Genomic DNA, 461,373 nt, shown 5'->3' with positions numbered 1-461,373 from the left:
GCTCTACCACTTCGGTACCCGCAAGCTGTCGTTCCTGAAGAACCGCACCATCCTCACGGTGGTGAAGTCGCTGGCCGACCATGCCGACCTCCGGTCCGCCTGCCGCGCGGCCGGGGTGGACGACGCCGCGCAGGCGCCGTACCTGCATGCGCTGGGTGTGCTCGTCGAGTCCAACATGCTGGTGCCCCGGAAGGACGATCAATGACAACAGCGGCCCCCGTACCCCGGCTGATCGAGCAGTTCGAGCACGGGCTCGACGCGCCCATCTGCCTCACCTGGGAACTGACATACGCCTGCAACCTGGCTTGCGTGCACTGCCTGTCGTCGTCGGGCAAGCGGGACCCGCGCGAGCTGTCCACCCGGCAATGCATGGACATCATCGATGAACTAGAACGCATGCAGGTGTTCTACGTCAACATCGGTGGCGGGGAACCCACTGTGCGCCCGGACTTTTGGGAACTGGTCGACTACGCGACCGCCCACCACGTCGGCGTGAAGTTCTCCACCAACGGCGTCCGGATCACGCCTGAGGTCGCCGCGCGGCTGGCGGCCAGCGACTACGTCGACGTCCAGATCTCGCTGGACGGCGCCACCGCCGAGGTCAATGACGCCGTCCGCGGGCCCGGGTCGTTCGACATGGCGGTACGGGCGCTGGAAAACCTCGCCAACGCCGGTTTCGCCGACGCCAAGATTTCGGTGGTCGTCACCCGGCACAACGTCGACCAGCTCGACGAATTCGCCGCGCTGGCAAGCCGTTACGGAGCCACGCTGCGGATCACCCGGCTCCGCCCGTCCGGGCGTGGCGCCGACGTCTGGGAAGAGCTGCACCCCACCGCCGACCAGCAGGTGCAGCTGTACGACTGGCTGGTCGCCAAAGGCGAGCGGGTGCTCACCGGCGACTCGTTCTTCCACCTGGCCCCGCTCGGCCAATCCGGCGCCCTGGCCGGCCTGAACATGTGTGGCGCGGGCCGCGTCGTGTGCCTTATCGACCCGGTCGGCGACGTGTACGCCTGCCCGTTCGCCATCCACGACCGCTTCCTGGCCGGAAACGTGGTGTCGGACGCGGGATTCGACAACGTCTGGAAGAACGCCCCGCTGTTCCGCGAGCTGCGCGAACCCCAGTCGGCGGGCGCCTGCGGCAGCTGCGGACACTACGACAGCTGCCGGGGCGGCTGCATGGCCGCCAAGTTCTTCACCGGCCTCCCCCTGGACGGCCCGGACCCCGAATGCGTCCAGGGTCACAGCGCGACGGCGCTGGCGCACGAGCGCGAGACGCCGCGCCCCCGGGCCGATCACTCCCGCGGGAAGCGCATCCGCCAACCGGTGCCGCTGACCCTGTCGCTGCGACCCCCGGCGGTCACGCCGGCCGTGCCGCCGGCCCGCATGTGTAACGAAAGTCCGGTGTGACAATGGCCGACGCATGGTTTGAAACCGTTGCCATCGCGCAGCAACGCGCCAAGCGCCGGCTGCCGAAATCGGCCTACTCGTCGTTGATCTCGGCCAGCGAAAAGGGAGTCACGGTCTCCGACAACGTGGCAGCCTTCAGCGAACTCGGTTTCGCGCCGCACGTCGTCGGCGCGCAGGAAAAGCGCGACATGACGACCAACGTTATGGGGCAAGAGATTTCGCTGCCGGTGCTGATCTCACCGACCGGCGTGCAGGCGGTCCACCCCGATGGTGAGGTCGCCGTGGCGCGCGCCGCCGCCGCCCGCGGTACCGCCATGGGGCTGTCCTCGTTCGCCAGCAAGCCGATCGAAGAGGTCATCGCGGCCAACCCCAAGGTGTTCTTCCAGGTGTACTGGCTGGGCGACCGCGACGCGATCGCCGCGCGGGTCGAGCGCGCCCGGGCGGCCGGAGCGGTGGGCCTGATCGTCACCACCGACTGGAGCTTCTCGCACGGCCGGGACTGGGGCAGCCCGTCGATCCCGGAGAAGATGGACTTCAAGACCATCGTCAAGATGAGTCCGGAGGTCATCACCAAGCCGCGCTGGTTTTTGCAGTGGGCGAAGACCATGCGGCCGCCGGAGCTGCGGGTACCCAACCAGGGCCGCCGCGGCGAGCCCGGCCCCCCCTTCTTCCAGGCCTACGGGGAGTGGATGGGGACGCCGCCGCCGACCTGGGAGGACATCGCCTGGCTTCGCGAACTGTGGGGCGGGCCGTTCATGCTCAAGGGTGTGATGCGCGTCGATGACGCCAAAAGGGCAGTAGATGCGGGAGTTTCGGCGATATCGGTGTCGAACCACGGCGGCAACAACTTGGACGGCACGCCGGCCTCGATCCGGGCCCTGCCCGCGGTGGCCGCGGCCGTCGGCGATCAGATCGAGGTGTTGCTCGACGGCGGCGTCCGGCGCGGGAGCGACGTCGTCAAGGCCGTGGCGCTGGGAGCGCGCGCGGTGATGATCGGCCGGGCCTACCTGTGGGGGCTGGCCGCGGCCGGCCAGCCGGGCGTGGAGAACGTCCTCGACATCCTGCGCGGCGGCATCGACTCGGCGCTGATGGGTCTGGGGCGTTCCTCGGTTCACGACCTGGGACCCGACGACATCCTGGTGCCGCCCGGTTTCACCCGGGCGCTGGGCGTGCCGTCGGCCGGCGCGTAGCAAAAGCCGGGCTGTTCAGGGCGACTTTATCCGGATTATGTGACGTCTGCGCAAATCGTGATACGGGCGAGGTAACCGTGACGAACGAGTCCACAATCCGAACACCCAGTGAACGACCCAGAAAAAAACTTATTTTCAAGCTTCAACAATCGGTGCACGCCAGGTGAATTCGTCCTACCATCACCGAGTGTCCGTACTCGGCGAATTGGGAACCGCGACGTCGAGCCAGCTATCAGGAGTGGCGCCGTCGGTGATGGTTCCCCTGGGATCGACCGAACAACACGGTCCCCACCTGCCGCTGGACACCGATACCCGGATCGCGACGGCGGTGGCCGGCGACGCTCAGGCCCGCCTCGGGCACCAGTGGCTGGTGGCGCCGGCCATCGCCTACGGCGCCAGCGGTGAGCACCAGAGCTTCGCCGGAACGATCTCGCTCGGCACCGAGGCACTGACGATGCTGCTGGTCGAGTACGGCAGGTCGGCGGCCGGCTGGGCCCGGCGCCTCGTCTTCGTCAACGGCCACGGCGGCAATGTCGCGGCGTGCAACAGCGCGGTGGCGCTGTTGCGCACCGAGGGCCGCGACGTCGGCTGGTGCCCCTGCCTGACCGTCGGCGGTGACGCCCACGCCGGCCATACCGAAACATCGGTGTTGCTGTATATCTCGCCGACCGTGGTCCGGACCGATCAGCGGGTGGCCGGCAACACCGCGCCCCTGCCCGAGTTGCTCGGGTCGATGCGCCGCGGGGGAGTCGCGGCGGTCAGCCCGGTCGGCGTGCTCGGCGACCCGACCACCGCCACCGCCGCCGAGGGCGGGCGGATCTTCGCCGAGATGGTCGACGACTGTGTCCGTCGCGTCACCCGGTGGCGGCCCGGGCCCGACGGGATTCTCACATGAGCGCGCCGGCACCCCGGCTGCCGGACGGGTTCGCCGTTCAGGTCGATCGCCGCGTGCGGGTGCTCGGCGATGGCTCGGCGCTGCTCGGCGGTTCGCCGACCCGGCTGCTTAAGTTGGCTCCCGCCGCGCAGGGCATGCTTTCGGATGGCCGGCTGAAGGTGCGTGACGACCTCAGCGCCCAACTCGCCCGCACCCTGCTGGACGCCACGGTGGCGCATCCCCGGCCGGCCGGCGGCCCGTCGCACCATGACGTCACGGTGGTAATCCCGGTGCGGGACAACCTTTCTGGGGTGCGTCGCCTGGTGAGCTCACTGCGCGGCCTGCGCGTCGTGGTGGTGGACGACGGCTCGTCACCGCCGATCGAGCCGGAAGACTTCGTCGGCACGCACTGCGACATCGAGGTGCTGCGCCACCACCGCAGCAAGGGCCCGGCGGCGGCCCGCAACACCGGGCTGGGGGCCTGCCAAACGGACTTCGTCGCCTTCCTGGACTCCGACGTCGCACCGCGCCGCGGCTGGCTCGAAGCCCTGCTCGGTCACTTCTGCGATCCCACGGTCGGCCTGGTCGCGCCCCGCATCGTCGGCCTGTCGCACAGCGAGAACGCGGTGGCGCGCTACGAGGCGCTGCACTCCTCGCTCGACCTCGGTGAGCGTGAAGCGCCGGTGCTGCCGCACAGCACAGTGTCCTACGTGCCCAGCGCGGCGATCATCTGCCGGTGCTCGGCGATCCGAAATGTCGGCGGGTTCGACGAGACCCTGCAGTCCGGCGAGGACGTCGACCTGTGCTGGAGGCTCATCGAGGCGGGCGCCCGGCTGCGCTACGAGCCGATCGCGCTGGTCGCCCACGACCATCGCACCGAATTGCGGGATTGGCTCGCGCGCAAGGCGTTCTACGGCGGCTCGGCGGCTCCGCTGTCGGTACGCCACCCGGACAAGACGGCGCCGGTGGTGATTTCCGGTTGGGCGCTGATGACGTGGATCCTGATGGCATTCGGGTCCACCCTTACCCGGCTGGCGTCCATCGTGCTGGCGGTACTGACCGGTCGCCGGATCGCGCGGGCGATGCGCAGCGCCGAGACGTCGATGTCCGATGTCGCGATGATCGCCGGCCGCGGGCTGTGGTCGGCGGCGCTGCAGCTGGCGTCGGCGCTGTGCCGGCACTATTGGCCGCTGGCGTTGGTGGCCGCGACCATGTCGCGCCATTTCAGGCGGGTGGTCGTGGTTGCGGCCGTGATGGACGGGGTGGTCGACTGGCTGCACCGCCGCGACGCCCTCAGCGACGACGTCGAACCGATCGGACTGCCCGCCTACCTGCTGCTCAAGCGCGTCGACGACCTGGCCTACGGGCTCGGGTTGTGGTGGGGCGTGCTGCGCGAGCGCAATGTGCGCGCCCTGAAGCCCCAGATCCGGAGTTAACCACCACCTTGACCACAGCCGTCTCGCACAGCGATGTGCTGATCGTCGGCGCCGGCAGTGCAGGATCGGTTGTTGCGGAACGTCTTTCCGCCGATCCGGGTTGCACGGTGACCGTCCTCGAGGCAGGACCGGCGCTCGACGAGCCGGGACTGCTGGCCCAGACCGCCAACGGGTTGCAGTTGCCGATAGGCGTCGGCAGTCCGCTGGTCCAGCGTTATCAGACCCGTCTCACCGACGAACCCGCCCGGGTGCACCCCCTGGTGCGCGGGGCGACGGTGGGCGGATCGGGCGCGATCAACGGCGGCTACTTCTGCCGAGGGCTGCCGCGCGACTTCGATCGCCTGGCGCTGCCGGGCTGGGCCTGGTCCGATGTCCTCGACAGTTTTCGCGCCATCGAGACCGACCTGGACTTCGATGGCCCGGCCCACGGCGGCAGCGGTCCCATCCGGGTGCGCCGCACGCACGAAATGACCGGAACCACCGAACGTTTCATCGCCGCCGCGCAGCGTGCGGGATTCGACTGGATCGGCGACCTCAACGACGTTGGGCCCGAGCCGGTTTCGGGGATGGGTGCCGTCCCGCTCAACATCGTCGACGGCGTGCGTACCGGATCGGGTGCGGGATATCTGCTGCCGGCCCTGAGCCGGCCGAACCTGACGTTGCGGGCGCGGACGTGCGCGGCGCGGTTGCGTTTCGCCGGCACCACCGCCGTGGGTGTCGACGCGATCGGCCCGCACGGCCGCACGGTGATGACCGCCGACCGAATCGTATTGTGCGCCGGCGCCATTCAAACGGCGCAGCTCCTCATGCTCTCCGGCATCGGCGCGCCGGAGGGGTTGCGGGCCGCCGGCGTACCCGTGGTGGCGCCGCTGCCGGTGGGGGCGTCGTTCTCCGATCACCCCGAGTGGGTGTTGCCCACCGACTGGGCGGTGGCCCCCGGCCGGCCGGTGCTCGAGGTGGTGCTCAGCACCGCCGACGATCTCGAGATCAGGCCCTACACGGGCGGATTCGTCGCCATGACCGGGGACGGCACCGCCGGGCACCCGGATTGGCCGCACATCGGGGTGGCGCTCATGCAGCCGCGGGCGCGCGGGCGGATCACGCTGGCATCGGCGGATCCCGACGCGGCGCCCAGGATCGAGCATCGTTACGACAGCGAGCCCGGCGACATCGCGGCGCTGGGCCGCGGAGCCGAATTGGCCCGCGAATTGGCCGGTACCGCAATCTATGTCGGCGCCCCCGTCTGGTCCACCTCGCAACATCTTTGCGGCACCACGCCGATGGGCCCCGACACCGACCCGTGCGCCGTCGTCGACCCGCGGTGTCGGGTGCTCGGCGTCGACAACCTGTGGGTGATCGACGGCTCGATCCTGCCCGCAATCACCAGCCGCGGGCCGCACGCCACGATCGTGATGATCGGGCACCGGGCCGCGGAGTTCGTTCAGTGATGCCGTAGGCGTGTGCGGGTGGGCCCCAGGTGTGCGGCCTGGGGCCCACCCCAACCGAGCGGCGAATGTGCATGCGGTCCACGTAAATGGCCACGACAGGTGGCGGTGCGCGCGCAGATCTTGTGCGTCGCGCGGACAGTGCGTCGCAATATTCGTGGACGGCACGACCGCCGGCTCGCTGTTCACATGCTCTTGCTTACTCCGGCCGGTACCCCCTTTCGCTCGAAAACGCAGGCAGTCACGGGCAGTCACGCTCGTAGCGGAGGTGAACGCTGCCGCGCCCACACCAGGAAGACGGGCAAACGGGCTGTGCGACCGCGGTTGGGTGTGTTGCGCCGGCGGCCCGCCGGTTCGGTGGACACTGCGGTGCCTGTGCGGGGGCGGCACTGTCGCGCTGCGGGAAGCTCGCAGACGGCGTGTCGAGCCGGCCCGCCCAGTCGCCCCAGGCGAATCCATTCGGCCTCCACGATCGCCGCCGCCTCGCTCAGCGCGGGGCATGCCGGCTCGGCCATGCTCGTCTCGCTCATCAACACCACATCGCACCTCGCCTCGAAGAGATGATCTGTATCTGTCGATATATATTTCTGATACCAGAAGCGGCAGAGGTTTTCAAGCGTTCTTCAGACCGATTGCACGGTGAAGCCGCTGTCGGACAACACTATTGGATGCAGCGTGGCTCAGCTGTGACGCCGCGACAGCAGGGCGCGCACCGGGCGCAGCTGACGGCCGTCGCGGCCCGGAGCCCACACCCCGATCACCACGGCGGCGACGGCAACGATCGCGGCCATCGTAATGGTGGAAGCATGCAGGGCCGTCAGGAATGCGGCCTTACTTATGTCGGCGAGCTGCCGCCCCTGGGGTCCGAGCCGCGCGGCGATCTCGACGGCCTTGGCCAGCGAGTCGGTGGCCTGACCGCGGATCGGTCCGGGAAAGCCCGCCAGCTTCGGCGCGAGCTCGTGCGAGTAGCGGCCGGCCAGGATGGAACCGGCCACCGCGATGCCCAGCGCGCCGCCCATTTCGCGCGACGTGTCGTTCACGGCGGAGGCGACCCCCTGCTTCTCGTCGGGAACGGCACCCATGATCGCTGAAGTTGTCGGTGCCGTGCAGATTCCGATTCCGGTGGCGAGAATCATTGTGGGCCAGGCGAATTCGAAATATGTCGAGTGGAGGTCGAGTCCGTACATGCACCCGAATCCGACCGCCGTCAGCAGGATGCCGACGAACAGCACCAGCCTCAGACCCAGCCGGGGCACATACCAGAACGACAAGGCTGAGAAGATGCCCAGCGGCAACATAAAGGGCCCGAACGCGACTGCGGTCGCCAGCGGGGAGTAGCCCATGATCTGCTGCACGTACTGCATGCCGATGTAGAAGAAACCGAAGGTGGCGCCGAACAGGACGACGATCGCGGCGACGCCCGTAGCGAAATTCGGGTCGGCGAACAACCGGACATCCAGCAGTGGTTGCCTGCCCCGCGATGCCCGGCGCAACTGGTGGACACCGAAAACTGCGGCGATGACCGCGCCTACGACCAGCCCGCCCCAGACCAGCGAATCATTCCATCCGCGCCCGGGTGCTTCCAGGATCGCGGCCACGGCGATGGCGCCCGCGGCGCCGATCAGTACTGCGCCTAACGAGTCGATCTGGGGAGCGCCCGTGTCGCGAGACGATCCGACGGTGCACGCCAGCGCGAAAATCACCAGTCCAGCGATACCCAGTGACCAGAAGATCGCATGCCAGTCCCAAAAGCGAAGCAATAGGCCGGAACCGATCATGCCTATGACGCCACCAGAGCCGGCCGTACCGGCCCAGATGCCGACGGCCTTGGTGCGGTCGTCTTTCGGATAGGCCACGGTCAGCAGGGACAGCGTGGCGGGCATGACGAATGCGGCGCCGATCCCGGCCATCGCCCGGCTCGCGATGATCTGGGGAGGGCTGTGCAGCAGCGCCGGTGCCATCGAACCGATCGAGAACACGAGCAACCCGATCAGTAGCGCACCGCGTCTGCCATAGCGGTCACCGATCGCTCCGGCCGGCAACAGCAGACACGCCAGCGCCACGGTGTAGCCGTCGACGATCCAGTTCAGCTGCGACGCGGTCGCCGAGGTAGCTACCGCTAGGTCTCCGAGCGTGGTGTTCAGGGCCGTCATCGACGCGACGACCAGCGCGACACCCATGCAGGCGACGGCCAGCGTCCAATTTCGTACCCGGAAGCTACCGGCGATGGGGGTCTCGCCAGTACGCTGGTCAGGCCGGACGAGGGTTTCGACCATAGCTGTGCCTCCTCGGGAGCGCGCGGATTTTCGAGACCACTGGTCTCATAGATAGACGGATAGTCTTGTTTGGAAACGAGGGGTGCATCACAATTACCGCCGGGACATCCGATCCGCGCCCCGCGAGGTCGCGGGCCAGGTTGCTGGAAGCCGCTGTCTCCCTACTGCGCGCCGGAGGCCCCAGCGCGGTGACCGTCGACGCGGTCACCCGTACCGCCAACGTAGCGAGAGCCACGCTGTATCGCCACTTCCCGAGCGGAAACGATTTGCTGGCAGCGGCTTTCAACAGCCTCATCCCGCCGTCTCCCACGCCGCCGGCCGAGGGTTCGCTGCGGGACCGCCTGGTGGCGGTGGTGCTGGCCCAGGCCGAGTCGGTGGCCCAGGCGCCCGCGGTCATGACGGCCATGTCGTGGCTGGCCCTGGGCCGGAACCTGGAGGAGATGCCGGAGCCCCGCGACAGCCACGCCGCGGACAGCGCGGCGATCACCACGCTGCGCGAGCGCATCGCCCAGCAGTACGCGGCGCCATTCGACGCCATCTTCGACAGCCACGAGGCCGCCGAGCTGGGCGAGGTGGACCGATCCCGGGCGATCGCGCTGCTGATCGGCCCCTTGGTGCTGGGCCGCCTGTCCACCCTTCCCGACTTCGATTACCGCGAGTGCGCGCTGGCGGCGGTCGACGGTTTCCTCTATATCCAGCGCGCACACAACCGGGCCGGCGCGGCGAGCATCGAATCCACGGGCGCCTGAGGCCTAAAAAACCAGGTCGGCGGCCTCCTCGCGGGATTTGGCCAAACCCACGATCTGAGGCATACTGTTCAGGTTGCCTTGAGCCGGGTTTGCGCCTGGTCGGGCATACGACCAGCGTCCAAACGGGCGCGTCCGGTCCCATCCTTGAACGCGACGATTTTGGCCGCGGATGAGGCTGCGTGAGGGTGACACACCCGACCGCGGGGGCCGGTGGACCACGACAGGTAAACAGCGGCGCAATATCCGGCGCAGCGCTCGATCGGCCCAGAGTTGGCCGGCCCGATCGGCGCGCCGGTGGCACCAGGCCCGGTTTCGGGCCTTAACAGGAGTGAGGGTAGGAGAAGCGTGGCGGGACAGAAGATCCGCATCAGGCTTAAGGCCTACGACCATGAGGCTATTGACGCGTCGGCGCGCAAGATCGTCGAGACCGTCGTCCGCACGGGTGCCAGCGTCGTAGGTCCGGTGCCGCTGCCGACCGAGAAGAACGTGTACTGCGTCATCCGCTCCCCGCACAAGTACAAGGACTCGCGGGAGCACTTCGAGATGCGCACGCACAAGCGGCTGATCGACATCCTCGACCCGACGCCAAAGACTGTCGACGCGCTGATGCGCATCGACCTTCCGGCCAGTGTCGACGTCAACATCCAGTAGGAGATCCAGACTCATGGCAAGAAAAGGCATTCTGGGTACCAAGCTGGGCATGACGCAGGTGTTCGACGAGAACAACAGGGTCGTGCCGGTGACGGTCGTCAAGGCCGGCCCCAACGTGGTGACCCGGATCCGTACCCCCGAGCGTGACGGCTACAGCGCCGTGCAGCTGGCCTACGGCGAGATCAGCCCCCGCAAGGTCAACAAGCCGGTGACCGGTCAGTACAGCGCCGCGGGCGTCAACCCGCGCCGGCACCTCGCCGAGCTGCGCCTGGACAACCCGGAGGCGGCGGCCGAGTACGAGGTCGGCCAAGAGCTGACGGCGGAGATCTTCGCCGACGGCGCCTACGTCGACGTCACGGGCACCTCCAAGGGCAAGGGCTTCGCCGGCACCATGAAGCGCCACGGCTTCTCCGGTCAGGGCGCCAGTCACGGTGCCCAGGCGGTGCACCGCCGCCCGGGTTCCATCGGCGGCTGCGCCACTCCGGCCCGGGTCTTCAAGGGCACCCGGATGGCGGGCCGGATGGGTAGCGATCGGGTGACCGTCCAGAACCTGTTGGTGCACAAGGTCGATACCGAGAACGGCGTGCTGCTGATCAAGGGCGCGGTCCCCGGCCGCACCGGTGGACTCGTCGTGGTCCGCAGCGCGGTCAAACGAGGTGAGAAGTGATGGCAGAAGGCTCCAAGACGCTCAAGATCGACGTCAAGACGCCGGGCGGCAAGGTCGACGGCTCGGTCGAGCTGCCGGCCGAATTGTTCGATGCCCCGGCCAATATCGCGCTGATGCACCAGGTGGTCACCGCGCAGCGGGCGGCGGCGCGTCAGGGCACGCACTCGACCAAGACGCGTGGCGACGTCAGCGGTGGTGGCCGTAAGCCCTACCGGCAGAAGGGAACCGGCCGGGCCCGACAGGGTTCGACGCGTGCCCCGCAGTTCACCGGCGGTGGCGTCGTGCACGGCCCCAAGCCCCGCGACTACAGCCAGCGCACGCCCAAGAAGATGATCGCCGCGGCGTTGCGCGGCGCATTGTCCGACCGGGCGCGCAACGGCCGCATCCACGCGATCACCGAGCTGGTGTCGGGTCAGACGCCGTCCACCAAGAGCGCCAAGGCGTTCCTGGGCACGCTGACCGACCGCAAGCAGGTGCTGGTCGTGATCGGCCGCAGTGACGAGGCCGGCGCCAAGAGCGTGCGCAACCTGCCCGGTGTGCACATCCTGGCTCCCGACCAGCTCAACACCTATGACGTGCTGCGCTCCGACGACGTGGTGTTCAGCGTTGAGGCGCTCAACGCCTACATCGCCGGGGCCACCGGTGCGGCCGCCGATAAAGATGTGGAGGTTTCGGCCTGATGGCGACCATCACTGACCCCCGCGACATCATCCTGGGCCCGGTCATCTCGGAGAAGTCCTATTCGCTGCTCGACGACAACGTGTACACGTTTGTGGTGCACCCCGATTCGAACAAGACGCAGATCAAGATCGCCATCGAGAAGATCTTCTCCGTCAAGGTCGCGTCGGTGAACACCGCGAACCGGCAGGGTAAGCGCAAGCGCACCAGGACCGGATTCGGCAAGCGCAAGAGCACCAAGCGGGCCATCGTCACGCTGGCGCCGGGTAGCAAGCCGATCGATCTGTTCGGGGCACCGGCGTAGCCGCCGCGAGAGGAAGACCTGATTAGACATGGCAATTCGTAAGTACAAGCCGACGAGCCCCGGCCGTCGCGGCTCGAGCGTGTCCGATTTCTCCGAGGTCACTCGTTCGGAGCCGGAGAAGTCGCTGGTGCGCCCGCTGCACGGTCACGGTGGGCGAAACGCGCACGGCCGCATCACCACTCGCCACAAGGGTGGTGGCCATAAGCGCGCCTACCGGGTGATCGACTTCCGTCGCAACGACAAAGACGGTGTCAACGCCAAGGTTGCGCACATCGAATACGACCCCAACCGGACCGCCAACATCGCGTTGCTGCACTTTCTGGACGGCGAGAAGCGCTACATCATTGCGCCGCAGGGACTCTCGCAGGGCGACGTGGTGGAGTGCGGCCCGAACGCGGACATCAAGCCGGGCAACAACCTGCCGTTGCGCAACATCCCGGCCGGTACCGTGATCCACGCCGTGGAACTGCGGCCGGGCGGCGGCGCCAAGCTGGCGCGGTCGGCCGGGTCGAGCATCCAGTTGCTCGGTAAAGAGGGCACCTACGCGTCGCTGCGTATGCCAAGCGGCGAGATCCGCCGCGTCGACGTGCGCTGCCGCGCCACGGTCGGCGAGGTCGGCAACGCCGAGCAGGCGAACATCAACTGGGGCAAGGCCGGCCGGATGCGGTGGAAGGGCAAGCGCCCTTCGGTCCGTGGTGTGGTCATGAACCCGGTGGACCACCCGCACGGTGGTGGTGAGGGTAAGACCTCGGGTGGTCGCCACCCGGTGAGCCCGTGGGGCAAGCCCGAGGGCCGCACCCGCCACCCGAACAAAGCCAGTAACAAGCTCATTGTCCGACGCCGGCGCACCGGCAAGAAGCACGGTCGCTAGGAAGTCAGGAGTAGCACATGCCACGCAGCCTGAAGAAGGGCCCGTTCGTCGACGGTCACCTGCTCAAGAAGGTGGACACGCAGAACGAGAAGAACACCAAACAGGTGATCAAGACATGGTCGCGGCGTTCGACGATCATTCCTGACTTCATCGGCCACACCTTCGCCGTCCACGACGGACGCAAGCATGTCCCGGTGTTCGTCACCGAGGCGATGGTCGGCCACAAGCTTGGTGAATTCGCGCCCACCCGCACCTTCAAGGGACACATCAAGGACGACCGGAAGGCCAAACGGCGATGACCACAACGGAATTCCCCTCGGCGGTGGCCAAAGCACGTTTCGTGCGGGTGTCGCCGAGAAAGGCGCGCCGGGTGATCGACCTGGTGCGCGGCCGCTCGGTGGCCGACGCGCTGGACATCTTGCGCTGGGCGCCGCAGGCCGCCAGTGAGCCGGTGGCCAAGGTGATCGCCAGTGCGGCGGCCAACGCGCAGAACAACAACGGGCTGGATCCGGCGACCCTGGTGGTCGCCACCGTCTACGCCGACGAGGGCCCCACCGCCAAGCGCATACGTCCGCGCGCCCAGGGCCGCGCGTTCCGGATCCGCAAGCGCACCAGCCACATCACGGTCGTGGTGGAAAGCCGGCCGGGCAAGGACCAGGGGTCGGCCAAGTCGACCCGGGCCCGTCGCGCGGAGGCCAGCAAGGCCGCCGCGAAGGCACCGGCCAAGAAAGCGCCGGCCAAGGCGCCCGCGAAGAAGGCCGCAACGAAAGCCGAAGCCAAGACGTCTGAGACCTCTGACGCGAAGGGAGGCTCAGACTAGTGGGCCAGAAGATCAATCCGCACGGCTTCCGGCTGGGCATCACCACCGACTGGAAGTCACGCTGGTACGCCGACAAGCAGTACGCGGACTACGTCAAGGAAGACGTCGCGATCCGGCGGCTGCTCTCGACCGGCCTGGAGCGGGCCGGGATCGCCGACGTGGAGATCGAGCGCACCCGTGACCGGGTCCGGGTGGACATCCACACCGCGCGTCCCGGCATCGTCATCGGCCGTCGCGGCACCGAGGCCGACCGGATCCGTGCCGACCTGGAGAAGCTGACCGGCAAGCAGGTGCAGCTCAACATCCTCGAGGTCAGAAACCCGGAGTCGCAGGCACAATTGGTGGCCCAGGGCGTCGCCGAGCAGCTGAGCAACCGCGTGGCGTTCCGCCGCGCGATGCGTAAGGCCATCCAGTCGGCGATGCGTCAGCCCAACGTCAAAGGCATCCGGGTGCAGTGCTCCGGCCGTCTCGGTGGTGCCGAGATGAGCCGCTCGGAGTTCTACCGCGAGGGCCGGGTGCCGCTGCACACGCTGCGCGCCGACATCGACTACGGCCTGTACGAAGCCAAGACGACCTTCGGCCGGATCGGCGTGAAGGTCTGGATCTACAAGGGCGACGTCGTCGGCGGCAAGCGCGAATTGGTCGCTGCCGCTCCGGCGGGCGCCGAGCGTTCGCGCCGCGAGCGTCCGTCGGGCACCCGTCCGCGTCGCAGTGGCGCGTCGGGCACCACGGCCACCAGTACCGAAGCCGGCCGCGCGGCCGCAAGCGCCGAAGAGGGCGCAGCAGCCGCCGCGACCCAGGCCGCACCCGCTGCAGAACCACAAAGCACGGAGAGCTGAATCATGTTGATTCCCCGCAGGGTTAAACACCGCAAGCAGCATCACCCCCGCCAGCGCGGCATCGCCAGTGGCGGCACGGCGGTGAACTTCGGTGACTACGGCATCCAGGCCCTCGAGCACGCCTACGTCACCAACCGGCAGATCGAGTCCGCTCGTATCGCCATCAACCGGCACATCAAGCGTGGCGGCAAGGTGTGGATCAACGTCTTCCCCGACCGTCCGCTGACCAAGAAGCCCGCCGAAACCCGCATGGGTTCGGGTAAGGGGTCGCCCGAGTGGTGGGTGGTCAACGTCAAGCCGGGCCGGGTGCTGTTCGAACTCAGCTACCCCAACGAGCAGACCGCCCGGGCGGCACTGACTCGCGCAATCCACAAGTTGCCGATCAAGGCACGCATCGTGACTCGAGAGGATCAGTTCTGATGGCAGTGGGAATTTCGCCTGGCGAACTGCGTGAGCTCACCGAAGAGGAGCTGGCCGAGCGGCTGCGCGAATCCAAGGAAGAGCTGTTCAATCTGCGTTTCCAGATGGCGACCGGTCAGCTCACCAACAACCGCCGGCTCCGCACGGTGCGTCAGGAGATCGCGCGGGTCTACACCGTGCTCCGCGAACGAGAACTGGGCTTGGCTTCCGGGCCCGACGGTAAGGAATCGTGATGGCAGAAGCCAAGAAGGCTGCCCCCAAGAAGGCCGCCACAACCGAGGCCGCGTCGAAGGACAAGGGCCCCAAGCACACTCCGGCCAACCCGAAGGTGCGCGGACGCCGCAAGGTCCGCATCGGGTACGTCGTCAGTGACAAGATGCAGAAGACCATCGTGGTCGAGCTGGAAGATCGGGTGCGTCACCCGCTGTACGGCAAGATCATCCGGACCACCACCAAGGTCAAGGCGCACGACGAGAACAGCACCGCCGGGATCGGCGACCGCGTCTCGCTGATGGAGACCCGCCCGACGTCGGCGACCAAGCGTTGGCGGCTCGTCGAAATTCTGGAAAAGGCGAAGTAAGCCCTTTTAATACCACCACCACGACGCCCGGTCCCGGGTGTAGTCTTCACGCACGTTCGGCAAGTCCGCTACGAGAGTGAGGCTGACGATGGTGGCTGGGTCGGGGCAATCCGGGCAATCCGGACAATTCAGGGGCAAGATCGAGCTCGACATCCGGGATTCCGAACCGGATTGGGGCCCCTACGCCGCACCGACCGCGCCCCCGAACGCGCCGAACGTCCTGTACCTGGTGTGGGATGACACGGGCATCGCAACCTGGGACTGCTTCGGCGGTTTGGTTGAGATGCCCGCGATGTCGCGCATCGCCGAACGCGGCATCCGGCTCTCGCAGTTTCACACCACCGCGCTGTGCTCGCCGACCAGGGCGTCGTTGCTCACCGGTCGCAACGCCACGACCGTCGGCATGGCCACGATCGAGGAGTTCACCGAGGGGTTCCCCAACGCCAACGGCCGCATCCCGTTTGACACCGGGCTGCTTTCCGAGGCTCTCGCCGAGCGGGGTTACAACACCTACTGCGTGGGCAAGTGGCACTTGACGCCGCTGGAGGAATCGAACCTCGCGTCGACGAAGCGGCACTGGCCGACCTCGCGCGGCTTCGAACGGTTCTACGGGTTTCTGGGCGGCGAAACCGATCAGTGGTATCCCGACCTCGTGTACGACAACCACCCGGTGCGTCCGCCGGGCACCCCCGAGGACGGCTACCACCTCTCGAAGGACCTCGCCGATAAGACGATCGAATTCATCCGCGACGCGAAAGTGATTGCGCCTGAGAAGCCTTGGTTCTCCTACGTGTGCCCCGGCGCCGGGCACGCGCCGCATCACGTCTTCAAAGAATGGGCCGACAAGTATGCCGGCCGCTTCGACATGGGTTACGAGCGCTACCGCGAGGTGGTGCTGGAGCGGCAGAAGTCGCTGGGCATCGTGCCGCCCGAGACCGAATTGTCGCCGGTGAACCCGTATCTCGACGTGAAGGGACCGGGCGGTGAGCCGTGGCCGTTGCAGGACACCGTGCGGCCCTGGGACTCGCTCAACGACGAAGAGAAGAAGCTGTTCTCCCGGATGGCCGAGGTGTTCGCCGGTTTCCTGAGCTACACCGACGCCCAGATCGGCCGAATCCTGGACTATCTCGAGGAATCGGGTCAGCTGGACAACACCATCATCGTGGTGATCTCCGACAACGGTGCCAGCGGTGAGGGCGGCCCGAACGGATCGGTGAACGAGGGCAAGTTCTTCAACGGCTACATCGACACCGTCGAAGAGAGCATGAAGCTGTTCGAACATCTCGGCGGCCCCGAGACCTACAACCATTACCCCATCGGATGGGCGATGGCGTTCAACACGCCCTACAAACTGTACAAGCGGTACGCCTCGCATGAGGGCGGCATCGCCGACACGGCAATCATTTCGTGGCCCAACGGCATTGCCGCACACGGGGAGGTCCGCGACAATTACGTCAACGTCTGCGACATCACTCCGACCGTCTACGATCTGCTGGGGATGACGCCGCCGGAAACTGTCAAGGGCATTGCCCAGAAGCCGCTGGACGGCGTGAGTTTCAAAGCGGCCCTCGCCGATCCGGGCGCCGACACCGGCAAGCGCACCCAGTTCTACACCATGCTGGGTACCCGCGGGATCTGGGATCAGGGCTGGTTCGCCAATACCGTGCATGCGGCGACACCAGCCGGCTGGTCGCATTTCGATGCCGATCGCTGGGAACTGTTCCATATCGAGGCGGACCGCAGCCAGTGCCACGACCTGGCCGCCGAAAACCCGGACAAGCTAGAGGAACTCAAGGCGCTGTGGTTCTCGGAGGCGGCCAAGTACAACGGGCTGCCGCTGTCGGATCTGAACATACTGGAGACCCTGGGGCGATCGCGGCCGTATCTGGTCAGCGATCGGGACAGCTACATCTACTATCCCGGCTGCGCGGATGTGAGCATCGGTGCCGCCGCCGAAATCCGGGGCCGGTCTTTCTCGGTCCTGGCCGACGTGACCATCGACACCACCGGCGCCGAAGGCGTGTTGTTCAAGCAGGGCGGCGCGCACGGTGGGCATGTGCTGTTCATCCAGGACGGCCGGCTGCACTACGTGTACAACTTCCTCGGCGAGCGCCAGCAGGAGGTCTCCTCGTCCGTCGCCGTACCCCTGGGCAGGCATCTGTTCGGCGCCAGCTATTCACGCACCGGAACGGTCGAAAACAGTCACACGCCGCTGGGCGACGTCTCGCTCTTCATCGACGACGAGCTCGTCGGCTCACTGGCCGGAGTGACCACCCACCCCGGCACCTTCGGGCTGGCGGGAGCCGGTATCACGGTCGGGCACAACGGCGGATCCCGAGTGTCCAGCCGCTACAAGGCGCCCTACACGTTCACCGGTGGCACCATCGCTCAGGTCACCGTCGACCTGTCGGGCCGGCCCTACGTGGACGTGGAAACCGAAATCGCGCTTGCCTTTTCGCGGGACTGACCCGGCGGCAGACGCGAGGGCGCCAGCTCAGCAAACCGGCGGCCCCGAAACCGTGTCATCGCTATGCGCTGAAAATTCGGGTCTGCGCTGCTAGCATCTCGCAGCGTGATGCCCCAATGACCGCCGGGCCGCCGGCGCCGCCCGCGCCGACCGGCGCACGAGGACGGCAAATCGCGATCGCGTTCGGGATCGTCGCCACCCTCATCGTCATCTACGCGCTGTCGCTGATTGCCGTGCATCTGTTGGCCAAATCGGCGCCGCCACTGCCCGCGGTGGACCTGAGCAAGGTCGAGGCCGAGGACAGCGTCGTGCAGGTGAGGTTGGAGAAACTGGACACCGTCGCGAACCGCTTGACGGTCAACGTGCTCGTCTATCCCAAAGACACGTTGTACGACAAGAACTTCGGCGTGCTGACGACCGATGCGGCGGTCCGGCTGTATCCCGACAACGACCTGGGTGACCTGCAGTACCCGGTCGGCAAGGCGCCCGCGCAGGTGACTACGACCATCGAGGCGCACGGCGATCCCGCGAACTGGCCGTTCGATTCGTACCGGACCGGGGTCATCTCCGCCGACGTGTTCACCGGATCCGGCGCCAACAAGGAGAAGACGGCCGCCCGCGTCGAAGCCACCGGAGGGCTGGACGGGTGGGACGCCACCGTCACCCGGGTCCACGACGCCGAAGACACCAACCCGGACCTCAAGGACGACGTGGTCATCACGTTGCACCGGGCTAAGGGACAGTTGATCTTCGACGTCGGCATCTGCCTGGTCTTGATCTCGCTGCCCGTCCTGGCGTTGTGGGTCGCCATTCCCGTGGCGCTGGGCAGGACATCCTTCCTGCCGCCGCTCACCACGTGGTACGGCGCAATGCTTTTCGCCATCGTCCCGCTGCGCAACATCTTGCCGGGCAGCCCACCGTACGGCTCGTGGGTCGACCAGGCCATCGTGCTGTGGGTGTTGATCGCGCTGGTCACCGCGCTGACGCTGTTCCTGGTCGGCTGGTGGCGACAACGCGATCGAAAAACGCCTACCAAGACCTGAATTCGCTCATTCGGGCTTGGGCGCATCCGGGGAGCTGATCGCGTCGACCGCGCTGGAGACCCGTGCCTGGAAGTCGGGCGACAACGGGATGTAGCTGCTTTTGGCCAGTTCGATCTGACCGGGGCCGATAGCCGCCAGAAAAGCCTTGACCGCCTTGGCCACGTCGTAGGTCGGGTACTTCGAGCGGACGATCTCGTAGGTGGCCAACACGATCGGGTACACGTCGGGCTGCGCGGGGTTGTAGAACGACGACAGGTCGAGCACCAGATCATTGCCCGCACCGGTGATCTTGGCGCCCTTGATGGTTTTGCCGACCGTGTCGGTCCCGATCCGCACCGGGCGCAACGACCGACGGCTGGCCGGCGTCTTGATCTCGGCGGCGAACAGACCCCGCTGGAGCGCGAACGACAATTCGTTGTAGCTGATCGCTCCCTCGGTGCTCTTCACGGCGGCGGCGGTGCCGGTGTTGCCGACGGCGCCGGTACCGACACCGCCGTTGAAGGTCTTGCCCACACCCTTGGCCCAGGCTCCTCCCGACGCGGACTGCAGGTAGGTCTGGAAGTTGTCGATGGTGCCCGAGTCGTCGCTGCGGTAGATGACATGAATGTCCTCGGCCGGCATGGAGGCGTTGAGCAGTGCCAGGGCCGGGTCTTCCCAGCGCGTGATGGTGCCGTTGAAGATCTTGGTCAGGGTGGGGCCGTCGAGCACCAACGAGGCGTCGGCACCACCGCACCGCCGCTTGGCGGCGGCGTACTGGTCGCCCGAGGGCGGCGTGTCCGAACCGGCGAAATCCGTTTTGCCGGCGAGGAAGTCGGTGATGCCGTTGCCGGACCCGTTGGCGGTGTAATTGAGGGTCTGCCCGGAGCACGCCTGGCGATAGGCCTCGATGAAGCGGGTCATCGCGTTGGCTTGCGCGGTCGAACCGCTGGCCGCCAGGGTCTGCTTGCCGCCGCAGTCGACCTTGGCCCCGGCGGTGTACGGCAGGCTCAAGGGGGGGTCGCTGCAGGCGGAAACCGACATCGTGGCGGCCGCCAGCACGCTGACGATCGATCGATTGCGCTTCACTCCACGACTGTTACCGCTGCGGATTAACAGGCAAACAAATTCCGGATGAACTGGTGCGCCCACCGGCGGGTGGTTGAAAATTTGCTCGGTCCGGTGGGTGGGCTTTTTCGATCCGCCGCAGTGGTTTCGCTGTGCCGGTGCTCACGTCATGACATATTGCGGGAATTACCTAAACATGACGAGATTGTGAAGTCACCCCGCAGCGATCGTGGGTTCGCTAGCATCCGTCCTCGAAAGCTCTGATCCCCCACGGAGGTGTTCACCGATGACCCATCAAGCGCCGCCCTCACTACCGTCTCCAGCACCGACGGAGCAACCACCCGCGACGGCTCCGCCCGCGGCCGCGCCCGACCGGCGGCGCAAACGACGCGGGGTCATCGCCGTGGCCGTCGCCGCGGGCTTTGTCGTGGTCTACGTCCTGTCGCTGTTCGGGGTGCATCTGCTGGCCAAGACCGCGGGACCGCTCAAGCCGCCGGACCTCAACGCGACCAACGACACCGTCGTTTTGGTGCGCCTCGAAAAGCTGGACACCATCTCCAACCGCCTCACGGTCAAGGTGCTGGTGATTCCCGAGGAGTCGATGTTCGACAAACGCCTCGAGGTGCTCACGACCGACACCGCGGTGCGCATGGATCCCCCGAATGACCTGGGCGACCTGCAGTACCCGGCCGGGAAGTCGCCGGCGCAGGTGGCGACGACCATCGAGGCACACGGCAACCCGAACAACTGGCCGTTCGACTCCTACAGCACCGACACCCTGTCCGCCGAGGTGCTCGTCGGCCAGGGCGATGCGCGCCATTACATACCCGCGCGAGTCGAGGTCACCGGCGGCTTGGACGGCTGGGACGTCAGCGTTCAGCGCGTCGGTGAGGCCAGCCAGGAGGCGGATCGCCCCGACAACGTCGTCATCACCTTGCACCGGGCCAAGGGGCCGCTGATCTTCGACCTGGGAATTTGCCTGGTCCTCTTCGCGCTGCCCGCATTGGCTCTTGCCGTTGCCATCCAAATCGCCCTGGGACGAAGGAAATTCGTGCCGCCGTTCGTGACGTGGTTCGCCGCGATGCTGTTTGCCGTCATCCCGATCCGGAATTTCCTTCCGGGCGCGCCGCCGCCGGGTGCGTGGATCGACCAGGTCCTGGTGCTCTGGGTGCTGATCGCGCTCGTCGCGGCGATGGCTCTCTACATGCTGACCTGGTATCGGCAATCCGAATAGGGGCCGGCGTAGCCTGACGGGGTGCTGAGCGAGCTGGTCGACCTGCCTGGCGGGTCATTCCGCATGGGGTCGACCAGCTTCTACCCCGAAGAGGCGCCGATCCACACCGTCACGGTGGGTCCCATTGCGGTGGAACGGCACCCGGTGACCAACGCGCAGTTCGCCGAATTCGTCGCCGCCACCGGGTATGTGACGGTAGCCGAGCAGCCGATCGACCCGGCGGCGTATCCGGGAGCGGATCCCGACGATTTATGCCCTGGTGCATTGGTTTTCCGGCCGACGCCGGGGCCGGTCGACCTGCGCGACTGGCGGCAATGGTGGCATTGGATGCCGGGGGCGAGCTGGCGCCATCCGTTCGGGCCCGACAGCGATGCCGCGGACCGCGGCGATCATCCGGTGGTACAGGTGGCCTATCCGGACGCCGCGGCCTATGCGCGCTGGGCGGGGCGTCGGCTGCCGACCGAGGCCGAGTGGGAGTACGCCGCCCGGGCCGGTTCCACGACGACGTACTCGTGGGGTGATGAGGCCAGGAGCGGTGGCCGGCTGATGGCCAACACCTGGCAGGGCAGCTTCCCGTACCGTAATGACGGGGCGCTCGGCTGGGTGGGGACGTCGCCAGTCGGCACGTTCGCCCCCAACGCATTTGGGCTCGTCGACATGATCGGCAACGTGTGGGAATGGACTGCCACCGAATTCTCGGCACATCACCGGCTCGACCAGCCGCCCAAGTCCTGCTGCACCCCGTCGGGTCCCGCCGACCCGTCCGTCAACCAGACGTTGAAGGGCGGCAGCCACCTGTGCGCGCCGGAGTACTGCCACCGTTACCGTCCGGCGGCCCGGTCACCGCAATCGCAGGACTCCGCGACGACGCACATCGGGTTTCGCTGCGTAACGGATCCGGCATCGGGTTAGCAAACTCGAGGCGCTGGGTCGTCCGGTTGGGTGCCGACGACGTCGGCCGGTGAAGTTAACGCCGCATGGCCGGTGGGCGACGGGCGCCTGCTGCCTTTCTGGGCAGTGAATTTCGCCGCGCGGCGGGCCCTGGCATTCTCTAACATCTGACCACGTGCCACCCCGTTCCGGCCGGATCTCGCCAGCGGCGCCGGTCCGACGTCAGCAAGCCCTCCGGTGTCCCGCTGGACGATTGCTGGCGGTGGTCACGCCCGCAAAGAAAAAGCGCGAGGCGCCGCGGATCGCGATCGGTGTCGTCATCCTCGCGGGCGTCATCGTCGTCTATGTCCTGTCCCTTTTCGGTGTGCATTTTCTGCAGCGCTCGGAAGGCCCACTGCCACCGCTGGATCTGAGTTAGGGCGGGGGCGATGCCACGATCGTCCAGCTGCGCCTCGAAGAGTTGAAGCCGGTCGACGAACCGTCTCTCCGTCGAGGTGCTCGCCTATCCCGGAGTTCCGCAGTACGACAACCGTTTGACGTTATGGCCAATGACGTCGCGGTACGTCTTTATCCCACAAGCGATTTGGGGGATCTGCAATACCCGAAGGGCAAGGCGCCGGCCCAACTCAGCCGACTCGACCGCGCTGCCCACCCGGCGCGACCGACAACGGCAACGTCGTCATCACCCTGAAGCGGGCCAAGGGTCCGCTGATCTTCGACCTCGGTATCTGCCTGGTGCTGATCAGCCCTGCCCACCCTGGCACTGCTGGTCGCAATTCCGATGGCGCTGGGCAGACGGAAATTCCTGCCGCCGTTCGCCACCTGGTATGCCGCGAACCTGTTCGCAATCGTCCCGCTGCGCAACATCCTGCCCGGGGCGCCGCCGCCCGGTTCCTGGATCGATCAGGCGACTGACTGTCGGAGCCGGGTGTCGGACCGGCGTGGGATGATCGAATGTATGTTCGAGTGGTGGTATGCGTCGCGTCCGACGCTGGAGTCGTCGGCGTTGCTGGATCGGGTGCGCGAGCCGGGCGTGCCGAGGCGCGCGCGGCCGCGGGGCGGTTGGTGCCTGCCGGGGAGTTGCTGGTGTTGTGCTGTCGGCAGTCCGGGGAGTGCGCGGACTGGTCGGCCGATGCGTGGGAGGTGGTGGCCGCGCAGCTGGGGGCGGCGTTGGGGTGCAGCGTGGCGATGGGGCATAGCTATTTGCGGTATGCGATGGCGATGCGTGATCGGGTGCCGCGGGTGGGTGAGGTGTTTCAGGCCGGCCGCATCGATTATCGGGCGTTTCAGACGATCGTGTTTCGCACTGATCTGATCGATGACCCCGAGGTGCTGGCGAAGGTGGACGCGCAGTTGGCGGCGCTGTTGTCGCGACGCCCCTCGCTGACCCGCGGTGGGTTGGCCGCCGCGGTGGACCGGGTGGTGGCCGCCGTGGATGGCGATGCGGTGCGCCGGGCCCAGCAAGCGATCAGCGATCGTTTTGTGGACGTGCTGGCCAACGAGTCGGGGATGGCCTGGGTCAGCGGCAGCGTGTTCGGCCCCGACGGTCAGGCCCTGGACCGGCGCTTGACGGAGTTGGCCGCCACCGTGTGTGACGCCGACCCGCGCACCCTCGTCCAGCGGCGCGCCGATGCGGTGGGGGTGCTGGCCGCTGGGGGAGTACGGCTGGTGTGCGGCTGCCGACGGCCCGACTGTCCGGCAGGTGCGGCCACGCCCGCCGGCAATGTGGTGATCCACGTGGTCGCCGAGCAGGCCAGTGTCGAAGGCCGCGGCCCCACCCCGGCGGTGGTGTCCGGGGTGGAGGGTCTCCTGCCGGCCGAGGTGCTCACCGAGCTGGCCGCCTCGGCGCGCCTGGTGCCGCTGCGCCCACCGGCAGCCGCTGAACCCCGGTATGCCCCCTCGGCTGGGTTGGCTGATTTTGTGCGGTGCCGGGATTTGACCTGTCGGGCCCCGGGGTGTGAGCGCCCGGCCAGCGCCTGCGACCTCGACCACACCATCCCCTACGGTCAGGGCGGGCCCACGCACGCGTCGAATCTCAAGGCGCTGTGTCGATGTCACCATCTGATGAAGACATTTTGGGGATGGCGCGATCACCAGCTGCCCGACGGCACGGTCATCTGGACCCTGCCCGACGGGCACACCTATGTCACCACCCCGGGCAGCGCGCTGCTGTTCCCCAGCCTGTGCGCCCCGACCGGCGACCCGCCCCTACCCACCGGACTGAAACCCGACCCGTGCGCCGAGCGCACCGCCATGATGCCGCTGCGCACCCGCACCCGCGCCCAAAACCGGGCCGCGCGAATTGCGGTCGAGCGCAAGCACAATCGCAACGCCCGGCAAACGAAACGCCGAGAGCGCGAGTCCGCCTGCATCGGTCCCGCATCACCGGCCGACGGCGAGGATGATCCGCCGCCTTTCTAGCCGGCGAAGAGGCGCCATTCACCGGGCACGCCCTTGAGCTGGTGGGAGCCACGCTCGATGAACTCGAGGCCTGACCCGATCAACAGGTCGTGCAGCGTGCTGGACACCAGCACCTCGTTCGGCCCGGCCAAAGCGCTGACCCGCGCGCCGATCTGCACGGCGATCCCACCGATATCGTCGCTGCGGACCTCGCACTCGCCCGTGTGCAACACGGCGCGCACCTCGATACCGAGTGCCTGCACCGCGTCGCGAATTGCCATGGCGCAGCGGATCGCTCGTTGGGGACCGTCGAACATAGCCAGGAACCCGTCTCCGGCTGTGCTGACCTCGCGGCCCCGAAAGCGAGCCAGCTGTGACCGCACGATGGCGGCGTGCGCGTCGAGCAGCGCGTGCCAGTCCCGGTCGCCCATCGCCGCGGCCCTACGCGTCGAATCCACGATGTCGGTGAACAACACCGTGGCAAGTACCCGATCATCGGCGACGTCAGTCTGGTGCCCGGTGAGGAACTCGGCGACCTCTCGGAAGGACGCGCGCCAGTCCGGTTCGACGAAGTGGTACACGTTGCGGCCCGGCAGCTCAACGTATTTCGCGCGCGGAATGTGGTCGGCGATGTACTTGCCCGTCGCGGCGGGAATCATTGGGTCGTCGGCGTGGTGAAGAACGACGGTCGGCACACGAATGGTTGAAAGGATTGACCGCGCGTCCGTTCGGCTGCTCAGTGGCAGTATGACCCCAGGGTTTTCGGACTCACGGCCAAGCGTTCGACACGGGCAAGGCTCGCCCGGATCTCCTCGTTCCATGGCATGTCCGGATTGATGACGTGGTGTTACTCGCCTGTTCCCCACATAGCAACCACTGCGGCTTCGCTCTGCTCGAGCGTCCATCCATCGGCAGGGGAGCCGAAAGGGTCCGCGAAGCCCTCGAGTATGACGAGTGCGGTCGTGCGGGACGGGTGTGTCGCGGAGAACAGCGCCGCAGGCGCCACGGCGGATGTGTTGGCGAGAAGCACGGATTCGCAACTGCCGATGTCATCGAGCACCGCTGTGATGCTGTCGGCCCATTGCTCCGGTTTCGGCATCGTGCGGGGGTCAGGAGGGTCGGATACACCGGTGCCCGGCTGATCGAAAAAATCATCCGACCGAGCGACGTCATAAACTCCGGCCAGCCCTGAGCAACGGCAGCTCGGCCTCACCCTGGGCAGACGCCCGGTAAACGACGCGCAAGTTCCCGTTCATCGCATAGCGCGTCTCCGAGAACATTGCCGGAAGTCTAGTTCTCAGCTCGCGGCTCAGCAGACGTTTCCGCTGTTCAAGAGCGTTCCGCTGACGTGATCCTCAGCGATTCGGTGCCACCATTTGATGAAGACCCGGCCGATCTCGATCGCCGGTGAGCAGAATTTGGCTCTGAGCTGGTCGTCCCCTAGACTCTAGGGGTTGCCTTGGGCAGACCTCGGCCGGTGTGAATCGGCCCCGCGTGCCCTTCGGCGACAGAGACCGCGCACGTCAGGTTTTTGGTGGGTCATGCCCGCCGAATGCCCACCCCGGTGGGTTCTCCTGCCGTGCACACGCAACCACGTCAGGAGATCGAGTGATTCAGCAGGAATCGCGACTGAAGGTCGCCGACAACACCGGCGCCAAGGAGATCTTGTGCATCCGTGTGCTCGGCGGTTCGTCGCGACGCTACGCCGGCATCGGTGATGTCATCGTCGCGACCGTCAAGGACGCCATCCCCGGCGGCAACGTCAAGCGTGGGGATGTCGTCAAAGCCGTCGTGGTGCGCACGGTCAAGGAGCGCCGGCGTCCCGACGGCAGCTACATCAAGTTCGACGAGAACGCCGCGGTGATCATCAAGCCCGACAACGACCCGCGCGGGACGCGCATCTTCGGGCCGGTGGGTCGCGAACTGCGCGAGAAGCGGTTCATGAAGATCATCTCGCTTGCCCCGGAGGTTTTGTAAATGAAGGTCCGCAAAGGCGACACCGTCCTGGTCATCGCCGGCAAGGACAAGGGCGCCAAAGGCAAGGTGCTGCAGGCTTATCCGGAACGCGACCGAGTGCTGGTCGAGGGCGTCAACCGGATCAAGAAGCACACCGCGATTTCGACCAACCAACGCGGAGCGCAGTCGGGCGGCATCGTCACCCAGGAAGCCCCCATCCACGTCTCCAACGTGATGGTCGTCGACTCGGACGGTAAGCCGGCCCGCGTCGGTTACCGGCTCGACGAGGAGACCGGCAAGCGGGTTCGTATCTCCAAGCGCAACGGCAAGGACATCTAGCATGACCACAGCAGAGGCTAAAGAAAAGGTTCAGCCGCGCCTGAAAGAGCGCTACCGCAGCGAGATTCGTGATTCGTTGCAGCAGCAGTTCGGCTACGCCAATGTCATGCAGATCCCAACGGTGACCAAGGTCGTCGTCAACATGGGTGTCGGCGACGCGGCGCGGGACGCGAAGTTGATCAACGGCGCGGTCACCGACTTGGCGGCGATCACCGGGCAGCGGCCCGAAATCCGCCGCGCACGCAAGTCCATCGCCCAGTTCAAGCTGCGTGAGGGCATGCCGATCGGTGCGCGGGTCACCCTGCGCGGGGACCGGATGTGGGAGTTCCTGGACCGTCTCACCTCGATCGCGCTGCCCCGTATCCGCGACTTCCGCGGGCTTTCGCCCAAGCAGTTCGACGGTGTCGGCAACTACACCTTCGGCCTGGCTGAGCAGTCGGTGTTCCACGAGATCGACGTGGACAAGATCGACCGGGTCCGCGGCATGGACATCAACGTCGTCACCTCGGCGACGACTGACGACGAAGGACGAGCGCTGTTGCGGGCCCTCGGCTTTCCGTTCAAGGAGAACTGAGTAGATGGCAAAGAAGGCACTGGTCAACAAGGCCGCACGCAAGCCGAAGTTCGCGGTGCGCGGCTACACGCGTTGCAACAGGTGCGGCCGCCCGCGCGCGGTCTTCCGCAAATTCGGCCTGTGCCGGATCTGCCTGCGCGAGATGGCGCACGCGGGCGAACTGCCCGGCGTGCAGAAGAGCAGCTGGTAACAGCCCCAACCCGTAAGACCAACCCAGAAAAGGTGCGCGACAGGCCCGGACCGGGAACCATCGCGAGGAAGGTGACAGACACTGTCATGACTGCGACAACGACGATGCAGAGCGCAGCGATGAAGAGGAGTGGCGCTCGATGACCATGACGGACCCGATCGCAGACTTCTTGACACGTCTGCGCAACGCCAATTCGGCGTATCACGACGAGGTGACGTTGCCGCACTCCAAGATCAAGGCAAACATCGCCCAGATCCTCAAGAGCGAGGGCTACATCACCGACTTCCGGACCGAGGATGCTCGGGTCGGCAAGTCGCTGATCGTTCAGCTCAAGTACGGGCCGAGCAGGGAGCGAAGCATCGCCGGCCTGCGCCGCGTGTCCAAACCCGGTCTGCGGGTGTACGCGAAATCCACCAATCTGCCGCGCGTGCTCGGTGGCCTGGGTGTGGCGATCATCTCCACCTCCTCGGGTCTGCTGACCGACCGCCAGGCAGCCCGACAGGGCGTGGGCGGCGAAGTCCTCGCGTACGTCTGGTAAGGGCGGGGAGGTAACGAAAGACTATGTCTCGCATTGGTAAGCAGCCGGTTCCAGTCCCGTCCGGAGTCGACGTGACGATCGACGGTCAGAAGGTGTCGGTGAAGGGACCCAAGGGCGCCCTGGATCTGACGGTGGCCGAGCCGATCACCGTGTCGCGCAACGACGATGGCGCGATCGTGGTCGCCCGTCCCAACGACGAGCGGCGCAACCGCTCGCTGCACGGACTGTCGCGCACCCTGGTGTCCAACCTGGTCACCGGCGTGACCGAGGGGTACACCACCAAGATGGAGATCTTCGGCGTCGGTTACCGGGTGCAGCTCAAGGGCTCCAACCTCGAGTTCGCATTGGGCTACAGCCACCCCGTGGTGATCGAGGCTCCGGACGGCATCACGTTCGCCGTCCAGTCGCCGACGAAGTTTTCCATCACCGGGATCGACAAGCAGAAGGTCGGCCAGATCTCGGCGAACATCCGCCGTCTGCGCCGCCCCGACCCGTACAAGGGCAAGGGCGTGCGCTACGAGGGTGAGCAGATCCGGCGCAAGGTCGGAAAGACAGGTAAGTAATCATGGCGCAAACACAAGGCGGCATCGCCGCGCGAAAGCCGTTGGGGCAGAGCGTATCCGCGACTCGACGCGTCTCTCGGCTGCGCAGGCACGCACGGCTGCGCAAGAAGATCGCCGGTACTCCGGAGCGTCCGCGGCTGGTGATCAACCGGTCCGCGCGACACATTCACGTGCAACTGGTCAACGACGAGACCGGGACCACGGTGGCCGCGGCGTCGTCGATCGAGGACGACGTGCGCAGCCTGCAGGGAGACAAGAAAGCCCGCAGCGTGCGGGTGGGCCAGCTGATCGCCGAACGCGCCAAGGCCGCCGGCATCGACAGCGTGGTCTTCGACCGAGGCGGATACACCTACGGCGGACGGATCGCGGCGCTGGCCGATGCCGCACGCGAGAACGGATTGCAATTCTGATGACAGAGAGCTTGAACACGACTGGAAGGACCGCATAATGGCGGAGCAGCCGGCCGGCGGACGAGGCGCCGGCGACAGCCGTGACTCGCGCGGTGACCGCGACAGCCGCGGTCGGCGTGGCGACGGCGGTCGTGGTGGCCGCGACCGCGACGGCGACAAGAGCAACTACCTGGAACGGGTTGTCGCGATCAACCGTGTCTCCAAGGTGGTCAAGGGTGGTCGGCGATTCAGCTTCACCGCGCTGGTGATCGTCGGAGACGGCAACGGCATGGTCGGTGTCGGCTACGGCAAGGCCAAGGAAGTTCCCGCGGCCATCGCCAAGGGCGTCGAGGAGGCCCGGAAGAGCTTTTTCCGGGTGCCGCTGATCCGCGGGACCATCACCCACCCGGTGCAGGGTGAGGCGGCCGCCGGTGTGGTGCTGCTGCGTCCCGCCAGCCCGGGTACCGGTGTGATCGCCGGTGGTGCCGCCCGTGCGGTGCTGGAATGCGCTGGTGTGCACGACATCCTGGCCAAGTCACTGGGTAGCGACAACGCGATCAACGTGGTGCACGCGACGGTCGCCGCGCTCAAGCTGCTGCAGCGCCCCGAGGAGGTGGCCGCGCGCCGTGGCCTGCCCATCGAGGACGTTGCGCCGGCCGGAATGCTCAAGGCGCGCCGCGAAAGTGACGCGATGGCCAGTGCTGCGGCCCGCGAGGCCCAGACCTCGGGGGCGCAGCCATGAGTAGTCAACTGAAGATCACCCAGGTGCGCAGCACCATCGGGGCCCGCTGGAAGCAGCGCGAGTCCCTGCGCACCCTGGGCCTGCGAAAGATTCGCCAGTCAGTGGTCCGCGAGGACAACGCGCAGACCCGCGGGCTGATCGCGGTCGTCAGCCACCTCGTCGAGGTGGAGCCGGCGGAGGCGACGGCCGCGGGTTCCGGAGGTAGCAAGAAATGACGATCAAGCTGCACGATCTCAAGCCGGCGCGCGGGTCGAAGACCGCGCGCACCCGGGTCGGTCGCGGTGAGGGCTCCAAGGGCAAGACCGCCGGTCGCGGTACCAAGGGCACCAAGGCACGCAAGAACGTGCCTGCGACCTTCGAGGGTGGCCAGATGCCGATCCACATGCGGCTGCCCAAGCTCAAGGGCTTCCGCAACCGCTTCCGTACCGAGTACGAGATCGTCAACGTCGGCGACCTCAATCGGCTTTTCCCGCAGGGCGGTTCGATCGGCGTGGACGAGTTGGTGGCCAAGGGTGCGGTTCGTCGCAACTCGTTGGTCAAGGTCCTCGGCGACGGCAAGCTGACGGTCAAGGTCGAGGTGTCCGCGCACAAGTTCAGCGGCAGCGCACGCGAGAAGATCACCGCCGCGGGCGGTTCGGCGACCGAGCTGTCCTAGCTAGCTCAGCTGCGGAATCACTTCTGCGGCAAGGCGTTCCATCTGCTCACGGTTCTCGCGGGCATCGGTGCCGACGGGGTTCAGCAGCACCATCTGCGCCCCGGCGTCGATGACCTCACGCAGCCCGCGCACCACGTCGTCGGGTGTGCCGTAGACCGGCACGTCCTGCACGCCGGGCATCCGCCCGTAGATGCGGTCCAGCCCGGCGAGCACACGTTCCCGTGCCTGGGCGGCGTCGTCGTCGACCATCAAATAGACGCGTTTGCCGATGGTGAAGCCGGCGGGGTCCTTGTGTTGCTCGTCGAGCTCGCGGCGCACGACGTTCACGGCGCCGGCGAACGCTTCGGTGGTCGACGAGCCGGCGCCCAGGAATGAGTCGCCGTGCCGCACCGCGCGGGCCAGCGCCTTGGGCGCGAGGCCGCCGAACCAGATCGGCGGGTGCGGTCGCTGCACCGGCTTGGGTTGGATGGGCAGGTCGTCGACGTCGCGGAACCGGCCGTGAAACGTCACCCTCGGCTCGTCGGACCACGCGGCCTTCATCAGCTCCAGCCCCTCGCTGAAATACGAGATGAAGGTGTCCTTGTCGACGCCGAAGGCGGCGAACTTCCGCCTACCGCCACCGGGGGCGACACCGATGTCCAGCCGGCCGTGGCTGAGTCGGTCGACGGCGGTGGCGGCCGAGGCCAACTGCAACGGGTCGTGCAGCGACGTCACCAGGACGCCGACGCCCAGGCGCAGCCGCTCGGTGCAGGCGGCGCAATACGCCAGCAGTTCCAGCGGCGCCAGCAACGGTGCGGGCCCGATGATCTGTTCGAGCAGCCAGCCGCCCTCGAACCCGAGCTCCTCGGCGCGCGCGAGGAAAGCGCGCAGCCCCGCCCCGTCGAAACCGTCGTAGTCGAACTGCGGGATCGCGATGGAGAACCTCACCCGACCACCGTACGGGCATCTCTCTGTAGTCTGCAGACATGTTCGCTTTCCTGCCTTCGATCCCCGGCGTCGACGAGGTTCGGACCCTGGCCGGGCGGGTCGATACCGCCCGCCATCGCGGCGTGCCCAACGGTTGTGTGCTCGAGCTGGACCTGCGTTCGATCCCGCCGGAGACGACGGGCTTCGACCCGCTGGCCCTCATCAGCGGGGGCCGGCCGGTAGCGCTGCGCGACATGGTGGCCGCCATCTACCGGGCGGCCGAGGATCCGCGGGTGGCCGGGCTGATCGCGCGGGTACAACTCACCGCGTCGCCGGCGGCCGCGGTGCAGGAGCTGCGCGAGGCCATCGCCGCCTTCACCGCCGCCAAGCCGTCCCTGGCCTGGGCCGAGACCTACCCGGGCACGTTGTCGTACTGCCTGGCTTCGGCGTTCGGCGAGGTCTGGATGCAGCCTGCCGGAAGCGTCGGGCTGATCGGCTTCGCCAGCAACGAGACCTTCCTGCGCGACGCGTTCGACAAAGCCGGGATCGAAGCGCAATTCGTCGCGCGCGGCGAATACAAGTCGGCCGCGAACCGTTTCACCGAGCACGGCTTCACCGAGGCCCACCGCGAGGCCGTCACCCGGATGTTGGAGAGCGTGCAGGAGCAGGTGTGGGCAGCGGTCGCGGAATCGCGCAAGCTCGATGCCGGCGTGCTCGACGCGCTCGCCGACCGCGCCCCGCTGCTGCGCGAGGAGGCCGTGTCCGCGGGCCTGGTCGACCGGATCGGCTTCCGGGACGAGGCCTACGACCGGATGGCGGAAATGGTTGGGGTGCAAGATGTTTCCGAGGAGAGCGCACCACCGAGGTTGTATCTGTCGCGCTACGCAGGTGCGGCCCGATCTTCCCGGCTGACCCCGCCGGTGCCCTCGGTTCCCGGGCGGCGCCCCAAGCCGACGGTGGCCGTCATCAACGTCGACGGCACGATCGTCGACGGGCGTGGCGGGCCCCAGTTCCTGCCGTTCGGCGCCTCCACCGTCGGAAGCGACACCATCGCCCCGGCGCTGCGGGAGGCCGCCGCCAACGAGTCGGTGTCCGCGATCGTGCTGCGGGTGAACAGCCCCGGGGGCTCGGTGACCGCATCGGAAACCCTGTGGCGCGAGGTGAAAAGGGCTCGCAAACGCGGCAAGCCGGTAGTGGCGTCGATGGGTGCAGTCGCCGCCTCCGGCGGCTACTACATCGCGGCGGCCGCCGACGCGATCGTGGCCAGCCCCGCGACCATCACCGGTTCGATCGGCGTGCTCACCGGCAAGCTGGTGATCCGGGATCTCTTGGAGCGCCTGGGCGTCGGGCTGGACACCGTGCGCACCAACGCCAACGCCGACGCGTGGTCGATCGAGACTCCGTTCACCCCGGAGCAGCGCGCCCGCCGGGAAGCCGAGGCCGACCTGGTGTACGCCGACTTCCTCGAGCGGGTCGCCGACGGCCGCAACCTGACCACCGAAGCCGTCGACCGGGTCGCCCGGGGCCGCATCTGGACCGGTGCCGACGCCCGCGAGCGGGGCTTGGTCGACGAACTGGGCGGCTTCCGAACCGCGCTGCGCCGGGCGAAAATCCTTGCCGGACTTGACGAGGACACCGCCGTGCGCGTCGTCACCTACCCGGGCGGCTCGCTGCTGGACATGCTCCGGCCGCGGGCCTCCTCGCAACCGGCCGCCGCGTCGGTGCCCGACGCGCTGGGCGCGCTGCTGGGCCGCACCATCGGCGCCATCCTGGACAACGCCGAACGGTCGTACAGCGGGGCCAGCGCGTTGTGGCTGGGCTCCTGGCGGCTGTAGCCCCGATGGTCACTAGGCCGATGGTCGCGACTAGCCCGCCAGCTTGGCGCTGATGAAGATGATCTCGCCGAGCGGGTCGTCGTGCTCGGGGGCCGGCGCCTCGATGCCGTTGCGCGCGAAGAGTTCCGTTCGCGTCACGCCATCGGCCTGCCACCCGATGCTGGACAGATAGTCGATGACATGCGTGCGTTCGCCGGTGTAGACCAGCGACGCCATGTCGATGTCGACGCCGTGCTCCCGGAATGAACCGGACATCTCGCGGACCCGTTCGGAATCGAAATCCACTATGCCGGGCACGAATTCGGTGGCGATGGTGCTGCCGGGCGCACTGAGCGCGGTGATGTTGTCGAAGAGCTGATCCTGGGCCTCCGGCGGCAGGTAGATCAGCAGGCCCTCGGCCAGCCAGGCCGTCGGCGCCGCGGTATCGAATCCCGCAGCCCTGAGCGCGGTGGGCCAGTCCGCGCGCAGATCGATGGGAATGGTGCGCCGAGTCGCGGTCGGCTCGGCGCCGACGCCGGCCAGGGTGCTGCTCTTGAACTCGATCACCCGCGGCTGGTCGATCTCGTAGACCACGGTGCCGGCCGGCCAGGGCAACCGGTAGGCGCGCGAGTCCAGCCCGGACGCCAGGATCACCACCTGGCGCACCCCGCCACCGGTCGCGTCGACGAAGTAATCGTCAAAGAATCTGGTGCGCACCGCCATTCCGTCGACCATCGACTGGATACGCACCGGGGTGGCGTTCTCGATGGAGTCCAGATCGAGGTCGCCGTCCATCATCTTGGTGAAGAAATCCACCCCGACCGCGCGCACCAGCGGCTCGGCGAACGGATCGTTGATCAAACCGCGGGGATCCCTGGTCGCCATCGCGCGCCCGGCCGCGACCATGGTCGCGGTCGCGCCGACGCTGGACGCCAGATCCCACTCGTCGTCGTGAGTGCGTGACATGGTCTCAAACCCTAACCCGAGCGTTACTTGCGGATGGCGGCGACGTAACTCAGGTTGCCGAAGGCCGCCATCTCATCCTCCGGAAACTCGAAGCCGTTGCGCGCGTAGAGTTCCCTGACGGGATGAGCCGTCACCTGCCAACCGTGATTGGTTAAATAATCGACGACGACACTGCGCTCGCCCTGATAGAACAGGTCCGCGGCGTCGAGATTGAAACCGGCGCGCCGCCATCGCTCGCTGATGCGCTGCACTCGCTCCTGGGTGAATGCGTTCGGGTCGGGCACGTGCTCGGTGGCGAGCCGGCTTCCCGGCGCGCTCATCGAGGCGATGTTGTCGAACAAACGATCCTGGGCATCGGGGGGCAGGTAGGGTAACAACCCCTCGGCGCTCCACGCGGTCGGCTGGGTGGTGTCGAAACCGCTCTCCCGCAACGCCGCAGGCCAGTCCTCGCGCAGATCGATGGCGACTGTCCGGCGCTCGGCGGTCGGAGCGGCGCCGAGATCGGCCAGGGTGTTCGTCTTGAATTCGATGACCTGCGGCTGGTCGATCTCGTAGACCACCGTGCCCGCCGGCCATTGCAACCGGTAGGCCCGGGTGTCGAGGCCGGAAGCGAGGATAACCGCCTGTCGCACACCGTCTTTCGCGGCACCCACGAAGAAGTCATCGAAGAACCTGGTCCGTACGGCCATCTGTTCGGCCCGGGTCTTGCGGTTCAGCAGTGGGTCATCGTCGAAATCGACTTCCCCGTCGAGTATGCGAACGAAGGGGGCCAGACCCACCGCGCGGACCAGGGGGTCGGCGAATGGATCGTCGAGTAGCGGGTTCGGTCCCTGGGACGCAAGCGCGCGGGACGCGGCGACCATGGTGGCCGTCGCGCCCACGCTGGACGCCAAATCCCAACTGTCGCCCTCGGTTCTGCCCGTGTCAGTGGTCATCGGGGGTCAGCTCCTATTTCTCGCTCAGGGTGCCGCTGGTGTAGAGCATCTCGCCCATGCGCACGTCGTCGTCGGTGAGCGGGTCGATTCCGTTGGCCGCGAACAGCTCCCGGATGCTGACGCTGTTCATCCGCCAACCGCGGGCGGCTAGGTAGGGCGCCGCTTCGTTGCGATCACCCAAGTAGACCAGTCCCGCCATGTCCAGCTCGAAACCGTGCGTCCGCCAGCGCTCGGAGATCGTCTGCATGCGCTCCTTCATCTTCTCCTCGTCGCCGGGCTCGGGGTTGGGCGCACTTTCGGTGGCGAGCCGGCTGCCCGGCGCGCTGAGCTCGGTGATGGTGTCCAGCAGGCGATCCTGCGCGTCGGGCGGCAGGTAGCCGAGCAGGCCCTCGGCGCTCCACGCGGTCGGCTGGGCCGGATCGAACCCGGCGGCGCGCAGCACGGAGGGCCAGTCCTCGCGCAGATCGACGGCCACCACTCGGCGCTCGGCGGTGGGGGCGGCGCCCAGATCGGCCAGCGAGCGGGTCTTGAATTCGATGACCTTCGGCTGGTCCACCTCGTAGACCACCGTCCCGGCCGGCCACGCGAGCCGGTACGGGCGGGCGTCGAGACCGGAAGCCAGGATCACGACCTGCTTGATGCCCGCGTTCGTCGCGTCCAGGAAGAACTCGTCGAAGAACTTGGTGCGGACCGCCATGTTGTCGGCCATCCGCGACATCGCCCCGGCGGACCCCGCGGCGCCGTCGTGCACGTCGTTCAGCTCGGCGGGATCCAGCTCGCCGGTGGCCAGCCGGGACAGCAGGTCCACGCCGACTAGCTTGACCAGCGGCTCGGCGAAGGGGTCGCTGATCAGTGGGTTGTCGGCGCGGGTAGCCATGGCGCGGGCGGCCGCGACCATTGTCGCGGTCACCCCGACGCTCGACGCCAGGTCCCAGGTGTCGCCTTCGTACCTGGTGGAAGTCATGTGTGTGCCCCTATCGGAGGTAGCCAATCTAATATTTAGCCGATATAACAAGCTTCCCCCACTGTACGCTTCCCGCGATTCGCGGCAACCTGTACTGATGGCGTACGCGGCGGCTGGTCAACGGGTGCTCATCGCGGGTGCCTGGTCGGGACGGGGTGCGGCCCGATGAAGGCGCTGGTCTTCGGCGTGCCACCGGAACTCGTCGAGGTCCCCGATGATGCCAACCCGCTGACCCGCAACCTGGCCCGGACCCCGACCGCGCTGCGCGAATTGCCGGATCCGCAACTGCCGCACGAGGACTGGGTGCTCACCCGGCCGCGGCTGACCGGCATCTGCGGGTCGGATTCCAAGCAGATCCTGATGGATTTCGGTGAGGGCGACGGCGACAACGCCATGGCCGCCCTCTGTTCGTTTCCGCAAGTCATGGGCCACGAAGTGGTCGCCGACGTGGTGGCGCTGGGACCCCGGGCGCGGGGGCTGCAGGTGGGGGAGCGGGTGGTGCTCAACCCGTGGCTGTCGTGCGGACCGCGAGGCATCCAACCGCCTTGTCCCGCTTGTGAAGTCGGCGATTACAGCCTGTGCTGGAGCTTCGCCGACGGCGACCTCAAACCCGGCATCCATACCGGTGTGTCGGCCGACGTGACAGGCGGCTACGCCGAGTTGATGCCCGCCCACGACAGCATGCTGTTCGGGGTTCCGGACTCGATTCCCGACGAGATGGCGATGTTCGCCGACCCGTTCTCGGTGTCCCTGCACGCGATCACCCGCCACCCGCCGCCCCGCTCGGGCTCCGCGCTGGTGTACGGGGCCGGCTCGCTCGGGTTGTGCGCGGTCGCGATCCTGCGGGCGCTGTATCCCGACGTGGCCGTCGCGGTGGTGGCGCGCTTCGCGGCGCAGGCGGAGCTGGCCCGGCGGTTCGGCGCGGCCAAAGTGCTCGCCCACGAACCGCGCGCGGCCCTCATCGAAGAACTCGTCGCCTGGGGCGGTGGCCGGCTGCACCGGCCGCTGCGGGGTCTGCCGATGGCTCACCCCGGCGCCATCGACGTCGTCTACGACACCATCGCCAAGCCCGAGACATTCGAACTCGGGGTCCGGGTGCTGCGCTCGCGGGGGACCTTGGTGAAGGCCGGTGTCCATGCCCCCGGCCGGTGGGAGTGGAGTCCGTTGTACTTCAAGGAGATCGCCCTCGTCGGCTCCAACGCCTTCGGGATCGAGGAGGTCGACGGGCAGCGCAAGCACGCCATCGCCCACTACCTCGATCTGGCCGGTGCTCAGCGGATTGACTTGCGCCCCATGCTCACTCATACGTTCGGGCTGGAGCAGTGGCGCGACGCCTTCGGGGTGCTCGCCAATCAGGCCGAAAGTGGCGCGGTCAAGGTGGCTTTCGACCAGCGCTAGCCGTCAGACCGTCAGCGCGCCGTGGGACCCGGTGATGGGCAGGTCGATCGGGGTGATGACGCCCGGTTGGGCCTCACAAACGAACGGTATGGCGTTGACGGCCGCAACCGCGGTGCTGTCCATCAACACGGTCATCACGTCCTCGCCGGGGTTGCCGAACCGGATCGTCGCGTCGACGCGTGGCCGGCCTTCGATCACCACGCTGAAACCCTTGGGATCGGTCCATTGCGGGTCGAGCGCGTCGTCGCTCATGGTCCAGCAGATGGCCAGCTCGACCACCGGGCGACCACCGCGCTGGCCGCGGTAGGTGCGGCGCTGGCCGCCGATGGTGCCGGCCGCGAAGTCCACCCACCCCAGATTCAGATCCCGGGTCAGCACCGCGGGCTCGACGAACGCGTCCTTGGACTCGAGTTCGACGCCGAGCATGGCGGCGATCATGTCCAGCGTCTCGAAGTAGCCGAGGCCGTACCGCTGCGTCGCCGGATCGATGTGCGTCACCGGCTCGCGGGGTGGTTTGCCGAACCCGAGCACTCGCCACACCTCCCATACGGGATAGGTGGTGCAGTCCAAGGTTTCGACGAGCTTGACGTTGTGGACCTCTCGGCAGGCGCCGGTGAGAAAGCCGGCGACGACGTTGATGAAGCCCGGCTCGAAGCCGGTGCCCAGGAAGGTGGCCTGGCCCTGTTGGGCCGCCTCCTCGAGCGCCGGGAGTTCGGTTGGGTGATGGGTGCCGGTCAGGAAGTCTCCCGTCGTGACGACGTTGATGCCCGAGCGCAGCATCCTGAGCACCAGCTCGTAGTCGATGGCGCGGGGCATGTAGTTCACGCAGTCCGGCGCAAGCTCGATCAACGCGTCGGCATCGGAGGTTGCGGCCACACCGATCGGGGGCCGGTCGGCCAGCACCCCGGCGTCGCGGCCCACCTTGTCCGGATCGAATGCGTGAACGCCGACCACGTCGAAGTTGTCGCGGTCGAGCAGGACGCCGAGCGCCCGACGGCCGATGTTGCCGGTCGACCACTGGACCACTCGGTATGGCGGCATGGCGTCAACCGTAACGCTCGGGGATGCTCAGAGTGGCTCGAAATCCAGCCATTCATCGACGTCGAATCGGTCGGCGACGGCGCGGATCGTCGCCCCGCCGCGACCGGGGTAATGCGCCGGGATCACGGCGGCCTTCGCCCGGACGGCCTCGGTGAATATCCGCCGGCGGGTGACCGCGGCGGCTGGCGCGTCGACGTCGAAGGCGCAGGCGTCGGCGGGCCGGCGCAGCTGCAGCGGGCTGTGGGTGAGATCGCCGACGAAGATCGCCGGCTCGCCCGCATCCAGCCACAGCACCGACGAGCCCGGCGTGTGCCCGGGTGCGGGCCGCAGCCGCAGTGACCGGCTCAGCTGATAGTCGTCCGACCATTGCACGAGCTGCCCGGCCGCATCGACGGGCGCAACGCTGTCGGCGAACACCAGCTGGTCACCGCGCTGCTGGGCCGCTTCCTCTTCGCTGCGCGGCGTCCGCCGCGCGGCGGGGCCGTCGGGCGCGAAGTGGCGGTAGTCGGCGGCCGGCACCAGGTATCGGGCGTTGGGAAACGTCGGCACCCAGATGTCGTTGCGCAGCATGGTGTTCCACCCGACGTGGTCGGAGTGGATGTGAGTGTTGACCACCACGTCGACGGCGTCGGGGTCGATGCCCGCGGACCGTAGCGCGGGCAGGAATGCGGTGTTCAGGTGATCCAGAGCCGGCATGTGCGGGCGTTGGCGGTCGTTGCCGACTCCGGTGTCCACGACGACGGTCAGCCCGTCGACCTCGATGACCCAGCTTTGGATCGCGATGTGCCACTGATCGGTCGAGGGGTCGAAGAAGTCCGGCACCAGCAGGTCGGCATTGTGTTGCCAACCTGACGGCGGCGTCTGCGGGAAAAGGCATGTCCCCAGGTCGAATTGAAGTTCCAGCACTCGGGCCACGCCCGCGTGGCCGAAGCGGACCGGGCACATCAGGTGTTGGCGCGCAGGTAGCCGTAGACGGACGCGAAGTTGCGGTTGACGTCCTCCGGGATCGGCACCGGGCCACCGAGAGCGCGTGCACCCCAGACGATTTGGGCGGTCCGCTCGACCAGCGCGGTGATGTGCAGCACCTTGTCGGGTCGCGGTCCCACCGCGACCAGCCCGTGGTTGGCGATCAGCGCGGCGCCCCGGCCGTCGAGCGCATTCACGGCGTTGGCCCCGACGTCGGCGGTGCCGGACGCGGCGTACTCGCTGCACCGGACGTCCCCACCGCAGTACACCGCGAACTCGTCGATACACGCCGGAATCGGTTGGTGCGCAATGGCGAACATGGTCGCCCACACCGGATGGCTGTGGATGACGCTGCCGACGTCATCGAAGGCCCGATAGCAGGCCAGGTGCAGCTGCATCTCCGACGACGGTGCCCGGCCCTCGGCGGCGTGCAGCACCGCGCCGTCCGGGTCGACGAGCACCAGGTCGTCGAGCTGCATGTCGCGATAGTCCACCGACGACGGCGTGATGACGATGCCGCCGTCGGCGCGCCGCGCCGAGATATTGCCGGCCGTCCCCTCCACCAGGCCGCGGCGCAACATGTCCTTGGCGGCGTCCAGCACCGCGGTTTCCGGGTTGTCGACGAACTTCATGACCCCAGCACCTCCGGATTGACGATATGTGCGGGGGCGTTGCCGCCCAGCAGCGCCTCCAGGTCGTCGGCCACCATCTGCGCCTGGCGCGCCTCGGTGTTGAAGGTGGCGCCGCCGATGTGCGGCGTCAGCACCACGTTGGGCATGCCGACCAGCGGGTGATCGGCCGGTAGCCGTTCGCCGACGAAGTGGTCCAGCCCGGCGGCGCCCACCTTGCCCGCGGCCAGGGCGCGGACCAGGGCATCGGTGTCGTGCAGCTGGGCGCGGGCGGTGTTGAGGAAGACCACGCCGTCGCGCATGGCCGCGAACTCCCGCGCGCCGATCATGCCGGCCGTGTCTTCGGTGACCGGGGCGTGCAGCGAGACCACGTCGGCCTCGCTCAGCAGCTCGTCGAGACTGTGCCGGGCATCGGGGTTGTAGGGGTCGTGCGCGATGACCCGCAGGCCCAGCCCGGACAGCCGCCATTGTGTCGCACGGCCGACGGCACCCAGGCCCACCAGCCCGGCGGTGAGTCCGGCGATCTCGGCGGCGCGGAACCGCTGATACGGGATGCTGCCGTCACGAAAGATGTTGCCGCTGCGCATATCCGCGTCCGCGGCTAGCAGGTGCCGGGTGGCGGCCAGCAGCAGGGCGACCGTCATCTCGGCGACGGCATCGGCGTTGCGGGCCGGGGCGTTCAGCACCGGGATGCCGGCGGCCGTGGCGCCGGCGATGTCGACGTTGTTGGGGTCGCCGCGGGTGGACGCGATCACCCGCACGCCCTGCTCGAACACCGGGCCGCGCACCGAATCGCTTTCCACCACCACGATTTCGGCGGCTTCGCCGGTGATCCGCTCGGCCAGCTGCTCGGCGCTGTAGATGCGCGGCGGGGTCTGCTCGATCCAGGGGTCGTACACCACGTCGGCCAGCTCACGCAGTTTGGCGAAGCCCGGCCCCCGCAGCGGGGCGGTCACCAAGGCGCGTGGTTTGGACGTCACGAGTGCCAATGCTGGCGTACGGTGACGCCCGTGTCACGCAAAGACGTCACAATCGGCATCGACGTCGGCAGCACCGCGGTCAAGGCGATAGCCGCCGACGTCGACGGCAACGTGGCTGCCCGCGTGCGCATCCCCCACGAGCTGCGGGTGCCGGCACCCGACCGGCTGGAGCACGACGCCGATGCGGCGTGGCGGCGTGGGCCGTCGGCGGCCTTGCACGAACTGATCGACCAACCCGGCGTCGCGGCGGTGGCCGTCTCGGCGATGGTGCCGTCGATCACCGCCGTCGACGACACCGGCACGCCCATCACGCCGGGTCTGCTCTACGGCGACGGCCGGGGCCGCACGCCCGGGGGTGACACGCAGCCGCTGCCCGCCCTGGGCGAGGCCGCCGAGTTCCTGCGCTGGACGGCCGCGCAGGCCCCGGGCGCCGCCGGCTACTGGCCGGCGCCGGCGGTGGCCAACCACGCGCTGGCGGGCGAGGCGGTGATCGACATCGCGACCGCCGCCACGGCGTTCCCCTTGTTCGACGGGACCGGCTGGAATCCCGACGCATGCGCCGAGCGCGGCGCGACCGTCGGGCAGATGCCGCGGGTGGAGAGCATGGGGGCCCTCGTCGGGCAGGTGCGGGGCACCGATGCCGCGCTGGCCACCGGCGCCATCGATGCGCTGTGCGAACAGATCGTCGCCGGTGCCGACCACGACGGCGACGTGCTGGTGATGTGCGGCACCACGCTGATCGTGTGGACGACCATCGCCGAGGCCCGGCAGATGCCCGGCCTGTGGACCATTCCGCACACCACGCCGGGCAAGAGCCAGATCGGCGGGGCCAGCAACGCCGGTGGGCTGTTCCTGGGCTGGGTGGATCGCGTTGTGGCACAGGCAGATCCGGCCGCCGTCGAACCCGCGCGCGTCCCGGTGTGGTCGCCCTATCTGCGCGGCGAGCGAACCCCGTACCACGACCCGGACCGCAGGGGCATGCTGGAGGCTCTGGACCTGACCCACGACGCCGCCGCGCTGCGGCGGGCCGCCTACGAGGCGTCCGGATTCGTGGTCCGCCAGCTCATCGAGCTCAGCGGGGCGCCGGTGTCGCGCGTCGTGGCCACCGGCGGCGGCACCCGGGTGGGGCCGTGGTTGCAGGCCATCGCCGACGCCACCGGGCGTCCGGTCGAGGTGTCCGGGGTGGCGGAAGGGGCCGCGCTGGGGGCGGCCTTTCTGGCACGGATGGCGGCCGGCCTGGAGACGACGATCGCCGACGCCGCCCGATGGGTGCGCACCGAACGGACCGTCGAGCCCGACCCCGCCTGGGCGAGCGCGGTCTCCGACCGGTACCGGCGCTTCTTGGAGCTGGGAAACCGCAGATGTAGCGCGGTCGGACCCCCGCCGTTCTAGGCTGGTGCAATGACCGACCAGGACCGCAAAGCCGCCCGCCGCGAAATCGCCGACGCACTGTTGAAAGCCCTCGAACGACGGCACGAAGTGCTCGACCTGATCGTGGAGGCCGACAACAACGCGGAGGCCGTCAGGGCCATCGCCGGTTTGCTCGGCACGTCGCGCACGGGTGCCGAAGCGGTGTTCGGCTTGTCCTTCGACCGACTCACCAAGGATTCGCGCAGGACGATCCAGGCCGAGCTGGAGGACCTGAACAAGCAGCTGAGCTTCACCCTGGGCGAGCGTCCGGCGAGCTCCGGGGACACCCTCGAGCTCCGGCCGTTCTCCGCGAGCGAGGACCGCGACATCTTCGGCGTGCGCACCGAGGACATGGGTGGCGTGTCGGGCGACGGATCCGGTGGGCAGGCGGGCAACCTCGACGACGAGATCAAAGCCGCGCTGGGCCGGGTCGACGACGAAGAGGCCGCGTGGTTCGTCGCCATCGACTCCGGCGAGAAGGTCGGCATGGTGTTCGGCGAGCTGGTGCGCGGCGAGGTCGATGTCCGGATCTGGATTCACCCCGACTACCGCAAGCGGGGTTACGGCACCGCCGCGCTGCGCAAGTCGCGCTCGGAGATGGCGTGGTGTTTCCCCGCGGTGCCGATGGTGGTGCGCGCACCGGCGGCCAATCCCTGAGCGCTACTGCCGGACGGCGGTCACCGAGATGCTGTTCTGCAGTGCTTTGAGGCTTTCGCCCGGCGGTACGGACAGCCCGGCGTCAGCGAACTGATCGGCGCGGGTGCGCGCCGAGATCTGCCAGCCGTGGGCGCTGAGGTAATCGGCTGCGGGGGTGCGCTCACCGCGATAGACGAGCGTGGACACGTCGGTGTCGAAGCCGAATCGTCCCCAGCGCTTGGCCATTGCTTTGGCGCGCTTCTCCAGCAACGGGATCCCGTTGTGGTGGTATTCGGTGGCCAGTCGGCTGCCGGGGGCGCTCAGCGCGGTGACGGCGTCGAACAACCGGTCCTGGGCTTCCGGCGGCAGATACATCAGCAGGCCTTCGGCACTCCACGCCGCCGGCTTCGTTTCGTCAAAGCCGGCTTGCCGCAGCGCGCTGCGCCAATCGTCGCGCAGATCAACCGCGACGGTTCGGCGCTCGGCGGTGGGCTGGGCGTCCAGCTCCGACAACGCGGCGGTCTTGAACTCGATGACCGCCGGTTGGTCGACTTCGTACACGACGGTGCCCTCGGGCCAGGCCAGCCGGTAGGGGCGCGAGTCCAGCCCGGAAGCCAGGATGACGACCTGGCGGATACCGGCCGCGGTCGCCGCGGTGAAAAAGTCGTCGAAATACCGGGTGCGTACGGCCATCATGTTGACCATCCGCGCCAGGTTGTGCTCCACGTCGGGGTCCGCGTCGGGATCGAGACCGCCTGTCTCATCGGTGATTTCGCCGTCGAGCACGCGGATGAAGAAATCCGCACCCACCGCGCGAACCAGCGGATCCGCGTAGGGATCGTCGATCAGTGCGTCGGGCCGCTTGCTGGCCAGCGCCCGGCAGGCCGCGACCCAGGTCGCGGTCGCCCCCACGCTGGAGGCCAGGTCCCAGGTGTCTTGGTCGGTGCGTGTCATGCGGCACCCTTCCCGGTCAGCGTCGCGGTCACGGCGACGATGTTGCGGAACTGCGCCATCGCCTCGTCATCGTGGAATTGCAAGCCATACTCGCCGAACAGCTCGCGGCGCGGCCGGGAGGCCACCTGCCAGCCCTTACCGGTGAGGTAGTCCACGACGTTGCTGCGTTCGCCGTCGAAGAACAGGCCCGACAGGTCGATGTCGCAGCCGACTTTGGCCCACCTGTCGTTGAACTCCTGGGCGCGTTGCGACATCGTCGTGCCGGCGGTGTCGGGGTGGTATTCGGTGGCCAACTTGCTGCCGGGGGCGCTGAGCTCGGTGATGTTGTCGAAGAGCCGGTCCTGGGCGTCGGGCGGCAAGTACATCAGCAGGCCCTCGGCGCTCCACGACGTCGGCTGTGTGACGTCAAAGCCGCTGTCGCGCAACGCGGCCGGCCAGTCCTCACGCAGATCGATGCTGACCGTGCGCCGTTCCGCGGCCGGGGCGGCACCCAGGTCGGACATGGTGGTGCTCTTGAACTCGACGACGGCGGGCTGATCGACCTCGTAGACCACGCTCCCGGGCGGCCAGCTCAGCCGGTAGGCGCGGGCGTCGAGGCCGGCCGCGAGGATCACCGCCTGGCGAACCCCGTCGCGGGCGGCGTTGAGGAAGAAGTCATCGAAGAAGCGGGTGCGCACGGCGATGGAGTCGGTCTCCAGCCCCAGGTCCTTCCCGCCGCCCTCATAGGACTCGGATTCGGTCACCTCGCCGTCGACCAGGCGCCGGAAGAAATCCAGCCCGACCGCGCGCACCAGGGGCGCGGCGAAGGGGTCGTTGATGATCGGGTGGGTGCCCTCGCTCGCCAGTGCGCGCGCCGCGGCGACCATCGTGGCCGTCGCACCGACGCTGGAGGCCAAGTCCCAGCTGTCTTGGTCAGTGCGTGTCATGCTGCTCCCAAGTTATTTAGCAAATGCAACGAGTCAGGGGAACTCTACGCCGCGCGGCTTACGGCTTCCTGTGTTTCTTCGGGCGCGTTGCGGGGGGGTGCGAACACCCGGTTAATGGCACCCCGAGGGGCCTTCCCCGGGACCGCCGCAAAGGCCCTGACCAGATGCGGGCAAACCAGCTGTTAGTCTCGTACACGGTTTGACGCGCGACGCCGTACGTCCTGGCCTGCGGGTGTTGGGCGCGTGATGCGAGAAACCCCCGGCTGCGCAGGAGGAAGAGTTGCTTTCCGCTTTCATCTCATCGCTGCGGACAGTCGACCTGAGACGGAAGATCCTCTTCACGCTTGGCATCGTCGTCTTGTACCGGGTCGGCGCCGCGCTACCGTCCCCTGGCGTCAACTATCCGAACGTCCAGCAGTGCATCAAAGAGGCCAGCGGCGGCGCGGCCGGACAGATCTATTCGCTGATCAACCTGTTCTCAGGTGGTGCGCTGCTCAAACTCACCGTGTTCGCGGTGGGGGTGATGCCCTACATCACCGCCAGCATCATCGTGCAGCTGCTCACGGTGGTCATCCCGCGGTTCGAGGAGCTGCGCAAGGAAGGCCAATCCGGCCAGGCCAAGATGACGCAGTACACCCGCTACCTGGCCATCGCGCTGGCGATCCTGCAGGCCACCAGCATTGTGGCCCTGGCGGCCAACGGCGGCCTGCTACAGGGCTGCTCGCTGGACATCATCGCCGATCAGAGCATCTTCACCCTCGTCGTCATCGTCCTGGTGATGACGAGCGGCGCGGCGCTAGTGATGTGGATGGGTGAGCTGATCACCGAGCGCGGCATCGGCAACGGCATGTCGCTGCTGATCTTCGTCGGTATCGCGGCGCGCATCCCGGCCGAGGGCAAGTCGATCCTGGACAGCCGCGGCGGCATGGTCTTCGCCGCCGTCCTGGTCGCCGCGCTGGTCATCATCGTCGGCGTGGTCTTCGTCGAGCAGGGCCAGCGCCGGATCCCGGTCCAGTACGCCAAGCGCATGGTGGGCCGGCGCATGTACGGCGGGACCTCGACGTACCTGCCGCTCAAGGTCAACCAGGCCGGTGTTATCCCGGTCATCTTCGCGTCTTCGCTGATCTACATCCCGCACCTGGTCACCCAGCTGATCCGCAGCGGCAGCGGAGGCGTCGGCAACAGCTGGTGGGACAAGTTCGTCGGCAGCTATCTGTCCGACCCCAGCGACCCCATCTACATCAGCATCTACTTCGGGCTGATCATCTTCTTCACGTACTTCTACGTGTCGATCACGTTCAACCCCGACGAGCGTGCCGACGAGATGAAGAAGTTCGGCGGGTTCATTCCGGGCATCCGGCCGGGCAAGCCGACCGCCGACTACTTGCGTTTCGTGCTGAGCCGGATCACCCTGCCGGGTTCGATCTACCTCGGCGCCATTTCGGTGCTGCCCAACTTGTTCTTGCAGATCGGCAATGGCGGCGCGGTCCAGAATCTGCCGTTCGGCGGCACCGCGGTTTTGATCATGATTGGCGTGGGCTTGGATACGGTCAAGCAGATCGAGAGCCAGCTCATGCAGCGCAACTATGAAGGGTTCCTCAAGTGAGAGTCGTTTTGCTGGGTCCGCCGGGGGCGGGCAAGGGGACGCAGGCCGAGAAGCTCTCCGAAAAACTTGGGATCCCGCACATCTCCACCGGTGAGCTGTTCCGGAGCAATATCGAGAACGGGACCAAACTGGGCTTGGAGGCCAAGCGTTATCTGGACGCGGGCGACCTGGTGCCCTCGGAGCTGACCAACCAGCTCGTCGACGACCGGCTGAGCGACCCGGACGCGGCCAAGGGGTTCATTCTGGACGGCTTTCCGCGGTCGGCGGAGCAGGCCAAGGCACTGCACGACATGCTCGGACGCCGCGGCACCGACATCGACGCGGTGCTGGAGTTCCGGGTGTCCGAAGACGAGTTGCTGCAACGGCTCAAGGGCCGCGGCCGTGCCGACGACACCGACGACGTCATCCTGAACCGGATGAAGGTCTACCGCGACGAGACCGCACCGCTGCTGGATTACTACAGCCACGAACTCAAGACGGTCGACGCCATCGGCACCATGGACGAAGTGTTCGCCCGCGCGCTGCAGGCGCTGGGCAAGTAGGAATGAACCCGCTGGCGCGGCTGCGGAGTCGCAAGGTGGTCCCGCAGCGCACCGTCGGCGAACTCGACGCCATGGCCGCGGCGGGCGCGGTGGTCGCGGCCGCGCTGCAGGCAGTCCGCGCGGCCGCGAGCTCCGGGGTGTCGACGCTCAGCCTGGACGAGATCGCCGAATCGGTCATCCGGGACGCCGGCGCGGTGCCGTCGTTCCTGGGCTATCACGGTTACCCCGCGTCGATCTGCGCGTCCGTCAACGAGCGGGTGGTGCACGGGATTCCCTCGGCCGCCGAGATCCTGGCGTCCGGTGACCTGGTTTCCATCGACTGCGGCGCGGTGCTGGACGGCTGGCACGGCGACGCCGCGATCACCTTCGGGGTCGGGACGCTGTGCGCGGCCGACGAAGCGTTGTCCCAGGCGACCAGGGAATCGCTGGAGGCCGGGATCGCGGCGATGGTGCCCGGTAATCGGCTGACCGACGTGTCGCACGCCATCGAGATGGGCACGCGCGACGCCGCGGCCCGCCATTCGCGGGCGTTCGGGATCGTCGAGGGCTACGGCGGCCACGGCATCGGCAGGCAGATGCACATGGACCCCTTCCTGCCCAACGAGGGATCTCCCGGCCGGGGACCCCTGCTGGCCGCCGGGTCGGTGCTGGCCATCGAACCCATGCTGACGCTGGGAACCGGCAAGACCGCGGTGCTCGACGACCAGTGGACGGTCGTCACCGTCGACGGGTCGCGCGCTGCGCACTGGGAGCACACCGTCGCCGTCACCGACACCGGGCCACGCATCCTGACCTCGGCTTTGTAGTCTGGCTAGCCTTGAACTAGCCGCGACCGCAAGCGCGGCAAAGCCGGGTGTAGTTGGTCGGGGCCATTGGTCGGGGCCCATTGATCGGGGCCATTGATCGGGGCCATTGATCGGGGCCATTGAACCGAACACCCACTCGCCTCGTTTCAGGAGTCGGAGGTGATCGAGTGGCTCGTGTGGCTGGCACCAGGGCGTCCGGCGCTGCCGAGGCCGCTCTGATCAAGGGGCTCTACGACGAACACGCCGCGGTGCTGTGGCGCTACGCGCTGCGGCTGACCGGGGACGCGAGCCAGTCCGAGGACGTGGTGCAGGAGACGTTGCTGCGGGCTTGGCAGCACCCCGAAGTCGTCGGCGACACCGAGCGCTCGGCGCGGGCGTGGTTGTTCACCGTCGCCCGCAACATGATCATCGACGACCGCCGCAGCGCGCGGTTTCGCAACGTCGTCGGCTCCACAGACGTATCGGGGGCGCCCGAACAGTCCACGCCGGATGAGGTCAACGCGGCGCTGGACCGGTTGCTGATAGCGGACGCGATGGCCCAGTTGTCCGCCGAGCACCGAGCAGTGATCGAACGGTCCTACTACCGCGGATGGACCACCACACAGATTGCCGCAGACCTCGGCATCGCCGAGGGAACAGTGAAGTCGCGACTACACTATGCCGTGCGGGCGTTGCGACTCACTCTGCAGGAACTCGGAGTAACCCGATGACGGGCTCCGAAAGCTTGAGGGGTGAGAAGAATGGATGAAATGAGGACGCCGGTGCAGGATCTCGGCCCTCCAGAAGACCGCTACGCGATGTGGGATGCCGCATACGTGTTGGGATCTTTGTCGGCCGCGGAGCGCCGCGAATTCGAGACGCACATGGCGCACTGCCCGGCTTGCCGGGCGGCCGTCGCCGATCTCAGTGGTGTGCCCGCCCTGTTGTCACAGCTGGACCGTGACGAGGTGGCCGCGATCGACCAATCCGGTCCGGCTCCGGAGATGTCTCCCGAATTGCTGCCGTCCCTGCTGGCGACGGTTCGCTGGCGCCGGCGCCGCACCCGGGTGGTGACCTGGGTGGCGTCGGCGGCCGCGGCCGCGGTGTTGGCTATCGGGGTGTTCGTCGGTCTCGAGGGGTGGTCGTCGACTCCGTCCCAGCAGGTGACTGCGTCGTCGGAGCCGATGGCGCAGGTGGGCACCAGCCTGCTGACCTCGACGGTCGCGGTCAGCAGCCAGCACTGGGGTACGTCCATCAACCTGCGCTGCGTGTGCCTGGCTCCGTTGAACGCGCACCATGACACGCTCGCGATGGTGGTGGTGGGCCGTGACGGCAGCCAGACCCGGTTGGCGACGTGGGTGGCCGTGCCCGGCCACACCGCGACGCCCGCGGGTGCCATCTCGACCCCGGTCGACCAGATCGCCGCCGTGCAGGTGGTTTCCGTCGATAGCGGCCAGGTGCTGTTGCAACGCTCTTTGTAGAACGATCGGAGCCAGCGTGTCCGGCTGCGCGCGTCCGCTTCGGGTGCTCGTTGTGGGCGCCGGTGTCGCCGGCATCTCCGTCGCCCGGGGATTGCTGCGCGACGGACACGACGTCACCGTGTTCGAGCGGCGGCCCGATGTGCGGGCGGCCGGCGGCGCGGTGACGATCTGGTCCGACGGCGAGACGGTGCTCAACCAGCTGGGTGTCGACATGGACGGGGCCGGCCGGCCGCTGGCGACCGTGCGGGCCTTGACGTCGACGGGTCGCCGGGTCGCCACCCTGGACGTGACCGCGATGGTGCGCCGCCTGGGCGCGCCCGTCCGGATGGTTCCGCGTCGCGTTCTGCTGGACCGGCTCCTCGATGGGTTTGACGCAGAGCGCATCCGGTGCAACTGTCGGGCGATCGCGTTGGGCGGCACGGCAAACGGGGTCCGCGTCGACTTCGGTGATGGCAGCGCGGCAGTGGGGGACGTGTTGATCGGTGCCGACGGTCTGCATTCGGTGGTGCGCGATCACGTTGGCGCGCAAAGCGCGAAACCCACCGGCTGGTGCAGCTGGCAGGGGCTGGCCGCCGCCCCGGAGATCGCGGACTCCGATGCCGCGCTCATGATCATCGGTGCGCGCGGCAACCTCGGCCTGTGGCCGGCCGGCGGCACCGACGTGCAGTGGTGGTTCGACCTGCCGTGGTCGTATGACTTCATCCGACCGCAGCGTCCGATCGAGATGATCCGGTCGCATTTCTCCGGATGGTCCGACTCGGTCGATCGAGTGCTCGCGACGTTGACCGACGACGATTTGGCCCGCTCGCCGTTCCCGCATTTCCGGCACCCGATACCGCGTGGGGGCCGGGGCCCGGTCACGTTGCTCGGCGATGCCGCGCACACGATGCCGCCCACCCTGGCGCAGGGGACCAACCAGGCGCTGCTCGACACCATGGTGCTGTGCAAGGCGCTGGCCGACTTCCGGACGACGGGCGGGGGCGCCGATGTTCCGCGTGCGCTGCGCTGGTACGAGAAGACCCGGCGACGCAAAGTCATGGCCGTGTCCTGGGTTGCGTCGCTGCCGGTTTCGCACGGTGAACTCGTGCTGAGGCCGGCCGCACTGGTCTCGGACCGGCTGCAGGCCTCGGCGCTGACGACGTTCCTGCGCCTGACGAGCCACCGCCGGATGTCCGCGCAAATCAGCCGAAATCTGGGGGTAGCGGCGACGATCCCGTCACCCCCATGAACGATCCGGCCGATTCCGTCAGAGTGCGAGGCGATTTCGACTCACCCTCGCGCTGGCTCTGGCTGTTGAAGTGGTGCGTGCTGGCCTTGCCGCACTATCCGATTCTGATCGCGCTCTACCTGGTGTATCCGCTCTCGACCGTCGCCGCCGGGGTTGCGATCTTGTGCACCGGGCGATATCCGCGGCCGCTCTTCGATTTCAACGTCGGGGTGTTGCGCTGGTCGTGGCGGGTGATGAACTACCGGTTCCCGATGAACAGCACCGACAAGTACCCGCCCTTCACGCTCGCATCTCGACCCGACTACCCCGGCGACCTGCACGTCGACTATCCGGACCGGCTGAACAACCGGCGGGTGCTGGTGAAGTGGCTGCTGGCGATCCCCCAGGTCGTGCTGTGCTGGTCGATGGAGGCGCCACTGCAGGTGCTGTGTCTCATCTCCGCGCTGACGTTGTTGTGCACCGGGACGATCCCGCGGGGCATCTTCGATCTCCTGATGGGCATGGTGCGTTGGCGATACCGGGTCGCGGTGTACGTGTCTTTGATGCGCGACGAATATCCGCCGTACCGAATGGATTTGGACAGCACATGACCCCCCGAAATCTCCTGTTCCCGTATGTCTATCGATTCGGTCAGCCGGTGTTCGATCGGCTGTTCTACCACCGCTATCGGCGGGAGGCGATGAGCAACGCAACCGGGCGGCTGTTGATGCTCGGCCTGGGCCCGGGCACCGACCTGAGGTTCCTGCCCGCCGCGGTGACATCGGTCGCCGCCGTGGAACCCGACATGGCGTTTCGGCGGATGGCCGCCAAGCTCGCCGGGCGCCGCGACGTCTCGGTCGACATCGTGGCGGGAAATGGCGAGTCAATCCCGTTCCCGGACAACTCTTTCGATTCAGTGCACATCGGTTTGGTGTTGTGTTCGGTGGACGATGTGGCCGCCACCCTCGGTGAGATCCGGCGCGTGCTGCTGCCCGGGGGCAGGCTGGTGGTCCTCGAGCACGTGCGCGGGGACGGCGCGATGGGCCGGTTCCAAGACCTGATCGCCAAGCCGTGGTCGTGGCTGGCCGGCGGTTGTGAGCCCAACCGCCGAACCCTCGACTCGATCGCCGCGGCCGGATTCGATACCACCGCGCTGCGCAGCATTCCGCGAACGCCGGTGCCCTTCCCGTGCAAACCCCATCTGCAGGGATTCGCCACCCTCAATCGACGCTGACCGCCTCGATGATGTTGAGCCGCGCCGCGCGCCGTGCCGGTGGCACCGAGCCGAGCAGGCTGATCGCCAGCGCCCCGAGCGTGAAGGCGAGCGCCAGCGGGCTCAGCCGGAAGCCGACTTCGAAATTCATGATGGCCCCGCTGATGCGGCTGAACAGCCACTGATCCAGCAGTCCGAGCGCAAGGCCGAAAACCCCGCCGACAAGGCCGATTCCGGCCGCCTCGGCGAGGACCATCCGCAAGGCGAACCGCCGGCTGGATCCCATCGCGCGCAGCACCCCGATCTCGCGGCGGCGTTCAATCACCGACAGCGTCAACGTGTTGAGCAGTGCGACCGCGGCCACCGCCACGACGATGATCCACACCGCGTTGGCGATGAACATGCTCTGATGCAGCGGAGCCTGAAGCCCCGCCAGTGCCGCGGGACCGTCGTACACGTGGTTCGGCGCCGGCACCACCGCGCGGACGCCGGCCAGCAGCCGCTGCCGATCCACGCCGGGGGCCGCGGCGATCTGCAGAGTCGTCGCCGCCGGGCGATCGAACCACGCCCGCATGTGTTCGAGGTCGATTCCCACGGTGCCGATGACGGTCGAGAAGAACGGCACCAGCGCAAGCACTTTCGTCTCCCGCGGGCCGTGCGGTGTCAGCAGCCGCAGTTGGTCGCCGGCCCGGACGTGCAGGACCGCGCCCAGATTCTGCGTGAGCACCACACCGCGCCCGTCGAGCACCTCGGTGCGCACCCGCTCGTCGAGCGCGCGCAATAGCGCATCGTGGCTGCCGGCGGAGAACCCGTCGAGCAGGATGCGGGTGCCGCCGACGACGGCGAATCCGTATGCGCCCTCGACGATCTGCGCGACGCCGGGTACCGCGGCGACCTTGTCGCCGAGTCCTTGCGGCAGAACGTCGGTGGGGTAACTGTCGGGAGCGTCCGCGCTCACCCACACGTCGGCATCGGCGACCGGGGAAAAGATGTCCCGCGCCGAGCGGATCATGTCGGCGTTCGTACCGGTGATCACGACGGTGGTGAGCACCCCGATGAGCACGGTCATCATGGTCGCCCAGACCCGGCGCGGCGCGCGCTGGATCGTCGCCGCCGCGAGCTCCCCGACCGATCCGAACATTCGCGCCGTCGCCGCCGTGGCGTTGACGATGGGCACGGTGAGCGCGAACCCCAGCGCGAGCTCGGCGCCTAATACGGCGGCCATCGCGACTACGGCGTAGCTGCCCCGCTGACCGGTGACGACCCACGTCGACACCGCGAACACCGCGACCGCACCAACGCCACAGGCGGTGCGCAGCCACCGCGGCACGGCGTCGGCCGCCGAAGCCCCCACCGGCGCCAGCGCCTCGATCGGCGAAACCTTGTACACCTGCCGGCCCGCCATCGCCGCGGCCGCCACGCTCGTCAGCGTCGTCACCGCCAACGCCAGCGGTAACGCGTAGCCGGGCAGCCAATACTCGACGCGGGCCTCGAGCCCCTGCGTCACCGCCGCAGGCAACCGGCCAATCGCGATGTGGCCCGCCGCAATTCCCATGCCGGACCCGACGGCCCCGCCGATCAGGCCGAGAATCGCGGCCTCCGCGAGCATGTCGCCGACGATGGTGGGGCGCCGGCCGCCGATCGCGCGCAGCATTGAGATGACCGGCCGGCGCGCGGTGATGGCCATCGTCATCGTGGTGTAGATCAAGAACGCGCCGACCACCAAGGCAACCGCGGCGCCCAGCAGGGCCATGTAGTTCATCAGCTTCACGCCGTCACCGGCCCGGGCCGCACGAAAGCTTGGGGCCGCGACGATCGCGCGGCCGTGCACGGCGTCGGTGACCGCGCCGCGAACGGCGCCGAGGTCGGTGCCCGGCTTCGGGGTGATCAGTATCGAGTCGAGTTGGCCGGAGCGGCCGGTGACGTTCTGCGCCAACGCCAGTGGCGCTAGGACGTAGTGTCCGCCGTTGAGGTCCGCATACTGCTTGCCGGCGAGCACCTCGGTGACGGTGACCGAAGCCGAACCCAGTTGAAATGCCTGGCCTTTGGCGAAGCCGACGCGGGGTCCGACCTGAACGCCGGACGGCGTCGCGGACAACGCCTGCACCGGCCGTTGCAACGCGTCCTTCAGGGCACCGCCCAGGGCGGCGGTGCTCGCATCGGCGCCCAGCAGCAGCACCGGCCCCGACGGTGTGGAGGCCGAAGTGCGGATCATCGGTGCCGCGGTGGCGACGCCTGGGACCGCGGCCACCTCGGCCAGTAGCGAGTCGGGGAAGCCGGCATCGGTGATGCCGGACACCTCGAGCGCGGCGACGCCGGCGATCCCGTCGGCCAGCCGGCTGACCGATCCGGTGATCGACCCGAAGATTCCGAAGATGCCCACCAAATACGTTGCCGAGACTGCAATTACGGCCGCCGACGCGAACGTGCGACGGCGGTGCACGGCGAGCTCACGCAGGCTGAAGACCCGCAGCCTGCTGGCCGCTGCCGTGATCGCGGCCCCGGGTTTCACCCGGCGACCGCCAGGACGTCCGAACCGACCCGGCCGTCCTGCAGCGTGATCACCCGGTCGGTGGCCGCGGCCGCATCGGAGTTGTGGGTCACCATCACCACCAGCCGGCCCGGACCGTCCTCGTGGGCCACCTCGGCCAGCAGCGCCAAAATGGACGCGCCCGTCGTGGAGTCCAGGTTTCCGGTCGGCTCATCGGCGAGGATCAACGGCGGGTTCATCATCAATGCGCGAGCCACCGCGACCCGCTGCATCTGGCCGCCGGACAGCTCGGCCGGCCGGTGCCGGGTCCGGTCGCCGAGCCCGACCCGGTCCAGCAGCCGGATCGCCTCCGGTTTGGCCCTGCCCAGCCGGACCCCGTCGAGCAGCCTGGGAATCGCCACGTTCTCCCACGCCGACAGCGTCGGCAGCAGGTTGAAGAACTGAAAGATGAAGCCCACCCGGTGATGGCGGAACCGCGACTGTTCTTCATCGCTGAGCCGCGAGATCTCCTCGCCGTCGAACAGGATCGACCCGGAATCGGGGGAGTCCAGCGCGCCGAGCAGGTGCAGCAGCGTGCTCTTGCCCGCCCCGGACGGCCCGACGACCGACACGAACTGCCCGTCCGCCAGTCGCAGGCTGACCTCGTCGAGCGCCCGCACCGTCTGACCGCCGACCCGGTACCGGCGCACGACGTCGCGCAGTTCGATGGTCATCTAGGCACCACGATGGCGAGCGGCGATCGGTTCAGGGACGGGCGATGAACCGACCGGGTGCCCCCCTCGTTATCCCAGGCATGCCCGGCAGGTATCGGGTGGTCGACCACATCGTCGGGCACCTCGCGGCAATCGGAGTCGATCACATCTTCGGTGTGGACGGCGCCAACATCGAGGACGTGTACGACGCCGCGTATTTCCGCCCCGAGGTCAACGCGGTGCTGGCCAAGCACGAGTTCTCGGCGGCCACCATGGCCGACGGTTACAGCCGAAGCGGGGCGGGCCTGGGTGTGGTGGCCGCGACCTCCGGTGGGGGATCGCTGAACCTGGTCGCGGGACTGGGCGAGTCGCTGGCGAGCCGGGTCCCGGTGCTGGCGCTGGTCGGCCAGCCCGCCAGCGCGATGGACGGCCAGGGCAGCTTCCAGGACACCAGCGGCGCGAACGGGTCGTTGAACGCCGAGGCGCTGTTCTCGGCCGTGTCGGTGTTCTGCGAGCGGCTGCGCACGCCCGCCGACATCGTTTCGCTGCTGCCTCGGGCCGTCGCCGCGACGCGCACCGGCGGACCGGCGGTGTTGTTGCTGCCCAAGGACATTCAGCAGACGCTCATCGACGTCGGGCATGACGGTGCTGAGATGGATGGCGCTGGGGCGCTGATCGGTGACCCGCATCCGATCCTGCGGGCGCTGCGCCGTGCGCGGGGCCCGGTCACCATCATCGCCGGCGAACAGGTGGCCCGCGACGACGCCCGGGCCGAGCTCGAAGAACTGCGCGCGGCGCTGCGCGCACGGGTCGCCACCGTTCCGGACGCCAAGGATGTGGCCGGCGCGCCGGGTTACGGCGCGTCGTCGGCGTTGGGGGTGACCGGCGTCATGGGCCACCCGAGCGTGGCCGAAGAGGTGGCCGCCAGCGCGCTGTGCCTGATCGTCGGCACCCCGCTGACGGTCACCGCACGCGTCGGGCTGGACGACGCGCTGGCGTCGGTGCGGACGGTCTCGATCGGGTCGGCGCCGCCCTATGTCGCCTGCACGCACGTGCACACCGACGACCTGCGTGGCTCGCTGCGCCAGCTGACCCAGGCGGTTCGCGGCCGCGCCCGCCCGACCGGTCTGCGCGTGCCCGACGCGGTGCGACGAACCGAGCTGACGCCCCCGCCCTGCGCCGGACCGGGTGTGCGGTACCGCGAGGCCATGGCGGTGCTCGACGGGGTCGTGCCCGACGGGGCCGACATCGTGGTCGACGCCGGCAACACCGGCGCGTCGGCGATCCACTATCTCCCGGTGCGGCGCGGGGGCAAGTTCGTGGCCGCGCTCGGCATGGGTGGCATGGGCTACAGCTTCGGCGCCGGAATCGGAATGTCGTTCGGGCGGGCCAATTCCGGCCGGCCCGGCGGCCGCACCGTGGTGATCGCCGGAGACGGCGCGTTCTTCATGCACGGCATGGAGGTGCACACGGCCGTGCAATACCGGCTGCCGATGACGTTCGTGCTGTTCAACAACAACGCGCACGCCATGTGCGTGACCCGCGAGCAGCTGTTCTACGACGACCTCTACAGCTACAACCGTTTTCGGCCCAGCCGGCTGGGCGCCGGTCTGGCGGCGATGTTCCCGGGCCTGACGTCGGTGGACGTCAGCGATGTCGACGGTCTTGCCGCCGCCATGGGAGCCGCGCTCGACATCGACGGCCCGGCGGTGATCAGCGTCGAGTGTGCCGCCGACGAGGTCCCGCCCTTCGCCCCGTTCATCACTGCGGCGCCGACGAAAGCCATTGCCGTGGACCATATTTCATTTGATAAGGAGACCCGCACCAATGTCGTTGCCAGCGCTTGAGGATATCCCCGACGTCATCGAGGGGGTCACCCGCATCGAAACCAGCCCCAGGGAGAAGGCCACGCCGATCATCATGGACATGATGCGGTCGGTGTATCCGCACGATCAGGTGTTCGGGCAGTACTGCACCGTAAACGATTACGTCGACTGCCCACCCGACGAGTTGTACGACTACATGGCCGACACGCGCAGCCTGGAGGAGTGGACCTACAGCCTGCGTGGATTCACCCCCACGGACGAACCCGGCTTGTGGCTGGCCTACGACCGGCTCGGCTCGGAAACCGAGATCTACACCCGCACCGTCGCCAACGCGGCGGCGCGGACCGTCGACTACCACTGCGCCTGGGATCAGGGCAAGCATCTTTGGATGATCTACCTGATGCGCGTCGTCGATGCCCAGACCGTCCTGAACAAGCCGGGATCGGTTGTGCTGTGGACGAATTGCCATCACCCGTTCTACGACCACAACCCGTATCCGGAGACCGCGCCCGCCCAGCGGCCGGTGTGGGTCGGTGACTTCTGGGACATGTTCGGCGCCGGCCATCAGCTGGAGATGAACAACCTCAAGGCGATCGCCGAGTACCGCCACCGCAACGGGCTGCCGGTGACGCCGGTATGGATGAGATGAGCGCACCATGGGCAACCCGAGCGTCAGCCTGATCGACGTCGCCACCTACCTCCCGGGCGAGCCGATCCCCGCCGACTACTACGCGCGCTACGCCGAATCGGACGAACTGCGGGACAACGTGATGTTCCGCGCCCCGAAGTTTCGCCACCACGTCGCCGCCGACGAGAGTTCCATCGACATGATCGAACGCGCGGCCCAGGGCCTGATCGAGCGGCACGGCCATGACGTCGTCGAGGGCGCCGACGTGCTGATCACCCACACTCAGGTGCCCGACATGGCGTTCTACGGCCAAGGCGGTGGCATCGCGCATCGGCTGGGCATCCGGCCATCCTGGGTGCTCGACCTGAACAACGGCGGTTGCGCGGCATTTGTGTTGGCGCTCAACGTGGCCCGTAGGCTGCTGGATGCGGGCGAAGGGCGTACCGCGCTCATCGCCGTCGCACAGAATGCGGCCGGCCAATTCTTCGATCAACCAACGATCCGGCGCAAGGCGCAGTCGGCGGTGCCCGGCGACGGGGCCGCGGTGGGGCTGGTCGCGGTCAGCGACCAGTCGCCGATCTTGGATGTCGAGTGCCGCACCTACGGTGAATACGCGGGGGAGATGACGCTCTCCTACGACCCGCCGCGCAAATGGTGGCAGGCCGGTCCCGGCGAGGGCAGCATCGGCTTCACCGAAAGCAAGATCACCAAGGTGCTGGCCCGCGGCAACCGGCAGGTCCCCGAGGTGGCGCTGGCGGTGTGCGACCGAATCGGGTTGGCCGCCAAAGACATCGACCTGCTGGTAACCAATCAGCCGAACCGGGCGTTCCTGCGCAACTGGCGTGACGCTCTGGAGCTACCCGAGTCCAGACATCGCGACACTTTTGACGAGTGCGGCAACCTGTTCGGTGCGGGGATTCCGATCAACCTGGACCGCGCGATATCCGACGGCCAGCTCAAGACCGGGGAGGTGGTCATGATGGCGGCGTTCGCGCATGCCGGTGACTTCGCCGGGGCCGCCGCGGTGCGCTGGGGCGGGCGGGGCTGATGCAACCGGTCCCGAGCCTGCCGGCCGGCGAGATCTGCGACGGGCTGCCCAACGCGGTCGATCCGTTTGCCGTGTCGCTCAACGAGAATCCCTTTCCGCCGCTGCCGGCGGTGCGTTCGGCCTTGATCCGATCCGTTTGCGCGGCGAACCGGTATCCGGAGTTCCTGCCCGAGCGGTTACGTGACCTGATCGCCAGGCGTATCGGTGTGCGCGCCGACCGGGTGGTGCCGGGCGCCGGGGCGACCGGGGTGGTGCTGCAGGCCCTGCAGGCGCTGACCGTGCCGGGCGACACGATGGTGATGGCATCGCCGACGTTCGACGGTTTTCCGATCCTCGCGCGGATGGCGCGGCTGAACACGCTTCTCGTTCCGCTGGACGAGCACGGTCACAACGACCTCGACGGCCTGGCCGATGCCGCCGCGGCGGCGCGCGTGGTGGTGGTGTGCCGCCCGCACAACCCGACCGGCACGCTGGAGCCCACGGCCGCCGTGCTGCGGTTTCTGCGGCGCGTGCCGCGCGACACCGTCGTACTGCTCGACGAGGCCTACATCGAATTCGCCGCACCCGAGCATCGGCTCGACGTGCCGGCATTGGTCGCGCGTTACCCCAACGTGGCGGTGGTGCGGACCTTTTCCAAAGCCTATGGTCTGGCGGGGCTGCGGATCGGTTACGCGGTGGCCTCCCATGAGCTGGCACGAACACTGTGGTCCTACCAGCTGCCGTTCGGCATCGCGATCACCAGCTTGCCCGCGGTCGCGGCGTCCTACCGCGCGGAAGACGAACTGCGGCGACGAATCCGGCTGATCACCGCCGAACGCCGCTATCTGCGGATGCGCCTGAGCGCGATGGGGATATACACGACCGACACGCATGCGAATTTCCTGTATCTGCCCGCCGACGGGGATGGCGGGTATGGGCAGTGCGGGCCCTGGCGCGAGGTTTTCGGCGACGGTGAGCCGCGGGCTCGGTACTACGCGGACGGTGGCGCGCGCATCACCGTCGGCAGCCGCGCGTCGACGCGGGCGGTGCTGTCGGCGCTGGGAAAGGCCACGCCCGGGCTGCAAGTGCGGTAAGAAGGGGCGTGGCGCAATCACCGGACAAGCGTGATCCGATCGCAGCCGCGCGCGCCAATTGGGAGCGCGCCGGGTGGGGTGACGTGGCGCCGGGCATGGTCGCGGTGACCTCGGTGATGCGCGCGCACCAGATCCTGCTGGCCCGCGTCGAGACGGCGCTGCGTCCCTACGACCTGAGCTTCTCCCGATATGAACTGCTGCGCCTGCTGGCGTTCAGCCGGACCGGCGCACTGCCCATCACCAAGGCTTCCGACCGGTTGCAGGTCCACGTGACCAGCGTGACGCACGCGATCCGCCGGCTGGAGGCTGACGGGCTGGTGCAGCGGGTGCCGCATCCCACCGACGGGCGCACCACGCTGGTGCAGATCACCGACCTGGGCCGTTCGACGGTCGAGGACGCCACCGTCACGCTCAACAAACAGGTGTTCGCCGACATCTGGATGACCGAAGAGGAATCGCGGGCGCTGGTGACTTCGATCGAGACGTTGCGCCGTGGCGCAGGGGACTTCTGATTCTCAGCTGCCGCGCAGCATTTCGATGACGGCGCTGAAGTCCTTGTCGGCATGGGAGGCGTCGGACGCGATGAATTCAGCGTAGATGTCGGCGGCGTGCCTGCCCAGCGGGGCCGCCGAGCCGGTTGAGTCCACCGCATCCATCGCGAGCCCCAGGTCCTTGTTCATCAGCGCGGTGGCAAAGCCCGGCTTGAAGTCGTTGTTGGCCGGCGATGTCGGGACCGGGCCCGGCACAGGGCAATTGGTGTGCACTGCCCAGCAGTTGCCGGTCGCCCCGGTGATGACGTCGAACAGGGACTGGGCGGACAAGCCGAGATTCTCGGCCAGGATGAACGCCTCGCCGATCGCGATCTGCTGCACCGCCAGCACCATGTTGTTGCACACCTTGGCGGCTTGCCCGGCCCCGGCCGCACCGCAGTGAATGATCTTGCCCGCCATGGGTTCCAGCACCGGGCGGGCCCGCTGCAGGGCGGCGTCGTCGCCGCCGACCATGAACGCCAACGTCCCGGCGACGGCCCCCTTCACCCCGCCTGAGACGGGCGCGTCCAGCTGCGCGACGCCGTTCGCTTCCGCCAGCGCATGCACCTCGCGGGCATCGTTGACCGAGATCGTGGAGCTGTCGATGAACAGCGCGCCGGGTCGTGCGGCGGGCAGGATCTCCGCGTAGCAGCGTTTGACCAGCTCGCCGTTGGGCAGCATGGTGATGACGACGTCCGCGCCCGTCACCGCGTCGGTGGCGCTGCCGAATCCGCTGACGCCGGCCTCGGTCGCCGCGGACAGCGCCGCGAGCACCGGATCGAATCCGCGCACCGCGTGTTTGGCCGCAACGAGATTCGCCGCCATGGGCCCGCCCATATGCCCCAGGCCCAGGAAGGCCACCGTCAGGTGCTCGGTCATCTCCAAGACCCTTCTATGCGGTCGCGCGGACCCGCGCGGCTTCGGCCCGACCGATGACCACTCGCATGATTTCGTTGGTCCCTTCCAGGATTCGGTGGACGCGCAGGTCGCGGACGATCTTTTCCAGACCATACTCGCGCAGGTAGCCGTAGCCGCCGTGCAGCTGCAGGGCCTTGTCGGCGACCTCGAAGCAGGTATCGGTGACGTACCGCTTGGCCATCGCGCACAATTCGACCTTGTCGGGATCGTCGGCGTCCAACGCATTGGCGGCGCGCCACAGCATCATTCGCGACGTCTCGAGGCCGGTGGCCATGTCCGCCAGGGTAAACCGGATGGTCGGCTCGTCGAGCAGGGACGACCCGAACGCCTGCCGGTCGCGAACGTAGGCTCCGGCCTTGTCCGAGGCGGCCTGGGCGCCGCCGAGCGAGCACGCGGCGATATTGAGCCGACCGCCGTTGAGGCCGTTCATCGCGATGCCGAATCCGGTGCCCTCGCCGTCCGCGCCGCCCAGCATCGCGTCGGCCGGCACCCGGACGCCCTCCAGGATCACCTGCGCGGTGGGTTGGGCGTGCCAGCCCATCTTCTCTTCGAGGGAGCCGAAACTCAGCCCGGGAGTGCCCTTTTCAACGACGAAGGCCGATATGCCGCGCGGGCCCTCACTGCCGGTCCTGGCCATCACCACGTAGACGTCCGAAGCGCCCGCGCCAGAGATGAACTGCTTGACGCCGTCCAGCACGTAGTCGTCACCATGCTTGATCGCGCGGGTGCTCAATGCGCTGGCGTCGGACCCCGCGCCGGGCTCGGTGAGGCAGTAGCTGGCGATGACGTCCATCGTCGCCAACCGCGGAACCCAGGCCTTGCGCTGCTCGGCGGTGCCGAAGGTGTCGATCATCCACGCGCACATGTTGTGAATGGACAGAAACGCGGCGGTGGTCGGGTCGGCGATGGCCAACTGCTCGAAGATGCGGACCCCGTCGAGGCGGCGCAGTCCACTGCCGCCGACGTCCTCGCGGCAGTAGATCGCAGCCATGCCGAGTTCGGCCGATTCGCGCAGCACGTCGACCGGAAAATGCTTGGCCGCGTCCCATTCCAGGGCGTACGGGGCGAGACGCTTGGCGGCGAACGCGGCGGCCGTCTCGGTGATCACCCGTTCGTCGTCATTGAGGGTAAACGAAGCCATGTCCCTAATCCATTGTGGGAATGACGAACTCGGCGCCATCCTTGATGCCCGACGGCCACCGCGACGTCACGGTCTTGGTCTTCGTGTAGAACATGATCGACGAGGGGCCGTGCTGGTTGAGGTCGCCGAAGCCGGAGCGCTTCCAGCCGCCGAAGGTGTGGTAGGCCACCGGCACCGGGATCGGCACGTTGACACCGACCATGCCGACCTGCACGCGGGCGACGAAGTCGCGGGCGGCGTCGCCGTCGCGGGTGAAAACCGCCACGCCGTTGCCGTATTCGTGCTCGGACGGCAGCCGCAGCGCCTCCTCGTAGTCGTGGGCGCGCACGATGCACAGCACCGGCCCGAAGATCTCGTCGGTGTAGATCGACATGTCCGGCGTGACGTGGTCGAACAGGGTGGGGCCGATGAAGAAGCCGCCCTCGAGGTTGGCGTCTCCGAATGTCAGGTCGTCGCTGGCGCGATCGCGGCCGTCGATGACCAGTTCGGCGCCCGCGTCGACACCCTGGGCGATGTAGTCGCGCACCCGGGCCACGGCGGCCTCGGTGACCAGCGGACCGTAGTCGGCCTTCGGGTCCAGGCTGTGGCCCACGCGCAGGTTGTTGATCCGCTCGATGAGGCGGGCGCGCAGCCGGTCGGCGGTCTTGTCACCAACCGGGACCGCGACGCTGATCGCCATGCAGCGCTCGCCGGCGCTGCCGTAGCCGGCGCCGATCAGGGCGTCGACGGCCTGATCCAGGTCGGCATCGGGCATCACGATCATGTGGTTCTTGGCGCCGCCGAAGCACTGCGAGCGCTTGCCGGTGGCCGCGGCCCCGGCGTAGATGTACTGGGCGATGTCGGAGCTGCCGACGAACCCGACCGCCTGGATGTCCGGGTGGTTCAGGATGGCGTCGACGGCCTCCTTGTCGCCGTGCACCACCTGGAAGACCCCCGGCGGCAGGCCCGCCTCCAGGAAGAGCTCGGCCAGGCGCACCGGGACCGACGGGTCACGCTCGCTGGGCTTGAGCACGAACGCGTTGCCGCAGGCCAGTGCCGGACCGGCCTTCCACAGCGGGATCATCGCCGGGAAGTTGAACGGCGTGATGCCGGCGACCACGCCCAGCGGCTGGCGCAGCGAGTAGACGTCGATGCCGGGTCCGGCGCCTTCGCTGTACTCGCCCTTGAGCAGGTGGGGGATCCCGATGCAGAACTCGATGACCTCGATACCGCGCTGGATGTCACCCTTGGCGTCGGCCAGTGTCTTGCCATGCTCGCGCGACAGCAGCTCGGCCAGCTCATCGTTGTGCTGGTTGACGAGCTCGATGAAGCGCATCATCACCCGCGCGCGACGCTGAGGATTCGTTGCTGCCCAACCTTTTTGGGCTTCGACTGCCGACGCCACCGCCGCGTCGATGTCGGCCTGGCCGGCCATCGGCACGGTCGCCTGGACACCCCCGGTGCTGGGGTCGAAGACGTCGGCGCTGCGGCCGGACCGGCCGGCGGTGCGCTGCCCGTCGATGAAGTGCGGAATCTGTGTGGTCATGGGGCCCTCGAGTGTGTTGACGGCGCTTAAGCGGATACTTGGATATCCTAGTAACCCGGTTCGAACCTTGGCAAGGTGGGCGCCGGGCTAGCCTGACAGCTGTATGCACACCATCGAGGCCGATTACCTGGTAGTCGGCGCCGGCGCCATGGGCATGGCGTTCATCGACACGCTGGTCTCCGAGACGGAGGCCCGCGTCGTGGTGGTGGACCGCCAGCACGCCCCCGGCGGCCACTGGACCATGGCCTATCCGTTTGTACGGCTGCATCAGCCCTCGGTGTTCTACGGTGTCAACTCGCTACGGCTCGGCGGCGACAGCATCGACCAAGTCGGTTGGAACCACGGCCTTTACGAACTGGCCACCGCCGGCGAAATCTGCGCGTACTACGACCACGTCATGCGCCGGCAATTCCTGCCGACCGGGCGCGTCAGCTATTTCCCGATGAGCGAATACCGCGGCCATTACCGTGGCCAAGGCCGGTTTCGCACACTGGCCGGCGCCGACTACACCGTCCGCCTGGCGCGCCGCGTCGTCGACGCCACCTACATGCGGGTCACGGTCCCGGCAATGCGCCGCCCGCCGTACCGGGTCGCCGACGGCATCGACTGCGTCGCGCCCAACGACCTGCCCCGACTCGGCGCGCACCGGCGCTACGTCATCGTCGGGGCCGGCAAGACCGGAATCGACACCTGCCTGTGGCTGCTGAGTCAGGGGGTCGGCCCGGATCGGCTCACCTGGATCACGCCCCGCGACTCCTGGCTGCTGGACCGCGAGACGATGCAGCCGGGCACGTTGTTTGCCGACAAGCTCAAGGCGAGCTTCACCGCGCAACTGCGCGCGATCAACGACGCGGCCTCGATGCAGGATCTGTTCGCGTGCCTCGAGGATGCCGGCGTGCTGTTGCGGATCGACCCGGCGATCCGACCAGCCATGTATCGCTGCGCCACCGTCACCCGGCTCGAACTCGAGCAGTTGCGCCGCATCACCAATGTGGTGCGCATGGGCCACCTGCGGGCCATCGAGGCGGACAGGATGGTCCTCGATCGCGGCGCCGTCACGGTCGACGGCGACGAGCTGTTCATCGACTGCACCGCCGATGGTGCAGAGAAGCGGCCCGCCACACCGATTTTCGATTCCGGGCGCATCACGCTGCAAAGCGTGCGCGGATGCCAACAGATCTTCAGCGCCGCGCTGATCGCGCACGTCGAAGCCGCATACCCCGACGACGCCGTCAAGAACGAACTCTGCGTGCCCCTGCCGCATCCGGACACCGACCTCGACTGGTTGCGGCTGGCGCTGGCCGACTACACCAACCAGCTGCGCTGGTTCGACGACCCGGAGTTGATGTCGTGGTTGTCCGCGGCGCGCCTGGACCTGTTCGGTCATCTGATCGGACACCTGCTGCCGACGGCCGCGGCGAAACCCCGGGTCCGCGACCGCATCCTGAGCATCGCCAAGTCCGTGTTCTCCACCACCGCCACCAAGCTCGAGCAGCTGATGGCCGCCGAGGCCGCTCTCGCGGCGCCCTGACCCGTGTAACCCGGGCCGATATCCATCGGGTGAAGGAGGCATGTGGCGGCAAGAAGCGAATCCGTCGGCCCGCGACCGCTGCGCGCGGTGCCCGACAGTGGCCATGATGCCGGTTACCCGAGCTGGGAGGCCGTGTACCGGGACAACGTGACCTGGGTGTACCGCACGCTGTTCGCGCGCGTGGGCAACCAAACCGACGCCGAAGACCTGACCGCCGAGGTTTTCCTCGCCGCGCTGCGGCCGCTGCGGCTGACCGCGAGCGCCGCCGAGGTGCGCGCGTATCTGCGGGCCACGGCCAGGACGGTGCTGGCCGCGCACTGGCGCGAGACGCTGGGGCGGGAGATAACCTCGATCGAGGACGTCGAACAACCAGCCGAGAGCCAGGACGCGATCAGCACCGCCCCGCAGCGCGTTGCCCTGGTCCTGGACAGCCTGCCGGATCATTACCGCCGGATTTTGGAATCGCGTTTCCTGCAGGGTAATTCGATAAAGGAGTCAGCCGCGGAACTCGGGATCAGCGTGGCCAACGCCAAAGTGCTCCAGCACCGCGCCCTGCGACTGGCGGCGCAGGTCAACGATGGGGGCCAGTCATGAACGCGCGCGGCTTGCGACGTTATGTCGACGATCTGTTGCGGGGGCGCCGGCCCAGGCCGTTCGGACCCGACGACTTCGAGGCCGCGCAACTGCGCACCGCGATCGAGCTGCGCGCGGCCCGCAACGGTGGCGACGCGCCGCGCCAGGAATTCGTCACCGACCTGCACCGGCGTATCGCCGAACAGATGTCCGGCGCGCCAACGGAACCGGCGCCGCGGCGGGGTAGCACCCGCCGGCAGGTCATCGTGGGCACGTCGGCCGCTGCCACCGCGGCGGTCGCAGCGGTTTCCGTCGATCGCACCCTGATCGCGGCCCGGTCCGGCGATGGTGGTGCCCCCGAGATTGCCGCCGGGCAACTCACCCCCAACCAGGGCAGTTGGCAGCGCGTCGCGGCCGGCTCGGATGTGCCCGACGGCGCCATGCACGCCTTCGACCTCGGCTCGGTGAGCGGATTCGTCCGCCGCGTGGACGGCAAAGTCCAGGCGATCTCCGGGGTGTGCACCCATCAGGGCTGCCGGCTGTGGTTCGACGCACCCGACGACACGTTGCGCTGCCCGTGCCACACCACGTCGTTCTCACCCAGCGGACAGGTGCTCACCCATCAGTTGCCGATAGCCCCAAAGTCACTGCCCGCGTTGATGGTTCGTGAGGTCGACGGGCTCGTCGAGGTCTTCGCCCCGCCGCGTCCCGAGCGGCCGGCCTGACCGGGGTGTAACCCGCCTTCCTATCTCTGGGCATGGAAATTGCCATGCTTCACCGGCGTTTGGCGGCCGCGCTGGCCGCCGGTGCGCTGCTGGTCTCCGGATGCTCCCAATCGCGGCCGGTGGCGACCTCCGCCGCGCCCACCACCCAGATGTCGGTCACCGCACCGGCGGCTCCGGTTCGCGGCGACCAGGTCACCATCGACGGCTTCGCTTTCGCGCCAACCACATTGACCGTCAGTGCCGGGACCACGGTCACCTGGACCAACCGCGACGAAGAGCCCCACACGGTGGCCGCCAGCGACGGCTCCTTCCACTCACCCGGCATGGGAACGGGAGCCACCTTCACCCACACCTTTTCCACCGCCGGGACTTTCGACTACGTCTGCTCGATTCACCCGATGATGCGTGGCACCGTGGTGGTGACGGGGTGAGCCGCCCCACCGACCCGAAGGCCATGACCCGTCGCCAGCTCATCCGGCACACGGCATGGTTCGGGGCGGCGGTCGGGTTCTCGGTGGCCGGCGGCGAGGTCATCTCACACGTCGCCGGCGAAGCGACCGCCGCGCGCACGCACGCGGCGCCGAGTCTGCGATTCGCCCAGATCAGTGACAGCCACCTCGGTTTCACCGGTGCGCCCAACCCGGATGTCACCGGCACGTTCGGCCGCGCGATCGATCAGGTGAACAACCTGGGCTACACACCGGATTTCGTCATCCACACCGGCGACCTCACGCACCTGTCCAGCCCCGAGCAGTTCGACCAGGCGAAGCAGATGATGAGCGGGCTGAAGACGCCACACGTGTGCACCGTTCCCGGGGAACACGATTCGGTGGACGACGCGGGGCAGAAGTACCGAAACGCCTTCGGCGCGGGGTCGGTGGGTGACGGCTGGTACAGCCTCGACGTCGCCGGTGTGCATCTGATCGCACTGGTCAACACGTTGAACCTGCGCAAGCTCGGTCACCTGGGCGTCGACCAGCTGGAGTTCGTGCGCAAGGACGCCGCGGCTCTGTCCAGCGATACTCCCGTCATCGTGTTCAGCCACATTCCGTTGTTCGCGATGTATCCGCAATGGGGCTGGAGTACCGACGATGCCACCCAGGCGCTGAGCTACCTGCGCCGGTTCTCTTCGGTCACCTGTCTCAACGGCCATGTCCACCAACTGTTTTCCAAGACCGAAGACCGGGTCACCTTCTACAGCGGGACCACCACCGCGTACCCGCTGCCGCAACCCGGCGACGGGCCCGCGCCCAAGCCGGTCACCTTGCCCGCCGGCAAGCTGCGCGACGCGTTGGGCATCCGCGAGGTCAGTTACACCAAGGGAGAGACCGCCTTAGCGCTCAAAGAGCGGACCCTGCAGTGACGAGCGTCCTGGTCCGGCTCGGCCTCGCCGCGTCGTTGATCATCAGCGCGCTCAGCCACGCCTACCTGTATGTACGTGGCTATCAACACATTCCGACCATCGGCAGCGGATTCCTGGTTCAGGCCAGCCTCTCGTTCGCGATCGGGCTGTTGCTCGTGGTGGGCGGTCCAGGGTGGCTGCGCTGGGCAGGTGCCGCGGTGGCGGGCGGTTCGCTGGTCGCCTTTGCGCTGTCGCGAACCGTTGGCCTGGAAGGATTTTCGGAGCGGGGCTGGGAGCCCGCGCCGTACGCGGCCATTACCGTCGGCGCCGAACTGCTCACTGTGGCGCTGTGGGGGTTTGGTATTCGCCCTAGGCTTCGGGGAGTTCGGACCACTTCCGTTTCAGCCGGCGTTTGAGTGACATCGCGGGCTTTTCGATGAGGAACCAGCTCGCCACCGCCAGCGGCAGGACGGCCATCGCGGCGACCAGAAAGAGCACGCCGGGTTGCAGGTGGGCGAGCCCGCACACGGCCAGCAATTGCTGGACCGGAAACGCGTAGATGTAGACGCCGTAGGACAGATCCGTGTGTAGTCTCAGGCGGCTGTTCTTCAGCAGGGCGCCGGACACGATGATGGCGTAGGCGAGCGGCAGGGCGGCGACCACCCGGTAGTCGGGCAGCAGGCTGGACGCCAGGACGATGACCGTGCTGAGCGCCACCAGCGACCACCGGGCGGGGATGACGTCTTTCCATTGATAGATGACGGCTCCCGCCGCAAACATGATGGCCGAGCGAACCGCCAGCTGCGGCAGGGTCCAGTCGCCCGGGTAGGTCAGTGGGGGCATCAACGCCGCAGCGAGCAGCGACGGCGCCAAGATCGCGAGAGAAATCCACCGGCGGTTGGCCAGCCCGGCGACGCCGATACCGGCGACCGCGAAATAACAGATCGCTTCCCAGGCGAGCGACCAGAGTGAGCCGTTCCAGAGTCCGGAATGCGGTATCCCGCGCGGTGTTCCACCGATGTCCAGATGGACGTACGCGACCGCGCTGTTTTTGAGGATGTATTGCAGCGGGGCGCCCGAGGCCAGCAGCTCGCGTACCGAACCACGCTGGATCGCCACGCTGAGCGTGGCGAAGACGAACGCCGTGATGATCAGGCAGACGTAGTAGCCGGGCAGGATGCGAAGCGCGCGGGCGGTCAGGAAATCGCGCAGTCGCGGGTCGTCGAGCCAGCTCCTGGTGATGAGGAATCCCGAGATCGCGAAGAACCCGTCGACACCCACCGAAAACAGAAGTTGAAGAGTCGGTGCCGGCGGCAGGCGGCCCGTCACGGGCCAGCAATGCCACAGCATCACCTCGGCGGCTAGTATCAGCCGCCACACATTCAGCGCGTTACTTCGCGCGTCGAATATCTGCCCGAGCGCCATAAGAGTGCGCCCATGTTAGGGCCCAACGCCGTCGCGGGGGCGAAAGTTAGACGGAATCGGGTAGATCCGGAGCGGCCCGTTCGGTAAGGGCGTCGGCCGCGCTGATGGGCCGGGCCTCGTCGGAGCTGGATGCGACGGGGGCGGACCACTTGACCCGAAGCCGGCGCTTGAGGGCCATCGCGGGCTTTTCGATGAGGAACCAGCTGGCCGCGGCCAGCGGCAGGGTGGCCACGACCGCGGCGAGGAAGAACAGCGCCGGATGCAGAAATGTAAGCCCGGAGATGGCCAGCAACTGCTGTGTCGGGAATGCGTAGATGTAGACGCCGTAGGACAGATCGGTGCGTAGTCTCAGGCGGCCGTTCTTGAGCAGCGAGCCCGACACGATGACGGCGTAGGCCAGTGGCAGTGCGCCGACCACCCGGTAATCGGGCAGCAGCAATCCGGCCGCTAACACGATGACGATGCTGACGGCGACGAGCGACCATCGGGCGGGGATCGCGTCCCGCCACTGATACATGACGGCGCCGGCCGAGAACATGATGGCCGACCGCACCGCCAGCTGCGGGATTGTCCATGTGCCCGGGAAGGTCAGCGGCGGCAGTGACAGGGCCAGGCATGACACCAGCACCAGGATCGCGGGAGAAATCCACCGGCGATTGCCCAGCCCCGCCACACCGAGGCCGGCAACGGCGAGATAGCAGAGCAGTTCCCAGACCAACGACCACATCGAACCGTTCCAGGCCGGTCCACCGGGCGCACCGTGGAGCGTTCCGCTGATGGTGGGCTGCAGGTAGGCGACCGCGCTGTTCCTCAGGACGTACTGCAGCGGAGCCACGGACCCGAGCAGCTTGGCGGGCGATCCGCCCTGGATCGCCACGCTGAGCGGGGCGAAGACGAACGCGGTGATGATCAGGCAGATGTAGAAGCCGGGCAGGATGCGAAGGGCGCGGGCGGTGAGGTAGTCACGGACGCGCGGGTCGGTGAGCCAGCTGCGGGTAATGAGGAAACCGGAGATCGCGAAAAATCCGTCGACGCCGACGGAGAACATGAGCTGCAGGATCGACTTCGGCGGCATGTGGCCGGTGGCGGGCCAGGAGTGGAACAGCATCACCTCGGCGGCCAGCGCCAACCGCAGCGCGTTGAGCGCGTTTCTGCGCGGATCGAATACCTGCCCTAGCTTCATCCAGCCTCCCCCTGCGCACCGCGCATCGTCGGCGCAATCGTACGGGCCGAAGACTGAGGGGCGCGGACGCGGGCGATGGCCTTGATCAGGTCGCGACTCCGTCGCTAGGCCGCACCGGGAACCTCCGGCGGCATCGCCATGGCCGCTTGCCCTTTGGCGCCGGCAGCCCTTCGTCTGAACCGCGCCTTCAGCGACCTCGCCGGCTTTTCGACCAGGAACCAGCTCGCCGCGGCCAGCGGCAGGGTAGCCACCGCCACGGTCAGGCAGAACACGAACGGATTGAGGCTGAGCAACCCGAGCACGGCCAGCAGCTGCTGTGTCGGATACGCGTATATGTACATGCCGTAGGACAGGTCCGTGCGCAACCTCAGTCGCTTGTGGTGCAGGAGGGCCCCGGAGACTACGACGGCGTAGGCCAGCGGAACCGCGGCGACCACGCGGTAATCCGGCAGCTGGCCGGCCACCAGCACGATGACCACACACACTGCGACCAGCGACCAGCGAGCGGGAATGACGTCTCGCCACTGAAAGAGCAGCGCCCCGGCCGCGAACATGATCGCGGCGCGGCACGCGATGAAGACGATGACGGTGCCCAAGTTGCCCGTTGGCCGATTGAACACATCCGGGAAGGTGACGGGCGGCATCATCGACGCCCCGATCGCTGCCACGACCAAGATCGCCGGGGAGACCCACCTGCGGTTGGCCAGTCCGGCCACGCCGATCACGGCGACTACCAGATAGCACATCACCTCCCAGAACAGCGACCAGAGCGACGCGTTCCAGATGCCCGCATTCGGGATGCCGCGGGGAGTGCCACCGACGTCGGGCTTGAGCCACAAGACCGCGGCGTTTTTCAGGACGTACTCGAACGGCGCGAACGAGAACAGCAGCTTCGTTGCCGACCCGCCTTGAATCGCCACGCTGAGCGGGGCGAACACGAATGCGGTCACGATCATGCAGACGTAGAAGCCGGGCAGGATGCGCAGGGCCCGGGCGGCGAGGTAAGCCCGCAGCCGCGGATTGCTCACCCAACTCGCGGTGATGAGGAATCCCGAAATCGCAAAGAACCCGTCCACACCCACGCAGAGCAGGAGCTGAAGGACGGCCCGCAGCGATGGCAGATGACCCCGAACCGGGAAGGTGTGCCAGAAGATGACCTCGGCCGCGAGCGCCAACCGCCATGCGTTGAGCGCGTTACTTCGCGGATCGAAAACCTGCCCCAGTTTCATCGGCGGCCTCCGCCTGCACTGGGCGTCGTCGGCATCATCGGCGCAATCTTAGCCTCACCGGGCAGAGAAAAGCGCCGCATGACGGTATCCGACGGGTCCGGGGACCGCAAACAAAGCTCACTGCATACGTGTCCAATTAAACTGGTCAGCGGCAAATGCCTTTTCGCGCTCGGTGAGCGCCAATGGGTGAGTGGCCCCGGCGCTGGTCGTCCAGCCAATTGCATTGCCCGAGAAAATCTCTGGCTACGCGCGCGATCAGCCGCGCAAACCCTCGACGAACGCCCGAGTCTCGTCCCAGGTCGGCAATAGGCCGGACGCTCGCACCTCGTCGAAGCTGGGCGCCGCGGCATCGCGGTCGGACAAGTTAGGCGCCGACCCATCTACCAGCGGCCATTCGATGGCCAATGCCGGATCGGTCGCGCAAATGGTGTGCTCACGCTGCGGGTTGTATTCCGCCGAACACAAATACATCACCGTCGAATTGTCTTGCAGCGCCAGGAAGCCGTGCCCCAGGCCCTCGGAAATGTAGATCGTCCGGTGCTCGGAGTCGTCGAGCAGAACCGAATCCCACTGACCGAACGTCGGCGAACCCACCCGGATGTCGACGACGACGTCGAACACCGAACCACGAACGCAGGTCACATACTTGGCCTGGCTCGGCGGCACCTGGGCGAAATGCAAGCCGCGCAATACGCCTGCCGATGACACCGAGCAATTGGCCTGCCGGACGTCCAATCGATGGCCGGCGAAGGAGCTGAATCCCTTGTCGGTGAGCCATTCAAAGAAGCGGCCGCGCGAATCGCCATGAACCGTAGGGGTGATCTCCCACGCGCCGGGGATTTTCAGTTCGCGGACTCCCACGCTACTGCCCACGTTCTTCGTAGCGAGCTTCCGAGGCGTCTTTCAACGGACGCCACCACGATTCGTTTGCGCGATACCAGTCGATGGTTGCACGCAGTCCCTCCTCGAAGTCGGTATGCTTTGGCGCCCAACATAATTCGTCGTACAGCGTGGACGGGTCGATGGCGTAACGCAAATCGTGGCCGACCCGGTCGGTGACGTGGTCGAAGTCGTCGGGTTCGCGGCCCATCATCTGCAGCAGCGTGCGCAGCACGGTCAGGTTGTCGCGCTCGCCTTCGGAGCTGATCAGGTAGGTGCGCCCGATCTCGCCCTTGTCCAAAATGCGCCGGACCGCGCTGTTGTGGTCGTCGACGTGGATCCAGTCGCGGACGTTCGCGCCGGTGCCGTACAGCTTGGGCCGCCGGCCGGTGAGCACGTTGGTGATCTGGCGCGGGATGAACTTCTCGACGTGCTGGTAAGGCCCGTAGTTGTTGGAGCAGTTCGAGATCGTCGCGCGCACCCCATACGAGCGCACCCAGGCGCGCACCAGCATGTCGGCGGCGGCTTTGGTCGCCGAATACGGGCTGGACGGGTTGTAGGGCGTCGCCTCGGTGAACCGCTGCGGGTCGTCGAGCTCCAGGTCGCCGTAGACCTCGTCGGTCGAGATGTGGTGCAGCCGCACACCGTAACGTCGCACCGCCTCGAGGATGGTGAAGGTGCCGACGACGTTGGTGTGCAGGAAAGGCTCGGGGCCCTCAAGCGCGTTGTCGACGTGGCTCTCCGCGGCGAAATGCACCACCGCGTCGGATTCGGCGACCAGCCTCGACACCAGCTCGGTGTCGGTGATGTCACCGACCACCAGGTTGATGGAGTCCTCGACGTCGGCCAGTGACTCGCGCCGGCCCGCATACGTCAGGGCGTCGAGCACCGTCACGGAATCCTCGGGGTATTCGCGGACCGTGCTGTGCACGAAATTGGCGCCGATGAATCCAGCGCCGCCGGTGACCAGTAACCGCATGCCCAAACCCTAACCGAGCCGCTCGGTCAGTTTGTGGGAGTTAGCCCCAGAGGCCCGGCCAATTCACTCAGCGCAGGTAGCAGCGTTTCCTCGTCGTGGCCGCCCAGGACCTGGACCGCCACGTGGTCGGCTCCGGCATCCAGGTGTTCACGCAACCGCCCCGCGATGTTCTCGGGCGTGCCGTAGGCGACGATCGCGTCGATCAGCCGGTCGCTGCCGGGCTTGCGCACGTCGGCCTCGGTGAACCCCAGCCGCAGCCAGTTGTTCACGTAGTTGCTCAGGCCCAGATAGAAGTCGACCGTCTGACGCCCGATCTCGCGGGCCTTCGCCGCGTCGGTGGTGAGCACCACCTTGTGCTCGGGCGCCAAATACACTGCGCCGCCCAGTAATTCGCGTGCTTTGGCGGTGTGTTCCGGCGTGGTCAGATAGGGGTGCGCACCGGCGCTGCGCCGCGCCGCGAGGCCCAGCACCCGCGGCCCCAGCGCCGCGACCACCCGCCGGCTGGTCGGCACCAGGGCGGCGTCGAGTTCGTCGAGGTAGGAAACCAGCGCGTCGTAGGGCTTCACGTATTCCTCGGTGTGCTCGGGGTGACCCACCCCGATACCCAGCAAAAACCTTCCCGGATGGACTGATTCGATCCGATGGAAGGATGCGGCGACTTCCGCGGCGGGTGCGGTCCAGATGTTGACGATTCCGGTGGCCAGCTGCAGCGACGTCGTCCGCGCCAGGGCCGGGTCCGCCCAGGTCAGCCCGGCGTCCGGCGATCCACCGATCCAGGCTGCGCCGTAGCCCAGTCCTTCGATCCCGGCGGCCAATTCGGGGGAGATGGATCGGGTGGGCAGCCACACCCCGAACCGGCCGAGCTCGGGCTTGAGCGAAACTCCTTCGGTCATCCAGCTCCCCCTACGAGTTCGGGTCAGGACTGCTTGAGCCCCAGTGGCCCCGCCAGTTCGGCCAGCGCCGAGACCAGGTTTTCATCCTTTGTCAGGACCTGCACGGGGACGTGATCGGCGCCGGCGTCCAAATGCTCCTTGAGCCGCGCCGCGATCTGGTCCACGGTGCCATACGCCACCACCGCGTCGACCAGCCGGTCGCTGCCCGGCCGGGTGACCTCGTCCTCGCTGAAACCCAGCCGCTTCCAGTTGTTTCGGTAATTGGCGAGATTGAAATACACGTCAAGCGCCTTGCGGCCGATCGCCCGGGCCTTCTCGGCCCCTTCCTTGTCCGGGGTGGTCAGGATCGCCTTGTGCTCGGGTGCCAGGAAGGCCGACGGCCCGATGATCTCGCGAGCCCGCGCGGTGTGTTCCGGGGTGGTCAGGTAGGGGTGTGCCCCGGCCGAGCGCTCCGCGGACAGCTTGAGGACGCGCGGGCCCAGCGCCGCCACCACCCGGCGGTTGGCGGGCACCCCGTAGTCGTCGAGCTGCTGCAGGTAGTCGGCCAGCGCGTCGTAGGGCTTGCGGTACTCGGTGTGGGCCTCTGGGTGGCCGACGCCGATGCCCAGCAGAAACCGGCCCGGGTAGGCCTTGTCGATGCGGTGGAACGACTCGGCCACCGGCTTGGCGGGTGCGGTCCAAATGTTGACGATGCCGGTGCCCACCTGCAACGTCGTCGTCGCCTCCAGGAGGGGCTCGACCCAGGCCAGCTCGGCGGGCGGTGAACCGCCGACCCAGACGGCGCCGTAGCCCAACGCCTCGATGTCCTTGGCTTGCTGCGGTGTGACGCCGCGTCCGAATGATCCGAACCGGCCGAGATCGGGCTTGCTTGCTGCATCGGTCATGGTGTTCCCAACCTGCGACCGGCGAGAGCTATTCCGCGGTCGCCACACCTTCGTCGACGTCGTCGAGGTCCGCAACGGCGACGTCGGCGGCGGGTGCCGTCATCGGGAGCAGCACGATGAAGCGGGTGTCGCCGGGCACCGATTCCACCCGCAGGTCGCCGCGATGTTTCTTGACGACGATGTTGAAGGCGAGGTCCAGCCCGAGTCCGGTGCCCTCGCCGAAAGGTTTGGTGGTGAAGAACGGCTCGAAGATGTGCTCGCGGATGTCCGCGGGGATGCCCGGCCCGGTGTCGCAGATCTCGACGCGGGCCATGTTGTCGCCGTAACGGCAGGTGCGCACGGTCAGCGTGCCGCCCGTATCGCGCATGGCGGCGATCGCGTTGTCGATGACGTTGGTCCACACCTGATTGAGATCGCCTGGATAGCAAGGGATTTCGGGAAGTGATTTGTCGAAATCCTTGACCAGGGTGATGGCGGGGGTGTCCTTCGGGCCGTCCTTGCCGGCGTCTTTCGTCAACCGGTCGGCGAACATCGCCAGTGTGCTGTACAGCAGGTCGTGCACGTTGGCCACCTGGAACGGGGCCCGATCCATTTGCGAATACTGCTTGGCGTCGGCGACCAGCGCCGAAATCCGTTTGCTGGCTTCCAGAATCTGATTCATCAGCAGTTCGCTTTCGATGGTGTAGTTGATCCAGCGGATCGCCATCTCCAGCGAGGCTGACGGGAGCTCGTCGCTGACCGCGGAAATCCGCTCCAGCCAATCGGTGTCGACGCCGCCCTCGACGAACGTCGGGGCGATGTCCCACCCGCCCTCGATACCGTGGTCCTCCAGCCAGTCGCCGACGGCGTCCTCACGGTCGGAGGTCTCCAGCGCGCTCAAATGCTGCCCCCCTCCTGGAGCAGCCGACTTGGCGACCTGCTCGGCGACCCGCTCCTGCAGCTGCACCAGGGCGCTGAGCGCCTCGGGCGTGATGGTGCCGTCGGCGAGCATCGCCAGCTTGTGCCGCATGTTGGCCACCCGCTCGCGCAGATCCGACGCGGCCCGAGAGATCGCCGCCGCCGGGTTGTTGAGCTGATGGGTCAGCCCGGCCGACAGCCGGCCCAGCGCCAGCAGCTTCTCCCGGTTGTCGATGATCCGGCGGGTGCGGTCGGTGCCGACGGCGATGCCGTCGAGCAGGTGCACCGCCATCGGGAACTGGTCGCGCATGAACTGAGCGAAGACGGGCGCGTCCATCACGAAGAAGCGCGACGGCCTGGTGACGTGCACCGAGGCGTCGTAGTTCTTCTGCTTCCCGCCGGTGAACGCCCGCCAGGCGCCGCAATACACGCCGCGCTGCGAGGTGCGATTGGTTTCGATGTCCTGCCCGCCGGAGAGCTTGGACATCATCAGCTCGCCCTCGATCAGCACATAGAAACACGTCGCCGGTTCGCCTTCGACGCAGATCGGGCCCGGCTGGTAGTTCTCGATGTGGCCCTGGTTGCACAGCACCGCGAGCTGTTCGTCGGTCAGGGCCTCGAACAGGAACAGGCTGCGCAGCTCGTCGGGCTCGCAGGGCATGTCGATGGTCATGATTCGGCCAGGTAGCGGTGGACCAACATGACCGCCATCGACCCCTCGCCGACGGCGGCGGCGACGCGTTTGGCCGACGTGGAGCGGACGTCGCCGGTGGCGAACACCCCGGGCACGCTGGTTTCCAGGTGATGCGGCGGACGCTCGAGTGTCCAGCCGCACACGTTGCGCAGGTCCGGGCCGGTCAGGATGAAGCCGTGGTCGTCGCGGGCCAGCACGCCGTCGAGCCAGTCGGTGCGCGGGGCGGCGCCGATGAAGATGAACATTCGGCCGCAGGTGACGTCCTCGGTTTGGCCGGTCCGGTTGTTCACCAACCGCAGCTGCTCGAGGTGGCCGTCACCGGTGGCGCGCTGCACCTCGGTACAGGTCAGCACGTTGATCTTGGGGTTCGCCTCGATCTGCTGGATGAGGTAGTAGGACATCGAGGCCTCCAGCGACGGCGCGCGCACCACGATGTTGACCGACTTGGCCGTCCGCGACAGGTACATGGCGGCCTGGCCGGCCGAGTTGGCGCCGCCGATCACGTAAACCTCTTCGTCTTCGCACTCCGAGGCGACCGAGATGGCCGCCCCGTAGTAGATGCCGCAGCCGGTCAGCTCCGTGCAGCCCTCGGCCTGCAGCTGGCGGTAGGAGACTCCGGTGGCCAGGATGACCGCGTGCGCGTCGATCGAGCCGCCGTCGGCGAACCGCACGGTGCGCTTGGATCCGTTCACCTCGAGGGCGGTGGCCTTGCGGGCGGTGATCAGCTCGGCGCCGAACTTCTCCGCCTGCCGCCGGGCGCGGTCGGCCAGCTGACCGCCCGACACCCCGTCCGGGAAGCCCAGATAGTTCTCGATGCGCGAGCTCTGCCCGGCCTGACCGCCGGTGGCGGTGTGCTCGATGAGCACGGTGCGCAGCCCCTCGGAGGCGCCGTACACGGCTGCGGCCAGGCCGGCGGGCCCGCCGCCGACCACGATCAGGTCGTAGAACTCCTGCGACGGCGTGGTGGTCAGGCCCAGCGTCTCGGCCAGCTGCGCGTCGGTGGGCTCCACCAGGGTGTCGCCGCGCTGGGTGACCACCACCGGCAGCCGCTTGCCGTCCTCACCGGCCGCGGTGAGCAGCCGCTCGCCGGCGGGTTCGTCGGCCATGAACCACGTGTAGTAGAGGCCGTTGCGGGCCAAGAAGTCGCGGACCTGCCAGGACCGCGCCGACCAGCGGTGACCGATCACCTTGGTGTGCGGGATGGGGTGCTCGGGTGCGGCCCGCCAGGCGTCCAGCAACCCGTCGATGACCGGGTAGAACTTCTCCTCCGGGGGATCCCACGGTTTGAGCAGGTAGTGGTCCAGGTCGACGACGTTGATGGCGTCGATGGCGGCGTGCGTGTCGGCGTACGCGGTCAGCAGCACACGCCGGGCCGCCGGATACAGGTCCATCGCCTGTTCGAGGAACTCGATGCCGCTCATCTGCGGCATCCGGTAGTCGGCGATGAGCAGCGCGACGGTCTCGCCGCGCAGTTTGAGCTCCTTGAGCGTGCCCAGGGCGTCGGGTCCGGATTCTGCGCGCACGATCCGGTGGTCCTCGCCGTAGTGGCGACGCAGGTCCCGGGCCACGGCCCGGGAAACCGAGGGATCATCGTCGACGGTCAACATCACGGGCTTTCGGGACTGCGCCGCGCCGGGAGCATCGGGATTCGTCATCGGCGTTAAGTATGCGCTCGTCAGCGGCCCTGTGGGGGGTCGAGGAGACCGGCCGCGTTCCGCCCGCAGCGATTTTGGTGGAGCGGAATAACCGGGTATTGTGGAACAACGGTGCGACATCCGCGCCGACTTTTTGTGTGCCAAGTCTTAGGAATTTCCTGTCACCGGCTCACGTTCCAAGTCGGTGCACTGTCGCGTCGACTAGGCGCGAACGAAACTATACGACGAGGATTCTAATTTAGTTATGGCCAAGAAGGACGGCGCCATCGAGGTGGAAGGCCGGGTGGTCGAGCCCCTGCCCAATGCGATGTTCCGCATTGAGCTGGAAAACGGTCACAAGGTGCTTGCCCACATCAGCGGCAAGATGCGGCAGCACTACATCCGCATCCTGCCCGAGGACCGGGTAGTGGTGGAGTTGTCTCCCTACGACCTGTCCCGCGGCCGCATTGTGTACCGGTACAAGTAAAGCGCCTGATCTCCACCAACCTACGAATAGACAGAACAGGATCGAACAGCCGTGAAGGTGAACCCGAGCGTCAAGCCAATCTGTGACAAGTGCAGGGTGATCCGTCGGCATGGGCGGGTCATGGTGATCTGCTCCGATCCGCGCCACAAGCAGCGCCAGGGCTAGTCCTTAACCGCTTCGGCGTCCCGCAGTACCAACACAACTGAATGCAGACCTCCCAGCACCAGTGAGCGGATAGGCCGCTCATCCACGCCCGGTCGGAGGCCGGGCCCCGGTAAAACCCATCAGGGGCCGGGAACGGGCTGGGATCAGACCTCCGCCTAGAAAAAGAGGAAACGCCACCTATGGCTCGATTAGTAGGCGTCGATCTTCCGCGTGACAAGCGGATGGAGATCGCGCTGACCTACATCTTCGGCGTCGGCCGCACCCGGTCGAACGAGATCCTGGCAGCAACCGGCATCGACAAGAACCTGCGCACCCGGGACCTGACCGATGACCAGCTGACCCACCTGCGTGACTACATCGAGGCGAACCTCAAGGTGGAGGGTGACCTCCGCCGCGAAACGCAGGCCGACATCCGCCGCAAGATCGAGATCGGCTGCTACCAGGGCCTGCGGCACCGCCGCGGCCTGCCGGTGCGCGGCCAGCGGACCAAGACCAATGCGCGCACCCGCAAGGGCCCCAAGCGCACCATCGCCGGCAAGAAGAAGGCCAGGTAACCCCCGATGCCACCAGCAAAGAAGGCAGGCGCGGCGGCGCCCAAGAAGGGTCAGAAGACCCGCCGGCGGGAAAAGAAGAACATCCCGCACGGTGCCGCCCACATCAAGAGCACGTTCAACAACACGATCGTGACGATCACCGACCCCCAGGGCAACGTCATCGCCTGGGCGTCGTCGGGGCACGTCGGGTTCAAGGGCTCCCGGAAGTCGACCCCGTTCGCGGCCCAGCTGGCCGCCGAGAACGCCGCGCGCAAGGCGCAGGAACACGGCGTCAAGAAGGTCGACGTCTTCGTGAAGGGCCCGGGTTCGGGCCGGGAGACCGCGATCCGGTCGCTGCAGGCCGCCGGCCTGGAGGTCGGGGCGATCTCCGACGTCACCCCCCAGCCGCACAATGGCTGCCGCCCGCCGAAGCGCAGAAGGGTCTAGGAGACAACCATGGCTCGTTACACCGGACCCATCACCCGCAAATCGCGCCGGCTGCGCACCGACCTCGTCGGTGGCGACCAGGCGTTCGAGAAGCGTCCCTATCCGCCCGGCCAGCACGGCCGCGCGCGGATCAAGGAAAGCGAATACCTGCTGCAGCTGCAGGAGAAGCAGAAGGCTCGCTTCACCTACGGCGTGATGGAAAAGCAGTTCCGTCGCTACTACGCAGAGGCCTCCCGGCAATCCGGCAAGACCGGTGAGGAGCTGCTGCGCATCCTGGAGAGCCGGCTGGACAACGTCGTGTACCGCGCCGGTTTGGCCCGCACCCGACGGATGGCGCGTCAGCTGGTCAGCCACGGACACTTCAGCGTCAACGGCGTGCATGTCAACGTCCCCAGCTACCGGGTGTCGCAGCACGACATCATCGACGTACGGGACTCCTCGCTGAATACCGTGCCGTTCCAGATCGCGCGGGAGACGGCGGGCGACCGCCCGATCCCGAGCTGGCTGCAGGTGGTGGGGGAGCGTCAGCGCATCCTCGTGCACCAGCTGCCCGAACGGGCGCAGATCGACGTGCCGCTCACCGAGCAGCTCATCGTCGAGTTCTACTCAAAGTAACGGACTTTTGGGCCGGCCGGCCCGGAAACCCTAACGGCATCAAATAGCGGGTGCCGAGAAGGAGAGAAGAAACACCATGCTGATCTCTCAGCGACCCACATTGTCCGAGGAAGTTCTCACCGACAGCCGCTCCCAGTTCGTCATCGAGCCGCTCGAGCCGGGATTCGGTTACACCCTGGGCAATTCGTTGCGCCGGACGCTGCTGTCCTCGATCCCGGGCGCGGCCGTCACCAGCATCCGCATCGACGGCGTGCTGCACGAGTTCACCACCGTGCCGGGCGTCAAGGAAGACGTCACCGCGATCATCTTGAACCTCAAGAGCCTGGTGGTGTCCTCTGAGGAGGACGAGCCGGTCACCATGTACCTGCGCAAGCAGGGCCCGGGCGAGGTCACCGCGGGTGACATCGTGCCGCCCGCCGGTGTCACGGTGCACAACCCCGACCTGCACATCGCGACGCTGAACGACAAGGGCAAGCTCGAGGTCGAGCTGGTCGTCGAGCGCGGCCGTGGCTACGTGCCGGCCGTGCAGAACCGCGCCTCCGGTGCCGAAATCGGCCGCATCCCAGTCGATTCCATCTACTCGCCGGTGCTGAAGGTCACCTACAAGGTGGACGCCACCCGTGTCGAGCAGCGCACCGACTTCGACAAGCTGATCCTGGACGTCGAGACCAAGAGCTCGATCAACCCCCGCGACGCGCTGGCGTCGGCGGGTAAGACCCTGGTCGAATTGTTCGGCCTGGCACGCGAACTCAACGTCGAGGCGGAGGGCATCGAGATCGGGCCGTCGCCGGCCGAGGCCGACCACATCGCGTCGTTCGCGCTGCCGATCGACGACCTGGACCTGACCGTGCGGTCCTACAACTGCCTCAAGCGCGAGGGTGTGCACACCGTCGGCGAACTGGTCAGCCGCACGGAGTCCGACCTGCTCGACATCCGCAACTTCGGCCAGAAGTCCATCGACGAGGTGAAGGTCAAGCTGCACCAGCTGGGCCTCTCGCTCAAGGACAGCCCGCCGAGCTTCGACCCCTCGCAGGTCGCGGGTTACGACGTCGCCACCGGCACCTGGTCCAACGAGGCCGCCTACGACGACCAGGACTACGCGGAAACCGAACAGCTGTAAAGCACTGTCCGGCGACGATGCGGCCGTGCCGCGGCCGCTGAGGAACCGGACACATGCAACAACGTCCGTCCCGGCCCTACCTGATACGGGGGTCGGCCCCATTTAGGAGATAGCGCAATGCCCAAGCCCACCAAGGGCCCTCGCCTCGGCGGGTCGTCTTCGCACCAGAAGGCCCTTCTGGCCAACCTGGCCACGTCGCTGTTCGAGCACGGCCGGATCAAGACGACCGAGCCCAAGGCGCGTGCGCTGCGGCCGTATGCGGAGAAGCTGATCACCCACGCGAAAAAGGGTGAGCTGCACAACCGTCGAGAGGTGATGAAGAAGATCCGCGACAAGGACGTGGTGCACGCCCTGTTCGCGGAGATCGGTCCGTTCTTCGCCGACCGCAATGGCGGCTACACCCGCATCATCAAGGTCGAGCCGCGCAAGGGCGACAACGCGCCCATGGCCGTGATCGAGCTGGTGCGGGAGAAGACGGTCACCTCCGAGGCCGACCGGGCCCGTCGGGTGAAGGCCTCCAAGAAGACTGACGCTCCCGTCGCGGCGGCGGCGGCGCCTCAGGCGGCTGTCGAGCCGCAGGAGGCCGTCGGCCCGACGGCCGAGGAAGCCACGGGCGAGGTCGAGGAGACCAAGGCCGAGGCCGGCGAAGCGCAGGCCGATGAGGCCGAAGGGTCCAGCGAGGATTAGCGAGGACATCCGTCTGCGGCTTGATATCGCCTATGACGGAACGGGTTTCGCTGGCTGGGCTACTCAGGCCGGCCAGCAGACCGTCGCCGGAGTTCTCGACGAGGCGCTGACCACCGTCTTCCGCACGCCGTTGCGGTTGCGCGCGGCGGGACGCACCGATGCGGGAGTGCACGCCACCGGTCAGGTGGCGCACGTCGACGTGCCGACCGACGCGCTGCCGAACGCCTATCCGCGGGCACCGCACGCCGGTGAACCCGAATTCCTGCCGCTGCTGCGCCGGCTGGGCCGGTTCCTGCCCACCGACGTCCGGGTCGTCGACATCACCCGCGCCCCCGCGGGTTTCGACGCCCGTTTCTCGGCGCTGCGCCGCCACTATGTGTATCGGCTCTCCACCGCGCCCTGGGGCGTGCAGCCGCTGCAGGCCCGCTACGTCACCGCCTGGCCCCGCCCGCTGGACGTCGACGCGATGGCCGCGGCATCGCGAGACCTGTTGGGACTGCACGACTTTGCCGCGTTCTGCCGTTACCGCGAGAACGCCACCACCATCCGAGACCTGCAGCGCCTGGACTGGACGCGCGACGGTGACCTGATCACCGCGCACGTCAGCGCCGACGCGTTCTGCTGGTCGATGGTGCGTTCACTGGTCGGCGCGCTGCTGGCCGTCGGCGAACACCGCCGCCCGGTGTCCTACTGCCGCGGATTGCTCAGCGCCACAGAGCGGTCCAGCGACTTCGCTGCCGCGCCCGCCCACGGGTTGGCGCTGGTCGGTGTGGATTACCCGCCCGACGACCAGCTGGCGGCGCGCAACCGGATCACCCGGGACGTGCGCTCGCGCTAAACCCTGGCCGCGGCGAATCGTGCTGCCTGGTTGGTCAATCCGGGCACGTAGCTCAGGTGTGAACTCCACTGCATGCCGCCCGAGCAGATCGGGTCGCCCGGGTTGCACAGGTCGATGGTCTTGCCCTCGAAATTCGGGGACAGGGCGCTCATCAGTTGGCCCGCCCGGCCGGACGGGTTGCCGAACAGGGCGACGGCCGCGACGTGGTCGGCGGCCGCGGGCGGCAACGGCTGGCGGTAGCCGAGGCCGGGCAGCGGTGCGGTCGTGACGATGTCGACGACGGCGGCGCCCTGGGAGTACCCGCCGAGCACCAGCTTGGTGCCGGGGCAGTTGGCCGCCATCTGCTGCAGGTGGGTGCTGGCGTCGTTGGCGCCGTTGGTAGCGGCCAGGAAGTCCTTGCTGGCCGGGTAGTTCACCCCGTATGCGCCAACGCTTTTGCGGGTCTGCTCGCGCAACGAGCTGACGAAGGCACCGCCCACCTTGCCGACACCGGGCGGCTCGTCGGTGCCCCGGGCAAAGACCACCTCAACGCCGGGGCACGATGCCGACGCACGCGGAACCAATTGGGGGGCAACCAATAACGCGGCCGTCGCGCCGATCACGATGCCCAGCCCTAACGGGATAAGCCTCACACAGCGATGTTACGGGTCCGTTGATAACCCGACGGTAACGATTCAGACGAGAGGTGCTTGCGGTGAGTCCGTGGCCGGCCCGGGCGCGGTTGGTGCGGGCAGCGACGGCGCGGGCGTCGGAACGGTACCGCCGTGGATCGACGGGCCCGACCCGGGCGGGTTCTGCCCGTACACCGGCGACTGCTGACCGTAACCGGGCTGCTGCGGGACGGGGCCCAGCGGCGGACCGAAGGCGGGGGACTGCTGGCCGACACCGGCGGCCGCAAGTTTCTGCGCGACGAACGCCGCCGCCTGGGTGGTGTACACGGGGACGTAGCCCTCGGTGTGGCCACTCCACTCGTTGCCCGGACCGGCGTGGCAGATCGGGTCGTTGGGGTTGCACAGGTCGATGGCCTTGGAGCCCAGCAGCGCGCTTTGGCTGGGCAGGGTGCCGCCGGCGCGGTCGGCCACGTCACCGAAGGTGGCGACGGCCGCGATGTTGTTGGCGTACTGCGCGGGTAGCTTGCTGCCCCAGCTGATGCCGCCGATCGGGACGCCGGCCACGATGTCCATCACCGACGCACCCTGCGAGTAGCCGCCCAGCACGATCTTGGTGTTCGGGCACTTCTCCACGCTCTTCTTGACGCGGTCGATCGTGTCGTTGGCGCCGTCGCCGCCGTGCAGCTGCAGCTTGCTGGCGGCGTAGTTCACGCCGTAGGGCAGGATGTTCAGGCCGTCGGTCTGTTGGCGCAGCGAGTCCACGAAGGCGTCGCCGACCCGGCCCAGACCGGGTGGCTCGTTGGTGCCGCGGGCGAAGATGACCTCGACGTCCGGGCAGTCATCGGCGGAGGCTTTGGGCGCTGCGGCGGGGGTCGCGAGCAGGCCAGCAGCGGTAGCCAGGGCGGCAGCGCCCAGGCCGATGAAGCGTGTTGCTGACCGCGCGGTGCCCGCCCGACGGGTACGTACACGGTGAGTTTGCACCGGGCAATGTTACCCAATTTGTGATGCGTTGAAACTCCCGCGACCTGTGGATAACCGCTCGTGCGCCGCGAAATGGCGGCCTACCGTGGGCATTGACGGATTCACGGGGTGAGGAGATCGGGTGCCGCGTCAGCCGGCCACGTGGCTGCACGTCAGCGCGTACCGGTATTTGCTGCGGCGCATCGAGGGCGCGTTGCTGGGCGAAGGTGTTGGGGTGGCCGGGTCGGGTCCGCGCCCGTATCCGGCGGCGCTGGTGCTCGGGTGCGTGGTCACCGCCATAACCGTGGCCGGCTGCGCGGTCCTGGCCCTGCTTCGACCCCATGCGGCGCTCGATCGCGAGCAGATCGTGGTGAGCCGGGAATCCGGCGCCCTCTTCGTCCGGGTGGGCGACGTCTGGCATCCGGTGCTCAACCTGGCCTCCGCCCGGCTCATCGCGGCGACCGCCGCCAACCCGCGGCCGGTCACCGAATCCGACCTGACCACCACCAAACGCGGCCCGCTGCTTGGCATTCCGGGCGCGCCACAATTTCTCGGCAGGCCGCTGTCCCCGGAGGATGTGGGTTGGTCGATATGCGCTAGTACCGGCGCTGGCACCACCACGGTCATCATCGGCCGCCGCTCCGAGGCCCCGGCGGTGCACCGGGTGCCCGAGGGCCAGGCGATGCTGGTGGCTCCCACCTCCGGTTCGCCGGCCTACCTGCTCTACAACGGCCACCGCGCGACAGTGGACCTCGACGATGCCGCCGTGGTGCGCGCGCTGCGTCTGGAAGGTCGTGCACCAACGCGCGTCTCACAGACATTGCTGAATGCCGTGCCGGAAGCGCCGCCGATCGCGCCGCCACGGATCCGCGGCCTGGGCGGCGCGACACCGAAAATGCCCGGATTTCCGGTGGGCAGTGTGCTTCGCATCACACGGGCCGACCGCGACGAGTATTACGCGGTGCTGGCCGCCGGAATGCAGCGCATCGGCCAGGTTGCCGCCGACCTCTTACGCTTCGGCAACCCGCAGGCAACGGCCCACGCCGTCACCGTCGCACCCGACGCGATCCGGGCCGCTCCCGTCGTCACCGAGCTACCGGTTGCCCTCTTCCCCGACCGGGCGCCGACGCTCGCGGCGCCCGCCGGCGCGTTGTGCGCGAGTCTTCAGGAGGCACGACCCGGCCAGGCCGATGTCGCATTTCTGGCCGAGAGCCGCCCGCCGGTGCCGGCCGGCCGGGCGCCGGTCATTTTGGCGCAGGCCGACGGTCCCGGCCCCGCGCTGGACGCCGTGTACGTGCCGCCCGGCCGCAGCGCCTACGTGCGGGCCGCCGACACGGCCGGCACCGGCTACCTGATCACCGACACCGGAGTCCGGTTCGCCGTTCACGACGACACGGCCGCGCGGGACCTCGGTCTTACCCAGGCGGGCCCCGCGCCGTGGCCGCTGCTCACGCTCCTGCCGGCCGGGCCGGAACTGAGCCGACAGAACGCCTCAATCGCACGCGATGCGGTCGCGGGCACGCCGTAGGCGACCCCTCACCGACGCTGTGGCCAGCACGACGGCCAGGGCCGTCAGGCAGACTGCCGCTCCCCGGAGCGCGGTGTCCCGGGCGCGCGAATCGCGCGATTGGACCGGCGGCGCCGCCGGGATCGGCACCGACGCCGGCGACGGGTCGGGATTGCTGCCGGGCGGATTCGTGCCGGTGCTGACCGCAGCAAGCGGGTCAATGGTGCCGTTCCCGACCAGGGGGTCCCATCCGGCGGCCGGATGACGCGCCGTGGTCTTGATGCGCTGCATCACCTGGCGGGCCGTCAACGCCGGGAAGCGGGCGCGGATCAGCGCGGCCAATCCGCTGACCACCGGGGCCGCATAGCTCGTGCCGGACACCGGCTCAGGCGCGAGCGAAGCCACCCCCTCACCGGGCGCGGCGACATCCACCCAGGGGCCGGCAAGGGTGAACGCCGACGGCGCCCCACCAGCATTCACCGAACCGACGGTCAGCACGTAGTCGTCGTACCAGGCGGGGCTGGCGACCACCGTGAGGTTCTGCCAGGTGGCGTCCGCCCGCTGCGGTGGACAACCTCCCGCACCGCCGGTGTTGCCGGCCGCGGCCACGATGACGGCATTCTTGACGTCGACGGCGTAGGCCAGTGCGGCGCCCAACGCGCGGTCGTCGGGCGCCGAAGCCGCCGACGCGCACGCAACCGACGAAATGTTGATCACCGACGCACCCAGATCGGCCGCGGTCCGAACGGCTTTCGCCAGAGTGTCGACGTCACCGACCCCGACACGGGACCGGTCGACGGTCGGGGCGAACTTCGCGCTGGACTGCCGAATGCTGATCAACGTGGCCTCCGGTGCCACCCCACTGAAGCTGTCGGACTTGGAGTCGGCTGTGGCCGCGATGATTCCAGCTACCAGCGTGCCGTGCGCATCGCAGTCCTGCGTGCCGTCGCCAGTGGATACGTAGTCGCCGCCGGGCACGACGTCGAGCAGCCGGCGATGTCGGGAAATCCCGGTGTCGATGACCGCGATCCGTTGCCCGGCGCCGCGGCTCAGTTGCCAGACCGCCGACAGGTCGCCCAGGCCCGCCGGCGGGTTGCGGACCGGTCCCGCGTCGACAGTCATCGACGCGCACACCTCGCGTTGCGCGGTCGGCCACGGGGGCGCTGGCAAGGCGGGCTTGGGCAACCAGCTGTCATCGACGTCCGGGGGCGAAACAGCCCGCGCCGTCGGCGTTCCGAACGCAAACGCCAGCGCCGACACCGCCAGCAGGCGGCCGGTGCGCGAGCAGATCATGTGAGGCTCAATCCCCGAACCGTCCCGTACAGTCCGCATATCCAGCAGGTCAACGGAACCATCGCGGCCAGCGCCAGCCACTCCAGCAATCCGACGCCTCGGCGGAAGACGGGAGAGGCGGGGCGTGCCGGGCCGACGAAGCCGAGGTACATCGCCACGGCGACCGAGATGGTCGTCGCCGTCGCGACCCAGGGGACGTGCACCGGTGCCCGCGAGGCGGCAACCCCGAAAGTCGTTGCGGCAATGATAATTCCGCTGACCGCAAACGCCAGCATTCTCTTCTTGTCGGCGGATCGGGAGCGCAACAGCAGCAACGCGCCGGTGAGGGCGCCGAACGCGTTGCACGCCAGGCGCGGTGCGCCGGCAAGGACGGTGACGACCGCCCCCGCCGTGGCCGACGCGGCCAACCCGGCAAGCAGGCCCGACAACCACCTGTCGGCGCGGACGGCCCGGCGGTGCACCTCCGCGCCGCCTGGTTCGATTCCGGCCGCGTCCGGTGTCCCCGGCCGGGGCGATAACCCCGCCAGCGCGATCGATGCGCGCGCCGCCACCCCGAGCAGGCCAACGGATACCAGCGAAGCCGCCGAAGCGATAACGGGCGGTGGCGCCGCACTGATCACCCCCACCAACCCGGCCACCGCGATGAGCGCGGCGCAGCACGACGCGGCGGTCAAAGTGACCACGCCGCAGCCCGATACGCGCATCGCCACCGCGGAGGTGACCCCCGCCGCCACCGCGGCCAGCAAGACATTGGGGGCACCGGGCACACCGGGCACCGCCACGAAGCCGGCAACACCTGCGAACGCGGTGGCGATCACACTCAACGTCAGCGCGGCGGTGCTGTCTCGATAGCCGCGGTGCGCCACGGCCGAAAGCCCGAGGGCGAGGGCTGCCGCCGACACCAGCACGGTGACCGTCGTGGCGACATCTCCGAGAGCGTTGGTGCCTAACGTGTTACGCGCGATGACCAGCCCTCCGACGCCGGTCAACACGATTGCCGCGGCCGCGCCGGTGAGCCGGACCGCGCGCCCGGGCGAGGCGTCTCCGCTCGTCTCGGTCGCCGCGTCGAGTGTGGCCGCCACGCCCTCCGCCACGTCGAAGTAGCGGGGTGCGGGCAGTGGGGTGCTGCACCGGCTCAGCACCAGCATCGCCCCGTCCCCGACACCTTGCTGCGCCAGCGTCATTGACGGATCCAGCCGGGACGCTCCGGGGACCGAAAGGCGGTAGCGCCCATTGTCGGGGTGGTCGACCTCGAGGATGTCGACGAGTGGCGGAATCAGAACGGCGACAGGGAGTCCGGCGGGCAGGGTCACATCGACGACGGTGGTGTCCCAGTACACCGAGACGCGTCGCAGCCCGGTATCGGATGCAGGCAACAGCGAACCCTTCGGTCGGATAGGGGAGAACTTAGCCAGGTCGCCAAGGCCCGGTATCCGGCTGTCCACAGGTGACTTGTCGTCGATGTCGGTGCTACCTACCGTCGTCGCACCGGGGAGGGATGAGATGACAGAGGCTTTGATCTCGGCGCTACCGCAGGCTGCGAATGCCGACATCGTTGTCGACGCGCCACCGGAGCTACCACCTCGCGCCTCGCCGGCCATGCTGGCGCGGCTGGCACCGGTGGTGCTCTCCCTGATGTGCATGGGCGTCATGGCCGCGGCGTTCACCGCCGGGACGGGTGTGACCCGCAACCCCATGTTTCTGGCATTCCCGGTGATGATGCTGGTTTCGACCGTGGTGACGGGCCTGACCGGTCGTGCCCGCCGGCATGGCGGTGGGGTCGATGCAGACCGCGATCATTATCTCGAATACCTGAGCGGGCTGAGTGCCAGCGTATCCGAAGTTGCCGTGGCACAGCGCAGTTCATCGACCAGGCGCCATCCCGATCCCGACACGCTTTGGACGTTGATCGGCGGCCCACGGATGTGGGAGCGGCGACCAACCGACGCGGACTTCGGCGTCGTCCGGGTGGGCATGGGGTCCCAGCCGCTCAACCGCAGACTGGTCGCCCCGGAGCTTCCGCCCGACGGGTTCCGCGACCCGGTCACCGCCGCGGCACTGCGCCGCTTCCTGCACACGCATTCGACGGTCCACGCCCCGGTCGCGATCGGCCTACCCGCCGGCACGGTCGTGGCGATCGACGGCGATCCGGGCAAAGTGCGCGGGCTCCTGCGCGCGGTGATCTGCCAACTCGCCGTGCTGCATGGGCCCGATCAGGTGCTGATCACCGCCGCCGTCGATGATCAGCGCCGCGTTCACTGGGAGTGGCTGAAATGGCTGCCGCACAACCAACATCCGATCGATACCGATGAGGCGGGCCGGGTACGGATGATCTATTCGAGCGCGGCAGCGGCACGGCATGCGCTCGCCGCGGCGCAGGGACGGAACCTGTTGGTGCTCACCGATCTTTCCGATGCCGTCGATCCGATCGTCGGCGCGGCCACCATCGGGGTCGGCACCGGCCGCGATGGCGCACCGCTGACCATCCGGACGGCCGGTCAACCCGCACCGGGATGGCGTCCCGACGTGATGGCGCCCGTCGACGCGCTGATCTGCGCGCGCCGGCTGGCCGGGTACCACGCGCGCACGGACCGCCCGGGAGGCTCTGACCCCGGTTGGCCGGAGCTGGCCGGGCTTTGCAGCCTGGACCGCTTCGACGCGGCCACCCTGTGGCGTCGCCAACGTCGCCGCGACCGACTTCGCGTACCGATCGGAACCACCGTTGCGGGTGCCCCGGTCGAGCTGGACATCAAAGAGCCGGCCGAAGGTGGAATGGGCCCGCACGGGCTCTGCATCGGCGCCACCGGGTCGGGCAAGTCGGAGCTGTTGCGCACCATCGCGTTGGGCATGATGGCCCATAACTCGCCGGCGGCGCTCAACCTGCTGCTTGTCGACTTCAAGGGCGGTGCAACGTTTCTCGACTATGCGCACGCCCCACACGTGGCGGCGGTGATCACCAACCTTGCCGACGACGCGCCGCTGGTGGCCCGGATGCGCGATGCCCTGGCCGGTGAGATGAACCGTCGCCAGCAGCTGCTGCGGGCAGCGGGCCGCGTCAGCGTCGCGGCATACGAACGAGCGCGCGGGGTCGCTGCGTTGCCACCGCTGCCCACGCTGTTCATCATCGTCGATGAGTTCTCCGAATTGCTCAGCCAGCATGCCGATTTCGCCGACATGTTCGTTGCGATCGGCCGGCTCGGCCGCTCGCTGGGCATGCACCTGCTGCTGGCCAGTCAACGTCTCGATGAGGGCCGGCTACGCGGACTGGAAGCCCACCTGTCCTACCGCATCTGTCTGAAAACGCTATCCGCCGGCGAATCCCAGGCCACACTGGGGAATCTCGACGCCTACCGACTGCCGAGCACCCCTGGCGCCGGCTTCTTACGCAGCAGCGGTGACGAACCGATTCGCTTCCAGGCCGCCTCGGTGTCGGCCCCGCTGCCGGTGGACACACCCGGAAGTGCGCCGGCTGTGACAGCGCGTTCGGTGCGCGTGTTCAGCAGCTGGGTAACCGGGGCGATCACTCCGGCCGTCGAGGTGAGCGGGACACCCGAACGGACCATCTCGCACGCCGTACTGGACCGGCTGTGTGGTCAGGGGCCGCCCGCGCATCGGGTTTGGCTGCCCCCGCTCGGGGCGGCGCCGGCGCTGCGCACCGTGCTGGCCGACGCTGACTGCACGCCGGGAGGCCTGGCAGTCCCCATTGGCGTTGTCGACCGGCCATTCGATCAGTGCCGGACGCCGCTGACGATCGATATGTCCGGCGCGGCAGGCAATGTGGCTGTCATCGGCGCACCCCAATCGGGCAAGTCGACGGCGCTGCGCACGCTCATCACCGCCCTGGCCGCCACGCATGACCCCGGCCAGGTGCAGTTCTACTGCCTGGATTTCGGAGGCGGGGCACTGTCGGCGGTGCACACGCTGCCGCATGTGGGTGCCGTTGCGGGGCGCGCGGAACCGCGTCTCGCCGAACGGATGGTCGCCGTATGCGAGTCGGTCGTTCTTCGCCGCGAAGCCGTGTTCCGCGAGCATGGCATCGCGTCGGCCGCTCAGTACCGCCAGTGGCGCAGGGACATCGATGCATCCGATGATCCGTTCGGTGACGTGTTCCTCGTCATCGATGGCTGGGCGGGCGTGCGTCAAGAAGGGGAGGCGCTGGAGGAGTCGATCACAACGCTGGCGGCTCAAGGACTTTCGTTCGGCGTTCACGTGGTTTTGTCGGCAACGCGGTGGGCCGAGGTGCGGCCCGCGCTGAGGGATCAGATCGGCTCTCGCATCGAGTTGCGGCTGGGCGACCCCGCGGACTCCGAAATCGACCGCAGGGCAGCGCAACACGTGCCGCGTGACAGGCCGGGCCGTGGCCTTTCCCGTGAGGGTCTGCACATGGTGATCGCCTCGCCCACCGCCGAGGTGTCCGCCGGTGGACCGGTCGCTCCGCCGATACCGGTGCTGCCGATGCACGTGGATCGCGAGGCCTTGGTGGACAGGGTGAGCGCCGAGTTGGGCACGCGGATGCTGCTCGGCCTACGAGAGCGCGGACTGCGCTCGATGGCAATCGATTTCGAGCACCATTCGCATCTTCTCGTCCTCGGCGACAACGAGTGTGGCAAGACCGCGACGCTGCGGACGCTGTGCCGAGAAATCGTCCGGACGAAGACGGCCGGGCAAGCTCGGCTGTCGATCGTCGACTTTCGGCGCGCACTGCTCGGCGTCGTCGAGTCGCAACACCTCGGCGGTTACGCCATGTCGCCCGCCGAGCTGGCGGCAATGTTGCCCGACCTGCTCGAGTCTTTGCAGGCGCGGATGCCACCGCCCGGCGCCAGCCAGGCCCAGTTGCGCAGCGGCTCCTGGTGGTCTGGACCGGACCTCTATGTCATCGTCGACGACTACGACCTGGTTGCGACCCCGGCGGGCAATGCGTTGACACCGATCGTCGAATTCCTGCCTTATGCAAAAGATTTGGGATTGCACCTGGTCATAGCCCGCCGCACCGGTGGAGTCGAGCGCGCGATGTTCGAGCCACTGCTGGCGAGCCTGCGCGACTTCGGTTGCATGTCGCTGATGATGAGCGGATGTCCGGCCGAGGGCGGATCGTTCGGCTCGACCCGGCCGGTCCGATTGCCGCCGGGCCGCGGCCTCCTGACCACCCGCGGCGGTGACGAAGAACTTGTCCAGGTTGCCTGGAGCCCACCATGATCCAGCACTCGGCGATCGTCGAAGCCGGGCCCGGCACGATCCGGCGGTTGTGTTGCGCCCCAAGCACCGACGCCGATGCGGCGGACCTCAGCCAAACGGCGCTGGACGCCATCGACGACCCGGTGGCGCTGGTCGGGGATCGGCCGATGGCCGTCGACGCGTTGTGGGAGGCCGCGCTGCGAGCGGCAACGCGCGGGCACTGCGACGGCATGGTCGTCATCCATCCGTCGTGGTGGCCGGCGTCGCGCGCGGGTGTGGTGAGCGCCGCCGCCGCCGCGGTAGCGGGTGAGACGCGGACGCGATCCTCGCTGCTGACGCGGGCGTCCCGGACCGAACCGGATGCGACGACAGTGGTCGAGATCGCCGAGCGGCTGGTCGCGATCATCGCGAACACGGTCACCGCCATCCCGCGCAACGCCGAACCGCAGTCCGTCGCCCGCGACGTTGCGGGCGTCGTCGCCGCGATGGCGCCCGCAGCCGTGCTGATCGACACACCGGGCACCGTCGCCGGTGCGTCCGCGCTGGCGGCGCTGATCGCCGACGCGGTGCGCAAAGGCGGGCAGCAGGCCCCGGACATCCTCGAAATCAACGACTTTCGGTTCGCCCGCCTGGCCGGGCCGGCCTACCCGGCAACCGCCGCGCTGTCGGGTCCGGTCGCCACCGCACCGGCCGGTGCCGTCCGATCGCACGGTCGGAGGCTGAGCGGACTCGCGGCGGCTGCCATCGTCGTGGCTGCGGCGGCACCCACCGCAGTGACGACGGGCCGACCCGCTGCGGTCCCACCGAAACCGGTGGAAACCGCGCCCACGACGTTTCTGGTGGAAGGCCGGGTGACGCTGTCGGTACCCGCGACTTGGTCGGCGCAACGGGTGGTCAGCGGCCCGGGCTCGGCCCGGGTGCAGGTCACGTCGCCGGCCGACCCCGAAGTGGCGTTGCACATCACCCAGTCACCGGTCGCCGGTGAGACGCTGAGCGCCGCCGCCGAGCGGTTGAAGCGCGCGATCGACGCCGAGTCCACCGGGGTGTTTGTCGACTTCAACCCGTCCGGAACCAGCGCCGGCCGACCGGCGGTGACCTACCGCGAAGTGCGCCCGGGCCATCACGTGCGCTGGACCGTGCTGCTGGACGGTCCGGTCCGGATCAGCATCGGTTGCCAGAGCCGGGCCGGTGACGAAGACGCCGTTCGCGATGCCTGCGAGCAGGCGGTGCGATCCGCCCACGCGATCGGATGAAAATTCGGTGGAACCGATCGACGGCCGCGGGGGTCGTAGTTGGTATGGCTGCATCGAACACATTGAGCACAGACTTCGACCTGATGCGGTCGGTGGCGGCTACCACCGACGCCCGCAACGAGGAACTCAGGGCCATGCTGCAGGCGTTCGTCGGCCGCATGAACGGCGTACCGCCGTCGGCGTGGGGTGGGCTCGCGGCCGCGCGCTTCAAAGACGTGATCGATCGCTGGAACGCGGAGTCGCTGAGGCTCTACCACGCCCTGAACACCATCGCCGACACCATCCGGCACAACGCAGCCGCTTTGCAGGAGGCCGGGCAGAACCATGCCCACCGCATCGGCGCCGCCAGCGGAAACCTGTGACGAGAGAGGATCCCAGTGGACCCGGTGCTTTCCTATGACTTCGGCGAAATCGAACATTCGGTGCGTCAGGAAATCCACGCCACGTCGACCCGCTTCAACGCCGCGCTGGACGAGCTGAGATCCCAAATCGACCCGCTGCGGCAGCTCTGGACCAGCGAAGCGGCCGCCGCCTACCAGGCCGAGCAGCTGAGATGGCACCAGTCGGCGGCCGCGCTCAACGAGATACTGGCCGAGCTGGGAAATGCCGTACGCGACGGCGCGCAAGAGGTGGCCGACGCCGACCGCCGGGCGGCCGGGGTGTGGGCGCGGTAGCGGCCGATTGGGCACCGCGCGGCCCCGGCCGCGCCGTGAGACCTGTGTGGTCCTGACGGGGGAGAGCCGTCGGGACCACACAGTCATTTTGACCTGCGGGGATGGCGGTCGGTAAGCTGCTCCGTTGGCGTGCGGTGCGCCGGGGCCTCGGGTCAATGTCGGTCGCCGAGACCAAGCCCTGCCGCGAACGCCTGACCGGCCCCCGGGTCACCCGGGATCCACCTCGAGAAGAAGAGAAGGTAAGCGCTGTGCCTACGTACACGCCAAAGGCGGGTGACACCACGAGGTCGTGGCACGTCATCGACGCCACGGACGTGGTGCTTGGCCGCCTTGCCGTCGCGGCAGCCACCCTGCTGCGCGGCAAGCACAAGCCGACGTTCACCCCCAATGTCGACGGTGGTGACTTCGTCATCGTCATCAACGCCGACAAGGTCGCCTTCAGCGGCCAGAAGCTGGACAAGAAGCTGGCTTACCGCCACTCGGGGTATCCCGGCGGTCTGAGCAGCCGAACCATGCGCGAGCTGATGGACAAGCACCCCGACCGGGTCGTGGAGGACGCGATCATCGGCATGCTGCCCAAGAACAAGCTGGCCCGGCAGATCGCGCGCAAGCTGCACGTTTACGCCGGCCCGACGCACCCCCACGCCGCACAACAGCCCGTTCCGTACGAGATCAAGCAGGTGGCCCAGTGACCGAAACGACCGAGGCCCCGGAGAACCCGGACACCCCAGAAGTCGCAGAGACCGTCGAGGAAACCGTGGCCGCGGCCGAGGTGACCGAAGCCTCGGTGGAGCCCGCCGAGGCCGCCGCGCCCGCCGAGTCCTTCGTGTTCGACCGGCCCATCCAGACCGTCGGCCGCCGCAAGGAGGCCGTGGTGCGGGTGCGCCTGGTGCCCGGCACCGGCAAGTTCAACCTGAACGGCCGCACCCTGGAGGGCTACTTCCCCAACAAGGTGCACCAGCAGCTCATCAAGGCCCCGCTGGTCACCGTCGACCGGGTGGACAGCTTCGACATCTACGCCCTGCTGCACGGCGGCGGCCCCTCGGGGCAGGCCGGCGCGCTGCGCCTGGGCATCGCGCGGGCGCTGATCCTGGCCCAGCCCGAGGACCGGCCCCCGCTGAAGAAGGCCGGCTTCCTCACCCGTGACCCGCGTGCCACCGAGCGCAAAAAGTACGGCCTGAAGAAGGCCCGTAAGGCGCCTCAGTACAGCAAGCGCTGATCAGCCGTCGCTGTCCGGCCACAACTTGGCATCGTGGTGCACAAGTTGTGGCCGGTTGCGGCGTGTCTGCGCCCCGACGCGGCCCGTTTCGTCGACAAAGGAACGGGCACGTTAGGTGCTAGCCCGACAACTGTGAGAGGTTTGGTCGCATGGGTCGACTATTCGGCACCGACGGTGTCCGTGGGGTCGCCAATCGCGAGCTGACCGCCGAGCTGGCGCTGGCGCTGGGTTCCGCGGCGGCGCGGCATTTGGCGAGCGCCCCGGCACCGGGCCGGCGCGTCGCGGTGATCGGCCGCGATCCGCGGGCCAGTGGCGAAATGCTGGAGGCCGCGGTGATCGCCGGGCTGACCAGCCAGGGCGTCGACGCGCTGCGCGTCGGGGTGCTGCCCACCCCGGCGGTCGCCTACCTGACCGGTGCCTACGACGCCGACTTCGGCGTGATGATCTCCGCGTCGCACAACCCGATGCCCGACAACGGCATCAAGATCTTCGGCCCCGGCGGCCGCAAGCTCGACGACGGCACCGAGGACCAGATCGAGGCGCTGCTCGCCATCGATCCCGGGTTGCGTCCGGTCGGCGCCGGGATCGGGCGGGTCATCGACGCCGAGGACGCGGCCGACCGCTATCTGCGCCACCTGAGCAAGGCCAGCACCCTGCGCCTCGACGGGTTGACCGTGGTGGTGGACTGCGCCCACGGCGCGGCCTCCGCGGTGGCCCCGCGCGCCTACCGCGCCGCCGGCGCCCGGGTGATCGCGATCAACGCCGAACCCAACGGGCTCAACATCAACGACAACTGCGGGTCGACGCATCTGGACTCGCTGCGCGCGGCGGTCATCGCGCACCGCGCCGACCTGGGCCTGGCCCACGACGGGGACGCCGACCGCTGCCTGGCCATCGACGCCAATGGCAACCTGGTCGACGGCGACCACATCATGGTCGTGCTCGCGCTGGCTATGCACGAGGCCGACGAGCTGGCATCCAAGACCTTGGTCACCACAGTGATGAGCAACCTGGGGCTGCACTTGGCCATGCGTTCGGCCGGAATCGAGGTGCGCACCACCGGGGTTGGCGACCGCTACGTCGTGGAGGAGCTGCGGGCCGGCGACTACAGCCTGGGCGGCGAACAGTCCGGGCACATCGTGATGCCGGCGCTGGGCTCGACCGGCGACGGCATCGTCACGGGCCTGCGGCTGATGAACCGCATGGTGCAGACCGGCTCGACGCTGGCCGAACTGGCCTCGGCGATGCAGACGCTGCCGCAGGTACTGATCAACGTGACCGTCGCCGACAAGGACACCGCCGCGACCGCGCCCGCGGTGCGCAGCGCCGTCGGGCAGGCCGAGGCCGAACTCGGCGACACCGGCCGAATCCTGTTGCGCCCGTCGGGAACCGAGCCGATGATCCGCGTCATGGTGGAAGCGCCCGAAAAGGACATCGCCGCGCGCATCGCCGCCCGCGTCGCCGACGCGGTCAGCGGCGCGCTGTAGATCGCCTAACCCACCGGAACCCCGCCACGCCCGCGGGCGTCGGATAAGGCATGAAATCCGTTGGGGGAACACGCCCGGTAGCCATCGCCCGCACGCAGATCGACGCGCCGGCGGCGCAGCGGGTGGCTAATCAATTCGCCATGGCGGCCGAGTTCATCGACCGCGCGGTGAGCGACCACCTGTCCAGGCTGGCTTTCGGCGGAGCGAGCGCCGGCCGCGCACACACCGCGCGCGGCGACGCGCTGCGCATCGAATTCGAGCGGCTGGTGGCGCAGGTGTCGCAATGGTCGCGCGCGTCGACCGAGATCGCCGCCGCCCTGCGGTCCAGCGCCGAGCGCTACGCCGCCGCCGAACTGTATGCCGCGGTGCGGATCGCCTAGCCGATGGCCGAGCGATTGGACGTGGCCGCGCGCCTTGACGAGGGCCGGACGGCCGTCGAACACACCCAGGCCTACGTGCAGGCCTGTCAGGCGCTCGGCTACCAAAACCCGGATCTGACAACGTATCCCGCGCAGATCCGCGAATGGTATGCCGGTGAGGACGGCCTGGACCTGCGTGCGCTGGATCGCGACTGTGCGGAGTTGCGGGCGGCGGGCGTGGTGGCGGCCGAGGCGCTGCGGATGCAGCGCGCCCAGGTGGCCGAGCTGGCGGCGGCGTGGACGGGTCCGGGCGGGGACGCCGCGGTGCAACTGTTGCAGCGGCATTGCGACAGCGCGGACGCGCTGGCCACCGAACTGCGCGCGGCGGCGCAACGGTGCGAATCCCTGCGTGACAACCTGTGGTACCTGGTCGACTCGAAGGTCGCGACCGCCATCGCCGTCGACGACGGCACCCAGGCGCAACGGCCGGCATGGCTGGCGGCCGCGGCCGCGGTGATGGCCGGGGACCGGGACGACGCCGCGGACGTGGTGCGCCGGCAGGTAATGCCACACGTGGACAACGACATTCACAATGATTGGTTGACCGCGATGCGGTCCGCCTCGGACGGGGTCGAGACGTCCTACGCCATGGTCATCGACAAGATGGCCGCGGTGCCGACGGCGCGCTTCGAGTTTCCCGGTGACCTTGGGGCGGGCGTGGTACCGATGCAGCTCGCCCCGCCGGTGTCCGCCGCGCCCGAACCGCGGGTGGATCCGGCGCCCGCCCCGCCGGCGGATCCGGCGCCGACGCTGACGGCCGCCGCGCCCGCCGCGGTCTCCGCCACACCCGATCCGGTGACTCCGGCCCCGCCGCCGGCCGCCGCCCCGGGGCCTCCCGCGGACTGGGGAGCCGCGCTCGGTGACGGCCTGGGCATGCCGGCGGGCGATCTGGGTGGGTTCGGCGATAGCGGTCTGGGTGGCGGACTCGGTAGCGGCGGTGGGCTTCTCGGGCTGGCCGGCCGGATCGTCGACGCGGTGGGCGGGTTGATCGGATCCGCCGGTGACGGCCTGGGGGGTGCGGACCCCTTCAACGACGACGCCAGCGCCTTCGACGAAAAACCGTTCCACACAGACGATCCCGAAGACGGCGGCGACGTCACCGACGACAAGGCCGTCGACGGGTCCGACGATCCCGCCACCACCGACCAGCCCGACGACCCCGCCACAGCAGACCAGGCCCAGCGGGTCGGCGAACCTGAGCCGAACCAGCCCGACGAGTCGATCCAATCCGTCGGCGGCCCACCACCGACCGACGTGCCACCCGCCGACGCACCGCCGGCCGACGCGCCGCCCGCCGCTCCCGCCGCCGAGCCGGCCCCCGCGGCCGGCCAGGGATCGACGCCGTGCGAGATTGCCGCGGACCAGCTTCCGCAGGCGGGGCAGTGACCGCTCAGGGCTGCAGCTTGAGAGCTTCCTCGACGAAGCGGACGGATTCGGCGGGGTCGGCGGCCAACGGGTTCACCAACAGGGTGGTCACCCCCGCCTCGGCGAACGCGGCCATGCGTTCGGCGACGTACCCGGCAGGGCCGATCAGCGACATGCCCCGCACCAGCTCGTCGGGCACCGCATCGATGGCCTCCTGCTTGCGGCCGGACAGGTACAGCTCCTGGATGCGGTCCGCGACCTCGCCGAACCCATACCGCGTCGCCAAATTATGGTAGAAATTGCGGCCTTTGGCGCCCATGCCGCCGATGTACAGCCCCAGCTGCGGCTTGACCCACGCCAGCCGCTCGTCGACGTCGTCCCCGATGGCCAACGAGGCGTGCACCATCACGTCGAGCGGCCCCAGTGCGGGATCGCGTTTGGCGGCGCCTGCCGCGAGGGCGTCGCCCCAGATCGACGCCGCCTTGTCCGGAATGTAGAAAACGGGCTGCCAGCCCTCGGCGATCTCGGCGGTGAGCTCGACATTCTTGGGTCCCAGCGCGGCGATGCTGACCGGAATGCGTTCGCGCACAGGGTGATTGATAAGCTGCAGCGGCTTACCCAACCCCATCCCGCGATCGGCGGGCAGGGGCAGCCGGTAGTACTTGCCGTCGTACTGCACGCGTTCGCGGCGCCACACCTTACGGCAGATCTCCACGATCTCGCGGGTGCGGCCGATCGGGGCGCCGAACGGCACGCCGTGAAACCCCTCGATCACCTGCGGCCCGGAGGTGCCGATGCCGAGGCGGAATCGCCCGCCGGACACGTAATCCAGCCCCGCGGCCGTCATCGCCAGCAGCGACGGCGTGCGGATGTAGATGGGCAGCACCCCGGACGCCAACTCGACGGTGTTCGTCTTGGCGGCCAGATAGCCCAGCTGGCTGATGGCGTCGAAGGCATACGCCTCGGCCACCACCACGACCTCGATGCCCGACTTCTCCAGTTCGACCACGCGGTCGACGGCTTCGTGGAAGCCACCCGAATAGTTCAGAGCGATCCCGATTCGCATCACAGACACTTACCACGCCGCCGCGCGGGCCCGGGACCGTCAGCCCGCCGACGTGCCCGTCCAGTACTCCGCGAACCGCTGGCCGTCGGCGGCGAGGCGAAGGATGTCATTGCCGGTGAACGAGACCGGGCCGTCCGGACTAAGGCCGGTGCCCACCCAGCGCCCGGCGACCAGGTCGCCGTCGGACAGCGGCCCGTGCACCTCCCGGTCGGGCCAGTGGCCCACGAAGTCGTCGGTGACGATCTCGGCCGCGATGGGCTGGCCGTCCCACAGCTCGATGATCCAGCGGTCGTAGAGCGCTCGCACGGTCGACATACTGGGCAACTACCCCTTCAGCCATGCCACCTCACTTCAGGAGGGCGACGATCTTGTCTTCCAGCGGAATCGCTTCGGCCTCGGGGTCGATCGCATCCGTGCCGGGCAGGTGCGCCTGCGGATCGGCGAAGTCGCGATACGTCTTGTCGCCGCCGAGGGTGTAGAGCAGATAGCCGGTCAGCAGTGCGCGAACCGACCGCTGGGTGCGCCGGTGCGGCCCGGCCAGACCCAGCACCTTGGTCAGCCGCCGGCCCTCGACCAGCCCACCGGATTCGGCCTTGCTGACGATGCGCAGCGTCGCCGCGTCCCACACGTCGGCCAGCGCCAACGCGTTGGAGTTCAGTGTTTTCGGATCGCCCGGCGCGGTGAAGATCACCCCGGGAACCTTCAGCGTCGCGGCCGGCTGCTGCGCCGGCGGGCTGGTGGCGCTGGGGAAAAGCGCCGCGACCGCGGCGGGCTTGGCCGGCATTCCGGCCGCGGCGAACACCGCCGCCGAGCCACCGAAGCCGTGACCGACCACACCCAGCTTGGCGGGATGCACGCTGATCTTGCCGGGGCCCAGCCGCACGCCCGACACGATGTCCAGGGCGGTGCCGAGATCGAAGGCGAAGTTCAGCACCGACGGGGCCAGGCCGCGCTGGGTGTCGGGTGCGCCGGCCACGATGCCCCACGACGCCAGATGTTCGAGCAAGTTCGCATACCGGGCGGTGCCGGCGAGCCAATCGTGGCCGAACGCCACGCCGGGCAGATTGAGCCCCTCCTCGGGGGTGTACACCACTCCGGGTAGCCCGGCAAAGGCCAGGTCACCCCGCAAAACTCGATGCGGACCACGGCGGCTGAGAGCTGCGACGAGCTTGCGGGTGCGGGCCACGCGTCGACGTTAGCGCATCGCAAACGGGCGCCGGGGGAGAAGGAACGCCCGCCCGGGCTTCCGCGCCCTTGCTAGGCCCTGACCTCGATGACACCCACCCGCCACAGCGCCGCATAGAGCTGGTGCAGCGCGCCGGACAGCAGCTGGGTGGTCATGTCCATCAAGGGGTTTCCGGAGCCGGTCGCCGCCCGCGGGCGCGGCTTGCCCGTCTGCCGCGGTGCCGGTGCCAACGGGGCGGGCACCACGTCGATGTAGCGAACTGCGGTCATGATTGCCTCCTCATGGCGCCTGATGGGCGGTCCGAAAAGTTACGCATCTCAATACGACCCGTTGCACAATTCCCGGTTAACAACTACTGACGACTGAATTCATGGCTCGGCTAAAAGCGTGGTCCCAGGTAGCCAGAATACTTGGCTTATGCCTAATTAATGCCTTACCGCAAAGCGATGACCACGGTTTCGCGGCTGATACGCTGTGGAATCGTGACCGCTCGGGCTTCAAGCAGCTCGTCCTTCGGCCGGCTGGGGCTCTTTCTAGTATTTGCTGACATTTCGAATGCTGGGACGATAAATCTCGCCGACATGTAAGCAAACGGAAACGTCACAAATACATCAGGTAAAAACGTTCCGCCGTTTATGACGACTGAGTGAATGAAACCGTCACCGTCCCGGTACGCCGAAACCCGGCGGTGGGCCGACTGGCGGTAAGGGTCGGCACGGGCCTTTCGTGCAGGTGGGCGGCCTGACCACCACGGTGGAGTGCGGGGTCGGTGGTCCGGCTGCACTACCCTGGTCAGAATGTGCGGAATTGTCGGCTACGTCGGGCAGCAGCCCGCCTGTGAGGTCGTCATGGCCGCCCTGCGCCGGATGGAATACCGCGGTTACGACTCGTCGGGCGTCGCCTTGGTCAACGGCAGTGGCCTCTCAGCAGGCACCTTGACGGTCAGCCGACGTGCCGGCCGGCTGGCCAACCTGGAAGAGGCGGTCGCCGAGATGCCGCCGTCCTCGCTGACCGGAACCACCGGTCTGGGCCACACCCGGTGGGCCACCCACGGACGTCCCACCGACCGCAACGCTCACCCACACTGCGACGCCGCCGGCAAGATCGCGGTGGTCCACAACGGCATCATCGAGAACTACGCCGGCCTGCGCCACGAGCTGGAGGCCCAGGGCGTCGAGTTCGCCAGCGACACTGACACCGAGGTCGCGGTGCATCTGGTGTCGCAGGCCTACCGGCACGGCGACACCGCAGGCGATTTCGCCGCCTCGGTGCTCGCGGTGCTGCGCCGCCTGGACGGTCACTTCACGCTGGTGTTCGCCAACGCCGACGACCCGGGCACCATCGTCGCCGCCCGCCGCTCCACCCCGCTGGTGATCGGCATCGGCGACGGCGAGATGTTTGTCGGCTCCGACGTGGCGGCGTTCATCCCGCACACCCGCAACGCCATCGAACTCGGCCAGGACCAAGCCGTGGTGATCACCGCGAACGGCTATCGGATCACCGACTTCGACGGCAACGAAGACTTGGGACCCGGCGCCTACCGCGAGTTCCACATCGACTGGGATCTGGCCGCCGCCGAAAAGGGCGGCTACGAGTACTTCATGCTCAAGGAGATCGCCGAGCAGCCCGCCGCCGTGGCCGACACCCTGCTGGGGCATTTCGTCGACGGCCGGATCGTCCTCGACGAACAGCGCTTGAGCGATCAGGAACTCCGCGAGATCGACAAGGTGTTCGTGGTGGCCTGCGGCACGGCGTATCACTCCGGCCTGTTGGCCAAGTACGCGATCGAGCACTGGACGCGGCTGCCGGTCGAGGTCGAGCTGGCCAGCGAATTCCGGTACCGCGACCCGGTTCTGGACCGCAGCACCCTGGTGGTCGCCATCTCGCAGTCCGGTGAAACCGCGGACACGCTCGAAGCCGTGCGGCACGCCAAGGAGCAGAAGGCCAAGGTCTTGGCGATCTGCAACACCAACGGCTCACAGATTCCGCGCGAGTGCGACGCCGTGCTGTACACCCGCGCCGGCCCGGAGATCGGGGTGGCCTCGACCAAGACGTTCCTGGCGCAGATCACCGCCAACTATCTCGTCGGGCTGGCGCTGGCCCAGGCCCGCGGCACCAAGTACCCCGACGAGGTGCAGCGCGAATACCACGAGCTGGAAGCGATGCCCGACCTTGTCGCGCGGGTGATCGCGACGATCAAGCCGGTGGCCGCCTTGGCCTATCAATTCGCCCAGTCCCCGACGGTGCTGTTCCTGGGTCGCCACGTCGGGTACCCGGTGGCGCTGGAAGGCGCGCTGAAACTCAAGGAATTGGCCTACATGCACGCCGAGGGCTTCGCCGCCGGCGAGCTCAAGCACGGCCCCATCGCGCTGATCGAGGACGATCTGCCGGTCATCGTCATCATGCCGTCCCCCAAGGGCTCGGCCGTGCTGCACGCCAAGCTGCTGTCCAACATCCGCGAGATCCAGGCGCGCGGTGCGATAACGATTGTGATCGCCGAGGAAGGCGACGACACGGTGCGCCCCCACGCCGATCACCTGATCGAAATTCCTTCCGTGTCAACGCTTCTGCAACCCCTGCTCTCGACGATCCCGCTCCAGGTGTTCGCCGCGTCGGTGGCGCAGGCGCGCGGCTACGACGTCGACAAGCCGCGAAACCTGGCCAAGTCCGTCACCGTCGAATAGGCCGGCATGCCTCGCGCGCTTCGGCCGGATACCGGGCGGACGCGCAGCCGATCCATTACATTGCCCTCGGGCAGCTTTTGCGGCAGGTGGGTTGGGCTACGTCCGTACGGGAGGAAGTATGCGATCGGCCGGCACAAAGTACGGCGTCGTAGGCCTTGTCGTTCTCATCCTGGTGGCGTACGTGGTGGCGGTCGGGATGTACGCACAAAGCGGCACGGGCCGGCGTCTGGACGCGGTTGCCGTGACTGCCGACGGCGACAAGCCGTCGGCGACCATCAACGTCGAAGACATTCAGTCCAACAACAGCGTCCTCGCGGTCAACCTGGCATTCAATCCCGGGTCCGCGCTGCTGGATCCGAAAACCCACCATCTGAAGGACGATCTGAGCCTGCGCGTCAGGTCCGCTGCGATGCCCGCCCGGCACACCTGGACCAAGGGCATGCTGCCCGGCTTGATGGCGGTCCCGCTGACCATCGCCGGGCAAATCGAGCGCTGGCCCTTCGATCAATACCGCTCGGGGCCGATCGAAGTCGAGATCTTCTACGGCCCGGAGACCGAGCGGGCACCCGACCGAGTGCCGGTCACCTTCATCGACCATCTTTCGGGTTGGCGGCTTTCCGCCACCAGATCCCAGGCCGACGGTCCCTACCGCCTGAACGTGCGGCGGTCGCTCAGCACCGCGGCGTTCGCCATCGTCATCCTCGGCGTGCTGATCACGATCGCCAGTCTGGCGGTGTTCGTCGCGGTCCAGACGGCGCGCGACCGGCGCCCGTTTCAGCCGCCGATGACGACGTGGTACGCGGCCATGCTGTTCGCGGTGGTGCCGCTGCGCAACGCGCTACCCGGTTCGCCGCCGTTCGGCAGCTGGGTCGACATCACCGTCGTCATCTGGGTCCTGGCCGCGCTGGCGCTCTCGATGGTGATCTACATCAGCACCTGGTGGCGGCACTTGAAACCGATGCCCGCCGCCGAGCCGGCGAATCCGGCCCCCGCACCGGCGGATCCGGCTCCCGCGCCGGCGAAGTAGCCGGGCACCGGCGGCGTGTTTGCCGCCGAAGTTGTCCGGCGCCACGCTCCGCGTGCGAAGGTTGATGGCGTGGCGCATCCATCGGTTCGCAGACGAGTGCGGGGCCTGACGCTGGCGGTCTGGCATTACGTGACCAGCGCGCCGCTGACCTACGGCTGGCTGCTCGTGCTGATGACCACGACGATCATCCAGAGGCATCTCACCGGAAGGGAGCTGCACTCGGTACTCCTGCACCGCTCCACCAACATTCACGAGTTGGGCAGGGACCCGCTCGACGTCCTGTTCGCCAGCCTGCTGTGGATCGACGGCAAGAATTTCGAGCCCTACCTGCTGCTGTTCACCCTGTTTCTCGCGCCGGTCGAACACTGGCTCGGCCAGCTGCGCTGGCTCACTGTGGGATTGAGCTCGCACATCCTCGCCACCTACATCAGCGAAGGCATCCTCTACTTCGCGATCGAGGAACACAACGCCGCGCAACGGCTGGTGCACTCCCGCGACATCGGGGTCAGCTATTTCCTCGTCGGCGTGATGGCCGTGCTGACCTTCCACATCGCCCGGCCGTGGCGCTGGGGCTATCTCGGGGTGTTGTTCATCATCTTCGGTTTCCCGCTGATCACGATGGGCAGCGAATTGAACTTCACCGCGATCGGGCACTTCACCTCAATCCTCATCGGCTTGTGCTTCTACCCGATGACCCGCACTCGCTCGAAAGGCAGTCTGCAGTTGAGTCCGGCGCGGCTGCGGTCCATGGTGCGCCGCCGCGTGCCGCCGGAAACCCCGACCTGATGCCGGCACCGAAAGGCTTTGGGAGCCAAGCCAGTGCGCAACCGTTCCGGCCGCGGTGAACGTCGCCGGGCCGTGCGCCGCTGTACACCGCGATGGCGACACGTAATCTGACTCTGATGCGGCATTACTACCCGGTAGACGCGATCCGCCAGGCCGAAGCCCCGCTGCTGGCCAGCCTGCCCGACGGCGTCCTGATGCGGCGCGCTGCCTACGGCCTGGCCACCGAGATCATCGGTGAGTTAGCCGCCCGCACCGGCGGGGTAACCGGGCGACGTGTGTGCGCGGTCGTCGGCTCGGGGGACAACGGCGGTGACGCGCTGTGGGCGGCCACCTTCCTGCGCCGTCGCGGCGCGGCCGCCGACGCGATCCTGCTCAACCCGGAGCGCACCCACCGCAAAGGCCTGGCGGCGCTCCGTCACGCCGGCGGCCGGATCGTCGAAAGTATCTCTCCGACAACCGATCTCGTCATCGACGGCGTGGTGGGTATCTCCGGCTCGGGAGCGCTGCGGCCCGCCGCGGCTGAGGTGTTCGCCGCGGTCGACGACGCGGGCATCCCAGTGGTCGCCGTCGACATCCCCAGCGGCATCGACGCGGGGACCGGGGCGATCTCCGGACCCGCGGTGCACGCCGTGCTGACCGTCACCTTCGGCGGGCTCAAACCCGTGCACGCGCTCGCCGACTGCGGGCGGGTGCGGCTGATCGACATCGGGCTCGATCTGCCGGATACCGACACGCTGGGTTTCGAGGCGGCCGACGTCGCCGCCCGCTGGCCGGTACCCGGGCCGCACGACGACAAGTACACCCAGGGCGTCACCGGCGTGATGGCCGGTTCGTCGACGTATCCGGGCGCCGCCGTCCTGTGCACCGGCGCCGCCGTCGCGGCGACCTCCGGCATGGTCCGCTACGCCGGCAGCGCGCACCGCGAGGTGCTCGCACACTGGCCCGAGGTGATCGCCTCGCCCAGCCCGGCGTCGGCCGGCCGGGTGCAATCCTGGGTCGTCGGGCCGGGATTGGGCACCGACGACGTCGGGGCCGCGGCGTTGTGGTTCGCGCTGGAAACCGACCTGCCGGTGATCGTGGACGCCGACGGGCTCACCATCCTGGCGGCCCATCCCGACCTGGTGGCCAACCGCACCGCGCCGACGGTGCTGACACCGCACGCGGGTGAATTCGCCCGCCTGGCGGGTAACCCACCCGGTGATGACCGGGCGGGTGCGTGCCGGAAGCTGGCCGACGCGTTCGGCGCCACGGTGCTGCTCAAGGGCAACGTCACGGTCATCGCCGGTCCGGGCGGCGCGGTCTACCTCAATCCGGCCGGACAATCCTGGGCGTCCACCGCCGGCTCCGGTGACGTGTTGTCCGGCATGATCGGCGCGCTGCTGGCGTCGGGCTTGCCGCCCGCCGAGGCGGCCGCCGCGGCGGCCTTCGTGCATGCGCGTGCCGCGGCACTGTCGGCCGCCGACCCGGGCCCCGGCGAAGCGCCCACCTCGGCGTCTCGCATGGTGCCGCACATCCGAGCCGCCCTGGCCGCCCTTTAGCAGCAGTAGAAAGGATTTCGTTGTGCCCCAACACCCTTCCATGCCCGCGCATGCCATCGCCCCGGCCTACACCGGGCGCCTATTCACCGCGCCGGTACCGGCCCTGCGGATGCCCGACGAGTCGATGGATCCCGAGGCCGCCTACCGCTTCATCCACGACGAGCTGATGCTGGACGGAAGTTCCCGGCTGAACCTGGCGACCTTCGTCACCACCTGGATGGACCCCGAGGCCGGGCGGCTGATGGCGGAAACGTTCGACAAGAACATGATCGACAAGGACGAGTACCCGGCGACGGCGGCCATCGAGCAGCGCTGCGTGTGCATGGTGGCCGACCTGTTCCACGCCGACGGCCTGCGTGACGACGACCCCTCCAGTGCGTGCGGGGTGTCGACCATCGGGTCCAGCGAGGCGGTGATGCTGGGCGGGCTGGCGATGAAGTGGCGGTGGCGCGCAAAAATCGGCAAGGATTGGAAGACGCGCACGCCGAACCTGGTGATGGGTTCCAACGTCCAGGTGGTCTGGGAGAAGTTCTGCCGCTACTTCGACGTCGAGCCGCGCTACCTGCCGATGGAGGAGGGTCGCTACGTCATCACGCCCGAGCAGGTCGTCGACGCCGTCGACGAGGACACCATCGGCGTGGTCGCGATCCTGGGCACCACCTACACCGGCGAGCTGGAGCCGATCGCCCAGATCTGCGCGGCGCTGGACAAGCTGGCCGCCGGCGGCGGCATGGACGTCCCGGTGCACGTCGACGCCGCCAGCGGCGGATTCGTGGTGCCGTTCCTGCATCCGGACCTGAAGTGGGACTTCCGGCTGCCGCGGGTGGTGTCGATCAACGTCAGCGGCCACAAGTACGGGCTGACCTATCCCGGTGTGGGGTTCGTGGTGTGGCGCAGCAAGGAGTACCTGCCCGAGGACCTGGTGTTCCACGTCAATTACCTGGGCGGCGACATGCCGACCTTTACGCTGAATTTCTCCCGCCCGGGCAACCAGGTGGTCGGCCAGTACTACAACTTCCTGCGGCTGGGCCGCGAGGGCTACACGCAGGTCATGCAGACGTTGTCGTCGACCGCGCGTTGGCTGGGTGAGCAGCTGCGCGTCGGCGAACATTGCGAGCTGATCTCCGACGGCTCGGCGATCCCGGTGGTCAGTTTCCGGCTGGCCCGCGACCGCGGCTACACCGAGTTCGACGTCTCCCACGAACTGCGCGGCTACGGCTGGCAGGTGCCCGCCTACACCATGCCCGACAACGCGACCAACATCTCGGTGCTGCGCATCGTGGTTCGCGAGGGTCTGTCCGCCGACCTGGCCCGGGCGCTGCACGACGACGCCCGCAGCGCGCTGGCGTCGCTGGACAAGCTCAAGCCGGGCGGGCACTACAGCGCCGAGCACTTCGCGCACTGAGTTTCCGTCACACGGGCCACAGTGGTCCCGGATCCGGAAGTCATGTGTGTGATGCCCGCCTCACAGCGACAACGCGCCCGCGACCGCGTCGATCCTGCGCGTTGTCGCGAGGCGGGCAATTGCGTATCCACCGGCTCGCCGGGGCGCATGTGGCCGCTGTGATCACTACGACAACACGGCCCGGCTGTGTGCGGTCCGTCCGCCGTCGGCGAACGGTGTGTCCGATCGGTTCTGGGAGAATGGCTGCTGCGAACTGACAGACAGACGAGTGGGAGCACGACTTCCTTGGCCGTTACGCCGATATCCCTGACACCGGGCGTCCTCGCCGAGGCCCTGGTCGACCTGGGCGCGATTGAGCACAACGTGCGGCTGCTGTGTGAGCAGGCCGGCGACGCGCAGGTGATGGCCGTGGTCAAGGCCGACGGCTACGGCCACGGAGCCGTCCAGACGGCGCGCGCCGCGCTCGCCGCGGGGGCCGCCGAACTGGGTGTCGCCACCGTCGCCGAGGCCCTGGCGCTGCGCGCCGCGGGGATCACCGCGCCGGTGCTGGCCTGGCTGCACCCGCCAGGCATCGACTTCGGTCCCGCGCTGCTGGCCGACGTTCAGATCGCCGTGTCGTCGGAGCGTCAGCTCGACGAGCTGTTGGACGCGGCGCGCCGCACCGGCCGGACCGCGACGGTCACCGTCAAGGCCGACACCGGGCTAAACCGCAATGGGGTGGCGCCGGCGCAATACCCCTCGATGCTGACTGCGCTGCGCCGGACCGTCGCCGAGGAGGCCATTGTGTTGCGGGGCCTGATGTCGCACATGGTCTACGCCGATCAGCCCGCCAATCCCGTGAATAACCTTCAGGCCCAACGGTTCAGCGAGCTGCTGGCCCAGGCAAGCGATCAAGGTGTGCGGTTCGACGTGGCGCACCTGTCGAATTCGTCGGCCACCATGTCTCGTCCCGACCTGGCCTTCGACATGGTGCGCCCCGGCATCGCGATATACGGGTTGAGTCCGGTCCCCGAACTCGGCGACATGGGCCTGGTGCCGGCGATGACGGTGAAATGTACTGTGGCACTGGTTAAGTCGATTCGTGCGGGGGAGAGCGTGTCCTACGGCCACACCTGGACCGCGCAGCGCGACACCAACCTCGCGCTGCTGCCGGTCGGCTACGCCGACGGCGTCTTCCGGTCGCTGGGCGGCCGGCTCGAGGTGTTGATCAACGGCAGCCGGCGCCCGGGCGTCGGGCGGATCTGCATGGACCAGTTCGTCGTCGACCTCGGACCGGGGCGCACCGACGTGGCCGAAGGTGACGAGGCGATCCTGTTCGGGCCGGGCGGCGGCGGCGAACCCACTGCGCAGGATTGGGCCGACCTGCTCGGCACCATCCACTACGAAGTGGTGACCAGCCCCCGCGGGCGGATCACCAGGGCCTACCGCGAGGCGCATACCGTTGAGCCGTGAGAAACCCCGCAGGCGCCACAAGGGCAGGGCCTGGCTTGCGGGAGGCGCCGGGGTGACCGCCGTCGCCACCATCGTCGGAGCCTCGGCCCGCCGGTCGATGACCCAGCGCACCGCGGTCGAAGACCCGTACGCCCACGAGGATTTCAGCAGGCTCGAGGACGACGGAAGCCTGGTGGTGACCACACCCGACGGGATACCGCTGGCGGTCCGCGAAGCAGGCCCCGGCGACGCACCGCTGACCCTGGTGTTCGTCCACGGATTCTGCCTGCAAATGGGTGCCTTTCATTTCCAGCGCACGCGGCTGCCCGATCACTTGGGCCCTGACGTGCGAATGGTCTTCTACGACCAGCGCGGGCACGGCAGATCCGGCGAGGCGGACCCCGAGACCTACACGCTGACCCAACTCGGCAGGGACCTTCAAACCGTGCTGAACGTGGTGGCCCCCCGCGGAATGATTGTGCTGGTGGGACACTCGATGGGCGGCATGACGGTGTTGTCCCATGCCCGCCAGTTCCCCGAACAGTACGGGCGCCGGATCGTGGGCGCCGCGCTGATTTCCTCGGCGGCCGAGGGTGTTTCGAGATCACCGCTGGGCGAGATCCTGAAAAACCCTGCGCTGGAAGCGGTCCGGGTCGCCGCGCGGTCGGCGCCGAAGCTGATGCACCGCGGCCGCAACGTGTCCCGGTCGTTGATCGGCCCGGTGCTGCGGGCCGCCTCCTACAGCGACCTGCACGTCAGCCGCAGCCTGGATGCTTTCTCCCAGCAGATGATGAACAGCACCCCCATCCCCACCATGGTGGGATTCCTGGACGCGCTGGAACAACATGACGAAACCGCCGGGTTGTGGACGCTGTTGCGGGTCCCCACCCTGGTCGCCTGTGGCGATCACGACCTGCTCACCCCGGACGAGTATTCGCGAAAGATGGCCGCCAGCCTGCCGCAGTCCGAGTTGGTCATCGTCGCCGGCGCCAGCCACCTGGCACTACTCGACAAGCCCGAGGCCATCAACGGCGGACTGGTCCGACTGGTCAGGCGGGCCACCCCGACCAGGGCGGCGCTGCGGTTACGACGGCTACGAGAAAGGTTGCGGCGCCATGGTTGACGGCGTCGACCCGCCTCGCCCGGCTTCGCCGCGCTTGCGATCGCCGCAGGTTGACGGCGTCGACCCGCCTCGCCCGGCTTCGCCGCGCTCGCGATCGCCGCAGGTTGACGGCGTCGACCCGCCTCGCCCGGCTTCGCCGCGGGCTGAGCGTGACGGCGGCACCGCGACGCTCGAGCGCGTCGAGGACACCATGGCGCTGGGCTCGCGGCTGGGGCAGCGGCTGCGGGCGGGTGACGTGGTGGTGCTCTCCGGTCCGCTCGGCGCGGGAAAGACTGTGCTGGCCAAGGGCATTGCCGCGGCGATGGATGTCGACGGACCTGTCACCTCACCGTCCTACGTGTTGGCGCGGGTGCATCCGCCGCGGCGGCCCGGCACCCCGGCCATGATTCACGTGGACATGTACCGGTTGCTCGACCACACCGACAACCAAGGCGCCGACCTGCTCGGCGAACTCGATTCCCTGGACTTGGACAGCGATCTCGACGACGCTGTCGTCGTGGTGGAATGGGGCGAGGGCCTGGTCGAGCGGCTTGCCGAGCGTCACCTGGACATCCGGCTGGAACGCCTGAGCGAGTCCGACGTGCGGATCGCTTCGTGGCAATGGATTCGCGCATGAGCATCGTGCTTGCCCTCGACACCGCCACCCCGGCCGTCACAGCCGGGATCGTGCGGCGTGACGACCTGTGCGTGCTCGCCGAGCGGGTCACCGTCGACGCGCGGGCCCACGCCGAGCGGCTCACCCCGAATGTGGTTGCCGCACTGGCCGATGCGGGGTTGACGATGGCCGACCTGGATGCCGTCGTGGTGGGCTGCGGCCCCGGCCCGTTCACCGGCCTGCGGGCCGGGATGGCCACCGCGGCCGCCTACGGGCACGCGCTCGGCATCCCGGTGTACGGGGTCTGCAGCCTGGACGCCATCGGGGTGCGCACCGCCGGCGAGGTGCTGGTGGTCACCGACGCCCGCCGGCGCGAGGTCTACTGGGCCCGCTACCGCGACGGGTTTCGCATGGACGGGCCGGGAGTCAACGCCCCGGCCGACGTCGATCCGGGCGTCGCGCGGGCGGTGGCCGGTTCGAAGGAGCACGCGGCGATGTTCGACCTGCCGCACTGCGAGCCCGTCTACCCCGCCCCGGCCGGACTCGTCGCCGCGGTGCCCGATTGGTCCGCCGACCCCGAACCGCTGGTGGCGCTGTATCTTCGCCGCCCGGACGCAAAACCGTTGGCGACGCGGCAATGACCGCCCACAGCGAACCCGCGACCGTCGGCGGCCTGACCCGGGCCGACGCGCAGCGCTGCGCCGAGCTGGAGGCGCAGCTCTTCGACGGCGACGACCCCTGGCCGGCGGCGGCGTTCAACCGCGCACTGGCCAGTGCCCACAACCACTACGTGGGTGCCCGGATCGGCGAGACGCTGGTCGGGTACGCGGGTATCTCGCGGCTGGGCCGCACCCCGCCCTACGAGTACGAGGTGCACACCATCGGCGTGGATCCCGCGTATCAGGGCCGGGGCATCGGGCGCCGGCTGCTCGACGAGCTGCTGACCTTCGCCGACGGGGGTGCTGTGTACCTGGAAGTCCGCACCGACAACGAGGTGGCCATCGGGCTGTATACCAGTGTGGGGTTCGAGCGGATCGGTCTGCGCCGCCGCTATTACCGCGTCAGCGGCGCCGACGCGTACACGATGCGACGGGAGGCCCAGTGACCAACATCCTGGCCATCGAAACCTCTTGCGACGAAACGGGAGTCGGCATCGCGCGGCTGGACGCCGACGGCACGGTGATGCTGCTGGCCGACGAGGTGGCGTCCAGCGTCGACGAGCACGTGCGGTTCGGCGGCGTGGTCCCCGAAATCGCCTCGCGCGCACACCTGGAGGCGCTGGGGCCGGCGATGCGCCGCGCGTTGTCGACCGCCGGCCTGGACAAGCCGGACGTGGTCGCGGCGACCATCGGGCCCGGGCTGGCCGGCGCCCTGCTGGTGGGAGTCGCTGCGGCCAAGGCGTATTCGGCCGCCTGGGGAGTGCCCTTCTACGCGGTGAACCATCTGGGCGGACATCTGGCCGCCGACGTCTACGAGCACGGGCCGCTGCCCGAGTGTGTGGCGCTGCTGGTCTCCGGGGGCCACACCCATCTGTTGCATGTGCGTTCGCTCGGCGAGCCGATCCTGGAACTGGGCAGCACCGTCGACGACGCCGCCGGCGAGGCCTACGACAAGGTGGCGCGGCTGCTGGGGCTGGGCTACCCGGGCGGCAGGGTGCTCGACGAGCTGGCCCGCACCTGCGTCCGGAAGGCCGCGGAGATCCCGGCCTTCCCGCGCGGCATGACCGGGCCCCGCGACGACCCCTACGCGTTCAGCTTTTCCGGGCTCAAGACGGCCGTCGCGCGATACCTGGAAAGCCACCCGGACGCGGCGAACGCCGATATCGCCGCCGGGTTCCAGGAGGCCGTCGCCGACGTGCTGACCCGCAAGGCGGTGCGCGCGGCCACCGACCTCGGGGTCTCGACGTTGCTGATCGCGGGGGGAGTGGCCGCGAATTCGCGGCTGCGGGAGCTGGCGGAGCAGCGCTGCGCAGCGGCCGGGCTGGCGCTGCGGGTCCCCAGGCCCCGGCTGTGCACCGACAACGGGGCGATGATCGCATCCTTCGCCGCGCACCTGGTGGCCGCCGGCGCGCCGCCGTCGCCGTTGGACGTGCCGAGTGACCCCGGCCTGCCAGTGCTAAAAGGGCAGGTGAGCTGATGTTCGCTCAGCGCGGACACATCAACTCCGGAGAAGCAGCAGGGCGCCCTTGAGTGCTAGCACTCGCATGTATAGAGTGCTAGGTGGCAATCGGCCAAACCCTGTGTCGGCACCCGCGACGACGGCGCTCGGGCACGGTCGGATGCCGAACACCTGATAACTCGGAAGGTTCGGGGTCAACCCGTACCGCCCGTCAACTCCGGTCCGGGCACGTCCCGGACCCGACCCAAACACTGGAGGGCTCCAATCGTGGCGAAGGTGAAGATCAAGCCACTCGAGGACAAGATTCTCGTGCAGGCCAACGAGGCCGAGACCACGACCGCGTCTGGTCTGGTCATTCCTGACACCGCCAAGGAGAAGCCGCAGGAAGGCACCGTCGTCGCAGTCGGCCCCGGCCGGTGGGACGAAGACGGCGCGAAGCGCATCCCGCTGGACGTCTCAGAAGGCGACACCGTCATCTACAGCAAGTACGGCGGCACCGAGATCAAGTACGGCGGCGAGGAGTACCTGATCCTGTCGGCACGCGACGTGCTGGCTGTCGTATCCAAGTAAGGACCGTGTTCCGCCCCGGCGATCCCCGCGCCCTGCGCGGGTGATTTCCGGGGCGGCATGCGTTCCGCGTAAAGGAGCCTGATGAGCAAGATCATTGAGTATGACGAAACCGCGCGCCGCGCCATGGAGGCCGGTGTGAACAAGCTCGCCGACGCTGTACGGGTGACTCTGGGCCCGCGCGGCCGGCATGTGGTGCTGGCCAAGGCATTCGGCGGGCCGGCGGTGACCAACGACGGCGTCACCGTCGCGCGAGAGATCGATTTGGAGGACCCGTTCGAGAACTTAGGCGCCCAGCTGGTCAAGTCGGTGGCCACCAAGACCAACGACGTCGCCGGTGACGGCACCACCACGGCGACCGTGCTGGCGCAGGCGCTGATCAAGGACGGTCTGCGCATGGTCGCCGCCGGCGCCAACCCCATCGAACTCGGCGTCGGGATCGGCAAGGCCGGCGACGCGGTGTCCGAGGCGCTGCTCGCGGAGGCCACCCCGGTGGCCGGCAAGGAGGGTATCGCGCAGGTGGCGACGGTGTCCTCGCGCGACCAGCTCCTGGGTGAGCTGGTCGGCGAGGCGATGACCAAGGTCGGCACCGACGGCGTGGTCAGCGTCGAGGAATCCTCGACTCTGAGCACCGAGCTCGAGTTCACCGAGGGCGTCGGTTTCGACAAGGGTTTCCTGTCGGCGTATTTCGTCACCGACTTCGACGCCCAGCAGGCCGTGCTGGACGACCCGTTGATCCTGTTGCACCAGGACAAGATCAGCTCGCTGCCCGATCTGCTGCCCATGTTGGAGAAGGTCGCCGAATCGGGCAAGCCGCTGCTGATCATCGCCGAGGACGTCGAGGGCGAGGCGCTGGCGACCCTGGTCGTCAACTCCATTCGCAAGACGCTCAAGGCCGTCGCGGTCAAGGCGCCGTTCTTCGGCGATCGCCGCAAGGCGTTCCTGGAGGATCTGGCGGTCGTGACCGGTGGCCAGGTGATCAACCCCGACGCGGGCCTGCTGCTGCGCGAGGTCGGCACGGATGTGCTGGGCTCGGCCCGCCGCGTGGTCGTCAGCAAGGACGACACCATCGTCGTCGAGGGCGGCGGCTCCAAGGACGCGGTCGAGGCCCGCATCAAGCAACTGCGCGCCGAGATCGAGAACAGCGACTCGGATTGGGACCGCGAGAAGCTGCAGGAGCGGCTGGCCAAGCTGGCCGGCGGCGTGGCCGTCATCAAGGTCGGCGCCGCCACCGAGACCGCGCTCAAGGAGCGCAAGGAAAGCGTCGAGGACGCTGTCGCGGCCGCCAAGGCGGCCGTCGAGGAGGGCATTGTCGCGGGCGGCGGAACGGCGCTCATCCACGCCCGCAAGGCGTTGAAGGAACTGCGCGGGACGCTGAGCGGCGACGTGGCGCTCGGGGTCGACGTGTTCTCCGAGGCGTTGGCGGCCCCGCTGTTTTGGATTGCCACCAACGCCGGGCTGGACGGCTCGGTTGTGGTCAACAAGGTCAGCGAGCTGCCCGTCGGGCAGGGGCTGAACGCCGAGACGCTCGCCTATGGCGACCTGCTCGGCGCCGGCATCATCGACCCGGTCAAGGTGACCCGCTCGGCCGTCGTCAACGCGGCGTCGGTGGCCCGGATGGTGCTCACCACCGAGACCGCCATTGTCGAGAAGCCTGCCGAGGCCGACGAGCACGACCACGGCCACGGCCACGGTCATCACCACCATCACTAAGCACGCAATGCGGAACACCCCTGGGATGATTGCCCGGGGGTGTTTTCGTCAGGGTGCGATGGCCTTCCTTCGCGAAACTGAAGCTATTGCGCGGGTTTTCAGCGTTTCGTCGCAACGGTTTACGTGTCGGGATGGCTGCAACCGAACACCACCGGAACGGCGGTGGTCGACCAGCCCGCCGGCGCGGATGAGGACCTTCGGTTGTAAAGGCCGGGGGCGCATTATCTTTCACGCTTCGCCGTGTCGACGGGTCGTCGTCAGAGCCCGACGATGACAATGCCCACGCCGACCACGATCGATAGCGACAGGGACACCAACAGGAAGCTCACAAACCCTTCCTTTCCCGCCGAGGCCACGTGGTCGGTGGCCGCGATCGGCGCGAGTTTGCGGCCGGCGCCCCATACCGCTGCGAACAGCGCCGCCAACCAGTTCGCGTAGGCGGAGTAGACGATCAGTACGACTGCCGTAACTCCCTAAGCGTCGGGCAGGTGGATGTGTGGCCACAGGAGGCCGAGCAGCACGAGGAACATGCCGTCGAGCACTGCCTCGAGGTGACTCGGCAACGCCATGCGGGTTCTTCACTGCGGGGACGGCGAACCCGGTGAGCGGGCCCAGCAGGAACGCCGCGCGCGCCTTGGACTGATGTCGGCCATCCTGGGTTCCGGCACCCTCACCGGCCCGGCGGTTCGGGAGGCACATCCCGCGAAAGCATCGGTAGACGCCGCTGCCGTGGCTTCTAAGAGCTGAACCGCGACATCGCATCGATCAGCGGCAACTGGGTTTGTCGAGGATGTGGGCGCGGGTGGAGTCTGCTGAAACCGTCCAGAACTGTCCAGGCCTGCGTTAGCCGCGAACGCATCGAGCAAAGGCTGGCTGGACCGAACGGCACAGCAGGGCGGCTGCTCGAGTGTGTCGCAGGGGTGTACCCCTGCAGTCCTCCGAACCGCAGGTGGGACTTACGGCCCTACCTTCGTCGAGGCACAGCCGGGCATCATTGGATCCGCTGCCAAGCGCGAAGAAGGACCAGCGGTGAAGTCACTTATAGCGCCAGATCACCCGAGGGCTCCTCGTCGCAACGGCTCTTGGGGGCATGGCCAAAGGTGGCCGTCCACTGTGCCCTGGAAATCTCACTGGCGCCCACGACAACCGTCGCTCGGCGAGGACATGGGCCGCCGATAACCAGGGATACAGATGCGTCGGCTTTCTCGGATCAGACCGGTGCAGCGGCCCGCCAGTCTGCCGACCAAGGAGCGGAAATGAAAAAGGACGAAGCAGACCAATGTGAACAGGAACTGATGCAGCCGCTCGCACAGGCCCTCCGTAACAGGCTTGGTGATGCAGTGGAGGTCCACGTGCAGAACGATCCGCGCCTGATCACTGGTGAGAGGGTTGTATACGCCACGTGGCTCGAAGTTTCGCTCAAAGATGCACGGACTGATGTCGTCTTTAGGCCCCTCGGCCGCGAAGACTTCTCTGCGGTCTGGCAATGGGGAAAGAGCGGCCGATTCGTCTTCCCGATTCCACAAGGCGGCGACGATGGTCACGACGGCGCCCGAGCGTCCGTTGACGCTGTCGCCGAACGCATCTGCCAAACCGCGAGCATGTGGCATGAGGAGCCGCCCGAGTCGTTTGGCTGGTCAGTCACCTGAAGCCCACTTGTCGCCGCGGCAAGGTTCACCGTCGAAGCCGTGGCCCGCTGAGGCTGGGCTTGGAAGATGACGATCGCGGCCCTGACGACGGTCGCAAGGCATGATTCCGCTGCTAACCATTCGTGGAGGTAGCGGATTAAAGCGACTCCCAGGTGGCCGCCAGCCGCGCGGGATTCACTCGCCGCATCCCAATTCTGGTCAGGTTTTTAGATTCGTCAGATCGGCATGCCGCCCGGTGGTGGCGATGAAGTCGTCAAGGATGTCCACCACCGCTGCCGGGGACTCGACATGCGGGAAGTGCCCGACACCGGCGAGCACCTCAAGTCGACTGCCCGGCACAGCGTCGTGAGCGGCGTAGCCGTGGGCGACAGGAATGATCCGGTCCTGCTCGCCCCAAATCAACAAGGTGGGCAATCCATAACCCAAATGCATCTTGCTGAGCGCACTGACCGCCTGACCGCGGTAATCCACCACCGAGCGCAACGTACGCAGGAACGCCTGCCGTGTCTGGCGATCCGACAACGAGGAATAGGCGTTCCACATCTCGCCTGCCCGTGGCGACTGGATTCCGGCCGACGCAAGCCACGACCCCAGCTTGTTGCCGACGTTCAACACCGGCTGCGGCGCGACCACTGGTAGCACCAGCTCGGTTCCGGGCGCTGACAGGACCCGCAATATCCAGTTCAGGTCGGGGCCGAGGCCACCGCTGCTGATGAGAACCAGTCGCTGGCAGTAGTCGCGATGTTGATAGGTGAACTGCATGGCCACACCGCCACCGAGTGACTGACCAACCACGGTCGCCCGGCTGATGCCCAGTTCGTCGAGCAGATCACGCAGCGATGCCGCGAACGCACCCAACGAATAGTCACCGCGCGGCTTTGCTGATTCCCCATGCCCCAACAGGTCGGGTGCCACCACCCGATACTTCTTCGACAACTGAGGGATGACGGCCCGCCAGGTCGCCGAACTTCCCGCCATGCCATGAATCAAGAGCAGCGCGTCGCCGGCCCCTGCGTCCCGATAGGCAATACGCTCACCATGCAGATCGAGATAGTTCAACTCGGTCACGTGAACTGGTCTCCATCCAACGGTGTTCGGGCGCGCCTGCACAGCGTTATAGCAATCGCCCCCTGGCTCTTAGCCGACCATAGCGTAACCTACGGTCCAGTAGGTTACCGGCCAGTAAATCGCCGCCATCTTCTGGCGCCGACCTGATCGATGCCGCCTGGTCAGTGTGTTCGCCGACGCACGGGTCGCGACGCCATTGGCGGACCCCCGCGATCGCTGTCTTGAGGCCACGGCGACGCCCTGTCGCCAGGTCGGTGCCGGCGAAACCGGGCTCAAGTTCGGTGAACATCCGCTCGCTGCGGGTCTCGGGGGCGTTGTCGGCGGTGTCGTGCAGGTAGCGATCCGGCAGCGACAGTTTGGCGATGGTGCGCCACGTCTTGCCGTACTGCACCAGGAACGAGCCTGTGGTGTAGGGCAGGTCGTACTTGTCGCACAGCGCGCGCACCCGCACCGAGATCTCGTGCAGCCGGTTGCTCGGCAGATCGGGATACAGGTGGTGCTCGATCTGGTGGCACAGGTTGCCGCTCATGAACCGCAGCGCGGGGCCGGCGTCAAAGTTGGCGCTGCCCAACATCTGGCGCAGATACCACTGACCCCCGGTTTCGGCGATCATGTCGGTCTTGGTGAATTTCTCTGCGCCATCGGGGAAATGGCCACAGAAGATCACCGCGTTGGCCCAGATGTTGCGGATCACGTTGGCCACGACGTTGGCCTTCAGTGTCGATTGGTAGGTCGCGCCGGGCGACAGCGAGGTCAGCGCCGGGAATGCCACGTAGTCCTTGACCACCTGCCGTCCGGCCTTGGCCGAAAACTCGCGGATCTGCAGGAGGGTGATGTCACGATCCGGGCCGGCCTTGAAGACCTTGCCGAACTCGATGGGCTGCAAGCCAATTCCCCACTCGAATCCAAGCGCGAGGATGGTATTGAACAGCAGGTTGCCGAGGTTGTAGCCCTTCCACTGCTGGTCACGGGTTACTCGCAGGGTGCTGTAGCCCACGTCGTCGTCCATGCCGAGGATGTTGGTGTACTTGTGGTGCTGAAAGTTGTGGGTGAAGCGCCAGTGTTTTGACGCCGCACTCATGTCCCACTCCCATGTCGAGGAGTGAATCTCGGGATCGTTCATCCAGTTCCACTGGCCGTGCATGACGTTGTGGCCGATCTCCATGTTCTCGATGATCTTGGCCAGACCCAGGGTCACCGTTCCCGCCCACCACGCCAAGCGTTTCGAGCTACCGGTCAGCATGACCCGGCCGGCTATCTCGAGGGCACGTTGCGCGGCGATGGTGCGGCGGATGTAGCGCGCGTCGCGCTCGCCACGGGAATCCTCGATGTCCAGCCGGATCGCGTCGAGCTCAAGGGCGAGATTCTCGATATCGGCGTCGGTCAGGTGAGCGAATGCCGGGACATCGGTAATCGCCATCGTGTCCTCTCTAGCGGGCTTGTATGTCGGGTGCCGAGCGTTCTATCGGATGTTCGGGAGGACGTCAGTGTTCTTGGCGTCGTTTGGCTTTGCCTCGGCCCGGTTTTGCCTTTGCCCGCTTGGTCGGCGTCTTTCGTTGCACAACAAGGTATTCCCGGCATCACCGGCATGGTTGGTTCTTGCCCGGTCGCCGGTCGAGTGAATGCGGAACTGGTGGTACTCCGGATTCCAGCTAACGAGGGAACGGGCGGATTGTGCATGCTGTCTGACCGCGACGGCGTAGAAATCGGAATGTGCGGCGGCGAGCGAATGCTCATCAAGTTCGGCGGCGTACAGCCAAACCTTCTCCGGACTGGCTGAAGGACTCAGCAACTGCAACGCTACACCCATCAGGTACGGGGGGCAGCTCAGTTGCAGTCCTTCCCAGGCGCTTAGCAGCACTGTTGGCGTGGTCTCAGTTGACGATCGCTCGCCGGCTGCGCCCAATCATCCGGATTCACATGAAGACCGATCGGGTCGTGGCCGTTGTCGCCGTTGCGCCATCGGCGATCCGGATTGTTTCGCCGCGAGTGGGTCGGCTGACGCGGCAGCCCAGTCAACCCCGACTGCCGGCACCAAGCCGGCTACCGCGCCGATCCCGGGTAGTACGAAATGGTGTAGCGTCAAGGTGCTGAGAATTTCAGCTAGGTGCGGGATGAGTTCAGCCGTGCACACCGCTCAACTCAAGGAGCATTGGCTCCGAACCCTCACACGCCGGTGATCAATGGGACGTCAGGTCACCATGACCGCTTCACTTGCTTACTCCGCCAACCCCACCGCTTCCTGGGTAGACCTGCCGGGACCGAACCCAGTAATGGTTCGCAGGCAGCTCTCAGCGCCGCCCTTCACCGGCACTGCGGCACCGACGGGTGCGAATACGGTCGGCGCGCCGAGCGTGACAAGCCTCGTGATCATCGCGAACGCGCCGATCGTTGCCGTCAGCGTTCCGATTGATCGGAATGACCATGTCGGCTGTTGAAGCGGCGAAGCGATGCGTGACGTCGCAACCTGACTACTCTGCGGCCCCGATGCCCGCAACAGTCTATCGGCCCATCGCCCAGCAAGCTCTCAGGCTGACGGGCGCAGAAATCACATTGGTCGCTGTCGCAATCAACCACGACATACCGACGTCGGACGTGGCCGATCTGATGGTCGTGGAAATCGCCAGGGCTGCAATTACCTCGACGCCGGCTCATGCCATCCCCATCGCAGGTACCTCGATCGGGCGGACCTTCGTGGAGGGGACCCCCCGACGACTGAACAACTTCGACGTCGCCATCGACGGCGTCCAACGTGCCGGCCCGGCGCTGGTGCTTCCGCTGCGCACCACCGATACCGTGGCGGGGGTGTTGGTCGCGGTGCGGCGTGACGGCGCCCGGACTTTCGGCGACGAGCAGCTCGACATGATGGCCGCATTCACCGACCAGGCGGCGCTCGCCTGGCAGCTGGGGTCCACACAGCGCCGGATGCGCGAACTCGACATTCTCGCTGACCGCGACAGGATCGCCCGCGACCTGGGCCACCAGGTGATCCAGCGGATCTTCGGGATCGGATTGGCTCTGCAGGGAACCATTCCGCTGGCGCGGTCAACTGAGGTGCAGCAGAGACTGTCCGGCAGCATCGATGATCTTCAAGTCGTCATTCAGGAGATTCGCGCCGCAATTTTCGACCTGCACGTTGCACCGCTGGGCATCACTCGGCTGCGAGAACGGCTCGACGAGGCAGTCGCGCGCTTCTGCGGTTCCGAACTGGAGACCACGGTTCAATTCGTAGGCCCCTTGTCGGCTGTCGATGCTGCACTCGCCGATCACGCCGAAGCCGTTGTGCGCGAAGCGGTCAGCAACGTTGTCCGGCATGCCGCCGCGACCAGACTTGCGGTGACCGTCAAGGTCGAGGACGACGTGTGCATCGAAGTGATCGACAACGGTCGAGGCGTTCCCGGCGTCATCACCGGCAGTGGCTTGACCAGCTTGCATCACCGAGCGCTGCAGGCCGGCGGAGCGTTCACGATCGCGGATGCTCCCGGCGGAGGCACCGTGCTGCGCTGGTCAGCGCCGCTACCGTAATCATCACCCTGCTGCGACCATGAGCCGCTCAGGGAGTTATCCAGCGGCGGATGTATCTTCGGCGGTTGGGGGTTGTCCGTCGCCGCCGGTGAGCGTCGCGGTCATGCCGGGGAGCAGCAGATTGAGGAAGCGGTCCAGCTCGGCGGCGCCATCATAGGAGGCCAGGGCGGGTGCCAGGGCACGCAGTTGAGGGAATTCGGTGATCGCGAGCCGGTGAAGACCGAGCCGTAGTACATGGTCGGTTTCCTCGGGTCGCTCGATAACCTCCTGCAATTCATTGAGGATGTGGCCGTACAGGTAGCCGAACAGCACTCTGTAGATGTGCAGGGCATCCTCGGCGGTGAAGCCGGCGGATATGAGCAGTGCGAGGACGTCCTCTAGCGGCCGCAGCATTCCTGGCGGCCGCTGGCCGAGCGGGGTGGCCAAGGGTCGCGTGACCAACAGCGGCACCACGTTGGGGTGCTTCAGGGCCAACTGGCGGAAGTTGTGCGCGACGGTACGCAGTTGGCCCCCCCAGTCCGGATCCGTACTGTCGACGGATAGCTGTGCGAGCACCATCTCCGCGACTCCGTCAAGCACTGCGGCTTTGTTGGGCATGTGCCGGTAGAGCATCACCGGATCTCGGCCCACCGCTTCGCTGAGGCGGCGCATTGACAGGCCGTCCACACCGTCGCGGTCCACGATGCGCAGCGCGGTCTGCAGGATCATCGACCGGTTGAGCTGACCATTGTTTCTGCCGGCGGCGGGCGGGCCCTCGTCGTCAGCGCCGGCGTTGGGCCCGGCCGACTGTCTCGTCATTGCCTGAGCACTTCCCTTCTGGTTCGTCATCGAAGCGGGCACCGATTCCAAATTCAACAACATATTCAACGAAGTTAACCTACACCGTTGGTCAACATTGTTGACATAACCCTACCTGCAGTGTGTAATGGATATCAAGCACTGCAATTGGAGACCCGACATGATTGTCATCGTTGGATTAGCTGTTCTATTCTTCGCCGTGGTCGTCGGGTTCCTGGGCGTGCTGAACAACGCGGGGGCAGCTCACCCGTTGAGCGAGAACTTCTCGGTGTTGGGCTACCACGTCACCGGATCGACCGGCACCCTTTTTCTCTTCGGGATCGTGATCGGCGCGCTGGCGATGCTGGGTATGAGCGTGTTGCTCGCCGGTGCGCGGCGTACTGCCGCGCGCGGGCGCGACGCCCGCCGCGAGCTCGAACGATCGCAGCGCGAAGTCGAGTTTGTGAACCGAGACCGCGAATTCCAAAACCAGCCCGTCGGCACGGATACCGGGTCAATGGCGAACTCCCAATTGTCCACCACCCGCCCGAGGAGGAAGAGGGGATCCCTCCTCGGGCGCCGGTCGTGGGGTCGGCAACCGACAGCACCGCGGGGCGGCGGACGCCGCTAGGCGCCGACACGGTTCATTTGGGGAGTTCTCAGTCGCGAGCGGCGATCCCTGAAAAGAAAAAATTTGCAACGAACATAGGAAAGAAGCAGTGAGCATAAGTAAAAAGGTCGCCCACAAACTCGAAGAGGCCAAGGGCGCCACCAAGAAGATCTACGGCCGCGCCATTGGCAACACGCGTCTGCGCACCGAGGGACGCGTCGATCAGTTCAAGGGCAACACCAAACAAGCGGGGGCGAAGGTCAAAGACGCCTTCAAACACTGACCCCGGCAATCCTCCTCCCCAGGCATCTACACAGAAACTAGGCAAACGTTATGATCATTCTCGGAATCATCCTTATCGTCCTCGGACTCCTGCTCCCTAGCCTCGTCCCTACCTTCGCCTTCGCCCACGTTGTTTTGGTCCTCGGGGTCATCCTCCTCGTCGTCGGTCTGATACTGATGCTGATGGGACGGATGGGACACGCCGTCGGCGGCCGCCGTCACTACTACTAAACCGGCCAGGCGTGTAACCCACCGTGTCGGCCCCGACAACTTCTCGTCGCCGTCCGGCGGGTGACTCGCAAGCAGAGCCGCGTCATGCGGTGCCAATCCCCAAGGTGACGGGCGCGCACGTGCCCCGACCCAGTCCATAACTCCCACAGCTCAATTCGAGCGATTCCAAGTTTCGCCGGCCGCCCGACCCAAATCAAAGAGCCGACATGACTACCAGGCAGTATCGTTGGGATCATCGTCGTCATTGTCGCGGCAGCTCTGTTCGTCGCCGCAACCGCGCGCATGGCGCGCGGGAAACGCACCGAAACACCTCCGCGTCCAAGCCGGCGACATCCGCGACGAAGCCGTCGAACAGTCCCACGAGGTCGCGTAACGCGAAGCGCTTGCCGACGAGACGGCAGCCAAGGCCCGCGCTGCGCAAGCCGAGGCCGAAGCCATGGCACCACACTCGGCCGCCCTACAACACCAGGCGCAAGCACGTCACACTGACGCCACGTCACTGACGCAGCTACTCCCCGCACCTGAGGTGAACCGGAAGTTCGAGGGGCCCTCGAATTAAATTCGGGAGCCGGCGGTGCCCTGAGCACCGCATCGCGGCGCGGGCGCCCCTGATTGTGTCTACCAGGCGCCGCGTGGGGGTGAGGGTTCAGTGGAGACCGCGCACACCGTGCGCCAGGTCTCAGCCGCTGCGTGAACCGGGGATGAGGGCAGCCAGGGGCCGCGCACAGACTTCCCGTCGCTTACGCCCTCGCGCGTGGTTTGCCCCGCCTTCGGAATCCCATGTCGACTGGGCCGCGGCCATTTCTCTGTGTCCGGTGGCGCGGCGTATACCCGCGCGGAGTACTTCGTGGACCGTCAAGTACGGCCTGTCCGGAGCCGGTGGCGTCAATCTGCCTATGGCGGCATGGTTGTCGACAACTTGCGCTTCGATGATGTGCGTCATGACCGTCCCTTTGTCTTGCCCGCGAAAGCGAGCTGCTGGTTGTCGCGCTTCTTACGAAAATAGGGCGATTTACAAAAATAGGGCGATCGAGAACGGCGTGGAGGTGACCCTAGTGGCGGATCGTCGCGCTGTTGCGCCGGCGGCTACTCATGGGGTCGCGCGCTGACTTCTGGTGTTCAAGTTGCCGGATCAGCTCACGCTTTGCTTCGCAGATAGCGCGGGTGATGTCCGGGTTCTCAGCGACTGCCACCAGTGGCGCACGGCCGGGCAGGCTCGTGCGCAAAGTGACGCGCTGCTCGTTGCCGCCACGATCCTGCAACGAGACTTCCACATCGATGTCCCGCGGATTCCATCGTCCCAGCAGGTGCGGACCGAGCGTCGACAACGTCTCCAGTACGTGCTGACGCTCCTTTTCTTTGAAGCCCGCACCGACGTGAAGCACGTGCTCGCCGAACGCATCTCGTTGTTCGTTGTCCGGTTTCATCATGGTCGTTCTCCTTAGACTGCGGGCTACGCGCAGGCGCTGGCGTCTTTCTCGACGCATGTCGTGGTCGTGCGATGTTCGAACCGATTTACCGGGAACAGACGGAAACACGTTGATCCTTCGGCGAACTCCAGATGAGCTCCGGCGATAGCTGGTTTCCGGTATGTCTCAATTAGACGCCCTTCACCGCCATATGTCAACAGCGTTGACACACTGCGTAGGCGTGCAGGTGTCCTTTGAAATATCTTGGGCCTCAGCGGCTCAGAACTCTAAGGAGTTCGGGGGACAGATCCGTCGTCGTCGATGAAACGAACGAAGCGTGCATCCTCCATGCCGCCCTGCTCTGCGCCCATCGAGGGCCACAAGATGCGCTCGGAAAGTGTTGTACGGTGGGCGAACTCGACGGCATACGTCCGTTCGGCGATGCTGCGGAATGCGGAAATCGTCTCCTCGGCGTGTGCGCGGTGGCGACGACCGGCCGCCCGCTGCGATTGCGTCGACCAGAACACCGGAAGTGACCTGATCCGTGGAGTCGTAGGGCAGGAGACCAAGGCCGAGGACCGAACCAGCGCAGTCAGCGACGACACGTTGCGGTAGTGGGCGTCGAAGCACACCGAGTCCGCTACGCCGGTGCGCCGCGCCTGTTCGGCACGGGGCCTCGCGGTATGCTTCACCGTCGACGGCCAAACCTTTGGGTGCGTGCGGCCGGCAACCAGGTAACGCGGTCGGCCATGGAGCTCGCGCAGCGATCCCATCGCCTCGATGACCCGCTCGATGCCCTTCCCCGGCCCCAGCAGGCCCCAGGTCAACAGAGTCGTTCTGCCCGAACGCATTTCCGACGTTGAAGCCGAGGCACAGGCGTTGCCTGGCCGCCTCCGACATAACAACCACCCGAGCCGCTGTCGCCGCGATCGCCTCAAGCACAAAACGCTGATGCGGGGTCGGGTCTTGAGGACCGTGTGGGCGACCACGATCGACGGGATGCGCAGCCCCCCGATGATGTCCACCACCTCGTCTCCGTCGACACCGCCGTAGATGCCGTACTCATGCTGCACGATCGCGATATCGCTCTCGTTCAGCAATTCGGAGGCTGCTGCCACGGATGTCGCGGAACCGTTGACAGCTCTCCGATCACCCGAGCATCAGGGGATGACGACCCGTCGGCAATTCGCACGACGCCGACGTCAGAACCATTCGCGCACAACCCTTCCGACAAGGCTGCACTGAACGTCGCCGACCCGCACGGTGTCGGTGGATACGTACTCAGGATGCCGAAACTCATGGAGCCGCAACGACCTCGCCCAACAAGGGGGGCATTCGATGTTTCACGGGTGTCTAAAGCGCTCAAGGTGATCCCGACGGACGGTTGTCACCGGTGTGTCCGGCGTGAGCGGCTGCTCTGCGAGATCAGCGGCGGACGGCTGACTTCATCACGGACTTGCTGGGTTCCCAACCTCTCAACGGCTACACCCAATGAGCGGTTACCGCGCATTGAGCCCCGCCAGGATGCGCAGGCCGACGGCGTGCCGACTGAGACCGGCGGCGGCACCTTCAGCCGTGAGGTGCCGCTCGGCTTGCTCGGGCGTGTAGCCCTGGCCGATGAGGGCCCCGATCGCCTGGTTGATGACCGAATCCTCGAAAGGGTTTGTTGCAGAACACTGTTCGGCAGGTGCCAGCAGGTGCTGATCGAGGACGAAGTCACTCAGCGGCCGGGCGGTGAGCCACGCGAGGTCCGCGGCCAGATCGACAAAGGTTCCCGGCGACCCCGCGTACAAGACGAGGACCACAGCCGGGAGAAGACCGACGTCACCGACACCTGACAGCGCCAGCCTCAGCGAGGTGCGGACATCACCCGTCCCTGCACCCTCGACGAATGCGGTGAGGGTGAATGGCGGGTCACTGCCGGCGACGGCCACGCTCAGACCCAGAAAGGTGGGTACTGCTGCGGTGGCATCGGCTGCGAGCTGGCGCAGACTGTGGGCGACATCGACGCCGGGCTTATCCAAAGCCGCGGTGAGAATGCCCAGGTCTGCGGCAAGGGCCGCGGTGAGGTTCACGAGAGGACTGCTCCGCTGCACGCTCCCGAGCGTGATCGAGCTTGCCGGCGCCACGCATGGCTAGTCGCTGTGCGCGGTGAGGACCCCCGAGACGCGAGTCAGGACCGGTCTCGTGACTAGTTCCTCGCTTGTTACGGTACGCCGGCTGGGCTGTCCGGCTCAGGTCGGGCGCGGGCGCGGGCGCGGCGCACCGCTTCATCGACCAGGTGTTGCGCCACATCAGCCAACTTGCGGTGCTCAGATTGGCTCATCGCCCGCAGCTGGGTGAACGCGTCCTCGGCGCTGCGCCCGGTACGTCCGCGGATGAGGCCAATCGCTTGATCGATCACCGGGCGGGTGGACAACGCCGTCTGCAACTGGACAGTTAGAGCAAGCGCGTCCGCGAGGATCTGCGCGTTGTATACAGCGACAGCAGCTGGTTTGGCGAACAACTCCCCGAATTCGGCGGCATGCTCATCGAAAACGTCTTTGGCGTAGGCATATACGTTGATCGCCCCGACCACCCGATCAGGCAGCAACAGCGGTAGCGACAGTGCACTGTGCACCCCCAACCTGCCTACGCGTGGACCGAAGCGCGGCCACATCCTCTCCCCACCCAACGACCCTGAGCGCACCGTGCGACGTTCGAGCGCCGCGGTGATGCAGGGCCCCTCGTTGAGGGTGACGTACTGAATTTCGTCAATCTCGGCAACAAAGGGAGCGCTGGCCGCCAACGCCGCGACCATGTCGTCCACCCGGTCGACATTCAGCAACGTAACTCCAGCACCGTCGGCTCCCGGTATCGCGCGGACTGCGAATGTCGCTACCTCCGCCAGCAACTCAGGCAACCGCCGATGACCGGCGACCAAACCCGCGAGATTGCTAATCGCCGCCTGTAAATCGGCGTCATCGCTACTGAGCTGCTCCGATGTCCGCGGCGCCAGCGGCGGCCCATCGGTGTCCTTGGTGTACTCCACCATCGCCGGTACCTGTTTCATAATCCTGCTGGAGCCCGACATCACTGGCGACCAGCCGTATACCCGGTACACAGCCGCCGCGAGATGACTCCATCCTACGGCGAAAGTTGGCCGGCCGGTCCATCGCGACGTTGGCCGGCCACTTCCTGCTTTGGGCATGCGGGCCGGACAGCTGTGCGTAACCCCCAACCGGTGTAGTGTCGTAGCTGCTGAGAATCTCAGCTGGTCCCGGAAGGGTTTTCGCCGCACGCCGCTGAACTCTAGGAGCGTCAGCTCCGAGCCTGACACGCCGGTGATCGTCCGCACGACTGGATCACCATGACCGACACATTATTGCGCGCTTCGGCCCTCCCGGGCGACGCCGTTTTCGGCACGCCGGGCAAGGGTCCATTAGCAAGATTGGATGCCCACTGGATGAAGTCGTCGGTAGCCGTTGTCAGCGTGCACGGCGAGATCGACCAGACGAATGCACGCACCCTCACCGAGTATTCAGTCGCTAACCTGGTGCGTTGCCGCGGGCTGATTCTTGACCTGACTCGTCTGGAATTGTTTGGTGCCGCGGGCTTCTCAGTGCTCCACCAAATCTCGGTGAGCTGCGCGCGCGCTGGACTGGACTGGGCGTCGGTACCCGGTGCTGCGGTATCGGTACTGCTAAGAATCTGCGACCCGGATGCTGCCAGCCGTGGATATCGTCAGTGCGGCACTGACCCGCCTGCAGGGTTCGGTCTCCGATGCGGGCCGGCCCGAAAAGCCGTGTGGTATCGGTGACATGGGGTAGCGACCTGATTGCCGGTCCCGCGAACCGGGTGATCGCGACCGTGCAGAACGGTATCGAGGTGCTGCGGTTCGGGGGCCTTCAGACCGGATCGCGTCCGTCGCCGTTCCACATCGTGGAACTGTGCGACATGTATCGGCTACGACGGTACTTCCCCGACGACGCGAATGATCCGTCACGGCCGCCGGTAATACTTGTGCCACCGATGATGATGTCGGCCAACGTGTTTGACGTCACCAGAGACCAGGGCGCGGTCGGAGTCCTGCATGATCTCGGCGTGGACCCGTGGGTGGTGGACTTCGGCTCACCGGACCGGCAAACCGGTGGGCTCGAACGCACTTTGAGCGACCATGTCGTCGCGCTGAGCCGGGTCATCGACTCGGTACACGCACACACCGGGCGCAAGGTCCATCTGGCGGGCTACTCGCAGGGCGGCATGTTCTGCTATGAAACCGCGGCCTACCGACGATCCGAGGGCCTGGCCAGCGTCATCACATTCGGTGCCGCCGTCGATTCGCTAAGCGGTCTGCCGTTCGGGATTCCCGCGGCCCTGGCGGGCCGCGGCGCCCAGCTGATCGCCGACCACGTCTTCAACCGTCTCTCGGTGTCCGGATGGATGGCCCGTACCGGGTTTCAACTTCTGGACCCGATCAAGACGGTCCAGGCGAGGTGGGACTTTCTACGGCAACTCCATGACCGAGAGGCGTTGCTGCCCAGGGAACAGCAACGCCGCTTCCTCGAGGTGGAGGGCTGGGTGGCATGGTCGGGTCCCGCGGTCGCCGAACTGTTACGGCAGTTCGTGGTCCACAACCGCATGATGGCCGGCGGCGCCGTGATCGATGGCACGTTGATCACGCTCGCGGAAATCACCTGTCCGGTCCTTGCGTTCATTGGCGAGATCGATGACATCGGCCAACCCGCGTCCGTACGAGGAATCCGGCGGGCCGCCCCCCGCGCCGAGGTGTCCGAGGTGTTATTGCGGGCAGGTCACTTCGGGCTCGTTGTCGGATCGACCGCCGCCACGCACACGTGGCCCACCGTCGGTAAATGGGTGTTGTGGCAAGACGGTCGAGGGCCCAGGCCCGACGGCGTACATGCGATGGAGGCCGACCCTGGCGTGGGGATCGATGGCGCTGTCGGGCTGTCGTCGCGCATCGGTCACTCGGCGGGTGTGCTGGCCGACCTGGGCATCGGCGTGAGCCTGGGGTTGGCCGACGCCGCAGTGGGGGCAGTGCGCAGCGGCAGGGAGATCGCCGGGGAGGCCGTGCATAACCTGCCCCGGCTCGCCCGCCTCGGGCGACTGCAGCCCCATACCCGGGTGTCGTTGGGCCGGTTGATAGCCGAACAGGCGAACAGAGCGCCCAACGAGGAATGCTTCCTCTTCGAGGATCGGGTCCACACCAACGCGGCGGTTGATCACAGCATCGATGATGCGGTGCGCCGCCTCATCGCCGTCGGTATCCGTCAGGGAGCCCACATCGGTGTGTTGCTGGACACCAGCCCCAGCGCCGTGACCGCGATCGCGGCACTGTCGCGGCTCGGCGCGGTGGCGGTCCTGCTACCCCCAGACGACGACCTCGTCGCCGCCGCCCAGCTGTGCGAGGTGGCCGACATCGTGACCGACCCACACCATCTGGCGGCGGCCACCGCGACCGGCGCCAGGGTGCTCGTCCTCGGTCACGGCCGCACCGCGGACTTCTGCCCAACAGAGTCGGACCGGATCGTAGAGCTGGACCGCCTCGACCTGTCCGGTGAGCGGTTGCCGCAGTGGTATCGGCCGAACCCGGGCCGCGCAGGTGATCTCGCCTTCGTGTTCTTCAGCACGACGGGCGGACGCCGGGTGATCAAAGAGGTCACCAATCATCGGTGGGCACTGTCGGCCTACGGCACGGCCACCGCCGCCGCGCTCGGCCGCGGTGACACGATCTATTGCCTGACCCCGCTGCACCATCCGTCGGGTCTGATGGTCGGCCTCGGCGGCGCGATCGCCGGCGGGTCGCGCATCGCTTTGACCCGGGGCGTCGACCCAACGCGGTTCGCCGACGAGGTCCACCGGTACGGGGTGACGGTGGTGACCTACACCTGGGCCATGCTGCTCGAACTGGTACAGGCGACGTCGCCCGAGCTTGCCGAACATCATCCGATCCGCCTGTTCATCGGAGCCGGCATGCCAATCGGGCTGTGGCACAAGGTCGCCGACCGCTTCGCCCCGGCTCGAGTGCTGGAATTCTATGCCTCCACCGAGGGGGACGCGGTGCTGGCCAATGTCGCCGGCACGAAGACCGGGGCCAAGGGTCGGCCGCTGCCGGGCAGCACCGAGATTCGGCTCGGTGGCTACGACGCCGCGACGGGCCGCTTCATCGAGGATGACCACGGCTTCGTGTGCCCCTGCGCAGACGACGAGGTGGGCGTGCTGCTAGCGAAGCCGCGCTCCGGACTCGATGCCGCACGCGTGTCGATGCGCGGGGTATTCGCCGAGGGAGACACGTGGATCACCACGGACCACCTGTTTCGCCGCGACGGCGACGGCGACTACTGGTTCGTCGACAACAGGAACACGGTGATCCAGTCGAGCCGCGGACCGGTCTTCTGCCAGCCGATCTGCGACGCCCTCGGCGACATCGCCGTGATCGATCTGGCCGTGGTCTATCCGGTTGCGACCGACACGCACGACGTCGCGGTCGCCGCCGTGATGCTTGGCAAAGACGGCGTCCTCACAGGGGAAGCCCTGACCACCGCGTTGGGCGGCCTCCCCCGCGACCAGCGTCCCGTCATCGTCCACATTGTCGACCGCATCCCGCTCACACCCTCCTACCGCCCGCTGTCGACCGCACTGCGGGAGGCGGGGCTGCCGGCGCCCGGGGAAACGACCTGGTACCACGACCTCACTGACGGCCACTATCGACAATCGGCCACCATCGGTGGCAAGCCACGACGTCTAGCCGCAGGAACCGCGAAGAGCGAGTAGGTGGCCACTCCAGCGGTCAGCCCGAGTGGTCTGCGGGCCATCGCGGCGCTCCGCACCGTGGGTTGGCCGGCCAGGTTTGTGGTCCACGGTCATCACCACCACCATCACTAGACGCTCCTGGTAACGAAGCACCCCCGGTCGATTGGCCGGGGTGCTTTCGCTCGTCAGGGGTTGACGCGCCGCCGCACTCGGGTGCAACGTGATACACGTCATATGACCACTGGTCACACCGGGCAGGAAGGCGGCCGCACATGACCACGAGGGACAAGTACACCGAAGTGCCCGCGCCCTACTCCTGGGAAGTCCCCAGTGCCGGTGACGCGCGCTTCACCTGGGAGTACGACGACGGGCGCGCCCGGCTGCTTTCCCTCTACCAAAAGGGGAAGGACAAGCAGTGGGATGCCCAGTCGCGCATCGACTGGGCGCAAGACGTCGACCCGATGAACCCGGTCGGGCTGCCTGACGAGTTCCATCCGCTGTTCGGCAGTCCGATGTGGGACTCCGCAGACGACGCACGTCGCGCCGAGATGCGCCAGCACTTCCAGGCCTGGCAGTTCTCGCAGTTCCTGCATGGGGAGCAGGGTGCGATGGTGTGCGCGGCCAAGATCGTCGAGGTCGTCCCGGACCTGGACGCGAAGTTCTACGCGGCCACCCAGACCATGGACGAGGCCCGGCACGTCGAGGCGTTCTCGCGATTCCTGCAGGACAAGGTCGACGTGGTCTACCCGATCAACAAGCACCTGACCGCACTCCTCGACGACACACTGCGCGACTCGCGCTGGGACATGCCCTACCTGGGCATGCAGGTCCTCATCGAAGGGCTCGCGCTCGCCGCCTTCGGGGTGCTGCGTGACATGTCGGCGCCGGGCTCACTGGCCAAGTCCGTGCTGGCCTATGTCATGCAGGACGAGGCCAGGCATGTCGCGTTCGGCCGAATCTCGCTGAAGGACTACTACTGCGCACTGACCGAGGCGGAGCGGGACGAGCGTGAAGAGTTCGTCGTGGACGCCTGTTACCTGATGCGCGACCGGTTCCGCGGCGAGGAGGTGTTCGAGACCCTGGGCATGGACGTCAAAGCGTGTGCCGAGTGGGTCGATACGTCGCCGCTGATGATCCAGTTCCGCTCGCACCTGTTCAGCCGGATCGTGCCGATCGTCAAGGACATCGGGTTGTGGGGCGACAAGGTGCAGGGGGCCTTCAGGGACATGGGTGTGCTCGACATGGCCGGCTCCGACATCGAGGCGTTGATGAAGGCCGACGAGGATCAGGCCGCCGCGCTGGACCAGGCACACGCCGAGATGGCCGCCCGGGCCGTCGAGGTGGACGAGGTGATCGCCGCGGGCGCGAGCTGATCCACTAAAACACCCTTGCGGATCGGGGGTGTTTTCGTTTCAGGGCCGTGACGTCGCGACGGCGCGGACGAACGCATCGGCGAAAACGTCTGTGACGGTGTCGATTTCGGGCAGTGGCCACGCGATGACGTTCGGCAAAACCGGTCGGGTCAGCAGGTGGATCATGATGGGTCCCAGGAATAGCTGGGCCAGTAGCGGCATGGGCAACTCGCGGATGCGTCCGGCACGGATCTCGGCTTCGAACCAGCGACCGAGCACGCCGAGCATGCGCGGGGCGCCGTAGGCCGCCAGCGATTGCACGGCAGGACTTGTCGGCCGCGCGAAGGCCTCGGCGAATATCGCTGGGGCGACGCGGGGTTCGCGGCTCAGCGCGTTCGCCACGGTCCGGTAGAACCCCCGCACCGTTTCGGGCAACTCACCGTCGGCGCGGGCGAGGTATTCCTCGATGTCGCGGATCGGGCTGTGCTGCTCGAAAACCACCCGCATCAACTCGTCGCGCCCGCCGAACACCGCGTGCAGGCTGTAGACCGAGCAATGTGCCCGAGCGGCAACGGCTTCCAATGTTGCTGCGGCAAGGCCGGATTCGCCGATCAACGACGCGGCGGCGGCCACGGCACGGGTGCGGACGGGGGGTAGGCCGCCGGGGTCGACTCCGGCGGCGCGGATGGCGTCGTTCAGGGCGGTGCGTGAGCCGCCGAAGCGGCGCAACAGGGTGCTTCGCGAGATCCCGGCCTCGGTGGCGATCCTGGCGACGGAAACGTCAGCCACGTCCTTGCCTAGCTTTTCCGCGGCGCGCAGTGCGGCCTCCACCACCTGTGGCGTCGACACCTGCCGAGCCATACCGCCCCCTCCACCGCGGTGATACATTACTTGATGTATCCTGCAATTGTATTCCATACTCCATGAGGAGTCGCGACCATGACGCAAGTGATGGAGACCCAGGTGTGCGTTGCCGGCGGCGGGCCGGCCGGCATGGTGCACGCCCTCCTGCTCGCCCGGGCCGGAATCCGGGTCGTCGTCCTGGAAAAGCACAACGACTTCCTGCGCGACTTCCGCGGTGACACCGTGCACCCGACCACCCTGCGGATCATGGACGAGCTGGGGTTCATCGACGAGTTCCTGCGGTTGCCGCACACCAAGATCGACCGCGTCGCCTTCGACACCGACGGCTCGATTCGGACCTTCGGCAACTTCACGGTGCTCAAATGGCTCGGCTTCTCCCAGCCGTATATCGCGATGATGCCGCAGTGGGACTTTCTCGACTTCCTCGCTGAAAAGGCCTCCGCCTACCCGGAATTCACCCTGGTGCGCAACGCCGAAGTCACCGGGCTTCTCTTCGATGGCGATCGCGTGGCCGGGGTGCGCACCCCGGATCTGGAGGTGCGCGCCGAGCTGGTGGTAGCCGCCGACGGGCGCAAGTCCGCGGTGCGCGCGGCGGCGGGGCTGCAGATCGCCGCGGCGCACTCGCCGATGGACGTGCTGTGGTTTCGGCTGAAATGGCGCCCCGGCGACCCCCAGGAACTGTTCGGGGTGCTGCGCAAGGGCCTGATGATGGCCATGATCTATCGGGGCGATTACTGGCAGATCGCCTATCTGATGCCGAAGGGATCAAACCCCCGCGACGGATCGCTGGAGGAGTTCAAGGCGCGAATCGTCGCCGCGCAGCCGCGGCTGCGCGAGCACGTCGATGACCTGAGCTCGTGGGACGACACCAGCCAACTCGACGTGCGGGTGGACCGGCTCGAGACGTGGTGGCGTACGGGCCTGCTGTGCATAGGCGATGCCGCGCATGCCATGTCACCGGCGGGCGGGGTCGGCATCAACCTCGCCGTCGCCGATGCGGTGGCCGCGGCCAACATCCTGTGCGCCCCGCTGCGCGACGGCCGCCTGACCAATAAGGATCTCGTGAAGGTGCAGCGGCGGCGCGAGCTGCCCACCCGGATCGTCCAGGCGTTTCAAGTGTTGATGCAGGACAGGGCGATCGCGCCCAATCTGAGCGGTGACCTGTCCCCGATCCGCGTCCCCAAGATCGTGGGATGGGGCCCGCTGCAGGCGATTCCGCCGATCTTCGTCGGCCGCGGTTTCCGTCCGGAGCATGTCCGTACGCCCGACGTGCACACCATCTAGTGGGGTGTCATAGCCCGATGATCACGATGACCACGCCGGCGATTGACGCCACCGCGAGCGACAACAACAGAAAGCTGACGATCCACTCCCTTGGCGCTGAGGCCTCGTGGTCGCCCGCCGCGATCGGCGCGAGTTTGCGGCCGGCGCCCCATGCCGCCGCGAGCAGGGTTGCCAGCCAGTTCGTGTAGGCGGCGTACACGATCAGCACCGCCGCCGTGACTGCCCACGCGTGGGGCAGGTGGATGTGCGGCCAGAGCAGGCCGAGCAGCACGAGGAACATGCCGTTGAGGACGGCTTCGAGGTGACTCGACAGCCCCATGCGCGGGTTCTTGAGCGCGGCGACGGCGAACCCGGTGAGCAGTCCGAGCAAGAACAGGACCAGCCCGAGCGTGAACAGCAGTGTCTGCATGCCAGCACCTTAATGGCCTCTGGCCGCGCGCGCGTTTGATTGCCGGCGACGAAGATGGCACACATGGGTACGCCGATATTCTCTGTTACTCCCGGCTATGGCGACCATCAGCTGCGGAAGTTCCACTATTCACAAGTCGTGAGGTACGGGGACCGGGTAGAGACTGCCGGTCAAGGCGGTTGGGACGAGCACTGGCGCTACAGCAAGTCAGTTCGCGACCAAGTCGTTCAGGCCTTCGACAATGTCGAACGGACATTGGCGACAGCCGGAGCCTCCTGGCGCGACGTAGTGCACGTGCACTCCTACCACCTGCCGGCCGCGGACGGCCAGATCGGGCGCGAGCACCTGGACACCATGGTCGAACAGTTCCGCCGGCGCATGGGCGACCGCGCGCCCTTGTGGACATGCATCGGCGTCGCCGCTTTGGCGAGTCCGGAGATGCGCGTCGAGATTCAAGCCACCGCCATCCTTGCGGACCAAGGCTGAGCGGAGTGGTCGACGCGAAACACCCCCGTTCCCTTGCGGATCGGGGGTGTTCCCTTTCATGGTGGCTTGAGCGTCAGCGCCCGGGCGGATAGTAGGTTGGCGTCGTCACGGTCGTGGTCGGCATCGACGTGGTCAGGCTCGGGGTGCTGGTGACGGTGACGGTGCTGGTGCTGGTGCTGGTGGACGCCGGCGGCACCACGGTGGTGGTGGTACTCGTCGTGACGCTGGTGGTCGACGAGGTCGTCGTCGCCGACGATGCGGCGATCACGCCGCAGGCCAGCCGCTTGCCCGATTCACCCGTGGGGGCGGTGGTGCCCAGGTTGTCCGCGGTCTGGTGGATGATCAGCGCGGTGCCCGAGCTGTTCCTCAGGTCGGCGGAGGTGAATCCATTGCTGGTGGTGACGAGTTTGGCCGAGCCGTCGGAGCGCACCTGCAAAGCCGTCAGGTCGCCGCTGGCCGGGTAGCTGGTGTGATCGGCCGCCTGGTAGACGCTGCCGGCGGAGTCGAAGTCCCCGGTCGAGCCCCCGCTCGGCGCAGCCGAATTGGCCTCGCACTTGCCCACCGCGTGGATTTGCAGCCCGTGGAAGCCGGGGCTGAGCACCTGGTTGGGGCCGGCCTCCACCGTCACCGTCGCATAACCGTTAGCGAATTCGAAGGTCGCATTGGCGACCGGGCTGCCGTCGGCGGTCTTCAGCTGGGTGGTCAGCCGCTCCGCGCCGGGAGTCGAGCTGGTCAGCGGCGAGGTGTTGGGCTGGCTGCTTTGCTGATTCGAGCATGCGGCTAGCGGGGCGACGGCCGCGGTAAGCGCCGCGACCACAAAGCATGCGGCCTTGTTCATTTGCGGTGCCTACCCACATTGGCCCGCGCCGAAACTGTTGTGGGCAGCGGCTAATGTCCTACGGCCGTCGGACCGTAAGTGCTCAGGCCGAGCGGCGGATGGTGCGTCCGCGGCCGATGTCGCCCTTGAGCAAGAGGTCGCGCTCGGACTCCGACAGACCGCCCCAAACCCCGTACGGCTCACCGACTTCGAGGGCGTGCGAGCGGCACTCCTGGATCACCGGGCACTGCCGGCACATCTCTTTCGCGCGCTGCTCGCGTTGCATGCGGGCCCGGCCACGCTCACCGTCGGGGTGGAAGAACATCGATGAGTCAACGCCGCGGCACAAGCCCTGCAATTGCCAATTCCAGATGTCGGCGTTGGGTCCAGGTAGCTGCTCCGGCTGTGGCATTGGTTCGTTCCCTCTCTGCACCGCCCGCTCGAGGTCAGGTTCGTAAAAGCGATTGGGTGCAACTTAAATTAAGTGGAGTGGAGTCACCGATGACTACCCGTCATGCGTAGACGTTAGGGGCGGCGGTGAATTTCCGTCAATAGCCAGTTAGCCCGACAAAGTATGTTCTCGTCTGAGCAAAATTAACTTTGCGTTCATCTCGATTGAAATTGCGAAACCTATGGCGTGCTACCAGGGAGTTGACCGAAACGAGATTTCCCAGCTCAGCGCGTGGGTGAGGGATAAGGGGATTTTATCCATGGGCTATAGTGATTAACGGTTCGGTAACATGAAGACCACAAACTGTTTACTACATCATTGTGATTGAAACTCGTCACACTTCCTTGATTGAGCGGCGCCTGGCCGCCGCGGCCTTCGGTGACCGGCCCGGCAGCTGGCCACTGCCCGCGGCGACGACGCCGGACGAGCTGTGGCTGCGCGCCGTCGCGGCCGGGGGACAGGGGCGCTACGGCGCCGCCTACCGCGACCTCGCGGTGTTGCGACGCAGCGCTCCGGCCGGGCGACTGGTGTCGTTGAGCATGAGCACGCTGGGGTCATTCCTGCGCCAACTCGGTTGGCACACCGTGGCCCGAGGCTGGGATGGGCGCGCCCTGGCGCTGGCCGGCGGCGACCCGGAAGCCAGCGCCGACGCCCTCATCGGGCTGGCGGCCGACGCGTTGGGCGTCGGGCGATTCGCGGCCGCGGCGACGTTGCTGGCCCGCGCCGACGCGCTGCTGGCGTCGCCGAACTCCGAAGCCCCGCTGCCCGACCGGTTGCCGGTGCGCCGGCGCTGGGTGGCCGCCGAGCTCGCGATGGCCCGCGGCGAGGGCGACCTCGCCGTCCGTCATGCCGGCGACGCGGTGGAACTGGCGGCGGCCATGGCCGTCTCGTCGCCGCGGCACCGGGTCAAAAGCGAGGTGGTGCTGGCCGCCGCGCTGTGCAGCGCGGGCAATCTCGACCGCGCCCGCGCGGTCGCGGACGCCGCGTTGCAGACCACCGGCAAACTGGGGCTGCTTCCACTGCGGTGGGCGCTGGCCTGCTTGCTGATTGATATCGAAAGCGTCTCATTCCCAACACATCAGCTGCACGAAATCCGAGATGTCTGCGCAGGCCAGGTGCGGCGCGCCGGTGGAACGTGGCGTTCCGCTTGAAACGGCCCTCCGCCCGTTATTGTCATTTCGTAAGTTAGCCCGGTTGGCCCGCGATGTGTCCGCTTCGTAACGTTGGAGATATCACCGTCGATGACAATTCCAGCAGGGGAACGTCTCGACGCTGTGGTCGCCAAGGCCGTGACCGGAGACCACAACGCATTGAGGGAGGTGCTGGAGACCATCCGTCCGATCGTTGTGCGATATTGCCGAGCGCGTGTCGGCACGGTCGATCGCGGTGGCCTGTCAGCGGATGACGTGGCACAGGAGGTGTGCTTGGCGACTATCACGGCGCTGCCGCGTTATCGCGATCGCGGACGTCCCTTCCTGGCCTTCCTGTACGGCATCGCGGCCCACAAGGTCGCCGATGCGCACCGGGCCGCCGGACGCGATCTCGCCTACCCGACCGAAACGATTCCCGACCGTTGGTCGAACGACGCGGGACCCGAACAGCTTGCAATCGAAGCGGATTCGGTGAGCCGGATGAGCGAATTGCTCGAGATCCTGCCGGCCAAGCAACGCGAGATCCTGATCCTGCGTGTCGTCGTCGGATTGTCCGCCGAGGAGACCGCGGTCGCGGTCGGCAGTACCACCGGGGCGGTCCGAGTTGCCCAGCACCGCGCACTGTCGCGGTTGAAGTCCGAGATGATCGCGGCAGGTGACTGTGCCTGAATCCCTGGATGAATTCGCCCGCACCGACCTGCTGCTCGACGCGCTCGCCCAGCGCCGGCCGGTCGAGGTCGAGGATCCCGACGCCGACGTGCTCACCATCCTGCTGGAGGACTGGCGCGACAACCTGCGGTGGCCGCCGGCCAGCGCGCTGGTGACGCCCGAAGAGGCCGTCAACGCGTTGCGCACCGGATTGGCCGAGCGCCGGCGCGGCCATCGTGGCCTGACCGTCGTCGGATCTGTCGCCGCGGCGCTGTTGGTGACCAGTGGTTTCGGCGCCATGGTGGTCGAGGCCCGGCCCGGAGGCACCCTGTACGGGTTGCACGCGATGTTCTTCGACCAGCCCCAGGTCCATGAGAAGCAGGAAATGCTGGCGGCCAAGGCCGACCTGGCGAAGGTGCAGGAATCGATCGACCGGGGTCAGTGGGACCAGGCCAAGAATCAGCTGACCGAGGTGAGCAGCCTGGTGCAGTCGATTGACGACCCGGCCAGCAAACAAGACCTGATGAAGCAGCTGAAGCTGTTGAACGCCAAGGTCGATGCGCACGACCCGAACGCGACGCTGCCGGTCGCGTCGCCGCCGGCGGCGCCACCCGGGCCGGCCACCGCGATTCCTGCGGAGCCACCCGCCGCCTCGGTCGCACCGACGAAGGCGGCGACGACCGCGCCGCTCAGCCCGGCGGCGAGCGCGTCGCCGAGTCCCTCAGCAGGCAAGCATCACCATCATCACGGTCAGACACCACCCCCGGTGGTGCCGCTGACTCCGAATCAGTAAGCGATCAGTGCCGGCGGTGGAAACCGTCGGCGTCCGACGTCGCTTCGTTGAGCGAGGCGTCGGCGTAGCCCCGGCAGTAATCCCACGTGACGTAGGCATCCGGCTCGGGGTCGTAGGCGGGCTCGTGCGGACGCACCGTGCCGTCGATCAGCAGCTGCAGCAGGTTGGCCCGCAGCATGTCCCAGTCGTGGTAGTGATCCTGCTGACATTCGTCGCAGCACACCACCAATCCGCGAATACCCTTGTGCGCCAAAAGCGCTTCGTACACGGCCAGATCGGCAAGGTCGGCCTCGACGGCCATCCGCTCCTGCTGATCCAGGGGCTGGCCCGGCTCGACGGCTTCCAGTGCCGCCGACGGATCACAGGGGTCGTCGGCGAAAGGGTCGGGCGGCAAACCCGGTGGGAGGTGGTCGCGCACGCCTCTAGCCTACGCAGCCCGCCCGGGATAACGCCAGCAGGGCGATGCGCGTCGGGTTTCTCCTCGCGCCGCCACGGCGCGCATCGTCACCGGGCGAAACCGAGCCGATAGGATGGGACTCTCACCCCACATCGTATGGAGGGCCCCACTGATGACCCGTGGCACGTCCCACCTGGAAGACAGCTCCGACCTCGTCGGCAGTGCATATGTGCGGGTGGGTGGCCTGGTGGATGACCCGGTGCCCACCGGAGGCGACAACCCGCACAAGATCGCCATGCTCGGCCTGACGTTCGACGACGTGCTGCTGCTGCCGGCGGCCTCCGACGTCGTTCCCGCCACCGCGGACACCTCCGGCCAGCTCACCAGGAAGATCAGGCTCAAAGTGCCCCTGGTGAGTTCGGCGATGGACACGGTCACCGAATCGCGGATGGCCATCGCGATGGCCCGGGCCGGCGGCATGGGTGTGCTGCACCGCAACCTGCCGGTCGCCGAGCAGGCCGGTCAGGTCGAGATGGTCAAACGCTCGGAGGCCGGCATGGTCACCGACCCGGTTACCTGCCGCCCGGACAACACCCTGGCCCAGGTCGACGCGATGTGCGCGCGGTTCCGGATCTCCGGGCTGCCGGTGGTCGACGAGTCGGGCGCGCTGGTCGGCATCATCACCAACCGCGACATGCGGTTCGAGGTCGACCAGACCAAGAAGGTCGCCGAGGTGATGACCAAGGCCCCGCTGATCACCGCGCAGGAGGGTGTGTCCGCCGACGCGGCGCTGGGACTGTTGCGGCGCCACAAGATCGAGAAGCTGCCAATCGTCGACGGCCACGGCCGGCTGACCGGGCTGATCACCGTCAAGGACTTCGTCAAGACCGAACAACACCCGCTGGCCACCAAGGACAGCGACGGCAGGCTGCTGGTCGGCGCCGCCGTCGGCGTCGGGGGCGACGCCTGGGTCCGGGCGATGATGCTGGTCGACGCCGGGGTGGACGTGCTGATCGTGGACACCGCGCACGCGCACAACCGGTTGGTGCTCGACATGGTCGGCAAGCTCAAGGCCGAGGTGGGCGAGAAGGTCGAGGTGATCGGCGGCAACGTCGCCACCCGCTCGGCGGCCGCGGCCCTGGTCGCCGCCGGTGCCGACGCGGTGAAAGTGGGCGTGGGGCCGGGCTCGATCTGCACCACCCGGGTGGTGGCCGGCGTCGGCGCACCACAGATCACGGCGATCCTGGAGGCGGTCGCGGCCTGTGGTCCGGCGGGCGTCCCGGTGATCGCCGACGGCGGATTGCAGTATTCCGGCGACATCGCCAAGGCGCTGGCGGCCGGCGCGTCGACGGCCATGCTCGGCTCGCTGCTGGCCGGCACCGCCGAGGCCCCCGGCGAACTGATCTTCGTCAACGGCAAGCAGTTCAAGAGCTACCGCGGCATGGGATCGCTGGGAGCCATGGCCGGCCGGGGTTCCGGCGGCGGCGGCAAGTCGTACTCCAAGGACCGCTACTTCGCCGACGACGCGCTCTCCGAGGACAAGTTGGTGCCGGAGGGCATCGAGGGCCGGGTGCCCTTCCGCGGGCCGCTCTCCTCGGTGATCCACCAGCTGACCGGCGGTCTGCGCGCCGCGATGGGCTACACCGGCTCGCCGACCATCGAGGCGCTGCACCAGGCGCAGTTCGTCCGGATCACCGCGGCCGGGCTTCGGGAAAGCCACCCGCACGACGTCGCCATGACGGTCGAAGCCCCCAACTACTACGCACGCTGAGGCCCAGATGGTCGAGATCGGGATGGGCCGCGTCGCCCGTCGCAGCTATGAACTGAGCGAAGTCAGCATCGTGGCCTCCCGGCGTACCCGCTCGTCGCAGGACGTGTCGACCGCCTGGCAGCTGGACGCCTACCGGTTCGAGATCCCGGTGCTGGCCCATCCCACCGATGCGCTGGTGTCCCCGGAGTTCGCGATCGAGCTCGGCAAGCTCGGCGGCCTGGGGGTGCTCAACGGTGAGGGGCTGATCGGGCGGCACGCCGATGTCGAGGCCAAGATCGCGCAGCTCGTCGAGGCGGCCAGCAAGGAGCCCGAACCCTCGGCGGCGATCCGGCTGCTGCAGGAATTTCACGCGGCGCCGCTGAACCCCGACCTGCTGGGCTCCGCGGTCGCCCGGATCCGGGAGGCCGGGGTCACCACCGCGGTGCGGGTCAGCCCGCAGAACGCCCAGGCGTTGACGCCGGTGCTGGTGCAGGCCGGCATCGACTTGCTGGTCATCCAGGGCACCATCGTCTCGGCCGAGCGGGTGGCCAGCGACGGTGAACCGCTGAACCTCAAGACCTTCATCTCCGAGCTCGACGTGCCGGTGGTCGCCGGCGGCGTGCAAGACCACCGCACCGCGCTGCACCTGATGCGCACCGGCGCCGCCGGCGTCATCGTCGGTTACGGCGCGACCCGCGGGGTGACCACCAGCGACGAGGTCCTGGGTATCAGCGTGCCGATGGCCACCGCGATCGCCGACGCCGCCGCCGCGCGGCGCGAGTACCTCGACGAGACCGGCGGCCGCTACGTGCACGTGCTGGCCGACGGCGACGTCCACACCTCCGGCGAGCTGGCGAAGGCGATCGCCTGCGGCGCCGACGCGGTGGTGCTGGGCACGCCGCTCGCCGAGTCCGCCGAGGCCCTGGGCGAGGGATGGTTTTGGCCGGCCGCCGCGGCGCACCCGTCGCTGCCGCGCGGTGCGCTGCTGCAGATCGCCGTCGGTGAGCGCCCGCCGCTGCAGCAGGTGCTCAACGGGCCGTCCGATGACCCGTTCGGCAGCCTCAACCTGGTCGGTGGGCTGCGCCGGTCGATGGCCAAGGCCGGCTATTGCGACCTCAAGGAGTTCCAGAAGGTCGGCCTCACCGTCGGGAGCTGATTTCTCGCTGCCGAGTTGGGGGCACCGCCCGCTTGCGGGCGTCACGCCAGAGTGGCGGTCGGCAAGGCAGTGGAAGCTAGCCAGCCCGGCGGGAGGGCTGTTGGTTCACTACCCGCCGGTAAGGCCATACTGGTGCGATGAAGCCGGATTACGACGTACTGATCATCGGTTCGGGTTTCGGGGGCAGCGTCAGCGCGTTGCGACTGACCGAAAAGGGCTACCGCGTCGGCGTATTGGAGGCCGGCCAGCGGTTCGCCGACGAGGATTTCGCCGAGACGTCCTGGGATCTGCGTAAGTTTTTGTGGGCGCCGCGGTTGGGGTGCTACGGGATCCAGCGCATCCACCCGCTGAAGAACGTGATGATCCTGGCCGGCGCCGGGGTGGGCGGCGGCTCGCTGAACTACGCCAACACGCTGTATGTGCCGCCGGAGCCGTTCTTCAAAGACCAGCAGTGGGCGCACATCACCGACTGGCGCGACGAACTCATGCCGCACTACGACCAGGCCCAGCGAATGCTGGGGGTGGTGACGAACCCGACCTTCACCGACGCCGACCGCATCCTCAAGGAGGTTGCCGACGAAATGGGTTGCGGCGACACCTTCGTGCCGACCCCGGTCGGGGTGTTCTTCGGGCCGGACGGCACCAAGGCTCCGGGCAAGACCGTGCCGGACCCGTATTTCGGGGGCGTGGGACCGGAGCGCACCGGCTGCCTGGAGTGTGGCTGCTGCATGACCGGCTGCCGCTACGGCGCCAAGAACACGCTGCTGAAGAACTACCTTGGACTCGCGGAATCGGCTGGCGCACAGGTGATTCCGATGACGACGGTGAAGCGTTTCGAGCACCGTCCCGACGGGCTGTGGGAGGTGCGTACCGTGCGCACCGGCAGCTGGCTACGCCGCGACCGGCGCACCTACACCGCCCGGCACGTCATCCTGGCGGCGGGCACCTGGGGCACCCAGCACCTGCTGTTCAAGATGCGTGACCAGGGCCGGCTGCCGCGCCTCTCGCAGCGGCTGGGCGTGCTGACCCGCACCAACTCCGAGTCCATCGTCGGCGCCGGGCGGCTCGAGGTGTCCCCGGATCTGGACCTGACGCACGGGGTGGCGATCACGTCGTCGATCCACCCGACCGCGGACACCCACGTCGAGCCCTGCCGCTACGGCAAGGGCTCCAACGCGATGGGGCTGCTGCAAACCCTGATGACCGACGGGACCGGACCGGAGGGCACCGACGTGCCGCGCTGGAAGCAATTGCTGCAGCAGGCCCAAGACGACCCCCGGCGCACGGTGCGGCTGCTCAATCCGCGCCAATGGAGCGAACGCACCATGATCGCCCTGGTGATGCAGCACCTGGACAATTCGATCACCACCTACACCAAACGCGGCAAGCTGGGCATCCGCTGGTACACCAGCAAGCAGGGGCACGGGGAGCCGAACCCGTCCTGGAACCCGGTGGGCAACAAGGTGACCCGGCGCATCGCCGAGAAGATCGACGGCGTGGCCGGCGGCACCTGGGGCGAGCTGTTCAACATTCCGCTGACCGCCCACTTCCTCGGCGGTGCGGTGATCGGCGACAGCGCCGAGCACGGGGTCATCGACCCCTACCACCGGGTCTACGGCTACCCGACGCTGTTCGTGGTGGACGGCGCGGCCATCTCGGCGAACCTGGGCGTCAACCCCTCGCTGTCCATCACCGCCCAGGCCGAGCGGGCCGCCTCGTTGTGGCCGAACAACGGCGAGATCGACCAGCGCCCGGCGCAGGGCCAGCCGTATCGCAGGCTGGATCCGATAGCGCCGGCGCACCCGAGGGTGCCCGTCTCCGCCCCGGGTGCGCTGCGCTGGGCACCGGTCAATCCGGTCAGCTCGGCCGGCTAGCTTGCGTGACGATCGCGAGCGCGGCGTAGCCGGGCGCTGCGGGTCGTCACCATCAGCTTGCGAGCACCTGCAGCGGTGCGCCGCTGACCACCCGGCTGCGCTCGCCGCGCACGTTGACCGGCACGTCGCCCATCAGGGTGATGCGGTGCATCAGCCGCGGCTGGTCGTCGTAGTCGTCGATCGCGCGGTGCTGGGTCGCGCGGTTGTCCCACATCGCGACGTCGCCCTGTGCCCAGTTCCAGCGAATGGTGTTCTCCGGCATCGTGATTCGGCGCTGCAGCAGTTCCAGCAGCACGCTCGACTCGTGACTGTCCAGACCGACGAAGGCGCGGACGAAATCACCGGCCAGCAGGGTGCGTTCCCCGGTCTCCGGGTGCACCCGCACCACGGGATGCTCGGTGCGGAAGTCCGGCTTTTCGAACGCCTGACGGAACGCCCGCTGGGTGTCGCTCATCGACAACGCCGCTTCGGTGGTCACGTAGTCGTAGCGGTTGGTGTGCAGTGCCCACAGATTTTCCACCAGGGCTTTGAGCGGCTCGGGCAGATGCTCGTAAGCCGCCGCGGTCGAGGCCCACAGCGTCGAGCCGCCATAGCTCGGCAGGGTGACCGCGCGCAGGATCGACGCCGCCGGATAGTTGGCGGCGAACGTCACGTCGGTGTGCCAGCGGTTCGCCTTGCCGTACTCGGAGTCGATCGGGGTGATCACCGGCATGTTCTTGGCCGCCAGGGCCGAGGCGGCCGGGTGGCCGACGGGCGTGCCCAACAGACGGGCGAACGCGAGCTGCTGCTCGTCGTCGAGGTGGTGCTGGTGACGGAAGAAGATCACCTTGTGGGTCAACAGCGCCCCGCGGATCTTCTCGACCGCGTCCTGGTCGAGGTCGCCGCCGAGGCGAACCCCGTCCACCCGGGCACCGATGCGGCTTGCCAGCTTGGTGACGGTTACCTGACCTGTCATTTTCGTCGTCCTTGAGTCAAAACCGGTGTAGTCAACTGACTACATTTGGTACTGTAGTCACGTGACTACAACTTCCGCAAGGGGCCGTGAGAAAATGCCGACCGGCCGCGCGGAAGTGGCCGCGGCGATCCTGGAGGCCGCCACCGACCTGTTCGCCGAGCGCGGGCCGGCCGCGACGTCCATCCGCGACATCGCCGCGCGATCCAACGTCAACCACGGCCTGGTGTTTCGGCACTTCGGCACCAAGGAGCAATTGGTCGGCGCCGTCCTCGATCACCTGGGCGCCAACCTCAGCGCCCTGCTGGGCACCGATACGCCCCCCGCCGTGCTGGAGAAATCCCTGGACCGGCAGATGCGGGTGATGGCCCGCACCGTCCTCGACGGCTATCCGGCGGGCCAGCTACAGAAGCGCTTTCCCAACATCGCGACGCTGCTCGACGGGGTACGGCCGCAGTACGACGACGACGTCAAGGCCCGGCTCGCGGTCGCCAATGCCCTTGCCCTGCAATTCGGTTGGCGGCTGTTCGCGCCAATCCTGCGCTCCGCCACGGGAATCGAAGAGCTGACGGATGCCGAAATACGCCAGGCCGCCGGCGCCGAGGTGCGGCGGATTCTCGGGCCCGCCGATACTCAGTGACCCCGGGACAGCACCCGCCGGTGCATGGGCTCACGGCCGGGCGGCTGGTGCGGCGGCGGCAGTAGTGGCTTGCGGGGACGCACCGCGACCGTCGTGGCGGCCTCGGTGCTCAGCTCGAACTCGTCTCCGGCGTGCCGAATGGTCAGCTCGCCGCCGGGCCCGTCGCGCAGTGTGTAGGTGACGTCGTCGTGGTTGACGTCGACGGTGACCCGGAAGTCTCGCCACCGCAGCCGGAACCGTAGCCGCGAAATGCCATCGGGCAGTTGAGGATCCAGCGACAGGATGCCCTCGTCGTCGCGCAGGCCGCCGAAGCCGGCCACCAGCGCGGTCCAGGCACCGGCGAGCGAGGCCATGTGCAGACCGTCGCGGGTGTTGTGGTGCAGATCGCGCAGATCGATCAGGGCGGCCTCGTACGCGTAGTCATGGGCCAGCTCCAAATGCCCGACCTCGGCGCACATCACCGCCTGGGTGCAGGCCGACAGCGACGAGTCGCGCACCATGCGCGGCTCGTAGTAGTCGACGTTGCGGGCCTTCTCCTCGGGCGTGAACGCGTGGCTCCGCCAGTGCATGGCCAGCACCAGGTCGGCCTGCTTGATCACCTGTGCGGGGTACAGCCGCACGTACGGGTCGTGCAGCAGCAACGGGTAAGCATGGTTCTCCCGGAAATCCCATTCCGCCAGGGTGGTGAACCCTTCGCACTGCTGATGGACGCCCAGGCCGTCGTCGTAGGGGATGTTGGCGGCGTCGGCCGCATCGCGCCAGCCCGCCGCCTCCTCGGTGGTGACCCCCAGCGCCTTGGCCACGTCGGGATGGCGGTTGCAGGCTTCGGCGGCGACGCGCAGATTGTGCGCGGCCATCAGGTTGGTGAAGACGTTGTCGCGTACGACCGCCGTGTACTCGTCGGGGCCGGTGACACCGTCGAGGTGCCAGACCCCGTGCCGGTCGTGATGGCCGAGGGAGACCCACAGCCGGGCGGTCTCGACCAGCACCTGCAGGCCGCACTCGGCTTCCAGGTCGTCGTCCCCGGTGACGATGCGGTAGCGCTCGAAAGCCATCGCGATGTCGGCGTTGATGTGCCAGGCCGCGGTGCCGGCGGGCCAGTACGCCGAGCACTCCTGCCCGCGGATGGTCCGCCACGGGAAGGCGGCGCCCCCCAGGCCCAGTTCGGCCGCCCGCTCCTTGGCCAGATCCAGGGTGGAGGCGCGCCAGCGCAGCGCGTCGGCGACCGTGTGCGGCGCGGTGTAGGTGAGCACCGGCAACACATAACCCTCGGTGTCCCAGAAGGCGTGGCCGTCGTAGCCGGTTCCGGTGAGCCCCTTGGCCGCGATCGCGCGGCGTTCGGCGCGGGCGCTGGCCTGCAGCAGGTGGAAGAGCCCGAATCGCACGGCCTGCTGGGATTCGGAGTCGCCCTCGACCTCGACGTCGGCGCAATCCCAGAAGCTGTCCAGATACTCGCGTTGCGAATCCAGCAGCCCCTGCCAGCCGGTGTAGCGGGCGCTGTGCAGCGCGGCGGCGACCTGATCGCGCAGCGCCGGACGCGAGCGCATGCTCGACCAGCCGTACGCCAGGTACTTGACGATGCGCAGCTTCTGTCCCTCGCGCAACCCGCAGATCACGGTGGTCCGTGCCAGATCGGCCCGCGCATCGGTGCCGACCTGGACGCGCCCGGGAACGTCCACCTCGTGGTCCATCCCGGCGGCCATCATCAGCGCGCTGCTGCGCGTCCGGTGCATGAGGACCGCGCCGGTGTCGGTGTATTCGTGAGCGACCTCTTCGAGCGGATTCTCCAGAATGGCCGACACTCGCGGGTCGCCGGAGGTCTGCGGCTGGTCCTCGTTGGTGACCAGCTCGGACTGCACCGTGACGCGGACGAAGTCACCGACCGCTTCGACGCAGTACTCGATGGCGGCGACGCCGCGCTGCGCCAGGGACACCAGCCGGGTCGACACCACCTTTACCTGTTTTCCCGCCGGTGAGCGCCAGTGCGCGCTGCGGGTCAGCGTTCCGGCGCGCAGGTCCATATCCCGCTCGTGGGAGATCAATTCGCCGTAGCGGACGTCGAACGGCTCGTCCTCGACCAGCAGCCGGATGATCTTGCCGTTGGTGACGTCGACCAGCGTCTGGCCCGCCTCCGGATAGCCGTAACCGGCCTCGGCGTAGGGCAGCGGCCGGATCTCGTAGAAGGAGTTCAGGTAGGTGCCCGGCAGGCCGTACGGCTCACCCTCGTCGAGGTTGCCGCGCAGCCCGATGTGCCCGTTGGACAGGGTGAACAGGGATTCGGACTGGGCCAGCAGATTGAGGTCGAGCTGGGTCTCGCGGACGTGCCATGGGTCAACGGGGAACGATTCGTCGGTGATCATGACTGCAGCAACTCGGCGAGGTCGGTGACCACCACGTCGGCGCCGTTGCGGCGTAAGTCCTCGGCTTGGCCCACCCGGTCGACACCTACCACGAACCCGAAGTTACCTGCCCGGCCGGCCTCCACCCCGGACAAGGCGTCCTCGAACACGGCGGCCGCGTCGGCGGGGACGTCGAGCAGCTGCGCCCCGCGCAGGTAGGAGTCGGGGGCCGGTTTGCCGGCGATGTGCTCGTCGCGCAGGGTGATGCCGTCCACCCGCTCCTGCACGAACCGTTCCAGGCCGGTGATCTTCAGGACGTCGCGGGTGTTGGCGCTCGACGACACCACCGCGATCCCCAGCCCCGCGGCCGACACCGCCTCGAGGTAGCGCAGCGACCCGTCGAACACCTCGACGCCGTCCTCCTTCAAAACCTTTTGGAACATGTCGTTCTTGCGGTTGCCCAGGCCGTAGATCGTCTCGGCGTCGTCGGGATCGTCGGGGCTGCCGTCGGGCAGGTGGATGTCGCGGCTTTCCAGGAACGAGCGGACCCCGTCCTCGCGCTTCTTGCCGTCGACGTATTCGCGATAGTCGGTGGCCGCGTCGAAGGGAACGAACTCGCCGCCGGTGCGCTTGGCCCGGTCGGACAGGTAGGCGTCGAACATGGCCTTCCAGGCTTTGGTGTGCACACTGGCGGTGTCGGTGAGCACTCCGTCGAGGTCGAACAGGCAGGCACGCACTTTCTCTGGCAGACCCAGGGATGAGCTCACCGCGGTCCTCGCTTCCTGGTGTCGGGGGCTGGTTGAACCGATACCCACTCCACCACGCCGCCATGTCTGTCGCCAAGCAACCGGGCATTGCTGACTCTCAAGGACCGTGTCAGCGACGTGGCCCGGTCCCCGAGCAGCAGCGCGAGGCGTCCCGGTCCGCGCAACCATGGTTTGGCGCCGAGTGCCGCGCCCATCGCCAGCGCGCTGTCCCGCGCGGTCACGGGTTGATCGTCAACGACGTTGTAGGTGCCGGCCTGGCAAGTGAGTGCGGCCACCACCGCGTTGGCGGCATCGGCAAGGTGGATCGACGACACATAGCTTTGGGGGCGGCCTGCTTGAAATGCCATGTGGCGCACGCCATCCCCATGATCTGCTCGCTGTGCGCCGCGCCGACTCCGTAAAAGACGCCGAATCGAAGAATCACGGCCATGCCATCAAGGTCGCCGAATCGGCGGGCGTTGGCCTCGGCGGCGTGATTACCAACGGCAACGGGGTAGTGGTCTGTCGGCCAGTTTTCGTCGATCCATCGGTCCGCGCCCTCGCGATAGATCATCGCCACTGATTCCTGCACCAAGCGGGGAACGTTGGCGGCAGCGGCTGCGTCGGCCACGGCCGCCGATCCCTTGCAGCGCACCAGTTCGCCGCCTTTCCACGCCGAACGGAAGATGAACTTGGTCGTGGAGGGCAGCGATCGGCCCGGCGAACCTAGATCCCGCGCGTCGGCCGGGGATCGGGCAGCCCGGACTTGTCGGTGGTGGCTGCAATGATGATGTGATGTCTTTGACCGCATCCGCTGGTGCTGTGGTGGTGAGTCCCAGCGAGCGTGTTGCGGTGTTGTTCGAGGAGCTGGCGGAGTTGACGGGTCAGCGCAACGCGATTGATGGGCGCATCGTTGAGATCGTCGCCGAGATCGATCGCGACCAATTGTGTGGCGTCACCGGCGCGCGGTCGGTGCCGGCGTTGGTGGCCTGGAAGACGGGCTGCTCGCCGGCGAACGCGCACACGATCAGCACCATCGCGAGCCGGCTCGAGGAGTTCCCACGCTGCGCTCAAGGCATGCGAGAGGGCCGGCTGTCGACCGATCAGGTCGGCGTCATCGCGGCGCGGGCCGGGGCGGGTTCTGATGAGCACTACGCGCAGCTGGCGCGCTGCGCCACGGTCAATCAGCTGCGCACCGCGGTCAAGCTGGAACCGCGACCCGAACCCGACCCCCGGCCCGGGCTCGAGCGCTGCTCGATCACGACGACCACCAACGAGCAGGGCAGCTGCTATCGGATCGCACTTGCCCACCAGGACGCCGCGAAGTTCGACGCCGCCTTGGCGTCTCACCGTGATGCGCTGATCGCCGAGTGGAAGCACGATCACGGTGAGGGCCGGGGCGCTTTAGATCAGCGGCCCCCGTTGCCGGGCACCGCCGAGGCGTTTATGCGCCTGGTTGAGGCCGGATGGGACGCCGAGGCGGCCCGCCGCCCGCACGGGCAGCACACCACCGTGGTGGTGCATGTCGACGTCGAGCAGCCCGCTGCGGCACTGCATCTGGGTCCGCTGCTCACCGACGCCGAACGCCGATACCTCACGTGTGATGGCACTGCCGAAGTCTGGTTCGAGCGTCACGGTGAGGTCATCGGTGCCGGGAGGGCGACCCGCCTGATCAACCGGCGGCTTCGCCGCGCGCTGGAGTACCGCGACCGCACGTGCGTGGTTCCGGGTTGCGGTGCCACCCGTGGTCTGCACGCCCATCACATCTGGCACTGGGAGGACGGCGGCCCCACGGAGTTGGCCAACCTGGTGCTGCTATGCCCTCATCATCACCGGTTGCACCATCGGGGCGTCATCACCATCACCGGACCCGCAGGCGCTCTCACCGTCACCGACGACGCCGGCCGGTTACTGAGCCCGGGATCTCTGGCACGCCCACCGACCCAACCCCCTCCCGCGGTGGCGCCCTGCCCGGGACCTACCGGCGAGCGCGCCGACTGGTGGTGGTATGAACCCTTCCAGCCCCAACCACCACCGACAAACAACTAGCCCCGGTTCCGGTCGTGAAGTAACGCAATCCCGAGCCGTCGGACCGCTGCAGGAACATGACCTCTCCGCGGCCGCCGCTCCACGTCATCGTGTAACGCTGTCCTGGAATCTAGTTGGGCCGCACTATATTCAGCCCGCACTCGCTGCGCACACGACCCCCTGGATCGCGCGCAGGCGTCCGTCGGCTAGCGCCTGGGTGAGGTTTTCGGCCTTGCGACGAAAGTCGGTGACAAACGCGTGCAGGCCCAGCGGTTGGGGCGGTTGTGCGAGCAACGCCTGCATGAGCGAGCTCGCGGTGTCGGTGAGATCGTTCCAGCGCTCGACGGTGAACCCCGCGGAAGCGACGAGGGATCGCAGCTCCTCGGGGGTCACCAGATGGCTGTTGGCGGGTGTGTTGGCCCAGGGCAGCGGGAAGTCGAGCGCGCGGCGGTCACCAATGGTCAAGTCCCACATGGCAAGCCGGCCACCGGCGGTGAGTACGCGGCGGGCTTCGCGGTACAGACCCGCCTTATCGGCCACGTTCATCTGAACGTGTTGACTGACGACGACGTCGAACGAGCCGGGCGGGAAGGGCAATGCGGTGACGTCGCCTTGGAAAACGGTGATCGAATCATCCAGCCCGACAAGCCGGTTGAGCCAGCGGTGTGTGTCACAGTATTCCTCGGTGAGGTCCACGGCGGTCACCGCGCAGCCACACCGGTCGGCGACGTAGCGGGCGGTGCCGCCGATCCCGCTGCCCGCGTCGAGCACCCGGCTTGCGCCGGTGATGGCCGCCAGGTCCACCAGTTGGCTGGTGGCGAAGCGACCCATGGTGTGAAAGTCCTCCAGCAGCCCCAGGTCCGCGGGTTCCAGGTGGTCGAGGTCCTTGCCGGCGGCGGCCAGGGCGTTCTCGATGTTGCGCCGCGACAGCCCGGTCGAGTATTGGACGGCGATCGTGTCGTTCATTTGTCCACCTTTGTCCATGCGGTGATCAGCGGAGGCATGGTGATGAGGGCGTTGACCGCGAGCGCCTCCTCGCGGAATCGCGGCACGAAGTCCTCGATGTCGGCGAGCTCGTCGATGGCGAAGCCGCCCTGTTCGGCGATGGGGGAGACCAACCGCCAGACTTCCGCGGCATAGGCCAGGATGTCGGCGTCGGCGGCGGTCCCGATGGGCGTGCCCTGCGTCAGGCTGGGCGCGCCCAGGCCGGCGTCGGCGAACACCCGGTGCAGGGTGGTGCCGAACTCGGCGCGCAGCCCCATGGCCTCGAAGGCACGGACGATCCCGCCCGTGACCCGCCCGAACAGCGGCAGGTCGGGGATGCTGCGCGTCGCGGTGATGTCGTTCTCGGAGAACGCGAGGACGCCGCCGGGGCGCACCTGCGTGCGCAGGTGCCGCAGCGTGGCGGCCGGGTCGGGCAGGTGCATCAGGATCAGCCGGCCGATGACCGCGTCCACCGGTTGGTCCAGCGCGAGCTCGTCGACGACAGCCTGGGTGAATTGTACTGTGCCCAAGCCTTGTTCGGCGGCGCGCATGCGGGCGAGGTCGACCATCGCGGGCGCGGCGTCCACCCCGAGGACACTTCCCGTCGGGCCGACCAGCCGGGCGGCGACGAACGACACGTCACCGGGCCCGCACCCGATATCGAGCACCAGCATGCCCGGGCGCAGCCCGGCGAGCCGCAGCGCGTGCTCGGTGTAGTGGTTGTACAGCCGTCCCTGCAGGAGGAGCCGCCGCACTTCCACGTCGGCGTGGCCGAGGACATAGGTGCTGTTGGTCATGAGACTTCCCTTTCGGTTTGACGCGCCGGCAGTAGCCAGCCGACGACGATTGCGGCCCCCAGCGCGATGCCCGCGCAGACCAGCGAGCTCACCTGCAGGCCGTCCAGGAACGCGCGATCGACGACGCCGCGGACGTAGCCGGCTTGCGGCGCGGGCAATTGCTGAATCACCCGGTGCGCCAATGCCATTGAGTGCCGCATGGGCTCGGCGGGCAATCCGGTCAACGCGGCCGCCCCGAGGTGTCCCGAATACACCGACGCGAAGATGCTGCCGGCGATGGCGACGCCCAGGGTGCCGCCGAGTTCACGCGTGGTGTCGTTGACGGCCGAGCCGACGCCGGCCTTGTCGACGGACAGCGATCCCATGATCGCCTCGGTGGCCGGCGAAACGGTCAGGCCGAGGCCGCCGCCGAGCAGCAGCATCTGGATGGCGATCTGGTCATAGGGTGTGGCGGCATCCGCCGTCGACGCCCACGCAAGACCGGCGGCGAACACGGTCAGACCGGCGGCGACGACGGCCGTGGTGCCGACCCGTTGCACCAGCCGGGGTCCCAGGATGCTGGCCAGCGCGATCGAGGCGGCGACCGGAAGCAGCCGTACGCCACTCTGAAAAGCGCTGTAGTCCTTGATGAATTGGAAATACTGGGTGATGACGAAGATGAACCCGAACAAGGTGAGGAAGCCGGCGGTCACCGCCAGGCTGCCGCCGGAGAACCGGCGGTCGAAGAACACCGACACGTCCAGCATCGGCTGGGCGGTATGCCGTTCCCAGAGCGCGAACCCGGCGAGAAGCCCTGTCGCCAAGGCGAATCCGGCCGCGGTCCGGCCGTCGGTCCATCCCCAGGTGGGCGCCTCGATGACCGTGTAGACCAGCGTTGTGACGCCGGCCGCCGACAGGACGAGGCCGGGGACGTCGATGCGCGGCGCGGCCGGGTCACGTGAGGTCGGGACGAAGAGGAGGCCGCCGATGATGGCCAGTGCGGCAATGGGAATGTTCACCATGAAGATCGAGCCCCACCAGAAGTGTTCGAGCAGCCAGCCGCCGCTGATCGGTCCCACGGCCACCCCGACGCCCACCATCGCCGCCCACAGCCCGATCGCCTTGGCGCGCGCCGCCGCGTCGGTGAAGATGTTGGTGATCAGTCCCAGTGTGGTCGGGAAGATCACCGCCGCGCCTATGCCCATGGCCGCGCGGGCCGCGATCAGCGCGTCGGCCGAATTAACTTGCGCCGCAACGGCGGAGGTGAGCGCGAACAGGGCCAGCCCGGAGTTGAGCCACCCCCTGCGGCCGTAACGGTCGGACAGGCTGCCGGCCGACAGCAGCAGGCCGGACATCACCAGGGTGTAGGCGTCGACGATCCATTGCAGCTGGGCGGTGTCGGCGCCGAGTTCGCGCGACAACGTGGGCAACGCGACGTTGACGATGGTGGCGTCGACGCTGATGACGAAGACGCCGAGGCAGATTACGGCGAGTGCGGGAACAGGATGACTGCGGACTATCGGTGCGAGAAGCATGAACAAGACAATAAATCTAATAGACAAATAATTCAAGTAATAAGTTGAAAAACACGTGTACCATGCGGTAGCCTGGCGGGGTGGCGTCCCGCAGGAACTACAACCAGAACTGTCCGATCGCGCGCGGGCTCGACGTCCTGGGCGAGCGGTGGACGTTGCTGATCCTGCGTGAGCTGGTCGGCGGACCGCGCCGCTACGGTGACCTGCGCGACGAGCTGCCGGGCATCGCAACGAATCTGCTGGCCGAGCGGCTAAGGGAACTACAGGAAGCCGGGCTCGTCGACCGTGCCGACCTGCCGGCGCCGATCGGGCGCACCGTCTACACCCTCAGCGACATGGGGTGGCAGCGGGTACTGCCCATCTTGCAAAGTGTCGCGTGGTTCGGGCTGGACCGGCTCGACCCGATCGGGGACGGCCCGGCGACGCCCCTCAACGGCTTCCTGGCCGGCCTCCTGCTGGGCTTCAACTCGGCGCGCGCGGCCGGGTTGGAGGTGACGTGCCGCGCCGAGATCGACGGCCGCAGATTCGAATTCGCGATAACGCAGGGGCGCCTGGCCGCCGCTCGCGGCGAGCCCTCGGTGACGCTCACCGCCGGCGCGACCGATCTGGTGAACGCGCGGCTGGGGTCAACCGAGGCCAAGCGTAAGGCGGCGCTGCGGCGAGTTCACTTCGAAGGTGACCTTCAGACCGTCAGTGCGGTGTGTCAAGCGTTTTCGCTGTAGGGGGTTCCCCGCGATCAATCCCGGATTCCGAGCAGCGCGTCGATGAGCGCTGGGCGAGGGTACGGCCGCACCCGGGCAGCCTCCGGTAGCCACTAAGCTGGCTGCCGTGGAAACCCCCTCGCAGCGGCCCGTGTTGGTCGTCGATTTCGGCGCACAGTATGCGCAGCTGATCGCCCGTCGCGTCCGCGAGGCCCGGGTGTTCTCCGAGGTCATCCCGCACACCACCACGGTCGAGGAGATCAAGGCCCGCGACCCACTGGCGCTGGTGCTCTCCGGCGGACCGTCCAGCGTGTACGAGCCGGGCGCGCCGCAGCTCGATCCGGCGGTGTTCGATCTCGGGGTGCCGGTGTTCGGCATCTGCTACGGGTTTCAGGCCATGGCGCAGGCCCTCGGCGGCACCGTCGCCCATACCGGAACCAGTGAATACGGTCGTACCGAGCTGAAAGTTCTTGGCGGCGAACTGCATTCGGGGCTACCGAGTTCGCAACCGGTATGGATGAGCCATGGTGACGCGGTCACGGCCGCGCCGGACGGGTTCGAGGTGGTGGCCAGCAGCTCCGGTGCCTCGGTGGCCGGCTTCGAGAACCGCCAGCGGGGCCTGGCCGGCGTGCAGTACCACCCGGAGGTCATGCACACCCCGCACGGACAGCAGGTGCTCAGCCGCTTCCTGCACGACTTCGCCGGGCTGGGCGCGGACTGGACGACGGCCAACATCGCCAGCGCGCTGGTGGAGCAGGTGCGCGAACAGATCGGCGACGGCCACGCCATCTGCGGGCTGTCCGGCGGCGTGGACTCCGCGGTGGCCGCCGCGCTGGTGCAGCGCGCCATCGGTGACCGGTTGACCTGTGTTTTCGTTGACCACGGGCTGTTGCGCGCCGGCGAACGCGCGCAGGTGCAGCGCGATTTCGTCGCCGCCACCGGAGCCAACCTGGTCACCGTCGACGCTGCCGACACCTTCCTGCAGGCGCTGTCGGGAGTGACCAACCCCGAGGGCAAGCGCAAGATCATCGGTCGCCAGTTCATCCGCGCCTTCGAGGGCGCGGTGCGGGAGATCTTGAGCGACACCGGGTCTGAGGTTGATTTCCTGGTGCAGGGCACGCTGTACCCGGACGTGGTGGAATCCGGTGGGGGCAGCGGGACCGCCAACATCAAAAGCCACCACAACGTCGGTGGCCTGCCCGACGACCTGAAGTTCAAGCTCGTCGAGCCGCTGCGGCTGCTGTTCAAGGACGAGGTGCGCGCCGTCGGACGTGAGCTTGGCCTGCCGGAGGAAATCGTTGCGCGCCAACCCTTTCCGGGCCCCGGTCTGGGCATCCGGATCGTCGGCGAGGTCACCGCGCAGCGGTTGGAGACGCTGCGCCGCGCCGACTTGATCGCGCGTGAGGAACTCACCGCCGCCGGCCTGGACAACCTGATCTGGCAGTGCCCGGTGGTGCTGCTGGGCGAGGTCCGCTCGGTCGGTGTGCAGGGCGACAACCGCACCTACGGGCACCCGATCGTGCTGCGGCCGGTGTCCAGCGAGGACGCCATGACCGCCGACTGGACCCGGGTCCCCTACGAGGTGCTCGAGCGCATCTCGACCCGCATCACCAACGAGGTGGCCGAGGTCAACCGGGTGGTGCTGGACATCACCAGCAAACCCCCCGGCACCATCGAGTGGGAGTAGCTGGCCCGGCCTGATTTCCGCGAGAATGCGGCCACATGGCACCCATCAGCCCCACCAGTATCGATCGCATAACGCTGTCCCTCGCGTCGCTTGACGGTTGTCGGAGGGCGGGTGTTTACTGCGAAATGCATCGAACATACATTCGAATACACTCCCCGGAAGCTCCCGGAAAGCGGGTGATAGGAGGCTGTCATGACCGCGGCTTTTGCCTCCAGTCACCGCCAGGAAACCCGTGCTGAACAGCTAGAATCGCTTCGCCGACGGATGGCGAGCATCTCCGGGAAGAGGGGGCCGGCCGCCGCCGTGCCCGCCGAGGACCTGCTGCCGGACGCGGAGTCCCAGCTGGCGCTCCCGGCGTGGCTGGCCGAGCTGCTGCCCGCGCCGGTGCCGCGGGGGACGGTCGCGGTGCTCTCGGGTGCCCGGTCGCTGTTGTTGAGCATGGTGGCCGCGGTCACGGCGGCCGGTGGCAACGCCGCAATCGTCGGTCAGCCGGACATCGGGCTGCTGGCCGCCGCGGAGATGGGGGCGGACCTGAGCCGGCTCGCGGTGATCCCGGATCCCGGAACCGATCCGGTGGAGGTGGCCGCGGTGCTCGTCGACGGCATGGATCTGGTGGTGCTGGGGCTGGGCGGGCGCCGGGTGCCGCCTACCCGGGCGCGGGCGGTGGTGGCCCGCGCCCGGAACAGGGGCTGCACCCTGTTGGTCACCGGCGGCGATTGGCAGGGGGCGCCGACGCGCCTTGCCGCCCGGGTCTGCGGTTATGACATCACTCCGGGTGATCGGGTGCCGCCCGTCCCTGGATTCGGCCGGATCGCTGCGGTGCGGCTGCAGGTCAGCGGGATGTGTGCGGGACGACGGGTGATGACCCGAGCGCGAGCGGGATAAAGCGTGGTATCCCCTTCTGGTTCAAGGGTGTTGGCGATCTGGTGCATGGATTGGCCCGCGGTCGCGGCGGCGGCGGCCGCGGGCCTGTCCGCCTCCACCCCGATCGCTGTCACGTTGGCCAACCGGGTGATCGCCTGCTCGTCGGCCGCACGCGCGGCGGGAGTGCGGCGGGGGCTGCGACGCCGGGAGGCGGCGGCCCGGTGCCCGCAACTGCACGTCACCGCCGCCGACGCGGACCGCGACGCCCGCTTCTTCGAAGCGGTGATCGCGGCGGTGGACGACCTGGTGCCTCGCGCCGAGGTGCTGCGGCCCGGCCTGCTGGTGTTGCCGGTGCGCGGGGCGGCCCGCTATTTCGGGTCCGAGGCCACCGCCGCCGAACGGCTGATCGATGCGGTGGCGGTGGCCGGCGCCGAGTGTCAGGCCGGGATCGCCGACCAGTTGTCCACCGCGGTCTTCGCGGCGCGGGCGGGCCGTGTCGTCGAGCCGGGGGGCGACGCGAGGTTTTTGTCGGTGCTGTCCATCCGCCAACTCGCCACCGAGCCGAGCCTGTCCGGTGCGGGCCGCGAAGAACTGACGGACCTGTTGTGGCGGATGGGGATTCGCACCATCGGGCAGTTCGCCGCGCTGGCGCGCAGCGACGTGGCTTCCAGGTTCGGCGCCGACGGCGTGGCCGCACACCGGTTGGCGCGCGGCGAACCCGAACGACCACCGTCGGGCCGGGAACCACCGGCCGAGCTCGAGGCCGTGCTGGACTGCGATCCGCCGATCGACCGGGTTGATGCCGCGGCGTTCGCCGGGCGCTCACTGGCCGGCAGGTTGCATCAGACGCTGATGGCCGCCGGCGTGGGATGCACCCGGCTGGCCATCCACGCCGTCACCCCCAACGGCGAAGAACTGCACCGGGTGTGGCGGTGCGCCGAGCCGTTGACCGAGGACGCCACCGCCGACCGGGTGCGCTGGCAGCTCGACGGCTGGTTGAGCAGCCGCACCGCGCGCAATCCGCGTCCCACCGCCGCGGTGACGCGGTTGCGGCTGCAGGCGGTCGAGGCGGTATCCGCCGAGGCGCTGCAGTTGCCGCTCTGGGGCGGCCTGGGCGAGGAGGACAGGCTGCGGGCCCGCCGCGCCCTGGTGCGGGTGCAGGGTCTGCTCGGTCCGGAGGCGGTGCGAGTGCCGGTGCTGTCCGGCGGGCGGGGCCCGGCCGGGCGCATCACGCTGATCCCGCTCGGCGATGAGCCGGTACCGCGCGCCGATCCCGAGCTGCCGTGGCCCGGCCGGCTGCCCGAGCCGTCACCGGCGGTGCTGCTCGACGACCCGGTGGAACTGCTTGACGCCCAAGGAAACCCGATACGGGTGACCATCCGGGGGCTGTTCTCCGCCGACCCCGCGCGCATGGTTGCCCACGGCCGAGACGAACGGCTGTGCTGGTGGTCGGGGCCCTGGCCGGTCGACGAGCGTTGGTGGGACCCCGACCTGGGCAAGGGCCGCACCGCCCGCGCCCAGGTGTTGCTGGAGAACGAGCGCGCGCTGCTGCTGTGCTATCGCCAGCGGCGCTGGTATGTGGAGGGCAGCTACGAATAATCTACGAAAATCGTTGTCATTGAGCGTATTCGACGCGCCGCAGCGCGTCGGGGGTCAGGTCCTTGAGCGAGGGATATCCGTCGACGGCCATGATCAAATCGGCCTCGGCCAGCAGCTAGCGCAGCACGTGCACGAGGCCGTCGACGCCACCGATGGCCAGCCCGTAGGCGTAGGGGCGGCCGATCCCCACGGCGGTCGCGCCCAGCGCGAGCGCTTTGATGATGTCGGCGCCGCCGCGGACACCCGAGTCGAACAGCACCGGCATCCCCTCGGCGGCCTCGATCACCCCGGGCAGGCAATCCAAGCAGGGCAGCCCGCCGTTGGCCTGCCGTCCGCCATGGTTGGAGCAGTAAATGCCGTCCACACCAATGTCTTTGGCGCGGCGAACATCGTCGGGATGGCAGATGCCCTTGACCATCAGCGGCAGGCTGGTCTCGGATCGCAGCCACTCCAGGTCGGACCAGCGGAACGGCCCACCGAAGATCGGCAGCTTGCGCACCGCCGCCTCGGTGGCGTCTTCGCCCCGGCTCAGGTTGGCGCGAAAGACCGGATCGCTGGTGTAGTTGGCCAGGCAGCCACTGGGCACCTGCGGGTAGTTCCCGCCGCTCAGGTCGCGGGGGCGCCAGCCGGTGACCCAGGTGTCGAGGGTGACGGCGATGCCCTTGAAGCCGGCCGCCTCGGCCCGGTGCACCAGGCTGGCGGCCATCTTGCGGTCCGGCGGCGTGTACAGCTGGAAAAACGCCGGCGTATCGCCCAGTTCGGCGGCGAGGTCTTCCATCGGGTCGGCCGATAGTGTTCCCGCGAAGAACGGCACGCCCGTGCGGACCGAGGCCCGCGCGCAGAGCATGTCCCCGTGGCCGTCTGGGTCGCACACCCCGATGACGCCGATGGGTGCCATGAATATCGGCGACGGAAACCTCATGCCGAACAACTCGACGGACATATCGCGCTGTTCGGGGGCGATCCCCATGCGCGGGTACAGCCCCCACCGCTTGAAGGCCGCGCAGTTGGCGCGCTGGGTGTGCTCGTCACCGGCGCCGCCCGCCACGTAGCCCAGCACCTTCGGCGTCATCGCCGCCGTCGCCGTCTTCTCCAGCTCCTCGAACCTGATCGGGTACTGCGGCTGATTGCCGTACAGCGACTGGTCGTACAGCTCGTTTTGATACTCGGCGAAAGCCATAGTCGCTGCTTTACCCCGTGGTTCACCCACCAAACGAGCGCGTCAGGATCCGGCCCCCGCTGATGCCGGCGTCAGTACCGCCCGAAGGCGATGGCCACGTTGTGTCCGCCGAATCCGAACGAGTTGTTGATCGCGTACTCGTAGTTGCCCGGCCGTGGCTTGCCTGCCACCACGTCCAGGTCGATCTCGGGGTCGAGGTTTTCCAGGTTGAGCGTGGGTGGGACCACCTGGTCGCGCAGCGCGAGCACGGTCAGGATGGATTCCACGGCGCCGACCGCACCCACCGAGTGGCCCAGGGCGGCTTTGGGGGCGTAGACCGCCGGCTTGTTGGCGCCCAGCGCGTTGTTGATGGCTCTGCCCTCGGCGACGTCACCGACCGAGGTGCCGGTGGCGTGGGCGTTGACGTGGTGGACGTCCGAGGGGCTGAGCCCGGCGAGCTGGATGGCGCGGCTCATCGCGTGCCCGGCGCGTTCGCCGTTGGGGTCCGGGGCGACCATGTGGTAGCCGTCGGAGGTGATGCTGGCGCCCATGATGCGGGCCAGGATGTTGGCGCCGCGGGCCTTGGCGTGTTCCTCGGTCTCGATGACCATCAGCGCGCCGGCCTCGCCGAACACGAACCCGGTGCGGTCGCGGTCGAACGGGCGGCACGCGCCCACCGGGTCGTCGTTCTTGGTCGACATCACGATGCGCATCTGGGCGAACGCCGCGATCGCGACCGCCTCGATCCTGACCTCCACGCCACCGCAGATGGCGATGTCGGCCTCGCCGAACACGATGTTGCGCCAGGCCTGCGCCACCCCCTCGGATCCCGACGCGCACGCCGACACCGGGGTGATCACCCCGGCCCTGGCGTGCCGCTCCAGTGCCACCGAGACGGCCGCCCCGTCGGGCATGTACTTCGACACCGCCAGTGGCGAGACCCCCTTGATGCCACGGGCCCGCAAATCGTCGTAACTGAACACGATCTGCTCGGCGGACCCCAGGCCCGTGCCGATGGACACCATCAGCCGGTCGCCGTCGACCTCGGGCGAACCCGCGTTCTCCCACACCCGCCGGCCCAACACCGTCGACATCTGCTGCAGGTAACCCATCCGGTGGCGTTCGGCGCGCGTCAGTCCGCCGTCGAACTCCTCCAGCAGGTGCCCGCCGATGCGCACCGGCAGATCGAACTCCTCGACGAACGAATCCTCGAGCTTACGGATACCACTTTGCTTGTCCAGCAACAGCTTCCAAGTGGTCTCGGCGTCAGTTGCCAGCGCGGTCGTCATGGCAACGCCAGTGACGACCACATTCGGCAGCGTTTTCCCGGTAACCAGCTCAGTCATGCCCCGCGAAACCTTCCACTTGATGCGAGCTGACCACCCTTGACGTCGAGCCCACTCCCAATCATCAAAACACAATCCACCATTGCCCCCGTTGCGCCCGACGCCTATCTCGGCGCCGATCGCCCTGCGCTATCGGCACGCACCGCCTGCGCTCGCGCCATCAGCCCGCGACCGCCTGGCAGGGCGCCGACGACCGCGCGGGCCAACCGGTCGCGGCCGCGGACACCCTGGGTGCGGGCTTTTCCGGCGCTCAGGTGGCGCCAGCCCAGCCCCGCCCAGGACGCGGCGACGGCCGCGTCGATCAGCCCGCCGCGGGCGCGGCGCCGGTCGACCACGGCCAGGCCGAGTGCGGTCGCCGAGTGCACGGTGTCGACCCAGACCCCGGCCGCCAGCACCTCCGGTCCGGGGTCGACTCCCGACAGCAGCGCCTGGGTCAGATGCCGCGCGCCCAGGATCCGGGTGACGACGAGCGCCTTGCGATCGACTTGCACCCCGTGCAGGTGGCCGAGCACCTCGGCGGGGGCGGCCAGCAGCACCGCGCCCCACCCCGCCCGGATCAGTTCGATCGCACGAATCCTCATCCCACACCCCCCAACCGACGGGCAAAGGGCCCCACCCGTTCGATGAACCGATCGAAGAATCCCGCCGCATCCACGTCAATCCCGATCAGTGCGTTGGGTTCTCGACGATCGGACCAGTCGGTCACCGTCATGGCGCGGGTCAGGGTTCCGGTCAGTTCGATGTCCACCGTGGCCGGACGCGTCGCGACGAGCCCGGGATCCAGCGCGACGGCGGCGGCCAACGGGTCGTGCATGTGTGCCTGATACCCGTGGCCGAGTTCGTGATAGGCCTCCAGGTAGAACCGCATCGCGTCCTCGATCACCCGGATCAGCGGGTTGGAAGCCGCCGACCGGGTTCCGCGCTCGTCGTGCTCGCTCAGCTGGGTCGTCGTCGACTCCGCGGCCGCCGCCAGCCGCGCGAGGTGATCCGGCGTCATCGCAACCTTGCGGGTCAGATCCAGGCCGCACAGGATTGGAAGCCGCTGTTGCCCAACGGTTTCCGGACACCAGGCCGCCAGCACCTCGGCCGCCGCCTCGGGATCCACGCTGATGTTCCACTCCGCCACCGCGGTGGTGTTACCCCGATGGTCGTAGGAGCCGCCCATGATCACCAACCGGCGCAGCAGGGTGGGCAGCTCGGGCTCGGCGCGCAGTGCCAGCGCCAGATTGGTCAACGGACCGGTCGCCACGCCGATGAGCTCACCGGGAAAGGCCCGCGCCGCGCGCACCCAGGCGCTCGCCGAGTCGTAATCGGCGAGCCCGCGCCCGCCGGGCGGCAGGTCGGCATAGCCCAACCCCCTGGGGCCGTGGACTTTCGACGGCAGCCGCATCGGCCCGCTCAGGGTCTGTCCGGAACCCTTGGACACCGGGATGTCGGTGCGTTCGCACAGCGCCAGCAACCCCAGATTGTTCTCGCAAACCTGCTCTACCCCAACGTTTCCCCCGGTCGAGGCGATACCGACCACTTCGGCGTCGTAGCTGGCGAGCAAATACATCAGCGCCAGCGCATCATCCACGCCGGTATCGACGTCGACGAACACGGGAGAATTCATTGTTTCCAACATACTCAGTTCGGCGACTAGGCTGGCACGATGCCAACGACGTCGGAGCCCCCCGAGGGTGCTGAGTTAACGCCGCACTTCGACGATGTGCAGGCCCACTACGACTTGTCGGACGAGTTCTTTCGGCTATTTCTCGACCCGACCCAGACGTACAGCTGCGCCTACTTCGAGCGCGACGACATGACGCTGGAAGAGGCGCAGATCGCCAAGATCGACCTCGCGCTCGGCAAGCTCGGGCTGCAACCCGGCATGACGTTACTCGACGTCGGCTGCGGTTGGGGCGCGACCATGATGCGCGCGATGGAAAAGTACGACGTCAACGTCGTCGGCCTCACCCTGAGCCGCAACCAGGCCGACCACGTCGAGGAGCTGATCGCGAAGTCCGGCAGCCCTCGTTCGGCGCGGATCCTGCTGGAGGGCTGGGAGAAGTTCGACGAGCCGGTCGACCGGATCGTCAGCATCGGCGCGTTCGAGCACTTCGGGCACGAGCGTTACGACGCGTTCTTCACCCTGGCGCACGACCTGCTGCCCGACGACGGGGTCATGCTGCTGCACACCATCACCGGGCTGCACCCGACCGAGATGGCCGAACGCGGCATGCCGATCTCGTTCACCTTCGCCCGGTTCATCAAATTCATTGTCACCGAGATCTTCCCGGGCGGGCGGCTGCCGTCGATACCGATGGTGGAAGAGCGCGCCACCGCCAACGGGTTCACCGTGACCCGCGTGCAGTCGCTGCAACCGCACTACGCGAAGACCCTCGACATCTGGGCCGCCGCGCTGCAGGCCCACAAGGACGAGGCCATCGCGGTGCAGTCCGAGGAAGTCTACGAGCGGTACATGAAATACCTGACCGGTTGTGCCGACGCGTTCCGGATCGGATACATCGACGTCAACCAGTTCACGCTGCAGAAGTGACTACCAGTGCACGCCGGGCACCAGGCGGACCAGCCGCTTGACGCCCCGGGGTGTCCGGATGCCCCGGGTGACGGCGCGCACGGGCCGGCTGGGCTTGCGGCGTGCCGTCCGCGGAGCCACCGCCGGCGGCGGTTCGGTGGTCTCCCCGCGCGCCGCGGCCGAATCGGGATAGCCGAGATAGAGCTGGTGCAGAACCCGCCGCGAAGTGCGCGGGGCGAAATAATTGCCGGCTTCGGCCAGCGTGCCCAGGGGCGTGTCGATGCGGGCCGGCTTCTCCACCAGGCCGCGCACCACCATCGCCGCCGCGCGTTCGGGGCTGATCGCCGGCACCGGGTTGAGCCGGTGCGACGGCACGATCATCGGGGTGCGCACCAGCGGCATATGGATGTTGGTGAAGGTGATGTGATCGGACAGCACCTCCGAACCCACCACGTCCGAGAACGCGTCCAGCGCGGCCTTGGTCGGCAGGTAGGAGCTGTACTTGGGATTGCGTGCCTGCACCCCGGCGCTCGACACGTTGACGACGTGACCGAATCGGCGCTCGCGCCAATGCGGTAGCAGCGCCAGCACCATCCGCACCGCACCGAAGTAGTTGACCGCCATCACCCGTTCGTAATCGTGCAGCCGGTCGGTGGAGTTGACCACCGAGCGGCGGATCGACCGGCCCGCGTTGTTCACCAGATAGTCGACGTGGTCGAAGCGTCCCAAAATGTCTTTGACGGTGTGTTCCACCGACGCGGAATCGGTCACATCGCAGGTAAAGGCATGGGCGGCACCGCCGTTGGCGCGGATCTCGGCCACCAGCGCATCCAGCGCCGCGCCGTTGCGCGCCAGCGCGAACACGGTGGCGCCCCGCTCGGCGATCGCGACGGCCGCCGCCCGCCCGATGCCGCTGGACGCGCCGGTGATGATGACGTGCCGGCCCTGCAGCGGTCCCTGCGGATCGTCGCGGCGCGCGCGATCCGGATCCAGGTGCTCCGCCCAGTACCGCCACAGCTTGGGTGCGTAGCCGGAAAACTCCGGAACGCGTATCCCGGTGCCCTGCAGGGCATCCCGAGTCTTCTCACTGACGAACGTGGGCGCCAGGTCGACGACGTCGAACACCTCGGCGGGGATGCCGAGCTGGGTGGCCGCCATGTTGCGCACCACCTTGGCGCGCCCGCGCACCTTGAGCACCGGGGCGGCCACCGAACGCGGCAGCGACCCGCGCAGCGGCGGCAGCCCGGCCGCCCTGGCCACGCCGCGGTAGATGCCGCGCAAGCCGATGGTTTTCTCGGCGGTCAGGTGGAACGTCTGCCCGTCGCGGCCCTCGGCGTGCATTAGCGCGACCAGCGCGTCGACGACGTAGTCGACCGGGACGATGTTGGTGCGACCGGTGTCCGGCAGCAGGATCGGGGTCAGCGACGGCAGCACCGCCAGCTTGGCCAGCACCCCGAAGAAGTAGTACGGCCCGTCCACCTTGTCCATCTCGCCGGTGCGGGAATCGCCCACCACCACCGCCGGGCGGTAGATGCGATGCCGCAGCCCGGTCGCCGCGCGCACCAGCAGCTCGGCCTCGAACTTGGTCTGGTGATACGGCGTCGGCAGCTGCTGGCCCACGTCGAAGTCGTCCTCGGTGTATTCGCCGGCGAAATCACCCGCCACGGCGATCGACGACACGTGGTGCAGCGTCGCGTCCAGCCGCTGCGCCAGCCCGATCACCGCGCGGGTGCCCTCGACGTTGCTGGCTCGCTGCTCGGCTTCGCCGGCGGTGATGTCGTAGATCGCCGCACAGTGCACCACGTGATCGATCTCGCCCAGCTCGGCGATGTCCGCGTCGCTCAGCTCCAGCTCCGGCAGCGCGGCGACCAGCGGCTTGACCCGCTCACCCCAGTGTTCGGCGAGCCGCTCGAAGCGGCCCAGCGACTGCCGTCGCACCAGCACCCACACCTGCGCATCGGGCCGGGATTCCAGAAGACGAGACACGACGCGGCGACCAATAAACCCGGTACCGCCGGTAACGACATACCGCATGGAGCAATGGTAGCCGCACCCGTCAAGCGCGACTGAGCAGGTCAGTTGCGGAAGTCGCGGATCCCGTCCCAGTCGACCAGCGTCCAGCCGGTCATCGGGTTACCGCTGATCACCACGCGACCCGTGTTGGGTATCGGGTGGGTGTTCATCAGGCTGTCCTTGGCGTTCCGGGCGTTCATCAGCGTCCACACCATGATCGAGTTCAGATGCGAGAACACCACCGGGTTACGGTGGCCGCTGTTGTAGACCTTGTTGACGGCCGCGGTGAACTGCTCGTTGAACTCTTTGCCGCTGATCGAGCCGGGGATACTGTCGGACACGTCGCCGTTGATCCAGTTCACCGGCGCCAACATGTACGTCGACTTCGCCATCGACTCCGGTTTGCCGTTGTACCAGCCGGCGTTGATCTCCTGGACGCCGGGCAACACCTCGACCTGCTTGCCGAGTTCGGCGGCCAGCGGGGCGGCGGTCTGCTGCGCCCGGGTCATGGTGGAGGCGTAGACGGCGTCGTAGTCCTTGCGGCCCAGTTGGTGCGCGATCTGTTCGGCCTGCCCTTTGCCCTCCGGGCTCAGACCCGGGCCCGGCACCTCGGTGTCGATGGTGCCGCTGGCGTTGGCCTCCGACTGGGCGTGCCGGATGAACGTCACCGTGATGGACCGCGCCTGGGGGGAGGAGCCGCCGCAGCCGGCGACCATCATCATGGCGGTGAGCGCGGCCAGCGCGACCGCGGCCTTTTTGATCATGCTGCGCTTGGGCATGGCGATTAGCCTGCCCTGCCGACGGCTCCGGTGGGAAGGGTTTGCGATGGTTACGTGCAGAAAATCCTCGAAAGGAGACTTCCATGGCGATTGATCCGAGTGCCGTCGGCGCGGTCACCGAACCAATGCAGTTCGAATGGAACGACCGGGACACGCTGCTCTACGCGCTCGGTGTCGGCGCCGGGATCGACGACCTGGCTTTCACCACCGAGAACAGCCACGACATCGACCAGCAGGTGCTGCCCACCTACGCGGTGATCTGCTGCCCGGCCTTCGGCGCGGGCGGCCTGGTCGGAAAGTTCAACTGGGCCATGCTGTTACACGGATCGCAGAGCATCCGCCTGCATGCACCGCTGCCGCCCGCGGGAAGGCTTTCGGTGGTTTCCGAGGTCGCCGACATCCAGGACAAGGGCGAGGGCAAGAACGCGATCCTGGTGTTGCGCGGCCGTGGCACCGAGCCGGAGTCCGGGCAGCTGATCGCCGAGACGCTCACCACCCTGGTCATCCGGGGCGAGGGCGGCTTCGGGGGCATGCCGGGTCAGCGGCCGGTCGCACCCGAATTCCCCGACCGCGAGCCCGACGCCCGCATCGCCCTGCCCACCCGCGAAGACCAGGCGCTGATCTACCGGCTCTCCGGTGACCGCAACCCGCTGCACAGCGACCCGTGGTTCGCCCGCGAGATGGCCGGTTTCCCCAAGCCGATCCTGCACGGACTGTGCAGCTACGGGGTTGCGGGTCGCGCGCTGGTGGCCGAGCTCGGCCAGGGCGTCGCGGCCAACGTCACCTCGATCGCCGCGCGGTTCACCTCGCCGGTGTTCCCGGGCGAGACGCTGACCACGCTGATCTGGCGCACCGAGCCGGGTAAGGCGGTGTTCCGCACCGAGGCTTCCGGTGCCGAAGGATCGGAGGCCGGTCGGGTGGTACTCGACGACGGCGCGGTGGAATACGCCTAGCCCTGATGGCGGCGGCCCGCTTGCGACCGCCGCTAGCCCTGATGGCGGCGGCCCGCTTGCGACCGCCGCTAGCGCGCCAGCTGATCGGCCAGCCGGTCGGTGAATTCGGCGGCTAGGGTGGGACTGTCCAGCGCGAACAGCGCCGCGGTGGCGCGGTCGCCGTCGTCGCTGTGCCGCACCAGGATCGGCACGCCATCGGCGCGCACGGCGTCGAACGCGTCCTCGTCGGTGATGTCGTCGCCGAGGTAGACCGGCGTCAGCGGACCCGACTCGGCCTCGTGCAGGTGGTCGATCACCCAGCGCAGCGTTTTCCCCTTGTCCCAGTCCAGGTCTGGGCGCAGCTCGATGACCTCGCGGCCGGTGGTCACCCGAAGCGCGTCGCGGCGGCCCGCGGCGCGCACCGCCGCCAGCACCTCGCCGACACGGTCACGCGCGGCATTGCGGTAGTGCACGGCGACCCCGAATCGCTTGTGCTCCACCACAACACCGGGGATCGCGCCCAGCCGGTCGCGCAGCTGCCCGGCCGCCTGTTCGAGCACCGGGATGGCGGCGGCCGCGTCGTCGTTCTGGTGGTGGCTGCCGTCGGGTGCGGTCAGCTCGAAACCGTGGCTACCCGCATACCAGATACCCGGTACGCCAACGCGTTTCGTCACGTCGGCCAAGTCGCGGCCGGACAGCACCGCGACCGGGCAGCGGGTGGCCAGCTTGCCCAGCGCCTCGGTGGCCCCGGCGACGGGCCGCGCCGCGTCCGGATCGTCGACGATGTCCGAGAGCGTGCCGTCGAAATCGAAGAACACGGCCGGTCGCCGGGTGGCCGGGCCATCGGCGGCGCCTGTCAGGGCCTGCAACGCATCGGGCAGCTGCGACATCCGGTGATCCCCGGTCCGTACGGTGATGTCGCCGAGGTCCCCGACCACCGCGTCGGCCCCGGCCTCACCCAGTGCGTCGCCCTGCCCGCCCGGGTCGACGCCGATCACCAACGCGAACCCCGCGGCGCGCGCGGCCTCGACACCCGCGGCGCCCCCGGCGACCACGACGCAGCGGCCGGGGCGCACCGTCAGCCGGTCGGCGGCCTGCACCGGGCCGTCGGCCGCGATGACGGCAGTGCCCAACCCGTTCTCCCGCAGTTGGGCCGCCAACGTCGAGCCGAGCGCGCCGTCGGCGTCGAAGAGCACCGCGTCATGGCGGCGCGGGTCGATGATAACCGGCCCCGACTTGCCCATGACCAACCTTCTCACGGTGGTTGGTCTTCCGGCGAACGGATCAGTGGCGCGCTTGCCCCGGCGCCGACGGATGCGTCGGCGGCACGGGCCGAACCACCGGGCGCGCGGGACGCTTGCGCCGGTTGAACAGCAGCACGGAGTCGTCGCCGAGCGCCACCAGTCGCGCCATGCCCAGCTCGATGCCGGCGGCCAGCTGCTTGACGTCGAACGCGTCGCCCTGTTCGGCGGTGATCCCGAAGACCAGTTCGTCGCCGTAGCTCAACACCGCGACGCCGGTGTGCAGCGCCGTGGCGGTCGGGGGGATCGGCAGCAGCCGTTCCAGCGTCTGGCCCATCACCTGAAGCCGACGGCGCGGCCCCGGCGCGTTGGTGGCCAACGTCACGATGGCGCGCTGCGGCAGGCGGGAGAGCAACTGTAAGACGTTGCTGCGCAACACGGTTGGCAGGAAGCCGATCGCCGACTCCACGATGCCGGCCGGTCGCGGCTGGGCGCTTTGCTTGGCCTGCCACCTGGTGTGCACCGTCTGCAAGCGCCGCACCGGGTCGTCGTGTTCGACGGGCAGGTGCGAGAGCATGGCCGAGCGGACCGGCATCGGAGCCAGGGTGCGCAGCGAGTCGGCCCGCGGCTCCTCGCCGCGGCCGAGCAGCGCGGTGCGGAACCCCTCGGTGATGGCGGCGAGCGCGACATCGTTGGCGCTGACTTTGAACTTGCGGCAGACGCTGTCGACGTCGGCGATCGGGACCCGCACCGTGCTGTAGCGCTGGGACGTGGTGGCCGCGTCGGTACGCACGGCCGGCCACATCGCACCGACCAGGGTGGCGGTGACGTTGCCGGCGACCGACGACGCCCGCCACAGCGCCTCCGCCCAGCCCGGTTTGTCCACCGGCGGTGGCGAAACCTGCTTGCCCGCAGCGTTGTTGGCAAAGGTATCGGCGTCGGCGTCGTCGCACAGCCGGCTGATCAGGCGCGCGGCCGAGTTGCCGTCGAGCAGGCCGTGATGGGTTTTCATCAGGATCGCCCAGCGGTTGCCCTTGAGGCCTTCGATGACCCAGCACTCCCACGGCGGCCGGTCCAGATCCAGGGGCCGTTCCAGGGCGTAGGCGATGGCCCGGGACAGCTCGGCCTCGTCACCGGGGTGGGGAATCGCCACCCGGCGCACATGGTGGGCCAGGTTGAAGTCCGGGCAGTCGACCCACGCCTGGCTCAGCGGATGCGCGCGGAGCAGCTGCGTGCAGCGCGCGATCGGCTGGATACGTTCCGCCAGAAGGCGTTTCAGCCGCTCGTAGTCGGGCGCGACGCCGCCGACGATGGCGACCGCCCCGATCGCCAGGCTCGCGTGCTGGTCCGGGTCATGGGCTTGAAGGAATGCCGTATCCAGTGTCTGTGCCATGCCCGGTCCCCGTTGTAGTCCGCTTCTTTGAACTTGTACCAGTATCTGTGCAGCGCGTGATCCGCGGTAGTACCCGCAGCGTTAAGACCTTGTTTAGGAGTTGAAGATCGGTTTAACAACGGTTGTACTGAGCCGGGGTTAATCGAACATCAGTTCGATATACTCGGGCGGGTGGGCTGGTTTAACGGGCCGCCGAGTTGGGCGGAAATGGAGCGGGTGCTCGACAGCAAGCCGCGCCATGCCGGCGTGCCGGTGGTGCCCGGGGAGGACGCCCCACTGTCGCCCAAGCGTGGAACCTACCGGCCTCCGGATGACGGGCGGGCGCCCCGCTCGTCCGTCGCTTATGCCGAACTGCACGCGCATTCGGCGTTCAGCTTTCTCGACGGGGCGAGCACGCCCGAGGAGCTGGCCGAGGAGGCGGCCCGGCTGGACCTGCGCGCCCTGGCGCTCACCGATCACGACGGCCTGTACGGGGCGGTGCGGTTCGCCGAAGCGGCGGCCGAACTCGACCTGCACACCGTGTTCGGCGCCGAACTGTCGCTTGGCCCCGGTGCCCGCACCGAGCAGCCCGATCCACCCGGCCCGCACCTGCTGGTGCTGGCCCGCGGGGCGGAGGGCTACCGGCGGTTGTCGCGGCAACTGGCCGCGGCGCATCTGGCCGGCGGTGAGAAGGGCAAGCCCCGTTACGATGTCGACGCGCTGACCGAGGCCGCCGGCGGGCACTGGCACATCCTGACCGGCTGTCGCAAAGGGCATGTGCGACAAGCGCTTTCCGAGGGCGGCCCACCGGCGGCCGAGCGGGCACTGGCCGACCTGGTGGACCGGTTCGGCGCTCACCGGGTCAGTATCGAGCTGACCCATCACGGTCAACCGCTCGACGACGAACGCAACGCCGCGCTGGCCGCGCTGGCCCCACGCTTCGGGGTCGGCGTCGTCGCCACCACCGGCGCGCATTTCGCGGCGCCGTCGCGGCGCCGGCTGGCGATGGCGATGGGCGCCATCCGGGCGCGGCAGTCCCTGGATTCGGCCGCCGGTTGGCTGGCCCCGCTGGGCGGTTCGCACCTGCGCTCCGGCGCGGAGATGGCCCGGCTGTTCGCCCAGCGGCCCGACGTGGTGGCCGCGGCCGCCGACCTGGGTGAGCAGTGCGCGTTCGGGCTGGCGCTCATCGCGCCGCAGCTGCCGCCGTTCGACGTGCCCGCCGGGCGCACCGAGGACAGCTGGCTGCGGCAGTTGACCATGGCCGGCGCGCGCGACCGCTACGGATCGGCCGAAAGTGCGCCACGCGCGTATTCCCAGATCGAACACGAGCTGAAAGTCATTGCCCAGCTGACATTTCCGGGATATTTCCTGGTGGTGCACGACATCGCCCGGTTCTGCCGGGACAACAACATTCTGTGCCAGGGCCGGGGATCGGCCGCCAACTCCGCGGTCTGTTACGCCCTCGGCGTCACGGCCGTCGACCCGGTGGCCAACGAGCTGCTGTTCGAGCGTTTTCTGTCGCCGGCCCGCGACGGGCCGCCCGACATCGACATGGACATCGAGTCCGATCAGCGCGAAAAGGTGATCCAGTACGTCTACGACAAATACGGCCGCGACTACGCCGCCCAGGTCGCCAACGTCATCACCTACCGGGGCAAGATCGCGGTGCGCGACATGGCCCGCGCCCTGGGCTTCTCGCAGGGCCAGCAGGACGCGTGGAGCAAGCAGATCAGCCACTGGAGCGGGCTGGCCGACTCACCCGATGTGGAGGGCATCCCCGAACCGGTGGTCGATTTGGCGAACCAGATCCGGAACCTGCCGCGGCACATGGGGATTCATTCCGGCGGCATGGTGATCTGCGACCGCCCGATCGCCGACGTGTGCCCGGTGGAGTGGGCGCGCATGGAGAATCGCAGCGTCCTGCAGTGGGACAAAGACGACTGTGCGGCAATCGGTTTGGTGAAGTTCGACCTGCTCGGGCTGGGGATGCTCTCGGCGCTGCACTATGCCATCGACCTGGTGGCCGAGCACAAGGGGATCGAGGTGGACCTGGCCCGCCTCGACCTCTCCGAGCCGGCGGTGTACGAGATGCTGGCCCGCGCCGATTCCGTCGGCGTGTTCCAGGTGGAGTCGCGCGCGCAGATGGCCACCCTGCCGCGGCTGAAGCCGCGGGTGTTCTACGACCTGGTGGTGGAGGTCGCGCTGATCCGCCCCGGCCCCATCCAGGGCGGCTCGGTGCACCCCTACATCCGGCGGCGCAACGGTCTCGACCCAGTCGTCTACGACCACCCGTCCATGGAGCCGGCGCTGCGAAAGACGCTGGGAGTGCCGCTCTTTCAGGAGCAGTTGATGCAGCTCGCGGTCGACTGCGCCGGATTCTCGGCCGCCGAGGCCGATCAGCTGCGCCGCGCCATGGGCTCCAAGCGGTCGACCGAACGCATGCGACGGCTGCGCGGCCGGTTCTACGAGGGCATGCGCGCACTGCACGGTGCCGACGACGAGGTGATCGACCGCACCTACGAAAAGCTGGAGGCCTTCGCCAATTTCGGCTTCCCGGAAAGCCATGCGCTGAGCTTCGCGTCGCTGGTGTTCTACTCGTCGTGGTTCAAGCTGCACCACCCGGCGGCGTTCTGTGCGGCGCTGCTGCGCGCCCAGCCGATGGGGTTCTACTCGCCGCAGTCGCTGGTGGCCGACGCGCGCCGGCACGGCGTGACGGTGCACGGCCCGGACGTCAACGCCAGCCTGGCGCACGCCACCCTCGAGAACGACGGGACGGAGGTCCGCCTCGGCCTGGGTGCGGTCCGCCACATCGGCGACGATCTGGCCGAACAACTCGTCGACGAGCGAAAAGTCAACGGCCCGTTCACCTCTCTGCTGGACCTGACGACCCGATTGCAGCTCTCGGTGCCGCAGACCGAGGCGCTGGCGACGGCGGGGGCGCTGGGCTGCTTCGACATGTCCCGGCGCGAGGCGTTGTGGGCGGCCGGGGCGGCGGCCACCCAGCGGCCGGGCCGGCTGCCCGGGGTGGGGTCGTCCTCGCACATCCCGGCGCTGCCCGGGATGAGCGAGCTGGAGCTGGCCGCCGCCGACGTGTGGGCCACCGGCGTCTCCCCGGACAGTTACCCGACGCAGTTCCTCCGGGCCGATCTGGACGCGATGGGGGTGGTGCCCGCCGAGAAACTGGGCTCGGTGCCCGACGGCGACCGGGTGCTGATCGCGGGCGCGGTCACCCACCGGCAGCGACCCGGAACGGCGCAGGGGGTCACGTTCATCAACCTCGAGGACGAGACCGGGATGGTCAACGTGCTCTGCGTGCCGGGGGTGTGGGCGCGGCACCGCAAGCTGGCGAACTCGGCCCCGGCGCTGCTGGTGCGCGGGCAGGTCCAAAACGCCAGCGGCGCGATCACCGTCGTCGCCGAGCGGATGGGCCGCATCACCCTGGCGGTCGGCTCGAAGTCGCGCGACTTCCGCTGAGGTCTTCGCGAGACTGCAGCTAGCGACGGATTCACTCGAGAAACGCGTCGTGGAATACAGTTTCGCGGCCGAATGTAGTCTCCACGGCATGACCCTCAACCTGTCCGTCGACGAAGTCCTCACCACCACCCGCTCGGTCCGCAAGCGCCTGGACTTCGACAGGCCGGTCGGGCGGGAGGTGCTGATGGAATGCCTCGAGCTGGCGCTGCAGGCGCCGACCGGTTCCAACTCGCAGGGCTGGCAATGGGTGTTCGTCGAGGACGCGGACAAGAAGAAGGCGATCGGGGACGTCTACCTGAAAAACGCCCGGGCCTACCTCAGCTCACCCGCTCCCGAGTACGGCGAGGGGGACACCCGGGGGCAGCGGATGGACAAGGTCCGGGACTCCGCGACCTACCTGGCCGAGCACATGCACGAGGCCCCGGTGCTGATGATCCCCTGCATCTTCGGCCGGGAGGAGAAGCAGCCGCTGGGCGGCGTCTCGTTCTGGGCCTCGCTGTTCCCGGCGGTCTGGAGCTTCTGCCTGGCGCTGCGCTCCCGGGGATTGGGGTCCTGCTGGACCACGCTGCACCTGCTCAATGGCGGTGAACAGCAGGTCGCGGACGTGCTCGGCATCCCGCACGACAAGTACAGCCAGGGCGGGCTGTTCCCCATCGCCTACACCAAGGGCACCGACTTCCGCCCGGCCAAGCGGCTGCCCGCCGAGCAGCTCACCCACTGGAACGCCTGGTAATCACAGCGCACCCGGGTAGCCGTGTTGCCGCCAGGCCTCGTAGACGGCGATCGCCGCGGCGTTGGACAGGTTCAGCGAACGCCGGCCCGCGAGCATCGGGATGCGCACCTGCGCGGTGATGTGCGGGTCGGCCAGCGTCGCGGCGTCCAGCCCGGTGGGTTCGGGGCCGAACATCAGCACGTCGCCGGCCCGGTAGCGCACGTCGGCGAACGAGGTGGGCGCGTGCGAGGTGAACGCGAACACCCGCTCCGGTGACAGCGCGGGCCAGGCCGCCGCCAGCGAGGCGTGCACGGTGACCGACGCGAGGTCGTGGTAGTCCAGCCCGGCACGGCGCAGCTTGGGTTCGGACAGGTCGAATCCCATCGGCTCGACCAGATGCAATTCGCAGCCCGTTGCCGCCACCGTGCGGATGGCGTTGCCCGTGTTGGGCGGGATCCGCGGGGACACGAACATCAGCTTGAACACAACGCCGATAATGGTCGCATGGTCGAGCAGAGCATCTGGATGCAGAAGGTCGCTGTCGATCCGGGGCATTCGCATTGGTATATCGAGCGTTTCCGCGCCATGGTCCGCGCCGGCGACGACCTGGCCGGCGAGGCCCGCTTCGTGGACGCCATGGCGCCGCGCGGCGCCCGGATCCTCGACGCCGGCTGCGGGCCCGGCCGGTTGGGCGGCTATCTGGCCACGGTGGGTCACCGGGTGGTCGGTGTGGACGTCGACCCGGCGCTGATCGCGGCGGCCGAGGAGGATTACCCCGGCCCGCGCTGGCTGGTCGGCGACCTCGCCGAGCTGGACCTGCCCGCGCGCGGCATCGCCGAACCCTTCGACGTCATCGTGTCCGCCGGCAACGTCATGACGTTCCTGGCCCCGAGCACCCGGATCCAGGTGCTGAGCCGGCTGCGTGCCCACGTCGCGGACGACGGCCGGGCCGCGATCGGCTTCGGCGCCGGCCGCGATTACGAGTTCGGCGAGTTCATCAACGACGCGGTCGACGCGGGCTTCGTGCCCGATCTGCTGCTGTCCACCTGGGATCTGCGGCCGTTCACCGACGACTCCGATTTCCTGGTCGCGCTCCTTCGTCCCGCCTAGGCGTTGCGCGCCCGCGGTGTTTGCCAGCGGTGTCCGCGCGGGTGCGGCGCCACCTTGGAGGGACCTGTCTACTCAGTAACGATTCTGGTGGCCTGCGCCGCGGGCTGTCATACTCGTCGGATTGCCACACCTACACGCACACGCCTATCTGGCGCGGGGCGGGTGAAATAAAGCAGGAAGTTTCATGAGCCTCTCGTTCTTCTCAGCGCTCAGCGTCAGCGCAGCGGCCCATCGCGCGGCCGCGATGACGTGACCATGTTCACCCGCCCGACCAACCCGGCCGAGGCGGATGTCGTAGAGCCCGCACCGACCGCCGGTGCCGACGCCGCGCCGGTCAAACGCCCGCCGACCTGGTCGCTGAGCAACTGGCCGGTCCGCTGGAAGGTGCTGGCGATTGTGCTGGTTCCGCTGGTATTGGCGACCGTCTTCGGGGCGCTGCGCATCCACGGCGCCATGGCCAACTCGGCCGGCCTGCGGCTGGCCGCCACCCGTGCCGATGTGGTCCCGGTGATCACCAAGTACATGTCGGCGCTGGATGTCGCGCTGCTGGCGGGCTCCACCGGACGCGACGTGGACGGCGCCAGGAAGAACTACGAGGCGCGCAAGGGCGAACTGACGGCCAGGCTGGATGACACCGACGTCAGCGACGACGTCCGTTCCGGGGTGAACAACCTGCTCGACGGCGGTCAGATGCTGGTGAACAAGGCGACCGACCCCGGCCTCGGTTTGCGGGAGCGGGTCACGCTCTACGCGCCGATCCTGCTGACGGCCGAAGACGTCATCAACGCCTCGGTGCGCGTCGACGACGAAAAGATCCGCGCCCAGGCGCAGGGCCTGAGCCGGGCGGTCGGCGCCCGCGGGCAGATGACGATGCAGAAGATTCTGGTCACCCGAGGAGCGGAACTTCCCGAGCCGCAGCTGCGGACCTCGATGGCCACCCTGGCGGGCACCGAACCGTCGACGCTGTTCGGCATGAGCGAAGTGCTCGGCGCCGGATCGTCCGAGGCCAGGACGCTGCAGCAGCAGATGGTGAGCCGGATGGCGATCATGTCCGATCCGGCCAGCGTGCTCGTCGACAACGCCGACCTGCTGCGTTCGATCCAGACCACCGACGACATCGCCGACCAGGTCATCAAGAACGCCACCACGGCGGTGACCAAGTCGGTGCACGCCCAGGCCGCCGAGCGCCGCTCGGCCGCGATCATGGACACCGTCCTGGTGCTGGCCGCCATCGTGATCGCGCTGGCGGTGGTGCTGCTGGTGGCGCGCGCCCTGGTGCGGCCGCTGCGCATCCTGCGCGACGGCGCGCTCAAAGTCGCCCATACCGATCTCGAAGAGGAGATCGCCCTGGTGAAAGCCGGTGGGGCCGAACCGATTCCGAGTCCAGTGCCGGTGTACACCACCGAGGAGATCGGTCAGGTCGCGCACGCCGTCGACGAGCTGCACACCCAGGCCCTGCTGATGGCCGGCGACGAGGCACGGCTGCGGCTGCTGGTCAACGACATGTTCGAGACCATGTCGCGGCGCAGCCGCTCGCTGGTGGACCAGCAGCTGGCGCTCATCGATCGGCTGGAGCGCAACGAGGAGAATCCCGAACGCCTCGACAGCCTGTTCCGGCTCGACCACCTGGCGGCGCGGCTGCGCCGCAACAGCGCCAACCTGCTGGTGCTGGCCGGCGCGCCGCTCGCCCGCGACCAGCGCGACCCGGTGCCGCTGGCCACGGTGATCAACGCCGCGGTGTCCGAGGTCGAGGACTACCGCCGCGTCGAACTCGCCGGGCTGCCCGAGTGCGATCTGATCGGCGCGGCCGCGGGTGGCGCCATCCATCTGTTCGCCGAGCTGATCGACAACGCGCTGCGCTACTCGCCGCCGACGACCTCCGCCCGCGTCTCGGCGTCACGCGGGACCGACGGGGGAGTCGTGGTGCGCATCGCCGACTCCGGTCTGGGGATGAACGACGCCGACCGGCGGATGGCCAACATGCGGCTGCAGGCCGGCGGGGACGTCAGCCCCGACAACGCCCGGCACATGGGTCTTTTCGTGGTCGGCCGGATCGCGGCCCGGCACGGCATCCGGGTGGGGCTGCGTGGGCCGGCGGCCAACGAATCGGGCTCGGGCACCACCGCCGAGATCTACCTGCCGCCGACGGTGCTCGACGGCATGACGGCTCCCATGTCGGCCCCCCGCCACATCCGCGCGGTCTCGTCGCCGAGCGCCAAGCTGGCCAGTGCGATCGCCGCGCCCGCCGCCGACGAGGCCAAGGACGCCGGCTCGCTCGAGCCGGCGGCGCGCACCGCCCCGGACGCGTCCGAGCCGTCGGTCACGCTGCTGCCGCGGCGCAACCCGGGATCGAGCGGCATCACCGAGGTTCCCGCCCCGCCCGCCGAACAGCAACCCCGCCGCCAGCGCCGCGAGCTGGCGACGCCCTGGTGGGAGAAGACGCCCAAGCCGGCGCCGGCTCCCGAGCCCCCAGCGGCTGCCGAACCGCCGACTGCTCCCGAACCGGCGCCGGTCCGGCCGGCCCGTGCGGCGTCGGACACCTCGGCCTTCTTCGCCGCCCGGTCCATCGACAGGCGCGCGGAGACCCCGAAGGCCTTGAAAACCCCGAAAACCCCGAAAACCCCGAAAACCCCGAAAACCCCGAAAGCCCCGGCCGCCCCGGCCGACGATGATGTCATCTACCGGCGGATGCTGTCGGAGATGCTGGGCGATCCGCACGACCTGGTCAACAGCCCGGACCTGGACTGGCAGTCGGTCTGGGACCGCGGCTGGACGCTGGCGGCTGCGGCCGAGGAGAAGCCCGTCGAGGAGCACACCACCGATCACGGCCTACCGGTGCGCACCCCCGGAGCCCGGCTGATCCCCGGCGGCGCCAACGGGACCGAACAGGACGAGCCGGCCGAGCCCGGCGAGGGGCTCAACGGCGGATCCGCGTCGCACCGGGAGCCGCAGCACGCGGCCGTCACCAGGGACCCCGAAGCGGTGCGCGCCTCGTTCAGTAAACATTTCGATGGCGTGCGCACCGGACGCTCGCACGCCCGTGACACCACCCAAGGACCCGACCAACAATGACGTCACCCGACAACTCCCTCGACTGGCTGGTGACCCGGTTCGCCCGCGAGGTCCCCGGCGTCGCGCACGCGCTGCTGGTGTCCGTCGACGGGCTGCCCATCGCCGCCAGCGAGCATCTGCCGCGGGAACGCGCCGACCAGCTGGCCGCCGTGGCCTCCGGGCTGGCCAGCCTGGCCACCGGCGCCGCGCAGCTGTTCGACGGCGGGCAGGTGCTGCAGTCGGTGGTCGAGATGCAGAACGGCTACCTGCTGCTGATGCGGGTCGGGGACGGCTCGCACCTGGCGACGCTCGCCATCACGTCGTGCGACATCGGCCAGATCGGCTACGAGATGGCCGTCCTCGTCGAACGGGTGGGCGGTGCGGTGGAGTCGACGCGCCGGTCGGCCGCGCAACAGCACTCGTGAGCCCCGATGGACACCCCCGAGACCTGGCCGGCGCACCGTAAGGGGAACCTGGTCCGCCCGTACACCCTGACGTCCGGGCGAACCGACACCAATGTCGACCTCCCCCTGGAGGCGCCGATTCAGACGCTGCAGGCCGGCCTGACCCACCAGTGGCCGCCCAACGATGCGCGGGGCAGGATCATCCAACTGTGCGTCGACAGCCCGTCGGTCGCCGAGATCTCGGCCCGGCTGGACGTTCCGCTCGGCGTCGCGCGCGTCCTGGTCGGGGATCTGGTGCTGTCCGGCTACCTTCGAGTGCACAAGACGTTGTCCGAGCGTTCGACCAGGGATGAACGCCACGAACTCATAGGAAGGACACTGCGTGGCTTACGCGCACTCTGAGGTGCAGCCCGACTCCGGCGCCCACGCGTCGACGAAGATCGTGATCGCCGGCGGCTTCGGGGCCGGCAAGACCACCTTCGTCGGGGCGGTGTCGGAGATCATGCCGCTGCGCACCGAGGCGATGCTCACCGACGCCTCGGCCGGTGTTGACGCGCTCGAGGCCACCCCGGACAAGCGGACCACCACCGTCGCAATGGATTTCGGCCGGATCACGCTGGCCGAGGACTTGGTGCTCTACCTGTTCGGCACGCCGGGGCAGCGCCGCTTCTGGTTCATGTGGGACGACCTGGTGCGCGGCGCGATCGGCGCGGTCGTGCTGGTCGACTGCCGGCGCCTGCAGGACAGCTTCGCCGCGGTCGACTTCTTCGAGCATCGGAACCTGCCGTTTCTCGTCGCGGTCAACGAGTTCGACGGCGCGCCGCGCTACCCGGTCGCCGAGGTGCGCGAGGCGCTGACCCTGCCGCCGCACATCCCGGTGATCACCGTCGACGCCCGGGATCGCCGGTCGGCGACCGACGCCCTGATCGCGGTCAGCGAATACGCCCTGGCCAGCCTGTCGGCCAATTGACCACGCAGTGGGCCGACCAGGAATTCGAGGGACACGACTTCACCGACGAAGACCTCAGCCGGCTGCAGACCGAGCGGGTCGTGTTCACCGAATGCGATTTCCGCGGCGCCAACCTGGCCGAATCGCAACACCGCGGGTCGGCGTTCCGCAACTGCACCTTCCGGCGGACGTCGTTGTGGCACAGCACCTTTACCCAGTGCACCATGCTGGGGTCGGTGTTCGAGCAGTGCCGGCTGCGGCCGATCACGTTCGACGAGGTGGATTTCACGCTGGCCGTGCTCGGCGCGATCGACCTTCGCGGCGTCGACCTGAGCGGCTGCCGGCTGCGGGAAACCAGCCTGGTCGAAGCCGACCTGCGCAAGGCCGTGCTGCGGGGCGCGGACCTGCGGGGCGCGCGGACAGCCGGCACCCGGCTGGACGGCGCCGATCTGCGCGGCACCATCGTGGACCCGACGTTGTGGACGACCGCCTCGCTGACCGGCGCCCGCGTCGACGTCGATCAGGCCGTGGCGTTCGCGCTCGCCCACGGGTTGCGGCTGGACGGGGACGGCTGACCGCTCAGCGGGTGAGCCGGATGCGCCACCGCACCAGCGCCGCGTAGACCACGGTGAGCACCGCGAGCATGCCCATGTCGAACAGCCACGCCACCGGCGTGTGCTCGAAGTGGCTGTCCCGCGGGCTCTGCGGGCCGGGTGACACCGTCCACAGATCGACGGTCGACCCCTGCGCCGCGTACCCCCACCGCGAGGGCACCAGCCAGGACAGCTGGTCGAGGAAGATCCGGTTCGTGACCGGCACCATGCCGCCGCAGAGCACCATCTGCATCATCAGCGACACCACCAGCAGCGGCATGATCTGCTCGTTGGAGCGGGCCAGCGCCGAGAGCAGCAGACCCAGCATCGCCGCCGCCACGCACGTCGCCGCGACCCCGACGAACAGCTCGAGCGTGGCGTTGCCGAGCAGCACCGCGGGCCGCGTCGGCGGCCCCTTGCCCACCACCACGATGGCCGTCGCGATGGCCGCCTGCACGACGGCGAACGTGCAGAACACCGCGACCTTGGCCAGCAGGTAGGCCGTGCTGGACAGGCCGACCGCCTGTTCTCGCCGGAAGATGGCGCGCTCGCCGATGAGGTCGCGGATGGTCAGCGCGGTACCCATGAACGCGGCGGCCATGGTGAGCAGCGTCAGGATCATCCCGGCCTCACCGGCCGACTCGCCGGCCGGATCGGCGTAGCCGAAACCGACGCTGCCGGGGACCGTCAGCGACAGCACGCCCATCACGAACGGCAGGATCGCCAGGAACAGAAAGTAGGCGTGGTCGGCGACCACCAGCCGGACCTGGCGGCGGGCGATCGTGGAGAACTGGTGGCGCTTACTGGTTTGCGCCGGGACGCCCAGCTCGGCGGGCGCCTCGGTCAAAGCCGGCGGCGGGGGCTTGTTCTGGGCCAAAAACCGGCGATTGGCCTCGTCGGGGTCCGCGCCGACCTTGGCGAAGATGTGCGCCCAGTTGGTGGTCCCCATCGCCGGGCCGATCTGGCCGGGCGGGCCGAGGAAGGCCGTCTTGCCGCCCGGCGCCATCAGCAGCACCTGGTCGCACACGTCGAGGTAGGTCAGCGAGTGGGTGACCACCAGCACGACGCGGCCGGCGTCGGCGAGCTGACGCAGCATGGTCATGACCTGAAGGTCCAGCGCCGGATCCAGGCCCGACGTCGGTTCGTCGAGGATCAGCAGCGACGGCCCGGTGAGCAATTCCAGGGCCACCGACGCGCGCTTGCGCTGACCCCCGGAGAGGTTGTCGACCCGGGTGTTCGCGTGCTCGGTCAGCCCCAGCTCGTCGAGGACCTGGGCGACGACCTGCTCGCGGTCGGCCTTGCTGGTGTCGGGCGGCAGGCGCAACTCGGCGGCGTAGCCGAGCGCCTGGCTCACCGTGAGCTGGCGGTGCACGACGTCGTCCTGCGGGACCATCCCGATCCTGGTGCGTAGCGACGCGTACTCGGAGTGGATGTCGTGCCCCTCGAACGTCACCGAGCCCGTCGACGGGGTGGCGTACCCGGCGATCAGCCGCGACAGCGTGGTCTTGCCGGCGCCGGACCCGCCGATCAGCGCGGTCAGGGTGCCCGGCCGGGCGACCAGCGAGATCCGTTCCAGCAGGTTCTTGCCGTCGATGGCGAAGTTGACCTCGCGCACCTCCAGGCCGCCGGCCCGGGTCGCCGCCTCCTGGCGGCGAACCAGCGTGCCGTCGTGGAACACCAGGTCGACGTTGCCGATCGTCACCACGTCGCCGTCGGACAGCGCCGCGGACCCGACCCTGACACCGTTGACGAACGTGCCGTTGCTGCTGTTCGCGTCGCGGATCTCGGCGCCCGTCGGGGTCGGGTTCAGGAAGGCGTGATGGCGTGAGGCCAGCACGTCGTGCACGACGATGTCGTTGTTGAGCGCCCGCCCGATCCAGGCGGTGCGCCCGGGCGCCGGCCCGCGGTCGGGTCCCTGTCCCGGGACGTCGACCCACGTGGTCGGGAAGTCCGCGCTGTCGGCGCTCCTGCCGCCCGCCGGTTGCGGCACGGCACGGGTCGCGGTGTCCGGCGGGACGACCGGAACGGCGGCGCTGCTCTGGGCATCCCGGCGGCGGAAGGGCCGCGATGGCGCCGGCGCGGGCCGGTGCGGGGCGGCCGCGGGACCCGGGCCGGTGGGTTGCGCCGGCGCCGACGCGCCGGGCGGCGCCGTGATGATGGGGATCGACTTCGTGGTCGGCGGGAGCAGGCCGACGCTGCCCTGATGCTGGCCCACTTCGAAGGTGATCCGCGGGCCGTCGGGCTTGCCGATGTTGATGCTCTGGCCATCGTGGATGTCGACGACCGGCACCCGCTGGCCGTCCAGGTAAACCCCGTTCAGCGAGTTGTTGTCGACCGCGAGCCAGCGACCCTGATCGAAGCGCAGCAGCACGTGCGCGCGGGCGATCAACGGGTGCGCCACGCGCAGGTCGGCGCGCAGGTCGCTGCCGACGACCACGTCGCGGCCGGCGGCGAAGCTGCCTTCGGATCGGTCGGAGCGAGCCGTCAGCACGGGCTGCGCAGATCGAGTCATCACACCCAGGTTAGAGATCGTTGCCTGTGAGCGGCCTCAGCGTTTCAGCCGGATATGCCAGCGCACGAACCCGGTGTAGCCGATCGACAACGCCGCCAGCATCAACATGTCGAAGACGAAGATGTGTTTCGAGTGCTGCCAGATCGGGTCGTTGGTCGGGATCTGCTTGACCTTGACCAGCGACGGGAAGTCGATCGAGGACGCGCCCGCGGCGTAGCCCCACCGGGCGGGCGTCAGCCACGCCATCTGTTCGAGACCGATGCGCTGATACACCGGGATCATGCCGCTGGAGAACACCAGCTGCGACATGATCGACACCACCAGCAGCGGCATGATCTGTTCGTTGGACTGCGCCAGGGCCGACAGCAGCAGCCCGAGCATGGCCGACGCCACACAGGTGCCCGCGACGGTGACGAACAGCGAGAAGGTCGAGTTGCCGAAGAACTGGGGATGCGCCGTCGGCGCGCCCTTACCCAGCCGCACGATGACGGTGGCGATCGCCGCCTGGCCCGTCGCGAAGACGCAGAACACCGCGATCTTGGCCAGCAGATAGGCGGTGGTGGACAGGCCGACCGCCTGTTCTCGCCGGAAGATGGCGCGCTCGCCGATCAGGTCGCGAATGGTCAGCGCGGTGCCCATGAAGACGGCACCGATGTTGAGCAGCACCATGATGTACTGCGGCTGCGTGGGGGCGGGACCCAGCGGGTCGGCCGGGCCGAGGCCGGGGTGGGGGCCCTTCACCGTCAGCGACAGCGCACCGATGAGGAACGGCAGGATCGCCAGGAAGATCGTGTAACCGCGGTCGGATACCACGAGGCGAACCTGGCGGCGCGCGATCGTGGACAGCTGCCGGAACAAGTCGGTCTGGGGTGGTTCGCCCAGATCCGCCGGGCTCTCCGGGGTCGGTGGCTGCGCCGACCGCTGATTGCGCTCCTTGAAGCGGCGGTTGGCCTCGTCCGGGTCGGCGCCCACCTTGGCGAAGATGTCGGCCCAGTTGCGGGTACCCATGGCGGACTCGACCTGGTCGGGCGGCCCGCAGAACGCGGTCTTGCCGCCGGGTGCGACCAGCAGGATCTGATCGCACACGTCCAGGTAGGACACCGAGTGGGTCACCACCAGCACCACGCGGCCCGCGTCGGCCAGCTGGCGCAGCATCAGCATTACCTGGCGGTCCAGCGCCGGGTCCAGACCCGACGTCGGCTCGTCCAGCAGCAGCAGCGACGGCTGGGTGAGCAGCTCCAGGGCGACTGAGGCGCGCTTGCGCTGGCCGCCCGAGAGCTTGTCCACCCGGGTGTCGGCGTGCTGGGTCATGTCGAGTTCCTCGAGCACCTGCGCGACGATGCGGGCCCGCTCCTCTTTGCTGGTGTCGGGCGGCAAGCGCAGCTCGGCGGCGTAGTTCAGTGCCTGGTTGACCGTCAACTGGCGGTGCACCACGTCGTCCTGCGGGACCATCCCGATCCTGCTTCGCATGGACGCGTACTCGGTGTGGATGTTGTGGCCCTCGAAGGTCACATTGCCCGAAGTCGGGCTGGTGTAGCCGACGATCAGGCGCGACAGCGTGGTCTTGCCGGCACCCGAGCCACCGATGATCGCGGTCAGCGTCCCGGGCCGAGCGGTCAGCGAGATGTGGTCGAGCAGCTGTTTGCCGTGGTCGACGCTGTAGCAGACGGAGTTGACCTCCAGCCCGCCGGTCCGCGACGCCGCCTCGGTCCGCCGCATCAGGCTGTCGCCGGTGAACACCAGGTCGACGTTGCCGATGGTGACCACGTCGCCGTCGGTCAGCACCGCCGAGCCGACCCGGACGCCGTTGACGAAGGTTCCGTTCACGCTGTGCGCGTCGCGGATCTCGGTGCCCAGCGGCGTCTGGAGCAGGAAGGCGTGATGGCGCGAGGCCAGGACGTCCTGGATCACGATGTCGTTGTCGGTCGCCCGGCCGATGGTTTGCGACCCGGCCGGCTTCTGAATCGAACCGGAGCGCGACGGCAACAACGCCTGGAACATCTTGGTCGCCAGGTTCGCCACCTCGGGAGGCTTGGCGGAGGTGGGGGCCATCCGGGTGTGCGGGCTCTCCGAGCCCACGGCCGGCATCTGCGCGGGGGGCGGGGCGCGGTGCGGCGGGGGTGGCGCGCCGGGCGGGAAGGCGGGTGGGCGCCCAGCACCGCCCCCGTACATGGTTTGTCCCGGCGGGCCTTGCCGCGGCACGGGCGCGGGCTGCGGTCGCCGGGGTGGGGCCGCCCAGTTCGGCGTGCGGCCGGGCGGGGGAGGGGGCGGAGCGAGCGGGGCGGGCTGCGCCGACCACGCCGCGGCCTGCGGCGGAGCCGCCACCGGGATGCCCATCGATTCGGTTCGGGGCGGACGCCCGGCCAGACCCTGGTGGCGACCGACGTCGAACGTCAGCAGCGGTCCGTCCGGGTTTCCGATGTTGAGGGCCTGCCCGTCGTGGATCTCGACCACCGGCACGCGCCGGCCGTTGACGAAGGTTCCGTTGAGCGAACCGTTGTCGATCGCCAGCCACTTGCCCTGATCGAAACGCAGCAGCAGGTGGGCGCGCGAGATCAGCGGGTGGGTGATGCGCATGTCCGCTCGCAGATCGCGCCCGACGACGACGTCGTGGCCCGCTGCGAAGGTACGTTCCGATCCTTCGTGATGGACGGTTAGCGCTGGCGGGGCTGGTGCTGACATCGCCACAACTGTAGCTTGCAGCCCTGTGGTTTAGCTCTGAGCGTCGGGCGCGCCCGTGACCACGCAGTGTGTTCGGGTGTAGATCGTGGGCATGCACCGATTGCAGTGCGTGCACGCCGAATGCACCTGGTGCCGGGCGCCATCAGCGGCGATTCGGTTGATCAGGTCCGGCTCGGCCAGCAGCGCCCGGGCCATCGCGACGAAGTCGAATCCCTCCGCCATCGCCAGGTCCATCGTCTCCCGGTTGGTGATGCCGCCGAGCAGAATCAACGGCATCTTCAGCTCGTTGCGGAACAGCTTGGCGTCGCGCAATAGATAGGCCTCGCGGTAGGGGTACTCGCGCAGGAACTTCTTGCCCGTCATGCGCATGCCCCAGCTCAGCGGCGGCTTGAACGCCCCGGCGAACTCCTTGAGCGGGGCGTCGCCGCGGAACAGGTACATCGGGTTGACCAGCGAGCTGCCCGCGGTGAGTTCGATCGCGTCCAGCCCGCCGTCTTCCTCCAGCCACTTGGCGGTGGTCAGCGACTCCTCGGTGTTGATGCCGCCGCGGACGCCGTCGGCCATGTTCAGCTTGGCGGTCACCGCGATGGGCGTGCCTTCCTTTTCCACCGCGCGGCGAACGGCCATCACCACGCCGCGGGCGACCTTGGCCCGGTTCTGCAGCGATCCACCGAACTCGTCGTCGCGGCGGTTGATCAGTGGGGACAGAAACGAGCTCGCCAAATAGTTGTGCCCCAGATGGATTTCGACGGCGTCGAAGCCGGCTTCGATGGCCAGCCGCGCGGCGTTGGCGTGCCCGGCGATCACCTCGTCGATGTCCTCGCGTGTCGCCTTCTTGGCGAACCGCATGCCGATCGGATTGAAGAACCGGACCGGCGCCAGGGCCTTCGCCTTGTTGGACTTGGCGTTTGCCACCGGGCCGGCGTGGCCGATCTGCGCGCTGACCGCCGCGCCCTCGGCATGGATCGCGTCGGTGAGCCGGCGGAACCCGGGCACGGCCTCCGGTCGCATCCAGATTCCGTTGCCCTCGGTGCGGCCGCCGGGGGAGACGGCGCAGTAGGCGACGGTCGTCATGCCGACCCCACCGGCGGCCGGCAGCCGGTGGTATTCGATGAGGTCGTCGGTCACCAGCGCCTCGGGGGTGCGCGCCTCGAAGGTGGCGGACTTGATGGTGCGGTTGCGCAGCGTTATCGGACCGAGCTTCGCGGGGCTGAACACGTCCGGAGGGGTTGACATATCGGGAGCCTAATGGCGATCGCAAGCGCGGCGAAGCCGGGCGTGGCGGGTCGCCATTATTGGGCACCGTGGCGATCGCAAGCGCGGCGAAGCCGGGCGTGGCGGGTCGCCATTATCGATGTCTGCCAGACTGTCAGCGTGGGAGCAATCACGCTGGACGGCAAGGCCACCCGCGACGAGATCTTCGTCGACCTCAAACAGCGGGTTACCGCGTTGACCGCGTCGGGCCGCACTCCCGGCTTGGGTACCATCCTGGTCGGCGATGACCCCGGCTCCCAGGCGTACGTGCGGGGCAAGCACGCCGACTGCGCCAGGGTCGGCATCACCTCGATCCGTCGCGACCTGCCCGCCGACATCAGCACCGCCGCGCTCAACGAGACCATCGACGAACTCAACGCCAACCCGGACTGCACCGGTTACATCGTGCAGTTGCCGCTGCCCAAGCAGCTGGACGAGAACGCGGCGCTGGAGCGGGTCGACCCGAACAAGGACGCCGATGGCCTGCACCCGACCAACCTGGGCCGGCTGGTGCTCAATAACCCGGCCCCGCTGCCCTGCACGCCGCGCGGCATCGTGCACCTGTTGCGCCGCTACGACATCGAGATCGCCGGGGCGCACGTGGTCGTCATCGGCCGCGGCGTCACGGTCGGCCGCCCGCTGGGGCTGCTGCTGACCCGCCGCTCCGAGAACGCCACGGTGACGTTGTGCCACACCGGGACTCGCGACCTGCCGGCGCTGACCAGGCAGGCCGACATCATCGTCGCGGCCGTCGGGGTGCCGCACATGCTCACCGCCGACATGGTGCGGCCCGGCGCCGCGGTGCTCGACGTCGGCGTCAGCCGGGTGGATGGCAAGCTCGCCGGCGACGTGCACCCCGACGTATGGGACGTGGCCGGTCACGTGTCGCCCAACCCTGGCGGCGTCGGACCGCTGACCCGAGCCTTCCTGCTGACCAACGTCGTCGAGCTGGCCGAGCGGAAATGACCGCACGCATCGTGCTGCGGGCCCAATGGCCAATTCTGGTGGTGGGCTTGATCTTTGCGACGGCGCTGGCGTTGGTCGGGGCCAACTTCTGGCGTCGCGGTTCGCTGTTGATCGGTATCGGTGTCGGCGTGGCGGCGCTGCTGCGCTTGCTGTTGTCCGAGGACCGGGCTGGCCTTTTGGTGGTGCGCGGCAAGGGAATCGACTTCGTGACCACCGCGACGGTCGGGGCGGCGATGTTCTACATCGCGTGGACCATCGACCCGCTGGGCACCCGCTAGGCGCTCAGACCCTCGGCAGGGCAGGCACCTGGCCCCCCATCGCGGGGAGTTGCCCGGCCATGCCGGGGACCTGGCCGGTCATCGCGGGCAGTTGGCCCGGCACGCCGGGGATTTGGCCCGGCACGCCCGGGATTTGTCCCGTCATGCCCGGCATCTGCCCGGCCATTCCCGGAACCTGCGGCATGGCGCCGGACAGGTTGCCGCTGGCGATGTTTGCCATCTCCTCGGGGCAGTACGTCTGAATCGCGATCGTGGTGAACATGCGGGCCATCGTGGGTGACATGCCCCGGCCGGAGACCGTGGACGCGACCGCGGCGAAGTTGCCGCCGGGTTGCGACAGCATCGGGCACACCGACTCACCGACGGCCATCGCGTTGCCGGGCTCGCCGAAGTCGATTCCGGCGTGGTTGAGCGCGTCGATGAATTCGTCGCCGTTTCCGTCCGCTCCGGCCGGCGCCGCGAACGCCGAGGCCACGGTCAGCAGGCCGGCGGCCGCGGCCAGCAGGCGAATGGTGAAGGGTTGATGACGAAAGATCCAGATCCATTGATGAGTTCGTGCAACTGCCTTCACGCCAGCCTCCCCGTCCGCCTTGGAGTGCGTCTGAGACACTCGGTTCACGCCTACGAACTCTGAACCATGACTGTCACGTTTGCGACACGGTGGGGTAAAGGTTCGCGCAATAAGCGTTTCGTGAGGCCACGGTGTCCGCGACGTCGGTTATTACGCGACCCGATTGCGCAAGCCCGGTGGGCAGATCGACGCCACACTGTGATGTGAACACGGGCGACGGCGCCGGATTTCCCGGCGCGGAATGAACCAGAATCCGCCCCATGACCAGCCGCCCACTCAACCACGAGATCTCGCGTCAAACGTTTCTTCGCGGCGCCGTCGGAATGTTGGCTACGGGAGCGGTGTTCGGGACCGCACCGGCGGTCGCGGACCCCGGCGCCGGTTGGGGCAGCCTGGCCTCGTCGATCGGCGGAAGTGTGTTGCTGCCGGCCAACGGCGCCCAATTCGCGAGCGCCAAACAGGTTTTCAACTCCTTCTACAACAATTCCAATCCCGCGGCGGTAGTCCGGGTTTCGTCGCAGGCCGACGTGCAGAAGGCGGTCGCGTTCGCAAAAGCCAACAACCTCAAGATCGCCCCGCGCGGCGGTGGGCATTCGTATGTCGGAGCGTCCGGCGCCAACGGCACCATGGTGCTCGACCTGCGCGGGCTTCCCGGCGGGGCGAACTTCGACGGCAACAACGTCACGGTGACCCCGGCGACGAATGTGTATGCGGTACACCAGGCCTTGGCCGGTGCGGGCCGCGCCGTTCCCACCGGCACCTGCCCCACCGTCGGCATGGCGGGGCTTGCGCTGGGCGGCGGGGTGGGGGCCGACACTCGGCGTGCCGGGCTCACCTGCGACGCGCTGCAGTCCGCGACGGTGGTGTTGCCCAGCGGCGACGTGGTCACCGCGTCGGCCAACGACAACCCGGATCTGTTCTGGGCGTTGCGCGGTGGCGGCGGTGGCAATTTCGGGGTGACGACCTCGATGACGTTCGCGACCTTCGCCACCGCCGACAGCGATCTGGTCCGGCTGGACTTTCCGCCGTCGTCGGCGGTGCAGGTGCTCACCGGCTGGCAGTCCTGGCTGGCGGGCGCCGACCGGAACACGTGGGGCATGGTCGACCTGTCGGTCGGTTCGGCGCAGGCGAATTGCCATGTGCTGGCGACATCCCCTGCCGGCACCGGCTCCGGTGTGGTCGACGCCCTCAAATCGGCGGTAGGGCTGGCGCCCAGCGCCGTGACCAACAAGAAGCTCAGCCACCTGGAGCTGGTCACCTATCTGGCCGGCGGCAGCGGGACCAGTCCGGCGCGCGGTTTCGTGGCCGGCTGCGATGTGATCGGACCGATGACTTCCGATGCGGCGCACGCCATTGCGACCGCGGCCGGGCAGTGGCCCGCCTCCGGGGCGGGTCAGGCTTCGGTGCTGATCGATCCGCTGGGTGGCGCGGTGGCCGACGTGGCCCCGGGTGACACCGCGTTTCCGTGGCGCACGCAGTCCGCCGTGGTGCAGTGGTACGTCGAACCGGCCGCCAGCCAGGTGGGTGCGGCGACCACTTGGCTGGGCACCGCGCACCAGGCGGTGCAACAGTTCTCGGTCGGCGGCTACGTCAACTACCTGGAGGCCAACGCGGCGCCGGCGCGCTACTACGGCCCGAACCTGCCGCGGCTGACCACCGTACGGCAGAAGTACGACCCCAACCGGATGATGTTCTCGGGGCTGGATTTCTAACCGCGCACGGCTACTGCGTGGTCCAGAACGACCCGCCGGGAGAGGGCCAACTCCGAATCGCCTGGATATGATGAAATCAATTGCGCGAGTGTGAATCTATGGCGGTTGGCAAGCCGATTTTTGTCGGTGGGTCGGGCTAGTTTGGCGGTGTGAGTCCAACTGGTGCCCAGGAAGTCGACGCGGTGTTCGACGCGCTCGATGCCGACTTGGACCGTGCCTGCGCGTTGACATTCGATGCGTTGACCTCGCGGCAACAATTGGCGGTCTTGGAGCGCTGCGAGAAGGTGCGCCGGCGCATCCCGGCCATCGAACACCCGGTGATCAATTCCCTTGCCCGCCAGGCCCCGTCCGAGGAACTCGGCGGCACGCTGGCTCATGCGCTCACCGAATCGACGCTGATCAGCCGCGGCGAAGCCTCCCGGCGCATCAAGGAAGCGCGGGATCTGGGCCCGCGGCACGGCCTGACCGGTGAACCCGTCGCACCGGTGCTGGCCGCCACCGCGGCCGCCCAACGCGACGGCACACTAGGGGCCGGCCAAGTCGCGGTGATCCGCACGTTCTACCACCAACTGCCCGGCTGGATAGATGCGGCCACCCGCGAGCAGGCCGAGGCCAAGCTCGCCTGGGAAGGAACCCGGTATCGGCCCGAGCAACTCGGCAAGCTGGCCGACATCCTGGCCGATTGTCTCAACCCCGACGGCACCTTCACCGACGAGGACCGGGCCCGGCAGCGCGGCCTGACGCTGGGCAACCAGCAACCCGACGGCATGTCGGCGCTGCGCGGCTGGCTCACCCCCGAGGCGCGCGCCACCCTCGAGGCGGTGCTGGCCAAACTCGCCGCCCCCGGCATGTGCAACCCCCTCGACGAGACCCCGTGCGTGGACGGGGCACCCAGCCAAGAAGCCATCGAGCACGACCCGCGCTCGGCCAGCCAACGCAACCACGACGGCCTGCTGGCCGCCCTGCGCGGCATCTTGGCCTCCGGCAACCTGGGCCAACACAACGGCCTACCCGCATCCATCGTCGTCACCACCACCCTGCAAGAGCTCGAAGCCGCCGCCGGACGCGGCCTGACCGGCGGCGGCACCATCTTGCCGATGAGGGACGTCATCCGCCTGGCCCGCCACGCCCACCACTATCTCGCCGTCTTCGACAAAGGCACGGCGCTGGCGCTGTATCACACCAAACGCCTGGCCTCACCCGGCCAGCGAATCATGTTGTACGCCAAGGACCGCGGCTGCTCGGCACCCGGATGCACCGTGCCCGGCTACTACTGCGAAGTCCACCACGTCACCGACTGGTCAAAATGCCACACCACCGACACCGACCAACTCACCTTCGCCTGCGGCCCCCACCACCGCCTACTCAAACCCCGCGGCTGGGCGACCCGCAAGAACACCAAAGGCGACACCGAATGGATCCCACCACCACACCTCGACCGGGGTCAACCCCGCACCAACACCTTCCACCACCCCGAAAAGCTGCTACGTGAGGACGACGACGATAAGTGGTAGCTCGCGTGCTTGAACTACGGTGATTAGACATCCGAGAAGTCGGGCACGGTGATCGCGCCGTCTTCGGCTAGCGGGAACCCTGGGTTGTGGGCCACCTCCCACGCGTGACCATCGAGATCGCGGAATGCGCCCGCATACCCGCCATAGAACGTCTCGGTGGCAGTGCGGGTAATGGTCGCTCCGGCATCCTCTGCCGTGGCGAGGATCTGGTCTACTTCGGCGCGCGTGCGCATGTTGTGAGCCAACGCGACGCCGCCGAAGCCGTCATCACCTTGGTCGGTGATGCCGAGATCGGCCGAAAGCTTCTCGCGTACCCACAGACTGACCGCGAGACCGCCAGCCTGGAAGAAGACCGTTTCCTGCACCCGTTGACCGCGCCAGCCGAGGCATTCATAGAAATCGTGGGTGCGATCCAGATCGGCAACGCCCAGGGTAATCAAACTTAGTCGTTGCTCCATGCGACGAGACACTACGCGTAGTGAGGATGGGCCCCAGGGATATTCGCCACCGTATCAAGGCGACTGCCGCTAACCGGCCAGCGTCGCCCGGGTGCACATGGTGACATAGGGCAGCGCCAGGCCCGTCGAATTCGCCAGCGCCGGATGGGTGGCCAGCAATTCGCGCACCTGGTCAAGCGTCTGGGTGCGGACCTCGGTCGGCGAGGTGATGCAGTAGCTGCGGGATGCGACAAGGTCGATCAACGCCTGCGGCGTCAGGTAACTCGTCCACTCGACCCGATGATGCGCCAGATCGGCGAACGGCTCGGGCAGCGTCACCTGGGTGCGGCCGCCGTCGCCGTCGCTGCCGATGATCCGGCCCAGTTCGCGCACCCAGCCGAGCCGTTCGTCGCGGGTGTTCCACACCAAACCCAGCCGACCGCCGGGCCGCAGCACCCGGGCCACCTCCGGAATCGCACGCTCCGAATCCACCCAATGCCAGGCCTGCGCCACCAGCACCACGTCAACGCTGTTGTCCTCCAACGGAATCTCTTCCGCGGTGCCCAGCAGCGCCCGGGTCTCCGGCAGCGAGGTACGCAACACCTCCAGCATGTCCGGTATCGGGTCGACGGCAACCACGTCCAGTCCGCGTTCCACCAGCCGGGTCGTCAGCTTCCCGGTGCCGGCGCCGAGGTCGAGCACGTGGCGCGCCCCGACGGGCAGCAGCCAGTCGATCGCTTCCGGGGGATAGGAGGGGCGGCCACGCTCATACGCCGCGGCCGCCGAGCCGAACGAGAGGGAGCGGTCGTGCCGCGAGCGGGTCATGCGTTACGACGCGCCTTCCCTGTTGTCCGAGTCGGCCAACACTAGTGTCTTACGGATCATTTCGCCGACCGCGTCGGATTCCACCAGGAAGCCGTCGTGCCCGCAGACGGAGTCCACGACCTGAAGGTCGGCGCAGCCGGGCAGGTGCTCGGCCAGCTCCTGCTGCAGGCGCAGCGGGTACAGCCGGTCGGAGGTGATGCCGCCGACCACGACCGGAACCGGGCAGTGACGCAACGCTTTATGCACCCCACCGCGACCCCGGCCGACATCGTGACTGTTCAGCGCCTCGGTCAACACCACGTAGCTGCCCGCGTCGAAGCGCTCGAGCAGCTTGTCGCCCTGGTATTCGAGATAGCTTTGCACCGCGTAGCGGCCGCCGTTGTTCGGATCCTCGTCGTTCTGCCCGTCGTTGCCGAACCGGGTGTCGAGCTCGACTTCACCGCGATAGGTCAGATGCGCGAAGCGGCGGGCGATGGTCAGCCCGGTATCCGGCGCGAGCCCGGTGTCGTGGTAGTCGCCGCCCTGCCAGTTCGGGTCGGCCTTGATCGCCGCGATCTGCGTGGACTGGGTGCCGATCTGATCGGCGGTGGCGCGCGCGCCCACCGCCAGCAGCAGCCCGGCACGGACCCGGTTCGGGTGGCCGACGATCCACTCCAAAGCTCTTGCGCCACCCATGGATCCACCGACCACGGCGGCGACCCGCTCGATCCCCAGGGCGGTCAGCGCGGCGATGTCGGCCTCCACCTGATCGCGGATCGAGATCCGGGGGAACCTTGAGCCCCAAGGCTTTCCGTCCCGGGTCCGCGAGCTGGGGCCGGTGGAGCCGCGGCAACCGCCCAGCACATTGGTGGCCAGCGCGCACCAGCGGTTAGTGTCGATCGGCGCATCCGGCCCGACCATTTCGTCCCACCAGCCGGCGGTGGGGTGTCCGGGTCCGGCGGACCCGGTGACGTGCGAGTCGCCGGTAAGCGCGTGCAGCACCACCACCACGTTGTCCCGCGTCGGCGATAACTCGCCCCAGCGCTGGATGGCGATGTGCGCGTCGTCGATGACCGCGCCGCTTTCGGTGGTCAGCGAACCGATGGGGACGAAGCCGATTTCGCCTTCGTCGGGCAGTGTTTGGGTCGGGACGTCGGAGATCGTCATGGCCGGGCTCCTTAGAACGCCGCCACGGCTTGCGGATCGGTGCCGGATGCGCCCGCGGTCGCGCCGAATTTGCTTGCCGCGGCGAATCCGAGCTCCAGGTCGGCCAGGATGTCGTCGATGCCCTCGATGCCGACGGCCAGGCGCACCAGCCCGGGGCTGACCCCGGTGCTCAGTTGCTCCTGCGCGGACAGCTGCGCGTGCGTCGTGGACGCCGGGTGGATCACCAGGGAGCGCACATCGCCGATGTTGGCGACGTGGCTGTGCAGCTTCAACGCGTTCACGAACGCCTTGCCGGCCTCGACGCCGCCGGCCAGCTCGAACGCCAACACCGCGCCGGTTCCCTTGGGCGCCAGCTTCTTTGCGCGCTCATGCCAGGGCGAGCCGGGCAGGCCTGCGTAGTTGACCGACAACACGCCATCATGGTCGGCCAGGTACTCGGCCACGCGTCGCGCGTTGGTGACATGGCGCTCCATGCGCAGGCTCAGCGTCTCGATGCCCTGGGCGACCAAAAACGCGTTGAACGGCGACGCGGCCGACCCGAGATCGCGCAGCAGCTGCACGCGCGCCTTGAGCGCGTAGGCCGGCGGACCGAGTTCGGCGAACACCACGCCGTGGTAGCTCGGGTCGGGTGTGGTGAATCCCGGGAAGCGACCCTGCGTCCAGTCGAAGGTGCCGCCGTCGACGATGACCCCGGCGATCGCCGAGCCGTGCCCGCCGAGGTATTTGGTGGCCGAGTGCACGACGATGTCCGCGCCGTGTTTGAACGGCTGGATCAGATACGGCGTCGCGATGGTGTTGTCGACGATCAGCGGTATGCCGTTGGCATGCGCCACCCCGGCGACTCCCGGGATGTCCAGGATGTCGATCTGCGGGTTGGAGATCGTCTCGCCGAAGAAGGCTTTGGTGTTCGGCCGCACCGCCGCCTGCCACGAATCCAGGTCGTCGGGATCCGCCACGAAGGTGACCTCGATGCCGAGCTTGGCCAGCGAATAGTGGAACAGGTTGTACGTCCCGCCGTAGAGCCGCGGGCTCGAGACGATGTGATCTCCGGCACAAGCCAGGTTCAATATGGCGAAAGTCTCAGCGGCCTGTCCGGAGCTCAGGAACAGCGCCGCCACCCCGCCCTCGAGTGCGGCGACGCGCTGCTCGACGACATCGGTGGTCGGGTTGCCGATCCGGGTGTAGATGTTGCCCGGCACTTCCAGCCCGAACAGGGCGGCGGCGTGCGTGGTGTCGTCGAAGGTGTACGACGTGGTCTGGTAGATCGGCAGGGCGCGGGCGTTGGTGGCCGGGTCCGGCCGCTGACCGGCGTGCACCTGCTTGGTCTCGAATGTCCAGTTTGCTGTCGGATCGGTGTCGTGGGCGGCTTCGTGATCGGCGTTGTCGGAGGTCACGGGGTTGCTTTCTGCTGGTAGGGGTCTGCTAACGGATGGCCGGGACGCCGAAAGGGGGCGTCAACCGGGGGCGCGGATTAGCAGCGACACACGATGAGGCGCGGATGGGCCGAGCGAATGCACATCACGTTTCCCTGTCTACTCAGGGGCCCGTCATGGCGGACCCGCGCTTGCCGGATAGCCGGTTTGTGTGGCTACTCAACCTGGTCATCACCCGGGGCACCCCACCGCGGTTGGAGGGTTGCCGGCCAGCAAGCCGGGGCTTGATGCTGGCGCTCATGACCAATACAAAGACTATCTTACTGTGCCGACCCGGTGCCAACCCTCGCGGTACACGTGCAGGTCGACACCTGTCCAAACACCCTTGATAACGTGGCAGTCAGAACGCTGAGCCCCCAAAATTCGAACCCATCATTGACGCCGGGAGAGGGACCGTGAGCGCCGAACAACCGACCGTCATCTACACACTGACCGATGAAGCGCCGCTGCTGGCGACTTACGCGTTCCTGCCGATCGTGCGCGCCTTCGCCGAGCCGGCAGGCATCGAGATCAAGACCAGCGACATCTCCGTCGCGGCCCGGATCCTGGCCGAGTTCCCCGAACACCTGACCGAAGAACAGCGGGTGCCGGACAACCTGGGTGAACTGGGCCGGCTGACGGAGCTCCCCGATACCAACATCATCAAGCTGCCGAACATCAGCGCCTCGGTTCCCCAGCTGATCGCCGCCATCAAGGAGCTGCAGGGCAAGGGATTCAAGATCCCGGACTTTCCGCACAATCCGAAGACGGACGAGGACAAGGAAATCCGTGCGCGCTACGCCAAATGCCTTGGCAGCGCGGTCAACCCGGTACTGCGCCAAGGCAACTCGGACCGGCGCGCGCCCAAGGCCGTCAAGGAGTACGCCCGCAAGCACCCGCACAGCATGGGCGACTGGTCGCCGGCCTCGCGCACGCACGTCGCGACTATGAAGCAAGGCGACTTCTACCACGGCGAGAAGTCGATGACGCTGGACCGCGCGCGCAACGTGAAGATGGTGCTGGAGACCGAGAGCGGGCAGACCCTCGAGCTCAAGCCCAAGGTCGAGTTGCGCGAGGGCGACGTCATCGACTCCATGTTCATGAGCAAAAAGGCCCTCGTGGAGTTTTACGAGGAGCAGATGCAGGACGCCTATGAGACCGGCGTGATGTTCTCGCTGCACGTCAAGGCGACCATGATGAAGGTCTCGCACCCCATCGTCTTCGGCCACGCCGTCAGGGTCTTCTACAAGGACGCCTTCGCCAAGCACGGGGCGCTCTTCGACGAATTGGGTGTGGACGTCAACAACGGATTGGTCGACCTCTACAACAAGATCGAGTCGCTGCCCGCGTCGCTGCACGAGGAGATCATCCGCGACCTGCACGCCTGCCACGAACACCGCCCCGAACTGGCCATGGTCGATTCGGCCAAGGGCATCACCAACTTTCATTCGCCCAGCGACGTGATCGTGGACGCGTCGATGCCGGCGATGATCCGCGCCGGCGGCAAGATGTGGGGCGCCGACGGACGGCAGAAGGACACCAAGGCCGTCAACCCGGAGTCGACGTTCTCCCGCATCTACCAAGAGATCATCAACTTCTGTAAGACCCACGGGCAGTTCGATCCGCGGACGATGGGCACGGTTCCCAACGTCGGGCTGATGGCGCAGCAGGCCGAAGAGTACGGCTCGCACGACAAGACGTTCGAGATCCCCGAGGACGGCGTCGCCAACATCGTCGACCTGGACTCCGGGGAAGTCCTGCTGACCCAGAACGTGGAATCCGGCGACATCTGGCGGATGCCCATCGTCACTGACGCGGCGATCCGCGACTGGGTCAAGCTGGCCGTCACCCGGGCGCGCAATTCGGGCATGACGGTGGTGTTCTGGTTGGACACCGAACGGCCGCACGAGGTCGAGCTGCGCAAGAAGGTCAAGAAGTACCTGAAGGACTACGACACCGAGGGCCTGGAGATCCAGATCATGCCGCAGGTGTGGGCCATGAGGTACACGCTGGAGCGCGCGATGCGCGGACAGGACACCATCGCCGCGACAGGAAACATCCTGCGCGACTACCTCACCGACCTGTTCCCGATCCTGGAACTGGGCACCAGCGCCAAGATGCTGTCCATCGTGCCGTTGATGGCCGGCGGCGGAATGTATGAGACCGGGGCGGGTGGTTCGGCGCCCAAGCACGTGCACCAGCTGGTCGAGGAGAACCACCTGCGCTGGGATTCCTTGGGTGAATTCCTGGCTCTGGGAGCGTGTTTCGAAGACATCGGCATCAAGACCGACAACGAGCGCGCCAAGGTGCTGGGCAAGACGCTGGACGCCGCGATCGGCAAGCTGCTGGAGAACAACAAGAGCCCATCGCGCAAGACAGGTGAGCTCGACAACCGCGGCAGCCAGTTCTACCTGGCGCTGTACTGGGCGCAGGAACTCGCGCAATCCGACGACGAGGAGCTGCGCAAGCACTTCGCCGCGCTGGCCGAGTCGTTGGGTGAAAACGAGGACAGCGTCGTGTCCGAACTGGCCGAGGCGCAGGGCGAGGCGGTCGACATCGGCGGCTACTACCAGCCGGACACCGAGAAGACGACGGCGATCATGCGGCCGAGCAAGACATTCAACGAGGCGCTGGCGGCTTCGACAGGCTAGGGCCGCAAGCAGGAAGCCGGACTCGACATGGCAGGCGAAGCCAAGATCAAGGTCAAAGGCCGCGTGGTCGAGCTCGATGGTGACGAGATGACCCGCGTCATCTGGAAATTCATCAAAGACCTGCTGATCCTGCCGCACCTCGACATCAACCTGGACTACTACGACCTGGGCATCGAGAACCGCGACCGCACCAACGACCAGGTGACCATCGACGCCGCGTACGCCATCAAGAAGCACGGCGTGGGCGTCAAATGCGCGACCATCACCCCCGACGAGGCCCGGGTTTCCGAGTTCAACCTGAAGAAGATGTGGCTGTCGCCCAACGGCACGATCCGAAACATCTTGGGCGGCACCATCTTCCGCGAGCCGATCGTGATCTCGAACGTGCCGCGCCTGGTGCCGGGCTGGACCAAGCCGATCGTCATCGGCCGTCACGCCTTCGGCGACCAGTACCGGGCGACGAACTTCAAGGTCGACAAACCCGGAACCGTCGCAATCACTTTCACCCCCGCCGACGGCAGCGAGCCGATAGTGCACAAGGTGGTGTCCATTCCCCCCGACGGCGGCGTGGTGATGGGCATGTACAACTTCAAGGACTCCATCCGGGACTTCGCGCGCGCCTCGCTGAAGTACGGGCTGGACGCCAAATGGCCGGTGTACCTGTCCACCAAGAACACCATCCTCAAGGCCTACGACGGCATGTTCAAAGACGAGTTCCAGCGCGTCTACGACGAGGAGTTCAAGGACAAGTTCGAGGCCGAGGGACTGACCTACGAGCACCGGTTGATCGACGACATGGTCGCGGCCTGCCTGAAGTGGGAGGGCGGCTACGTTTGGGCCTGCAAGAACTACGACGGCGACGTCCAGTCGGACCTCGTCGCGCAGGGCTACGGCTCACTGGGGCTGATGACGTCGGTGCTGATGACCGCCGACGGCAAGACGGTCGAGGCCGAGGCCGCGCACGGCACCGTCACCCGCCACTTCCGCCAGTATCAGGCCGGCAAGCCGACCTCGACCAACCCGATCGCGTCCATCTTCGCCTGGACGCGGGGACTGGCGCACCGCGGCAAGCTGGACAACACCCCCGAGGTGATCGAGTTCGCGCAGACCCTGGAGAACGTGGTGGTCTCCACCGTCGAGAGCGGGAAAATGACCAAGGACCTGGCCCTGCTGATCGGCCCCGACCAGAAGTGGCAGCAGAGCGAGCAATTCCTAAACTCGATCGCCGAGAACCTGGAAAAGAAGCTGGCTAACTAGCCGAGGGGTTGGCGCCCCGGTTCGCTTGGCTGCACTCCTCGAGGAAGTCGATGATCAGTTCGGTGACGCGCTCGGGCGCCTCGAACATCGGGATGTGCCCCACGCCATCGAGCTCGGTGACTTGGTGGTCGTCGGGCAAGTGAGTGGTGAAATGCCTGCTGAACCTGGGGGCGGGCACGATTCGGTCTTTTTCGCAGATCACCAGGTGCGCCGGGACGGCGTTCTCGGCCAGCTCCCGCAGCCCGTGCATTAGCAGCGACTTGACCAGCAACTGGAAATAGGCCGGGCAGTGCGCGACGTCGTCGATGCAGCCGAGCAGTTGGGCGTCGCTGACCCCGTCGGGCGTGGCGCTGATCGCGTAGGTGGCCAGCTGGCGGCTGAACGGCAGGCGCATCACCCTCGGGCCGAACAGCGCGGCCAGCACCAGCAGCGGGATGCCCAGAATGAACTTGGCGATCACCTCGAACTTGGCCGGGCTCCAGCGCGTCCATCCGCCGGCCGGGGCGATGCCCATGACGCTGCGCGCCCGTCCGCGCCGCTCGAGTTCGAACGCGACCCAGCCGCCCAGCGAGTTGCCCACGATGTGCGCGGTGTCCCAGCCCAGTTCGTCGAGTTGGCGCTCGACGTCGTCGGCCAGCACCGCCGAGGACAAGAACCAGGTCCCCGCGGGGGCGCCGCCGTTGTGGCCGGCCATCGTCGGGGCGAAAACCTCGTATCGGCCGGTGTCGGCCAACCGCTGGGCGACGTCCTCCCAGACCGCCTGGGACAGCAGGAACGGGTGCAGCAACAAGACCGGCTCCCCGGAACCGAGGTGGATTGGTGGCCGCGTCCCCGTGCTGCTGGTACTCCCCATAGTGCCGACATTAAAGGCGGTACCGCCGGTACCGCAAGCGAGCCGCCTCCGCGCGCACCCGTCTGTGCAGGCCCGGCGGCTTCGCGTGAAAAGATCGGTGCATCATGAGCACCGCTACCGGATCCCGCCGGATCTTCTCCGGCGTGCAGCCCACCTCCGATTCGCTTCACCTGGGGAACGCCTTGGGTGCCATCACTCAGTGGGTCGCGCTGCAGGACGATCACGAGCCCTTCTTTTGCGTGGTCGACCTGCACGCCATCACGATTCCCCAGGATCCCCACGCGCTGCGGCGCCGGACCCTGGCCACGGCCGCCCAATACCTGGCGCTCGGCATCGACCCCGCCCGCAGCACGATCTTCGTGCAGAGCCACGTGCCCGCGCACTCCCAGCTGGCCTGGGTGCTGGGCTGCTTCACCGGCTTCGGGCAGGCCTCGCGGATGACGCAGTTCAAAGACAAGTCGGCCCGCCAGGGCGGCGACTCCACCACCGTGGGCCTGTTCACCTATCCGGTGTTGCAGGCCGCCGACGTCCTGGCCTACGACGCCGAGCTGGTGCCGGTGGGCGAGGACCAGCGCCAGCATCTCGAGCTGGCGCGGGACGTGGCGCAGCGGTTCAACAGCCGGTTCCCCGACACGTTCGTGGTTCCCGACCTGCTGATCCCGAAGGCCACCGCCAAGATCTACGACCTGCAGGACCCGACGTCGAAGATGAGCAAGTCGGCGGCCACCGATGCCGGCTTGATCAACCTGCTCGACGATCCCGCCGCGTCCGCGAAGAAGATTCGCTCGGCGGTCACCGACAGCGAGCGGGAGATCCGCTTCGACACCGACGCCAAGCCGGGCGTGTCCAACCTGCTGACCATCCAGTCCGCGGTCACCGGAGTCGGCGTCGACAAGCTCGTGGACGGTTACGCCGGACGGGGTTACGGCGACCTGAAGAAGGAGACCGCCGAGGCGGTCGTCGAGTTCGTCGGCCCGATCAAGGCCCGCGTCGACGAATTGCTGGCCGACCCAGCCGAATTGGAGGGGATTTTGGCGGCCGGGGCCCAGCGGGCCGAGGATGTGGCCGGCGAAACCGTTCGGCGGGTCTACGATCGGTTAGGTTTCTTTCCGCAACGAGGATGAGTTCACCATGAGCGAGCCGGCCAAGGCGGGTGCCCTCGACCGGCTGCGGGCCCGGTACGGCTGGTTGGACCACGTCCTGCGCGGTTATAAGCGGTTCGACGAGCGCAACGGCGGGTTCTTCGCGGCCGGCCTCACGTACTACACGATCTTCGCGTTGTTCCCTTTGCTCATGGTCGGTTTCGCGGCCTTCGGGTTTGTGCTGGCCCGGCGGCCGCAGCTGCTGAGCACGATCGACGACCACATCCGCTCCCAGGTGACCGGCACACTGGGCAATCAGCTGCAGGAGCTGATGAACTCGGCCATCGACGCCCGGACTTCGGTCGGGGTCATCGGTTTGGCCACCGCGGTGTGGGCGGGCATGGGCTGGATATCGCACCTGCGCCAGGCGTTGACGGAGATGTGGTGGGACCAGCAGATCGAGTCACCGGGCTTCGTGCACAACAAGTTCTCCGATCTGCTGGCGATGGTCGGGACGTTCGCGGTGATCGTCGTCACCGTCGCGCTGACCACCGTCGGCCATGCCGCGCCCCTGGCCGCGCTGTTGAAATGGCTTGGCATACCGCAGTTTGTGGTGTTCGACTGGCTCTTCTGGCTGTTCTCGATTCTGATCGCGACGCTGGTGTCGTGGCTGCTGTTCACCTGGATGATCGCCCGGCTGCCCCGCGAAAAGGTCAGCCTGGTCGATTCGATGCGGGCCGGGCTGATCGCGGCGATCGGCTTCGAGGTGTTCAAGCAGGTGGCGTCCATCTATCTGAGGACGGTGCTGCGCAGCCCGGCGGGCGCGACGTTCGGCCCGGTGCTGGGGTTGATGGTGTTCGCTTACATCACCGCCTATCTCGTGCTGTTCTGCACCGCGTGGGCGGCGACAGCATCCACGGATCCGCGCAGTCAACCCGTTGCCCCTCCGGCGCCGGCGATCATCGCGCCGCGGGTGCACCTGGACGAGGGTCTGGGTTACCGCCAGACGCTGACCGCGATGGCGTTGGGAGCCGTTGGGGCGCTGACACTTTCCCGGATCGCCCGCTTGCTGCGTTAGCGCCAGGCGCCGCGCACCATGACCGCCGACACGCGCAGATCACCGTCCAGCACAACAAGGTCGGCGTCATAGCCGGCTTCGAGCACGCCCACTCGCTGTAGGCCGAGCGCTCGAGCCGGCGTCGCGGCGGTGGTCTGTACCGCGGCGACGAGTCCTGCGTCGGCGTGCACGGTGCCAAAGAGCCGGTCCATGGTGGCAGTGCTGCCCGCGATCGTCGACGTCCCGTGCACCCGTGCCACACCGGAGACGACATCGATGGGCACCCCGCCGAGCCGAAATGCGCCGTCGGCGCGGCCCGCCGCGGCGATCGCGTCGGTGATCGTGGCGACCCGTTCCGCGCCGGCAGCCGCGATGACCGCCCGCACCACGTCGGGGTGCAGGTGCACGCCGTCCGCGATGACCTCGACGGTCACCCGCGGGTCCCGCAGCAAGGCCAGTGCCGGGCCGGGTTCGCGATGGTGCAGCGGTGGCATCGCGTTGAACAAGTGCGTGCCGACCGTGGCGCCCGCGTCAATCGCCGCCTTGGTCTGCTCGTAGGTGGCGCCGGTATGCCCTACCGCCACAACGACTCCCGCGTCCACGAGACGGCGGATTGCCGCGTCGGCCCCGGCCAGCTCGGGCGCCAGCGTCACCATCTTGATCGCGCCGCCGCCCGCGGCCAGCAGCGCGTCGATCTCGTCCGCGTCCGGATCACGCATCCGGGTGCGGTCGTGGGCTCCGCAGTGCGCCCGGCTCAGCCACGGCCCCTCCAGGTGGATGCCCGCGACGGTGCCTGCCCGGGTGGCCTCGGCGAGCGCCCGCACCCCGCTGAGCAATTCGGATGGCGCGGCGGTCACCAGGCTGCCCAGCGTGGTGGTGGTGCCGTGCCGCAGGTGAAACGCGGCCGCGCCGGCGATGCCGTCGGCGTCGGTGTAGGAAGCGCCGCCGCCGCCGTGGACGTGCATGTCGATAAAGCCCGGCACCACAGTGCAATCGGGGAAGTTCCGGTCGGCCGGGCGGGGCGGCGCCCCGGGCGCGCAGGCCGCGATCCGTCCGCCGGTGGTTTCGAGCCAACCCGGGCGGCAGACCCGACCGTCGAGCACCATGGTGCCCGCGGCGATCACGGCCATCGGCCGCCGTTTTCCCAGAAGTGGCGGATGTCCTCGAGCTGGCGGCCCTTGGTCTCCGGCGCATAGCGGTAGACGAAGACGAACGCGACCGCGGCGAGCGACGCGAACAGCGCGAAAGTTCCTGCGCCGCCCAGGGAATGGAGCAGGCTCAGGAAGACGGCGGCGATGATGGCGTTAGCCACCAGGTTGGAGGTCAACATGGTGCTCGACCCGATCGAGCGTAGCCGGGACGGGAAGCTTTCGCTGGCGTACACCCAGCCCAGGGAGCCGAAGCCCATGGTGTAGCCCATGATGAACAGCAGGATGCCGGCCAACCCGGCGATCGGGGCGCCGAAGCCCCGGCCGAACACGGCCATCAGCACGACGTCGGCGACGATCATCATCGCGGTGCCGCACAACAGGATTGGCCGCCGCCCCACCCGATCGACCAGCAGCAGGGCCACGCCGACGGCCGCCAGCCCGGCGACCTGGAGCAACGCCGGCAGCCCCAGCAGCGCGAAGTTACCGGTGAAGCCCATGGCCTGGAAGATTCGGGGACTGTAATAGATGATCGCGTTGATCCCGGTGATCTGGATCAAAAAGCCGAGGACGACCACGAAGACGGTGGCCCGCAGGTACGGGGGCCGCAGCATCTCGGAGCCGGCGCCCTTGGTGCCGGGGGTGGCCTCGCTGAGTGCGCGGCCGATCTCGGCGAGCTCGTCGTCGGCCTGTGCGGTGGGTTCGACCCGCAGCAGCGCCCGGCGGGCGTCGTCCATCCGGCCCTTCAACACGTACCACCGGGCCGTGTCGGGCATCCGAATCACCAACGGCAGCAACAGCAATGCGGGCACGCAGGCCAGTCCCAGCATCCAGCGCCAGCTGTGCGTGCCGGCCAGCAGGTATCCGGTCAGGTAGCCGACGATGAGCCCGCTGACGATGGCCAGTTGATAGGCCGTCAGCAGCGAGCCGCGCACCGCCGTCGGGGCCGATTCCGCCACGTACACCGGGACGACCACCACCGTCACGCCGATGGTCAGACCCAGTAGCAGCCGCGCGGTCAGCAGCATCGGCAGCGACAGCGAGAATGCGGCCAGCAGCGCGAAAACCGTGTAGGCGAACAGGATCAGCACCACCGACCTTTTCCGCCCGATCACGTTGGCCAGCACGCCGGCGCCGAGCGCCCCGACGATCTGGCCGATCACCACCATCGTCGTGAGCAATTCCTGCTGGCGCGTGGACAATCCGAAGTCCTCGGTGATGAACAACTGCGCCCCGGCGATGATGGACAGGTCGTAGCCGTAGATGACGCCGACGCTGGCGGCGGTCAGCCCGACCAGCAGACCGCGCCGCGACACAGTGGGCACCGCTCAGCGGTGTTGCGGTCGGCGGTTCATCGAGCGCGCCATCATGATCAGCACGAACACCACGATCGTCCCGATCACCGCCACGCCGACCCGGATCGGCATGGCGTCCGCCGAACCGATGATGTCGCCCGCCGCAGCGTTGTTCGCGACCGGGTCGGCGGCGGTGTCGCGCTTGGCCGGCGCCAGGGATGGGTCGGGCGCGATCAGCGAGCCGACCTGGGTGCCCTGCGGGGTGGAGAAGCCGTAGTCCAGCAGGTGCGCGGCCTGTTCCCACGGGGCGATCGGCTGCCGCGTCCCGTGCAGCAGCACCGCCACCAACCGGCGCCCGTCGTGGTTGGCGGCGCCGACGAATGTCTGGCCGGCGTCGTCGGTGTAGCCGGTCTTGCCGCCCAGCGCGCCGGGATACTTGTAGAGCAGCTGGTTGTCGTTTTCCAGCTCGTAGCCCGGGTGATCGCCATGGCCGGGGAAGTCGAAGGTCCGCGTCGCGACGATGTCGGCGAACGTCGGGTTCTGCCAGGCATAGCGGTAGAACAGCCCGATGTCGTAGGCCGAGGTGCTCATGCCGGGCGCGTCCAGTCCCGACGGCGATGCCACCCGGGTGTCCTGACCGCCCAGCTTGACGGCCAGCACGTTGATCTTCTCCAGCGCCTGCTGCATGCCGCCCAGCTGCATCGCCAGCGCGTGGGCGGCGTCGTTGCCGGAGTGCATCAGCAGCCCGTGCAGCAGCTGGTTGACGGTGAAGACGCCGCCCTCCTCGACGCCGACCTTGGTGCCCTCGGCGGCGGCGTCGTCGGCGGTTCCCGGGACCGCCTTGTTCAGGTTGAGCGCGTTGATGGAGGCCATCGCGACGAGCACCTTGATGATGCTGGCCGGGCGGTGCCGCCCGTGCGGGTCCTTGGCCGCGATCACCGCGCCGCTGTCCAGGTCCGCCACCAGCCAGGCCTCGGCGGAGACGTCGTTGGGCAGGGCCGGCGTGTTTGGCGCGGCGACGATCCCGCAGCTGCTCAGCGCGTCGCCGCCGACCGGCTTGGCGGGCACCGCCAGCGGGATCGGCGGGTCGCCGGCGGTGGGGGCCTCCGACGAATCCACGGCCTTCGGGGTGTTCACCTTGTACGGGCAGTCCGGAGGCGCGGCATTGGGTCCGGGGGCTGGTTCGGCCGTGGCGAGCGGCATCCCGAGCGGCATCCCGAGCGGCATCCCGAGCGGCAATGTCGCCGGCGCTGCCAGCGTGACCGGGGCGGCCACCAGGAAAAGCGCCGCTGCCAGGCATGATGCGGAACGTAACGGGATCATCGTGGTTGCAGACTAGGCGATCGCGCGCCAGATTCGCGGGAGCCGCGCTGTGACTGATGGGGCACAAGTTACAAGCACGAGTTACCAGGCCGCCGGCGCGCGATGACCGCACCGAACGCCTACACTGACCGCTATTCCAAGGTTTCGGTTGTGGTCGACGGGTCCGCGGTCGCTGGACCAACTGCTCAGGCAGGCCGAGAAGGCGACCCAGGTGCAGCGCGCGGGGACCGAGCAGGTGCTGGCCGAACTCAGGCAGCTTCGCGAGTCCACATCGGATCCCGAGCTGCGGTCATCGCTCGCGTGGCTCTGTAACGCGTTGACGCGGCTGGCCAACGCCTCGTCGCCGGCCCATTCGCGTGAGGTACTGATGGCCGCCGACGCGGTGAAGCGGGCGGCCCGCTAGAGCTTGGTGGCCGCCAAGTCCACCTGCGCGAGGGTCGGGTAGCTGATCGTGCTCATCCAGAGCTTGCCGGCCGCCTCGACCAGACCGGTGACGGCGCCGAAGTCCGGATGCCGGGTGCGCAGGCCGGCGACGGCGCCGCCGCTGTCCGGATCGAACGCGACCGCCCAAATCTCCGGCTTGATCTTCGGTTGCACCCGCTCGGGCAGCCGCCACACCAGCTTGCGGATGATTGGGGCGCGCGGGAACAGCGATTCCAGCGCCGGGTTCGCCTCGGTGACCATCGCGGTCCAGATGCGGCCGTCGGCACCGGTGGATATGTTGTCGGGCATGCCGGGTAGGTGCACCGCCAACGGCGTCACCGATCCGGCCCGCGGCCCGGTCAACCAGTACTTGGACAGCCGGCGCCCCTGGGTCTCGGCGAAGACCAGCGCCGACCCGTCGGCCGTCGCCGTCAGCCCGTTGGCGAAGTACAGCCCGTCGAGCAGCGTGGTGACGGTGCCGTCCGTGCCGAAGCGGAACAAGCCGCCGGTTCCGCGCGCCTCCAGGATCGGGGCGCCGAAGTGCTCGAAATGAAAGTCTCTCGTGGACTCGGTGAAATAGATTGTGCCGTCGGCTGTTTCGGTGACGTTGGAGCAGAACTTGAGCCGCCTGCCGGCCACCGATTCGACCAGCACTTCAAGCGTGCCGCTGGCCGGGTCCAGCGTGAGCAATCCGCGATGGCTGTCACAGATCAGGATTCGGCCATCGCGGGCGACGTGCAGACCGAGCGGGCGCCCGCCGGTATCGGCGATAACGGTGGGGTTGTCGCCGTCGGCGTCAATCCGCACGATGCGCCCGTCGTCGAGGCCTGTCCACAACCGGCCGGCCGTGTCGACGACGACATCCTCGGGACCGTTGCCGGGCAACGGGACGACGGTGACGCCCGGCGCCGGCATGTCGGGCAACGGGTCGACCGGCGGCGGCTGCCACCGGACCGGGTGGATACGGGGTTTGCGCGCCATGCCCAGGACTTTAGAGCCGCGCGGACTCCCGCGTCAGCACCTCGCGCAGGATGGACTCGATGGTGTCGAACTCGGCCTGCCCGCTGATCAGCGGCGGCGCCAGCTGAATGACGGAGTCGCCGCGGTCGTCGGTGCGGCAATACAGCCCGGCCTCGAACAGCGCCGCGCCGACCCGGGCGAGCAGCGGGCGGCGTTCCTCGTCGCTGAATGTCTGCTTGGTCGCCTGGTCCTTGACCAGTTCGACGCCGTAGAAGAAACCCTCGCCGCGCACGTCGCCCACGATCGGGAGGTCGTAGAGCTTGTCCAGGGTGGCGCGCAGGGCGGGGGCGTGGGTTCGGACGTGGTCGTTGAGACCCTCACGCTCGAAGATGTCGAGGTTGGCCAGCCCGACGGCCGCCGAAACCGGATGGCCGCCAAAGGTATACCCGTGCGGGAACATGGTGGCGCCGTCGTTGAACGGTTCGAACAGCCTGTCGTCGGCGATCATGGCGCCGATGGGCGAGTAGCCCGACGTCATCCCCTTGGCGCAGGTGATCATGTCCGGCACGTAGCCGAAGTCTGAGCAGGCGAACATCGATCCGATCCGGCCGAACGCGCAGATCACCTCGTCGGAGACCAGCAGCACGTCGTATTCGTCGCAGATCTGGCGCACCCGCTCGAAATAGCCTGGTGGAGGCGGGATGCTGCCACCCGCGTTCTGCACCGGCTCCAGGAACACCGCGGCCACGGTGTCGGGGCCTTCGAACTCGATGGCCTCGGCGATCCGGTCGGCGGCCCACTGCCCGAAGGCCTTCGGGTCGGTTCCGAACGGCTCGGGCGCCCGGTAGAAATTGGTGTTGGGCACCCGGAAGCCGCCGGGCGTCACCGGCTCGAACGGCGCCTTGTACTTCGGCAGCCCGGTGATCGCCAGCGCGCCCTGAGTGGTGCCGTGGTAGGCGACCGATCGCGAAATCACCTTGTGCTTACCGGGTTTGCCGGTGAGCTTGAAGTACTGCTTGGCCAGCTTCCAGGCGGTCTCGACGGCCTCGGTGCCGCCGGTGGTGAAGAAGACCCGGTTCAGGTCGCCCGGGGCGTAGCCGGCGAGGCGTTGGGCGAGCTCGATCGCGGGTGGAGTCGCGTAGCCCCACAGCGGGAAGAACGCCAGCGTGCTCGCCTGCCGGGCGGCGACCTCGGCGAGTTCGGTGCGGCCGTGGCCGACCTGCACGGTGAACAGTCCGGACAGGCCGTCGAGGTAGGCCTTGCCGCGGTCGTCGAAGATGGTGACGCCCTCGCCGCGGGTGATGATCGGCGGCGTGATGTCCGGACCGTGCCGGGCGAAGTGCAGCCACAGGTTGTCAGTCATGTCGTGTGGAGCCTAACGCTAGGCTCGATGGCCCGGCTCCTCGCTCGCGCCGTTTCGGCGCTCGCCGTCGCCGGGCTAGGCTCGATGGCCCGGCTCCTCGCTCGCGCCGTTTCGGCGCTCGCCGTCGCCGGGCTAGGCTCGATCACATGACCTCAGCACAGCAGGTCAGCGAGTTCGAGTCGTTACGGCCCCACCTCATGTCGGTCGCCTACCGGCTCACCGGCACCGTGGCCGACGCCGAGGACATCGTCCAGGATGCGTGGCTGCGCTGGCACAAGCAGGACCCCGAAAACCGAACGGAGATCACCGACCTGCGGGCCTGGCTGACCACGGTGGTGAGCAGGCTGGGCCTGGACCGGTTGCGGTCGGCCGCGCATCGTCGCGAGACCTACACCGGCAACTGGCTGCCCGAGCCGGTGGTCACCGGCTTCTCGGACTCTCAAGCGGCCGACCCGCTGTCGGCGGTGGTGGCCGGCGAGGACGCGCGGTTCGCGGCCATGGTGGTGCTGGAGCGGTTGTCGCCCGATCAGCGGGTCGCCTTCGTGCTGCACGACGGGTTCGCCGTGCCGTTCGCGGAGGTGGCGCAGGTGCTGGGGACCAACGAGGCCGCCGCCCGGCAACTCGCGTCGCGGGCCCGCAAGGCCGTCTCGGCCGAGGCCGCGCCCGAGCCCGATCCGGCGCACGACGAGGTCGTCGGCAAGTTGCTGGCCGCCATGGCATCCGGCGATCTGGAGGCCGTGGTGGCGCTGCTGCACCCCGATGTGATCCTGACCGGCGACGCGAATGGCAAGGCGCCCACGGCAATCAACGTCATCCGCGGTGCGGACAAGGTCGCCCGATTCTTCTTCGGCCTCGCCCAGCGCTACGGCCCGGCGATGTTCAACTCGTACCAGCTGGGGCTGGTCAACGGCGAGCTGGGCGGTTACACACCCGGCTGCCCCGCCAGCGACGGGTACCGGGAGATGATGCCGCGGATCATGGCCGCGACGGTGCGCGACGGAAAGGTCTGCGCCCTATGGGATGTCGCCAACCCCGACAAATTCACCGGCTCTCCGCTGCGGACCCGTTGAGCTAGGTCGCCTCGGTCGCCCAGGGCACCCGGCAGGCGTCGCCGGAGTTGAAACCCTGCTCGGTGATGCCCAGCGCGGTGTTCATCCGCGCCCGCATGTTCTCCACACCGATCTGGTAGGTCAGCTCGATCACCCCGGCATCACCGAAGCGGGCCCGCAGGTCGGCGACCTGCTCGTCGGTCACGGTGTGCGGGTCGGTGGTCATCGCATCGGCATAGGCGATGGCGGCGCGCTCGTCGTCGGTGAATGCCGTTGAGGTGGCGTAATTGTCGATCTCCTTCAGGCGCGTGATGTCCAGGCCGTCCAGCCGCTGCAGCATGGACCCGAAGTCGACACACCACGAGCAGCCGACCGTGCGTGCGGTCCAGAGCACCGCGAGTTCGCGCACGCTGACCGGCAGGGTTTTCGACGCCCGGTCCAGCATGGTCTCGTGCAAGGCGCCGGCGATCATCAGCCCGCGATGGTGTGCGGCAACGGTGAACGGTTCGGGGACCTGGCCGTACCGCCGCTTGGCGATCCGGTACATGGCCCGGGCCAGCAATCCGGTGCGCTTGGGTGGCAGGGGCTCGATGCGGGTTTTCTGTGTCATATCCGTCAGACGAGGCAGGCCCGCGAAGTGTGACGGGCCTCGGGAACCAGCGCCTGCGCGTCACGCTGGTGTGACGCTCGGTGCTGAACGTCACCCTGGCGTGACGCTCGCGGCCGGAGGGGGCGCGCCTAGCGCGAGAACATGATCGCGCGCTTGACCTCTTGGATCGCCTTGGTGATCTGGATGCCGCGCGGACAGGCCTCGGTGCAGTTGAACGTGGTGCGGCAGCGCCACACGCCGTCGACCTCGTTGAGGATGTCCAGGCGCTCGGCGGCGGCCTCGTCGCGGCTGTCGAAGATGAAGCGATGCGCGTTGACGATCGCCGCCGGGCCGTAGTAACTGCCCTCGTGCCAGAAGATCGGGCAACTGGTGGTACACGCCGCGCACAGGATGCACTTGGTGGTGTCGTCGTAGCGGGCGCGGTCGGTCGGGCTCTGAATGCGTTCGCGGGTCGGCGGGTTGCCGGTGGTGATCAGGTACGGTTTCACCGCCCGGTAGGCGTCGAAGAACGGCTCCATGTCGACCACCAGGTCCTTCTCCACCGGCAGCCCACGGATCGGCTCGACCGTGATGGTCAGTGCCTTCCCCGGTTTCCCCTTCTTGCGCGCCGGCAGCAGGTCGCGCATCAGCACCTTGCACGCCAGCCGGTTGACGCCGTTGATGCGCATGGCGTCCGAGCCGCACACCCCGTGCGCGCAGGAGCGTCGGAAGGTCAGCGTCCCGTCCAGGTAGCTCTTGATGTAGATCAGCAGGTTGAGCATCCGGTCGCTGGGCAGACACGGCACCCGAAAGCTTTGCCAGCCACCGGTTTCCGCGTGGGCGTCGGGCTGGTCGGGATTGAACCGGGCGATCTTCACGGTCACCATGACCGCCTCGTCCGGAACCGGCGGCAGGGGTGGTTCCAGGCTGGTCTCGACGTCTGAATCGACAGCCATCAGTACTTGCGCTCCTTGGGTTCGTAGCGAGTCTGCACGACGGGCTTGAAGTCCAGCGTGATGTCGCTCAGCAGATCGGTGCCCTGCTTGTAGGCCATGGTGTGGCGCATGAAGTTGACGTCGTCGCGGTTGGGATAGTCCTCGCGGGCGTGGCCGCCGCGAGACTCCTTGCGATTCAACGCCCCGACGACGGTGACCTCGGCGAGCTCCAGCAGGAAGCCCAGTTCGATGGCCTCGAGCAGGTCGCTGTTGAACCGTTTCCCTTTGTCGTGCACGGTGATTCGGGCGTAGCGCTCCTTGAGCGCGTGGATGTCGGTGAGCGCCTGCTTGAGCGTCTCCTCGGTGCGGAACACGGCGGCATTGTTGTCCATCGACTGCTGCAACGCGTTGCGGATGTCGGCGACGCGCTCGTTGCCGTGCTCGCTCAAGATGTCGCCGACCCAGCCGACGACCATCGCCTCGGGCTGCGGCGGCATGTCCACGAAGTCGTGTCCCCGCGCGTAATTGGCCGCGGCGATGCCGGCGCGGCGGCCGAACACGTTGATGTCCAGCAGCGAATTGGTGCCCAGCCGGTTGGCCCCGTGCACCGACACGCATGCACACTCGCCGGCCGCATACAGCCCCGGCACTGTAGAAGTGTTGTCCCGCAACACCTGTCCGGTGACGGTGGTGGGGATGCCGCCCATCACGTAGTGGCAGGTCGGGTATACGGGGACCAGCTCGTGCACCGGGTCCACACCCAGATAGGTGCGGGCGAACTCGGTGATGTCGGGCAGCTTGGCCTCCAGCACGTCCTCGCCGAGGTGGCGGACGTCGATGTAGACGTAGTCCTTGTTGGGTCCGGCGCCGCGGCCCTCCAGGACCTCCAAAACCATGGAGCGGGCCACGATGTCGCGCGGTGCCAGGTCGACGATCGTCGGGGCATAACGCTCCATGAAGCGCTCGCCGTCGGCGTTGAGCAGCCGGCCGCCCTCACCGCGCACCGCCTCGGAGATCAGGATGCCCAGGCCAGCCAGGCCGGTGGGGTGGAACTGGTGAAACTCCATGTCCTCCAACGGAAGTCCCTTGCGGAAGACGATGCCGAGGCCGTCGCCGGTCAACGTGTGCGCGTTGGAGGTGGTCTTGTACATCCGGCCCGACCCGCCGGTGGCGAGCACGATCGCCTTGGCGTGGAAGACGTGGATGTCGCCGGTGGCCAGCTCGTAGGCGACCACGCCGGCGGCCACCGGCCCGCTGGGCGTCTGCGTCAAAACCAGGTCCAGCGCGTAGAACTCGTTGAAGAACTGCACGTCGTGCCGCACGCAGTTCTGGTACAGCGTCTGCAGGATCATGTGGCCGGTGCGGTCGGCGGCGTAGCAGGCCCGGCGCACCGGGGCCTTGCCGTGGTCGCGGGTGTGCCCGCCGAAGCGGCGCTGGTCGATGCGGCCCTCGGGGGTGCGGTTGAACGGCATCCCCATCTTCTCCAGGTCCAGCACCGCGTCGATGGCTTCCTTGCACATGATCTCCACGGCGTCCTGGTCGGCGAGGTAGTCGCCGCCCTTGACGGTGTCGAACGTGTGCCACTCCCAGTTGTCGTCCTCGACGTTGGCCAGCGCCGCGCACATGCCGCCCTGGGCGGCGCCGGTGTGGCTGCGGGTGGGGTAGAGCTTGGTCAGCACCGCCGTGCGAACCCGCGGCCCGGCCTCCACCGCGGCGCGCATGCCGGCCCCGCCGGCGCCGACGATCACCACGTCGTATCGGTGTTGGGAGATCACCTGCTCAGCCTCCGACGATGCAGAGCGAAGCGATGGGGAGGAGGTGGCGCAAACATGTCAGCCTCCGACGATGCAGAGCGAAGCGATGGGGAGGAGGTGGCGCAAACATGTCAGCCTCCGATATTCGGGTCGAATGTCAGCAGCACGTAGGTACCCAGCACCAGGGTGAACGCCATGGACAACAGCAGCAGGCTGTTGAGCCAGAACCGGGTGCTGTCCTTGCGGCTGTAGTCGTCGATGATGGTGCGCAGGCCGTTGCCGCCGTGCAGCTGCGCCAGCCACAGCAGCGCCAGGTCCCAGAACTGCCAGAACGGCGACGCCCAGCGCTGCGCCACGTAGTTGAAGTCGATGCGGTACACGCCGTCGTCCCACATCAGCATGATGAACAGGTGGCCGATCGCCAGCACGAACAACGCGATCCCGGAGAACCGCATGAACAGCCAGGCGAACTTCTCGAAGTTGGGGATGCCGGCCCGCCGCCGCGGCGAGCGGGGATTGTCCAGGCTGGCGGGCCGGTCGTGGCTGCGCTGCCGGACCGGCGCCACCTGGCCGCGTCCGAGCTGAAGGTCGGGACTGCTCATCGGAAGTGCCCCAGCATGTGGATGACCGTCACCACGCCGGCCGGGACCATCAGCAGCAGGAACACGACGCCGACGATCCAGAACATCAGCCGCTGGTGGCGCGGGCCCTCGGACCAGAAGTCGATCAGGATCACCCGGATCCCGTTCAGGCCGTGGAAGAGCACCGCGGCGACCAGGCCGTATTCCATCAGGCCGACGATCGGCATCTGGTAGTCGTGGATCACCGCGTTGTAGGTCTGCGGGCTGACCCGCAGCATCGCGGCGTCCAGGACGTGGACGAACAGGAAAAAGAAGATCGTCGCGCCGCTGATCCGGTGCAGCACCCACGACCACATGCCGGGGTCGCCCCGGTACAGCGTCCGTGGTGGCCTGCGTTTGCGCGATGGAGCCGATACCGGTGCCGCCGGATCCGCGGTCGTCGGTTGCGTCGTCACCCCAGTCCTCACCGCCTTCTTCCGACTTCAACGTCAGTCACGCCGGGCACTTGAGCTTATCTCGGTCGCGGCGCGGCCTGCGCCAATGTCCGTCAAGCGAAACGCCGTTTTGCGACTAGGGTGACTGTCGGAATCGGCCATGGGTGAGCGGGGTTTCGTTATGCCTGAGATCGACTGGAAAATGTTGCGGGACAAGGCAATCGAGGTGTCTGCGGGTGCCTATGCACCCTACTCGCGATTCCGGGTCGGGGCGGCCGCGCTGGTCGACGATCACCGCGTGGTCACCGGCTGCAATGTGGAGAACATCTCATATGGCCTTGGTCTCTGTGCCGAATGTGCGGTGGTGTGCGCCCTGCATTCCACCGGCGGCGGCCGCCTGGTGGCGCTGGCGTGCGTCGACGGGCGGGGCTCGGTGCTGATGCCGTGCGGGCGGTGCCGTCAGGTGCTGCTGGAACACGGCGGCCCGGAGCTGCTGATCGACCATCCGGGCGGGCCGCGCCGGCTCGGCGACCTGCTGCCGGACGCCTTCGGCCCCGACGATCTGGCCGCGGGGCGCGGCTGATGGCGCCCGCATTCGACGCGCCCACGGTGATCCGGACCAAGCGTGACGGCGGCCGGTTGTCCGACGCCGCCATCGACTGGATCGTCGGCGCCTACACCGACGGCCGGGTGGCCGAGGAACAGATGGCGGCGCTGCTGATGGCGATCCTGTTGCGCGGCATGGACCGCGGCGAGACCGCCCGGTGGACCGCGGCGATGCTGGCGTCGGGCGAGACGCTCGATTTCAGCGACCTGGGCGTGCCCACGGTGGACAAGCACTCCACCGGCGGGGTGGGCGACAAGATCACCCTGCCCCTGGTGCCGATCGTCGCGGCCTGCGGCGCGGCGGTGCCGCAGGCGTCGGGCCGCGGGCTCGGCCACACCGGCGGCACCCTGGACAAGTTGGAATCCATCGCCGGGTTCACCGCCGAGCTGTCCAGCCGGCGCGTGCGCGACCAGCTGCGCGAGGTCGGGGCGGCCATCTTCGCCGCCGGTGATCTGGCCCCGGCCGACGCCAAGCTGTATGCGCTGCGCGACATCACCGCCACCGTCGAGTCGCTGCCGCTGATCGCCAGCTCGGTGATGAGCAAGAAGCTGGCGGAGGGGGCCGGGGCGCTGGTGCTCGACGTGAAGGTGGGTTCCGGAGCGTTCATGGCCACGGAGGCGCAGAGCCGCGAACTGGCGCACACCATGGTCGAGCTGGGTGCGGCGCACGGGGTGCCCACCCGCGCGCTGTTGACGGACATGAACCGCCCGCTGGGCGCGACCGTCGGCAATGCGCTCGAGGTCGCAGAGTCGCTCGAGGTGCTGGCCGGCGGCGGGCCGCCCGACGTCGTCGAGCTGACGCTGCGGCTGGCCGAAGAGATGCTCGAGCTCGCCGGCGTCGACGACCGCGACCCCGCCGACACCTTGCGCGACGGCACCGCTATGGACCGGTTTCGCCGGCTCGTCGCGGCCCAGGGCGGTGATCTGTCGGTGCCGTTGCCGATCGCTGGGCATGCCGAGACCGTGAACGCGCCCCGGGGCGGCACAATGGGCGATATCGACGCGATGGCAGTGGGGCTGGGGGCATGGCGGCTCGGTGCGGGCAGGTCCCGTCCGGCCGAACGGGTGCAGTCGGGCGCCGGTATCCGGATCCACCGCCGCCCCGGCGAACCGGTCACGGCCGGTGAGCCGTTGTTCACCCTTTACACCGAAACCCCGGAGCGCTTCGGCGCTGCGCTCGCCGAGCTGGACGGCGGGTGGAGCGTCGACGACGAACCACCGGCTTCCCGGCCGCTGATCATCGATCGGATCGCGACATGACCGCACCGCTGGGGCTGGAGCAGATCAGAAAGGCCCCCAAGGCCCTGCTGCACGATCACCTCGACGGCGGCCTGCGCCCGTCGACCGTGCTGGACATCGCCGGGCAGATCGGCTACGACGGGCTGCCCGCCACCGACATCGACGAGCTGGCGACGTGGTTTCGCACCCGTTCGCACAGCGGCTCGCTGGAGCGCTACCTGGAGCCGTTCTCGCACACCGTGGCGGTGATGCAGACACCCGAGGCGCTGCACCGGGTCGCGTACGAGTGCGTGGAGGATCTGGCCGAGGACTCGGTGGTCTACGCCGAGATCCGGTTCGCTCCCGAGCTGCACATCGACCGGGGGCTGTCCTTCGATGCGATCGTCGACGCCGTGCTGGCCGGTTTCGCCGACGGCGAGAAGGCATGTGCGGCAGCGGGACGCCCGATCGTGGTGCGCCTGTTGGTGACCGCCATGCGGCACGCGGCGGTGTCCCGGGAGATCGCCGAGCTGGCAATCCGGTTCCGGGACAAGGGAGTTGTCGGATTCGATATCGCCGGCGCCGAGGCGGGCAACCCGCCGACCCGCCACCTGGATGCCTTCGAGTACATGCGAGACCACAACGCGCGCTTCACCATTCATGCCGGCGAGGCGTTCGGGCTGCCGTCTATCCATGAGGCGATCGCCTTCTGCGGCGCGGATCGGCTGGGCCACGGCGTGCGCATCGTCGACGACATCGACGTGCTGGTCGACGGACGGGTCCGGCTGGGCCAACAGGCATCGATCCTGCGGGACAAGCGGATTCCACTGGAACTGTGTCCCAGTTCCAACGTGCAGACCGGCGCGGTCAAGAGCATCGCCGAGCATCCGTTCGATCTGCTGGCCCGCACCCGCTTCCGGGTGACCGTCAACACCGACAACCGGCTGATGAGCGACACCTTCATGAGTCGCGAAATGCACCGATTGGTCGAGGCTTTCGGCTACGGGTGGAGTGACCTCGAGCGGTTCACCATCAACGCGATGAAGTCCGCGTTCATCCCGTTCGACGAGCGGCTGGCGATCATCGACGAGGTGATCAAGCCGCGCTATGCCGTGCTGATCGGCTAGGCCGGACGGCTCCTCGCTAGATGTGTCCCGGCATCCCGATGGAGGGGTCCGGCGGCGGTGCCATGGGCGGCGGCGGGGCGATCGGCGGTGCCGGTGGCGGCGGGGCGTCGCGGACTCCCGCATAGATCGTCCAGGCCATCGTGCCCCCTCATGTCCGGACCCGGCACGGCTTCCCCCGGGCTATCGATCAGTCTGCGCCATGAGCGCCAAATCCGGTAGCCCAGAACGGGTCCGGCTGCACGGAGAGTCCCATGGCCCGCACCGTGCTGGCCAGGTGGGTCTGCACCGCCCGCAGGACGCGCGGTAAGTCGCCGTCGCGCAACGCTTCCGCGATGCCCCGGTGTTCCGCCAGGATCGTCGCCACCCGATCGGGTTCGCGCAGCGCCGATTCCCCGATCATCCGCATCTGGCGGTCGCGCAACATCGAATAGAAACTCGCCAGGATGGCGTTGCCCGACTCCTCCAGCGTGATCGCGTGGAAGGCGCGGTCAGACTCCAAAAACTCCCGCCAGTCGGCGGCCGCCGCGGCGTCGCGCTGCCGCCGCAGTTCGTCCGATTGCCGTTCGAAGACCGCGGCACAGACGGCCGGGCCGCGGCCGACCACCTTGCCGGCCGCGAACTGCTCGAGGACCAGCCGTGCCTCCATCACCGCCCGCACCTCGTCGGGTGAGACCGGGACCACCAGGGCGCCGCGCTGCGGGTAGAGCCGCAGCAGCCCGTCGGCCTCCAGCCGCAGGAACGCTTCGCGCACCGGGGTGCGCGACATCCCCAGTGCGGCGGCGACGTCGCCCTCGCTGATCAGCTCGCCGCCGGGGAACTCGCCGGTGAGCACCTGGGTCTTGACGTAGTCCAGCGCGCGGTCCTTGGCCGTGCCCGGCCGGGGGTCCCTTGCTGCCATCGCACCTCGCTCTTGTAGCTAAGTCGTATCTCAAGCGTGGTGAAGACCGTACACCCTGGGTCCTACCTGCGGAGATTGACATTCCCGGCACTGAGATACAAGATAAATACTATTCAGATACGAGACACATCCGAGCGGCAGAGGGAGACCCGAGATGCCCACCACCCAGCAGCTGGTGACGCCCAACCTGGATCCGACGATCCCGGCACCGATGATCAATGTGGCCGAGTTCGGGTTCGAGGGCCGTTTCGAGGAGTGGGCGCAGCAGGCTGAGTACTTCGAGTACTCCAAGGCGGCCAACCCGATTGGGTCCGGGCACGTCCCGCCGGTTCCGGTGAAGCGATTCGATCCCGAGATCTACCTCGACGCGCCGACCGGCGTGATCCCGCTGGATCTGTCCGGGGAGCTCGGCATCGGCATCGGCACCGGCGCGGCGACCAGCCCGGCGCTGTTGGCCAACTTCATCAGCATCCGCGCCAAAGAGCAGGTCGACACCAGCCCCAACGCCACCTCGCAGCTGTACTACGTGCTTTACGGGCGCGGTTTCGCGGCGGTCAACGGCCGGCTGATCGAGTGGGAGAAGGGCGATTTCGTGACGCTGCCCGCCGGCAGCCATTCCGTGTTCTACGCCGCCACCGACACGGCCATTTACTGGGTGCACGACGAGCCGCTGATGCGCTACCTGGGCGCCGAGGCGACCCAGCCGCGCTTTGCGGCGACCAAGTTCCGCCGCGCCGACGCGGTGGCCAAGCTGGAGCAGATCGCGTCGCGCCCCGGCGCGAACGACAAGAGCCGGGTCAGCGTGCTGCTGGCCAATGCCAACCAGGAGCAGACGCTGACCATCACCCACGTGCTGTGGGCCATGTTCGGCGTGCTGCCGCCCAACCAGGTGCAGCGCCCGCACCGGCACCAGTCGGTCGCGCTGGATCTCATCCTGGATGCGCCGGAGTCCGGCTGCTACACGCTGCTGGGCACCCGACTCGACGAGCGCGGCGACATCATCGATCCCACCCGGGTGGACTGGCGGGCCGGTTGTGCGTTCACCACGCCGCCGGGCATGTGGCACGCCCACTACAACGAGACCGATCAGCCCGCCCACCTGATCCCCGTCCAGGACGCCGGGCTGCAGACGCACCTGCGCAGCCTGGACATCAAGTTCACCCAGCGTCGCGATCTCGTCGCCGGCTAATCCCCGGGCGGCGGCCCATGCACCGCCCCCGGTCGGCGCATAGTGTGGCTGGACATGAAGGTGCCCCTGCTGGGACCGGTGTCGCTCACGGGTTTCCAGAACGCCTGGTTCTTCCTGGTCCTGCTGATCGTGCTGCTGGTGATCGGCCTCTACGTGGTGCAGCAATTCGCCCGTCGTCGTCGCGTGCTGCGGTTCGCGAACATGGAGGTGCTCGAGCGCGTCGCGCCGCCGCGGCCCAGCAAGTGGCGGCACGTCCCGACCATCCTGCTCGCCACCTCGCTGGTGCTGCTGACCACCGCGATGGCCGGGCCGACGTCGGACGTGCGAATTCCGCTCAACCGCGCGGTCGTGATGTTGGTGATCGACGTGTCGGAGTCGATGGCCTCCAACGATGTGCCACCCAACCGCCTCGCCGCGGCCAAGGAGGCCGGCAAGCAATTCGCCGACCAGCTGACCCCGGCGATCAACCTGGGGCTGGTCGAGTTCGCGGCCAACGCCACGCTGCTGGTTCCACCGACGACCAACCGCGGCGCGGTGAAAGCGGGCATCGACAGCCTGCAGCCGGCCCCGAAAACCGCCACGGGAGAAGGCCTTTTCACCGCGCTGCAGGCGATCGCGACGGTCGGCTCGGTGATGGGTGGCGGCGACGGGCCGCCGCCGGCGCGGATCGTGCTGGAATCCGACGGTGCCGAGAACGTCCCGCTGGACCCCAACGCGCCGCAGGGGGCGTTCACCGCGGCCCGGGCCGCCAAGGCCGAGGGCGTGCAGATCTCGACGATCTCGTTCGGCACCCCGTACGGCACCGTCGACTACGAGGGCGCCACCATCCCGGTTCCGGTGGACGACCAGACGCTGCAGAAGATCTGCGAGATCACCGACGGCCAGGCGTTCCACGCGGACAGCCTGGAATCGCTGAAGGACGTGTACTCGACGCTGCAGCGCCAGATCGGCTACGAAACCGTGAAGGGCGACGCGAGTCTGGCCTGGATGCTGCTCGGCGCCTTCGCCATGGCCGGTGCCATCCTGGCCGGTCTGCTGCTGAACCGCAGGCTGCCCGCCTGAGTCCTCAGCTGGGCAGGCGCCGGTTGATCAGCAGTGCCAGCGCGGTCGCGATCAGGGCGGTCAGCACGCCGAGGCGCAGCCAGCCGGAGCTGCCCGGGCCCGGCACCGTGCGGTAGCCGATCTCGTTCTCGATGGCGTTATAGCTCTTCTCAAGCTCGCCGAGGTTGGTGGCGGTGTAGGACTGCCCGCCGGACAGCTTGGCGACCATCTTCATCTGGTCCGTCGACACCGGGACGGCGATGCGCTGCCCGTCCATCTCGATCTCGCCGCCCTTGGTGCCGAACGAGATCGTCGAGATGGGCACGCCCTCGTCCTTGGCCAGCCGCGCCGCGGTGTAGACGCCGTCGTGCGGATCGCTGGGATTGGAGGGCTTGTTCTCGCCGCCGTCGGACAGCAGCACGATGCGGGCCGGCGGGGGAGTGTCGCCGCCGGCGACCCCGGTGGCGCTGACCGCGTGCAGGGCGGTGAAGATCGCTTCGCCGGTGGCCGTGCTGTCGGCGAAATCCAGCTTCTTCAGCGCGTCGATGGTCGCCTGGTGTTGCGGGGTCGGCGGCACCAGCAGATAGGGCGTGCCGGCGAAGCCGACCAGCCCGAGGTTGATGCCGGGCGTGAGCTGGCCGGCGAACTGGGTGGCGGCCTGTTCGGCGGCCTTGAGCCGGTTGGGCTCGACGTCGGTCGCCCGCATGGACTGCGACATATCGATCACCAGCATGATGACGGCGCGGTTGCGCGGGATGCGCATGTCGTGGGTGGGGGTGGCCAGCGCAATGGTCAACAGCGCCAGGCAGAGCAGCGACACGGCGATCGGGAGGTGCCGCCACGGCGACTGCGCGACGGGAGTGTCGGTGTAGCGGTGCAGCCGTCGGCGGCGGCGCGCCTGGACCAGGACGTAGACGGCCAGCAGGGCCAGCGGCACCAGCCCGAACAACAGCAGGCCGGGACGCTGGAACCCGTACAGCGGTAACGGGCCGATACCGGGAAGCGACACGCCACCCAACCTATCCCGTTACACGCAGCTATTCGCGGCGGAGCCGTCCGTCGACGAAGTGCTCCAGTTTCTCCCACTCGCGAACCGCCGCGGCGTACGGCGGCGACGGCTTGGTCACCGAGTCGGGCTCGAGCACGGCGGCCACTAACTTGCCCAGCGGACGGCCGGTCTCGAGCGCCTTGTCGACGGTGCTCTCCTCGGAGTAGTCGCCGATGTCGCGAAGCACCTCGACGGCCAGCTCCAGCTGCTCGCGATCCACCGCGTCCGGCCCGTCGGCCAGGTCGTCGGCCAGCCCGCTGAGCACGTAGATGTTGTCGTCAGTGATTTCGACCGCCAGCGAGCCGTCGGTTGCCGCTGTGCGGATGTCGTCGTAGGTGCTCAGGTCGGCCAGGTCGTGGTCGTGCTCGTCGGCCAGGTAGCGGGCCAGCGCGCGCTCGGAGGTGAAGACGCTGATGCGGCCGTTGCGGCCCAGGAAGATCGGCTGGTCGTCCAGGTAGCAGCGCAGCGTGTAGAAGGTGCCGGAACTCGTGATGATCCGGATCGGGTCGATGCCCACCTGCAGCCAGAAGTCCTTGTCGCTGCCCAGCACCACGGTGTCCCCGGTCGCCCGGGCTGGGGCGTCGTCGGTGTCCTCGTCTTCGGTGTCCTCGGCGTCGGCATCCTCGTCGGCCTCGGCGTCGGCCTCGGTGGCCTCGGCGTCGGCCTCTGTGTCCTCGGCGGCGTCTGTGTCCTCGGCGGCGTCCTCGTCGGCCTCGTCTTCGGCGCGCTCCTCGGCCAGCTCGTCGGCGGCCTTGTCCGACAGCTTGGCGTCGACCTCGGGGATGGTGACGATGTCGTCGATCGCGCCCAGCACGTCGTCCCAGCTGCGCCCGATCACCTCGGCGATCGCGTTCCAGCGTTTGGCGCCGGCCTTGCCGGTGAAGTGCTCGATCCCGCCGGACACGGTGCCCAGGCTGGGGTTGCCGTTGAAGAACTTCGACACCGCGGCCAGCTCGCACACCGAGCCGATGGACGACACGATGGCCAGCGTGCCGGCCAGCGCGGACACCGACTCCTCGGTGGGCTTCTCCGCCACCAGCTCCTCGACGGCGACCAGGTCGTACTGCTTGTCCTCGGCGGGCTCGAAGGCGTGCGCGTGCGCCGCCCGCAGCTCCTTCCACGCCGGGTGGTCGACCAGGTCGTGGTCGTCGTCGGAACGCACGAACGCGACCAGATCGGCCACCGAGGCGAACGCGAACAGGTCCTCGTCCTTGCCCAGGAACGCCTCCCACTCGTCGCCGGAGTCGCGCCAGCGGGGTGCCCACACCGTGTAGCGGTCACCGTCGGACAGGCTCAGGCGGATGGGCACGAGGTCAGCAACCATGCGGCACACAATAGCGACGGCCGCGGCATGCGCCCGGAGTGGCTAGCCCCAGATATCGGTGATCGGCGGCGCGCTCGCCGCGTATCCGGTCTTGGGCAGCCCATACATCTGCTCCACCGTGGAAAGCAGGTTGTAGTGGTTGATCTGTTCGCTGTAGCTGCCGGGACGGACGTGGGCGCCGTAGAACACCGTGGGGATCTGGTTGCGGCTGCCTCCAACATTGGAATTGTCGTCCTCGTCGAACGTCACGATCAGCAGGCTGTTGTTGGCCACCGCCCAATTGGCGTATCCGGACATCTCGCGGTTCAGCCAGGCGTCGGCCTGCGCGATCGACCCGTCGTGCATGTTGTCGTCGTTGTTGGGGATGACGAACGACACGGTCGGCAGGCTGGCGTAGTTGCCCATCGGGAACGCCGAGAACGGCAGCGAGTTCGCGGCCGGCACGTTGGTGAAGTTGGCCCAGGGCACATGCTTGCGCGCGTATTTGCCCGCGCTGCAGACCGGTGAGCCGACCGCCGGCAGGCCCTCGGCGTAGCCGACGAATGTGTAGCCCGCGGCGAGCAATTCGGAACCGAGGTTCGGCGCGGCGCCGCCGTTGATCGGGCACAGGTCCTTGGTCACCCCGAATGTGTTGCCCGCGAACAGCGCCAGGTAATTCGGTTCGCTCGGATGGGTTTCGGCGAACGACTGGGTCATATTGGCGCCGCCCGCGGCCAGCGAGGTGATGAAGGGCGCCGACTTGTTGCCGATGATCCCGTTTTCCGAGCGGTTCTCCTCGACCACGATCACGATGTGCGCGGGTTGCGGAATGGCCGCTGCCGCAAAGCCTATGCGCGGGGTCAACGGGCTGGCCGCCAGCGCCACCAACGCGCACGCGCCCAGGGCCCGCAGGCTTCGATACGCCCCGCCGATCAGCCTTGGCCGAACTCGAAATTCGCGCAACACGCCCGGAGTATACGAACGGGCGTAGGGGTTTTCCGGGACGGACGCGAGCGTGTCAGAACGGCTTTGCCCGATCGTTATATACCCTCGACGCCATGGAAGTGAGCGTCCTCGACCACCCGTTTGCCGCGGCCCGGCTGACGGTGCTACGTGACGAACACACCGACACCGCCGGCTTTCGCGCCGCGCTGCGCGAGCTCACCCTGATGCTGGTCTACGAAGCCGGCCGCGACGCGCCGCGAAAGTCGGTGCGCATCCGCACCCCGGTCGCGGCGGCTGCCGGGACGCGCTTGGTCAAACCCCCGCTGCTGGTGCCGCTGCTGCGGGCCGGGCTGGGCATGGTCGACGCCGCGCACGCCGCGATACCGGAGGCGGAGGTGGGATTCGTCGGTGTCGCCCGCGACGAGGAAACCCACGCGCCGGTCCCGTATCTGGAGGCGCTGCCCGCCAGGCTGGCGGGCAGGCCGGTGATCATCCTCGACCCCATGCTGGCCACCGGCGGGTCGATGACGTACACCATCGGGCTGTTGCAGCGCCGCGGCGCAACCGATATCACCGTGCTCTGCGTGGTGGCCGCTCCGAAAGGCCTTGCGGCGGTGGAGAAAGCGGCACCGAACGCGCGGGTCTTCACCGCCGCGGTCGACAAGGGCCTGAACAAGTCGGCTTATATCGTGCCGGGCCTCGGCGACGCCGGTGACCGCCAATTCGGGCCCAACCTGTTCACCAGCTCCGCACCGCAGCCACCAGCTCCTCGCGCAGGGCGCGGGCGCGCCGCCGCGCCGCGCCCAGGTCGGCGTCGACCGCGCAGCGAATCTCCAAGTAGCACTTCAGCTTCGGCTCGGTCCCGGAAGGCCGCACCACCAGCCTGATCGACGTGTCGTCGTCGCCGGCGGTGAAGATCAGCGCGTCGGTGATATCGGTGAGTTTCGCGGTGTGGCCGGCCAGCGTTCTCGGTGGGGACGCCCGGAACCGCCGCATCAGTTCGACGGCCTCGCCGGTGTCGGCGACCCGGCGCGACACCGCGGCGACGTCGTGCACCCCGTACCGCCGGGCCAGTTCGTCGAGCAGGTCTGGGACCGAGCGACCTTGCTGTTTGGCCGCGGCCACCAGGTCGCACACCAGCACCGCGGCGCTGATGCCGTCCTTGTCGCGCACGGCCGCGGGGTCGACGCAGTGCCCGATCGCCTCCTCGTAGGCGTAGACCAGGGTGCCGCCGGGCACTTCCGCGTCGGCGCGGGCCAGCCATTTGAAGCCGGTGAGGGTTTCGACGTGGACGGCGCCGTAGCGCGCGGCGATGGCCGCCAGCATCCGCGACGACACCACCGTGCTGGCCACCACCGGGGTTTCGGTCCGGGTCGATGACAGTATGTAATCGCCCAGCAGCCAACCGGTTTCGTCACCCGACAGCATCCGCCATCGCGGCCCGTCCTTGACGCCGACGGCACATCGGTCGGCGTCGGGATCCAGCGCGATCGCCACGTCGGCGTCGGAGTCCGCGGCCAGGGCCAGCAGCGCGTCGGTGGCGCCGGGCTCCTCGGGGTTGGGGAACGCCACCGTGGGAAAGTCCGGGTCCGGTGCGAATTGGATTCCGACGGAATGCACTTCGGTGAACCCCGCCCGGTGCAATGTCTCGACGGCCACCGCGCCGCCCACCCCGTGCATCACGGTCAGCGCCACCCGCACCGAACCGGTACCGCGTCGCAACCCCGCCGCCCGCTCGATGTAGCGCTCGACCAGATCGGCCCCCGCGGGTTCCACCGGGGTTCTGCCGATCTGATCGGCCGGCGGTGCGGCGGCCATCGCGGCCTCGATCTCGCGGTCGGTGGGGGACACGATCTGGATGCCGCCGTCGAGGTACACCTTGTAGCCGTTGTCGGCGGGCGGGTTGTGCGATGCGGTGATCTGGATCCCGGCCGGTGCGCCAGTGTGCCGCACCGCGAACGCCACCACCGGAGTGGGCACCGGGCCCGGCAGGAGAGCCACGGAAAACCCTTGCGCGGCAATCACTTCGGCGGCGACCGTGGCGAACACCGCCGAGCCGTGCCGGGCGTCGCGTCCCACGATCACCGACGAGCCCTGCAGGCCGCGGCGGATCAGCACCTGTGCCAACGCCCAGGTGGCCCGCGACACCACCGCCACGTTCATGGCGTCGGGGCCGCCGCGCACCGGGCCGCGCAGTCCGGCCGTGCCGAACGTCAGGGGCCGGGCGAACCGCGCGGCGAGTTCCTCGGGGGCGCACGCGGCGAGCTCGGCGGCCGTCTTCGGGTCGGGATCGTGGGCGATCCACTCCTCGGGCGTCATGGCCCTAGAACCGGGGCAGCTGGGAAAGGATCAGGGCCAGCAGCGCGCCCATCCGGGTGGCCGCCGCGGCCCCGGCGGCCAGCACCTCGGCATGGCTCAGCGGTGCGCCGCCGATCCCGGCGGCCAGGTTGGTCACCAGCGACACCCCCAGCACCTCGGCGCCGGCCGCCCGGGCCGCGATGGTCTCGTGCACCGTCGACATGCCGACCAGATCGGCGCCCAGCGTGCGCAGCATCCGGATCTCGGCGGGCGTCTCGTAGTGCGGGCCGGGCAGGCCGGCGTAGACGCCCTCGGTCAGCGTGGGGTCGGCCCGGCGGGCGAGCTCGCGCAGCCGCGGGGAGTACGCGTCGGTCAGGTCCACGAATTGCGGGCCTACCAGGGGGGACCGGGCGGTCAGGTTCAGATGGTCGCTGATCAGCACGGGTTCACCGACGGTCAGGTCCGGACGCAGCCCGCCCGCCGCGTTGGTGAGCACGACTGCCCGCACGCCGGCCGCGCAGGCTGCCCGCACCGCGTGCACGACGTGACACAGGTCGTGGCCCTCGTAGGCGTGGATGCGCCCGACCAGCACCAGCACCCGGTGCGCGCCGATGCGCATCGACAGCAGCTCGCCGGTGTGCCCGACCGCGGTCGGCGGGCAGAACCCGGGCAGCTCCGCCTGCGGCAGCACCGCGGTGGGCGTACCGAGCGCGGCGACCGCCGGCGGCCAGCCCGATCCGAGCACGATGGCGACGTCATGCTCGGCGATTCCGGTGCGTTCGGCGATCACCTCCGCCGCCCGGCGTGCGAGGTCGCCTGGGTCGGACGGGGTTTCGGTCACAGTGCGGGAGCCTAGCCGCGCGACGGCGAGCGCCGGTAGCGGCGCGAGTGAGGAGCGGGGCCATCGAACCTAGCGCTGCGGTGCTTGTCCCCGGTATATGTCAGGATCTGCCGTATGAATCTTCGTAGGTGGCCGGGGGTTGGCCCGGTCATGGGAGTAGCCGCCGCCGTTGTGCTGTCGGTGGTTTCGATCACATTCGGCCCGGCTCCGTCGGCGAGAGCGGACTGCCCGGACGTACAACTCATCTTCGCTCGCGGCACCGCCGAGCCGCCCGGCCTGGGGGTCGTCGGCGACGCGCTGTTCGCCGCGCTGCAACCCGCGCTGGGGTCGCGCAGCGTCGACTCCTACGCGGTGAACTATCCGGCCAGCTACAACTTTTTGACCACCGCCGACGGCGCCAACGACGCGCGCGACCACATCGCGCAGATGGTCGACCAGTGCCCGTCGACGCGGCTGGTGCTGGGCGGCTTCTCGCAGGGCGCCGCCGCCGTGTCGATGCTCGCCGGGGTGCCGCCGGTCGGCCAACGCATCGGCAACCTCGGGTCGGCACCCGCGCTGGATCCCGCACTGGCCAACAAGATCAAGGCCGTCGCGGTGTTCGGCAACCCGGGCAACCGCTTCAACACGCCCCTGTCGTCGACGGGCGCGTTCAGCGGTCGCGCCATCGACCTGTGCAGCGAGGGCGACCCGGTCTGCGTCGTCGGCGGCCGCGACCGGGATGCGCACCACGACTACGCCGCGCCGCCCTATCCCGGCCAGGCGGCGGGATTCATCGCCGGGCTGGTGTAGCCAGCGGCGTTGGGTCCTGAAGGCATACTGCGACATACTGCGAGAGTGCCCACGACCCCGTTAGACAGCCCGTCCGACAGCGTTGAGGACGTCGTGCGGCGACGTGGTGCCGACCTTGTCGAGCTGTCCCACGCCATCCATGCCGAGCCCGAGCTGGCCTTCGCCGAGCACCGCAGCTGCGCCAAGGCACAGGCACTGGTCGCCGAGCGCGGCTTCGAGATCACCGCGGCCGCCGGCGGTCTGGACACCGCCTTTCGGGCCGACTTCGGCGGCGGGCCGCTGACCATCGGGATCTGCGCCGAATACGACGCGCTGCCCGAGATCGGCCACGCCTGCGGCCACAACATCATCGCGGCGGCGGCGGTGGGCACCGCGCTGGCCCTGGCCGAGGTGGCCGACGACCTGGGCCTGCGGGTGGCGCTGATCGGCACCCCAGCCGAGGAGATGGGCGGCGGCAAGGCGTTGTTGCTGAAGGCCGGGGTGTTCGACGACATCGCCGCGGCGGTGATGCTGCATCCCGGGCCCGCCGACATCGCCGCGGCCCGCTCGCTGGCACTGTCCGAGGCGACCGTGAGCTACCGCGGCAAGGAATCCCACGCCGCCGTCGCGCCGCACCTCGGCGTCAACGCCCTCGACGCGGTGACCGTGGCGCAGGTGGCCATCGGCTTGCTGCGCCAGCAACTGGCGCCCGGGCAGTTGGTGCACGGGATCGTCACCGACGGCGGACAGGCGGTCAACGTCATCCCCGGGCGCGCCGCGCTGCAGTACGCCATGCGGGCGGTCGAATCGGATTCGCTGCGCGAGCTGGAAGGCAGGATGTACGCCTGCTTCGCCGCGGGCGCGCTGGCCACCGGCTGCGAATACGACATCGCCAACCCCGCGCCCCCGTATGACGAACTGCGGCCCGACGAGTGGCTCGCCGACGTCTTCCGCGACGAGATGTGCCGGCTAGGCCGCGAGCCGGTGGCCCGCGAGGTCGAGGCGGTGCTGCCCATGGGCAGCACCGACATGGGCAACGTGACGCACGTGCTGCCGGGGATCCATCCGATCGTCGGGGTCGACGCCGGCGGCGCCACGGTGCACCAGCGCGCCTTCGCCGCCGCCGCCGCGGGCCCCAGCGCCGACCGCGCGGTCGTCGAGGGCGCGATCATGCTGGCCCGCACGGTGGTTCAGCTGGCCCAGACGCCCGCCCAGCGCGACCGGGTGATGGACGCGCGGGAGCGCAGACGCGGCGGGGCGCCATCATGAGCCTGGCCGACGCCACCGATTCCTGGCTGGCCACCCATCACGAAGACCTGGTGGAATGGCGCCGCCACATTCACCGCTATCCCGAATTGGGCCGCCAGGAGTACGCCACCACCCAGTTCGTCGCCGAGCGGCTGGCCGAGGCCGGGCTCAACCCGAAGGTGCTGCCCGGCGGAACCGGACTGGTCTGCGACGTGGGCCCCGAGCACGAGCCCAGGATCGCCCTGCGGGCCGACATAGACGCCCTGCCGATGGCCGAGCGCACCGGTGCCCCGTATGCCTCGAACATGCCGAACGTGGCGCACGCCTGCGGTCATGACGCGCACACCGCGATCCTGCTGGGCACCGCGCTGGTGCTGGCGTCGGTTCCGGAGCTACCGGTCGGGGTGCGGCTGATCTTCCAGGCCGCCGAGGAGTTGATGCCCGGCGGGGCGATCGACGCCATCGCCGCGGGCGCGATCACCGGGGTATCGCGTATCTTCGCCCTGCACTGCGACCCCCGGCTGGAAGTCGGCAAGATCGCGGTACGGCACGGCCCCATCACCTCGGCCGCCGACCAGATAGAGATCACGCTGTACTCGCCCGGCGGACACACGTCACGCCCGCACCTGACCGCCGACCTGGTGTACGGGCTCGGCACGCTGATCACCGGCCTGCCCGGGGTGTTGTCGCGGCGCATCGACCCGCGCAACGGCACCGTGCTGGTGTGGGGCGCGGTCAACGCCGGCGTGGCCGCCAACGCCATCCCGCAGAGCGGCGTGCTGGCCGGCACGGTGCGCACCGCCAGCCGGCAGACCTGGGTGGGGATGGAGGAGATCATCCGCGAGACGGTGACCGGGCTGCTGGCGCCGCTGGCCATCGAACACACGCTGCAATACCGGCGCGGCGTGCCGCCGGTGGTAAACGAGGACGTCTCGACGCGCATCCTCACCCACGCGATCGAATCCCTCGGCCCCGACGCGCTGGCCGACACCCGCCAGTCCGGGGGCGGCGAGGACTTCTCCTGGTACCTGGAGGAGATTCCCGGCGCGATGGCGCGGCTGGGCGTGTGGCCCGGCGTGGGACCCCAGCTGGACCTGCACCAGCCGACGTTCAACCTCGACGAGCGGGCGCTGCCGATCGGGGTGCGGGTGATGACCGGCATCGTCGAGCAGTCGGCGGTGTTCGGGCCTTCCTAGGCGCCCGGGATCAGGCGCTGGTGGCGCGGACGACGTGTTCGGCGATATGGGCGTACATGCGCCGGGTGACGTCGCCGGCCTGGCTCATGATGTTGTAGCCGTGGTCGACGCCGGCCACCTCGTGGTACTCCGCCAACGCACCGACCGCATCCAGCTTCCGCGCGTAGCTGCGGGCTTCGTCGCGCAGCCGATCGTGCTCGGCCGTAATCACCAGCGCGGCCGCGATGCCGGCGATGTCGTCGGCGTTGCCGTCCCAGGCGGGAGAGGCCAGGCGGTCGCGCCGCTGCGCCCGCTGGGGTATGTAGGCGGTGTCGAAAACCTCGCCCATCCACGGCTTCATAATCGCGCGGCGGCCAAGGGTGGACGGCTTATCGCGGGTGGGAGTGACCAGGTCCAGCGGCGCGTAGTGCAGCACCTGCAGCGCGATTCCGGGGCCGCCGTTCTCCAGCGCGAGCCGGGCCGCCGCGGCGCTGAGGTTGCCGCCGGCGCTTTGGCCGCCGACGCAGAGTCGCGTGCCGTCCCAGTCGCGGCCGGGGCCGGCCGCCCAGCACACGACGTCGTAAATCTGGTGTACCGCGATGGGAAAGCGGTGCCGCGGTGCCAGGGCATAGTCGGGGTTGATCACCAGCACTCCCGCGTGGGCGGCCAGGTAACGGCACCATGGGTCGTCTTGTTCGGGGTGCCCGACCACGAACCCGCCGCCGTGCACGTTGACGTAGACGGGCGGGTTGGCCGCCGTCGGCGGGTGGTAGACGGTCGCGGAAATCGGGCCATGGCGGGTCGGGATCGCGATCTCGGAGGTTCGGCCCGCGATCCCCGGGAAGCGCACGGCGGCCTTGGGGGCAGGCTTGATCGCGGCGGCGAATGTACGCGCCAGCGCGTCGGCGACCGGCGTCATAGACAGGATGGACAGCCGATTTTCCTTCCGTGGGCGGCGGCCCCGAATCGGGGCTCGCGCATCATCGGTCTGTCTGTTTACCGTCCCGATCGCCGGCAGGCGAATGAATTATGGTGAGGCCCGGGGTCAGGCGCTGGTACCCGGCCCGATGTTGCTGGCCGGGCGGGTCCGCAGCCAATGCACGTATTCGATTGGGGCTCCGGCGATTTCGGCGGCGTCGGCCATAACGCCCAGGTACCGCGCGGACGGCATGCCGCCTTCCCAGGCGTCCAGGACGTACAGCCACGCCAGGACCGGGTCGGTGTCGGTGTCCGACGAGATGCGCTCCACCCGGCAGCGGATCTTCTTGTGCACGCCGAACTCCGAGCCCTCCCAGCGGTCCAGGTTGTTCTCGTCCGCCGGTGTCATGTCGTAGAGGACGACGAACACCTTCGAATCCGGGTCCTCGACGACGGTGGCCAGCGCGCCTTCCCAGCCGATGTCCTCGCCGCCGAAGGTCAACCGCCACCCGTGCAACCAGCCGGTTCCGGCCATCGGCGAATGGGGCGCGCGTTTCTGCATCTGCTCGGGATCCATATTCGACCCGTACGCGGCGTAGAGCGGCACGGGGAAAGCTTAGACGTCCGATGCTGGCCGGTCTTCCCCCGAGCGTTCGCAGGGCCCCCGCCGCTTCGTTAAGTTGGGCCTGTGGCGACCCGCATCGTGATCCTCGGTGGCGGCCCGGCCGGTTACGAAGCCGCGCTGGTGGCCGCCACCTCGCACCCCGACACCACCCATGTCACCGTCATTGACTCCGACGGCATCGGCGGGGCCGCCGTGCTCGCTGACTGCGTGCCGTCCAAGACGTTCATCGCCTCGACCTGGCTGCGCACCGAACTGCGCCGGGCGCCGCGGCTGGGCTTCGAGATCGACATCGACGACGCCAAGATCTCGCTGCCGCAGATCCACGCCCGGGTCAAGCAGCTCGCCACCGAGCAGTCCGCCGACATCACCGAACAGCTGCTCGGCGTGGGCGTGCACGTGGTGGCCGGCCGCGGCGAGCTGATCGACCCCACTCCCGGGCTGGCGTGTCACCGCATCAAGGCCACCGCCGCCGACGGCACGACCGGCGAGTACGAGGCCGACGTCGTGCTGATCGCCACCGGCGCCAGCCCCCGGGTGCTGCCGTCGGCCCCGCCCGACGGCGAGCGGATCCTGACCTGGCGACAGCTCTACAACCTCGAGGCGCTGCCCGAGCACCTCATCGTGGTCGGGTCCGGGGTCACCGGTGCCGAATTCGTGCACGCCTACACCGAATTGGGCGTGCCGGTGACCGTGGTCGCCAGCCGGGACCGGGTGCTGCCCTACGAGGACGCCGACGCCGCCCTGGTGCTGGAGGAGGCGTTCTCCGAGCGCGGCGTCCAGCTGGTCAAGAACGCCCGCGCGCAGTCGGTCACCCGCACCGGCGACGGCGTGCTGGTCACCCTGGCCGACGGGCGCACGGTCGAGGGCAGCCACGCCCTGATGACCATCGGGTCGGTCCCCAACACCGGCGGCCTGGGCCTGGACCGGGTCGGCATCGAGCCGGGCCGCGGCGGCTACCTGACCGTGGACCGGGTGTCGCGCACCTCGGTGGCCGGCATCTACGCCGCCGGTGACTGCACCGGCCTGCTGCCGTTGGCCTCGGTCGCCGCGATGCAGGGCCGGATCGCGATGTATCACGCGCTGGGCGAGGGCGTCAGCCCGATCCGGCTGCGCACGGTGGCGGCGACGGTGTTCACCAGGCCCGAGATCGCCGCCGTCGGGGTTCCGCAGACCATGATCGACGACGGTTCGGTGTCGGCCCGCACGATCGTGCTGCCGTTGCGCACCAACGCGCGGGCGAAGATGTCGGGGCTGCGGCAGGGTTTCGTGAAGGTGTTCTGCCGGAAGTCCACCGGCGTGGTGATCGGCGGCGTGGTGGTGGCCCCGATCGCCTCCGAGCTGATCCTGCCGATCGCCGTGGCCGTGCAGAACCGGATCACCGTCAACGAGCTGGCGCAGACCCTCGCCGTTTACCCGTCGCTGTCCGGGTCGATCACCGAGGCCGCTCGTCGGCTGATGGCCCACGACGATCTGGACTAGCCTTGGTTCGACACCGTCCTACTGGCGAGTAACCGACAGGAGTTTCCCGGTGAGGAGTCCTCTGCCGTGAGCAACCCCATCCAGGCGCCCCAAAGCGCACAGACCTGGGCGGCTTCCACATTGGGACCTCAGCAGCGCGGGTTGGCGTGGGAGCGACTCGGTGCCGAGCAGTTCGACGTCGTCGTCATCGGCGGCGGCGTGGTGGGTTCCGGGTGCGCGCTGGACGCCGCCACCCGGGGGCTCAAGGTGGCCCTGGTGGAGGCGCGCGATTTCGCGTCGGGCACGTCGAGCCGCTCGTCGAAGATGTTCCACGGCGGGTTGCGCTATCTCGAGCAGCTGGAATTCGGGCTGGTGCGCGAGGCGCTCTACGAGCGGGAGCTGTCGCTGACCACGCTGGCGCCCCATCTGGTCAAGCCGATGCCGTTCTTGTTTCCGCTGACCAATCGGGTGTGGGAGCGTCCCTACGTCGCCGCGGGCATCTTCCTTTACGACCGGATGGGCGGCGCGAAATCGGTTCCGGCGCAGAAGCATCTGACCCGCGCCGGCGCGTTGCGGCTGAGCCCGGGCCTCAAGCGCAGCGCGTTGATCGGCGGTATCCGTTACTACGACACCGTCGTCGACGACGCCCGGCACACCATGACCGTCGCCCGCACCGCGGCCCACTACGGCGCGGTGGTGCGGACCTCCACCCAGGTGGTGGCGATGCTGCGCGAGGGCGACCGGGTGACCGGCGTGCGGGTCCGCGACTCCGAGAACGGCGCCGTCACCGAAGTGCGCGGCCACGTCGTCGTCAATGCGACCGGGGTGTGGACCGACGAGATCCAGGCGTTGTCGAAGCAGCGCGGGCGATTTCAGGTGCGCGCGTCCAAGGGCGTGCACGTGGTGGTGCCGCGCGACCGCATTGTCAGCGACGTCGCCCTCATCCTGCGCACCGCGAAGTCGGTGATGTTCGTCATCCCGTGGGGCACCCACTGGATCATCGGCACCACCGACACCGACTGGAATCTGGACCTGGCCCACCCGGCGGCCACCAAGGCCGACATCGACTACATCCTGCAGACGGTCAACACGGTGCTGGCCATCCCGCTGACGCATGCCGACATCGACGGGGTGTACGCGGGGCTGCGGCCGCTGCTGGCCGGGGAGAGCGAGGAAACCTCCAAGCTGTCCCGCGAGCATGCCGTGGCGGTGCCCGCGCCGGGCCTGGTGGCCATCGCCGGCGGCAAGTACACCACCTATCGGGTGATGGCCGCCGACGCGATCGACGCTGCGGCCCAATTCATTCCGGCGCGGGTGGCACCGTCGATCACCGAGAAGGTCAGCCTGCTGGGCGCCGACGGCTACTTCGCGCTGGTCAATCAGGCGGAACACGTTGCGGCGCTTCAGGGTTTGCATCCGTACCGGGTGCGGCACCTGCTGGACCGCTACGGCTCGCTGATCGGCGACGTGCTGGGCCTGGCGGCCGGTAACGCCGACCTGCTCAGCCCGATCAAGGAGGCGCCGGGCTACCTCAAGGTGGAGGCCCTCTACGCCGTCACCGCCGAGGGGGCGCTGCACCTGGAAGACATCCTGGCCCGCCGGATGCGCGTCTCCATCGAGTATTCGCACCGCGGCGTCGACTGCGCCCGCGAGGTTGCCGACGTGGTCGCCCCCGTGCTCGGCTGGACGACGCAGGACGTCGAGCGGGAGGTGGCGAACTACTGCGCGCGGGTGGAGGCCGAGATCCTGTCGCAGGCCCAGCCCGACGACGTGTCGGCCGACGAGTTGCGGGCGAGCGCCCCGGAGGCGCGCGCCGAGATCCTCGAGCCGGTGCCGCTCAGTTGAGGCCCGCGCCGCTTCCGGTTCGCGATGGCTTGGGGCCCGCACGGGTGCGGCTGCGGGGCGGGCCGGTGCTGGCCGAACTCACCGCCCGGTTCGGCGCGCAGGCCCGCGCCAAGGTGCTGGCCGGAGAGGTCGTCGGCGCCGACGGCGCGGTAATCGACGCCGGCACAGTGCTTCCCGCCGGCGCGAGCGTCTATCTCTATCGCGAGCTGCCGGACGAGGTGCCGGTCCCGTTCGACATTCCGGTGCTGCATCGCGACGCCGACATCGTGGTCGTCGACAAACCGCACTTTTTGGCCACCATGCCGCGCGGGCGTCACGTCGCGCAGACCGCGCTGGTGCGGCTGCGGCGGGAATTGGGAATCCCGGAGCTGAGCCCGGCGCATCGGCTCGACCGGCTGACCGCCGGGGTGCTGCTGTTCACCGCGCGGCGCGAGGTGCGCGGCGCCTACCAGACCCTGTTCGCCCGCGGATTGGTGCGCAAGACCTATCTGGCCCGGGCCGCCGTCGACCCGGCGCTGGAGTTGCCTCGGGCGGTGCAGAGCCGAATCATCAAGCGCCGCGGTCACTTACAGGCCGTCTGCGAACCGGGTCCGCCCAACGCCGAAACCCTGGTCGAACTCCTGGCGCCGGACGGTCTGTACCAGCTCACGCCGCGCACCGGACGCACCCACCAGTTGCGCCTGCACATGTCCTCGCTGGGCATACCGATCGAGGGTGACCCGTTGTACCCCAACATCATTGATGTCGCGGCCGACGACTTCAGCACGCCGCTGCAACTGTTGGCGCACCGCATCGAGTTCGACGATCCGGTGACCGGTGCCCACCGCGAATTCGTCAGCCGGCGCGCCGGCCTGACCCGAGACGTCGGCTAGGGCCGGATGGACGCAGATTGAGGACTCAGGTCACTAGCTGGCGGCGCTGAATTCCGGTCAGCATGGTGGCGTGAGTGACACCTGCACGCAGAATCTCGGTAGTTGAAGCCGCGCGCGGTCGCCGCGTGGGTCGGCGGGAGCCTGGCCGGGCTGACGGGTTGGGACCTGCTGCAGCGCCGCCACACCATCTTGCGCAACTACCCGATCATCGGGCACCTGCGGTTCCTGCTGGAAGCCGTCGGCCCGGAGCTGCGCCAGTACATCGTCACCGACAACGACGCGGAGCGGCCGTTCAGCCGCGACCAGCGGCGCTGGGTGTACACGTCGTCGAAGCTGGCCAACCGGTACTTCGGCTTCGGCACCGACAACGACCTTGAGCGGGTGCGCAACTATCCGATCATCAAGCACGCGGCGTTCCCCGTGCCGGCGCCGGCCGGCGAACCCGAGCATCCCGACCCGGCCGTGCCGCTGCCGGCCGCGAAGGTGCTCGGCGGCGCGCGGGGCCGTGCGAAGGCCTTCCGACCGTCGTCGATGGTCAACATCTCCGGGATGAGCTTCGGCGCCCTCGGCGGCGCGGCCATCACCGCGCTGAACATGGGCGCCAGGATGGCCGGCGCCCTGCACACCACCGGCGAGGGCGGGGTGTCGCCGTATCACCACAGTGGCGGCGACCTGGTCTGGCAGATCGGCACCGGCTACTTCGGTTGCCGCGAGGACGACGGCCGCTTCAGCCTGCCCCGGCTGGTCGACCGGGTGGCGGCCACGCCGACCATTCGCGCCATCGAGATCAAGCTCAGCCAGGGCGCCAAGCCCGGCCTGGGCGGCGTGCTGCCGGGCGCCAAGGTCACCCCCGAAATCGCCGCCATCCGCGGCGTGCCGCCCGGCGTGGACTGCAAGAGCCCCGCTGGGCACTCCGCGTTCCGCGACGTCGACGGGCTGCTGGAACTGGTGGAGTCCATCGCGGCCGAGACGGGCCTGCCGGTCGGCATCAAGTCGGCGGTCGGGGAGGGGCGGTTCTGGTGTGACCTGGCCGCGCGGATGGCCCGCACCGGCACGGGCGTCGACTTCGTGACCGTCGACGGCGGCGAGGGCGGCACCGGCGCGGCCCCGCTGGTCTTCAGTGACCATGTCGCGCTGCCCTTCAAGTGGGCCCTGCCCCGGGTCTACCGCGCCTTCGCCGAGCACGGGCTGCACCACGACGTGGTGTTCATTGGGTCGGGCAAGCTGGGCATCCCGGAGAACGCCCTGCAGGCGCTGGTCGCCGGCTGCGACATGATCAACGTCGGCCGGACCGCCATGTTCGCCATCGGCTGCATCCAGGCCCAGCGCTGCCACACCGGCCGCTGCCCGTCCGGCGTCGCCACCCAGTCGCCGTGGCTGCAGCACGGCCTCGCCCCCGACCTGAAGGCGGTGCGCTGCGCCAACTATCTGGCCACCCTGCGCTTCGAGCTGCTCCAGCTGGCCCGCACCTGCGGCTACGTCCATCCGGCGCTGGTGCCGCCGGCGGCCATCGAACTTCTCGACGTCGACATGAAGACGGTGCAAGTCGACGAGTTGTTGGGCTACCAGCCCGACTGGGGCTTGCCCGGCCCCGCCGACATCGAGGCGATCACCGCCGTGATGTCCGGCTCATGTGCTCAGTGATGGCCGCCGATGATCGTGTGGCCGGGATTCGATCATGCGATTGTGGACGATGTGTTCGACCAGGATGGGAACGAAGGTCTGGACCGGCGCCTCGACGAATTGCTGCGCGGTTTCCTCACACCAGCGTCTGATTTCAGCAGTCCGCCGCTCGTCGTCGCGCCCCTCGTACTTGGCCAGCTTGTCGGCAACGTCGGAGACGGACCGCGCCACCGTCGCGCGGCGGTTCGGCGCGCCCTGGGTGTCAGCGGGTATTGCCGCCTGCTCCAAGGCCTTTCGTGCGATCTCCTCGCCCGCGTCCGGCCGGATCACGTGCAGCGTGAGGTGATGGCCGTCCGCACCGATCAGGATCACGCTGGCCGGCTCGTCGCTGGTGAACCCCAGCAGTTCGATCGTGCGGCCACCGAGTTCGGCCGAGGCCGGCGTCGCTTCCCAGCCGTTACGGCGGTAGCCCACCATCACGACCGGTCCGAGCCGCTCGGACACCGACGTCAGCAGTTCCGGCAATTCGCCGACCAGGTTTGTCGTCCGCGGCCACCATGCCCCGTCGATGTGCTCCGAAACGGACCGATAAGGCTTGAGCTGTAACCGATTTTCCATCTGCACGCCTCAATCGTGGTCGGCGCTTGCCGAACCCGGCAGGGTCGGCCGCACCGAACGGGCGTGACCTTGTGCCCTTTCGCGATCGGTCGCCGGCCCGTCGCCGAGCCATCGCCGCTGCACGCTTTGCGACGCGCGCAGCAGCAGATCGGGTGCGGCCGCCGACAGGCCGCCGGCCGCCGCCGCGGCCAGCAATCCCTGAGCCCAGGCGAGCGGGTCCACCGGCGTGCAGCCGAACACCTGGCTGAGTCCCGGGGTGCTGACCACCACGACCAGCGCGCCCAGCGAGCCGACCGACGTCAGTACCACCAGGGGGGCGCGGGAGTCGACCAGTGTCTGGGTGAGTTGCGCGCCGACCAAGGCGATCAGCGCGACCGTCGCCGCGCGGCGCGGCGGCCCGGTCATGCGGGCCATCGCCCAGCCCGCCGTGGCGCCGATGGTGGTCGCTGCGCCGCGGATTCCGATCGCCCGCCACATCGCCGCCTCGTCGCGATCAACCTCGTCGGTGCCCATCTGCGGGCTGACGGCCAGCGCGGCGGCGGGCAGCGCGTCGGTCAGCATGTTGACCAACAGCATCTGGCGGGCATTGAGCACCGAACGTCCGGTCAGGATGGTGGTCAACAGGGCGAAGCACACCTCCCCGAGGTTGCCGCCCAACAGCACCGACACCGCCGATTGGACCCGCCGCCACAGCTGCTCGCCCTCGTCGAGCGCGTCCAGCAACGCCTCGATCCGTTCGTCGAGCAGCACCACGTCGGCCGCCGTGCGGGCCGCATCACTGCCGCGCGCCGCCACCCCGATGCCCACGCTGGCCGCCCGGATCGCGGCAGCGTCGTTGACGCCGTCGCCGACCATGGCCGTCACCAGCCCGGCCCGCTCGAGGGTCTGCACCACGTCGATCTTGTGTTCCGGCGTCATCCGCGCGAAGACCACCCGCGACGCCGCCGCCGCGGCACGTCCGTCGGCGGACAGCGCCTCCCAGTCGCTGCCGGTGATCACCCGGTCGGCGGTGACGTCGATCCCCAGCTCCTGGGCGATCACCGCCGCGGTCGCCGGGTGATCGCCGGTGATCAACCGCACGCCGATGCCGCGCGCGGCGAGTTCCGCCAGCAGCGCGGGGGCCGCGGCCCGCGGGGTGTCGGCGAGCCCGAGCAGGCCGATCGGGGTGAGCCCGGAGGCGCACAGGGCCTCCAGGCGGTCGGGATCGGCAGCCGCGGCCGCGGCCTCGCTCGCGGTGAGTTGCCGCTCGGCCACCGCCAGCACCCGTAGCCCGTTGGCCGCCATCGTGTCGATCTGCTGGGTCAACGGGTGGTCGTCGTGCAGCAACGCCGACGACAGCACCTCGGGTGAACCCTTGATGGTCAACCGGGTGCCGACCAGCGCGGCCGCGAACGGACGGCCGGACTGGAACGGCAGGAACGCGTCCCGCGTCAGGCGGTGCGGCTTGGCGCCGTCGCCGCGAATAACGGGATCCGCGGCGGCCCGGTGTATCGCATCGTCGGTGGCGTGGTCGACCCGGTGGCTGTGCCGCGCGTAACTGGTGCTCAGCGCCGCGTCGAGCACCGCGCCGCGGGTGTAGCCCGACATCGGGCGCACCGCCTTGACCTTCAGCCGGTTTTCACTCAGGGTCCCGGTCTTGTCGAAGCACACCACATTCAGCCGGGCCAGCGCCTCCACCGAGTGGGGATTGCGGATCAGCACCGATTCACCGGTGAGCCGGCGCGCGGCGGCCAACTGGGCCAGCGTCGCCACCAGCGGCAAGCCTTCCGGGATGGCGGCGACGATCAGCGTGACCGCACTGGACACCGCCTCGCGCAACCCGGTGCCCCGCGCCACGCTGAGCAATCCCACCAGGCTTCCGCTGGCCACGCTGAACGGCAAGGCCCGACGGGTGATATGCCGCAGCTGCCGCTGCAGCCCGATCTCCTGCAGCTTCCTCGGCGCCATCGCCAGCGCCCGGCGCATCTCCGATCGCGACCCCACGGCGGTCACCACGGCCACCGCCGTGCCCGCGACCACCGTGGTGCCGGCATAGAGCATGCAGGCTCGCTCGCCCAGCGGGGCGCCCGGCGTGGGCTCGGTCTGTTTGGCCACCGGCAACGACTCGCCGGTCAGGGTCGATTCGTCGACCTCCACGTTCGAGGCGTGCAGCAGCCGGGCGTCCGCGGGCACCACCTCGCCGGCGTGGACCTCGATGATGTCGCCCAGCCGCAGCCGCGTGGTCGGCACCTTCTCGCGACGATGCGCGTCCAGCGGACCCACCCGCCGCCTCGCCGGCGGATCCTGCACCGCCAGTAGGCGATTCAGTGTGCTCTCGGCGTGCAACTGCTGCTCGGCCGACAGGGCGGCGTTGACCAACAGCACGCTGCCGACCAGGACCGCGTCCAGCGGGGAGCCGAGCAGCGCGCTGGCCACCGCGCCGGTGGCCAGCAGCGGGGTGATGGGGTCCGCCAGGTCGTCGCGCATCTCGTCGGCGAAATCGCGGACCGTCCCCCCCGACGCCACGGCCGCGTCGTGTAGCGCGCGAAGCGGCGGCACCTGCCGCCATGCCGCGGTCGCCTCCGCGGCGCGCTCCTCTTCGGTCGGGCGGGGCAGCAGCCGCTGCACCTCGGCCACCGGCAACGCGTGCCAGTCGTGACTGGTTTCGGGCTCCGGCAACGGATCCCGCAGCGTCTTGATGGCCGCCCGGTACCCGAACCACAGGCTGGCGACCATGCCGACGTTGACCGACGCCGAACTGCGGCCGGGCACACCGGGAATCAGCATCAACGCGCCGACCGCCGATGCCGACGCCGACAATCGAACGGCGCCGTCGGTGGCGGCGCGCGCGGCGGGCAGCGCATGCAGCACCCGCCACGCGCCGGTCAGGTCTTTCGTGATCACGTCGGCGGTCCAGGGTGGGGAATGTCCGGGCCGCCGCAGGCCGATCGTCACGTCGGACCGGTGCGCGGCGCGCATGTCCGACGTGGTCAGCAGCGCCACGGTGTGGCCGGCGGCCTTCAGTTCGGCGATGGCCGCCGCCACCGCGTGGTCGGTCGACCCGTCCGAGGGGTATAGTTGGTCGAAACCCTGTGCCAGCGAACGTAATCCGTCGTCATCGAGGGAATAGACGCGCGGCTGTGCCCGTCGCGCTTCGGTGAGCACCGCCGCCGCGAACGGATCGCGGACCGGGCTGATGAGCGCCTCCCCAACGCTGCCGGCCCCGGGAATCCCGGTCAGCTGGTGCCATCCCGGCCCCAGGCCGTCGTTGTCCAGCGCGGTCCGCACCGCTTCCCAGGCGTGCGCCCGTGCCGAATTAGCCACTCCCAGAACACGACTGACGGTCAATTCGTCGGTGTACAGCGCTCGCGGGTCGATCATGATCGCGTCGATCCGGTCGAGCGTGCGCAACGCGCGGGGGCGCAGCACCAGCGTGTCGTGGCGGGTGGACAGGACACGATTCATGGTGCAGCCGAACGCTTCCCGGACGGTCCGCAACGGTTTGGGGACGGCGGCCAGCGCGGCGGCGCCCGCCGCGTCCGGATTGCGGGTCAGCAGGCCGACCGCCGCGGCCGCGCCGATGCCGGCGACGCCGATGCGGTTGGCGTAGCGTTCGGCGGGCCCGTCCGGCAGCGCCGGGTTACCGCCGACGGATGCCGGGGCCGAGTCGCCGGGCACCGGCTCGCCGGCCAGCCCCGGTTCGTGCCGGAACCAGGCCAGCCGGCCGTTGAACGCCTCGGTCGCCAGCATGGCGCGGGTGGCGGCCTCGGCGGCCGCCGCCGTCGGCGACAGCGTGAGCGCCGCGGCGGTGGCGTTGACGACGCCGAACAACAGATCGGTGCCGTCGGACCCGAGGCGTCGCTCCACCTCCCGGCGCAACCGCGGCAGGTGGTCGGCCACCGTCGGCGGCACGGCCACCAGGTCGGGCAGTCGGGGCAGCCGCAGCAGGCTGCCGGTCAGTGAGAGTCCAAGGCCCACAGAGGCGGCCGTGGCCGCGATCATCCGGCCCATCAGCAGCGCATCGTCGCCGGGCAGGCTCATCGGACGCCGTCGTGGGGCGCGTGCGGTGTCGCGTCGTTCGGCAGCGGCGACCACGCGACACAGCTCGGTCGCCGACGGTCCGTCATCGGCCACGGTCACCACCACCCGCGCCAGGGCGAAGTTCAGGAAGGCATGTCGCACACCAGAAGTCGCGCGGACGGTGGCCAGTACTTCGGACGCGACCGCCGCGGCGTGCGCACCGTCGAGGCCCCGCACCTCGATCCAGTGCCGCGCACCGTTACTGCTGAACCGCCTTGCCGGTTGCCCACCCATCGCCTCTATCGTCACGCCGACCGCAGCGTGCGTCAGCGCCGACACATCGGGCGCGGCATGGAATAGTGACTTGCCGACGCTCACCGCGGCGTTGCCTCCCAGCAGGGCAGTTCCCGCCGCTATCTGGGTGGTGGCGACCGCGGCCCGCAACGCTCGCGTGATCACGTTCTCGCCCGCTGGGGACGCGCGCCGGAGTGGACGAAGCGAGCGGCCCGGCGCGCGATCCGGTGGCTCAGTCCGCGAGTGCGGTAAGGCTGGCCGAATACCCGCATCGGCTCGCTGTAGAACACCTTCTTGGCAGCCTCGACCATGCACAGGTAGGTGACGATGAACGCGGCCAGTGCGGCGTAGAACGGCCAGGGCAGCGGGACGAAGCCCAGTTTGCGGCCCAGCGGTGTGATGGTGAGCACGAACCCGATCACGTCCACCGACACCAACGTCGCCGTCAGCAAGGTGCCCGGCCTGCTGCGCAGGAACGGCACCCTGCGGGTACGGATAGCGAAGACGATAAACGTTTGGGTGAGCAGGTTTTCCAGGAACCAGCCGGTGTGAAACGCCACCTCACCAGCGTGCAGGACGCCGAGCATGAAGCCGAAGGTCAAGAAGTCGAACAGCGAGTTAATGGGGCCGAACGTGAGCATGAACCGGCGGATGAAGGCGACGTTCCAGTGTGACGGCGCATCGCACTGCTCCTCATCGACGCGGTCGGTGGGGATGGCCAGTTGCGACGCGTCATAAAGCAGGTTGCCGAGCAAGATCTGGCTGGCCAACATCGGCAGAAATGGCAGAAACGCCGAAGCCGCCGCGGCGCTGAAGGTGTTGCCGAAGTTGCTCGAGGTACCCATGAAAACGTACTTGATGGTGTTGGCGAAAATCTTTCTGCCCGTAGCCACTCCGGTGGCCAGCACCCCCAGATCCTTCTCCAGCAGCACCACGTCGGCCGCGTCCTTGGCCACGTCGGTTGCGGTGTCGACCGAGATTCCCACGTCGGCGGCGTGCAACGCCAGCGCGTCGTTGACGCCGTCACCGAGGAACCCCACCGAGCGTCCGGTTCGTCGCGCCGCGATGATGAGTCGCGCCTTCTGTTCGGGCGAGATGCGGGCGAAGATGGTGTAGTCCTGCGCGTCACGCCCGAGCTCGTCGTCGCTCATCCGTTCCATCTGCACGCCGGTGATGGTCCCCTTGGAGGCCAAACCTAAATCGGCACATACCTTCTCGGCGACCTGGGGGTTATCGCCGGTAGCGATCTTGACTTCGATGCCCAACTCGGCGAGCCGGGCGAGCGATTGTCGGGCCGCGGCTTTGGGTTCGTCGGCGAAGACGCAGAACCCGACCAGCATCAGGTCGGATTCGTCGGCGGCCGTGATGGTGGTCAACTCGGCCACCGGCTTGACCGCCACGGCGACAACACGGCGCCCGGCCGCGAACAACGCGGCCAGGGTCTGTTGAGCTTCCGGTGGTGCGCTCAGGCAACGCGCCAGCATCTGCTCGGGTGCGCCCTTGACCACCAGGACACGATTGCCGTGATCGTCGACCAACGCCGAAGTCGCCCGGCGGGTGTGGTCGAAAGGCAGCAGCGCCACCCGCTCGATGTCATCGCCGACAACGTCCCGCGCGCGCGGGTGGGCCCACAGCGCGGCGTCCAGCGCGTTGGTCGCGGCAACACCGTTGGCGAGGTCGACGTCGGAGGCCAACAGCGCCAACCGCAGCACCGAATCATGATGTGCGCCAGCAGGATCTACTGCATCGATGAGGCTGATGCGTCCCTCGGTCAGGGTTCCGGTTTTGTCGGTGATGAGGATGTCGATGTCACCGAAATCCTCGATGCACACCAAACGTTTGACCAGTACCTTGGCCTTGGCCAGTTGCCTCGTGCCCGTGGCCAGGCTGGTGCTGACCACCGCGGGGAGCAGCTGTGGGGTGATGCTGACCGCGATCGCCAGGGCAAACAGTGCCGAATTGATCAGCGGACGGTGCAACATCAAGTTGGTGACCAGAATCAGGGCGGTCAACGCGATCGCGACTCGCAGCAGCAGATAGGAGAAGTGACGAAGGCCCAGCTGAAACGCGGTCTCGGGCTGGCGCTCGCCCAAACCGGCTGCGATGCGCCCGAATTCGGCGTGATCGCCGGTGGCGTAGACGACGGCCAGCCCCTCGCCGGCACTCACGATCGTGCCCATGAAGGCCAGATCGGCCAGATCGGACAACGCGGCGTCGGCCGGAACCGGCGTGGAGGACTTTTCCGAGCCGGAGGATTCCCCGGAGAGGATGCCCTCGTCGCACTCCAGCGCCGCGGTCTCCAGCAGCCGCACATCCGCGGGCACGGCCTGTCCCAGAGAGAGTCGGATCACGTCTCCGGGGACTAGGTCGCGGACGTCGACGTCGACGAATTGCCCGTCGCGCCGAACCGTCGCGGTGTGCCGAATGCGCGAATGCAGAGCGGCGGCCGCCTGCTCGGCGCGGTATTCGTTGAAGAATCCCAGCCCGATGCTGGCCGCCAGGATCACTCCGATGATGAGCGCCTGGCTGTGGTCACCGAGGAAGTACGAGAGCGCCGCGGTGATGGCCAACAGAATCAGCACCGCATTGTTCAGTTGGCGAGCCAGCAGCGCCGCGGCACTGACGTGATGGGTGCCAATCGCGTTGGGCCCGTGCTGCGTCAGGCGGGCGGCGGCCTCGGCGCTGGACAAACCGCCGGCCGAGCTGTCCAGCATCTCCAGCACTTGATCTGCCGGAGCGGCAGCCACCGCAGCTGCGGTCAGTATTTCGCGGGTTGCCTTGAGGGGCACCGCCGCAGCCTAAATCGGAAGAGGCCGGCAGCGGAGGAGCCATTCAGGCCCTTTTCGGGTGGCTTTCGTCCCTTGTGAAAAGCGCTCGCATTGGCCACGGTTGCGCTATGCGAACCGCTTATCACCATCAGCTGGCCGATCTGACGGTCCAGCTCGGCGAGATGTGCGGCCTGGCCGACGAAGCCATGAAGCGCGCGACGGCAGCCCTGCTGGAGGCCGACCTTGACGCCGCCGAGCGTGTCATCCGTGAGCACGAGCGAATGATGGTGATGCGGGCGCGGGCGGAACGAGAAGCGTTCGCTTTGCTTGCGCTGCAACAACCGGTGGCCGGCGAGTTGCGGGCGGTTTTCAGCGCCATCAATATCATCGCCGACATCGAACGGATGGGCGCGCTGGCCGTGCACGTCGCCAAGATCGCCCGGCGGGAGTACCCGAATCGGATCCTGCCCGACGAGGTCCGCGCGTGTTTCGCGGACATGGCCGAGGTGGCAATCGCGTTGGGCGACAGTGCCAGACAGGTGCTGATCTCGCGCGACCCGCAGCAGGCCGCCCGGCTTCGTGAACAAGACGATGCGATGGACGAGCTCTACCGGAATCTGTTCAGCGTCCTGTTGGGTCAGGACTGGACGGACAACATTCCGGTCGCCGTCGACGCGGCGTTGCTGGGCCGCTTTTACGAGCGCTTTGCCGACCATGCCGTGGAAATCGGCCGCCGCGTCATCTTCGTGGTCAGTGGTGACCTGCCCGCGCAAGACGAGATATCCACCTACTGAGGGTCCCTGGTTGCGCCCGGTTATGACCACTCAAACGCGGCCGGACGCTATGGTCATAACCACGAAGAGGGTCGCGGCCGCCCCGGTCGACGAGGTGTTGCGCTGGCTGGACAGTTCGCCCGCCGGACTGTCCAGCGCGGAGGCCGCCGCCCGGTTGACGCGTTACGGCCCCAACGCGGTGCGAACCCATCGCGTCAATCCCCTTGCGGTGCTGGGTCGTCAACTGCGCAACGCGGTCCTCATGCTGCTGGCCGGCACCGCGGTCGTCTCGTTCTTTCTGGGCGACAGCATGCAGGCGGTGATCATCGGCGTGATCCTGGCGGCCAGCATCGGTCTGGGCTTCGTCAACGAGTACCGCGCCGAGCGGGCCGCCGCTGCGCTGCACGCGGGGATGCAGCACAAGGCGGTGGTGCGCCGCGACGGGGAGTTCGTCGCCCTCGCGGTCACCGCGCTGGTACCCGGCGACGTGGTTCGGCTGTCGCTGGGGGAGGCCGTCCCGGCCGACGTCCGGCTCATCGAGGTCAGCGGTCTGGAATGCGACGAAGGCATCTTGACCGGGGAATCGATCGGATCGGAGAAATCACCCCAGCCGGTGCCTCCCGGAACCGACCTGCCCGACGCGACCGACCTGGCCTTCATGGGCACCATCGTCAGCGCCGGCGAGGGCACCGGGGTGGTATACGCCACCGGGAAAAACGCCGAATTCGGGCGGATCGCATCGGGTTTGGACGAGCGCCCGCCGGAAACCGGATTCCAGGTCGGGCTGCGCCGGTTCTCCTACCTGCTGCTGCAGGTCGCCATCGCGCTGATGGTGGTCATCTTGGCCAGCAACTTGCTCCTTCGCAAGCCGATCATCGACTCGGTGTTGTTCTCGCTGGCGATCGCCGTCGGCATCACGCCGCAGCTGTTGCCCGCCGTGGTCAGCACCGGGCTGGCGACCGGGTCACGCCAGCTGGCGAAGGTGAAGGTGCTCGTAAAACGGCTGGTGTGCATCGAGGACCTCGGCGACATCGACGTCTTGATCACCGACAAGACCGGAACCCTGACCGAAGGCCGGCTCCGGCTCGTCGACACGATCGACGCGTCGGGTGCACACAGCGAGTCGGTAAGGCGCCTCGGCTTGCTCGCCACCGATGTTGACCCGGAAACCGGTGGTGCCAGCGCCAACCCGCTCGACGCCGCGCTGTGGGAAGCCTCCCAGGCGCATGAGGTGTCGGGCGGCGCCGTGCACCGGGTCGCGATGCTGCCCTTCGACCACGAACGCCGGGCGACCTCGGCGCTGGTCGACGACGACGGCGGCCGGGTACTGGTGGTCAAGGGCGCGCCCGAACAGGTGCTGGCCCAATGCCGGACCGTCGCGCCGGTGACGAACGAAACCCTCGGGGTGTTGTTCGCCGCCGGGCGCCGGGTGGTGGCGGTGGCCGTCAAACCCGCGCCGACGCTGACGACGCTCACCCGGGCGGACGAATGCGACTTGTCGCTCGTGGGATTTCTCGTCTTCGCCGACGAACCCAAATCCGCTGCGCGGCAATCGCTGTCCGAGCTGGCCGACCTGGGCATCGAGCTCAAGATCGCCACCGGGGACAATCCGCGTGTCGCCGAAAAGGTGTGCAGCGAATTGGGTTTGGCGTCCAAGGGCACCATCACCGGCGCACAGCTCGACCCGTTGGGCGACGACGAGTTCGTCGACGCCGCGCAAAACCACACCATCTTCGCGCGGATCTCCCCCGAGCAGAAGGCGCGGCTGATCACCGCGCTGCGGCGCAACGGGCGATCGATCGGCTTCCTGGGCGACGGCGTCAACGATGCGCTGGCCCTGCATTCGGCGGACGTCGGCATCTCGGTCGACAGCGCCACCGACGTCGCCAAGGACGCGGCCGACGTGGTGCTCTTGGAGAAGGACCTGAGCGTGCTGGCGACCGGCGTGGCTGAGGGACGGCGGATTTTCGCCAACACCATCAAGTACGTGCTGATGGGTACGTCGAGCAACTTCGGCAACATGTTCAGCGCCGCCGCCGCCTCGGCGTTGCTGCCCTTTCTGCCGATGCTGCCCAGCCAGATTCTGCTGAACAACTTGCTGTACGACTCTTCACAATTGGCGATCCCGACCGACCGGGTCGACGAGGAGCAACTGCACGCGCCGTCGCACTGGAACGTCGCCTTCATCCGCCGGTTCATGCTCATCTTCGGGCCGATCAGTTCGCTGTTCGACTTCCTGACCTTCGGTTTGATGCTGGGCGTGCTGAACGCCGGCGCCATCGAGTTCCGCACCGGCTGGTTTGTGGAATCGCTTGCGACCCAGACGCTGATCATCTTCGCGATCCGCACCCGCAAGGTCCCCTTCTTCCGCAGCCGGCCCAGCGGTTGGCTGGCGGCGACCTGCCTCACCGTCGTCGCCATCGGTGCCGTGCTCACCATCTCGCCGCTGGCACACACCCTCGGATTCACCTTGTTGCCCTGGCAATTCTTTGCCGTGCTGGGCGCCTTCGTCATCAGCTACCTGGTCCTCGTGGAGCTGGCCAAGCTGATGTTCTACGCCGAGCCGATACACCTGGTCCCGCAGCCGTACCGCGTGCGCGGACACACGCATCGCATCCGCCGACGCGCCGCACGCTTCCAGTGACGGGCGCGGCTGCCGTTTAGGCGGCCGCACGTCGCGCTGAAAGTTGTCGTAGGCATCTGGCATTATCGAATGTATGTTCGAAGAGGCGATTGCTCGGCTGGACGAGTTGTTCGAGCGACAGCATCCGTCGGTGACGCCGGTCTCGGCGGCCCTGTTGGAGCGGATCGGCGTGTTTTCGCGGGTCGAGAACCGCGCGGCGGCTGAGCAGTTGACGGCGATCGGCGACTTGTTTGCGCATCGGCTGTCGCGCTGTTCGGAGTGCGAGGAGTGGGCGGTCGACACCGAGGCGGCGGTGAGCGCGGAAGTGGCCGCCGAGCTGCGCATCGGTCAGGGGCTGGCGGGCAGCAAGGTCCGCTATGCCCGGGCGATGCGGGAGCGGTTGCCGGAGGTCGGCGCGGTGTTCGCGGCCGGGGATATCGACTACTCGATGTTCCAGACGATCGTGTTCCGCACCGGTCTGATCGATGACCCCGAGGTGCTGGCGAGGGTGGACGCCGAGCTGGCGGTGAACGCGGCGCGCTGGCCGTCGATGACCCGGGGGCGGCTGGCCGCGCAGGTGGACAAGATCGTGGCGCGGGCCGACGCGGATGCGGTGCGCCGCCGCAAGGAGTTGGTGGCCGACCGGCGGGTGTGGGTCGTCGACGTCGAGGGTGGCTGGTCGCACATCGAGGGCAGCCTGCTCGCCCCGGACGCGCACGCGCTGGACAAACGGCTGGATGCACTGGCGGCCACGGTGTGTGCCCACGATCCGCGCAGCCGTGAGCAGCGCCGCGCCGACGCGTTGGGGGCGTTGGCGGGCGGGGCGGACCGATTGGGATGTCGCTGCGGGCGCCGCGATTGCGCGGCAGGCACGCGGCCCGCCGCGGGACCGGTGGTGATCCATGTGATCGCCGAGGCGGGATCCCTTGACGGCCGCGGCGGCGGCGCACCGGCCTGCGAGGTGGGCGCCGAGGGTTTGATCCCACCGGACCTGGTCGCCGAGCTGGCCGCGTCGGCGAGGCTGGCACCGCTGGTCCACCCGGGGGCTGCGCCGCCCGAGCCGGGCTATGTGCCGTCGAAGGCGCTGGCCGATTTCGTGCGCTGCCGCGACCTGACGTGCCGCTGGCCCGGCTGCGACCAGCCCGCCGTCAACTGCGACGTGGACCATACGATCCCGTACGCCGACGGCGGGCCCACGCACGCGTCGAACCTCAAATGTTATTGCCGCACACATCATTTGGTGAAAACGTTCTGGGGCTGGCGGGAACAACAGCTGCCCGACGTGACGCTGATCCTGACCTCACCGGCCGGGCTTACCTATGTCACCACGCCGGGCAGCGCCCTGCTGTTCCCGAGTCTGTGCCGCGGCCTCGGCGGGGCGCCGGCCACCGAGGCCGACGTGGTGCCCGATTACTGCGCCGACCGCACGGCCATGATGCCCAAACGACGAAGGACCCGCGCCCAGAACCGCGCCGCGCGAGTGACCACCGAACGCCGGCTGAATCGCCAAGGCCGGCAAGCGAAACATCGGGAACGCGAGGCCGCCCACTTTGGTCCCGCTCCACCGGCCGACGGCGACGATGACCCGCCGCCCTTCTAGTCGGCATGGACGCCGCGGGACCGGGTAGCCCGGGCCTATGGACATCACCGTCACGTTCGTCGGCAACGCCACCACGCTCATTTTCGCGGGCGGGCTGACGCTGCTGACCGACCCCAATTTTTTGCACCGGGGGCACGCCGAACTCGTCGCGATGCTGGCCCTTCCGAAGGTCATCCCCGTGCATTTCGACGACTATGCGGTGTTCGCGTCGCCGCTGTCCGACTTCACCCGGGAAATGCAGCACCGAGGCCTGGGGGACCGGATCGTCGTGTTGAACCGCGGCGCCACGGTGACCGTTTAGGAAACGGCCGGTAGCGCGCAAGTGGCCCTGGCCAGCAAATGTCAAATCGCTCTCAGCTTAAGGTATAGGGTGTCCTAACGCGCTGCAGTCGAGCTGGGAGGTACCGACCGCAGGCGACAGGCTTCGAGGTGCAGAGTTTCGAGGTTCTTCGCGGCCTGGTTAACACAAATTTGCTGAGGCTTTCTCAGCGTGGGCATTGTGAGACGTGATGGATCTTTTTGCACCCCCAGAGGTGACCTCGACGCTCATCCACACCGGGCCGGGGGCGGGCTCGCTGATCGAGGCCGCCGGCGCCTGGCAGCGGCTGGCTGTCGAGCTGGAGAATTCGGTCTCCACGTATGCCTCGACGTTGTCGTCGCTCATCGAGTCTTGGGACGGGCCATCGGCGATGGCGATGCTGCAGTCCGTCCAGCCCTACCTGCTCTGGCTGCGTGAGACGGCGCAGCAGGCCGCGCAGATGGCTACCTCGGCCGACACCGCCGCATCGGCCTTCACCGCCGCGCGCGCATCGATAGTCCCGCCTGCGGTCGTCACCGCCAATCGGACGCGCCTGGCGCAACTGCTCGCCACCAACCGGTTCGGCACCAACACGGCGGCCATCGCCGAGACCGAAAATGAATACCAGACCATGTGGGCGAACAACTCGGCCGCGATGAGCCGCTATCAGGCGACGTCGTCGCAGGCGACCACGCAGCTGTCGCAGTTCAACTCGCCGCTCGCCATCACCGATCCGACCGGAACGGTCAACCAACAGGCCGCGGTGAACACTGCATTGGTCAACTCGTCGGGCAACTCGTCGGTGGGGTCGGTTCTCAACGCGCTCAACACACCAGGCGGTTTCGACCCCAACACCGGCTGGTTCAACTATTGGAGCACCTGGGGCAACCAGTTCATCTCGTCCGGCTTCCCCATCAACATGCTCAGCTATCTGGCGCAGAACTCGTCGGCCAGCGCGCTGCAGAGCGTGGGCGGCGACATCGGCTCGGGCCTGTCGGAAGGCCTCGGAGCGGCCACGGCCAGCCTGTCCAACGCGGTCAAAGGTATCGGCGCGGGCATGGCGCCGACGGGGGCGATGGGCGTTGGGGTATCGCTGGGCAAGCTGACCGCGCCCCCCGCCGTGGTGGGGCTGTTGCCCGGCACCCAAACCGGGGTGCAACTCGCGTCCGCGGCCTCGCCGCTGCCCGCGTCGGAAGCAGGGTTGCCGGTGATGCCGATGATGGTGCCGCCAGGAACCGGTTCGTCGGCGGGCACCGGCTGGCGAAAACGTAAACAGCAGAAGTACGAGGACATCGACTACGGCCAGCAGGTCAAAGGGAAAGTGATGCCTCGAAATCCATCGGCGGGATAAAGCCGACGTGGTGCCTTACGCATGCGGACGCCCAATCCCGCCTCCGGGTAGGTCAACAGCGACCAGCAGCGGGACACCGAAAAGTCCTATCGTCATCGACTCTCGAATTGCCGGACGGGCCGACGCGCAGCGTTGGCCCCACCCCCTTCTTCCCCAAGGTAAAGGTTCATGGATTTTGGGATACTGCCGCCGGAGGTCACCTCGGCGCTGATCCACTCCGGACCCGGCGCTTGGTCATGGATCGAAGCCGCCGGCATGTGGCAAGAGCTCAGCATGGAGCTCGAGCAGGCTGCCGCCAGCTACACCGCGGAGTTGTTGTGGCTGTCGACGACCTGGCAAGGGCCGTCCGCCTTAGCCATGGCCCAGGCCTTCGAGCCCTACATCGAGTGGTTGCGCCTCACCGCGCAGCAGTGCCAGCAGGTCGCCACCTCGGTGCAACTCATGATCGCGGCGTTCGAAACCACGCACTGGACGGTGGTGCATCCCTCGGTGGTCGCCGCCAACAGGGCGCGGCTGGCCATGCTGTTGGCCACCAACTTCTTCGGGATCAACTACCCGGCGATCGCCGAAACCGAAGCCGAATATCAGACCATGTGGCTGAACAACTCGGCGGCGATGATGCGCTACGCCGCGACCTCGGCGAGCACCGTCAGGCCGCCCACGTTCGAGTCGCCGCCGCAGGTGGCCAACCCGTCGGGCGTGGCCACCCAGGCCGCCCTGCTGCCCACCACGAACACCGGCAATACCGGGACGCAGATCGCAGCCGCGCTGTCCGGGACTAGTCAAGACCTCGCCGCCTCCAGCGCCTTCGGGTTGGATCCCGACTCGGGCTGGTTCAGATATTTCAGCGTGTGGGGATGGCAGTTCATTGCGAGCGGATTCCCGGTCAACATGCTCAGCTATCTCGCCCAGCTCAACGCCGCCCAGGCGCTGCAGGGGGGCGTGGGCGCCGACATCTTCGGCGGCCTCGCCGAGGGAACGGCCGCGTTGTCGTCGGCGGACGCGCAACTCCTCGGCGCGGTCGGATCGTCGTTGGCGCCCCGCGCGACGCTGGGCATCGGAATTTCGCTCGGCAACCTGACCATGCCACCCGCGACGGTGGGGATGCTGGGTTCATCGGCTCCGGTGCAACTGACGTCGGCGGTCTCCGCGCTGCCGCCGGGTGCCGGTCAGACGCCCCTGCTCCCGATGGCTCCGATGCGCCCGACGCGGGGCTCGGCGAAAGATCGGCGGCGCAAGGGACGCGACTACGACGATATTGAATACGGCGCGGAGCTGCCGGGCACCGTGATGCACAAGCCGCCGTCGGGGGGATAGTGCTGCTTGGGCGACTCCATCATACGGTTGCGGACGATGTGTTCGACGAGGATGGGTACGAAGGTCTGCACCGGTGCATCGATGAATCGTTGCGCCGTTTCTTCGCACCAGCGCCGGATCTGGGCGGTACGCCGCTCGTCATCCAGCCCCTCGTGACGGGCCAGCTTGTCGGCCACGTCTACCACCGATCGTCCGACCGTGGCCCGGACGGCGGGGGAGACCTGGGTGGCGGCGGGTGTACGCACCGCGTCGAGTGCCCGGCGGGCGGCGTTCTCGTCGGTGTCCGGCCGGATGACGTGCAGGGTGATGTGGCGGCCGCTTTCGGCCATCACGATGACGCTGGCCGGCTCGTTACTGGTGAAGCCCAGCAATTCGATTGTGTGCCCGTCGATTTCGGCCAGCGCCGGCGTCTGTTGCCAGCCGTTGCGGCGGTAGCCCACCATGACGACCTGTCCGAGGCGGTCGGACAACGACGCCACCAGGCACGGCAGCTCGTCGACCAAGTTCGTCGATCGCGGCCACCAGGCACCGTCGATATGCTCGGAGACAGCTCGATAAGGCTTGAGCTGCAACCGGTTTGATTGCTCCATTTCACCCACCTGCTCGCCGACACCGCCGAAAGGGCTGACACGACCCGACGTCAAGATCATCACGGGCAGTCGGCGACCGCGGCGCCAACGAGTGGCTGGTGGGTTTACCGATCGTGAACAACGGTTGAGAGGATGCTGTGGTGCAGATCGCTTCGAATATTCAGGGCCACGTGTGGCGCGGCGGCAAGCCGCTGGACGACTTCGAGTTCGGCAAGATCTCCGACTACCTGTCCGAACCGGACACCCTGGTGTGGGTTGACCTGTGCGAACCGGACCACGACGCCCTGTGCGGACTGGCCGACGAACTCGGTCTGAACCGCTGGGCGGTCGAGGATGCCGTGGCCGCAGCCGAGCGGGTCAAGGCCACCGCGTACGAAACGCACACCTTCTTCACGGTCTACGCCGTCGACGTCGCCAACGATGCGGCCGACGCGGGCCAGCGCATGCTGTCGATGCAGCGCATCTCAGGATTCGTGCTGCCGCAAGGGCTGATCACCGTGCGCCTGACGTCCGACTTCGACATGGCGCAGGTGACGCGGCGATGGCAGGAGATCGGCGGCCAGCGCTACGGTGTCGGTGCGCTGGTGCACGGCCTGCTCGACGTGGTGGTCGACAGTCATTTCACCGCGGTGGAAGCCCTCGACGACTGCATCGAGGCCATCGAGGACGAACTGTTCGACGGCACGCCGCGCAAGGGGATTTTTCAGCGCCGCACCTTCCGGTTGCGCAGGGACCTGGTGAACCTGCGGCGGGTGGCCCTGCCCATGCGCGAGGTCGTCAATGCCATTGCCCACCATCGTGTTTCGGATGGCTCCGACCGGCACCTGGACCCGCTGTACGCCGACCTGTACGACCACGTGCTGCGGGTCTCCGAATGGACAGAATCGTTGCGCGACATGATCACAACCATTTTCGAAACCAATTTGTCGCTGCAGGACGCCCGGTTGAACACCGTCATGAAGAAGCTGACCGGGTGGGCGGCCATCATCGCCGTGCCCACAGCGATCACGGGTTTTTACGGGCAAAACGTGCCCTACCCGGGCTTCGGTTCGGCGGCCGGATTCGCGGCCAGCACCAGCGTGATAGTGGTCTTGATGGCGGTGCTCTACGTGATGTTCAGGCGTCGCGATTGGCTGTAGGCCGTGATCCGGCTACTGCACCACGGGTGCGGCGGAAAGTCCTTGCTGGATGCCCTGATTGATCGTGTCCAACGGGGCGGGGCTGCCCGGCGGATCCGAATCCGCGCAGGCGCAGCTGAGAATACTGAAGGGACTAGGGTCGATGCTGGCCGATGCCGTTGCCCCGCTGGAAGCGCCGAGAGCGATTGCAACACCCGCAACACCGACCAAAAGTTTCGGGATCATTTTGGCCTTGAGGTTCTTCTGGTTTCGGATGTTTCAATTTTATCCGCGAGTCTGTCACGGGGCTGTCAACCGCCTGTAAATTTCAGGAGCCAGATGCCGCCGCCGCGTACTTCGGGCAGTACGCCTTGATGCTGACCCCGACGAAGTAGCCGGCGTGATAGCTGTCCAGAGCGCTGCTGGACAGCACGTTGTTGGCGACCTGTTCCGGTGTCTGGCCCATATCGAGCTCGTGGCACACGGTATGCCCCGAGTTGACCGCGGCATCGGGCGACTCGTAGTTGATGCCCTTGGCTTTGAGCGCGGCCAGGAACGTGTCATCGGCGGATGTGGCGTGAGCGGTCGCGGATGCAGCCAGCACGCCCAGCAGCCCGGCCAGCGGGGTAACGCCGGTCGCCAACAGCGACAGCCGCCGGAAGGGCTTGCGAATCTGGGTGGTCGTCATTTCTGATACTCCCGTGGAACAGAAGTGCCGTTGCTTGCTGGAGGCGGGGCTAGTTCGAATGTTTGCATGTCGCGGTGCCACCCGGTGCCTTATCGCCGATAATGCGGTATGTGCCACACCGGGGTTTGCTCCGCCGTCGGACGCAGGTGACCGGCGCGGCTTCGTCGACGCGCCGTCGGTGATCTGACGATATGGCATACGCGCGGTGGTGGTGGTTCGCTGTGGTGGCGATATGCGTGGTCGGCTGCGGTGTGCGGCACGTATCGGCGGCGAGCTCTCGAGACATTTCCGGCACCTTTCGATCCGGCGGCATGGACCGAACCTACATGTTGCACGTGCCGGCGGGCGACCCCGTCGGGCTGGTGCTCAGTCTGCACGGCGGCGGCGGCACCGGGATCTCGCAGCGCGGCCTGACGGGTTTCGACAGCGTTGCTGATGCCCACAACCTGTTGGTGGTCTACCCCGACGGTTACGACAAGAGCTGGGCGGACGGCCGTGGCGCCTCGCCCGCGGATCGCCGCCATGTCGACGATGTGGCCTTTCTGGTCGGGCTGGTGAACAAGCTGCAGGACGACTACGGCATCGCGCCCGGGCACGTTTTCGTCACCGGGATGTCCAACGGGGGCTTCATGTCCAACCGGTTGGCGTGTGAGCGCGCCGACGTCTTCGCCGCGGTGGCGCCGGTGGCCGGCACCCTGGGGGTGGGCGTGTCCTGCAATCCGTCGAAGCCGGTGTCGGTCTGGGAAGCGCACGGGACCGCGGATCCCCTGGTGCCCTTCAAGGGTGGGGCGGTGCGCGGGCGCGGCGGGGTCAGCCACTCCGTCTCGGTGGACACCATGGTGGGCAAGTGGCGCTCGGCCGACGGGTGCCAGGGCGACCCGGCGATGGAGGCGCTGCCCGACGTTCGCGACGGCACCGTCGTGCACCGCTACGAATCCACCCAGTGCGCGGCGAACACGGAGGTGGTGTTCTACAAGATCGACCGCGGCGGGCACACCTGGCCGGGCGGCAAACAGTACCTGCCAGCGGCCGTCATCGGCCCCACCACGCGTGCGCTCGACGGGTCCGAGGCCATCGCCCAGTTCTTCCTGGCGCACACCCGCGACTAGCTGTGATGGCAAGCGCAGCGAAGCCGGGCACAGCGGGTCGCCACCATCAGGACTAGCGGGGTGCTCAGCGCTGGCAGGACGGGCACCAGTACGTCACCCGGTCTCCGGAGTCGTCGAAGTTGATAGGGGTGCCGCAGCGACGGCAGGGCTGCCCGGATCGCCCGTAGACCCATAGCTGCCGCCCGGGCCGGGTGTCGCCGGTGGTGCACCGGTTCCAGCGGAAGCGGTTGAGCCACAACATATCCCGCGCGCGCGAAACCAGCCGATGCGGATCGGTGATGTCGCTCACCGGCGCGGTGGGCAGATGCCCGGAAAGAAAGCACAGTTCGTTGCTGTAGACGTTGCCGACCCCGGCCAGCACCCGCTGGTCCAAAAGCGCCTCGGCGATCGGCCTGTTCGGGGCCGCCGTCAGGTTGGCCGCGGCGAGCGCGGGATCCCAATCCTCGCCCAGCAGATCGGGTCCCAGGTGCGCGACGGCCTCGCCGTCACGGTCGCGCTCAAGGATCTCCAGCACGCCCAAGTCGACGCCGACGGCCCGGACGCTGTCGGCCTCCAGGATGATGCGCGCCCGATGGTCGACCCGCACCGGACGGCTGCCGACCCGCCAGCTGCCATCCATTTTCAGATGCGAGTGAATGCTGGCCCGGCCTACCCGGATGAACAAATGCTTTCCGCGGCTGAGCACCTCGTCGACAACCTGGCCGGTGAGATCGACGGTGGCGAACCGCGGCACCCGGATGTCGCAGCGGGTCAGGGTGGCGCCGAGCAGGTGCTCGCGTAGCACGGCGGCGGTGTGCCAGACGGTGTCACCTTCGGGCATGTCAGCGCAGCCGCATTCCGCGTGGGGTGCGGGCGAATCCGGCGTCGGAGAGCGCGTCGACCGGGCCGGGTCCGTCCGCGCGGGGCTGCAGGGCCGACACTCCGTCGATGCGTTCGACCAGGATGGACGCGACGCGCCGCGCGGAGACCAGGTCCGCCAGCGCCGTCGCGGCGGCGTGATGGGCGGCGGAATCGTCGGTGAAGGTCAGCAACGACCGGCCGCCGCGCTCGAGGAACCAGGCCAGCTCGCCGTCCACCAGCACCACCAGCGCACCGGCCTTGCGGCCCGGACGTGCCCCCGGCCCCCCAGACCCCGAGCCGTCGCCGCGGGAGGCGGGCCAGGGCAGCGCGGCGCCGTACGGGTTCGCCGGATCCGCCGCGGCGAGCGCGACCGCCCGGTACTCCGGCCGTTCCGGATCGACGCCGTCGGAAAAGGCGCGCAGCCGGTCGACGGTCGACGCGACGGCGAACTGCGCCCCGCCCAGCGACTCGATGAAGTAGCCGCGCTGGCAGCGGCCGGCGTCCTCGAACGTGCTCAGCACCTTGTACAGCGTGGCGAACCCGCCGGGCACGCCCTCGGCGGTCACCGCCCCCCGGGTCAGCACGCCGTGGCGGCCCAGCAAGAGTTCCGCTTGATAGTGGGCGCGCAGCGTGGAATCCGGCTCGGGGGCCGGCAGGATCGACCATCGGCCGGCCACGGTCGGGTCGGCGGGCCGGGACTGCGGGTGCGCGACGCTGTATCGGCTCAGCCGCGGCGGGCGATGCGACCGGTGCGCGGGCGCGGAGCGCTTGCGGGTTCCGGTGCCGCCGAGCAGGGCCCGCACCGGGGCGAACGTGTCGCCGGTGATCCAGCCGGCCCAGATGAGTTCCCACAGCGCGGCTTTGAGTTCCGACTCACCGAACCCGCTTTGCGTGAGTTGGCGGAAGAAGTAGGCACCCCCCGGGGCCAGCGTGTCCAGCACAGCGCGGTGGGCGTCGCCCAATTCGATGTCGGCCGGCCCGGACAGCGTCAGCGGCGCGGATTCGCTGGGATGCAACGCGATCCAGCCGTCGCCGCTCGAGATCGATCCGGCGCCCGACCAGGTGACCTCGCCGGTGGCGAGCAGTTCGTCGAGCATCGCCGGGGAGTAGTCGCGCACCCGGGGGGCCAGCACCAGCGGCTCGATGGCCGATGCGGGCATCCGCACCCCGGCCAGTTGATCGATCACCGACATCAGCCCGTCGAGTCCGGAATGACCTGGAGAGCGCGATGATTCGGCCGTCCCCACCCGATGCCAGGCCGGCAGGAACCGGCCGTAAGCGGCCGTGCTGACCGGCTCGACCTGGGCCCGCAACGCCGCCAGCGAGCGCCGCCGCAGGATGCGCAGCACGTCGGCGTCGCACCACTGCTCGCCGCCGGCCACGGGCGCCCCGGGCAGTTCGGGTGCGGCGACGAAGTCGCCGCGCACCAGCCGGCCGTCACCGGCCAGCCGGCCCAGGATGTCGGCGGTCACCCGCAACCCCAACCCGAACCGGGCGGCGGCCTCGGCCGTGGTGAACGGGGTGTGGGTGCGCGCGTAGCGGCCCAGCAGCTCGCCCAGCGGGTCGGCCACCTCCTCGGTGAAGGCGGCCGGCACGCCCAGGGGCACCGCGATGCCGATGCCGTCGCGCAGCCGGCCGATGTCCTCGATGGCCACCCACCAGCTGCGGCCGGCGAACGACACCGTCAGCGCGCGGCGGGCCGCGCGTAAACCTTCCAGCCAGCCGCCCACGTCGGCGCCACCGGCGCGGGCGGCCACCTCGTCCTCGGTCAGCGGGCCCAGCAGCCGCAGCAGGTCCGCGACGCCCTCGGCGTCGCGGGCGGCGCGGTCGGCCGCGAGATGCTGAAGCTGGCGGGCGGTGGCGGCGATGATCTCGGGATCGAGCAGGTCGCGCAGCTCCACCCGGCCCAGCAGCTCGGCCAGCAGCGTGCTGTCCAGCGAGAGCGCGGCGGCCCGGCGCTCGGCCAGCGGGCTGTCGCCCTCGTACATGAACGCGCCGACGTAGCCGAACAGCAGCGACGCCGCGAACGGCGACGGCCGTTGCGTCTCGACTTCGAGCACCCGCACCCGCCGCTGGGCGATGCCGGTCATCAGCAGGGTCAGGGCCGGGACGTCGTAGACGTCCTGCAGGCATTCGCGGATGGTCTCCAGCACCACCGGGAAGTCGGGGTATTTGCGGGCCACCTCCAGTAACTGCGCGGCCCGCTGACGCTGCTGCCACAGCGGCGAGCGCCGGCCGGGATGCCGGCGCGGCAACAGTAGGGCGCGCGCCGCGCACTCGCGGAAGCGCGACGCGAACAGCGCCGAGCCGCCCACCTCGGCGGTGACGATGGGGTCGATCTCTTCGGCGTCGAAGACGAAAAGGGCTGCGCCGGGCGGGGTATCAGTTCCCGTGTCGGACGCGAAATCGGAAATAGTGTCGGGCAGGCGCACTACGACGCCGTCGTCGGAGGCGGTGGGTTTCTCGTCGATGCCGTAGCGCTCGCGCAGCCTGCGGGCCACCGCCAGCGCCAGCGGTCCGTTCACCGCAAGCCCGTACGGCGAGTGCAGGATCACCCGCCAGTCGCCCAGTTCGTCGCGGAACCGCTCGACCAGCAGGGTGGTGTCGGTGGGCACCACCCCGGCGGCGGTGCGCTGCTCGTCGAGCAGACCCCACAAATTGTCGGTGGCGTATGCGTCGAAACCCAAACCGGCGCAACGCTTGTCGAACGCCTCGCGTTTGAGGCCGGCCAGCTCGCCGGTGAAGGCGCCGAGCGCGGCGCCCAGCTCGGCCGGGCGGCCCAGGCCGTCGCCGCGCCAGAACGGCAGCCGGGCCGGCTGGCCGGGGGCGGGGATCACCAGCACCCGGTCGTGGGTGATCTCGGTGATCCGCCAGCTGGTGGCGCCCAGCGAGATCACATCGCCGGGGCGCGACTCGTAGACCATCTCCTCTTCGAGTTCGCCGACCCGCGAAGGCTTTTCGGATTCAGACGCGAGATAGACGGTGAACAGCCCGCGGTCGGGGATCGCGCCGCCGGAGGTCACCGCCAGCCGCTGCGCGCCGGGGCGCGCGGTCAACGTGCCGGTGTCGCGGTCGTAGACCAGCCGCGGTCGCAGCTCGGCGAACTCGGTGGACGGGTACTTGCCGCTCAGCAGGTCCAGGGTGGCCTCGTACACGCTGCGCGGCAGCGTCGCAAACGGCGCGGCCCGCCGAACCGTCTCGAACCACCGATCGGCGTCCAACGGCTCCAGCGCGGCCGCCGCGACGGTCTGCTGCGCCAGGATGTCGAGCGGATTGGCGGGCACCCGCATCGTCTCGATCTGACCGGTCAGCATGCGCTGCACGCTGACCGCGCAGCCGATCAGGTCGGTGCGGTGTTTGGGGAACAGCACTCCCTGCGAGACCTCGCCGACCTGATGCCCGGCCCGGCCGATGCGCTGCAGGCCGCTGGCCACCGACGGCGGCGCCTCCACCTGGATCACCAGATCGACCGCGCCCATGTCGATACCCAGCTCCAGGCTCGAGGTGGCCACCACCGCCTTGAGCAGCCCGCGCTTGAGGTCCTCTTCGACCAGGGCGCGTTGTTCCTTGCTGATCGAACCGTGGTGCGCGCGGGCCAGTATCGGGTCGGCGCCGTAGGTCTGGCCGCTGCCCATGATGTGGGCCGGGGCACCGCCGGGCACCTTCGGATTGGCCGCCACTGAATCCGGGGACAGTTCGACGCCGCTGCGTTCGGCGTGAATCTCGTTGAGGCGGGCGGTAAGTCGCTCGGCCAGCCGGCGCGAATTGGTGAACACGATGGTCGACTTGTGGGATTCGATCAGGTCGACCAGACGGTTCTCGACGTCGGGCCAGATGGAGGGGGTACCGCCCGCTTGCGGGGGAGTGTTCGCCAGGTTGGCCATGTCGGGCACCGGCACCTGCACGGTGAGCTCGACCGTCTTGGCCGACGGCGGGGCCACGATGGTGGTCGGCGCCTGCCCGGACAGGAACCGGGCGAGCTCCTCGGGTGGGCGCACCGTCGCCGACAGCCCGATGCGCTGGGCGGGCTTGTCCTCCCGCAGCGCGTCGAGACGCTCCAGTGACACCGCGAGGTGGGCGCCGCGCTTGCCGGCGGCGATGGCGTGGATCTCGTCGACGATCACCGTCTGCACGCCGGCCAGCGTCTCGCGCGCGGCCGAGGTGAGCATCAGGAACAGCGACTCGGGTGTGGTGATCAGCACGTCGGGCGGGCGGTTGATCAGCTGGCGGCGGGTCGCGGGCGGGGTGTCGCCGGAGCGGACCCCGACGCTGATGTCGGGGGCCGGCAGGCCCTGGCGTTCGGCGATGCGGGTGAGGCCGGCCAGGGGAGTGCGCAGGTTGCGCTCGACGTCGACGGCCAGCGCCTTGAGCGGGGAGACGTAGAGCACGCGGGTGCCGGGCGGGCGCTCCGTCGACCCGGCCAGGCTGTCCAGCGCCCACAGGAACGCCGCCAGCGTCTTACCCGAGCCGGTCGGCGCGATCACCAGGGTGTTGTGGCCGTCGGCGATCGCGTTCCAGGCCTCGGCCTGGGCGGTGGTGGGGGCGTCGAACGTGCTGGTGAACCACTCGCGGGTGATCGCGCTGAACCGGCCCAACGGGTCGGAACGGCCGGGCGGCCCGGCATCGGCGCGAGTGCTCACCTGTCCATGGTGCCAACGGGCACCGACAAGGCTTCGGCTAGCGCGGCTCGATACGAGCGGTCGACATCGCGTGGGACAGTTCCTCGGGGATCTCGGGGACCCGGGCGATGGCGTCGAACAGTGAGTGCGCGCACGCGTCGGCGAGGCGATCGGCATTGGTTGTGGGGTCGATGATGCGCTGCCGGCACAGCTCGAAGGTGAACGCCAGCCAGCCGTGACAGATCACCCGGAGGTCGCGCTCGACGTCGGGTTCCAGCTTCCTCGCGGGTGTCTTGGCCACGAGGTCGGTGATCCGGCTCATGATGTGTTCGAGCTGACGGTTCTTGGCTTCGTCGTCGACGCCCAGCAGAACGGGGTCGGAACGGCCCAGGCCGACATAGGCGGCCCACGCGGCCTCGGGGTTCTGCTCGTGGTAGGCCATGTAGGCCATCACACCGGTGCGGACCTCTTCGTACATGGTGAGGCCGCTGGCGTCGTCCATGTTGGTGTTCTCGTACAAGCGGTCGGCCTCGTCCTTGACCACCGCGGCGAAAAATGCCCGCTTGTCCGGGAAGTAGTGGTACATCAGGGCCCGCGACACCCCGGCGCGTTCCGCAATCTCGTCGATGCGGACCTCGTCGTAGGGTCGCTTCCCGAAGACCTCTGCCCCTAAAGCGAGCAGCTCAGCGCGTCGATCCTCGGGGGACAAGCGCCTGCGGGCTGTCGGCATGTGTCAGATAGTACTCATACGACATGAGACGCCCGCCACATTGGAATCATCCGAACTCCACTCCCTGGGCCAGCGGCAACTCGCCGGAATAATTGACGGTATTGGTACTTTGGCGCATGTAGGCCTTCCACGAGTCCGTGCCGGATTCGCGTCCGCCTCCGGTTTCCTTCTCCCCGCCGAACGCACCGCCGATCTCCGCACCGGACGTGCCGATGTTGACATTGGCGATTCCACAGTCGGATTCGGCCAGGAACCGCTCGGACTCCCGCAGGTCGGTGGTGAAGATGGAAGACGAAAGGCCTTGTGGCACAGCATTGTTCAGCGCGATCGCGTCATCCAGCTCATCGTAGGTCAGCACATAGAGGATGGGCGCGAACGTCTCGGTCGTCACGATGGCGGTCTGTGCGGGCATGCGCACCAGGGTCGGCGCGACGTAATAGGAACTCGGATGTTCGACGACCCCGGGGTGGGCGCGGTCGCCGCCGATGATCTCGCCGCCGTCGGCGCGCGCCTGTTCCAGCGCCCCCACCATGTCGCGGTAGGCGGTCTCGTGGATCAGCGGTCCGACGAGTGTGCCCGGCGCGGACGGGTCGCCGATCGGCAGTTGCCGGAAGGCGGACGCGACGCGGGCGACGACCTCGTCGGCCACCGAGCGGTGCACGATCAGCCGGCGCAGGCTGGTGCAGCGTTGACCGGCGGTGCCGGCGGCGGCGAACACCACGGCCCGCACCGCGAGGTCCAGGTCGGCCGACGGCGTCACAATGGCGGCGTTGTTGCCGCCCAATTCCAGCAGGACCCGGCCGAACCGGGCGGCGACGCGCGGCCCGACGGCCCGGCCCATCGAGACCGAACCGGTCGCCGAGACCAGCGCGATGCGGGGGTCGTCCACCAGCAGCCCGCCGAGGTCGCGGTCGCCCAGCACCACGGAGCTCACCGCGGCGGGTGCGCCGACATCGGCCGCGGCCCGGGCGATCAGGGACTGGGTGGCCAAGGCCGTCAACGGCGTCAGCTCCGAGGGCTTCCACACCACCGGGTCGCCGCACACCAGGGCCAGTGCGGCGTTCCAGGCCCACACGGCGACCGGGAAATTGAACGCGGTGATCACCCCCACCACCCCGAGCGGATGCCAGCTCTCCAGCAATCGATGGCCGGGGCGTTCCGAGGCGATGGTGCGGCCGTAGAGCTGGCGCGACAGGCCGACCGCGAACCGGCAGATGTCGATCATCTCCTGCACCTCGCCGGCGGCCTCGGAGGTGATCTTGCCGACCTCGAGGGTCACCAGGGTGGCCAGCTCGCCACGGTGCGCCTTCAGCAGCTCGCCGAGGCGCGCCACCAGCGCGCCGCGGACCGGGGGCGGTGTGCCCCGCCACACCGAAAATGCTTGGGCGGCTTCGGTGATCACCCGCTCGGTCTGTTCGGGTGTGGTGGGCGCGACGGTGAACAGCACCTCGCCGGTGATCGGTGTGCTGGCCGCCATCCCGTGGCCGTCGGGCTCCCCGAGTGCGATGTCGGATCCCATCGCCCGCAGGGCGTCGCGCGCCCGGGCGCGCAAGTCGTCGGCGGTGGGCATGCTCATCGGGGTGCCTCCTGGGACATCGCTTCGTACAGTTGGTACGGGTCGTGAATCTCGCGGCCGATGGCGCCGGCCAGCCACTGCGTGTCGTAGCCGGAATCGTCGGCGGCAGAACAGTTTTCGAAGACAGCGTCGGCATCCAGGTTCGACCGGAAGATGCCCGCCGCCGACGCGGGCAGAAAGTCCTCGTAGACGATCGGTGCGCTCGGGTCACCGCCACGGTAGTAGGCGAGCCCCGCCGCGGCCATCTCGACGTCGGTGCGCGGGAAGTAATCCGCCCACACCGCGGCCGGGTCGGCGGCGGCCATCGCGGCGTCGTAGCGTTCCCGGCCCTTCGGTGTCAGCGCCACACCTCGCGCCTCAACTTCGCCGAAGCGCACCCGCAGCGTCCCCTCGGTGATGCGGCCGTCGTCGTCGCGGAAGCGGCGAGGTTCGGCCAGCGCGCGAAAAGACGTCTGGCGCAACAGCACCGGGGGTCCGTCGGTGCGGGGCGGGCCCTGGATGGCATCGATCATGGTGATGCCGCGCCGGGCCATCCGCCGGTACAGATCGTCGATGTCGAGCACCCGGGGCGTCAGGTGGTTGATGTGGGTGGAGCCGACGCCGGCGATGTCGGCGGCCACCGCGGAGACCCGCGCCAGTTCGTCGTACCAGGATCGCTCGATCGGCTCGCGGGACAACGCGAATGCCGCCACCGCCGCCGCGACGAACGCAGGCGCGGCGTCGGCTTGGCATCCGCCGTCGGCGGCGATGATCCGCGCCCGGGCCGGCAGTGCGGGGTCGAACAGCTGGCGCCGGGCCAGGAAGGTGTCGACGCGGCGGCGCAGGTCCCGGTCGAAATAGCGCGCGTCGCGGGTGGCCAGCATCGAGGTGAACACCCGAAAGGGGTTCTGCGACAACTCGTTTGCGTCGATGGGCCGAAAGGCGGTGGACACCACCGGAACGGGTGAGGCCGCACGGCGCAGGTCGTAGTAGCCCACCGGCAGCATGCCGAACGCGGCGAAAAGGTCGGCGACGGCGGCCAATTCGGCCGGGCTGCCCACCCGGATGGCGCCATGGCGTTCGGCGGTGACCCGCTGCAGCGAGCCGAACCGCTCGGGGTTGCCGTGACGCGCCGCGTAATCGGCGTTGACCTGCCCGCTGACCTCGACCAGGGTCCCGTAGGCGGGCACCTCGGCGGCGTACATCGCCGACAGGCCCGCGGCGAAGCGCTCCCGGAGCTGACAGGTGCACAGCCATTTCGTGCGGGTCACGGCCGGCCGTTCCTGCGATAGTCTCCGGCCATGAGTGAGACGCTCGACGATGTCGACCGGATTCTGGTGCGCGAACTGGTCGCCGACGGCCGTGCGACGTTGGCGGAGCTGGCCGCCAGCGCCCGGCTGTCGGTCTCGGCGGTGCAGTCGCGGGTGCGCAGGCTCGAGGCGCGCGGCGTGATCTCGGGATACTCGGCGCGCATCGACCCGGAGGCGGTCGGGCATCGGCTGTCGGCGTTCGTGGCCATCACTCCTCTGGATCCCTCTCAACCCGATGATGCGCCCGCCCGTCTCGAGCACATCGAGGAGATCGAATCGTGTCACTCGGTGGCCGGCGAGGAAAGCTACGTCCTCCTGGTGCGGGTCGAATCCGCCCGGGCGCTGGAGGACCTGCTGCAGCGGATCCGAACGGCCGCGAACGTCAAGACGCGAAGCACCATCATTCTGAATACTTTTTACGTTGATCGGCAACGAATACCATAAAATATACGGCGCAAGCCTCATGATTCCGTAAAAAACAGCTACCATGGGCGCCATGACCGCCGCCGTGGAACGCCGCACCCGCGCCGGTCGGCGCACCGAGCCCGACCGGGTCCACGAGGTGCTGGCGCGCAGCATTCTGGTCGACGGTTTCGACTTCGTGCTCGATCTGGACCGGTCCACCGGTTCCTACCTGTATGACGCCCGCGATGGCCGGCGCTACCTGGACATGTTCACCTTCTTCGCCTCCTCGGCGCTGGGCATGAACCACCCCGCGCTGGCCGGCGACCAGGACTTCCGCGCCGAGCTGGCGCAGGCCGCGCTGAACAAGCCCAGCAACTCCGATGTGTACTCGGTGGCGATGGCCGGTTTCGTCGAAACCTTCGCCCGGGTGCTGGGCGACCCGGCCCTGCCGCACCTGTTCTTCGTGGACGGTGGCGCGCTCGCCGTGGAGAACGCGCTCAAGGTGGCGTTCGACTGGAAGAGCCGGCGTAACGAGGCCCGCGGGATCGACCCGGCGCTGGGCACCCGGGTGCTGCACCTGAGCGGCGCGTTCCACGGGCGGAGCGGATACACGCTGTCGCTGACCAACACCAAGCCGGTCACGGTGGCCCGCTTCCCGAAGTTCGACTGGCCACGCATCGACGCCCCGTTCATCCGGCCCGGCCTGGACGGGGCGGGGATGGCGGCGGCCGAAGCCGAGTCGCTGCGCCAGGCCCGCGCGGCCTTCGAATCCCACCCGCACGACATCGCCTGCTTCGTCGCCGAACCCATTCAGGGTGAGGGCGGCGACCGTCACTTCCGGCCCGGGTTCTTCGCGGCCATGCGCGCGCTGTGCGACGAATACGACGCTTTGCTGATCTTCGACGAGGTGCAGACCGGCTGCGGGCTGACCGGAACACCGTGGGCCTACCAGCAATTGGGCGTGCAGCCGGACGCCGTGGCGTTCGGCAAGAAGACTCAGGTGTGCGGTGTCATGGCGGGCCGCCGGGTCGACGAGGTCACCGACAACGTGTTCGCGGTCTCCTCGCGGGTGAACTCGACGTGGGGCGGCAACCTGGCCGACATGGTGCGGGCCCGTCGCATCCTGGAGGTGATCGAAGCCGAGGGACTGTTCGACCGCGCCGCCGAACAGGGTGCCTACCTGCGCGGACGCCTCGAGGAGCTCGCAGGCGAATTTCCCGGCGTGGTGCTCGATCCCCGTGGCCGCGGCCTGATGTGTGCGTTCAGCCTGCCGACCGCCGCCGACCGCGACGAGCTGATCCGCCGGCTGTGGCGCCGCGCGGTCATCGTGCTGCCGTCGGGTCGCGACGGTGTCCGGTTCCGCCCGGCGCTGAGCGTCTCGCGCGCGGAGATCGACGCCGCGCTGCGGGCGATCCGCGCGGCGCTGCGGGATCTGAGGTAGCACTTGACCTCACGTCGATCTCGTTTACTTTGGTTTGCCGCCGGGTATTTATTTTCGAGCGTATTCCGCTGCTACCAGCGCGGTATTGGCGCCCGGGAGGGTCGCGGCGCCGACGGTGTCGTCGGGGGCCCACCGGACGACATGCCATAGCGCGGTAACCATTGCGACGTGGCGAGCGATGAACTTAGGGTGGGGCCGAACCGGTGCCCATTAGGGGTTGTGGGGACGATGCAGAAAGCGGACGAGCGACCGGGCGGTGACCGCCTGGGCCAGCAGGACGGCGAGGTGCTCGCCGCCGTCCGGTTTGCTGTCCTGTCCACGCTGGCCGCCGTCGGCTTCCTGTTGATCGCCGCCGTGTGGGTGAGTACCTGCCCGGGGGTGGGCGTGGACACGGTGGCGTGCGGTCCGCCGCAGCGCACCCTGTTGGCGTTCGGGGGTCCGCTCATCGCACTCGGCGCCGGCATCTGGGCGTTCGTGCGCACCTATCTGGTGTGGAAGGCCCGGGGGACCTGGTGGGGATGGCACGGCGCGGGCTGGTTTCTCCTGACCGCGATGGCGCTGATGGTCGCCATGGGTGTCGCCCCGATCGCCGGTCCGGTACTGGCTCTTTAGGTTTGTGCTCCCGCGATCTAACGTTGATGATGCGGTGAGGAGCAGCTATGGGAGACACCTATCACGACCCCGTCGACCATCTGAGGACAACGCGACCGCTCGCCGGCGAGTCGCTGATCGACGTCCTGCTCTGGCCCGGGTACCTCTTAGTCGTCGTCGGCGTGATCGGCGCCTGTGGCAGTCTGTCGGCCTTCGCCAGCGGACATCACCACGTGGGCGTGACCGCGGGCGTCATCGCGGTCATCGCCACGGTGCTGGGGCTGGCCTGGCTCGCGGTGGAGCACCGCAGGATTCGCAGGATCGCTGATCGCTGGTACACCGAACACCCCGAGGTGCACCGGCAACGGCCGGCCAGCTAGGCCTGGTCGCCAATCGGCCGATCTCTGGCGTGGCTTTTTGGCGGGTGACCTGCCCCGACGCCGGGCGTGTGAAATTGCGCATGAAAGCCAATTGCTAGGTTACCGGTGTGAAGTTGTGGGTATCAGGTTTGCACCATGATGAGTGCCGGAACGGTTGCGTTAGCGTGGTCACCCCATCATGGGGCACAGCACCACGAACACACCGACATAAAGATGCCTACTACTGCGACGACTACGAATATGACCAGCGTGACCCCGGCGATGGCGGGCGGAATACCCGGCGGCGATCATGACTGACCGGCTCGAGCGCGAGGTCCACGGCGGACTGCGAGGCAGTAGTGGTGTCAGTCAATCATTGCCGGGAGACCATATGAACGATGCTGGAAAGCGCGCTGACAAGCGTCCGCGCGGCCACCGCGCCGTCGAACTTCACGTTGCCGCGCGCCTGGAGAACCTCGCGATGCTGCGCACCCTGGTTGGTGCCATCGGCACCTTCGAGGATCTGGATTTCGATGCGGTGGCGGACCTGCGGCTCGCGGTCGATGAAGTGTGCACCCGGTTGATTCGTTCGGCCACCCCCCACGCGACGTTGATCGTCGTGGTCGACCCGCAAGACGACCAATTGGTGGTGGAAGCCTCCGCGGCGTGCGACACCCACGACGTCGTGGCGCCCGGCAGCTTCAGCTGGCATGTGCTGACGTCACTGGCCGACGACGTCCAGACCTTCCATGACGGTCGCGAACCCAATGAAGCCGGCAGTGTTTTCGGCATCACGCTGACGGCGCGACGGGCGGCCTCCAGCAGGTGACAGCGCGAGCTGCCGGCGGTTCGGTTTCACGGCCGAACGAATACGCCGATGTCCCGGACATGTTCCGTGAGTTGGCCCGTGCCACACCCGACTCCATGGAATTCCAGCGTCAACAGGACAAAATCGTCGAGCGTTGTCTGCCGCTCGCCGACCACATCGCGCGCCGCTTCGAGGGACGCGGCGAACCGCGCGACGACCTGGTTCAGGTGGCGCGGGTCGGCTTGGTCAACGCGGTGGTCCGTTTCGACGTCAACGCCGGCTCGGACTTCGTCTCGTTCGCGGTGCCCACGATCATGGGCGAGGTCCGGCGCCACTTCCGCGACAACAGCTGGTCGGTCAAGGTTCCGCGGCGGCTCAAGGAGCTGCACCTGCGGCTGGGCACCGCCACCGCCGAACTGTCGCAACGGCTGGGCCGGGCGCCCACCGCGACCGAACTCGCCGCGGAGCTCGACATGGATCGGGAAGAGGTGGTCGAGGGCCTGGTGGCCGGCAGTTCCTACAACACCTTGTCCATCGACAGCGGTGGCGGTGGCGAGGAAGAGGAAGCCCGCGCCATCGCGGACACCCTCGGCGACGTCGACACCGGACTGGACCGCATCGAGGATCAGGAATCGCTGCGTCCACTGCTCGAGGCGCTGCCCGAGCGGGAGCGGACGGTGTTGGTGCTGCGATTCTTCGAGTCGATGACGCAGACCCAGATCGCCGAGCGGGTCGGCATCTCCCAGATGCACGTGTCGCGGCTGCTGGCGAAGTCGCTAACTCGGCTCCGGGACCAGTTGCAGTAGCAGGCGCGGCTCTTCTTCGACCCACAGCGGTTCCAGCAGCGGTTCGTCCTTCGGCGTCGTCACCGGCAGGGTTGCGTCCGGATCGCAGACGCGCAGCAACCTGGCCACGGCCGGGCTCGGCGCCATCGCCCAGGACACCTGGGCGCCCGAGCATGCCACATTGATCCGGTGCAGCGCCGAAAAGCCCGCGGTACCAATGAATTTCAGGCCGCGCAGGTCAAGGATCAACCGCCGGGAGCGGCTGGTGCCCTGCCGCACATATGCGGCGAGTTGATCGGCGTTGGCAGCGTCGAGCTCACCGTCGACCGTGATCAGGGTGCCCGTCGGGCCCCAACGGGCGGTGAATTGTGCTGTGCGGCTTCGCTGCCAGGATTGGGCCACAGACATCGCTGACTCCATCCCATTCAGGAAATAATGCTGCGGATACGTCAGCTACGTGAAAGAGGTCTGAGAAGGAGGGAATTCCGCCTACCCCCCACGTCATTGACGTATCCCCGGCGGCTGTGAACTCAACCTTGACCGCAACCCTACTCGCGGTAGCCGGGCCCTACAACTTGTCGGTGAAATCTGTGCGCCCGCGCTACTTGATCTCGGCGAGCACCGTGCCCTGGGTGATGGCCGCACCGGCCTCGACCGCAAGCCCGGTGATCACACCGTCCTTGTGCGCGGTGACCGGGTTCTCCATCTTCATCGCCTCGAGCACCACCACCAGGTCGCCCGCGGCGACCTCCTGGCCTTCCTCGACCGCGACCTTGACCACGGTGCCCTGCATGGGCGCGGTGACCGCGTCGCCCGAGGCGGCCGCGCCCGCGTGCGACCCGCGCTTGCGCGCCTTGGGCTTCTTGCGGATGACACCGGCCGGGTCGGCGGCGCCACCGTTGGACAGCGCCAGGTCGCCGGGCAGCGACACCTCGAGCCGGCGCCCGCCGACCTCCACGACCACCTTCTGGCGCGGCCGGGCGTCCTCTTCGTCCAGCGGCGCGCCGCCGGTGAACGGTTCGATGGTGTTGTTCCACTCGGTCTCGATCCAGCGGGTGTGCACCGAGAACCCCTCGTCGTCACCGATGAACGCCGGGTCGGACACCACGGCGCGGTGGAACGGGATGACGGTGGCCAGACCCTCGACGTGGAACTCGTCCAGGGCCCGACGCGAGCGGGCGAGCGCCTCCTCGCGGGTGGCGCCGTGCACGATCAGCTTGGACAGCATGGAGTCGAACTGGCCGCCGATGACCGAACCGGCCTCGACACCCGAGTCCAGCCGGACGCCGGGCCCGGTCGGGATGTCGTAGCGGGTGACCGGACCGGGGGCGGGCAGGAAGCCGCGTCCGGCGTCCTCGCCGTTGATCCGGAATTCGATCGCGTGCCCGCGCGGCGTCGGGTCCTCGGTGAGGTCCAGCTTCTCGCCGTTGGCGATCTTGAACTGCTGCAGCACCAGGTCGATGCCGGCGGTCTCCTCGGTGACCGGGTGCTCGACCTGCAGACGGGTGTTGACCTCCAGGAAGGAGATCAGGCCGTCCTGGCCGACCAGGTATTCGACGGTCCCGGCGCCGTAGTAGTGGGCTTCCTTGCAGATCCGCTTGGCCGACTCGTGGATCTCCTTGCGCTGCGCGTCGGTCAGGAACGGCGCCGGCGCCTCTTCGACCAGCTTCTGGAAGCGGCGCTGCAGCGAGCAGTCGCGGGTGCCGGCGACGATGACGTTGCCATGCTGGTCGGCGATCACCTGCGCCTCGACGTGGCGCGGCTTGTCCAGGTAGCGCTCGACGAAGCACTCGCCGCGGCCGAACGCCGCGACGGCCTCGCGGGTGGCCGACTCGAACAGCTCGGGGATCTCCTCGATGGTGCGGGCCACCTTCATGCCGCGCCCGCCGCCGCCGAACGCCGCCTTGATCGCGATCGGCACGCCGTACTCCTTGGCGAATGCCACCACCTCGTCGGCGTCCTTGACCGGGTCGGGGGTGCCGGGCACCAGCGGGGCCTGCGCGCGGGCGGCGATGTGGCGGGCGGTGACCTTGTCACCGAGGTCGCGGATGGACTGCGGGCTGGGCCCGATCCAGATCAGGCCGGCGTCGAGAACGGCCTGCGCGAAATCGGCGTTCTCCGACAGGAAGCCGTAGCCGGGGTGGACGGCGTTGGCGCCGGACTTGGCCGCCGCGTCCAGGAGCTTGCCGAAGTCCAGGTACGACTCCGCCGACGTCTGACCGCCCAGGGCGAACGCCTCGTCGGCGAGGCGCACGTGCGGCGCGTCGGCGTCGGGTTCGGCGTAGACCGCCACGCTGGACAGGCCCGCGTCGCGGGCCGCCCGGATCACCCGGACTGCGATTTCGCCGCGGTTGGCGACGAGCACCTTGGAGATCCTTGAGCTGGCGTGACTGGCCACTGCGCCTCCTGTTTGGCCTATCTGCAGAGAGTTCTCTGCGTGCGTCTTTAAGAGAATTTCTTACAACGAGTTCACGGGAAGTCTAAGCGCCGCGCCGTTCAGCCCGACGAGCGGTGTCGCAATTCGGGGTTTACTCGGCGGTAGCTCGCAGCCGCCGTTTGATCCGGGCGAGCATCGCCGACAAGCCGCGCAACCGCAGCGGGCTGATCAGCGCGGCCAGCCCGAGGTCGGTGTAGAAATCCTCGGGCACCGCCAAGATGTCGGCGGCGGGCTGTTCGTCGAGGCCGGCGGCGAGGATCGACGCGAACCCCCGCGTGGTCGGCGATTCGGCGGGTGCGCTGAAGTGCAGCCGCACCCGGTCGGGGTCGCTGGCGTCGACATGCAGGAACAGCGGGGTCTGGCATTCGGGCACCGGTTCCATGGCCGCCTCTTGGAGGTCGGGCGGCAGGGCCGGAAGCTCGTTGGCGAATTCCAGCAGCAGGGCCAGTTTGTCCTGGCCCTCGACTTCGGCGAAGTCGGACACCACCTCGGCCAGGGGAGCGGGCAGAGTCATCGCGGCTCCATCAGACCGGAACGGCGCCCGGTTCTTCACCCGCCACGATCGGCGTGCGCACGGTGTTGCCCCACTCCGTCCACGATCCGTCGTAGTTGCGCACCCCGGGCTTGCCGAGCAGATGCGTCAGCACGAACCAGGTGTGGCTGGACCGCTCGCCGATCCGGCAGTACACGACGGTCTTGTCGTCCGGCTCGATGAAGCCGTAGAGCTCCTCGAGCTCCTCGCGGCTGCGGAACCGGCCGCTCTCGTCGACCGCCTTGGCCCACGGGATCGACCGCGCGGTGGGGATGTGGCCGCCGCGCAGCACGCCTTCCTCGGGGTAGTCGGGCATGTGCGTGCGCTTGCCGGTGTACTCGTCCGGCGAGCGCACGTCGATCAGCGGCTGGCTGCCGAGGATGCCCAGCACGTCGTCCTTGAAGGCGCGGATGGGTTCGTCGTTGCGGGTGACGACGGGGTAGCCGCTGGACGTCTTGGTGGGGACGTCCAGCGTGGTCTCCCGGCGCTCGGCCAGCCACAGGTCACGGCCGCCGTTGAGCAGCCGCACGTCGGGGTGGCCGAACAGCGTGAACACCCACAGCGCGTACGCCGCCCACCAGTTGCTCTTGTCGCCGTAGATCACGACGGTGTCGTCGCGGGCGATGCCCTTGCGGTCCATCAACTCCGCGAACTGCGCCCCGTCGATGTAATCGCGGACCCGGGGGTCGTTGAGGTCGGTGTGCCAGTCGACCTTCACCGCGCCGGGGATGTGACCGACGTCGTAGAGCAGAACGTCCTCGTCGGATTCGACGATCGCCAGACCGGGGGTGCCTTGGTGGGCGGACAGCCAGTCGGCGGTGACCAGTCGCTCGGGGTGGGCGTAAGCCGACAATGTCGGGCTTGGATCGGGTGGTAATGCCACGCTGCCGAGCCTACCGTCAGGGCTAGTTGGCGTCCCACAGTGCGGATACCGACAGCCCGACCCGCCCCAGCAGCGACCGCAGCAGCGGCAAGCTGACACCGATCACGTTCGACGGGTCGCCGTCGATGCGGTCGACGAACCAGCCGCCCAGGCCGTCCAGGGTGAAGCCGCCGGCCACGTGCCACGGTTCGCCGTGGGCGACATAAGCCCGCAGGTCCGCGTCCGACGGGGTGGCAAAATGAACTGTCGTGCATAGTGATTCGACTTCGCGGTGGGTGATGGCGCCGTCGCGCAGCCGCAGCAGGCAGTGCCCGGTGTGCAGCTCGCCGGAGCGGCCACCCATCAGGCGCCACTGGCTCACCGCGGCATCGGCCGAGCCGGGCTTCCCGCACAGCCGGTCGTCGACGCAGAGCATCGAATCGCAGCCAACGACAAGGCAATCGGCCGCGACGCCGCTGTCCAGCTCGCCGGCCACCTGTTCGGCCTTGGCCCGGGCCAGGGCGCACACCACGTCGTCGGGCGGCGCATCCGGACCGAGCGCGGCGGCGACGGCATCCTCGTCGACGCCGGACACCACGACCAGCGGATCGACGCCGGCCTGGCGTAGCACCTTGAGCCGGCCGGAGGAGGCCGACGCCAGCACCAGGCGGGTCAATGCCTCATGTGAGTCATTTGCTGGAACGTGAGCCGCTGATAGTTGGTCATCGCGAAACGCAGCCGGTCGACCGGAAGGCCCCAGCGGGTGTGCTCGGGCTGCTCGGGCTCCGGCGCACCGCCGGCGCAGCCCAGCACCGCGACCAGCGCGGCCACCTCCTCGACGGTGGGTTGGCCCCTGAGGATCTGGATGTGCGGCTCGTGCGGCTGCGGCTGGGACGCGTCGCCGGTCGCGGTGTCGTCGGTCGTCTGGCTCATAGCGGAATGTTCCCGTGCTTCTTGGGGGGCAGGTGGGAGATCTTGCGTTCCAGCAGGCGCAGCGCCGTGCCGATGTAACCGCGGGTGTGCGAGGGCGGGATCACCGCGTCGACGTAGCCGCGCTCGGCGGCGACGTACGGGTTGACCAGCGTGTCCTCGTACTCCTGCTGCAGTTGCAGCCGCAGCGCGTCGACGTCCTCGCCGTTGCGGGCGGCCTCGCTCAGTTGTTTGCGGTAGACGAACCCGACGGCGCCGGAGGCGCCCATCACGGCGATCTGCGCCGACGGCCACGCCAGGTTGACGTCGCAGCCCATGTCCTTGGAGCCCATGACGCAGTAGGCGCCGCCGTAGGCCTTGCGGGTGATGACGGTGATCTTCGGGACGGTGGCCTCGCCGTAGGCGAACAGCAGCTTGGCGCCGCGGCGAATGATGCCGTTGTACTCCTGGCCGGTGCCCGGCAGGAAGCCCGGGACGTCCACCAGCATGATGATCGGGATGTTGAAGCAGTCGCAGGTCCGCACGAACCGGGCCGCCTTCTCCGAGGCGTTGATGTCCAGGCAGCCGGCGAACTGGGTCGGCTGGTTGGCCACGATCCCGACCGGCCGGCCTTCGATGCGACCGAATCCGACGACGATGTTCTGCGCGTAACCGCCCTGGACCTCCAGGAACTCGTCGTCGTCGAGGATGCGGGTGATCACCTCGTGCATGTCGTACGGCTGGTTGGGCGAGTCCGGGATCAGCGTGTCCAGCTCGAGGTCCTCCTCGGTGAGGTGGTCCTCGATGGCGCCCGGCGGATGCGGCTCGGCGTAGCGCGGCGCGTCGGTGGCGTTGTTGGGCGGCAGGTAGCTCAGCAGGTCGCGCACCCAGTCGAAGGCGTCCTGCTCGCCGGAGGCGACATAGTGCAGGGTGCCCGACTTGGCCATGTGGGTGTGGGCGCCGCCCAGCTCCTCCATGGTGACGTCCTCACCGGTGACGGTCTTGATGACGTCGGGTCCGGTGATGAACATCTGGCTGGTCTGGTCGACCATGACCACGAAGTCGGTCAGGGCGGGGGAGTACACGTGCCCGCCGGCGGCGGCGCCCATGATCAGCGAGATCTGCGGGATGACGCCGGAGGCCAGGATGTTGTTCCGGAAGATCTTGCTGTACAGGCCCAGCGAGACGACGCCCTCCTGGATCCGCGCGCCGGCGCCGTCGTTGATGCCGATCAGCGGGCGGCCGGTCTTGATCGCCAGCTCCTGGATCTTGACGATCTTCTCGCCGTAGACCTCGCCGAGGCTGCCGCCGAACACCGTGGCGTCCTGGCTGAAGATGCACACGTCGCGGCCGTCGATGGTGCCGTAGCCGGTGATCACGCCGTCACCCAGCGGGCGGTTGTTCTCCAGGCCGAAGTTCTTGCTGCGGTGCCGGGCCAGCGCGTCGAGCTCCACGAACGAGTCCTCGTCGAGCAGGGCGAGGATGCGCTCGCGGGCGGTCAGCTTGCCCTTGGCGTGCACCTTCTCGACGGCCTCTTCGCCCACCGGGTGCAGCGACTCTTCCCTGCGCTTGTGCAGCTCGGCCAGCTTGCCCGCGGTGGTGTGGATGTCGATGGTGTGCTCGGCGGCGGGTTCCGCAGTGTGGTCGGTAACGCTCGTCATGGGAGTCGAGCTTAGCGGCGAGGTAGTCTCCGCTGATGGACGCCCGCCCGTTGGGAACCGCGGACTGGGTGGCCGAATGCGACGTGCTGGTTGCGGGGTCGGGCGGCGGCGGTGTGACCGGTGCGTACACCGCGGCGCGCGAAGGTCTCGACGTCGTGCTGGTCGAGGCGACGTCCAAACTCGGTGGCACCACCGCTTACTCGGGCGGGGGCGGCGTCTGGTTCCCGTGCAATCCCGTGCTGGTTCGCGCCGGCACAGACGACACCATCGAGGACGCGCTCACCTACTACCGCGCCGTGGTGGGCGATCGCACCCCCCGCGAACTGCAGGAGACGTTTGTGCGCGGCGGCGCCGGGCTGATCGAGTACCTGGAGGCCGACCCCAACCTGAAGTTCGTGCCGTTGCCCTGGCCCGACTACTACGGCACGGCGCCGAAGGCGCGCCTGGACGGTCAGCGCCACATCGCGGCCAAGCCGCTGGCGGTGGCCGCCGCCCCCGAATACCGCGAGGCGATCCGCGGGCCGCTGGACACCGACCGGCTCGGCGCCGAACCCCCGTCCGACTACTACGTCGGGGGGCGCGCGCTGATCGCGCGGTTCCTCAAGGCCATCGGGCAGTACCCGGCGGCGTTGCTGCGGCGTGACACCGCCCTGGTCGAGGTGGTGGTTTCGGACGGCCGGGTGACGGGAGCGGTCGTCGAGACCGACGGCGAGCGCCGTGCCATCCGCGCCCGGCGCGGGGTGCTGCTGGCCGCCGGGGGCTTCGAAGCCAACGAGGAGCTGCGGCGGCGCTACGGCGTGCCGGGAACGTCGCGGGACACCATGGGCGGCCCGGGAAGTCGTGGCCTGGCGCTGCAGGCCGGCATCGCCGCGGGCGCCGACACCGACCTACTGGACCAGGCGTGGTGGTCGCCGGGCATGACCCACCCCGACGGCCGCTCGGCGTTCGCGCTGTGGTTCACCGGCGGCATCTTCGTCAACCACGACGGCAACCGGTTCGTCAACGAGTCCCGGGCCTACGACCGGGCCGGCCGCGAGATCATCGCGCAGCTGCAGGACGGGTCGATCACGTTGCCGTACTGGATGATCTACGACGACAAGGAGGGCGAGGTGCCGCCGGTGAAGGCGGCCAACGTCACCATCGTCGAGACCGAGAAGTACGTCGCCGCAGGCCTCTGGCACACCGCGAACACCCTCGAGGAACTCGCCGCCAAGATCGGCGTGCCGGGGCCTGCGCTGGCCGCAACCGTGGCCCGGTTCAACGAATTCGCCGCCGCCGGGGTCGACCAAGACTTCGGCCGGGGCGACGAGGCGTTCGACCGCGCGTTCTCGGGGGGCGCCTCGCCGCTGGTGCCCATCGACCGCCCGCCGTATCACGCGGCGGCGTTCGGCATCTCGGATCTGGGCACTAAGGGCGGTCTGCGCACCGACACCGCGGCGCGGGTGCTCGACGCGAACGGCAATCCGATCCCCGGCCTCTACGCCGCCGGCAACACCATGGCCGCGCCCAGCGGCACCGCGTATCCCGGCGGCGGCAACCCGATCGGAACCAGCATGCTGTTCAGCCATTTGGCGGTTCTGGACATGCGCGACCGTCGGCCCTGAGTTCTAGGCTGGGTGCGGTGACAGAACGAGATCAGCCCCGGGCACCGTTGGATGAGAGCGCGCTGCGCGCCGAGTTGATCGGGACCGGGCTGGGCTGGCGCAAGCTCGACGTCGTCGAGCAGACCGGCTCCACCAACGCCGACCTGCTGGCGCGCGCGGCGGCGGGCGACGACGTCGCCGGTGCGGTGCTGATCGCCGAACACCAGACCGCGGGGCGCGGGCGGCACGGCCGCGGCTGGTCGGCCACGCCGCGCGCGCAGATCACCATGTCGTTCGGGGTCAGCGTCGTCGACGTGCCGACCACCGGATGGGGCTGGCTGCCGCTGGCCACCGGGGTGGCGGTCGTCGACACCGTGACGCCGCTGCTGGCGGCGACGGGGGCGCGGGCTGGTCTCAAATGGCCCAACGACGTGCTGGCGGGTCCGCCGGACTCGCCGGGCAAGCTGGCCGGAATCCTCGCCGGGGTGGCGAAGCCGGTGGTGGTGATCGGATTGGGGCTCAACGTGTTTCAGGCTCCCGACGGCATCGAGGATGCGACTTCGCTGGTCGACCTCGGGGTGGCAATGCCGGACCGCACCCGGCTGGTGTCCGACCTGCTGCGCGAGCTGGGCCGGCGGATCGTGGCCTGGCGCGCCGCGCGCGGCGCCGACTGGGCGCTGGCCGCCGACTACCGGGCACGCAGCCTGACCATCGGCACCCGGGTGCGCGCGCACCTGCCCGGCGGCAAACAGGTCGACGGGACCGCGAGCGGCATCGATGACCAGGGCAGGCTGTGTCTGGAAAGTGGCGGGCAGGGCGTCGTCGTCTCGGCCGGCGACGTGGTGCATTTGCGCTAGTTGCCCGCGGATTGTCGCGGTGCACAGCTAATGTCGGCGGGCATGGGCTACCCGGATAACGTTCTGGCCGCCGGCGAACACGTCATCGTGCACCGCCACCCGCACTGGAAGCGGCTGATCTGGCCGGTGTTGGTGTTCATTCTGGTGACCGGCCTGGCCGCGTTCGGCTCGGGATATCTCAATTCGACGCACTGGGAGCAGCTCGCCAAGAACATCATCTACGGCGTCATCTGGGGCATCTGGCTGGTGATCGTCGGCTGGCTGACGCTGTGGCCGTTCCTGAGCTGGCTGACCACCCACTTCGTGGTGACCAACCGGCGGGTGATGTTTCGGCACGGGGTGGCCACTCGCACCGGCATCGACATCCCGCTGGCCCGGATCAACAGCGTGGAATTCCGCGACCGGATCATCGAGCGCATGTTCCGCACCGGGACGCTGATCATCGAATCGGCGTCACAAGATCCGTTGGAGTTCTCCGACATTCCGCGGCTGCGCGAGGTGCACGCGCTGCTATATCACGAAGTCTTCGACACCCTGGGTTCGGAGGAATCGCCCAGCTGACCCAGCCGGCCGGCCCGGTTGCGCCAGGCGCGCAGCAGAGTGACGTTGCCGCCCTCGATCTCGTCCTCGAAGATTTCGGCGATGCCACCGGCGGTAAGCGCGGATTCCAGGGCCTTCTCGGGGTCCCGGGCGAACTGGTCGGGGAACACCCAGCGCCGGAACGCCCAGAACCGGAATGCCATCTGCAGCAAGTTGCCGATGATGTAGGCCGAGATGAAGTCGGCGACGTTTTCCACCGCCAGCGACACCGTCGGCTCGCGCAGCTGCAACACGTAGCTGGAGAACCACAGGGGTGCCATGGAGAGCAGCACCCCCACGCCGCTGAACGCGAAGAACAGCAGCGCCTCGTGGTGGCGCTCGCGCCCACCGCGATTACGGAAGCTCCATTCCCGGTTCAGCACGTAGGAGGCGATGACTGCCACAATGCCGGCGATCACCTTCGCGGTCACCGGTTTGGGTTCCAGAATTGTCAGCTTCAGCGTGTAGAAAATCGCCGAGTCGATGACGAATGTGGTTCCGCCGACGATGGCGAATTTGATCAGTTCGTGGTGGCGTAGCAAATAGGGCTGCATAACCCTAGGTAGACGCGTGATCGTGGCTTCGGCGAAGGACACAACACGTCAGTGTACGGACGGACACAAATTCGACGCAAAATACTACATAACAATTCGGTGTCAGCCCCGGTCAACACGCCTTTAGCGCCGCATTGTTTCGCCGTGACACCATGATGGCCGTGCCGAGTACACGCCCGCCGGGCGCCGCCCCCCTCGAGACGCCCCCCGCTGCCACCCGGGCCGGCCCCCGCGTCGTCCCCGTCGTCGCGATGGTCGGCGGCGGTCAGCTCGCCCGGATGACCCACCAGGCGGCGATCGCGCTGGGCCAGACGCTGCGGGTGCTGGCCACCGCCGCCGACGAGCCGGCCGCGCTGGTCGCGCCCGACGTGGTGATCGGCTCACACACCGACCTCGAGGCCCTGCGCCGGGTCGCGGCGGGCGCCGACGTGCTGACCTTCGACCACGAGCACGTGCCGAACGAACTGCTGGAGAAGCTGGTCGCCGAGGGCGTCAACGTGGCGCCGCCGCCGCAGGCGCTGGTGCACGCGCAGGACAAGCTCGTCATGCGGCGGCGGCTCGAGGCCCTCGGCGTCCCGGTGCCCCGCTACGCCGAGATCCGGAGCGTCGACGAACTCGACGCCTTCGCGCGGCGCATCGTTGGCCCCGTGGTCGTGAAGGCGGTGCGCGGTGGTTACGACGGGCGCGGGGTGCGGATGGCGCGCGACCCGTCGCACGCGAGTGAGATCGCGGCCGCGTTCCTGGCCGACGGCGTGCCGGTGATGGCCGAGGAGCAGGTGAATCTGCGCCGGGAGTTGTCGGCGTTGGTGGCGCGGTCACCGTTCGGTCAGGGCGCGGCGTGGCCGGTCGTCGAGACGGTGCAACGGGACGGGATCTGCGTGCAGGTGATCGCGCCCGCCCCGGAGTTGCCCGGCGAACGGGCCGCCGAAGCGCAGCGGCTGGCGTTGCGGTTAGCGGCCGAACTCGGCGTGGTCGGGGTGCTCGCGGTCGAGCTGTTCGAAACGGTCGACGGTGCGCTGCTGGTCAACGAGCTGGCGATGCGGCCGCACAACTCCGGGCACTGGACCATGGACGGGTCGCGCACCAGTCAGTTCGAACAGCATGTGCGTGCCGTGCTGGACTATCCACTCGGCGATACCGACGCCCTCGCGCCGGTCACCGTGATGGCGAACGTGCTGGGCGCTCCCGAAGTCCCGCGGATGAGCGTGGACGAGCGGCTGCATCATTTGTTCGCGCGGATGCCCGACGCCCGGGTCCACCTCTACGGCAAAGAAGAACGCCCCGGCCGCAAGGTCGGGCACATCAACTTCGTCGGCCCCGGGCCGGCGGATCAGGAAAACGTGACGAAGCTGCGGGAACGCGCCGAGCTGGCGGCACACTGGTTGTCACACGGGCAGTGGACGGACGGATGGGATCCGCATGGGTGATGCTCAGCAGGCGCGCGTCGGGGTGATCATGGGCAGCGACAGCGACTGGTCGGTTATGCAGGACGCCGCGGCGGCGCTGGCCGAGTTCGACGTGCCGGCCGAGGTCCGGGTTGTCTCCGCGCACCGCACCCCGCAGGCGATGTTCGACTATGCCCGCGACGCGGCCGGGCGCGGCCTCGAGGTGATCATCGCCGGCGCCGGGGGAGCCGCGCACCTGCCCGGAATGGTCGCGTCCGCGACGCCGCTGCCGGTGATCGGCGTGCCGGTGCCGCTGGCACGTCTCGACGGCCTGGACTCGTTGCTGTCGATCGTGCAGATGCCCGCGGGTGTCCCGGTGGCCACCGTCTCCATCGGCGGGGCCCGCAACGCCGGCCTGCTCGCCGTGCGCATCCTGGGGTCGTCGGACCCGGCGCTGCGTGCGCGACTCGTCGAGTTCCAAGAAGAGCTGGCGCGCAGCGTGCGGGCCAAGGATGAGGCGCTGCAGCAGCGTCAGGGTAAAGTTACCGGCGAGTAGCAAGAAGATTAGGAGGCTCTCACAATGGCTGGCTGGGCCGGAAACCCCGACTTCGATCTGTTTCAACTGCCCGCAGAGCACCAGGAGCTGCGCGCGGCCATCCGCGCGCTGGCGGAGAAGGAGATCGCTCCGCACGCCGCCGACGTGGACGAGAATTCCCGCTTCCCCGACGAGGCGCTGGAGGCGCTGAACGCCTCCGGGTTCAACGCCGTGCACGTGCCCGAGGAGTACGGCGGGCAGGGTGCGGACTCGGTGGCGGCGTGCATCGTGATCGAGGAGGTCGCCCGCGTCGACACGTCGGCGTCGCTGATTCCCGCGGTCAACAAGCTGGGCACCATGGGGCTGATCCTGCGGGGCTCCGACGAGCTCAAGAAGCAGGTGCTGCCGTCGATCGCGGACGGCTCGGCGATGGCGTCCTACGCGCTGAGCGAGCGCGAGGCCGGCAGCGACGCGGCGTCGATGCGGACCCGGGCCAAGGCCGACGGGGACGACTGGATTCTCAACGGCGCCAAGTGCTGGATCACCAACGGCGGCAAGTCGAGCTGGTACACGGTGATGGCCGTGACCGATCCGGACAAGGGCGCCAACGGCATCTCGTCGTTCATGGTGCACAAGGACGACGAGGGCTTCAGCGTCGGTCCGAAGGAGAAGAAGCTGGGCATCAAAGGCTCGCCGACCACCGAGCTGTACTTCGAGAACTGCCGCATTCCGGGCGATCGGATCATCGGCGAGCCGGGCACCGGCTTCAAGACCGCGCTCGCCACGCTGGACCACACCCGGCCCACCATCGGCGCCCAGGCCGTCGGCATCGCCCAGGGCGCGCTGGACGCCGCCATCGGCTACACCAAGGACCGCAAGCAGTTCGGCCGTCCGGTCAGCGACAACCAGGGTGTGCAGTTCATGCTCGCCGACATGGCCATGAAGGTGGAGTCCGCCCGGCTGATGGTGTATCACGCCGCCGCCCGCGCCGAGCGCGGCGAATCCCACCTGGGCTTCATCTCCGCGGCATCCAAGTGCCTGGCTTCCGACGTCGCGATGGAGGTGACCACCGACGCGGTGCAGCTGTTCGGCGGCGCCGGCTACACCATCGACTTTCCCGTCGAGCGGATGATGCGCGACGCCAAGATCACTCAGATCTACGAAGGCACCAATCAGATTCAGCGCGTGGTGATGTCACGGGCGTTGCTGCGCTGACACGTTTTCCGGCGATGCCGCTGGGAAAAGCCGAGCCGCACCGCCTAGGATCTCCACTCGGTGCGTGAAGCCCGCACTGACGGTCGGTAAACAGGCACCGACTCGCGTCCGACCACCGAGGCAAGGGTCTTATCGCGGCAAGGGGGTCTACGGTGCAACACGTGACTGCCCCTGCCCGTCTACAGATGGCCGGGAATTGATACCGACGCGCGCCCCAGTCACCCCGACGGCGAGCTGGCAGTCCTTGTCGTTGCTGTTGGTCGAGGACGACCGCGCCGACGCGGTGCTGGTGGAAGACCTGATCGCCGACGCGGTCACCGACATCCGGGTGGTGTGGGCGCAGTCGATGGCGGATGCCGAACGCGAGCTGAAATCCGCCCGGCCCGACTGCGTGCTGCTGGACCTGCACCTGCCCGACGCCAGTGGAATCGACGCGCTGAACCGCATCGCCCACGTCGACGGCACCGTCCCTATCGTGGTGCTCACCGGACTGAACGACGAGTACTTCGGTGCTTCGGCCGTCGCCGCCGGTGCGCAGGACTACATGGTCAAGGGCCGGGTCGAGCCGGAGATGCTGCGCCGCGCGCTGCTGTACGCCATCGAGCGCAAGCGCGCCGAACTCATCGCCGCCGATCTGCATGCGACGCAGTTGCGGGCCCGGGAGAACGCGCTGCTGGAACGCGGCCTGCTGCCCTCGCCGCTGCTGCTGGACAACCCGGGCGTCGACATCGTCGCCCGGTACCGGCCGAGCCGCGAAGACGCACTGCTGTGCGGCGACTTCTATGACGTCGTCCAGACGCCCGACCGGATCGTGCACGTGCTGATCGGTGACGTCGCCGGACACGGTCCGCACGAGGCGGCGCTGGGCGCGGCATTGCGGATCGCGTTTCGAGCGCTCACCTTCGCTGGTGTGCACGGCGTGGAACTGATGCGCCAACTCGAGCGGGTCTTGTATTCGGAACGAACCGACACCGGGGTCTTCGCGACCGTGCTCAGCCTCGAAATCGCGCCCGACAGCCCGCGAGTCAACGTCATCCGTGCCGGCCATCCCGGGATGTTGGTGCAGGCCGGGGGAACCGTCCAGTGGCACGAGCCGGCGGGTGGCCCGGCACTGGGCCTGCACGCCGGCGATTGGCCGTCCGAGGAGCTGGACCTGCCGACCGGGCATGCCCTGCTCTTGCTGACCGACGGACTCTTCGAGGGATATTCGGGAAAGGGCGCGCAGCGCCTCGGCGAGGACGGCCTGCTTGCCCTGGCGCGCGCGCACGCGGATCGGCCCGGCCACGCGTTCGTCGACGCGCTGATCAACGGCGCCCAGGAACTCGCCCAGCCACGCGGCGGTCTGACCGATGACATCGCCGTCCTGCGCGTCGAGAGGACTACCACGTGATGGCATCGCGTCCGCTTCGGCTCACCGAGCTCACCGTGCGGGGATGGCTGGCGTTGGTGCTGTGGGTCATGGGGGTGACGGTGCTCGTCGGGGCGTTGGTCGGCGCCGCGTTGCTGCATCGCACCGACGAGGTGTCGCGCCAATTGGCCCAGAACATTCAGCCGGCGCGCGTCGCCGCGGTGCGTTTGCAGTCGGCGCTGCGGGACCAGGAGACGGGCATGCGCGGCTACATGATCGCCGCCGACCGGCAGTTCCTCGCGCCGTATTACGACGGGCAGCGTGCCGAACAGGATGCGGCCGACGAAATTCGGCGTCTGGTGGGCGGACGCGCGGAGCTGATGGCCGATCTGGACGCGGTGGAAGCCGCCGCCGCCGACTGGCGGACAAACTATGCCGAGCCACTGATCGCCAACGTGGCTCCCAAGACTCCGGCGTACGTCAGCCCCCGCACGGCCGACATGGGCAAGGTCAAATTCGACCATCTGCGTGAGCTTTTCGAGACGCAGAACACGCACCTGGCGTTGGCCAGGGCGGCTGCCATAGATGAGCTCAACGAGATCAACGGCTGGCGGGATTGGGTGCTGGGCACCACGGTGCTGATCGTCATCGGGGCGGCCCTGCTGCTGGGGCTGCTCAGCCGCGCCGCGATCACCCGGCCGATCGCGGCGCTGGCCGCGGCCTGCCGGCGGATAACCGAGGGCAATTTCGAGGAGACGATCTCGCCTCCGCGGCGGCCCAGGGACATTCGGAAGATGGCGATCGACGTGGAGGACATGCGCAAGCGCATCGTCGAGGAACTCGCGGTTTCGCAGAATGCCCAGGCGCAGCTGGACGACCAGGCCGCGGAATTACGGCGATCCAACACCGAGCTGGAGCAGTTCGCCTACGTCGCATCCCATGACCTGCAGGAGCCGCTGCGCAAGGTGGCATCCTTTTGCCAGCTGCTGGAAAAGCGCTACGGCGACAAGCTCGACGAACGCGGCATCGAATACATCGGGTTCGCGGTCGACGGCGCCAAACGCATGCAGGCGCTGATCAACGACCTGCTCACCTTCTCCCGGGTCGGCCGGCTGGGCACCACCGAAACCGAGGTGCAACTCGACGCGACGCTCGATGCCGGCCTGTCGAACCTGGCCGTCGCGGTTGAGGAAACGGATGCACAAATCGTGCGGCCGGCGCAGCCGCTCCCGCAGATCGTCGGGGATCCGATGCTGCTGACAATGCTGTGGCAGAACTTGATCGGCAACGCGATCAAGTTCCGGCACAAGGACCGTCGGCCTTGCGTCGTCATCGAATGCGCGCCGGGCACCGGCACCCATGACGGCGAATGGGTGCTGAGCGTGGCGGACAACGGAATCGGCATCCCGGAGGAATTCTCCGACAAGGTCTTCGTGATCTTCCAGCGGCTGCACGGCCGGGATGTGTACGCCGGCACCGGAGTAGGCCTGGCACTGGTCAAGAAGATCATCGAGCACCACGGCGGCACCGTCCGGATCGACACGTCCTACACCGAGGGGACCCGATTCGAATTCACCCTTCCCATGCCCGAACCCGTCGACGAAGCAGACTCGGTTGCTTTGGAAGGAGCGCATCAATGACCACCCCGGAAGGCAGGGCAATCGACATCCTGCTCGTCGAGGATGACCCGGGCGATGAGCTCATCACCCGAGAAGCGTTCGAGCACAACAAGCTCAAGAACAGGCTCCACGTCGCCCACGACGGGGAGGAAGGCCTCAATTACCTTTACCGGCGCGGTGAGTTCGCCGACGCGCCGCGGCCCGACCTCATCCTGCTCGACCTGAATCTGCCCAAATACGACGGCCGCCAGCTGCTGGAGAAGATCAAGTCCGACCCCGACCTGGCTCGCATCCCCGTCGTGGTGCTCACCACCTCCTCGGCCGAGGAGGACATCCTGAAGAGCTACAAACTGCACGCCAATGCCTACGTCACCAAACCCGTTGACCTGGACCAATTCATGAAGGCCGTCCGTCAGATCGACGAGTTCTTCGTTCAGGTTGTGCGGCTGCCAGGCAACGGGGCCTAACCGGGGGTCATTGCGATTCCGAGTGCCGCCGTGCGAACCAGGTGATCAGGCGCCCGAGGATGATCAGCAGCAACACGAACACGATCAGCAGGAACGCCGCGTCGTAGGACAGGTTGCGAGCCGCCTTCGAGGGCAGGTTGTAGAACGTCCAGATCGGGTAAGTCAGGTAGCCGACCGGTGAGTCGGTGAGCTTTCCGCTCGGCACCGAATTCGACCAGCCCGCCGTGTACAACATCGGCGCCGTCTCGCCGACCGCCAGCGCGAGCGCCACCAGCAGACCGGTGACGATCCCGGGGATCGCCGACTTGAGCACGATTTTGCGCAGCGTCCAACCGAGCGGCAGCCCCAGCGCCTCTGCCCCCTCCCGGTAGGACGTGGGCACCTGTGCAAGCGCGGATTCGGTGGCCTTGGCGATGTACGGAATGCTCATCGCCGAAAGCGTCAGCACCCCGGCCGCCAGGGAAAACCCCCAGTGGAACTTCACCACCAGGGCCAGATAGCCGACGTAGCCGAGCACGATCGACGGGATGCCGGACAGCATTTCGTAGGCGCCGCGCAGAACGGAACGCATTCTGCCACCGGCGAATTCGGAGAGATAGATGCCGGTCAACACGCTGACGGTGCCCCCGACCAGCATGACGCCGACGCCGACGACGACGGTCCCGACGATCGCGTTGCGCAGGCCACCACCGTTGCCGCGGGTGTTTTCGGTCAACACACTCCATTTGAAGACCGGTAACGCACGCCCGACGACCTCGATCAGCATCCACAGCGTCGGCACGACCACCACCGCCAGGCAGCACACGCACGCGCCCCAGAACAGCGCGTTGACGACCTTGCGTCGGGTACCGACCACGTCAGATACCCCGCCCCACCGGCAGCGCCGTGCCCGACACCCGCCGCACCATCGCGCGGGCCGCGACGTTGGTCAGCAACGTGATCACCATGAGCACCAGGGAGACCTCGGCAAGCGTCTTCACCGCGAAGTCGGTGAAGTCGGTCATCGCCGAATCCAGCTGCGACACAACGGTGGCGGCGATGGTGGTCATCGTCGCGTAGATGTTGGTGGGCATCGCGCCCAGCACCGCGCCCGACACCATGGCGACGGCCATCGTCTCGCCCAATGCGCGCCCGAGCCCGAGCACGACGGCGCCGACGATGCCGCTCGACACCCACGGCAGGGTGACCCGCCGCGCGCACTCCCAGTCGGTCATCCCCAGTGCGACGGCACCCTCGCGGGGCAACACGGGCACCTGCCGGATCAGGTCGCGGGTGGTGCTGGCGATGATGGGAATGACCATCACCGCCAGCACCAGGCCGGACACCAACAAGCCCTCGCCGTTACCGGTGTTGCCGCGGAAGTAGCTCAGCACCGGCACGTCGGGGGCGTTGCGGGCGATCACCGGAGCCACGTAGTGGGCGATGAACGGCCCGAACGTCATTGCGCCCCACAGGCCGACGACGACGCTGGGGATGCCGGCGAGCAGTTCGAGCACCATCCCGATGGCCGACGCGAGACGCTTCGGCAACCGCTCCACGATCACCAGCGCGGCCCCGATCGACACCGGTACCCCGATGATCAGGGCGATCGCCGAGGTCGCCAGGGTCCCGACGATCAGCGGCAACGCCCCGTAGTAGGCGCCGACCGGATGTTGGACGCCACGGGTGACGACGGCGTCGCCATACGTGTTGCCGGGGTTCCAGTCGGTCGCGGTAAAGAAGTGCAGCCCGTTGACCCTGATCGCGGGCAGCGCCTCGAGCAGCAGGGTCACGAGCACGAACACCAGCGCGAGCAGCGGAACCACCGCACCCACGGCACCCAGGGAACGGATGGCCAGACCCGGGCGGCGCACGCCACGGATCCGCTGCAGTGCAGCCCCCATCGCGAAGTCGGTCACCGAATCCCTACTGGCCGCTGATCTTGGCGATCTGGGCGTCCGACGACTTCGCGACCTCGGCCGGCAGCGGCTGGAAGTGAACCTTGTCCAGGAAGGAGGCGTTGTTGCCGTCGGTGATCGCCCAGTGCAGGAACGCCTGCAGGGTCTGGGCGGTGGCGCCGTCCTTCTGCCCACTGTTGACGATGGCGTACTCGTAGTTGACGATCGGGTACCCGTCGGCGGCCGGGCCGTTGATCAGCGAGATCGCCTGATTCGCCGGGGTTTTCGAGGCGAAGCCGGCGGCCGCGGCCTGAATGCTCTTGGCGTCGGGCAGCACGTACTTGTCGGAGGCGTTGGCCAGCTGCGCCTCACCGAGCCCCTTTTGCTGGGCCTGGTCGAGGAAGCTGATGCCGATGTAGGCCACGCAGCCCGGGGTGTCGGCGCAGCCGGTCACCATGCCGCCGTTGCCGTTCTCACCCAGCGCGCCGGGCACGGCGGGGAACTCGACGGTGGTGCCGAACCCGGGCGAGTGCCGAACCCGGGCGAGCGGCCCCAGCCGTCGGGGTCCTGCTTGGACAGGTACTGGGTGAACAGGAAGGTGTCGCCGGACCCGTCGGAACGGTGCAGCGGAACCACCGGCGTGGCGGGCAGATTCACGCCGGGGTTCAGCCCGGTGATCTGCGGGTCGTTCCAGGTTTTGACAGTGCCGTTGTACATCCCGGCCAGCACCTTGCCGTTCAGCTTGATGTGTTCGGTGACACCGGGCAGGTTGTAGTTGACCTGCTGCGCCGAGATGGCCAGCGCGATGTTCATCAACCCCTTGTGCGCGGCCATGTCGCCCTCGGACAGGTAGGCGTCGGAGGCGCCGACCGCGACCGCCCCGGCCGCCGCCTGGGAGATCCCGGTCCCGGAGCCGGTGCCCTGGGTGGTGATCGTGACGTTCGAGTACTTGTCGTGATAGGCGGGGCCCCACAGGTTGAACAGCGGGTACAGCAGCGTGCTGCCGGTCTCCGACAACGTCACCGGCGATGACGCCGGGGTCGTCGCGACCGGTCCGCCGCCACCCTGATTCGGCGAACCGCTCTGCGAGTTTGAACCGCACGCAGCCATGCCGAAAACCAACGGTGCCGTCGCGGCCATCGCCAGCAACCGACTCATACGAACTTTCACGGTCTTCTCCCTTTCCTTGGTGTCCCTTGCGTTACGGTGCTCATCCGCTGATCTTGGCGATTTGGGCGTCCGACGACTTCGCCACGTCGGCCGGCAGCGGCTGGAAGTGGACCTTGTCCAGGAACGAGGCGTTGTTGCCGTCGGTGATCGTCCAGTGGAGGAAGGCCTGCAGGGTCTGAGCGGTGGCACCGTCGCGCTGGTTTTCGTTGACGATCGCGTACTCGTAGTTGACGATCGGGTACCCGCCGGCGGCTGGGCCGTTGATCAGTGAGATCGCCTGGTTTGCTGGGGTTTTCGAGGCGAGGCCGGCGGCCGCGGCCTGAATGCTTTTGGCCTTCGGCAGTAGGTATCTGCCGGAGGCGTTGCCCAGCTTGGCCTCGCCGAGCCCGTGCCGGTCTGCCTCGTCGAGGGAGCCGATACTGGTGTAGGCCACACAGCCGGGATTCGCGGCGCAGCCGGTCACCATGGCTCCGTCGCCGTTCTCGCCCAGCGCGCCCGGCACCGCCGGAAAGGCGACGGTGGTGCCGAAGCCGGGGGAGCGACCCCAGCCATCGGGATCCTGCCTGGACAGGTACTGGGTGAACTGAAACGTACTGCCGGAGCCGTCGGAGCGGTGCAGCGGAACCACCGGGGTATCGGGGAGTTGCAGGCCGGGGTTGATGCCGGCGATCTTCGGGTCGTTCCAGGTTTTGATCGTGCCCTGGTACATGGCGGCCAGCACCTTGCCGTTGAGCTTGAGGTGCTGATGGACACCGGGCAGGTTGTAGTTGACCTGCTGCGCCGAGATGGCTAGCGCGATGTTCATCAGGCCCTTGTGCGCGGCCATGTCGCCCTCGGACAGGTAGGCGTCGGAGCCGCCGATGATGACAGCCCCGGCCGCGACCTGGGAGATCCCGGCGCCCGAGCCGCTGCCCTGGGTGGTGATAGTGACGTTCGGGTACTTCGCCCGATAGGCGGCGCCCCATTCGCTCATCAGGGGATAGAGCAGCGTGCTGCCGGTCTCCGAGAGCTCCATCGTGGACGCCGCCGGCGCGGTGGCGACGCTGCGGGCAGTCGGCCCGGTACTCGCCGCGCCACCCGTCGCCTTCGAACCGCAAGCCGCGATCCCCAAGGCCGGCGGCGCGATGGCCACCAGGCCCAGCAGCGTACCCAGACGAGCCTTCACATCCTCGCTTCCTCTTCTCCGGTGGGCCCTCTCCCGCTATCGACTTTCGGCGACCCCGGCCGTATGCGAGGAGCCCTCGGCCGGCCGGAACGGCGCGAAGTAGCGGACAGTCTCCTCATGCTTCGGCGACAGAAACAACTGCTTGGTCGGCCCCTCCTCGACAAGCCTTCCCTCGAAAAAGAAGGCGGTCCGGTCGCCGGTGCGGGCGGCCTGCGCGAGGTCGTGCGTGACCATGACCACGGTCAGCCGGTCGGCGAGTGATCGGATGAGTCCCTCGATCTTTTCGGTCGTGGTGGCAGCGAGGAGGTGGGCTCGTCGAGCAACAGCACCTCCGGGTCCACGGCGAGCGCGCGGGCCAGGCACAACAACTGCTGTTGGCCACCAGAGAGCCGGAACGGTGAATCACCGAGCCGATCCTTGACCGCGTCCCAGAGGCCGACCTCGGTGAGCCGGGCCTCGGCGACGCTTTTGAACTCCTTGCGCGGCACCATCTTGTGAGCGCGCACGCCTGACACCACGTTGTCCATGATCGACATCGGGAACGGATTGGGACGCTGGAACAGCATGCCGACGCTGCGGCGAAACTCCATCAGGTCGCGGTCGGCGAAGATGGTGCGCCCGCCCAACAGGACATCACCGCTGTGCCGGAATCCGGAGACCTTGTCGTTCATCCGGTTCAGGGTCCGCAGGAAGGTGGTCTTGCCCGAGCCGGTCGGGCCCAGCAGGGTGGTGACGGAGCGGGCGGGGAAGTCGAGGCTGACCTGCTCGAGGACCGTCTTGGGGCCGAATCCCAGGGTCAAATCGACCGCGCGCATGGGCTGGCCACCATCATCGGCGACAGGAACCGCAACTGCGGCGGGCACTTGTTGTTTGCGACGCATTGACAACCGATGCTACGTGTTTGCGCGCGGCGCGCGTTCACCGCTCAGTAACCTCTTATTGTTTGTCAAGGGTTTGTATATTCGCGATTGGTTAACTTTTGTTGACGATCGAAGGAGTTTCGTGAGGTTCGCTCGATCTGGTGTCGCACTGGGCCTGGTCGCCGTCATGGCCCTGGCGCTGACAGGATGCGGCGGCGACTCGAACTCGTCCGGCGCCAAGGCGCCGCCGGTGGACTGCGGCGGCAAGAAGGTGCTGAAAGACAGCGGCTCGACGGCGCAGCAGAACGCGATCGAACAATTCGTCTACGCCTACGTTCGCGCCTGCCCGGGCTACACGCTGGATTACAACGCGAACGGGTCCGGCGCCGGCGTGACGGAATTCGTCAACAACCAGACCGACCTCGCCGGTTCCGATGTCCCCTTGGACCCCTCCACGGGCCAGAACGACCGGGCGGCGCAGCGGTGCGGTTCGCCGGCCTGGGATCTACCCACCGTGTTCGGACCGATCGCCGTCACCTATCACCTCAGCGGGGTGAACGGGCTGAAACTGGATGGGCCGACCGTCGCTAAGATCTTCAACGGCACCATCACCAAGTGGGACGATCCGGCGCTGAAGGCGATCAACTCGGCCCTCAACCTGCCCTCGACGCCCATCACGGTCATCTTCCGCAGTGACAAATCCGGTACCACTGCGAATTTTCAGAAGTATCTCGATGGCGCGTCCGACGGCGCCTGGGGCAAGGGCGGCAGCGAGACGTTCAATGGCGGCGTCGGGCAGGGCGCCAGCGGGAACAACGGCACTTCCGCGCTGCTGCAGAACACCGAGGGGTCGATCACCTACAACGAGTGGTCCTTCGCTGTGGGTAAGCAGCTGAGCATGGCGTCGATCATCACGTCGGCGGGCCCGGACGCGGTGCCCATCACCAAGGACGCCGTCGAGAAGACGATCGCCGGGGCGACCTTCAGCGGGCAGGGCAACGACCTGGTGCTGGACACCTCGTCCTTTTACAAGCCGACACAGTCCGGCGCCTACCCGATCGTGCTGGCGACCTACGAGATCGTCTGCTCGAAGTACCCCGACGCGGCCACCGGTGCGGCGGTGAAGGCGTTCATGCAGGCGGCGATCGGTCCGGGCCAGGACGGCTTGGACCAGTACGGTTCCATCCCGCTGCCCAGCTCGTTCACGACGAAGCTGTCGAGCGCGGTCAATGCGATTTCCTGACGAGAAGAAAGGGGCTCGACGGTGAGCGATAGCGGGCCGGCCTCGCGGGTCGGTTCCTGGTTCGGCCCCTACCGGCTGGTGCGACTTCTGCGCCAGGGCGGCATGGGTGAGGTTTACGAGGCCGAGGACACCCGCAAGCGCCGCATGGTGGCGCTGAAACTGATCTCGCCGGAGTTCACCGGCAACGCGGAGTTCCGTGCCCGGCTACAGCGCGAGGCCGACATCGCCGGGCGGCTGACCGAGCCGCACGTGGTGCCCATCCACGATTATGGCGAGATCGACGGGCGGTTCTATGTCGAGATGCGCCTCGTCGACGGCGTCGACCTGGGCACGCTGTTGCGCCGCGACGGTCCGTTGGCCGCGCCGCGCGCGGTCGCCATTATCAGCCAGGTCGCCGCCGCGCTGGACGCCGCGCACGCCACCGGGGTGACGCACCGCGACGTCACCCCGGGGAACATCCTGGTCACCCCCAGCGACTTCGCCTACCTGGCCGACTTCGGCATCGCGCGGGCCGCGACCGATCCGGGGCTGACCCAGGTCGGGACCGCGATCGGAACCTATTACTACATGGCCCCGGAACGATTCACCGACGATGACGTCACCCACAGCGTCGACATCTATTCGCTCGCATGTGTTTTGAGTGAGTGCCTGACCGGCTCGCCGCCATACCGCGCCGATACCGTCGAACGGCTGGTCGCCGCGCATCTGACGAAGACGCCCGCGCCGCCCAGCCAATTGCGCCCCGGCGCGTTTCCTCCCGCCTTGGACCAGGTGATCGCCAAGGGCATGGCCAAGAATCCCGAGGAGCGCTATCGCACCGCAGGCGAATTCGCCGCCGCCGCCCATCACGCGCTGACCACGTCCGAGCAGCGGAAGGCGACCACCATTCTGCGCGAGGGGGAAAGCGCGGCCCTGGGCGCGGGGACCAACGATCCGCGCATGACGCGCGAGGCGGGTTCGTTCGCCTCGTCGCCGAGCGCGGACACCGTGGCGGGCCCGTGGCCCACGGGAGGGAACGGGGCGAACAGAATCGACCGGTCCGGCCGTGCGCCGTCGTTGATCCGCGCCGCCCCAACGGGTTCCGGACGCGTCTATCGACCCGCCCCGGACTTCGGGCGCCCCGCCACGCCGAGCGACAGCAAACGCAAACAGTGGATCATCGTGGGGGCCATCGCCCTCGTCGCGCTGGTCGCCTTCGTCGTGGCGGTGATCGGCTACCTGTCCACCGGATCCTCTGGGCCGTCGAAGCAGGCGAGCGGTCAAAGTGTGTTGCCGTTCAAGGGCATTGACTTTCGCTTGTCTCCGGGCGGGGTGGCGCTGGACAGCGCCGGCAACGTTTACGTGACCAGCGAGGGCATGTATGGCCGGGCGGTGAAGCTGACGACCGGTTCGGACGCCACGACGGTGCTGCCGTTCAACGGGCTCTACGAGCCGCAGGGCCTGGCCGTCGACGGCGCGGGCACCGTGTACGTTGCCGATTTCAACAACCGGGTGATCAGCATGTCCGCGGGCTCCAACAGCCAGAAGGAGCTGCCGTTCAGCGGCCTGAGCTACCCGGAGGGTGTCGCCGTCGACAGCCAGGGCGCCGTGTATGTCGCCGACCGCGGCAACAGCAGGGTGGTGAAGCTGGCGGCGGGATCCAAGACCCAGGCGGTGCTGCCGTTCAACGGACTCCACAACCCGGACGGGGTGGCCGTCGATCCCGCGGGCAATGTCTACGTCGCGGACACCGACAACAACAGGGTGGTGAAGCTCGACGCTGCGTCGAATACCGCCTCGGAGTTGCCATTTCACGACCTGTCCGTGCCGTGGGGGATCGCCGTGGACAACAGCGGCACCGTCTACGTCACCGAGCACGACAAGAACGACGTCGTCAAGTACCCTCAGGGCGCGACCACCGGGACCGTCGTGCCGTTCACCGGACTCAACACGCCCCTGGCGGTGACGGTCGACAAGGACCGGAACGTCTACGTCGCCGACCGCGGCAACGACCGGGTGGTCAAGCTGACGCCGTGAGGCCTCAAGGTGCGGGCTGCGGTGCGCCCAGATACTCCTCGGTGTGCTGGCCGAGGGCCGGCGGGGGTTCGGTGGCGGCTGCGTCGAAGCTGGAATAGCGTGCCGGAGTGCGGATTACGGTGACCGCGTCCGCGCCCTCGCCGACCGGGAGGGCCAGCTCGTTCTCGGCGAACAGCGCGGTGCCGACCACCTGCTTCCAGGTGTAGGCGTGGCAGGCCATCACGCCGCCCTCCTGTAGCAGCCGGACCCATTCGTCCGCGGTCTTGGCGGCCAGCGCCTTCTCGAGTTCCTCGGTCAGCTCGGGATAGTTGAGCGCCCGCGCGCGCTGGTCGACGAACCGCTCGTCGTCGCGCATGTCGGGCCGGCCGATGATCTCGCACAGCTTGTCCCAGTGCTTGGGCACGTAGGCGCTGATCACCAGGTAGCCGTCGGCGGCCTTGAAGGCATCCGACGGTTGGGTGGCGAACCCAACGCCCTTGCGCCGCTTGGGCTTTGGCGCCGCGTCTGGCTTGGGGGCGTCGCTCGGCTTGTTCAGGTGGATGGTCAGCTGACTGGCCTGCAGGCTGACCGCGACGTCATACATGGCGACCCGCACCACGTCGGCGACCCCGTGGCGTTCACGGTTGAGCAGCGCGGCCAGCACCGCCTGCGCCAGCACGTGGCCGCTGGCGGCATCGACGAGTTGGGACGGGATGATCTGGGGTTTGCCGGTGGGCGTGGGCATCCCGGTGGTCATGCCCGACTCGGCGGCGACCATCAGGTCGACGCCCGGCCGGCTGCCCTCCGGGCCGTTGCCGCCGTAGGCGGAAAGGCGCGCGTAGATGAGCTTGGGATTGCGGGATTGCAGCTCCTCGGGTCCCAGGCCCATGCGTTCCATCACGCCCGGCCGGAACCCTTCCAGCACAACGTCTGCCGTATCGACCAGGCGCAAAATCTGCTGCTTGGCATCGTCGCTGCGCAGGTCCGCCATCACCGACTTCTTGCCCCGATTGTGGGGAAGGAACAGGGTGGCCAGCGGTGGGCGTCCGGGCAGCACCGCGGTGATGTGCCGGGCCGCCTCACCGACGGGCGCCTCGATCTTGATGACCTCGGCACCCAGGTCGGCCAGCACCTGTCCGGCCAACGGCCCGGCGATGTTCTGGGTGAAGTCGAGCACCCGAAAGCCGTCAAGTGGCTTAGCGGGCTTGCTGTTCGGCATCGTCATTGCCTTCCTGATTACCTGCGACGTCCACTAACCCGCCCGGTGCAACACCGCGGTGCAGTAGTAATTCTGCGCGAAGGGTGCATCGGAGTCGGTCGACTGCAGCGGCAGCCCGTTGTTGGCCAGCATCTGATTGAGCGGGGTGCGAACCGTCTGCCAGCCCCGGTGCTGCAGATAGGTCGCCACGTCATTGCGCTCGCCGGGGAATCCCAGTTCGCCCAGCGCGATGTCGAGGCCGTTGCGCCGCCACTTCTCGCTCGCGGCATTCAGCGCGTCGCCGCTGACCCCGGTGTTCGCAAAGACCTCGGCCACCAGCTGGCTGCCGTCGGCGGAGAGCGCGGTGATGTTGTCCAGCAACCGATCCTGAGCCTCGGGAGGCAGGAAGCCGACCAGGCCCTCGGCCGCCCAGGCGGCGGGCCGCCCGGTGTCGAAGCCGGCCTGTCGCAGCGCCGACGGCCAGTCCTGGCGCAGGTCGATCGGAACGGCGCACACTTCGGCGGTGGGCTCGGCGCCGAGTTCGGCGATGGTGGCGGCCTTGAACTCCAGGACTTGCGGCTGGTCGATCTCGAACACCCTGGTGCCCGGCGCCCACGGCAGCCGATAGGCGCGCGCATCCAGGCCGGAGGCCAGGATGACCACCTGCTGGATGGCTGGATCTTTCTGGGCCCCCGCCTCGGCGAAGAACGCGTCGATGTACCGGGTGCGGGCGGCCAGCATGTCGGTCATGCGTTGCATGCCCCACGGGGCGTCGGGCACGTCGACGTCCGCGGAGGCGAGTTCACCGGCGGCCCACCGGGTCATGAAGTCGACGCCGACCGCGCGCACCAGCGGCTCGGCGAACCGATCGTCGATCAGCCCGTCCAGGGTGGCCCGGGCCCGCCCGGCGGCCACCATGGTGGCGGTCGCTCCCACGCTGGTCGCCAGGTCCCAGGTGTCGTCGTCGGTGCGCGCCATCAGGACATCCCTTCCGATCTACTGGTTAGCCACAATAACTACCAGCGCCTGGGCGCAACTCGCGGGCCGGGCGGCGCAGCGCCTGGGGCCTGGCCGGGCCGTTGAATCTTTCAGCCCGCGCGGTCGCCGTTGAGTAAGCCGCCCGGTGCGTCCAGGCGGTACCGAATCAGCCGTGAGCTGTTGGCCACCACCGCCACCGACGACGCGTTGTGCAGGATCGCGGCCAGTACGGGGGACAGCGCCCCGCCCGCGCCGATGATCAGCCCGGCGGCGTTGACCGCGATGGACATGCCGTAGTTCTCCCGGATGACGTCGACGGCGCGGGCGCCCAGGTCACGCACGTCGAGCAGGCGGTGCAGGTCGTCGTTGGCCAGCGCCACGTCGGCGGTCTCGACCGCGACGTCCGTGCCGGCCAGGCCCATGGCGATGCCGATGTCGGCGGCGGCCAGCGCCGGCGCGTCGTTGATGCCGTCGCCCACCATGCCGACCACGTAGCCGTCGTCCTGCAGGCCGCGCACCACCTCCAGCTTGTCTTCCGGCATGACCTCGGCGCGCCACTCGTCGATGCCCAGCTCTTCGGCGACCACCTGCGCGATGTCGGGGTGATCGCCGGTGAGCATGACGATCCGGCGAATCCCGTTGTCCCGCAACTCCTTCAACACCTCGACGGCCTCGGGGCGTACCTCGTCGCGCAGGCTGATCAACCCCACCAGCTTGCCGTCGACCGCGAGCAGCAGCGGGGTCTCGGCCTGGTGCCGCAGCCTGTCCACCCACTCCGAGGCCTTCTTGGACACCCGCACCTTTTCGGCGCGCAGCAGGCCGGGGCTGCCGAGCAGCAGCGTGCGGCCGTCGGCCCAGGTGCGCATGCCCAGGCCCACCAGCACCTCGCACTCCTCGTGTGGCGGGATGGTGATGTGGCGCTCCTCGGTGGAGCGGATCACCGCCTCGGCCAGCGGGTGGCGGGAGTGGATCTCCGAGCTGGCCGCGTACGCCAGTACCTGCTCGGGCTGCCAATCTTTGTGCAGCGCAATGATATTGGTGACCACCGGGCGTCCGACGGTCAGCGTGCCGGTCTTGTCGAACACGATCGCGTCGACCCGGCCGGCCTGCTCGAGGTGCGAGCCGCCCTTGATCAGGATGCCGCGGCGGGCGCCGTTGCCGATCGCCGCGCTGATCGCGGTCGGGGTGGCCAGACCGACCGCGCAGGGGCAGGCGATCAGCAGCATGGTCATTGCCCGGCGGACGTCACCGGTGACCGCCAGCGTCAGGGCCGAGACGATGAACGAGGTGGGAACGAAACGGCGCGAGAAGTTTTCGCCGACGGTTTGGATGGGCGCGCGGTCGTGCTGGGCCTCTTCGACCCGGGTGATGATGCGGCCGATGGTGGTCTGGTTGCCGACCGCGCGGGCGTGCACTACCAGTCGTCCGCGCACCACCACCGAACCGGCGTGCACGCGCGCGCCGACCATGACGGACACGGGCAGGTTCTCGCCGGTGATCGCGGACTGGTTGACGATCGCCTCGCCGTCGACCACCTCGCCGTCGACCGGTATGGCGACGTGGTCGTGAATGACCACCTCGTCGCCGATCTGCACGGTGTCGATGGGCACCTGCACTTCGGTGCTGGCGCCGGGGGCCCCAGAAGGATCCGTCAGCCGGATCCAGGCCGTGTCCTGGCTGCCGCGCAGCAGTTCGGAGATGGCGCGGCGGGTCCGGCGCAGGGTGAGGTCTTGGAGGTACTCGCCGATGTTGAGCAGCCACAGCACGGTGAGCGCGACGACGTTCTCGCGTAACACCAGGCTCGCCACGGTCGCGGCCGAGACCAGCGCGTCGGTTCCGGCCCGGCCGGAGCGCAACGAGCGCAGCGCGCCGCGCAGGAAGGGATAGCCGGTGAAGACGGTGACGCCGGTGGCGAACAGCCGGCCGCTGGGGCTCAGCAGCGGCGGGCGGGCGAAGACGTAGCGGCGCACCCCGAGCAGGGCCAGCGCGGCGCCGCCGATGACCATCCGCAGCACGTCGGCGTTGCGGATCTCCTCCGAATGCGGCGCGCGGACCGGGATCAGCTCGGCCGCGACATGCGCCGCCTCGTCGATGGCGGCCAGCACCGAGGAGCGGTCGCAGCGCCGGGGCGAGTACCAGACGACGACCGACCCGGTGCGCGGGTAGGCATGTACCACGCGCACGCCCGCACATTTGGCGACGGCCTCTTCGACGGCCACGGCGCGCGCGGAGTTGGCGCGCACCCAGCCGACCGTGACCCGCATGCGCCCGGCTGCATCCGAAATGACTTGCAGCGCAGTGCCTTCGGTGGTCACTGCTTCTCGAGTAAGGGCGAGGGTCATGACGACCGGTTAATGGTCGTGGCCATTACCGACGGCGGGGGTGGGCGCCTCCTCGCCGATGCGCTCGCGGGCCTCGGCCATGACGTCGGCGAGCTTGAGACGGGCCGACTCGGCGGCTTCCTCGGCCTTGCGGGTGCCGCGCAGTCCGAGCTCGGCCCCCTTGACCGCGGTCTCGTGCAACGGTGCCTTGGCCACGGCTTTGCGCACCGCCTCGTAGGCCGTCACGCCAACCAGCCCGGTGACCACCGTGCCCGCCGCCTTCGCCAGGAGCCCATACACCGCCATTGCCGCAACCTTCCTGTCGTCTGAAGCGTTTAGCCCATGCTTGCACGACGTTAACATCGAAATATAGCGATATCAATATGTATTGGCCGGGCCTCCGTCAGTGCCGCAGGCCCTCACAGCACCCGGGTGACCTTTTCGGTTTCGATTCTGCGCGCCTGCCCGGCCGGGTCCGCGTTGGCCACCTGCACCAGCGATGCGCCGACGGCCATGATCGACAGCAGTCCGTCCACCAGTTCGGCCGGCCCGGACCACGCGGCGGTGGACAGCACCCGATCACCCGACGTCAAACCCCGTGTCGCGGCCGAGCTTTGGCAATCGGCCAGTACCTCGTCGGCCGATCGCCCGCCCAGCGCCGGTCCGGGTCGCGGTTCGGCGACGATCTGGTCGCCGTGCACCCGCACCGCGGTCGCATAGTCGGTCACCCCGATCGGCAGGTCGGGTACCGGGCGGCCGAACGGGTCCAGCGACAGCACCGCCACCTCACCGGCCCCGGTCTCGTCCGCCTCGTCCAGACGTTCGGCGGTGCACAGCACCGCATCGGCCGCGCCCGGTTCGAGGACCGCCTCGGCGCCGATCCACCACACCCCGAACAGCACCGCCGCCGTCTGCCAGTGTGCCGGCAACAGGATCGCCACCCGGCTGGCCGATCCGGCGCCCAGCTCGTCGCGCAGCAGGTTGCCCGTCTTGGCGGCCCAATTGGCCAGCGTCACGGCGGACAGTTCGATCCGCTCGCCGGTGGCATCGTCGTAGTAGGTGATGCGCGGGCCGACCGGATCGGCCCGCAGCATCGGATCGAGGATGGCTCCGCTCAGCGTGATCAGTTGATGCACTCCGGTTTGTCGGAGCCGGCGGTCAGGATCGGCGACGGCGCGGGAACCTTGGGGTCGGCCGCCACCGCACCGGCCGTGGACACCCGGGCGGGCATGATTGTCGCGCTGCCGGACAGGCCCGAGCCCGGGCCGCTGTAGTCGTTGGCCAGCACCACCCGCACCGCACCCGGCGCCAGCGAGGTGTCGGCGACCACCGGCAACCCACCCAATTCCTTGGAGACCTCCTTGGCCCCCAGGTCGTCGCTCTTGGCGGCGCGCACCTGGCTGGCCTTGACGTGCCCGCCATCGTTGTTGCCCACCGTACCCGTCGCAAAGCCTTTGGCGCTCAACACGTCTGATACGGCCGCGGCCAGCCCGTTGATGTCGGTGTCATTGACGACGCTGGCGGTGGTCTTCGCCGGGGTGTAGGCGATCTCCTCGGTCTTGCCCTGTTCCTGATCGTGCAGCAGGCTCCCGACCCAGTCGGCGACCTGATGCGGGTCCAGCCGCACCACGCTCTGCATGCCGTCGTCGCTCCAGCCGGCGCCGTCGAGCACCGGAATGGTGGCAAACGCGACGTTGCCGCCGGCCAGCTTCTGCATCTGCTGCACGAAATCCATGACGTCCCAGCCGGCGGAGATCACCACCGAGCGCTGGACGGCGGCTTCCAGCCGCTTGACCGTGGTGGGGCTGGACAGCGTCCGGCCGGAGATGACCCGGTGGGCCAGCGAGGCCATCACCACCTGCTGCCGCACCACCCGGTCCAGGTCGCCGCGCGGCAGCTCGTGGCGTTGGCGCACAAAGCTGAGCGCTTCGGGGCCGCTGAGTCGTTGCGGGCCGGCCGGGAAGTCCGCCCCCGAAAGCGGTTCGAACACCGGCTCCTTGAGGCACACGTCGACACCGCCGAGCGCGTCGGTGATCAGCGAGAAGCCGAGCAGGCCGATCTCGGCGTAGTGGTCGACGGTGACGCCGGTGAGGTCGGCGACGGTCTTGATCAGCGCCTCGCGACCGGCCTCGGTGCCCTGCGCCGCGGCGTCGGTGGCGGAGTCGCCCGCCCGGACCAGGGCGGTGCGCTTGGCCTCCCGGGTCTGGCCGTAGACGCCGTTGATCTTGGTCTTGCCCAGGCCCGGGGCGGCGACGTACGAGTCGCGCGGGATCGAGATCGCAGTGGCCGACTTCCCGTTGTTGGGGATGCGGATCAGGATGATCGTGTCGGTGTTGGTGGCCTCTTCGTCGCCGGCCTTCAGAGTGTCGAGTTCTTCCTGCGACAGCGGGTTGCCGTGCGCGTCGGTGCGGCTGTCCAGGCCGACGAGCAGGATGTCGATCGCGCCGTCGTCGCCGCCCTTGCCCAGCGAGGGCGCGGACATGTGGAAGATGCCGTCTTCGAAGGACCGCACGTTGCTCCAGGCGATCCCGGTGCCGAGGACGACCGCGAGCGTCAGCGCGGTGGCAATCACACGAACCACACGTTGCACAGGCATCCCACTACATTACTTGCGACACAGGAGCTTCATGGGTAGCCGGACCCCGCGCGCCCCGGGCTCGGCCCGCGCTTCCGCCGGTGTCGTCAGGCCATGCCAAACTCGAACCATGTCAGGCAGGATCGTGATCGCGGGCGCGGGTGGGCAGCTGGGCAGCTATTTGACCGCGTTGGCGGCAAGTCGGGGCCGCGACGTGCTGGCGCTGACGTCGTCGCAGTGGGACATCACCGATCCCGCGGCGGCCGAGCGGATCGTGCAGCGCGGAGACGCCGTGATCAACTGCGCGGCCTACACCAACGTCGACGGCGCCGAAAGCGACGAGGCGACCGCGTTCGCGGTCAACGAAACCGGTCCCGGGAACATTGCCCGCGCCTGCGCGCAGGCCGGCGCCCAGTTGGTGCACGTCTCCACCGACTACGTGTTCGACGGCGACTTCGGCGGCGCGGCACCCCGACCGTACGAGCCCACCGATCACACCGCGCCGCAGGGGGTCTACGCGCGCAGCAAGGTCGCGGGGGAGCGGGCCGTGCTCGCGGCATTACCGGAGGCTGTCGTGGTCCGCACCGCCTGGGTCTACACCGGCGGCACCGGCAAGGACTTCGTCGCCGTCATGCGCCGGCTGGCCGCCGGCGACAAGCCGGTGGACGTGGTCGACGATCAGATCGGGTCCCCGACCTACGTCGGCGACCTGGCCGCCGCGCTGCTGCAGATCGTCGACGACCGCGTGCCCGGCCCGATCCTGCACGCCGCCAACGAGGGCGCCTGCTCGCGGTTCGAACAGGCCCGCGCCGTCTTCGAGGAATGCGGTGCGGACCCGGAGCGGGTGCGACCGGTCACCACCGACCGCTTTCCCCGGCCCGCCCCCCGGCCGGCCTACTCCGCGCTGTCCAGCGGCCAGTCCGTCGCGGCGGGGATGCGGCCGCTACGACCCTGGCGCCCTGCGCTTGTCGCGGCGCTGGCCGCGTCCGATAGCGATGCCGCGGCCGATCGACCGTTACCCTCTACGCGTGACTGACGTCCTGCCGGTCGTGACGGTGACCTACTCACCGGGCCCGCACCTGGAGCGCTTCCTGGCCTCGCTGTCGCTGGCCACGGAACGAGAGGTGTGCGTGCTGCTGGCCGACAACGGCTCCACCGACGGCACCCCGCAGGCCGCCGTCGTCCGCTATCCCAACGTGCGGCTGTTTCACACCGGAGCCAACCTCGGCTACGGGACCGCGGTCAATCGCGCCGTCGCGCAACTGGACCGCGACGCCGACTGGGTGATCGTCGCCAACCCGGACGTGCAGTGGGGCCCGGGCAGCATCGACGAGCTGCTGGCGGCCGCCGCGCGCTGGCCGCGTGCCGGCGCGCTGGGGCCGCTGGTGCGGGATCCCGACGGGTCGGTGTATCCGTCGGCGCGGCACCTGCCCAGCCTGATCCGCGGCGGCATGCACGCGGTCGTCGGCCCGTTCTGGAAGAGCAACCCGTGGTCGGCGGCGTACCGCCAGGAGCGGCTGGAGCCCAGCGAGCGACCGGTGGGCTGGCTGTCGGGGTCGTGCCTGCTGGTGCGCCGCTCGGCGTTCGGGCAGATCGGCGGGTTCGACGAGCGCTACTTCATGTATATGGAAGACGTCGACCTGGGCGACCGGCTCGGCAAGGCCGGGTGGCTGTCCGTCTACGTGCCGTCGGCGGAGGTGCTGCACCACAAGGGCCACTCAACCGGCGGAGACCCGGCCAACCACCTGGCCGCCCATCACAAGAGCACGTATATGTTTCTGGCCGACCGGCACTCGGGTTGGTTGCGCGCTCCGCTGCGCTGGACCCTGCGCGCGTCGCTGGCGGTACGTTCCCGCCTAATGGTGCGCGGTGCGTTGCGTGCGTCCGGCCGGCGGAAACTGGTAGAAGGGCGACACTGAGGTGGGAACTCCAGAAGTCGATGTGGTGATCCTGGTCGGGGGCAAGGGCACCCGGCTGCGGCCGCTGACGCTGTCGGCGCCCAAGCCCATGCTGCCCACCGCGGGGTTGCCGTTCCTGACGCATCTGCTGTCGCGGGTCGCCGCAGCCGGCATCGAGCACGTCATCCTGAGCACGTCGTATCAGGCCGCGGTGTTCGAGGCGGAGTTCGGTGACGGCTCCAAGCTGGGCCTGCAGATCGAATACGTCACCGAGGAGCGGCCCCTGGGCACCGGCGGCGGCATCGCCAACGTCGCCGACCAGCTGCGGCACGACACCGTGATGGTGTTCAACGGCGACGTGCTCTCCGGGGCCGACCTAGGCCAGATGCTCGACTTCCACCAGGACCAGCGAGCCGACGTCACCCTGCATTTGGTCCGGGTCGGAGATCCGCGCGCGTTCGGCTGTGTGACCACCGACGACAACGGCCGGGTCACCGCCTTCGTGGAGAAGACACAGGACCCGCCGACCGACCAGATCAACGCCGGCACCTACGTCTTCTCGCGGCGGATGATCGACCGGATCCCGCGCGGCCGCGAGGTGTCGGTGGAACGTGAGGTGTTCCCCGCGCTGCTCGTCGATCCCGACGTCAAGGTCTGCGGCTACGTCGACGCCACCTACTGGCGCGACATGGGCACCCCCGAGGACTTCGTGCGGGGCTCGGCGGATCTGGTGCGCGGCATCGCGCCGTCGCCGGCGCTGCACGGCCACCGCGGCGAGCAGTTGGTGCACGACGGCGCGGCGGTGTCGCCGGGCGCGGTACTGGTCGGCGGCACGGTCGTGGGTCGCGGCGCCGAGATCGGCCCCGGCGTCCGGCTGGACGGCGCGGTGATCTTCGACGGCGTCAAGGTCGAGGCCGGCAGCGTGATCGAGCGCTCGATCATCGGGTTCGGTGCGCGCATCGGACCGCGGGCGCTGATCCGCGACGGCGTGATCGGCGACGGCGCCGATATCGGCGCGCGCTGCGAACTGCTGCGCGGCGCCCGGGTGTGGCCCGGTGTGTCGATTCCCGACGGCGGGATCCGCTACTCGTCCGACGTCTAGCTGTACTCGGCTGGGACATTGTTGACGGTTTTGATGTGAGAAGGGAGGACCTCCGGGCTTAGTGGAGATGTCTGATGTCTCTACTCACACACGGAGGTCCTCGTGTCCCACGCTAATGCTCGATTGACCGTTCATGGCCGCGCTCTGTTGGTCGAGCGGATCATTGGTGCTGGCCGTCCGGTGGCTCATGTCGCTGCCGAACTGGGTGTTTCGCGGCAATGTGCCCATCGGTGGGTGCGCCGTTTCCGCGAGGAGGGGATGGCCGGTCTGATCGACCGTTCATCTCGACCGCATCGGTGTCCGCGCCGCACTGCGGTGGCCATTGAAGACGCGGTGGTCGCACTACGGCGGCGTGAGCGGCGCGGCCAGGACTGGATCGGCGCCGAGCTCGGCGTCCCGGCCCGCACTGTCAGCACAATTCTTCGGCGCCACCAGGTGCCCTATTTGCGTGATTGCGATCCGCTCACCGGCGCGCTGATCCGGGCCTCGAAGACCACGGCGGTCCGTTACGAACGCACCCGCCCCGGTGAGTTAATCCATATGGACGTCAAAAAGATTGGCCGTGTCCCCGACGGCGGCGGCTGGAAAGCTCACGGCAAGGCCGCCGGTGATACCTATGCCCACAAGGTGGCCGGGACCGGATTCGATTACATCCACTCCGCGGTCGATGACTACTCCAGGCTGGCCTATTCAGAGATCCTGACCGATGAAAAAGGGGCGACATGCGCAGCGTTTCTGGCCCGGTCGGCGGCCTACTTCGCCTCCCACGGCTTGACCACCATCGAGCGTGTCATCACCGATAACCACTTCAGTTATCGGCGCTCCGCCGATGTGGCTGCCGTCATCACCGCACTTGGCGCCACCCACAAGTTCATCCGCCCGCACTGCCCCTGGCAGAACGGAAAGGAGCATCGAGCGCTACAACCGCACCTTGCAAACCGAGTGGGCCTACCGACAAATCTTCACCACCAACGACGCTCGCAGCGCAGCCCTTGCCCCCTGGCTCGACCACTACAACAATCAACGACGCCACTCAGCCATCGGAGCCCAACCCCCGATCAGCCGACTGACACCAACGTCGTAGCCGAGTACATCTAGCCGCGCGTGGCCCGGGCGACCAAATAGGCCAGCGCGTGGTCGGTTCCGTCGGGTAGGGCGTCGGCGGGCCACCAGCGCAGGTCCTCGGACTCGTCGCTGATCGCGATCTGCGCGCCGGCCGGCGCGTGCGCCAAGAACTGCAGATCCAGATGCCGGGTCGGCACGCCCAGCGAGCAGGTCACCGGATGCACGTGCACCGCCGCCAATTCCGGTGTGATGCGCAGCCCGTCGATCCCCGACTCCTCGGTGGCCTCGCGCAACGCCGCGGCGGCGATGTCGGTGTCGTCCTCGTCGCAGTGGCCGCCCAGCTGCACCCAGCGGCCCACGCGGGGATGCAGCGTCAGCAGCACCCGGCTGCCGGAGTGGTCGAGCACCAGCGCCGACGCGGTGACGTGGCCGGGCACGCACTCGCGCAGGCACGCGTCGGTGCGGGCGTGCACGAACGCCAACACAGCGTGCCGCAACGAATCCTGGGCCGGGTCGGGGGGTTCCCAGCTGGACAGCATCGCGATCGCCGACTCCCGCACGCTCATCGCGACCTCCGCCGTTTCCGCCGATCCCGCAACAACACCCAGGCCGCACGGCAGTCGGCCACCATCCCGGCCTCCAATCCCAGGCCGTCGATCAGCACGCGGCGGTCGACGACGTCGAGCGCCTTCTCGATCTCGTTGGCCTTCAGCAACAGATCCACATCGCAGGCGAGCCCGGCATCGGCGTGTGCCGGCGGGGGAATGGGCAGCCGCTCGGCCTCGCGGGGTTCCAGCTCCAGCACGCCGCCGCCGTAACTGCGGCCCATGATCTCGGTGAATGCGAACGTCACACTGTTGTGGAACACCGCGGCCAGCGCGCCCGCGTCGACCCCGGCGGCGAGGCGGACCCGGTGCACGGTGTCGGTGCTCGTGGCCGCGGCGGCGTTGACGGTCAGCCGCGGCGCCCGGTGGATCTGGCGCAGCAGGAACAAGTCGGGTTCCCACAGCGACGGCGTCCTCCACCAGGGCGTGCGGATCGAGCACTTGTAGCCGCGGTGCACCCCCGCCGCCTCGCCGGCGCGGATGTGGGCGATCAGGGCGGGGTCGGTCGGCTCGCGCGGCGCGTTGAGCAGCCAGCTGCGCTGCCCGGAGGCGAGATCGCTTGCGCGGCAATCGGTGTCGTAGACCAGCCCGGACAGCTGGGCGCTGCGCGAGACGAGCGGGACGCAGTGCGCCCGCAACCCCAGCTGGTCGGCCTGGGCGTCGGTGAGGGTGAAAAAGGCGTTGCGTCCGGTGACGATGCCGACGTCGACCTCGGCCAGGGACCCCAGCCGGGGCAGGGTGCCCGACCCGTTGAGCGCGCGCAGCAGCCGGATCGCGGCGGGGTCCAGAAAATACTTGGTCCACTTCTCGTTCTCGTGCAGGAGTGCGGGCCCAAAAGGACGGCGTTCGACGTCCAGGTCGGCGCGCGCCAGGGCGTCGGCGTCCTGCAGGTGGACGGCGCGGATGCGCGCGGGACCGCTGCCGACGACGCCGCAAAACAGCACGACCTCCTGCAGGAGGCCGTCGAACACCAGGCGCTCGAAGGTCAGCAGGGTGATCTCGCGGAATCGGCTGAGCAAAAAGTCGCGCAACTGTGCGGCGTAGCTGACCTGGAGCAGCTCGGCCGGCAGCACCAGTCCGACCCGTCCGCCGTCGCGCACCAGCACGGTGCTGGCCACGACGAACGGGACCCAGGCATTGATCAGCCGGGTGGGGCGCAGGCCCTCGCGCCGCATCAGGTCCAGCGCCGGATCGCGCTGCCGCGGCGACCAGTTGCCGAACCGGATGTAGGGCGGGTTCCCGGCCACCCCGTCCCAGCCACCGGCCTCGGTGCCGGCGAGCCAGGCGAACAGGCTCTCGGCGTCGACGGGCGCGTAACGGCGCGACTTGGCCGCCTCGTCCGCGTTCAGCTCGACGCCGTGGACCCGGTCGCTGAGCCCGGCCAGCTCGCGCAGGATGGCGCCGTCGCCGCAGGAGGGTTCGAGGATCCTGGGTCCGGCGGCGCGGACCCACGCGGCCAGGAAGCGGGCCACCGGCGCGGGGGTGTAGTAGCCGCCGCGGACCTTGTCGGCCGAGGCCGCCGCCTTGCCCGCGAACTTCATGGGCTCAGTATCACCTGCGGATCAGCAGATCACCGGGGTCTGCCGGATCACGCGGGCCGCCCGGTTCGGCGGCATACCCGATGGCGATGGCGCCCAACGGCTCCCAGTCGGCGGGCAGCTCGAGCTCGGCCCGCACCAGGTCGGCGGCGAATATCGTCGAGCCGATCCAGCAGCTGCCCAGCCCGCGCACCGCCAGCGCGACCAGCAGGGCCTGCACGGCCGCGCCGACCGCCACGGTGAACATGGTGTGCTCGGCGTCGGTGCGGGCGGCGTCGGGATAGGAGTGGGCGCCGTCGGGCACCAGGATCGGGATGACGACCTCGGGCGCCTCGTAGAGGATCTGGCCGCGGGCCACCCGGCGCTCGATGGAGTCGGCGGGCCGGCCGTCGCCGGCGAGGTCGGCGCGCCACTTGTCCTTCATGCGGTCCAGCAGCCGCAGCCGAACGTCGGGAGTTTTCAGCCAGACGAACCGCACCGGCCGGGTGTGGTGCGGCGCCGGTGCGGTCAGGGCTTCGGCGACGGCGGCTTCCAGCAGGTCCGCCGGCACCGGCTCGGCGCTGAACCGGCGCACCGATCGGCGTAGCAGCTGCGCCTCGCGGCGGCCCATCTCGAGGGCTTCGGCCGTGCCGAGCCAGAACAGGTCTTCGGTGCCCGGCCGCAACAACTGCCGGGCCGTCGAGCCGTCGTCGGCGACAGACAGGCCGCGCACCACCGCCACCGGCATCGCGGTCAGTTTCCCCTTCACCAGATCGGCCGCCGCCGCGATCTCGTCGGCGACCGCCACCTCGGTGACCAGCAACTCGTTGCCGTGCTGATCGACGGCCCCCGAATACCCGTGCAGCACAGCCAGACCCGCCGCTCCCACGGCCGCATCGGTCTGGCCGTTGCGCCAGGCGCGGCCCATCGTGTCGGTGATGACCACCGCGACCTCGACACCGAGCCGCTCGCGCAGCCGGTCCCGCAGAGCCACGGCGCTGCTGTCTGGGTCGACCGGCAGCAGCGCAAGTTCGCCGCTCTCGACGTTGGATCCGTCTACGCCCGCGGCGGCCTGAACCAGCCCGATCCGGTTCTCGGTGATCAGGGTGCGGCCCTTGCGGGCCAGCACCCGGACGGCCTCGTCGTCGACCAGCTTGCGCCGCAGTTGGTCGCGCTCCTCGGGATCCCGCGGCGCCGGCACCAGCCGGCCCTCGCATTTGGACACCGCCTTGCTGGTGACCACCACGACGTCACCGTCGCGCAGCCACGGTGCGGCCGCGGCGACGGCCGCGCCCAGATCGTCGCCGGGTCGGAACTCGGGCAGCCCGGCGACGGGCAGGATCTCGATCGCGGCGGCGGTGCCGTGCTCGCCCGGCGACGGGGTCATGGCGTGACCCCGGCCAGGTCCAGCCCGGCGCGGACCATCTCGGCCGTCGCCTCAGCGTCGGTCATCACCAGCGGCACCGCGCGCACCGCCACGCCGTCGACGTCGGCGCGGTCGTCCTCGCTCACCAGCCAGCCGTCCAGGATGCCGGTGTCCCGGCGTGCGCCGTAATGGCGGCCGACCGCCTCGGCGGTGGATTCGACCCCGATGACCGACAGGCACGCATCGGCCATGCCGCGCAATGGCTTTCCGCCGATGATCGGCGAGTAGCCGACGATCGGTGCGCGCGCCGCGCGCAACGCGCCGCGAATGCCGGGTATGGCCAGGATGGCGCCGACGCTCACCACCGGGTTCGACGGGGCCAACAGGATGACGTCGGCGTCCGCGATGGCCGCCGTGGCATCAGTTGTGGCGGCCGCCTTTTCGGCGCCGACGAAGGCGAAGCTGTGCGTGGGCACCTGGGCGCGGTAACGCACCCACCACTCCTGGAAGTGGATGGCCCGCCGGCCGCCGTCGTCGGGATCGGTTATCACCACGTGGGTCTCGCAGCGATCGTCGCTGGCCGGCAGCAGGCGCGCGCCGGGTTGCCAGCGGTCGCACAGCGCGGTGGTGATCTGGGACAGGGGATAGCCGGCGTTGAGCATCTGGGTGCGCACCAGGTGGGTGCCCAGGTCGCGGTCGCCGAGCCCGAACCAGTCCGGCTGCACGCCGTAGCGCGCCAATTCCTCTTTGGCGTGCCAGGTTTCGTCGCGGTGCCCCCACCCTCGCTCCGGATCTACACCTCCACCTAAGGTGTACATGCAGGTGTCCAAATCGGGGCAGACCCGCAGTCCGTGGATCCAGGCGTCATCGCCAACGTTGACGATCGCCGTAAGGTCGTGGCTGCCGGCCTCGGTGTCCGGATGCTGTTGCGTATGAAATTGACCGAGCCCGAACAGCTGTTGAACCCCCAGCAGGAAGCGGGCGCCGCCAACCCCACCGACCAGAACGGTGACCTTCACATTGCACGACAGTACTGCCCGGTGGCGGTGCTGCGGCGGGCCCATCGGGGTGTCTCAAAGTTGCGGTTCCCCACCGTTTGTCGCGAACTTGTGGGAAAGTTGATGGCCCTGTGATCGACACGCCGAAGGCGTAAAACAACAGAAACGCCGAAATTCGATCACGAGATGGTATGGAAATGCGCCGAAGTGCTTGACCCGGCAGATCAACCCGTGTCTAATCACATCAGTGTCATTTCCCGGTTGGCCGGCCGACTCCGGTGTCGCAGACCGAGATTCGATCACTTGTTCGAATTGTCTGTACATCAGAACAGTGGGAAACCAATCACTCTCTCTCTCAATCAAGCTGAGGAGGCGGACGACCGTATGTCTTACGAAACTTTTCGAGGCGCCATGGCGAGCACGCCGCACACCGACCTGATCCCGGCGCTGGACCGCCCCGCTCGGCCGTATTTGACCGTGGTCCCTGACGCGCCAATCGCTTTCGAGCCCGAGCCCATGCCGGAGCCGGCCGCCGACCAGTGGCAGGACCGGGCGCTGTGCGCCCAGACCGACCCCGAGGCCTTCTTCCCGGAAAAGGGTGGCTCCACCCGTGAGGCCAAGAAGATCTGCCTGGGGTGCGAGGTGCGTCATGAGTGCCTCGAGTACGCCCTCGAGCACGACGAGCGCTTCGGTATCTGGGGTGGATTGTCTGAACGCGAGCGCCGCCGCCTCAAGCGCGGCATTATCTGACGCACGCTGAGCACGACGCACGCTGCGCGCACTGCGCGCTGTTATTCGTCGTCGATCGTGGGATCGATGACCGACGGCTCAACGTCAAGATAGATGGCGACCTGGGCCACCAGGATTTCGTGCAGCAAGTCGCCGAGTTCGACGGTGTCTTTCGCCCGTCGTTCAATTGGCTTGCGGAACAACACAATTCGGGCCCGCGTGGAGTTGCCGCGGACGTCCACGCCGGCCGGGATCAACCGCGCCAGCGGGATCGGCCCATCGGCGATCACCTCGGGCGGCCACTGCACGCTGTCGGGATCCTTGGCCGAGATCCGCGGAATCTCATCGACGGCCACGTCCAGTTCGGCCAGCCGGTCCTGCCAGCTCCGCTCGATGGGTTCGTAGGCCTCCAGCACCGCCATGTCGAACCGCTCGGCGCGGCTGCGCCATCCCGGCACGGTCGGGGGCAACAGCGGGCCGCGCATCTCGCGGCCCCTGCGGAAGAGTCGATGGGTAGCGGTTCGGCGCGGAGCCGATCCGTCGGAATCTTGATCTCTTCGCGGGGAGCTGCGCGAATCGCCCACGCGCCGATGGTAACGGTTGCACATCGAGGGTCGGGGAGTTGCGCGTGTCCGGCGCTTCGGCGGCGTTTGCGCACGATAGCCTTTCGCTCGTGAACGTTCCCCGTCGCTGTTGCCGGCCCGGGTGCCCGCACTACGCCGTGGCGACCCTGACGTTCGTCTATTCGGACTCGACGGCAGTCGTCGGTCCGTTGGCGACCGCGCGGGAACCGCACTCATGGGACTTGTGCGTCAACCATGCCGGCCGAATCACCGCGCCCCGCGGGTGGGAGCTGGTGCGCCATGCCGGACCCCTTCTTTCTGAGCCCGCCCACCCTGACGACGACGACCTGGTCGCCCTCGCCGACGCGGTGCGCGAGGGCGGCGATCGCGGCGCGCCGTTCGCCGGCAACGTAACGCCGGTCAAGGGCTTCGCCGATTCGCACATCCATCACGGCGGGGCGCAGGCCACCGCGCCCAGCAGCAGCCTGCTGGCACCGCCCGAGCATCGGTCCGGACGGCGCCGCGGACATCTGCGCGTGCTGCCCGATCCCAGCGACTAGCCCCGACCCGCTGCACGCAGAATCCTCACGCACCGCAGCGGCTCCAGTTCTCCGTGGCCCGATAGGCTGACGGCCAAGAGTTCACGTCGTCAGGAGTCCCGCATGTCTCGGCCCGCCGCGACTGTCCACCGTGTCGTAAAGGCGTACGACGTGCGTGGGCTAGTCGGCGAAGAGCTCGACCAGCCGCTGGTCACCGATCTCGGTGCGGCCTTCGCCAAACTGATGCGCGCCGAGGGTGCCCGGCAGGTCGTGATTGGCCACGACATGCGGGACAGTTCGCCCCCGCTGGCCGCGGCGTTCGCGGACGGGGTGACCGGCCAGGGAGTAAACGTCGTGCGCATCGGCCTGGCGTCCACCGATCAGCTCTACTTCGCCTCCGGGCTGCTGGACTGCCCCGGCGCCATGTTCACCGCGAGCCACAACCCGGCGGCCTACAACGGCATCAAGCTGTGCCGGGCGGGAGCCAAACCGGTCGGCGCCGAGACCGGGCTGCGCCTCGTCGCCGACGACGTGATCGCCGGCGTCGACCGCCACGACGGGGAGCCCGGCACCGTCAGCGATCGCGACGTGCTGGCCGACTACGGGCAGTTCCTGCGGTCATTGGTGGACACCTCCGCGCTGCGCCCGCTGCGTGTGGCCGTGGACGCCGGCAACGGCATGGCCGGTCTGACCACGCCCGCCGTGCTCGGCCCCATCGGTTCGATCACGTTGGAGCCGTTGTACTTCGAGCTCGACGGCTCGTTTCCCAATCACGAGGCCAACCCGCTGGACCCCGCCAACCTGGTGGACCTGCAGGCCTTCGTGCGCGAGACCGGCGCCGACATCGGGCTGGCCTTCGACGGGGACGCCGACCGCTGCTTTGTGGTCGACGAATGCGGCAACCCCGTGTCGCCGTCGACGGTGACCGGCCTGGTGGCCGCCCGCGAGTTGAGCCGCGAGATCGGCGCGACGATCATCCACAACGTGATCACCTCGCGCGCGGTGCCCGAACTGGTCGCCGAGCGCGGCGGCACACCGCTGCGGTCTCGGGTGGGGCACTCCTATATCAAGGCGCTGATGGCCGACACCGGCGCGATTTTCGGCGGTGAGCATTCGGCGCACTACTACTTCCGCGACTTCTGGGGCGCCGACTCCGGGATGCTGGCGGCGCTGTACGTGCTGGCCGCCCTCGGCGAGCAGGACCGTCCGTTGTCGGAGTTGACCGCCGACTACCAGCGCTACGAATCGTCGGGCGAAATCAACTTCACGGTGACCGACGCGGGGCAATGCACGGAAGCGGTGCTGAAGTCGTTCGGCACCCGGATCCACTCCCTGGACCATGTGGACGGGGTAACCGCCGACCTGGGCGACGGCAGCTGGTTCAACCTGCGCAGCTCCAACACCGAGCCGCTGCTGCGGCTGAACGTGGAGGCGCGCACGGCCGAGGACGTGGCCGCGGTCGTCGCCCAGATCAGCGCCGAGATCACCGCGACCTCGGCTGCCGGGGCGGGCTCAAGGGCCGCGCCGTGAGCGCCACCCGCGCGATCGATCTCGAGGACACCGAGGGGCTGCTGGCCGCCGACCGCGATGGCCTGCTGCGGGCCGCGTCGTCGGCCGGCGCCCAGGTGCGTGCGATCGCCACCGCGGTCGAGGAGGGTGCGCTCGATCCGCTGCGCGGCGACGACCGCCCACGCAGCGTTATCTGGGTGCCCGGCCGCGGCACCGCCGAGACCGCCGGGACGATCCTGGCCGCGACCACAGGGGGAACCGCTTCCCAGCCCTTCACTCTCGCCGGCGAAGCACCGCCATGGGTGGGTCCCCTCGATGTGTTGGTCGTCGCGGGCGGCGATCCTGGCGATCCCGCGCTGGTCGCTGCGGCGGCGACCGGGTTACGCCGGGGTGCCCGGGTGGTGGTGGCCGCGCCGTACGAGGGCCCGTTGCGAGATGCCACCGCCGGGCGCGCGGCGGTGCTGGCGCCCCGGCTGTGGGTTCCCGACGAATTCGGCCTGTGCCGCTACCTGGCCGCCGGGCTGGCCGTGCTGCACGCCATCGACCCGCGACCCGATGTCGACCTCGCGTTGCTCGCCGACGAGCTGGACGCCGAGGCGCTGCGCAACAGCGCCGGCCGCGAGCTGTTCACCAATCCGGCCAAGCTGCTGGCCGCGCGGATCGCCGAGCGCCAGGTGGCGCTGGCCGGCGACGCCGCCGCGACGCTTGCGCTGGCCCGGCACGGCAGCTCGGTGCTGCTCCGGGTCGCGAACCAGGTGATCCCGGCCGCCGGGTTGGCGGACGCCCTGGTCGCCTTGCGCGCCGGCGCGTCGGGCGGCCTGACGGATCCTGACGCCGCGCTGTTCCACGACGAACAGATCGACGGACCGCTGCCGCAGCGGTTGCGGATACTGGCCGTCGTCCTGGCCGCCGAGCAGCCGGGGGTGGCCGCCCGGACTGCCGGGCTCGACGACGTGTACCTGCTCGCTGCCGAGGACGTGCCCGACGGGCCCGGCGGCTCGGCCGGCTACGGCGTATCGCCGGCGTTGGGGGGCCCCGGCCGCCCCGAGCAGCAACTGGCAGTATTGGCCGTCCGGCTGGAGATGGCCGCGGTTTATATGCGACTGGTGCGGGGATAGATACAACAGTGGAACTGCTTCGCGGGGCCTTGAGAACGTACGCCTGGGGTTCGCGTACCGCCATCGCCGAGTTCACCGAGCGCCCGGTGCCGGCGGCGCATCCGGAGGCCGAGCTGTGGTTCGGAGCGCACCCCGGCGATCCGGCCTGGCTGGAGACAGACAACGGCGAAGTCACGTTGCTCGAGGCTCTGATGGACGACCCGGAGGGACAGCTCGGGCCGGTCTCGCGGGCGCGCTTCGGCGACGTGCTGCCATTCCTGGTGAAGGTGCTCGCCGCGGACGAGCCGCTGTCCCTGCAGGCCCACCCGAGCGCCGCGCAGGCGGCCGAGGGATATCTGCGCGAGGAGCGGGTCGGCATCCCGCTGAACTCGCCGGTGCGCAACTACCGCGACACGTCGCACAAGCCCGAGTTGCTGGTGGCGCTGCACCCATTCGAGGCGCTGGCCGGATTCCGGCAGGCCTCGCGCACCGTCGAGCTGTTGCGCGCCCTGGCTGTCTCCGACCTCGACCCCTACATCGACCTGCTCAACGACCAGTCCGACGCCGACGGCCTGCGCGCGCTGTTCACCACCTGGATCACCGCGCCGCAGCCCGACATCGACGTGCTGGTGACCGCCGTGCTGGACGGCGCCATCGCGTACCTCAGCTCCGGGGCAACCGAATTCGCGGCCGAGGCCAAGACGGTGCTCGAGCTCGGCGAGCGCTATCCCGGTGATGCCGGCGTGCTGGCGGCGCTGTTGCTGAACCGCGTCACCCTGGCCCCCGGCGAGGCTATCTTCGTCTCCGCCGGCAACCTGCACACCTACCTGCGCGGCTTCGCGGTGGAGGTGATGGCCAACTCCGACAACGTGTTACGCGGCGGCCTGACCCCCAAGCACGTCGATGTGCCCGAGCTGCTGCGGGTGCTGGACTTCGCGCCCACCACCGAGGAGCAGCTGCGCCCGCGCATCCGCCGCGAGGGCTTCGGGCTGATCTATGAGACGCCCACCGACGAGTTCGCCGTAGCGCTGCTGCAGCTTGACGACGAGTATGTCGGCCACGAGGTGGACGCGACATGCAGCCACGACGGTCCGCAGATGCTGTTGTGCAGCCAGGGTTGCACGTCGGTGCACGGCAAGTCCGGCTCGCTGACGCTGAAACGCGGGATGGCCGCGTGGGTAGCGGCCGACGACGCCCCGATCCGGCTGGTCGCCCACGAACCCACCAAGCTGTTCAGGGCGACGGTTGGGTTGTGAGGCTAGTCCCGATGGTGGCGACCCGCTTCGCCCGGCAGCGCCGCGCTTGCGATCGCCACGCGCCGCCGTTCTTTGGCGGCCTGACGCCGCTCGCCCAGCCAGAGCCGTAAGTTGTGCGCCATCGCGCGGCCGACGATCCGGGGCGGCGGCACCATATAGAGGCTGTCCAGCAGGGAGAACCGCCGCAAGAACCATTCGGCCAGAACGGGTTCGGTCTCGGCGGCGCCCAGGAATTGGTCGAACAGCGCACCTGAGGGCCGCCACCACCAGGGGACCGGCCCCTTGGTGCCGGCATGGTGGAACGTGACGTCGCCGATGGCGTTCATCGTCCACACCGGGAAGGTGCTCTTGGCGGTGGCCCGGTTCAGCGCCGCGGCAACCTGATCGTCCGGCAATTGCAGCGCGCGGCGCAGATGACCGGCCTGCAGCGATGTCATCGTCATGCCCTGGCCGAAGGTGGGATTGAAGCTGGCCACCGCGTCGCCGAAGGCGATGATGCCGGCCGGGAGGCGGTCCAGCTTGTCGTAACGGCGCCACCTGCTGGCCGGGAAGGAGTGAAACGCCGGATCGCCCAGCGGCTCGGCCCGCTCCAGCGCGGCGTTGAAGTGGGCGGGGAGCAGCCGCTGTGCCAGCCCGAGCATCTCGGGAAAGGTCTTCGGGGGTTTGGCGTTGGCCACGCCGAACGTGGTGAGCACCCAGGTGCCGTCCTCGTAGCCGAGCATGCCCAGCCCCAGGGACATGTCGTGGGAGGCGCCGGCGACCACCACCTTCTCCGCGATCAGCCCGTCCGGGATGCGGAACTGCTGGGTGGCGTAATGGATGCCGATGTCCAGCTCCTGTTCGACCGGGCGCTGAAATCCCCAGTCCGCCAGCCACACCGGCAGCCGGGTGCCCCGGCCCGCGGCGTCGACGACCAGATCCGCGGCTACGAATTCGGGGTCCTCGCTTTGGGGGTCGACCGGATCCAGGAGCACACCGGTCACCCGCTGTCGCGCGCGGTCGAACCGCGGCTCGGCCACCGGGCGCCGCACCACGTTCACGTTGGCGATGTCGCGGACCCGGCGGCGCAACTGCCACTCGAGGTGGGGGCGGCTGGGCACATAGGCGGTGAACTCGTCGCGCAGGGTGTGCGCGGTGCCCAGAACGTGGCCCGCGGCGCCCAGGTAAATGCAGTCGGGCCGGTTGTGCAGTTTCGGGACGCCGGCGGCCACCATGTCGTCCAGCAGCCCGGGGAACAGGCTCTCGAATTCGCTGGCCCCGCGCGCCATCAGCATGTGCAGGTGCCGGTCCTGGGGCACCGTCCCCCGGTTCGCCGGTGCATCCGGCAACTCGTCGCGTTCGTAGACCGTCACCCGCGAATACGAGTCCGAGAGCACCCGCGCCGCGCAGAGACCGGCGATGCTTCCCCCTATGACGACGGCATGATCCCTAGCCGTTGCTCTATCCGGCATTTGCGGAGAGTACCCAGTACTGTGACGGACCAACGGCTCCCAGCGCTGGGAAAGGGCGAGTGCATGGCCAATCGATGGCGGACCAAGTCGATCGAGCAATCAATCGCCGATACCGACGAACCCGACACCAAGCTGCGCAAAGACCTGACCTGGCGCGACCTGGTGGTGTTCGGCGTCGCGGTGGTGATCGGCGCCGGCATCTTCACGGTCACCGCGTCGACAACCGGTGACATCACCGGCCCGGCAATCTGGGTGTCGTTCGTGATCGCGGCGGGCACCTGTGCGCTGGCCGCGCTGTGCTACGCCGAATTCGCCTCGATGCTGCCGGTGGCCGGTAGCGCCTACACCTTCTCTTACGCCACCTTCGGGGAGTTCCTGGCCTGGATCATCGGCTGGAACCTGGTGCTGGAACTGGCGATCGGTGCAGCGGTGGTGGCCAAGGGCTGGTCGAGCTATCTGGGCACCGTGTTCGGATTTGCCGGCGGCACGGCGAAATTCGGCTCGATCCAGGTGGACTGGGGGGCGTTGGTGATCGTCGCGGGGGTGGCGACCCTGATCGCGTTGGGCACAAAGTTGTCATCGAGGTTCTCCGCGGTTATCACCGCGATCAAGGTGTCGGTGGTGATCTTCGTCGTGGTGGTCGGTGTCTTCTACATCAAGCGCGCCAACTACTCGCCGTTCATCCCGAAGGCGGAGGCCGGCGGTGATGCCAAGGGCATCGACCAGTCCGTTCTGTCTTTGCTGACCGGCGCGCACAGCAGCCACTACGGCTGGTACGGCGTGCTGGCGGGGGCGTCGATCGTGTTCTTCGCCTTCATCGGGTTCGACATCGTCGCCACCATGGCCGAGGAGACGAAGAATCCGCAGCGCGATGTGCCGCGGGGAATCCTGGCGTCGCTGGGCATCGTCACCCTGCTCTACGTCGCCGTCGCCGTCGTGCTGTCCGGCATGGTCCCCTACACCCAACTCAAGACGGTCCAGGGCCGCGGGCAGGCGAACCTGGCCACCGCCTTCACCGCGAACGGCATCCATTGGGCGAGCAAGATCATCTCCATCGGCGCGCTGGCGGGACTGACCACGGTGGTGATGGTGCTGATGCTCGGCCAGTGCCGGGTCCTGTTCGCGATGGCGCGCGACGGTCTGCTGCCACGGTCGCTGGCCAGGACCGGCACGCACGGCACCCCGGTGCGGATCACCGTGCTGGTCGCCGTGGTGGTGGCCGTGACGGCGTCGGTGTTCCCCATCACCAAGCTCGAGGAGATGGTGAACGTCGGAACGCTGTTCGCGTTCGTCCTGGTCTCGGCCGGCGTGATGGTGCTGCGCCGGACACGGCCGGATCTGGAGCGCGGATTCAAGGCGCCGTGGGTGCCGTTGCTTCCGATCGCCTCGATCGCCGCGTGTGTGTGGCTGATGCTCAACCTCACGGCACTCACCTGGGTCCGGTTCGCGGTCTGGTTGGTGGTCGGCACGGCCATCTACGCCGGGTACGGCTATCGGCACTCGGTGCTGGGCCGGCGTGAGGAAGGGGAGCCCGAGCTGAGCGACGCGCTCGAGGCTGACCCCAATAGCCCGGTGCCCTGACCATTCGGCTTTACAAAGTACCGACTATTGTCTAGACAGAAGACGAAAACGGCGGTATTGTCCAACCTCAACGTGGTGTGACTCACAAGGAGGTTTGGCATATGACCACATTCGAACCGCAATTGAGCCGGGAGTCCGAGCCGGTCGTCTGGCGGGACAAGAAGCGTCGCCTGTGGCTGATGGGGCTGATCGCCCCGACGGCATTGTTCGTGATGTTGCCGCTGGTCTGGGGCCTGAACCGGCTGGGATGGCACGCCGCCGCCCAGGTGCCGCTGTGGATCGGGCCGATCCTGCTCTGGGTCCTCCTGCCGATCCTGGACCTGCGTTTCGGGCCCGATGGGCAGAATCCGCCCGACGAGGTGATGGAGCAGCTGGAGAACGACAAGTATTACCGCTACTGCACCTACGTCTACGTCCCGTTCCAGTACCTCAGCGTGGTCATGGGCGCCTACCTGTTCACCGCCTCGAATCTGCACTGGCTCGGCTTCCCAAGCGGCCCAGGCGGCCCGCTCGGTTGGGTGGGCAAGCTGGGGCTGGCGCTGTCGGTCGGCGTGCTCGGCGGCGTCGGCATCAACACCGCGCACGAGATGGGCCACAAGAAGGACTCGCTGGAACGCTGGCTGTCCAAGATCACCCTGGCGCAGACCTGCTACGGGCACTTCTACATCGAGCACAACCGCGGCCACCACGTCCGCGTCGCCACCCCGGAGGACCCGGCGTCGGCGCGCTTCGGCGAGACCTTCTGGGAGTTTTTGCCGCGCAGCGTGTTCGGCAGCCTGCGCTCCGCGCTGCGGCTGGAGGCGCAACGGATTCGCCGCCAGGGGGCCAGCCCGTGGCATCCCAAGACGTATCTGTCCAACGACGTCCTCAACGCCTGGCTGATGTCGGTGGTGCTGTGGGGGGCGCTCATCGCGATCTTCGGCCCGGCGCTGATCCCGTTCGTGATCATCCAGGCGGTCTTCGGCTTCAGCCTGCTGGAGTCGGTCAACTACCTGGAGCACTACGGGCTGCTGCGGCAGAAGAACGCCGGCGACCGCTACGAGCGCTGCGCGCCGGTGCACAGCTGGAACTCCGACCACATCGTCACCAACCTGTTCCTGTACCACCTGCAACGGCACAGCGACCACCACGCCAACCCCACCCGCCGCTACCAGACGCTGCGCAGCATGTCGGGCGCACCCAACCTGCCGAGCGGATACGCGTCGATGATCTCGCTCACCTACTTCCCGCCGCTGTGGCGCAAGGTCATGGATCACCGGGTGCTGGCGCACTACGACGGCGATATCACGCGCGTCAACATCCAGCCGCGGCTGCGCGAGCGGGTGCTGGCCCGCTACGGGGCGGTTGGGGAAGCGGCATGACCGCCTACCGCTGCCCCGGCTGCGATTACACCTACGACGAAGCGAAAGGCGCACCGCGGGAAGGTTTTCCCGCGGGTACGCCCTTCAGCGCCATCCCCGACGACTGGCGCTGCCCCGATTGCGCGGTGCGCGAGAAGGCCGATTTCGAAACGATTGAGATGGGAGTGAACCGGTGAGCGACTACAAGCTCTTCATCTGCGTGCAGTGCGGATTCGAGTACGACGAGGCCAAGGGTTGGCCGGAGGACGGCATCGCCCCCGGCACCCGGTGGGACGACATCCCCGACGACTGGAGCTGCCCGGATTGCGGCGCGGCGAAGACGGACTTCGAGATGCTGGAGATCGCCCGTTCGTGATCGGCACCAACGCCGTTGCGAAAGCCGCTATTGTCGCGCCTGTGAAGCGGATGCCGTACGCCGAGGCGTCGCGTGCGCTGCTACGCGACTCGGTGCTGGATGCGATGCGGGATCTGTTGCTGACCCGGGACTGGTCGGCCATCACGCTGTCCGACGTGGCCCGCGCCGCGGGCATCAGCCGGCAGACGATCTACAACGAGTTCGGCTCACGGCAGGGCCTGGCGCAGGGGTATGGCCTGCGCCTGGCCGACCGGCTGGTCGACGCCGTCAACGCCGCGCTGGAAGCCAACGTCGGCAACCTCTACGAGGCGTTTCTGCAGGGCTTCCGCGACCTGTTCACCGAGTTGTCGGCGGACCCGCTGGTGATCTCACTGCTCACCGGTGTGGCCAAGCCGGACCTGCTGCAGATCATCACCACCGACAGCGCACCGATCATCACCCGCGCGTCGGAACGGCTGACCACGGCGCTGACCCACAGCTGGGTGGCCACCAGCGACGAGGACGCCGGGGTGCTGGCGCGCGCCATCGTGCGGCTGGCGTTGAGCTACGTGTCGATGCCGCCCGAGGCCGACCATGACGTCGCGGCGGACCTGGCGCGGCTCATGACGCCGTTCGCCGAACGTCACGGCGTCATCAACGTTCGCTGAGCCCTTCCCTGGTCCGAGGTGCGCGCCGACCCGCGACTACAGTGGCGCAAGAACATACCTAAGCTAACTACCGCTTGGATCCGAGCGAGCCGAAGAAGGAAGAACACGCTATGACGACGACCGAAAACGCACTCACCCCCGACGTTCGAAACGGCATCGATTTCAAGGTCGCCGATCTGTCGCTGGCGGATTACGGTCGCCGGGACATCGAGCTCTCGGAGCAGGAGATGCCGGGTCTGATGTCGCTGCGCCGTGAGTACCACGACGTGCAGCCGCTCAAGGGGGCGCGCATCTCGGGTTCGCTGCACATGACCGTGCAGACCGCGGTGCTGATCGAGACACTCGTCGCGCTGGGCGCCGAGGTCCGCTGGGCGTCCTGCAACATCTTCTCCACCCAGGACCACGCCGCCGCCGCGGTGGTCGTCGGCCCGCACGGCACCCCGGAGGAGCCCAAGGGCGTCCCGGTGTACGCGTGGAAGGGCGAGACGCTCGAGGAGTACTGGTGGGCCGCCGAGCAGATCCTGACCTGGCCCGACGAGCCGGCCAACATGATCCTGGACGACGGCGGTGACGCCACCATGCTGGTGCTGCGCGGCGCGCAGTACGAGAAGGCCGGCGTAGTGCCGCCGGACGACGAGGACGACTCGACCGAGCACCGGGTGTTCCTGAACCTGCTGCGCAAGCGCTTCGAGACCGACAAGGACAAGTGGAGCAAGATCGCCGCGTCCATCAAGGGCGTCTCCGAGGAGACCACCACCGGCGTGCTGCGGCTCTACCAGTTCGCCGCCGCCGGCGACCTGGCGTTCCCGGCGATCAACGTCAACGACTCGGTCACCAAGAGCAAGTTCGACAACAAGTACGGCTGCCGGCACTCGCTGATCGACGGCATCAACCGCGGCACCGACGTGCTGATCGGCGGCAAGAAGGTGCTGATCTGCGGCTACGGCGACGTCGGCAAGGGGTCCGCCGAGTCGGTGGCCGGCCAGGGCGCGCGGGTGACCGTCACGGAGATCGACCCGATCAACGCCCTGCAGGCGCTGATGGAGGGCTTCGATGTCAAGCGGGTGGAGGACGTGATCGGTGAGGCCGACATCATCATCACCACCACCGGCAACAAGGACATCATCACCCTCGAGCACATGAAGCAGATGAAGGACAAGGCGATCCTGGGCAACATCGGCCACTTCGACAACGAGATCCAGATCGCGCGGCTGGAGAAGTCCGGTGCCACCAAGACCAACATCCGCCCGCAGGTCGACCTGTGGACCTTCCCCGACACCGGCAAGTCGATCATCGTGCTGTCCGAGGGCCGGCTGCTGAACCTGGGTAACGCCACCGGACACCCGTCATTCGTGATGAGCAACAGCTTCTCCAACCAGGTCATCGCCCAGATCGAGCTGTGGACCAAGAACGACGAGTACGACAACGAGGTCTACCGGCTGCCCAAGCACCTCGACGAGAAGGTGGCCCGCATCCACGTGGAGGCGCTGGGCGGCGAGCTGACCAAGCTCACCAAGGAGCAGGCCGAGTACATCGGCGTCGACGTCGACGGCCCCTACAAGGCCGACCACTACCGGTACTGAGCCACTCGTTTTCCCGCCGATTGTCACGCCGGCGTGGCCCTCGCTGCCGAGCTGGGGGCACCTCCCGCTTGCGGGGGACAGGCCAGCGTGACCGGCGATAGGCTCGCGCCGTGCTGATCGCGATCGAAGGCATCGACGGCGCCGGTAAGCGGACGCTGACCGACAAGCTGCGCAACCTCTTTGCGGCGGACGGCAAGTCGGTGGCCATCCTGGCCTTCCCGCGCTACGGGCAGTCGGTGACCGCCGACCTCGCGGCCGAGGCCCTGCACGGCGAGCACGGAGATCTCGCGTCGTCGGTCTATGCGATGGCGACGCTCTTCGCGCTCGACCGTGCCGGGGCGGTCGCCGAGATCGAGGCGCTGCGCCGCGAGCACGATGTCGTCATCCTGGATCGCTACGTCGCCTCCAACGCGGCCTACACCGCCGCCCGTCTGCACCAGGACGCGGCCGGCCCGGCCGTGCAATGGATCCACGCGCTGGAATACGAGCGCCTCGGGCTGCCGGCGCCCGACTGGCAGGTGCTGCTCGCGGTGCCGGCCGAGCTGGCCGGGCAGCGCGCCCGCAGCCGGGCCGAGTCCGATCCGGGCCGCGCGCGCGACAGCTACGAACGCGATGACGGCCTTCAGCAACGCACCGGCGCGGTCTACGCCGAACTGGCCGCCGCGGGCTGGGGTGGCCCCTGGCTGGCCGTCGACCCGGACGCCGATCCGGGGTGGCTGGCCGCCACGTTGACCGGCGCCAAGGACGGCGCGACCACGCGGGACGGGCGCGGTGGGGCGGCCGAATAGGCGCTTTTACCCGAATTTGCATCCAAAATCGGCCATCCAGCCGAGAAACGCCCGTGTGGCGCCCCAATTTTGTCCCGATCTGGTGACACCATGGACTCCATGAGGCAAAGGATTTTGGTCGTCGATGACGACGCTTCGCTAGCCGAGATGCTCACCATCGTGCTACGTGGGGAGGGTTTCGACACCGCGGTCATCGGTGACGGCACCCAGGCCCTGACCGCGGTGCGCGAACTGCGCCCCGATTTGGTGCTGTTGGACCTGATGCTGCCCGGCATGAACGGCATCGACGTGTGCCGGGTGTTGCGCGCCGACTCCGGCGTGCCGATCGTGATGCTGACCGCCAAGACCGACACCGTCGACGTGGTCCTGGGCCTCGAGTCGGGCGCCGACGATTACATCATGAAGCCGTTCAAGCCGAAGGAGCTGGTGGCCCGGGTGCGGGCGCGGCTGCGGCGCAACGACGACGAGCCCGCCGAGATGCTGTCCATCGCCGACGTCGAGATCGACGTGCCGGCGCACAAGGTCACGCGTAACGGTGAGCAGATCTCCCTGACACCGCTGGAATTCGACCTGCTGGTGGCGTTGGCGCGCAAGCCGCGGCAGGTGTTTACTCGTGATGTGCTGCTCGAACAGGTGTGGGGCTATCGACACCCGGCGGATACCCGCTTGGTGAACGTGCACGTCCAGCGTCTGCGGGCCAAGGTTGAGAAAGACCCTGAGAACCCGACCGTGGTGTTGACCGTTCGAGGAGTGGGTTACAAGGCCGGCCCTCCGTGATCCTCGGCGACATTGCTGAGCGTCGCGAGGAGGAGCGCCTCACGTGATCTGGGGCCCCCGGCGACGCACTCGGAGCCGCTGGGGGCGCTCTGGCCCGATGACTCGCGGCATGGGTGCCGTGAGCCGAGTCGTTGGGACTGCCTGGCGGCGCTCGCTGCAGCTGCGGGTGGTGGCCCTGACCCTGGGGCTGTCCCTGGCCGTCATCCTGGCGCTCGGCTTCGTCTTGACCAGTCAGGTCACTAATCGTGTGCTCGACGTGAAGGTCAAGGCCGCCATCGAACAGATCGAGCGGGCCCGCACCACCGTGGGCGGGATCGTCAACGGTGAAGAGGCACGCTCGCTGGACAGCAGCCTGCAGCTGGCGCGCAACACGCTGACGTCCAAGACCGACCCGGCATCGGGCGCGGGGATGGCCGGCGCCTTCGACGCGGTCTTGATGGTGCCGGGCGACGGCCCACGCGCCGCGACTACGGCCGGTCCCGTCGACCAGGTGCCCAATTCTTTACGCGGCTTCGTCAAGGCCGGGCAGGCGTCCTACCAGTACGCCACCGTGCACACCGACGGGTTCGCCGGGCCGGCGCTCATCGTGGGGACGCCGGCGTCGTCGCAGGTGGCCAACCTCGAGCTGTACCTGATCTTCCCGCTCAAGAACGAGCAGTCCACGATCCAGCTGGTGCGCGGCACGATGATCACCGGCGGCGCGGTGCTGCTGGTGCTGCTGGCCGGGATCGCGCTGCTGGTCTCACGGCAGGTGGTAGTGCCGGTGCGGTCGGCGTCGCGCATCGCCGAACGGTTCGCCGAGGGGCATCTGTCCGAACGCATGCCGGTGCGCGGCGAGGACGACATGGCGCGGCTGGCCGTGTCGTTCAACGACATGGCCGAAAGCCTGTCGCGCCAGATCACCCAGCTGGAGGAGTTCGGTAATCTGCAGCGCCGCTTCACATCCGACGTGAGCCACGAACTGCGCACCCCGCTGACCACCGTGCGGATGGCCGCCGACCTGATCTACGACCACAGCGAAGACCTCGACCCGACGCTGCGGCGCTCCACCGAGCTGATGGTCAACGAGCTGGACCGGTTCGAGTCGCTGCTCAACGACCTGCTGGAAATCTCGCGGCACGACGCCGGTGTCGCCGAGCTGTCCGTGGAGGCCGTCGACCTGCGCACCACCGTGCAGAGCGCGCTGGGCAACGTGGGGCATCTGGCCGAAGACGCGGGCATCGAACTGAAGGTGGACCTGCCGACCGAAGAGGTGATCGCCGAGGTCGACACCCGGCGGGTGGAGCGCATCCTGCGCAACCTGATCGCCAACGCCATCGACCACGCCGAGCACAAGCCGGTCAAGATCCGGATGGCCGCCGACGAGGACACCGTCGCCGTCACCGTGCGCGACTACGGCGTCGGGCTGCGGCCCGGCGAGGAGAAGCTGGTGTTCAGCCGGTTCTGGCGGGCCGACCCCTCACGGGTTCGCCGCTCCGGCGGCACCGGGCTCGGCCTGGCGATCAGCATCGAGGACGCGCGACTGCACCAGGGCCGGCTGGAGGCGTGGGGAGAACCGGGCGACGGCTCGTGCTTCCGCTTGACGCTGCCACTGGTTCGCGGACACAAGGTCACCACCAGCCCGCTGCCGATGAAGCCGGTTCCGCAGCCGGCCCCGTCCGGCCCGCAGCACGCGAAAGACCTTCCGCGCCAACGAGAGCACGCCGAAAGGACCCTGTGATGCGGCGGTTGTTGGGCCTGCTGATGCTGGCCATGCTGCTCGCCGGCTGCGCGGGGGTGCCCAGCTCGTCGGCGCCGCAAGCCATCGGCACCGTCGAACGGCCGGCGCCGTCGAACCTGCCCAAGCCGACCCCGGGCATGGATCCCGACGTGCTGCTGCGCGAATTCCTCAAGGCCACGGCCGATCCCGCGAACCGGCATCTTGCCGCCCGCCAGTTTCTCACGCAGTCGGCCTCCAACTCCTGGGACGACGCCGGTAGCGCGCTGCTGATCGACCACGTGGTGTTCGTCGAAACCCGTGCAGCCGAACGTGTTTCGGCGACCATGCGGGCAGACATCCTGGGTTCGCTGTCCGACATGGGCGTGTTCGAAACCGCCGAGGGAGTGCTGCCCGACCCCGGTCCGATCGAATTGGTCAAGACCTCCGGCGGCTGGCGCATCGACCGGTTGCCCAACGGCGTCTTCCTGGACTGGCAGCAGTTCCAGTCCACCTACAAACGCAACACGCTGTATTTCGCCGACCCGACCGGCAAGACGGTGGTGCCCGACCCGCGCTACGTCGCGGTGCCCGACCATGACCAGTTGGCCACCGAGCTGATCTCCAAGGTGATCGCCGGGCCGCGGCCCGAGATGGCGCACACGGTCCGCAATCTGCTCGCCCCGCCGCTGCGGCTGCGCGGGCCGGTGACCCGGGCCGACGGCGGCAAGAACGGCATCGGGCGCGGCTACGGCGGGGCGCGCGTCGATCTCGAGAAGCTGTCCACCACCGATCCGCACAGCCGTCAATTGCTTGCGGCGCAGATCATTTGGACGCTGGCCAGGGCCGACATCCGGGGCCCGTATGTGATCAGCGCCGACGGTGCACCGCTGGACGACCGGTTCCGCGACGGGTGGACCACCTCCGACGTGGCGGCCACCGATCCCGGCGCGGCCGACGGCGCGGGTGCGGGGCTACATGCCCTGGTGAACGGTTCGCTGGTGTCGCTGGACGGCCAGCACACTGCCATGGTGCCCGGCGCGTTCGGGCGGATGGGCGACCAGACCGGCGCCGCGCTGTCGCGCAGCGGCCGGCAGGTGGCGTCGGTGGTGACGCTGCATCGCGGCGCCCCGGACATGGCCGCGTCCTTGTGGATCGGTGATCTCGGCCAGGAGGCGGTGCAGTCCGCCGACGGTCACACCCTGTCGCGGCCGACCTGGTCGCTGGACGACGTGGTCTGGGTGGTGGTCGACGGCAACAACGTGTTGCGGGCCATTCAGGAGCCGGCCTCCGGGCAGCCCGCGCGGCTTCCGGTGGATTCGGTGGCGGTGGCCACCCGGTTCCCGGGACCGATCACCGATCTGGAGCTGTCCCGCGACAGCACCCGCGCCGCGATGGTGATCGGTGGCCAGGTGATCCTCGCCAGCGTCGAGCAGACCCAGGCCGGGCAGTACGCCCTGACCTTTCCGCGCCGGCTCGGTTTCGGGCTGGGCAATTCGGTGGTGTCGCTGTCGTGGCGCACCGGCGACGACATCGTGGTGACCCGCACCGACGCCAGCCATCCGGTGTCCTACGTGAACATCGACGGCGTGAACTCCGACGCGCCGCCGCACGGTCTGCAGATGCCGGTGACGACGGTGGTCGCCAACCCGTCCACGGCGTATGTCGCGGCTCCCCAAGGGGTGCTGCAGTATTCGCCGTCGGCCGATGGCCAGCAGGGCTGGTCGGAGGTGCCCGGGCTGATGGTGTCCGGGGCGGCCCCGGTGCTGCCCGGCTAGCTGGCGAAAAGCGGCGATCGCCGCTTAGGGGCATGTCACCCCGGGCCGTCACACTGGCGTCATGCTCGACTTGTTCCTGCCGGCCGAATGCGGCGGCTGCGGGGCGCCGGCGACCCGCTGGTGCGACGCGTGCGCCGTCGAGCTGGCAGTGGCCGCCGGCCAACCGCACGTGGTGAACCCGCGCATCGACCCCGAGGTCCCGGTGTTCGCGCTCGGCCGCTACGCCAACGTCCGCCGGCACGCGATCCTGGCGCTCAAGGAACACGGACGCGCCGACCTGGTCGCGCCGCTGGCGCGTGCGCTGGCCGTCGGGGTGCACCGGCTGCTGTCGTGGGGGATCGTAGCGACCCCGCTGACCGTCGTGCCCGCACCGACCCGGCGTTCGGCTGCGCGTCGGCGCGGCGGTGATCCCGTCGCCCGGCTGGTGCGCGCCGCGATGGCAGGGCATCCGGACATCGCCGTCGCGCCGGCGTTGCGGCTCAGGGCGCTGACGCGTGACTCGGTGGGCCTGGGCACCGCCGCGCGCCAGCGCAACATCACCGGCCGGGTAGTGCTGCGCGGTCGGCCGCCGCGCACCGAGGTGTTGCTCGTCGACGACATCGTCACCACCGGCGCGACGGCGCGAGAATCGGTGCGGACCCTGCACGCCGCCGGGGTCCGGGTGACCGCGGTGCTGGCGATCGCCGCCGTATGAACCGGGCGCGGCTTCCACCAAACCCATGAACAGGCCAAGAGGTTGTGAAGAACTCGCAACAGCTCGACCAAATCAGTGGCATCGGCAGGCGAACAAGAGCTAACGTCGAGAACAACGAAGAACGACTCATCGGTCTGCCTCACTGGTCGCTGATTTTCCAGTTGAGACCCATTCGCGGGAAGGGGTGAGTAATCGACACCTTGCACCGGCGGGCAGCCTGCGGCGGTAGCCAGTCTCGAACCGCTCCCACCTCGTCGGCGCATTGAGCAGCCGGGCACGCAGGGCGCGTGCGACGTGAAAAGAGAAACGAGTTGTCACGTATGTCAAGGCTATCCGTGGATTCCGGTCAGATTCTGGACCAACCGCCCGTCACCGATGGGCAAGCCCCGCCGACAACCACCGCCGATGTTGTGTTCAAGGGCCGCAACGTAGAAATCCCCGATCATTACCGTCTGTACGTCTCGCAAAAACTCGCCCGTCTCGAGCGGTTCGATCGCTCCATCTATCTCTTCGATGTCGAGCTCAAGCACGCACCCAACCGGCGTCAGCGCAAATCTTGTCAACGCGTGGAGATCACCGCCCGCGGCCGGGGTCCGGTGACCCGGGCGGAGGCCTGCGCGAACAGTTTCTACGCCGCATTCGAGTCCGCGGTCGACAAGCTGGAGAACCGGCTGCGCCGCGTGAAGGATCGCCGCAAGGTTCACTATGGGGACAAGACCCCGGTGTCACTGGCGGCCGCCACCGCGGTACCCCCTCCCGCCCCGTCGAGCAGTGCACCGCCGTCCGCCGAGCACGGTGCACCAGTCGATGGCGCCGAGACGGACCACGAGCCCGGGCGCATCGTGCGGACCAAGGAACACCCGGCCACGCCGATGACGGTCGACGACGCGCTCTACGAGATGGAGCTCGTCGGGCACGACTTCTTCTTGTTCCACGACAAGCAGACCGAACGGCCGTGCGTGGTCTATCGCCGCCACGGTTACGACTACGGCCTGATCCGGCTGGGCTGATCAGGCTCTTCCGCCGTTAGGCGGCCGCCGGGGCGTCGTCGCCTACCATGGGAGTCGCTCAATCAAGACTCCTACCAACAGGGGACATAGCTGTGCTGTCGAAGTTGCTGCGCCTCGGCGAAGGTCGCATGCTCAAGCGTCTCAAGCGGGTGTCTGACTATGTCAACACCCTGTCGGACGAGATCGAGAAGCTCACCGACGCCGAGTTGCGGGCTAAGACCGACGAGTTGAAGAAGCGGCACGCCGACGGCGAAAGCCTCGACGACCTGCTGCCCGAGGCCTTCGCGGTGGCCCGGGAGGCGGCCTGGCGGGTGCTCGACCAGCGCCCCTTCGACGTCCAGGTGATGGGCGCGGCGGCGCTGCACTTCGGCAACGTCGCCGAGATGAAGACCGGTGAGGGCAAGACCCTGACCTCGGTGCTGCCGGCCTACCTCAACGGCATCGGCGGCAACGGCGTGCACGTCGTCACCGTCAACGACTACCTGGCCAAACGTGACAGCGAGTGGATGGGCCGGGTGCACCGCTTCCTCGGCCTGGACGTCGGCGTGATCCTCGCCCAGATGACGCCCGACGAGCGCCGGGTGGCTTACAACGCCGACATCACCTACGGCACCAACAACGAGTTCGGGTTCGACTACCTGCGCGACAACATGGCGCATTCGCTCGACGACCTGGTCCAGCGCGGGCACAACTTCGCCATCGTCGACGAGGTCGACTCCATCCTGATCGACGAGGCCCGCACCCCGCTGATCATCTCGGGACCCGCCGACGGCGCCTCCAACTGGTATCTCGAGTTCGCCCGGTTGGCGCCGCTGATGGAGAAGGACACCCACTACGAGGTGGACCTGCGCAAACGCACCGTTGGTGTGCACGAACTCGGCGTGGAGTTCGTCGAGGACCAGCTCGGTATCGACAACCTCTACGAGGCCGCCAACTCGCCGCTGGTCAGCTACCTCAACAATGCGCTGAAGGCCAAGGAGCTGTTCAACCGCGACAAGGACTACATCGTCCGCGACGGCGAGGTTCTGATCGTCGACGAGTTCACCGGCCGCGTCCTCTACGGCCGCCGCTACAACGAGGGCATGCACCAGGCCATCGAGGCCAAGGAGCACGTCGAGATCAAGGCCGAGAACCAGACGCTGGCCACCATCACCCTGCAGAACTACTTCCGGCTCTACGACAAGCTGGCCGGCATGACGGGTACCGCCCAGACCGAGGCGGCCGAGCTGCACGAGATCTACAAGCTCGGCGTGGTGCCCATCCCGACGAACAAGCCGATGATCCGCGCCGACCAGTCCGACCTGATCTACAAGACCGAGGAAGCCAAGTACATCGCGGTGGTCGACGACGTCGTCGAGCGCTACGAGAAGGGCCAGCCGGTGCTGATCGGTACCACCAGCGTCGAGCGCTCGGAGTATCTGTCGCGGCAGTTCCAGAAGCGCCGCGTGCCGCACAACGTGCTGAACGCGAAGTTCCACGAGCAGGAGGCGACCATCGTCGCCGTCGCCGGCCGCCGCGGCGGCATCACCGTGGCCACCAACATGGCCGGCCGCGGTACCGACATCGTGCTGGGCGGCAACGCCGACTTCCTCACCGACCAGCGGCTGCGGGAGCGGGGCCTGGATCCGGTCGAGACGCCCGACGAGTACGACGCCGCCTGGCACGAGGAACTGCCCAAGGTCAAGGAGGAGGTCAGCGCCGAGGCCGCCGAGGTGATCGAGGCCGGCGGCCTGTACGTGCTGGGCACCGAGCGCCACGAGTCGCGCCGCATCGACAACCAGTTGCGCGGCCGCTCGGGCCGGCAGGGCGATCCGGGGGAGTCGCGGTTCTACCTCTCGCTGGGCGACGAACTCATGCGCCGGTTCAACGGCGCCGCGCTGGAGGCGATGCTCAACCGGCTGAACCTGCCCGACGACGTGCCCATCGAGGCCAAGATGGTCACCCGCGCTATCAAGAGCGCCCAGACCCAGGTCGAGCAGCAGAACTTCGAGGTCCGCAAGAACGTCCTGAAGTACGACGAGGTGATGAACCAGCAGCGCAAGGTGATCTACGCCGAGCGCCGCCGCATCCTGGAGGGCGAGAACCTCAAGGAGCAGGCGCTGGACATGGTCCGCGACGTGGTCACCGCCTATGTCGACGGCGCGACCGCCGACGGCTACGCCGAGGACTGGGATCTGGAAGCGCTGTGGACGGCGCTGAAGACGCTGTACCCGGTCGGCATCAGCCACGAGACGCTCACGCATCACGACGCGGACTCCGACCGCGACGACCTCACCCGTGAGGAGTTGCTCGAGGCGCTGGTCAAAGACGCCGAAAACGCTTATGCCGCAAGGGAAGCCGAGCTCGAGGAGATCGCGGGCGAGGGCGCGATGCGTCAGCTGGAACGCAACGTGCTGCTCAACGTCATCGACCGCAAATGGCGCGAGCACCTCTACGAGATGGACTACCTCAAAGAGGGCATCGGGCTGCGCGCGATGGCGCAGCGCGATCCGCTGGTGGAATACCAGCGCGAGGGCTACGACATGTTCATGGCGATGCTGGACGGCATGAAGGAGGAGTCGGTCGGATTCCTGTTCAATGTCACCGTCGAGGCGGTGCCCAGCCCGCAGGTCGCGCCGGTCCAGACGCCGGAGGGGCTGCAGGAATTCGCCACTGCCGCCGCCGGTCAGCAGGGCGGTGCGGCGACGGCCGTGCGCGAAGAGGCACCACCCCAGTTGCGCGCCAAGGGAATTGACAACGAGGCGCCGGCCATGACCTACTCCGGACCGTCGGAGGACGGCTCGGCGGCGGTGCAGCGCAACGGCGGCGACGGCGCGAAGGCGCCGGCCGGGGTCCCCGGGGGCGCCAGCCGGCGCGAGCGGCGCGCGGCGGCGCGGCAACAGGGCCGCGGCGCCAAGCCGCCCAAGTCGGTCAAGCGGCGCTAGCCGCGCCATCTGACCGGAGGCGCCCTGCGCCGAGTGTGAAGCTGCCTTCACGTTCGGCGCCGAGCGTGCGACTAGCTTCACGCTCGGCGACGGCATGCGGCTGGCAACCCCCATGCCCTAGGCTTATCAGGCATCGGCCTCCGTGTGGCTACACCGACGCTGCAGCCCTGACTGGTCGAGAAAGGGGCGAGTTCCATGCCCTTCGGCGGAGCCGTGTCGCGGACCGAGGTCCTGGCGGCGCTATCGCTGGCGATCGACCTTGGGCTTGGGCAGCCGATGGATCACATGCTCCGGTCGGCGGCGATGGGCTCGAGGCTGGCCGAGCGGCTCGGGCTCGATGAGCGTGACCGGGGGACGGTTTTTTATACGGGCCTGGTGATGTGGATTGGTTGCCACGCCGACTCGCACGAATATGCGCGGTGGTTCGGCGACGACATCGCGGTGCGACGGGCCAGCCACTACATCGACTGGTCCGGCGCGCCGTACCGGCGTTTTCTGGTGAGCAACCTGGGCCGGGGGGCGAGTCTGCCGAAACGAGCCCGGTTGGCGGCCAAGGTTTTCTGGGATGCCCGCGGGAATCTCGGCGGGTTGGTGCAGTCGCATTGCCTGTCGGCCGCACTCCTCGCCGAGGAGATCGGGCTGGGCGCCGATGTGGGTGAGGCCCTGCCCTACGCGTACGAACGTTGGGACGGCAACGGGCTTCCGGACGGGGCGGTGGGAAGCCAGATACCGGTGGCGATGCGGGTGGCGCAGCTCGCCGACATCGCCGAGGTGCACCATCGCGCGTTCGGCGCGAGCGCCGCGATCGCGGAGGTTCGCCGCCGCAGCGGCAAACAATTCGACCCGGACATCGTCGCGGCGTTCACCGCGGCCGCCGACGACCTGCTGCGCGAGAACGAAGACGTGTGGTCGACCGCCGCCGGCCTGGCGCCGGATCCGGGTGAGCCGCTGAGCGATCCCGCGCTGGACCGACTCCTGTGCGCGATGGGGGATTTCGCGGATCTGAAATGCCCCTTCACGCTTGGTCATTCGCGCGCCGTGGCGCAGCTGGCGGAAAACGCCGGGAAGTGCGCCGGCCTCGCGCCCGACGATATCGACGTCCTGCGCCGCGCGGGCTACGTTCACGATCTCGGTCGGATCGGCGTGTCGAACAGGGTGTGGGAAAAGCCGGGTGAACTGACCCACGCGGAGCGTGAGCGCGTGCACCTGCATCCCTATCTGACCGGCCGGATCCTGGCCCGGGTCGGCGGACTGAAGGCCGTCCGGGAAGTCGCGGTGAACCATCACGAACGCCTGGACGGTTCGGGTTATCCGAACGGTCTGCGGGGCGAGGACCTGTCCGTCTGCGACCGTCTGCTCGCCGCTGCCGAAAGTTATTGCGCTTCAATGGAACCACGGCCGTATCGCGATGCACGGGACGGCGACGCCGCGGCCAGGCAACTGCGAAGTGAGGCAGCCGGCGGGCGCCTCGACGGCGACGCCGTCGAAGCCGTGCTGGAGGCCGCGGGCCACCGTCCGTCGCGCCGAGCCGCCAGGCCGGCCGGGCTGACTCGGCGCGAGGCCGAGGTGTTGGTCCTCGTCGCACAGGGGTTGTCCAACCGGCAGATCGCCTCGGCGCTTTGGATTTCCGAGAAGACCGTGCGCAATCACGTCGAGCACATCTATGCCAAGATCGGGGTCTCGAACCGGATCGGGGCCAGCCTGTACGCGACCCGGCACGGCCTGACCGGAAGCGCGAGCCCACCCGACTAGAGGGAACTCGCCAAACGGGCGGACGTTTTGGGGCGGATGCCCCATGTGCGTCCGGCGGATCCGGGGCGACCATTTCCGCATGATCAGCGGTGGCCGTCGCCAAGCAATCCTGCGCCCCTCTCCCAACCCGGGTTCACGCGGCGGTCGCGGTACGTTGCCGAACCGCGACGAGATCGACTACGCCGGTATCGGCAACGGGCCATCGAGGCGGTCGGGTACGGCACACCGGGTGGACCCTGGCTGGACGTCGGCGTCGCCGTGCACGCGGGCGTTGCCTACGTCGGCAACGTCGGCGAGGCCGTCGTCGACGAAATGACCGCCCACATGCACGGCGCACGCTGAACCTGCGGGGACACGACGAGCCGGTCAACGTCTTCGTCCATAAGTCCTGAACTCAACGCCCGGGCCCGCGACCTCTGCTGAGCGTCGCGGGCCCGGAACGCGCGGCCGTCACCGCCGAGATGCGCCGGGCCGGGAGCGACGGTGCAGTACCCAGGCGGTGGCCAGCGTGAGCGCGACGGCGAACGAGGCCAGCGCGATCAGACTGGCCGCGGTGCCGCCCTGGAAGGTGCTGCGGTAGGCGGACATCGCCGGCAGCGTGGCGGTGTAGCGGTCGAGCCCCAGGTCGCGGCCGAGCGCATCGAAGGCGTGACGGTTGGACAGGACCAGGCTCATCATCCGTCCGGGGGTCGCCATCCGGTCGACGGGGACGATTGCGCCACCGAACAACACCTGCGGGAAGCACAGCATCGGCAGGGCGAGGGCCGCCTGCGCGGCGTTGGAGACGGCGGCCGAGGCGAGCAGTCCCAGCGCCAGCGCCGAGGTCGCTTCGACCAGGATCGTCGCGAACAGCGAGGCGTACACATCCCATCCGGCGGCGGGGAGCCGACCGAGTGCGCGCAGCACAACCAGCAGCACTGCGCTCACTCCCGCCAGAACCGGAAGCAGCGCGGTCACTTTCGAAGCCACGTAAGCGCCCACGCTGAGCCCGGCCAGGCGTTCGCGACGGAAAACGGCCATCTCGCCGACGATTTGGAGCAGGCCGTAGGTCAGGCCGAAGAAGAAGCCGTCGAAAGCTATCCAGAACACGATCTGGGCCGGGCCGACGCCGGCCGCGCTGCCCGCATCGAACTCGCCGCGTTTGAACAGCGTCGCCATCATCGCCGTCACCAGGACGGGCGAGCCGAGCAGGATCGCCAGGGTCAGCCGATTGCGCGCCAGGACATCGACATTGCGCCGCGTGAGGAGCCACCATTGCCGAACCACACCCGTGCCCTTGACGCCGGACGGGGTGGGCGTCGCGGACCGTGGAGTCGAGCCGCCGCGGTTTGCCGAATTCGCGCGGCTCGCCGCGAGCCGCTCCGCCCAGATGCTTGGCGTGTGCTCGCCGGACAGTCGCTCGTACACCTCGGCGAGGGTGTCCACCCCGAAGTAGCGCCGCGCCGCGGCCGGGCTGCCGGTGAAGGCCAGGTGGCCGTCGCGAGCCAGGAACACGACCCGGTCGCACCGGTCGATGCCGGCCGGTTCGTGTGTGGTCAGAACGACGGTGACACCGCGTTCGCTGAGCCGGCGCAGGAGGCGCATCACTTCGGCCGCGGTGGAGGGATCGAGTCCCGAGGTGGGTTCGTCGAGGAAGAAGAGGCGGGGCCGGGTCAGCAGCTCCACGGCGATGCTGGCCCGCTTGCGTTGACCGCCGGACAGCGCGCGCACCGGCACGTCGGCCCGATCGGCCAGGTCGAGGTCGGCCAGGGTCTCCTCGACGACCCGGTCCGCCTCCGCCGCGGACGTGCCCGCGGGAAGGCGGAGCAGGGCCGCGTAGTGCAGCGTGCGGCGCAGGGGCATCTCCTGGTGGATGATGTCGTCCTGGGGCACGTAGCCGACGCGGGAGTCGACGCGCGGACGGCGAAGAACGCCGTCATGCCGAAGCTCCCCGGCGCTCGGCGGTTGCAGGCCCGCGAGGACCTCCAGCAAGGTGGTCTTGCCCGCCCCGCTGCCGCCGGCGATCGCGACCAATTCGCCCGGTTCCACCGACAGCGACAGTGTGTGGAGGAGCTGGCGCCCACCCACCCGCCGGCTGATGTCGATCGCGTCGACCCGCGCGCCGCCGGGCGCTCTTGCCGCGTGATCCGGTCGCTGAGTGCCGAGCCGATCCATTGTCGCTGCGGTGCATGTCGATTCGGTCATGATCTGGCCTCCGTGCCTCTCGAAGTGGCTTTGTCCTGGCCGATCATCGGTCTGGGGCGTCCGTGCTCGCATGAGGCGTTTGCCTCAAATCGCCGAGTCCGTCGACGGGGACGCGCGTCGACATGGACTAGTCAAAATTGGCTAGGGCCCGGCAGGAAAAAATGAGGCAAATGGCCCATAGGCGAGCGCCCGCCGGCAGCCCACACTTGGCCTATGAAGCGATACTTGACGGTCGGTTACGGCGCCGGCGCATACCTGATGTTTCTCGCCGCATTCTTATATCTCGTCGCTTTCGTGGCCGGGCGCTGGGTGCCGCGCACCGTCGATCACGGGCTCTCCGCGCCCATCGGCCAGGCGGTACTGGTCAACGTGCTGCTGGTTGCCGCGTTCGGCGCCCAGCACAGTGTGATGGCGCGGCCGGCGTTCAAGGCGTGGTGGACGCGATTCGTGCCGGCGTCGATCGAGCGCAGCACGTACGTGGTGCTGTCAAGCGCTGTGCTGGTGCTGCTGTATTGGCAATGGCGGACGATGCCGGCCGTCATCTGGGACGTGCGGCTGCCGGCCGGGCGTCTGGCGCTGTGGACGTTGTTCTGGCTGGGCTGGGCGATCGCGCTGGCCTCGACCTTCATGGTCAGCCACTTCGATCTGTTCGGCCTTCGGCAGGTGTATCTGGCGTGGCGCGGAAAGCCGTACACCCACATAGGTTTTCGCGCTCGGCTGCTCTACCGCCTGGTGCGCCATCCGCTCATGCTCGGCTTCCTCATCGCCTTCTGGGCGACGCCGACCATGACGGCCGGACACCTGCTCTTCTCGATCGGCATGACGAGTTACATCCTGATCGCGGTGCAATTGGAGGAGCGCGATCTGGTCACGGTGCTCGGCGATGAGTACCACGAGTACCGCCGCAGTGTGTCGATGCTGGTGCCCTTCACCCGTCGGCAGCAACGCCGGCTTCGTCGGCAACCGGCTCAACCGGCCCAACCGGCCGGCCAGCTTTAGCTTTCGAGCAGCGCGGCGATCCGCTCCAGCGTCGCGGCCATGCCCTGTTCGGTTTGACGTGGGATCGAACCGCTGGTGATCATCCGCTTCTGCTTGTCGCGTGACACGTCCCAGGTTTCGCGCACCAGCGTGCCGGCGCCGCCTTCGGCCGGTGTCAGTTCGTAGCGCCAGATGCGGCCGCCGACCAGGCCCCCCATCCCGAAGGTCTGCCACGCGATGCGGCGGTCCGGTTCGTACTCGATGACGGTGTTGGTGGTGCGGTAGGGCAGGAACAGCGTCTCCTTGCGGCCCCGCATGGCCATCGAAAATTTCGAACCCGCCGTCAGGGGGATCGATTTCTCCGACGCGTGGTTCACCGATCCCGAGCCGTCGAAGCTGGCGTGTTTGCCGGCGTCGGCCAGCAACGCGAAGATCGCGCTCGGCGGCGCCTTGATGACACGCTCGACGCTGACCGTGTTTCCATCCATCCGGTTACAGTGGCGCTGGGCGACCTGTCAGGATTGACGGTATGGATGTCAAGGAGGTCCTGCTTCCCGGGGTCGGTCTCCGCTACGAATTCACCGATCAACGTGGTGACCGCATCGGCATCATCGCGCGGCGGAGCGGCGATTTCGACGTGGTCGTGTATGCCCGCGAGGATCCGGACGAGGCCCGGCCGCTGCTGCACCTCAGCGACCAGGAGGCCGAGGCCGTGGCCCAGATCCTGGGAGCGCCGCGGATCGCCGAGCGGTTCACCGAGCTGGCGCGGGAAATACCGGGGCTCGAGACGGGGCAGGTGCACATCCCGGCCGACAGCCCCTTCGCGGATCATGCGCTGGGCGACACCCAGGCCCGCACCCGAACCGGGGCGTCCATCGTGGCGATCGTGCGCAACGAGGAAGTGCTCGCCTCGCCCGGCCCCGCCGAAATGCTGCACGCCCAAGACGTTCTGATCGTGATCGGCACCGAAGAGGGCATCGCGAGCGTCGAGAAAATTATCGACAAAGGTTGAGCCGGTGCAGATTTCGGGGACGCTGCTGCTGCAACTCGGCGCCCTCCTGGCCACCTTGGCCGTATTGGGCGCCGCCGCACGCCGTTTCGCGTTGTCGCCGATACCCGTGTACCTGCTGGCGGGCCTGGCCCTGGGCAAGGGCGGGATTCTTCCGCTGGCCGCAGGGGGGCAGTTCATCACGACCAGCGCGCCCATCGGCGTGGTGTTACTGCTGCTGACCCTGGGGTGCGAGTTCTCGGCCGCCGAATTCTCCAGCAGCATGCGCCACCACCTGCCGTCCGCGGCGGTCGACATCGTCCTCAACGCCGCGCCCGGTGCAATCGCCGGCTGGCTACTGGGATTGGACGGCGTGGCGATCCTGTGCCTGGCCGGCGTCACCTACATCTCCTCGTCGGGCGTCATCGCCCGATTGCTGGAGGACCTGCACCGGCTCGGTAACCGCGAAACGCCGTCGGTGCTGTCGGTGCTGGTGCTCGAGGATTTCGCGATGGCCGCCTACCTGCCGCTGTTCGCGGTCCTGGCATCCGGTGGCGGATGGCTGCGCGCCGTCGGTGGCATGGTCGTGGCGGTGGGCGCCCTGGTGGCGGCGTTCGCCGCCTCCTACCGGTGGGGCCATCACGTGGACCGGCTGGTGGAACATCCCGACTCCGAACAATTAATGCTGCGGGTGCTGGGCATCACCCTGATCGTCGCGGCGGTGGCCGAGTCCCTGCATGCCTCAGCCGCGGTCGGCGCGTTCCTGGTCGGCCTCACCCTGACCGGCGAGACGGCCGAGCGGGCCCGCCAGGTGCTGGGCCCGCTGCGCGACCTGTTCGCCGCAATCTTTTTCCTGGCGATCGGGTACTCGGTGGACCCGCACGAGCTGGTTCCGATGCTTCCGGTGGCGCTGATCCTGGCCGTGGCGACGGCGGCGACCAAGGTGGCCACCGGGATCTTCGCGGCCCGCCACGACGGGGTGGCGCGGCGCGGGCAGCTGCGCGCGGGCACCGCGCTGATCGCCCGCGGCGAGTTCTCGTTGATCATCATCGGCTTGGCCGGCAAGTCGCTGCCCGCCGTCGCGGCGCTGGCGACGTCCTACGTCTTCATCATGGCGATCGTGGGGCCCGTGCTCACCCGCTATGCCGGCGGCCCGCGGCCGGCCGGCGCGGCGATCTGACCTGCGGCCTTCGACTGACGGCATCAACCGATGTGCAGGGCCACCACCATCCACCGGGTTCCGCCCGCCCCGCTGACCTGTTCGACCCGGCAGGCGATGGCGTGGATCCGGTTCCCGCGGCTGTAGGAACCGAAGACTTCGGCCGCCGAGTCCGGGTCGCGGTGGCCGGCCGGCTGCAGCCGCATGCGGCGCAACACCGCGGCACCTCGGTTCCCGCCCCCGTGACCCGCGGCCGAACGGGCAACCGAGGCCACCGAATCCACCAGGCTGGGCGCCAGCAGCGGATTCAACTGGGCGGCGGGACGGCGACGGTCGATGACCTCCAGCACCCGGCGCAGCGCCGCGTCGGCGAAGACGGCCGCCTGGCGCAGCCGCGCGGATATGACCGCGCCGGAATCCGGTGCCGCGGGCCTGCTGGGGGCCCCGGTGTAGCCCCGGGGCGGCAAGTGGCCGCTGCGGCGACGCAACGGCGGGCGCGAGGGTTGTCGGCACTGTGGGACGGTGCGCGGCGCGTCCTGCGTCGGCGGCTCATAGTCGACGACTGGTATGACGGTGAAAGCGCCGGATGGATTCGCAGGATTAGTGTTCAACGCGCACTCTCCAAGTCTTCGGCCGGACCTTCAAGCCTGCTGGAGAGGGGCAGACAGTGGTTAGTCAGTGGTCATCATGGCACAACTCGACCGCACGCGTACCCACGCTGACTTGTGCGCGGGCACCCGATTACCGTGGGCGGGACATCGGGTTTCGGGCCGCCCAGGGCCCCCCGGCGCGGCGGCGACGAACTGACCAGGAGGACAGCGCCACATGGTGAGTCGCTTGTCCCCGCCGGACGCGTCGTTCTACCGCCTGGAAAACACCGCGACCCCCATGTACGTCGGATCGCTGTCGATCCTGCGCCGCCCCCGTGCCGGCTTGAGTTATGAGACGCTGCTGGCCACGGTCGAGCAGCGGCTGCCGCAGATACCGCGCTACCGGCAGAAGGTCCGGCAAGTGCCGGTCGGCACCGCCCGGCCGGTGTGGATCGACGACAACGACTTCGACATCACCTATCACGTCCGGCGCTCGGCGTTGCCCTCTCCGGGCAGTGACGAGCAGCTGCACGAGCTGATCGCGCGGCTGGCCGCGCGCCCGCTGGACAAAACGCGCCCGCTCTGGGAGATGTACCTGGTCGAAGGCCTGTCCAAGAACCGGGTCGCCCTCTACACCAAATCGCATCAGGCGCTGATCAACGGCATGTCGGCGCTGGAGATCAACCACGTCATCGCCGATCGGACCAAGCGCCCGGCGCCGTTTCCCGAGGACATCTGGATACCGGAGCGCGACCCCGGGAACACCCGGCTGCTGCTGGGTGCGATCAGTGAGTGGGTCGTGGGCCCGGGCGCCCAGCTGCAGGCCGTCGGGTCGATGATCGGCGGCCTGGTGACCAACCACGGCGAGCTGCTCGACGCCGGCCGCCGCGCCGTCGATTTCGTGCGGACGGTGGCCCGGGGCACCGCGCCCAGCAGTCCGCTCAACGCCACCGTGTCGCGGCACCGCCGATTCACCGTCGCGCGCGGCAGCCTCGACGATTACCGCGCCGTGCGGGCGCGCTACGACTGCGACGTCAACGACGTGGTGCTGGCGGTGATCGCCGGCGCGCTGGGCAACTGGCTGATGTCGCGCGGGGTGGCGGTGTCGCCGACCGCGACGGTGCGCGCGATGGCGCCGCTGTCGGTGTACGACGACGGCCTCGACGCGAACGGCCCCGGTCAGGCGATCAGCCAGGTGGTGCCGTTCCTGGTCGATCTGCCGGTTGGGGAGCCCAACGCCGTGGTGCGGTTGTCGCAGATCGCGCACGCCACCGAGTCGAACCCGACGGCCGCCCAACTGGTGGACGCCAGGACGATCGTCACGCTGTCGGGTTTTGCCCCACCGACGCTGCACGCCATGGGCATCCGGGTGGCGACCAGCTTCCCGAGCTTCTCCAGGCGCACGTTCAACCTGCTGATCACCAACGCCCCCGGCGCCCAGTCGCAGATGTACATTGCCGGCACCAAACTGCTGGAGACCTACGCGGTGCCGCCGCTGCTGCACAATCAGGCGCTGGCCATCGGTGTGTCGTCGTACAACGGCGAGTTGTATTACGGAATCAACGCCGACCGCGAAGCGATGAGCGATGTCGAACTGCTGCCCGGACTGCTCAATCAAGCGCTCGAAGAATTGCTGGAGGCCTCCCGGTCTTAGTCGGCAGTGAAAACCCCTGCGTGGGGCTATTATTCGTTGATGTGAGCACCGCAAAAGGCGACGGAGCGCCGGCGAAGCCGGCGAAATCAACGGCGCCGAACACGCACAAGATTCCCGATGAGGTATATCAAGCCGAATTGTTCAGGCTGCAAACGGAATTGGTGAAGTTGCAAGAGTGGGTGCGCTACGCCGGCCAACGTCTCGTGATCATCTTCGAAGGCCGCGACGGAGCGGGCAAGGGCGGAACCATCAAGAGGATCACCGAATACCTCAACCCGCGCGTCGCCGGCATCGTTGCGCTGCCCGCGCCGACCGATCGTGAACGCGGTCAGTGGTATTACCAGCGCTACATCGCCCACCTTCCCGCCAAAGGGGAAATAGTGCTGTTCGATCGGTCTTGGTACAACCGCGCCGGCGTGGAGAAAGTCATGGGATTCTGCACGCCGCAGGAGTATGTGCTGTTTTTGCGGCAAACCCCGATCTTCGAGCAGATGTTGATCGATGACGGGATACTGCTGCGCAAGTATTGGTTTTCGGTCTCCGAGGCCGAGCAGTTGCGCCGATTCAGGGCGCGGCGCAATGACCCTGTTCGGCAATGGAAACTCAGTCCTATGGACACGGAATCGCTGTATCGGCGCGAGGATTATTCGCGCGCCAAGGACGAGATGATGGTGCACACCGATACCCCGGTCAGCCCGTGGTACGTCGTGGAATCGGACATCAAGAAGCACGCGCGGTTGAACATGATGGCGCACCTGCTGTCTACGATCGAGTACCACGACGTCGAGCGGCCGCACGTCAAACTGCCCAAAGAACCGGTGGTGAGCGGGAACTACCAACGCCCGCCGCGTGAACTGTCCAAGTACGTCGACGACTACGCGGCCACGCTGATCGGGGATTCATGACGATCGTCTACATCCCCGCCACGGTGCCCATGTTGGCGCAGCTCGTCGCCGACGGCTCGTTGTGGCCGGTCAACGGCACGGCGTTCGCCCTGACGCCGATGTTGCGCGAGGCCTACGCCGAGGGCGACGACGACGAGCTCGCCGACGTCGCACTGCGCGAGGCGGCGCTGGCGTCGCTGCGTCTGCTGGCGGCCGGGGAGGCCGAAGCGGCGGAAGGGGCCGGCGCGTCATCGGAATCCCTGCCGCCCCGACGCGCGGTGCTGGCCGCCGAGGTCGAGGACGTCACGTACCGTCCCGACCTCGACGACGCGGTGGTCAGGCTGGCCGGGCCGGTCGCAATCGGCGACGTGATCGCCGCCTACGTCGACAACGCCGGGGCCGAACCGGCGGTGGCGAGGGCCATCGAGGCCGTCGACGCCGCCGACCTGGGCGATGAGGACGCCGACCTGATCGTCGGCGATGCGCAAGACCACGATCTGGCCTGGTACGCCAACCAGGAGCTGCCATTCCTGCTCGAACTGATGTGACGCCGAATGTGAGGCATTCCGGGCCTCAGCACTAGCTACTGAACCGTAGGTTACGGTACCGTAGGTTTCGTGAAGCGCACAGAATCGATCACAATGTGAGCGTCAGTCACACGCCGCGTAGTGAGCAGGAGCTTCCCCTGGGCAGACGTAACCCATCCATCACGGGCAACGTCGTCGACACCACACGACCTGTAGTCGCCGGCGCGAACCGGCATCCCGGCTGGCACGCGCTGCGCAAGCTCGCCGCGCGCATCACGACGCCGCTGTTGCCGGATGACTACCTGCATCTGGCCAATCCGCTGTGGTCGGCGCGCGAACTGCGGGGCCGGATCCTGCAGGTGCGCCGTGAGACGGAGGACTCCGCGACCCTGGTCATCAAACCGGGCTGGGGCTTTGACTTCGACTACCAGCCGGGCCAGTACATCGGCATCGGACTGCTGATGGACGGGCGCTGGCGCTGGCGGTCGTATTCGCTCACGTCGACCCCGGGCGCCGGGGGCGCTCGTTCCGGCTCCGGTTCGGCGCGCACCGTGACCATCACCGTGAAAGCGATGCCCGAGGGGTTCCTGTCGTCGCACCTGGTGGCCGGAGTCGAGCCGGGCACCATTGTCCGGCTGGCCGCGCCGCAGGGCAACTTCGTGCTGCCCGATCCGGCGCCCGCGTCGATCCTGTTTCTCACCGCCGGCTCCGGCATCACGCCGGTGATGTCGATGCTGCGAACCCTGGTGCGCCGCAACCAAATCGGTGATATCGTCCACCTGCATTCGGCGCCCACCGAGTCCGACGTGATGTTTCGTGCCGAGTTGGCCGCGCTGGCCGCGGAGCACCCCGGCTACCGGATGCGGCTGCGCGAAACGCGCACACAGGGCCGGCTCGACCTTTCCATGCTGGACGAACAGGTGCCGGACTGGCGTGAACGCCAGACCTGGGCCTGCGGTCCGGAAGGCATGCTCGCCGAGGCCGAGCGGGTGTGGTCGGCCGCGGGCGCCGGGGAACGCCTGCACCTGGAACGGTTCGCGGTGTCCAGGGCCGCACCCACCGGTGCCGGGGGCTCGGTCACCTTCGCCCGGAGCGGCCGCACCGTCGCCGCCGACGCGGCGACGTCGTTGATGGATGCCGGCGAGGGCGCCGGGGTGCAGATGCCCTTCGGGTGCCGGATGGGGATCTGCCAGTCCTGCGTGGTCAGCCTGGTGGAGGGTCACGTGCGCGACCTGCGAACGGGCGTCGAACACGACCCCGGAACGCGGATCCAGACATGCGTGTCGGCCGCGTCCGGCGATTGCGCACTCGACATATAAAGGCTACTCACAGGTAACCTACGGACTCGTAGGTTACGATAACGTAGGTAAGTCACCGATTGCATGACCGTAGGGAGGCAAGAGATGGCTATCACGGACGTTGACGTATTCGCACATCTGACGGACGCCGACATCGAAAGCCTTGCCGTCGAACTCGATGCCATCCGCCAGGACGTGGAAGACTCGCGCGGCGCGCGGGACGCCCGCTACATCCGCCGCACCATCGCGGCCCAGCGCGCGCTGGAGGTGACGGGCCGGCTGCTGCTGGCCGCCAGTTCGCGGCGCTCGGCCTGGTGGGCGGGGACGGTGACCCTGGGCGTGGCCAAGATCGTCGAGAACATGGAGATCGGCCACAACGTCATGCACGGCCAGTGGGACTGGATGAACGACCCGGAGATTCACTCCTCGACGTGGGAGTGGGACATGAGCGGGTCGTCGAAGCACTGGCGCTACACCCACAACTTCGTGCACCACAAGTACACCAACATCCTCGGGATGGACGACGACGTCGGCTACGGCCTGCTGCGCGTCACCCGCGACCAGCGCTGGAAGCGCTTCAACATCTTCAACCTGGTGTACAACACCCTGCTCGCGCTGCTGTTCGAGTGGGGCGTCGGCCTGCAGCACGTGGAGCTCGGCAAGATCGCCAAGCGCCGCATGGACAACGGCGAAGCCCGGCAACGGGTGGACGAGTTCCTGGCCAAGGCCGGCCGCCAGGTGCTCAAGGACTATGTCGCGTTCCCGGCGCTGACCTCGCTGTCGCCCGGCGCCACCTACATGTCCACGTTGAAGGCCAACGCGCTCGCCAACGTGATTCGCAACGTGTGGGCCAACGCGGTGATCTTCTGCGGCCATTTCCCTGACGGCGCAGAGAAATTCACCAAGACCGACATGATCGGCGAGACCAAGGGGCAGTGGTACCTGCGTCAGATGCTGGGCAGCGCCAACTTCGAGGCCGGCCCGGCGCTGCGCTTCATGAGCGGTAACCTGTGCCACCAGATCGAGCATCACCTGTACCCGGACCTGCCGAGCAACCGGCTGCACGAGATCTCGGTGCGGGTGCGTGAGGTGTGTGACAAGTACGACTTGCCTTACACCACAGGCTCTTTCCTGTTCCAGTACGCCAAGACGTGGCGCACGCTGGCCAAGCTTTCGCTGCCGAACTCCTACCTGCGCGACGACGCCGACAACGCGCCGGAGACGCGCAGCGAACGGATGTTCGCCGAGCTCGAGCCCGGCTTCCTGGGCACGGATCCGGCAACCGGTCGCCGTCGCGGTCTTAAGTCCGCGATTGCCGCGGTGCGTGGTTGGCGGCGCGGGAAGCGTGCGACCGCAGCGCGCAGTATTGACGACGGCCTCGCTGCCTAACTGCCCTTTGCCTTTTCGAATCTCCGGCTAAAGGCCGCCGTTGCCGCACTCATAGAAGTCCGTAGCGCCTATGGGTGCGACACCGAGTTCGCCGGCGACCGCGTCGATCGCCCGCTGCGCGATCCCCAGGTCAACCCGATAGCCGGGGGTGAAGTACGGGCCGACGTAGCGCTCGTAGTGCCGCTGCGCTTCATCGACGGTGAGCCGGTCGAGGAACCAGTTGATGTAATCGACTGCACGGCTTGGCTGTTCGGCGAGTAGCCGCAGCGCGCGCTGATTGGCCCGCAGCAGGGCCCGCAGCGCGGGGCTATCTGGTGGGAGGTGGGCAGGGTCCACGGCGACGCCCACGGTGGGGATCTGGAAATGATCGCCCACCCAGGCCAGCAGGTGAAACCCCTCTTCGGTGGCGACCTGTTCGGGGGACAGGGTGCTGCCCACGTAGGCGGCGTCGATCGAGCCGTCGCGCAGCCGCCGCAGGTCCATCTGGTAGTCACCCGGATGCCGCACCACACAGCGCAGGTCGCGGTCGGGGTCCAGGCCGTGCTTACGCAGTACGATCCGGGCGAAGGTGCCCGGTGGGTTGTCGGCGGCGTGCACGGCCAGTCGCCGCCCGCGAAGATCCGCCATGGACTTCACCTCGGCGTTGCCCAGAAACCAGAACAGCGGTCGATCGGTGTTGACGCTCAACGCTCTCCATCCGATTCCGTCGTGAAGTCGCGACAGCAGGGCCCGGCCCAGGCCGATCACCGCGCCGTGGCGCAGCCGCTCGGCTGTCCAGCCGATTCCGTCGTGGATGGCGACGTGGACACCCTCGTCCTGGTAGTAGCCTTCCTGGTCGGCGACGTGGGCGACCAGTTCCTCGTGAATGCCACGCCCGACGTAGGCGAGATCGATCGCGTGCACGCCGCATCCCCTTTCCGAGGGCCCCTAGGGCCCGTAGCCGAAGGTCAATCCATGGCGAGGCCGCCGTTGACCTCCATGCAGTGGCCGGTGATGAAGCCCGAATCGTCGCCGGCCAGGAACGCCACCGTCTTGGCCACCTCCTCGGGGCTCACCAGCCGTCCCATCGGATTTGTCGCGGCGAGCTTATGCACTTCCTCGGGTGTCAACAACGCGTTCGCCGTGGGATCGGCCACCGTGGCGGGCGAGACGAGGTTGGCGGTGATCTGGTGCTGAGCCAGCTCGAGGGCGACGTACCGGACGAACTGGTCCATCGCCGCCTTGGCGGTGCCCACCGTGATCATTCCCTGCCGGGGCCGGCGGGACAACACCGTGGTGAGATAGACCAGCCGGCCATAGTTTCGCGAAATCATGTCGGGTACAACGGCTTTGGTCACCAGGAAGGCGGCATGCAGCTCTCGGTCCAGTTTGCCGCCGAGCTGCTCCCAGCTCAGGTCCGCGAACGAGGTGACATCGTAGGGAATTAACGCGTTGTGCACGAGTACGTCGACCGCGCCCCACTTTTCATTGGTTTCGTCGACCATTGCGGCGACATCGTCGGGTGCGGTGACATCGGCTCGGATCGCGATCGCCTCACCACCGGCGGCGGTGGCGGCCGCGACCACCCCGTCTGCTTCCCCGGTGCTGGACCGGTAGTTGACGACGACCCGAAATCCCTGCGCCGCCAAAACCATTGCGGTTGCCGCACCGATTCCGCGGGTGGCTCCGGTGATCACCGCGACACGGCCCATCAGCGTTACCTCCGTTGTGACGGTCAGGTGCGCAAGCAAGGCCGAACGATACTCCGGCGATATAACCCGGTAAAGGGCCGCAGTGGCTGCCCGGGCGTGGGGATCGACCTCGCGGCCCCGGCGAGCACACCCGCATCAGGGGTGTGTGACGAGATAGGTTTCGTTGCCCAGGTCGGCGGTGAGTTCGTCGACGTCGAAGGGCCGGTCGAGCCGCGCATGCAACGCCTTGGGATCGATGAGCAGGCTTATTTCTGCGGTCTGACGGGCGACGAGCCGGCCGATGAGCGGATAGATTCGGCGCATGATCGCCCGCTCGGCGGACGTGCAGCGCGACGCGCAGTAGCCGACGTGGCCGATTTCGTCGGTGAGGATTTCCCTGTAGAGCAGTTCGATGCGTTCGGCGACCTGGGGTTCGTCGGCGAAAAGCCTTCTGCCGGACCGGCGTAATTCGTCGAACATGATGCAGCCCGCCATCTCTGCGGCCCCGACGAACATGAAGCCGAGCCGTTCGGGCAGGAACACGTTCGCTTTGACGAACTGGCGCATCACGAAGGGCGGCGGGACGACTTGGAAGGTCAGATCGAACACGTCGAGAGCGTAGGCCAGCAGTCGGGTGTGGTAGTGCTCTTCCAGCTCGAGGTAGACGCGCTCGGGCGGCACGCTCTCGTCGCTGTTGCGGCCGTAGGTTTCGCCCAGCCCCACGCCGAACCGCTCCGCCTGATTGAGTTTGGCGGTCGCCAGGAGGAAGAGCATCTTGCCGTCCAGCCCGGGTTCCGGTCGCCGGCGGCGTAGGTTGCGCAGGAAGGTAGCTCGGTCGGCGGGATGGGCCGACCGGATGGGATTGGATTCGATGTCGCTGAAGAACTGTTCCCGATTGGCCAGCCGCCTGTTGAGTAGATCGGCTTCGCCGTCTCGCTTGGCCAGGAAGTCCCGGTAGCCCTCTATGCCCGTGTGGTTCATCGTTTCTCCATTCCTTTGACAATCGTTGTCACATAACGGCGTAACAGTGCGGCATCGTGTGCCCCGGTGGCCAGCAGCGCAAAAAGCCCGGTGAGAAAGAACGTCGCGAGTTCTGCCGCGTCGACGTCGGAGTTGACCCGCCCCGCGTCCTGGGCTCGACCAATGACGCCGACTAGGAATTGTCCGACGGGGTGTTGGGCGAACTCCTCTGCGACCGGACGGGTTGAGGAGAAATGCAATCCGAGCATGTCCCGGAAAACCGCTTCGCCCAAACGGCGTTCGGCGCTGAGCACATGACGCACCAATTGAGAGAGAACCGACTCCAGATCGCCCGTGGCGTCGCCGAATTCGCTGATGATCCGGGTCTCCTCGACGCGTTCCACCTCGATGAGCACATGCTCCTTGGTTGGGAAGTGGAAATAGAACGTCCCCCGGGCCACGCCCGCGTCGGCGACGATCGCGCTGACATCCGCGGCAGCCAGCCCGCGTCGCGAGATCTCGGCCAACGCCGCGTCGAACAAGCGCGCCCGGGTTTCCAGCCGGCGCGTTTCGCGGACGCCGCCGGCCGGCGATCCGGTTTCGGGTGCGCGAGATGACCCCATGGAGGCACGGTACGCCCAATGACTGACGGTCGTCAATGACGGGCGTCAGCGGGTGCCGGCCCGATGTTCGTCCTCTTCCGGTCGGTCGCCGGGACCGGGCTCGCACACTCGCCCGACATGTATCGTCAGCCTTTCGGTAAGCATGTATCCGCGTACGCACGCCACACTGAGGACGCCCACTGATGAGCGGTCAATGCAGCGACGACATCGAACGCATCGTGAACCGACTGGGGTTCAGCTGCGAACACGCGTCGCCGTGGATGACGCTGCGGAACCCGTTGCACTTGGCGAATTGGACGCTGCCGGTGCTCGAACTGCTTGTCGTCGCGGGTGCGGTGCTGGCGCTCTGGTGGGCTATCCGCCGGCTACACCGCGACAGGGACCCCGCCAGCATCGTGATCTGGTTCGCCACGGTCATCTACCTACTCATCGTCGAGCCGCCCCTGTACTTTCCCACCGTCTTCGGCGTCGACGACTCCATCGGTGCGGTCTTCGCGCACAACGTCTTCACGGTTCAGTTCATGTCTGACCGGCTGCCGATCTACATCGTCGCGCTGTACCCCGCGATGATGACGCTGGCCTACGAAGTGGTGCGCAGCCTGGGCGTGTTCCGGGATTGGGGCGCGACCGTCGGCGCCGTATGTGTGGGGTTCGTGCACAACTGCTTCTACGAGATCTTCGACCAGTTGGGTCCGCAACTGCGCTGGTGGGCGTGGAACACCGACAACGCGATCAACCATCCGATGCTGGCCTCGGTGCCGATGAGCAGCGTCTTGTTGTTCGCGACCGTGGGGCCGGCCTGCGTCGCAGTGTTCGCACAGCTGCTGGTGACCCGTCCCATCGAGCGCGGCCGACGGCTGAGCCGAATTGCCTTGATCGCGCGCACAATCGGCGTGGCCGCGTCGGTGCCGGTCGGGCTGGTCGTCGCCAATCTCCCGATCCTGCTGGCCGGTGGCGAGCATCCCGACAGCACACTGCGACGGACGCTGTACTACGTCATTCTCGGCGCGTTCGCCCTGGTGGCGATCCCTATCCTGTTGCGGCAGTGGCGCAACACCGCGTTCACGCCGAGCGCGCGCAATCCCTTCGTCGCGATCTTCGGGTCCGCCTTCTTGATCGTGCTCGCGGCGCTGTGGTTGTCGGCCATGCCCGACTACCTCAACGCCGCGCACGGCCTCACGCACGACGGAACACCCACCGGCAACCTGGCCTACGCGATGGTGTGCTTCCTGCTCGCCGTCGCGCTGACGATGTCGGTGACCATCCGCGCCGGCCGTCCATCGGCCCTCGCACGCCGGAAACAACCGGTCCGGCATGAGGTAACGCCATGACCGGCCTCGAGATTCGGCGCATCCGTTTCGATCTCGACGGCGACGTGCCCTTCGTTTGGAACGCGTACAACCACGCCTTCTCGACCTACATGAACGTGGTCTCGATCATGGCGATCTGCTTCGAGAAGATGCTCGTCTCCGCGGTGCGAGAGGCCATGCCGCGCATCACCGACACCGCGGTCGCAGGCGAGGCGGAAGCCTTCCTGCGGCAGGAGGCCCAACATGCCAACGCCCACCGCCAGCACCTGCGGGCGCTGATCCGGCGCCATCCCGGCCTGCAGAAAACCCTCGACGGGGATCGATGGATCTATTGGATGATCTTTACCGGCAACGTCTTCCAGCCGACGACGTTCGCCATGTGAACCCGTTCGCACCTGTCGAAGTCGACCTCGTATCGGGGCATGAAGTCGAGCAACTTGTCCAGCGCGATGGCGCTTTCCATGCGAGCGAGGGCGGCGCCAAGGCAACTGTGGATGCCGTATCCGAGGCCGAGATTCTGGGCCTCGGTGCGGTCTCGGTCGATTTCGAAAGTGTCGGCATCGGTCCACGCCAGGTGGTCACGGTTGGCAGACCCCCCAATCAGAAACACGGGGGCGCCTTCAGGAATCGTACGCCCGTGCAGCAAAACGTCTTTCGTGGTGACGCGCACGTTGTATTGCGCAGGTGCCTCGTACCGCAGCAATTCTTCGACCGCAGCGGGAATCCTGCTGCGATCGTCGAGCAGCTTCTGCCATTGGTGCGGGTGTCTGGCGAAGAGGTAGATCGCGCTGCCGACGAGCTTGGTCACGGTTTCGGCTCCCGCTCCGCCGAGCATCGTTGCGAATGCGGCGATTTCGATGTCGTCGAGTCGGGTCTTCTCGCCGTCATCACGGACCAAATCGGCTTCGCACAGCTTGGTTAGCAGATCATCTCTGGGCTCGGCGCGGCGCTGCTCGATCAGCCCGTAGTAATACATCGCGGTGTCGACGGAGGCCTGCGTGCCCTCCTCGGTCAGTTCGAGTTGCCCGATCTCGCGCGTCAAAGACAAGTCGACCCAGTGCCGCACCATTTGTGCGTCTTTCTCGGGCGCACCGAGCATGCTGGTGATGACTTCGACGGGAAACGGCGCGGCGAAGTCCCCGACGGCGTCGAATCCGTCGGGGTCGACCCGGCTGAGATATTTGGTGATCTTCGCGGTCGTCATTTCTTTCTGAGCCTGGATCGTTCGTGGTGTGAAAACCTTGTTGAGCAAGCTCCGCATGTCGCGATGGCTGGGAGGGTCCATCATGATGATCATTCGGGGGCCGGTGTCGACGGGTAGCCCGTTGCGGATCGAGGCGAGGTCCGTTCCGCGGGCCGACGAGTACGTCGCAGAGTCTTTGAACGCAGGCGCGACATCGGCATGGCGGGTCAGTGCATAGAAGTCGAGGTCGGCGTTGAAGTAGACCGGCTGCTCATCGCGCATGCGCCGATAGGTCTCGTAGGCCCCGTTGAAGAAGTCCTCCGAGAACGGATCGAAGACGATGTCCGTAGTCGTCATTGCGCGCTCCAGTGCGTCCGTTGTCTCACATGGCGGTGCGGTTGTCGCGGCCCATCGCTGCCGGCGTGCGGTCGAAGGCGCGTGCCATCGCCTGCACCGTGTACGACGCTGCGAGGCGACCGTCGAGGGTGAATACCCGGCCGTCGCCTTGGATCAGTCCACGCCCCGACCAGAAGGCGTCGTTGCTGTACAGCAACCAGTCGCTGACATCGACGTCGTCGTGAAAGGCGATGGTGCTCTTCATGACTCCGGTCGACACCGTGTCGTGTGCCTGAGCTTCACCGAAACCGCGATGGGGTGACAGGCCGGCGGCAATGGTCCAGTGTGTGGTGGATTGGGCGAGAAGGGCAGCGTGCAAATACGACGCGTCAGGCGCGTCACGGAAGCGGACCCAGACATCGATGATGGGCGGTCCGATGCGGTCGGGGTCGGGATCGTAGGCTCCGTTGACGATTCGTATCTCACGCCCGGTGACTCCGAACCCCGTAAAGGCCTCCGCTGCGTCGGGTCCGGGTACGTCGGGCATGGGTGGCTGATCGCGAATCAGGTCGGGCGCGCCGGAGTCGGCGAGCACTATCGCCGCGCAGCACAGCGCGCCGTGTTGAGTGGCGTGAACTTGAGTCGTGGAAAAGGTTCTGCCAAGCCGAAGCACGTCGACGGCGAGATCCACGGGCGCATCGAAGGCCGCTGATTTCGTGAAGATGGCCGATACAGAGGTAACTCGTTGACGTGCAAGCGTCTTGGATACCGCGACGATGGACTCCGCGATAAGTTGGCCACCCTCAACCACGTTGCGCCAGGTCGGTCCGTGCGCGGGACCGACGAACCTGCCCTCGCCGACGGGCTCGACATCGATGACCCGCAACAGCTCCGCAGCGTCGCCCCACACCGGAAAGGAGGCCGGCACGCCCCGGCCGTCAGGCCACCGCTCGACGACTTCGATGCGAAAGTGCTTGTCATAGAAGGCCACGTAGCCCGCAAGCCCCGCCACCTCGGGAAGCGGAGTGCGATACGTCCACGCGACGCCTTCGGAGTTGTCGGGGGCACCTGCGAGGTCCCAATAGGTGGCACGACCCTTGAACGGGCATTCCGTCGTGCGATCCGAGGGCGTCAACAGGTCCCAGCGGACATCGGACTCCGGGAAGTACAGTCGGTCGACGTGATCGGTCTCGGTCACCACCAGACAGCCGTCGCCTTCGGCGATCAGCGTGTCGCCGTGCCAGACCTGACCGGTGTGCTGACACGGTGTGATGTCGATCCGGTAGTCCGGATGGTCGGGCCAGGCCGACTCGACCTCATGGGCTGGATCTTCGCTCCGCGTCACGATCGCTTGCCGATGAGCGCGGGCATGGTTTCCCAGCCTCGAACTGTCGATGTGGTCGACATCCGCGCTGCCGAGAGGTCGACATCCCACTCGGGAAACCGTTTCAGAATCTCTTCGAGTGCGACGCGCCCTTCCAGGCGCGCCAAGGCTGCACCAAGGCAGAAATGCGCACCGACAGCGAAGGCGATGTGTGACCGGTTTTGGCGGTGAATGTTGAAACTCTCGGCGTCGGAACCGAATTGGCGGTCGTCTCGGTTAGCCGAACTGATCAGGAGCGTCATCACGTTGCCGCTTGGCACCTGCTGGCCGTAGTACTCGACGTCGCGCGTGACGTAACGCGAGACGAAGGGAGCGGGTCCTTCGAAACGCAATAACTCCTCGACCGCTTGAGGGATTAGACCAGGATCGGCGACGAGTTCCCTTCGTTGGTCAGGGTGCTCGGCGAGCACCTTTGCCGCCCATCCGATAAACCGTGCGGTGGTCTCGTTGCCGGCGAGGGCGACCATGTTGACGTACATAAGCAGCTCGGCGCGCTCCAAGTGGCGAGTGACACCGTGCTCGTCTTCGAACTGCACGTTGAGCAGTTCGGTGACGATGTCGTCGGAAGGATTGTCGGCTCGCCAGTCGATGTAGTCCGCCCACAGTTGACCGTCGTCGAATCCGGTCGCCGCGCTGGCCATGGGCTGACCCACGTCGGTGGTCAGAATCGCGTTCGCGTGGTCGCGAGACCGCAGTTGATCCTCGTCGGGGAAGCCCAACAGCATGCCGATCACCCGCATCGGCAGTTCCGCGCCGAAGTCGGTGACGAAGTCGAATCCGCTGGCACCGACGAGCGGGTCGAGGCTGCGCACGCAGAACTCTCGGATCTGATCCTCCAACGCGCTGATCTTGCGCGGTGTGAACATCCGCGACAACAGCCTTCGGTGGATGTCGTGTCGGGGTGGGTCCTCCGCGACGATAAGCCCGGACGGAATCTCCATATCCGCCTTGATGAACTCCAAGATGTCACCGCGTGCGGAACTGAACGTCTTGTTATCGAAGAGAGCTTTCTCGACATCTATGTACCGGCTCAGCGCGAAGAAGTCGTACTGCTCGTTGTAGTAGAGCGGCATGTCATCTCGTAATCGCCGGTACACGGGGTAGGGGTCGGCGACGAGGTCGATGTCGTAAGGGTCGAAACGAATCTCACCAGTGGTGTTGCGGGACATCTCGTCGCTCCTCTAGCTGGCCGGTTGCGGAGTTGCTAATAACCGGTCTGCGTCATAGTTTTAAGCGCCTGCTTAAATTTAAGCACATGCTTAACATGGAACCCGGGAGCCGGTCAACCCGATAACCTGACCTGTCAGTACTTACGAAGAATGCGAGTGCATGAATGGCATCGCCAAGACGGATCGCGTCGCCGAACGCGAAGACGCGCACCGTGATACTGGATGCAGCCGAGCAACTGATGTTCGAAGAAGGCTGGGCGGCCGTCACGGGCCGGCGTGTCGCTGAGAAGGCCGGCCTCGGCTCACAGCTCGTCCACTACCACTTCGGCACCATGGACGATCTCCTTCGAGCGGTTTTCCAACGCCAGGCCGAAAAAGGGTCCACGGCACATGCCGAAGCCCTTGAATCGCCGCAGCCTCTGTGGGCACTCTGGCGGATGATTCGGGACGCCCCCTTCAGCAAGTGGACAATCGAGGTTCTCGCCCTGGCGAACCATCGTCCGCAACTCGCAGCCGAACTACGCCACTACGCGCAGGCGTTCCGCGCCGAGCAAGCTGAGATTGTCGCCGCCGTGTTGAAGAAGTATGACGTCGATGAACAAAGCGTTCCGCCCATGGCGGTGGCATTCCTGATGACCGTGATTCCGCCGGTGCTTTTCATGGAAAACCAACTCGACATCACCGCAGGGCACGCCGAGATAGTCGGACTTGTCGAGCGATACCTCCGCGAGGTCGAAGGCGAACCCGGTACAGGCGCACGGTGATCGTGGTGTTGGCCATGCCACGCCTGCGCGGCATTCAGCAGCCGCCGGTCACCTTCTCGACCAGCGCCGCCAGCTTCGCGTCGAGTCCCTGTGCGGCGCTGAGCAACTCGGGATTCGGCGCCGAGTCCTTTTGCATGACCATCAGCGACGACGGCTTGACGTAGGTCAGGCTGCTGCCGGCGCCCTCGTCGGTGATCAGCACCTCGACGGGCGCGAAGAGGCCCGCGGTCACGTCGTGCCGCAACATCGTGATGGCGATCAGCGGATTACCGAAGATGACCCGCAACACCTTGCGGTCGATGCCGGCTTTGGTGATCCAGCCGCCATGGTTGAACAGGCCGAACAGCATGAAACCGCTTGGCCCGACGTGGGATTGAACCTCCTGATGGTAGGAGTCCCAGCTGTTCGACGTTGTGCCGATCTCGTCGATCGGGACCGGCCGTTCGCCGATGTCGGCGAGCAGCGCGGCCACCAATTCGTCATAACCCTTGTTGCTGTCATAGCGCACGCGCACGCCGTCGAAGTGAGTTTTGTGGGAATCAGACGTGGACATGTTCGGCCTCCTCGACAACGATGCCGGCCAGTTGCTCGAGGTGCTCATGCACGTACGAGTGGGGCGTGCGATCGACCACCAGGCTGAGCAAATCAGGTCGACCGTAGTGGCCGACGGAATCCATCAGCGCCTTTCGGCCGTTGATCAGCGACAAGTCGAGATCGGCGATCACCTCGCCCTGACCGGTGCGCAGCGGCTCACCCAAATACTCACCCTGGGGCGTGATGATCGCGGTGAACTGGCCACCCGAGATCGGGCCGATTGGACCGCCCGTGTCGGCCATGATCTGAGCTTGCTGATCGGCGTCGAGCCACGCGGTGGCGTTCACGACGAAAGCGCCGGATTCCAGAGCGTGATTGCGGACGCTGACCTCCATCTGCCGCGCGAACAAGTCGCCGCCGAACGATCCGGGAAACATGCTGGCGTGGATCTGCTCACCGTCGGCGATCAGGGCATAGCGGGCCAGCGGGTTGAAGTGCTCGTAACACGCCAACTGCCCGATTCGCCCGACCCCGCTGTCGACGGCCCGGAGTCCGCTACCGTCGCCCTGTCCCCAGATCATCCGTTCGTGATACGTCGGCATGATCTTGCGGCGGCGCTGAATGAGCGTGCCGTCGGCGTCGAACAACAGCTGCGTGTTGTAGAGCGAACCGCCGTCGCGCTCGGTGACCCCGATGGACACCACCATGTGGGCTGCCCGGGCCGCGGCGCCGATCGCCGCGGTGGCCGGCGACGGGATTGTCACAGCTTGATCGAGCAGCCGCAAATGTTCCGTCGACCGCATCTCGAACGGACGCTGGATGAAGGAGAAGTACGGGTAGTAGGGGATCACGGTCTCTGGAAAGACAGCGAACTGCACGTCCTGGCTGCCCAGCTGCGCTATCTTGTCGACCACCCGTTGCGCCGTGCCCTCCCGGCTGTACAGCACCGGACTGAGTTGCACTGCGGCTGCTCGGATTACGGTCATTTTCGTGCTCCCTGCTTTGTCAGAGTGCTAAGCGAGCCGCTCGATGATGGTGGCGTTGGCCATGCCGCCGCCCTCGCACATGGTCTGCAGGCCGTACCGGCCGCCGCGCTGCTCCAGGGCGTTGACCAGAGTGGTCATCAGGCGAGCGCCGCTGGCGCCCAACGGATGACCGATCGCGATCGCTCCGCCGTTGACGTTGGTCTTGGCCAGATCCGCCCCGGTGTCCTGTGCCCAGGCGAGCACGACGGGCGCGAACGCCTCGTTCACCTCGAACAGGTCGATGTCGGCGAGCGTCAGCCCGGCGCGCCGTAACACCTTCTCGGTGGCCGGAATGACGCCGGTCAGCATGTAGAGGGGGTCGGAGCCCACCACGGTGGCGGTGTGGATCCGGGCCAGCGGGCGCAGACCCAGCTTCTTGGCGACCTCGCTGCTGGTGATCAGCACCGCGGCGCTGCCATCGGACAACGGTGACGAGTTGCCGGGCGTGATCTCCCAATTGATCTGCGGGAAGCGGGCTTTGGCCGCCTCGCTGTAGAACGCCGGCTGCAATCCGGCCAGTGTGTCGACCGTGGTGCCGGGGCGGATGATCTCGTCGGTGGCCAGCCCCGCGATCGGAATGAGCTCGTTGTCGAAGAGGCCTTCCTTGGTGGCGCGGGCGGCCTTCTCGTGGCTGCCGGCCGAGAACTCGTCGAGCTGGGTGCGCGAGAAGCCCCACTTCGCGGCGATCAGTTCGGCGCTGATGCCCTGGGGCACTAGGCCGTCGGGGTAGCGGCGGGTCATGTCCTCGCCCATCGGGTTGCTGCCCGGTGACACCTGGGTGCCCATCGGCACGCGGCTCATCGACTCCACGCCGCCGGCGATCACGAGGTCGTAGGCGCCGGCGATCACACCCTGGGCGGCGAAGCTGATGGCCTGCTGGCTGCTGCCGCATTGGCGGTCGATCGTGACCCCGGGAACGGACTCCGGGAAGCCCGCGCCCAGCAGGGCATTGCGGGCGATGTTGGCCGCCTGGTCGCCGACCTGGGTGACGGCTCCGGCGATGACATCGTCGACCTGCGCCGGATCCACGCCGGTGCGCTCCACCAGCTGGCGCAGGCTGTGTGCCAGCAGATCGGCGGGCAGCACGTCGTGCAGCGCGCCGCTGGCCTTGCCCTTGCCGATGGGGGTGCGGACGGCTCCGACGATGACGGCGTCGCGGACCTGGTTCATGGCTCCTCCTCGAGTCCCATGCGTCTAGGTATATATCGCTGTACTCAGATAAACACCTCGGTATGCTGAAAGCAACCCAGATGCGGAGGTGATTTAGATGACACTGCTGCAAGGACCGCTGGCCGACCGCGACGCCTGGTCGGCGGTGGGCGAGTGTGCAATCGAGAAGACGATGGCGGTGGTCGGGACCAAATCCGCGATGCTGATCATGCGCGAGGCGTACTACGGCACCACTCGATTCGACGACTTCGCCCGCCGGGTGGGCATCACCAAGGCCGCCACCTCGGCGCGGCTGAGCGAACTGGTCGAGCTGGGACTGCTACGCCGCCAGCCCTATCGGGAGCCCGGGCAGCGCAGCCGAGACGAGTACGTGCTCACCCAGGCCGGCATCGATTTCATGCCGGTGGTGTGGGCGCTGTTCGAGTGGGGCCGCCATCATCTGCCGGGCCGCAACCGGCTGCGGCTGACCCACCTGGGCTGCGGCGCCGAGGTGAGCGTCGAAATCCGTTGTGCGGAAGGGCATCTGGTGCCCCCCGACGAGCTCGGCATGCGGCTGGCTAAGAAGTCTGGTTGAGCGCGGCCAGCAGCCGTCGCGCCGCGGCGACCCGGCGTACGGCGGGGCCGGTCAGCGTGTCCAGCGCGCACTCCGGGTCGGCCGGCGGCCCCATGTGCCCGCAGCCGCGCGGGCAATCCGCGATGGCCTCGGCCAGGTCGGAGAACGCCATCATGACGTCGTCGGGCCGGATGTGCGCGAGCCCGAAGGACCGGATGCCCGGGGTGTCGATCACCCAGCCGGTGGTGCCCAGCGGTTCGGTCAACGGCAGCGCCACCGATTGCGTCGAGGTGTGCCGCCCCCTGCCGATGTCGGTCACGTCGCCGACGGCGCGGTCCGCGTCGGGCACCAGGCGGTTGACCAAGGTGGACTTGCCGACGCCGGAATGCCCGAGCAGCACGGTGATCTTGCCCGCGAGCAGATCCGCCACGGCCAGCAGGGGATCGTCGCGGCCGGCGGCGACCACCGTCAGGTCCAGGTCGACGAACTGCTCCGCGAACGGCTCGGGCGGGGCGAGATCGGTCTTGGTGAGGCACAGAATCGGCGTGAGGCCGCCGGCATAGGCGGCGATCAGCGTCCGGTCTACCAGGCCGGTGCGGGGCGGCGGGTCGGCCAGCGCCACCACGATCAGCAGTTGGTCGGCGTTGGCGACCACTACCCGTTCGGTCGGATCGGTGTCATCGGCGGTGCGCCGCAACACCGTTCGGCGCTCGCCGCGACGCACAATGCGGGCCAACGTATCCGGCCGCCCGGACAGATCGCCCACCACGTCGACGTCGTCGCCGACCACGATGGGGGTGCGGCCCAGTTCGCGGGCCCGCATGGCGGTGACCCGACGGTTGACGTCGCCGCCCAGCACGCACCCCCAGCGGCCGCGGTCGACACTGACCACCATCGCGGACTGCGCGTCGGCGTGCTCGGGACGGGTCTTGGTCCGCGGTCGCGACCCCCGGCCGGAGCGGGTCTTGACGTCGGACTCGTCGTAGTCGCCGGGCTTCACATGCGCTGCTCTTCCCCAGGTTCCAGCATGCGGGCCCACAGCCGCGGAAAGTCCGGCAGCGTCTTGCCGGTTGAGCCGATGTCGTCGACCTCGACGCCGGCCACCCGCAGTCCGACGATCGCACCTGCCATCGCCATGCGGTGGTCGGCGTACGCGTGCCAGACCCCGGGCCGCAGCGGCGTCGCGGTGATCTCCAGCCCGTCGGGGGTTTCGGTGCAATCGCCGCCGAGGCGGTTGATCTCGGTGCTCAGCGCCGCCAGCCGATCGGTCTCGTGGCCGCGCAGATGCGCGATGCCGGACAGGCGCGACACGGAACCCGGGGTCGCCAGCGCCGCCAGCGCGGCCACCGACGGCGTCAGCTCGCCGACCGCGCGCAGGTCGACATCGAAGCCACCGTAGTCCCCGGACCCGTGCACTTCCAGGAACGAATCATTCTGTGTAACAACGGCATTGAGCTTGCCCAGGACGTCCAGGATGTGGTCGGCGGGCTGCACGCTGCTCGATGGCCAGCCGGTGATGCGCACCGCGCCGCCGGTGACCACCGCGGCCGCGAGGAAGGGAACGGCGTTGGTCAGGTCCGGCTCGACCTCCCAGTGCCGTGCCGCGACCGGCCCCGGCCGCACCGTCCAGCGGTTGGTGACCGAGTCGTCTACGTCGACGCCGCCCTGGCGCAGCATCACCACCGTCATGGCGATGTGCGGCGCCGACGGCAACGACGCCCCGGTGTGTTGCACGGTCAGGCCCTCGGCGAACGAGGCCGCGCACAGCAGGAGCCCGGAGACGAACTGCGACGAGGCCGAGGCGTCGATGTCCACGGTTCCGCCGGTGACCGAGCCGGTACCCAGCACCCGGAACGGAAGGCCGGAGCCGTCGATCCGCACGCCGAGCCCGCGCAGCGCATCCAGCAGCGGGGCGATTGGCCGGGCCCGGGCCTGCTCGTCGCCGTCGAACTCGACCGTCGACTCGGCCAGCGCCGCCAGCGGCGGAACGAACCGCAACACCGTGCCGGCCAGGCCGCAATCGACACGCGCCGGCGAACCCGGGGCGACGTGGCCGCTGACCGTCAGCTCCGTGTCGTCGCCGTCGACGCGCAGGCCCAGGGTGCGCAGCGCCCCGATCATCAGGTCGGTGTCGCGGCTGCGCAGCGCCCCTCTGATGGTAGGGGTGCCCTGGCTTTGGGCGGCTGCCAGCGCCGCCAGCACCAGGGCGCGGTTGGTCTGCGACTTCGAACCCGGAATGGTCACGGTCGCGCGCACCGGCTGCGATGCCACGGGGGCCGTCCATGTCGTCACCGGTCCATCATCGCCTGTCGCCGGTTTCTGCCACCAATGGGACTTTGTGGCTCTGCCACCAATGGGACTTTGTGGCTCTGCCACTATGGGTCTACCTGTGGCTCTGCCACCATGGGACTTATGTGTGGACGGTTCGCGGTGACCACCGATCCGGCCCTGCTGGCCGAGAAGATCAAGGCTATCGACGAGACGACCGGCGCGGACGGCGGCTCGAGCTTCCCCAACTACAGTGCCCCCAACTACAGTGCCCCCAACTACAGTGCCCCCAACTACAACGTGGCCCCGACGTCGACCATCGCGACCGTCGTCAGCCGGCATTCCGAGCCGGAGGACCAGCCGACGCGACGAGTGCGACTGATGCGCTGGGGTCTGGTGCCGCCGTGGGCCAAGGTCGGTTCCGACGGCGCGCCGGACACCAAGGGGCCGATGCTGATCAACGCCCGCGCCGACAAGGTCACCACCTCGCCCGCCTTCCGGACCAGCGCCAAGTCGAAGCGATGCCTGATCCCGATGGACGGCTACTACGAATGGCGGGTCAACTCCGACGACGCGGCCGGCAAGAAGACCCGCAAGACGCCGTTTTTCATGTACTCCGAAGACGGGGAACCGCTGTTCATGGCGGGCCTGTGGTCGGTCTGGAAACCGGCCAAGGACGCGTCGCCGTTGCTGAGCTGCACGATCATCACCACCGATGCGCCGGGGGAGCTCGCGCAGATTCACGATCGGATGCCGCTCGTGCTGCCCGAACGCGATTGGGACCGGTGGCTCGACCCGGACGCCGCGATCGACAAGGACCTGCTGGCTCGCACGCCCGACGTGCGCGCGATCCGGATGCGTGAGGTGTCGACGTTGGTCAACAACGTGCGCAACAACGGGCCGCAGCTGCTCGAGCCGGCCGAGCCGCAGCCCGAACAGACGACGCTGCTCTAGTCGCTACGCCGCCCCATCATCCTCGCCCTCGTCGTCTTCGCCCTCGTCGTCTTCGTCGCGAAGAAGCTTCTCGGGATGATGGAAGGTGTTGGTGCGGGGTTGGCCGCGGTCTAGGTGTGGCGGTGGGATCCATTCGGTGTCGCCGTTGGCGCGTTTTCGGGTGGTCCAGCCCTTGTCGAGGAGCCGGTGGTGGGGTCCGCAGGCCAGGGTGAGTTGGTCGATGTCGGTGCGGTACGTCGTGGCCCACTCTTGGACGTGGTGGACCTCGCAGTAGTAGCCGGCGACGTCGCAGCCCGGTGCGGTGCATCCGCGGTCCTTGGCGTACAGGACAATTCGTTGCCCGGGTGAGGCCAGGCGTTTGGTGTGGTAGAGCGCCAGCGGCTTGCCCTTGTCGAAGATCGCCAGATAGTGATGCGCGTGGCGGGCCAGCCGGATGACGTCGGACATCGGTAGCAGGGTGCCCCCGCCGGTCAACCCGGTGCCGGTGGTGCGTTCGAGGTCGGCGAGCGTGGTGGTCACGACGATCGACGCCGGTAGCCCGTTGTGCTGCCCCAACTGTCCGCTGGCCAGCATCGCGCAGCGCGGCGTTGAGCCCGTCGTGATGGCGTTGGGCGGCACTGCGGGTGTCGCGGCGCACCGCCTCCTCGGACGGGCGCCGTCCACGGCCGGGGTGTCGTCGTCGGGGTTGCACATGCCCGGGGCGGCCAGCTTGGCCAGCACCGCCTCCCAACTGGCCCTGGCTTCCGGCGTCAGCCATCCACTCAGCCGCGACATGCCGTCGGCCTGCTGGGTGCCCAGCACCAGCCCGCGCACCCGCGCGCGATCTTCGTCGGTGTAGCTGCCATCGGGATGGAGACAATCCATCAGGCGCCGGGCCAGCTTGGCGAACTGCTCGGGCCCAAACTCGCCGGCCTTGGCCGCCAGATGCTGCTCGGCGTGCACGCAGGTCTCGACGTCGACCGACTCGGGCAGCTGGTGAAAAAACCGCCGGATCACCGCCACATGATCGGCCCCGATCGCCCCGTCACGCTGGGCCGCCGCCGTCGCCGGCAATACCGGCGCCAACGGCGCACCGCTCAACGCCCGCCGCGGCCCCAGATCGGCCGCCTCAGCGATGCGCCGGCCGGCCTCGGCCCGGCTGATATGCAGCCGATCGGCCAACACCCAGGACAACTTGCCACCCAACTCCGTCGAATCCGACTGCTCGCCAACCTGATTGATCAGTTGGTGGCTGGGCACTTGAAGGCGACGCGCCAGCGTTTCGAGGCGTTCTAATTTCCGCAACCGCTCGGGGGTGGTCAATGCGTCGAACGACAATGCGCAGACCCGGTCCATGGCGGCTTCGAGGGCATCGAACACCGCATCGACCTCTTCACGGGTGCTCGAACGCATGTTCGAATGCTATCGCGGGCCACCGACAAGGCACGCTCCAGTGAAACCACTGAAACGAAAGTGGCGCAAGTGGTTTGGTTAGGCGACCGCAGCGGTCTCGGCTTCGGCCACCTCGGCCGCGGCGCGCTCCCCGGAGCGAATCGCGCCGTCGATCCATCCGCACATCACGGTCGAACTCTCGGTGCCGGCCCAGTGGATGCGGCCGCAGGGCTCGCGCAGGGTATAGCCGTACTCGGTCAGCACACCGGTGGGGGCGTGGCCGATCATTCCGCCGCCGGAATAGCGGTCCACGGTCCAGTTCTGTTCGTGAAATTCCAACGGCGCCTTGGCTTTACTGCCGAACCGGTCGACGAGTTCGCCGATGATCACCGCTTTGCGCTCGGCCTTGTCGAGTTTCGTCAGACGACGCGCCGCGGGTCCTTCGGTGATGACGCACATGATTCCCGGGTCACCGGTGTCCGTGCAGGCGTCGATGGTCAGGGTCGCCGGGGATCCCGGCGCGGCCGACTGGCCGGAAAATCCGTCGGCACGCCAGAACGGCTCGTCGTAGATGATCGAGGTCTTCATCACCGCGCCGCTCGGCATGCGCTGGTGCAGAAATGCCCGGTCCACCGGGAGCATTGGCTCGTAGAGGATCGACGTGGCGATCGCCAACGGGATCGCGACAATGACACGGCGCGCCCGCACCGTCAGATCGGCCGCGCCGACCGTAACGCCGTCGGCATCCTGAGTGATTTGCCCGACCGGCTGCGAGAGGTGCAGCGCGTCGCCCAATGCGGCCACCATCGGGCGGTGCAGGGCGCCCATCCCGCCGACGGGGCGGGCATCTTGGGAGCCGCCCTTGCCCGAAATCGCGAAGGTGAGTCCGCCGGCGGACGCCGTCTGCAGCAGCCCCCACAGCAGCGACGTCTCCGAACCTGCCGACGTGTAGAGGCCCGCGAAGGCCATCTCCAACATCTCGGCGGCCTCCTTGGACATGGACTTCTTATGGATCCATTCCCCGATGCTGATTCGGTCCCACTCGTGGGCCTTCTTCGCCTCCCACGGGGCTTCGCGCGGAACCTCTTTGCACATCTTCTCGATGGCGGCCAACCCGAGGCCAAGGTTGGCGACCGCCCACGGGCTCACGGTCCAGGGAATGGTGCCGCCGTAGCGGTGCTTCTTGCCGCCGACGATCATCATCGCGTCGCCGTCGTTGTGCTGCTTGTATTCCGCCACGCCGAGCTCGTTCATGAGCGCATAGATCCGGTCTTGGCCCGGGCCGATCCAAGCGCCGCCACGATCGATCCATGTGCCGTCGGGAAGGTACTCGGTGAAGGTGCGGCCGCCGACCCTGTCACGCGCTTCCAGCAAGGCCACCGAATGGCCTGCTTGTTTCAGCCGCAATGCGGCCGTCAAGCCCGCGAATCCCGCTCCTACCACGCAATAATCGACCTCAGACACGGCTGGCTCCTCAACCTCGCCCACCCCTGCAGCAAATTACACCGGCCGGGTGCCGGCGGCGGCCCGTTAATGCAGATTTCCGCGGGCGTTCGTGGATCCCGTCGCTCGGCGCCGTGATTGCCGCAGCACTTACCGCACCACTTTTCGCGCCACGGCTTCGGGTCCAGTCCGCGGCGCGAAGATTTCTGCCTGAGGTTGCACTACACGCCCCTAGAACACGTTCTAGTCTGTGAAACCATGGGATTTCTGAAGCCCGAGCTGCCGCAGCTCGACATGGCCGAATGGAACAAGGGCACCCGTAGCGAGAAAATCCGGCCGATGGCCAAGCACTGGGCCGAGGTGGGCTTCGGCACGCCGGTGGTGCTGCACCTGTTCTATGTCGTCAAAATCCTGCTCTACATCCTCGGCGCGTGGCTGTTCGCATCGGCCACCAGAGGCCTCGGCGGGTTCACCAACGTCGCGCACTGGTGGTCGGAGCCGATCGTGTTCGAAAAGGTCGTGCTCTACACGATGCTCTTCGAGGTGATCGGGCTGGGCTGCGGCTTCGGGCCGCTGAACAACCGCTTCTTCCCACCGCTGGGCTCGATCCTGTACTGGATGCGCTTCGGCACCATCCGGCTGCCACCGTGGCCGGACCGGGTCCCATTGACCAAGGGCACCAAGCGCAAACCAGTCGACGTCGCGCTGTACGGGCTGTTCCTTCTGGTGACACTGGCGGCGCTGTTCGCCGACGGCACCGGGCCGATACCCGAATTGAGCACCAGGATCGGGCTGCTGCCCGCATGGAAGATCGTGCTGATCCTGCTGCTTCTGGCGGTGGTCGGCCTGCGCGACAAGGTGATCTTCCTGGCCGCCCGCGGCGAGGTCTACGCGACCATGGCGGTGACGTTCCTGTTCGCCGCGCCCGACATGATCGTCGGGTCCAAGGTGGTGTTCCTGGTGATCTGGATGGGCGCCGCGACATCAAAGCTCAACAAGCACTTTCCGTTCGTGATCTCCACGATGATGTCGAACAACCCGCTGGTGCGGCCCCGCTGGCTGAAACGGCGCTTCTTCGAGAGCTTCCCGGACGATCTGCGGCCCGGACGGCTGTCGCGGTGGCTGGCGCACCTGAGCACTGCCATCGAAATGTTGGTACCGCTGCCGCTGTTCTTCTGTCATGGCGGCTGGCCCGTCACGATCGCGGCCATCGCCATGGTCTGTTTCCACTTCGGAATCCTCGTCTCGATCCCCATGGGCGTGCCGCTGGAGTGGAACGTCTTCATGATCTTCGGCGTGCTGTCGTTGTTCGTCGCGCACACCCACATCGGGCTGCGCGACCTGCGGCACCCGGTGGTGGTGGCGGTCCTGTTCGTAGTCATCGCGGGAATCGTCGTGTTGGGCAACATGTTTCCGCGCAAGATCTCATTCCTGCCCGGGATGCGTTACTACGCCGGCAACTGGGACACCACGCTGTGGTGCATCAAACCCTCGGCCAATGACAAGATCGACAGGGGCATCGTGGCGATCGCCAGCATGCCGCAGGCCCAGCTGGAGCGGTTCTACGGCAGCCCCGAGGCGGCGCAGATACCGATCTACATGGGATATGCGTTCCGCGGCTTCAACACTCACGGCCGGGCGCTGTTCACCCTGGCGCACCGCGTGATGGCGGGCCAGAACGAGGACGACTACGTCATCACCGACGGCGAGCGGATCTGCAGCACCGCCATCGGCTGGAATTTCGGCGACGGCCACATGCACAACGAGCAACTGATCGCCGCCATGCAGGAGCGCTGCCACTTCGAGCCGGGTGAGGTCCGCGTGGTTCTGCTCGACGCGCAGCCGATTCACAAGCAGACACAGGCGTACCGGTTGGTCGACGCCGCGACCGGTGAATTCGAGCGCGGCATCGTCCGGGTCGCCGACATGGTCACCCGGCAACCGTGGGCCGACGACGTTCCGGTGCAAGTGCTTTCGGAGCCCGCGGCCGAAGAGCCCGTCGAGCCGGGGGAGTAGCCCTCCGGTTTACCGGTCGTTCGCCGAGTGTGGGCCTTATGTACTCAATCGGTCCGATTTTCGTGCATAGGGCCCACACTCGACACCCGCGATCAGGCCCCGGCCCGGACCTCCTTGGCGGCGGCGACCATGTTCTTCAGCGACGCGCTCACCTCGTCGGGGTTGCGGGTCTTCAATCCACAGTCGGGATTGACCCACAGCCGCTCGGCCGGAACCGCCCGCAGCGCCGCGCGCAGCGACTCGGCCATCTCGCCGGTGCTCGGCACCCGCGGCGAGTGGATGTCGTAGACGCCGGGACCCACGCTGTTGGAGAAGCCGATCGAGTTCAGGTCGTCCAGCACCTCCATGTGCGAGCGGGCGGCCTCGAGGGATGTCACGTCGGCGTCCAGGTCGGCGATCGCCCCGATCACCTCACCGAATTCCGAGTAGCACAGGTGGGTGTGGATCTGCGTCGAGTCCGCGACGCCGGAGGTGGCCAACCGGAAAGATCCTACGGCCCAACGCAAATAGTCCTCCTGGTCGGCCCGGCGCAGCGGCAGTAGCTCCCGCAGCGCCGGCTCGTCGACCTGGATGATCGCGATGCCGGCGTCCTGCAGGTCCACGGTCTCGTCGCGGATGGCGAGTGCCACCTGGTTCGCGGTGTCGGCCAGCGGCTGGTCGTCGCGGACGAAGGACCACGCCAGGATCGTCACCGGACCGGTCAGCATGCCCTTCACCGGCTTGTCGGTCAGCGACTGCGCGTACTTGGCCCACTGCACCGTCATCGGGTGCTGGCGGATCACGTCGCCGAAGAGCACCGGCGGGCGCACGCAGCGGCTGCCATAGGACTGCACCCAGCCGTTCTTGGTGGCGAAGAAGCCGTCCAGCTGCTCGGCGAAGTACTGAACCATGTCGTTGCGCTCCGGCTCGCCGTGCACCAGCACGTCGATGCCGAGGTCCTCCTGCAGCTTGATGACGTCGGCGATCTCCTGCTTCATCCTGCGGTCGTACTCGGCCTCGTCGATCTCGCCGGCGACCAGCGCGGCGCGGGCCTTGCGGATCTCGACGGTCTGCGGGAACGACCCGATCGTGGTGGTCGGCAGCGGCGGCAGGTGCAGCCGCTCCTCCTGGCTAGCGCGGCGCCGGGCCGCGTCACCCCGGTGCGTTCCCGTCGCGACGATCGAGTCGATGCGGGCGCGCAGCTCGTCGTTGTGCAGCCGCGGATCTTCCCGACGTGAGGTCACCGCGGCGTTGGAGGCGGCGATCTCGTCGGCGACCGCGTCGCGGCCGTCGTGCAGCGCCCGGGCGAGCGTCACCACCTCGGCGACCTTCTCCTGCCCGAACGCCAGCCAGCTGCGCAGCGCGTCGTCCAGACCGGTCTCGGGTTCCAGCGAGTACGGCACGTGCAGGGTGGAGCACGACGTCGAGACCGCGACTTTCGCCGCCGAACCTTGCAGCGTCGCCAGCTTGCCCAGCGCCGCGTCGAGGTCGGTGCGCCAGATGTTGCGTCCGTCGACGACACCGGCCACCAGGATCTTGTCGGCGAGCTCGGGCACTGCCGCCACCGCGGTGTCGGCCCCGTAAACCAGGTCCACGCCGATCGCCTCGACCGGCGTGCGGGCCAGCGCGCCCAACGAATCGCCGGGGTCGCCGAAGTAGGTGGCGACGTAGATGGCAGGGCGGTTACTCACCTTGCCCAAGGCGTTGTAGACGGCTTCGGCCAAGGCTGGCGCGTCGGGGGAGATGTCGGTGACCAGCGCCGGCTCGTCGATCTGCACCCACTGCGCACCGTTGTCGGCCAGCAGCGACAGCAGCAAGGAGTAGATTCCCACCAGCTCCTGCAGCCGCTCGATCGGCGCGCCCCCGCCGTCGACGCCCTTGCTCAGCAGTAGGAAGGTTACCGGGCCGATGACCACCGGGCGCGCGGGGATCGCCTGCGCGAGAGCCTCTTTGAGCTCGGAGAGCACCTTGTCCGGGTTCAGCGCGAACGTCGTCGCGGGCCCGATCTCGGGCACGATGTAGTGGTAGTTGGTATCGAACCACTTGGTCATCTCCAGGGGCGCGACGTCGGAGTTGCCGCGGGCCGCGGCGAAGTAGCGGTCCAAGTCGTCGGGGACCTGCGCGGCCCGGGCCGGCAGCGCGCCCAGCATGACCGCGGTGTCGAGCACCTGGTCGTAATAGGAGAAGGTGTTGACCGGCACCGAGTCCAGGCCGGCGTCGGCCAGGGCCTGCCACGTGTCGCGACGCAGCGTGGCGGCGACGTTCTCCAGATCCGATCGGCTGGTACGTTCGGCCCAGTAGCCTTCGGTGGCGCGCTTGAGTTCGCGTTTGGGGCCTATGCGTGGAGAGCCGACAACCGTTGCGGTAAATGCTTGCGGGGTCACAGTATTCGTCCTTCAATCGACGTGGTGGTCACCGCCGGCGGACGTGCAGCCGATCCGTGAGCGGTGCGTACCTATGTACTAACCGCTAACGGCTGCAGCCTAACGCCCATTCCACGAGGCGATGAGCCGCCGGACGCGGCGCGCCCGGCACACCTGGCAGGTCTCCGGACTCGCAGGCGCGCACCGGCTGGTGCACCTAATGGCCGTCGCTTCCCAGTCTTGCGACCAGTGCTTGCCAAATACTCTGACGGCGGTCGTTCCTGCATACCGTTGCGGGACAGTCCCGGATTCTCACCGGGTTCCCTCTTACGAAGCCTCACTGACGTTGCTTCGCTCGATGCCGGCGTCGCGGTTGCGGCGCAGGCAGACCAGCTGCGAACAGAAGTTTAATCAGCCCGCCAGCGCCTGCGCGATCGGGACGTCACCGTTGTTGAAATCGATGGTCCGCCGGATGGTCGAATCGTCGGCCAATGCGGCCGCGGCGACGAGCGCGACATCGGCGCGGGAGACCTCGCCGTTGCCACGACCGAGGACGATCTTGCCGGTAGCGGCATCCAGGGTGAGCCGACCGGGACCCAGGATGGTCCAGTCCAGCGCGCTGTCGCGCAAGTGGGCGTCGGCGGTGGCTTTGGCTTCGGCGTAGGCGAAGAACGGATCATCTTGGGACACACCGTGATCCGGCCCGGCGCCGAAGTAGGAGACCATTACGAACCGCTTGGCACCGGCCTGCCCGGCGGCGTCGATCACCCGGATCGCCGCGTCGCGGTCGACGGCATAGGTCCGGTCCGGATCGCCGCCGCCCGCCCCGGCCGAGAAGACGACCGCGTCGTGCCCGGCCTGCAGATCGGCCAGCGCGTCAGTGTCGAGCTGCTCGATGTCGGCCACCACCGGCTTGGCGCCGGTGGCAGCGACATCGTCGGAGTGATCGGGATTGCGGAAGACCGAGCTCACCTGGTCGCCGCGCTGGGTCAGATCGCGAGCCAGTTGCAGTGCGACCTTGCCGTGTCCGCCGAAGACGATGATGCGTGCCATGCCTTCGACGTTACTTTCCCGCGAGGCTGCAACTACCAACGCAAACGCCGGGTAGAGCGGTAGGCAGTCTCGCGGGAAGCGAAGCGGAGTTAGAGCTTGACCTTGCCCATGATGATGTCGATGATCGGCTTGCCCGGCGCGTAGGCGCCGGTCATCGAGGCCATGGTGTGGCCGGAGTCCACCAACAGCGTGATCCCGCTGACGCCGCACGCGGCCTCGCTGTTGAGGAACGCCATGACGTCGCCCATCTGCTCCGGGGTGTGCACTTTGGAGCCGGTCTCGTCGCGGTAGTCCTGGGCGAAGGACAGCCACAGGTCCGCGTTGGCCTGCGCCAACGGGGTGTCGGTCGGTCCCGGGCAGATCGCGTTGATGCGGATGCCCTTCTTCGCCAGCGGGTAGCCCTGGGTCGCCACGTAGGTGTTGATCACCTTCTTGCTGGTGCCGTAGTGGTTGATGCCTTCGGCCTCGTGCGCCTGGCACCATGCCTCGGCGGCCGCGAAGTCCGGCGTGGCCAGGAACTCCAGCATCAGGTCCAGGTCGTTCTCCCAGCCCATGCCGGCGACCGAGGAGATGAAGCAGATGGCAGAGCCGTTGGGCAGCTGGTTCTTTTCCAGCAGGCGGTCGATCAGGTGGCGGTGGCCGATGAAGTTGATCTTCATCAGGTCGATCGTCCCGTCGGCGACGCCGGCGGCCGAGAACACGGCGTGGATGGGACCCGTGACCTGCTCGAGGGCGGAGTCGATAGAGGCGGGATCGCGCAGGTCCACCTGCACGGACTGGGCGACTTTGTAATCCACCGGCGCGTAGTCCAGCACGATGACTTCGGCCCCGAGCTCGGCCGCTGACTTGGCCGCCGCGGCGCCCATGCCAGTCGCGCCACCGACAACGAGAGCGCGCTTGCCGTCGTAGCGCAACCGATCGACAATGGTCATGGAAATCCCCTTCTCGGATAATGCCAACGCGGTTCTAACTGCTCAACTGTATGGGTAACAGTTATTTGGTTCAATACCGGGGCTGATTAATTGAGATTAACTTGCCGCGCACCGCGACGCCCCGCAGAACGGTGTCGCGGGCGTGCACCAAACTCGCGCGGGTGCCGATGTCTTGCAGAATGTTCTCCGGTATCCACTGCAGGCCGACCACACAGCGCGACAACATGGCGGTGGACGGTGCGTCGACACCTATTTCTCCGGACCGGATCCCCTCGGAAAGAAGCGTTTTCATCTGCCGCAGCCGCGTGGCGTAGAGCCAGCCCGGATTCGGTGTGTCCGGGGGTGACTGGCGCATCCAGGCCAGCTGAATCCTGAACTCGTCGGAAAACCGATCGAGCGCATTGACGTTGACCCAGCTCAGCGCGTCCAGCTTTTCGATCGGTGTGGCATCCGAGCGCAGGACGCTGACCCAGCCCGCCTCGACCTTCCTGCCGAAGGATTCCATGATCGATGCGAGGAGTTGGTCCTTCGATCCGATCACCCGGTACACGGTTCCGGTGCCGAGACCCGCCGCCGAGGCGATGTCCCTGATGGTGGTGACTTCATATCCTCTGCGGCCGAACTCGGCTCGTGCCACCGCACGCACCGCCGCCGCCTTGTCGCTCGGATCCGCATCGCTGTCGTCGGACCAGGTCGCGATGACGTCACTGGCCGCGGCGAATGCTTTCGACCGGTCCAGTGCGGAGTCCGTCGGAGGACGAGTTGCCAAGCCCTGCAAGATGATTCGGCACAGCAGTCCGGCCACCTGGTCGGTGGCGGACTTGTGACGCATGACATCGAGCCCGACCTGCAGCATGGTTTGGCAGATCCGGTCGGCCAGGGTGGGAAGGTCGATGTCGGGTTTGATGTAACCGCTCCACCGGCCGGCGCGCAGCGTTTGCAGCATCGCCTCCAGGATGGCCACGGGCCGCTGCTGCGTCAGCTTGATCAGCTCCGGATCCGTACTCGGCCCCTCGTAGAACGACATCTGCAATGCGGCGCGATGTTCGACGGCGCAGTTGGCGATCGCGGATCCGAGTTCGATGATCTGTTCGGCGACCGGACGAGCGTCGGGTTCGTCCAGCCGCGCCTGGGCGGACCGCCCGATGCGCTCCAGGTCGTCCTGATAGCGGCGGATCAACTCGACGAGGATGGCCTCTTTGGACTCGAAGTGGTGATACAGGCTGCCGGGCAGAATGCCGGCGGCATCGGCGATCTCCTGCAGCGACGTCCGCAATCCCGAGGATGCGATCAATGACGCGGCAGTGGCCAGGATCTCGGCGCGGCGCGTCGGAGAATCAGCTGTACCGCTGGCCCGTAGCGACTCGGCCCTCGCCATGGTTAGCGGTGTGCAGATCCGGACGGCTGCGGGGTGACGAGCATTCGCATTCGTCCTCTCTTGCCGAACCAAATCTTTGTTAGAGGCTATCAGACCGGGCGCGATGAATGCGCTGCACAAAGCGGTGAAAGGTCCATTCTAGAGCGGGTCGCCATCCCAGCGGTCGCACGCGACCACCTCCTCGAGTGGCCGCCGGGGCGCCGGTGAGAACGTGCGGCCCGCCCGCAGCCGACCCACCGGCAGTAGACAACCCTGAACGTAGGTTGGCGGAATCCCGAGCAGGTTCCGGATTTCCTCTTCGTGATGCAGATGCAAGGTGGTGATGCACGTCCCGTATCCCCGGGTGTGCAAGGCCAGCTGGAAATTCCATACCGGCGGGAAGATCGAGCCGTACAACGTGGCCAGGTGAAACGATTCGTCGCCCTCGATGCGGGGCAAATAGGGCTCATAGCAAGGGATTACCAGCAGTGGCACGCTCGCCATGTGCTCGACCAGCCACTCCGTCGATGACATGACCCGGCTCTCGGGTGTTCCCGCGGGCATCAGGCCGGCGATCATCTGCCCGCCGACCCGCAGCAGGTAGGCCTGACGATACAGCTCGGCGATCTTGGTGCGCAGCGCGGGATCGGAGATCACCAGCCAGCGCCACGACTGGGCATTCGACCCGTTCGCGGCCTGCAGGCCGATCCGCAGGCAGTCGCGGATGTCGTCGAGGTCGACTGGCGCGTCGAGGTCGAGTGATTTGCGCGCCGAGGGAGTCGCGGTGAGCAGGTACTCGATCTCCATCATTCACAACCTCTCTTGGCAAGGCGCGCACCGAGTTCGGTGAGGTACCCGTCGGGGCCGCCGAGAAACGCGCTCCAGCTCAGCAGGCGCTTGAGGTAGAGGTGAGCATCGTGCTCCCAGGTGTAGCCGATCCCGCCGAACACCTGAATGGCGGTGTCGGCCACGGTGGCCAGCCGCCCGGCGAACGCCTTCGCCCGCAGCGCGGCGAGATGCCGCTCCTCGCCGGATTGGCCGTCGGTTCCCGGGAACGCGTCGCTGGCCCACAACGCGTGGATCACGCCGCTGCGGGCCAGTTCGACGGTCTCATACATGTCGACACACAGGTGCTGGATGGCCTGGAAGGAGCCGATCGGCTGGCCGAATTGTGTTCTGCCCTTTGCGTAGTCGACGGCGAGGTCCATGATGGCGCGCGCTGCGCCGAGTGCGTCGGCCGCGGTGGCGATCAGCACGTCGTCTATCACCGCGGTCACATCGTCCATGGTCAGCGCGGCCAGGCGTTGCGCGGGTGCCGCGTCGAACGTGACGCGGAACCGCTTGCGGGTGGGGTCGATACCGTGCTCGGGCACAACCGAAACCCCGGACGAGCCGGTTCGCACCGCGAAAAGCGCAGTGCCGTAATCATCTTCGCCGACCACGAGCAGCACATCGGCGGCCGCGGCGTCGGGCACCGCGGCGATCTCGCCGTGCAACACGACGGCGTCATCGTTGCGGCTCGCGACGACGGACGCGCTCGCCGAGTCCGGAAAGCAGACCGCGGCCACCGTGGTGCCGTCGGAGATGCCGCGCAACAACTCCGGTGCGACGTCGTTGGCCTCCAGCCGCGTCAGTGCGCGCGGGGCGGCCACCGCGCTCGACAGCCACGGCCCCGGATGCAGCGCGGCGCCCAGTTCTTCGGCGACGATGCCGGCCTCGACCATCGTCATGCCGGCGCCGCCGTATTCCTCCGGCACCAGCAGACCGGTGGTTCCGAGATCGGCGAGACCGCGCCACACCGCCGCGTCCGTTCCGGTCGGATCGTCGAGCAGCGCCCGCACATGCTGTGAAATGGATGCCTTCTCGGCGAGGAAGCGCCGCGTGGTGTCGCGCAGGGCCACCTGCTCTTCGGTGAGTTCGAGGTTCATTTGCGCGGCAACCCCAGTACCCGCTGCGCGGTGATGTTCTTGTTGATCTGCGTGGTACCGCCCGCGATGGTCAGCGACCGCGACGTCAGCCGGTAGTTCGCCCACGGCGCGCCGGCGCCGCGGGTGCCCAGGGCATCAAAGGCCAGCGCGGCCAGGTCCTGGCCGATCTCACCCCACACCGTCTTGGCCAGGCTGGCCGATCCCAGCGCGTCACCGCCATGCAGGGTCGCCGAGATCGACCGCTGGCACAGGACTTCGAGATACTTGATCCGGACCGCGATTTCGCCGAGGCGCCGCAGGATGACGGGATCGTCCAGCGCACCGGTGCCGGCCGCGGCGAGATCGTTGACCAGCTCTTCGAGCCGCACCTGCATCTCCGCGTACAGCCGTGCAGCCCCGGCGCGTTCGTGGCTGAGCGTGGTGGTGGCCACCTGCCAGCCCGCGTTGAGCGGACCGAGCAACGCGTCCGCCGGCACCCGCACGTCGTCGAAGAACACCTCGGCGAAATCGGCGTCGCCGTTGAGCGTGACCAGCGGACGGACCTCGATGCCCGGCAGTCGCATGTCGACGATCAGGCAGGAAATCCCCTTGTGCTTGGGTGCGTCGGGATCGGTGCGTACGTACAGCTGACACCAGTCGGCCCGATGCCCCAATGAGGTCCAGATCTTCTGGCCATTGACGACGAAGCCGTCGCCTTGCGGACCGGCATTGCGCACGGCGCGGGTGCGCAGCGCGGCGAGGTCGGATCCCGCCTCGGGTTCCGACATCCCCTGGCACCAGATGTCGTCGGCGCGCATCATCCGGGGGAGCAGCGTGAGCTTCTGGGACTCGCTGCCGTACTGCATGATCGCCGGCGCGATGTTGTTCAGCCCAATGACGTTGAGCGGCATCGGAGCTCGGGCTCGCGTGGTCTCTTCGGTGTAGACCAGTTGCTCGAGCACCGTCGCGCCGCGCCCGCCGTACTCGGGGGGCCAGGACACGGCGGCCCATCCCGCGTCGGCCATCGTCGCGTTCCACGCGCGCAGCGTCTCGAACGCGGCGTCGTCGCGGCCGGTGGGCCGGCGGGCCGCCACCAGCTCGTCGGTCAGGTTCTCCGCGAGCCAGTCACGCAGTTCGGTGCGGAACTGTTCCACGTCCGCCGGGTATGAAAAGTCCACTCTTCTATTCTCTAGCCCTGACTTGTTTGGTCAACAACGGCGGCCGCCGTGCGGGACGCCGCGAGCGGCCGATCGTATGAGGCGTCCGTCCTGTCGTGGCGGGGCGTGCCGGCCCCGGGCACCATCGCGATGGCGTCGTCGGTGAGCAGCGACTGCGATTCGTTCATGAACTCCACCAGGCAGACGCGATCGACGATCGCCCAACGCCCGTCGCGCCGCTCCAGGCGGTCGACGTAACGACCCCCGGAGATCGTCATGTGGTTCGCCGGTTCGCGATCGGTCCCGATGAACAGGTAATAGGTCTCGGCGTGCGCCTCGTCGCCGTCGATGTCGGCGGTGTGGTTCAGCAGGTAGTGCTGGTATCGCGTCTGGCTACCGTGATAGGCCAGCGCCCAGTCGATGAAATCGTCTACCTCGCCGACGAATCCGACGTGGTCGTCGATGGCGCCGTCGTGGTAGGCCGATCGCAGCAGTGCCCGATCCTGCCGGTCGATGCCGCGCGCGTAGCGCTGCATGCAGTCGTAGATCTCCGCACGGTCGGTCAGCCGGTTGACCCGGTCGCGCAAGTCGTCATCCACGGTCAGCTCCCTCGCGGTTCGGGGAAGGCGACCTCGGCGTTGCCGGGCATCGGGCTGACACCCCGTCGCTCACACACTTCCAGCACCTCGTCGACGATCGATGCGGGCACGCGGAACTTCTCCGTCGACGACATCTCCTCGAGACGGGCCTCGATGTCCTCGGCGGTCGGCTGGCTGTCGGCGTCGGCGAGCCAGCCTTCGGCGAGGCCGACGAACACCCGGGCGTAACGTCCGGCCGCGGCCGAGTAATTGTGGTGGGTGAATGTGCAGGCGCGGCTGGCCAGGAACGTCACCAGGGGCACGACAAGCTCGGGTCGAATGGCTTGCATGAAGCCCGATTCGGCGAGGAACTTCTCGTCGCCGACGGTCTCGGTGACCATCCGCGAAAAGCCGGTCGGCATAACGGAGTTGGCGAGTATCCCATGCGCTTCGCCTTCGATGGCGATGACGTTCGTCAACCCCACCAAGCCGGCCTTGGCCGCGGCGTAGTGCGCCTCCATTGGCTGGCCGAAGATGCCGGCGGAGGAGGAGATGAACACGAACCGCCCGCCCCCGTTGTTCTTCATCACGCGGTACGCGGGCTGGGAGAGGTAGAACCCGCCGTCCAGATGCACGCGCAGCATTCGCGTCCAGTCGTCGTGCGCGAGGTCCTCGAAGGGCACGCTGCCGAAGATTCCCGCGTTGCTGACGACGGCGTCGAGGCGCCCGAATGCGTCCACGGCCGCGTCGATGATCGCCTGGCCGCCGGCCGGACTGTCCACCGAGTCATAGGAGGCGATCGCCCGGCCGCCCGCTTCGGTGATCTCGTCGACCACGTCATCGGCCACCGCGGAATCGGAACCGTCGCCGCGCATCGAGCCGCCGACGTCGTTGACCACCACCGCGGCGCCGCGGCGGGCCAGGTCCAGCGCATACAGCCGACCCAGTCCCCGACCGGCGCCGGTCACCACCGCCACCTGGCCGGTGAAGTCAATCATCGTTGGCTCCTGATTCATTGACTGCCGTGCAGCCGGACTTTACGGTGGAACAGATATTTGGTCAACAAGTCGGAGGTGGAGCGTGGGGGACGACGCCGGTACCGACCGGTTGCAGGCCCTGGGCATGCTCGCCTCCGCGCTGGCGGGTCGGGCCGTCGCGGTCGCCGGGCTGCCGCCGGGTGAACCGGCGTGGACGGACGGCCAGACGATTCACGTCGACGCCGCCGCGGCCTCGCGGCTCGAGGCGCTCAAGGCCGTGGCCGTGCAGGCGTCGCTGATCGCGGCCGGCAGCCTGGAACCCAACGTCGTTGGGCCGTTGGTTCGCCGCCGCAAGCTGGCCAGGCGCTACCTGGCGGTCGAGGGACACCGTGCCCTGGTCGCCAATGCGCCTTTTCTGCCAAGCATTTTGGCGTCGATGGGCGATCGGGACATCGCCGCTCGCAGTGCTTCACCCGAAGCGTCACTCGACATCGCGGCCTCCCGGGCAGCGCTCGACGACCCGGCGCCGGAGTTCGGCGTGATCCGCGCGGCCAAGGTCGTGGCCGCGTGCGCCAGGACGGTCAAGCAAGACGAAGAGGCGACCGCGGCGCATGTCCCGCGGCGCGAGGGCGCGCGGGAACTCGAAGAACTCGACGACGGTGAGGTCGACGACTCCGACGATCCCGACGTGTTCACCAGCCCGGTCGGCGGCGGCGGCTTCATCGGCAAGTGGCTGAAGAAGATGCTGTCTCCAAAAAGGAAGACGTCGCGCAGCAGCGGCGGTGGACCGCCCGGCGCCGATGCCCCGACCCACCGCACCAACTCCGGGATCCGCGGTGCGCACGCCGTCTCGTCGCTGGCGTCAACCTCGGCCGAGGAGATCGACGACGAGAAGGCCGCGGCGGGCGGCGTGCGGTATCCGGAGTGGGATGTCGCCCGTAAGCACTACCGGCCGGCCTGGTGCACCGTGCGGGAAGTCGAGCCCGCGGTCAAGGCGTCGGCGACCCAGGCGATCGACGACGCCATCGGGGTGCGGCGGCCGCTGTCCCGGCTGGGGATGGGTCTGCACCGTCGTCACCGGCAGTCGCAGGGCGACGACATCGACATCGACGCGGCCGTCGAAGCCCGCGTCGAGGTGCGGGCCGGTTCGGTGCCCGACGAGGCGGTGTATCTGGACAGCCTGCGGCGCCGGCGCGACCTGTCCGTGCTGCTGCTTCTCGACGTGTCGGGGTCGGCGGCCGAGCCCGGAACCGTGGGACGCACGGTGCACGAACAGCAGCGTGCGGCCGTCGCCAACCTGACCGTGGCGCTGCACGACCTCGGCGACCGGGTGGCGCTGTACGCGTACTACTCGCAGGGTCGCGCGGCGGTGACCATGGTGCCCGTCAAGCGGTTCGACGACCATCTCGATGCGCGCGTCATCAGGCGGCTGAACAGCCTGGAGCCCGGCGCGTACTCCCGTCTCGGTGCGGCCATCCGGCACGGCTCGTCGGTGCTGGAGGCGCGCGGCGGTACGTCTCGGCGGCTCCTCGTCGTGCTGTCCGACGGCCTGGCCTACGACCACGGATACGAGCGCGCCTATGGCGCCGCGGACGCGCGCCGCGCGTTGACCGAAGCCCGGCGCCGGGGGACCGGTTGCGTGTGCCTGACGATCGGCGCGGGCACCGATGTGGGATCCCTGCGCCGGGTGTTCGGCAGCACCGCGCACGCGACGATCGCGCGTCCCGATCAGCTGGCGGGTGTGATCGGACCGCTGTTCCGGTCCGCGTTGCGCTCGGCGGAGGTGCGTCGGAGGGTGAGCGCTTGATTGCCCGTATTTCGTGCTGATCGCATGTCCCCGAATGCAGTTGGCGATCGGGCTGTGAACCCCCACCCACGCGACGGCGCACTTGAAACAAACATCTGTTCCGGTTAGGCTCCAATAAATTCGCAGAAGGGACGTCATGGCCAACGAGTCCGGGATAGCCAGCCGAAACGGCATGGCTCCCGATACCGGGGACCGGCCCTACTACCAGGCGGTCGGCGGCGAGGAGGCCGTCTTCAAGGCCGCATACCGCCAAGGATTGGCGCTCGTCCTGAAGGGGCCGACCGGGTGCGGCAAGACCCGCTTCGTCGAGGCGATGGCGCACGACCTGGGCCGGCCGCTGATCACCGTGTCCTGCCATGACGACCTCACCACGGCGGACCTGGTCGGGCGGTATCTGCTGCGCGGCGACGAGACGGTCTGGGTGGACGGTCCGTTGACCCGGGCGGTGCGCGAGGGCGCGATCTGCTACCTGGACGAGGTGGTGGAGGCCCGGCAGGACACCACCGTGGTGCTGCACCCGCTCGCCGACCACCGGCGGCAACTGCCGATCGAGCGCCTCGGCGTCACCCTGGACGCCGCGCCCGGGTTCGGCCTGGTGGTGTCGTACAACCCCGGCTATCAAAGCGTGCTGAAGGATCTCAAGGATTCGACGCGTCAGCGCATGGTCGCCATCGAATTCGGTTTTCCCGCAGCCGATGTCGAAGAGGGCATCGTTGCGCATGAGGCGGGTGTGGACGCCGCCACCGCGGCCGAGCTGGTGCGCTTCGGCCAGGCCATCCGCCGCCTGGAAACCGGGGGGCTGCGCGAGGTCGCGTCGACTCGGGTCCTGATCGCGGCCGGCCGGCTGGTCGCCGAGGGCCTGACCATGCAAGAGTCGGCCCGGGCGGCCATCGCCGGACCGCTCACCGACGACGTGGCAGTCGCCCGGGCCCTCAACGAAATGGTCGAGGTCTATCTGGGTGTGGGAGCCTAGATGATTGACGCTGCACGCCGCCCCCGATACCGTCTCAGCTACGGTCTGAACAAATATTAGGTCAGCCATGGATCGGTGCGATTGAGCGGGTCACCCGGGAGGTCAGATGTCCTACGAAAGCACTGCTGAGCCGATCAAGGTCGGCTACTTGATGGACTTCACCCTGCCGCCGGGCTTTCCCGAGGAGCTGTTCGCCTCCTTCACCCAGACGTTCGACCTGATCTTCGAAGAGGCGGTCGCTCAGGGGGTGATGGACCGTCCCGTGCAGATGATCTATCGCGAGGTGGAGGGTCTGCCCAAGGGTTCGGTCAAGGCGGTGATCGATGCGTACGGCGAATTGGTCGACGAGGGCTGCCTGGTTGTCTTCGGCCCGAACATCACCGACAACTGCGTGCCGTTGCGAGAAGCGATCGAGGAACGGTTCAAGGTGCCCGCGATCAGCGTGACCGGCACCGACGACTGGTTGGGCGAATGGACGTTCGCCTTCCCCCAGGGCTCGATGACCGACGAGCCGATCTTTCTGGCCGACCTCATCGCCAAGCGCGGACTCGCCGAGATCGGTGTGCTGGTGGAGCAGAGCCTCATCGGTGAGAGCTACCTGAAAAATCTTCGAAACGCCTGTCGCCGCAAGGGTATTCGAATCGCAGCGGAGGTTTCGATCGCCCAGACGGCTCAGGACATCAACGCCGCGGTCCAGACGCTGCATGAGGCGAAGGCCGAGGCGATCGTGCACCTGGGCTTCGGATTCGGGATCGTGTTCATCAACCCGGCGCTCGAGGTCCTCGGTTGGGACCCGCCCCGCTTCACCACCACCGCGTGGCAGAACGCGTGGGTCAACCCGATCATGTGGAACGCGTTCATGGGCTGGACCGGTGTCGACCAGTACGACGAGGCGAACCGGATCGGTCAGGAATTCCTCGACAGCTATGCGAAGAAGTACAACGGCAGTCGACCCGAGTTCTGTGTGACCGTGGTGAACCGCGATGTCGCCGCGACCCTGGTGCGGGCCTTCACCGACGCGCATCCGTTGAGTCCGCGCGGGGTTAAGGAGGCGCTGGAGCGGGTGAAGATGATGCCCGCCGCCTCCGGCGCCCCAGGCACCCGGGTGTCCTTCGGGAAGTGGACGCGGCGGGCATGGATGGGTGCCGGCTATCTGGTGGCGCGCACCCTCGATGCCGACGGCGTCAACTCGCATCTGGTCGATCGCTTCGGAGAGGAAGTCTGACTCGATGTCTACGGAACAAACCACACCGCCTGCCGCGCAGGAGGAGCCGGCCGTCCCGCAACGAAAAGGCAAGCGCGGCTGGGGCGGTTGGATCGCCGGCGCCGCGCTGGCCGCGTTCGCGCTGTTCTTCATCGCGAACTGCCGTGTGGCCCTTGACCCGCGCGTCGGCAACCCGAACGTGCAAGGCCGACCCCGCCCGGTGAAGTTCATCTTCGGCCTGGACTACATCACGTTCCTGCACATCTCCACCGTGATCATGCTGATCGTCCTGGTGGTGGTGTTCGTCCGGGGATGGCGCCGCAACCCGGGCAGCCCGGTGATGCTGATGTTCCTGTGCACCACGCTGATCGTGTGGCAGGACCCGATCATGAACTGGTCGCCGTTCGCGGTGTACAACCCCGACCTCATCCACTGGCCGGAATCCTGGCCCTTGGTGTCGCTGTCGCCGACCGTGGAGCCGTTCGTCGTATTCGGTTATGTGACGTTCTATTTCGGGCCCTACTTCCCGGCAGTCTGGATCCTGCGCAAGCTGCAGGCCAAGTACGGGCCTACGGCCTTCGTGTCGCGCCACCCCCTGGTCAGCCTGGGCCTGCTGACCTGTGCGATCGGCTTTGTCTTCGACGCGTGGCTGGAGATCCAGCTCGTGCACATGGGCATGTACATCTACTCCCAGGTCATCCCCTGGGGGTCGGTGTTCACCGGCACCACATTTCAATTCCCGCTGATCTGGGAATCGTTCTCGGTGACCTTCGTGATGGTGCCGGCCGCGATCCTGTGCTACCGCGACGACACGGGTAAGTCGGTGGCGGAAAAGCTTGCCGCGAAAGCCAAGTTGTTCCCGACGCGTCCGGTGCTGGGCACCTTCCTGGTGATGTTCGCGATCATCAACGTGTCGTACTTCGCCTACGGCGCCTGGTTCTGGGTCATCAAGGTCAGTCATGCCGCCACTTCGGTGGCCTGCCCGTGGCCGTATCCGGAAGCCAAAGTCTATGACCCGCAGGGTTTTTACGAGAAGGCCGGTGCGCAGGGCCCCTACTCGGTCGGCATCTGGTCGACCTGGGCCAGCGGGGAGCCGAACGGGCGGCCCCATGTCGATGCCCCACCGCCGGGTGAGGGCGCCTGTGCTGTCCAGGACCAAAAGGCGGGCAAGAATGGCTGAGCACCGCACGGCCGTCATCACCGGCGCGTCCCGCGGACTGGGCTTCGCCTCGGCCGTGCGGCTGTACCGGGAGGGGTGGCGCGTGGTCGCGGCCATGCGCACACCCGACCGCGGCATTCCGTTGCTGTGGCAGGCTATTCAAGGCGCAACGGGATCCGACGTCGATGACGACCGGTTGATCGGCGTCCAGCTCGACCTTACCGATACCGCGTCGATCGCCGCGGCGGCCAAGGTAATCGAAGAAGCCGTGGGCGCGCCGTACGCACTGGTGCACAACGCGGGGATCTCCGCCGCCGGAATGGTGGAGGAGACCGACATGGCGTTGTGGCAGCGCATGCTCGCCACCAGCGTGCTGGGCCCGGTCAGGCTCACCCAGGCCCTGCTGCCGTCGATGCGGGCGGCCGGCCAGGGGCGAATCGTCCTGGTGTCCAGCGCGGCAGGGGTGCGGGGCCAGCCCGCCACCGCGCCGTACTCGGCGGCCAAGGGAGCGCTGGAGCGGTGGGGGGAGTCGATGGCGTGTGAGATCGCGCCCTTCGGCCTCGGTGTCACCGTCCTGGTGGCCGGCACGTACGACACCGAGATCATCACCGATGCCGGCACCACCGACAACCGCAACTTCGGCGGCCCCTACGCCCGGCTGCACAACACGATGAACAGCCGCGGGCGCTTCGCGATGAAAATGGCGCGGCCCCCCGAGCGGTTCACCGACGGCCTGCTCAAGGCGATCGACGATCGCGGCGCATTCCGCCGCCGCGGCATCGGCCCGGACGCCTCGATGCTGTTGGTGGCCAACAGGATCCTTCCGGCGTCGGGCATGCACCACATGTCCCGGATCGTGCTGGGCATACCCCGACAGGGGTCGATGCGCGACGGTGCATGGCCGTTGACGACAACGCAAAAGGCGATGATGTTCGTCGCTCGTGTTCTTCCGCAGCCGGTGATGCAGCGCCTGGCCGCGGTGGCCGGGCGGTTCTCGTCGCAAAAGAATGTGGCACAGCAAGGGGATTGAGGGGCAATCATGGAACAACTTTTCGACGATCTGGAAGACTTCGGCGCGTTCGACGATGCGATATCGGGTGACGTGCGCGATCCGTACACCGAACTGGCGCGGATACGCCGCGAGGAACCGGTGCAGCGACTCGAGACTTCGGGAGCCCTGCCGCACGAGGAAGGGCTGCCGATGTTCATCGTGTACCGGCACGAGGACATCCAGCAGATGCTGCGCGACAACGAGACGTTCTCGTCGTCGGCTGTGATCGCCGCGTTCGGCCCCGTGCTGGGCGAAGGCGTGATGCTTGGCATGGACGAGCCGATCCACGGGCGGCTGCGCTCGCTGGTGTCGAAGGCGTTCTCGCAGAAGTCATTGGCGCGCTGGCAGGACGAGCTGGTCGGCCGCGTGGCCAATGGTCTGATCGACAAGTTCGCGCTTAACGGCAAGGCGGATCTGGTGAAGGAGTTCACCTTCGACTATCCCAGCCAGATCATCGCGGGGCTCCTGGGTTTGCCGGAAGAGGACTACCCGCAGTTCCAGCGGTGGTCGATTTCGCTGCTGAGTTGGTTGATGAATCCCGGGCGCGGATTGGCCGCCTCGGCCGCCCTGTGCGAGTACTTCGCGCCGATCCTCGAGGCCCGCCGCGCCGAGCCGAAGGACGACCTGATCAGCGCGCTCGCCGCGGCCGAGATCGACGGGGAAAAGTTGGCGGACGAGGAGATCTTCTCGTTCCTTCGGCTGCTGCTGCCCGCCGGAGTGGAGACGACGTACCGGTCGTTGGGCAGCCTGCTGTTGGCGCTGCTGAAGGACCCGGAGCAATTGGACGCCATCCGCGCGGATCGGTCGCTGCTGCCGCAGGCGATCGAGGAGGGCGTGCGCTGGGAAGCACCCCTGTTGACCATCACCCGGGTGGCGACTCGCGACACCGATCTCGGCGGCGTGGCGATCCCGGCCGGGGCGACGGTGATGCCGATGCTCGGTTCGGCGAACCGGCAAGAGGATCGTTATCCCGATCCGGACACGTTCGACATCCACCGCGAGGCCCGGGCGCACCTGGGCTGGGGGCACGGCGTGCACGTCTGCCTCGGCATGCACCTGGCGCGGCTCGAGATGCGCACCGCGATCAATCTTTTGCTCGACCGGCTGCCGAACCTGCGGCTGGATCCCGACGCGGACGACCCCCATATCCGCGGCCAGGTCTTCCGGTCACCGACGTCGGTTCCGGTGCTGTTCGACCCCCAATGACCAGCCCCGCAGAGGTTGGCGCTTGCCAATCGGCTAGTTTCCGGTAAGGCTCTCCGTAGCCCCTCCGCGATTCAAAAGAGAGTGACAGATATGACTGAGGCTGTAAAGGTCCGCTTCGAGCCGAAGATGATGATCGACGGCAAACTCGTCGACGGGCAGGCCGGCACCTTCACCAACATCAACCCGGCGACCGAGGAGTCGCTCGGCGAGGTCGCCGACGCCTCCAAGGAGGACATGCACCGGGCCATCGACGCCGCCCGGCGCGCCTTCGACGAGACCGACTGGTCGACCAACCGCGAGCTGCGCAAGCGCTGCCTGTTGCAGCTGCACGAGGCGATCGAGTCCGAGATCGACGAGCTGCGCGAGGAGCTGATCCTCGAGGTCGGCTCGCCCCGGGCCATCACCTTCGGACCGCAGCTGGACGCCCCACTCGAAGACGGGCTGAAGTACCCGGCCCGGCTGATCGACGAATACGCGTGGGAGACCGACCTGGGCGACAAGGTGATCAGCCTGACCGGCACGCTGACCACCCGCAAGGTGTGGCGGGAACCGGTCGGCGTCGTCGGCGCGATCGTGCCGTGGAACTTCCCGTTCGAGGTGACGATCAACAAGCTGGGCCAGGCGCTGGGCACCGGCAACACGGTGGTGCTCAAACCGGCGCCGAACACCCCGTTCAACGCGACCCGGCTGGGCCGGCTCATCGCCGAGAAGACCGACATCCCCGCGGGCGTCGTCAACGTCGTCACCGCCTCGGACCACTTCGTGGGTGAGGAGCTGACGCTGTCGCCGAAGGTCGACCTGATCTCGTTCACCGGCTCGACGGTGGTGGGCAAGCGGATCATGGAAAAGGGCGCCGCGACCATGAAGCGGTTGTTCCTGGAACTCGGCGGCAAGTCGGCCACCATCGTCCTCGAGGACGCGGACTTCGGCACGGCATGCATGGTCGGCATCGCGCCGTGCATGCACGCCGGTCAGGGTTGCGCGAACCCGACCCGGCTGCTGCTGCCGCGGTCCCGCTACGACGAGGGCGTGGAGATCCTCAAGAACATCTACGAGAACGTGACATGCGCGGACCCGCAGGACCCGGGAACGCTGTGTGGGCCGGTGATCTCGCAACGACAGTTCGATCGCGTCACGGACTACATCAAGAAGGGCGTCGAAGAGGGCGCCACGGCGCTGGTCGGCGGCCCGGGTGCCGAAACCGGTTTTGACAAGGGCTATTACATCAGGCCAACGCTTTTCACCAACGTCGACAACAAGATGACCATCGCGCAGGAGGAGATCTTCGGCCCGGTGCTGTCGGTCATCCCGTTCGACGACGAGGAAGACGCGATCCGGATCGCCAACGACAGCGTGTACGGGTTGGCTGGCAACGTTTTTGCGGGCTCGCTGGAGCGTGCGCTGTCGGTGACCCGACGGATCAGGGCCGGCTTCATGGGCGTCAACGGCGGCGCCCCGTACGGCGCCGACACACCGTTCGGCGGCTACAAGGAAAGCGGCGTGGGCCGGCAGAACGGTGTGGCCGGGTTCGACCAGTACACCGAGATCAAGTCGGTCGCATACCCGGCCGGCTAGGAAGCATCCTTCGACGAGATTGCCGTCGGGGTCGCGGTTTTCGGGTTGGATCGCGACCGTGGCGGCAATCTCGGTTCAGCCGGGCGGCAGCGGCCGTTTGAGTGTGCAGACGATGCTCCACTCGAAATAGTGGTCACCGCCCCGGTCGTATTTCTTGAAGCGATGGGCGACTTGGATGCGTTGCACCGAGGATCCCACGATTTCCCAGCCCTGCTCGCCGTAGGTGCTTGTCAGGCGGTTCGCCGCTTCCAGAACCGTTTGCAACGACTCGTGAGTGTGCGAGATGAAGGTGCTTTCCCATCGCTGGGGATACCACTTGCCGTCCGACGCCAGCCACCAACCGGGACCGGGTGCGGGAGTGCTCACATCCGGGGACGATATGCGCCGTCGCCCCAGGGGAAATGAACTGCGGGTGACCGGCGCTGTGCGCGCCGCCGAAGAACTGGCGTCGAACGCGCCGGCGGCGCGATGGGTCCGGGGGCGGCCGGTAATCGTGCGGCCACTCCGGGAGCGCTCAGCTTGACCTAATATTTGTTCAGTTCTAGATTGGCAGGAGAGGTTGCGTCGCCCGGGTTGACGTTGGTGGGGCGGTTACCTGGATGCCTAGGAGTCCTGTTGAGCGAATTCGAATCGGTTGATTTCTTCACTGACGTGTCCCTGATTCCGGACCCGTACCCCTACTTCGACCATCTGCGCGCGCGTTGCCCGGTGCTGCCGCGACCCGACCAGGGTGTCACGGCGGTGACGGGACACTCCGAAGCGCTCGCCGTCTATAAAGATCCGGCGTTTTCGTCGTGTGTTTCGGTCGCCGGCCCGTTTTCGGGGCTGCCGTTCGAGCCTGAGGGTGACGACATCGGCAGCCTGATCGAACAGCATCGCTCGCAGATCCCGATGAGCGAACACATCGTGACTCAAGACCCACCGGAGCACGCCCGGACGCGGGGCCTGCTCAGTCGCCTGCTAACACCCAAGCGGCTCAAGGAAAACGAAGACTTCATGTGGCGGCTCGCCGATCAGCAGCTCGACGAGTTCCTATCCCGCGGGAGTTGTGAATTCCTCGACGAATACGCGCGGCCGTTCTCCGGACTGGTGATCGCCGACCTGCTGGGCGTTCCCATCGAGGATCACGAAGAATTCCGGGATGTGTTCTCGGGCAAGTTCTCCGGTGGGGTCGAGGACGACTCGATGACGCGCGCCCACAATCCGCTGGAATACCTCGACGAGAAGTTCACCACGCACATCACCGAGCGCCGCCGACAGCCACGCGAAGACGTGTTGACCGAGCCGGCCCAGGCGAAGTATCCCGACGGCTCGACGCCCGAAGTGATCGACGTGGTCCGGCTGGCGACGTTCCTGTTCGCGGCGGGCCAGGAAACCACCACCAAGCTGCTCAGCTTCGGGGTCCGCATGCTCGCCGAGAATCCGGAGTTGCAAAAGCTGCTCCGCGAAGACCGCAGCCGGATACCGAATTTCGTCGAAGAGACACTGCGCATGGAAAGCCCGGTCAAGTGTCACTTCCGGATGGCGCGCACGACGACCTCGATCGGTGACGCCGAGATCCCGGCGGGGAGCACGGTGATGCTGCTGCCCGGCGCGAGCAACCGGGACGCACGAAAGTTCGAGCGGCCCGATGAGTTTCGCATCGACCGGCCGAACGTGCGCGAGCATGTCGCGTTCGGCCGCGGCAATCACTCGTGCCCGGGCGCACCGCTGGCCCGCGCGGAGGGGCGGATCTCGCTGAACCGCATACTCGACCGGATGGCCGACATCACCATCACGGAGGCCAAGCACGGGCCGCCGGACGCCCGCCACTACACCTACGACCCGACCTGGCAAATGCGGGGCCTGTCCGAGCTGCACCTCGAATTCACCCCGATGTCGTGAGTGCCGACGACCTCGGCGCGTGGGATCCGGGATTCACCGAACGGTTCGTGAGCGCGGCAGAACCACTGGCGCGGCGCTGGTTTCGCTTCGAAGTGCGGGGGCTCGAGGCGTTGCCGCCCAACGGCGGTGCGCTGGTGGTCGGCAATCACTCGGGCGGCATGCTCACGCCCGACGTGCTGATCTTCGCCGCGGCGTTCTACCGCAGATTCGGGTACGAGCGCCCGCTGTACACACTCGGGCACGACGGGATGTTCGTCGGTCCCATGTCGGGATGGTTGACCCGCCTTGGGGTCATTCGCGCCACCTCGAAGAACACCGCACGGGCGCTGCGGTCCGGCGGCGTGGTGCTGGTGTTTCCCGGCGGAATTTACGACGCCTACCGACCGACGCTGGCGGAGAACGTCATTGACTTCAACGGCCGCATTGGATACATCAGGTCGGCGATCGACGCGCAGGTGCCGATCGTGCCTGTCGTCTCCATCGGCGGGCAGGAAAGCCAGCTGTTCCTCACGCGCGGCACGTGGCTGGCCAAGCGCCTGGGCCTGTCGCGATGGCGGTCCGACATTCTGCCCATCACCGTGGGCTTTCCGTTCGGGCTCAGCATGATCATGCCGCCCAACCTGCCGTTGCCGACCAAGATCGTCAGCGAGGTCCTGAAACCGATCGATGTCCTCGCCCAATTCGGCGACACGCCCGGCGCCGCCGACGTCGACGCGCACATCCGCGCCATGATGCAGACCGCGCTGGACGGCCTGGCTCGCCAGCGGCGCTTTCCGGTTCTGGGTTAGGGCCAATTCGGCCGAACCCTGGTAACCATAAGACGAGTTCGGAAAGCGTTATCACCCGCGCTAGCGCGTTCGTCGCTGGGTTGCATGTCATCGGGGGATTGCCGATGCGGGCGGCATCGCGCTCCGCACAGTGGCGATATCATCGGGAAAGCCTGCCGCAGTGCGGATTTCGCGGAATGCGCTGACCATGGCGTCGGTGAGTTCATGGGTGTCGCCGAGGGTGCGGTCGTCGGCGATCACCGATATGTTGAGCTGATCGACGTAGCTCCACACGGTGATGTTGATGCCACAGGCGGTGATCAGCGGGCCGGCCGAATAGATTTCGCTGACCGGGGCGCCGGCGAAACGGCCACGCTCACGCGGCCCCATCACGTTGGAAATCGGGATGTTGAACAGCCTGTTTCTCGTGTTCCGCCGGGCCAGCCATCTGAACGCCAGAGGGGATGCGGCGCCCGGCAGGTAGCTGATCAATTTGCCATACAGCTCAGGGCCGAACAGCTCGTTGTTTTCTTTCGCGATCGCGGTGCTCATCGACGTCAGCCGCACCCGCTGCAGCGGATCACCGATGTGCGTCGGCAGCGACACCGCCATGCCACCGAGCTCGTTGCCGCTGATCCGGTCTGGCGACCGGTCCGTGGTGGCCGGGACCGACGCGACCAGGGGCTGGTCGGCGCTGCCGTCGTAGCGCAACAGCAGTTCGCGCAATGCGCCCGCGGCGATCGCCATCACCATGTCGTTGATAGTGATCTGCAGCTGTTTGCCGGTCTGTTTGACCTGATCCAGCGGCAGCGTCGCGGTGGCGAAAGTCCTTGCCGGAGAGACCATGTGGTTGAGGAATGTCGGCGGTGCGTGCAGCAGCCGGGCAAGGTCGGGCTGTCTGCCGCGCTGCCGGGCGCCCCGCCGCAGCCGTCGCGCCCCGGCGAGCGCCTCGGCTATCACCCCGGGTAACGCGACGGCCTGCCGGGCGTGATCCTCGGCGGCAGCGCGCAACAGCTGCGCTGTCGAGGGCGGAGCACACGTCGTGTCATTGTCGCGGTCGTCCGGCACCGGGCCGGTCAAGTCCATGACCCTGGCCAGCAGGTTCGCCGAGGCGACGCCGTCGGCCAATGCGTGGTGCACCTTGCCGATGATCGCGACCTTGTGATCGGCCAAGCCTTCGGCGAAGTGGAACTCCCACAAAGGACGGTCGCGATCCAGCGGTATGCTGGCAATCCGCCCGATCACCTCGTCGAGCTCTCGGCGCCCACCCGGGGCGGGCACCTGAAGACGACGCAGATGGTAGTCGAGGTCAACTTCGCAATTCTGCAGCCACATCGGATGATGCAATCGCCATGGGATGTCGATCAGCTTGTAGCGCAACGGATCCAGCCGATGAAGTCGTCGGCTCAGCGTGTGCCGAAAAAGGTCGAAGTCAAGCTTTCGGCCGAAGTCGGCGGTGTCGACGATTGCCACCTTCAAGGTGTGCGTGTGCAGGTTCGGCGTCTCGCTGTACAACAGCATCGCGTCCATACCGTTGAGCCGCTTCACTCGACCATTATTGCCCTGCACCGCGAGCGAGGAGAACAAAATTCTGGTTCATCCGGCAGCGCTGAACGCCGGCGGCCGGGCCGAGAACCACCCCCGGGCTCGGCCCGCCCAACCCCTTGGTTGACAATCGAACGCAAGACTCCACTCATTTCGAAGCCCACGTGTCAAAGGAGACAAGACCATGGCTGAAGCCGTCATCGTCGAGGCAGTGCGTTCACCGATCGGCAAGCGCAACGGCGGATTGTCCGGGGTGCATCCCGCGGATCTGTCCGCGCAGGTGCTCAACGGCCTGGTCGACAAGGCGGGCGTCGACCCGGGCCTGGTCGACGACGTCATCTGGGGCTGCGTCATGCAGGCCGGCGAGCAGGCCCTCGACATCGGGCGCACCGCACTGCTGACCGCCGGCTGGCCCGAGACCGTCCCGGGCGTGACCGTGGACCGCCAGTGCGGCTCGAGTCAGCAGTCCATCCACTTCGCGGCCGCCGGCGTCATCGCCGGGCACTACGACGTCGTCGTCGCCGGGGGTGTCGAGTCCATGTCGCGGACCCCGATGGGCGCATCGCTGGCCAACGGCGGGCGCCCGTACCCCCAGGCCTTCCTGGACCGCTACGAAGGTCAGATCCCCAACCAGGGCATCGGCGCCGAGATGATCGCCGAGCAGTGGGGGTTCGACCGCACGACGCTCGACCAGTTCTCCCTCGACTCGCACGAAAAGGCTGCTGCCGCACAGGATTCTGGGGCTTTTGATGACCAGATCGTGGGCATCAAGGATCAGGACGGCAACGTGGTGCTCAAGGACGAAGGCATCCGTCGCGGCACGCCGATGGAGAAGATGGCCTCGTTGAAGCCTGCGTTCAAGGAAGACGGCGTGATTCACGCCGGCAACTCGTCGCAGATCTCCGACGGCTCGGCGGCGATCCTGTTCATGTCCGCCGAGAAGGCCAAGGAACTGGGGCTCAAGCCGATCGCCAAGGTGCACACCGCGACGCTGGCCGGGGCCGACCCGGTGATCATGCTGACCGCACCCATCCCGGCGACGCAGAAGGTGCTGAAGCGCTCCGGCCTGTCCATCGGCGACATCGGCGCCTACGAGGTCAACGAGGCCTTCGCGCCGGTTCCGCTGGCCTGGCTCAAGGACATCGGTGCCGACGAGACGAAGCTCAACCCCAACGGCGGCGCCATCGCGCTCGGCCACCCGCTCGGCGGATCCGGTGCCCGGATCATGACCACCCTGCTGTATCACATGCGGGACAAGGGAATTCAGTACGGCCTGCAGACCATGTGCGAAGGCGGCGGCCAGGCCAACGCCACCATCGTGGAACTGTTGTGACGGAAGCGCCGGGGGCCCTGGCCGAGCGCCGGGGCAACGTGATGGTGATAACCATCAACCGGCCGGAAGCCCGCAACGCGGTGAACGCCGCCGTCAGCATCGGACTCGGGAATGCCCTCGAAGAGGCGCAGCACGACCCCGAGGTGCGGGCGGTGGTGGTCACCGGCGCGGGCGACAAGTCGTTCTGCGCCGGAGCCGACCTCAAGGCGATCGCGCGCCGGGAGAATATCTATCACCCCGACCACCCCGAATGGGGCTTCGCCGGATACGTCCATCACTTCATCGACAAGCCCACCATCGCGGCGGTCAACGGCACCGCGTTCGGCGGGGGCACCGAGCTGGCCCTGGCCAGCGACCTGGTGGTGGCCGATGAACGAGCCCAGTTCGGCCTTCCCGAGGTCAAGCGCGGGCTGATCGCCGCGGCCGGTGGCGTGTTCCGCATCGCCGAGCAGCTGCCCCGCAAGGTGGCGATGCAGCTGCTGTTGACCGGCGAACCGCTGACCGCGGCCAAAGCCTGCGAATGGGGTCTGATCAACGACGTCGTCGCGCAGGGCTCGGTGCTGGACGCAGCGTTGGCGCTGGCCGAGCGGATCACCGTCAACGCGCCCCTGTCGGTGCAGGCCAGCAAGCGGGTCGCCTACGGCGTCGACGACGGCGTCGTCGTCGGTGACGAACCGGGTTGGGAGCGCACCATGCGCGAGATGAAGGCCCTGCTCAAGTCCGAAGACGCCAAAGAGGGACCGCTGGCGTTCGCCGAGAAACGGGAGCCGGTCTGGAAGGCGCGCTAGTTGTGATCGCGAGCGCGGCGCAGCCGGGCGCAGCGGGTCGCCGCCATCGGGACTAGCCCCCCAGGATGTTGACGCCCCGGTCGAACACCGCGGGTAGCAGCGTGCACGTCGGGACGACCGCGCGCCGCACCGCCTGCGGCCTGCTGGCCAGCACCAGCCCGCGGGTGAGCAGCCGGTAATTGCGGGTGATTCGGTGCCACGCCCTTTCGTAGGATGCCGGCGTCTCGTTGACGATGGCGTCGACCGCCGCGGCGGCCTGCTTGAGCGCCAGGCTGATGCCCTCACCGGTGAGCGCGTCCTCGTAACCGGCCGCGTCCCCGACCAGCAGCACGCGCCGCTCGACCCGGCGGGAGACCACCTGCCGCAACGGGCCGCAGCCGCGGGGCTGTCCGGGGCTGGCGCCGTGCAGCTGGCGGGCCAGCCGCGGGAACCAGGACAGGTCGGACCGGCCGCGCGACAGGATCGCCACCCCGACCAGATCGGGCTCGACCGGCGTCACGTACGCCTCACCCCAGCGCGACCAATACACCTCGACGAATTCCGACCACGCCGGCACCCGATAATGCCAACGCACGCCGTAGCGCCGCGGTGTCCCCGCCGTCGCCGTGATCCCGACCGCCCGCCGGACCTGGGAATGCAGTCCGTCGGCCGCCACCAACCATTTCGCGCGCACGCCGGCGGCCGAGACGCCGTGGGCGTCCTGCGCCACGGTTGTCACCCGCGTGCGGATCCAGTCGGTGTCCTGTTCTTTGGCCCGCGCGGCCAGCCCCGCGTGCAATGTCGTGCGGCGCACGCCGCGCCCCGGCCCGTTGCGAAAGCGTGCCTGCGCCCGTCGTCGTTCACTCACATACGCGATGCCGTGAAACGGCATGCCGACCGGGGCAACGCCCAGCGAGGTCAGTTCGGCCAGTCCGCCGGGCATCAACCCCTCGCCACATGCCTTGTCGATGGGGGTGTCCCGCGGCTCGGCCACGATCACCGAAAGTCCAAGGCGTCGAGCGTGTAACGCCGTGGCCAGCCCGCCCGGGCCGCCACCGACGATCAACAGATCCGCGTCGTAGGACATGAGCGCCGCTCCTCCTCATCGCTTCGCTCTGCATCGTCGCCAGCGCGGTCGCTCACGTGTAACCCAACGCGGAGTTCTCCACCCGCAGACGCACCCGCAGCAACGCGGCGTTGGCCAGCGTGAAGACGGCCGCGGTCAGCCACGCCGTGTGCACCAACGGCAATGCCACCCCCTCAGCCACCACTGCAACATAGTTCGGATGGTGCAGCCAGCGGTAGGGACCCTGACGCACCAGCGGCGCCTGCGGCAGAACGATCACCCGGGTGTTCCACCGCCGGCCCAGCGTCGTGATGCACCACCAGCGCAACGCCTGGCTGGCCACCACCACGGCCAGCATCGGCCAGCCCAGCCATCCGATGAACGGCCGGTGCAGCGCCCACGGCTCGACGAGGCAGCCAAGCAGCAACGCGCTATGAATGGCCACCATCACCGGATAATGCGATCGGCCAAACTCCTTGGCGCCCTGGGCAAACGACCAGCGCGCGTTGCGGGTTGACACCACCAGTTCCACGACGCGCTCGAGTGCGACCGCGAGCACCAGCAGGTAATACATGGCTACAGTCTTTACCAGCCCTACCAGGCCAGCAGCACCAGCTCGGAGCAGAACGCCGGGCCCATCGCGATCATCAGGCCGATCGCGCCCGGCGGCGGCGGGTCGGCCATGTTGGCCGCTAGCACGTCGAGCACCGAGACCGACGACAAATTTCCGTTGGTGCGCAACGAGTTTCGCGTGAGGTCGAGAGCATCCGGGGGAAGGTTCAGGACGCTCTCGACGGTCTCGATCACCCGCGGGCCGCCCGGATGGCATATCCAGGTCGTCACATCGTCCGGGGTCAGCCCGTGGTCGGCGAGGAAGTCGCGGACGTCGTCACCCAGGTATTTCTGAGCGATGGTGGCGACGTCGGCGGACACCACGATTCGGAAGCCGTCGCCACCGATCTTCCAGCCCATGACCTCTCCGGTATCGGGATAGCTGCGGCTGCGCGTCGCCAGCACCCGCGGGCCGGTGGGTTCCCGGCCGGCCCGGTGGGCGCCCTCGGTGATCACCGCCGCCGCCCCATCCCCGAGAAGGCCGGTGGCGACGAAGTTGGCGACCGAGTTGCCGCGCCGCTGGACGGTCAACGAACACCGTTCCACCGCGAGCACCGCGGCCGTTTGGTCGGGGAACACCCGCAGATAGTCGTGCATGCGCGCCACGCCCGTCGCACCGGCCAACGAACCCGGGCCGAACAGCGGGAGTCGTTTGACGTCGGGCCGCAGCCCCACGCGCGTCGACAGCCGCGCCTCCAGCGCGGGCCCGGCGACCGTCGTCGAAAACACGATGTCGAGCTCCGACGGCTTGACCATGGCCTCGTCGAGCGCGGCCACCAACGCCTGCTCGGCCAACTCGAGCGCCACCTCGAGATAGGCGTCGTCGGCCTCGGTGAATCCGCTCAGTTCGCGATAGCGGGGCGGCCGCAGCGCGGTATTGCGGCACTCAGTCCCGCCGCCGCGCGCGCTGTCGGTCAGCGCGCGGATGGCTTCGCTCTGGGTATAGCGGTTAGGTGGAAACTTCACCGCGACGCCGGCAATGGACGGATTTTTCACCGCAATCCCTGTTGAGCCGGCGAATGCACGGCTACCCGCATGGTCCATGTAGGGGTGACGGTGCCGCCGCGCCGCCGGTTCAAAAGCGTTTTCGTGCCGCGGGCGTGACGCCCGGACGGAAATTCGAGCCAAAAATCGCCATGGCGTTACGTGCGCGGCCCGCGGCCCGCGCGGGCCGCTAGGGTCGGGGTATGCGGGCTCTGGTCACCGGTGCCACCGGTTATGTGGGATCACGACTGGTCACGGCGCTACTGGCCGATCAGCACCAGGTAGCGGCGGCGACTCGAAACCCGGGGCGCCTCAAGCGTTTCGGCTGGTTCGACGACGTCACGCCGGTGAAATTGGACGCCGCCGACCCCGCGTCGCTGGCCTCCGCGTTCGCCAGCTGCGGGCCCGTTGACGTGGTGTATTACCTGGTGCACGCGATCGGACAGCCCGGTTTTCGCGACGCCGACAACACCGCGGCGGCCAACGTCGCCGCGGCGGCCCGCGACGCCGGCGTGCAACGCATCGTCTACCTGGGCGGCTTCGTGCCCGCCGGCGAGGACTTGTCCGAGCACTTGACCAGCCGGGCCGAGGTGGCCGAGGCGCTCACCATCCCGGACGGCCCCGAGCTGGTGTGGCTGGGCGCGGCGATCATCATCGGCGCGGGCTCGACGTCATTCGAGATGCTGCGCTACGTCGGGGACCGTTTCCCGCTGATCCCGATCCCGAGCTGGATGGACAACCCGCTCGACCCGATCTCCATCCGCGATGTGCTGCACTACCTGGTCGCCGCGGGCGACCGCGACCGGGTGCCCGCCGGGGCATACGACATCGCCGGGCCGGACACCACCTCGTACCGGGACCTGCTCAAGGCCTATGCGCGCGTCTCCGGCCGCTGGCACACCGGATTGCCGGTCGGCAGGGTCGACACCTCGCTGGCGTCGCTGATCACCGGCGTCGCGCTGCCGGTGCCCCAGGGATTGGCGGGCGATCTGGTCGAATCGCTGGACCACCCGATGGTGGCGTCCGCCACCGGCCTGCGCGAGAGGGTTCCCGACCCGCCCGGGGGCCTGCTCGGGATCGACGAGTCCATCGCCCTCGCCCTGGCCGGCCAGTCCAGTCGCCGGCCGCGGCCCGTCAACGCCCTGGCCGATCCGCATCACCTCGCCAACACCGACCCGACCTGGGCCGGCGGCGATGCGCTGCGCATCCGCCGACTCGCCCAGCGGGTCACCCCGTCGGTCGTGCGGCCGACGCTGGGGCTGGTGAACCGGGTCCCCGGTCCGGTGGCCGGAGCGGTGCGCACCGGCCTCGACATCCTGATCGCCCTGACCCCGAAGGTGCATCCCGTATGAGCGAGTCGACGAGTTCGTACCACACGGGCGCGCTGTCCGAGTGGTGGCGCGCGCTCACCAATGTCGCTGTGCCCCACCATGAGTCGCCCGCCGTCGTGCGACGCCGACGGGTCATTGTGGCCATCACGGTGGTCATCGGTGCCGGGGTACTCGGGTTTTCGTTACGGCGCCATCCGGGGGATTCGAGCTTTTACTGGCTGACCCTGGCGCTGGCGGGAGTGTGGACCGCCGGCGGCTTCATCTCCGGCCCGCTGCATCTGGGCGGCATCTGCTGGCGCGGCCGCAACCAAAGGCCGGTCATCACCGGTACGACGATCGGCCTCCTGCTGGGCGCGGTCTTCGTGGTGGGCGGGCTGATCGCGCGGGAGATCACGCCGGTCGCGGAGTTGATCACCCGGGTGCTGGAATACGCCCACCACGGCTGGTATCCGGTGATCGTGGCGATCACGCTGGTCAACGGCGTCGCCGAGGAAGTGTTCTTTCGCGGCGCGCTCTACACCGCCCTGGGCCGCTATCACCCGGTCCTGATTTCGACCGTCCTCTACACGTTCGCGACGCTGGCCAGCGGCAACCCGATGCTCGGTTTCGCCGCGATCATCCTGGGGACGGTGTGCGCGTTCGAGCGCCGGGCCACCGGCGGTGTCCTGGCGCCGGTGCTCACCCATTTGGTGTGGGGGCTGATCATGGTCGTCGTGCTGCCCCCGATGTTCGGCGTCTGACGCCGGCTATCCGGACGAACCCACGACCTCGCGGGCCAGTGCCCGCATTGCGGCGGTGTGGGTCGGCCGCGCGAAGAACCAGTACACCCGCCCCGGAATGCCCTTCGGCAGAAAAATGGACCGCTGGGTATAGCGGGCGCCGCGACCCTCTTGCCGAGTGACCGCAATCTCGAGCCACTCCCGGCCCGGCGCTCGCTTGGTAGAGCGCAGCCGCAGCAGGGTTCCCGCTGTGCGCTCCTCGACCTTCCAGCCGGCCGCGCGTGAGTTCACCGCGTCCTCGGCCGCCTTCCAGACGCTCTCGGGTTCGGCGGTGGTTGCGGCGGTGCGCACGTCGGTGTAGACGATCTCACCCGCCCAGTCCGGGTCCGTGGGCAGCGCCTCGGCCGGTTCGGACCGCAACGACGACCAGGTGGGTTCGGGGACGCCCCGCGCCGCGCGGTCCAGCGCGAGTTCGACGGCCCGCCGGTACCCGGTCAGACCGCCGGGTGGTGGCGCGATGATGCCGTCGACGTCGTGGTTGCGCATCACCGCGTCGCACTCCAGCGATTCGATCAGCGGCCGCGCCAAACCGGGCGGAATCGGCGTCACCGTTCCGACCCAGAGGCTGGCGATGGTCGGGGTCAAAAACGGCAACACGATGAGGTAGCGCTTGCCCAGGCCCGCCACGTCGGCGTAGACCCGCATCATGTCGCCGTATTCCAACACGTCGGGCCCGCCGACGTCCCAGGTGCGCGACTCCGGGACCGGGGCCGTCGCGGCCGCGGCCAGGTAGTACAGCACGTCGCGCACCGCGATCGGCTGAATCTTGTTGTGCACCCACTTCGGCGTCGTCATCACCGGCAGCCGGTCGGTGAGGTGCCGGATCATCTCGAACGACGCCGACCCCGAGCCGACGACCACCCCGGCCTGCAGCACCACCGTCTCGATGGCGGACTCGATCAAAACGTCGCCGACGGCTTTGCGTGACGCGAGATGCGGTGAGAGGTCGCTGTTTTCGGGATGCAGCCCGCTCAGATACACCACCCGCCGCACCCCGGCGCGACGCGCGGCCGTAACGACGTTGCGCACGGCGCGGGTCTCCTCGGCGGCGAAATCCTTCGAGCTGCCCATCGAATGAACGAGGTAGTAGACGACGTCGATGCCGTCGAACGCGGCGATCAGCGAATCGACGTCACCGAGGTCACCGCGCGCGATTTCCGCCTGTTCCCGCCATGGCACCTGCGCCAGCTTGTCGGGGTTGCGCGCCAACGCCCGAACGTGATGGCCCTCGCCCAGCAGTCGGGGCACCAGGCGCCCGCCGATGTAGCCTGTCGCTCCTGTCACCAGGCACCGCACCGGTTGGGGCATCGATCCTCCGTCGTTGGTCAGCATTGGGTCTGGTGAGGAGGATTACCGCATCGAGAGGTGATTAAGCGTTGCGGCCCATCGCCGCAACGACTCAGCGGTCGGTGAAGTTGGCGGCGCGGCGTTGCTGGAAGGCCGTTGCGCCCTCGACGAAGTCGGGGGACTTCAGCAGCACCGACTGTCCGTCGAACTCACGCTGCAGGGCCGCGTCCAACTCGGTCAGCGTGGCCGCGTTGATCGCCAGCTTGGTCTTGGCGAAGGCCACCGCCGGGCCGCCCATCAACCGTGCGATCACCTTGTCCACCTCGGCGTCGAACTCGTCGGCCGGGTAGACCGCGGTGACCAGGCCCCAGGACAACGCCTCGGCGGCGGTCAGCCGGTCCGGAAGCAGCGCCATCTGCATGGCCCGGATCCGGCCGATCGCGGCTGCCACCAACGCCGACGCGCCGCCGTCGGGCATCAACCCGATCTTGGTGAAGGCGAGCATGAAAAACGCGCTCTCCGAAGCCAGTACGACGTCGCAGGCCAGGGCGATGGAGACGCCGACGCCGGCCGCGGGTCCCTGGACCACGGCGACCACCGGGTGCGGCAGCACGGTGATCGCCCGCACCAGCCGGTTGATCTCCAGGATGATCTCGTCCGGCGGGACACCGCCGCCGGAGACGTCGTCGGCGCTGATGCCCGCACCGGAGCTGAAGCCGCGTCCGGCGCCGCCGAGCCGCACCACCTTGACCTCCGGATCGGTGGCCGCGTACTCCATCGCGTCCGCGAGGCCGGTGATCACCGGGATGGTCAGCGAATTCAGGCTGTCGGGCCGGTTGATGGTCACAGACAGCACGCCGTCGGACAGCTCGACGTCAAGGCCGGCGACTGGGGTGAGGGTGGCGATCGCGGATGGAGGCATGGGCTCACCATAAGTGACCGGGGTGCGCGGCCTTCCGGCACGGCTGCGAAGATGTCGAACGACCGGTTGTTTGGTTGCGAACGGTCAACGGCGTCAGAGCAGACGAAAGGTCGGTGGATCGTGGCTGGACCGCTACAGGGACTGCGTGTTGTCGAATTGGCCGGCATCGGCCCCGGCCCACACGCCGCGATGATCCTGGGGGATCTGGGCGCCGACGTGGTGCGCATCGATCGCCCCTCATCGGGACCCGGGGGCGTCGCCAAGGACGCCATGATGCGCAACCGGCGGGTGGTGACCGCCGATCTGAAGTCCGAGGAAGGACGCGGGCTCGTCCGCAAGCTGATCGCCAAAGCCGACGTGCTGATCGAGGGTTACCGCCCCGGCGTCACCGAGCGGCTCGGCCTGGGACCCGAGGACTGCGCCAAGGTCAACGACCGGCTGGTCTACGCCCGGATGACCGGCTGGGGTCAGACCGGCCCGCGCAGCCAGCAGGCGGGGCACGACATCAACTACATCTCGCTCAACGGGATCCTGCACTCCATCGGCCGGGCGAACGAACGGCCCGTCCCGCCGCTGAACCTGGTCGGCGACTTCGGCGGCGGCTCGATGTTCCTGCTGCTCGGCATCCTGTCCGCGCTGTGGGAGCGACAGACCTCCGGCAAGGGGCAGGTCGTCGACGCGGCGATGGTGGACGGTTCCAGCGTGCTGGTCCAGATGATGTGGCAGATGCGTGCGTCGGGCATGTGGACCGACGCCCGCGGCACCAACCTGCTCGACGGCGGCGCGCCGTACTACGACACCTACGAGTGTGCCGACGGGCGCTACGTCGCGGTCGGCGCCATCGAGCCGCAGTTCTACGCCGCCATGCTGACCGGGCTCGGCCTGGACGGCGCCGACCTGCCCGGCCAGAACGACGTCAGCCGCTGGCCCGAACTCCGGGCCCTGCTGACCGAGAAGTTCGCCAGCCAGGACCGCGACCACTGGGCCAAGGTGTTCGCCGACTCCGACGCGTGCGTGACGCCGGTGCTCGCCTTCGGCGAGGTGCAGACTGAGCCGCACATCACCGAGCGCAACACCTTCTACGAAGTCAACGGCGGCCTGGAGCCGCTGCCGGCGCCGCGGTTCTCCCGCACCGCGCCGGAGACCCCGCGTCCCGCGGCGCCGGTGACCGACGCCGAAGCGGTACTCAAGGAATGGGCATAGTCCCGACCCATCAATTGGCTGGAAGCCAGAGAATCAGGAAGGACTCGGATGGAGATCAAAGACGCCGTTGCCGTCGTCACCGGGGGAGCGTCGGGCCTTGGCCTGGCCACCACCAAGCGGCTGCTCGATCGCGGTGCGCAGGTCGTCGTCATCGACCTGCGCGGCGAAGAAGCGGTCCGCGAGCTGGGGGACCGCGCGCGATTCGTCGAGGCGGACGTCACCGATGAGGCCGCCGTCGGCAAGGCGCTGGACGCCGCGGAGTCGATGGGCACGCTGCGGATCAACGTCAACTGCGCCGGCATCGGCAACGCCATCAAGACGCTGTCCAAGGACGGCCCGTTCCCGCTGGACGGGTTCAAGAAGGTGGTCGGGGTCAACCTGATCGGCACGTTCAACGTGCTGCGCCTGGCAGCCGAGCGGATCGCCAAGACCGAGCCGGTCGGTGAGGAGCGTGGCGTCATCATCAACACCGCCTCGGTCGCCGCGTTCGAAGGCCAGATCGGCCAGGCCGCCTACTCGGCGTCCAAAGGCGGCGTGGTCGGCATGACCCTGCCGATCGCGCGCGACCTGTCGCGGGAGCTCATCCGCGTGGTGACCATCGCGCCGGGCCTGTTCAAGACCCCGCTGCTGGGATCGCTGCCCGAGGAGGCGCAGGCGTCGCTGGGCAAGCAGGTGCCGCACCCGGCCCGGCTGGGTGACCCCGACGAATACGGCGCGCTGGCCGTCCACATCATCGAGAACCCGATGCTCAACGGCGAGGTCATCCGCCTCGACGGCGCCATTCGCATGGCGCCCCGCTGAGCGGACCAGGCCTCCCGACAAACGAAAACCCCCCGCATCGGCGGGGGGCTTTCGTTATAACCAGGATCAATGATTACTTGCGGAACCATCGACTGACGTTGGGTTCGGCCATTAACAGTCGTGCGAGCATGCTCATGGTTTGCCTCAGCTCGCCGCTTGCAGTTCTTCGAACTGCTCCGAGGTCTCGCCTTCCACCAGCACGTCGCCGTGGTAGAGGGCTTCGAAGTCAACTTTGATGACGTCGGCACTTGTGTCGTCGATCCACATGACACTGAGCGTATGGGCCACCATTAAGGAATCTTTGAGTCACGATTCGGAAAACCTTGGCAATTTACCGGCGAGTAGGTTGACCGGGGTCTGCGTGGCGATTTTGGCCCTGAGCTGCTTAGTTACCGCACACTTTTCTGGCCGGACTCTTACCGTAGCGCGGTTTAAAACCGGCATTGAACGGTCCGGGCGCTCGCTTGCGTGCTTAAGGCGAACACTGTTCCACGCGTGAAGATTAGCGTTTGTTAGGTTGTCGCCGACACTCCAGCGGCCTGCGCAACGGGGCACCGGCAGCGGAAGGGCTCAAAATGCTGCAAAGAATCGCCCGAATCGCCATCAGGGCGCCCCGCCGCATTATCGCGACAGGTGTCCTGGTTTTCATCGCCGCCGCCGTCTTCGGCATCCCCGTCGCCAAGAGCCTGTCGCCGGGCGGTTTCCAGGACCCGGACTCGGAGTCGGCGCGCGCCATCGGTGTGTTGACGGACAAGTTCGGGCAGAGCGGCCAGCAGATGCTGATCCTGGTGACCGCCCCCGGGGGCACCAACAGCGCGCAGGCCCGCAAGGTGGGCACCGACCTCGTCGACCAGCTGCAACGGTCGCCGTTGGTCTACAACGTCTCCTCGCCGTGGACCCGACCGGTCTCCGCCGCGCCGGGGTCGCCGGAAGACATGGTCAGCCGCGACGGCAAGACGGGGCTCATCGTGGTCAACGTCAAGGGCGGCGAAAACTACGTCCAGAACAACGCCCAGACCCTGGCCGACCAGTTCATCCACGACCGTGACGGTGTCACCGTCCGCGCCGGCGGTGCGGCGATGCAGTACGCGCAGATCAATACGCAGAACCAGGCCGACCTGCTGGTGATGGAGATGATCGCGCTCCCGCTGAGCTTCCTGGTGCTGATCTGGGTGTTCGGCGGGCTGCTGGCCGCGGCGTTGCCGATGGCGCTGGGCGCCCTCGCCGTCGTCGGGTCGATGACGGTGTTGCGGCTGATCACCTTCACCACCGAGGTGTCGATCTTCGCCCTCAACCTGAGCACCGCCCTGGGCCTGGCCCTGGCCATCGACTACACCCTGCTGATCGTCAGCCGCTATCGCGACGAGTTGGCCGAGGGCCACGACCGCGACGAAGCACTGATCCGAACCATGGCCACTTCCGGCCGCACCGTGCTGTTCTCCGCGGTCACGGTGGCGTTGTCCATGTCGGCGACGGTGGCGTTCCCCATGTACTTCCTCAAGTCCTTCGCCTACGCCGGCGTGGCCACCGTCGCCTTCGTCGCGATCGCCTCGATCGTGATCACCCCGGCCGCGATCGTGCTGCTGGGATCCCGGCTGGATGCACTGAATGTGCGCCGGCTGGCGCGCCGGGTGCTCAGGCGCCCGGAGCCCGCGCACAAACCCGTCGAGCAGATGTTCTGGTACCGGTCGCCCAAGTTGGTGATGCGCCGCTGGGCACCGATCGGCCTGACCGTCGTCGCGCTGCTGTTGCTGCTCGGCTATCCGTTCCTGCGGGTGGCGTGGGGCTTCCCCGACGACCGGGTGCTGCCACGTTCGGCGTCGGCGCATCAGGTGGGCGACCGATTGCGCAACGACTTCGCGCACGACTCGGCGACGTCGGTGCCCATCGTCATCCCCGATGCGGCCCGTCTGAAGCCGGCCGACCTCGACAAGTACGCCGCCGATCTGTCGCGCGTTGCCGACGTATCGGCGGTGTCGGCGCCCGGCGGCACCTTCACCGCCGGCAACCGGGTGGGACCGCCCGCCGGGGCCACCGGATTGAACGACGGCAGCGCCTTTTTGACCGTCAGCAGCACGGCGCCCCTGTTCTCCACCGCGAACGACACCCAACTCAAGCGGCTGCACGACGTGCCCGGACCCGGCGGTCGATCCGTCGAGATGGGCGGGGTGGCGCAGGTCAACCGCGACAGCGTCGACGCCGTGACCGACCGGCTGCCGCTGGTCCTCGGGTTGATGGCAGCGATCACCTTTGTGCTGCTGTTCCTGCTCACCGGCAGCGTGCTGCTGCCGGCCAAGGCGCTCGCCTGCAACGTCCTCTCGTTGACCGCGGCGTTCGGCGCGCTGGTGTGGATCTTCCAGGACGGCCACCTCGGTGCATTGGGCACGACGCCCAGCGGGACGCTGGTGGCCAACATGCCGGTGCTGCTGTTCTGCATCGCGTTCGGGTTGTCCATGGACTACGAGGTCTTCCTGCTCTCCCGGATCCGCGAGTACTGGCTGGCGTCCGGCGCCGCCCGGCCGGCGAAGCCGACCCCGAAGCAAGCCCACGCCGCCAACGACGAGAGCGTGGCGCTCGGAGTCGCCCGCACCGGTCGCGTGATCACCGCCGCCGCGTTGGTGATGTCGATGTCGTTCGCCGCGCTGATCGCCGCCCACGTCTCGTTCATGCGGATGTTCGGCCTCGGCCTGACGCTCGCCGTGTTCGCCGACGCCACCCTGGTGCGGATGGTGGTCGTGCCGGCCTTCATGCATGTGATGGGCCGGTGGAATTGGTGGGCGCCCCAGCCGCTGGCGTGGCTGCACGACCGATTCGGCATCAGCGAGGGAGGGCCGGGAGAAGCCGTCCACGACCTCGAGCCGGTTGCGGAGCCCGTCGAGCTCCCCGGGGCGGTGGTCGGCGAGCCCGTGCCCAATATCGGTTAACGCCGACCAGCTTGTCGCAGGGCCCCTATTCTGGGGCTCATTCGAGTCGGAAGGTTCCAATACGCATGACAACGGTGGTCGACAACCCCTTCTTCGCGCGCATCTGGCCAATCGTCGCCTCCCATGAAACCGAGGCGATCCGGACGCTTCGCCGGGAGAACCTGGCCGGACTGTCCGGGCGGGTGCTGGAAGTCGGTGCGGGCATCGGCACGAACTTTTCCCACTACCCGGACTCGGTCGACGAGGTGGTCGCGGCGGAACCCGAACCGCGGCTGGCGGCCCAGGCCCGTGCCGCCGCGGAGGCGGTGCCCGTCCGGGTCGTCGTGACCGGCGAGACGGCCGAAGCATTCGGCGACGGGGAGTTGTTCGACGCGGCGGTGTGCTCGCTGGTGTTGTGCTCGGTGGGCGACCCGGGCACCGTGTTGCGGCGGCTGTACTCGTTGCTGCGGCCGGGCGGGGAACTGCGCTATCTCGAGCACATCGCCAGTGCCGGTGCGCGCGGCCGTCTTCAGCGTTTCGCCGATGCGACGGTGTGGCCGCGGCTGTTCGGCAACTGCCACACCCATCGCGACACCGAGCGCTCGATCGTCGAGGCGGGATTCGAGGTCGACACGTCGCGACGGGAATTCACCTTGCCGGCCTGGGCGCCGATGCCGGTCTCCGAGCTCTTGCTCGGTCGCGCGCGCAGACCCTGAGCTGGCCCTGAGCCGTCGGCCCGGTCAGCTCAGCAGCGCCGGTAGCCGCTCCAGCAGTCCGGGCAGGGCCTGGCTCGCCGTCTGGCGCATGCTGATCGTGGCGCTGCGGGATAGCGGCGTGACTTCGGGATTGACCTCGATGACGGCGGTCCCGCGGGACAGCGCCAGCTCGGCCAGCCCGGCCGCCGGATAGACGATCGCCGAGGTGCCCACCACCACCATCACGTCGGCGGCCTCGGTCGCTTCGACGGCGCGTTGCCACGGTTCGTCGGGCAGCTGTTCGCCGAACCACACGATGTCGGGTCGGATCAGCCCCCCGCAGTGACATAGCGGCGGCTCCACCTCCAGCGCCGGTTCGGACATCGCGGGCAGTGCGCCGGAATAGTGCGTACCGCAACGCGCACAACAGAATTCGAACAGGCTGCCGTGCAGATGGTGAACCGACTGGCTGCCCGCGCGCTCGTGCAGGTCGTCGACGTTCTGGGTGATGACGCTGACCTGGGCATCGTCTTGCCAGGCCGCGATGGCGCGATGACCCGCATTCGGTTGGACATCGGCGACCAGATAATGGCGCCACAAATACCAGCCCCACACCCGCTGCGGGTTGTCGCGCCATCCCTGGGTGCTGGACAACTCGTATGGATCGAAGCGGGCCCACAATCCGTTCTTGTCGTCGCGGAAGGTCGGCACACCGCTCTCCGCGGAGATCCCCGCGCCGCTGAGCACCGCTACTCGCATCTCACCAAGATAGCCGCGGGTGGGGGATACTGGACGGGTGGAGCTCGGTGACTGGTTGAAGGTCGACATGAAGGCGGGAAAGCCGTTGTTCGACCAGCTCAGGACGCAGGTCATCGACGGAGTCCGGGAGGGCGCGTTGCCGCCCGGCACCCGCCTGCCCACCGTGCGGGATCTGGCCGGTCAGCTCGGCGTCGCCGTCAACACGGTGGCACGCGCCTACCGTGAGCTCGAGACCTCCGCGATCATCGAAACCCGGGGCCGCTTCGGCACTTTCATCGCCCGCTACGACCCGACCGACGCCGCCATGGCGGCCGCGGCACGGGAGTACGTCCGGGTTGCGCGCGGACTGGGCTTGGACAAGGCCGATGCCGCGCGCTACATCGAAGCCGTTCCCGACGACTGAGCCGGCCGTCGAAAACTCTTGGTGCACAGACGGTCTGGCAGCCCGACGGCTCAGCGCAGCACCTTGTCCAGGGTGCGCAGGTTGCGGGTCGTGGTCGACGACTTGTACCGCGGCTTACCCATTGTCTTGCCGATGCTGCTGTCCAGCGTGCTGCCCTTGGGGACCTGCCAATAGATCACGCCGTCCCCGCGGCGGATCTTCTCGTCGGGGCCCGCGTCCTTGTCCAGCGCGGCCAACTCGTCGAGCACGGCCGCGTCGGCGACGAACGTGACGTAAGACTGATAGCCGTCGACCTCGCGCTCGAAGGGATAGGCATCGACGACGGCGCGCACGGTGTCGATGTCATAGGCCAGCACCCACGCGTCGTAACCGAACCGGTCACGCAACGCGGCCTCGGCTTTTTTGCGCACCGACGCCACGCCGGCAGACGACTCCAGCAGCACGTTGCCGGTGGCCAGGATGGTCCGTACCTGGGTGAAGCCCGCGTCGGTCAGCGCGGCCGCGACCTGGGTCATTTTGAGGTTGACGCCCCCGACGTTGACGCCACGCAGAAACGCCGCGTACTTCGTCATGCCCCGATTCCACCAGGTCGGCCGGACAACCACGATCCCGGGCCGTCCGACGTAGGCTTTCGTCATGGGACGCCAAGTCTTCGACGACAAGCTGCTGGCCTTGATCAGTGGGCATTCCCTAGGGGTGCTGGCCACCATCAAGCGCGACGGGCGGCCGCAGCTGTCGAACGTGAGCTATCACTTCGACCCGCGCAGCTTGGCGATCCAGGTGTCGATCACCGAGCCGCGCGCCAAGACCCGCAACCTGCGCCGCGACCCGCGGGCCTCGATCCTGGTCGACGCCGACGACGGTTGGTCGTACGCCGTCGCCGAGGGCACCGCCGAGTTGACGCCCCCGGCGGCTTCGCCCGACGACGACACGGTGGAGGCGCTGATTGCGTTGTATCGCAACATCGCCGGTGAGCACCCGGACTGGGAAGAATACCGGCAGGCCATGGTCACCGACCGGCGGGTGCTGCTGACGCTGCCGATCTCGCATCTGTACGGCATGCCGCCGGGGATGCGGTAGCCGCGCCGCATTCCGGACCGTTTCGGCAAACCCGGGCTAGGCTGCCCCGTATGGCTGAATCGAATGCCCGGCAGGGTTCCAAGTCGTCGGAGCCTTCGGGGGCTGCTGGACCTTCCGGGTCGGACGACGACACCAAGCGCAAATTCCGCGAAGCCCTGGACCGCAAGATGGCGAAATCCTCGAGCGGGTCCGACCATAAGGACGGCGCCGGCAAGCAGGCGCGGGCGCACGGCGCGGCGGGAAGCCGCCGCGAATTCCGCCGCAAGAGCGGCTGATTGACCAGATTCAGTCGCGGGGCGGTGTGAACAGGCCGATCGACGGGTCGGCTTGGCCCGGTTGGCCGCGCAGGCTTCCCCGGGTGCTCGGGTGCCCGAAGTTCACTTGGGATGGGTCGTTCTGGTACGCCCAGTCGGCCACGATGGTGCGTTGACTGAATTTCCAGCGGCCGTCGTGTCGAGCGTACGTGTCGAGGTAGCGCCCGCCGATGATGACGTCGATGTCGTGCTCGGGGCCGGCGAAGGTGTGGAACACCAGGCAGTAGATCTCGCCGCGCGCCGTGTCGCCGTCGACCACGAAGTTCGTCGTGGTGATGTTGTGTTGGGAGACACGCACATACGGCTCCGCGGCCCGTAATTGTGCGATGAATTGTTCGACGCCCCCCGTCGAGAACGAGCCGTGCGAGTCGGTCGCGTCGGGGTGGTACAGGTCGCGGAGGCCTTCATAATCGGCGCGGTCGACGGCCCGGCAGTAGGAGGTGACGAGCGCATGCAGTTCATCGCGGTCCAGCATCAGCGCCAACCGGGCCTCATCCAGCACCACGTCACGATAACTCGGTGGTTAGGTGAGTAGTCTCCCAACAACGGCTCATCGGTCTTAGGGTGTTCAGCGGAAGGAAGGTCGTTGACGGATGAAACTTTGGCTGGCTCAAGATCCCGAGGCCGACGCGCTGCTGGATGAGGATCCGTTGGCCCTGGTCATCGGGATGGTGCTGGATCAGCAGGTGCCCTTCGAAACCGCGTTCGCGGGCCCGAAGAAGATCGCCGACCGGATGGGCAGCTTCGGCGCTCATGAAATCGCCGAGTACGACCCCGACAAGTTCGCCGCGCTGTGCTCGGAAAAGCCTGCGATACACCGGTTCCCGGGATCGATGGCCAAACGTATCCAGACCCTGGCCCAGATCATCGTGGATCGTTATGACGGCGATGCCGCCGGATTGTGGACCGCGGGCGACCCCGACGGCGAGGAGCTGCTGCGGCGAATCAAGGGCCTGCCCGGTTTCGGCGAAGTCAAGGCGCAAATCTTCCTGGCGCTGCTGGGCAAGCAGTACGGCGTCGACGTCAAAGGCTGGCGCGCGGCGGCCGGGCAATTCGGCAAACCCGGCACGCACATCTCCGTCGCCGACATCGTCGACGCCCAATCGATGGGCGCGGTGCGTTCTTACAAGAAGCAGATGAAAGCGGCAGCCAAAGCCGCGAAGTAGTGGGTCCAAAGTGGGTCAAAGAAGGAAGGGCGGCAACGTGAAGACACACATAACGTGTCCGTGCGGGGAAGCAATCGTCGGCAAGGACGAGGACGAACTGGTCGAGCTGACCCAGGCTCACCTTGCCAGCGATCATCCTGGCCTCGAGTACGACCGCGACGCTATCCTGTTCATGGCGTACTAGCAGCGAACGCGCGTGCCCCGGTCGGGGACACGCGCGTTCGCGGGAGATGGTGGCGGCGCCGGTCTCTTACGGCACCACCGTCGATCCGATCGTCGGCATGAACTGGCACTGCTTTTCTTTGGTGGTGACCTGCCCGAAGATCGTCGACATGATGCTGCCCGAACCCGTGTCGGCGATCGCGGTCAGCGTCGTGGGCCCGTCGCCATTGATATCGGTGCGCGGCTTGAGCGCGACCGTCCCCGACTTGCCCGTGGTCAGGTTCACCCACGTGACGTTGAGGGGCAGCTTCTGCACCTCGGCGGGACCGGGTGTGCCGACCGCGGTGAACACGTAGGCGGTCTGCCCGGGGCCGGGCCCGGGAGTCGGAATCTTCGCCGGCCCCGCCACCGAGAGCGCGGTGGCGATCGCGCTGGTGCCGTCGGCCAGGCAATTGGTGCCGATCGAGGGGTACATGAAGTCCTGCGTGGGCGGAGCGTCAGGCCCGAACCCCGGGGCCGCCGCCGCGGGGGCGGCGTCTGGCGCCGGTGCGGGTGCCGGTGCGGGCGCCGGTGCGGCTTCCGGTGCGGGAGGGGCCGCCGGTGGTGCCGCGGCGGGTGCCGGTGGTGCCGGGACGGGCGCCGCGACGGGCACGCTGGCCGGTTGGGCAGGCCCCGGTGCGACGGGTGCCGCAGCGGGTGCCGGACCGGCCGCGTGCGCCGGGTCGATGCCGGCCGGCAGGTGCGCCTCGGGCGCCGGGGCCGCCGCGGGTGCTGGTGCCGCGGCTGGCGCGGGCGCCGGGGCCGCAGCGGGTGCGGGAGCGGCCGCGGGTGCTGGTGCCGCAGCGGGTGCTGGTGCCGCCTCGGGTGCCGGGCCGGCCGCGTGCGCCGGGTCGATGCCGGCCGGCAGGTGAGCCTGCAAACCGGGTTCTACCCCCGCCGCGGGCACGTGTTGCACCGGCGCAGCGGGCTCCGCGACGAACTGATTGACCGCCGCCGCAACGTTTTTCGACTCGTTGGGCGTGCTCGGGTTGTGGGCGAAGGCTTGTGCCGCGGCCATCAGCAGCTGGGTCGCTTGCTGTGGGTCGGTGGCCGCCTGCTGGATGAGCGGGCTCAGCTGCGACAAGGCAGGCAGACCCGGCAGCCCTTGGGCCGCATTCGGTTGCGGTATCGGCTGCGGCGCCGCCGGGTCGGCTGTCGCGTTCGGGCAGAGCCCGAACGCGACAGCCGATGCCGTGACGACTGCGGCCAAACCTTTGGACAGATTCCAAGTGGTTGCCACGGTGTCCTCCGGTTCTCAGAAGTGGTTTAGCCGTTTACGAGACTGATCAGGGCAGGGCGGCCAGCAGCGGTGCTGCCGGTCCGGCGGGGCTGGCCGCCGGTGCGGGTGCCGCCGGTGCCGCGGGTGCGGCCGGAGCCTGCCCCGAAGCGAGCGCCGGCAGATCCTGCGGGAGCGTCACTTTCGGAGGCACACTGACCGGCAGGCCGGCCGGCATCGCCGGCATGTTGACCTGCGCCTGCGGAATCTGCGGAGCGGGCGGCGTGGCCGGTGCCGCCGGTGTGGACAGCCCCGGGATCGGCAGACCCGGGATCGACGGAGCGGCCGGAGCGGCGGGACCCGCAGCCGCCGGCTGCGCACCCGTCAGGCCCTGGATCATCGCCGGAATGCCGCCGGTCGCCGTCGACGGCGCGGCGGGGGTCGCCGACTGTGCCAGCCCCGGAACGAAGGGGTTGGCCGCCGCCGGGGCCCCGGGGGTGGTCGGCGCGGTCAGGCCGGGAATCGACGGAAGACCCGCCGCCGGAGCTGCCGCGGTCGCCGGCGAGGTGGCCGCCGGAACACCCGGGAAGCTGATCCCGGGAGTGGCCGGAGCCGCCGGCGGCGTGGCGCCGAGCGCGGTCGCGAGGTTCTGCAGGATTTGCGGTGCGTTGGCCGCCGAACTGATCAGCTGCTGCGGGATGTTCGGCACGGCCGGGGCCGGCACGGGGTCGGCGTGGGCGATTCCGCCCGTCAATAGCGCTGCGGACGAACCGACCACGACGGCGGCTGCACGCATGTAAGTCCAGATGGTTGGCATGACTCTCCCTGTTTGATCGATTGCAGGTCCGGCGCTGAAGTTACTTTGATGCAGATGGGACTCAAGTGACACGTGTGGCATTTATGAAGTCGTTACTGATACGAGTGAGAGCAGTGACCGAACGGCTGAAAACAGCGCTCCAAGTAGTGATGTGGCCACCCGACGGCACCGACGGCACGGCCACGCACGTCGCGCTCGCTAAAGTCGGGCGGATAGACACCACCTCGGCCGCTCCGGCGGCATCCACTTCTCAGCGGTTGGCGAGCCTCCTTCAGGCGGCCGCGCCGATGCTGCTCATCGCGAGCATCGCCGCGCGGCTGGCCTGGACGTATCTGGTTCCCAACGGCGCCAACTTCGTCGATCTGCACGTGTACCTCGGTGGGTCCGCCGCGATCGACCACCCCGGCACCTTGTACAGCTACGTCTACGCCGACCAGACGCCGGACTTCCCGCTGCCGTTCACCTATCCGCCGTTCGCGGCCGTGGTCTTTTACCCGCTGCACCTGTTGCCGTTCGGCCTCGTCGCTTTCCTGTGGCAGGTCGCCACCATGGCCGCGCTGTACGGCGCGATCCGGCTCAGCCAGCACCTGATGAACGCAGGCCCCGCCGGCCGGCGTCCGGCGATGTTGTGGACGGCGATCGCCATCTGGATCGAACCGCTGCGCAGCACCTTCGATTACGGACAGGTCAACGTGTTGCTGATGACCGCGGTGCTGTGGGCGGTGTACACCACGCGGTGGTGGCTGTCGGGGCTGCTGGTCGGCGTGGCGGCGGGAATCAAGTTGACCCCCGCGATCTCCGGTCTCTACCTGGCCGGCGCCCGCCGGTGGGGCGCCGTGGTGTTCTCAGCGGTGGTTTTCGTTGCCACCATTGGGATTTCGGTCTTGGTCGTCGGTGATCAGACGCACTACTACTTCACCCGCCTGCTGGGCGACGCCCATCGGGTGGGCCCCATCGCCACCTCGTTCAATCAGTCCTGGCGCGGCGGCCTTTCGCGCATCCTGGGCCACGATGTGGGCCTCGGCCCGCTGCTGGTGGCCGCCGTCGCCGTGACCGCGGTGCTGGCGGTGCTGGCCTGGCGGGCCCTGGACTCCGCCGACCAACTGGGCAGGCTCGTGGTGGTGGAGCTGTTCGGGTTGCTGCTCTCACCGATTTCCTGGACCCATCACTGGGTGTGGCTGGTACCGCTGATGATCTGGGCGATCCACGGCCCGGTGCGCGCGCGGCGTGGAGCGCGAATCGTCGGCTGGGGCTGGCTGGTTCTCACCCTGATCGGCGTGCCGTGGTTGCTCAGCTTCGCCCAACCCACCATCTGGCAGATAAGCAGGCCCTGGTACCTGGCCTGGGCAGGGCTGATCTACATCGTGGCGGCGGTGGCGACGCTGATCTGGATCGCGGCCACCGGGAGAACCGAGGCGAAGGACGCGGTCGCGGTCTAGTTGTCGACGATGCCGTTGATGTCGCGGGCCATGTCGATGTCGTTTTTGGTGATGCCGCCCTCGGAGTGCGTGACGAGAGCGAAAGTCACTGTCCGCCAACGAATATCGATGTCCGGGTGGTGATCCTTGCTTTCCGCGTGCTCGCCCACCCGCCGCACGGCATCGATGCCGGCCAGGAAGCTCGGAAATTTGATCGAGCGGCGCAGGGCGCCGTCGGCGCGCTCCCATCCGACCAGATCGGGCAGTGCGGCATCTACTTGCTCATCCGTTAACACAGCCATATACCCGACCGTATACCCTCGCCGGCCAAGCCGTAGGAGACGAATGCACGGTGGCCGGCCCCGGCCCAGCGGTCACTCACGAGGCAACGGCGGGACCCGGTGCTTGGTTCTTCTGATCCAACGACACCACGACGCTTTGCTCCGGCGGGTTCGTTCGTTCTTGGTATGCCGACTCGAGGATCGCCGGAACCCCTTGCAGGTCGCGGGCCACGCCCACCAGTTCTTCCAGGATCAGGATTCGTTGCTGATTCGCCTCGCCCAACGCCCTGCGGCCCTGCTCATCGAAATAACGAACTCTCTGTTTTGCGTCGGCGAGGAGTCGTTCACGCTCCTGCTGGGCTTCCTGGAACGCCTCATCGATCAACGATTGGGCCTCGGCACGCATCCCGGCGAGCTCGGCGTCGAACTCCTTCCTGGTTGCCGCACACTCGGTCTCCAGCGCTTTGCGCTGCGCGGCGATGTCCGCCAACAACTCCCGGTGCTCTCGCTGGGCGGCCTCGGTCTCGGCCTCAGCCTCGGCGACCAGCGCTTCTACCTCAACCCGCGCCTCGTCCTGCATCCGAGAAATCTCCTCGAGCGCACGCCGCAGCAACCTCGCCATCCGATGCTGCATCGCATAGGGCGACGGCGAGGTGTCCGAGAGGAGGGCGACCTCATCCCTGAGGCAGGCGACTTCGATCCGCAGCGCGACCGCTTCGTCGCCGAATTCGTTTCGCTGGGCCCGTAGGTTCTGAACTTCATCGGTCAGGAACTTCTGCTTGGCGAGCAACACCTCGATGTAGGCATCGACCGCGGCCGTGTCATAGCCCCTGAAGGTGCGGGAGAACGTCCTTATGGTTTCGGTGGTCATTGCCATCCTCCATTTCTGGAAGTGCCCGGTAGAGATAGTGACCGACTGGGGTCGAGTATCCCACGGTGACGCCAAAACTGTAAGGGACCCGTTGTGCTGCAAGGGAATTCGATCCACATCGCGAGGGCTCGATGCCATTCCGTGAAATTGATCGTCGCCAGCGCAGGACGTCGCGCCCGGCCGGCGGGCCCGACGGTATACCGTCACTGGCCATGCCGACCCAGATCGTCGTTGCCGGCGCGCTGATCTCCGAATCCAAGGTCTTGGTGGCACAACGCGCCCGTCCGCCGGAGCTGGCCGGCCGCTGGGAGCTGCCCGGCGGCAAGGTCGCGCCCGGCGAAACAGAGCGCGACGCGCTGGCTCGCGAGTTGGCCGAGGAGCTGGGCCTGGCGATCGGCGACGTAGCGGTGGGCGACCGGCTCGGCGACGACATCGCGGTCGATGGCGGGCTCACGCTGCGCGCCTATCGCGTGCGGCTGATCCGGGGCGAACCCGATGCCCGCGATCATCGCGCGTTGCGCTGGATTACCGCGGCTGAGCTGCACGATCTCGACTGGGTGCCAGCCGACCGGGCCTGGCTGGGGGACCTGAGCCGGGCGCTTTGAGAGCAACCTCGTAACAAGTCCACAGACTTCCGGCAGCTTATGTACAGCCGCGTTGCAGGTCCTCGCAGTGAACTGAATAGAACAATATGACTTGTAATAACGACGCCACACGAAGCTGCCCTGGATGTGCGTGCCGATAGCGAGCCGAATGCTTGTCCAGACCCTGCCCCCACGGCCTCGGTGCCGGGCCGGGACATTTACAGGTGCGCAAAAACCGATGCTCATGACACCTTTTTTCGCAAGTTGCCCACACGCGACGGACCTGAATTCGCCCCCGATCGAGACCTATGCTGGTGCTGTATCGCCTCCCAGCCCGCGGGCCTGAAATGCCGAGCGCTGAGCCGATCCGAGCTGGTGCGGGCGGGTGGATCACCGGGCTGATTGCCGAACGCAACGCACTTGGGGTCGAAAGAACGGCCCGCTCACATGGCACGACGCGACCGAATTGGAGGAGTACTTCTTGACTGTCACACCCCACATTGGCGGAGTGCTCGAGGAACTCTTGGAGCGCAGCGGGCGGTTCTTCACGCCCGGCGAGATCTCGGCCGACCTGCGCACGGTCACGCGGGAGGGCGGCCGCGAGGCCGACGTGTTCTACCGCGACCGGTGGAGCCACGACAAGGTGGTTCGCTCCACGCACGGGGTGAACTGCACCGGATCGTGCTCGTGGAAGATCTACGTCAAAGACGGGATCATCACCTGGGAGACCCAGCAGACCGACTACCCGTCAGTGGGTCCGGACCGGCCCGAGTACGAGCCTCGCGGCTGCCCCCGCGGTGCGTCGTTTTCGTGGTACAGCTACTCGCCAACCCGCGTGCGCTACCCGTACGCCCGGGGGGTGCTGGTCGAGATGTATCGGGAAGCCAAGGCGCGGTTGGGCGACCCCGTGCTGGCATGGGCGGACATCCAGGCCGATCCCGAGCGCCGTCGTCGCTATCAGCAGGCCCGCGGCAAGGGCGGACTGATTCGGGTCACCTGGGCCGAGGCCACCGAGCTGATCGCCGCCGCCCACGTGCACACCATCAAGACCTACGGACCGGACCGCGTCGCCGGATTCTCTCCGATTCCGGCGATGTCGATGGTGTCCTACACCGCCGGCTCGCGGTTCTTCGAGTTGATCGGCGCCCCCATGACGTCGTTCTATGACTGGTACGCCGATCTTCCGGTGGCCTCCCCGCAGGTCTTCGGCGACCAGACCGATGTGCCCGAATCCGGGGACTGGTGGGACGCGGCGTATTTGATGATGTGGGGCTCCAACGTCCCGATCACCCGCACGCCCGACGCGCACTGGATGGCCGAGGCGCGCTACCGCGGCACCAAGGTGGTGACCGTCAGCCCGGACTATGCCGACAACACCAAGTTCGCCGACGAGTGGATGCCGTGTGCGGCCGGCACCGACGGGGCGCTGGCCATGGCGATGGGCCACGTCATCCTCTCGGAATACTATGTGCAAAAGCAGGTTCCGTTCTTCACCGACTATTCCCGCCGCTACACCGACCTGCCCTTCCTGATCAAGCTGGAAGAGCGCGGCGACATGCTGGTGCCGGGCAAGAACCTCACGGCGGCGGATTTGGGGGAGGCCTTTAAAAGCTCGGAGAACGCCGCACTCAAGCCCGCCGTGCTGGACGAGATCACCGATTCGGTTGTGGTGCCCCACGGCTCGCTGGGATTCCGGTACGGCGAGTCGGGCGTGGGCAAGTGGAACCTCGATCTCGGCGACCTGACGCCCGCACTCAGCGTCCGCCGCAATCAAGACGGCAGCACCGCGCTCGTCCACCTGCCCAGCTTCGACACGGTCGACGGCGAGGGCACAACCGTGGCCCGCGGCGTCCCGGTTCGCCGCATCGGTAAGCACCTGGTGTGCACCGTATTCGACCTGATACTCGCCCAATACGGTGTGGCGCGACCGGGCTTGCCCGGCGAATGGCCCACCGGCTACGACGACGCGACCCAGCAGAACACCCCGGCCTGGCAGGAGGCGATCACCGGCGTATCGGCCGCCCAGGCCATCCGGGTGGCAAGGGAATTCGCGCACAGCGCCGAGGAATCCGGTGGTCGCTCGATGATCATCATGGGCGGCGGCATCTGCCACTGGTTCCACAGCGACGCGATCTACCGTTCGGTGCTGGCGCTGCTGATGCTGACCGGCTCGATGGGCCGCAACGGAGGTGGCTGGGCCCACTACGTAGGCCAGGAAAAGGTGCGCCCGCTCACCGGATTTCAGACGATGGCGATGGCAACTGACTGGGTGCGCCCGCCACGACAGGTGCCCGGCGCCTCGTATTGGTACGCACACACCGATCAATGGCGCTACGACGGGTACGGCGCCGACAAACTGGCCAGCCCGGTCGGGCGGGGCAGGTTCGCGGGCAAGCACACCATGGACCTGCTGGCGTCCTCGGTGGCCATGGGGTGGAGCCCGTATTACCCCCAGTTCGACCGATCCAGCCTGGACGTCGCCGACGAAGCGCGTGCCGCCGACCGCGACGTTGCCGACTACGTCGCCGAGCAGCTCGGCCAACGCAAGCTCAAACTCGCCGTGACCGATCCCGACAATCCGGTGAATTGGCCACGGGTGCTTACCGTTTGGCGCGCCAACCTGATCGGCTCGTCGGGCAAGGGTGGCGAGTACTTCCTGCGCCATCTGCTGGGGACCGATTCCAACGCGTCGGCGCTGCCGCCGGAAGACGGGGTCCGGCCCACCAGTGTCACCTGCGAGGGGGACATCCCCGAGGGCAAGCTCGACTTGATGATGTCGATCGACTTCCGGATGACCTCGACGACGCTGGTGTCCGACATCGTGCTGCCGGCGGCGACCTGGTATGAGAAGGCCGACATCGCCAGCACCGACATGCACCCCTACGTGCATGCGTTCAGTGCCGCGACCGATCCGCCGTGGGAAACGCGGTCGGACTTCGACGCTTTCGGTGCGATCGCCCGCGCCTTCAGCGCCATGGCCAAGGATCATCTGGGCACCCGCACCGATGTCGTGCTCAGCGCGCTGCAGCACGACACGCCGGACGCGATGGCCTATCCCGATGGCACCGAACAGGATTGGCTGCATTCCGGTGCGACGCCGGTGCCGGGCCGGACGATGGGCAAGCTCACCGTGGTGGAGCGCGACTACACCGCGATCTACGACAAGTGGCGGACGCTGGGTCCGCTGGTCGACAAGTTCGGCCTCACCACCAAGGGCGTCACGGTGCACCCCTTCCGGGAGGTCGAGGAGCTCGCCGCCAAGTTCGGAGTGCTGAGATCCGGTGTGGCGGGCGGCCGCCCGGCCATCACCACCGCCTCGCGGATGGCCGACGTGTTGCTGCTGCTCTCGGGAACGACCAACGGGCGCCTGGCGGTCGAGGGTTTTCACGAACTGGAAAAGCGCACCGGTCAGCGGCTGGTGCATCTGGCCGAGGGCAGCGAGGACAAGCGCATCAGCTACGCCGATACCCAGGCTCGGCCCGTTCCCGTGGTCACCAGCCCGGAATGGTCGGGCAGCGAGACCGGTGGCCGTCGCTACGCGCCGTTCACCATCAACATCGAAAATCTCAAACCGTTTCACACCCTGACCGGGCGGATGCATTTCTATCTCGCGCACGACTGGGTCGAGGAGCTCGGCGAGCACCTGCCGGTGTTCCGGCCGCCGCTGGACATGGCGCGTCTGTTCGGTCAGCCCACGCTCGGCCCCACCGAGGACGGCATCGGGCTTACGGTGCGCTACCTGACGCCGCACTCGAAGTGGTCGTTCCACTCCACCTATCAGGACAACCTGTACATGCTGTCGTTGTCCCGCGGTGGCCCGACGATGTGGATGAGCCCGGGCGACGCAGCGAAAATTCAAGTGCACGACAATGATTGGGTCGAGGCGGTGAACGTCAACGGCATCTACGTGTGCCGAGCGATCGTCTCGCACCGGATGCCCGACGGCGTCGTGTTCGTCTACCACGTCCAGGAGCGCACCGTGGACACGCCGCGCACCGAAACCAACAACAAGCGTGGCGGTAACCACAACGCGCTGACCCGGGTGCGCATCAAGCCGAGCCACCTGGCCGGCGGCTACGGACAACACGCGTTCGCGTTCAACTACCTGGGCCCGACCGGCAACCAGCGCGACGAAGTGACCGTCGTGCGCCGTCGCAGCCAGGAGGTGCAGTACTGATGAGCACCGAAGCGACGCGGGAGGGGAGACCGCGATGAAGGTCATGGCGCAGTTGGCGATGGTGATGAACCTCGACAAATGCATCGGGTGCCACACCTGCTCGGTCACGTGCAAGCAGGCGTGGACTAACCGGTCCGGCACCGAATACGTGTGGTTCAACAACGTCGAAACCCGGCCCGGCCAAGGCTATCCGCGCACCTACGAGGATCAGGAGCGGTGGCGCGGTGGCTGGATTCGCGACAAGAAGGGTCGGCTGCGGTTGCGGGACGGTGGCCGCCTGCAAAAGCTGCTGCGGATCTTCGCCAATCCGAAGTTGCCCCTCATCGGCGACTACTACGAGCCTTGGACCTACGACTACGAGAACCTCACCACGGCGCCCGCGGGTGACACGTTCCCCACGGCCGCGCCCAAAAGCCTGATCAGCGGTGAGCCGATGAAGATTTCGTGGGGCCCGAACTGGGACGACAACCTGGCCGGCTCGCCGGAGATTCTGGCCGAGGACCCGATCCTGAAGAAGGTCAGCGAAGAGATCAAACTCTCGCTCGAAGAAACCTTCATGTTCTACCTGCCCCGGATCTGCGAGCACTGCCTGAACCCGTCCTGTGTGGCGTCGTGCCCGTCGGGCGCGATGTACAAGCGCAGCGAGGACGGCATCGTGCTGGTGGACCAGGACCGCTGCCGGGGCTGGCGGATGTGTGTGTCCGGATGTCCTTACAAGAAGGTCTATTTCAACCACAAGACGGGCAAGGCCGAGAAGTGCACGCTGTGCTATCCGCGGATGGAGGTCGGACTGCCGACCATCTGCTCGGAGACCTGCGTGGGCCGGCTGCGCTATCTGGGCGTGGTGTTCTACGACGTCGACAAGGTGCTCGAAGCGGCGTCGGTGGAAAAGGACACCGACCTCTATCCGGCGCAGTGCGAGATCCTGCTGGATCCCAACGATCCGAACGTCATCGCCGGAGCGCGGGCCGAGGGAATCCCGGACGAGTGGATCGAGGCCGCGCAGCGTTCCCCGGTGTACGCGCTGATCCACACCTACAAGGTGGCGCTGCCGCTGCACCCGGAATACCGGACTATGCCGATGGTTTGGTACATCCCGCCGCTCTCGCCGGTGGTCGACGCGGTCAGCCGCGACGGGCATGACGGGGAAGACCTCGGCAACCTGTTCGGTGCGCTGGACGCGCTGCGAATCCCGATGCAGTACCTGGCCGAACTGTTCACCGCCGGCGACACGGCCGTGGTCGAAGGCGTGCTGCGCAAGCTGGCGGCGATGCGCTCCTACATGCGCGACATCAACCTCGGCCGCGAAACCCAGCCGCACATTCCGCATTCGGTCGGCCTGACCGAGGAAGAGATCTACGAGATGTACCGGCTGCTCGCCATCGCGAAATACGAAGAGCGCTACGTCATTCCGACCGCGTTCGCTCCGCAGGCCCGCGATCTGGAGGAGATGGGCTGCTCGCTGACGGGGGACGGTGGTCCGGGCATGTACGAGTCGGATCAGGTGCCGGTGTCCGTGGAGACCTTCCACACGCTCAAGCAGCGCGGCGACGATCCCGGCAACGCGCGGCGGTCGACCCGGGTGAACCTGCTCAACTGGGACGGCGGTCAGGTGCCCACCGGCATGTTTCCCGAAGAGCGGCAGCGATGAAGCTGCTTTCGGCGCTGCGGGAGCGTTCCACCAATCGGGCGATGCAGGATCGCCTGGTGTGGCAGGCTGCATCGCTGCTGCTGGCCTACCCGGACGACGGGTTGACCGGGCGCCTGAACGCCGTCGACGAGTTGCTGGGCCATATGAGCGGTCCGCCGGCGGCGCTGCTGCAGCAGACGGTGGTGGCGCTGCGGGCGCTCGAGCCGATGGCCGCCGCGATGGACTACGTCGCCACCTTCGACATGCGCCGGCGCTGCACCATGTACCTGACGTACTGGACCGCGGGGGACACCCGCAACCGCGGCCGGGAGATGCTGGCGTTCGCCACCGCCTACCGGGAGGCGGGTGTGCAGCCGCCGGGCGGTGAGGCGCCCGACCATCTGACCGTGGTGCTCGAATTCGCCGCCACCGTCGATCCCGAGGCCGGACGGCGCCTGCTGGAGCAGCATCGGGTGCCGATCGACGTGCTGCGCGGCGCCCTGGCCGACGCCAAATCGGCGTACGAGCCGGCCGTGGCGGCGGTCTGCGAAACCCTGCCCGCCGCAACCGATCAGGAAGTGCGCCGCGCCGAGCGGCTGGCGAAGGCCGGGCCACCAGCGGAAGCCGTTGGGCTGCAACCGTTTACCTTGACCGTGCCACCGAAGTAAAGGAACGCCAAGTGTTCAGCAACGTCCTGTTCTGGGACATCGCGCCCTACGTCACGCTGTCGGTCCTGATCGTGGGAACCTGGTGGCGCTACCGCTACGACAAGTTCGGCTGGACGTCGCGGTCCTCACAGATCTACGAGTCGCGGCTGTTGAGCATCGGCAGCCCCATTTTCCATTTCGGCATCCTGGCGGTTTTCGCCGGCCACGTGATGGGGCTGTTCGTCCCGCCGCGCGTCACGCAGATGCTGAAGATGAGCGACCACGTCTACCACCTGCAGGCGGTCATCGCCGGGTCGATGGCCGGCATCGCGACGCTGATCGGCATCGGGCTGCTGATCTACCGCCGGTTCACCCGCCCGGCGGTGTCCATGGCCACCACCCGCAGCGACAAGGTGATGTATCTGGTGCTGGTGCTGGCGATCGTCGTCGGCCTGTACTGCGACCTGATCGGTACCGGCCCGCACGGCGGCGAGTTCCACTATCGCTACACCGTCGGTTTATGGTTCCGGCGGATCTGGATATTTCAGCCGCACGGCGAGGTGATGGTCAACGCGCCGCTGGACTACCAGCTACACGCCCTGATCGGCATGGTGTTGTTCACGCTGTGGCCGTTCACCCGGCTGGTGCACGTGTTCAGCGCCCCGGTCGTCTACCTGTTCCGGCCCTACATCGTCTACCGCAACCGCGAGACGGCGGCCAAGGGTGAACTCGTCGGTACGGCGCCGCGCCGGCGGGGCTGGTAGCGGACCGACCAGCGGGCGCCCGGTTACCAGCCGGTTCGCTATCCGGGGCCCCCGCTGCCACAATCACCGACGTGCTATTTCGCAACGTCGCCATCGTCGCCCACGTCGACCACGGGAAGACCACCCTGGTCGACGCGATGCTGCGGCAGTCGGGCGCGCTGCACCACCGTGGTGACGACACGGTCGAGCGCCTCATGGACTCCGGGGACCTGGAGAAGGAAAAGGGCATCACGATCCTGGCCAAGAACACGGCCGTGCATCGCAGGCATGCGGACGGGACGACGACCGTCATCAATGTCATCGACACCCCAGGCCACGCCGACTTCGGCGGTGAGGTGGAGCGCGGGCTGTCCATGGTGGACGGGGTGCTGCTGCTGGTCGACGCCTCCGAGGGCCCGCTGCCGCAGACCCGTTTCGTGCTGCGCAAGGCCCTGGCCGCCCACCTGCCGGTGATCCTGGTCGTCAACAAGACGGACCGGCCGGACGCCCGGATTTCCGAGGTCGTCTCGGAGAGCCACGACCTGCTGCTCGACGTCGCATCAGACCTCGACGAGGAAGCGCAGAAGGCCGCCGAGGATGCCCTCGGCCTGCCGACGCTGTACGCCTCGGGGCGGGCGGGCATCGCCAGCACGACGGAACCGGCCAACGGCGAGAATCCCGAGGGCGACAACCTCGATCCGCTGTTCGACGTTCTGCTCGAGCACATCCCCCCACCGCAGGGCGATCCCGAGGCGCCGTTGCAGGCGCTGGTCACCAACCTCGACGCCTCGGCCTTCCTCGGACGGCTCGCGCTGATCCGCATCTACAAGGGCCGGATCCGCAAAGGCCAGCAGGTGTCCTGGATGCGCGAGGTGGACGGGCATCCCGTCATCACGAACGCGAAGATCACCGAACTGCTGGTGACCGAGGGCGTGGAACGGACGCCCACCGACGAGGCCATCGCCGGGGACATCGTCGCCGTCGCGGGCATTCCGGAGATCATGATCGGCGACACGCTGGCCGATCCGGACCACGCGCACGCGCTGCCGCGCATCACGGTCGACGAGCCCGCCATCTCGGTGACCATCGGCACCAACACCTCGCCGCTGGCGGGCAAGGTGAAGGGTCACAAGTTGACCGCGCGCATGGTGAAGTCGCGGCTGGACGCCGAACTCGTCGGCAACGTTTCCATCAAGGTCGTCGACATCGACCGGCCCGACGCCTGGGAGGTGCAGGGCCGTGGCGAGCTCGCGCTGGCGGTGCTCGTCGAGCAGATGCGCCGCGAGGGCTTCGAGCTCACGGTCGGCAAGCCGCAGGTCGTCACGCAGACGATCGACGGCAAGCTGCATGAGCCCTTCGAGGCGATGACCATCGACTGCCCCGACGAGTTCGTCGGCGCGATCACTCAGCTGATGGCCGCACGCAAGGGCCGCATGGAGGAGATGACCAACCACGCGGCCGGCTGGGTCCGGATGGACTTCATCGTGCCCAGCCGCGGGCTGATCGGCTTCCGCACCGACTTCCTCACCCTGACCCGCGGCACCGGCATCGCCAACGCCGTGTTCGACGGCTACCGGCCGTGGGCGGGGGAGATCCGGGCCCGCCACACCGGGTCGCTGGTGTCTGACCGCGCCGGCACCATCACGCCGTTCGCCATGATCCAGCTCGCCGACCGGGGCCAGTTCTTCGTCGAGCCCGGCCAGGACACATACGAGGGCATGGTCGTCGGAATCAACCCGCGCGCAGAGGATCTCGACATCAACGTCACCCGTGAGAAGAAGCTGACCAACATGCGGTCCTCGACCGCCGATGTCATCGAAACGTTGGCCAGGCCGCTCGAGCTCGACCTCGAGCAGGCGATGGAATTCTGCGCGTCCGACGAATGCGTCGAGGTGACCCCGGAGATCGTGCGGGTGCGCAAGGTCGAGCTGGACGCCACGGTCCGGGCCCGCAGCCGGTCGCGCGCCAAGGCGCGGGGTTGACACCGGGTGGTCGAACGGGCTGCTGAGCAGCTGCTCGATACCCTGATCAGCGTGCCGAGACGAGTCCGCCGTTGGTTCATGGTGCTGGGCGGCCTGGTTTCGCTGGTCGGACTCGTGCTCTCGGCCTGTACCGTCAACCCGCCGCCGGCGCCGCAGAGCACCGACACACCGCACAACTCGGTGCCACCGCCGCCGCGGGTCAGCGAGATCATCATGGGCATCGACTCGATCGGCGCCGGCTTCAACCCGCACCTGCTGTCCGACCTGTCCCCGGTGAACGCGGCGATCAGCGCGCTGGTGCTGCCCAGCGCCTTTCGGCCGGTCCCCGACCCCAACATGCCGACCGGCTCACGCTGGGAGATGGACCCGACCCTGCTGGTTTCGGCGGAGGTGACCAGCCAGAACCCGTTCACGGTGACCTACAAGATCCGGCCGGAGGCGCAGTGGACCGACAACGCGCCGATCGCCGCCGACGACTTCTGGTACCTCTGGCACCAGATGGTCAGCCAGCCGGGGGTGGTCGACCCGGCCGGGTATGACCTCATCACCGGCGTGCAGTCCCTGGAGGGCGGCAAGCAGGCGGTGGTCACCTTCGCCGAACCGTATCCGGCGTGGAAAGAGTTGTTCAGCAACATCCTTCCGGCGCACATCGTCAAGGACGTGCCCGGAGGTTTCGCGGCGGGCCTGGCGCGGACGCTTCCGGTCACGGGTGGGCAGTTCCGCGTGGAAAGCATCGACCCGCAGCGCGACGAGATCCTGGTGGCCCGCAACGACCGCTACTGGGGACCCCCGGCCAAACCCGCGCTCATCCTTTTCCGGCGCGCCGGGGCGCCGGCCGCGCTGGCCGACTCCGTGCGCAACGGCGACACCCAGGTGGCGCAGGTGCACGGCGGCTCGGCGGCCTTCGCGCAGCTGTCCGCCATTCCCGACGTCCGCACCGCCCGGATCGTGACGCCGCGCGTCATGCAGCTCACGCTTCGGGCCACCCAGCCCAAACTGTCTGACACGCAAGTCCGTAAAGCGATCTTGGGGCTGCTCGATGTCGACCTGCTCGCCGCCGTGGGCGCGGGCAGCGACAACACGGTGACCCTGGACCAGGCGCAGATCCGCGCGCCGAGCGACCCGGGCTACGAGCCGACCGCGCCACCGGCGATGACGACACCGGCGGCGCTGGCGTTGCTGGAGGGGGCCGGCTACAAGGTCGAACCCAACTCCTCGGCATCGCCGGCGCCGACCCCGCCCAACACCGGGCCGCCGGAGGCCATCCGCGGCCGAATCAGCAAGGACGGCCAACAGCTTTCGCTGGTCATCGGGGTGGCGGCGAACGACCCGACCGCGGTCGCGGTGGCCAACACCGCCGCCGACCGATTGCGCGACGTCGGCATCGCCGCGACCGTGCTGGCGCTGGACCCGGTCACCCTCTACCACGATGCGCTGAACGACAACCGGGTGGACGCGATCGTCGGCTGGCATCAGGCGGGCGGAAACCTGGCGACCCGGCTCGCCTCCCGGTACGGCTGTCCCGCCCTGCAATCGACCCAGGTCTCGATTTCCAACGGGCCGGTGCCCGCAACGACCACCCCCGCCGGTCCCACGCCGTCCACCGGGCCGGCCGCCACGACCCCGACCCCGACTACGACCCCGACCACGCCGCCGCCGCCCAGCCGCCCGGCCGATCCCAACGCACTGGTGCAGGCGCCGTCGAACCTGACCGGGATCTGCGATCGCAGCATCCAGTCGAATATCGACGCCGCCCTCAACGGCACCAAGAACATCAACGACGTCGTCACCGCGGTCGAACCGCGTCTGTGGAACATGTCCACCGTGCTGCCGATCCTGCAGGACACCACGATCGTGGGGGCCGGCCCGAGCGTGCAGAACGTCAGCTTGTCCGGTGCGGTTCCGGTCGGCATCGTCGGCGACGCCGGCCAATGGGTCAAAACCGGTCCGTAGCCGCGTCGTCAGTCGGCGGACGGGCGCGCTGCCCGGGGCGGGATCACGGTGTCGACGATCAGCGCCAGCTCGCGCCGGTTCGGCGGCGACCCGTTCAGCAGGAAGTGCTGGTTGATCAACGCCGACCCGATGCGAGCGGTAAGAGGCGTCACCGTCGTCGGGTCGAGATCACCGTCGTCCATGGCGGCCTGCAGGATCGATTCCACGATTCTCACGCGCGGCCGCACCACGGCGTCGGCGAAGATGGCCCGCATCTCGGGTTCGTGCAACAGCTGATGGATGACGTCCAGACCCGGAAAGCCGGTCTTTCCGGCCAGCAGGTCGCGCTGGGCGGTGAACATCGCCAGCAAGTTTTCTCGGGTCGAACGGCCGGAACGCAGCTCGGGCAGCGGCGGCAGCGCGAAAACCAAAGCGGCGTGCACCAGTTCGCACTTGGTGTCCCAGCGCCGGTAGAGCGCGGCCTTGCCGGTGTGGGCGCGCGCCGCGATCCCCTCCATGGTCAGGCCGCCGTAGCCGACCTCGGTCAGCTCGACCAGGGTGGCCTCGTAGAGAGCACGTTCGAGGACCTCACCTCGCCGGCGGCTTCGGCTGACGGTGTGGTCAGCGTCCGTGAGCTGGGGCATTCATTGATAGTAGCCGTGCGCGTTCCTATCCGCTGCGGTCCCGGCGATCCCGGCGCCCGGCGACCAACATAAGAAACGGCACCGGGCACTAATCCTGAGTGCCGATTTCCGCCGCTGCCGGTAGGGTGCCGTCCATGCCTGAGACGCCGCGGCTGCTGTTCGTCCACGCGCACCCCGACGACGAAAGCCTGGGCACCGGCGCCACCATCGCCCACTACGCCGCCCGCGGGGCCGACGTCCGCGTCGTCACGTGCACGCTGGGAGAGGAGGGCGAGGTGATCGGCGATCGCTGGGCCGAACTCGCCGTCGACCGCGCGGACCAACTGGGCGGGTACCGGATCGGCGAATTGACCGCCGCGCTGCGGGCGCTGGGCGTCCACGAACCCCACTACCTGGGCGGCGCCGGCCGGTGGCGCGATTCGGGCATGGAGGGCACTCCCCAGCGGAACCGGCCACGATTCATCGACGCCGACGAGAGCGAGACCGTCGGCGCGTTGGTGGCCGTGATTCGCGAGCAGCGCCCACACGTCGTCGTGACCTACGATCCGGACGGCGGCTACGGCCATCCCGATCACGTCCACGCGCACCGGGTGACGGTGGCGGCCGTGGCGGCAGCCCGGGCCGGCGACGTCGACTTCCCCGGCGAGCCCTGGGCCGTGCCGAAGTTCTACTGGTCGGTCTTCGCGACGAGCACCTTCGAGGCGGCCATGGATGCGCTTACCCCCGAGGATCTGCGGCCCGAATGGGCAATCCCGCCGAAGGAGGAGTTCACCTTCGGCTATGCCGACGACGACATCGACGCCGTCGTCGAGACCGCCCCGGAGGCCTGGGCGGCCAAGCGGGCGGCGCTGGCCGCACACGCCACCCAGGTGGTGGTCGGACCGACCGGGCGGGCCTGCGCGCTGTCCAACAACGCGGCGATCCCGATACTGGGGCACGAGCATTACGTGCTGGCCGGCGGCGCCGCGGGAGAGCGCGACGAGCGCGGTTGGGAAACGGATCTGCTCGCGGGGCTTGGTTTCCCCGCGACCCAGACGCGGTAGGCTGCCAATCAGGCAGCCACGGAAGGAATTCGCATGGACCCCGACCTGGACCCTAACCTGCAGCACTGGCAGGACCGGCTGGACAGCCTGCAGTGGGTCATCGGCTCGATCATGTCCAACGTCGACAGCGTCCCGACCTGACCGAAACCAAGCCACGCGTCGCGCCGGTCGACGAGAGCGGCGCGACCGACCCCGCGATTCGTTTCGTCGTGTTGGCCCTCTTGGCGGTCGACGGGGTGCTCTCCGCGCTTGCCGGGGCTCTGCTGCTGCCTCTCTACATCGGGACGGTTCCATTCCCCGTCAGCGGGCTGATTTCCGGACTGGTCAACGCCGCGCTGGTGTGGGCCGCCGGGCGCTGGACCCGCTCGCCCCGGCTGTCCGCGCTGCCGTTGTGGACGTGGCTGCTGACCGTGGCCGGGATCAGCATGGGCGGGCCGGCCGACGACATCATTTTGGGGGGCCGCGGCCTGATGGCCTACGGAGCGCTATTGCTGCTGGTCCTGGGGGTCGTACCGCCGGTGTGGGTGGTCTGGCGGCGCGGCCGGCACGGCTGACGTCCGGCCGGGATGTCGCCCGCTTGCCGACGCGGGGGTGCCGCTACTGTTGACTGTTGCCCAGACGGGACCCGCCAACGGGTGCCACGATTTCACATGTTGGGACGCACGGATGAAACTCGATCGTCGGGAAGTTACACCAAGGTGCTGTTGACTCCGAGCGAGGAGCCTGTCGCTCTGCCCAACCCTGCGGTTCCGGCCAAGCTTTCCTCGGAAGCCTCGACGAAGGCCTCCCGGGAGGTCAGCGCGTCGGCGCTGCGGCGGGTGTTGCGACGGGCTCGAGATGGCGTTGCGCTGAACATCGACGAGGCGGCGATCGCCATGACCGCGCGCGGTGCCGACCTGGCGGATCTGTGCACCAGCGCGGCGCGGGTACGCGACGCGGGCCTGGAATCGGCCGGACGGCGCGGCCCCGGCGGCGGGCTGCCGATCACCTACTCCCGCAAGGTTTTCATCCCGGTCACCCACCTGTGCCGGGACAGCTGTCACTACTGCACCTTCGTCACCGTTCCGGGCAAGCTGCGCGCCCGGGGCGACGGCATGTACCTCGAGCCAGACGAGATTCTCGACATCGCCCGTCGCGGCGCCGAACTCGGTTGCAAGGAAGCATTATTCACCCTCGGTGACCGGCCCGAGGATCGCTGGCCGGAGGCGCGTGAATGGCTCAGCCAACGCGGTTACGACTCGACGCTGTCCTACGTGCGGGCGATGGCGATCCGGGTGCTCGAAGAAACCGGGCTGCTGCCGCACCTGAATCCCGGTGTGATGAGTTGGTCGGAGATGGCGCGGCTCAAGCCGGTGGCGCCGTCGATGGGCATGATGCTCGAGACGACATCACGTCGGCTGTTTGAGACCAAAGGGCTTGCGCACTATGGCAGCCCGGACAAAGACCCGGCCGTCCGCCTGCGCGCCCTGACCGACGCGGGCCGGTTGTCGATCCCCTTCACCACCGGGCTGCTCGTCGGCATCGGCGAGACCCTGACCGAACGTGCCGACACCTTGCATGCGATTCGCAAGTCGCACAAGGAGTTCGGGCATGTGCAAGAAGTGATCGTGCAGAACTTCCGGGCCAAGGAACACACCGCGATGGCCGCCGTTCCCGACGCCGGCATCGAGGATTACCTGGCGACGGTGGCGGTGGCGCGGTTGGTGCTCGGTCCCGGGATGCGTATTCAGGCGCCGCCCAACCTGGTGTCGCGCGACGAGTGCCTGGCGCTGTTGGGGGCCGGGGTCGACGACTGGGGCGGGGTCTCACCGCTGACGCCCGACCACGTCAACCCGGAACGGCCGTGGCCGGCCCTGGACGAACTGGCCGGCGTCACCGCCGAAGCCGGTTACGAGCTGATCCAGCGGCTGACCGCGCAGCCCAAATACGTGCAGGCGGGCGCGGCCTGGATCGACCCGCGGGTGTCCGGACACGTGATGGCGCTCGCCGATCCGGCGACCGGTCTGGCCCGCGACGTCAACCCGGTGGGGCTGCCCTGGCAGGAGCCGGACGACGTCGGCTCCTCGGGGCGGGTCGACCTCAACGCGGCGATCGACAGCGAGGGCCGCAACACCGAAACCCGCAGCGATATCGACAGCGCCTTTGGCGACTGGGAATCGATCCGTGCGCACGTCCACGAGCTGGCGGCGCGCGCCCCCGAGCGTATCGACACCGATGTGCTTGCCGCGCTGCGCTCCGCCGAGCGCGACCCCGCCGGCTGCTCCGACAGCGAGTACCTGTCGCTGGCGACCGCCGACGGTCCGGCGCTGGAAGCGGTTGCCGCCCTTGCGGATACGCTGCGCCGCGAGACCGTCGGCGACGACGTGACCTTCGTGGTGAACCGCAACATCAACTTCACCAACATCTGCTACACCGGCTGCCGGTTCTGTGCGTTCGCGCAGCGCAAGGGCGACGCCGACGCGTACTCGCTGTCCACCGACGAAGTCGCCGACCGCGCATGGGAGGCGCACGTCGAAGGCGCCACCGAGGTGTGCATGCAGGGCGGCATCGACCCCGAACTGCCGGTCACCGGCTACGCCGACCTGGTCCGCGCCGTCAAGGCGCGGGTGCCGTCGATGCACGTGCACGCGTTCTCACCGATGGAGATCGCCAACGGAGTGACCAAGAGCGGGTTGAGCATTCGCGAGTGGCTGACCGGCCTGCGGGAGGCCGGCCTGGACACCATCCCCGGCACCGCCGCCGAGATTCTCGACGACGAAGTGCGCTGGGTGCTGACCAAGGGCAAGTTGCCGACGTCGCTGTGGATCGAGATCGTGACCACCGCCCACGAGGTGGGGCTGCGGTCGTCGTCGACCATGATGTACGGCCACGTCGACAGCCCGCGCCACTGGGTCGGCCACCTCAACGTGCTGCGTGACATCCAGGACCGCACCGGCGGTTTCACCGAGTTCGTGCCGCTGCCATTCGTGCACCAGAGTTCGCCGTTGTATCTGGCCGGTGCGTCCCGCCCCGGACCCACCCATCGGGACAACCGGGCGGTACACGCGCTGGCGCGAATCATGTTGCACGGCCGGATTTCTCAGATCCAGACCAGTTGGGTCAAGCTCGGTGTCGAGCGCACGCAGGTGATGCTCAACGGCGGCGCCAACGACCTGGGCGGCACGCTGATGGAGGAGACCATCTCCCGGATGGCCGGTTCGGAACACGGCTCGGCCAAGACTGTGGCGGAACTGACCGCGATCGCCGAAGGCATCGGCCGGCCGGCGCGGCAACGCACCACCGACTACTCGACGCTGGCCGCGTAGTTCGCTTCCTTGTCATGGGCGGCGGGTATACGCCGGCACCTGGTGTGAAGCCTGGACGGTGCGCGACATCGTTGTCCATCAAGCCGGAAACGCCGAAGAACTCGCGCGGGTGCTCGGCGCCCACCTGGCAGGTCAACCGGTCGCCACCCGCGGCTTCGAGGAACGCGAGGGCCCGCTGCGCTCACTCAACGACGCGGACCTGTGGGACGCGTTGCTGGACCGGATGGCCACCCTCGACGATGTCGCGGCGGCAGCCGAGGCGGTTCCCGCGGACACCGATGTCGCCTGGACGGGCCGCACCATGAAGGTGCCGTGTTTCGCCGAGCACATGCGCGAAGGGCTCGTCTTGCACGGCTGGGACATCACCGGAGACGAGGCGGCGGCCCAGGCCCGGCTGGCCGAGCCATGGATGACCTCGCACAGCGTGCTCGCGGTCGGCAGGCCGCTGTTGGTGAAGGGGGCCACGCAACTCGGACCCGGCGAGCGAATCGAAGCCCGCCTGCGAGCGGACGGCGTCGACGACGTCGTCCTGGCCGCCGACCCGGACCGGATCACCATCGACCTTGCCGCTCCGGAAGGCCCGGCCACGCTCGAAACCGACGCGGCCGCGTCGCGTGCTGCTGCTGTGGGGGCGCAGGCCCGCCGATCCGTCACGCATTCGCAGCCGCGTCGGACCGCAGACTCTGGGACGCGTGCGCCGCCTACTCGGCGGTTGCTGAGCCGCTTCGTGCGAAGCGTTCGGCTCAGAAGTTGTTACAGGTGACCGCGACCTGGTTGATGTCGGCGTAGTACTTCTGCGCCGACGGCATGGCCTGGATCTGCTGGGCCATTTGCTGACGCTTCGCCGGCGGCGACGCCAGGAAGTTGCGGATGTACGACTGCGCCACCGGCGAGGAGTTCAGCTGCTGGGCAGCCGCCGGGTCGGTCGCGTTCAGCGCCGCGATGACCTGCCCGTAGTTGCAGGTGGTGTTGATGATCGCGTCGGCGGGATCAGCGGACGCGATCCCGGCCGCGGCGGTCAGCGCCACCGCTGCGCTGCCAACAGCGACACCCAATTTGCTCAACGACAGCCTCATAGTGGACACCTTCCCCAGTTAATGCACCGCTATTGGGGCGAACACATCTGCCCAGCGGTTGCCGTCTTTCGGTTGAGATTACCAGGCCCCCCGAGTGAGCCGGCAACGCAACGGATATCGGAGGCTGCCGCCGGGGTGTTACTCTTCGCAGGTCAGCGGCCTGTTAGCGATGTTCGCCCTCGGCGAAATGGGACCCGGTGGCAGGCTCCGAGACTGTCGGTCTTAAATCTGTATTTGGACAGGCGCGCCAAGTGGTTGACCTGTATCTGCAACGTCTAGTATCAGTAACCGAAAGCTTCACCGGAAGCGGTCGAACCGCCGGTGCGAGCTGAACAGCAGCCCACGTTCAAGCCGGAGTACATGGAGGAGACGTCTGTGACGTACACGATCGCCGAACCCTGTGTCGACATCAAGGACAAAGCCTGTATCGAGGAGTGCCCGGTCGACTGCATCTACGAGGGAGCTCGGATGCTCTACATCCACCCCGACGAATGCGTTGACTGCGGGGCGTGCGAGCCGGTGTGCCCCGTCGAAGCGATCTACTACGAAGACGATGTGCCGGACCAGTGGAGCCAGTACACACAGATCAACGCCGACTTCTTCGCCGAGCTGGGATCGCCGGGCGGTGCCGCCAAGGTCGGCATGACCGAGAACGACCCGCAGGTGGTCAAGGACCTGCCGCCGCAGGGCGAGGGCGACTGAGCGGCCCGGTGCCACACCAGCTCAAAAAACGCCGGCCCGCGGTGTCGGCATCCCTGCCGGAGTTCCCCTGGGACACCCTCGCCGACGCGAAAGCGCTGGCCAGTGGCCATCGGGACGGCATCGTCGACCTCTCCGTCGGCACTCCGGTCGACCCGGTCGCGCCGGTGATCCAGGAGGCGCTGGCCGCCGCCGCCGCGGCGTCGGGGTATCCCGCCACCGCCGGCACGGCCCGGCTGCGCGAATCGGCGGTCGCCGCGCTGGATCGCCGGTTCGGCATCACCGGGCTGACGGAGGCCGCGATCCTGCCGGTGATCGGCAGCAAGGAGCTCATCGCCTGGCTGCCCACGCTGCTGGGCCTGGGCCCCGCGGATGTGATCGTGGTGCCCGAGCTGGCGTATCCGACGTATGACGTCGGGGCCCGGCTGGCCGGGGCGCGGGTGCTGCGTGCGGATTCGCTGACCCAGCTGGGTCCGCAATCGCCGTCGCTTTACTACCTGAATTCGCCGAGCAATCCGACCGGGCGCGTCCTGGGCGTCGATCACCTGCGCAAAGTGGTCGGCTGGGCCCACGACCGGGGCTGCGTGGTGGCCTCGGACGAGTGCTATCTGGGGTTGGGCTGGGACGACCAGCCGCTGTCGATCCTGCACCCCTCGGTATGCGACGGCGACCATGTCGGCCTGATCGCGATCCACTCCCTGTCAAAGAGCTCGTCGCTGGCGGGGTATCGGGCGGGTTTTGTCGCCGGGGACGCCGAGCTCGTCGCCGAGCTGCTGGCCGTGCGCAAGCACGCCGGGATGATCGTGCCGACGCCGGTGCAGGCCGCCATGGTGGCCGCCCTGGACGACGACGCCCACGAGCTGGCGCAGCGTGAACGCTACGAACGACGCCGCGCGGCCCTGCTGCCCGCGCTGCGTTCGGCCGGCTTCGCCATCGACCATTCCGAAGCCGGCCTCTACCTGTGGGCCACCCGCGGCGAGCCGTGCCACGACAGCGTCGCCTGGCTGGCGCAGCGCGGCATCCTGGTGGCGCCGGGTGATTTCTACGGCCCCCGGGGTATCCAGCACGTGCGGGTTGCGCTGACCGCCAGCGACGAGCGGATCGCCGCCGCCGTCCAGCGGCTGGGCTAGTCCGCCCGCAGCTCCCGGGCATCCGAGGCCGGCGGTCGTGCACAATCCATCGGAGGCGTTTCCCGTTGTCGACCTCGGCTAAGGACGGTGCTCGTGACCAGTTCGACCGGCAAGATGCGCATCCCGCTCTCGCTTGGGGACATCGCCAGGCGGGTGTTCCTGGGAAAGCCCCTGGTCACCGAGGACATCGCCTCCGAGAAGTTGTCCAATCCGGTTGCCCTGGGAGCGCTTTCGCCGGACGCGGTCTCATCGGTCGCCTATGGTCCCGAGCAGATCCTGATCGAACTGCTACCGCATGCCGGGCTGGCCGCCTTCCTGCTCCTGCTGCCCATCACCGGCGTCATCCTGTTCATCCTGATACTGGTCGCCGCCTCATACCGGCAGGTGGTCATGGCCTACACCCGGGCCGGCGGCTCGTACATCGTCGCGCGGGACAATTTCGGGCCCCGGGTGGCGCAGATCGCCGCGGCGGCGCTGTTGATCGACTACGTGGTCACGGTCGCGGTGCAGTCGGCGGCCGGGACCGTTGCGGTGGTCTCGGCGATCCCCGCGCTGGGCCCGTACAGCCTCGAGCTCACGGTCGCCGTGGTGCTCGCCATCTGCTACGCCAACCTGCGCGGCCTCAAGGAAGCGGGCCTGCCGTTCGCGGTGGCGACCTATTCCTTCATCGTCATGGTCGGCCTGACCATCGTGGTCGGCGTCATCCGCGCACTCGTCGGCAATCTACCGATTTACGATCCCGCGCACATGGCCGGAACGGTGCCGGTCCACCAGGGCAACGGGTTGGTGCTCGGCGCCACGATTCTGGTGCTGCTGCGTGCGTTCGCCAACGGCGGCTCGTCGCTGACCGGGGTCGAGGCCATCTCCAACACGGTGGACTACTTCCGAAAGCCGCAGGGCCGCAACGCGCGCCGAGTGCTGACCGCGATGGCCACCATCCTCGGCCTGCTGCTGGCCGGCGTCGCCTACCTGGCCCACGTCACCCACGCCACGCCGTACCTGACCGAGTACCCCTCGGTCTTGTCGCAGATCGGCCGGGCCGTCTTCGGCAACGGCACGATCGGGGACGTCTTCTACGTTCTGGTTCAGGCGGCCACGGCCGCCATCTTGTTCACCGGCGCGAACACCAGCTTCAACGGTTTCCCGGCGCTGGCCAGTTTCGTCGCCGAGGACCGCTTCCTGCCCAGGCAACTCACGAAACGTGGCCACCGCCTGGTGTTCTCGAACGGCATCATCACCCTGACGGCGCTGTCGGTCGCGTTGCTGGTGACCACCGGCGGCTCGGTGAACGCACTGGTGCCGTTCTACGCGATCGGGGTGTTCACCGGCTTCTCGATGGCCGGCTACGGGATGACCAAACACCATCTGACGCATCGGGAGCCGGGCTGGCGGCGCCGGCTGGCGATCAACCTGTCCGCGGCGATCCTGTCGACGATTGTGGTGGGCATCTTCGCGGTGGCGAAATTCACCGAGGGCGCCTGGCTGGTGGTCATCGTGTTCCCGTTGCTGGTGTTCATGCTGACCCGGCTCAACCGCGAATATCGCGCCGAGGCAGCCATTCTCGAGACGTTCCGCACCGATCGCCCGGAGTTGGTGAAGTACGCGCGGCACCGGGTGTTCGTGTTCGTCGACTCGGTCGACCTCGCGGTGATCGAGGCGTTGCGGTACGGCCGGGGATTGCGGGCCGACGAGCTGATCGCGGTGCATTTCATGGTCGACCCGGCCCACGCGGCGCTACTGCGAAAGCGTTGGGACCACTTCGAACTCGACACTCCGCTGCGGATCGTGGATTGCCCGGACCGCCGGATCAGCCGGGCCGCCCAGCTGCTGGTCGCCAAGGCGCTTGACGAGCACGCGCGCACCAATGTGACGGTGCTCCTGCCGCGCCGGACATTCGCGCGGCTGCTGGGCCGGGTGTTGCACGACCGCACCGCCGATAAGATCTCGCGCGCCGTCAGCCTCATTCCCGACGCCGCGGCGACGATCGTGCCCTACGACGTCGAGTCGCGGATCAGGGAGGCCTACCCCGACACCTTGGAGCAGCGGATCGGGGAGGGGATCGACAAGATCGAGGCGTGGGTGTCCCAGGACGAGGACCGGAAGGTCGACGCCTACGAACACCCGGAGCGGCCGCGGTCGGTGATCATGGTGGCCGGGCTGATCTCCGGGCAGCGTGCCAGCGTCGAGGGGCGGGTCAGCGAGGTCGAAGACGTCACGACCCGCGGCCGGACCCACCGGCAAATCGTCCTCGGGGACAGCACCGGCGAAATGACCGTCACCTTCCGCCCAGGCCACGGTGGCGCCGACATCCAGCCCGGTCAGGTGCTGCGGATCACCGGGAAGGCCCGCCAGACCGGCACGCGGGCCATATCCATGCTCGATCCGGTATATCACGTCATCGAGGATCCGGCGAAGGACGCCGAGTCCGACGACGCCGAGCAAACCAGCGATACGTAGCTCGCGCGCCCGCTCGCCGGGCGAAGACGAATCGCCCTGCAAGCAAACGGATTTCGATTGACATTGCGGACTGGCGCACGCGTCCGTGCCGCCGCATCGCGGTGAAACCGGGGACAGGGCGACCGTCGGTATCCGTTCGCACCCGGGATGGGGGCTGCCGGCTGGGTGTCGTGGGTCCCCGGCGGAGCCGAGATCCACGCAATTGCGTAGCCGCGACGCAAGTTTCGCGACATCCTGCCCGTTTTTTCGTACGCCGAGCCGAAATTGTTTACTCCCGCTAAGCTGACGTCGTTTGAATGTAAACTGACGTGTGCATAATTACGCCTGGACACGTGAGAAGAGATGGTGCGCGCGGATGCTCAGAGCCTCGTCGCGCACCCGCACGGCTATCGAACGTCCAAGGTAGTCGGGCGAGGATAGGGGACCCGCACGTTGCGTGCCGCAAACGCCACACCCGTTGCCGTGATCGGAATGGCCTGCCGACTCCCCGGTGGCATCGATTCCCCGCAACGCCTATGGGAGGCGCTACTGCGCGGTGACGACTTCGTCGGCGAAATCCCCGCCGATCGGTGGGATGCGGATCTGTTCTACGACCCCGAGCCGGGCGTACCCGGCCGGTCGGTAACCCGCTGGGGCGCGTTCCTTGACGACGTCGGCGGCTTTGACTGCGACTTCTTCGGGATGACCGAGCGCGAGGCCACCGCGATCGACCCGCAACACCGCCTACTGCTGGAAACGTCGTGGGATGCCATCGAGCAAGCCGGCCTGGACCCCGCGTCCCTGGTTGAATCGCAGACCGGCGTGTTCGTCGGCCTGACCCACGGCGACTACGAACTGCTGTCCGCCGACTGCGGCGCGGCCGAAGGTCCGTACGGGTTCACCGGCACCAGCAACAGCTTCGCCTCCGGGCGAGTCGCCTACACGCTCGGACTGCACGGCCCGGCGGTCACCGTCGACACGGCGTGCTCGTCGGGGTTGATGGCCGTTCACCAGGCGTGCGGCAGCCTGGGCAGCGGCGAATCCGACCTCGCCCTGGCCGGCGGCGTCGTGGTCACCCTGGAACCACGCAAGTCCGTTTCGGGTTCGCTGCAAGGCATGTTGTCGCCGACCGGCCGCTGCCACGCGTTCGACGTGCACGCTGACGGCTTCGTGTCCGGCGAGGGTTGTGTCATGCTGCTGCTCAAGCGGCTCGACGACGCGCAACGCGACGGCGATCGCATCCTGGCGGTGCTGCGCGGCACCGCGGCCAATCAGGACGGCCGCACCGTGAACATCGCGGCGCCCTCCGAAACTGCTCAGGTCGCCGTCTACCAAAAGGCCCTGGAGGTCGCGGATGTCGACGCGGCCACGGTCGGCCTCGTCGAGGCGCACGGCACCGGAACCCCGGTGGGCGATCCGATCGAATTCGCCAGCCTGGCCACCGTTTACGGCACGGCCGGCCCCTGCGCCCTGGGGTCGGTGAAGACGAACTTCGGTCACATGCAGTCGACGTCCGGGCCACTGGGGCTGCTGAAGGCGATCCTCGCGCTGCAGCACGCCGTGGTACCGCAGAACCTGCACTTCACCCGGTTCCCCGACGAGATGGCCCGGATCAAGACGGATCTCTTTGTGCCGCAGACTAATACACCGTGGCCCACCAACGGCCACCACCCGCGACGGGCGGCGGTGTCGTCGTACGGGATGTCCGGCACCAATGTGCACGCCATCCTGGAACAGGCCCCCGAACAAGCGCCGGTGCGGGCGCCCGATGGACCGGCGGGGCCGCTGCTCTTCCCCCTGTCGGCCACGTCCGCCGAGCAGCTGCGAGTCACGGCCGCCAGGCTGGCGGCCTGGCTCGACGAGCACGGAAGCGCCGCCCTTGACAGTGAAAGTTCTGCCGGCCTAAGGGATCTGGGTTACACGCTGTCGCGTCGGCGTGCGCACCGGCCGGTGCGGACCGTGGTCTCGGCGAGCACCCTCGACGAACTGGCCACCGAACTGCGCGCGGTCGCCGACGGCGACATCCCCTATGAGCCGGCGGTGGGACAAGACGACCGCGGACCGGTGTGGGTGTTCTCCGGGCAGGGCTCGCAATGGTCGAAGATGGGCGCCGAACTGCTGGCCAGGGAGCCGGTTTTCGCCGCGACGATCGCCGCCATCGAGCCGTTGATCGCTGCGGAATCGGGCTTTTCGGTGACCGAGGCCGTGTCGGCGCCGGAGCCGGTGACCGGCATCGACAGGGTGCAGCCGACGATCTTCGCGATGCAGGTCGCGCTCGCCGAGACGATGAAGTCCTACGGGGCGCGTCCCGGCGCCGTCATCGGGCATTCGCTCGGCGAATCCGCGGCCGCCGTCGTCGCCGGGGGATTGTCGGTCGCCGACGGTGTGCGCGTCATCTGCCGTCGCTCGAAGCTGATGGCGCGGATCGCGGGCAGCGGCGCGATGGCGTCGGTGGAACTGCCGGGACAGCAAGTGCTCTCGGAACTTTCGATCCGCGGCATCTCCGACGTCGTGCTGTCTGTGGTCGCGTCGCCGACATCCACCGTCGTCGGCGGTGACACCCAGACCATCCGCGACCTGGTCGCGGCCTGGCAGGAGCAGGACGTGATGGCGCGCGAGGTGGCGGTGGACGTCGCCTCGCATTCACCGCAGGTGGAGCCGATCCTCGACGAGCTGGTCGAGGCCCTCGCCGACCTGCAACCGATGGCGCCCGAGGTCCCGTACTATTCCGCGACATTGTGGAACCCGCGCGAGCGACCGTCGTTCAGCGGTGACTACTGGGCCGAAAACCTGCGCTTCACCGTGCGATTCGCGGCCGCGGTGCAGGCTGCCCTCAAGGACGGGTTCCGCGTTTTCGGTGAGCTGGCGCCGCATCCGCTGCTCACGCACGCCGTCGAGCAGAACGCCGGCAGCCTCGACATGCCGATCGCCGCCCTGCCGGCCATGCGCCGCGAGCAGGAGCTGCCGTACGGCTTGCGCGGCTTCGTCGCCGACGTGCACAGCGCCGGCGCCCGGGTCGACTTCTCCGTCCAGTACCCGAGCGGCCGACTGGTGGAGGCCCCGCTACCGACGTGGACGCACCGCAGGTTGATGCTCAGCCGCGAGGCGAAGGAGCAGGTGCACGGCGCCTCGGTCCAGGCCGTCCACCCCCTGCTGGGCGCGCATGTGCACCTGCACGAGGAACCCGAGCGTTACGTCTGGCAGGGCGAGGTGGGCACCGAGGCCCACCCATGGCTTGCTGATCACCAAATCCACAGTGTCGCAGCATTTCCCGGTGCCGCCTATTGCGAGATGGCGCTCGCCGCCGCCCGCGTCACCCTAGGGGAGGGCGTTGAGGTCCGCGACGTCAAGTTCGAGCAGACGCTGCTGTTGGATGGCGAGACGCTGGCGTCCTCGGTGGCGACGGTCGCCGCGCCCGGGATCCTCGACTTCACGGTGGACACCCACGGGGAGGGCGAACGCATCCGCCGGGCGAGCGCGGTCCTGCATGCCGTGGCCGCCGACCACGCCGACGCAGCCGAGCCGACGCGGCCCGCGCACGACCTGGCAACGCTCATCGCCGCCCACCCGTCCCGCATAGACGGGGGGGAACTGCGAAAAGCATTCGACACCATGGGAATTCAGTATGGTCCCGCGTTTTCGGGCCTGGCGGCGGTGTCGGTCGCCGACGGCGAGGTCACCACGGTGCTGGCCGAAGTCGCACTGCCGGGCGCGATCCGCTCCCAGCAGTCGGCCTACGTCGCGCACCCGGCGTTGCTCGACGCGTGTTTCCAGTCGGTCGTCGTTTCACCCGAGGTGCAAAAGGCCGGGGGTCTGCTGTTGCCGGTCGGGGTGCGCAGGCTGCGCAACTCTCACTCGACCCGCAACGCGCAATACTGCCTCACCCGGGTCACGTCCTCGCGGCCCGGCGAATGCGAGGCCGACTTCGACGTGTTGGACCAATCCGGAACGGTGCTGTTGAGCGTCGAGGGCCTGCAGCTGGCCGCCGGCGCCTCCGAACACGAACGCGCCCACCGGCTGCTCAACGAGCGGTTGTTGACCATCGACTGGCTGCCCCGGGAACTGCCCGACGCGGCGCAGGGCGAGCCCGGCTCCTGGGTGCTGCTCAGCGCGTCCGAGAGTCACGACCCGCTGACGACGCGGCTTGCGGACGTGCTGAATTCCGATGGCGCGCACTGCAGCACGGTGTCTGTGCCCCTCGGGGCCGCGGATACCGCACCACTGCGGTCGTTGCTGTCCGGCGGTGACCAGCCCACCACCAACGGTCACGGGCCGCTGAAGGCGCTGACCGGTGTCGTCGTGGTGACGGCCCCCGGGGGCGCGGACGACCCGCAGGCGCAGCGGCGCGGCCGAGATCACGTGTCGCACGTCGCGGCCATCGCGCGGGAGCTCTCGGAGCTGCCCGGGGAATCGCCGCGGCTGTACGTGGTGACCCGAAACGCCGCAAGCGTGACCGCCGGTGACGTGGCCAACCTGGCGCAGGCCGGGCTGCGCGGCCTGCTGCGCGTGATCGACTCCGAGCATCCGCATCTGAGCGCCACTCAGATCGACGTGGACGACGCGACCGACCCCGAACGGGTCGCGCTGCAACTGAAGAGCGGCTCCGAAGAAGACGAGACCGCCTGGCGCGGCGGCCAGTGGTACACCGCACGCCTGCAGCCCGGTCCGCTTCGCCCGTCCGAGCGGCGCACCACCGTCGTCGATCACGGGCGTGACGGCATGCGCCTACAGATCCGCACCCCCGGGGACCTCGAATCGCTGGAGTTCACCGCGTTCGACCGGGTGCCGCCGGGCCCGGGGGAGATCGAGGTGGCGGTGACCTCGACGACCATCAATTTCGCGGATGTCCTTGTCGCCTTTGGTCGCTATCCCACCTTCGAGGGCTACCAGCAGCAGCTGGGCGGCGACTTCGCCGGCGTGGTGACCGCCGTCGGACCGGGCGTCACCGAGCATAAGGTCGGCGACCACGTCGGCGGGATGTCGCGCAACGGATGCTGGGGCACCTTCGTCATCGCCGACGCCCGGCACGCGGTCACGCTGCCGCCCGAGGTGCCGGCCGACGTTGCCGCCGCGGTCCCGACCGCGTCCGCGACGGCGTGGTACGGCCTGCACGATCTGGCCCGCATCTCACCGGCCGACAAGGTGCTGATCCATTCCGGGACGGGCGGCGTCGGCCAGGCGGCCATCGCGATCGCCCGGGCGGTGGGTTGTGAGATCTTCGCGACCGCGGGCAGCCCGCAGCGCCGGCAACTGCTGCGCGACATGGGTATCGAGCATGTCTACGATTCGCGCAGCACGGAGTTCGCCGACCAAATCCGTTGCGACACAGATGGATACGGCGTCGACGTGGTGCTCAACTCGCTGCCCGGCGCTGCGCAACGCGCGGGAATCGAACTGCTGGCGGTGGGTGGACGGTTCATCGAGCTGGGCAAGCGTGACATTTACGGCGACACCCACCTCGGGCTGTTCCCGTTCCGTCGCAACCTGTCGCTGTTTGCCGTCGACCTCGCGCTGCTGACTTTCAGCTACCCCCAAACGGTTCGGCGCCTGCTGACCACCGTGTACCAGCGCACCGCCGCCGGCGAGCTGCCCTTGCCCCACACCACGCACTACCCGATTCACGACGCGACCGCCGCGGTGCGTCTGGTCGCCGGCGCGGGGCACACCGGCAAGGTGGTGCTGGACGTGCCGCGGGCGGGAAGCAGCGTGGTGGCGGTGCCGCCGGACAAGGTGCGGCCGTTCCGCCCCGATGGCGCGTACATCATCACCGGTGGAATCGGCGGCCTGGGCCTATTCCTGGCCGGCCAGATGGCCTCGCGAGACGGCCAGGAGGGTTGCGGGCGGATCGTGCTCAACTCTCGCTCTCAACCCAACGAGCAAGCGCGCGACGCCATCGAAAGACTTCGCGCCGCGGGGGCCGACATCGCGGTCGAGTGCGGCGACATCGCCGACCCGCGGACGGCCGAACGGCTGGTGGCGTGCGCCACCGCCACCGGACTACCGGTCCGAGGGGTCCTGCACGCGGCGGCGGTCGTCGAGGACGCCACCTTGGCGAACGCCACCGATGAAATCATCGAACGATGCTGGGCGCCAAAGGTTTACGGCGCGTGCAACCTCCATCAAGCCCTGCGAGAAGAAAAAACCGGGCAGCCGCTGGACTGGTTCTGCTGCTTTTCATCTGCCGCCGCGCTGGTGGGATCGCCGGGCCAGGGCGCCTACGCCGCGGCCAACAGCTGGCTGGACGCGTTCGCTCACTGGCGTCGCGCCCACGGTCTGCCGACCACCTCGATCGGGTGGGGGGCGTGGTCCGAGGTTGGCCGCGCCACGGCCCTGGCCGAAGACGCCGGCATCGCGATCACGCCGGCCGAGGGTTTTCGCGCATTCGACACGCTGCTGCGTTACGACCGCGCGTACTCCGGCTACGCGCCGATCATGGGCACGCCATGGTTGACGTCCTTCGCGCAACGCAGCCGCTTCGCCGAGGCGTTCGGATCGATGGATCAAGGCAAACCGGACACCGGCAAGTTCCTCGCCGAGCTGCAGACGTTGCCGCGCGAGGAGTGGCCGTCGGCCATTCGCCGGCTGGTATCCGGTCAAATCAGTCTGTTGCTGCGGCGCACAATCGATCCGGACCGGCCCTTGTCCGACTACGGTTTGGATTCACTGGGGAACTTGGAGCTGCGCACCCGCATCGAAACCGAAACGGGTGTGCGCATCAGCCCCACCAAGATCACCACCGTCCGCGGTTTGGCGGACCATCTGTGCGACGAGTTGGCCGACCTGGAAGCCGCCCCGTCAGCCCCCTGACCCGCACGCGCCGTTCAAGTGGCCGGATGCGACAGGGCCGCTGTCGAACAAAAACTCCCGTAAGTTGACCATCTTTACTTGTGGACTGGTTCTGATCCGGATTGATTGATAAACAATATGGTGAAGGTATGTGGCCAGGTCGGCGCGCTCATGCGCGGCTGAACGGTGTGAACAGGAGCTGGAATTGGCGAACAACATCACCTGGCACGACCATCAGATTTCTCGCGTGGCACGTGAAGAACTCAATGGTCACAAAGGCTGCGTCATCTGGTTCACCGGCCTGAGCGGCAGCGGCAAGAGCACGGTGGCCAACGCCGTCGAGCAAAAGCTCTACGAGCGGGGCATCCGCAGCTTCCTGCTGGACGGGGACAACGTCCGCTATGGGCTCAACGCCGGCCCGGAACTGCTCGAAGAGCGGCACGGAACCGAGTTCGCCAAACGGTTCGGGCTGGGGTTTTCCGCCCAGGATCGTGAGGAGAACATCCGCCGCATCGGCGCGGTCGCGAAGCTGTTCTGCGAGTCCGGTGTCATCGCGCTGACAGCGTTCATCAGCCCGTACGTTCGCGATCGTGACGCCATTCGGGCCACCCTGCATGACGGCGATTTCCAAGAGATCTTCATCGACACCCCAATTGAGATTTGCGAGCAGCGTGATCCCAAAGGGCTCTACAAGAAAGCCCGGGCCGGCGAGATCAAGGGATTCACCGGAATCGACGACCCCTACGAGGCCCCGGCGCGGCCCGAGCTGCGGCTCGAAGGCGGCAATAAGGACGCGGACACGCTGGCCGAGGAGGTGATCACCCATCTCGAGCGGGTGGGTGTCATCTCACGCGAAACGAGGTCACTTTCATGAGCTACCAAGGTCATAACGGGAAACCGATCGCGGAACGAGTGTCCACGGAAAATGCGGCGAGTCAGATCGAGGGACTGCCGCGCATCCCGATCTCGAAAGCCGCCGCGCACGAGGTGATCAGCCTCTCCTACGGCTTCTTCACCCCGCTGACGGGGTTCATGGGCCGGCGCGAAGTGGATGGCACGCTGGACAAATTCCAGTTGCCCGACGGCACGCTGTGGAGCATTCCGATCGTCTTCGATCTGTCCGCGGCGGACGTCGAGAAGTTCGGGGTGCAGGAGGGCCACAGCGTCGTTCTCGAGTATCTCGACGCCCCGATGGCGTTGTTCGAGGTTTCCGAGATCTACGAGTACGACTTGCAGCATATGGCTGGAAAGACCTATGGCACAACTGATCCCCGGCACCCGGGCGTCAAGAAGACGCTGGCGTACGCGGATCGTTTCATCGGCGGCGACATCACGCTCATCAACGAGCCGGTGTTCAACGAACCCTTCAAAAGCTTCTGGCTGACTCCGAAGCAGCACAAGGACGCGCTAGCGAAAAAAGAGTGGAAGCGCGCCGTCGCCCATCAGACCCGCAACGTCCCGCACACCGGTCACGAGGCCCTGATGAAGCAGGCCTGGCTGGCGGCGAACGAGGACCAGCCCGTCGACAACCTGCACACCGGCATTCTGGTCAATGCCATCATCGGCCAGAAGCGCGTCGGGGACTACATCGACGAGGCAATCCTGTTGGCGCAGAACGAATTGAGGACCAGTGGGTATTTCCGCGAGGACATCCACCTGGTGTCGTTCACACTGTGGGACATGCGCTATGCCGGGCCCCGGGAGGCCATCTTCCACGCCATCCTGCGGACGAACCTCGGCTGCACGCATCACATGTTCGGACGGGACCATGCCGGCGTAGGCGACTTTTACCACCCCTACGATTCCCAGAACATCCTCAAGCAATACCGCAGCGAGCTCGGGATCAAACCGGTTTTCCTGCGCGAGAACTGGTACTGCCCGGTGTGCCAGGAGGTCACCAACTCGGCCCTGTGCGGCCACGACGATCAAGCACAAAGCTTCAGCGGCAGCCTGATTCGGAGCATCCTGACCGACGAGGTCAAGCCGACCCAAAAGGTGATGCGGCACGAGGTGTTCGAAGTCGTGATGGACAGCGCCGCCAAGTACGGCCAGGGTTCGCCCTTCGTCACCGAGGAGTACCTGAAGGACCGGTTGCCGGTCTTTACGCTGAACCAATTGGAGAACTGATGACCAGCGGCGAGAAGAAGATCAAGGTCAACGTCTGGATCAACGAGGAACGGTTGGAAGCGCTGGCGAACGCCGGAATGGCGGACAAGGCGATCGAGGCGTTCGCAGGCATGAAGCTACTCGAGATTTACACCACGGAAGAGCAGAAAGACGTTCTCCTGCAGCGCTTTCCCGGGGCGAAGTACGACTCGGCCACCACTCGCTCGATCGAGCTGCTCCCGAAGCAGACCAAGGACAGGCTGCTCGAGCTGTCCATCAAGATGCACTCCACCGGCCCCGACGTGGTGGGGCACTTTCTCGAGGAAGCCCAGACGGCGAACAGCCAATAGGGTACGCCGTCCCCCGGGTTGCGGCCGCGCAGGAAAGCTCAGCCGTCCAACCGGACGAACCCTTGGCGGCGGTACTGTTCCACGCATGCCGCCCGCCGGATCTTGCCGCTCGTCGTGGTGGGAATCGATCCCGGTAACACCAGGACCAGGTCGGCGACGTTGAGCCCGTGCGAGTTCGATATCGCCGCGGTGACATCGTTCTTGACGATGTCGAGCATGCGCAGCGCGTCCTCGTCGGAATCGCCGCGCTTCTTGAGTTCGATGATGGTCACCAGCTTTTCGATCTCGTCCACCGCAACCGAGATCGCCGCGACCCGGCCGCCGGTGATCCGCTGCACCGTCGACTCGATGTCCTCGGGATAGTGGTTGCGGCCGTAGACGATCAGCAGATCTTTCATCCGGCCCACGATGAACATCTCGTCCTCGGAGATGAAGCCGAGGTCGCCGGTGCGCAGCCAGGGGTCCTCGGGGTCGCCGGGTGACGGGTCGGCCAGAATGCCGCCGAAGGTGCGCTGGGTCTCCTCGGGCTTCTGCCAGTAACCGTCGGCGACGTTCTCGCCGTTGACCCAGATTTCGCCGACCGTTCCGGCCGGGCACGGTGCGCTGGTACCGGGGTCAACGATTTGCACCGTCGGCGACGTCGGCGTGCCGTAGCTCAGCAGCGGCGTACCGGTCTCCGCCGAGCATCGCTGCGCGCTGCCCTCCGACAGTTTTTCCGGTTCGAAGTGGACGACCACCGGGGCGCCGGCCCTGGCGCGGCTGGCGACATAGACCGTCGCTTCGGCCAGACCGTAGGAGGGCTGCATCATGTCTTCGCGAAAGTTGTACGGGGCGAACCGTTTGCAGAACCGGTCGAGCGTGGCGGGATGGATCCGTTCGGCACCGCTGACGATGCTGATGATGTTGCCCAGGTCGACTCCGGTCAGGTCGTCCTCCGATGTCTTGCGGACCGCGAGTTCGAAGGCGAAGTTCGGCGCGGCGGAGAAGACCGGATTGGGTTGGGACATCGCGTGGATCCAGCGTGCCGGGCGTTGCAGGAACGCGACCGGGCTCGTCAGATCGCCGCGGTAGCCGCCGAGGATCGGTGCGATGACGCCCTGAACCAAACCCATGTCGTGATAGAAAGGCAGCCACGACACGCAGACGGTGTCGCGCGGGGCCACCCCGTTGAAGTCGGGAAAGTACGCGGCCATCAGTTGCTGGAAGTTCACCGCAAGGTTGCGGTGCGAGACCATCACCCCGGCCGGAAGACGCGTAGAGCCCGACGTGTACTGCAGGTATGCGATGTCCGGAGCTCCGCTGATCCGGATGCTCGACGAATTCGGTCGGTCCAGGTCCAGCGCGTCGACGGCGATGACGGTGGGGCCGGGGCCTTCGGTGCCCGAGTCCGGGCGGTGCAGGTAGGCGTTGACGGTCGCGGCCGACGCCGACGTGGTGAGAACGACGGCGGCTGTGGTGTCCGCCAGGACGGCGGCCACCCGCTCATCGTGCGCGCCCGGCTGCGGGACCGAGAGCGGGACCGCGATCAGCCCGGCCTGTATCGCGCCCAGGAACGCCACGATGTACGCGAGACCCTGGGGGGCAAAGATCACGGCCCGGTCCCCGGTGGTGCCGTGCCGCCTGACCTCGTGCGCAACGTTCAGGCTTCGCTGATACAGCTGTGCCCACGTCAGCGTCTCGGTGACGCCCGCCCAGTCCTGCTCGTAATCGGTATACCGGAACGCCACGTCGTCAGGCTGCAGACCTGCGCGTTCCCGCAGCAAGGACACGACGGACGAACTGCGCATGCGGGTTAGGGTACCGCTTCTGGAGTTTCGCGCATGGCGACCGCCAAGCCGGCGGACGGGAGCGCGTCAACGACTTTCCAGTACCCGCAATCCCAGCGAAAACAGCAGCCGCACCTCGGGATCGGCCAGCGACGTCGACAACAATTTCTCGATCCGGCGCACCCGGTAGCGAACCGTATTCGGATGCACGCGCAGCGATCGGGCGGCAGCGGCGATGTCGCCGAAGGCATCCAGATAGGTCCGCAACGTCTCGGCCAGCACCGGATCGTCGTTGCGCAGCCCCACGATCCGCGGATCGATCAAGCGCTCGTCGCCCCCGACCAGGGTCACGATTTCGTCGAGCAGGACGGCGGTACGGGCTTCCGCCAGCGACGTCACCTGCCCGAACGAAATCGGGTGCCGCTCAGCGCTGTCCAGTACGCGGTCCACCTCGATGCGCGCGGCGGCCACCGCGGCAAGGCCCGCGACCGGCGCGGCGATAGCCGCCCGCAGCTGCACCCCGAGTTCGGCGCGCATGGCGCCGATGGTGCCGCGCACCCACGAGGTGACCGACCGATTGTGGGTCTGGGGAAGCAGCACGTACGTTCGCGAGCCGGCCGAGGCGACCTGGGCATCGTGACGAAAGGCGCTGGCGCTCAGAGCAATAACGTCGGCGAGCCGGGCGTGACGGGGTGAACTCTCCGCCGCGTCCCAACCGATCAGGGCCGCGTCGCCGTCGGCGGCGAGACCGAGTTCGCGGGCGACTGCGGCCACGTCGACGTGCGCAACGGCTTCCGCGTCACCGAGGCCGAGAAGTTGCTGCACCCGCCGCGCGTGGGTGGATGGCCGGGCCGCCAAGCGCGACATGATGCGGGCGGCGAGCACGGCGGCGCCGCGCAACATCTCCTCGGCGTCGTCGGCCAGCGGTTGCGAGCCTTGCTGCACCCAGATGGTTCCGGCGAACACCGGCGGTCGCCGCGCATCGGGCGCGGGCCGGTAGACGCCGACGGCCAGTCGCGGACGCAGCCCCAACTCGGGTCGCTCGGCGACGCGGACCACCTCGGTGCCCGAGCGCAGCGCATCGAAGATGCCCCACTGGCCGATCCACTCGAGATGCTCGGGCGGTCCCGCCCTGCCCAGGATGGAAAGGCGGCGCAGTTCGTCGGCTTCGTCGTTAGAGGCCGAATAGGCCAGGACGTGCGATTGCGCGTTTTCGATGCTGACCATGCCGTGGATTCGGTCGGCGAGCGACTGCGCCAAGCCGAACAGGTCGGTGCCCGAGTCGTCGGTTGCGTCCGCGCGGTCCCCGTGATGCTCCAGAACGTGGTTTACCAGTTGATAAAGCCGCTCCCAGCGGGCCCGGGGATCGACGGCCACCACCGCCGATCCGCCCGCAACGGCTCTGGCCACCAAGGCATTCGACGGTTCTTTGACAAAGACGGCCACCGGCACACGTTCGCGCGCCTGCTTGTCCATCCACCGCAACGCCTCGTCGTCGGCGATCCCCAGCAGGAAAAAGACGTCGGCGTTGCCCGCCGCGGCCGCCATCCCGAGCCGCACGTCGTCGGAGTCGATCAGGGCCGCCGACCCCACCGACAGGTCCAGGCCCCGGGGCGCGTCGACCAGGCTCACCAGCGTCGCGTCCAGCGCGAGCAGCAGCTGCCCCAGCCCGACCCCGGCCATGTTGTCCGATTTTACTACTAATACCGCACCCCCTTGTCTGATCGGCTAATTCTCTGCGGGTCCGGCGCGAGGATCCTTGCAGCATGGACGCGATAACTCAGGTCCCGATGCCGGCCAACGAGCCGGTCCACGACTATGCACCGCACTCCCCGGAACGCGCCCGTCTCGTCGCCGAGCTGGCCGCGCTGGCCGCGCATCCGATCGACCTCCCGCATGTCATCGGCGGTGCGCACCGGATGGGCGACGGCGAGCGTGTCGACGTCGTCCAGCCGCACCGGCACACCGCGAAGCTGGGCACCCTGACCAACGCCGGTCACACCGACGCGACGGCCGCGATCGACGCCGCGATGGCCGCGAAAAGCGCTTGGGCGGCAATGCCGTTCGATGAGCGGGCGGCGGTGTTCCTGCGCGCCGCCGACCTGCTGGCCGGGCCGTGGCGGGAGAGAATCGCCGCCGCGACGATGCTCGGTCAATCCAAGTCGGCCTACCAGGCCGAGATCGACTCGCCGTGCGAACAGATCGACTTCTGGCGATTCAACGTGGCGTTCGCGCGACAGATCCTGGCGCAGCAGCCGATCAGCGGGCCCGGCGAGTGGAATCGCAGCGAATACCGCCCGCTGGACGGCTTCGTGTACGCGATCACGCCGTTCAACTTCACCTCCATCGCCGGCAATCTGCCGACCGCGCCGGCGCTGATGGGCAACACCGTGCTGTGGAAGCCGTCGGTCACCCAGACGTTGTCGGCGTATCTGACCATGCAATTGCTCGAGGCGGCGGGGCTGCCGCCCGGGGTGATCAACCTGGTGACCGGCGACGGCTTTGCCGTTTCCGACGTGGCACTGGCCGATCCGCGCCTGGCCGGCATCCACTTCACCGGGTCGACGGCTACCTTCCAGCACCTGTGGCAGCAGGTGGGCGCCAATATCAGCCGCTACCAAAGCTATCCCCGCCTCGTCGGAGAGACCGGTGGTAAAGACTTCGTCGTCGCGCATTCCTCGGCGCGCCCGGATGTATTGTGCACGGCGCTGATCCGCGGCGCGTTCGACTACCAGGGCCAGAAATGCTCGGCGGCGTCGCGGGCCTTCATCGCACAGTCGGTGTGGCGCCGCATGGGCGACGATTTCCTGGGCAAGACCGCCGCGCTGCGGTACGGCGATGTCACCGACCTGACAAATTACGGGGGAGCGCTGATCGACCGGCGGGCCTTCACCAAGAACGTCGACGCCATCGAGCGGGCAAAGGGCGCGGCGCACGTCACGATCGCGGTCGGCGGCGAATACGACGACAGCGAAGGGTATTTCGTGCGCCCCACGGTGCTGCTGTCCGACGATCCGACCGACGAGTCGTTCGCGACGGAATACTTCGGCCCGCTGCTGTCGGTGCACGTATACCCCGACGCCGACTACGAGCGGGTCCTCGACGTCGTCGACACCGGGTCTCGGTACGCGCTGACCGGCGCGGTCATCGCCGACGACCGCGATGCCGTGCTGACCGCCCAAGGCCGGCTGCGGTTTGCGGCCGGCAACTTCTACATCAACGACAAGCCGACCGGCGCGGTCGTCGGGCGCCAGCCGTTCGGCGGTTCCCGTGGCTCGGGCACCAACGACAAGGCCGGATCGATGCTGAACATGTTGCGCTGGACGTCGGCTCGCACCATCAAGGAGACCTTCATCCCGGCGACCGACCACACCTATCCGCATATGGGCGCCGACTGATGGCCGGAGTGTTCGCCACCACTTTGCGCCCGGCGATCCTGGCGGCGAGCCGCCGTGACGGGTTGCGCCGCACCGCCGAGCGGCTGTCGGTCACCCGCAAGGTGGTGCACCGGTTCGTCCCCGGGGACACGATCGACTCGGTGCACAACAGCGTTGTCGGTCTGCGTGATTCGGGCCGCTTCGTCAGCGTCGACTATCTGGGCGAGGATGTCGGCAGCGCCGACGACGCCGACGCGGGGGTGCGGACCTACCTGGATCTGATCGGGCGCCTGGGTGGGCTGGGCGCGGCCGGTGACCTGGTTCAACCGCTGGAAGTCTCGGTCAAACTGTCGGCGCTGGGACAGTCGCTGGAGCGCGACGGGCACAAGATCGCGCGGGAGAACGCATGGTCGATTTGCGATGCCGCCCAATGCGCGGGCGTGTGGGTGACCGTGGACGCCGAGAACCACACCACCACCGATTCGACGCTGCGCACCGTGCGCGACCTGCGGACCGAATTTCCCTGGCTCGGACTGGTTTTGCAGGCCTATCTGCGGCGCACGCTGGAGGACTGCGAGGAATTCGCCGCCTCCGGCGCCCGGGTCCGGCTGTGCAAGGGCGCCTATGACGAACCCGCCTCGCTGGCCTACCGCGATCCCGCCGAGGTCACCGACGCCTACCTGGATTGCCTGTGGGTGCTGATGGCCGGATCCGGCTACCCGATGGTGGCCTCCCACGACCCGGAGATCATCGGCGCGGTGCCGGAGATGGTGCGCGAATCGGGGCGCAGCACCGGCCAATTCGAGCACCAGATGCTCTACGGCATTCGCGATGATGAGCAGCGACGCCTCGTCGCGGCGGGCAACCAGCTGCGGGTCTACGTGCCGTTCGGCACCCGATGGTACGGCTACTTCATGCGGCGGCTCGCCGAACGGCCGGCCAACCTGGCGTTCTTCCTGCGGGCGCTGGCGCGGCGCGGGCGTTGAGTGTGAATCCTGGGCGGCGACACGCCGATAATCGCCGCCCAGGATTCACACTCAACGGTTTATTGAGCGCGCCGCGGGCGGGGGCGGTCACTGGCGAAGCCGCGCACCACGTGGGCGCGAACGAATTCCGCCGCCACGTCGGGATCGTCCATGTTCAGCGTCGAGGACGGCGTGCTGAAGAGTGAGAACAGGATGCGGGCGAACCATTCACCGGCGGACTCGATGTCGAGGTCCTTGCGGACCTCGCCGGTGCGCCTGGCGGCCGACAGGTAGGGGGCGAAGAACTCGACGCATTCGCGCAGCAGCACGGCGGCGTCCTTGGTCAGCAGCAGGCTGATCGCATCCTCGTCGAAGTACTTCTCGGCCGCGATGACCCGCCGCGCCTGGGTCACGAAGACCGCTGCCGAACACAGCTTGTCCTCCAGCGTGCTGCCGCGGTCCATCGCCTTGGTCATCTCGCGGTAGAACCGCTCGGATGCGTGTTCGGCACACGCCTCGACGATTTCGGCCTTGTCGGAAAAGTATTCGTAGATGGTGCTGCGCGATACGCCGGCCCGCCTGGCGATGTCGACGATCGTCGCCTTCTGCAGCCCCTGCTTGCCGAAGCACGCGAATGCCGACTCCACGATGAGCTCGCGGGTGTCCGTCACCTGGGTCGGCTGAGTCGTCACGGAATCAATGCCCCCCGCGGGACCAGCCCGGCATCGGCCGAGGCGAACGCTTCGTTGACGTCGGTCAGACGAAACGGCTTGGGCATCAGCCGCTCGAACGGAAAGCTGGTGTGCTGCAGGAACGATAGACCGGTGGCCAGGGTGACCGGGTCGTACAGCATCACCCCGCGCACCGACTTGTTGCCGTAGACCAGCGCGCTCGGGTCGAGCTCGAAGGTGCGTCCCATCCCGACGTTGCCGACCTCGAGCAGCGTCCCGCCGTTGTTGAGAAACCCGATCCCCTCCGGGATGACGCCCGGCACGCCGACAACCTCGAGCACCCAGTCGGCACCGATGCCCCCGGTGTGTTCGCGCACCCGCTCGGTGACCTCCGCCGCCGAGATTCCGCTGGCGTCGATGCAGTGCGTGGCGCCGAAATCGGCGGCGACATGGAGTCGTTCGGCGATCTTGTCGATGACCACGACCGCTGCGGCACCCGCCGTCCGTGCGACGGCCGCGGCGTTGATGCCCAGCCCGCCGGCGCCCTGGATCACGACGGTGTCCCCGAGCCGCACGTCGCGCAGCGCGAACAACACCTGGGCCAGCGCGCAATTCAACGGCGCGACGGCCGCGTCAGGCAGCTCCGCGGGAACTTTGTACAACGGCTGCCGGCGGCTGGTGTAGTAGTACTCGCCGTAGGCGGCGACGAAATGCGGCGCCTGATCGTGGGTGCGGTATTCGCCGGCCATCAGGTTCTGGCAGGCGTATGACCGTCCCCGCGCGCACGCGTGACAACTGCCGCAGAACCAGAAGTACGGCGCCACCACACGATCACCGACGGCCAGCGGCTTGCCGGTCGCGTCGGAGGTCAGCCCCTCGCCGAGTTCCGCGATCTCGCCGACCATTTCGTGGCCCATGGCGAACGGGCACGGCAGGGGCAACTCGCCGCGGAAGATGTGCAAGTCGGACCCGCAGATGCCCGCCATCCGCAGCCGCAGGGCGGCGGTCCCCGGTGCCGGTGTGGTCAACGGGAATTCGGCCAGCTCGATCGGCCCACCGTGGGCGGTCAGGAGCGCGAGCCTTGGCATGATGTCCCCTCAGCCGGCCGGCGCGAGTATCAGACCACTGGTCGGCACGCCGGTTCCGGACGTGACCAGCACGTGCTCGACGTTGTCGACCTGGTTGTGCGAGGTGCCGCGCACCTGGCGCACCCCCTCGGTGATGCCGTTCATGCCATGGATGTAGGCCTCGCCGAGCAGGCCGCCGTTGGTGTTGATCGGGAACTCGCCACCCAGCGACAGCCGCTCGACGGTGGCGAAGTCCTTGGCCTCCCCGCGCCCGCAGAATCCGAGTTCCTCGAGCTGGGCGAACACGAACGGCGTGAAATGGTCGTAGATGAAGGCGGTTTGGATGTCTTGTGGTTTCAGGCCCGAATCGCGCCACAGCTGCCGGGCCACCACCCCCATCTCGGGCAGCCCGGTGATGTCATCACGGTAGTAGCTGGTCATCATCTCGCCGTCGTGGGCGGCACCCTGCGCCGCCGCGGTGATGATGGCCGGCGGCTGCCGCAGGTCGCGCGCGCGTTCGGCGCCGGTGATGACCAGCGCGACGCCGCCGTCGCTTTCCTGACAGCAATCCAGCAGGCGCAGCACGGGTTCGACGATCCAGCGCGAATTCTGATGGTCTTCCAGGGTGATCGGGCGCTGGTAGAACCAGGCATCGGGGTTGGTCGCCGCGTGCTTGCGGTCGACCACCGCGATCCGCCCGAAGTCCTCGTTGGTCACCCCGTACGTGGACATATACCGCTGGGCGTGCATCGCGACCCAGGCCGCCGGAGTGAGCAATCCGAACGGCGCGTAGTGCGCCATGAACAGCGGGGTTCCCAGGTCGGTGCGCCCGCTGCCGCCGAACCGCATGCCGGACCGTTCGTTGAAGGCCCGCCAGCACACCACCACGTCGGCCACACCGGTGGCCACGGCCATCGCCGCGTGCACGACGGTGCCGGCGGCCGCGCCGCCCCCGTGGTGCACGCGCGAGAAGAAGCTCAGGTCGCCGATGCCGACATTGCGGGCGATGTCGATCTCGTCGCTGGAGTCCATGGTGAAGGTGACCATGCCGTCGACGTCACTGGGCGCCAGGCCGGCGTCGTTCAGCGCGGCGCTGACGGCCTCGCACGCCAATTGCAGCTCGCTGCGCCCGGATTCCTTCGAGAACTCCGTCTGCCCGATCCCGACGATGGCCGCGGCGCCGGGCAGTGTTCTGCTCACGCGCCCGCCCCGTCGAGCAGGCTGAGCACAGCGGTGCCCGACACATGGTCGCCTAGCCTGTTGGCGCCCGCGAAGGTCACCTCGACGAAGTTCTCACCACCCGAGCCCTCGGTCTTGCCGGTGACGCGGCCGGTGAACCGTAACGGGTCGTCCGGAAAACAAGGCACCCCGAGGCGGATCGACAGCTTCTTCACCATCGCTTCGGGCCCGGCCCAGTCGGTGAGGAAGCGCACACAGTAACCGTTGGTGGTCAAGATGTTCATGAACAAGTTGGGCGAACCCTGCTGCTTGGCGAAGTCGCGGTCGTGATGCACCGGCATGAAGTCCCGGGTGGCGATCGCCCCGGCGACGATCATCGTTGTGGTGATCGGGATTTCAAGCGGGGTGACCTCGTCGCCCTCCGCGATGTCTTGCCATCGCAGGGTGGTGGTACGGCTGGTGGTGGTCGTCATGCGGGTCCTTCCGAATAGGTTGCGCCGAGTCGGGCCAGCTGCGCCGAAGCCGGACCGAGGGTCAGCTCGTTGTGCTTGGCCCACAGGAAATAGCGGTGCAGGGGATAGGTGACGTCGATGCCGATGCCGCCGTGGACGTGCTGGGCGGTGGCGGCGACACGGGCACCGGCGTCGGCGGCCCAGAATTTCGCGATGCGCGCCGCCCGGTCGGCCGGACGGCCGTGCGCGACCAGCCAGGCCGCCTGCCAGGTGGTCCACCGGATCACCTCGACGTCGATGAACGCGTCGGCCATGCGCTGCTGCACCGCCTGGAAGCTGCCGATCGGGCGCCCGAATTGCTCGCGGCCCGTGGTGTATTCGGCGGCGATGCGCAGCGCCCGCTCGGCGACACCGAGCTGGATCGCGCACAACGCCACCAGGGCGCGGGTGTAGAGCGAATCGACCAGCCCGTCGCCGGCAATCGCATCCGCCGCGGAAACGATTGCGCCGTCCAGGAATACGTCCGCGTGGGGTTCGCGGTTGGTGGTGGTTACCGGGCGGATCTCGACGCCGGCGGCGTCGCCGGCCAGCAGGAACAGGCCCACGGTGCCGTCGTCGATGGAGGCGGGAATCAGCACGGTGTCGGCGAGTTGCGCCGCCGGCACCAGCTCCTTGGCGCCGTCGAGGCGCCAGTTCGGGCCGTCGCGGCGCGCGGTGGTGATTGGGCTCGCCGGGTCCGAGCGACCAGGTTCGGCCAATGCCGTTGTCAGGATGCGGGATCCGGTGACGACGCCCGGCAGGAAGCGCTGTTGCTGTTCGTGGCTGCCGTGCCGGGCGATCGGGTCGGCGCCCAGCGCCAGCGTCGCGAAGGCGGGCACCGGCGCGACGGCGTAGCCGACCTCGGAAAGCAGCACGCCGAGTTCGACGAAGCCGCCGCCGTTACCGCCCACCGACTCCGGCAGCGCGGTGCCCAGCAGGTCGGCGGCGGCCAGCTCTTTCCAGAGCGCGGCGTCGTAGCGGATTTCGCCGGCCTCCAGCTCGGTCAGCCGTTCCGGCGTGGCGCGGCGCTCGAACAGATCGCGGGCGAGCTTGGCGGTCGTCGCCTGCTCATCGCTAAACGAGAAGTCCATGATTCAAGCGCTCGGCCGGAACTGGTGTAGCACCAGGTCGTTATCGAATGTCTGGTAGTACACCTCGACCGGCATTCCGGGTGTCACGTCGGCCGGGTCGACGCCGGTCAGGTTGGACACCAGCCGCACCCCTTCCTCGAGTTCCACCAGCACGACGATGTACGGGTATTCGAAGAACGGAAACTTGGGCTCGTGTGGCATCACGTAGCTGCAGACGGTGCCGCGGCCCGACGACTCGATCGGCTCCCACTGAAGCGACCGGCAGTGCGGGCACATCGGGCGCGGCGGGTGGCGCAGCTGCCCACAGCCGCCGCAGCGCTGGATCAGGAGTTTATTCTCCCGCAATCCATTCCAGAAGAATTCGGTGTCGCCGGTGATCGCCGGCGCCAGGCGGGCCGCCATCAGCTCGCCGGCCTGAATCGCAGCACCCGGAATCGCTGTCGGCCCAACACCTCGCCGTTCTGGTCGGTGTAGGTCGTCAGCCAGGTCAGGAAGAAGCCGGTGCCCAGCGCCGTCTTCTTCTCCTCGGAGACCGACTCGTACACCGCCGTCGCACTGATCACGTCGCCCAGCCGCGGGTACCGCTCGATCTCGAACTCCGAATTCGTCGCCACCGTGCTGGTGTAGCCGGCCTCATCGAGGAATGCCGTTGGGTTGCTCTGGATCTCGATCGGTGCCCCGCCCCGCTCGCCGATTCCCTCCAGCTTCGGCGACGGCATCGTCCAGGTCTGCAGCATCACCGGCGGCGACACGATGCCGCCGAACCGCGACGACGCGGCGAACTCCGGGTCGATGTAGACGGGGTTCATGTCGGCCATCGCGTACGCCCAGTGCCGGATCATCGGCTGGTTCACCGGATCCGGGGCCAGCGAGGGCTTTCCGGTGCCGCCGGTGGGCTGGCCGACGAGGGCCCGCACCTTAGCGCTGACGGTTTCTGAGTCGGTCACTTGGTTTCGTCCTCCTGACTATTTCGCGGCCCGCAGGTCGCGCGGTGCCCGGGGCATGCCCAACCCGGCCATGGCGATGATGTCACGTTGGATTTCGTTGGCTCCGCCGCCGAAGGTGTTGATAACGGCCCATCGATACGCGGTTTCCAGCGCCCCGCGTAGCGGCGCTTCGGTGCCCTGGCGTACCCCGTTGTGATCGAGCACTTCCAGCAGCTGGCGGGCGACCTGCTGCGTGAGCTCCGTGCCGAACACCTTCGCGGCGGAGGCTTCCCCCATGCTGAGCACACCCTTCGTCATCGCCGCGTTCACCCGCAGGTTGACGAGTTTGTATGCGGCGACTTGAGCTTCGACCCTTGCCAGGGCGAGCTGTACCCACGGCTGGTCGATGACGCGGCCGCCATCGAATCCGGTGGTGGCGGCCCACTCCAGGGTTTTCTCGAACAGCGGCTCGAGCGCACCGAGATTGCCCAGCGCGGCGCGTTCGAAATTCAACTGCGTGGTGATCAGCTGCCAGCCCTGATTCTCACCGCCCACCAGCGCGCTGGCGGGGACCCGCACGTCGTCGTAGAAAGTGTAGAAGGTGGAGATGCCGGGCATGGTGTGCAGCGGCTGCCAGGAGAACCCGGGCGACGAGGTGGGCACTATAAGGATGGAAATGCCCTTGTGTTTCTTGGCATTCGGATCGGTGCGGGCGGCCAGCCAGATGTAGTCGGCGTACGCGGCGCCACTGGTGAACATCTTCTGGCCGTTGATCACGTACTCGTCGCCGTCGCGGACCGCGGCGGTGCGCAGAGATGCCAAGTCGCTTCCGGCTCCCGGCTCGGAGTAGCCGATCGCGAATTCGACGCTGCCGTCAAGAATCGCGGGCAGGAACCGCTGCTTCTGTTCCTCGGTGCCGCACTGCATGAGGGTCGGTCCGACGGTGTTGAGCGTCACCAGCGGGATCGGGGCGTTGACCCGCTGCGCCTCCTCGGAGAAGATGAATTGCTCGATCGCCGAGAATCCGCGTCCGCCATACTCTTTGGGCCACCCGACGCCGAGTAGGTCGGCCGCGGCCAGGGCGCGTATGCATTCCCGCACTTGCGGGCCGCCCTCCATGCGTGCGCTCAGAGCGAGGCTGCGTTCGGGCGTCATCACCTGTTCCAGCGCGGCGCGAATCTCGGCGCGCAGCTTCTCTTGCTCCGGTGTGTATTCGAGGTCCATCGGCTCAGCCCCCCATCCGCACCGGCATGCGTTTCACACCGGGCACCATGGTGGCCCGCATCCTGTCCACGTCGCCCACCAGCTCCATGCCGGGAAAGCGGCGCAGCAGCTCATCGAAGAACACCGTCGCCTCCAGGCGCGCCAATTGTGCACCGATGCAGGAATGTTCGCCGCAGCCGAACGCGATGTGCGGGTTGGGGTGGCGGGTCGCGTCGAACTCCTCGGAGTCGGGACCGAACACGTCCTCGTCCCGGTTGGCCGACCCGTACAACATCACCACCACCTCGCCGGCCTTGATGCGCCGGCCGCGGATCTCGACGTCGGCGGTCGCGGTGCGGGCCATGTGCACCACGGGACTGTTCCACCGCAGCATCTCCTCGACGGCGAGCGGGATGCGCGCGGGATCCTCGGTGAGAAGGCGACATTGGTCGGGATGCGCGATCAATGCCAGCGTCCCGAGCGCAATGAGGTTGCGGGTGGTTTCGTTGCCGGCCACCAGCAGCAGGAAGGCGAAGTTGAGCAGGTCCTCATCGGTCAGCCGGTGTTCGTCGATCTCGGCCTCGGCCAGCACCGACAGCAGGTCGTCGCGCGGTTGCGCGCGGCGGGCGGCGATCAGCTTCCGGAAGTACTCGTAGAGTTGCCCGGCCGCCACCAACGGGTCTAACTCGATCTCCGGATCGGCCGTTCCGGTGGCCGCGTCCGACCAGGCCCGGAACTGCTCCCAGTCGTCGGGCGGGGCGCCGATCAGTTCGGCGATCATCCGGGTGGGCAGGGGCGCGGCGATCTGCTCGGCGAACTCGTGCACCGAGCCGGGTTCGATGCCGACGAGAATGCCGCGCACGATCTCGCGGATCTTCGGCTCGAGCACGGCCACCCGCCGTTTGGTGAATCCGGAGTTGATCAGCTTGCGCATCTGCCGGTGCCGCGGCGGGTCGGTGAAGATCAGACTGCCCTGTTGCACCGGGTTGGGCATATGCGGATCGGGGATCGTGATGCCCTTCGTCGACGAGAACAGTGTCGGGTTGCTCGACACGAACCGGATGTCCTCGTACTTCAACAGGGCCCAGAAATTCGTAACGTCGTTCCAGCACACCGGCTCCGTCGCGCGCAGTTCCCGGTAGGCGGGATATGGGTCGCCGGCGTAGAAGTCGGGGGAGTGCAGCGGGAAGCTCGGCGGGCGCAGCGGCGGATGAGTCTGCACGGCAAGCCCCTCTCGCAGGACACCCGATCCGACAGATTGACGCAATCTGTCTTGCGGACTGTGTCTACTCCGCACCGCCACACGCTGTCAATACGACAGCAAGATATTGCCATAGCTGGGAACTCACGCGATTGGTGATTGACGGCGGA

The 461,373-nt window shown here is 68.1% G+C and carries 420 protein-coding genes, 14 pseudogenes and 2 riboswitches (1 of these 436 only partly in view); of the genes and pseudogenes, 252 read left to right on the top strand and 182 right to left on the bottom strand.

All coding sequences use genetic code 11. The features are described from left to right. From mftB to mftG, 6 genes are all read left to right on the top strand, one after another. Positions 1-205, top strand: the 3' portion of a protein-coding gene (gene mftB / locus G6N50_RS15695; RefSeq protein WP_197748027.1) for a mycofactocin biosynthesis chaperone MftB. Its footprint begins 122 nt before the window's first position; the window shows 205 of its 327 coding nt (coding positions 123-327); the start codon falls outside the window, past its left edge; its stop codon occupies positions 203-205. Then, a complete protein-coding gene (gene mftC, locus G6N50_RS15690; protein WP_083093305.1) occupies positions 202-1,407 on the top strand; it encodes a mycofactocin radical SAM maturase in 1,206 nt (401 codons plus the stop codon). The genes mftB and mftC overlap by 4 nt, the downstream gene beginning before the upstream one ends. Positions 1,408-1,409: 2 nt before the next feature. Further along, complete coding sequence (gene mftD, locus G6N50_RS15685; RefSeq protein ID WP_083093307.1) at positions 1,410-2,597, top strand: pre-mycofactocin synthase MftD; 1,188 nt, start codon at positions 1,410-1,412, stop codon at positions 2,595-2,597. A gap of 163 nt (positions 2,598-2,760) precedes the next feature. Beyond that, on the top strand, positions 2,761-3,492 hold the full coding sequence (gene mftE / locus G6N50_RS15680) for a mycofactocin biosynthesis peptidyl-dipeptidase MftE (RefSeq protein ID WP_083093309.1): 732 nt from the start codon (positions 2,761-2,763) through the stop codon (positions 3,490-3,492). After that, on the top strand, positions 3,489-4,907 hold the full coding sequence (mftF, locus tag G6N50_RS15675) for a mycofactocin biosynthesis glycosyltransferase MftF (protein WP_083093311.1): 1,419 nt from the start codon (positions 3,489-3,491) through the stop codon (positions 4,905-4,907). The genes mftE and mftF overlap by 4 nt, the downstream gene beginning before the upstream one ends. 8 nt (positions 4,908-4,915) lie before the next feature. Continuing rightward, positions 4,916-6,355, top strand: coding sequence for a mycofactocin dehydrogenase MftG (mftG, locus tag G6N50_RS15670; RefSeq protein WP_083093313.1), 1,440 nt, complete (start codon positions 4,916-4,918; stop codon positions 6,353-6,355). Positions 6,356-7,032: 677 nt separating this feature from the next. On the opposite strand, the gene G6N50_RS15665 is transcribed toward mftG, so the two are convergent. After that, positions 7,033-8,628: an MFS transporter gene (locus G6N50_RS15665; protein ID WP_083093315.1), complete on the bottom strand. Its 1,596-nt coding sequence runs from the start codon at positions 8,626-8,628 to the stop codon at positions 7,033-7,035. 140 nt (positions 8,629-8,768) lie between these two features. On the opposite strand from G6N50_RS15665, the gene G6N50_RS15660 reads away from it, so the two are divergent. From G6N50_RS15660 to G6N50_RS15595, 14 genes are all read left to right on the top strand, one after another. Next, a complete protein-coding gene (locus tag G6N50_RS15660) occupies positions 8,769-9,377 on the top strand; it encodes a TetR/AcrR family transcriptional regulator (RefSeq protein ID WP_282957574.1) in 609 nt (202 codons plus the stop codon). 345 nt (positions 9,378-9,722) lie between these two features. After that, positions 9,723-10,028 (top strand): 30S ribosomal protein S10, encoded by a 306-nt coding sequence (rpsJ, locus tag G6N50_RS15655; protein WP_003873519.1) that lies wholly within the window; start codon positions 9,723-9,725, stop codon positions 10,026-10,028. Between the two features lie 13 nt (positions 10,029-10,041). Next, positions 10,042-10,695, top strand: a complete 654-nt coding sequence (gene rplC, locus G6N50_RS15650; RefSeq protein ID WP_067833768.1) for a 50S ribosomal protein L3 — start codon at positions 10,042-10,044, stop codon at positions 10,693-10,695. Continuing rightward, positions 10,695-11,375 (top strand): 50S ribosomal protein L4, encoded by a 681-nt coding sequence (gene rplD / locus G6N50_RS15645; protein WP_083093319.1) that lies wholly within the window; start codon positions 10,695-10,697, stop codon positions 11,373-11,375. Before rplC ends, rplD begins: the two co-directional genes overlap by 1 nt. Continuing rightward, positions 11,375-11,677 carry a 50S ribosomal protein L23 gene (gene rplW / locus G6N50_RS15640; RefSeq protein WP_007773589.1) on the top strand — a complete coding sequence of 101 codons (303 nt, stop codon included), beginning with the start codon at positions 11,375-11,377 and terminating at the stop codon, positions 11,675-11,677. Before rplD ends, rplW begins: the two co-directional genes overlap by 1 nt. Positions 11,678-11,705: 28 nt before the next feature. Continuing rightward, complete coding sequence (rplB, locus tag G6N50_RS15635) at positions 11,706-12,548, top strand: 50S ribosomal protein L2 (RefSeq protein WP_067833773.1); 843 nt, start codon at positions 11,706-11,708, stop codon at positions 12,546-12,548. Positions 12,549-12,565: 17 nt separating this feature from the next. Continuing rightward, positions 12,566-12,847 (top strand): 30S ribosomal protein S19, encoded by a 282-nt coding sequence (gene rpsS / locus G6N50_RS15630; protein WP_007773585.1) that lies wholly within the window; start codon positions 12,566-12,568, stop codon positions 12,845-12,847. Further along, positions 12,844-13,368 carry a 50S ribosomal protein L22 gene (rplV, locus tag G6N50_RS15625; protein WP_083093321.1) on the top strand — a complete coding sequence of 175 codons (525 nt, stop codon included), beginning with the start codon at positions 12,844-12,846 and terminating at the stop codon, positions 13,366-13,368. Before rpsS ends, rplV begins: the two co-directional genes overlap by 4 nt. Next, positions 13,368-14,207, top strand: a complete 840-nt coding sequence (rpsC, locus tag G6N50_RS15620; protein ID WP_083093322.1) for a 30S ribosomal protein S3 — start codon at positions 13,368-13,370, stop codon at positions 14,205-14,207. Before rplV ends, rpsC begins: the two co-directional genes overlap by 1 nt. A gap of 3 nt (positions 14,208-14,210) precedes the next feature. Continuing rightward, the gene (gene rplP, locus G6N50_RS15615; RefSeq protein WP_007773582.1) at positions 14,211-14,627 is read left to right on the top strand and encodes a 50S ribosomal protein L16; all 417 of its coding nucleotides are present in this window, start codon (positions 14,211-14,213) and stop codon (positions 14,625-14,627) included. Then, positions 14,627-14,860 (top strand): 50S ribosomal protein L29, encoded by a 234-nt coding sequence (gene rpmC, locus G6N50_RS15610; protein ID WP_007773580.1) that lies wholly within the window; start codon positions 14,627-14,629, stop codon positions 14,858-14,860. Before rplP ends, rpmC begins: the two co-directional genes overlap by 1 nt. Beyond that, the gene (rpsQ, locus tag G6N50_RS15605) at positions 14,860-15,207 is read left to right on the top strand and encodes a 30S ribosomal protein S17 (protein ID WP_083093324.1); all 348 of its coding nucleotides are present in this window, start codon (positions 14,860-14,862) and stop codon (positions 15,205-15,207) included. Before rpmC ends, rpsQ begins: the two co-directional genes overlap by 1 nt. 88 nt (positions 15,208-15,295) lie before the next feature. Continuing rightward, positions 15,296-17,674 carry an arylsulfatase gene (locus G6N50_RS15600; protein WP_083093325.1) on the top strand — a complete coding sequence of 793 codons (2,379 nt, stop codon included), beginning with the start codon at positions 15,296-15,298 and terminating at the stop codon, positions 17,672-17,674. Positions 17,675-17,790: 116 nt separating this feature from the next. Beyond that, positions 17,791-18,717, top strand: a complete 927-nt coding sequence (locus G6N50_RS15595; RefSeq protein WP_083093327.1) for a DUF4436 domain-containing protein — start codon at positions 17,791-17,793, stop codon at positions 18,715-18,717. Positions 18,718-18,723: 6 nt separating this feature from the next. Here the strand turns inward: G6N50_RS15595 and pstS (G6N50_RS15590) are convergent, their stop codons facing one another. After that, the gene (pstS, locus tag G6N50_RS15590; RefSeq protein ID WP_083093329.1) at positions 18,724-19,782 is read right to left on the bottom strand and encodes a phosphate ABC transporter substrate-binding protein PstS; all 1,059 of its coding nucleotides are present in this window, start codon (positions 19,780-19,782) and stop codon (positions 18,724-18,726) included. Between the two features lie 265 nt (positions 19,783-20,047). On the opposite strand from pstS (G6N50_RS15590), the gene G6N50_RS15585 reads away from it, so the two are divergent. The 6 genes and pseudogenes from G6N50_RS15585 (at position 20,048) to G6N50_RS15570 (ending at position 24,307) form a co-directional block, all read left to right on the top strand. After that, positions 20,048-20,995 (top strand): DUF4436 domain-containing protein, encoded by a 948-nt coding sequence (locus G6N50_RS15585; protein WP_083093331.1) that lies wholly within the window; start codon positions 20,048-20,050, stop codon positions 20,993-20,995. Between the two features lie 21 nt (positions 20,996-21,016). Beyond that, the gene (locus G6N50_RS15580) at positions 21,017-21,907 is read left to right on the top strand and encodes a formylglycine-generating enzyme family protein (protein ID WP_083093333.1); all 891 of its coding nucleotides are present in this window, start codon (positions 21,017-21,019) and stop codon (positions 21,905-21,907) included. Positions 21,908-22,148: 241 nt separating this feature from the next. Beyond that, positions 22,149-22,304, top strand: coding sequence for a hypothetical protein (locus G6N50_RS30130; RefSeq protein ID WP_372509960.1), 156 nt, complete (start codon positions 22,149-22,151; stop codon positions 22,302-22,304). Between the two features lie 42 nt (positions 22,305-22,346). Continuing rightward, positions 22,347-22,577 (top strand): hypothetical protein, encoded by a 231-nt coding sequence (locus G6N50_RS30125; RefSeq protein ID WP_372509959.1) that lies wholly within the window; start codon positions 22,347-22,349, stop codon positions 22,575-22,577. Between the two features lie 90 nt (positions 22,578-22,667). Then, positions 22,668-22,736 (top strand): annotated as a pseudogene (locus G6N50_RS30120) (DUF4436 family protein); the annotation flags it as partial. Positions 22,737-22,844: 108 nt separating this feature from the next. Further along, a pseudogene (locus tag G6N50_RS15570) lies at positions 22,845-24,307 on the top strand (HNH endonuclease signature motif containing protein). Here G6N50_RS15570 and G6N50_RS15565 read toward each other — a convergent pair. Further along, a pseudogene (locus tag G6N50_RS15565) lies at positions 24,304-25,566 on the bottom strand (adenylate/guanylate cyclase domain-containing protein). The pseudogenes G6N50_RS15570 and G6N50_RS15565 sit on opposite strands and share 4 nt — an antisense overlap. 328 nt (positions 25,567-25,894) lie before the next feature. Here G6N50_RS15565 and rplN point away from each other — a divergent pair. The 10 genes from rplN to rplO all read left to right on the top strand — a co-directional run bounded on the left by rplN (position 25,895) and on the right by rplO (position 30,232). Beyond that, entirely contained in the window at positions 25,895-26,263 is a 369-nt protein-coding gene (gene rplN / locus G6N50_RS15560; protein WP_003403649.1) for a 50S ribosomal protein L14, read from the top strand. Then, entirely contained in the window at positions 26,264-26,581 is a 318-nt protein-coding gene (gene rplX, locus G6N50_RS15555; protein WP_067102759.1) for a 50S ribosomal protein L24, read from the top strand. Between the two features lies 1 nt (position 26,582). Then, the gene (rplE, locus tag G6N50_RS15550) at positions 26,583-27,155 is read left to right on the top strand and encodes a 50S ribosomal protein L5 (protein ID WP_083093335.1); all 573 of its coding nucleotides are present in this window, start codon (positions 26,583-26,585) and stop codon (positions 27,153-27,155) included. Positions 27,156-27,159: 4 nt separating this feature from the next. Further along, the gene (locus tag G6N50_RS15545; protein ID WP_007167851.1) at positions 27,160-27,345 is read left to right on the top strand and encodes a type Z 30S ribosomal protein S14; all 186 of its coding nucleotides are present in this window, start codon (positions 27,160-27,162) and stop codon (positions 27,343-27,345) included. A gap of 139 nt (positions 27,346-27,484) precedes the next feature. Next, positions 27,485-27,883, top strand: a complete 399-nt coding sequence (rpsH, locus tag G6N50_RS15540; protein ID WP_068073394.1) for a 30S ribosomal protein S8 — start codon at positions 27,485-27,487, stop codon at positions 27,881-27,883. Positions 27,884-27,906: 23 nt separating this feature from the next. Then, positions 27,907-28,446, top strand: coding sequence for a 50S ribosomal protein L6 (rplF, locus tag G6N50_RS15535; RefSeq protein WP_083093337.1), 540 nt, complete (start codon positions 27,907-27,909; stop codon positions 28,444-28,446). A 41-nt stretch (positions 28,447-28,487) separates the two neighbouring features. Then, the gene (rplR, locus tag G6N50_RS15530; protein ID WP_083093559.1) at positions 28,488-28,856 is read left to right on the top strand and encodes a 50S ribosomal protein L18; all 369 of its coding nucleotides are present in this window, start codon (positions 28,488-28,490) and stop codon (positions 28,854-28,856) included. A 37-nt stretch (positions 28,857-28,893) separates the two neighbouring features. Continuing rightward, the gene (gene rpsE, locus G6N50_RS15525) at positions 28,894-29,577 is read left to right on the top strand and encodes a 30S ribosomal protein S5 (protein WP_083093339.1); all 684 of its coding nucleotides are present in this window, start codon (positions 28,894-28,896) and stop codon (positions 29,575-29,577) included. After that, positions 29,574-29,792: a 50S ribosomal protein L30 gene (gene rpmD, locus G6N50_RS15520; RefSeq protein WP_067833815.1), complete on the top strand. Its 219-nt coding sequence runs from the start codon at positions 29,574-29,576 to the stop codon at positions 29,790-29,792. Before rpsE ends, rpmD begins: the two co-directional genes overlap by 4 nt. Next, positions 29,789-30,232 carry a 50S ribosomal protein L15 gene (gene rplO, locus G6N50_RS15515; protein ID WP_066869416.1) on the top strand — a complete coding sequence of 148 codons (444 nt, stop codon included), beginning with the start codon at positions 29,789-29,791 and terminating at the stop codon, positions 30,230-30,232. Before rpmD ends, rplO begins: the two co-directional genes overlap by 4 nt. Here rplO and G6N50_RS15510 read toward each other — a convergent pair whose 3' ends face one another. Next, on the bottom strand, positions 30,233-31,159 hold the full coding sequence (locus G6N50_RS15510) for an LLM class flavin-dependent oxidoreductase (protein WP_083093341.1): 927 nt from the start codon (positions 31,157-31,159) through the stop codon (positions 30,233-30,235). It abuts the gene before it with no gap. 38 nt (positions 31,160-31,197) lie between these two features. Between G6N50_RS15510 and sppA the strand changes: the two genes are divergently transcribed. Then, positions 31,198-32,973: a signal peptide peptidase SppA gene (gene sppA, locus G6N50_RS15505; protein ID WP_083093343.1), complete on the top strand. Its 1,776-nt coding sequence runs from the start codon at positions 31,198-31,200 to the stop codon at positions 32,971-32,973. 30 nt (positions 32,974-33,003) lie between these two features. Here sppA and G6N50_RS15500 read toward each other — a convergent pair whose 3' ends face one another. From G6N50_RS15500 to G6N50_RS15490, 3 genes are read right to left on the bottom strand one after another with little or no spacing between them, the layout of a single operon-like run. Then, the gene (locus G6N50_RS15500) at positions 33,004-33,918 is read right to left on the bottom strand and encodes a class I SAM-dependent methyltransferase (RefSeq protein ID WP_083093345.1); all 915 of its coding nucleotides are present in this window, start codon (positions 33,916-33,918) and stop codon (positions 33,004-33,006) included. A gap of 23 nt (positions 33,919-33,941) precedes the next feature. Continuing rightward, a complete protein-coding gene (locus G6N50_RS15495) occupies positions 33,942-34,853 on the bottom strand; it encodes a class I SAM-dependent methyltransferase (RefSeq protein ID WP_083093347.1) in 912 nt (303 codons plus the stop codon). A 13-nt stretch (positions 34,854-34,866) separates the two neighbouring features. Beyond that, on the bottom strand, positions 34,867-35,817 hold the full coding sequence (locus tag G6N50_RS15490; protein WP_083093349.1) for a class I SAM-dependent methyltransferase: 951 nt from the start codon (positions 35,815-35,817) through the stop codon (positions 34,867-34,869). Between the two features lie 165 nt (positions 35,818-35,982). Between G6N50_RS15490 and G6N50_RS15485 the strand changes: the two genes are divergently transcribed. Further along, entirely contained in the window at positions 35,983-37,215 is a 1,233-nt protein-coding gene (locus G6N50_RS15485; protein WP_083093352.1) for a zinc-dependent alcohol dehydrogenase, read from the top strand. Positions 37,216-37,218: 3 nt separating this feature from the next. Here the strand turns inward: G6N50_RS15485 and G6N50_RS15480 are convergent, their stop codons facing one another. Genes G6N50_RS15480 through G6N50_RS15465 form a run of 4 tightly spaced genes read right to left on the bottom strand, consistent with a single transcriptional unit; the run spans position 37,219 to position 40,831 of the window. Next, on the bottom strand, positions 37,219-38,256 hold the full coding sequence (locus tag G6N50_RS15480; RefSeq protein ID WP_083093354.1) for an NAD(P)H-dependent amine dehydrogenase family protein: 1,038 nt from the start codon (positions 38,254-38,256) through the stop codon (positions 37,219-37,221). 27 nt (positions 38,257-38,283) lie between these two features. Further along, a complete protein-coding gene (locus G6N50_RS15475) occupies positions 38,284-39,201 on the bottom strand; it encodes an MBL fold metallo-hydrolase (RefSeq protein ID WP_083093356.1) in 918 nt (305 codons plus the stop codon). After that, complete coding sequence (locus tag G6N50_RS15470) at positions 39,201-39,854, bottom strand: L-fuculose-phosphate aldolase (RefSeq protein ID WP_083093358.1); 654 nt, start codon at positions 39,852-39,854, stop codon at positions 39,201-39,203. The genes G6N50_RS15475 and G6N50_RS15470 overlap by 1 nt, the downstream gene beginning before the upstream one ends. Next, positions 39,851-40,831 (bottom strand): NAD(P)-dependent oxidoreductase, encoded by a 981-nt coding sequence (locus G6N50_RS15465; RefSeq protein WP_083093360.1) that lies wholly within the window; start codon positions 40,829-40,831, stop codon positions 39,851-39,853. The genes G6N50_RS15470 and G6N50_RS15465 overlap by 4 nt, the downstream gene beginning before the upstream one ends. Before the next feature lie 30 nt (positions 40,832-40,861). Here G6N50_RS15465 and G6N50_RS15460 point away from each other — a divergent pair, with 30 nt between their 5' ends. Beyond that, complete coding sequence (locus G6N50_RS15460; protein ID WP_083093561.1) at positions 40,862-42,223, top strand: xylulokinase; 1,362 nt, start codon at positions 40,862-40,864, stop codon at positions 42,221-42,223. Between the two features lie 9 nt (positions 42,224-42,232). Next, on the top strand, positions 42,233-42,898 hold the full coding sequence (locus tag G6N50_RS15455; RefSeq protein ID WP_083093362.1) for a GNAT family N-acetyltransferase: 666 nt from the start codon (positions 42,233-42,235) through the stop codon (positions 42,896-42,898). A gap of 3 nt (positions 42,899-42,901) precedes the next feature. Here G6N50_RS15455 and G6N50_RS15450 read toward each other — a convergent pair whose 3' ends face one another. Together G6N50_RS15450 and G6N50_RS15445 are read right to left on the bottom strand one after the other, a co-directional pair. Then, positions 42,902-43,831 carry a class I SAM-dependent methyltransferase gene (locus tag G6N50_RS15450; RefSeq protein WP_083093364.1) on the bottom strand — a complete coding sequence of 310 codons (930 nt, stop codon included), beginning with the start codon at positions 43,829-43,831 and terminating at the stop codon, positions 42,902-42,904. Further along, positions 43,828-44,757, bottom strand: a complete 930-nt coding sequence (locus tag G6N50_RS15445) for a class I SAM-dependent methyltransferase (protein ID WP_083093366.1) — start codon at positions 44,755-44,757, stop codon at positions 43,828-43,830. Before G6N50_RS15445 ends, G6N50_RS15450 begins: the two co-directional genes overlap by 4 nt. 280 nt (positions 44,758-45,037) lie before the next feature. On the opposite strand from G6N50_RS15445, the gene secY reads away from it, so the two are divergent. The 8 genes from secY (at position 45,038) to G6N50_RS15405 (ending at position 51,612) form a co-directional block, all read left to right on the top strand. Further along, entirely contained in the window at positions 45,038-46,363 is a 1,326-nt protein-coding gene (gene secY, locus G6N50_RS15440; RefSeq protein WP_083093368.1) for a preprotein translocase subunit SecY, read from the top strand. Next, positions 46,360-46,905 carry an adenylate kinase gene (locus tag G6N50_RS15435; RefSeq protein ID WP_083093370.1) on the top strand — a complete coding sequence of 182 codons (546 nt, stop codon included), beginning with the start codon at positions 46,360-46,362 and terminating at the stop codon, positions 46,903-46,905. Before secY ends, G6N50_RS15435 begins: the two co-directional genes overlap by 4 nt. A gap of 2 nt (positions 46,906-46,907) precedes the next feature. Further along, on the top strand, positions 46,908-47,711 hold the full coding sequence (gene map / locus G6N50_RS15430; protein ID WP_083093372.1) for a type I methionyl aminopeptidase: 804 nt from the start codon (positions 46,908-46,910) through the stop codon (positions 47,709-47,711). Positions 47,712-47,878: 167 nt separating this feature from the next. Continuing rightward, positions 47,879-48,421 (top strand): sigma-70 family RNA polymerase sigma factor, encoded by a 543-nt coding sequence (locus G6N50_RS15425; RefSeq protein ID WP_083093374.1) that lies wholly within the window; start codon positions 47,879-47,881, stop codon positions 48,419-48,421. 30 nt (positions 48,422-48,451) lie between these two features. Continuing rightward, a complete protein-coding gene (locus G6N50_RS15420) occupies positions 48,452-49,171 on the top strand; it encodes an anti-sigma factor family protein (protein WP_083093376.1) in 720 nt (239 codons plus the stop codon). Positions 49,172-49,187: 16 nt separating this feature from the next. Further along, the gene (locus G6N50_RS15415) at positions 49,188-50,399 is read left to right on the top strand and encodes an FAD-dependent oxidoreductase (RefSeq protein WP_083093378.1); all 1,212 of its coding nucleotides are present in this window, start codon (positions 49,188-49,190) and stop codon (positions 50,397-50,399) included. 23 nt (positions 50,400-50,422) lie between these two features. Next, on the top strand, positions 50,423-50,989 hold the full coding sequence (locus tag G6N50_RS15410) for a DUF4389 domain-containing protein (RefSeq protein WP_083093563.1): 567 nt from the start codon (positions 50,423-50,425) through the stop codon (positions 50,987-50,989). Next, complete coding sequence (locus G6N50_RS15405) at positions 50,986-51,612, top strand: class I SAM-dependent methyltransferase (RefSeq protein WP_083093380.1); 627 nt, start codon at positions 50,986-50,988, stop codon at positions 51,610-51,612. The genes G6N50_RS15410 and G6N50_RS15405 overlap by 4 nt, the downstream gene beginning before the upstream one ends. Here G6N50_RS15405 and G6N50_RS15400 read toward each other — a convergent pair. Together G6N50_RS15400 and G6N50_RS15395 are read right to left on the bottom strand one after the other, a co-directional pair. Continuing rightward, positions 51,599-54,103 (bottom strand): FtsX-like permease family protein, encoded by a 2,505-nt coding sequence (locus tag G6N50_RS15400; protein ID WP_083093382.1) that lies wholly within the window; start codon positions 54,101-54,103, stop codon positions 51,599-51,601. The genes G6N50_RS15405 and G6N50_RS15400 overlap by 14 nt on opposite strands. Further along, positions 54,100-54,795 carry an ABC transporter ATP-binding protein gene (locus G6N50_RS15395; RefSeq protein WP_083093384.1) on the bottom strand — a complete coding sequence of 232 codons (696 nt, stop codon included), beginning with the start codon at positions 54,793-54,795 and terminating at the stop codon, positions 54,100-54,102. Before G6N50_RS15395 ends, G6N50_RS15400 begins: the two co-directional genes overlap by 4 nt. 80 nt (positions 54,796-54,875) lie before the next feature. On the opposite strand from G6N50_RS15395, the gene G6N50_RS15390 reads away from it, so the two are divergent. From G6N50_RS15390 to G6N50_RS15370, 5 genes are read left to right on the top strand one after another with little or no spacing between them, the layout of a single operon-like run. Then, the gene (locus G6N50_RS15390) at positions 54,876-56,621 is read left to right on the top strand and encodes a thiamine pyrophosphate-binding protein (RefSeq protein ID WP_179970015.1); all 1,746 of its coding nucleotides are present in this window, start codon (positions 54,876-54,878) and stop codon (positions 56,619-56,621) included. Continuing rightward, the gene (locus G6N50_RS15385) at positions 56,602-57,249 is read left to right on the top strand and encodes an SRPBCC family protein (RefSeq protein WP_083093388.1); all 648 of its coding nucleotides are present in this window, start codon (positions 56,602-56,604) and stop codon (positions 57,247-57,249) included. Before G6N50_RS15390 ends, G6N50_RS15385 begins: the two co-directional genes overlap by 20 nt. Before the next feature lie 7 nt (positions 57,250-57,256). Beyond that, positions 57,257-58,276, top strand: a complete 1,020-nt coding sequence (locus tag G6N50_RS15380; protein WP_083093390.1) for a 3-oxoacyl-ACP synthase III family protein — start codon at positions 57,257-57,259, stop codon at positions 58,274-58,276. Next, positions 58,276-59,349: a pyridoxal phosphate-dependent aminotransferase gene (locus G6N50_RS15375; protein WP_083093392.1), complete on the top strand. Its 1,074-nt coding sequence runs from the start codon at positions 58,276-58,278 to the stop codon at positions 59,347-59,349. The genes G6N50_RS15380 and G6N50_RS15375 overlap by 1 nt, the downstream gene beginning before the upstream one ends. A gap of 8 nt (positions 59,350-59,357) precedes the next feature. Beyond that, on the top strand, positions 59,358-59,861 hold the full coding sequence (locus G6N50_RS15370; RefSeq protein ID WP_083093394.1) for a MarR family transcriptional regulator: 504 nt from the start codon (positions 59,358-59,360) through the stop codon (positions 59,859-59,861). A 3-nt stretch (positions 59,862-59,864) separates the two neighbouring features. On the opposite strand, the gene mmsB is transcribed toward G6N50_RS15370, so the two are convergent. From mmsB to G6N50_RS15355, 3 genes are read right to left on the bottom strand one after another with little or no spacing between them, the layout of a single operon-like run. After that, entirely contained in the window at positions 59,865-60,758 is an 894-nt protein-coding gene (gene mmsB, locus G6N50_RS15365; protein WP_083093396.1) for a 3-hydroxyisobutyrate dehydrogenase, read from the bottom strand. A gap of 13 nt (positions 60,759-60,771) precedes the next feature. Then, positions 60,772-61,938 carry an isobutyryl-CoA dehydrogenase gene (locus tag G6N50_RS15360; protein ID WP_083093398.1) on the bottom strand — a complete coding sequence of 389 codons (1,167 nt, stop codon included), beginning with the start codon at positions 61,936-61,938 and terminating at the stop codon, positions 60,772-60,774. 4 nt (positions 61,939-61,942) lie between these two features. Further along, positions 61,943-63,463 (bottom strand): CoA-acylating methylmalonate-semialdehyde dehydrogenase, encoded by a 1,521-nt coding sequence (locus tag G6N50_RS15355; RefSeq protein ID WP_083093400.1) that lies wholly within the window; start codon positions 63,461-63,463, stop codon positions 61,943-61,945. A gap of 103 nt (positions 63,464-63,566) precedes the next feature. Between G6N50_RS15355 and G6N50_RS15350 the strand changes: the two genes are divergently transcribed. From G6N50_RS15350 to G6N50_RS15325, 6 genes are read left to right on the top strand one after another with little or no spacing between them, the layout of a single operon-like run. Then, positions 63,567-64,994, top strand: a complete 1,428-nt coding sequence (locus tag G6N50_RS15350) for an NAD(P)-binding protein (protein WP_083093402.1) — start codon at positions 63,567-63,569, stop codon at positions 64,992-64,994. 42 nt (positions 64,995-65,036) lie between these two features. After that, the gene (locus G6N50_RS15345; protein WP_083093404.1) at positions 65,037-65,588 is read left to right on the top strand and encodes an RNA polymerase sigma factor; all 552 of its coding nucleotides are present in this window, start codon (positions 65,037-65,039) and stop codon (positions 65,586-65,588) included. Continuing rightward, complete coding sequence (locus tag G6N50_RS15340) at positions 65,585-66,292, top strand: Rieske (2Fe-2S) protein (protein WP_083093406.1); 708 nt, start codon at positions 65,585-65,587, stop codon at positions 66,290-66,292. The genes G6N50_RS15345 and G6N50_RS15340 overlap by 4 nt, the downstream gene beginning before the upstream one ends. A 26-nt stretch (positions 66,293-66,318) precedes the next feature. Further along, positions 66,319-66,723 carry a cupredoxin domain-containing protein gene (locus G6N50_RS15335; RefSeq protein ID WP_083093408.1) on the top strand — a complete coding sequence of 135 codons (405 nt, stop codon included), beginning with the start codon at positions 66,319-66,321 and terminating at the stop codon, positions 66,721-66,723. 23 nt (positions 66,724-66,746) lie between these two features. Next, positions 66,747-67,655: a metallophosphoesterase family protein gene (locus G6N50_RS15330; protein WP_083093565.1), complete on the top strand. Its 909-nt coding sequence runs from the start codon at positions 66,747-66,749 to the stop codon at positions 67,653-67,655. After that, positions 67,652-68,050, top strand: coding sequence for a hypothetical protein (locus G6N50_RS15325; protein ID WP_142275442.1), 399 nt, complete (start codon positions 67,652-67,654; stop codon positions 68,048-68,050). Before G6N50_RS15330 ends, G6N50_RS15325 begins: the two co-directional genes overlap by 4 nt. Here G6N50_RS15325 and G6N50_RS15320 read toward each other — a convergent pair. From G6N50_RS15320 to G6N50_RS15280, 9 genes are all read right to left on the bottom strand, one after another. Further along, entirely contained in the window at positions 68,004-69,059 is a 1,056-nt protein-coding gene (locus G6N50_RS15320) for an acyltransferase family protein (protein ID WP_083093410.1), read from the bottom strand. The two genes, G6N50_RS15325 and G6N50_RS15320, sit on opposite strands and share 47 nt — an antisense overlap. Positions 69,060-69,105: 46 nt before the next feature. After that, positions 69,106-70,242, bottom strand: coding sequence for an acyltransferase family protein (locus tag G6N50_RS15315; protein WP_083093412.1), 1,137 nt, complete (start codon positions 70,240-70,242; stop codon positions 69,106-69,108). A gap of 104 nt (positions 70,243-70,346) precedes the next feature. Beyond that, positions 70,347-71,471, bottom strand: coding sequence for an acyltransferase family protein (locus G6N50_RS15310; protein WP_083093414.1), 1,125 nt, complete (start codon positions 71,469-71,471; stop codon positions 70,347-70,349). 255 nt (positions 71,472-71,726) lie between these two features. Continuing rightward, the gene (gene rfbC / locus G6N50_RS15305) at positions 71,727-72,332 is read right to left on the bottom strand and encodes a dTDP-4-dehydrorhamnose 3,5-epimerase (RefSeq protein ID WP_142275443.1); all 606 of its coding nucleotides are present in this window, start codon (positions 72,330-72,332) and stop codon (positions 71,727-71,729) included. A 1-nt stretch (position 72,333) separates the two neighbouring features. Next, positions 72,334-73,329, bottom strand: a complete 996-nt coding sequence (gene rfbB / locus G6N50_RS15300) for a dTDP-glucose 4,6-dehydratase (RefSeq protein WP_083093418.1) — start codon at positions 73,327-73,329, stop codon at positions 72,334-72,336. Positions 73,330-73,355: 26 nt separating this feature from the next. Beyond that, the gene (locus G6N50_RS15295) at positions 73,356-74,222 is read right to left on the bottom strand and encodes an LLM class F420-dependent oxidoreductase (RefSeq protein WP_083093420.1); all 867 of its coding nucleotides are present in this window, start codon (positions 74,220-74,222) and stop codon (positions 73,356-73,358) included. Positions 74,223-74,245: 23 nt separating this feature from the next. Beyond that, positions 74,246-75,106, bottom strand: coding sequence for an LLM class F420-dependent oxidoreductase (locus tag G6N50_RS15290; protein ID WP_083093422.1), 861 nt, complete (start codon positions 75,104-75,106; stop codon positions 74,246-74,248). A gap of 28 nt (positions 75,107-75,134) precedes the next feature. Next, positions 75,135-76,676: an ATP-binding protein gene (locus tag G6N50_RS15285; RefSeq protein ID WP_083093424.1), complete on the bottom strand. Its 1,542-nt coding sequence runs from the start codon at positions 76,674-76,676 to the stop codon at positions 75,135-75,137. Continuing rightward, positions 76,673-78,352, bottom strand: a complete 1,680-nt coding sequence (locus G6N50_RS15280; protein ID WP_083093426.1) for an FAD-dependent oxidoreductase — start codon at positions 78,350-78,352, stop codon at positions 76,673-76,675. Before G6N50_RS15280 ends, G6N50_RS15285 begins: the two co-directional genes overlap by 4 nt. Before the next feature lie 244 nt (positions 78,353-78,596). Between G6N50_RS15280 and infA the strand changes: the two genes are divergently transcribed. The 8 genes from infA to truA all read left to right on the top strand — a co-directional run bounded on the left by infA (position 78,597) and on the right by truA (position 83,223). Beyond that, positions 78,597-78,818: a translation initiation factor IF-1 gene (infA, locus tag G6N50_RS15275; RefSeq protein ID WP_003418601.1), complete on the top strand. Its 222-nt coding sequence runs from the start codon at positions 78,597-78,599 to the stop codon at positions 78,816-78,818. 51 nt (positions 78,819-78,869) lie between these two features. Next, positions 78,870-78,983, top strand: a complete 114-nt coding sequence (gene rpmJ / locus G6N50_RS15270) for a 50S ribosomal protein L36 (RefSeq protein WP_003879483.1) — start codon at positions 78,870-78,872, stop codon at positions 78,981-78,983. Positions 78,984-79,162: 179 nt separating this feature from the next. Continuing rightward, positions 79,163-79,537 (top strand): 30S ribosomal protein S13, encoded by a 375-nt coding sequence (gene rpsM / locus G6N50_RS15265; RefSeq protein ID WP_067833943.1) that lies wholly within the window; start codon positions 79,163-79,165, stop codon positions 79,535-79,537. A gap of 6 nt (positions 79,538-79,543) precedes the next feature. Then, complete coding sequence (gene rpsK, locus G6N50_RS15260) at positions 79,544-79,963, top strand: 30S ribosomal protein S11 (protein ID WP_067101453.1); 420 nt, start codon at positions 79,544-79,546, stop codon at positions 79,961-79,963. Between the two features lie 9 nt (positions 79,964-79,972). Continuing rightward, entirely contained in the window at positions 79,973-80,578 is a 606-nt protein-coding gene (rpsD, locus tag G6N50_RS15255) for a 30S ribosomal protein S4 (RefSeq protein ID WP_083093428.1), read from the top strand. A 76-nt stretch (positions 80,579-80,654) separates the two neighbouring features. Further along, on the top strand, positions 80,655-81,698 hold the full coding sequence (locus tag G6N50_RS15250; protein WP_083093430.1) for a DNA-directed RNA polymerase subunit alpha: 1,044 nt from the start codon (positions 80,655-80,657) through the stop codon (positions 81,696-81,698). Positions 81,699-81,815: 117 nt separating this feature from the next. Continuing rightward, a complete protein-coding gene (gene rplQ / locus G6N50_RS15245; RefSeq protein ID WP_083093432.1) occupies positions 81,816-82,385 on the top strand; it encodes a 50S ribosomal protein L17 in 570 nt (189 codons plus the stop codon). After that, positions 82,357-83,223: a tRNA pseudouridine(38-40) synthase TruA gene (gene truA, locus G6N50_RS15240; protein ID WP_083093434.1), complete on the top strand. Its 867-nt coding sequence runs from the start codon at positions 82,357-82,359 to the stop codon at positions 83,221-83,223. Before rplQ ends, truA begins: the two co-directional genes overlap by 29 nt. Here the strand turns inward: truA and G6N50_RS15235 are convergent. Together G6N50_RS15235 and G6N50_RS15230 are read right to left on the bottom strand one after the other, a co-directional pair. Continuing rightward, the gene (locus tag G6N50_RS15235) at positions 83,220-83,855 is read right to left on the bottom strand and encodes a cutinase family protein (protein WP_083093436.1); all 636 of its coding nucleotides are present in this window, start codon (positions 83,853-83,855) and stop codon (positions 83,220-83,222) included. The two genes, truA and G6N50_RS15235, sit on opposite strands and share 4 nt — an antisense overlap. 42 nt (positions 83,856-83,897) lie before the next feature. Beyond that, positions 83,898-84,755 (bottom strand): cutinase family protein, encoded by an 858-nt coding sequence (locus G6N50_RS15230; RefSeq protein ID WP_083093569.1) that lies wholly within the window; start codon positions 84,753-84,755, stop codon positions 83,898-83,900. Between the two features lie 181 nt (positions 84,756-84,936). Here G6N50_RS15230 and eccB point away from each other — a divergent pair, with 181 nt between their 5' ends. Further along, positions 84,937-86,322, top strand: coding sequence for a type VII secretion protein EccB (gene eccB / locus G6N50_RS15225; protein WP_083093438.1), 1,386 nt, complete (start codon positions 84,937-84,939; stop codon positions 86,320-86,322). Here the strand turns inward: eccB and mycP are convergent. Together mycP and eccD are read right to left on the bottom strand one after the other, a co-directional pair. Continuing rightward, positions 86,287-87,594 carry a type VII secretion-associated serine protease mycosin gene (mycP, locus tag G6N50_RS15220; protein ID WP_083093440.1) on the bottom strand — a complete coding sequence of 436 codons (1,308 nt, stop codon included), beginning with the start codon at positions 87,592-87,594 and terminating at the stop codon, positions 86,287-86,289. The two genes, eccB and mycP, sit on opposite strands and share 36 nt — an antisense overlap. Then, complete coding sequence (gene eccD, locus G6N50_RS15215) at positions 87,591-88,970, bottom strand: type VII secretion integral membrane protein EccD (RefSeq protein WP_232068763.1); 1,380 nt, start codon at positions 88,968-88,970, stop codon at positions 87,591-87,593. Before eccD ends, mycP begins: the two co-directional genes overlap by 4 nt. Positions 88,971-89,097: 127 nt before the next feature. Between eccD and eccCb the strand changes: the two genes are divergently transcribed. From eccCb to G6N50_RS15170, 9 genes are all read left to right on the top strand, one after another. Beyond that, entirely contained in the window at positions 89,098-92,790 is a 3,693-nt protein-coding gene (gene eccCb / locus G6N50_RS15210) for a type VII secretion protein EccCb (protein WP_083093444.1), read from the top strand. Further along, positions 92,787-94,022: a type VII secretion-associated protein gene (locus tag G6N50_RS15205; RefSeq protein WP_083093446.1), complete on the top strand. Its 1,236-nt coding sequence runs from the start codon at positions 92,787-92,789 to the stop codon at positions 94,020-94,022. The genes eccCb and G6N50_RS15205 overlap by 4 nt, the downstream gene beginning before the upstream one ends. Before the next feature lie 44 nt (positions 94,023-94,066). Continuing rightward, positions 94,067-94,384 carry a WXG100 family type VII secretion target gene (locus G6N50_RS15200; RefSeq protein WP_083093448.1) on the top strand — a complete coding sequence of 106 codons (318 nt, stop codon included), beginning with the start codon at positions 94,067-94,069 and terminating at the stop codon, positions 94,382-94,384. Between the two features lie 9 nt (positions 94,385-94,393). Then, positions 94,394-94,696 (top strand): WXG100 family type VII secretion target, encoded by a 303-nt coding sequence (locus tag G6N50_RS15195; protein ID WP_142275444.1) that lies wholly within the window; start codon positions 94,394-94,396, stop codon positions 94,694-94,696. Positions 94,697-94,944: 248 nt separating this feature from the next. Then, positions 94,945-95,388 (top strand): 50S ribosomal protein L13, encoded by a 444-nt coding sequence (rplM, locus tag G6N50_RS15190; protein ID WP_083093571.1) that lies wholly within the window; start codon positions 94,945-94,947, stop codon positions 95,386-95,388. An 80-nt stretch (positions 95,389-95,468) separates the two neighbouring features. After that, entirely contained in the window at positions 95,469-95,915 is a 447-nt protein-coding gene (rpsI, locus tag G6N50_RS15185) for a 30S ribosomal protein S9 (protein WP_163650969.1), read from the top strand. Between the two features lie 149 nt (positions 95,916-96,064). Then, positions 96,065-97,402 (top strand): phosphoglucosamine mutase, encoded by a 1,338-nt coding sequence (glmM, locus tag G6N50_RS15180; RefSeq protein ID WP_083093458.1) that lies wholly within the window; start codon positions 96,065-96,067, stop codon positions 97,400-97,402. Positions 97,403-97,452: 50 nt separating this feature from the next. Further along, the gene (locus G6N50_RS15175; RefSeq protein ID WP_083093460.1) at positions 97,453-97,782 is read left to right on the top strand and encodes a type VII secretion target; all 330 of its coding nucleotides are present in this window, start codon (positions 97,453-97,455) and stop codon (positions 97,780-97,782) included. 3 nt (positions 97,783-97,785) lie between these two features. Beyond that, positions 97,786-99,207 carry a hypothetical protein gene (locus G6N50_RS15170; RefSeq protein WP_163650858.1) on the top strand — a complete coding sequence of 474 codons (1,422 nt, stop codon included), beginning with the start codon at positions 97,786-97,788 and terminating at the stop codon, positions 99,205-99,207. Positions 99,208-99,211: 4 nt separating this feature from the next. Here G6N50_RS15170 and G6N50_RS15165 read toward each other — a convergent pair whose 3' ends face one another. The 4 genes from G6N50_RS15165 to G6N50_RS15150 form a co-directional block, all read right to left on the bottom strand. Beyond that, positions 99,212-100,252: an LLM class F420-dependent oxidoreductase gene (locus tag G6N50_RS15165; protein ID WP_083093573.1), complete on the bottom strand. Its 1,041-nt coding sequence runs from the start codon at positions 100,250-100,252 to the stop codon at positions 99,212-99,214. 39 nt (positions 100,253-100,291) lie between these two features. Beyond that, positions 100,292-100,567 carry a nuclear transport factor 2 family protein gene (locus tag G6N50_RS15160; RefSeq protein WP_083093464.1) on the bottom strand — a complete coding sequence of 92 codons (276 nt, stop codon included), beginning with the start codon at positions 100,565-100,567 and terminating at the stop codon, positions 100,292-100,294. Between the two features lie 31 nt (positions 100,568-100,598). Continuing rightward, positions 100,599-101,438 (bottom strand): dienelactone hydrolase family protein, encoded by an 840-nt coding sequence (locus tag G6N50_RS15155; RefSeq protein WP_083093466.1) that lies wholly within the window; start codon positions 101,436-101,438, stop codon positions 100,599-100,601. A 71-nt stretch (positions 101,439-101,509) separates the two neighbouring features. Continuing rightward, on the bottom strand, positions 101,510-101,707 hold the full coding sequence (locus tag G6N50_RS15150) for an Rv1535 family protein (protein WP_083093468.1): 198 nt from the start codon (positions 101,705-101,707) through the stop codon (positions 101,510-101,512). Between the two features lie 528 nt (positions 101,708-102,235). On the opposite strand from G6N50_RS15150, the gene glmS reads away from it, so the two are divergent. The 13 genes from glmS to groL all read left to right on the top strand — a co-directional run bounded on the left by glmS (position 102,236) and on the right by groL (position 116,425). Then, a complete protein-coding gene (gene glmS, locus G6N50_RS15145; RefSeq protein WP_083093470.1) occupies positions 102,236-104,122 on the top strand; it encodes a glutamine--fructose-6-phosphate transaminase (isomerizing) in 1,887 nt (628 codons plus the stop codon). 118 nt (positions 104,123-104,240) lie between these two features. Next, positions 104,241-105,149: a DUF4436 domain-containing protein gene (locus tag G6N50_RS15140; protein ID WP_083093473.1), complete on the top strand. Its 909-nt coding sequence runs from the start codon at positions 104,241-104,243 to the stop codon at positions 105,147-105,149. Positions 105,150-105,218: 69 nt separating this feature from the next. Then, a complete protein-coding gene (locus G6N50_RS15135; protein ID WP_232068762.1) occupies positions 105,219-105,935 on the top strand; it encodes a rhomboid-like protein in 717 nt (238 codons plus the stop codon). Between the two features lie 116 nt (positions 105,936-106,051). Then, on the top strand, positions 106,052-107,473 hold the full coding sequence (locus G6N50_RS15130) for an NAD(P)H-hydrate dehydratase (protein WP_083093478.1): 1,422 nt from the start codon (positions 106,052-106,054) through the stop codon (positions 107,471-107,473). 40 nt (positions 107,474-107,513) lie between these two features. Continuing rightward, positions 107,514-108,878, top strand: a complete 1,365-nt coding sequence (locus tag G6N50_RS15125) for a glutamate decarboxylase (RefSeq protein ID WP_142275453.1) — start codon at positions 107,514-107,516, stop codon at positions 108,876-108,878. Positions 108,879-109,163: 285 nt separating this feature from the next. Next, the gene (gene alr, locus G6N50_RS15120) at positions 109,164-110,330 is read left to right on the top strand and encodes an alanine racemase (protein WP_083093483.1); all 1,167 of its coding nucleotides are present in this window, start codon (positions 109,164-109,166) and stop codon (positions 110,328-110,330) included. Between the two features lie 52 nt (positions 110,331-110,382). Next, positions 110,383-111,432, top strand: coding sequence for an alpha/beta fold hydrolase (locus G6N50_RS15115; RefSeq protein ID WP_179970014.1), 1,050 nt, complete (start codon positions 110,383-110,385; stop codon positions 111,430-111,432). Continuing rightward, the gene (gene tsaE, locus G6N50_RS15105; RefSeq protein ID WP_264028725.1) at positions 111,425-112,048 is read left to right on the top strand and encodes a tRNA (adenosine(37)-N6)-threonylcarbamoyltransferase complex ATPase subunit type 1 TsaE; all 624 of its coding nucleotides are present in this window, start codon (positions 111,425-111,427) and stop codon (positions 112,046-112,048) included. Before G6N50_RS15115 ends, tsaE begins: the two co-directional genes overlap by 8 nt. Continuing rightward, the gene (gene tsaB, locus G6N50_RS15100; RefSeq protein WP_179970162.1) at positions 112,033-112,668 is read left to right on the top strand and encodes a tRNA (adenosine(37)-N6)-threonylcarbamoyltransferase complex dimerization subunit type 1 TsaB; all 636 of its coding nucleotides are present in this window, start codon (positions 112,033-112,035) and stop codon (positions 112,666-112,668) included. Before tsaE ends, tsaB begins: the two co-directional genes overlap by 16 nt. Further along, positions 112,665-113,132, top strand: coding sequence for a ribosomal protein S18-alanine N-acetyltransferase (gene rimI, locus G6N50_RS15095; RefSeq protein ID WP_083093490.1), 468 nt, complete (start codon positions 112,665-112,667; stop codon positions 113,130-113,132). Before tsaB ends, rimI begins: the two co-directional genes overlap by 4 nt. Then, positions 113,129-114,163, top strand: a complete 1,035-nt coding sequence (gene tsaD / locus G6N50_RS15090) for a tRNA (adenosine(37)-N6)-threonylcarbamoyltransferase complex transferase subunit TsaD (RefSeq protein WP_083093491.1) — start codon at positions 113,129-113,131, stop codon at positions 114,161-114,163. The genes rimI and tsaD overlap by 4 nt, the downstream gene beginning before the upstream one ends. 249 nt (positions 114,164-114,412) lie before the next feature. Further along, positions 114,413-114,715, top strand: coding sequence for a co-chaperone GroES (gene groES / locus G6N50_RS15085; protein WP_007773431.1), 303 nt, complete (start codon positions 114,413-114,415; stop codon positions 114,713-114,715). 81 nt (positions 114,716-114,796) lie between these two features. Then, positions 114,797-116,425, top strand: a complete 1,629-nt coding sequence (groL, locus tag G6N50_RS15080; RefSeq protein ID WP_083093493.1) for a chaperonin GroEL — start codon at positions 114,797-114,799, stop codon at positions 116,423-116,425. 257 nt (positions 116,426-116,682) lie between these two features. On the opposite strand, the pseudogene G6N50_RS15075 reads toward groL, so the two are convergent. Then, a pseudogene (locus G6N50_RS15075) lies at positions 116,683-117,043 on the bottom strand (hydrogenase). A 638-nt stretch (positions 117,044-117,681) separates the two neighbouring features. On the opposite strand from G6N50_RS15075, the gene G6N50_RS15070 reads away from it, so the two are divergent. Further along, entirely contained in the window at positions 117,682-118,074 is a 393-nt protein-coding gene (locus G6N50_RS15070) for a hypothetical protein (RefSeq protein ID WP_083093495.1), read from the top strand. A 198-nt stretch (positions 118,075-118,272) separates the two neighbouring features. Here the strand turns inward: G6N50_RS15070 and G6N50_RS15065 are convergent, their stop codons facing one another. Genes G6N50_RS15065 through G6N50_RS15055 form a run of 3 tightly spaced genes read right to left on the bottom strand, consistent with a single transcriptional unit; the run spans position 118,273 to position 120,940 of the window. After that, positions 118,273-119,142: an alpha/beta fold hydrolase gene (locus G6N50_RS15065; protein ID WP_083093497.1), complete on the bottom strand. Its 870-nt coding sequence runs from the start codon at positions 119,140-119,142 to the stop codon at positions 118,273-118,275. A gap of 46 nt (positions 119,143-119,188) precedes the next feature. Further along, positions 119,189-120,562, bottom strand: coding sequence for a fatty acid desaturase family protein (locus G6N50_RS15060; protein WP_083093499.1), 1,374 nt, complete (start codon positions 120,560-120,562; stop codon positions 119,189-119,191). Positions 120,563-120,604: 42 nt separating this feature from the next. Continuing rightward, entirely contained in the window at positions 120,605-120,940 is a 336-nt protein-coding gene (locus tag G6N50_RS15055; RefSeq protein WP_142275446.1) for a hypothetical protein, read from the bottom strand. Positions 120,941-121,586: 646 nt separating this feature from the next. Here G6N50_RS15055 and G6N50_RS15050 point away from each other — a divergent pair. Next, a pseudogene (locus G6N50_RS15050) lies at positions 121,587-122,667 on the top strand (GAF domain-containing sensor histidine kinase); the annotation flags it as partial. A 36-nt stretch (positions 122,668-122,703) separates the two neighbouring features. On the opposite strand, the gene G6N50_RS15045 reads toward G6N50_RS15050, so the two are convergent. Continuing rightward, a complete protein-coding gene (locus G6N50_RS15045) occupies positions 122,704-123,465 on the bottom strand; it encodes a TetR/AcrR family transcriptional regulator C-terminal domain-containing protein (RefSeq protein WP_083093577.1) in 762 nt (253 codons plus the stop codon). A gap of 127 nt (positions 123,466-123,592) precedes the next feature. On the opposite strand from G6N50_RS15045, the gene G6N50_RS15040 reads away from it, so the two are divergent. From G6N50_RS15040 to G6N50_RS29070, 3 genes are all read left to right on the top strand, one after another. Continuing rightward, positions 123,593-124,075: a hypothetical protein gene (locus G6N50_RS15040; protein WP_372509956.1), complete on the top strand. Its 483-nt coding sequence runs from the start codon at positions 123,593-123,595 to the stop codon at positions 124,073-124,075. Positions 124,076-124,163: 88 nt separating this feature from the next. Next, positions 124,164-124,337 (top strand): CsbD family protein, encoded by a 174-nt coding sequence (locus tag G6N50_RS15035; RefSeq protein WP_083093501.1) that lies wholly within the window; start codon positions 124,164-124,166, stop codon positions 124,335-124,337. A gap of 50 nt (positions 124,338-124,387) precedes the next feature. After that, positions 124,388-124,567 (top strand): DUF6131 family protein, encoded by a 180-nt coding sequence (locus G6N50_RS29070; RefSeq protein WP_083093503.1) that lies wholly within the window; start codon positions 124,388-124,390, stop codon positions 124,565-124,567. Between the two features lie 1,052 nt (positions 124,568-125,619). On the opposite strand, the gene G6N50_RS29400 is transcribed toward G6N50_RS29070, so the two are convergent. The 4 genes from G6N50_RS29400 to G6N50_RS15010 form a co-directional block, all read right to left on the bottom strand. Then, a complete protein-coding gene (locus G6N50_RS29400) occupies positions 125,620-125,997 on the bottom strand; it encodes a hypothetical protein (protein ID WP_232068761.1) in 378 nt (125 codons plus the stop codon). 266 nt (positions 125,998-126,263) lie between these two features. Beyond that, positions 126,264-127,094, bottom strand: coding sequence for a hypothetical protein (locus tag G6N50_RS15020; protein ID WP_083093506.1), 831 nt, complete (start codon positions 127,092-127,094; stop codon positions 126,264-126,266). A 381-nt stretch (positions 127,095-127,475) separates the two neighbouring features. Then, a complete protein-coding gene (locus G6N50_RS15015) occupies positions 127,476-128,051 on the bottom strand; it encodes a hypothetical protein (RefSeq protein WP_083093509.1) in 576 nt (191 codons plus the stop codon). Positions 128,052-128,182: 131 nt separating this feature from the next. Further along, on the bottom strand, positions 128,183-129,028 hold the full coding sequence (locus G6N50_RS15010; protein ID WP_372509955.1) for a GAF and ANTAR domain-containing protein: 846 nt from the start codon (positions 129,026-129,028) through the stop codon (positions 128,183-128,185). Between the two features lie 297 nt (positions 129,029-129,325). On the opposite strand from G6N50_RS15010, the gene G6N50_RS30115 reads away from it, so the two are divergent. From G6N50_RS30115 to G6N50_RS15000, 3 genes are all read left to right on the top strand, one after another. Continuing rightward, positions 129,326-129,775, top strand: coding sequence for an STAS domain-containing protein (locus G6N50_RS30115; protein WP_372509954.1), 450 nt, complete (start codon positions 129,326-129,328; stop codon positions 129,773-129,775). Continuing rightward, on the top strand, positions 129,739-132,750 hold the full coding sequence (locus tag G6N50_RS15005; RefSeq protein ID WP_083093511.1) for an AMP-binding protein: 3,012 nt from the start codon (positions 129,739-129,741) through the stop codon (positions 132,748-132,750). Before G6N50_RS30115 ends, G6N50_RS15005 begins: the two co-directional genes overlap by 37 nt. Positions 132,751-133,001: 251 nt before the next feature. After that, positions 133,002-134,102 (top strand): ferritin-like domain-containing protein, encoded by a 1,101-nt coding sequence (locus G6N50_RS15000; protein ID WP_083093513.1) that lies wholly within the window; start codon positions 133,002-133,004, stop codon positions 134,100-134,102. 39 nt (positions 134,103-134,141) lie between these two features. On the opposite strand, the gene G6N50_RS14995 is transcribed toward G6N50_RS15000, so the two are convergent. Continuing rightward, positions 134,142-134,942: a TetR family transcriptional regulator gene (locus G6N50_RS14995; protein ID WP_083093515.1), complete on the bottom strand. Its 801-nt coding sequence runs from the start codon at positions 134,940-134,942 to the stop codon at positions 134,142-134,144. 78 nt (positions 134,943-135,020) lie between these two features. On the opposite strand from G6N50_RS14995, the gene G6N50_RS14990 reads away from it, so the two are divergent. Continuing rightward, positions 135,021-136,229 (top strand): FAD-dependent oxidoreductase, encoded by a 1,209-nt coding sequence (locus tag G6N50_RS14990; RefSeq protein ID WP_083093517.1) that lies wholly within the window; start codon positions 135,021-135,023, stop codon positions 136,227-136,229. Between the two features lie 7 nt (positions 136,230-136,236). Here the strand turns inward: G6N50_RS14990 and G6N50_RS14985 are convergent, their stop codons facing one another. Then, positions 136,237-136,638: a hydrogenase gene (locus G6N50_RS14985; RefSeq protein ID WP_083093519.1), complete on the bottom strand. Its 402-nt coding sequence runs from the start codon at positions 136,636-136,638 to the stop codon at positions 136,237-136,239. Positions 136,639-136,692: 54 nt separating this feature from the next. Between G6N50_RS14985 and G6N50_RS14980 the strand changes: the two genes are divergently transcribed. Further along, entirely contained in the window at positions 136,693-137,124 is a 432-nt protein-coding gene (locus G6N50_RS14980; RefSeq protein ID WP_308204199.1) for a Rid family hydrolase, read from the top strand. Positions 137,125-137,197: 73 nt separating this feature from the next. On the opposite strand, the gene G6N50_RS14975 is transcribed toward G6N50_RS14980, so the two are convergent. Next, positions 137,198-137,962, bottom strand: coding sequence for a superoxide dismutase family protein (locus tag G6N50_RS14975; RefSeq protein WP_083093523.1), 765 nt, complete (start codon positions 137,960-137,962; stop codon positions 137,198-137,200). 82 nt (positions 137,963-138,044) lie between these two features. Next, the gene (locus G6N50_RS14970; RefSeq protein WP_064883744.1) at positions 138,045-138,353 is read right to left on the bottom strand and encodes a WhiB family transcriptional regulator; all 309 of its coding nucleotides are present in this window, start codon (positions 138,351-138,353) and stop codon (positions 138,045-138,047) included. A gap of 359 nt (positions 138,354-138,712) precedes the next feature. Here G6N50_RS14970 and G6N50_RS14965 point away from each other — a divergent pair, with 359 nt between their 5' ends. From G6N50_RS14965 to G6N50_RS14955, 3 genes are all read left to right on the top strand, one after another. Then, complete coding sequence (locus G6N50_RS14965) at positions 138,713-139,543, top strand: hypothetical protein (protein WP_179970013.1); 831 nt, start codon at positions 138,713-138,715, stop codon at positions 139,541-139,543. A 90-nt stretch (positions 139,544-139,633) separates the two neighbouring features. Then, positions 139,634-140,212, top strand: a complete 579-nt coding sequence (locus G6N50_RS14960) for a sigma-70 family RNA polymerase sigma factor (RefSeq protein WP_067834028.1) — start codon at positions 139,634-139,636, stop codon at positions 140,210-140,212. Then, complete coding sequence (locus tag G6N50_RS14955; RefSeq protein ID WP_179970012.1) at positions 140,199-140,984, top strand: anti-sigma-D factor RsdA; 786 nt, start codon at positions 140,199-140,201, stop codon at positions 140,982-140,984. Before G6N50_RS14960 ends, G6N50_RS14955 begins: the two co-directional genes overlap by 14 nt. A 4-nt stretch (positions 140,985-140,988) precedes the next feature. On the opposite strand, the gene G6N50_RS14950 is transcribed toward G6N50_RS14955, so the two are convergent. Then, positions 140,989-141,402, bottom strand: coding sequence for a DUF5319 domain-containing protein (locus G6N50_RS14950; RefSeq protein WP_007773416.1), 414 nt, complete (start codon positions 141,400-141,402; stop codon positions 140,989-140,991). Positions 141,403-141,553: 151 nt separating this feature from the next. Here G6N50_RS14950 and guaB point away from each other — a divergent pair, with 151 nt between their 5' ends. The 3 genes from guaB (at position 141,554) to G6N50_RS14935 (ending at position 146,161) form a co-directional block, all read left to right on the top strand. Further along, complete coding sequence (gene guaB / locus G6N50_RS14945) at positions 141,554-143,152, top strand: IMP dehydrogenase (RefSeq protein ID WP_083093527.1); 1,599 nt, start codon at positions 141,554-141,556, stop codon at positions 143,150-143,152. Positions 143,153-143,159: 7 nt separating this feature from the next. Beyond that, positions 143,160-144,287, top strand: a complete 1,128-nt coding sequence (locus G6N50_RS14940; protein ID WP_067834035.1) for a GuaB3 family IMP dehydrogenase-related protein — start codon at positions 143,160-143,162, stop codon at positions 144,285-144,287. 137 nt (positions 144,288-144,424) lie between these two features. After that, positions 144,425-146,161 carry a GMC family oxidoreductase N-terminal domain-containing protein gene (locus G6N50_RS14935; RefSeq protein WP_083093529.1) on the top strand — a complete coding sequence of 579 codons (1,737 nt, stop codon included), beginning with the start codon at positions 144,425-144,427 and terminating at the stop codon, positions 146,159-146,161. A gap of 52 nt (positions 146,162-146,213) precedes the next feature. Here the strand turns inward: G6N50_RS14935 and G6N50_RS14930 are convergent, their stop codons facing one another. After that, complete coding sequence (locus tag G6N50_RS14930) at positions 146,214-147,116, bottom strand: TauD/TfdA dioxygenase family protein (RefSeq protein WP_083093531.1); 903 nt, start codon at positions 147,114-147,116, stop codon at positions 146,214-146,216. 61 nt (positions 147,117-147,177) lie between these two features. Between G6N50_RS14930 and G6N50_RS14925 the strand changes: the two genes are divergently transcribed. Beyond that, the gene (locus G6N50_RS14925) at positions 147,178-147,753 is read left to right on the top strand and encodes a TetR/AcrR family transcriptional regulator (RefSeq protein ID WP_142275447.1); all 576 of its coding nucleotides are present in this window, start codon (positions 147,178-147,180) and stop codon (positions 147,751-147,753) included. Here the strand turns inward: G6N50_RS14925 and G6N50_RS14920 are convergent. From G6N50_RS14920 to G6N50_RS29900, 3 genes are read right to left on the bottom strand one after another with little or no spacing between them, the layout of a single operon-like run. Next, positions 147,747-150,113 (bottom strand): glycoside hydrolase family 65 protein, encoded by a 2,367-nt coding sequence (locus G6N50_RS14920; RefSeq protein ID WP_083093533.1) that lies wholly within the window; start codon positions 150,111-150,113, stop codon positions 147,747-147,749. The genes G6N50_RS14925 and G6N50_RS14920 overlap by 7 nt on opposite strands. Next, positions 150,110-150,859 (bottom strand): beta-phosphoglucomutase family hydrolase, encoded by a 750-nt coding sequence (locus G6N50_RS14915; RefSeq protein WP_083093535.1) that lies wholly within the window; start codon positions 150,857-150,859, stop codon positions 150,110-150,112. Before G6N50_RS14915 ends, G6N50_RS14920 begins: the two co-directional genes overlap by 4 nt. Further along, a complete protein-coding gene (locus tag G6N50_RS29900; RefSeq protein ID WP_179970011.1) occupies positions 150,856-151,206 on the bottom strand; it encodes a hypothetical protein in 351 nt (116 codons plus the stop codon). The genes G6N50_RS14915 and G6N50_RS29900 overlap by 4 nt, the downstream gene beginning before the upstream one ends. 32 nt (positions 151,207-151,238) lie before the next feature. Here G6N50_RS29900 and G6N50_RS29895 point away from each other — a divergent pair, with 32 nt between their 5' ends. Further along, positions 151,239-151,421, top strand: a complete 183-nt coding sequence (locus G6N50_RS29895; protein WP_179970010.1) for a hypothetical protein — start codon at positions 151,239-151,241, stop codon at positions 151,419-151,421. Positions 151,422-151,633: 212 nt separating this feature from the next. Then, positions 151,634-152,887, top strand: coding sequence for an HNH endonuclease signature motif containing protein (locus G6N50_RS14905; protein WP_163650856.1), 1,254 nt, complete (start codon positions 151,634-151,636; stop codon positions 152,885-152,887). Between the two features lie 129 nt (positions 152,888-153,016). Here G6N50_RS14905 and G6N50_RS14900 read toward each other — a convergent pair whose 3' ends face one another. The 3 genes from G6N50_RS14900 to G6N50_RS14890 are packed head-to-tail and all read right to left on the bottom strand — an operon-like array spanning position 153,017 to position 156,161. Next, positions 153,017-153,832: a class I SAM-dependent methyltransferase gene (locus G6N50_RS14900; protein ID WP_083100217.1), complete on the bottom strand. Its 816-nt coding sequence runs from the start codon at positions 153,830-153,832 to the stop codon at positions 153,017-153,019. Further along, complete coding sequence (locus G6N50_RS14895; RefSeq protein ID WP_083100215.1) at positions 153,829-154,647, bottom strand: class I SAM-dependent methyltransferase; 819 nt, start codon at positions 154,645-154,647, stop codon at positions 153,829-153,831. Before G6N50_RS14895 ends, G6N50_RS14900 begins: the two co-directional genes overlap by 4 nt. Then, the gene (locus tag G6N50_RS14890; protein WP_083100219.1) at positions 154,644-156,161 is read right to left on the bottom strand and encodes an MFS transporter; all 1,518 of its coding nucleotides are present in this window, start codon (positions 156,159-156,161) and stop codon (positions 154,644-154,646) included. The genes G6N50_RS14895 and G6N50_RS14890 overlap by 4 nt, the downstream gene beginning before the upstream one ends. 80 nt (positions 156,162-156,241) lie before the next feature. Between G6N50_RS14890 and G6N50_RS14885 the strand changes: the two genes are divergently transcribed. The 4 genes from G6N50_RS14885 to G6N50_RS14870 all read left to right on the top strand — a co-directional run bounded on the left by G6N50_RS14885 (position 156,242) and on the right by G6N50_RS14870 (position 161,012). After that, positions 156,242-156,883, top strand: coding sequence for a winged helix-turn-helix transcriptional regulator (locus G6N50_RS14885; RefSeq protein ID WP_083100213.1), 642 nt, complete (start codon positions 156,242-156,244; stop codon positions 156,881-156,883). Positions 156,884-156,980: 97 nt separating this feature from the next. Beyond that, positions 156,981-158,549 (top strand): glutamine-hydrolyzing GMP synthase, encoded by a 1,569-nt coding sequence (gene guaA, locus G6N50_RS14880; protein ID WP_179970161.1) that lies wholly within the window; start codon positions 156,981-156,983, stop codon positions 158,547-158,549. 192 nt (positions 158,550-158,741) lie between these two features. After that, positions 158,742-159,434 carry a hypothetical protein gene (locus G6N50_RS14875; protein WP_083100209.1) on the top strand — a complete coding sequence of 231 codons (693 nt, stop codon included), beginning with the start codon at positions 158,742-158,744 and terminating at the stop codon, positions 159,432-159,434. A gap of 45 nt (positions 159,435-159,479) precedes the next feature. Continuing rightward, entirely contained in the window at positions 159,480-161,012 is a 1,533-nt protein-coding gene (locus tag G6N50_RS14870; RefSeq protein WP_083100207.1) for a DNA polymerase Y family protein, read from the top strand. Between the two features lie 16 nt (positions 161,013-161,028). Here G6N50_RS14870 and G6N50_RS14865 read toward each other — a convergent pair. From G6N50_RS14865 to G6N50_RS14850, 4 genes and pseudogenes are all read right to left on the bottom strand, one after another. Then, a pseudogene (locus G6N50_RS14865) lies at positions 161,029-162,192 on the bottom strand (alpha-hydroxy-acid oxidizing protein). Between the two features lie 71 nt (positions 162,193-162,263). Continuing rightward, entirely contained in the window at positions 162,264-163,517 is a 1,254-nt protein-coding gene (gene kasB / locus G6N50_RS14860; protein WP_163650855.1) for a 3-oxoacyl-ACP synthase KasB, read from the bottom strand. Positions 163,518-163,621: 104 nt separating this feature from the next. Further along, positions 163,622-164,098, bottom strand: a complete 477-nt coding sequence (locus G6N50_RS14855) for a hypothetical protein (RefSeq protein ID WP_083100008.1) — start codon at positions 164,096-164,098, stop codon at positions 163,622-163,624. Next, positions 164,095-165,129 (bottom strand): nucleoside hydrolase, encoded by a 1,035-nt coding sequence (locus tag G6N50_RS14850; protein ID WP_083100009.1) that lies wholly within the window; start codon positions 165,127-165,129, stop codon positions 164,095-164,097. Before G6N50_RS14850 ends, G6N50_RS14855 begins: the two co-directional genes overlap by 4 nt. Before the next feature lie 39 nt (positions 165,130-165,168). Here G6N50_RS14850 and cmaA1 point away from each other — a divergent pair, with 39 nt between their 5' ends. Beyond that, positions 165,169-166,056, top strand: coding sequence for a cyclopropane mycolic acid synthase CmaA1 (cmaA1, locus tag G6N50_RS14845; protein WP_083100010.1), 888 nt, complete (start codon positions 165,169-165,171; stop codon positions 166,054-166,056). Here cmaA1 and G6N50_RS14840 read toward each other — a convergent pair whose 3' ends face one another. Together G6N50_RS14840 and G6N50_RS14835 are read right to left on the bottom strand one after the other, a co-directional pair. Continuing rightward, complete coding sequence (locus G6N50_RS14840) at positions 166,057-168,069, bottom strand: SDR family oxidoreductase (RefSeq protein WP_083100012.1); 2,013 nt, start codon at positions 168,067-168,069, stop codon at positions 166,057-166,059. A 41-nt stretch (positions 168,070-168,110) separates the two neighbouring features. Continuing rightward, entirely contained in the window at positions 168,111-168,827 is a 717-nt protein-coding gene (locus G6N50_RS14835) for a histidine phosphatase family protein (RefSeq protein WP_083100014.1), read from the bottom strand. An 83-nt stretch (positions 168,828-168,910) separates the two neighbouring features. Here G6N50_RS14835 and G6N50_RS14830 point away from each other — a divergent pair, with 83 nt between their 5' ends. After that, the gene (locus G6N50_RS14830) at positions 168,911-169,780 is read left to right on the top strand and encodes a MaoC family dehydratase (protein ID WP_083100015.1); all 870 of its coding nucleotides are present in this window, start codon (positions 168,911-168,913) and stop codon (positions 169,778-169,780) included. Between the two features lie 68 nt (positions 169,781-169,848). On the opposite strand, the gene otsB is transcribed toward G6N50_RS14830, so the two are convergent. Together otsB and G6N50_RS14820 are read right to left on the bottom strand one after the other, a co-directional pair. Continuing rightward, the gene (otsB, locus tag G6N50_RS14825) at positions 169,849-171,003 is read right to left on the bottom strand and encodes a trehalose-phosphatase (RefSeq protein ID WP_083100017.1); all 1,155 of its coding nucleotides are present in this window, start codon (positions 171,001-171,003) and stop codon (positions 169,849-169,851) included. A gap of 40 nt (positions 171,004-171,043) precedes the next feature. Next, positions 171,044-172,393: a wax ester/triacylglycerol synthase domain-containing protein gene (locus tag G6N50_RS14820; protein WP_083100019.1), complete on the bottom strand. Its 1,350-nt coding sequence runs from the start codon at positions 172,391-172,393 to the stop codon at positions 171,044-171,046. Between the two features lie 171 nt (positions 172,394-172,564). On the opposite strand from G6N50_RS14820, the gene G6N50_RS14815 reads away from it, so the two are divergent. Next, complete coding sequence (locus G6N50_RS14815) at positions 172,565-175,846, top strand: error-prone DNA polymerase (protein WP_083100020.1); 3,282 nt, start codon at positions 172,565-172,567, stop codon at positions 175,844-175,846. Between the two features lie 88 nt (positions 175,847-175,934). Continuing rightward, complete coding sequence (locus G6N50_RS14810) at positions 175,935-176,579, top strand: nitroreductase family protein (protein WP_083100022.1); 645 nt, start codon at positions 175,935-175,937, stop codon at positions 176,577-176,579. Here G6N50_RS14810 and G6N50_RS14805 read toward each other — a convergent pair whose 3' ends face one another. Continuing rightward, entirely contained in the window at positions 176,580-177,044 is a 465-nt protein-coding gene (locus G6N50_RS14805) for a tRNA (cytidine(34)-2'-O)-methyltransferase (protein WP_083100023.1), read from the bottom strand. Between the two features lie 18 nt (positions 177,045-177,062). Between G6N50_RS14805 and G6N50_RS14800 the strand changes: the two genes are divergently transcribed. The 6 genes from G6N50_RS14800 to G6N50_RS14775 all read left to right on the top strand — a co-directional run bounded on the left by G6N50_RS14800 (position 177,063) and on the right by G6N50_RS14775 (position 182,647). Then, entirely contained in the window at positions 177,063-177,668 is a 606-nt protein-coding gene (locus G6N50_RS14800) for a class I SAM-dependent methyltransferase (protein ID WP_083100025.1), read from the top strand. A gap of 255 nt (positions 177,669-177,923) precedes the next feature. Further along, positions 177,924-180,740: a sensor histidine kinase gene (locus G6N50_RS14795; protein ID WP_179970009.1), complete on the top strand. Its 2,817-nt coding sequence runs from the start codon at positions 177,924-177,926 to the stop codon at positions 180,738-180,740. Further along, entirely contained in the window at positions 180,737-181,144 is a 408-nt protein-coding gene (locus G6N50_RS14790) for a serine protease inhibitor (RefSeq protein WP_083100248.1), read from the top strand. Before G6N50_RS14795 ends, G6N50_RS14790 begins: the two co-directional genes overlap by 4 nt. 6 nt (positions 181,145-181,150) lie before the next feature. After that, positions 181,151-181,525, top strand: a complete 375-nt coding sequence (locus tag G6N50_RS14785; RefSeq protein WP_083100250.1) for a DUF742 domain-containing protein — start codon at positions 181,151-181,153, stop codon at positions 181,523-181,525. After that, positions 181,506-182,093, top strand: a complete 588-nt coding sequence (locus G6N50_RS14780; RefSeq protein WP_066872187.1) for a GTP-binding protein — start codon at positions 181,506-181,508, stop codon at positions 182,091-182,093. Before G6N50_RS14785 ends, G6N50_RS14780 begins: the two co-directional genes overlap by 20 nt. Then, positions 182,090-182,647 carry a pentapeptide repeat-containing protein gene (locus G6N50_RS14775; RefSeq protein ID WP_083100252.1) on the top strand — a complete coding sequence of 186 codons (558 nt, stop codon included), beginning with the start codon at positions 182,090-182,092 and terminating at the stop codon, positions 182,645-182,647. The genes G6N50_RS14780 and G6N50_RS14775 overlap by 4 nt, the downstream gene beginning before the upstream one ends. Before the next feature lie 4 nt (positions 182,648-182,651). Here the strand turns inward: G6N50_RS14775 and G6N50_RS14770 are convergent, their stop codons facing one another. The 3 genes from G6N50_RS14770 to G6N50_RS14760 are packed head-to-tail and all read right to left on the bottom strand — an operon-like array spanning position 182,652 to position 189,095. Next, positions 182,652-185,177 (bottom strand): ATP-binding cassette domain-containing protein, encoded by a 2,526-nt coding sequence (locus G6N50_RS14770; protein ID WP_142275823.1) that lies wholly within the window; start codon positions 185,175-185,177, stop codon positions 182,652-182,654. Positions 185,178-185,213: 36 nt separating this feature from the next. Beyond that, on the bottom strand, positions 185,214-187,859 hold the full coding sequence (locus G6N50_RS14765; RefSeq protein ID WP_163650853.1) for an FHA domain-containing protein: 2,646 nt from the start codon (positions 187,857-187,859) through the stop codon (positions 185,214-185,216). A gap of 30 nt (positions 187,860-187,889) precedes the next feature. After that, on the bottom strand, positions 187,890-189,095 hold the full coding sequence (locus G6N50_RS14760) for an NADH:flavin oxidoreductase (RefSeq protein ID WP_083098840.1): 1,206 nt from the start codon (positions 189,093-189,095) through the stop codon (positions 187,890-187,892). A 138-nt stretch (positions 189,096-189,233) separates the two neighbouring features. Between G6N50_RS14760 and G6N50_RS14755 the strand changes: the two genes are divergently transcribed. Together G6N50_RS14755 and G6N50_RS14750 are read left to right on the top strand one after the other, a co-directional pair. Next, on the top strand, positions 189,234-190,079 hold the full coding sequence (locus tag G6N50_RS14755) for a bifunctional methylenetetrahydrofolate dehydrogenase/methenyltetrahydrofolate cyclohydrolase (protein ID WP_083098853.1): 846 nt from the start codon (positions 189,234-189,236) through the stop codon (positions 190,077-190,079). Continuing rightward, a complete protein-coding gene (locus G6N50_RS14750) occupies positions 190,076-190,357 on the top strand; it encodes a DUF3017 domain-containing protein (protein WP_083098839.1) in 282 nt (93 codons plus the stop codon). The genes G6N50_RS14755 and G6N50_RS14750 overlap by 4 nt, the downstream gene beginning before the upstream one ends. A 4-nt stretch (positions 190,358-190,361) precedes the next feature. On the opposite strand, the gene G6N50_RS14745 is transcribed toward G6N50_RS14750, so the two are convergent. After that, positions 190,362-190,928 (bottom strand): DUF732 domain-containing protein, encoded by a 567-nt coding sequence (locus G6N50_RS14745; protein WP_083098851.1) that lies wholly within the window; start codon positions 190,926-190,928, stop codon positions 190,362-190,364. A 260-nt stretch (positions 190,929-191,188) separates the two neighbouring features. On the opposite strand from G6N50_RS14745, the gene G6N50_RS14740 reads away from it, so the two are divergent. Then, positions 191,189-192,640 carry an FAD-dependent oxidoreductase gene (locus tag G6N50_RS14740; protein ID WP_083098837.1) on the top strand — a complete coding sequence of 484 codons (1,452 nt, stop codon included), beginning with the start codon at positions 191,189-191,191 and terminating at the stop codon, positions 192,638-192,640. A gap of 149 nt (positions 192,641-192,789) precedes the next feature. Further along, positions 192,790-194,154 carry an HNH endonuclease signature motif containing protein gene (locus G6N50_RS14735; protein ID WP_083098836.1) on the top strand — a complete coding sequence of 455 codons (1,365 nt, stop codon included), beginning with the start codon at positions 192,790-192,792 and terminating at the stop codon, positions 194,152-194,154. Between the two features lie 23 nt (positions 194,155-194,177). On the opposite strand, the gene G6N50_RS14730 is transcribed toward G6N50_RS14735, so the two are convergent. The 4 genes from G6N50_RS14730 to G6N50_RS14715 form a co-directional block, all read right to left on the bottom strand. After that, entirely contained in the window at positions 194,178-194,612 is a 435-nt protein-coding gene (locus tag G6N50_RS14730; protein ID WP_083098834.1) for a VOC family protein, read from the bottom strand. 69 nt (positions 194,613-194,681) lie between these two features. Continuing rightward, positions 194,682-195,416 carry a class I SAM-dependent methyltransferase gene (locus G6N50_RS14725; RefSeq protein WP_083098833.1) on the bottom strand — a complete coding sequence of 245 codons (735 nt, stop codon included), beginning with the start codon at positions 195,414-195,416 and terminating at the stop codon, positions 194,682-194,684. A gap of 3 nt (positions 195,417-195,419) precedes the next feature. Further along, entirely contained in the window at positions 195,420-196,562 is a 1,143-nt protein-coding gene (gene metX, locus G6N50_RS14720; protein WP_083098831.1) for a homoserine O-acetyltransferase MetX, read from the bottom strand. Positions 196,563-196,573: 11 nt separating this feature from the next. Next, a complete protein-coding gene (locus G6N50_RS14715) occupies positions 196,574-197,956 on the bottom strand; it encodes a bifunctional o-acetylhomoserine/o-acetylserine sulfhydrylase (protein WP_083098829.1) in 1,383 nt (460 codons plus the stop codon). 161 nt (positions 197,957-198,117) lie between these two features. Continuing rightward, positions 198,118-198,240: riboswitch (SAM riboswitch) on the bottom strand. Positions 198,241-198,390: 150 nt separating this feature from the next. Between G6N50_RS14715 and G6N50_RS14710 the strand changes: the two genes are divergently transcribed. Together G6N50_RS14710 and G6N50_RS14705 are read left to right on the top strand one after the other, a co-directional pair. Next, on the top strand, positions 198,391-200,625 hold the full coding sequence (locus tag G6N50_RS14710) for an NADP-dependent isocitrate dehydrogenase (protein WP_083098828.1): 2,235 nt from the start codon (positions 198,391-198,393) through the stop codon (positions 200,623-200,625). A gap of 27 nt (positions 200,626-200,652) precedes the next feature. Beyond that, entirely contained in the window at positions 200,653-201,882 is a 1,230-nt protein-coding gene (locus tag G6N50_RS14705; protein WP_083098826.1) for an NADP-dependent isocitrate dehydrogenase, read from the top strand. Here G6N50_RS14705 and G6N50_RS14700 read toward each other — a convergent pair. Continuing rightward, on the bottom strand, positions 201,875-202,672 hold the full coding sequence (locus tag G6N50_RS14700) for an alpha/beta fold hydrolase (protein ID WP_083098824.1): 798 nt from the start codon (positions 202,670-202,672) through the stop codon (positions 201,875-201,877). The two genes, G6N50_RS14705 and G6N50_RS14700, sit on opposite strands and share 8 nt — an antisense overlap. Before the next feature lie 167 nt (positions 202,673-202,839). Here G6N50_RS14700 and trpS point away from each other — a divergent pair, with 167 nt between their 5' ends. Both trpS and yhjD read left to right on the top strand, forming a co-directional pair. Beyond that, on the top strand, positions 202,840-203,859 hold the full coding sequence (gene trpS / locus G6N50_RS14695; RefSeq protein ID WP_083098823.1) for a tryptophan--tRNA ligase: 1,020 nt from the start codon (positions 202,840-202,842) through the stop codon (positions 203,857-203,859). 7 nt (positions 203,860-203,866) lie between these two features. Then, positions 203,867-204,895, top strand: a complete 1,029-nt coding sequence (yhjD, locus tag G6N50_RS14690; protein WP_083098821.1) for an inner membrane protein YhjD — start codon at positions 203,867-203,869, stop codon at positions 204,893-204,895. Here yhjD and nagA read toward each other — a convergent pair. Genes nagA through G6N50_RS14675 form a run of 3 tightly spaced genes read right to left on the bottom strand, consistent with a single transcriptional unit; the run spans position 204,892 to position 208,640 of the window. Continuing rightward, complete coding sequence (nagA, locus tag G6N50_RS14685; protein ID WP_083098819.1) at positions 204,892-206,004, bottom strand: N-acetylglucosamine-6-phosphate deacetylase; 1,113 nt, start codon at positions 206,002-206,004, stop codon at positions 204,892-204,894. The genes yhjD and nagA overlap by 4 nt on opposite strands. After that, the gene (locus G6N50_RS14680) at positions 205,995-207,347 is read right to left on the bottom strand and encodes a sugar porter family MFS transporter (protein WP_083098817.1); all 1,353 of its coding nucleotides are present in this window, start codon (positions 207,345-207,347) and stop codon (positions 205,995-205,997) included. The genes nagA and G6N50_RS14680 overlap by 10 nt, the downstream gene beginning before the upstream one ends. A gap of 3 nt (positions 207,348-207,350) precedes the next feature. Then, entirely contained in the window at positions 207,351-208,640 is a 1,290-nt protein-coding gene (locus G6N50_RS14675; RefSeq protein WP_083098816.1) for a D-alanyl-D-alanine carboxypeptidase family protein, read from the bottom strand. A gap of 172 nt (positions 208,641-208,812) precedes the next feature. Here G6N50_RS14675 and G6N50_RS14670 point away from each other — a divergent pair, with 172 nt between their 5' ends. After that, the gene (locus G6N50_RS14670) at positions 208,813-209,043 is read left to right on the top strand and encodes a hypothetical protein (RefSeq protein WP_083098849.1); all 231 of its coding nucleotides are present in this window, start codon (positions 208,813-208,815) and stop codon (positions 209,041-209,043) included. Here the strand turns inward: G6N50_RS14670 and G6N50_RS14665 are convergent. Together G6N50_RS14665 and G6N50_RS14660 are read right to left on the bottom strand one after the other, a co-directional pair. Beyond that, positions 209,040-210,044, bottom strand: a complete 1,005-nt coding sequence (locus tag G6N50_RS14665; protein ID WP_083098814.1) for an SMP-30/gluconolactonase/LRE family protein — start codon at positions 210,042-210,044, stop codon at positions 209,040-209,042. The genes G6N50_RS14670 and G6N50_RS14665 overlap by 4 nt on opposite strands. Positions 210,045-210,054: 10 nt before the next feature. Continuing rightward, positions 210,055-211,386, bottom strand: a complete 1,332-nt coding sequence (locus tag G6N50_RS14660; RefSeq protein ID WP_083098813.1) for an aspartate aminotransferase family protein — start codon at positions 211,384-211,386, stop codon at positions 210,055-210,057. A 146-nt stretch (positions 211,387-211,532) separates the two neighbouring features. Here G6N50_RS14660 and G6N50_RS14655 point away from each other — a divergent pair, with 146 nt between their 5' ends. Further along, positions 211,533-212,456, top strand: a complete 924-nt coding sequence (locus G6N50_RS14655; protein WP_083098811.1) for a sigma-70 family RNA polymerase sigma factor — start codon at positions 211,533-211,535, stop codon at positions 212,454-212,456. Position 212,457: 1 nt separating this feature from the next. On the opposite strand, the pseudogene G6N50_RS14650 reads toward G6N50_RS14655, so the two are convergent. From G6N50_RS14650 to sdhC, 5 genes and pseudogenes are all read right to left on the bottom strand, one after another. Then, positions 212,458-213,078: pseudogene (locus G6N50_RS14650) on the bottom strand (carboxymuconolactone decarboxylase family protein); the annotation flags it as partial. Positions 213,079-213,173: 95 nt separating this feature from the next. Then, on the bottom strand, positions 213,174-213,980 hold the full coding sequence (locus G6N50_RS14645) for a succinate dehydrogenase iron-sulfur subunit (protein ID WP_083098808.1): 807 nt from the start codon (positions 213,978-213,980) through the stop codon (positions 213,174-213,176). Next, a complete protein-coding gene (gene sdhA, locus G6N50_RS14640; RefSeq protein WP_083098806.1) occupies positions 213,980-215,734 on the bottom strand; it encodes a succinate dehydrogenase flavoprotein subunit in 1,755 nt (584 codons plus the stop codon). The genes G6N50_RS14645 and sdhA overlap by 1 nt, the downstream gene beginning before the upstream one ends. 110 nt (positions 215,735-215,844) lie before the next feature. Continuing rightward, positions 215,845-216,315, bottom strand: a complete 471-nt coding sequence (locus G6N50_RS14635; RefSeq protein WP_067831759.1) for a succinate dehydrogenase hydrophobic membrane anchor subunit — start codon at positions 216,313-216,315, stop codon at positions 215,845-215,847. Continuing rightward, the gene (gene sdhC, locus G6N50_RS14630; protein ID WP_232068988.1) at positions 216,312-216,650 is read right to left on the bottom strand and encodes a succinate dehydrogenase, cytochrome b556 subunit; all 339 of its coding nucleotides are present in this window, start codon (positions 216,648-216,650) and stop codon (positions 216,312-216,314) included. The genes G6N50_RS14635 and sdhC overlap by 4 nt, the downstream gene beginning before the upstream one ends. 259 nt (positions 216,651-216,909) lie before the next feature. On the opposite strand from sdhC, the gene G6N50_RS14625 reads away from it, so the two are divergent. The 3 genes from G6N50_RS14625 to G6N50_RS14615 are packed head-to-tail and all read left to right on the top strand — an operon-like array spanning position 216,910 to position 219,679. Continuing rightward, positions 216,910-217,311 carry a cytidine deaminase gene (locus G6N50_RS14625; protein ID WP_083098803.1) on the top strand — a complete coding sequence of 134 codons (402 nt, stop codon included), beginning with the start codon at positions 216,910-216,912 and terminating at the stop codon, positions 217,309-217,311. Next, positions 217,311-218,594, top strand: coding sequence for a thymidine phosphorylase (locus G6N50_RS14620; protein WP_083098801.1), 1,284 nt, complete (start codon positions 217,311-217,313; stop codon positions 218,592-218,594). The genes G6N50_RS14625 and G6N50_RS14620 overlap by 1 nt, the downstream gene beginning before the upstream one ends. Beyond that, positions 218,591-219,679, top strand: a complete 1,089-nt coding sequence (locus G6N50_RS14615) for an adenosine deaminase (protein ID WP_083098799.1) — start codon at positions 218,591-218,593, stop codon at positions 219,677-219,679. Before G6N50_RS14620 ends, G6N50_RS14615 begins: the two co-directional genes overlap by 4 nt. A gap of 16 nt (positions 219,680-219,695) precedes the next feature. Here the strand turns inward: G6N50_RS14615 and G6N50_RS29725 are convergent, their stop codons facing one another. Both G6N50_RS29725 and G6N50_RS14610 read right to left on the bottom strand, forming a co-directional pair. Then, the gene (locus tag G6N50_RS29725) at positions 219,696-219,818 is read right to left on the bottom strand and encodes a hypothetical protein (RefSeq protein WP_264028844.1); all 123 of its coding nucleotides are present in this window, start codon (positions 219,816-219,818) and stop codon (positions 219,696-219,698) included. Between the two features lie 48 nt (positions 219,819-219,866). Next, positions 219,867-220,577, bottom strand: coding sequence for a GntR family transcriptional regulator (locus G6N50_RS14610; protein ID WP_083098797.1), 711 nt, complete (start codon positions 220,575-220,577; stop codon positions 219,867-219,869). Positions 220,578-220,731: 154 nt separating this feature from the next. Between G6N50_RS14610 and G6N50_RS14605 the strand changes: the two genes are divergently transcribed. Continuing rightward, a complete protein-coding gene (locus tag G6N50_RS14605) occupies positions 220,732-221,766 on the top strand; it encodes a cupin domain-containing protein (RefSeq protein WP_083098796.1) in 1,035 nt (344 codons plus the stop codon). Between the two features lie 54 nt (positions 221,767-221,820). Continuing rightward, a complete protein-coding gene (locus tag G6N50_RS14600; protein WP_083098848.1) occupies positions 221,821-222,828 on the top strand; it encodes a VWA domain-containing protein in 1,008 nt (335 codons plus the stop codon). A gap of 4 nt (positions 222,829-222,832) precedes the next feature. Here the strand turns inward: G6N50_RS14600 and G6N50_RS14595 are convergent, their stop codons facing one another. From G6N50_RS14595 to G6N50_RS14585, 3 genes are read right to left on the bottom strand one after another with little or no spacing between them, the layout of a single operon-like run. After that, positions 222,833-223,816 (bottom strand): VWA domain-containing protein, encoded by a 984-nt coding sequence (locus tag G6N50_RS14595; RefSeq protein WP_083098794.1) that lies wholly within the window; start codon positions 223,814-223,816, stop codon positions 222,833-222,835. Between the two features lie 28 nt (positions 223,817-223,844). Next, entirely contained in the window at positions 223,845-225,179 is a 1,335-nt protein-coding gene (gene satS, locus G6N50_RS14590; protein WP_083098793.1) for a protein export chaperone SatS, read from the bottom strand. 42 nt (positions 225,180-225,221) lie between these two features. Next, positions 225,222-226,070 carry an alkaline phosphatase family protein gene (locus tag G6N50_RS14585; protein WP_083098846.1) on the bottom strand — a complete coding sequence of 283 codons (849 nt, stop codon included), beginning with the start codon at positions 226,068-226,070 and terminating at the stop codon, positions 225,222-225,224. Between the two features lie 146 nt (positions 226,071-226,216). On the opposite strand from G6N50_RS14585, the pseudogene upp reads away from it, so the two are divergent. Continuing rightward, positions 226,217-226,834: pseudogene (upp, locus tag G6N50_RS14580) on the top strand (uracil phosphoribosyltransferase); the annotation flags it as partial. Positions 226,835-226,841: 7 nt separating this feature from the next. Here upp and G6N50_RS14575 read toward each other — a convergent pair. Both G6N50_RS14575 and G6N50_RS14570 read right to left on the bottom strand, forming a co-directional pair. Then, entirely contained in the window at positions 226,842-228,422 is a 1,581-nt protein-coding gene (locus tag G6N50_RS14575) for a phospho-sugar mutase (RefSeq protein ID WP_142275739.1), read from the bottom strand. Positions 228,423-228,426: 4 nt separating this feature from the next. Then, the gene (locus tag G6N50_RS14570; protein WP_083098790.1) at positions 228,427-229,242 is read right to left on the bottom strand and encodes a purine-nucleoside phosphorylase; all 816 of its coding nucleotides are present in this window, start codon (positions 229,240-229,242) and stop codon (positions 228,427-228,429) included. A 174-nt stretch (positions 229,243-229,416) separates the two neighbouring features. Here G6N50_RS14570 and G6N50_RS14565 point away from each other — a divergent pair, with 174 nt between their 5' ends. The 3 genes from G6N50_RS14565 to G6N50_RS14555 are packed head-to-tail and all read left to right on the top strand — an operon-like array spanning position 229,417 to position 232,454. Next, complete coding sequence (locus G6N50_RS14565) at positions 229,417-230,031, top strand: cutinase family protein (protein WP_179970159.1); 615 nt, start codon at positions 229,417-229,419, stop codon at positions 230,029-230,031. A gap of 45 nt (positions 230,032-230,076) precedes the next feature. Beyond that, positions 230,077-231,279, top strand: a complete 1,203-nt coding sequence (locus G6N50_RS14560) for a M20 family metallopeptidase (RefSeq protein WP_083098787.1) — start codon at positions 230,077-230,079, stop codon at positions 231,277-231,279. Further along, entirely contained in the window at positions 231,276-232,454 is a 1,179-nt protein-coding gene (locus G6N50_RS14555; protein ID WP_083098785.1) for an amidohydrolase, read from the top strand. Before G6N50_RS14560 ends, G6N50_RS14555 begins: the two co-directional genes overlap by 4 nt. A gap of 10 nt (positions 232,455-232,464) precedes the next feature. Here the strand turns inward: G6N50_RS14555 and G6N50_RS14550 are convergent, their stop codons facing one another. Then, positions 232,465-233,283, bottom strand: a complete 819-nt coding sequence (locus G6N50_RS14550) for an alpha/beta hydrolase (protein ID WP_083098845.1) — start codon at positions 233,281-233,283, stop codon at positions 232,465-232,467. 195 nt (positions 233,284-233,478) lie between these two features. Then, the gene (locus tag G6N50_RS14545) at positions 233,479-233,958 is read right to left on the bottom strand and encodes a gamma-glutamylcyclotransferase (protein WP_083098784.1); all 480 of its coding nucleotides are present in this window, start codon (positions 233,956-233,958) and stop codon (positions 233,479-233,481) included. An 81-nt stretch (positions 233,959-234,039) separates the two neighbouring features. Here G6N50_RS14545 and G6N50_RS14540 point away from each other — a divergent pair, with 81 nt between their 5' ends. The 4 genes from G6N50_RS14540 to G6N50_RS14525 all read left to right on the top strand — a co-directional run bounded on the left by G6N50_RS14540 (position 234,040) and on the right by G6N50_RS14525 (position 239,795). Then, positions 234,040-235,455 (top strand): NAD(P)H-quinone dehydrogenase, encoded by a 1,416-nt coding sequence (locus G6N50_RS14540; protein ID WP_083098782.1) that lies wholly within the window; start codon positions 234,040-234,042, stop codon positions 235,453-235,455. 66 nt (positions 235,456-235,521) lie between these two features. After that, positions 235,522-237,279 (top strand): glycerol-3-phosphate dehydrogenase/oxidase, encoded by a 1,758-nt coding sequence (locus tag G6N50_RS14535; RefSeq protein ID WP_083098780.1) that lies wholly within the window; start codon positions 235,522-235,524, stop codon positions 237,277-237,279. After that, the gene (locus G6N50_RS14530) at positions 237,276-238,151 is read left to right on the top strand and encodes an RluA family pseudouridine synthase (protein ID WP_083098779.1); all 876 of its coding nucleotides are present in this window, start codon (positions 237,276-237,278) and stop codon (positions 238,149-238,151) included. Before G6N50_RS14535 ends, G6N50_RS14530 begins: the two co-directional genes overlap by 4 nt. 102 nt (positions 238,152-238,253) lie before the next feature. Further along, positions 238,254-239,795, top strand: a complete 1,542-nt coding sequence (locus tag G6N50_RS14525) for an FMN-binding glutamate synthase family protein (RefSeq protein ID WP_083098777.1) — start codon at positions 238,254-238,256, stop codon at positions 239,793-239,795. Here the strand turns inward: G6N50_RS14525 and G6N50_RS14520 are convergent. From G6N50_RS14520 to mgtA (G6N50_RS14510), 3 genes are read right to left on the bottom strand one after another with little or no spacing between them, the layout of a single operon-like run. Continuing rightward, a complete protein-coding gene (locus G6N50_RS14520; RefSeq protein WP_232068987.1) occupies positions 239,781-240,392 on the bottom strand; it encodes a DUF5994 family protein in 612 nt (203 codons plus the stop codon). The two genes, G6N50_RS14525 and G6N50_RS14520, sit on opposite strands and share 15 nt — an antisense overlap. Before the next feature lie 9 nt (positions 240,393-240,401). After that, a complete protein-coding gene (locus G6N50_RS14515) occupies positions 240,402-244,850 on the bottom strand; it encodes a cation-translocating P-type ATPase (RefSeq protein ID WP_142275738.1) in 4,449 nt (1,482 codons plus the stop codon). Next, positions 244,847-247,474 carry a magnesium-translocating P-type ATPase gene (gene mgtA, locus G6N50_RS14510; RefSeq protein ID WP_232068758.1) on the bottom strand — a complete coding sequence of 876 codons (2,628 nt, stop codon included), beginning with the start codon at positions 247,472-247,474 and terminating at the stop codon, positions 244,847-244,849. The genes G6N50_RS14515 and mgtA (G6N50_RS14510) overlap by 4 nt, the downstream gene beginning before the upstream one ends. 107 nt (positions 247,475-247,581) lie before the next feature. Here mgtA (G6N50_RS14510) and phoU point away from each other — a divergent pair, with 107 nt between their 5' ends. From phoU to G6N50_RS14480, 6 genes and pseudogenes are all read left to right on the top strand, one after another. Continuing rightward, positions 247,582-248,247, top strand: a complete 666-nt coding sequence (gene phoU / locus G6N50_RS14505) for a phosphate signaling complex protein PhoU (protein WP_083098774.1) — start codon at positions 247,582-247,584, stop codon at positions 248,245-248,247. A 49-nt stretch (positions 248,248-248,296) separates the two neighbouring features. Then, a complete protein-coding gene (gene mgtA, locus G6N50_RS14500; protein ID WP_232068757.1) occupies positions 248,297-250,870 on the top strand; it encodes a magnesium-translocating P-type ATPase in 2,574 nt (857 codons plus the stop codon). Between the two features lie 73 nt (positions 250,871-250,943). Then, the gene (locus tag G6N50_RS14495; RefSeq protein WP_163650852.1) at positions 250,944-252,449 is read left to right on the top strand and encodes an HNH endonuclease signature motif containing protein; all 1,506 of its coding nucleotides are present in this window, start codon (positions 250,944-250,946) and stop codon (positions 252,447-252,449) included. Between the two features lie 91 nt (positions 252,450-252,540). Continuing rightward, positions 252,541-252,750, top strand: a pseudogene (locus tag G6N50_RS14490) (MBL fold metallo-hydrolase); the annotation flags it as partial. Between the two features lie 208 nt (positions 252,751-252,958). Next, complete coding sequence (locus G6N50_RS14485) at positions 252,959-254,098, top strand: PPE family protein (RefSeq protein WP_083099670.1); 1,140 nt, start codon at positions 252,959-252,961, stop codon at positions 254,096-254,098. Between the two features lie 168 nt (positions 254,099-254,266). Then, positions 254,267-255,415, top strand: a complete 1,149-nt coding sequence (locus G6N50_RS14480; protein ID WP_083099672.1) for a PPE family protein — start codon at positions 254,267-254,269, stop codon at positions 255,413-255,415. Here the strand turns inward: G6N50_RS14480 and G6N50_RS14475 are convergent. Beyond that, on the bottom strand, positions 255,346-256,005 hold the full coding sequence (locus G6N50_RS14475) for a DUF5994 family protein (protein WP_083099710.1): 660 nt from the start codon (positions 256,003-256,005) through the stop codon (positions 255,346-255,348). The two genes, G6N50_RS14480 and G6N50_RS14475, sit on opposite strands and share 70 nt — an antisense overlap. 140 nt (positions 256,006-256,145) lie before the next feature. On the opposite strand from G6N50_RS14475, the gene G6N50_RS14470 reads away from it, so the two are divergent. Continuing rightward, positions 256,146-257,144, top strand: coding sequence for a magnesium transporter CorA family protein (locus G6N50_RS14470; protein WP_083099712.1), 999 nt, complete (start codon positions 256,146-256,148; stop codon positions 257,142-257,144). Positions 257,145-257,451: 307 nt separating this feature from the next. Here the strand turns inward: G6N50_RS14470 and G6N50_RS14465 are convergent, their stop codons facing one another. Then, positions 257,452-257,811, bottom strand: coding sequence for a DUF732 domain-containing protein (locus G6N50_RS14465; RefSeq protein WP_083099675.1), 360 nt, complete (start codon positions 257,809-257,811; stop codon positions 257,452-257,454). 191 nt (positions 257,812-258,002) lie between these two features. Here G6N50_RS14465 and G6N50_RS14460 point away from each other — a divergent pair, with 191 nt between their 5' ends. Beyond that, positions 258,003-258,920, top strand: a complete 918-nt coding sequence (locus G6N50_RS14460) for an extracellular catalytic domain type 1 short-chain-length polyhydroxyalkanoate depolymerase (RefSeq protein WP_083099677.1) — start codon at positions 258,003-258,005, stop codon at positions 258,918-258,920. A gap of 64 nt (positions 258,921-258,984) precedes the next feature. Here G6N50_RS14460 and nei2 read toward each other — a convergent pair whose 3' ends face one another. From nei2 to hglS, 5 genes are read right to left on the bottom strand one after another with little or no spacing between them, the layout of a single operon-like run. Beyond that, a complete protein-coding gene (gene nei2 / locus G6N50_RS14455; protein ID WP_083099678.1) occupies positions 258,985-259,740 on the bottom strand; it encodes an endonuclease VIII Nei2 in 756 nt (251 codons plus the stop codon). A 1-nt stretch (position 259,741) separates the two neighbouring features. Then, the gene (locus tag G6N50_RS14450; RefSeq protein ID WP_083099680.1) at positions 259,742-264,400 is read right to left on the bottom strand and encodes an ATP-dependent helicase; all 4,659 of its coding nucleotides are present in this window, start codon (positions 264,398-264,400) and stop codon (positions 259,742-259,744) included. A gap of 37 nt (positions 264,401-264,437) precedes the next feature. Further along, on the bottom strand, positions 264,438-265,109 hold the full coding sequence (locus G6N50_RS14445; protein ID WP_067832489.1) for a TetR/AcrR family transcriptional regulator: 672 nt from the start codon (positions 265,107-265,109) through the stop codon (positions 264,438-264,440). Between the two features lie 46 nt (positions 265,110-265,155). Further along, positions 265,156-266,685, bottom strand: coding sequence for an L-piperidine-6-carboxylate dehydrogenase (gene amaB / locus G6N50_RS14440; protein ID WP_083099681.1), 1,530 nt, complete (start codon positions 266,683-266,685; stop codon positions 265,156-265,158). Next, positions 266,682-267,935, bottom strand: a complete 1,254-nt coding sequence (hglS, locus tag G6N50_RS14435) for a 2-oxoadipate dioxygenase/decarboxylase (protein ID WP_083099683.1) — start codon at positions 267,933-267,935, stop codon at positions 266,682-266,684. The genes amaB and hglS overlap by 4 nt, the downstream gene beginning before the upstream one ends. A gap of 30 nt (positions 267,936-267,965) precedes the next feature. Here hglS and G6N50_RS14430 point away from each other — a divergent pair, with 30 nt between their 5' ends. The 6 genes from G6N50_RS14430 to G6N50_RS14405 all read left to right on the top strand — a co-directional run bounded on the left by G6N50_RS14430 (position 267,966) and on the right by G6N50_RS14405 (position 272,384). Beyond that, positions 267,966-268,418, top strand: a complete 453-nt coding sequence (locus tag G6N50_RS14430; RefSeq protein ID WP_083099685.1) for an Lrp/AsnC family transcriptional regulator — start codon at positions 267,966-267,968, stop codon at positions 268,416-268,418. Between the two features lie 52 nt (positions 268,419-268,470). Continuing rightward, a complete protein-coding gene (gene lat, locus G6N50_RS14425; RefSeq protein WP_083099714.1) occupies positions 268,471-269,820 on the top strand; it encodes an L-lysine 6-transaminase in 1,350 nt (449 codons plus the stop codon). Positions 269,821-270,048: 228 nt separating this feature from the next. After that, entirely contained in the window at positions 270,049-270,432 is a 384-nt protein-coding gene (locus G6N50_RS14420) for a hypothetical protein (RefSeq protein ID WP_083099686.1), read from the top strand. Positions 270,433-270,479: 47 nt separating this feature from the next. Then, complete coding sequence (gene usfY, locus G6N50_RS14415) at positions 270,480-270,791, top strand: protein UsfY (protein WP_083099688.1); 312 nt, start codon at positions 270,480-270,482, stop codon at positions 270,789-270,791. A gap of 370 nt (positions 270,792-271,161) precedes the next feature. Next, on the top strand, positions 271,162-271,599 hold the full coding sequence (locus tag G6N50_RS14410) for an ATP-binding protein (RefSeq protein WP_083099689.1): 438 nt from the start codon (positions 271,162-271,164) through the stop codon (positions 271,597-271,599). Further along, positions 271,596-272,384 (top strand): RNA polymerase sigma factor SigF, encoded by a 789-nt coding sequence (locus G6N50_RS14405; RefSeq protein WP_083099691.1) that lies wholly within the window; start codon positions 271,596-271,598, stop codon positions 272,382-272,384. The genes G6N50_RS14410 and G6N50_RS14405 overlap by 4 nt, the downstream gene beginning before the upstream one ends. On the opposite strand, the gene G6N50_RS14400 is transcribed toward G6N50_RS14405, so the two are convergent. The 7 genes from G6N50_RS14400 to G6N50_RS14370 all read right to left on the bottom strand — a co-directional run bounded on the left by G6N50_RS14400 (position 272,355) and on the right by G6N50_RS14370 (position 278,764). Beyond that, positions 272,355-272,783, bottom strand: a complete 429-nt coding sequence (locus tag G6N50_RS14400) for an STAS domain-containing protein (RefSeq protein ID WP_083099692.1) — start codon at positions 272,781-272,783, stop codon at positions 272,355-272,357. The genes G6N50_RS14405 and G6N50_RS14400 overlap by 30 nt on opposite strands. A 181-nt stretch (positions 272,784-272,964) precedes the next feature. After that, on the bottom strand, positions 272,965-274,761 hold the full coding sequence (locus G6N50_RS14395; protein WP_083099694.1) for an acetyl/propionyl/methylcrotonyl-CoA carboxylase subunit alpha: 1,797 nt from the start codon (positions 274,759-274,761) through the stop codon (positions 272,965-272,967). 130 nt (positions 274,762-274,891) lie between these two features. Then, a complete protein-coding gene (locus G6N50_RS14390; RefSeq protein ID WP_067832512.1) occupies positions 274,892-275,314 on the bottom strand; it encodes a SufE family protein in 423 nt (140 codons plus the stop codon). 10 nt (positions 275,315-275,324) lie between these two features. After that, on the bottom strand, positions 275,325-276,215 hold the full coding sequence (locus tag G6N50_RS14385; RefSeq protein WP_083099695.1) for a sulfurtransferase: 891 nt from the start codon (positions 276,213-276,215) through the stop codon (positions 275,325-275,327). 22 nt (positions 276,216-276,237) lie between these two features. Next, positions 276,238-276,870 carry a Maf family protein gene (locus G6N50_RS14380; RefSeq protein WP_083099697.1) on the bottom strand — a complete coding sequence of 211 codons (633 nt, stop codon included), beginning with the start codon at positions 276,868-276,870 and terminating at the stop codon, positions 276,238-276,240. Continuing rightward, the gene (locus G6N50_RS14375) at positions 276,867-277,127 is read right to left on the bottom strand and encodes an acyl-CoA carboxylase subunit epsilon (RefSeq protein WP_083099698.1); all 261 of its coding nucleotides are present in this window, start codon (positions 277,125-277,127) and stop codon (positions 276,867-276,869) included. Before G6N50_RS14375 ends, G6N50_RS14380 begins: the two co-directional genes overlap by 4 nt. After that, complete coding sequence (locus tag G6N50_RS14370; protein ID WP_083099704.1) at positions 277,124-278,764, bottom strand: acyl-CoA carboxylase subunit beta; 1,641 nt, start codon at positions 278,762-278,764, stop codon at positions 277,124-277,126. Before G6N50_RS14370 ends, G6N50_RS14375 begins: the two co-directional genes overlap by 4 nt. 35 nt (positions 278,765-278,799) lie before the next feature. Between G6N50_RS14370 and G6N50_RS14365 the strand changes: the two genes are divergently transcribed. The 3 genes from G6N50_RS14365 to G6N50_RS14355 are packed head-to-tail and all read left to right on the top strand — an operon-like array spanning position 278,800 to position 281,765. Beyond that, positions 278,800-280,368 carry an FAD-binding protein gene (locus G6N50_RS14365; protein ID WP_083099706.1) on the top strand — a complete coding sequence of 523 codons (1,569 nt, stop codon included), beginning with the start codon at positions 278,800-278,802 and terminating at the stop codon, positions 280,366-280,368. A 17-nt stretch (positions 280,369-280,385) separates the two neighbouring features. Next, positions 280,386-281,204 (top strand): biotin--[acetyl-CoA-carboxylase] ligase, encoded by an 819-nt coding sequence (locus tag G6N50_RS14360; protein WP_083099707.1) that lies wholly within the window; start codon positions 280,386-280,388, stop codon positions 281,202-281,204. Between the two features lie 42 nt (positions 281,205-281,246). Further along, on the top strand, positions 281,247-281,765 hold the full coding sequence (locus tag G6N50_RS14355; protein ID WP_083099715.1) for a PH domain-containing protein: 519 nt from the start codon (positions 281,247-281,249) through the stop codon (positions 281,763-281,765). Here the strand turns inward: G6N50_RS14355 and G6N50_RS14350 are convergent. Next, positions 281,720-282,379: a GtrA family protein gene (locus tag G6N50_RS14350; RefSeq protein ID WP_083099709.1), complete on the bottom strand. Its 660-nt coding sequence runs from the start codon at positions 282,377-282,379 to the stop codon at positions 281,720-281,722. The genes G6N50_RS14355 and G6N50_RS14350 overlap by 46 nt on opposite strands. A 110-nt stretch (positions 282,380-282,489) precedes the next feature. Here G6N50_RS14350 and G6N50_RS14345 point away from each other — a divergent pair, with 110 nt between their 5' ends. The 6 genes from G6N50_RS14345 (at position 282,490) to G6N50_RS14320 (ending at position 288,906) form a co-directional block, all read left to right on the top strand. Then, complete coding sequence (locus G6N50_RS14345) at positions 282,490-283,764, top strand: 5-(carboxyamino)imidazole ribonucleotide synthase (protein ID WP_372509993.1); 1,275 nt, start codon at positions 282,490-282,492, stop codon at positions 283,762-283,764. Next, positions 283,757-284,278, top strand: coding sequence for a 5-(carboxyamino)imidazole ribonucleotide mutase (purE, locus tag G6N50_RS14340; RefSeq protein ID WP_083097914.1), 522 nt, complete (start codon positions 283,757-283,759; stop codon positions 284,276-284,278). The genes G6N50_RS14345 and purE overlap by 8 nt, the downstream gene beginning before the upstream one ends. Before the next feature lie 24 nt (positions 284,279-284,302). Continuing rightward, the gene (locus tag G6N50_RS14335; RefSeq protein ID WP_083097912.1) at positions 284,303-285,472 is read left to right on the top strand and encodes an acyl-CoA dehydrogenase; all 1,170 of its coding nucleotides are present in this window, start codon (positions 284,303-284,305) and stop codon (positions 285,470-285,472) included. A gap of 244 nt (positions 285,473-285,716) precedes the next feature. Further along, positions 285,717-286,862, top strand: coding sequence for a PP2C family protein-serine/threonine phosphatase (locus G6N50_RS14330; RefSeq protein WP_142275692.1), 1,146 nt, complete (start codon positions 285,717-285,719; stop codon positions 286,860-286,862). After that, positions 286,859-288,460, top strand: a complete 1,602-nt coding sequence (locus G6N50_RS14325; protein ID WP_083097909.1) for a sensor histidine kinase — start codon at positions 286,859-286,861, stop codon at positions 288,458-288,460. Before G6N50_RS14330 ends, G6N50_RS14325 begins: the two co-directional genes overlap by 4 nt. Further along, positions 288,457-288,906, top strand: coding sequence for a response regulator (locus G6N50_RS14320; RefSeq protein WP_083097908.1), 450 nt, complete (start codon positions 288,457-288,459; stop codon positions 288,904-288,906). The genes G6N50_RS14325 and G6N50_RS14320 overlap by 4 nt, the downstream gene beginning before the upstream one ends. A gap of 7 nt (positions 288,907-288,913) precedes the next feature. On the opposite strand, the gene pstA is transcribed toward G6N50_RS14320, so the two are convergent. From pstA to G6N50_RS14295, 5 genes and pseudogenes are all read right to left on the bottom strand, one after another. Continuing rightward, positions 288,914-289,762: a phosphate ABC transporter permease PstA gene (gene pstA / locus G6N50_RS14315; RefSeq protein WP_083097906.1), complete on the bottom strand. Its 849-nt coding sequence runs from the start codon at positions 289,760-289,762 to the stop codon at positions 288,914-288,916. 1 nt (position 289,763) lies between these two features. After that, positions 289,764-290,789, bottom strand: a complete 1,026-nt coding sequence (gene pstC / locus G6N50_RS14310; protein WP_142275693.1) for a phosphate ABC transporter permease subunit PstC — start codon at positions 290,787-290,789, stop codon at positions 289,764-289,766. 22 nt (positions 290,790-290,811) lie between these two features. Continuing rightward, positions 290,812-291,941 (bottom strand): annotated as a pseudogene (gene pstS / locus G6N50_RS14305) (phosphate ABC transporter substrate-binding protein PstS). 52 nt (positions 291,942-291,993) lie between these two features. Next, positions 291,994-293,118, bottom strand: a complete 1,125-nt coding sequence (gene pstS / locus G6N50_RS14300; RefSeq protein ID WP_083097899.1) for a phosphate ABC transporter substrate-binding protein PstS — start codon at positions 293,116-293,118, stop codon at positions 291,994-291,996. A gap of 36 nt (positions 293,119-293,154) precedes the next feature. Further along, positions 293,155-293,933 (bottom strand): annotated as a pseudogene (locus G6N50_RS14295) (ATP-binding cassette domain-containing protein). A 187-nt stretch (positions 293,934-294,120) separates the two neighbouring features. On the opposite strand from G6N50_RS14295, the gene pstS (G6N50_RS14290) reads away from it, so the two are divergent. Both pstS (G6N50_RS14290) and G6N50_RS14285 read left to right on the top strand, forming a co-directional pair. Then, a complete protein-coding gene (gene pstS / locus G6N50_RS14290; RefSeq protein WP_083097898.1) occupies positions 294,121-295,221 on the top strand; it encodes a phosphate ABC transporter substrate-binding protein PstS in 1,101 nt (366 codons plus the stop codon). Positions 295,222-295,242: 21 nt separating this feature from the next. Next, the gene (locus tag G6N50_RS14285; protein WP_083097896.1) at positions 295,243-297,237 is read left to right on the top strand and encodes a serine/threonine-protein kinase PknD; all 1,995 of its coding nucleotides are present in this window, start codon (positions 295,243-295,245) and stop codon (positions 297,235-297,237) included. Between the two features lie 4 nt (positions 297,238-297,241). Here the strand turns inward: G6N50_RS14285 and G6N50_RS14280 are convergent, their stop codons facing one another. The 6 genes from G6N50_RS14280 to G6N50_RS14255 form a co-directional block, all read right to left on the bottom strand. Next, positions 297,242-298,435 (bottom strand): CoA transferase, encoded by a 1,194-nt coding sequence (locus tag G6N50_RS14280; protein WP_083097925.1) that lies wholly within the window; start codon positions 298,433-298,435, stop codon positions 297,242-297,244. A 33-nt stretch (positions 298,436-298,468) separates the two neighbouring features. After that, on the bottom strand, positions 298,469-299,392 hold the full coding sequence (locus tag G6N50_RS14275) for a class I SAM-dependent methyltransferase (protein WP_083097894.1): 924 nt from the start codon (positions 299,390-299,392) through the stop codon (positions 298,469-298,471). 110 nt (positions 299,393-299,502) lie between these two features. Then, the gene (ctpC, locus tag G6N50_RS14270; RefSeq protein ID WP_372509995.1) at positions 299,503-301,656 is read right to left on the bottom strand and encodes a manganese-exporting P-type ATPase CtpC; all 2,154 of its coding nucleotides are present in this window, start codon (positions 301,654-301,656) and stop codon (positions 299,503-299,505) included. Positions 301,657-301,743: 87 nt separating this feature from the next. Beyond that, a complete protein-coding gene (locus G6N50_RS14265; protein WP_083097890.1) occupies positions 301,744-302,019 on the bottom strand; it encodes a DUF1490 family protein in 276 nt (91 codons plus the stop codon). Between the two features lie 113 nt (positions 302,020-302,132). Next, positions 302,133-302,849: a TIGR03089 family protein gene (locus tag G6N50_RS14260; RefSeq protein WP_197748026.1), complete on the bottom strand. Its 717-nt coding sequence runs from the start codon at positions 302,847-302,849 to the stop codon at positions 302,133-302,135. Then, the gene (locus tag G6N50_RS14255) at positions 302,837-304,309 is read right to left on the bottom strand and encodes an LCP family protein (RefSeq protein WP_083097888.1); all 1,473 of its coding nucleotides are present in this window, start codon (positions 304,307-304,309) and stop codon (positions 302,837-302,839) included. Before G6N50_RS14255 ends, G6N50_RS14260 begins: the two co-directional genes overlap by 13 nt. A 109-nt stretch (positions 304,310-304,418) precedes the next feature. Between G6N50_RS14255 and rfbD the strand changes: the two genes are divergently transcribed. The 4 genes and pseudogenes from rfbD to G6N50_RS14235 all read left to right on the top strand — a co-directional run bounded on the left by rfbD (position 304,419) and on the right by G6N50_RS14235 (position 308,372). Then, entirely contained in the window at positions 304,419-305,324 is a 906-nt protein-coding gene (gene rfbD / locus G6N50_RS14250; RefSeq protein ID WP_083097886.1) for a dTDP-4-dehydrorhamnose reductase, read from the top strand. Beyond that, positions 305,317-306,207, top strand: coding sequence for a glycosyltransferase family 2 protein (locus tag G6N50_RS14245; RefSeq protein ID WP_083097885.1), 891 nt, complete (start codon positions 305,317-305,319; stop codon positions 306,205-306,207). The genes rfbD and G6N50_RS14245 overlap by 8 nt, the downstream gene beginning before the upstream one ends. Position 306,208: 1 nt before the next feature. After that, positions 306,209-307,288 carry a mannose-1-phosphate guanylyltransferase gene (gene manB / locus G6N50_RS14240; protein ID WP_083097883.1) on the top strand — a complete coding sequence of 360 codons (1,080 nt, stop codon included), beginning with the start codon at positions 306,209-306,211 and terminating at the stop codon, positions 307,286-307,288. A 102-nt stretch (positions 307,289-307,390) separates the two neighbouring features. Next, positions 307,391-308,372 (top strand): annotated as a pseudogene (locus G6N50_RS14235) (IS481 family transposase). Between the two features lie 10 nt (positions 308,373-308,382). Here the strand turns inward: G6N50_RS14235 and G6N50_RS14230 are convergent. From G6N50_RS14230 to cofD, 4 genes are read right to left on the bottom strand one after another with little or no spacing between them, the layout of a single operon-like run. Continuing rightward, on the bottom strand, positions 308,383-308,919 hold the full coding sequence (locus G6N50_RS14230; RefSeq protein WP_083097882.1) for an NUDIX hydrolase: 537 nt from the start codon (positions 308,917-308,919) through the stop codon (positions 308,383-308,385). Further along, complete coding sequence (locus tag G6N50_RS14225; protein ID WP_083097880.1) at positions 308,916-310,499, bottom strand: Eco57I restriction-modification methylase domain-containing protein; 1,584 nt, start codon at positions 310,497-310,499, stop codon at positions 308,916-308,918. The genes G6N50_RS14230 and G6N50_RS14225 overlap by 4 nt, the downstream gene beginning before the upstream one ends. 10 nt (positions 310,500-310,509) lie before the next feature. Beyond that, entirely contained in the window at positions 310,510-311,862 is a 1,353-nt protein-coding gene (locus G6N50_RS14220) for a coenzyme F420-0:L-glutamate ligase (RefSeq protein WP_083097879.1), read from the bottom strand. Further along, positions 311,859-312,860 carry a 2-phospho-L-lactate transferase gene (cofD, locus tag G6N50_RS14215; RefSeq protein ID WP_083097923.1) on the bottom strand — a complete coding sequence of 334 codons (1,002 nt, stop codon included), beginning with the start codon at positions 312,858-312,860 and terminating at the stop codon, positions 311,859-311,861. Before cofD ends, G6N50_RS14220 begins: the two co-directional genes overlap by 4 nt. A gap of 390 nt (positions 312,861-313,250) precedes the next feature. Here cofD and G6N50_RS14210 point away from each other — a divergent pair, with 390 nt between their 5' ends. Continuing rightward, positions 313,251-313,589, top strand: a complete 339-nt coding sequence (locus G6N50_RS14210; protein WP_083097876.1) for a WhiB family transcriptional regulator — start codon at positions 313,251-313,253, stop codon at positions 313,587-313,589. Positions 313,590-313,630: 41 nt separating this feature from the next. Here the strand turns inward: G6N50_RS14210 and G6N50_RS14205 are convergent, their stop codons facing one another. Then, the gene (locus G6N50_RS14205) at positions 313,631-314,053 is read right to left on the bottom strand and encodes a metallopeptidase family protein (protein WP_067832966.1); all 423 of its coding nucleotides are present in this window, start codon (positions 314,051-314,053) and stop codon (positions 313,631-313,633) included. A gap of 188 nt (positions 314,054-314,241) precedes the next feature. On the opposite strand from G6N50_RS14205, the gene G6N50_RS14200 reads away from it, so the two are divergent. The 4 genes from G6N50_RS14200 (at position 314,242) to manA (ending at position 318,532) form a co-directional block, all read left to right on the top strand. Next, positions 314,242-314,691, top strand: a complete 450-nt coding sequence (locus G6N50_RS14200; protein ID WP_197748025.1) for a DUF3499 domain-containing protein — start codon at positions 314,242-314,244, stop codon at positions 314,689-314,691. A gap of 102 nt (positions 314,692-314,793) precedes the next feature. Then, positions 314,794-316,200, top strand: a complete 1,407-nt coding sequence (locus G6N50_RS14195; protein ID WP_083097872.1) for a phosphomannomutase/phosphoglucomutase — start codon at positions 314,794-314,796, stop codon at positions 316,198-316,200. After that, complete coding sequence (locus G6N50_RS14190) at positions 316,197-317,297, top strand: TobH protein (protein WP_083097870.1); 1,101 nt, start codon at positions 316,197-316,199, stop codon at positions 317,295-317,297. Before G6N50_RS14195 ends, G6N50_RS14190 begins: the two co-directional genes overlap by 4 nt. An 8-nt stretch (positions 317,298-317,305) precedes the next feature. Continuing rightward, positions 317,306-318,532, top strand: a complete 1,227-nt coding sequence (manA, locus tag G6N50_RS14185) for a mannose-6-phosphate isomerase, class I (protein WP_083097868.1) — start codon at positions 317,306-317,308, stop codon at positions 318,530-318,532. Between the two features lie 2 nt (positions 318,533-318,534). Here manA and G6N50_RS14180 read toward each other — a convergent pair whose 3' ends face one another. Further along, positions 318,535-319,983 carry an FAD-dependent oxidoreductase gene (locus tag G6N50_RS14180; protein ID WP_083097866.1) on the bottom strand — a complete coding sequence of 483 codons (1,449 nt, stop codon included), beginning with the start codon at positions 319,981-319,983 and terminating at the stop codon, positions 318,535-318,537. A gap of 63 nt (positions 319,984-320,046) precedes the next feature. Here G6N50_RS14180 and G6N50_RS14175 point away from each other — a divergent pair, with 63 nt between their 5' ends. From G6N50_RS14175 to G6N50_RS29390, 15 genes are all read left to right on the top strand, one after another. After that, the gene (locus tag G6N50_RS14175; RefSeq protein ID WP_083097865.1) at positions 320,047-321,564 is read left to right on the top strand and encodes an APC family permease; all 1,518 of its coding nucleotides are present in this window, start codon (positions 320,047-320,049) and stop codon (positions 321,562-321,564) included. A 101-nt stretch (positions 321,565-321,665) separates the two neighbouring features. Beyond that, a complete protein-coding gene (locus tag G6N50_RS14170; protein ID WP_083097863.1) occupies positions 321,666-322,925 on the top strand; it encodes an alkane 1-monooxygenase in 1,260 nt (419 codons plus the stop codon). Beyond that, positions 322,922-323,101, top strand: a complete 180-nt coding sequence (locus G6N50_RS14165) for a rubredoxin (protein ID WP_083097862.1) — start codon at positions 322,922-322,924, stop codon at positions 323,099-323,101. The genes G6N50_RS14170 and G6N50_RS14165 overlap by 4 nt, the downstream gene beginning before the upstream one ends. Continuing rightward, entirely contained in the window at positions 323,098-323,280 is a 183-nt protein-coding gene (locus G6N50_RS14160; protein WP_083097860.1) for a rubredoxin, read from the top strand. The genes G6N50_RS14165 and G6N50_RS14160 overlap by 4 nt, the downstream gene beginning before the upstream one ends. Before the next feature lie 50 nt (positions 323,281-323,330). After that, positions 323,331-323,927: a TetR family transcriptional regulator AlkX gene (gene alkX, locus G6N50_RS14155; RefSeq protein ID WP_083097921.1), complete on the top strand. Its 597-nt coding sequence runs from the start codon at positions 323,331-323,333 to the stop codon at positions 323,925-323,927. A gap of 110 nt (positions 323,928-324,037) precedes the next feature. After that, positions 324,038-325,510, top strand: coding sequence for an adenosylhomocysteinase (ahcY, locus tag G6N50_RS14150; RefSeq protein WP_083097859.1), 1,473 nt, complete (start codon positions 324,038-324,040; stop codon positions 325,508-325,510). A 110-nt stretch (positions 325,511-325,620) separates the two neighbouring features. Continuing rightward, positions 325,621-326,298, top strand: coding sequence for a dTMP kinase (locus G6N50_RS14145; RefSeq protein ID WP_083097857.1), 678 nt, complete (start codon positions 325,621-325,623; stop codon positions 326,296-326,298). 90 nt (positions 326,299-326,388) lie between these two features. Beyond that, positions 326,389-327,075, top strand: coding sequence for a two-component system response regulator MtrA (gene mtrA, locus G6N50_RS14140; protein WP_007168097.1), 687 nt, complete (start codon positions 326,389-326,391; stop codon positions 327,073-327,075). A 43-nt stretch (positions 327,076-327,118) separates the two neighbouring features. Beyond that, the gene (gene mtrB / locus G6N50_RS14135) at positions 327,119-328,795 is read left to right on the top strand and encodes an MtrAB system histidine kinase MtrB (RefSeq protein WP_083097856.1); all 1,677 of its coding nucleotides are present in this window, start codon (positions 327,119-327,121) and stop codon (positions 328,793-328,795) included. After that, positions 328,795-330,549 (top strand): MtrAB system accessory lipoprotein LpqB, encoded by a 1,755-nt coding sequence (lpqB, locus tag G6N50_RS14130; RefSeq protein ID WP_163650851.1) that lies wholly within the window; start codon positions 328,795-328,797, stop codon positions 330,547-330,549. The genes mtrB and lpqB overlap by 1 nt, the downstream gene beginning before the upstream one ends. A 61-nt stretch (positions 330,550-330,610) precedes the next feature. Next, positions 330,611-331,243 carry a ComF family protein gene (locus tag G6N50_RS14125; protein ID WP_083097853.1) on the top strand — a complete coding sequence of 211 codons (633 nt, stop codon included), beginning with the start codon at positions 330,611-330,613 and terminating at the stop codon, positions 331,241-331,243. Positions 331,244-331,578: 335 nt separating this feature from the next. Beyond that, positions 331,579-332,253 (top strand): ribosome hibernation-promoting factor, HPF/YfiA family, encoded by a 675-nt coding sequence (gene hpf, locus G6N50_RS14120; RefSeq protein WP_083097851.1) that lies wholly within the window; start codon positions 331,579-331,581, stop codon positions 332,251-332,253. A 92-nt stretch (positions 332,254-332,345) separates the two neighbouring features. Further along, on the top strand, positions 332,346-335,177 hold the full coding sequence (gene secA, locus G6N50_RS14115; RefSeq protein ID WP_083097850.1) for a preprotein translocase subunit SecA: 2,832 nt from the start codon (positions 332,346-332,348) through the stop codon (positions 335,175-335,177). 195 nt (positions 335,178-335,372) lie between these two features. Further along, positions 335,373-336,929 (top strand): HD domain-containing phosphohydrolase, encoded by a 1,557-nt coding sequence (locus G6N50_RS14110; protein ID WP_083097848.1) that lies wholly within the window; start codon positions 335,373-335,375, stop codon positions 336,927-336,929. Between the two features lie 45 nt (positions 336,930-336,974). After that, a complete protein-coding gene (locus tag G6N50_RS29390) occupies positions 336,975-337,271 on the top strand; it encodes a hypothetical protein (RefSeq protein ID WP_232068756.1) in 297 nt (98 codons plus the stop codon). Between the two features lie 108 nt (positions 337,272-337,379). Here G6N50_RS29390 and G6N50_RS14100 read toward each other — a convergent pair whose 3' ends face one another. Then, complete coding sequence (locus G6N50_RS14100; protein WP_083097844.1) at positions 337,380-339,083, bottom strand: ABC transporter ATP-binding protein/permease; 1,704 nt, start codon at positions 339,081-339,083, stop codon at positions 337,380-337,382. 243 nt (positions 339,084-339,326) lie between these two features. On the opposite strand from G6N50_RS14100, the gene mddA reads away from it, so the two are divergent. Continuing rightward, entirely contained in the window at positions 339,327-340,112 is a 786-nt protein-coding gene (gene mddA, locus G6N50_RS14095; protein WP_083097842.1) for a methanethiol S-methyltransferase, read from the top strand. On the opposite strand, the gene G6N50_RS14090 is transcribed toward mddA, so the two are convergent. After that, positions 340,109-340,579: an SRPBCC family protein gene (locus G6N50_RS14090; protein ID WP_083097840.1), complete on the bottom strand. Its 471-nt coding sequence runs from the start codon at positions 340,577-340,579 to the stop codon at positions 340,109-340,111. The two genes, mddA and G6N50_RS14090, sit on opposite strands and share 4 nt — an antisense overlap. A gap of 41 nt (positions 340,580-340,620) precedes the next feature. On the opposite strand from G6N50_RS14090, the gene G6N50_RS14085 reads away from it, so the two are divergent. Together G6N50_RS14085 and G6N50_RS14080 are read left to right on the top strand one after the other, a co-directional pair. After that, positions 340,621-341,103, top strand: a complete 483-nt coding sequence (locus G6N50_RS14085) for a cation:proton antiporter regulatory subunit (protein WP_083097838.1) — start codon at positions 340,621-340,623, stop codon at positions 341,101-341,103. Between the two features lie 4 nt (positions 341,104-341,107). After that, positions 341,108-342,259 carry a cation:proton antiporter gene (locus G6N50_RS14080; RefSeq protein ID WP_083097836.1) on the top strand — a complete coding sequence of 384 codons (1,152 nt, stop codon included), beginning with the start codon at positions 341,108-341,110 and terminating at the stop codon, positions 342,257-342,259. Positions 342,260-342,282: 23 nt separating this feature from the next. Here the strand turns inward: G6N50_RS14080 and G6N50_RS14075 are convergent, their stop codons facing one another. Next, positions 342,283-342,807 carry an Rv3235 family protein gene (locus tag G6N50_RS14075; protein ID WP_083097920.1) on the bottom strand — a complete coding sequence of 175 codons (525 nt, stop codon included), beginning with the start codon at positions 342,805-342,807 and terminating at the stop codon, positions 342,283-342,285. A gap of 256 nt (positions 342,808-343,063) precedes the next feature. Here G6N50_RS14075 and G6N50_RS28995 point away from each other — a divergent pair, with 256 nt between their 5' ends. The 5 genes from G6N50_RS28995 (at position 343,064) to G6N50_RS14050 (ending at position 348,580) form a co-directional block, all read left to right on the top strand. Beyond that, the gene (locus tag G6N50_RS28995) at positions 343,064-344,482 is read left to right on the top strand and encodes a WS/DGAT/MGAT family O-acyltransferase (protein WP_083097835.1); all 1,419 of its coding nucleotides are present in this window, start codon (positions 343,064-343,066) and stop codon (positions 344,480-344,482) included. A gap of 41 nt (positions 344,483-344,523) precedes the next feature. Beyond that, complete coding sequence (ppk2, locus tag G6N50_RS14065; RefSeq protein WP_083097833.1) at positions 344,524-345,387, top strand: polyphosphate kinase 2; 864 nt, start codon at positions 344,524-344,526, stop codon at positions 345,385-345,387. Next, positions 345,384-345,914, top strand: a complete 531-nt coding sequence (locus G6N50_RS14060) for a DUF6912 family protein (protein ID WP_083097831.1) — start codon at positions 345,384-345,386, stop codon at positions 345,912-345,914. The genes ppk2 and G6N50_RS14060 overlap by 4 nt, the downstream gene beginning before the upstream one ends. Before the next feature lie 137 nt (positions 345,915-346,051). Next, positions 346,052-347,212 (top strand): ferredoxin reductase, encoded by a 1,161-nt coding sequence (locus G6N50_RS14055; protein WP_083097918.1) that lies wholly within the window; start codon positions 346,052-346,054, stop codon positions 347,210-347,212. Between the two features lie 84 nt (positions 347,213-347,296). After that, a complete protein-coding gene (locus G6N50_RS14050) occupies positions 347,297-348,580 on the top strand; it encodes a fatty acid desaturase family protein (RefSeq protein WP_083097829.1) in 1,284 nt (427 codons plus the stop codon). A 27-nt stretch (positions 348,581-348,607) separates the two neighbouring features. Here the strand turns inward: G6N50_RS14050 and G6N50_RS14045 are convergent, their stop codons facing one another. The 4 genes from G6N50_RS14045 to G6N50_RS14030 all read right to left on the bottom strand — a co-directional run bounded on the left by G6N50_RS14045 (position 348,608) and on the right by G6N50_RS14030 (position 351,833). Then, complete coding sequence (locus tag G6N50_RS14045) at positions 348,608-349,483, bottom strand: ABC transporter substrate-binding protein (RefSeq protein ID WP_083097827.1); 876 nt, start codon at positions 349,481-349,483, stop codon at positions 348,608-348,610. A gap of 44 nt (positions 349,484-349,527) precedes the next feature. Next, a complete protein-coding gene (locus G6N50_RS14040) occupies positions 349,528-350,310 on the bottom strand; it encodes an SDR family NAD(P)-dependent oxidoreductase (RefSeq protein WP_232068754.1) in 783 nt (260 codons plus the stop codon). A gap of 96 nt (positions 350,311-350,406) precedes the next feature. Then, entirely contained in the window at positions 350,407-351,231 is an 825-nt protein-coding gene (locus G6N50_RS14035; RefSeq protein ID WP_083097825.1) for a hypothetical protein, read from the bottom strand. Continuing rightward, complete coding sequence (locus G6N50_RS14030) at positions 351,228-351,833, bottom strand: TetR/AcrR family transcriptional regulator (RefSeq protein WP_083097823.1); 606 nt, start codon at positions 351,831-351,833, stop codon at positions 351,228-351,230. Before G6N50_RS14030 ends, G6N50_RS14035 begins: the two co-directional genes overlap by 4 nt. Positions 351,834-352,015: 182 nt before the next feature. Between G6N50_RS14030 and G6N50_RS14025 the strand changes: the two genes are divergently transcribed. Beyond that, positions 352,016-353,164, top strand: a complete 1,149-nt coding sequence (locus G6N50_RS14025) for a hypothetical protein (RefSeq protein ID WP_083097821.1) — start codon at positions 352,016-352,018, stop codon at positions 353,162-353,164. Next, positions 353,161-353,526, top strand: a complete 366-nt coding sequence (locus G6N50_RS14020) for a metal-dependent hydrolase (protein ID WP_232068753.1) — start codon at positions 353,161-353,163, stop codon at positions 353,524-353,526. The genes G6N50_RS14025 and G6N50_RS14020 overlap by 4 nt, the downstream gene beginning before the upstream one ends. Here G6N50_RS14020 and G6N50_RS14015 read toward each other — a convergent pair. The 3 genes from G6N50_RS14015 to G6N50_RS14005 are packed head-to-tail and all read right to left on the bottom strand — an operon-like array spanning position 353,472 to position 357,215. Further along, positions 353,472-354,683 (bottom strand): cytochrome P450, encoded by a 1,212-nt coding sequence (locus G6N50_RS14015; protein WP_083097819.1) that lies wholly within the window; start codon positions 354,681-354,683, stop codon positions 353,472-353,474. The genes G6N50_RS14020 and G6N50_RS14015 overlap by 55 nt on opposite strands. A gap of 25 nt (positions 354,684-354,708) precedes the next feature. Next, positions 354,709-356,007, bottom strand: coding sequence for a DUF427 domain-containing protein (locus tag G6N50_RS14010; RefSeq protein ID WP_083097817.1), 1,299 nt, complete (start codon positions 356,005-356,007; stop codon positions 354,709-354,711). Continuing rightward, positions 356,004-357,215, bottom strand: coding sequence for a cytochrome P450 (locus tag G6N50_RS14005; protein WP_083097815.1), 1,212 nt, complete (start codon positions 357,213-357,215; stop codon positions 356,004-356,006). Before G6N50_RS14005 ends, G6N50_RS14010 begins: the two co-directional genes overlap by 4 nt. Before the next feature lie 164 nt (positions 357,216-357,379). On the opposite strand from G6N50_RS14005, the gene G6N50_RS14000 reads away from it, so the two are divergent. Continuing rightward, positions 357,380-357,979 carry a TetR/AcrR family transcriptional regulator gene (locus G6N50_RS14000; protein ID WP_083097813.1) on the top strand — a complete coding sequence of 200 codons (600 nt, stop codon included), beginning with the start codon at positions 357,380-357,382 and terminating at the stop codon, positions 357,977-357,979. A gap of 34 nt (positions 357,980-358,013) precedes the next feature. Here G6N50_RS14000 and G6N50_RS13995 read toward each other — a convergent pair whose 3' ends face one another. The 3 genes from G6N50_RS13995 to G6N50_RS13985 are packed head-to-tail and all read right to left on the bottom strand — an operon-like array spanning position 358,014 to position 360,708. Next, entirely contained in the window at positions 358,014-358,532 is a 519-nt protein-coding gene (locus G6N50_RS13995) for a DUF302 domain-containing protein (protein WP_083097811.1), read from the bottom strand. After that, entirely contained in the window at positions 358,519-359,499 is a 981-nt protein-coding gene (locus G6N50_RS13990; RefSeq protein ID WP_083097809.1) for a carbon-nitrogen hydrolase family protein, read from the bottom strand. The genes G6N50_RS13995 and G6N50_RS13990 overlap by 14 nt, the downstream gene beginning before the upstream one ends. Positions 359,500-359,526: 27 nt before the next feature. After that, the gene (locus tag G6N50_RS13985) at positions 359,527-360,708 is read right to left on the bottom strand and encodes a thiolase family protein (protein WP_083097807.1); all 1,182 of its coding nucleotides are present in this window, start codon (positions 360,706-360,708) and stop codon (positions 359,527-359,529) included. Positions 360,709-360,805: 97 nt separating this feature from the next. Between G6N50_RS13985 and G6N50_RS13980 the strand changes: the two genes are divergently transcribed. Then, positions 360,806-361,282, top strand: a complete 477-nt coding sequence (locus tag G6N50_RS13980) for a winged helix-turn-helix transcriptional regulator (protein ID WP_083097805.1) — start codon at positions 360,806-360,808, stop codon at positions 361,280-361,282. Here the strand turns inward: G6N50_RS13980 and rsgA are convergent. Next, positions 361,266-362,261, bottom strand: a complete 996-nt coding sequence (rsgA, locus tag G6N50_RS13975; RefSeq protein WP_083097803.1) for a ribosome small subunit-dependent GTPase A — start codon at positions 362,259-362,261, stop codon at positions 361,266-361,268. The genes G6N50_RS13980 and rsgA overlap by 17 nt on opposite strands. After that, positions 362,258-363,553 carry a 3-phosphoshikimate 1-carboxyvinyltransferase gene (aroA, locus tag G6N50_RS13970; RefSeq protein ID WP_083097801.1) on the bottom strand — a complete coding sequence of 432 codons (1,296 nt, stop codon included), beginning with the start codon at positions 363,551-363,553 and terminating at the stop codon, positions 362,258-362,260. Before aroA ends, rsgA begins: the two co-directional genes overlap by 4 nt. 120 nt (positions 363,554-363,673) lie before the next feature. Here aroA and G6N50_RS13965 point away from each other — a divergent pair, with 120 nt between their 5' ends. After that, on the top strand, positions 363,674-364,483 hold the full coding sequence (locus G6N50_RS13965; RefSeq protein ID WP_083097799.1) for an SOS response-associated peptidase: 810 nt from the start codon (positions 363,674-363,676) through the stop codon (positions 364,481-364,483). Positions 364,484-364,486: 3 nt separating this feature from the next. Here the strand turns inward: G6N50_RS13965 and G6N50_RS13960 are convergent, their stop codons facing one another. Together G6N50_RS13960 and G6N50_RS13955 are read right to left on the bottom strand one after the other, a co-directional pair. Beyond that, positions 364,487-365,875, bottom strand: a complete 1,389-nt coding sequence (locus G6N50_RS13960) for an HNH endonuclease signature motif containing protein (RefSeq protein WP_163650850.1) — start codon at positions 365,873-365,875, stop codon at positions 364,487-364,489. A 78-nt stretch (positions 365,876-365,953) separates the two neighbouring features. Continuing rightward, a complete protein-coding gene (locus tag G6N50_RS13955; protein WP_083095289.1) occupies positions 365,954-367,318 on the bottom strand; it encodes a flavin monoamine oxidase family protein in 1,365 nt (454 codons plus the stop codon). Between the two features lie 237 nt (positions 367,319-367,555). On the opposite strand from G6N50_RS13955, the gene G6N50_RS13950 reads away from it, so the two are divergent. Next, positions 367,556-369,313, top strand: coding sequence for a DUF3556 domain-containing protein (locus G6N50_RS13950; protein ID WP_083095290.1), 1,758 nt, complete (start codon positions 367,556-367,558; stop codon positions 369,311-369,313). A gap of 92 nt (positions 369,314-369,405) precedes the next feature. Here the strand turns inward: G6N50_RS13950 and metE are convergent, their stop codons facing one another. The 9 genes from metE to G6N50_RS13905 form a co-directional block, all read right to left on the bottom strand. Continuing rightward, on the bottom strand, positions 369,406-371,676 hold the full coding sequence (metE, locus tag G6N50_RS13945) for a 5-methyltetrahydropteroyltriglutamate--homocysteine S-methyltransferase (protein ID WP_083095291.1): 2,271 nt from the start codon (positions 371,674-371,676) through the stop codon (positions 369,406-369,408). Positions 371,677-371,814: 138 nt separating this feature from the next. Beyond that, positions 371,815-372,064: riboswitch (cobalamin riboswitch) on the bottom strand. Positions 372,065-372,066: 2 nt separating this feature from the next. Then, on the bottom strand, positions 372,067-372,708 hold the full coding sequence (locus G6N50_RS13940) for an SDR family oxidoreductase (protein WP_083095292.1): 642 nt from the start codon (positions 372,706-372,708) through the stop codon (positions 372,067-372,069). Between the two features lie 89 nt (positions 372,709-372,797). After that, positions 372,798-373,640: an SDR family oxidoreductase gene (locus G6N50_RS13935; RefSeq protein ID WP_083095293.1), complete on the bottom strand. Its 843-nt coding sequence runs from the start codon at positions 373,638-373,640 to the stop codon at positions 372,798-372,800. A 70-nt stretch (positions 373,641-373,710) separates the two neighbouring features. Continuing rightward, on the bottom strand, positions 373,711-375,018 hold the full coding sequence (locus tag G6N50_RS13930; RefSeq protein ID WP_083095294.1) for a TetR/AcrR family transcriptional regulator: 1,308 nt from the start codon (positions 375,016-375,018) through the stop codon (positions 373,711-373,713). A 138-nt stretch (positions 375,019-375,156) separates the two neighbouring features. Then, positions 375,157-375,804, bottom strand: a complete 648-nt coding sequence (locus tag G6N50_RS13925) for a nitroreductase family protein (RefSeq protein ID WP_083095385.1) — start codon at positions 375,802-375,804, stop codon at positions 375,157-375,159. Continuing rightward, complete coding sequence (locus G6N50_RS13920; protein WP_083095295.1) at positions 375,804-376,925, bottom strand: acyl-CoA dehydrogenase family protein; 1,122 nt, start codon at positions 376,923-376,925, stop codon at positions 375,804-375,806. Before G6N50_RS13920 ends, G6N50_RS13925 begins: the two co-directional genes overlap by 1 nt. Continuing rightward, the gene (locus tag G6N50_RS13915; RefSeq protein ID WP_083095296.1) at positions 376,922-378,082 is read right to left on the bottom strand and encodes an acyl-CoA dehydrogenase family protein; all 1,161 of its coding nucleotides are present in this window, start codon (positions 378,080-378,082) and stop codon (positions 376,922-376,924) included. The genes G6N50_RS13920 and G6N50_RS13915 overlap by 4 nt, the downstream gene beginning before the upstream one ends. Positions 378,083-378,093: 11 nt before the next feature. Continuing rightward, positions 378,094-378,660 carry a nuclear transport factor 2 family protein gene (locus G6N50_RS13910; protein ID WP_083095297.1) on the bottom strand — a complete coding sequence of 189 codons (567 nt, stop codon included), beginning with the start codon at positions 378,658-378,660 and terminating at the stop codon, positions 378,094-378,096. A gap of 2 nt (positions 378,661-378,662) precedes the next feature. Next, complete coding sequence (locus tag G6N50_RS13905; protein WP_083095298.1) at positions 378,663-379,637, bottom strand: SDR family NAD(P)-dependent oxidoreductase; 975 nt, start codon at positions 379,635-379,637, stop codon at positions 378,663-378,665. Positions 379,638-379,719: 82 nt separating this feature from the next. Between G6N50_RS13905 and G6N50_RS13900 the strand changes: the two genes are divergently transcribed. The 7 genes from G6N50_RS13900 (at position 379,720) to G6N50_RS13870 (ending at position 388,591) form a co-directional block, all read left to right on the top strand. Continuing rightward, entirely contained in the window at positions 379,720-381,423 is a 1,704-nt protein-coding gene (locus G6N50_RS13900) for a nitric oxide reductase activation protein NorD (protein ID WP_083095299.1), read from the top strand. Between the two features lie 136 nt (positions 381,424-381,559). Beyond that, a complete protein-coding gene (locus G6N50_RS13895; protein ID WP_083095300.1) occupies positions 381,560-382,396 on the top strand; it encodes a CbbQ/NirQ/NorQ/GpvN family protein in 837 nt (278 codons plus the stop codon). A 106-nt stretch (positions 382,397-382,502) separates the two neighbouring features. Then, positions 382,503-383,621 (top strand): ABC transporter substrate-binding protein, encoded by a 1,119-nt coding sequence (locus tag G6N50_RS13890; RefSeq protein WP_083095301.1) that lies wholly within the window; start codon positions 382,503-382,505, stop codon positions 383,619-383,621. A 4-nt stretch (positions 383,622-383,625) separates the two neighbouring features. Continuing rightward, on the top strand, positions 383,626-384,780 hold the full coding sequence (locus tag G6N50_RS13885) for a spirocyclase AveC family protein (protein WP_083095302.1): 1,155 nt from the start codon (positions 383,626-383,628) through the stop codon (positions 384,778-384,780). Then, complete coding sequence (locus tag G6N50_RS13880) at positions 384,773-385,789, top strand: SDR family oxidoreductase (RefSeq protein ID WP_083095303.1); 1,017 nt, start codon at positions 384,773-384,775, stop codon at positions 385,787-385,789. The genes G6N50_RS13885 and G6N50_RS13880 overlap by 8 nt, the downstream gene beginning before the upstream one ends. A 9-nt stretch (positions 385,790-385,798) precedes the next feature. Continuing rightward, the gene (locus G6N50_RS13875) at positions 385,799-387,016 is read left to right on the top strand and encodes a cytochrome P450 (protein WP_083095304.1); all 1,218 of its coding nucleotides are present in this window, start codon (positions 385,799-385,801) and stop codon (positions 387,014-387,016) included. A gap of 90 nt (positions 387,017-387,106) precedes the next feature. Further along, entirely contained in the window at positions 387,107-388,591 is a 1,485-nt protein-coding gene (locus tag G6N50_RS13870; protein ID WP_083095305.1) for an aldehyde dehydrogenase family protein, read from the top strand. A 75-nt stretch (positions 388,592-388,666) separates the two neighbouring features. Here G6N50_RS13870 and G6N50_RS13865 read toward each other — a convergent pair whose 3' ends face one another. After that, positions 388,667-388,957, bottom strand: coding sequence for a hypothetical protein (locus G6N50_RS13865; protein WP_083095306.1), 291 nt, complete (start codon positions 388,955-388,957; stop codon positions 388,667-388,669). A 249-nt stretch (positions 388,958-389,206) separates the two neighbouring features. Here G6N50_RS13865 and G6N50_RS13860 point away from each other — a divergent pair, with 249 nt between their 5' ends. Next, entirely contained in the window at positions 389,207-390,475 is a 1,269-nt protein-coding gene (locus tag G6N50_RS13860; protein WP_083095307.1) for a cytochrome P450, read from the top strand. Then, positions 390,472-391,263: a lysophospholipid acyltransferase family protein gene (locus G6N50_RS13855; RefSeq protein WP_083095308.1), complete on the top strand. Its 792-nt coding sequence runs from the start codon at positions 390,472-390,474 to the stop codon at positions 391,261-391,263. Before G6N50_RS13860 ends, G6N50_RS13855 begins: the two co-directional genes overlap by 4 nt. Before the next feature lie 87 nt (positions 391,264-391,350). Here the strand turns inward: G6N50_RS13855 and G6N50_RS13850 are convergent, their stop codons facing one another. Beyond that, the gene (locus G6N50_RS13850; RefSeq protein ID WP_083095309.1) at positions 391,351-392,790 is read right to left on the bottom strand and encodes a WS/DGAT/MGAT family O-acyltransferase; all 1,440 of its coding nucleotides are present in this window, start codon (positions 392,788-392,790) and stop codon (positions 391,351-391,353) included. A gap of 181 nt (positions 392,791-392,971) precedes the next feature. Here G6N50_RS13850 and G6N50_RS13845 point away from each other — a divergent pair, with 181 nt between their 5' ends. Both G6N50_RS13845 and G6N50_RS13840 read left to right on the top strand, forming a co-directional pair. After that, positions 392,972-394,120, top strand: coding sequence for a thiolase family protein (locus tag G6N50_RS13845; RefSeq protein WP_083095310.1), 1,149 nt, complete (start codon positions 392,972-392,974; stop codon positions 394,118-394,120). Next, positions 394,117-394,908 carry a crotonase/enoyl-CoA hydratase family protein gene (locus G6N50_RS13840; protein ID WP_083095311.1) on the top strand — a complete coding sequence of 264 codons (792 nt, stop codon included), beginning with the start codon at positions 394,117-394,119 and terminating at the stop codon, positions 394,906-394,908. The genes G6N50_RS13845 and G6N50_RS13840 overlap by 4 nt, the downstream gene beginning before the upstream one ends. 52 nt (positions 394,909-394,960) lie before the next feature. On the opposite strand, the gene G6N50_RS13835 is transcribed toward G6N50_RS13840, so the two are convergent. The 3 genes from G6N50_RS13835 to G6N50_RS13825 are packed head-to-tail and all read right to left on the bottom strand — an operon-like array spanning position 394,961 to position 397,609. Continuing rightward, the gene (locus tag G6N50_RS13835) at positions 394,961-395,974 is read right to left on the bottom strand and encodes an NAD(P)/FAD-dependent oxidoreductase (RefSeq protein ID WP_083095312.1); all 1,014 of its coding nucleotides are present in this window, start codon (positions 395,972-395,974) and stop codon (positions 394,961-394,963) included. Positions 395,975-396,026: 52 nt separating this feature from the next. After that, positions 396,027-396,527: an isoprenylcysteine carboxyl methyltransferase family protein gene (locus G6N50_RS13830; RefSeq protein ID WP_083095313.1), complete on the bottom strand. Its 501-nt coding sequence runs from the start codon at positions 396,525-396,527 to the stop codon at positions 396,027-396,029. 20 nt (positions 396,528-396,547) lie between these two features. Beyond that, positions 396,548-397,609, bottom strand: coding sequence for a type III polyketide synthase (locus G6N50_RS13825; protein ID WP_083095314.1), 1,062 nt, complete (start codon positions 397,607-397,609; stop codon positions 396,548-396,550). Between the two features lie 143 nt (positions 397,610-397,752). Between G6N50_RS13825 and G6N50_RS13820 the strand changes: the two genes are divergently transcribed. Both G6N50_RS13820 and G6N50_RS13815 read left to right on the top strand, forming a co-directional pair. Further along, positions 397,753-398,901, top strand: a complete 1,149-nt coding sequence (locus tag G6N50_RS13820) for an NAD(P)H-binding protein (protein WP_083095315.1) — start codon at positions 397,753-397,755, stop codon at positions 398,899-398,901. After that, on the top strand, positions 398,898-399,620 hold the full coding sequence (locus tag G6N50_RS13815) for a CPBP family intramembrane glutamic endopeptidase (protein ID WP_083095316.1): 723 nt from the start codon (positions 398,898-398,900) through the stop codon (positions 399,618-399,620). Before G6N50_RS13820 ends, G6N50_RS13815 begins: the two co-directional genes overlap by 4 nt. 6 nt (positions 399,621-399,626) lie before the next feature. On the opposite strand, the gene G6N50_RS13810 is transcribed toward G6N50_RS13815, so the two are convergent. Both G6N50_RS13810 and G6N50_RS13805 read right to left on the bottom strand, forming a co-directional pair. Then, the gene (locus G6N50_RS13810; RefSeq protein WP_083095386.1) at positions 399,627-400,967 is read right to left on the bottom strand and encodes a DUF2867 domain-containing protein; all 1,341 of its coding nucleotides are present in this window, start codon (positions 400,965-400,967) and stop codon (positions 399,627-399,629) included. Between the two features lie 91 nt (positions 400,968-401,058). Further along, positions 401,059-401,868, bottom strand: coding sequence for an enoyl-CoA hydratase (locus G6N50_RS13805; RefSeq protein WP_083095317.1), 810 nt, complete (start codon positions 401,866-401,868; stop codon positions 401,059-401,061). 120 nt (positions 401,869-401,988) lie between these two features. Here G6N50_RS13805 and G6N50_RS13800 point away from each other — a divergent pair, with 120 nt between their 5' ends. Beyond that, the gene (locus G6N50_RS13800; protein WP_083095387.1) at positions 401,989-403,071 is read left to right on the top strand and encodes a CaiB/BaiF CoA transferase family protein; all 1,083 of its coding nucleotides are present in this window, start codon (positions 401,989-401,991) and stop codon (positions 403,069-403,071) included. Between the two features lie 48 nt (positions 403,072-403,119). Then, positions 403,120-403,872, top strand: a complete 753-nt coding sequence (locus G6N50_RS13795; RefSeq protein WP_083095318.1) for a 3-hydroxyacyl-CoA dehydrogenase — start codon at positions 403,120-403,122, stop codon at positions 403,870-403,872. Between the two features lie 144 nt (positions 403,873-404,016). Here the strand turns inward: G6N50_RS13795 and G6N50_RS29720 are convergent, their stop codons facing one another. After that, a complete protein-coding gene (locus G6N50_RS29720) occupies positions 404,017-404,139 on the bottom strand; it encodes a hypothetical protein (protein ID WP_085981634.1) in 123 nt (40 codons plus the stop codon). Positions 404,140-404,447: 308 nt separating this feature from the next. Here G6N50_RS29720 and G6N50_RS13790 point away from each other — a divergent pair, with 308 nt between their 5' ends. Both G6N50_RS13790 and G6N50_RS13785 read left to right on the top strand, forming a co-directional pair. Further along, positions 404,448-406,796, top strand: coding sequence for an MMPL family transporter (locus G6N50_RS13790; RefSeq protein WP_083095319.1), 2,349 nt, complete (start codon positions 404,448-404,450; stop codon positions 406,794-406,796). Positions 406,797-406,861: 65 nt separating this feature from the next. Further along, complete coding sequence (locus G6N50_RS13785) at positions 406,862-407,491, top strand: class I SAM-dependent methyltransferase (RefSeq protein WP_083095320.1); 630 nt, start codon at positions 406,862-406,864, stop codon at positions 407,489-407,491. A 24-nt stretch (positions 407,492-407,515) separates the two neighbouring features. On the opposite strand, the gene G6N50_RS13780 is transcribed toward G6N50_RS13785, so the two are convergent. Further along, positions 407,516-408,229: an NAD-dependent deacylase gene (locus tag G6N50_RS13780; protein WP_083095321.1), complete on the bottom strand. Its 714-nt coding sequence runs from the start codon at positions 408,227-408,229 to the stop codon at positions 407,516-407,518. 37 nt (positions 408,230-408,266) lie between these two features. Here G6N50_RS13780 and G6N50_RS13775 point away from each other — a divergent pair, with 37 nt between their 5' ends. Continuing rightward, positions 408,267-408,632, top strand: a complete 366-nt coding sequence (locus G6N50_RS13775; protein WP_083095322.1) for a GntR family transcriptional regulator — start codon at positions 408,267-408,269, stop codon at positions 408,630-408,632. A gap of 50 nt (positions 408,633-408,682) precedes the next feature. On the opposite strand, the gene G6N50_RS13770 is transcribed toward G6N50_RS13775, so the two are convergent. Next, complete coding sequence (locus tag G6N50_RS13770; RefSeq protein ID WP_083095388.1) at positions 408,683-409,204, bottom strand: DUF1697 domain-containing protein; 522 nt, start codon at positions 409,202-409,204, stop codon at positions 408,683-408,685. Positions 409,205-409,268: 64 nt separating this feature from the next. Here G6N50_RS13770 and G6N50_RS13765 point away from each other — a divergent pair, with 64 nt between their 5' ends. After that, entirely contained in the window at positions 409,269-409,712 is a 444-nt protein-coding gene (locus G6N50_RS13765) for a PPOX class F420-dependent oxidoreductase (protein ID WP_083095323.1), read from the top strand. A 50-nt stretch (positions 409,713-409,762) separates the two neighbouring features. Next, complete coding sequence (locus tag G6N50_RS13760; protein ID WP_083095324.1) at positions 409,763-409,987, top strand: DUF5302 domain-containing protein; 225 nt, start codon at positions 409,763-409,765, stop codon at positions 409,985-409,987. 10 nt (positions 409,988-409,997) lie between these two features. On the opposite strand, the gene G6N50_RS13755 is transcribed toward G6N50_RS13760, so the two are convergent. Beyond that, positions 409,998-410,531: a nuclear transport factor 2 family protein gene (locus tag G6N50_RS13755; RefSeq protein ID WP_083095325.1), complete on the bottom strand. Its 534-nt coding sequence runs from the start codon at positions 410,529-410,531 to the stop codon at positions 409,998-410,000. Positions 410,532-410,619: 88 nt separating this feature from the next. Here G6N50_RS13755 and G6N50_RS13750 point away from each other — a divergent pair, with 88 nt between their 5' ends. Beyond that, complete coding sequence (locus G6N50_RS13750) at positions 410,620-411,192, top strand: HhH-GPD-type base excision DNA repair protein (protein WP_083095326.1); 573 nt, start codon at positions 410,620-410,622, stop codon at positions 411,190-411,192. A 37-nt stretch (positions 411,193-411,229) separates the two neighbouring features. Continuing rightward, positions 411,230-411,376 carry a DUF1059 domain-containing protein gene (locus G6N50_RS13745; RefSeq protein ID WP_066951537.1) on the top strand — a complete coding sequence of 49 codons (147 nt, stop codon included), beginning with the start codon at positions 411,230-411,232 and terminating at the stop codon, positions 411,374-411,376. A gap of 66 nt (positions 411,377-411,442) precedes the next feature. Here the strand turns inward: G6N50_RS13745 and G6N50_RS13740 are convergent, their stop codons facing one another. Together G6N50_RS13740 and G6N50_RS13735 are read right to left on the bottom strand one after the other, a co-directional pair. Then, complete coding sequence (locus tag G6N50_RS13740; RefSeq protein ID WP_083095327.1) at positions 411,443-412,633, bottom strand: Rv1157c family protein; 1,191 nt, start codon at positions 412,631-412,633, stop codon at positions 411,443-411,445. Positions 412,634-412,679: 46 nt separating this feature from the next. Continuing rightward, the gene (locus tag G6N50_RS13735) at positions 412,680-413,426 is read right to left on the bottom strand and encodes a hypothetical protein (protein ID WP_083095328.1); all 747 of its coding nucleotides are present in this window, start codon (positions 413,424-413,426) and stop codon (positions 412,680-412,682) included. Positions 413,427-413,575: 149 nt separating this feature from the next. On the opposite strand from G6N50_RS13735, the gene G6N50_RS13730 reads away from it, so the two are divergent. Continuing rightward, complete coding sequence (locus G6N50_RS13730; RefSeq protein WP_083095329.1) at positions 413,576-414,865, top strand: mannosyltransferase; 1,290 nt, start codon at positions 413,576-413,578, stop codon at positions 414,863-414,865. On the opposite strand, the gene G6N50_RS13725 is transcribed toward G6N50_RS13730, so the two are convergent. Both G6N50_RS13725 and G6N50_RS13720 read right to left on the bottom strand, forming a co-directional pair. Continuing rightward, positions 414,862-415,146 (bottom strand): 4a-hydroxytetrahydrobiopterin dehydratase, encoded by a 285-nt coding sequence (locus G6N50_RS13725; RefSeq protein WP_083095330.1) that lies wholly within the window; start codon positions 415,144-415,146, stop codon positions 414,862-414,864. The two genes, G6N50_RS13730 and G6N50_RS13725, sit on opposite strands and share 4 nt — an antisense overlap. A 76-nt stretch (positions 415,147-415,222) precedes the next feature. After that, positions 415,223-415,996, bottom strand: a complete 774-nt coding sequence (locus G6N50_RS13720) for an ATP synthase subunit B family protein (RefSeq protein ID WP_083095389.1) — start codon at positions 415,994-415,996, stop codon at positions 415,223-415,225. Positions 415,997-416,208: 212 nt separating this feature from the next. Between G6N50_RS13720 and G6N50_RS13715 the strand changes: the two genes are divergently transcribed. The 7 genes and pseudogenes from G6N50_RS13715 to G6N50_RS13685 all read left to right on the top strand — a co-directional run bounded on the left by G6N50_RS13715 (position 416,209) and on the right by G6N50_RS13685 (position 427,712). Further along, positions 416,209-416,601: a (deoxy)nucleoside triphosphate pyrophosphohydrolase gene (locus tag G6N50_RS13715; RefSeq protein WP_083095331.1), complete on the top strand. Its 393-nt coding sequence runs from the start codon at positions 416,209-416,211 to the stop codon at positions 416,599-416,601. A 460-nt stretch (positions 416,602-417,061) separates the two neighbouring features. Next, positions 417,062-420,757, top strand: coding sequence for a nitrate reductase subunit alpha (locus tag G6N50_RS13710; protein WP_083095390.1), 3,696 nt, complete (start codon positions 417,062-417,064; stop codon positions 420,755-420,757). A gap of 34 nt (positions 420,758-420,791) precedes the next feature. Then, positions 420,792-422,408 carry a nitrate reductase subunit beta gene (gene narH / locus G6N50_RS13705; RefSeq protein WP_083095332.1) on the top strand — a complete coding sequence of 539 codons (1,617 nt, stop codon included), beginning with the start codon at positions 420,792-420,794 and terminating at the stop codon, positions 422,406-422,408. Then, positions 422,405-423,071 (top strand): annotated as a pseudogene (gene narJ / locus G6N50_RS13700) (nitrate reductase molybdenum cofactor assembly chaperone); the annotation flags it as partial. The gene narH and the pseudogene narJ, both read left to right, overlap by 4 nt. Continuing rightward, complete coding sequence (narI, locus tag G6N50_RS13695) at positions 423,067-423,798, top strand: respiratory nitrate reductase subunit gamma (protein WP_083095334.1); 732 nt, start codon at positions 423,067-423,069, stop codon at positions 423,796-423,798. The pseudogene narJ and the gene narI, both read left to right, overlap by 5 nt. Before the next feature lie 71 nt (positions 423,799-423,869). Further along, positions 423,870-425,759, top strand: a complete 1,890-nt coding sequence (typA, locus tag G6N50_RS13690; RefSeq protein ID WP_083095335.1) for a translational GTPase TypA — start codon at positions 423,870-423,872, stop codon at positions 425,757-425,759. 45 nt (positions 425,760-425,804) lie between these two features. After that, the gene (locus G6N50_RS13685) at positions 425,805-427,712 is read left to right on the top strand and encodes an ABC transporter family substrate-binding protein (protein ID WP_163650957.1); all 1,908 of its coding nucleotides are present in this window, start codon (positions 425,805-425,807) and stop codon (positions 427,710-427,712) included. An 8-nt stretch (positions 427,713-427,720) separates the two neighbouring features. On the opposite strand, the gene G6N50_RS13680 is transcribed toward G6N50_RS13685, so the two are convergent. Then, on the bottom strand, positions 427,721-428,335 hold the full coding sequence (locus G6N50_RS13680; RefSeq protein ID WP_083095337.1) for a TetR/AcrR family transcriptional regulator: 615 nt from the start codon (positions 428,333-428,335) through the stop codon (positions 427,721-427,723). Between the two features lie 134 nt (positions 428,336-428,469). Here G6N50_RS13680 and mshB point away from each other — a divergent pair, with 134 nt between their 5' ends. The 4 genes and pseudogenes from mshB (at position 428,470) to G6N50_RS13660 (ending at position 433,402) form a co-directional block, all read left to right on the top strand. After that, complete coding sequence (gene mshB / locus G6N50_RS13675) at positions 428,470-429,378, top strand: N-acetyl-1-D-myo-inositol-2-amino-2-deoxy-alpha-D-glucopyranoside deacetylase (RefSeq protein ID WP_083095338.1); 909 nt, start codon at positions 428,470-428,472, stop codon at positions 429,376-429,378. Between the two features lie 92 nt (positions 429,379-429,470). Next, positions 429,471-429,932, top strand: coding sequence for a hypothetical protein (locus G6N50_RS13670; protein WP_083095339.1), 462 nt, complete (start codon positions 429,471-429,473; stop codon positions 429,930-429,932). Positions 429,933-430,028: 96 nt separating this feature from the next. Next, positions 430,029-432,683, top strand: coding sequence for a bifunctional FO biosynthesis protein CofGH (locus tag G6N50_RS13665; protein WP_083095391.1), 2,655 nt, complete (start codon positions 430,029-430,031; stop codon positions 432,681-432,683). A 58-nt stretch (positions 432,684-432,741) separates the two neighbouring features. Then, positions 432,742-433,402: pseudogene (locus G6N50_RS13660) on the top strand (maleylpyruvate isomerase N-terminal domain-containing protein). A 24-nt stretch (positions 433,403-433,426) separates the two neighbouring features. Here the strand turns inward: G6N50_RS13660 and G6N50_RS13655 are convergent. Further along, positions 433,427-433,759: a hemophore-related protein gene (locus G6N50_RS13655; RefSeq protein ID WP_083095340.1), complete on the bottom strand. Its 333-nt coding sequence runs from the start codon at positions 433,757-433,759 to the stop codon at positions 433,427-433,429. A 375-nt stretch (positions 433,760-434,134) separates the two neighbouring features. Between G6N50_RS13655 and fdxA the strand changes: the two genes are divergently transcribed. From fdxA to G6N50_RS13620, 7 genes are all read left to right on the top strand, one after another. After that, entirely contained in the window at positions 434,135-434,461 is a 327-nt protein-coding gene (gene fdxA, locus G6N50_RS13650; RefSeq protein ID WP_007773662.1) for a ferredoxin, read from the top strand. A gap of 41 nt (positions 434,462-434,502) precedes the next feature. Next, positions 434,503-435,588, top strand: a complete 1,086-nt coding sequence (gene dapC, locus G6N50_RS13645) for a succinyldiaminopimelate transaminase (protein WP_142275574.1) — start codon at positions 434,503-434,505, stop codon at positions 435,586-435,588. A 93-nt stretch (positions 435,589-435,681) separates the two neighbouring features. Then, entirely contained in the window at positions 435,682-438,045 is a 2,364-nt protein-coding gene (locus G6N50_RS13640) for an amino acid permease (protein WP_083095342.1), read from the top strand. Between the two features lie 432 nt (positions 438,046-438,477). Continuing rightward, on the top strand, positions 438,478-444,831 hold the full coding sequence (gene pks2, locus G6N50_RS13635; RefSeq protein ID WP_083095343.1) for a sulfolipid-1 biosynthesis phthioceranic/hydroxyphthioceranic acid synthase: 6,354 nt from the start codon (positions 438,478-438,480) through the stop codon (positions 444,829-444,831). A 184-nt stretch (positions 444,832-445,015) separates the two neighbouring features. Then, entirely contained in the window at positions 445,016-445,684 is a 669-nt protein-coding gene (gene cysC, locus G6N50_RS13630; RefSeq protein ID WP_083095392.1) for an adenylyl-sulfate kinase, read from the top strand. Continuing rightward, the gene (gene sat / locus G6N50_RS13625; RefSeq protein ID WP_083095344.1) at positions 445,681-446,937 is read left to right on the top strand and encodes a sulfate adenylyltransferase; all 1,257 of its coding nucleotides are present in this window, start codon (positions 445,681-445,683) and stop codon (positions 446,935-446,937) included. Before cysC ends, sat begins: the two co-directional genes overlap by 4 nt. Continuing rightward, positions 446,937-447,266 carry a DUF6955 family protein gene (locus tag G6N50_RS13620; RefSeq protein ID WP_083095345.1) on the top strand — a complete coding sequence of 110 codons (330 nt, stop codon included), beginning with the start codon at positions 446,937-446,939 and terminating at the stop codon, positions 447,264-447,266. Before sat ends, G6N50_RS13620 begins: the two co-directional genes overlap by 1 nt. A 38-nt stretch (positions 447,267-447,304) precedes the next feature. Here the strand turns inward: G6N50_RS13620 and fadD21 are convergent, their stop codons facing one another. Beyond that, positions 447,305-449,053: a fatty-acid--AMP ligase FAAL21/FadD21 gene (gene fadD21, locus G6N50_RS13615; RefSeq protein WP_083095346.1), complete on the bottom strand. Its 1,749-nt coding sequence runs from the start codon at positions 449,051-449,053 to the stop codon at positions 447,305-447,307. 66 nt (positions 449,054-449,119) lie between these two features. Beyond that, a complete protein-coding gene (locus G6N50_RS13610) occupies positions 449,120-450,715 on the bottom strand; it encodes a PucR family transcriptional regulator (RefSeq protein WP_083095347.1) in 1,596 nt (531 codons plus the stop codon). An 83-nt stretch (positions 450,716-450,798) separates the two neighbouring features. Between G6N50_RS13610 and pruA the strand changes: the two genes are divergently transcribed. Both pruA and G6N50_RS13600 read left to right on the top strand, forming a co-directional pair. Beyond that, positions 450,799-452,430, top strand: coding sequence for an L-glutamate gamma-semialdehyde dehydrogenase (gene pruA, locus G6N50_RS13605; RefSeq protein ID WP_083095348.1), 1,632 nt, complete (start codon positions 450,799-450,801; stop codon positions 452,428-452,430). After that, complete coding sequence (locus G6N50_RS13600) at positions 452,430-453,395, top strand: proline dehydrogenase family protein (protein WP_083095349.1); 966 nt, start codon at positions 452,430-452,432, stop codon at positions 453,393-453,395. The genes pruA and G6N50_RS13600 overlap by 1 nt, the downstream gene beginning before the upstream one ends. A 59-nt stretch (positions 453,396-453,454) precedes the next feature. Here G6N50_RS13600 and G6N50_RS13595 read toward each other — a convergent pair whose 3' ends face one another. From G6N50_RS13595 to G6N50_RS13555, 9 genes are read right to left on the bottom strand one after another with little or no spacing between them, the layout of a single operon-like run. Next, a complete protein-coding gene (locus G6N50_RS13595) occupies positions 453,455-454,066 on the bottom strand; it encodes a TetR/AcrR family transcriptional regulator (RefSeq protein WP_083095350.1) in 612 nt (203 codons plus the stop codon). Then, on the bottom strand, positions 454,063-455,133 hold the full coding sequence (locus tag G6N50_RS13590; RefSeq protein WP_083095351.1) for a zinc-binding dehydrogenase: 1,071 nt from the start codon (positions 455,131-455,133) through the stop codon (positions 454,063-454,065). Before G6N50_RS13590 ends, G6N50_RS13595 begins: the two co-directional genes overlap by 4 nt. A gap of 9 nt (positions 455,134-455,142) precedes the next feature. After that, positions 455,143-456,312: a lipid-transfer protein gene (locus G6N50_RS13585; RefSeq protein WP_083095352.1), complete on the bottom strand. Its 1,170-nt coding sequence runs from the start codon at positions 456,310-456,312 to the stop codon at positions 455,143-455,145. After that, the gene (locus G6N50_RS13580) at positions 456,309-456,764 is read right to left on the bottom strand and encodes a MaoC family dehydratase (RefSeq protein ID WP_083095353.1); all 456 of its coding nucleotides are present in this window, start codon (positions 456,762-456,764) and stop codon (positions 456,309-456,311) included. The genes G6N50_RS13585 and G6N50_RS13580 overlap by 4 nt, the downstream gene beginning before the upstream one ends. Continuing rightward, the gene (locus G6N50_RS13575; protein WP_083095354.1) at positions 456,761-457,873 is read right to left on the bottom strand and encodes an acyl-CoA dehydrogenase family protein; all 1,113 of its coding nucleotides are present in this window, start codon (positions 457,871-457,873) and stop codon (positions 456,761-456,763) included. Before G6N50_RS13575 ends, G6N50_RS13580 begins: the two co-directional genes overlap by 4 nt. 3 nt (positions 457,874-457,876) lie before the next feature. Then, the gene (locus G6N50_RS13570) at positions 457,877-458,275 is read right to left on the bottom strand and encodes a Zn-ribbon domain-containing OB-fold protein (RefSeq protein WP_083095355.1); all 399 of its coding nucleotides are present in this window, start codon (positions 458,273-458,275) and stop codon (positions 457,877-457,879) included. Continuing rightward, positions 458,275-458,820 (bottom strand): FAS1-like dehydratase domain-containing protein, encoded by a 546-nt coding sequence (locus G6N50_RS13565; RefSeq protein ID WP_083095356.1) that lies wholly within the window; start codon positions 458,818-458,820, stop codon positions 458,275-458,277. Before G6N50_RS13565 ends, G6N50_RS13570 begins: the two co-directional genes overlap by 1 nt. A gap of 18 nt (positions 458,821-458,838) precedes the next feature. Further along, entirely contained in the window at positions 458,839-460,023 is a 1,185-nt protein-coding gene (locus G6N50_RS13560) for an acyl-CoA dehydrogenase family protein (RefSeq protein ID WP_083095357.1), read from the bottom strand. 4 nt (positions 460,024-460,027) lie between these two features. After that, positions 460,028-461,224 (bottom strand): cytochrome P450, encoded by a 1,197-nt coding sequence (locus G6N50_RS13555; protein ID WP_083095358.1) that lies wholly within the window; start codon positions 461,222-461,224, stop codon positions 460,028-460,030. Positions 461,225-461,373: the final 149 nt, after the last annotated feature.

This window comes from Mycobacterium mantenii, from assembly GCF_010731775.1.
In the GTDB taxonomy this organism is placed as follows: Bacteria; Actinomycetota; Actinomycetes; order Mycobacteriales; family Mycobacteriaceae; genus Mycobacterium; species Mycobacterium mantenii.
This window is presented reverse-complemented; position numbering and strand designations above follow the sequence as displayed.

Bases quoted from the DNA above. Each gene is read 5' to 3' on its own strand.
- mftC (WP_083093305.1), top strand. From the start codon at position 202: ATGACAACAGCGGCCCCCGTACCCCGGCTGATCGAGCAGTTCGAGCAC.
- mftD (WP_083093307.1), top strand. From the start codon at position 1,410: ATGGCCGACGCATGGTTTGAAACCGTTGCCATCGCGCAGCAACGCGCC.
- mftF (WP_083093311.1), top strand. From the start codon at position 3,489: ATGAGCGCGCCGGCACCCCGGCTGCCGGACGGGTTCGCCGTTCAGGTC.
- G6N50_RS15665 (WP_083093315.1), bottom strand. From the start codon at position 8,628: ATGGTCGAAACCCTCGTCCGGCCTGACCAGCGTACTGGCGAGACCCCC.
- rplC (WP_067833768.1), top strand. From the start codon at position 10,042: ATGGCAAGAAAAGGCATTCTGGGTACCAAGCTGGGCATGACGCAGGTG.
- rplD (WP_083093319.1), top strand. From the start codon at position 10,695: ATGGCAGAAGGCTCCAAGACGCTCAAGATCGACGTCAAGACGCCGGGC.
- rplW (WP_007773589.1), top strand. From the start codon at position 11,375: ATGGCGACCATCACTGACCCCCGCGACATCATCCTGGGCCCGGTCATC.
- rplB (WP_067833773.1), top strand. From the start codon at position 11,706: ATGGCAATTCGTAAGTACAAGCCGACGAGCCCCGGCCGTCGCGGCTCG.
- rpsS (WP_007773585.1), top strand. From the start codon at position 12,566: ATGCCACGCAGCCTGAAGAAGGGCCCGTTCGTCGACGGTCACCTGCTC.
- rplV (WP_083093321.1), top strand. From the start codon at position 12,844: ATGACCACAACGGAATTCCCCTCGGCGGTGGCCAAAGCACGTTTCGTG.
- rplP (WP_007773582.1), top strand. From the start codon at position 14,211: ATGTTGATTCCCCGCAGGGTTAAACACCGCAAGCAGCATCACCCCCGC.
- rpmC (WP_007773580.1), top strand. From the start codon at position 14,627: ATGGCAGTGGGAATTTCGCCTGGCGAACTGCGTGAGCTCACCGAAGAG.
- rpsQ (WP_083093324.1), top strand. From the start codon at position 14,860: ATGGCAGAAGCCAAGAAGGCTGCCCCCAAGAAGGCCGCCACAACCGAG.
- G6N50_RS15600 (WP_083093325.1), top strand. From the start codon at position 15,296: ATGGTGGCTGGGTCGGGGCAATCCGGGCAATCCGGACAATTCAGGGGC.
- G6N50_RS15595 (WP_083093327.1), top strand. From the start codon at position 17,791: ATGACCGCCGGGCCGCCGGCGCCGCCCGCGCCGACCGGCGCACGAGGA.
- G6N50_RS15585 (WP_083093331.1), top strand. From the start codon at position 20,048: ATGACCCATCAAGCGCCGCCCTCACTACCGTCTCCAGCACCGACGGAG.
- rplX (WP_067102759.1), top strand. From the start codon at position 26,264: ATGAAGGTCCGCAAAGGCGACACCGTCCTGGTCATCGCCGGCAAGGAC.
- rplE (WP_083093335.1), top strand. From the start codon at position 26,583: ATGACCACAGCAGAGGCTAAAGAAAAGGTTCAGCCGCGCCTGAAAGAG.
- G6N50_RS15545 (WP_007167851.1), top strand. From the start codon at position 27,160: ATGGCAAAGAAGGCACTGGTCAACAAGGCCGCACGCAAGCCGAAGTTC.
- rpsH (WP_068073394.1), top strand. From the start codon at position 27,485: ATGACCATGACGGACCCGATCGCAGACTTCTTGACACGTCTGCGCAAC.
- rplF (WP_083093337.1), top strand. From the start codon at position 27,907: ATGTCTCGCATTGGTAAGCAGCCGGTTCCAGTCCCGTCCGGAGTCGAC.
- rpsE (WP_083093339.1), top strand. From the start codon at position 28,894: ATGGCGGAGCAGCCGGCCGGCGGACGAGGCGCCGGCGACAGCCGTGAC.
- rpmD (WP_067833815.1), top strand. From the start codon at position 29,574: ATGAGTAGTCAACTGAAGATCACCCAGGTGCGCAGCACCATCGGGGCC.
- rplO (WP_066869416.1), top strand. From the start codon at position 29,789: ATGACGATCAAGCTGCACGATCTCAAGCCGGCGCGCGGGTCGAAGACC.
- sppA (WP_083093343.1), top strand. From the start codon at position 31,198: ATGTTCGCTTTCCTGCCTTCGATCCCCGGCGTCGACGAGGTTCGGACC.
- G6N50_RS15500 (WP_083093345.1), bottom strand. From the start codon at position 33,918: ATGTCACGCACTCACGACGACGAGTGGGATCTGGCGTCCAGCGTCGGC.
- G6N50_RS15495 (WP_083093347.1), bottom strand. From the start codon at position 34,853: ATGACCACTGACACGGGCAGAACCGAGGGCGACAGTTGGGATTTGGCG.
- G6N50_RS15490 (WP_083093349.1), bottom strand. From the start codon at position 35,817: ATGACTTCCACCAGGTACGAAGGCGACACCTGGGACCTGGCGTCGAGC.
- G6N50_RS15485 (WP_083093352.1), top strand. From the start codon at position 35,983: ATGAAGGCGCTGGTCTTCGGCGTGCCACCGGAACTCGTCGAGGTCCCC.
- G6N50_RS15480 (WP_083093354.1), bottom strand. From the start codon at position 38,256: ATGCCGCCATACCGAGTGGTCCAGTGGTCGACCGGCAACATCGGCCGT.
- G6N50_RS15475 (WP_083093356.1), bottom strand. From the start codon at position 39,201: ATGTGCCCGGTCCGCTTCGGCCACGCGGGCGTGGCCCGAGTGCTGGAA.
- G6N50_RS15470 (WP_083093358.1), bottom strand. From the start codon at position 39,854: ATGAAGTTCGTCGACAACCCGGAAACCGCGGTGCTGGACGCCGCCAAG.
- G6N50_RS15455 (WP_083093362.1), top strand. From the start codon at position 42,233: ATGACCGACCAGGACCGCAAAGCCGCCCGCCGCGAAATCGCCGACGCA.
- G6N50_RS15450 (WP_083093364.1), bottom strand. From the start codon at position 43,831: ATGACACGCACCGACCAAGACACCTGGGACCTGGCCTCCAGCGTGGGG.
- G6N50_RS15445 (WP_083093366.1), bottom strand. From the start codon at position 44,757: ATGACACGCACTGACCAAGACAGCTGGGACTTGGCCTCCAGCGTCGGT.
- map (WP_083093372.1), top strand. From the start codon at position 46,908: ATGAACCCGCTGGCGCGGCTGCGGAGTCGCAAGGTGGTCCCGCAGCGC.
- G6N50_RS15420 (WP_083093376.1), top strand. From the start codon at position 48,452: ATGGATGAAATGAGGACGCCGGTGCAGGATCTCGGCCCTCCAGAAGAC.
- G6N50_RS15405 (WP_083093380.1), top strand. From the start codon at position 50,986: ATGACCCCCCGAAATCTCCTGTTCCCGTATGTCTATCGATTCGGTCAG.
- G6N50_RS15395 (WP_083093384.1), bottom strand. From the start codon at position 54,795: ATGACCATCGAACTGCGCGACGTCGTGCGCCGGTACCGGGTCGGCGGT.
- G6N50_RS15390 (WP_179970015.1), top strand. From the start codon at position 54,876: ATGCCCGGCAGGTATCGGGTGGTCGACCACATCGTCGGGCACCTCGCG.
- G6N50_RS15385 (WP_083093388.1), top strand. From the start codon at position 56,602: ATGTCGTTGCCAGCGCTTGAGGATATCCCCGACGTCATCGAGGGGGTC.
- G6N50_RS15380 (WP_083093390.1), top strand. From the start codon at position 57,257: ATGGGCAACCCGAGCGTCAGCCTGATCGACGTCGCCACCTACCTCCCG.
- G6N50_RS15375 (WP_083093392.1), top strand. From the start codon at position 58,276: ATGCAACCGGTCCCGAGCCTGCCGGCCGGCGAGATCTGCGACGGGCTG.
- mmsB (WP_083093396.1), bottom strand. From the start codon at position 60,758: ATGACCGAGCACCTGACGGTGGCCTTCCTGGGCCTGGGGCATATGGGC.
- G6N50_RS15360 (WP_083093398.1), bottom strand. From the start codon at position 61,938: ATGGCTTCGTTTACCCTCAATGACGACGAACGGGTGATCACCGAGACG.
- G6N50_RS15355 (WP_083093400.1), bottom strand. From the start codon at position 63,463: ATGACCACACAGATTCCGCACTTCATCGACGGGCAGCGCACCGCCGGC.
- G6N50_RS15350 (WP_083093402.1), top strand. From the start codon at position 63,567: ATGCACACCATCGAGGCCGATTACCTGGTAGTCGGCGCCGGCGCCATG.
- G6N50_RS15340 (WP_083093406.1), top strand. From the start codon at position 65,585: ATGAACGCGCGCGGCTTGCGACGTTATGTCGACGATCTGTTGCGGGGG.
- G6N50_RS15330 (WP_083093565.1), top strand. From the start codon at position 66,747: ATGACCCGTCGCCAGCTCATCCGGCACACGGCATGGTTCGGGGCGGCG.
- G6N50_RS15320 (WP_083093410.1), bottom strand. From the start codon at position 69,059: ATGGCGCTCGGGCAGATATTCGACGCGCGAAGTAACGCGCTGAATGTG.
- G6N50_RS15315 (WP_083093412.1), bottom strand. From the start codon at position 70,242: ATGAAGCTAGGGCAGGTATTCGATCCGCGCAGAAACGCGCTCAACGCG.
- G6N50_RS15310 (WP_083093414.1), bottom strand. From the start codon at position 71,471: ATGAAACTGGGGCAGGTTTTCGATCCGCGAAGTAACGCGCTCAACGCA.
- rfbB (WP_083093418.1), bottom strand. From the start codon at position 73,329: ATGCGGTTACTGGTCACCGGCGGCGCTGGATTCATCGGCGCCAATTTC.
- G6N50_RS15295 (WP_083093420.1), bottom strand. From the start codon at position 74,222: ATGACCGAAGGAGTTTCGCTCAAGCCCGAGCTCGGCCGGTTCGGGGTG.
- G6N50_RS15290 (WP_083093422.1), bottom strand. From the start codon at position 75,106: ATGACCGATGCAGCAAGCAAGCCCGATCTCGGCCGGTTCGGATCATTC.
- G6N50_RS15285 (WP_083093424.1), bottom strand. From the start codon at position 76,676: ATGACCATCGACATGCCCTGCGAGCCCGACGAGCTGCGCAGCCTGTTC.
- G6N50_RS15280 (WP_083093426.1), bottom strand. From the start codon at position 78,352: ATGACGAATCCCGATGCTCCCGGCGCGGCGCAGTCCCGAAAGCCCGTG.
- infA (WP_003418601.1), top strand. From the start codon at position 78,597: ATGGCCAAGAAGGACGGCGCCATCGAGGTGGAAGGCCGGGTGGTCGAG.
- rpsM (WP_067833943.1), top strand. From the start codon at position 79,163: ATGGCTCGATTAGTAGGCGTCGATCTTCCGCGTGACAAGCGGATGGAG.
- rpsK (WP_067101453.1), top strand. From the start codon at position 79,544: ATGCCACCAGCAAAGAAGGCAGGCGCGGCGGCGCCCAAGAAGGGTCAG.
- rpsD (WP_083093428.1), top strand. From the start codon at position 79,973: ATGGCTCGTTACACCGGACCCATCACCCGCAAATCGCGCCGGCTGCGC.
- G6N50_RS15250 (WP_083093430.1), top strand. From the start codon at position 80,655: ATGCTGATCTCTCAGCGACCCACATTGTCCGAGGAAGTTCTCACCGAC.
- rplQ (WP_083093432.1), top strand. From the start codon at position 81,816: ATGCCCAAGCCCACCAAGGGCCCTCGCCTCGGCGGGTCGTCTTCGCAC.
- truA (WP_083093434.1), top strand. From the start codon at position 82,357: ATGAGGCCGAAGGGTCCAGCGAGGATTAGCGAGGACATCCGTCTGCGG.
- mycP (WP_083093440.1), bottom strand. From the start codon at position 87,594: ATGATCTGCTCGCGCACCGGCCGCCTGCTGGCGGTGTCGGCGCTGGCG.
- eccCb (WP_083093444.1), top strand. From the start codon at position 89,098: ATGACAGAGGCTTTGATCTCGGCGCTACCGCAGGCTGCGAATGCCGAC.
- G6N50_RS15205 (WP_083093446.1), top strand. From the start codon at position 92,787: ATGATCCAGCACTCGGCGATCGTCGAAGCCGGGCCCGGCACGATCCGG.
- G6N50_RS15200 (WP_083093448.1), top strand. From the start codon at position 94,067: ATGGCTGCATCGAACACATTGAGCACAGACTTCGACCTGATGCGGTCG.
- glmM (WP_083093458.1), top strand. From the start codon at position 96,065: ATGGGTCGACTATTCGGCACCGACGGTGTCCGTGGGGTCGCCAATCGC.
- G6N50_RS15175 (WP_083093460.1), top strand. From the start codon at position 97,453: ATGAAATCCGTTGGGGGAACACGCCCGGTAGCCATCGCCCGCACGCAG.
- G6N50_RS15170 (WP_163650858.1), top strand. From the start codon at position 97,786: ATGGCCGAGCGATTGGACGTGGCCGCGCGCCTTGACGAGGGCCGGACG.
- G6N50_RS15165 (WP_083093573.1), bottom strand. From the start codon at position 100,252: ATGCGAATCGGGATCGCTCTGAACTATTCGGGTGGCTTCCACGAAGCC.
- G6N50_RS15160 (WP_083093464.1), bottom strand. From the start codon at position 100,567: ATGTCGACCGTGCGAGCGCTCTACGACCGCTGGATCATCGAGCTGTGG.
- G6N50_RS15150 (WP_083093468.1), bottom strand. From the start codon at position 101,707: ATGACCGCAGTTCGCTACATCGACGTGGTGCCCGCCCCGTTGGCACCG.
- glmS (WP_083093470.1), top strand. From the start codon at position 102,236: ATGTGCGGAATTGTCGGCTACGTCGGGCAGCAGCCCGCCTGTGAGGTC.
- G6N50_RS15140 (WP_083093473.1), top strand. From the start codon at position 104,241: ATGCGATCGGCCGGCACAAAGTACGGCGTCGTAGGCCTTGTCGTTCTC.
- G6N50_RS15130 (WP_083093478.1), top strand. From the start codon at position 106,052: ATGCGGCATTACTACCCGGTAGACGCGATCCGCCAGGCCGAAGCCCCG.
- G6N50_RS15125 (WP_142275453.1), top strand. From the start codon at position 107,514: ATGCCCGCGCATGCCATCGCCCCGGCCTACACCGGGCGCCTATTCACC.
- tsaE (WP_264028725.1), top strand. From the start codon at position 111,425: ATGGTTGACGGCGTCGACCCGCCTCGCCCGGCTTCGCCGCGCTTGCGA.
- tsaB (WP_179970162.1), top strand. From the start codon at position 112,033: ATGGATTCGCGCATGAGCATCGTGCTTGCCCTCGACACCGCCACCCCG.
- rimI (WP_083093490.1), top strand. From the start codon at position 112,665: ATGACCGCCCACAGCGAACCCGCGACCGTCGGCGGCCTGACCCGGGCC.
- groL (WP_083093493.1), top strand. From the start codon at position 114,797: ATGAGCAAGATCATTGAGTATGACGAAACCGCGCGCCGCGCCATGGAG.
- G6N50_RS15070 (WP_083093495.1), top strand. From the start codon at position 117,682: ATGAAAAAGGACGAAGCAGACCAATGTGAACAGGAACTGATGCAGCCG.
- G6N50_RS15060 (WP_083093499.1), bottom strand. From the start codon at position 120,562: ATGGCGATTACCGATGTCCCGGCATTCGCTCACCTGACCGACGCCGAT.
- G6N50_RS15045 (WP_083093577.1), bottom strand. From the start codon at position 123,465: ATGACGAGACAGTCGGCCGGGCCCAACGCCGGCGCTGACGACGAGGGC.
- G6N50_RS15040 (WP_372509956.1), top strand. From the start codon at position 123,593: ATGGATATCAAGCACTGCAATTGGAGACCCGACATGATTGTCATCGTT.
- G6N50_RS29070 (WP_083093503.1), top strand. From the start codon at position 124,388: ATGATCATTCTCGGAATCATCCTTATCGTCCTCGGACTCCTGCTCCCT.
- G6N50_RS29400 (WP_232068761.1), bottom strand. From the start codon at position 125,997: ATGATGAAACCGGACAACGAACAACGAGATGCGTTCGGCGAGCACGTG.
- G6N50_RS15010 (WP_372509955.1), bottom strand. From the start codon at position 129,028: ATGAAACAGGTACCGGCGATGGTGGAGTACACCAAGGACACCGATGGG.
- G6N50_RS30115 (WP_372509954.1), top strand. From the start codon at position 129,326: ATGACCGACACATTATTGCGCGCTTCGGCCCTCCCGGGCGACGCCGTT.
- G6N50_RS15005 (WP_083093511.1), top strand. From the start codon at position 129,739: ATGCGGGCCGGCCCGAAAAGCCGTGTGGTATCGGTGACATGGGGTAGC.
- G6N50_RS15000 (WP_083093513.1), top strand. From the start codon at position 133,002: ATGACCACGAGGGACAAGTACACCGAAGTGCCCGCGCCCTACTCCTGG.
- G6N50_RS14995 (WP_083093515.1), bottom strand. From the start codon at position 134,942: ATGGCTCGGCAGGTGTCGACGCCACAGGTGGTGGAGGCCGCACTGCGC.
- G6N50_RS14990 (WP_083093517.1), top strand. From the start codon at position 135,021: ATGACGCAAGTGATGGAGACCCAGGTGTGCGTTGCCGGCGGCGGGCCG.
- G6N50_RS14985 (WP_083093519.1), bottom strand. From the start codon at position 136,638: ATGCAGACACTGCTGTTCACGCTCGGGCTGGTCCTGTTCTTGCTCGGA.
- G6N50_RS14980 (WP_308204199.1), top strand. From the start codon at position 136,693: ATGGCACACATGGGTACGCCGATATTCTCTGTTACTCCCGGCTATGGC.
- G6N50_RS14975 (WP_083093523.1), bottom strand. From the start codon at position 137,962: ATGAACAAGGCCGCATGCTTTGTGGTCGCGGCGCTTACCGCGGCCGTC.
- G6N50_RS14970 (WP_064883744.1), bottom strand. From the start codon at position 138,353: ATGCCACAGCCGGAGCAGCTACCTGGACCCAACGCCGACATCTGGAAT.
- G6N50_RS14960 (WP_067834028.1), top strand. From the start codon at position 139,634: ATGACAATTCCAGCAGGGGAACGTCTCGACGCTGTGGTCGCCAAGGCC.
- guaB (WP_083093527.1), top strand. From the start codon at position 141,554: ATGACCCGTGGCACGTCCCACCTGGAAGACAGCTCCGACCTCGTCGGC.
- G6N50_RS14940 (WP_067834035.1), top strand. From the start codon at position 143,160: ATGGTCGAGATCGGGATGGGCCGCGTCGCCCGTCGCAGCTATGAACTG.
- G6N50_RS14935 (WP_083093529.1), top strand. From the start codon at position 144,425: ATGAAGCCGGATTACGACGTACTGATCATCGGTTCGGGTTTCGGGGGC.
- G6N50_RS14930 (WP_083093531.1), bottom strand. From the start codon at position 147,116: ATGACAGGTCAGGTAACCGTCACCAAGCTGGCAAGCCGCATCGGTGCC.
- G6N50_RS14920 (WP_083093533.1), bottom strand. From the start codon at position 150,113: ATGATCACCGACGAATCGTTCCCCGTTGACCCATGGCACGTCCGCGAG.
- G6N50_RS29900 (WP_179970011.1), bottom strand. From the start codon at position 151,206: ATGGCATTTCAAGCAGGCCGCCCCCAAAGCTATGTGTCGTCGATCCAC.
- G6N50_RS14905 (WP_163650856.1), top strand. From the start codon at position 151,634: ATGTCTTTGACCGCATCCGCTGGTGCTGTGGTGGTGAGTCCCAGCGAG.
- G6N50_RS14900 (WP_083100217.1), bottom strand. From the start codon at position 153,832: ATGAACGACACGATCGCCGTCCAATACTCGACCGGGCTGTCGCGGCGC.
- G6N50_RS14895 (WP_083100215.1), bottom strand. From the start codon at position 154,647: ATGACCAACAGCACCTATGTCCTCGGCCACGCCGACGTGGAAGTGCGG.
- G6N50_RS14890 (WP_083100219.1), bottom strand. From the start codon at position 156,161: ATGCTTCTCGCACCGATAGTCCGCAGTCATCCTGTTCCCGCACTCGCC.
- G6N50_RS14875 (WP_083100209.1), top strand. From the start codon at position 158,742: ATGACCGCGGCTTTTGCCTCCAGTCACCGCCAGGAAACCCGTGCTGAA.
- G6N50_RS14870 (WP_083100207.1), top strand. From the start codon at position 159,480: ATGGATTGGCCCGCGGTCGCGGCGGCGGCGGCCGCGGGCCTGTCCGCC.
- kasB (WP_163650855.1), bottom strand. From the start codon at position 163,517: ATGACTGAGCTGGTTACCGGGAAAACGCTGCCGAATGTGGTCGTCACT.
- G6N50_RS14855 (WP_083100008.1), bottom strand. From the start codon at position 164,098: ATGAGGATTCGTGCGATCGAACTGATCCGGGCGGGGTGGGGCGCGGTG.
- G6N50_RS14850 (WP_083100009.1), bottom strand. From the start codon at position 165,129: ATGAATTCTCCCGTGTTCGTCGACGTCGATACCGGCGTGGATGATGCG.
- cmaA1 (WP_083100010.1), top strand. From the start codon at position 165,169: ATGCCAACGACGTCGGAGCCCCCCGAGGGTGCTGAGTTAACGCCGCAC.
- G6N50_RS14840 (WP_083100012.1), bottom strand. From the start codon at position 168,069: ATGCGGTATGTCGTTACCGGCGGTACCGGGTTTATTGGTCGCCGCGTC.
- G6N50_RS14835 (WP_083100014.1), bottom strand. From the start codon at position 168,827: ATGCCCAAGCGCAGCATGATCAAAAAGGCCGCGGTCGCGCTGGCCGCG.
- G6N50_RS14830 (WP_083100015.1), top strand. From the start codon at position 168,911: ATGGCGATTGATCCGAGTGCCGTCGGCGCGGTCACCGAACCAATGCAG.
- otsB (WP_083100017.1), bottom strand. From the start codon at position 171,003: ATGGGCAAGTCGGGGCCGGTTATCATCGACCCGCGCCGCCATGACGCG.
- G6N50_RS14820 (WP_083100019.1), bottom strand. From the start codon at position 172,393: ATGGCACAGACACTGGATACGGCATTCCTTCAAGCCCATGACCCGGAC.
- G6N50_RS14810 (WP_083100022.1), top strand. From the start codon at position 175,935: ATGACCCTCAACCTGTCCGTCGACGAAGTCCTCACCACCACCCGCTCG.
- G6N50_RS14800 (WP_083100025.1), top strand. From the start codon at position 177,063: ATGGTCGAGCAGAGCATCTGGATGCAGAAGGTCGCTGTCGATCCGGGG.
- G6N50_RS14795 (WP_179970009.1), top strand. From the start codon at position 177,924: ATGTTCACCCGCCCGACCAACCCGGCCGAGGCGGATGTCGTAGAGCCC.
- G6N50_RS14790 (WP_083100248.1), top strand. From the start codon at position 180,737: ATGACGTCACCCGACAACTCCCTCGACTGGCTGGTGACCCGGTTCGCC.
- G6N50_RS14785 (WP_083100250.1), top strand. From the start codon at position 181,151: ATGGACACCCCCGAGACCTGGCCGGCGCACCGTAAGGGGAACCTGGTC.
- G6N50_RS14770 (WP_142275823.1), bottom strand. From the start codon at position 185,177: ATGACTCGATCTGCGCAGCCCGTGCTGACGGCTCGCTCCGACCGATCC.
- G6N50_RS14765 (WP_163650853.1), bottom strand. From the start codon at position 187,859: ATGTCAGCACCAGCCCCGCCAGCGCTAACCGTCCATCACGAAGGATCG.
- G6N50_RS14760 (WP_083098840.1), bottom strand. From the start codon at position 189,095: ATGTCAACCCCTCCGGACGTGTTCAGCCCCGCGAAGCTCGGTCCGATA.
- G6N50_RS14750 (WP_083098839.1), top strand. From the start codon at position 190,076: ATGACCGCACGCATCGTGCTGCGGGCCCAATGGCCAATTCTGGTGGTG.
- G6N50_RS14740 (WP_083098837.1), top strand. From the start codon at position 191,189: ATGACCAGCCGCCCACTCAACCACGAGATCTCGCGTCAAACGTTTCTT.
- G6N50_RS14730 (WP_083098834.1), bottom strand. From the start codon at position 194,612: ATGGAGCAACGACTAAGTTTGATTACCCTGGGCGTTGCCGATCTGGAT.
- G6N50_RS14725 (WP_083098833.1), bottom strand. From the start codon at position 195,416: ATGACCCGCTCGCGGCACGACCGCTCCCTCTCGTTCGGCTCGGCGGCC.
- metX (WP_083098831.1), bottom strand. From the start codon at position 196,562: ATGACGATCTCCGACGTCCCGACCCAAACACTGCCCGACGAAGGCGAA.
- G6N50_RS14705 (WP_083098826.1), top strand. From the start codon at position 200,653: ATGGCAGGCGAAGCCAAGATCAAGGTCAAAGGCCGCGTGGTCGAGCTC.
- trpS (WP_083098823.1), top strand. From the start codon at position 202,840: ATGAGCACCGCTACCGGATCCCGCCGGATCTTCTCCGGCGTGCAGCCC.
- yhjD (WP_083098821.1), top strand. From the start codon at position 203,867: ATGAGCGAGCCGGCCAAGGCGGGTGCCCTCGACCGGCTGCGGGCCCGG.
- nagA (WP_083098819.1), bottom strand. From the start codon at position 206,004: ATGGCCGTGATCGCCGCGGGCACCATGGTGCTCGACGGTCGGGTCTGC.
- G6N50_RS14675 (WP_083098816.1), bottom strand. From the start codon at position 208,640: ATGATCCCGTTACGTTCCGCATCATGCCTGGCAGCGGCGCTTTTCCTG.
- G6N50_RS14665 (WP_083098814.1), bottom strand. From the start codon at position 210,044: ATGGCGCGCAAACCCCGTATCCACCCGGTCCGGTGGCAGCCGCCGCCG.
- G6N50_RS14660 (WP_083098813.1), bottom strand. From the start codon at position 211,386: ATGACTGACAACCTGTGGCTGCACTTCGCCCGGCACGGTCCGGACATC.
- G6N50_RS14655 (WP_083098811.1), top strand. From the start codon at position 211,533: ATGACCTCAGCACAGCAGGTCAGCGAGTTCGAGTCGTTACGGCCCCAC.
- G6N50_RS14645 (WP_083098808.1), bottom strand. From the start codon at position 213,980: ATGGCTGTCGATTCAGACGTCGAGACCAGCCTGGAACCACCCCTGCCG.
- G6N50_RS14635 (WP_067831759.1), bottom strand. From the start codon at position 216,315: ATGAGCAGTCCCGACCTTCAGCTCGGACGCGGCCAGGTGGCGCCGGTC.
- sdhC (WP_232068988.1), bottom strand. From the start codon at position 216,650: ATGTGGTCGTGGGTGCTGCACCGGATCAGCGGCGCGACGATCTTCTTT.
- G6N50_RS14625 (WP_083098803.1), top strand. From the start codon at position 216,910: ATGCCTGAGATCGACTGGAAAATGTTGCGGGACAAGGCAATCGAGGTG.
- G6N50_RS14620 (WP_083098801.1), top strand. From the start codon at position 217,311: ATGGCGCCCGCATTCGACGCGCCCACGGTGATCCGGACCAAGCGTGAC.
- G6N50_RS14615 (WP_083098799.1), top strand. From the start codon at position 218,591: ATGACCGCACCGCTGGGGCTGGAGCAGATCAGAAAGGCCCCCAAGGCC.
- G6N50_RS29725 (WP_264028844.1), bottom strand. From the start codon at position 219,818: ATGGCCTGGACGATCTATGCGGGAGTCCGCGACGCCCCGCCGCCACCG.
- G6N50_RS14610 (WP_083098797.1), bottom strand. From the start codon at position 220,577: ATGGCAGCAAGGGACCCCCGGCCGGGCACGGCCAAGGACCGCGCGCTG.
- G6N50_RS14605 (WP_083098796.1), top strand. From the start codon at position 220,732: ATGCCCACCACCCAGCAGCTGGTGACGCCCAACCTGGATCCGACGATC.
- G6N50_RS14600 (WP_083098848.1), top strand. From the start codon at position 221,821: ATGAAGGTGCCCCTGCTGGGACCGGTGTCGCTCACGGGTTTCCAGAAC.
- satS (WP_083098793.1), bottom strand. From the start codon at position 225,179: ATGGTTGCTGACCTCGTGCCCATCCGCCTGAGCCTGTCCGACGGTGAC.
- G6N50_RS14575 (WP_142275739.1), bottom strand. From the start codon at position 228,422: ATGACGCCCGAGGAGTGGATCGCCCACGATCCCGACCCGAAGACGGCC.
- G6N50_RS14555 (WP_083098785.1), top strand. From the start codon at position 231,276: ATGAGCCTGGCCGACGCCACCGATTCCTGGCTGGCCACCCATCACGAA.
- G6N50_RS14520 (WP_232068987.1), bottom strand. From the start codon at position 240,392: ATGGAAAATCGGTTACAGCTCAAGCCTTATCGGTCCGTTTCGGAGCAC.
- phoU (WP_083098774.1), top strand. From the start codon at position 247,582: ATGCGAACCGCTTATCACCATCAGCTGGCCGATCTGACGGTCCAGCTC.
- mgtA (WP_232068757.1), top strand. From the start codon at position 248,297: ATGGTCATAACCACGAAGAGGGTCGCGGCCGCCCCGGTCGACGAGGTG.
- G6N50_RS14495 (WP_163650852.1), top strand. From the start codon at position 250,944: ATGTTCGAAGAGGCGATTGCTCGGCTGGACGAGTTGTTCGAGCGACAG.
- G6N50_RS14485 (WP_083099670.1), top strand. From the start codon at position 252,959: ATGGATCTTTTTGCACCCCCAGAGGTGACCTCGACGCTCATCCACACC.
- G6N50_RS14480 (WP_083099672.1), top strand. From the start codon at position 254,267: ATGGATTTTGGGATACTGCCGCCGGAGGTCACCTCGGCGCTGATCCAC.
- G6N50_RS14475 (WP_083099710.1), bottom strand. From the start codon at position 256,005: ATGGAGCAATCAAACCGGTTGCAGCTCAAGCCTTATCGAGCTGTCTCC.
- G6N50_RS14465 (WP_083099675.1), bottom strand. From the start codon at position 257,811: ATGACGACCACCCAGATTCGCAAGCCCTTCCGGCGGCTGTCGCTGTTG.
- G6N50_RS14460 (WP_083099677.1), top strand. From the start codon at position 258,003: ATGGCATACGCGCGGTGGTGGTGGTTCGCTGTGGTGGCGATATGCGTG.
- nei2 (WP_083099678.1), bottom strand. From the start codon at position 259,740: ATGCCCGAAGGTGACACCGTCTGGCACACCGCCGCCGTGCTACGCGAG.
- G6N50_RS14445 (WP_067832489.1), bottom strand. From the start codon at position 265,109: ATGCCGACAGCCCGCAGGCGCTTGTCCCCCGAGGATCGACGCGCTGAG.
- amaB (WP_083099681.1), bottom strand. From the start codon at position 266,685: ATGAGCATGCCCACCGCCGACGACTTGCGCGCCCGGGCGCGCGACGCC.
- G6N50_RS14430 (WP_083099685.1), top strand. From the start codon at position 267,966: ATGAGTGAGACGCTCGACGATGTCGACCGGATTCTGGTGCGCGAACTG.
- lat (WP_083099714.1), top strand. From the start codon at position 268,471: ATGACCGCCGCCGTGGAACGCCGCACCCGCGCCGGTCGGCGCACCGAG.
- G6N50_RS14420 (WP_083099686.1), top strand. From the start codon at position 270,049: ATGCAGAAAGCGGACGAGCGACCGGGCGGTGACCGCCTGGGCCAGCAG.
- usfY (WP_083099688.1), top strand. From the start codon at position 270,480: ATGGGAGACACCTATCACGACCCCGTCGACCATCTGAGGACAACGCGA.
- G6N50_RS14410 (WP_083099689.1), top strand. From the start codon at position 271,162: ATGAACGATGCTGGAAAGCGCGCTGACAAGCGTCCGCGCGGCCACCGC.
- G6N50_RS14400 (WP_083099692.1), bottom strand. From the start codon at position 272,783: ATGGAGTCAGCGATGTCTGTGGCCCAATCCTGGCAGCGAAGCCGCACA.
- G6N50_RS14390 (WP_067832512.1), bottom strand. From the start codon at position 275,314: ATGACTCTGCCCGCTCCCCTGGCCGAGGTGGTGTCCGACTTCGCCGAA.
- G6N50_RS14375 (WP_083099698.1), bottom strand. From the start codon at position 277,127: ATGAGCCAGACGACCGACGACACCGCGACCGGCGACGCGTCCCAGCCG.
- G6N50_RS14370 (WP_083099704.1), bottom strand. From the start codon at position 278,764: ATGACGAGCGTTACCGACCACACTGCGGAACCCGCCGCCGAGCACACC.
- G6N50_RS14365 (WP_083099706.1), top strand. From the start codon at position 278,800: ATGGACGCCCGCCCGTTGGGAACCGCGGACTGGGTGGCCGAATGCGAC.
- G6N50_RS14355 (WP_083099715.1), top strand. From the start codon at position 281,247: ATGGGCTACCCGGATAACGTTCTGGCCGCCGGCGAACACGTCATCGTG.
- G6N50_RS14345 (WP_372509993.1), top strand. From the start codon at position 282,490: ATGATGGCCGTGCCGAGTACACGCCCGCCGGGCGCCGCCCCCCTCGAG.
- purE (WP_083097914.1), top strand. From the start codon at position 283,757: ATGGGTGATGCTCAGCAGGCGCGCGTCGGGGTGATCATGGGCAGCGAC.
- G6N50_RS14335 (WP_083097912.1), top strand. From the start codon at position 284,303: ATGGCTGGCTGGGCCGGAAACCCCGACTTCGATCTGTTTCAACTGCCC.
- G6N50_RS14320 (WP_083097908.1), top strand. From the start codon at position 288,457: ATGACCACCCCGGAAGGCAGGGCAATCGACATCCTGCTCGTCGAGGAT.
- pstC (WP_142275693.1), bottom strand. From the start codon at position 290,789: ATGGGGGCTGCACTGCAGCGGATCCGTGGCGTGCGCCGCCCGGGTCTG.
- G6N50_RS14280 (WP_083097925.1), bottom strand. From the start codon at position 298,435: ATGCCGAACAGCAAGCCCGCTAAGCCACTTGACGGCTTTCGGGTGCTC.
- G6N50_RS14275 (WP_083097894.1), bottom strand. From the start codon at position 299,392: ATGGCGCGCACCGACGACGACACCTGGGACCTGGCGACCAGCGTGGGA.
- ctpC (WP_372509995.1), bottom strand. From the start codon at position 301,656: ATGCGGGTCACGGTCGGCTGGGTGCGCGCCAACTCCGCGCGCGCCGTG.
- G6N50_RS14265 (WP_083097890.1), bottom strand. From the start codon at position 302,019: ATGGCGGTGTATGGGCTCCTGGCGAAGGCGGCGGGCACGGTGGTCACC.
- G6N50_RS14255 (WP_083097888.1), bottom strand. From the start codon at position 304,309: ATGCCTGTGCAACGTGTGGTTCGTGTGATTGCCACCGCGCTGACGCTC.
- rfbD (WP_083097886.1), top strand. From the start codon at position 304,419: ATGTCAGGCAGGATCGTGATCGCGGGCGCGGGTGGGCAGCTGGGCAGC.
- G6N50_RS14230 (WP_083097882.1), bottom strand. From the start codon at position 308,919: ATGAGCGTGCGGGAGTCGGCGATCGCGATGCTGTCCAGCTGGGAACCC.
- G6N50_RS14225 (WP_083097880.1), bottom strand. From the start codon at position 310,499: ATGAAGTTCGCGGGCAAGGCGGCGGCCTCGGCCGACAAGGTCCGCGGC.
- G6N50_RS14220 (WP_083097879.1), bottom strand. From the start codon at position 311,862: ATGACCCCGTCGCCGGGCGAGCACGGCACCGCCGCCGCGATCGAGATC.
- G6N50_RS14210 (WP_083097876.1), top strand. From the start codon at position 313,251: ATGGCGAGCACGCCGCACACCGACCTGATCCCGGCGCTGGACCGCCCC.
- G6N50_RS14205 (WP_067832966.1), bottom strand. From the start codon at position 314,053: ATGCGCGGCCCGCTGTTGCCCCCGACCGTGCCGGGATGGCGCAGCCGC.
- G6N50_RS14195 (WP_083097872.1), top strand. From the start codon at position 314,794: ATGTCTCGGCCCGCCGCGACTGTCCACCGTGTCGTAAAGGCGTACGAC.
- G6N50_RS14180 (WP_083097866.1), bottom strand. From the start codon at position 319,983: ATGCCGGATAGAGCAACGGCTAGGGATCATGCCGTCGTCATAGGGGGA.
- G6N50_RS14175 (WP_083097865.1), top strand. From the start codon at position 320,047: ATGGCCAATCGATGGCGGACCAAGTCGATCGAGCAATCAATCGCCGAT.
- G6N50_RS14170 (WP_083097863.1), top strand. From the start codon at position 321,666: ATGACCACATTCGAACCGCAATTGAGCCGGGAGTCCGAGCCGGTCGTC.
- G6N50_RS14165 (WP_083097862.1), top strand. From the start codon at position 322,922: ATGACCGCCTACCGCTGCCCCGGCTGCGATTACACCTACGACGAAGCG.
- alkX (WP_083097921.1), top strand. From the start codon at position 323,331: ATGCCGTACGCCGAGGCGTCGCGTGCGCTGCTACGCGACTCGGTGCTG.
- ahcY (WP_083097859.1), top strand. From the start codon at position 324,038: ATGACGACGACCGAAAACGCACTCACCCCCGACGTTCGAAACGGCATC.
- mtrA (WP_007168097.1), top strand. From the start codon at position 326,389: ATGGACTCCATGAGGCAAAGGATTTTGGTCGTCGATGACGACGCTTCG.
- lpqB (WP_163650851.1), top strand. From the start codon at position 328,795: ATGCGGCGGTTGTTGGGCCTGCTGATGCTGGCCATGCTGCTCGCCGGC.
- G6N50_RS14125 (WP_083097853.1), top strand. From the start codon at position 330,611: ATGCTCGACTTGTTCCTGCCGGCCGAATGCGGCGGCTGCGGGGCGCCG.
- G6N50_RS14110 (WP_083097848.1), top strand. From the start codon at position 335,373: ATGCCCTTCGGCGGAGCCGTGTCGCGGACCGAGGTCCTGGCGGCGCTA.
- G6N50_RS14100 (WP_083097844.1), bottom strand. From the start codon at position 339,083: ATGGATCGGCTCGGCACTCAGCGACCGGATCACGCGGCAAGAGCGCCC.
- mddA (WP_083097842.1), top strand. From the start codon at position 339,327: ATGAAGCGATACTTGACGGTCGGTTACGGCGCCGGCGCATACCTGATG.
- G6N50_RS14090 (WP_083097840.1), bottom strand. From the start codon at position 340,579: ATGGATGGAAACACGGTCAGCGTCGAGCGTGTCATCAAGGCGCCGCCG.
- G6N50_RS14085 (WP_083097838.1), top strand. From the start codon at position 340,621: ATGGATGTCAAGGAGGTCCTGCTTCCCGGGGTCGGTCTCCGCTACGAA.
- G6N50_RS28995 (WP_083097835.1), top strand. From the start codon at position 343,064: ATGGTGAGTCGCTTGTCCCCGCCGGACGCGTCGTTCTACCGCCTGGAA.
- G6N50_RS14060 (WP_083097831.1), top strand. From the start codon at position 345,384: ATGACGATCGTCTACATCCCCGCCACGGTGCCCATGTTGGCGCAGCTC.
- G6N50_RS14050 (WP_083097829.1), top strand. From the start codon at position 347,297: ATGGCTATCACGGACGTTGACGTATTCGCACATCTGACGGACGCCGAC.
- G6N50_RS14035 (WP_083097825.1), bottom strand. From the start codon at position 351,231: ATGAACCACACGGGCATAGAGGGCTACCGGGACTTCCTGGCCAAGCGA.
- G6N50_RS14030 (WP_083097823.1), bottom strand. From the start codon at position 351,833: ATGGGGTCATCTCGCGCACCCGAAACCGGATCGCCGGCCGGCGGCGTC.
- G6N50_RS14025 (WP_083097821.1), top strand. From the start codon at position 352,016: ATGAGCGGTCAATGCAGCGACGACATCGAACGCATCGTGAACCGACTG.
- G6N50_RS14020 (WP_232068753.1), top strand. From the start codon at position 353,161: ATGACCGGCCTCGAGATTCGGCGCATCCGTTTCGATCTCGACGGCGAC.
- G6N50_RS14015 (WP_083097819.1), bottom strand. From the start codon at position 354,683: ATGACGACTACGGACATCGTCTTCGATCCGTTCTCGGAGGACTTCTTC.
- G6N50_RS14005 (WP_083097815.1), bottom strand. From the start codon at position 357,215: ATGTCCCGCAACACCACTGGTGAGATTCGTTTCGACCCTTACGACATC.
- G6N50_RS14000 (WP_083097813.1), top strand. From the start codon at position 357,380: ATGGCATCGCCAAGACGGATCGCGTCGCCGAACGCGAAGACGCGCACC.
- G6N50_RS13995 (WP_083097811.1), bottom strand. From the start codon at position 358,532: ATGTCCACGTCTGATTCCCACAAAACTCACTTCGACGGCGTGCGCGTG.
- G6N50_RS13990 (WP_083097809.1), bottom strand. From the start codon at position 359,499: ATGACCGTAATCCGAGCAGCCGCAGTGCAACTCAGTCCGGTGCTGTAC.
- G6N50_RS13985 (WP_083097807.1), bottom strand. From the start codon at position 360,708: ATGAACCAGGTCCGCGACGCCGTCATCGTCGGAGCCGTCCGCACCCCC.
- G6N50_RS13980 (WP_083097805.1), top strand. From the start codon at position 360,806: ATGACACTGCTGCAAGGACCGCTGGCCGACCGCGACGCCTGGTCGGCG.
- G6N50_RS13965 (WP_083097799.1), top strand. From the start codon at position 363,674: ATGTGTGGACGGTTCGCGGTGACCACCGATCCGGCCCTGCTGGCCGAG.
- G6N50_RS13960 (WP_163650850.1), bottom strand. From the start codon at position 365,875: ATGCGTTCGAGCACCCGTGAAGAGGTCGATGCGGTGTTCGATGCCCTC.
- G6N50_RS13950 (WP_083095290.1), top strand. From the start codon at position 367,556: ATGGGATTTCTGAAGCCCGAGCTGCCGCAGCTCGACATGGCCGAATGG.
- G6N50_RS13940 (WP_083095292.1), bottom strand. From the start codon at position 372,708: ATGGCACGCATCATCGTCTTCGGCGGACACGGCAAGGTCGCACTGCAA.
- G6N50_RS13935 (WP_083095293.1), bottom strand. From the start codon at position 373,640: ATGACCATTGTCGATCGGTTGCGCTACGACGGCAAGCGCGCTCTCGTT.
- G6N50_RS13930 (WP_083095294.1), bottom strand. From the start codon at position 375,018: ATGGCGAGGGCCGAGTCGCTACGGGCCAGCGGTACAGCTGATTCTCCG.
- G6N50_RS13925 (WP_083095385.1), bottom strand. From the start codon at position 375,804: ATGGAGATCGAGTACCTGCTCACCGCGACTCCCTCGGCGCGCAAATCA.
- G6N50_RS13920 (WP_083095295.1), bottom strand. From the start codon at position 376,925: ATGAACCTCGAACTCACCGAAGAGCAGGTGGCCCTGCGCGACACCACG.
- G6N50_RS13905 (WP_083095298.1), bottom strand. From the start codon at position 379,637: ATGATTGACTTCACCGGCCAGGTGGCGGTGGTGACCGGCGCCGGTCGG.
- G6N50_RS13895 (WP_083095300.1), top strand. From the start codon at position 381,560: ATGGCCAACGAGTCCGGGATAGCCAGCCGAAACGGCATGGCTCCCGAT.
- G6N50_RS13890 (WP_083095301.1), top strand. From the start codon at position 382,503: ATGTCCTACGAAAGCACTGCTGAGCCGATCAAGGTCGGCTACTTGATG.
- G6N50_RS13885 (WP_083095302.1), top strand. From the start codon at position 383,626: ATGTCTACGGAACAAACCACACCGCCTGCCGCGCAGGAGGAGCCGGCC.
- G6N50_RS13880 (WP_083095303.1), top strand. From the start codon at position 384,773: ATGGCTGAGCACCGCACGGCCGTCATCACCGGCGCGTCCCGCGGACTG.
- G6N50_RS13875 (WP_083095304.1), top strand. From the start codon at position 385,799: ATGGAACAACTTTTCGACGATCTGGAAGACTTCGGCGCGTTCGACGAT.
- G6N50_RS13870 (WP_083095305.1), top strand. From the start codon at position 387,107: ATGACTGAGGCTGTAAAGGTCCGCTTCGAGCCGAAGATGATGATCGAC.
- G6N50_RS13845 (WP_083095310.1), top strand. From the start codon at position 392,972: ATGGCTGAAGCCGTCATCGTCGAGGCAGTGCGTTCACCGATCGGCAAG.
- G6N50_RS13835 (WP_083095312.1), bottom strand. From the start codon at position 395,974: ATGTCCTACGACGCGGATCTGTTGATCGTCGGTGGCGGCCCGGGCGGG.
- G6N50_RS13830 (WP_083095313.1), bottom strand. From the start codon at position 396,527: ATGTATTACCTGCTGGTGCTCGCGGTCGCACTCGAGCGCGTCGTGGAA.
- G6N50_RS13825 (WP_083095314.1), bottom strand. From the start codon at position 397,609: ATGGACCATGCGGGTAGCCGTGCATTCGCCGGCTCAACAGGGATTGCG.
- G6N50_RS13820 (WP_083095315.1), top strand. From the start codon at position 397,753: ATGCGGGCTCTGGTCACCGGTGCCACCGGTTATGTGGGATCACGACTG.
- G6N50_RS13815 (WP_083095316.1), top strand. From the start codon at position 398,898: ATGAGCGAGTCGACGAGTTCGTACCACACGGGCGCGCTGTCCGAGTGG.
- G6N50_RS13810 (WP_083095386.1), bottom strand. From the start codon at position 400,967: ATGCCCCAACCGGTGCGGTGCCTGGTGACAGGAGCGACAGGCTACATC.
- G6N50_RS13805 (WP_083095317.1), bottom strand. From the start codon at position 401,868: ATGCCTCCATCCGCGATCGCCACCCTCACCCCAGTCGCCGGCCTTGAC.
- G6N50_RS13795 (WP_083095318.1), top strand. From the start codon at position 403,120: ATGGAGATCAAAGACGCCGTTGCCGTCGTCACCGGGGGAGCGTCGGGC.
- G6N50_RS29720 (WP_085981634.1), bottom strand. From the start codon at position 404,139: ATGTGGATCGACGACACAAGTGCCGACGTCATCAAAGTTGACTTCGAA.
- G6N50_RS13790 (WP_083095319.1), top strand. From the start codon at position 404,448: ATGCTGCAAAGAATCGCCCGAATCGCCATCAGGGCGCCCCGCCGCATT.
- G6N50_RS13785 (WP_083095320.1), top strand. From the start codon at position 406,862: ATGACAACGGTGGTCGACAACCCCTTCTTCGCGCGCATCTGGCCAATC.
- G6N50_RS13780 (WP_083095321.1), bottom strand. From the start codon at position 408,229: ATGCGAGTAGCGGTGCTCAGCGGCGCGGGGATCTCCGCGGAGAGCGGT.
- G6N50_RS13770 (WP_083095388.1), bottom strand. From the start codon at position 409,204: ATGACGAAGTACGCGGCGTTTCTGCGTGGCGTCAACGTCGGGGGCGTC.
- G6N50_RS13765 (WP_083095323.1), top strand. From the start codon at position 409,269: ATGGGACGCCAAGTCTTCGACGACAAGCTGCTGGCCTTGATCAGTGGG.
- G6N50_RS13760 (WP_083095324.1), top strand. From the start codon at position 409,763: ATGGCTGAATCGAATGCCCGGCAGGGTTCCAAGTCGTCGGAGCCTTCG.
- G6N50_RS13750 (WP_083095326.1), top strand. From the start codon at position 410,620: ATGAAACTTTGGCTGGCTCAAGATCCCGAGGCCGACGCGCTGCTGGAT.
- G6N50_RS13735 (WP_083095328.1), bottom strand. From the start codon at position 413,426: ATGCCAACCATCTGGACTTACATGCGTGCAGCCGCCGTCGTGGTCGGT.
- G6N50_RS13730 (WP_083095329.1), top strand. From the start codon at position 413,576: ATGTGGCCACCCGACGGCACCGACGGCACGGCCACGCACGTCGCGCTC.
- G6N50_RS13725 (WP_083095330.1), bottom strand. From the start codon at position 415,146: ATGGCTGTGTTAACGGATGAGCAAGTAGATGCCGCACTGCCCGATCTG.
- G6N50_RS13720 (WP_083095389.1), bottom strand. From the start codon at position 415,996: ATGACCACCGAAACCATAAGGACGTTCTCCCGCACCTTCAGGGGCTAT.
- G6N50_RS13715 (WP_083095331.1), top strand. From the start codon at position 416,209: ATGCCGACCCAGATCGTCGTTGCCGGCGCGCTGATCTCCGAATCCAAG.
- narH (WP_083095332.1), top strand. From the start codon at position 420,792: ATGAAGGTCATGGCGCAGTTGGCGATGGTGATGAACCTCGACAAATGC.
- G6N50_RS13680 (WP_083095337.1), bottom strand. From the start codon at position 428,335: ATGCCCCAGCTCACGGACGCTGACCACACCGTCAGCCGAAGCCGCCGG.
- mshB (WP_083095338.1), top strand. From the start codon at position 428,470: ATGCCTGAGACGCCGCGGCTGCTGTTCGTCCACGCGCACCCCGACGAC.
- G6N50_RS13665 (WP_083095391.1), top strand. From the start codon at position 430,029: ATGTTGGGACGCACGGATGAAACTCGATCGTCGGGAAGTTACACCAAG.
- G6N50_RS13655 (WP_083095340.1), bottom strand. From the start codon at position 433,759: ATGAGGCTGTCGTTGAGCAAATTGGGTGTCGCTGTTGGCAGCGCAGCG.
- sat (WP_083095344.1), top strand. From the start codon at position 445,681: ATGAGCTACCAAGGTCATAACGGGAAACCGATCGCGGAACGAGTGTCC.
- G6N50_RS13620 (WP_083095345.1), top strand. From the start codon at position 446,937: ATGACCAGCGGCGAGAAGAAGATCAAGGTCAACGTCTGGATCAACGAG.
- fadD21 (WP_083095346.1), bottom strand. From the start codon at position 449,053: ATGCGCAGTTCGTCCGTCGTGTCCTTGCTGCGGGAACGCGCAGGTCTG.
- G6N50_RS13610 (WP_083095347.1), bottom strand. From the start codon at position 450,715: ATGGCCGGGGTCGGGCTGGGGCAGCTGCTGCTCGCGCTGGACGCGACG.
- pruA (WP_083095348.1), top strand. From the start codon at position 450,799: ATGGACGCGATAACTCAGGTCCCGATGCCGGCCAACGAGCCGGTCCAC.
- G6N50_RS13600 (WP_083095349.1), top strand. From the start codon at position 452,430: ATGGCCGGAGTGTTCGCCACCACTTTGCGCCCGGCGATCCTGGCGGCG.
- G6N50_RS13590 (WP_083095351.1), bottom strand. From the start codon at position 455,133: ATGCCAAGGCTCGCGCTCCTGACCGCCCACGGTGGGCCGATCGAGCTG.
- G6N50_RS13580 (WP_083095353.1), bottom strand. From the start codon at position 456,764: ATGACGACCACCACCAGCCGTACCACCACCCTGCGATGGCAAGACATC.
- G6N50_RS13575 (WP_083095354.1), bottom strand. From the start codon at position 457,873: ATGGACTTCTCGTTTAGCGATGAGCAGGCGACGACCGCCAAGCTCGCC.
- G6N50_RS13570 (WP_083095355.1), bottom strand. From the start codon at position 458,275: ATGGCGGCCCGCCTGGCGCCGGCGATCACCGGCGACACCGAATTCTTC.
- G6N50_RS13560 (WP_083095357.1), bottom strand. From the start codon at position 460,023: ATGGACCTCGAATACACACCGGAGCAAGAGAAGCTGCGCGCCGAGATT.